This is a genomic window from Providencia rustigianii (genome assembly GCF_900637755.1).
Classification (GTDB): Bacteria; Pseudomonadota; Gammaproteobacteria; order Enterobacterales; family Enterobacteriaceae; genus Providencia; species Providencia rustigianii.
Map to the genome: position 1 here is coordinate 2,651,395 of NZ_LR134396.1, position 461,373 is coordinate 3,112,767.

Here is a 461,373-nt window from a genome sequence, read left to right on the forward strand (position 1 = left end):
TTTTACCCAAAACAGAAATTAGTTTATTCCCTGAATAGAGATGTACCGCTGGCAAAGTACTTATAATATTGACTCTGACATCGCCATCTGGTGCACCTAATGATGCGGATATTTTTGGCTCATCCGTAGTGTTATCCAAAACAATAGTATGATCGTAACCCCCCATAACTGTTTGGTCTTCATCCAGTAAAAAATCACGCCCTATACGTTTTCCCTGCCGAAAATCAAAGTGAGTATCGGTAACATCTCTCAGCTCTCCCGTCGGGAGTCCGTTTTCATCTAGTGGTAAAAAATGTGAACCTAAAATTTGTAAATCATGCTCTAATGCAGTACGCGTTGAACTCTCGCCTGCTAAATTAAAATAAGTATGGTTCGTTAAATTTACTGGACAATCATGAGTAGATTGATATCGGTAACTAATGATAACTTGGTTGTCATCCGTTAATTGATAATGCACTTCAATTTTTAACTCTCCAGGAAAACCTTGGTCACCATCAGGGGAAACTAATGTGAATACAACTTGCTGTTGGTCTGGTTGCGAGATAGCCCATACTCGATAACTAAAACTATCAGTGCTGGTAGATAAGCTATGTATTTCCTGGCTATTAGCCGCAGGATAAGTTTCACATTCAAAATTGAAAGTAGGATTTCGAAAACCATTTGCCACTCGTCCAATCGTTGCCCCAAAATAGACACGTTGTTCCATTTGAGTCGCCATATTTGGCGCCCCTAAAATGACATCTCGTTTACCAGTATCTAGCGGCAAAATACAACTTACCCAACTTGCGCCAAGACTGCTCAAAATAATTTTCATTCCATCTTTATTCGTGAGTGCGACCACTTTGGGTGTTCTCAGTGTGTGACGTTGTTGCTTGGTAAACTGCATTTTTCTGAATAACCCTTATTCAATGGATTTTTAGCTTAGCGTTATATAAGTTCACAATAATAAAACGAATTTATGATTAACACTATAATTACACTCCTAACAATTTCCATCTTTACAAAAAGATAGCCTCAAATATAAAATGATAGAATAAAAAAGCTGATAACATTTCTGTAATCAGCTTTTTATAAAGTCAGTCGTCTTGGAGTTAAGAATTAATGCAAGCAATACTCATCGTAAGGATCTAAATGGGTCATTACATCAAGTATTTGCGGGTTTTTCATAAGCTGTTTACGAACATTTACTGCTATATCATGCCCTTCAAGGATGGTCATCTGAGCATCTAATTCTAAATGGACATCGACTAATAAGAAGTCACCCGATTTACGCGTTTTTAAATCATGGAATCCTTTTATTTCTTTTACACTTCTAATCACATTACTAATCTGTTCTAGGGTTTCTTCATCGGCTCCTTTATCCATTAAATCTTGCATGGATTGATAGGTAAATTTATACCCCATACGAAAAACAAATGTCCCTACAATTAAAGCGGCAATGGGATCTAAAATACGAATTCCACATAAACTCCCGACAATACCAATAGCAACCACTAATGAAGAAGCTGCATCAGAACGAGCATGCCAAGCATTTGCGACTAACATACTTGAATTGACTTTATTTGCTACATGCAACATATAACGAAACAGCCCTTCCTTAGCGACCAATGCCGTTAATGCAGCAACTAACGCAGCCGTATGAACTTCAGGTATCAATTCAGGATGCAACATTTTATCAACTGCTGACCATCCCATACCAACACCAACAATCAACAAAATGATTCCTAAGATAAGGGAAGCACCATTCTCATAACGAAAGTGGCCATAAGGATGGTCTGCATCTGGTTTTTTATGACTCTTTTATTTGCAATAAGAACAACAAAGTCTGCAACTAAATCAGATAACGTATGAATACCATCAGCAATTAAACCTGATGAATGAGAGAATATACCAACAATAATCTGCCAAATAGACAAAAGTGAATTAACGGCAACACTAACGAGTGTACTTTTTTTAGCCGCATTGAATTTATTTTGTAATAACTCTAAATCGCTTTTCCCACTATTTGGGGTTTTATGTTTATGCATAAAAAATGCTCTTAATGAAAAACAAAATAATTATCATTTAAATATTATTTATTTTCAATGACTTAATTGAATTTAAAATATTCTCATATTATTTGTTAAATGTCTCAATATAAATTGTAAATAATTGATTTCATTGATTGATAATGATTATTCTTTATCTTTCATGTCTAGAATAAAATAGATCTATTGGTAATATGCTAACTGAGTATCAGTTTTTTACTAGCTATATAATTTATAATATATTTATCTCTGTTAGTTATAGATAAATTCAAACGTTAATTATCAGGAATAGATAAATAACATATGATCCACTAGATTATAACTATACAATAAAATTTAAATAACATATAAAGAGGTAGCTATGTATAAAAAAATATTGGTTCCTATTGATTTGTTAGAGGATGATTTAAATGAAAAAATCATCAGCCATGTAGAAAGCTTGGCTAAACTTGGAACACCTGAAATTCATTTTCTATCTGTGCTACCCAGTGTAGAACTGTTTTTTGGTATTGAGGTTGCCATATTGCCTGAAAGCCATAAAAACTCAGCAGAGCGCGCAGCATTAGCCATGAAAGCTCTTGAGGAAGTACTCAAGGATATCAAAATTGCAGACAAACAGATTAACTGCAAAATTAGCATTGGTTCAGCAAAAGATGAGATTCTGGATTATGCAGAAGAGATTAATGCAGATTTAATTGTTGTTGGCTCACATCACCCAAGTACATCTACCTATTTATTAGGTTCAACAGCATCCGCAATTGTCCGTCACGCTAAAACATCTGTCTTTGTAGTTCGCTAAAACTGAGTTTTTAGATTATTTTTTATATGAAAATGCCGCACCCCATATGAATCGGAGCTGCGGCATTCTCCCCGCTATTTCTTAACTGAATCCATTAATTTTTCATCAGTAGACCAAATTCTATATTTTACTTCCATATCAGATGGCGCATAAACCACAATAGGTAGCTTACTGTTATAACGAACAAAAGCATCATCACCTAACTGGGTACTAATAAAGCGATCTTTTGCCGGCTCGGAACAGCCCATCATCGTTGATGCAGGACCTTTCACATCATCTAATTTATAATAGCTATATCCCCAACCCTCTAATGTTTTTTCTTCTAGGTCACCCATGAACCATTGGCGGTTACAATCTGCCTTCATTGTTTTACCGATCACTAACTCAACCATATAGTTGTATTCATTTTGCTGAGCTTTCAGATCAATAACATGACGAGTCATACCAGATTCAGCTTTTGGATACGGCGCGATCTTTCCTAAATCCTCAGTCGCAACTGCACAAGATGAGACAGCTACCGCAGCCATTACAGATAAAATCGCCTTTTTCATCATAAAATTCCTATTTTAAAAAATAAATCCGCATTAAAACCCATGTTTAATTACATAATAAGTTAGATTAACCAGCTTAATCACTATAGATGATTCTTAATTACAAAAATATAGATAATTCGATATCACCTCTGTAATCATACTTAATTTTAGTATAGGGATCATAAAATTAATAAAAATTATGTAAATTTCCTTTTTTCAAATGTACATAAAACAATCAGCGATTATACTGAAAGTGAGGCTTAATACATTCTGAGGAGGTAGTATGTTATCTGCAGATCAAGATTTAGTTTCACAATTAATCGCAACTCATCCCCGCTTTCAGTCCCTTTATGAAAAGCACCATCAGCTTGATAAAGAAATTAGTAAACTTGAAGGGCCTTCTGGTGCAGGCTATAACGAACAAGTCGCTAAACTTAAAAAAGAAAAACTACATCTAAAAGATGAAATGCAAAGAATAATGCAAACAACTCGATAAGTAATTCACACATTGTTGCTCGCACTGACCTAATGGCATAAGGGCCCTTATGCCATTCTTGTCAATCATTAGCCCTACCAATTTAAGATTAAAACATATATATTAAATGTATGTTTTGGATAACTGATTCGGGGTAGTTATGGCGGGAAAGCGAATAAGTCGTGAAATTAAAACGATTGATAAAATGATACAAATCTACCAAAAATCTCATCCTGCCCCAGAGGAAGATCCAGAGTATTATCAAAAAATTTTCAAGTATGCTATTAATCGCCTAGAAAAGTGTCGTTATGGTGAATCAAAACCCGCATGTAAACAATGCCCTATTCATTGCTACCAACCTAAAATGCGTAATGAGATGAAACTAATCATGCGCTGGGCTGGTCCTAAAATGCTTTATCACCACCCTATTCTCGCTATTCGTCATCTTCTCGACGATAGAAAGCCGGTTCCTGAATTACCCCATAAATCTCGGCAATCATCTAATAAATAAAAATTTGCTTTTATCGTCGAAAATATAGAGCGTTGTTAGACTCTAATTTTGATTTTTTTGAAAAAACCTAAAGTGACGCTTATATAAAAAATAGTAACCTTAAATAACTAATTACTAAAATCCATGTTTTAAGTATCACGATTAGATATTCAAATAGCCAAACAAAGTCAATAATGAGATTCAAATCTCATAAATAGCCTAAAAAAGCCTATTATCAATTAATATAATTAATCGAATTAAATCATTAAATTAATTGATTATGAAACTAATTTAATGATTCATTAGTTATATTTATATATGTTATATTTAACGAATGTAATGACAATGATTTATATAGCAATAATTGATTATAATAAGCTAAAAAAGATACATTATCTTTATCGGGTAAAAAAATAGTAAATGAACGCCAAAAAACAATAATTATAAAATACCAAATAAATCAATTTAAACAGATTATTAAACTGAAGTATTAATAATTATCGGAATTATAAAATAAAACGCCAAAAGAAAAGATCGTATTTTCCGATTTAATTGAGGAAATGAATCGGAAAAACCATGCTTTGAAATATTTATTAACATTTAAATTTACAATATGACAAAAACGTAACCTTTTATATAATTTCAATTACTAGAGTAATCATGATTTTTTATATCAATAAAATTGCAAATGCTGACATTTGATTTCGATGGTTACTTTTGGAATTGATATTAATAAAGGTACTAATATGAACAACAATATCAAACTCGGCCAACAAGTGATAAAAAAGGTGCGTATCGATAAAAGTAATCCTCATGCGATACTCGACCTGACCACAAAAGGTCTTATCATCATTGAAAAAGGCTCAGTCTTATTAGAAACTCCTGCGGCAAAGACAACTTTGCATCAAGGAGATATTCTATATCATAAACAAGGATCCTACTCTTTTCAGAGTGAAGACTCTAATACTGATGGTGAATTTTTATGGATAGCGTTAGATGATAAATTTTTACGTGAGTATTTATCTCTCTATGGAGAACAACTCAGTGAGATTGAACGCTCAGATAATACTTCGAACGACATTATTAAATTTACTAGTAATACATTTATAGAACAGATAAGAGATAGCTTGGATTCATTTATTCAATCTCAGTTTCCTGAGATGATACTAAAACTCAGAATCAACGAATTATTGCTTCTTTTATCTTATAGTGATCAAGGTGCAACACTGTTATCAAACTTACGCCAATTAAGTAATCGCCAAGCTGAGCGGCTTCAGACTTTTATGGAAAACAATTATTTAAAGGAATGGAAATTAAATGAATTTGCTAAAACATTTGGCATGGGGTTGACCACATTTAAAGAGTTATTTCATACCGTTTATGCGACTTCACCACGTTCTTGGATCAGTGAAAAACGGATTATGTATGCCCATCAATTATTAATTAATACATCAATGAGTATTGTGGAAGTCTCTATGGAAGCGGGATTTTCCAGTCAATCTTATTTTACTCAAAGCTATCACAAACGTTTCGGTTATACGCCTAGTCGGGTACGAAAAATATCTTAGCCATTCTATAGTCAATATACCCTGTCAGTATAGAGTTAGAGTTTTAACTACACTGGCAGAAAGGTAAAGTTTTATTTTTTCAAAAATAAAAAAGAGCTTACTGATTAGGCAAGCCCTTCTTTTCATACGTAAAACAATTATTTTGCGCTTATAACTTTAAAATCAATTATGGACATTGAGTTTGGTGGAATTGTGCCAGGAACACCATCAACCCCATAGCCACCTTCAGGTTCAATATAAACTTTCACCATGCCGCCAACACCAATTTTATCAACAAACATATTTAATGGCGGTGGTAACTGATTATAAGCTAAAACCATTGGATTTTGTTCTGTATGCATGACAGTCACCTTACCGTCTGTCAACTGCTCTCGCATGATAATTGTGATTTGTTTATCTGCTACATTAGAAATCGGTGCACCTTTTTGTAAGACTTTATAATAAGTATGACTATCCAATTTACTGTATTTCTGCTGGTTAATGTCCTGTATTATTTTTTGATTACGTTTTGCATTCTCTTGAGCAACCGAATTTGTATCTTTCGCAGGGATCTTAATGATGCTTGGCGTTTTACCTGATGACTGTGCCTGATGTGTCTGAGCCGATTTGAGCGAGTCATTTTCCTTCCTTAACTGCATAACTCGCTGATTTAAATCTCTAATCTGAGATTTAAGCCCATCATCGGTAGAGAATGATTTCAATGAAACTAATTCATCTTCAGCTTTCTTCAAACTTTCTTTTGCCTTTGTTAGTTCTTTCTGAACCTTAGTATCGGCTAACACCTTGTCATCCAGCTGCTTTTTAAGCTTATCTAATTCTTGATTCTGTTTACCTGTATTTTCAGCCGTAAATTTTTGTGCTTCTAGCTTTAATTCATTAAGCTGTTTATTTGCGTCTAATAATCTCTGTTCAATATCTGATTGTTGTTTATTACGATTAGCAAGATCAGTCTCAAGTTGAGATATTTGTTTTTCTTGATCTTTAGCTTGTGCAACTAACTTCGAATTTTGAGATTCGAGTTTTTTCTTATCTGATAACTGAGCGGTTAAAGCGTCCTTAATACCCTGCTTATCTGCACCAAGTTTAACTAATTCAGCTTCTCTTTGTTCCAATAAAGAAATTTGCTTACTTAGGTCACTCGTTAAATCTTTAATTTGCTTATCACTAGCTTTTCCAACCAATGCCGTTTGTTTTTCCAAGTCTTTTTGTAATTTTTGTACTTGAGAATTCGCTTGCTTCAATTGAGATTGAGTATCTATATAACTTTTCTCATTCGCCGCTAATTGCGTTTGCAATAAATCTTGCTGGTTTTGGCTATCAGTTAACTGTTTAGTGAGCCTTTCTTGATTATTTTTCTGCTCTACTTGTTGTTTTTTAGCAATAGCTAATTCAGTCTCTAAGTTACTTTTTTCCGATAATTGAGCAACCTGACTAGCGAGTTGTAACGCTAATTGCTGGTTTTTATCCGTCAATATTTTAACTTGTTTGTCGCTGGTTTGCCCCAGTGACGCCAGTTTCTGCTCGGCTTGCGTTTGTTGTGTCTGTAATTGTGCCTTCGCGTCCGCCAATTGCTTCTGAGCCGCGGTTAAATCGGTTTCCAGTCCACTTTTTTGCTGGGCAAGCTGCGTTTGCTGCTGCGCTAATTCGGCATTTTGCTTCGCCAGCGTCGTTTGCGCTGCTTCATGCTGCTTCACTTTTTCCGCTAATTGCGCTGTGAGTTGCTGATTCTGCGCGGTCAGCGTATTCACTTGTTTGTCGCTGGTTTGCCCCAGTGACGCCAGTTTCTGCTCAGCTTGCGTTTGTTGTGCCTGTAATTGTGCCTTCGCGTCCGCCAATTGCTTCTGAGCCGCGGTTAAATCGGTTTCCAGCCCACTTTTTTGTTGGGCAAGCTGCGTTTGCTGCTGCGCTAATTCGGCATTTTGCTTCGCCAGCGTCGTTTGCGCCGCTTCATGCTGCTTCACCTTTTCCGCCAACTGCGCTGTGAGTTGCTGATTCTGCGCGGTCAGCGTATTCACTTGTTTGTCGCTGGTTTGCCCCAGTGACGCCAGTTTCTGCTCAGCTTGCGTTTGTTGTGCCTGTAATTGTGCCTTCGCGTCCGCCAATTGCTTCTGAGCCGCGGTTAAATCGGTTTCCAGTCCACTTTTTTGCTGGGCAAGCTGCGTTTGCTGCTGCGCTAATTCGGCATTTTGCTTCGCCAGCGTCGTTTGCGCCGATTCATGCTGCTTCACCTTTTCCGCCAACTGCGCTGTGAGTTGCTGATTCTGCACGGTCAGCGTATTCACTTGTTTGTCGCTGGTTTGACCCAGTGACGCCAATTTTTGTTCGGCTTGCGTTTGTTGTGCCTGTAATTGTGCCTTCGCGTCCGCCAATTGCTTCTGAGCCGCGGTTAAATCGGTTTCCAGCCCACTTTTTTGCTGGGCAAGCTGCGTTTGCTGCTGCGCTAATTCGGCATTTTGCTTCGCCAGCGTCGTTTGCGCCGATTCATGCTGCTTCACCTTTTCCGCTAATTGCGCTGTGAGCTGCTGATTCTGCGCAGTCAGCGTATTCACTTGTTTGTCACTGGTTTGCCCCAGTGACGCCAGTTTCTGCTCAGCTTGCGTTTGTTGTGCCTTTAATTGTGCCTTCGCGTCCGCCAATTGCTTCTGAGCCGCGGTTAAATCGGTTTCCAGCCCACTTTTTTGCTGGGCAAGCTGCGTTTGCTGCTGCGCTAATTCGGCATTTTGCTTCGCCAGCGTCGTTTGCGCCGCTTCATGCTGCTTCACCTTTTCCGCCAACTGCGCTGTGAGTTGCTGATTCTGCGCGGTCAGCGTATTCACTTGTTTGTCACTGGTTTGACCCAGTGAAGCCAATTTCTGCTCGGCTTGCGTTTGTTGTGCCTGTAATTGTGACTTCGCGTCCGCCAATTGCTTCTGAGCCGCGGTTAAATCGGTTTCCAGTCCACTTTTTTGCTGGGCAAGCTGCGTTTGCTGCTGCGCTAATTCGGCATTTTGCTTCGCCAGCGTCGTTTGCGCTGCTTCATGCTGCTTCACTTTTTCCGCTAATTGCGCTGTGAGTTGCTGATTCTGCGCGGTCAGCGTATTCACTTGTTTGTCGCTGGTTTGCCCCAGTGACGCCAGTTTCTGCTCAGCTTGCGTTTGTTGTGCCTGTAATTGTGCCTTCGCGTCCGCCAATTGCTTCTGAGCCGCGGTTAAATCGGTTTCCAGCCCACTTTTTTGTTGGGCAAGCTGCGTTTGCTGCTGCGCTAATTCGGCATTTTGCTTCGCCAGCGTCGTTTGCGCCGCTTCATGCTGCTTCACCTTTTCCGCCAACTGCGCTGTGAGTTGCTGATTCTGCGCGGTCAGCGTATTCACTTGTTTGTCACTGGTTTGACCCAGTGAAGCCAATTTCTGCTCGGCTTGCGTTTGTTGTGCCTGTAATTGTGACTTCGCGTCCGCCAATTGCTTCTGAGCCGCGGTTAAATCGGTTTCCAGCCCACTTTTTTGCTGGGCAAGCTGCGTTTGCTGCTGCGCTAATTCGGCATTTTGCTTCGCCAGCGTCGTTTGCGCCGCTTCATGCTGCTTCACCTTTTCCGCCAACTGCGCTGTGAGTTGCTGATTCTGCGCGGTCAGCGTATTCACTTGTTTGTCACTGGTTTGACCCAGTGAAGCCAATTTCTGCTCGGCTTGCGTTTGTTGTGCCTGTAATTGTGACTTCGCGTCCGCCAATTGCTTCTGAGCCGCGGTTAAATCGGTTTCCAGTCCACTTTTTTGCTGGGCAAGCTGCGTTTGCTGCTGCGCTAATTCGGCATTTTGCTTCGCCAGCGTCGTTTGCGCTGCTTCATGCTGCTTCACTTTTTCCGCTAATTGCGCTGTGAGTTGCTGATTCTGCGCGGTCAGCGTATTCACTTGTTTGTCGCTGGTTTGCCCCAGTGACGCCAGTTTCTGCTCAGCTTGCGTTTGTTGTGCCTGTAATTGTGCCTTCGCGTCCGCCAATTGCTTCTGAGCCGCGGTTAAATCGGTTTCTACATTATTTTTTTGTTGTATTTGTTCTGTGAGCTGCTGGTTTTTTTGCTCAAGCGATTTCACTACATCTTGTTGCTGTTTTAACGCCAATTGAACATCATTTTTTTGAGTTTGTGCTAACTTGAAATCTTCTTCTTTCTGCTTTAACAATTCTTCTTGTTTTAGCAGGTTTGCATTAAGTAACTTCAATTGCTCATCAGTCTTACCCGAAAGCTGTAGTTGCTGTTGAGCGTCAGACTGTAATTTAGTAATTTCTGTCGTTAGCTGTTCAATTCGCTGATTAGCATCAATGACGTACTTATCTTTTTCTATTAATTGCTGTTTTGCATTAGCAAACTCGGCCACACCATCGCTCAGCTGTTTTTCGAGCTGTTGAATAGTTTCCTTTGACTGTTTGTTCTCTACGCTAAGTTCCGTTAGATTATTTTGCTTTTCGGCAACTTCTTTTCTAACTTTAACTAATTCTTTATTTAACTCATCTACAATTAGTTTGTTATCAACTGATTTAACTACACCCTGCAATTGTTCAATTTGCTGTCTATTTGCAACAAGCTCTTCATTTAATTTATCAATTGCAAACTGCTTTTCGGTAATAATGTAATTTAATTCTGCAACACTCTTATTATGATGTATCAGTTGAGAAACTAGCTGCCCATCCGTTAACAAATTATTGTACGAGATTAATTCACCAATACCTTGAGCAATACCAAATCTATAAAGATTCTTTAATTGCTGCTGCTCAATTAGACTCGCCAATTGCGCAAGATAAGCAGAATTATCAATCCCTGCTTGTTTAGTAAATCTCGTGGAATATAAACCAAGTGGATCAAGAACAACTTGGTATTTAGCAAAATCTTTTGCCAAATATTTAGGATTCCATTGGTTATTTTGGAATATGCTAGGATAGGATGAGAGTATTATTGGTTGATAAGATTGAGTGTTTGTCGCTAATGGATAAACTTCAGAGACAGTACTGATTTCTGTCTCTGAAGGCTTAATTTGTTCTTCGCTTTTTATCTTTAGAGATTCAGATACCACCACTGTGTTCAATGGACGTTTATCGTTCTTTTTCTCTTTAATTTTTTGCTGTTTAACTGTTGAGGTTTGGCGCTTTTCTTTCTCCTTAGCTACAGGAACAGGGGAAAGCGTAGCCAAAACATCATAACCTTGAGCCTGTGTACTAATATTCAGTGGCACTTCTGCTGGTAGTGACTTTGTTTTTTTTCCTTCATTTTCTGATTGAAGGTAAGAATCGAAATCATCAATGACATTATTAAAACGTTCCGCATGGGAAACTTGAGAATAAAATGTCGAAAACAGTGCCAGAGAGACACACAGCCTTAGGTTAAGTCTCATAATCCATTAATTTTCTGCAAAGTAGATTCAGTTGATAGTACAGCGCTATAACGCACTTTTGCGCAAAGTACTTTTGTTTTAGATTCTATCGCCATCTGTAATAGCTCAATAGTATCTGGGCTAGCGGTTGCTTCAATTTGCTTATACAGTTGGTTAATATCACTCACTTCCTTGAATGAACCCACTAAGCGATTGTAATCTTCAGGAGATAATGCTTTTAGTGAACTTAATTCTCTAATACACACATTCAGATTTTCTGATCCTTGCTTCCCTAAACCATTAGGAGAGCGCTCCAATGCATTATTTAAAATGTTTTGGGATTCAGGATAAGAATTATCGGATTTTTCTTGCGCTACAGGCTCAGTTTTCACTGCCGCTTGCTTACTTTCACTATTCATTGATGCAGTATTCGTTGAGCTTTGGTTAGCCGTGCAGCCTGCAAGAAATGCTGTACTTACCAAAAGCAAAGATGCAACATTAAATTTATTTAAAAACATATAGTTACCTTAACAGTACTTTTCTTCGCTATTATTATGATATCCCAGAAACCTAGTGTAAGCTAAAAATCAGCTATTTTCTATAAGTCACAATAGAGAAATAGAGTCGCCGCATAAATTTAGTGTTTTGTTATTTTGCATCAAAATAATTTAATCGTCAGAATTTAGTTATTCCAACACACTAATACCAACAATTACCCTAAATAAGAGATAATTCACCAGAATTTTCTAAATTTATTACGCATTAATTAAGTAAATCTTCTCGAGTGTACTACCAATCTAGAATAACAACAGACCAATAACATACTCTCACTAAAAACTTTCATTTTTTATTTTAGTTTGTTATCTGGTCATTAAATATCTGTTTATTTGGAAGAGCTACAAGACTAATAAAGTAACATCGTATTAAACTAAAATGAGATACCCATCCGTTTTTATTCGATTTTTATAAGTGCTCGTATTTATGACAAGCTATTTCAGTGCAACTATTTTTATAAATAAAAATACTTAGTTATAAAAATAATTCGACACTCAGTAATATACTGAGTGTCGATAGAAAACTGTTATGCTTTGCTAGGACGTAATGCAGGGAATAAAATCACATCACGAATAGTATGGCTATTAGTAAACAGCATAACCATACGGTCAATACCAATACCTAAGCCTGCTGTTGGTGGTAGACCATGCTCTAAAGCGGTAACATAGTCTTCATCATAGAACATTGCTTCATCGTCACCTTCATCTTTTTGACGAACTTGCTCAGCGAAACGTTCAGCTTGGTCTTCAGCATCGTTTAACTCAGAGAAGCCATTACCAATTTCACGTCCACCAATAAAGAACTCAAAACGGTCTGTGATGAATGGATTATCATCGTTACGACGTGCAAGTGGAGAAACTTCAGCTGGGTATTCAGTAATAAACGTTGGTTGAATTAGGTGGCTTTCCGCAACCTCTTCAAAAATTTCGCACTGAATACGACCCAGTCCCCAGCTCTTTTCAATCTTAATACCAATAGACTGAGCAATCGCTACCACTTTATCCATATCATCTAAGTCTGCTACATTCGTTTCAGGACGATACTTACAGATAGCTTCTTTCATAGTTAATTTGGCAAATGGTTTACCAAAATCGAACTCTTGTTCGCCATACTTAACAACCGTATTGCCTAACACTTCCTGAGTCAAAGTACGGAATAAATCTTCAGTCAGTTTAATTAAGTCACGATAATCCGCATACGCCATATACAGTTCCATCATAGTAAATTCTGGATTATGGCGTGGAGATAGACCTTCATTGCGGAAGTTACGGTTAATTTCGAATACACGTTCAAAGCCACCCACAACTAATCTTTTCAGATACAGCTCAGGAGCAATACGCAGATACATATCGATATCTAACGCATTATGATGTGTCACGAATGGACGCGCAGAAGCCCCCCCAGGGATCACTTGCATCATTGGTGTTTCAACTTCCATAAACCCTTGGCTTACCATGAAGTTGCGCACTTCTGCTAAGATCTTAGAACGGATGATAAATGTGTTACGAGATTCATCATTCGCGATCAAATCTAAGTAACGTTGACGATAACGCGTTTCTTGATCGGACAACCCGTGGAATTTGTCTGGTAATGGGCGTAGAGCCTTGGTCAGCAAACGAACTTCATGACAGTGAACCGTCAATTCGCCAGTTTTAGTTTTAAACAAACGACCTTTAGCGCCTAAAATGTCACCTAAATCCCATTTTTTGAACTGCTCGTTATACACACCTTCTGGCAGATCATCACGAGAAACATAAATCTGAATACGTCCGCCAACATCTTGTAATGTTGCAAATGAGGCTTTCCCCATAATACGGCGAGTCATCATTCGGCCAGCGATGGTAACGTCGATATTTAAGTCTTCCAACTCTTCTGCTGTTTTTTCATCAAATTCAGCATGCAGCTTGTCAGAAATATTTTCACGACGAAAATCATTAGGGAATGCGATACCCTTTTCACGTAATGCAGCAAGTTTTTCTTTACGGACTTTTAGTTCGTTATTCAAATCGGGAGCTTGTTCCACACCCTGTTGTTCCTGAGACATTTTTTCCTCACAGGCCAGCTTTTAAACTAGCTTCAATGAATTTATCCAAATCACCATCCAGTACGGCTTGCGTATTACGCGTTTCCACACCAGTACGTAAATCTTTGATTCTTGCATCATCAAGGACGTAAGAACGGATTTGACTTCCCCAGCCAATGTCCGATTTATTCTCTTCCATCGCTTGCTTATCTGCATTTTTTTTCTGTATTTCCAGTTCATAAAGCTTTGCTTTTAACTGGCGCATGGCTTGATCTTTGTTTTTATGTTGCGAACGGTCGTTTTGACACTGAGTCACAATATTTGTCGGTATATGGGTAATACGTACCGCTGACTCAGTTTTGTTAACGTGCTGACCACCAGCACCAGAGGCGCGGTATACATCGATACGTAAATCAGCAGGGTTAATCTCGATATCAATATCATCATCAACTTCAGGATAAATAAACGCTGAACTAAAGGAGGTATGACGACGACCGCCTGAGTCAAATGGACTTTTACGGACTAAACGGTGAACTCCCGTTTCTGTTCTTAACCATCCGTAAGCATAGTCACCGATAATTTTTATTGTGGCTGATTTTAAGCCTGCAACATCACCATCTGACTCTTCAATAATTTCTGTTTTGAAGCCTTTTGACTCAGCCCAACGTAGGTACATACGCATTAGCATACTTGCCCAATCTTGCGCTTCAGTACCACCAGAACCAGCTTGTAAGTCAATATAACAGTTAGCACTATCGTACTCACCAGAGAACATTCGACGGAATTCAAGTTGCTCTAACTTACCTTGTAGCTGCTCTAATTCAGCATCCGTTTCATTGAACGTTTCTTCGTCATCAGCTTCTATCGCTAACTCTAGTAACCCTTCAACATCCTCAATACCTTGCTCTAATTGGTCAATCGTATCCACGATGGCCTCAAGTGAGGAGCGTTCTTTGCCTAGTGCCTGAGCGCGTTCTGGTTCATTCCAGACATCCGGCTGCTCAAGTTCTGCGTTAACTTCTTCTAAGCGTTCTTTCTTGGCATCATAGTCAAAGATACCCCCTCAGAACCATTGTCCGTTCAGACAGGTCCTGAATCTTATTTTTTACTGGGTTTATTTCAAACGTCATTTTCGCTATCTTATAGTTGATCAATAAAGATAAATATTTTCTTTCACAAACCGTTTAGTATAACGGAATTCCTATCAGTTTTATAGGGCGTTGCTACCCTATTTCTGCATGAAATCTGCTGTCATTTTATTCCGGCCAAATATGTTCAATCATTAGCTGGACATTTTTTTGACCTCTAAATTCATTCACATCCAGCTTAAAGGCAATTTTTGCTTTTTTAACACTATTATCTGGCCAGCGGCGAACATCAATATTAAACATTATTCCATCTAACATTGGCCCGCCATTGACGGGTTCTAACATTAATTTTAAATGTTTTTCGCCTACTATTTTTTGCTGCAATAGTTGGAAATGCCCATCAAATATAGGCTCTGGGAACGCTTGTCCCCATGGTCCGCTTTCTCGTAGTAGCTCTGCTGTTTCCAATGAAAATTGGTTGCGCAGCAATTCGCCGTCACTCCAAATAACACCAGATAGTTGCTCTGGCTGAATGAGTTCACCCATTAAACTTTCAAAATGGTATTTGAACGTTTCGAATTTACGCTCTTCCAAACTTAGCCCCGCAGCCATGGCATGTCCCCCAAATTTTTGCATTAACCCTGGCTGTAAAGTATTTAACCGCTCGAGGGCATCACGCATGTGAACACCTTGTACTGAGCGTCCAGAGCCTTTTAGTATGCCATCGCCAGCGGGCGCAAAAGCGATAACAGGCCGGTGAAATTGCTCTTTTATGCGGGAAGCTAATATTCCAACAACACCTTGGTGCCATTCAGGATGATATAGCGCTAAGCCATTCGGTAGTTGGCTATCGCTATAATTAATTTTGTTAAATAATACTAACGCTTCTTGCTGCATACCCGCTTCTATATCGCGGCGAGTTTGGTTTAAGCCATCGAGTTCATTCGCCAATTCACGGGCATATGCCATATCATCAGTCAGCAACAGCTCAATGCTAACAGACATATCATCAAGCCGCCCTGCGGCATTGAGCCGGGGCCCTAGTGCAAAACCAAAGTCATTTGCCACCAATCGTGAAGAATCTCGTTTTGAAACTTCAATCAGAGCTTTAATCCCCGCACAGCAACGCCCCGCTCTCACACGGTTTAATCCTTGGTGAACTAAAATCCGATTATTCATATCAAGGGGAACAACATCGGCGACAGTCCCCAAAGCAACTAAATCGAGATATTCTGCTAAATTAGGTTCACTTATTCCTTGTTGTTCAAACCATTTTACTTGACGAAGATGTGCTCTAAGCGCTGACATCAAATAAAAAGTAACACCCACTCCAGCCAGCGATTTAGAGGGGAATTGGCATTCATGCAAATTGGGATTAATAATCGCATCCGCATTCGGTAAGGTTTCACCCGGCAGATGGTGATCCGTAATAATCACTTTCATACCATATTGATGGGCAGTTTCTACTCCTTCATGGGATGAAATACCGTTATCCACCGTGATGATCAGGTCGGTTCCCTGTTTATAGGCTTCGTCTACAACCAGAGGCGTCAACCCATACCCATTTTCAAAACGATTTGGCACAATATAGTTTAAATTAGCATATCCCATTGCCTTTAAAGCACGCATCGCCAGTGCTGTGCTCGTAGCTCCATCCGCATCAAAATCCCCAACAATGGTGATTTTTTGATGTTCGGTTAATGCGCGATAGAGTATGTCTAGCGAATTATCAATCCCAGATAGAGATTGATAATTCAAAAGATGAGAGGCTTTACGCTCCAATTGAGTTCTATCCGTGATCCCTCTGGAGGCATAAATACGTTGTAATAGTTCGGGGATATCAGACAAGGCCCCAGTATTACCCGTTAATTCTCTTTGACGTAAAAAAGTTTCTACATTCACAATAATTGGCTATTTCTGTTCGAGTAATTGAAGTAAATCATCAGGTTTTACAAAGCCGGGAAGCACCTGCCCATTTGATAGCACGATAGCTGGAGTCCCTGTCACTTTAAACAATTGTCCCAATTTTAAATGGTTCCCTAAATCAATTTTACAGCTATCAATAATAGCGACTTCATCCCCTTTAAATGCTTTACTCAGCGCATCTTGAGGTAAACCATTACACCAAATTGATGCCATTTGTTTTGCTGTATCACTTTTTAAACCTTGGCGAGGGAACGCAAGGTAACGAACGGTAACTCCCTTGCTATTTAGTTCACCCACTGTTTCATGCAGTTTCTTACAATAACCACAGCTGATATCTGTAAATACAGTAACCACATATTTCTCATTTGGCGCTTTGAATATAATCATTTCATTTTTTAGCGCTTCCATTTTCTTCAAAAGTGGTTGGTTGCTAATATTCAGTGGTACTTTACCGCTCATATCATAGATAGGACCTTGCAGCAGGTATTTACCATCGTCAGTGATATAAATAACCCCGGTATCTGTTTCTACGGTATTTAAGCCAACAATGGGTGATGGCTTGATTGACTCAACCTGCATGTCATATTTTGCCAATGTCTCTTTGATCAGTTTTTCTTCCGTTGCTCCATATACAGACACCGTGAAAGAGGCAATACAAGCAGCCAATAAGAGTAATTTACGTTTCATATTTGTCCTTTAACATCACCCCCTAGGATGATGTTGCTCATGTAAAGTACGTAGCCGCTCAGTAGCGACATGCGTGTAAATTTGGGTTGTTGAAAGGTCACTATGACCTAATAACATCTGAACTACGCGTAAGTCCGCGCCATGATTCAATAAATGAGTAGCAAATGCGTGTCTTAGTACGTGAGGAGATAACGATTCTCCATCAATATTGGCTAAAACGGCATAATATTTTATACGATGCCAAAATGTTTGCCGGGTCATTTTTGTACCACGTTTACTGGGAAATAGAACATCACTGGCCTTGCCATTTAATAGATCGGGGCGACCATACTCTAGATATTTTTCGACCCAATAGATCGCTTCTTCCCCTAACGGAATCAAACGTTCTTTATCTCCTTTACCCACCACTCGAATAACACCCTGACGTAAGCTGATATCCGAAAATGTCAGTCCGATCAATTCAGAAACGCGTAAACCACAAGCATATAATACTTCAAGCATCGCTTTATCTCGCAGCTCAAGAGAATCTTCTGTTGCTGGCGCATTCAATAAATCTTCTACCTGTTTTTCACTCAAATCTTTCGGTAAACGCTGAGGGATTTTCGGTGCGGCGATGACAGCAGATGGGTCATCAAGCCGAATTTTTTCACGATATAGGTACTGAAATAGCCTACGCATTGCACTTAATAAACGTGCAGAGCTAGCTGCTTTATAGCCGCTATCAATTCGTTCAGCTAAAAAGGATTGTAAATCAATTGATTGAACATTTTCCAGATGCAACTGTTGCGCATCTAACCAACGATCTAAAGATTGCAGGTCATTACGGTAAGATGCTAACGTATTTTCAGCAAGATCTTGCTCCAGCCAAATTGTATCAAGAAACTGTTCGATTAACGGATTTAGTTGTTTAGTTTCCACTCCAGATCCTACCCCTCATTTCTATTATCACAACAATCTATTATGCCTGATTGTAGCCCCATCTGTTACAATACTTTCCTCGTGATGAAAACCATAGCTGGATATAGTAATAATATATGAAAATAGGTCTTTTTTACGGTTCAAGTACCTGCTATACCGAAATGGTTGCAGAAAAAATCCGTGACATTCTTGGTGATGATTTTGTCACCCTCCATAACGTTAACGATACCCCCCCCGAATTAATGGAACAATATGATGTTTTAATTTTGGGAATACCTACGTGGGATTTCGGTGAGATTCAAGAAGATTGGCTCGCTATTTGGGAAGCGCTTCCCAAACTGAATCTTTCAAACAAAATTGTTGCTATGTATGGCATGGGTGATCAAGTTGACTATAGCGAATGGTTTTTAGATGCTTTAGGCATGCTTTACTATCAGCTCAAACCGACAGGAGCACAATTTATTGGTTTTTGGCCCACTGATGGTTATGAGTTTGAAAGCCCAAAACCATTAACTGAAGATGGCAAAATGTTTGTCGGTTTAGCACTAGATGATGTAAACCAATTTGAGCAAACCGATGAAAGAGTCGCTATTTGGTGCGAGCAGATTCTCCAAGAAATAGAAGCTGCCCTTTAATAATTTAAAACTGAATCACTGCAATATTAAATATCAGGATATTGCAGTAATAATTGGTTCAGGTTACGCCAATTTTCTTCTGAAAGCGCATCTTTCGCAATCCATAAACGCAATTTTCGGGGTTTACCCTGTAGTGCATTCAACGTCAGTAAAATACCGAACCGGCTACACCATGGCGTTTTTACAATTTCCCACTCATTTTTCTTCCATTGAAATTTATTACCATTGACCAGTACAGCGACACCTTTCACTTTACTGATATTTTTTTGACTTTTAGCCCAACTGGCTACAAGTACAACTAATAATGGCAACCAAATCATTGAATTACCAGGCTGCCATGGTGCAACAAGCAATAGAATGCCTGTTACCCCATGAAAACAGGTCGAAAAAAGCTGAGTTTTCCATGAGATGGCGAGATTAGATTTCCACAGGACCACGATTTTTATTTTTTTCCTGAATCAGCTTAATCATATTAAACAACTTTTCGTCATCCGGACGCCCATGATTCATTAACCAATTAAATAAGTCTGGATCTGGACATTCAAGCAGACGCACAAAAGTATATTTATCTTCATCGGTCAGTTGGTCATATTCATATTCAAAAAACGGCATGATAGATATATCTAACTCACGCATGCCACGCCTACAAGCCCAATGAATCCGTGCTTTATTTTTTATATCGATTTGACTATGTCCATTATCCATTTCACTACGACCTTTTGATGCAGTTAACTGATAAGATTGATTATTTTACATACTCTATCAGATTATCAGTCAATAAAACATGTCATACTCTACATAGTTAGCATTTTAGGTTGTAAAATACCGTTTTTCTACAAACTATTTGTGCCCTAATGTTGAATAATAACAGAGTGAGTTTCTTGCGTTTACTTAGATTGCTAGACTCTCACCTAAAGACAGGCAGCTACTGATTGAAGTATAAAGAAAAATTCACAATAACTGCTTGCATTGTTATCTAGCTATTCTACCATTAAGCACCATTATCAGATAAAGAACAACGGGTGAAATCATGACGACCGAAGTAGATAATACACAACAGTTTCCTCTTGCTTCTCAGTTCCTACCACTTGTTTTGATTTCACTGGAAAACTGGGAACTTATTCATCTTCACGGTGCCGACGCCGAGAAATATCTGCAAGGGCAAGTCACCGCAGATATCAGCACACTCAGCCATGCTCATACCCTAACAGCCCACTGTGACCCAAAGGGAAAAATGTGGAGTGACCTACGTTTATTCCATCATTTAAATGGCTACTCGTATATAGAAAGACGCAGTGTCAGTGACATCCAGCTGGCTGAGCTAAAAAAATACGCTGTTTTTTCAAAAGTTACCTTTGAAAAAAAACCAGAGCTTAAATTGCTAGGTGTAGCAGGGCAAGGAGCAAGACAGGCTTTAGAAGCCGTATTTAATTCCTTACCCGATGACCAAAACCAAGTAGTTGTTGATGGTGAAACGACCATCCTGCACTTTGCTTTACCCGCCGAACGCTTCCTACTCATCACAAATGATGCTACTGCGCTAAAAATTTCAGATACTTTAAAAGCTATTCACGTAGCCGATTCTCAATGGTTAGCATTAGAAATTGCAGCTGGTTTTGCCGTTATTGATCAAGAAAATAGCGGGCAACACCTTCCTCAAGCCGCTAACTTACAAGCACTTCCACACGGTATTAGCTTTCAAAAAGGCTGCTATACCGGCCAAGAAATGGTGGCTCGAGCTAAATTCCGCGGAGCCAATAAGCGAGCTATGTATTGGCTAATAGGAACAGGTTCAACACTTCCTGTTATAGGTGAAGGCGTTGAATGGCAGCTAGGTGAAAACTGGCGTCGTACAGGTACCGTACTTGCGGCAGTGCGTTTAGGTAATGGCGAGCTCAGTATCCAAATTATTATGAATAATGATATGGAAGCAGATAGCGTTTTCCGTATTCTTGGTGATGAGCAAAGTAAACTCACAATTGCCCCACTCCCATATTCATTAGAAGAAAAATAATTGAGGTTTTTATGTCATCTGCATCAGGTACTAAGCCACTAGAAGTTTTGAATTTTGGGGCTTTTACCGAAGTCATCCAATTTTTAATGGAACTCGATAAACTGAAAAGTATTTATCGTAAAAATAAACTATTAAACCGTGAGCGTCATGAAAATACGGCGGAACATAGCTGGCAATTTGCTGTTGCCGCGATGACTTTTGCACCCTATGTGCCCGGTGTTAATGTAGAGCGAGCCATTAAACTTGCGCTGATCCATGACATTGTCGAGATTGATGCTGGCGATGTACTGGTATTCGATAATGCTGCCCGTGAAGCCATTCACGACGAAGAGGTCAAAGCTGCAAACCGTATTTTCAACCTACTGCCAAGCCCACAAAACGCTGAATTTTTAGCTCTTTGGAATGAGTATGATGCAGTTGAAACATTGGAATCTAAGTATGCTAATGCCATCGATAGAGCGATGCCAATGCTATTGAATTTACACAATCAGGGACAAAGCTGGGTTGAAAACCATATTCGCCTTGAACAAGTATTCAGTAAATGCGATTACATCCAGCAAATTCTTCCTGAATTTTGGCTACAGCTAAAATCTCAGTTGGAACAAGCCCATCAGAAAGGATGGCTGTTGTAATTTTTACTTCAAAAAAAACGCCAGATATCAGTCTGGCGTTTTCATATTAAAAGATAAGAATATTAATTACATATAATCTTCAATGGGTACACAAGAACAATGTAAGTGGCGGTCGCCATAGACATCATCAAGACGCTTCACTGCTGGCCAGTATTTATTAACCTTAGTTGCATGAGATGGGAACACAGCTAGCTCACGGCTATAAGTATGGCTCCACTCTTCCGCCAGCTCAGTTTGTACATGAGGCGCATTTACCAACGGGTTATCTTCTAGTGGCCATTGACCTTGAACCACCAAATCAATTTCATCGCGGATCGCTAGCATTGCATCGATAAAACGATCAATTTCAACGATACTTTCTGATTCTGTTGGCTCAATCATCAACGTACCGGCTACTGGGAATGACATAGTTGGCGCATGGAAACCATAGTCAATTAAACGCTTCGCAATATCTAATTCACTAATTCCCGTGTCTTTCTTAATCGGGCGTAAATCAACGATGCATTCATGTGCTACATAACCCTCTTGCCCTGTATACAGAATGTCGTAGCGGCTGGATAAGCGCTTCGCAATATAGTTAGCGTTTAAAATAGCAACTTGGCTAGCTTTTCTTAACCCATGAGAGCCCATCATGCGGATGTACATCCAGCTAATTGGCAGAATCGATGCACTACCAAATGGTGCAGCAGAAACGGCACCTTGCTCCGTTAACATTTCTTGAGTGACTACAGAGTGACCCGGAACAAACGGTGCTAAATGTTTTTTCACACCGATAGGTCCCATACCAGGCCCACCACCACCATGAGGAATACAAAATGTTTTGTGTAAGTTCAGGTGGGATACATCCGCGCCAATAAAGCCCGGAGTAGTGAGCCCCACCTGCGCGTTCATGTTCGCACCATCTAAATAAACCTGTCCACCATATTGATGAATGATCTCACAAACTTCACGAATGCTCTCTTCATAAACTCCGTGAGTGGAAGGATATGTCACCATCACGCAAGATAGTACAGCGCTGTGTTCTTGTGCTTTTTCTCGTAAATCAACAAGGTCAATATTACCTTCATCATCACAGCGTACAACCACCACCTCCATTCCAGCCATATGAGCAGAAGCTGGGTTAGTTCCGTGAGCTGAGGCTGGGATCAAGCAAATATTACGATCACCTTCATTACGGCTTTCATGGTAACGGCGAATCGCTAAAAGTCCCGCATACTCTCCTTGTGCCCCAGAGTTTGGTTGCATACAAACCGCGTCATAGCCTGTCAATTGCACCAACCAATGAGAAAGCTGCTCAATCATTTGATGATAACCCTGAGCTTGATCTGGTGGACAGAATGGATGAAGCTCGCCAAATTCAGGCCATGTAATCGGGATCATCTCCGCAGAGGCATTCAATTTCATGGTACAAGAACCCAGTGGGATCATCGCTTGATTCAACGCTAAATCTTTACGCTCAAGGCTATGCATGTAGCGCATCATTTCCGTTTCGCTATGATAACGATGGAAGTTTGGATGAGATAAAATAACATCGTCGCGTAACATGGCCGCAGGAATAGAACTGGTACCTTCAGAAACTTGCTTGTCTAATTTTTCGAAATCAAGTTTTTGCTCATTGCCTGTAATCACCCAAAACAGTTGGTTCAAATCTTGTCGGGTAGTTACTTCACTGAAAGTCACACCAACCGCCCCATGGATATCAGTGCGCAGGTTTAGATTTGCTTTCTCTGCACGAGTTAATACTGCGGCTTTATCTGCGACTTCGATTGTTAGCGTATCGAACCACGTTTTGTGGCGCAGAGAAACACCCGCTTCAATTAATGCTTTAGCAAAAATAGAACTGAAACGATGAATACGCCCAGCAATAATTTTTAATCCTTCAGGACCATGGTAAACCGCATACATTGCAGCAATATTGGCAAGTAAAACTTGTGAGGTACAAATGTTAGAGTTCGCTTTTTCACGACGAATATGTTGTTCACGGGTTTGCATCGCCATACGCAGTGCTGTATGCCCCGCAGCATCACGGGAAACCCCGATAATCCGTCCCGGCATTGCCCGTTTGAACTCATCCTTACAGGCAAAGAATGCGGCATGAGGCCCACCGTAGCCCATAGGTACACCAAAACGTTGTGCTGAACCGAAAACAATATCGGCTCCTTGTTTTGCTGGCGCAGTCAGCAGTACCAATGCCATCATATCCGCAGCAACACAACTGACAATCTGCTTCTCTTTTAGCTTCGAAAATAATGCACTATAGTCGTGGATATTTCCTGTTGTGCCAACCTGCTGTAGCAATGCACCGAATACCCCTTCATGTTCCAGCACTTTATCTGCGCTATCGACAATAATTTCAAAACCAAATGTACCAGCACGGGTACGAACCACATCTAAGGTTTGAGGGTGTACATCATCCGCAACGAAAAATCGCTCAGCATTTTTCAATTTACTAATACGTTTTGCCATCGCCATCGCTTCGGCAGCGGCAGTCGCTTCATCAAGCAACGATGCAGAGGCTAAATCTAAGCCTGTTAAATCAATCGTAAGTTGCTGAAAATTAAGGAGGGACTCGAGACGACCTTGGGAAACTTCTGGCTGGTATGGTGTATATGCAGTGTACCATCCTGGATTTTCTAATAAGTTTCGGAGGATTACCGGAGGAAGTATCACTGGAGCGTAACCCATTCCAATATAGCTTTTATAGCGCTTGTTCAATGAGGCTATGCCCTTTAATTCAGCAAGCGCTTCTTGTTCTGTTGCCCCACCACCAACTCGTGGTGGCTCGGGCAATAAGATGGCTTTAGGGACAATTTTATCCATTAAGTTATCGAGGGAGGTCGCGCCAACAGTGCCTAACATGGTTTTTATTTGTTGTTCTGAAGACCCAATGTGACGCGATATAAATTCTGAACGGTTCTCTAATTGACTCAGTGACATCGACATATCTGTGTTCCCATCCTGTTTGCTATGCATAGCGTAGGTTATAAGACTCTAGCGATGATAAAACCTATTAATAAACTGCGAGATTGGTGGATTAATCGAAACTAATCCTCAGTCTTGTCTCTATAATTTGCAGGGTAGCTAGACAACAATCAGCTAATCCCTAGGGGCTAAAATCACACTGCGGCTAGGGCTAGCTGACGTAATCGGTATTGCTACTGTGTAAAATTAATAGAAATTTTTATTCTTCAGCAGCAATCATTGAAAGGTAACCTTGAGCATCTATCAAATCTGCCAGTTGGGCATCATCCGTCATCTTAATACGGAAAATCCAACCTTCTTGATATGGAGACTCATTCACCAGCTCAGGAGAATCACTTAATGCATTGTTTACAGCAACAATTTCACCACTGATTGGCGCATAGATATCTGAAGCCGCTTTGACCGATTCAACAACAGCGCAATCGTCCCCAGCATTCACCACATCACCCACAGTCGGCAGATCAACAAATACCATGTCACCTAATGTTTCTTGGGCATGTTCTGTAATACCCACGGTATATTCACCATTACCTTCATCACGCAGCCACTCATGTTCACGGGTATATCTTAATTCTTTAGGAGCATTACTCATCTTTTGCCTCTCTTGTCATTCTGAGAATTTGTTTTTAAGAATATCGTTGTATTGTAAAACTAAACTAAAGGTTTACCTTCGCGAACGAAGCTCGGTTTAACCACTTCAACCGGCATTTCCCGATGGCGAATCTCAACAATTGCACTACTTTGAATATCGTTTGGCACACGCGCTAACGCGATACTAAAACCTAAGGTCGGCGAAAATGTTCCGCTGGTAATAACACCTTGCTGTAACTTGCCTAATTCGTCAGTAAAACGAATGACTTGTTCTGCACGTAAAATGCCTTTTTCACGCATCACAATACCGACTAATTTTTCGGTTCCTTGCTCCCGCAGTTTTTCCAACGCTTCACGACCAATAAACTGTCTATCTTGAGGTTCCCAAGCAATCGTCCAGCCCATGTTGGCAGCTAATGGTGAAATACTCTCATCCATATCCTGCCCATAAAGATTCATTCCTGCCTCAAGACGCAGCGTGTCACGAGCACCTAATCCGGCTGGATGAACACCTGCGTTTAACAGCTTACGCCAAAATTCAACCACCTGTTCCTTTGGCATCGCAATTTCATAGCCTTTCTCACCGGTATACCCCGTAGTTGCCACAAATAGGTCACCCGTTTGTACACCATAAAATGGCTTCATATCTTGAATCGCGGCACACTGTGCATCGGTCAGTAGAGAATGGACTTTCTGTTGGGCATGTGGCCCTTGAACGGCTAATAATGCCAAATCATCACGAACGGTGATTTCAACAGCATAACCTTTTGCGTGCTCTTCAATCCATTCTAAGTCTTTTTCACGAGTCGCTGAATTGACCACTAAACGGTAGAAATCATCATCGAGATAGTAAACAATCAAGTCATCAATTACGCCACCGGACGCATTCAGCATTCCTGTATAAAGTGCTCTGCCTTTGATGGTTAACTTTGCAATATCATTTGCGAGGAGATAGCGGAGGAAATCACGGCAGCCTTCGCCATGTAAATCAACAATTGTCATATGAGATACATCAAACATCCCTGCATCGGTTCGGACAATATTATGTTCGTTGATTTGCGAACCATAGTGCAATGGCATCATCCAGCCATGGAAATCCACCATCTTTGCGCCACAGGCTATATGCTCATCATATAGCGTCGTTTGCTTTACCATGAATACCCTCTTTACATTATTTGTTTGATAGGGTGATTGCGTTGTGAATTAAGCGGCAACATCAAATATCTGATAACTATTCCACAAGACGCAAACCAGTCGATTTGATTCAAAACCAGTGGCACTCAAAATAGAATGCTATAAAAAAAAATAGGGTGACTTCCCTTCTGTATTACTGATTGCGCCACCAATTATCCAGCTATTTTTGTTAAATAATTGAGAACGATCACTCAATCCACATATATTCAGCCAATAACTGGTTATATTGTCATCAATAAATTTTTTATATTGAAAAAAGCCAGCATGAATATACAGAGCCTTGGATTAGAAAAAATAATCCGAAAAGTATGTGTGATTAGTTTTTTTCAAGTGGAGTAATCAGTAAAAAATAGATATGGAGATAAAGATGCATCAAATAATGATGACAATAGAAATAAAAAACCTGAAAGTTAATATGTGCTTTCAGGTTTTAATCGTTGATGAGAAAAATCTATAGTAGGTTATCAGCCGGTAATTTTTGCAGCCATTTCGGCATATCAGATAACCCCATGGCATGGTTCAATAACTGCGGTTTTATACCCGGTAGGCTATCCGCCAGAACCAACCCAATATCTCGCAATAATTTCTTAGCGGGGTTATTGCCCTCGAATAACTCACGGAAACCTTGCATACCCGCCAGCATCAATGCTGCGCTATGCTTTCGGCTACGTTCATAATCACGTAAATAGAAATATTGGCCAAAATCCTTCCCTTCACGATGCAATCGCTTAATTTCACCAATCAACATTGCCACATCCATAAAGCCTAGGTTTACCCCTTGTCCAGCAAGAGGATGGATGGTATGAGCCGCATCACCAAGTAATGCCAAGCGCTGGGCTGCAAATTGGCGGGCATAGCGCCCAGTTAATGGGATTGTTAGGCGCTCACTCTCTAATTGACACATTCCCAAATTAGCATCAAAAGCTACGGTCAATTCTTTTTCAAAATCGAGCTTCTCTAAATCTTGGCGACGCGCTGCGGCTAAATTAGGTTGAGACCAAACAATTGAGCATAAATGAGGGTCGGCTAGTGGTAAAAACGCGAGTATGCCTTCCCCATTAAATGCCTGACGAGCCACACCTTCATGTGGACGTTCAGTTCTTATTGTTGCGACTAATGCGGTATGTTCATAATCCCAAAAAGTTAATGGAATATCCGCATGGCTACGCAACCAAGAATTTGCTCCATCCGCACCAACAATTAAACGCGCAGTGAGCATATTGTCATCCTCTAGAGTGATAAATACATCATTCTCTCCCCAGACAACTTTTTTAATGGTTGATGGCGCTAATAATGTGACATCCCGAAGCTGGGATGCTTTATGCCATAAGGCATCACGTACAATATTGTTTTCAACGATGTGCCCTAAATGCGATACATTCTGCTGCTGAGCTGAAAATGAAATACGTCCAAAACTATGGTTATCCCACACTTCCATCCCAGAATAAGGTGCAGCTCTCATCCCTTGAATAGTGGACCAAACCCCTAAATGGGTTAATAACTTCTCACTGGCAGCATTGATTGCCGATACCCTCAATGAATAAGGGTCTGAGTCTGAAAATCTATGTTTAGGTGGATGGTTTTCTATGATAGCAATACGCAAGCCACTGCCTTCTAAACCGCAAGCTAGAGCAAGTCCAACCATGCCGCCACCAGCGATAACCACATCAAACGATTGCATATTTTTATTCCTCTTAGTTTCGTGGTTATTTGTGTGCAACCCAGCCAAGTGTCTGACGGGCTAAAAGATCACGTACTGGCGGTAACATTTCCATCGCCATCAAGCCAAGATTACGCCCTACCGTCAACGGTAAGCAGCGATTGGCGAATAGACGAACCAAACCATCCGTCATCGTGACTGTTTTGTCGCGATCTTGAGCACGAATTTGTTGGTACTGACTTAATAGTGAATAACAACCAATATCCTGTTGATTTTCATGCGCCTTAACCACCAGCTCTGCAAGTACTACCACATCGCGGATCCCAAGGTTAAAACCTTGTCCAGCGATAGGGTGCAGTGTTTGTGCCGCATTACCGACTAACACCACTCGATGACTCACGGGATTCAGGGCTTTTCTGAGAATAAGAGGATAACAGTTTCGTTTGCCGGCTTGGGTTATTTCACCTAATCGCCAACCAAACGCTTGTTGTAGCTTATGAATAAAGGTTTTATCGTCCCAAGCATTAATGACATCTGCATGTTCTTGATGATGGCACCATACCAACGAGCTACGACCTTCAGACATTGGTAGTAATGCTAAGGGACCAAATTCAGTGAAGCGCTCAAATGCGCGACCTTGAGGATCAATCGCAGTTTTAACATTTGCAATAATAGCGACTTGACCATAATCCTCTTGTTGCCATTGTATCTTACAAGCTTGCCCAATCGCAGAACGACTCCCATCTGCAGCAACCAGCAGCTCACCAGTAAGTTTATTTCCATTATCTAAGGTGACAGTGACACTCTCGAGTGAGCGTTCAACCTGTTCAACTTTAGCAGGGCAATGTACGGTCACGCCTGGCGCTTTACGTAATAAAGAAAATAATCGAGTTCCAGCCTCATGCAGTTCAATCACATTACCTAATTCAGCAATGTGATAGTCTTTCGCTTGAATATTGACAAACCCCGCATGGCCTCTATCCGAAACATGAACGTGATTAATTGGCGTAACGCAGTCAGCGAAAGCAGGCCAAATACCTATCGACGATAGATACTGGCATGTCCCATGAGCGAGAGCAATCGCCCTCGCATCAAACCCTGGATGCATTCCTTCCGGTAATGAGGCTTCAATCAATGATACCGATACCTTGCCTTGGCTTAGCGACGAAATCGCCAGAGCTAACGTCGCTCCCGCCATTCCACCACCAACAATAATCACATTCATAGGTTGTTTATTACCTTCTATTGTTACTCTTACTGCTTCATTTAAGCATTTTTCGCTTGAGCCATTAGGGCTTCAATTTCATCAGGATCTTTAACCACTAAGTCTGTCAGATTTTCATTGCCATTTTCAGTGATCAAAATATCATCTTCGATCCGTACCCCAATCCCTCGATATTGAGGAGGTACATCAGCATCAGGTGCAATATATAATCCAGGCTCAACCGTTAATACCATGCCCGGCTCAAGGATGCGGTCTCTTTCAACACCATAAAAACCGACATCATGGACATCTAAACCTAGCCAATGGCTTAAACCATGCATAAAAAATGGCTGATAAGCTTTGTTTTCGATCAACTGATCGACGTCGCCCTGCAAAATACCAAGTTCCACTAAACCTTCGGTTTTTATACGGATGATTTGACGTGTTACTTCATGGATGCTGGTTCCCGGACGGTATAGTTCCAACGCCTTATTTAAGGCTGCCAGAACAATGTCATAAATTTCGCGCTGCTCTTGGCTAAACTTACCGTTGACGGGGAAAGTCCGCGTGATATCCCCGGCATAACCTTCTAGTTCAGCTCCGGCATCAATTAGTACCAACTCTCCATCTCTCATCTCACACTCATTTTCGGTATAGTGTAAAATACAGGCGTTTTCCCCACTTCCCACAATGGTGTTATAAGATGGGAAGCGCGCACCATGACGAGTAAATTCATACTCGATTTCACCACAAAGCTGATATTCATACATACCAGGATGGCAAGTTTTCATCGCACGGATATGAGCCAAAGCAGATATTTCACCGGCTTTGCGCATCAATTTTACTTCTTCATCTGACTTAAATAGGCGCATTTCGTGCACTATTGGACGCCAATCAATCAAGGTTTGTGGCGCTTTTAGATTACGGCGACTACCTCGTCGCAAAGTCTCTAATGCGGAAAAAACCAATTTATCAGCATAAGCAAACTCTCCTTGTGCATGGTAGACCACGTCTAAACCATTCAATAGCTGGTATAGCTGATCGCCAATCTGATCAAAAGGCAGCGCTTTATCAATACCCAGTTTTTCAGGAGCTGCTTCTTGCCCTAAACGTCGACCAAACCAAATTTCTGCGGTTAAATCACGGATACGGTTAAAAAGAACAGTATGGCTATGTTTTTCATCACTCTTAATCAACACCAAAACTGCTTCTGGCTCACTAAATCCAGTCAAATACAGGAAGTCACTGTGCTGACGATAGGGATATTCACAATCTGCATTGCGCTGAGCTTCTGGTGCTGAAAAAATTATGGCTGCACTTGCGGGCGCCATTTTTGCCAATAATGCATTACGACGAGAAATAAATTCCTGCTTATTCATACCGTTATTGCCTTATTATCTGAGTGATTAGATTGGTTGCCTACTTGATGTTAAACAAAATAATCAAATAGCAATCGCGTCAAATTGGATGAATCAAAGCCTTGACCATATTGCTCTCTATTAAATAAGAGAACGCTACGGTCAAAAACAATGATGCGATATTTATGGATTAGTGGAGAATAGGTTTCTTGTTCTCAACTACTGTTGGCACTTTATTTGGCTCGACCAGAGCAATGTAACAGAGCTGAACTGCAACTCTAACGTACTCAACAACCTCTTCTAATGCTTGCTCTAGCTCTTCTTGGTCTTCTTCTTCATCATAACCCAGCATGCCAATATTGCGTAAATCAGTGATAACCTCCGCAATTTCTTTTTGCTCCATGAGTTTTGAGTGAGACACTCCAATACCTAACAGAAAGTGATTAACCCAACCTGCAAGAGCGTCTGCATGATCAAACACGGAAGCGTCTTCATGAGGGAATAGCATATTAAAAGCAAATTCACTGTCATCAAGTGCTTCAAATGTAGAATCAAATAGCTCTCGTAACGGCTGAGCTACAGTTTGAGGAAACGCTAAACCATCATTAGCCAGGTCATGAACTAGCGTTTGCCAGCCATTTTCACGGCTTCCACCACAAATTAATCCCGTAATTAGACCGTGGATTTCTGCGGCAGTGAGTGCGATTGAGTGCTGTTGGAGTAGTTTGTCCAACGAGTCATAATTTGGTAAAGATTTTTGTATAGACATCTGAATTCGTCATGTTAGCTTGTGATTCGTGATATGCTACCACCAAGGATAGCCGCTAGACCAGCCTGCTTTTTTTGTCTGAGTTATTATTAGTTTATTTTTATTCTACACTAATAATATAACGCCACTGCCTATCTCAGTATAAGCTATGCGCAAATTAACAACATTTACGCCAAATTGCCCGTATTTTATTGGCGAAATTGATTTAGTATGGAGGAATCATGTCAGCACAACCCGTTGATATTCAGATTTTTGGGCGCTCTATGCGAGTAAATTGCCCAATTGAGCAAAAAGAAGCACTGCTAGAGTCAGCTAAAGAGTTAGAAAATCGTTTACAAAATCTGAAAGATAGAAGCGGTGTAACGAATACTGAGCAGCTGATTTTTATTGTGGCATTGAATGTCTGTCACGAATTAGCACAAGAAAAGACAAAAACTCGCGATTATGCTTATAATATGGAAGAGAAGATAAAAGTCTTGCAACAGACGATTGAGCAAGCGTTGCATGATCAGGTGAAGATCACTGAGAGGCGAGTATTGCCCCTAGAGTAAATACGCTTATTAATCAATCACTAGTGAAAAAAGAAAACAAAAAATTAGGTTGCATTTCTAATCTAATTTTGTAGAATGAAATCACTGGGTAACGCAAGTACTCAAAACAAATTTCTCTGAGATGCTCGTCAGTGGGTCAGTCCCCTGAGCCGATATTTCATACCAAACAGAATGTGGTTATTGCGCTGGTGAGCATGCCTGATTCGTCAGGAAGCCTAAAGGTTGCGAAGTCGCGTTCACCTTGAACCAAGGGTTCAAGGGTTACAGCCTACAACGGCATCTTGGAGACCTCCCTTTTTTATCTTTTGTGTTTCTCTGTGTTATCGAATAAAACACCTGCCAACCTATTCATTATCGTCAGTTACGATATACTGATTTTCAGACTTTTTGCCTTTCATCGAAGGGACTGATTATGACTGATACCCTCCAATCTCAGCGCCAACAAATTCGTAAATCAATTCGTGAAGCTAGGCGTAAACTTAGCGCCGAAATACAAAGTGATGCAGCACAAAAAATTATCCAACATATCTTGAACCATCCTAAAATTTCCCAAGCCAACACTATCGCTCTGTTCCTTTCATTTGATGGGGAAATTGATACTCGCCCATTAATTCGCACGCTATGGCAAAAAGGAAAACAAGTTTATCTTCCTGTCATCCACCCTTTCAGTCCTCACCATTTATTATTTTTACGCTACACCCCAGAAACAGTGTTAGTTAAAAATAAGTTCAATATTGAAGAGCCACCGCTAAATGTGCTGGATGTTCTCCCCATTGAAAAATTAGATATTATGATGGTGCCGCTGGTGGCTTTTGATACCCAAGGTCAGCGTTTAGGAATGGGGGGCGGGTTTTATGATAGGACGCTAGCCAACTGGCAGAAAACGGGATTTTTCCCTATAGGACTCGCTCACGATTGCCAGCAAGTTGATAATCTACCAACCGCTCATTGGGATATTCCATTACCGGAAATTATTACCCCAAAAAAAATATGGCACTGGTCGATTTAAGGCTAAACCTTAACATGACCAGCACCATATAGACTGAATTAATTAAATTAGATTAAAACAGTAAACGCGCACGAATTGTGCCTGGTAGAGATTTTAATTTCAGCAAGACTTCATCCGCTTGCCCTGGAGATTGAGTCATAACATCAATCACAACATAACCGACATTACCTGATGTACGCAGATATTGTCCAACGACGTTAATATTGTTATCAGTAAACACTTGGTTGATGCTATTCATCATTCCTGGACGGTTTTCATGAATATGCAGTAAACGGTTATTATCATCCGTATGTACTGGCAGAGAAACCTCTGGGAAGTTAACCGCAGATAACGTTGAGCCGTTATCTGAATACTTAGCTAGTTTGCTTGCAACTTCTAAACCAATATTCTCTTGCGCTTCTTCAGTTGAGCCACCAATATGTGGCGTCAGAATGACGTTATCGAATTTAATCAGCTCAGAAATAAATGGGTCATTTGGATCATTATTAGCCGCAGGCTCCGTTGGGAATACATCCACAGCCGCACCAGAAAGTTTCTTACTTTCTAATGCTGCACTCAATGCAGAAATATCTACAACCGTACCACGAGAAGCATTAATGAATATTGCCCCTTGCTTGATTTGATCAAATTGCTCTTTAGCGATCATGTTCTTGGTACTGAACGTTTCAGGTACATGCAAGCTAACCACATCACTCATTTTCAGCAATTCAGGTAAAGAACGAACCTGAGTCGCATTACCTAGTGGCAATTTGTTTTCAATATCATAGAAGTAAACATCCATCCCGATACCTTCAGCTAAAATACCTAACTGAGTACCGATATGCCCGTAACCAACTATTCCTAAACGTTTACCACGAGCTTCAAAACAACCTTTAGCTTGTTTTTCCCAGATACCACGGTGAGCCTGCATATTCGCTTCAGGAATTCTGCGTAACAACAATAATAATTGACCTAGTACCATTTCCGCCACGGAACGGGTATTGGAGAATGGCGCATTAAAAACAGGAATACCGCGTTTTGCCGCAGCCTCTAGGTCAACTTGGTTGGTTCCGATACAGAAGCAACCCACAGCAACCAGTTTTTCAGCGCAAGCAAAAATCTCTTCCGTCAAATGAGTACGAGAACGGATACCAACAAAACGAGCGTCTTTAATTGCTTCTTTTAATTCTTCGTCTGATAACGCGCTTTTGTGATATTCGATATTGGTGTAACCCGCCGCTTTTAGGTTATCCACAGCACTTTGGTGAACACCTTCAAGCAGTAAAAATTTTATTTTGTCTTTCTGCAAAGATACCTTGACCATTTACCTTACCCTATCGCACTTAAATTTATGACAGATTAATTTCAGTATTAACTCAAAATAATTCAAGATGCACGTAAATGATTAAGTAGAGGTACCTTACGGGACTCCTCACATGCAGCTTGAAATAAAGTGAGAATACCAACATAGCAAAATCCAGCACAGTAGCAATACAATCGATTGCTTTAGTCATGCTAAAAAGTGTAAAGAAAAAGAAGTTATGTGGTGGAAAATCTGACGCGGTAACACAAAATAAGGATTTTGCCCATGCAATGGACATTTGTGTGAGATATATCACCAAAATAATAACAAATAAAAAAAAATAAAATAATTTAAAAATCGTGAATATTTATAAATATCGCTAGTAACATCCACATCTATATAAAAAATAAGCCAGCCGCTCTATCGCTGACTGGCTTATCCTTAAGTGAGATGAAAATTATAACTTAATGGTTTTTACGCCTTCGGCCGTGCCCATTAAGACAACATCCGCTCCACGATTTGCAAACAGACCAACCGTCACCACTCCAGCAATGCCATTAATTTTGTTTTCTAACGCAACAGGGTCTAGAATTTTTAAATTATGAACATCTAAAATCACGTTACCATTATCAGTAATTACATTCTCACGGTAAACAGGTTGACCGCCCAGTTTAACCAATTCACGAGCAACATAACTACGCGCCATAGGAATGACTTCAACGGGTAAAGGAAATTTACCTAAAACATCCACTAGCTTAGATTGGTCAACAATACAGACAAACGTTTTTGCAATTGCAGAAACAATTTTTTCGCGTGTTAATGCTGCACCACCGCCTTTGATCATATTCATGTTGTTATCAACTTCATCTGCACCATCAACATAAACGTCTAAAGAATCAACGTTATTGCAATCAAAAACAGGAATACCCAAAGATTTGAGTTTTTGAGTTGAAGCTTCTGAGCTAGAAACAGCTCCTTCTATTTGCCCTTTCATTGTGGCTAGTGCATCAATAAAGTGGGAGGCTGTTGAGCCCGTGCCAACACCGACAATGGTGCCAGGTTTAACATATTCGAGTGCTGCCCAACCAACTGCTTTCTTTAATTCATCCTGAGTCATGCTAATGCCTTATGCTGATATATTGAGTCGTCATTAAATGGGGATGGTGAATAGTATATACCGGACATCTGGCAAGTTGCAGTATTGTTATCGGGGTTTGTGCTCTACTTCTTATGAAAAAGTAACCTATAGGAATATTTGCAGTGTTATCCGCAAAAATATGGCATAGTGACCGACAGAATAACAAGAAGGAGAGTTTTTGATGAAGCGCCCTGATTATCGCGCCTTGCAAGCACTGGATGCCGTCATTCGTGAACGCGGGTTTGAACGAGCAGCACAAAAATTATGTATTACCCAATCTGCAGTTTCTCAAAGAATCAAGCAATTAGAGAATCTTTTTGGGCAACCATTACTTGTGCGCACTGTTCCTCCACACCCAACCGAACAGGGGCAAAAACTGCTCGCCTTGCTTCATCAAGTTGAATTACTCGAAGAACAATGGCTTGGTGATGAAAATGGTGGCTCGACACCACTGCTTCTTTCCTTAGCGGTCAACGCCGATAGTTTAGCGACATGGTTTTTACCTGCATTGAATCCTGTGTTAGGGAGCACCCCTATTCGCTTGAATATCCAAGTGGAAGATGAAACTCGAACCCAAGAACGCTTAAGACGCGGAGAAGTGGTTGGCGCTATCAGTATTCAACCCCAAGCTTTACCCGGCTGCCTTGTTGATAAGCTGGGGGCGTTAGATTATATTTTCGTCGCCTCCCCTGACTTCGCTGCTAAATATTTTCCTGATGGCGTTACTCGCTCATCATTACTCAAAGCTCCAGCAGTTGCATTTGACCATTTAGATGATATGCACCAAGCGTTTCTCCAACAAAATTTTGGGCTATCACCGGGAAGTGTCCCTTGCCATATCGTTAACTCATCAGAAGCTTTTGTTCAATTGGCAAAGCAAGGCTCAACGTGCTGTATGATCCCGCACCTGCAAATTGCAAATGAATTAGAACACGGTGAATTAGTAGATTTAACGCCAGGGCTATGCCAGCGACGTATGCTATACTGGCATCGTTTTGCACCAGAAAGTCGGACAATGAAAAAAGTCACTGACGCCCTACTCAAAACTGGGCGCCAGATGTTAAAGCAAGATAATGAAATTCTCGCGGAAGATTAACGCTTAATTTCAAATACCACGTCAACTTGATCGTTAAAATCAATGCTTTGTTGCTCATAGGTCTCATCAACATTGAGATCTTGAGCAGCCGCTTTCATACTTCCTGCAGAACTTCTTAAAGCCATAGGATAAGGTACCGCTGATGGCGCATTATAATTGATACTATAAATTGGGCCTAATTGAGTATTAAAGCCTTTAGCTAACGCTTCAGCTTGCTGCTTAGCATTATTCATCGCTTGGCTTCGAACTTCATCACGATATTTTTGTGGATTATTAACCCCAAACTGCACAGAATTAATCTCATTTAATCCCGCAGATAATGCCCCATCCAATAATGTATTAAGTTGCTCCAGCTTAGTAACCTTGACCTCAACAGAACGCACTGCAGTATAACCAGTCAATGTTGGTTTTGACATTTTGCCGTAATCATAACGAGGTTGAATACGCACATTTGCTGCATTAATATCCTGCTTTTCAATACCATTTTTCTTTAAAAATTCATAGTATTGTGCGACTCGTTTGTCTGCTTCAGCCTTAGCTGCCGCCGCATCTTTATTTGTGACTTCAACATTAATATTTAATGTCGCCATATCTGGAGCCACTTTAATTGCTGCATTGCCGGATGTCGAGATATGTGGTCCTTCAGGTACCGCATTCGCCAGAGACAAGGTAGGAACCGCAAGACCCGCTAATAGGGCTGCAACAACGATAGATTTTAATTTCACAGAACCTCCCAATGGTATTTTTCTCTACAATATAAAGAAAGTTCATCATAAACTTCCTTTGAATAGGTTTTACATTATCACACTCAACTTAAACTTCGACTCAGAATAGTGCTAATTAATATCCCAACCCATGTTTTGCTAATTGGAATGCAATAAACCACATTACGCATCCAACGAAGAGATTAATAATCCGCTGGGAACGAGGCTTATTCAGTATAGGAGAAAACCAAGCTGCTAACATTGCCAATAGGAAAAACCAAATAAATGATGCCGTCAACGCTCCAGCTGTAAACCATGGACGTAATTGGCTTTCAAGCTGACCACCAACACTACCCAATACAACAAACGTATCTAAGTAGACATGGGGATTTAGCCAGGTTACAGCAAATAACGTCGCAATCACTTTCCATCGAGTGATCACTCTGCCCTCTAGCTGTAACACGGAATCATCGGGAGTCATTGCGGTACGAAATGCGCCGTAACCGTACCAAACTAAAAATACAACTCCAGCCCAAGTAATCAATGTCATTAATAATTCAGACTGACTTAATAATGCACTTCCCCCAAAGACACCTGCGATGATTAAAATCGTGTCACTTAATGCGCATAATAATGCACTCATTAGATGAAATTGCTTACGGCTACCTTGCTGCAACACAAATGCATTTTGTGGACCTAATGGCAATATCATTGCAGCCCCTAACAGAGCCCCCTGAATATAAATCGTAAACATGCAATTTTCCAAAATAATTATTCATTTAATTTTAAGGAATAATATCGATAAAAAATTATTAGCGAAAATGATTAAATCTAATAGACCATAAGCAATACTGATAAGAATGACTGTCTGAACGGGGATAAATACAGATAAAAAAATGGCGCTATTTAAATTAGCGCCATTTTCTATTTAAACCATGATAGTTTATTCAGCTGAAATACTTTTTACGGTCGTATTGGCTTGATGTAAATGTACATCCATTTGAGGGAATGGAATACCAATATTATGCTTGTCTAACGCACGTTTAAAGTTTTCCATTAAATCCCAATAAACAGGCCAAGTATCACCGTTAACAGTCCAAAAACGAACAAGGTAGTTTAATGAAGATGGCGCCATTTCATTTAAACGAATGGTCACACCTAAATCGTGCATAATTCGTTTGTCTGCTGCAACAATGTCACCTAATATTTTTTTAACTGTATCAATATCAGAATCATAAGCTACACCAACAATGATATCTTGACGGCGATTCGGTTCACGAGTGACGTTGATGATACTGTCACCAATAATTTTACCGTTTGGGATAACGACAATACGGTCATCCGCCGTTTTTAGTGTTGTTGAGAAAATTTGTACACTTTGTACTGTACCGTCAATCGCACCAATTTTAACAAACTCACCCGCTTTTAGCGGTCTAAAGACTACGAGTAGAACGCCAGCTGCAAAGTTACCTAATGAGTTTTGTAATGCTAAACCAACGGCTAAGCCGGCAGCACCCATGACGGCAATGACAGACGCTGTTTGTACGCCAATTTTGCCCAGAACAGCAATCAAGGTGAAAGCAATAATCGTGTAACGTGCAATAGCAGACAAGAATTCGCTAACTGTTGCGTCAATTCCTCTTAAGGTCATTACACGATTTAATCCGCGACTAACCCACTTCGCTATCATCATACCTACAATCAGAATCACGACTGCAGAAACGATATTGACGATATACTGGATTAACAGATCTTGATTAGCAACAAACCAACTTGTGGCATCATTCAAGGCACCTGTAACATCATCAGTATTCATATACTTATCCTTTTTAATTTAAAATTTAGCCTAATCAGGCTCTTTCAATTAGATTCTTCATCCAAAGAACTCTTATTAACTCATTGAGCAATACATTCAAAATAATAGCTATAAAATGTAAAAATATAAAATAAATTGATACTGAAATGTAATTTCACCGATTTTCAACAACAAATTCTCGATAGTCATCTAACATTCCGAAGAAGTCATCAACGCCACAAAATGCAATGCTTTCATTGTCATAGTAGCTCATACCCTCTTCAAGTCCCTCGGTTTCAAAAACCAGTTGGTTAGCACGGATCATCACTTCTTCGTCGTCTAAAATCAAAGTGTACTCGTGCCCAATAAATTCCCACTGATTTTCCGTGCCTTTTATCAATTCATAATTTTCTGCGATGGTATCCAATAAACTGAGGTCATTTTTAATTTCCTCATTTAACCAATAGCCAATAGCTTCATGATCCATTGAAAATTTGGCTGTAATACTTCCTGTAATGTCTTTCAAAAATTGATAGTCCATATGCAATACCTCACACTTTGCGTCTTTATTTCAGTATAACGCGAGATAAGGAATATAGGAGAGTGGTTTTATTGCCTTAAAAAAGCAAAAGGCTCCGCGAGGGGAGCCTTTGAGTAGTTTTACTGACTAATTAAACTGTGGTCTGAAAAATCACACCATCGGCTTTCTCAGTGTATTGATCCAGTCGGTCAAAATTCAGATAACGGTAGGTATCTTCTGCCGTTTCATCGACTTTATTCATAAACTGTTGGTATTCTGCAGGTGTTGGTAAACGACCTAACAGAGATGCAACCGCTGCCAACTCCGCTGAAGCCAGATATACGTTAGCACCTGTTCCTAAACGGTTAGGGAAGTTACGGGTTGAAGTAGAAACTACTGTCGCACCATCGGCTACTCGTGCTTGGTTCCCCATACACAAAGAGCAACCTGGAACTTCAATGCGTGCTCCACTCTTACCAAATACACTGTAATAACCTTCTTCAGTTAACTGTGCTGCATCCATCTTCGTTGGTGGCGCAACCCATAAACGCGTCGGTAATTGACCTTTATGCGTATCTAATAATTTACCTGCAGCACGGAAGTGACCAATGTTAGTCATGCAAGAACCGATAAAGACTTCATCGATTTTTTCATTTTGAACATCAGACAGTAAGCGAGCATCATCAGGGTCATTAGGTGCACACAGAATTGGCTCTTTGATCTCACTCAGGTCGATTTCAATCACAGCGGCATATTCTGCATCAGCGTCACCTTCCAGTAGCTCCGGATTCGCTAACCAATTTTCCATGCCTTTAATACGACGTTCCAGCGTACGACGGTCACCGTAACCTTCCGCGATCATCCATTTCAACAGAACGATGTTAGATTGTAGATATTCAATGATTGGGTCTTTATCCAGCTTGATCGTACAACCAGCCGCAGAGCGCTCCGCTGAAGCATCCGCAAGTTCAAAAGCTTGTTCAACTTTCAGCTCTGGTAAACCTTCAATTTCCAGAATACGACCAGAGAAAATGTTTTTCTTACCTTTTTTCTCAACCGTCAGCAAACCATCTTTGATGGCATACAGAGGGATCGCATGAACAAGGTCACGTAATGTGATACCCGGTTGCATTTGACCTTTAAAGCGAACCAATACAGATTCAGGCATATCCAGTGGCATCACTCCTGTTGCAGCAGCAAAGGCTACTAGGCCAGAACCCGCAGGGAAAGATATACCAATAGGAAAACGAGTATGAGAGTCTCCACCAGTACCGACAGTATCTGGCAACAACATACGGTTTAACCATGAGTGGATAATACCGTCACCGGGACGCAGAGAAACCCCACCACGATTCATAATGAAATCAGGCAAAGTATGGTGCGTGGTCACATCAACAGGTTTTGGATACGCGGCAGTGTGACAGAATGACTGCATGACAAGGTCCGCAGAGAACCCTAAGCATGCTAAGTCCTTCAATTCATCACGCGTCATTGGACCGGTTGTATCTTGAGAACCGACTGAAGTCATTTTTGGCTCGCAATATTCACCAGGACGAATTCCCTGACGACCACAAGCACGACCTACCATTTTTTGTGCTAATGAGTAGCCACGATTGCTTTGTGCAACCGGTTTAGCTTGACGGAAAATATCTGTTGCGCCCAAACCTAATGATTCACGCGCTTTAGTTGTTAACCCACGACCGATAATCAGAGGGATACGGCCACCAGCACGGACTTCATCAATTAATACGTCAGTTTTTAACTCAAATGATTCTAGTAATTCGTTAGTTTCGTGGTTACGAACTTCGCCTTTATACGGATAGATATCAATGACATCACCCATATTCAACTTAGAAACGTCAACTTCAATTGGTAATGCTCCCGCATCTTCCATAGTGTTAAAGAAGATTGGTGCAATTTTTCCACCAAGCACCACACCGCCACCGCGTTTATTTGGCACGAATGGAATATCGTCACCCATAAACCACAGTACGGAGTTAGTTGCTGATTTACGTGAAGAGCCAGTACCGACAACATCACCAACATAGGCTAGTGGGAAACCTTTTTTAGCCAGCTCTTCAATTTGCTTAATCGGACCTACATTGCCAGCTTCATCAGGGACGATACCCTCACGCGCGTTTTTCAGCATCGCTAAAGCATGCAGAGGAATATCTGGACGAGACCACGCATCTGGGGCTGGTGACAAGTCATCGGTGTTGGTTTCACCCGTCACTTTAAAGACGGTTACTGTCATTTTTTCAGCTAATGCTGGACGTTCTTTAAACCACTCTGCATTAGCCCATGATTCGATAACCTGCTTCGCATAGGTATTTCCAGCTTTAGCTTTTTCTTCTACATCATAGAAGTTATCGAACATCAATAAAGTGTGGGAAAGTGCTTTTGCTGCGATAGGCGCTAATTTAGCGTCATCCAGTGCATCGATCAGTGCGTGAATATTGTATCCACCCTGCATGGTGCCTAGCAGTTCGATTGCTTTTTCAGGGGAGATAAGAGGGGAGGATGTTTCGCCTTTTGCAATTGCGGCTAAAAATCCTGCTTTAACGTACGCGGCTTCATCAACACCTGGGGGAACTCGGTTGGTGAGCAGGTCTAACAAGAAATCTTCTTCACCTTTGGGTGGGTTTTTCAGTAACTCTACCAGTGCAGCTACCTGTGACGCATCTAATGGCTTAGGGACAATCCCTTGAGCGGCACGCTCGGCTACGTGCTTACGGTATTCTTCTAGCACGACGTTCTCCTCGCTTCTTTGTTATTTATATACCCGGCTGTCTGCACCATTCTGACAAAATTATCATCCGGTGCCAGGTCAGAGGAATTTGCTCACATAATCTCAATGGCGATAAAATTATGTCCAGCTTCGGGCGATCAGCATAGCAGAATTTAAACGTAATGTTAATTCATTCACAATAAAGCAACATTCATCTACTAACTTTACCCGTTAACATCAATTTCGGGTGATTTTTAAGCTTGAAATATCATAATCCATCATAAAAAACTCATAAAACCCTACTTTTTATAATCCATTTTACGACTTAAAGCACCCTAATTAATGTTTTTTTCCATCCCTTATCACAAATTATATTTAATAACTCATTTTTATTTATCTTACTAATTGATAAGGCAAATCATTGCGATTGGTTTAAATTTTCTTAAAGAATTTTATGGGGTTAATTGGTCTTTTTAGTTCAACCGGATTATTGAAGGGAAGTAATAAAAAAGAGCCTACGAAGATCTAGGCTCTGGGTCATAACTAATGTTAATTAGTTAGGTTCATTTTCAGCTAAGTAGCGAAGAATCGCTGAGATATTTTTTAAATTGTAGCGGACTAAAATGTCTTTTTCCTTAGCCTCGCATAGCATCTTATAGTCATCTTCTAGCTGCCCTATATCTAGCTACTGTGGATCATTATAAATGTTATAAAGAGATTCAGATGGTACATTCCAATAAAAATCAGAATCCAGCTTAATGCTCTCGATTCCATGCTTTTTCATTTCATCGAAGATTGTATTGATTATCTCTTCAAGTACATTGAGGTTTATATTCATGAAAAATCATCTATTAAGAATATAGAACTCTATAATTAAGAAAATAAGTTAATACTGTTTATTAATTAAAATAAAAAAGACCAAAACATTTCTGCTTTGGTCTTCGATTCGCTTACTTTTCGCTAAAAAAGAAAATTACTTTTTCTTTTTTGCTTTCGCGTTTGGTAAGTCAGTGATGCTACCTTCGTAGATCTCTGCTGCCATACCAATTGATTCATACAGTGTTGGGTGAGCATGAATAGTTAATGCTAAATCTTCAGCATCACAACCCATTTCAATCGCTAGGCCGATTTCGCCAAGTAATTCGCCACCGTTAACACCAACAACTGCACCACCGATAATACGGTTAGATTGCTTATCGAAAATCAGCTTAGTCATACCTTCAGAGCAGTCAGATGCAATTGCACGACCTGATGCAGCCCATGGGAATGTTGCTGTTTCGTAGCTGATGTTTTTCTCTTTCGCTTCTTTCTCAGTTAAACCAACCCATGCAACTTCTGGTTCAGTATAAGCGATTGATGGAATCACTTTTGGATCGAAGTAGTGTTTCAGACCAGAGATAACTTCTGCTGCAACGTGGCCTTCGTGAACACCTTTGTGAGCCAGCATTGGTTGACCAACGATGTCACCGATAGCAAAGATGTGCGGTACGTTAGTACGCATTTGTTTATCAACATGGATGAAACCACGATCATCAACTTCAACGCCTGCTTTACCTGCGTCTAAGTTCTTACCGTTAGGTACGCGACCAATTGCAACTAACACAGCGTCGTAACGTTGTGGCTCTGCTGGCGCTTTTTTACCTTCCATAGAAACATAGATACCGTCTTCTTTTGCTTCAACAGCGGTAACTTTAGTTTCTAACAGTAAGTTGAATTTTTTGCTGATTTGTTTTGTGAATACTTTAACCACATCTTTATCCGCCGCAGGGATAACTTGGTCAAACATTTCAACCACATCAATTTGAGAACCTAGTGCATGGTAAACAGTACCCATCTCTAGTCCGATGATACCTCCACCCATAACCAGCAGACGCTCAGGAACTTCTTTCAGTTCTAATGCATCAGTTGAATCCCAAACACGTGGATCTTCATGAGGAATAAATGGTAATTCAATTGGACGTGAACCCGCTGCAATGATCGCATTATCAAAATTGATAGTGGTGCTGCCGTTTTCACCTTCAACAACCAGAGTGTTAGCGCCAGTGAATTTACCTAGACCGTTAACAACATTAACTTTACGGCCTTTAGCCATACCAGCTAAACCACCAGTCAGTTGGGTGATAACTTTTTCTTTCCACAAGCGAACTTTGGAGATATCTGTTTTTGGCTCACCAAACACGATACCGTGCTCAGCTAATGCTTTAGCTTCTTCGATAACTTTAGCAACGTGTAATAATGCTTTAGAAGGGATACAACCTACGTTTAAACAAACTCCACCTAGAGTTGAATAACGCTCTACCAAAACAGTCTCTAAACCTAAGTCAGCGCAACGGAAAGCCGCAGAATACCCTGCAGGGCCTGCACCAAGCACAACAACTTGGGCTTTAATTTCAGTACTCATCATGACCTCTTTTTGTTTTGTCCAGCGGGGCCGCCGAATAAACGAATTTTCCACTGGTAAAGTACACACCGCAAGCAGTTTACAGAATTGTTAACATCCTGAAAAGGCTGAATACGTGATGTAACTCCCAACCTTTCGTTGCAACAGCGAAAAACTCCGCCCCAGCCTAAATAAAACAGACCGGTCAATTGACCGGTCTTATTAGTTACATTACCAGACGGCGAATATCGCTCATCAGTTGTCCAACTAACGTGATGAAACGCGCACCATCAGCGCCATCAATCACACGGTGGTCAAATGACAGAGACATTGGCAGGATCAGGCGTGGAACAAACTCACTACCATTCCAAACTGGTTTGATAGAAGAGCGAGACAGACCCATAATTGCCACTTCTGGCGCATTCACAATTGGTGCAAAACCGGTAGTTCCGATACCACCTAAGCTAGAGATAGTGAAGCAACCGCCTTGCATATCAGCAGCGGTCAGTTTACCTGCACGCGCTTTCTTAGACACTTCACCCAGCTCACGAGATAACTCCATAATACCTTTTTTGTTCACGTCTTTGAAAACAGGAACCACTAAGCCATTTGGTGTATCTACAGCGATACCGATGTTGATATATTTTTTCAGGAACAGACGCTGTGCATCTTCTGAAATAGAGCTGTTGAAGCGTGGCATTTCTTCCAGAGCACGAGCAACTGCTTTCATCACGAAGACCAGTGGAGTGATTTTCACATCCAGTTTTTTCTTCTCAGCTTCTTTGTTCTGCTGCTTACGGAACTCTTCAACTTCAGTAGTATCCACTTCTTCCATCAGCGTTACGTGAGGGATCATGACCCAGTTACGGCTCAGGTTAGCGCCAGAAATCTTCTGGATACGACCCAGTTCAACTTCTTCAACTTCACCAAATTTGCTGTAATCAATTTTCGGCCATGGAAGCATACCCGGTAAACCACCGCCAGCTGCTGCTGGAGCTTCTGCACGCTTAATTGCATCTTTAACGTAAGCTTGAACGTCTTCACGTAAGATACGACCTTTACGACCTGTACCTTTCACTTTCGCTAAGTTAACACCAAATTCACGCGCTAAACGGCGAATAACTGGTGTTGCATGAATATATGCATCGTTCTCAACAAATTCATTTTTGCTATCAGCGGCTTTAGCTGGGGCAGAGGCTACCGGCGCTGCTGCTGGAGCGGCAACCGGTGCAGAAGCAGGAGCCGCCGTAGGTGCAGGTGCTGCACCCGCTACCTCAAAGGTCATGATTAATGAGCCAGTTTTGACTTTATCGCCAGTCGCAATCTTGATTTCTTTAACTGTACCTGCGAATGGTGCTGGTACCTCCATTGAAGCCTTATCGCCTTCAACAGTGATTAAAGATTGTTCAGCCGTTACGGTATCGCCAACTTTTACCATCACTTCAGTGACTTCAACTTCATCGCCACCGATATCAGGTACATTAACATCTTTGATTGCAGATGCTGTTGGTGCCGCTGCAGGTGCTGGTGCGGAAACCGCTGCCGCAGGTGCCGCGCCAGCAACTTCAAATACCATGATCAACGAGCCAGTTTTGACTTTATCGCCAGTCGCAATCTTGATCTCTTTAACCGTACCAGCAAATGGTGCAGGTACTTCCATTGACGCTTTATCGCCTTCAACGGTAATCAGAGATTGTTCAGCGGTGATTGCATCACCAACTTTAACCATGATTTCAGTAACTTCAACTTCATCGCCACCAATATCAGGTACAGCGACTTCTTTCAGTGCTGCCGCAGTTGGTGCTGCTGGTACTACCGCAGGGGCTGCTGCCTCTACAGCTGGCGCAGATGCGCCCTCTGCAGAATCAAAAATCATGATTAGTTTGCCAGTAGTGACTTTGTCACCTACTGCAATTTTAATTTCTTTAACCACACCCGCTTGTGGAGATGGGACTTCCATAGAAGCTTTGTCACCCTCAACAGTGATCAGCGATTGCTCAGCCTCTACTTTATCACCAACTTTAACCATCACTTCGGTGACTTCAACTTCATCAGCACCGATATCTGGCACTTGAATTTCAATAGACATTGATTATTACCTCTTATGCCAAACGTGGGTTAACTTTATCTGGGTTGATGTTGTATTTTTTAATCGCTTCTTCAACGACTTTAACATCAATCTCACCACGTTTAGCCAATTCACCTAACGCTGCAACGATGACATAGGTTGTATCCACTTCGAAGTGGTGACGCAGATTTTCACGGCTGTCAGAACGACCGAAACCATCAGTACCTAGTACACGGTACTCCGTTGCAGGAACGTAGGTACGAATTTGCTCAGCGAACAGTTTCATATAGTCAGTAGATGCAACAGCTGGTGCATCATTCATAACTTGAGCAACATACGGTACACGTGGAGTTGCTGATGGATGCAGCATATTCCAACGCTCACAATCTTGACCATCACGAGCCAATTCAGTGAATGAAGTTACGCTATATACGTCAGAACCGATGCCATATTCGGCAGCAAGAACATCTGCAGCTTCACGAACATGACGCATCATTGAACCAGAACCTAACAACTGAACTTTACCTTTGCTGCCTTCTACAGAAGCCAGTTTATAGATACCTTTACGGATACCGTCTTCCACACCTTCCGGCATTGCGTGCATGTGGTAGTTTTCGTTCAGAGTTGTGATGTAGTAATACACGTTCTCTTGTTTCTCACCATACATACGCTCTAAACCGTGTTGCATGATAACGGCAACTTCATAGGCATAAGCTGGATCATAAGAGATACAGTTAGGGATTGTCAGTGATTGAATATGACTATGACCATCTTCGTGCTGTAAGCCTTCACCGTTCAGTGTTGTACGTCCTGAAGTACCACCAATCAGGAAGCCGCGAGCTTGTTGGTCACCTGCTGCCCACATTAAGTCGCCAATACGTTGGAAACCAAACATTGAGTAGTAGATATAGAATGGAATCATTGGCAGGTTGTTAGTACTGTATGAAGTCGCAGCTGCTAACCATGAAGAACCAGCACCTAACTCGTTGATACCTTCTTGTAGAATTTGACCTTTAGAGTCTTCTTTATAGTAAGCAACTTGTTCACGATCTTGTGGAGTATATTGCTGACCTTTAGGACTGTAGATACCAATTTGACGGAACAGGCCTTCCATACCAAAGGTACGAGCCTCATCGGCAATAATTGGTACTAAACGCTCTTTGATCGAATTGTTTTTCAACATCACATTCAGAACACGAACAAATGCGATCGTTGTTGAAATTTCTTTTGATTGTTCTTCAAGCAGTTGGCTGAAATCAGACAGAGCTGGGATATCCAGTTTCTCTTCGAATTTAGCACGACGAGCTGGTAAATATCCACCCAATGCTTGACGGCGCTCATGCAGATATTTGTATTCTTCAGAATCTTTTTCGAACGTGATAAATGGCAGTTTTTCAATTTGATCATCAGCAACTGGCACATTGAATTGATCACGGAAGTGACGTACGCCATCCATGTTCATTTTCTTAACTTGGTGAGCAATGTTTTTACCTTCTGCAGTTTCACCCATACCATAACCTTTGATGGTTTGAGCTAAAATAACAGTTGGTTTGCCTTTGGTTTCTTGTGCTTTCTTGAATGCTGCATACACTTTCTTCGGATCGTGACCACCGCGGTTCAGTGCCCAAATCTCATCATCAGTCATGTCTTTAACTAATGCGGCAGTTTCTGGGTAGCGGTTGAAGAAGTGTTCACGAACATAAGCACCATCGCGTGACTTAAATGTTTGGTAATCACCATCAAGCGTTTCGTTCATCAATTGAACCAGTTTACCGCTGGTATCTTTACGTAGCAGCTCATCCCAACGGTCGCCCCACATAACTTTGATAACTTGCCAGCCAGCACCGCTGAAGATACCTTCTAATTCGTTAACAATTTTACCGTTACCTGTTACTGGACCATCCAGACGCTGCAAGTTACAGTTAATCACGAATACCAAATTATCTAATTTATCGCGAGTAGCAATCGTAATTGCACCTTTAGATTCAGGCTCATCCATCTCACCATCACCTAAGAACGCATATACGCGCTGTGCTGAAGTATCTTTCAGACCACGGTTATCCAGATATTTCAAGAATTTCGCTTGATAAATCGCATTTAGAGGACCTAGCCCCATAGATACAGTTGGGAATTGCCAGAAATCAGGCATTAATTTAGGGTGAGGATAAGAAGACAGCCCTTTACCACCAATTTCTTGACGGAAATTATTCATCTGCTCTTCAGTTAAACGACCTTCTAAGAATGCACGTGCGTAGATCCCCGGAGAGATATGACCTTGGAAGAAGACTAAGTCTCCACCGTCATTATTGTTGTGAGCACGGAAGAAGTGGTTAAAGCAAACTTCATATAGCGTTGCTGCGGACTGGAATGATGCCATGTGGCCACCCAGTTCCAAATCTTTTTTAGAGGCACGCAGAACAGTCATTACTGCGTTCCAACGAATTGCAGAACGAATACGGCGTTCTAAATCCATGTTACCTGGGTATGCGGGTTCATCTTCAACAGAAATAGTGTTGATATAATCAGAACTACTCGATGCACCAGCGGCAATGCTAACACCGCCTTTACGCGCTTCGCTTAATACCTGTTCGATAATAAACTGAGCACGATCAACACCTTCTTCACGGATGACCGATTCAATCGCCTGTAGCCAGTCGCGAGTTTCAATCGGATCCACGTCATTTTTTAACATATCTGACATGGTGTATTCCTTATCTGTTATCTATTTTATATGTTTAATATGGAGCCTATCTTCCTGCTATTTTGCTGTAAAACAGCTGGAAGATAGGCCCTGATGTAGTTGCCGCTTTAACTCTCAGAAGAGCATTCAGAGTAATGTAGACGCAGCAGTCAGGATCTACATTACTAATTTAAATCAGGATGTTGCTGTAATCGGCGTAAAGAACGCTCACGACGAGTTTGCTCTCGACCAATATCCAACAGTAGGTCTTCAATAAATGCGAGATGACGGTGTGATGCCTCACGCGCTTTTTCTGGCTCTCTAGCAACGATAGCCGAGAAAATTTGTTCCCTATGTTCACTCACCGCGTTATACATCTCTTTGCGGGTATATAAGAATTCAAAATTTTGACGAATATTTTGTTCTAACATTGGTACCATACAACGCAACAAATGCAGCAGTACTACATTATGGGCTGCTTCCGTTACAATCAGTTGATACTGTAATACTGCATCTGACTCAGCATTAAGATCACCACTTTGCTGCGCTGTTTTAATAAGTTCATAGCTTTGACGAATACGCTCTATATCCTCTTCTGTACCGCGTAAAGCAGCATAATAAGCTGCAATACCTTCCAGTGCATGACGAGTTTCAAGGAGGTCTAATTGAGATTCAGGATTACCAGTAAGTAACTCTGCCAATGGGTCGCTAAAACTTTGCCACATCTGTTTTTGAACAAATGTACCTCCACCTTGCCGGCGAGATAAGAGCCCTTTGGCTTCTAATGTTTGAATTGCTTCACGCACTGACGGTCTTGAGACATCGAATTGTTTTGCTAGTTCACGTTCAGGGGGCAGCTTTTCGCCAGGGCGTAAAGTCCCCTCGAAAATAAGATGTTCGAGTCGTTGCTCTATTACATCAGATAACTTTGGTTGGCGAATTTTACCGTAAGTCATAATCTGCCATTTCAATGAGTGAGTAATTATTGATTATCTAGTACCCAGTGTTAATTGGTAATACCAATTTATTTATGGCTTAATAAAGTAACAAAGTATTCACTATCTGTCCATAAAGACCTTGCGCTAAATCATAAAATCCTGCAAGTTTTAACGAAAAATTTTAAAAAAAAGCATTAATTAATAACCAAACTCTGACCAAGCTGTACGCAGTTTTAACATCAATTTAATTTTTTATGCTTCAAAAATAAAAACTGAAGCGTTACAGCTAACCATAGCTTGATTTTTTATCTTAATTATTTGAATAATAATTCACTTATTGTTGTTGTCTTATATTTAGACAAAAAGCACATTAATTAATGTTGCTAGCTTGTTAAGTTCATTGATGAAAAAATGTTCTTATTCTCAGTATGTCATTTTTACAATAACTATTGAGTTAATAAACACTCTAGTAGAAACCATCATCATTGAATTCATAACTAAATATAGGCCAAGCTACTGAATCACTCAGTTTAAAGAAGCAGGGAATATCAAAATGTGATTTATAATCTTATTACCCCTGCTACCTTGAGCCATACTTTTTAAAATTAAGCGGCTAATGCTTTAGTTCTACAAAGCGCATAGAGAGATCCATCGCATGAATGTGCTTTGTTAGTGCCCCGACTGAAATAAAATCAACTCCAGTTTCTGCGTACTCTCTAATAGTTGTTAATGTGACATTCCCCGAAACTTCAAGAGCCGCTTTACCATCAGCAAGAACCACTGCATCTTTCATCATATCTGTTGTAAAATTATCAAGCATAATAATATCGGCATTAGCTTTAATGGCTTGCAGTAACTCATCTAAATTTTCAACTTCAACCTCAATGGGTACTTCAGGGTTAGATTCTCGAGCAAAAGAAATTGCTTGTTTTACTGATCCCGCAGAAATAATGTGATTTTCTTTAATGAGATAAGCATCAGATAAACCTAAACGGTGGTTATATCCTCCCCCCATTAAAACAGCATATTTCAATGCACTTCGTAATCCTGGAATAGTTTTACGGGTATCTAATAATTTAGTTCTTGTACCTTCAAGTTGCATGACATATTTTGCGGTCACCGTCGATACCGAGGAGAGTGTCTGTATAAAATTTAATGCAGTTCTTTCACCCGTTAATAAGATTTGTGATGGTCCTTGCATTTCGCATAGCACTTGGTTTGGTGAAACCTTATCCCCATCTTGAACTTTCCAATCAATTTGAACTTGATTACCCAATTGGTAGAAAACTTCCTCTAACCATTTCTGCCCACAAAAAATTCCTTCTTCTCGGGTGATAATCCTTGCAGTAGCCTGTGTTTTTTCATTCAGTAATTGCCCTGTAATATCTTTTTTATAGTCAACAAGTTGCCCCAAATCTTCCTTTAGAGCAACCGTAACCATAAAAGGAATATCTACAATTAACCGTTCTATCAATATCTTGCGTCGTTCTTGTTCATCATAACGTCGTATAGTCATTACTAGCTCCAAAATATACACCCGCAACATTTCATCTATGCTAATCTTCTCAATAACAACTACGGGTACTTACAGAAAAAGAAAAGAGCATACTATGGATACTGATATGAAAATACATGAAGGATGGCTAAATAATGTGACTCATATCCCTTCCCCACACTGCGATTCGCGTCCTACGGATGAACATCCATCACTTTTAGTTATTCACAATATCAGTCTTCCACCAGGTCAATTTGGTGGCCCATATATTAATCAGTTATTTATGGGTACCTTAGATCCTAATGAGCACCCATTCTTTCAAGAGATCCAACATTTAAAAGTTTCAGCCCATTGTTTGATTCGCCGTAACGGTGAAATTATTCAATATGTTCCTTTTAATAAACGTGCGTGGCATGCGGGTCAATCTAGCTATCAAGGCAGAGAAAAATGTAATGACTTTTCTATCGGCATTGAGTTAGAAGGTACTGATTTTGAAGCTTTTACAGAATATCAATATATAGCACTAACTAAACTAACTAAGCTGTTAATTTCACAGTACCCACAAATTAAACACAATATTACAGGTCATAGTAATATTGCTCCCAGCCGTAAAACTGACCCAGGTCCTTACTTTGATTGGAAACAATATAAAAGTGCCCTATAAAATTAAATTTCCATCCTACTTTATTGGCTAATAATCATAATGGTTGATTAGCCAATCCCTTCACCATTCTTTTATTTATAGCAATATTTAATACCTAATTTAGTATCAAAAAAATTTCTTAATCTAAATTTGCGAACCGCTTCGAAAAAAAATGTCACCGATAACAAATTACAGAATAAACTTACTAAGCTACTCGTAATCTTAATTTTCAATAAGTAAATTTACTAAATAATTAAATTATTATAGAGCCTCTATTAACCAGGGAGGCTTATTCATGAATCAAAAAGGATTTTCACTTATCGAAATAATGGTTGTTATAGCAATAATTTCAATATTAAGCGCGATCGCAATTCCAGGATATCAAGGTTATATGCAAAAAGCAGCAATGACAGATGTGCTACAAACGCTCCTATCTTATAAAAATAGTGTGGAATTATGTAGTTTTAATCAAGGGAGCTTCCTTGGATGTAATGGAGGGAAAAACAATATTCCTAGTGGAATTAAAGGAAAGTATTTAAAAATATTGATGTCAAATCTGGTGTTATTCATTTTTCAGGGGATAAAACATTAACAAAGCTTTCTGGGACATTAACTCCTTTAGATTCAACAAATAACACTCAATTTCAATGGTCTATTGAGTGTAAGTCTGATAATGATGCGGATCTAAAAGCATTATGTGAAAAAACACTCAGTTTTTAATTAAGGGATTAATATGAACTCTGCAAAAGATAATCAATATATTTTTAAAGAGTTAAAAATATTATGTGATAAGAATTATATAGTTATTATTGATTACAATGAAAAAAGACTTTCTATTGCCACCTTAGAAAAGCCTAGTGATAACTTACTTTCCACATTAAGATTTATTGCAAGCGTACCTGTCTGCTATGAAATATGGCAAAAACAAAAAATTGACCATTACTTTAATCGCCAAGTTATAGAGATTAATGAAGAAGAAAAAGAGTATCAAGTCAATAATGAGCCTGTCAATGCAACGTCTCCAGCTGTTGGTTTTGTAGAGGACTTGCTAAAAATGGCAGTACGTAAGCGCTCATCTGATATTCATATTGAACCAACAAAACTAACAGTTAAAATTCGCTTACGCGTTGATGGTAAATTATATGTTGTACCATCTCCACCACATGAAATTAATAATGAAATAATTGCTCGTATAAAAATACTGGCAAAAATGAATATTGCAGAAAAGAGAGTTCCTCAAGATGGCCAAATGAGTTGGTTTTTTGAAGGACAAAATTTCAGTATCCGGCTATCGAGCATGCCAACAATCTACGGAGAAAAGTTGGTGCTCAGGTTACTTAATACACAACTTAAATATTCTATTGAAAACTTAGGTATGTGCTCATCACTATTACCATTACTAAAAAGTAACTTGCAAAGGCCTCAAGGATTAATACTCGTTACTGGTCCTACCGGAAGTGGGAAAACAGTTACCTTATACAGCGCCCTGGAATATCTTAATCAGTCTTACAGAAATATTTCAACTATAGAAGATCCAATAGAGATCCCTCTTTCAGGAATAAATCAAACTCAAGTTCATGAAAAATATGGTCTGACTTTTGCCTATATTTTACGAGCACTTCTACGTCAAGATCCTGATGTCATTATGATAGGTGAAATCAGAGATGAAGAGACCGCACAAATAGCCACTAGAGCAGCACAAACTGGTCATCTAGTATTATCCACGTTACACACTAATTGCACTATCAGTGCAATTACTCGAATGGAGCAACTGGGTATTGATAAAACACAACTTCAAGCTTGTTTAAAAATGGTTATTGCCCAACGACTAATACGAAAATTATGTCCTCATTGTAAACAGTCAAATAGTGTAAAAATTCAAATTGATGACGGTCACTCTGTTAATGAACGGCAAGCAAAAGGATGTGAGCGCTGCTTTTCTGGATTTATGGGGCGTACAGCTATTTATGAATATCTTAGTCAGCAACAATTAGAACAGTTATTTCTAAAATCAAATAAACCTCTAAGTAATTTCAAATGTTTATTTCAATCCGGATTAGAACTTATTGACTCAGGGGAAACAACTTTACAAGAACTTTACTCGGTAATAGGTTCGGAGGCTAATTACTAATGTTCGTTTATAATTATAAATCTATAAATAATAATAATCATTATATCCATAGCACTCTCATTGCTAAAAATAAAAAACAGGCTTTTTTATATCTATTGGAACAAGGAGAAACACCAATTATAATAAAATTAAAATCCATTTTCATCTTAGATAAAGTTAATTTAGATTTTAGAATCCATTTCTTTCATCAATTAAGCATATTAAGTTCGTCAGGAATCAGCCTACTTCAATGTTTTCATCTTCTACAAACTAATTGTCAACTTCCTTTATGGAAAAATATTATTCGGGAAATCATTAGGAATCTTGAAAATGGAGAAATGCTTACTAAAAATTTAAGTGAACATCCAAAGATATTTGATAGCACAATTATTAGCCTAATATTACTTGCGGAAAATACTGGAAAATATGAGGAGAGTTTCCTCATCATTAAAGGTATGCTTGAACACAAAAAAGAAACTGCTTTGATAATCAAAAAAGCATTACGTTACCCTATAACTTTACTTATTTTCTCAAGCCTAATTTTAGTCATTATGCTAATTTTCGTCATTCCTCAATTTGCAGAAATTTACGCTAGCTTTCAACATCAATTACCATCAATCACTCTTATTTTAATTTCTATCTCTCATTTTATTAGTGCAAGAATAGAATTATTATCTATAATATTTTTCACCGTTGGATTGCTAGTAATCCATTTCAAAATGAAGTTATCAGAATGCATAGTAGCTATAATAAGTAGGATTCCATATATTAATTACATACTAAAATTGAATAATTTAAATTTATATTTTTTAACTGTATCCTCCACATTGAGCTCTGGGCTACCACTTTCTGAATGTTTAAAATGCTCAATTAAGACTATCACCAATAAAAGATACAATAATGATTGCCAGTTCATTTACCAATCCATCATTAAAGGTGAGTCATTATCAGAGTCGATGAAAAAAACAAGTTTATTCCCTAGCTTAGCTATTCAACTTATTTCAATTGCAGAAGAATCTGGAAAACTTGAACATTTTACATTATATTTATTTAATTATTACATGGAGCAATATATATCTATTACCGAGCAACGTTTAAAAAGTATAGAGCCAATCTTACTTATTCTGATTGCGAGCTTTATCTGCTTAATTATGCTAGCTATGTACTTACCGATATTTAACTTAGGAAATGCCATTTCTGGTGTTTAAGTTATTACTTAATTGAGATTATAAATTTTAGATGATAAAAAATAGCGCGATGTCACATATATATATTAATCCTATAATTCAGATTGAATTGTATACAGACAAACTTAAAGTTTCGGTGTAACCTGTTTTATTTCTAATTAGTTAATGAATCAATTTATGCCTTATATAGTTGCTCTCACTGGTGGTATTGGTAGTGGTAAAACAACGATTGCCAACCAGTTTTCTAAACTTGGAGTCCCTATTGTTGATGCGGATGTTATTGCTCGGCAAATTGTCGAGCCTAATACTCCGGCATTAGGCTACATTACACAACATTTTGGACAAGATATCTTGAACTCTGATGGTATGCTGAATAGAGCTCGCCTAAGAGAGATCATCTTCTCTCAACCTAAAGAAAAAAAATGGTTGAATACATTACTTCATCCATTGATACAGCAAGAAACCAAGAAACAGCTACAGCAATCTAAATTTCCATATGTCTTATGGGTTGTACCTTTATTGATCGAAAATAATATCTCTCATTTAGCTAATCGAGTTTTAGTTGTTGATGTCACCAAAGAAGAACAAATTGAGAGAACAGTAAAGCGAGATAACATCAGTCAAGAGCAAGCTATCAAGATATTAGATGCTCAAGTCAGTCGAGAAAAAAGATTGTCTTATGCTGATGATATTATTACGAACCATACAAATGATACAAACATCACTGATAGAGTTATAGAGCTGCATAAAAAATATTTAGCACTCGCAGAAATAAAAGAATAGGAATACACATGGGCGAACAAACAGATACAAACTTGGTCACTTATGAATACCCAATGAATGAAAAAATTCGTTCTTGGTTACGCCTTGAAACCCTGCTATTACAAATTTATGAGCAGAGTAATATTACTTCCTATGCATCTGGGATTGCCTTTTTTCGCTCAGTTTCCGAGCTCATCGAAATTTTAGATAGAGGCGAAGTCCGTACTGACCTAATAAAAGAATTAGAGAAATATAAAACAAAGTTATTGAATTGGGCTGAATCCCCCAATGTGGATAAGCAACTACTCACATCCTTAACCGATGATTTATCCAATAAGCTATCTATTCTGACTTCAGCACCACGATTCGGTCACTTGCTCAGAACAGATAAAATTATCAGTATGGTTCGTCAACGTCTTAGCATTCCTGGTGGCTGCTGTAATTTCGATCTTCCTACCCTGCAGTTATGGTTGCATATCCCTCAAACAGAGCGGAGTGATGAAATCAAAATGTGGCTAACAAGTATCGACCCTTTACATGAAGCACTACAGACTGTTCTCTCACTTATTCGCCAGAATAGTCACTTTGAAGATAGGCAATCTCATAATGGTTTTTACCAAGGTAATGTGGAAGGTAAAGAATTACTACGTATTAAGCTCAGCCCCGACGATTTGATCTACCCACAAATATCTGGGCACAAAAATCGTTTTGCACTACGTTTTCTGCACATTGATAGTGAGAATGGTATACTCCCCGAAGTGATTAATTTTCAGCTAGCCTGCTGTTAGTTTTGGGAATAGAAGTATGAACGAAGTGATTGAAGTAAATTGTCCAACGTGCCAAAAAGTAGTGATTTGGAATGAAAATAGCCCTTATCGCCCATTTTGTTGTAAGCGCTGTCAACTGATTGACTTGGGTGAATGGGCCGCTGAAGAGAAACGAATTGGAAGCCAAGGGGATATTTCCGATAGCGATAACTGGAGTGAGCAACCTGATCATTAATGGTTAATAGGCTATCAACCGTGGAAAATAGTCTTCCGTGTCTATTTTCCACAAGTTAAACATTGATCCTGAGTAATTAGACTGCTTTTGTCAGCATATCAACAATAACTCGATTCGCTGGTGGGAATTCATCAGCAATTAAGTCTTCCTGATCAATCCAACGAGATTTTTGTCCCTCTCTTCCATAAGGTTCATTCCGCCAATCAGAAACCATAAAGAAATAGAGTGTAATAAACCTATCGTCAAATTCATGGTCAACTCGATGAAACAAACTACAATCAGTTACTATGATCCCAACTTCCTCTTCTAACTCCCGAATCAAAGCATCTTCCGGAAGCTCGCCTTGCTCTAGCTTCCCACCAGGAAACTCCCAAAAGCCTGCCATATGAGTACCTTCAGGACGTTGGGTTATAAAAATATGTTGCTGAGCAGTTCGAATAATTCCCGCTGCAATATGTAAATGTTTTTTTTCCATAATTTCTTCGTTAAAAAGGCGGGAATCCCCGCCTTTATTTAATAATCAATGAATCTCTATTAATTCAAACGTCCATGACACTGTTTGTATTTTTTACCTGAACCACAAGGACATGGGTCATTACGACCAATCTTATTCCCTTGAGTTGCAATTTTTGCTTCAGCTTCTGTCATTAATGACTCAGTTTCAGTCGCATGACTTAAATGCTGTTTCTTAGCTAGACGTTCTGCTTCTTCACGACGCTGTTGTTCTAATGCTTCAACTTCTTCAGGTAAGCGAACTTGCACTTTAGACAAGGTACTGATCACTTCATACTTCAGCGCTTCCAACATACTTGCAAACATACTGAAAGATTCACGTTTGTACTCTTGTTTTGGATCTTTTTGTGCATAACCACGTAAATGGATACCTTGGCGTAAATAGTCCATAGAAGCCAAATGCTCTTTCCACAATGTGTCCAGAGTTTGTAACATAACCCCTTTTTCAAAGTTACGCATGGCTTCTTCACCAACGATTTCCTCTTTACGTTGATAAATTTCAATCGCTTTTTCCATAATACGTTCACGCAGAGTTTCTTCATGTAACTCAGGCTCTTTATCTAACCACTCTTTGATTGGTAGATCGAGGTCGAAATCACTCACTAAGCGTTTATGTAGACCATCAATATCCCACATTTCTTCAAGTGATTGAGGTGGGATATAAGCATCCATTGTCGTCGACAATACATCTTCACGAATGCTATCAACTGTTTCTTTGATATCACCGCCATCCAACAATTCATTACGCTGAGAATAAATAGCACGGCGTTGGTCACTTGCAACATCATCATATTCAAGTAACTGTTTACGAATATCAAAGTTACGACTTTCAACTTTACGTTGTGCGTTTGCGATAGCTTTAGTTACCCAAGGATGCTCAATAGCTTCACCCGGTTTCATACCCAGCTTTTTCATCATGCCAGTGACACGATCAGAAGCAAAGATACGCATTAATGCATCTTCCATGGATAAATAGAAACGTGAAGAACCCGCATCCCCTTGACGACCCGCACGACCACGTAACTGGTTATCAATACGACGAGATTCATGGCGCTCAGTACCAATAATATGTAAACCGCCCGCAGCTAAAACTTCATCATGACGAATTTTCCAATTAGCCTTGATTTCATCAATTTGTTCTTGAGTTGGCTCTTCTAATGCCGCAACTTCTGACTGCCAGCTGCCACCTAATACAATATCAGTACCACGACCAGCCATGTTAGTTGCGATAGTTACTGCACCAGATTGCCCCGCATTAGCAATGATATCTGCTTCCATTGAGTGGAATTTAGCATTCAAAACATTATGCGCAATTTTTGCTTTATTCAGCGCATTAGAAATCATCTCAGATTTTTCAATTGAGATAGTACCAACCAGCACCGGTTGACCTTTCGCTGTTCTTTCACGGATATCTTCAATGATGGCTTCAAATTTATCTGCTTCTGTCATATAGACTAAATCAGGTAAATCTTTACGCACCATTGGACGGTTAGTTGGGATAACAATGGTATCAAGCTTATAAATAGAGCTAAATTCAAATGCCTCAGTATCCGCAGTACCCGTCATACCAGCTAATTTTTCATATAAGCGGAAATAATTCTGGAATGTTATTGAGGCAAGAGTTTGGTTCTCATTGTGGATCTCAACACCTTCTTTCGCTTCAACTGCTTGGTGTAAACCATCGGACCAACGGCGACCGTCCATTGTACGACCAGTATGCTCATCAACAATAATGACTTGATTGTCTTTAACAATGTAGTCAACATCACGGGTGAATAATGCGTGGGCACGTAAACCTGCCATAACATGGTGCATAAGCATGATATTCGATGGTGAATACAAAGATTCGCCTTCATCCATAAGACCGGCATTCACTAGTAACTCTTCAACCAAGACTAAACCACGCTCAGTGATAGTAACTTGACGAGATTTTTCATCTACGGAGAAGTGACCTTCACCTTGGAAAGTATCTGAATCTTCCTTCTCTTGACGAATTAATTTTGGAATTAATTTATCAACTTGAGTATACAGATCCGAACTATCTTCCGCAGGACCAGAAATAATGAGTGGTGTACGAGCCTCATCAATTAAAATTGAATCCACCTCATCCACTAACGCATAGTGCAATTTGCGTTGAACTCGCTCTTCAGGGCTGAATGCCATGTTGTCACGTAAATAGTCGAAACCAAATTCGTTGTTAGTACCATAAGTAATATCTGCCGCATATGCTTGACGTTTCGCTGGCGCAGCCATACCGGATAAATTGATACCAACCGTTAAGCCTAAAAATTCAAATAGTGGACGGTTATTTTCAGCATCACGTTTTGCCAAATAATCGTTCACGGTAACAACGTGAACGCCCTTACCAGATAACGCATTCACATATGCCGGTAATGTAGCCGTTAATGTTTTACCTTCACCTGTACGCATCTCTGCGATACAACGCTCATTAAGCACCATACCACCAATTAATTGGACGTCGAAATGGCGCATCCCGAATACACGTTTACTGGCTTCACGCACAGTAGCAAATGCTTCAGGAATAATATTTTCAATGCTTTCACCTTGCTTAATACGCTCACGAAATTCTGTTGTTTTTGCTTTTAGTTCTTCGTCAGATAGTTTTTCAAACTCAGGCTCTAGACGGTTAATTTTTTCTACTTCTTTGCGTAAACGACGCAGTGTACGCTCATTACGGCTACCAAATACTTTGGTTAATAATTTAGTTAACATATTTTTTCTCAGGTAAATCAGTTAATTATTAGAATAAATTCGTGATAAAAAACAATAGCATCCCACCATAAAGTATGGAGATACAATCGTTAAATAGACTTAAGCGCAGAGAGGACCGGCTCTAATCCCATGAACCTGAGCAACCCAAATTGCAGGTTGATAGACCGTAAAGGTTGGATAGATATGATGGCTACTCTGTAAGCTTGCCACATCTCGTTGAAGTGAACGTTGTGCCAGCATGGCATACAACGTATCAATCATTAACTGTGGTGCAAAATGCTGCTCTTTTGGCAGCACTCTTTTACCGGTATCCTCATCTTCATTGGTTGAAAATGCAAAAGTCAGTTGCCGGATAACATTACGAACAGCATGCTGCTGCCAATAGTTAACCGAATAGGAAGATGAAGATGAAGAACGTTGAGAACTCTGTTGGGCAAACAAGTTATCGAAAGCATTTACAGCCTGGCTTTGGCGATTAACTGGTGTAGAGTTAATTTGAGTTTGTTGGGATTGGGACAAGGCATTTAGAATTGTAGGCAAGCCGACACCCGTAGCCACAACACCTAATAATAGGTGGGACCAAAAGTATCTTCTACCTAAATGTCGCCAAAAATTTAAAATACCCATCAAACTCTTATATAATCTGTATATTGAAGTATTATTACTTCTCAGTTATGTCTCCACACCTTTGGCTATAGCGAAAAATGAGAGTTCACAATGAGAGATAGTCATCCACAACCGCTTTTTAATGTACTCGAAGAGTCGTTGTCAAAAACATCCAATACATTACAAACTATTCAGCGGAATGCAAAAGCGATTCTCAAACTGAACCAAGTTGTAAAAAATTTGCTACCAGCAGAAATAAAGCCTATGTGCCGCGTGGCAAACTATCGCAATAATATTATGGTTCTCGAAGTGGCTAACGCCAGTTGGATGACCCGTCTTAATTATGAAAAATTAAATCTTCTTTCCGCATTAAGAACTTCCATTCTACCATCTTTATCGTCTATCGACATCAGAATCAATCCCGATCTTATACGAAAAACTAAGCAAAATAGCTCACTGAATAAGCAATCAGTTTTAACTAAGACAAATCGTAATCAAAGACAGATAAGTGTACAGACAGCAGAACAACTATTGAAATTGGCTGAAAGAAGCCCAAAAGGATTAAAGGAGAGATTCGAGCGGCTGGCTGCATTAGCCGGAGAGGGTACTAATGCAACCAACAGAAAAGGCTAAACCTGAGTATTACAATTCAGAAATAGCAGCATAATAGAAACTATTATGCGAATACAGCCGAAGGCGCTTTGAATGCCAGAGGTAGTTCAGCTTCATCTTCATAGGTAACCAAATCCCAAGCAGATTCTTTAGCCAGAACAGCTTGTAGAAGTTTGTTATTCAGTGCGTGACCCGATTTGAATGCAGTGAATGCACCAATAATATTGTGTCCACACATGAATAAGTCACCAATTGCATCAAGCATTTTGTGACGAACGAATTCATCTTCAAAGCGTAAACCATCTTCGTTGAGAACTTTATAGTCATCAACCACGATAGCACAGTCAAAACTACCGCCTAAGCATAAACCTTTCGATTGCAGATATTCAATATCACGCATAAAACCAAATGTACGCGCACGACTGATTTGGTTCACAAAAGATTCCGCAGAGAAATCCATTGCATAACGCTGAGTACTGGTATCAATCGCAGGGTGTTGGAAATCGATAGTGAAATCTAAGCTAAAGCCATTATAAGGTGACATCTCTGCCCACTTATCACCATCTTCAACACGTACTGTTTCTTTAATGCGTAAGAATTTCTTCGCACAATTTAATTCTTCAATACCGCCATCTAGCAGTAAGAAAACAAAAGGTGCAGCACTGCCATCCATAATAGGGATTTCAGGCGCGTTGACTTCAATAACAATGTTATCGATACCTAATCCCGCTAATGCAGCATTCAAATGCTCAACAGTAGAAATACGCACGTTATCTTCATTGACTAAGCAAGTACATAACATGGTATCGCGAACTGATTTCGCATCTGCCGGAAAATCAACCGGTGGATTAAGGTCAGTACGACGGTAGATGACCCCGGTGTTTGCCGGCGCTGGACGTAAAGTAAGCGTAACTTTTTTGCCGGTATGTAAACCAACACCAGTCGCTTTAATAATACGTTTTAGTGTCCGTTGTTTGATCATCGTATTTTCTCGCAATGTTATAAGTCCTACTGACTATCATAAGGGATAGTCAGTAGAAAATTTTAGCACAAAAAGCGGAAAAACCAATTAAATTAAAAAATTAATCAGCCTGTTTACGCAAGAACGCTGGAATATCTAAATAATCCGGTTCTTTGTTTGTCTGCGTATTTTGGTCATTAACTGCTTTTGCAGCTGGTTTTTCTTCATTTAATGAAGACATGCTATTTTGCATTTGCTGATAGCGCTGCTCCATTGAAGCTTGCTGAGACATTTTATTACTGACCAATGTAATTTCTGGACGTTTATCCATACCAATACCGGTAGCAACAACTGTTACACGCAGCTCTTCATGCATTTCTGGGTCTAAAGAAGTACCAATTACGACCGTTGCATTATCAGATGCAAATGCACGGATGGTATTACCCACAGTTTCGAATTCATCCAGACGCAGGTCAAAACCAGCCGTGATGTTAACCAGCACACCACGCGCGCCAGACAAGTCGATATCTTCCAGAAGTGGACTAGAAATTGCCATTTCTGCCGCTTCTTCAGCTCGATCTTCTCCACGTGCAACACCGGAGCCCATCATCGCGTAACCCATTTCTGACATCACAGTACGCACGTCAGCAAAGTCCACGTTCATTAAACCTGGGCGAGTAATCAGTTCTGCGATACCCTGAACTGCACCTTTTAATACGTCATTTGCCGCACCAAAAGCATCCAGTAAAGAGATACCTCGACCAAGAACTTTCAATAATTTGTCATTCGGAATAGTAATCAATGAGTCAACATGCTTAGATAACTCAGTGATACCCGCTTCAGCGAATGCCATGCGTTTTTTGCCTTCAAAATTGAATGGCTTAGTCACGACAGCAACTGTCAGGATACCTAATTCTTTAGCGACTTCAGCAACAACTGGCGCTGCTCCGGTACCTGTACCACCGCCCATACCAGCGGCGATAAAGACCATGTCTGCTCCATCAAGAGCATTGCGTAATGCTTCACGGTCTTCTTCAGCAGCATTGCGACCCACTTCTGGGTTTGCACCCGCACCCAGACCTTTAGTAATACCGGTCCCGATTTGGATAGTTTGTCCTACTGCGGTTTTACGCAGAGCTTGTGCGTCTGTATTCACAGCAAAGAACTCAACGCCTTCAATTCGCTCGCGTACCATGTGTTCAACGGCATTTCCGCCGCCGCCGCCAACGCCGATGACCTTAATCACCGCATCATTGGTTAGCTCCATTGGTTCAAACATAATGTCTCTCCGTTTTGTGCTTAAATCGAAGCTAATAATATGCTTCTAAATAAAAATTAAAATTCTTTTCTCAACCAGCTGGTTAGCTTACTAAACCACCCGCTAACTGAAGCACGTTTTTCCGTTTCGGTATCATCGCCAAGATGGCTTTCTTTACCGTAATGCAGGAGCCCTACAGCAGTGGAGTAGTACGGCTCCTGAGCATAATCCGTTAATCCTGTTATATTAAGTGGTGTACCAATTCTTACCTGCGTATGGAACACTTTTTGAGCACATTCGACGAGGCCATCAATTTGAGCCGCACCACCAGTCAGGACAATACCTGCGGCTAAGTGGTGTTTGACACCTTGTAAGCGTAACTGTTCCTGTAAATTTAAAATTTCTTCATTTACTAAATTTAACAGCTCAGTATACCGCGGCTCAATGACTTCTGCTAAGGTTTGGCGTTGCAAACTTCTTGGCGGACGCCCCCCTACACTTGGCACTTCAACCGTCTCATCTTTACTAACAATAGAGCCGACAGCACAACCATGGCGTATTTTAATCGCTTCTGCATCTGTTGGTGGTGTACCAAAGGCATACGCGATATCACTCGTGACCACATTACCCGCATAAGGGATAACTTTAGTATGTCGTAATGCACCACCAGTATAGACTGCCATATCCATCGTGCCGCCACCGATATCAACGACACACACACCTAATTCACGTTCATCTTCAGTAAGTACGCTGTAACTTGCGGCGAGACCAGCAAAAATAAGCTGATCAACTTTTAACCCACAACGCTCTACAGCCTTCACAATGTTCTTCGCCATATCATTATGGCAAGTAATTAAATGCACTTTAGCTTGCATCCGAACACCCGATAGACCCACTGGATTTTTAATACCTTCTTGGTAGTCAATCGCGAATTCTTGCGGAATCACATGCAGAATTCGATGTTCGTCTTTAACTCTGACTGATTTAGCCGTGTGAACCACACTGTCCACATCTTCTTGAGTCACTTCTTCTTCTGAAATTGGCACCATACCAATTTCATTTTGACAGCTTACATGCTTACCTGATAATGCAAGGTAAACAGAGGAAATCTGGCAATCAGCCATTAATTCAGCTTGATCGATCGTTCTCTGGACGCATTTAACGACGGATTCAAGATCGTTAACGCCACCTTTGTCCATTCCACGAGATGGACAGCTTCCCACCCCAATAATATTAACCATACCATCGGGCAGAATTTCGCCTACCAGGGCTGATACCTTGGAAGTTCCAATTTCAAGGCCTACCACTAATTTTCTGTCCGTTGCTTTAATCATTTGCTTCTGCCTATCTGCCTAATTTGAGTTATTAGCAATCTGCCCTATTGGAAACCCTGTGGAGCATCGACTAAAACGGGAGCCCATCCTACCGCGGCACCACTGGTATAACGTAAGTCGACATAATCGACGCGTTTATCCGTTGTTTGCTGTAAAAGCGGATAAAGTTCAAGAAAACGATTTAACCGCTCTAACACATCCTTTTTACCTAGCTCTACTCGTACATCATTATCTAAAATAATCTGCCATGCATGGCGCGCTGTCATAGAAATGGATTTTAGTTTCAAGTTATTTTTCGCCAAAATATCCTTTAAGACAGTAAATTCTTTTAAAACCTCACCCTGACTACCCTGTGGACCATACAGCATCACATAATCGCCTTTTCCATTTTGGCTAGCAGGAAGGCTAAATACCCGACCTTCCTTATCTACCATGCTTTGGTCATTCCATCGGGCAAAAGGCTTATATTCTACAATATGAATTTTCAGTTCATCAGGCCATTGTTTACGTACAGTCACCTGACGGATCCAAGGCATCATACTAATTTGATTCTGGATGGCATTGACGTCTACCGTCATAAATGTCCCTGGTTGCCCAAGGGATAAAATCGCCTTCCGAACATCATCATTTGTGGTGTAAGCTCGCTCTCCCGTTAAGACTAACTTTGACATCGGCAGCCTATCGGCATCTTTCATCCAAGTCATCACGGTCCAACCACTCCAAATGATTGTGCCTACAACCATTAGGAAGAAAATCAACCCACCTAAAAACGCACCATTACTCGGTCTAGAGCCTGGATCTTCGTCTTTATCGTCATTATGATGCCTAACGTTTAACGCTGCCTGTGACATATCAACTAGCCAATTCCAAAATACGCGCCACTAATTGTGAAAAATCTAAGCCGGCCTGACGTGCTGCCATCGGAACCAGACTATGACTGGTCATTCCCGGCGAAGTATTCACCTCAAGCAAATAGAATTTACCATCGCTATCTTGCATCACATCTACACGACCCCAGCCACGGCAACCTACGGCTTGATAAGCTTGCATTGCGATATCTGCAAGTTCAGCTTCGCGCTGAGAATCTAATCCGCTAGGGCAAAAATATTGTGTTTCATCCGACAAATATTTCGCTTCATAGTCATAAAACACGCCCGGAGGTTGAATTCGGATTGAAGGCAACACGTTATCGCCCAGCACCGCAACTGTGTATTCAGGACCGCTTAACCACTTTTCAATCAATAATGTATCATCAAAACGAAACGCTAATTCGATAGCTTCTGGTAAAGCATCCAAAGAATCAACTTTACTCATTCCAACACTAGAACCTTCCAAGCTTGGTTTGACGATCAATGGTAGCCCAAGATGCTTAACCTGCTGAGCTAACTGCTCTTTTTTAATATTAGTATATTTCTGCCTATTAAGTGAAATATATGGAGAAACACTTAGCCCTGCACCTTGCCATAATTGTTTTGTTCGCAGTTTATCCATACTCAGTGCGGATGCCATCACCCCACTTCCAGTATAAGGAAGGCCAAGAAATTCAAGCATTCCTTGAATTGTCCCATCTTCTCCACCACGACCATGTAATGCGATAAACACTTTATCAAAGCCAGCGTCTTTCAACGTCACAACAGGAAAATTTTGAGTATCAATCGGGTGTGCATCAATACCAGCTTGGCGTAACCCAGCCAATACGGCATTTCCTGACTGAAGTGAAACCTCACGTTCAGCAGATGTTCCACCTAATAGAACAGCAACTTTCTCTGTCATACTTATTCCTCAACCATCGGGGGCTGTAACTTAGTTTCAGCAAGGCTTTTGGCTATTTTACCAATATTTCCTGCGCCTTGAACTAAAATTAAGTCGTTACCATCAAGAACTTGTGCCAGCATATGTGAAACTTGCTCTGGTTCAGCCACAAAAATTGGGTCAACTTGCCCACGGCTACGGATAGTTCGGCATAATGAGCGGCTATCTGCGCCAGGAACTGGCTTTTCGCCTGCCGAATAAACTTCTAACATGAGCAACACATCAACCTGACCAAGTACGTTTGCAAAGTCATCATACAAATCACGCGTACGCGAATATCTATGAGGTTGAAAAATCATCACAATGCGCTTATCGGGCCATCCAGCTCTTGCCGCTTTAATCGTCGCATCGACTTCTGTTGGATGATGACCATAATCATCCACCAACATCACTTCACCCTCTTTACCATTCACGTTGCGTAAAGCGTAATTGCCTAAGAAGTCAAAACGGCGGCCAGTGCCTTGAAATTCAACTAGAGCAGATAGAATATGTAAGTCGTCAATTCCTTCTTCCGTTGCCACGGCAACCGCTGCAGTCGCATTCAACGCATTATGGCGGCCAGGTGCATTCAAAACAACGGTTAGCTCAGGCATACCTTCACGTGCAATGGTGAAGAAACCTTGATTACCTTTTTGTGTGTATTTCGTAATACGAACATCAGCATCTTCACTAAAACCATAGGTCGTAATGTAGCGACCAATTTTAGGTAATAATGAGCGGATTACTGGATCATCAATACACATTACTGCACGACCATAAAATGGCAGATTATGTAAGAAGTTGATGAAGGTATCTGTCAGGTTTTCGAAATTTCCCTGATAGGTATCCATATGGTCAGCTTCAATATTCGTAACGACTGCGACTAATGGTTGCAAATGCAAGAATGACGCATCGCTTTCATCTGCTTCTGCAATCAGATAGCGGCTGCTACCTAAACGCGCATGTGTACCCGCCGATTTAACTAATCCACCATTCACAAATGTTGGGTCTAAACCTGCTTGAGCATAGATCCCAGAAATCATTGCCGTTGTCGTCGTTTTCCCATGAGTTCCTGCAACTGCGATACCATGGCGATAACGCATTAACTCAGCCAGCATTTCTGCACGACGAATAACCGGAATACGCAACTCTTTCGCAGCTTGAATTTCAGGGTTATCCATAGAAATGGCAGTGGAGACAACCACGACACTAGCATTTTCAACATTTTCAGGGCGATGGTTAAAATAGATTGTCGCCCCAAGCGCAGTAAGCTGTTGAGTAACAGGGTTCGGCGCTAAATCCGAACCACTAATTTCATAACCTTCGTTAGCCAACACTTCAGCGATACCACCCATGCCAGCACCACCGATGCCAACAAAATGAATGTGCCGAACTCTTCTCATTTCTGGCACTGATGTTCTTAATTTCGCTAATTGCTGTGTATTCACTGTATTTCCGCTTCTCTATAAATTCTGTCTAAATTTCACTGCCGAGATTTGCTATTATTTTTTAGCGACTTCGCAGATTACCGCTGCGACACGTTCTGTTGCGTCTGTGATCGCGCAACCATAGGCTTTTTCAGCCATCACTAATAATTCAGCTCTGTCCCACTGGTCGAGTAACTCGGCAACAGCATCAGGGGTAAATTGTGGCTGCTCAATAATCTTTGCAGCCCCAGCTTGTTCTAGTGGTAACGCATTCCAATATTGCTGGCGGTCTTTGTGCTGGAAAGGGACAAAAATCGCAGGTAAGCCAGCAGCAGCGACCTCGCTAACGGTTAATGCACCTGAGCGGCAGACAATAATATCAGCCCATGCGTAAGCTTGCGCCATATCATCAATAAATTCAGTCACTTTAAACTCAGAATTGACTGAATTTTTCAAGCAACCATTATACAGTGCTTCTGTCGATTCCTTACCGCCTTTTCCCGCCTGATGCCAGATATTTAACTGTTTGGTTACTTTTCCAGCAACCACTGGCATGACTTGATTCAAAATACGAGCGCCTTGACTCCCTCCTACAACCAGAACGCGTATAGCGCCTTCTCGCCCTGTAAGGCGAGTTTGCGGTGCAGGAAGAGCTAAGACATCTTCACGTACTGGGTTTCCAACCACGGGGGCATTGGGGAATGCGCCAGGAAATGCTTGTAATACTTTTGTTGCAATTTTGGATAACCATTTATTGGTTAATCCTGCAATCCCATTCTGTTCATGGAGAACAACAGGAACACCGCATTGCCATGCAGCAATTCCTCCTGGTCCGGAAACATAGCCGCCCATACCTAAAACTGCATCAGGTTGATAGCGTTTAATGATCGTTTTCGCTTGGCGGATAGCTTTATAAATACGCCAAGGTGCTCCAATCAATGCACCTAGACCTTTACCTCTTAAACCAGAGATTTGAATAAATTCGATATCGATACCATGTTTAGGGACTAACGTTGCTTCCATTCGATCCGCAGTTCCCAACCAGCGAATTTCCCAACCTTGAGCCTGCAAATAGTGTGCTACAGCTAAACCAGGGAAAACATGTCCCCCAGTCCCACCAGCCATAACGAGTAATTTTTTTGCCTGACTCATTTGGAACTCCTTACAAACGCCTGAGCTTTCTCAAGACGTGTCTCATAATCGATTCGCAGTAATACCGCAATTGCCGCGGACATGACTAATAAACTGGAACCACCATAACTAATCAATGGGAGGGTTAACCCTTTAGTTGGCAGCATACCTGCTGCGGCACCTACGTTTACTAACGCTTGGAAGGTAAACCAAATACCAATTGAGCAAGCGAGATATCCACCAAAAAGTTGATTTGATAGCAGAGCGCGACGCCCAACCATCATGGCTCTAAATGCCAACATAAAGACCATCAGCAATACCAGTACAACACCAACATAGCCAAGCTCTTCCGCTAATACAGAAAAAATAAAGTCGGTATGAGCCTCTGGTAAATACTCTAATTTTTGTACTGAGTTACCCAGCCCTTGTCCGAGTAACTCACCTCGACCAAATGCCATCAGTGATTGAGTTAACTGATAGCCACTACCGAATGGGTCGTCCCACGGATTTAAGAATGAAGTCACACGACGTAAGCGATAAGGTTCAAAAATAATTAAGGCTAAAACCCCGACTCCACAAGCCGCAATACCAATAATAAATGGTGCTAATCTAGCACCTGCTAGAAATAGCAGCCCAAGAGTCGTGACAACCAATACCACAACAGTCCCTAAGTCAGGCTGTAGTAATAATAAAAGCGCCATGAAAATCAAAATACACATTGGTTTTACAAAACCAAAAAATTTAGTCCGTACTTCATCTGATTTACGAACTAAATAGCTAGAAACATAGCAAAACAGTGCAAATTTCGAAATTTCAGCAGGCTGAATTTTTACGATACCAATATCTATCCAGCGTGATGCCCCGTTAACCGAGCTACCCGCGACCAACACCACTGCAAGCATAGCTAAGGCAATCATCAATAGGGTAAAACTGTATTTTTCCCATGTCGCCATAGAAATACGCATTACACCTAATACCAGTAGAAAAGCGATGACCAGATAAACCACATCACGCTTTGCAAAATAGAATGGGTCATCCGTTAATTTTTGCCCAACAGGCATGGATGCCGAAGTCACCATGATAAAACCAATTGCTGCCAAACCGAATGCTAGCCAGACCAATGTACGGTCATAGAGCGTCGTGCCTGAAATCACGCCATTCTTTTCACCAATGACCCAATTTTTTATACGCAAAGCACCCGGTATGGTCATTAACCTAACTCCTTAGCTAACTGAGCAAAGATATCGCCACGCTGTTCAAAGCTTTTAAACTGATCCAAACTCGCACAAGCTGGGGATAACAGCACCATATCCCCTGTTTTCAATAAAGGTGCAATTTGGCGCAGACTTTGCTCCATCGTCTCAGTGAGTACTGATTTTTCTGGCGCTAATTCCGCAAGCTGCTTACCATCACGACCAAAGCAGTACAGGCGATAATTATCTGCCGAAATATAGTTTTTCAGTGGTGAAAAATCTGCCGATTTACCATCACCACCCAGCAGTAGATAAATAGTACCATCCACATGTAAACCATTTAATGCAGCTTCAGTGCTACCTACGTTGGTGGCTTTAGAATCGTTAATCCAACGAACTCCGTTATTAAATAATACTAATTGGAAGCGATGAACTAAGCCCGCATACTCTTTTAATACTTTGATGCTAGCTTCACGAGGAATACCAACCGTATCCGCTAAAGCTAATGCAGCTAGTGCATTCATATAGTTATGCTGCCCAGTTAAATGCATTTCTGAGGCATCTAACACCGTTTCCCCTTTCGCTATCAAAACTCGCTTTTGAGTATCAAAGTAGTAATCGCCATGATTTAACCCAAAGCTAGTACATTGATTGAGCCGATGGTCAGTAGGGAGCGTTAAGACATCCTGAGCATTAACAATACAATGTTGTGCATTGTCATAAATTCGTAATTTAGCCGCGCGATACTGTTCCAACCCTAGCGGATAGCGATCCATATGATCTTCACTGATATTCAATACTGTCGCAGCAGCTGCTTGTAAACTAGAGGTCGTCTCCAATTGGAAGCTAGACAGCTCTAACACATACAAACTATGACCTTGATTTAACAGTGATAACGCTGGAATACCAATATTTCCACCAACACCGACAGAAATGCCAGCCGCTTTAGCCATTTCGCCAACTAAAGAGGTCACAGTGCTTTTACCATTTGAACCGGTAATCGCCACGATGGGTGCATCTACCTCACGGCAAAACAGTTCAATATCACCAACAATTTCAATGCCTTTATTGGCGGCTAATTGTAGTTGCTTAGTTGCCAGTGCAATACCTGGACTCGCCACAATTAAGTCGGCTTGTAGCAGCCATTCATCATTCAAACTTCCACTATGGCAAATCACATTATCGGGAAGTTTATCAATGCCGGGCGGCACAGCGCGGGTATCCATCACACGAGGAACAACACCACGCGTGAGGAAAAATTGAACACACGATAGGCCAGTTAATCCTAAGCCTATAATGACAACGTTTTTACCCTGATACTGCTGAGCCTGTAAACCAACCATTTTAACGCACCTTCAATGTTGCCAGTCCAATCAGGACTAACATTAAGGAGATAATCCAGAAACGAACGATAACACGAGGTTCTGGCCAACCTTTCAATTCATAGTGATGGTGAATTGGAGCCATACGGAAAATTCGTTGGCCACGTAATTTAAATGAGCCAACTTGTAAAATCACAGACAACGTTTCAACAACAAATACACCGCCCATAATCACTAATAAGAATTCTTGGCGTAAAAGAACTGCAATCGTTCCTAATGCGCCCCCCAGAGCTAGTGAGCCTACATCGCCCATAAAGACTTGCGCTGGATAAGTGTTAAACCATAAGAAACCGAGCCCAGCCCCAACTATAGCCGTGCAGACAATCACTAACTCACCTGCATGAGGTAAGAATGGAATATGTAAGTAACTCGCAAAGTTGACGTTACCCGTTGCCCATGCAATTAGGGCAAATCCGGCAGCAACAAATACGGTAGGCATAATCGCTAAGCCATCTAAACCATCAGTCAGGTTAACCGCATTACTGGTTCCAACGATAACGAAGTAAGCTAATAAAATGTATAGGAGGCCTAATTGAGGCATAACATCTTTAAAGAATGGTACAACTAACTGAGTGGCTGGCGTGTCTTTTCCAATAGCGTACATAGAGAATGCAACGACCAATGCTAAGACTGACTGCCAGAAATATTTCCAACGAGCGATCAGACCCCGAGTATCCTTTCTCACGACTTTGCGGTAATCATCCACAAAGCCCACGATACCGTAGCCGACTAAAACTAATAGTACGCACCATACATATGGGTTTTCTAAGCGCGCCCATAGCAATACGGATACGCAAATAGAGAACAGAATTAAAATTCCCCCCATTGTCGGCGTACCGCGCTTGCTGAAGTGAGATTCAGGACCTTCACTACGAACAACTTGTCCGATTTGCATTTTTTGCAAGTAGGCAATTAAATGCGGTCCCATCCATAAAGCAATAATCAACGCAGTCAGTAAACTGACGATAGCTCTAAACGTCAAATAGGAAAAGACGTTAAAGACCGAGAATTTGTGAACCAATAATTCGGCTAGCCAGACTAACATGCGAAGCACTCCTTCAATGCATTCACAACATCTTCCATCGTGGAGCTGCGTGAACCTTTAACTAAAATAGAAACAACGTCATTCTGCTGGGTTAGCGGAATGAGTCGAGTTAATAAATCTTGTTTAACCGTAAAATGTTCACCACATTCACTAGATTGGCTGATAATTTCGCTTAGCTGCCCAACACTTAATACTTTATCTAAACCTGCCTGTTTAGCTGCAATCCCAACACGCTGATGACAATCATGGGCATAATGACCAAGCTCACCCATGTCTCCTACCACTAAAATGCGATAACCGGGTAATGTTGCCAGCACATTAATTGCCGCAATCATTGAGCCATCATTCGCATTGTAGGTGTCATCAATAACAACTTTGTTATCACCTAAACGTACGGGATATAAACGTCCCGGAACCGCTTTAGTACTCGCTAAACCTTGTCTGATCTCTTCCAGTGTTGCCCCAACAGAAATCGATAATGCACTTGCCGCTAAAACATTAGCAATATTGTGCATACCAGGAAGTGGCAGAGTAATATCCACCTGCCCTACTGGGGTATGTAATGTAAAATCTGTTGTTAATTGCTTGACCTGAATATTTGAAGGGTAAAAATCCGCGTGCTCTTGCTGAGTTAATGAATAACGCCAAACTGTCTGACGTGGCTTGAATTGCCACTTATCCGAATAACTATCCAAATTGACGATCGCTGTTCCCTCATCAGGTAAACCTTGATAGATTTCACCTTTCGCTTTCGCTACGCCTTCTGGAGATCCGAAGCCCTCTAAGTGAGCCCCAAATAAATTATTCACTAACACTGCTTCTGGTCTTACAATATTGGTGGTGTACTCAATTTCATGAGGATGGTTTGCACCCATCTCAATCACAGCAAATTGGTGATCATGGGTTAAGCGGAATAGTGTTAACGGGACACCAATATCGTTATTGAGATTACCCGCTGTGTACAGTGTTTTTCCACGCTGTACTAAAATCGAGGCGGTCATTTCCTTGACTGAAGTTTTTCCTGAAGAACCCGTTAAACCAACAACGTGAGCTTTAGATTGTTGACGAACCCAAGCCGCTAATTGCCCCATAGCAATTCGAGTGTCATCCACAATAATCTGCGGGCAATTGATATCGAGTTGATGGTCGACTAATAACGCAGCAACACCCGCGTCAACCACTTGACTCGCAAAATCATGGGCATCAAAACGCTCGCCTTTTAACGCAATAAATAAGCAACTTTCATCAATTTTTCGGCTATCGGTACTAACATTTTGCAGCAATAATTCTTGATTACCTTCGTTAATAACGCGACCATGAGTGACTTGTAAGAGTTGGCTTAGTGTTACGGGGATCATGCTACCACCCCCAATAATCTCGCCACCGTCAAACGGTCTGAATAATCTAAACGGCGTGAGCCAATAATTTGGTAATCTTCGTGACCTTTGCCTGCGACTAAAATTACGTCATCAGGTTGAGCCTGTAAAATGGTGCTTGTTACTGCTTCTGGGCGGCCAGGGATGGCTAACACACGGCTTGAATCTAAAATACCCGCCATGATGTCATTAATAATATCAAGAGGTTCTTCACTGCGAGGGTTATCATCGGTGATCACGACTTTGTCTGCATACTGTTCCGCAGAGGCCCCCATTAGAGGACGCTTGCCTTTATCTCTATCACCACCGCAGCCAAAGACACACCATAATTTGCCTTTGCAGTGCAAACGTGCCGCTAAAAGTGCTTTCTCTAGAGCATCCGGCGTATGGGCGTAGTCAACAACCACTGTTGGCTTACCTTCAGTGCTGAAAACTTCCATACGACCACAAACTGGCATCAAGAAATCTGTTGCCGCTAATAATTTATCTAATGGATGGTCCATCATAAGTAAGGTTGCCATTGCCAGCAGTAAATTACTGACATTGAAAGCGCCCATTAGAGGGCTTTCAAAAGAACCTTCTCCCCACGAAGATGCAAAATGAATTGTTGCACCTTTGTCGTGGTAATCCACGCTTGTCGCTTTTAACCACGGACCTTGCCAATTTTTTGGGATACGATTTTCCATCGTAACTGCGCAGGCTTGTGGCAAACGATGCAGCCATTTCAGTCCGACATCATCATCCGCATTAATAATTTGTGTTTTTGTCTGATGAGTAGAAAATAACAACCATTTAGCCGCTTCATAGTTTTCCATATCACCGTGATAATCCAGATGATCACGACTTAAATTGGTAAATACCGCAGCATCGAAATTTAATGCAGCAACACGACCTTGAATTAACCCATGGGAAGACACTTCCATCGCCGTTAAGGTCGCTTTCTTATTCAATAACTGAGTTAGCTCCAGCTGGATATCAACCGCTGAGCCTGTCGTATTTTCACTTGGCGAAACATTACCTAACAAACCATTTCCCACGGTTCCCATCACCGCAGATGTTTCACCTAAGCCTTTTGCCCACTGAGCAATTAATTGGGTCGTCGTGGTTTTACCATTGGTCCCGGTCACACCAACCAATTTCATTTTGGAAGATGGCTGATGATAAAACTCACCCGCTAAAGCAGACAAGCGGTTATTCAAGTCATGGAGATAAATGACTGGTACACCATGCACAACGCGAATTTCGCCTTCTTCAGCTTCACCTTGTGCTTCTGCAATAATGGCAGCAACACCTTGAGCAATAGCTTGAGGAATATAGTGTCTGCCATCCGATTGATGGCCTTTTACTGCAATAAACAGATCACCCGCGGCAGCCTTTCGGCTGTCTAGCGTCATCTCTCGTAGAGAGATATTTGTTGTGCTCACACCAAAAGGTGCGAGGAGCTCACAAAGATTACGATCTGCCACTTTTAACCTCTTTTTGACTGTTCACGATTTCACTTTTATCGTCTGTTGGCAATGCGTCTGGCTCAACATTCATCAGGCGTAATACCCCACCCATAATGGAACCAAAAATAGGTGCAGAGACCGCACCTCCATAATATTTACCCGCTTTAGGATCATTAATCAGAACCACAAGGGCATAGCGAGGGTTGCTGGCTGGCGCAACTCCTGCTGTATAAGCGATATATTCATTAACATAGCGACCTTCAGGACCGACTTTCTTCGCAGTACCTGTTTTAATCGCAATTCGGTAGCCTTTGATTGCCGCACGAGTTCCCCCACCACCAGGCAGAGCAACACTTTCCATCATATGAACGACCGTGCGCATAATAGGCTCAGGAAATACCCGTGTACCCGGAACGGGTGGATCGACTTTCGTGATAGACAGAGGGCGATATACACCAAAACTACCAATTGTTGCATAGGCACGCGCTAGCTGTAATGGAGTCACCATTTGCCCGTACCCGAAAGAAAAGGTGGCCCTTTCTAAATCAGACCACCGTGTTTTTTTACTTGGAAAGATACCACTACTTTCCCCGACTAACCCCAGATTAGTCGGCTTACCAAACCCAAAGCGGCTATACACATCCACCAACTCTGTAGCTGGCATCGCTAACGCTAATTTTGAAACACCAACGTTACTCGACTTCTGTAAAATCCCCGTAATAGTTAACTCCGCATAACGCGCGACATCTTTAATTTCATGACCATTAACACGGTATGGATAGGTATTTAATACGGTATTTTCTTTAACAATTTTATTATTTAGCGCACTCATAACCACCAAGGGTTTTACCGTTGAACCGGGTTCAAAAATATCGGTAATTGCCCTATTACGCATGGCATCCATTGGCGTGCCTGCAAGGTTATTCGGGTTATAAGATGGGCTGTTTGCCATCGCAAGAATTTCACCCGTCTGCACATCCACAAGAATCGCAACACCTGATTCAGCTTTGTTTTCCTGAACGCCTTTAGTGAGTTCACGATAAACAATGGATTGAATTCGCTCGTCAATACTTAACATCAAGTTATGTGCAGCTTGGCTGTCTACTGTAGAAACCGTTTCGATTACACGACCATTACGATCTTTACGTACAGTACGCTCCCCTGGAGCGCCTTTTAACCAACGGTCAAAACTTTTTTCAACCCCTTCAATGCCTTCACCGTCGATGTTAGTGACCCCCAGTAAATGCGCAGTAACAGGTCCTGATGGGTAATAACGGCGAGATTCTTTGCGTAAATAAATACCCGGAATTTTTAATTTGCGGATATATTCACCAATTGAAGGATTGACTTGACGCGCTAAGTAAACAAAGCGCCCTCTTGGATTAGACGAGATTTTAGTGGTGATTTGCTCTAATGGGATTTCGAGGGCGTCAGCAAGAGCTTTCCAATGCTCATCGTTACTAATACCACCCTTTTCAAAAATTTCTTTTGGGTCAGCCCAAATAGCGTTCACTGGAACACTAACGGCTAACTGACGACCTTCACGGTCACTGATCATTCCACGAGCAGTTGCCACTTCTTGCACGCGTAAAGAGCGCATATCCCCTTCTTTTACCAATTTTTCAGGTGCAATAATTTGAAGATAGGCAACACGGACAAGTAAACCGGCTAACGCTAAAACAATACATCCACACAGCAAAACAAAGCGCCAGCGAACAAAGCTGGTGACTTCTTCTGTTTTCTTGTTTTTAGCTGGTTTGGATGCTTTCATTCTGAACCTTTGTTATTGCTTCGAGACAATAATGTTTTCTTGAGACGGTTCTACATGAACCATCTGTAATTTCTCAACCGATAAACGCTCAACACGGCTATGACTCGCTAACGCATTCTCTTCTAAGATCAAATTTCGCCATTCGATATCAAGAGAATCTTTTTCTTCATACAGCTTGTCTTTCGCTGCGGTGAGTAGTCGCGTTTCATGAGCCGTTGTCACCACGAACACGGCACTAATAACAATTGCGGCTAACAAGATCAGCGGAATAATTCCGTAGCGAAATAGGTCGCGACCGATAACTCTAGCTAAACTGTGCCTTTCTGGTGTCATTACTCTGGCGCTCTTTCTGCAAAACGTAGCACTGAACTACGAGCCCGTGGGTTTTCATCAATTTCAGAATCTGATGGTTTCATTTTTCCTAATCCACGTAACTTAGCAGCACCTAACTCTTTAATTTGCGCCTCAGTCAAAGGGATCCCCGGAGGAACTGAAGGACCGGAGCTATGCTGACGTATAAAGCGTTTTACTAATCGATCTTCAAGTGAATGGAAACTGATCACCGATAAACGTCCTTCAGGGGCTAAAACTGACATCGCACCATTCAACGCTTTTTCAATCTCTTCCAATTCGCTATTAATATAAATACGAATTGCTTGGAAGCTTCGTGTTGCTGGATGCTTGTGTCTATCCTTCATTGGACTCACTTTCGCAATCAATTCAGCCAAATGACGAGTACGTGTTAATGGCTCTTCTTCTGGATTATGGTTGCGCTCAACGATGGCTCTTGCGATGCGCTTAGCGAAACGCTCCTCACCAAAAGTCTTTAATACCCATGCGATATCATCGGCTTCGGCCGTCATCAGCCATTGTGCAGCTGATTGCCCATGAGTCGGGTCCATTCGCATATCGAGGGGTCCATCACGCATAAATGAAAATCCACGTTCGGCATCATCTAATTGAGGTGAAGAAACGCCTAAATCCAGTAAAACACCATCAATCTTGCCAACTAAACCTTCTTCTTCGGCATAATCAGCAATCGCTGAAAATGGACCATGCTTAATCATAAAGCGAGGGTCATTGATTTCTTGAGCAGCTTTAATCGCTTCCGGATCACGGTCTATTGCAATTAAACGGCCATTTTCACCAAGCTGACTCAAAATCAAGCGAGAGTGCCCACCTCGACCAAATGTGCCATCGATATAGATGCCGTTTGGTTTTAAATTTAGCCCATTGACTGCTTCATCGAGCAGTACGGTTACGTGTTTAAATTGTTGTTGCGTCATTGTTATAGTGACAAATCCTGTAAACGGGCGGAAAGAGGTTCCTCAGCAAGGCGTTCAGCAGCAATGTCATTTTCCACCTGCTGATACCACATCTGTTCATCCCAAATTTCAAATTTATTTATTTGGCCTACCAACATGACCTCTTTTGTTAGCCCTGCGTGTTGACGCAGCGTGCTAGCTAGCAAAAGACGTCCTGCATTGTCTATCTGACATTCACTGGCATAACCAAGTAAAAGACGTTGTACTCGACGTTCTGCCGGATTCATCGTGGATAACTTAGACAGTTTTTCCTCAATGATTTCCCATTCGGGTAAGGTATAAAGCAACAGACATGGCTGGTGAAGGTCAATGGTACAGACCATTTGCCCTTTCGATTCCTCGCTCAGCATTCCTCGATAACGAGTAGGCACGGTTAGTCGCCCTTTGCTGTCGAGATTAACCAGTGTTGCCCCACGAAACATACTTGATTATTCCCCTTTATTTCCTACTCACCCACTTTACCCCACAATTCTCCACTTATAAAGTTTACGAATGGTATGAAAACGTTGTCAAGCCAGCTGCACGTTGCTTTAGCTATATTTACAGAGCGATTTAGAAAAGAAAAAGTCGGAAAAAATCATACTTAGAAAGAAAAAGAGAAATAACGAGTTGATATAATTCACTTATTTTATAAAGTGCAGATAAAAGAGGTTTAGATCTATTTCATTGCTGCAAAATCATACAAATTTGTATAAATGATATATACGTCTCATTTTTAATCAGTTTATTTCGTGTTTATTTTTCACCCACTAATCATCAATAAACGATGATTATTTATACCGAACTACTTTAAAATATGTATTTAATTATAAAATACATAAATATCAAACAATTAAATAACTGTTATAATTCACAGTGCTTTTCATTTGATGATTATTCATACAAAATTTCCACCTATAATTTTGAAAATTAAAATTAATCATTTCGGAAAATATAAGCTGGATAGAAAATCATCAAAAAAGGTATTAGGATAATTCCTAAAGTTAAATATTTACGTAAGTTTGCTTCAATTAACAATTTCCAGTCTAATTTCATGAAGCAAAAAAAAGCCCCTAACATGTAGGGGCGAGTATTTTACTCATAATCGTGATTAACATCACTAACTATTCAATTGGTTTTTTCATTATTGGACAAGGTTTATCCACTATTGCTTACGACCAAGGCTTCCTCGGCGACATAAATCTCTGCGAATACGACGAATCCCTGTTTCTGGTTTCTGTTTTTCGTCAAGACTAGCTAATACCAGTTCTAAAATTCGTTCCGCAATATCACGATGGCGTTGAGCAAGTGATAACACAGGACAACCGAGGAAATCGAGTAATTCATTATCCCCGAATGTGCTGATGACCATATCCTCAGGTAAGCGACCGTCGCGTTTTAATGCAACATCCAAAACCCCTTGTAATAGAGAAAATGATGTTGTGAATAATGCATCAGGCATTGCATTCCCACTGTCAAGCCACTGAGAAAAGACTTCAGCAGCAGCGTCACGCTCATAGCTATTAGCATAAAGGTAGTTCACTTGACGTTGATCACCCTCCCATGCTTTACGAAAGCCTTGCTCACGTAGATAACTCACGGATAATTCTGGTAATGCACCAAGATACAATACCGATTCAGCAGGGAATTTACGTAATTCCGAGGAAATCATCTGTGCATCTTCTTGGTCATCCCCTACCACGCTAATAAAATGCTCTTTTTCTAGCGCCCTATCTAAAGCAATTATCGGAAGCGAGCGGTTCGCCCAACGCTGATAAAATGGGTGTTCAGGAGGTAGTGCAGTAGAAACAATAATAGCATCCACTTGACGCTGAAGCAGATGCTCCACGCAACGAATTTCATTGTCAGGTTGGTCTTCTGAACAGGCGATTAAAAGCTGGTAACCGCGCTGACGAGCCTGCCTCTCAAGATAATTTGCTATGCGTGTATAGCTGGTATTTTCAAGATCAGGGATCACCAAACCAATGGAACGAGTTCGGCCAGCACGTAACCCCGCAGCTACTGCATTTGGATGGTAATTGTGTTCTCTGACGACTGCCATCACTTTTTCTACAGTTTTATCGCTGACTCGATACTGCTTGGCTTTGCCGTTGATCACATAACTAGCCGTTGTGCGGGAAACACCCGCTAAACGGGCTATCTCATCCAGTTTCACGTTAACCTCTTTACAATAATGGGGATAGCCCCGAATCATTCGAGGCCTTATATCACCCTATTCTACCTTTGGATGATAAATTTTTCATCGCATAATTTTATCACCACGGGAAACACCGACGATCCCTGAGCGTGCAACTTCAACAATTTCAGCAACACCACGTACAGCTTCAATGAAAGCGTCCAGTTTATCGCTTGTTCCCGCTAGCTGAACGGTATACAGCGTTGGTGTAACATCGACAATTTGTCCACGAAAAATATCCGCACTTCGTTTGATTTCATCACGCCCATAGCCTGAGGCCTGTAGCTTCACTAACATGATTTCACGTTCGATATGTGCAGATGCAGTCAATTCGTTTACTCGTAAGACATCCACCAGCTTGTGAAGCTGCTTTTCAATCTGCTCCAGAACTTTGGCATCACCTTTAGTCTGGATGGTCATGCGCGACAATGTAGGGTCATCCGTTGGGGCTACGGTCAAGCTTTCAATATTGTAGCCTCGCTGTGAAAACAGCCCAATCACCCGAGAAAGTGCCCCTGATTCGTTTTCTAATAATACTGATAAAATACGACGCATAATCAGGTCCTCTCCGTTTTGCTTAACCACATTTCATCCATTGCTCCGCCACGGATCTGCATTGGGTAAACATGTTCAGTTTCATCAATATTGATATCAACAAATACCAGCCTTTGGTTTTCATTGACTTCAACCAATGCTTGTTTGAGCTTTTCTTCTAGCTCATCAGGAGAAGCGATAGATATCCCTACGTGCCCATAAGCCTCAGCCAACTTGGTAAAATTTGGGAGTGATTGCATATATGATTGAGAGTGGCGACCTTGATAAATCATATCTTGCCACTGTTTTACCATCCCTAAGAAACCATTATTCAGGTTTAGGACTAAGACAGGCAAAGCGTATTGTAATGCAGTAGATAGCTCCTGAATGTTCATTTGGATGCTGCCATCACCAGTCACACAAACAACTGTTGCTTTTGGATGGGCCAGTTTGACCCCTAATGCAGCAGGTAAACCAAATCCCATTGTCCCGAGCCCTCCTGAATTAATCCAATGTCGAGGTTTATCAAATGGATAATAAAGTGCAGCAAACATTTGATGCTGCCCTACATCAGAAGTGACATACGCCTCACCGTTGGTTAAACGATAAATCATTTCAATCGCTTGTTGAGGCTTCACTTTGTTTGGGCTTAAGGCATATTTTAGGCATTGCTTTGTGCGCCAGCTTTCAATCTCTTTCCACCACTCTTTCAATGCCGCAAGATTTTGATCCAGCGACGCGTGGTCTAGCTGCGCAATCATTTGATCCAAAGTTAGTTTGGCATCACCAACAATAGGAATATCCGCTTTTACCGTTTTTGAAATTGAGGTTGGATCCACATCAATTTGTATAACCGTCGCATTAGGGCAATATTTTTCTAAATTATTGGTAGTGCGGTCATCAAAGCGAACACCCACCGCAAAAATCACATCAGAGTTATGCATCACCTTATTGGCTTCATACGTTCCGTGCATGCCAAGCATGCCAACAGATTGCGAATGCGTTTCAGGAAATGCGCCTAGCCCCATCAGCGTTGAAACGACAGGTAACTGGAGTTTTTCTGCCAGCGTAATTAATTGCGCAGAACAATCTGCATTGATTGCCCCACCTCCCACATAAAGAACCGGTTTTTTAGCAGAAATTAGTTTCGATAATGCTTTTTTTATCTGCCCTTTATGTCCTTGTAATGTCGGATTATATGAGCGTAACGTAACAGTATCGGGGTAACGATATGGGAATTTTAGCGCAGGGTTAACTGTGTCTTTGGGAAAATCAATAACGACAGGACCAGGGCGCCCAGTTGATGCAATATAAAATGCTTTTTTGATCGTTTCAGGGATCTCTTTTGCATGCTTAATCAAAAAACTGTGTTTGACGATAGGTCGAGAAATTCCCACCATGTCACATTCTTGGAAAGCATCATTGCCAATTAACGAGCTAGCAACTTGACCCGATAGCACCACCATTGGCACTGAATCCATATACGCGGTGGCTATTCCTGTAATCGCGTTGGTTGCCCCTGGTCCTGAAGTCACAAGGACAACACCAACATCACCGGTAGAACGTGCATAACCATCAGCCATATGTACTGCTGCCTGCTCATGACGTACTAATATGTGCTCTACCCCGCCAACGGTATGCAGTGCATCATAAATATCTAAAACCGCGCCACCTGGGTAGCCAAAAACGTGTTTTACGCCTTGGTCAATCAATGACTTGACGACCATTTCCGCTCCTGACAACATCTCCATGAGTTTGTCCCTCAGACTATTTGCAAGTTAATAGAGAGCCATGTGACCCTCTTTAATTTTTATTAAGTTAGTCATAAATTCAGCTATTAACATATCCCTCAGCCCCTAACGACGCAAATCTCATTTTGCATGAAAATAAATCAGAATTTCGTTTTGTCTTGAACTTCAAATATCGCCAGAGGCATTGACTGTATTTCAACCAAAAAGAAGCAAAAGTAACCATTGGATAAGTAAAAAATAGCAACAACTGAGGGACAAATAAAAATAAAGCCCCGCAGTTATATTTACTGAAGGGCTAACAGAGATTGAGAGAGAGAAAGCTACTCTTTATACATCGATTCAATTTCTAGCTGGTAACGCTCAGATATAATCTTACGACGTAGCTTAAGCGTTGGGGTTAATTCGCCTTTTTCCATTGAAAAGTTAGTTGGTAACAAAGTAAAACGCTTAACTTGGTGAAAATGTTCAAGGTTTTTTTGTAGCTCTTTTAAGCGGCTTTCAAATAACGCTACAATTTTAGAATCTTTTAGCAGTTCGAGGCGATCTCGATATTTTAAGTTGATAGAATTGGCATATTCTTCAAGACTGTCATAGCAAGGAACAATAAGCGCTGAAACAAATTTACGCGCATCGGCAATCACCGCAATATGCTCAATAAATCGATCTTGTCCCAATACCCCTTCAATCACTTGAGGCGCAATATATTTCCCGTTCGAGGTTTTCATCAGATCTTTGAGTCTGTCAGTAATATAGAGATTACCGTCAGCATCTATGTTCCCTGCATCCCCTGTACGTAGCCAGCCATCTGCCGTAAAAGTATCCACCGTTTCTTGTGGGCGATTATAGTAACCTTTCATCACCACAGGACCTTTTACTTGTATTTCATCATTCTCACCAATACGCACAGAAATAGCGGGTAAAGGCGTACCAATCGAACCTAATGGGTATTTGTTGGATTCCCAACAAGAAACGGTTGCGCAGGTTTCACTCATCCCGTAGCCATATTTGATATTGACTCCTGCCGCTAAGAAGAAAGCAATAACATCATCATCTAAACGTGCTCCTGCCGCTGGCATGAAACGAATTCGCCCACCTAAGCCTTGACGTATTTTGCTTAATACTAATTTATCTGCCAGTGAATATAATTTTCGATTCACTAATGACAGTGATTTACCTTTCGATTGCGCTTTGACTTTCTGCTTACCTAACGCAATTGCCCATTTAAAGATTGCTCGGCGCATAAATGGGGCTTGAGATACTTTACCCTGCACTGCGCTATAAACCTTCTCATAGAAACGCGGCACTGCGCACATCACCGTTGGCTTCACCTCAGCCAATGCTTCTTTAACAAGATTGGTATTGGTTAAATAAACATTACGCGCCCCGCTATGCATCACATAGAAGCTCCATGCACGTTCAAACACATGGGATAACGGCAGAAAACATAATGAAATATCATCGGAAGAGAGTTCTAAACGGTTATCGTGGAGATATAGCTGAGATGCCATGTTGTAGTAATCCAACATCACACCTTTTGGTTCTCCCGTCGTACCCGAGGTATAAATAATTGTAAATAAATCACTGAGATTCTGTGCGGCAATTCGTGAATCTAGCTCTGATTGATATTGCGGCTGAGCTTGTGACATAAAAGTAGAAAGATGCATACAGCCCGACACTTGGCTATTTAACTCAACATTATCATTTAATACAATAATTTGCTCTAACTGAGGGCAACGAGATAATAGCTGGCATGCAACTTGGTATTGTTCTTCATCACCAACAAATAGAATTTTAATGTTGGCATCATTGATGATGTAGGCGGCTTGCTCGACACTGCTAGTTGCATATAAAGGAACCGTCACAGCTTTGATCTGTAATACCGCAATATCCACTAAAGACCAGTTCATGCAATTTTGTGCAAAAAGCCCGACATTTTCCTGTGGAGCAATATTCATCGCCAGTAATTGACGGGAGATTGCAGTAGTACGTTCCCCTACTTCCGCCCACGTCAACTCACTTTGATGTCCGTTGTCCCATTGACTGAAAGCTATCCGATTCGCTGACTCGCTCGCATCAACCATCGTGCGGATGCGATTAACTATATGATATGGATATAGATTCTCAGTAATCAAGATGTAATCCCTATAGGTCATGATAAATTTAAGTCACTCGGTTTATACACAAATAACTTAACCTGTTACTTTTTATTATTTTCAGCTTACAACTGTTAGCTGAATAAAATGAGTGTATAGTCTAAACAGAAGGGAGGAAAGGAATTAAATGTAAATTTTATGCAAATGTTATAGCCGCAACAAAACTCACCATAGTTATCACTATGATGAGTTAGTTATATTCACATTTTCAATACGTAAATTGAGCTTACAGTTGTTCGACCAATTGACAGAATTGCGCTTTCATCCACTGATGGCCTTTATCTCTAGCCGTAGATTCATGCCAAGTTAAATAACATGGGCGCGTGCTATCTCCCCAAGGTAACGATAATGTCCGTAATTGCAGTTGACTCCCGTGACGGTCGACCAGCCATTTCGGTGCAATTGCCACTAAATCTGTTTGGGCAACAATCGTTAATACACTATTAAGGTCAGTTCCTTGATAGCTAATCGTGTGAGACAATTCGGTATTATGATAATATGGCTTACTAAATGAACCAATATTATCCATCGCCATAATGGCGTGTCTTTCATTATTTAGCATTGCTTGATCAATCGTATTTTCAATTCTCGGATGGTTATTCGCCACAACTAAGACTAATTCATCATTAAATAAAACCTGATGTTGATATTCGGGTTTTTCGAATTGATTATAACCCAAGAAAAAGTCTATCTCTTGATACTTTAATTGGTGAGCAATGTTGTTATCTAAAAAAGAATGAATAAAAACATTAATATTAGGTGATACGACTTTGAATTTATCCACAATAATTGCTGCTAAGCGAATATCAAGTGGTGAGCAAATGGAGAGATTAAATGAACGTTCACTTTGCTTAGGCTCAAACCCAGCCCCCGGTAATTCATTATGGACTAATTGTAAAGCTTGCCTAACCGGGCCAAATAATTGTTTAGCACGTGAGGTCGGCTGAATACCACGACCATAACGCACAAACAACTCATCGTTGAACATAGATTTTAGGCGAGATACAGCATTACTTACTGCGGGCTGCGACATACCCAGTACTTGTGCAGCGCGCGTGACATTCTGCATTTGCATTACAACATCAAAAACCGTCAATAAGTTCAAATCAACATTACGTAGATGAATATCGCTATTTTCTTTTTTTACTGTTGAGATCGTATCAAAATCAGTCATTTTTAACTCCACTAAATATATTTATCATTTTTAATTAATGAAAATGATCCATCAAAGCGATATTGACGAAAAATATAAAATCATTAAATATTATTCTTAAAACAACTTATCAATCATAAGCTATTTCGCTTTCCCTGCATTTATTAAAACGACGTTTCTATTATTTTCATCCATTAATAAGAATCTAGTTATAGATATCATCATAAAATGCAAATATTCATCAGTGTAATGAGTGCGTGTAACTTATTATAATCACAGCAACTCCGCTAAAAATAATAAAACAAATTCAGGAATAAATCATAATAAATATCTTCTATAGACACTAAAGCGTCCCATTATCAGATTAATTTTTTTATTATTCATTTATTATATAACTAACCATTTTTTAACCATTGATATAGTCAATGCATATAACGAGTATTATCTAGCCCCAGCATAGCTATAAAACAAAAAACAAATAAATATCAATCAGTTAAATGTAACTTAATCTAGTTTTTGTTTATTATTAGAATTTTAGGCTGATTTTTACCCTTTTCATCAGGTAAAAACATCATGAAATAGACCAATTTTAGCTATAACAACTAAAGTAATACTGCTACCTGTTATCGTAGTATTGATAATTTAAAATTAAATTTGACTTCATTATTGAAATCACGTATCAATAAATACAGATTATTTGAAATTTTTTGAGAGACAGTTAACGATGACATTTTCTATCCGCCTCCTAAGCCTACTACTACTCGCAACCCACTTGCGCGGTATGCTTATGGATAGAAACTAACAAACACTGTCCACAAACATTAAAAACCCGCGCAACCAGCGGGTTTTTTTATGCCTGCGGCTAGATGGGAATTAAATAAACAGAATCAATAACAACAAAATTTAGTCTATGAGGAACGCATTATGAGCAACCAAGTTATCATCTTCGATACAACCTTACGTGACGGTGAACAAGCTTTGCAGGCGAGCTTGTCCGTAAAAGAAAAATTACAAATCGCATTTGCTTTAGAACGTTTAGGCGTTGATATTATTGAAGCTGGCTTTCCTGTCTCCTCTCCAGGCGATTTCGAATCCGTACAAACCATCGCTCGAGAAATTAAAAATAGCCGCATTTGTGCATTAGCCCGTTGTGTCGAAAATGACATTGATGTAGCCGCTGAGTCGTTAAAAGTTGCGGAAGCATTTCGTATCCATATTTTCTTAGCGACGTCTAATCTGCATATGCAGAAAAAATTAAATAAAACGTTTGATGGTGTAATGGATATGGCGATTAATTCAATTAAACGCGCCCGCCGTTATACTGACGATGTGGAATTCTCCTGTGAAGATGCGGGTCGTACTGATATCGATAACTTATGCCGCATTGTCGAAGCCGCTATCGGTGCTGGCGCGACAACCATCAATATTCCTGATACCGTCGGCTACACCACGCCATACCAATTTGGCGGAATCATTACTTCTTTATATGAACGCGTCCCCAACATTGATAAAGCAATTATTTCCGTACACTGCCACGACGATTTAGGTATGTCTGTCGCAAACTCGATCAGTGCAGTTCAAGCCGGTGCCCGCCAAGTAGAAGGCACAATGAATGGATTGGGTGAACGCGCAGGGAATACCGCATTAGAAGAAGTGATTATGGCGATTAAATTACGTGAACAGATGTTGGGCGTTCATACCAATATTAATCACAAAGAAATTTATCGTACGAGCCAATTGGTCAGCCAATTATGTAATACCCCAATTCCAGCCAATAAAGCTGTGGTGGGTAGTAATGCATTCGCTCACTCTTCAGGGATCCACCAAGATGGTGTATTAAAGAACCGTGAAACTTACGAAATCATGACCCCAGAGTCCATCGGATTGAAAGGCCAGCAATTGAATTTAACCTCTCGCTCCGGTCGTGCAGCAGTCAAACATCGCATGGAAGAAATGGGCTATCAAGAAGGTAAAGATTTTAATTTGGATGAGTTGTATACCGCATTCTTGAATTTGGCAGATAAAAAAGGTCAAGTATTTGACTATGACTTAGAAGCATTGGCGTTTTTTGCCAAACAACAAGATGAAACCGACCATTTTGTGATGGATTATTTTAGCACTCAATCTGGCTCCAGTATTGTGGCAACGGCTACCGTCAAAATGCAGTGTGGCGATAAAGAAAAATCCGAAGCTGCAACAGGAAATGGTCCCGTCGATGCTATTTATCAGGCTATTAGTAAAATCACCAATTATCCAATGAAATTAGTTTCATACCAATTGTCTGCAAAAGGACAAGGTGAAAATGCCTTAGGCCAAGTAGATATTGTCGTCGAATGTTTTAGTCGTCGTTTTCATGGTATGGGGTTAGCAACAGATATCGTTGAATCATCAGCTAAAGCGATGGTGCATGTATTGAATAGCATCTGGCGAGCAGAGCAAGTAGAAAAAGAAAAACAAAAAATCACTCACCAAGAATCACAATTAAACACAAAGGAAGCGGTGTAAAAATGTCTACGAATTTTAATATTGCAGTATTAGCGGGTGATGGCATTGGTCCGGAAGTTATGGCTCAAGCCCATAAAGTGTTAGATGCCGTGAGCAAACGTTTTAACATTAATATTTCAACGCAAGAATATGATGTTGGTGGCGCAGCCATCGACCGTCATGGTGAGCCATTACCTAAAGCAACGGTAGAAGGTTGTGAAAATGCCGATGCCGTCTTATTTGGCTCAGTGGGTGGTCCTAAATGGGAGCACTTACCACCAGATAACCAGCCAGAGCGTGGAGCATTATTACCATTACGTAAGCACTTTAAATTATTCAGCAACTTACGCCCTGCTCGTTTATATCAAGCCTTAGAAGCTTTTTGCCCATTACGTGCCGACATTGCTGCTCAAGGCTTCGATATTTTATGTGTTCGAGAATTAACTGGCGGGATCTATTTCGGTCAACCGAAAGGACGCAAAGGTGAAGGCGCAGATGAATATGCATTTGATACTGAGGTTTATCATCGCTATGAAATCGAACGCATTGCTCGCATCGCGTTTGAATCTGCACGTAAACGTAGCCACAAAGTCACCTCGATTGATAAAGCTAACGTATTACAAAGCTCCGTTTTATGGCGTGAAGTTGTGAATCAAATTGCCAAAGAATATCCGGATGTCGACGTTACTCATATGTACATCGATAATGCGGCAATGCAGATGATTAAAGCACCATCTCAATTTGATGTCGTTCTGTGCTCAAATTTATTTGGTGACATTATCTCTGATGAGTGCGCGATGATCACTGGCTCAATGGGTATGTTGCCATCCGCTAGCTTGAATGCTGAGGGTTTTGGCTTATATGAACCCGCTGGCGGTTCTGCACCTGATATTGCTGGTAAAAATATCGCTAACCCAATTGCGCAAATTTTATCGGCGTCCATGTTATTTAGATTTAGCTTAAACCAAGCTGATGCCGCAGATGCAATCGAAAGAGCCGTCAATAAAGCATTAGAAAGTGGCTATCGTACCGCAGATTTAGCCGGTAATGGTCCATCAATCAGCACCAGTGAAATGGGTGACATTATTGCCCGTTATATTGCAGAAGGGGTCTAACATGTCGAAAACTTTATATCAAAAATTATATGACGCCCACGTTGTCCGTGAAGTCGAGAATGAAATTCCGTTGATTTATATCGACCGACATCTGGTACATGAAGTGACCTCACCGCAAGCCTTTGATGGATTGAGAACTAAAAATCGTCCGTTGCATCAACCAAGTAAAACATTTGCAACTATGGATCATAACGTTTCGACGCAAACTAAAGATATTAATGCTTGTGGCGATATGGCTCGAATCCAAATGCAGGAGTTAATCAAAAACTGTGAAGAGTTTGGCGTCACCTTATACGATTTAAACCATCCGTATCAAGGTATTGTGCATGTTATGGGACCAGAGCAAGGGATCACTTTACCGGGAACAACTATCGTATGTGGCGATTCTCATACAGCGACACACGGAGCCTTCGGCGCATTAGCCTTTGGTATCGGAACCTCCGAAGTTGAACATGTAATGGCAACACAAACCTTAAAACAAGCCCGCGCTAAAACCATGAAAATTGAAGTCGTGGGTAAAACGCCAGCAGGGATCACAGCAAAAGATATCGTATTGGCAATCATTGGCACAACAGGTAGCGCTGGTGGTACAGGCTATATTGTTGAATTCTGTGGCGAAGCTATCGAAGCGTTAAGTATGGAAGGTCGAATGACCGTCTGTAATATGGCTATCGAGTTGGGTGCTAAAGCTGGCATCATCGCACCGGATGAAACTACGTTTAACTATATGAAAGGTCGCCAATTTGCCCCTAAAGGTCAAGATTGGGATGACGCTGTTGCTTACTGGAAAACATTGAAAACAGATCCAGATGCGAAATTCGATAAAGTGATTACCATCCAAGCGAACTCAATTGCTCCACAAGTTACTTGGGGAACTAATCCGGGTCAGGTGATCGCCATTAACCAGCCTATCCCAGCCCCAGAATCGTTTTCTGATCCTGTCGAACGCGCCTCTGCAGAAAAAGCATTAGCATATATGGGATTGAAATCAGGTATTAAATTATCCGAAGTGGCGATTGATAAAGTGTTTATTGGCTCCTGTACAAATTCACGTATTGAAGATTTACGTGCTGCAGCTGCAATTGCTAAAGGCAAAAAAGTGGCCTCTGGCGTCCAAGCCATTGTAGTTCCAGGATCGGGGCCGGTTAAAGCCCAAGCTGAGCAAGAAGGTTTAGACAAAATCTTTATCGATGCGGGGTTTGAGTGGCGTTTACCGGGTTGTTCAATGTGTTTAGCAATGAATAATGACCGTTTAAATCCGGGTGAGCGCTGCGCTTCCACCAGTAACCGTAACTTTGAAGGTCGCCAAGGTCGTGCGGGTCGTACTCACTTAGTCAGTCCAGCAATGGCTGCCGCTGCGGCAATCAACGGTCATTTCGCTGATGTTCGCGATATTCAAATCTAAAGGAGATAATTATGGATAAGTTTATTAAGCATGTTGGAATTGTGGCTCCTTTAGATGCAGCGAATGTGGATACGGATGCCATCATTCCAAAGCAATTTTTACAGAAAGTCACTCGTACCGGTTTTGGTCAGCATTTATTCAATGATTGGCGTTTTTTAGATGATCAAGGTCAGCAGCCTAACCCTGATTTTGTTCTGAATAAACCCGTTTTTAAAGGTGCCAGCATCTTGTTAGCGCGTGAAAACTTTGGCTGTGGCTCATCTCGTGAGCATGCACCATGGGCTTTAACTGATTTCGGTATTCAAGTCGTGATTGCACCAAGCTTTGCGGATATTTTTTATGGTAACTCATTCAATAACCAGTTGTTGCCGATTAAGTTAAGCGACCAGCAAGTGGATGAGATGTTCAATTATGTGAATAGCCACGAAGGCTGCCAATTTACGGTGGATTTAGAAGCTCAAACCGTCACTGCTGGCGATAAGACTTATTCTTTTGAGATTGATAGTTTCCGTCGACACTGCATGATGAATGGTTTAGACAGCATTGGCTTAACATTACAGAACGTCGCTCAAATAGAAGAATACGAGCAAAAGCTCCCCGCCTTTATGAATTAATCCCCAAGCCCACTTCGGTGGGCTTTTTCTTGCCCATTTATCGTCACATTTATCGTCACATTTATCGTCACATTTATCGTCATAAAAGTAGAACTCGATTCCTATAAACAACAACCTTTAATAAATCCTTCCCCATTAATTCCTAATATGCAATTATTCAATTAATTGCCTCTGTATATTTTTCAAAATAGTTCACGTTGTGGCAAGGCGGCAAAATGAGGATATCTCAGGGAGCATACTTTACCGAGTGAAGCCAACACAGCCACAGCGGGAAATAAGAAGAAAAAAAGCCAGCTAATGCTGGCTGGTAAAAATACCATTACTCAATAAATGGGGGAGTAAACCTGCAATAAACAGGTCAATAGAGCTACTTACTGACTTCTATTATCTACGGAATGAAATATATTAAAATTGATGCATTTTTTGCCGGAGTTCCTCTTTTATGTCTAGTTCTCGGTTACAAACCCAATTTGTCCGCCTATGGCAACATTTTCAGGGAAAAAACAGTGAAACCACCTTGCAGCACCTTTCTGATATTTTGTTTTGCTCACGCCGACATGTCCGCACGTTACTGAATAACATGCAGTCCCACGGTTGGATCAGTTGGCAAGCAGAAGCGGGTCGAGGAAAACGCTCCAATCTGATATTCCATATCAATGGGTTAGAGCTACAGCAGGCCCAAGCAGAACAATTATTAAAAGAAGAAAGTATTGATAAGTTAGTCGCACTGGTTGGGGACAAAGAAACTATTCGCCAAATGGTGCTCTCCGAACTAGAGCGTAGCTATCGGCAGGGTAAAAACCTATTACGTATTATTTATTATCGCAATTTTCCAAATTTATTACCCGGCACCCCAATGCGCCGCTCAGAAATTCATCTCATGAGCCAAATATTTAATGGGCTAACTCATCTAAATGAGGAAAAAGGGGAAGTCGAAAATGGGATAGCCCATCACTGGCAAGCGATGAGTGATCAACATTGGCGGTTCTACCTACGCCCTGCCATCTTTTTTCATCATGGTCGCGAGATGCAAGTTGATGATATTATTCATTCATTAATGCGTTTAAAACAGCATTGGCCATTATTCTCTCATATCCAATCGGTCACATCCTCCCAACCTTATGTGATTGATATAAAACTTAGTCATCCCGATAAACAGTTTCCTTGGTTATTAGGCAGTCCTCATGCAGCAATCCTGCCTAAAGAATGGGAAACATTGAATAACTTCAGCCAATGTCCTATTGGAACCGGTCCATATCAAGTGGAAATTAATACCTCGCAAAAGCTGACAATCCAAGCCTTTGACCGCTATTTTGGGTATCGAGCCTTACTGGATGAAGTGACTATTTGGGTGGTACCAGACCTTTCTGAGCAAATGGTTTGTACTACATTGAAAATGGATGGAGATAAACGCCATAATGATTCCTTAGAGAGCAGAATGGAGGAAGGTTGCTATTTTCTCTTGTTCGACCAGCGTTCCGAACTATCTCAGCGGGAAGATATACGTAAATGGTTATGCAGCTTTTTAACACCCGTTAATCTACTCGCCCATTGTGAATCTTTTTATCAACGCCATTGGGCGCCCGCATATGGATTATTGCTCCATTGGCACCACAGTAAAATGTTATCTCAACGCACCAAACCTAAAGATCTGACCGAATTAACCGTCACGTTTTACCGCCATCACCATGAATTTTTTGCTATCAGCCAGATCATGAAACGGGTTCTACAGACCCAAGGTGTCGAACTGAAAATCAATATTGTGGACTATGATGATTGGTTTAATGGAAATGCGAACAGTGATATTTGGTTATCCACCGCCAATTTTTATAAGCCTCTAGAGTTTTCTATTTTTGCCACTCTGTATGAAATGCCATTATTGCGCCAGTGTCTCAATCAAAACTTAGAGAATGAATTGCAGCAATGGCGGCAGCAAGCCTTGGATGTCGAGTCTTGGTGTGAAAGCCTGATTGATTCACAAGTTTTCCACCCTATTTTTCATCATTGGTTGGAGTTACAAGGTCAAAAAACAATGCGAGGTGTACGCATGAATACGTTTGGTTGGTTTGACTTTAAGTCCGCTTGGTTTAAACCTTCTGAAGATAATACACAGAATTGATGATAGTTATAAACAGCTAAAGTGAGTGAGATGAATTTTATTCACTTTTTCTGTGGATATCCATGTTAACAACCAGATAGTAATCAGGGCATATCCTAAATGTTATTTTTTAATAAAAAAAGAAAGGATTTAATAAATACAATAAAATCATTAGATTAAAAAGATTTAATGGCAATTATCCACTGTGGATTTTTGACCTATTATTGTTTAGGAGTCTAACTGAACAAAGATCAAGCAACGTCTGATTTATCCACAAGGAATGTACTTAAGTTAGTCTATTTCTGTGATCAAGTTCAACAAATTACGATAGTCAAGGCTGTAAATTCACACAGTAATCCTAATTTTTCACAGTTATCCAGAAATCCTGTGGATAACCTAGTGCAAGATCCTGTGATTATCTTGGGATGAATTTGGATAACCCTAAAAATATTTCATTCCCCAGACCATGATTAGTTAATATTGGTAAGTATATCAGTTAGTTAAACAAGTCTAACAATCAGTGTTATAATTCACTTACTCAGCGGTTATTTTATTGTCTATTTTTTAAACAAAAATTAAACTTTCTATGTCTTTTACACCACCTTTGCCACCTGAAAATGAAACGGCTCTGCTAGAAAGGGCTCAAGCACTAGCAGGATACACTCTCGGCGAACTCGCGAATATCGCAGGCATTGCTATACCTCCTAACCTCAAACGGGATAAAGGATGGGTTGGCACACTGCTGGAGTACTTTTTAGGTGCTACCGCAGGAAGCAAGGCTGAACAAGATTTTGCTGATATCGGAATTGAACTGAAAACGATTCCGATAGACCGTCATGGTAATCCCCTAGAAACCACATTTGTCTCCGTCGCTCCATTAACTGGAAATAGTGGGCTTACATGGGAAAACAGCCATGTGCGACGTAAACTGTCTCGAATATTGTGGTTTCCGATAGAAGGAGAGCGTCAAATTCCTCTCGCCGAGCGGCGAGTCGCTAATCCATTAATCTGGAGCCCTTCTCCCCTTGAAGAGCAATTACTGCGCCAAGATTGGGAGGAATTGATGGATCTTATCGTGCTCGGTAAAGTTGAAACCATCACCGCTCGCCATGGGCAGGTATTACAAATTAGACCCAAAGCGGCGAATAATAGAGCCTTAACTGAAGGTGTTGGTGAATTTGGGCAACCCATTATGACGTTACCCAGAGGTTTTTATTTAAAAAAAGATTTTACAGGTCCATTATTAGCGCGACATTTTAATCTCGGTTAATTCGTCAAGGCATCGCCTGAATCGTAGCAGACGATTATTTACTCAATTTTGAAGGCATAAAGATGTTTGAGTGGTTTTTAGATCCCAATGCTTGGATGGCATTAGCAACCTTAACAATCTTGGAAGTGGTGTTAGGGATCGATAATATTATTTTCTTAAGTATCGTGGTCAGCAAACTCCCAGCTCATCAGCAAAATAGTGCAAGGCGTATCGGGCTCATCGCCGCAATGGGAATGCGCTTAGCGCTATTAGCGTCTATCGCGTGGTTAGCTCGTTTAACGACACCATTATTTACCTTTGCAGAGCATGCTATCTCCGCTAGAGATTTAATTTTATTTGCTGGGGGACTTTTCTTGATTTGGAAGTCCAGTCAGGAAATTTTTGATACTATTGAAGGCGAAGATGATGAGAACTTGCTACAGAAAAAAGTGAGTTCATTTTGGGGCGCGATCGTCCAAATTGCCATACTTGATATTATCTTTAGCCTTGACTCAGTGATTACTGCGGTTGGCTTATCTGATCACCTCGTTATCATGATGGCAGCGGTGATCATCGCGGTACTGATTATGATGTTTGCAGCCAAACCAATTGGTGAATTTGTAGATAGATACCCATCGGTAAAAATCCTTGCGCTGTCTTTCCTCATTTTAGTGGGCTTTACCTTGATACTCGAAAGTGTACAAATTCACGTATCTAAAGGTTATATCTACTTTGCTATGTTCTTCTCCATGTCAGTGCAGATGCTCAATATTCTGCGCAGTAAAAAATGGAAAATGAAACAAAAACAGAAACAGCAATAATGTCATCCTAAAGTAAGGCGCTTTTTGCTGCGGCAATCGCGCCTTCAACTGCCTTTTTCGCTTGAGGGCTATTTTTCCAACAACTAGATCCTGTTAATGCCGCTCCGGAAATCAATATTTCCTCATAAGAAGCATCACTGAGTTGTTGTAAAGATGAGAATCCCATTTGTTCCAGTCGACTAATCACCATCGGTCCAACACCTTTAACTGACAATAAAAGCTGTTTTTCTTCTTCGGAAAATGACATGTAACTCCCTTTTGTCTGTAAAATCACGGTAATTGAGCGTATATTTTGCAATTAACCTATTTATTAATTTAAAATCCTATTATAGGTCTTATACTTCCTCAAATTGTGCTCCCTACGTGCTCATTATTCGCAATTTGAAATTAGATAATCATAAAAGTCATTGATGACTTTGCGATAAATACCGAAATGTCGCACTAGAAAATACTATCTTGCAGGTATTCATAATGTATAGCAATAAAATCACCAACACGCGCCATATGTCGATGAAATTGTCCGATGGACGCACACTGTGTTGGTATGAAGCAGGTCCTGAGCAGGGCTTTCCTGTAGTATTCTGTACAGGGGCAGGAATGAGCGGCATTCTTGGTTTTGGTATTGACCGTCTTGATGAACTCAATATTCGCTTAATTACCCCAGAGCGCGCGGGCTTGGGTCAATCGACACAAGATGAATTTAAATCCTTATCCCGTTTTGCCCAAGATATTCAGCAGCTACTCACTGCTCAAAATATTCAAGATTTTTCTGTCATCGGTTTTTCTCAGGGCGCCGTATTTGCAATGGCATTAGCCTACTATTGTTCTCCCATTTCTTTATCATTAGTTTCAGGACAAGATCAGTTTGATTTTCCAGCCATAAAAAAACAACTCAAAAAAGATGTGATTAATATGCAGGAACAAGCAATTAAGACTCCTGATTCATTATCTGATTGGCTAATGCGAAATGTGACGTCCCAATGGCTACTGGCATTTATCCTCAATTGTAGCGCTGAAATCGATCAACAAATCTACAGTGAAGAACATTTTCTAGAAGCTTATAGCGAGTGTATGGAGCGGGCTTTTGTGCAAGGGAATCTTGGCTATGTTCAAGATTTGCTCATCGCCTTACAACCATGGCAATTTACGCCTGAAGTCATCCGCTGCCCAGTAGCCTTATGGTATGGCGAATTAGATGTCAGCGCGGTTCACTCCCCTGATTTTGGTAAAACATTGGCTCAACGCTTCCCAGATAGTGAGCATTTCCTGTTTTCCAATGAAGGAGGTGCAGTGCTGTGGACTCAAGCTTACTCTATCTTGGCTCACCTAAAACAACACAGTATTAGAGCATAAAAAAACGGCGCCTAATCATTAGATTGCGGCGCCATTTTTAATATCGATTTAACGATTATTTTTTAGAAGCTTGGATATACAACAATTCCAATGCAATCGTCGCCGCAGCGAGCGCAGTGATTTCAGACTGGTCATAAGCAGGTGCAACTTCCACCACATCCATCCCAACAATATTCAGAGATTTAATGCCGCGCAGTAGCTTCAATGCTTTATCAGACGTTAAACCACCAATCACTGGCGTACCTGTTCCAGGTGCAAATGCAGGATCCAGACAGTCAATATCAAATGTCAGATAAACAGGCATATCTCCAACGATCTGTTTGATTTGAGCAACCATGTCATCAACACCACGATCGTTCGCTTGAGCCGCATCTAATACGGTGAAACCGTTGTCAGTATCGTGCTCCGTACGGATACCAATTTGCACTGAATGATTTGGGTCAATCAAACCTTCTTTAGGTGCATGATAGAACATAGTTCCATGGTCATACAGGCTGCCATTACCGTAAGTATCGGTATGAGCATCAAAGTGGACAAGCGCCATTTTACCGAAATGTTTAGCGTGAGCGCGCAGCAGCGGCAACGTAACAAAGTGATCGCCCCCAAAGGTTAAGCAGCGCTTGCCGGATTCCAGAAGTTTTTCCGTGTGGGCTTGTAGCTTATCGCACATATCTTGCGCATCACCGAAAGCAAAAACCACATCACCGCAATCAACCACATTTAACTTATTTTTGAGTTTGAAATCCCACGGCCAGCGATGGCTTTCCCATGCCAGATTTGTAGAAACTTGGCGAATTGCCGCAGGTCCATGACGGCTACCAGCACGACCTGAAGTCGCCATATCAAATGGAACACCCGTGATCACCCAATCAGCATCAGAGCTGTATGGTTGAAAATTCAATGGAAAACGTAAAAAACCAAATGCGTTTGAAACCAGTGAGTTATCAACCTGATTTCCTAATGTGCTATTAATCATCACTGTTCCTTAATCATTCATCTTCTAAGTAAGTGTAGCCGTACAACCCATTTTCGAACTCAGTTACAAAATCTTTTTGTAACTCTTCACTCAGTCCAGTGCCTTTGACTTGTTCGATAAAGCTCTCTAACAGAACCTCAGGGACCAATTTCACGTATTGCAACATATCTGCAACCGAATCGCCCTCTTCACTCTGTAAGTAACGGGCATTACCTTGGCTATCTATCCATACATCAACCGCGGCAGTATCACCAAATAAGTTATGCATGTTGCCTAAAATTTCTTGGTATGCCCCAATCATAAAGAAGCCAATCATCGGAGGATTTTCTGGATCATATGCAGGCATTGGCATGGTAGTTTCCACGCCATCACCATCAACATAATGATCAATAATACCATCTGAGTCACAGGTAATATCGAGAAGTACCGCACGTCTATCCAGTGGCTTATCTAAGCCCTCAATTGGCAGTACGGGGAAGACTTGGTCAATCCCCCATGCATCAGGTAAAGACTGGAATAATGAGAAATTCACATAGAATTTATCCGCCATGCGCTCTTGCAGTTCATCAATAATTGGACGATGAGCACGGTTGCTAGGGTCTAAGTCTTGCTGAATACGACGACAGATATTTAAGTATAGCTCTTCTGCCCATGCACGCTGAGTCAAGTCAAGAACACCATGAGCGTACTGAGTATGCGCTTCTTGCAAGTCAAACTGGCTATCATGCAACCATTCACGCAGTGAACGACTATTGCCTTGATGCTGCATTGATTCCCATGTTTCCCATAAAGAAATCAATGAACGCGGTGCATCTTCACTTGGTGGTGAAGTTTTGGTGAATTCATTACGTTCAACCCCGATAACATTCGAGACTAACACTGTATGATGAGCCGTTAATGCACGACCAGACTCGGTGATCACAGTTGGGTGTGGTAATCCAAATTCTTCACACGCATCACCAATGGCCCAAATCACATTGTTTGCATACTCATTCAACCCATAATTGACGGAGCAATCTGACTGAGAGCGAGTACCTTCATAGTCCACACCTAAACCGCCACCCACGTCAAAGCATTCAATATTCACACCAAGTTGATGTAACTCGACATAAAAACGCGCGGCTTCACGAACACCTGTGGCGATATCACGGATATTCGCCATCTGGGAACCTAAATGGAAATGCAGTAACTGCAAACTGTCTAGGCGATTTGCATTACGTAAAATTTCCACTAATTGCAGAACTTGGGTTGCAGCCAATCCAAACTTAGATTTTTCACCGCCGCTTGCCTGCCATTTACCTGAGCCTTGAGATGCTAAACGAGCACGAACCCCTAAGCGAGGGGTCACATTCAAACGTTCAGCTTCTTTTAGTACCATCTCAATTTCGGACATTTTTTCGATAACAAGGTAAACCTTGTGACCCAATTTTTCGCCGATAAGTGCTAAACGAATATATTCGCGGTCTTTATAGCCATTACAAACAATCACGGTTCGTGTACGACCCGCATTGGCTAAAACCGCCATTAATTCCGCTTTAGAGCCAGCCTCAAGTCCCAGCGGTTCACCGGAATTCACTAAAGATTCAATAACCCGACGCTGCTGGTTAACCTTAATAGGATAAACGAGGAAATAATCCCCTTTATAACCGTATGACTCACGCGCACGTTTAAATGCCGCGTTAATTGACCGCAAGCGATGTTGCAAAATTTGAGGAAAACAGAACAATGCCGGCAAGCGCAAATGCTCTTGCTCTTCTTTAACTTGATAGACCAATTCGGCGAGATCGACGACGGTATCTGGATTTTCAGGATTCGGGCAAACACAGACATTTCCGCGCTCATTCACCTGATAGTAACCACCTCCCCAATACGCGATATTGTAAGTTTGGCGTACTTTGCGGGCGATATTATCATTCATAATAAACTCCTAATATGGAGGGGTGAGTGATGCGTTTTCCTTCCAGACAGGCACCAACCAAAGGCATGATGCAACTGGGCAGTAATGTCAGGGAAACAGCGATACTCAGATTGTAAATTAAAAGTGCTTAGATCTTCTAAACGGTGACAATATAAATCCTTCGACTTAGCAGATTACTGACTAAGTATTAAAGATCTATTATAGAGATGACGGTAACTTCGCGATGAAGTAAACAATGACAGGAAAGTAAATGCCAATGTCACGCGGCGATCCGCATATGACGGTTGGGTACTGTTATTCAGCAGATTATGGATCATTGCCCATTAACCCCCAATATAACTGTTTTTCCCTTAAAATTTTAATCGTGTATTAAAATTCAATCGGTTAAAACATTCCTGATAGATAGCAGATGCTTGTTTGACCTGCTGGTATATAACGGGAAACAACGACCATCCGTTACGGTCGCAGTTTATACCCCGAATAGCCCTAAAATGCAAAAGCAAATTATCCAAAATGCTATTTTTATAATAAAACGAACTGAATTAAAGGATTATACCCTTATCATTTTAAGCTTAAAAATTGGTAGAAATTCTCTAATGAAAAGTCTAGAATAGCCGTCTAGATGTTAAAACATCCAATTATAAATGTTCTTCGAATTCTTAAGGTATTAATCTCATGTCTACACACCTCTTTACTTCTGAGTCCGTATCAGAAGGGCATCCGGATAAAATTGCAGACCAAATCTCTGATGCGGTTCTTGATGCTATTCTTGAGCAAGACCCAAAAGCACGCGTAGCCTGCGAAACGTATGTTAAAACAGGCATGGTGATGGTTGGCGGCGAAATAACGACCAGTGCATGGGTCGATATTGAAGAAATCACACGTAAAACCGTGCGTGAAATCGGCTATACCAGTTCAGACATGGGCTTTGATGCCAACTCTTGTGCCGTATTGAGCGCAATTGGTAAACAATCCCCTGACATTAACCAAGGCGTTGACCGTGCAGATCCTTATGAACAAGGTGCCGGCGACCAAGGCCTGATGTTCGGTTATGCAACTAACGAAACTGACGTATTAATGCCAGCACCGGTGACTTATGCTCACCGTTTAGTGCAACGTCAGGCTGAAGTCCGTAAAAATGGCATGCTGCCATGGCTACGCCCAGATGCAAAAAGCCAAGTGACTTTCCAGTATGATGACAACAAAATCGTGGGTATCGATGCCGTTGTCCTGTCAACTCAGCATTCTGAAGATATTCATCAGAAAGAGTTACACGAAGCAGTTATGGAAGAGATCATCAAGCCGGTTCTGCCTGTTGAGTGGTTATCTCCAGCAACTAAATACTTTATCAACCCAACGGGTCGTTTTGTTATCGGTGGACCAATGGGTGACTGTGGTTTAACAGGTCGTAAAATTATCGTTGATACCTACGGCGGCATGGCTCGTCATGGTGGTGGGGCATTCTCTGGTAAAGATCCATCAAAAGTTGACCGTTCAGCAGCTTATGCGGCACGTTATGTAGCAAAAAATATTGTTGCTGCGGGTCTGGCTGACCGTTGTGAAATCCAAGTTTCTTATGCTATCGGTGTTGCGGAGCCAACCTCTATCATGGTTGAAACTTTTGGCACAGGTAAAGTTTCTGAAGACTTATTAGTGAAATTAGTCCGCGAATTCTTTGATTTACGCCCTTATGGCCTGATTCAAATGCTGGATTTATTACACCCAATTTATCAGCAAACTGCATCTTACGGTCACTTTGGTCGCCCACAATTCCCTTGGGAAAAAACCGACAAAGCGGCACAACTGCGCGAAGCTGCAGGTCTGTAATACTCAATGACGTGATCTCGCTTCATCGAATAAAAACCCATCTTACCGATGGGTTTTTTTATACCTTGAGTTTATCCCATCCCCAATGAATTAATTAATAGTTACATTCGCCTCATTTTTTGGGCAGAATAAGTTTATTAATTGACTCATCGAAAGTGATTACTTTTCAGAACGGGGTAATAACTGGAAAATTGCCATCCCTGCTATCATCGCCAAGGTAAACAGGATTCCTTGAGTTAAACCCATTCCTGTCAATAAAATTGCAGGCCCTGGACAAATACCCGCTAATCCCCAACCAAGACCAAACAGCACACTGCCAATCACTAATTTATTGGTGATGACTTTGCTGGTTGGGATCTGTAATGGGCAGTTTAGTAAGCTCGCTGGGCGCTTCTTAACACACTGGTAAGCAATACCGCTAATCACCATCGCCACAGCCATGGTCACCAATAAGGATGGATCCCAGTTACCGGTTACATCTAAAAAGGCGAGAATTTTCGCCGGATTTCCCATACCTGCAAGGAGCAAACCAAATCCAAATAAGAGACCCGATAACAACGCAATAATAATAGGCATCGTGGTTATCCCCTTAAACCAAAATGGTTGATCACGGCTACAGTGACAAATGCTACCAGCATAAAAATCACCACTGCGACAATAGAACGACGGGAAAATCGTGCCATTCCACAGATCCCATGACCACTGGTACATCCCCCTCCCAATCGAGTACCGAAACCAACAAGTAATCCCGCCACAATCAGTAACGGCGTTCCTGTTGTAATAACCACTTCAGGGGTATAAACGAACAAAGTGAACAATAGTGGAGATACCATAATTCCGAGGATAAATGCCACCTTCCATGCCGTATCCCCTTTTGCCGGTTTGAGAATACCCGCCAATATTCCACTAATTCCGGCAATGCGACCATTGAAAATAAGCAATATTGCTGCTGCTAATCCAATCAATACACCGCCAATTGCCGCTGACCATGGCGTGAAATTCGCCCAATCAATTGTCATCTGACTTCCCCTTTATAGGACAATAGAGCTGATACAACGTATTGAGCAAAATGAATAATTTCTCATCAGCGATAGAATAGTAAATTCGTTTACCTTCTCGACGAGTGACGACTAACCCTTCATTACGCAATACTGTTAATTGTTGTGATAGCGTTGGCTGCTGGATGCCAAGTGAAATTTCTAAATCACTCACACAGGCTTCTCCTTGAGTCAACTGGCACAGTAATAACAACCGATCTGGATTCCCCAATGTTTTTAATAATGACGCCGTCTGCGTTGCCGCTTGGGTCATTGCTAAAAGCAGTTGTTCTGAAGTTGGTTCCTTCATCATATTCACTTCTAGTATTATTATATTTAAAAACAATATATATTTTGATATATTATATGTCAATTATTGCTTGTTTGAATTACCTGTCATCGCGTATTCTTTAGCTTATGAAAACCATTCGCGTCCCTATTTTGCTACAGCAACGGGTGATGAAAACCCTTAGAGAAAAGCTGGCTTTAGCAGAACAAAAACTGGAACAATCATTTCCAGAGCCAACCATCAACTATAAACAGCGGGGAACCACCGCGGGTAGCGCCTACCTAAAAGATTGGGAAATTCGCGTTAATCCCACATTGTTAATTGAGAATCCCGATGATTTTGTGGATGAAGTGATCCCTCATGAACTTGCTCATTTGCTGGTTTATCAGGTTTTTGGCCGCAAAGGGATTGCGCCCCATGGCAACGAATGGAAATGGATGATGCAGCATGTGCTGGAGGTGCCAGCCAAACGTACCCATAACTTTGCAGTGGCGAGTGTCAAAAGCCAAACATTCACTTATTTATGTGGCTGTAATGTCACTCATGAGTTGACTATAAGGCGCCACAATAAAGTACAAAGAGGGGAAAATCAGTATTTATGTCGTCGGTGTGGGGAAATTTTAAGGCGGGAAATTACGTCAACGGCAGAGAGTTAATTCCCTGCCGTATCAGAATATGGGGCTGAACTTAAGCGAACTCCGTCATCACTAATTTAGCGATTTCAAAGTAAATAATCAGTCCAGTACCATCAATGAAAGTGGCAATAAAAGGTGCAGAAACCACCGCAGGATCCACTTTTAATTTTTGTAATACCATCGGAATAATTGAAGAAACAATCGCACTCCACACGGTAATCGCCACAATCGTCAAGCTCACGACAATGGTAACTTCATAGCCAACGCCCAAGATCCAAGCTCGGATCAAGGCCGCACCACCAATGGTGATAGCCACTAAAAATGATGTAGACACTTCTTTTTTCAGTACCGCACCGATATTACGTAAGCTCACTTCCCCCAGCGCCATTGCTCTCACAAGAGTTGAGGTAATCTGAGTTCCGCTGTTTCCGCCGGTTCCGATGAGTAATGGAATGAAGAATGCCAGAGCAATCGCCGCTTCCAATTGTTCTTCAAATGCTTTTAAAACTGTTCCCGTATACGCTTCTGCGACAAACAACATCAATAACCATACCACGCGCTTGCGCCATAAAGTCACTGGGCTGGTCTCTAAATACGGTTCTTCAAGCGGTGTTGTTGCCCCTTGCAGTTGAGCATCGAGGGTATTTTCATCTTCAATCAGTTCAGCAATATCTTGTGGACGTAAAACACCCATTAATTTGCCAAATTGCACCACAGGGATCATATCCAAGCCGCTATGATTAATTAAATCATAAACATCATGGCGAGATTGCTCTGGGGAAACAGAAAAATAATTGTGTCGCATAATATCCGACACTAATAAATCTTCAGCTGCTGAAAGTAATGATTTAACGGACAGAATTCCATTTAAATAATTGTCGCTATCAACCACAAATAAATACGTTGGAATTTGTTCACCATCGAGATGTTCAATAAGACTTTTCTTCACACATGCCACAGAATCCGCAACTGAAACCGGCAAATATGATTGACTCATATAAGCTTGAACAGTTGAATCATCAATTTTAGTCGGTTGTGTTTGAGGTGATTTTTGACGTGCGTTTTTCATTGCGGACTGAGCAATAGCTACAGTACCCGCTTTGTTCTGGGTAGATAATGTCATTTTTTTGGTCCCTAGTTACTGTTGGTTACTCAAACAGTACTCACATAGGGGCGAAACCAGATGAGAGAATGCGTTCGCTATCTCTTCGTCTCGGTTTTAGCACTATACAACGTATCCTGAATAAATCAGGAAGTTACATGGGGATATACCTTCGGTCGATATATCCTGTCCTGATCTTGGGCGTCTCTAGACGTCGTCAGATCAGTAACCTATGTTTGTATAGGAGCCTCGCCTAACGAGTTACTGCACTTTGGATGCGGCGCGAATTATACCCACTGGCTAATTAATTGCCACCCTCTAAATACTTTGTTTTTTTAATAGCCTCCAGCTCGTTTAGGCTTTGTTTAAGTTAATGTATATTAAAAATTCTCCGTGTAACCAATTGTAACTTTAATAGAAAATTATATTAATCATGATGCTTGAAATATTAGTCACCAAAGTAACTAATTAAATAAAAATAAATATTTAAAAAAACAATTTATTTTTTATGAATAAAAAAAGCTGCCTTATTTATTTAAAAATAAGGCAGCTTTAAAAAAATAATTAGTTATTACGCGATTTCAGTATCGCCTTGTAACTGGCAACTGCATGCCAATACATATCCTGAAGCAATTTCTTCAGCCGTTAGTGTCATGGTGCTAGACGTCGTATAGTTCCCAGAAAGTACTTTGGTTTTACAACTCCCACAAACTCCTGCACGGCAAGCAGCAATAACGGGCTGCTTGTTTTGCTCTAATGCGGACAATAACGAGGTTCCTACTGGGACACTAAAATTCACCAAACGATGACGAATTTTCAGGGTGAGAACATCTTCACTCACCGCCTCATCCCCGCCGACCGAGAAACGCTCCATAAAGAAATGATCTGAAGGTACACCCAGCTCAGTTGCAAACTGTTGAATATTCTTCATGTACGGTATCGGACCACAGGTCATAACAACCCGAGAAGCCACATCTGGAACTAATTCTTGCAATTTTTCTTTGCTAAGACGCCCTTGAGCCACTCCACCATTATCTGGCGTTTCTGCCATAATGCACAGTTGTAGACGTTGCGGATAACGTTGGGCTAGCTGCTGCCATTCCTCAGCAAAAATCACTTGCTTGTTATCACGAACATTAAACAACACTTTGACATGGGTTTCGGGGCGGTTTGCCATCAACCAGCGAGTCATCGACATAATCGGTGTCACTCCGCAACCTGCGGCAAGCATCAGATACTGGCTACTTTTTACATTGGCACAGGTGAACTCCCCTTGCGCCTCAGACAGCCACAAATAGTCCCCCGGTTTAACCTCTTGGGTTAACCAACTTGAACCCGTTCCATCTTCCAACCGTCTCACGGTAATAGAAATAAAACGGCTTTGTCCTGGTGAAGAAGACAAGGTATAGGCTCGCATCACTTCATCACTATTTTTAATACTCACCAATGCATACTGCCCCGGAGAATAAGAATAAAAATCGTGGTTGATGAGGTTGATTGTCCAAACATCCGAGGTTTCTTGTACGATAGAATGGATTTGCATTCTGTTTGGGCACAAGCTCGTTGGCATCGTCATGGCTTTACTCCTTTCTAGGGGGAAAGTACTCCCCCTGTCCTTATCATTAAGCAGGTAAGATTTCTGCCAAATCTTGTTCAACAGTCGTGATACTGCGCATACCAAATTTCTCATTCAGAACATTTAATAAGTTCTCAGTTAAGAAACCTGGCGCAGTTGGTCCGGTGTAAATATTTTTGACACCCAAAGCCAACAACGTTAGCAAGATCACAATCGCTTTTTGTTCGAACCAAGAAAGGATCAAACTCAATGGTAAATCATTAATGCCACAGCCTAATTTCTCAGATAAATTCACGGCTAACATAATGGCAGAGTAAGCATCGTTACACTGACCTACATCCAATAAGCGTGGTAAACCTTCTAAAGTACCGAAGTCCAATTTATTGAAACGGTATTTACCGCAAGCTAAAGTCAGGATCAGGCAATCTTCTGGCACACTACGCGCGAAATCAGTGTAGTAACTGCGTTCGCCACGGCTACCATCACAACCCCCGACTAAGAAAACATGGCGCAATTTTTTCTGTGCCACTAAATCAATCACGGCATCCGCTGCACCTAATAAAGTTTGGCGACCAAAACCAACCGTGATTTTGTGTTCAATTTCAGTGTATGGGAAACCGGACATTTCCTGTGCTTGAGCAATCATCTCAGAGAAATCATCTTCTTCTAAGTGTTTAACACCCGGCCAGCCAACAATGCTTCGAGTCCAAATTCTAGCTTTATACTCGCCAACATCTGGGTCAATGATACAGTTAGAGGTCATTAAAACAGGCCCAGGGAATTTAGCGAATTCTACTTGCTGGTTTTGCCAGCCACTACCGTAGTTACCCACTAAATGTGCATATTTTTTCAATTCTGGGTAACCATGTGCTGGCAGCATTTCACCATGGGTATAGATATTGATGCCTGTACCTTCGGTCTGCTCTAACAACATTTTTAAATCTTGTAAATCATGACCTGAAATTAGGATACATTTGCCCGCAACTGGGCGAACGTTCACTTCAGTAGGAACAGGATGACCAAACTCGCCTGTTTCACCCGCATCAAGGATTTCCATGATCTTAAAATTCATTAAGCCAATGGCCATCGCATTGTCGAGCAGCTCATTCATATCAGCGGGTAATGTACCTAGCCACGCCATGATTTCATGGTATTGGCCATAAACATCATTGTCATACTGACCAAGAACATGGGCATGTTCCATATAGGCCGCTGCACCTTTTAAGCCATACAGGCACAGCATGCGTAAGCCGTGAATATCTTCGCCAATTTCAGCTTTATCAATATTTAACGCAAATTTTTCTGCTTGTTTTTGCAGCGTAGGGATATCTTTCCCTTCTAGCTGAAGATTGATCAGTGGGTGATTAAATGCCACTGCACTATTCACAGATAGGCAATGTTTAACTAATTTATCACGCAGGTAAATGGCTTCACGGGCATAACCAATAATGCGTTCTGAATCGAAGTTAACGTTAGTTAATGTAGAGAAGAAAGCGCGCGGGGCAAAACTATCAACATCATGGTCAATAATACCTAATTCACGAGCAACTACGGCACTTGCTGATAAGCTTTGTAGCACCGCAACTAATAAATCTTGTAAGTCTGATGTTTCAGCTGTTTTACCGCACATACCTTGCGCGTATGCGCAGCCATTAGCTGCTGGAGTTTTTATTGTTTGTTCACATTGCACACAATACATGGGAAAACCTCTTTAAGTTGCATTTCATATACAACATTAAGATTACCCCTTTTATAGGAATAGAAAAGCATCTTAAATCGCTATCTGATGGTTTGTTGATCTACATTAACTTTCACTATAAATAAGAATTATTCAATATTGTAAAATAGCTATATCTACCTACTCAGCACAAATTTTAACTAGGGTTTCAATGCAGTATTGATATACTGTCTAGATAAGTTATTGTTATAAAATCACTTAAAGAGAATCGAAAAACGATGACCCAAGATAATTCCAATCATCAATCCAATAATCACCGTCACTTCCAGCTTCTTCGCAAGCTGAAAGAGTCTGATAAAACCCCTGTTAAAGTTCTTTTCTTAGCGGCCATTATCGGAGCTGTCGTCGGGTTGATTGGCTCGTTGTTTATGCTTGGTACCGAATGGGTGAGCAGTCTGCGGATCTCTTCCGTTAACCAGTATGTCACCAATAAATGGTTAATTATTGCCGCCATGTTTGTGGTTTCTGCACTGTTAGCCATGATGGGGTATTACTTAGTAAAACGCTTTTCCCCTGAAGCAGGGGGTTCCGGGATACCTGAAATTGAAGGTGCTTTACAGGATTTACGCCCTGTACGCTGGTGGCGAGTGATCCCAGTGAAATTTATTGGCGGATTAGGCACATTAGGCTCTGGAATGGTGCTTGGGCGCGAAGGTCCAACCGTACAGCTTGGGGCAAATATTAGCCAAATGTTTTACGATATCTTTCGCCTTAAAGATAATGAATCTCGCCATACCTTACTGGCGACAGGTGCAGCTGCGGGTCTCTCGACAGCCTTTAACGCCCCTCTCGCCGGAATTTTATTTATCATCGAAGAGATGCGCCCCCAATTTAAATACAGCTTAATTTCTATCAAAGCGGTATTTATTGGCGCCGTTACTGCCACCATTGTATTTCGCTTAATCAATGGGGAAGGCGTAGTATTAAATATTGGGCAGTTTTCATCAGCCCCAATGGATACACTTTGGCTCTATTTAATTTTAGGGATGCTATTTGGTGTGGTCGGGATCGGCTTTAACCGTTTTTTACTTTACCTACAAAGCTTATTTCTCGCGTTCTATCAAAACAAAGTTTCTCGCTTTGTTCTGATGGGAGGGTTGATTGGTGGTAGTTGTGGAGCCATTGGTGTATTCGCGCCAGAAATTGTCGGTGGCGGTTATTCCGTTATTCATCAGATGATGGCGAATAGCTTCACAATCACCATGTTAATGGTATTTTTTGCCCTGCGTTTTTTAACCACCACCATCAGTTTTAGTTCTGGTGCACCGGGGGGGATCTTCTCGCCATTACTGGCATTAGGCACGCTATTTGGTGGAATTTATGGTTATGGGGTTCTTGAACTATTTCCACAATACCAAATTGAAATTGGAACCTTTGCGATTGCAGGAATGGGAGCGTTATTTGCCGCTACAGTTCGTGCACCACTGACCGGGATCGTCCTAGTCCTTGAGATGACGGATAATTACCAATTAATCCTACCGATGATTATAACCTGTATTGGCGCGACAATAGTGGCACAGCTCTTAGGGGGAAGACCGCTGTATTCCGTATTATTAGAAAAGTCCCTAGAGCGCAGCCAGAAGCAGGCTGAAAACACAAGTCAATAGCAAAAAAATGGGTTGCTTTTGCAACCCATTAATCAAAACTTATCTATTTCTTCTTAGCAATCAATGTCGCAAAGTTGAGTTTGATTCGATTACCTTGGGCGTCCGTTCTATGTAAATGTCCCGGATTTTCATTGTATTTAAGAATTTCCCAATCATGGTAATACTGCTTCAACTCATCTGGCTTCAAGAAGCACTTGAATGGCACCATATCTAATGGGGCATCTGGTGTTTCTACCGCACAAACCACGACATTAATCCCACCGCTTAACGTATGTGCTTGCATATCAGTGATGATATCGCTAATTTTTTCTCGCTGTAAGAACATCAATACAACGGTAGAAATGATCAAATCATAGTCACCTTGAATCTGGTGGCTATTGATGTCATAGAGCGCAGTATGAATATTTTCAATACCTGAATCTTTTTTCACTGTCTCAATGGCTTGAATATGATTCTGATTAATATCCACCGCAGTAACGTCATAACCTTGCTGAGCAAGATAAAAACTATTGCGCCCACGACCAGAACCTAGATCTAATGTTTTACAGGGTTTTGCGAGATTATTTTCACAGAGGTAACGCACTTCAGAGTGCGGCATACTGAGGTCATATTTTTTATAGAACGCCAGTTCTGGACGGCATAAAAATGACAACTGACAGCGCATGTCATCGCTGCAACCTGCAATACGATGCCAAACTTGAGGTTCAATCACCGGTGGTTGATTTTCAGTATCAAAAGTAAACTTTTGTTCGCTACCATCATCGCCAAAAATAATAAAATCTAACGAACCTTCAAGTACATTCAATTGTGCAAAAGTATCTTCTTTGGTGTTGTGGCGGTCTTGGAACATCAATGGAACAGAAGCTTTGTCCCATACTGGCATTGTTTTATAGCACACTAATTCAGTCATACAGTCACCATTAAGTTGCATTTTAAATGCATCTTATAACTTACTTACTCAGAGTGCAAAGCTTTCATGAATTGGTTACAGAGTGATTGATATTAATCAACCTCCCGGCTAACGGGAGGCTCAATAAGAAAGATTAATAACCGAGTTGTTTGGCGCTAAGCCCTAGAAACTCAAAAGGTTTTGAATCAACATACTGGGCTGTTGCATCCCCAGAATAGATGTGGCTTTGCTCTTCACCTAAATCAAGTTTTTTCACTTTTCCTGTTTCACTAGAAAAATCTATTTTCTTTAAATCTGTCCAGAAAACATTTGGTGTTAGTGCTGATTCAAAGAAATAGAGCTGACGTTTATGGTCAACTAATGTACGCCAACGGGTAGAGGAAATTTCAGGAGATTCTTCAGATGTCAGACCATAAGGGACAGAGACATTACGGATTACACCAAAAACACTGGCGACCGCTTTATTCGGTGTCGTACTTTGGGGAATGGCATTCACATAAAATTGTGCCCGCGCAAATCGATCTGCTGAGCGGTTAGTCCCCGGTAACATGACCGTGCCACCAATTCCTTGCCAATATTCTTGCATTGCTAACTGCTTTTCATAGGCTGGCGAATTGGTCATCACTTGGTATTTACGGCTGTGGTGGATAACTTGTTTGCCATCAATATATTCAACTATTGCGCTATCACCACTCGGGTCAGAAAGGGATAAATGCAATGCCGCTAAACGGTTTTGGCCGGGTACATTATCTGTCGCGACAATAAATGGATGTTGTTCTAATGCAGTCACAGCCTCAGCAACACTGGCATAATTATCCAACATATATTGCGCCCATAATGAGAGCGAAATAGCAGGCTGCTTATCATCCAGCTCTGGGTATTTGGATTCAGCAAGCCATAATAAATTCGCCACTAAACCTTTTTCATTGATACCATCAGTCGTTGAAATATCGTAGCCAGATGCAATCACACTACCATATTTAGATTTCCATTTGAGGGAGTTAGCGCCAGCTACACCGTCTCTATCCATCCCGCGAGGGAAAATCCATAAGTTAGTGCCAATATCATATTTCCAATCCATCGTTCTGCCGGTCATAATTTGATTATTTTCACCGAGATAAACAACACGGGTACAAGCCTGAGAAACCATGGTAGGAACATAAATAGCAGCGATAGTTAACAGTGTGACAATGCTTTTCTTCACAAATCGCATCTTGCCTCCAAAAGGTGTGGAATTGATAGCGTAGCTAAACGACATGAATGAACAACCGAGCCTTATATTCAGTATAAGATGTTCGGTTTGTTATGTGTGTGTAGACCATGAAATAAAACGCAATGAGGATTAACAAAACCTGCTAATCCCCTCAATTCGCATAATACGGCAATTAATCGCTAATTATTTGCAGAAGAGAACCAAGTGCGCAATAAGGCAGCTTTTTTAGCGTTATCAGGTATCCCAAGCGCTTCATCATATAGACTAATCGATATCTGGCATACCGTGGCAGGTGATTTTTCACCCGCTTCTAAGTTTGTCAATATGCTAACGTCATTACCATATTTTGTCACTAAATGCGTTCTTAAGTCGGAGAGTATCTGTTGATATTCAGCCTTAGAAAGTACTGGCTGCTTAACACCTGCTTCTCCCGAAATTAACAATGCATTAATAGCACTGATTTGTTTTAGTAGTACATTTTGACTTTTTTGTGGCGGAATAATATCAGCTGAGTCCCTTAATTGAGGGAACAACGCGTTGAAACAGACTTTTCCTGTTGGATCTTCAGCTAACAAGGCTTTCAAGTTGTCATTTACTTTTGCCGTAAAATTAACCACAGTCTCATCAGAAGCATAAGGCATACGCTCAACCACTAACTTCATCGATTGGCTAATAATCAAATCTAATAACTGACGACGTAATTCTTCATTAGCGGGGTCATATTGTGACATTAAGCTTTCAAAATTTTGATAGGTCACTGGGCTTATTTTCTTAATCGTCACAAGGATCGGCAGTTCCTTCTCAACTTGAGCAATCGCTTCAGAATGAATCGCACTATTGCTTTCCGTTGATAGCACATTGTTGTCTTTGCTTAACCAATAGAAACCAAGGGCAAAGCCAATAAAAATGATGCTAATCACCAATGCGGTTTTACGTGGACTGTTTGTATTCAAAATGACCCTGCCTTTTAACGATAAAACAAATACTGAAATTCAAGTATAAATAATCTTAGTCTATTTTGCCTGTTTGAGGGAATGGCATAATATAAACAATGCGTTCTGCACAATTATTCTATCGTCGAGTGGGGTTCTAGCGCTATAGGAATAAGGTTAAAATGGCGAGAATTTAGTGAAATAAATTGAACAAAAAAACCTCAATACCTGAATCAGCATTGAGGTTCTAGTAAAATAAAGATTACTTAGCTTGTACACCTTCAACAGATAGCATTAATTCAACTTCTTGGGATTTAGGACCTAAATCAGATTTAATATTAAACTCTTTCAGCTTAATATTTCCTTTAGCTTCGAAACCAGCACGGTAGCCTCCCCAAGGATCCTTACCTTCGCCTGTTAATTTTGCATCTAAAGTAATTGGTTTTGTTACACCGTTTAACGTGAAATCACCTGTGATTAGGTATTTATCACCTTCTTTCTTAACTGCGGTAGAAACAAATTTTGCTTCTGGGAATTTTGCTGCATTTAAGAAATCTGGGCTACGTAAGTGTTTATCACGTTCTGCATGGTTAGTATCGATACTGCCTGTTTTAATGGTGACTTCAACCTTATCTTTAGCAGGGTCTTTTGCATCATAGGTAAAATTACCATCAAAATCTTTAAAACTACCGTATAACCAGCTATAACCTAGATGTTGAATACGAAATTCAATAAACGCATGTTGGCCTTGTTTATCGAATGTATAATTTTCTGCAAAAGCAGAGCCAGCAGTTAATAATAAAGCACCAGATGCAAGACCTAAAATAGATTTCTTTAACATAACTCTCTCCACGTTATTTATCGGGGTTAAAACCCAGCATTCTTTTTAAAGTAATATCGCCATCATAAAAATGGTGTTTTAGTGCAGCAAATGCATGTAAAACGGATAACAAAACAACAGCCCAAGCTAAATAAAGATGAATTTCACCCGCACTGTCAGCTTGAGTTGCAGCACCAGTAAATAAGGCTGGAACATTAAACCAACCAAATACACTAATTGGTTGTCCATCTGCAGTTGAAATCAAATAACCACTAATTAAAATACTGAACAAAATAATGTAAATCAGAATTTGTGCAGAGATAGAAGCTACTTTGGTTAATTTGCTATAACTTGGTAATGGTTTTGGTGGTGGTGAAATAAATCGCCAAACCACGCGAAAAAGCATAATAAAAAACAATAACATTCCTATGCTTTTATGTATTTCTGGGGCCTGATGATACCAGACATCATAGTAGCCTAAGCTTACCATCCAAAGGCCTAATGCGAACATTCCATAAACGACAATTGCAACTAACCAATGAATGAGCAATGATATATGCCCGTAACGTGTGGTACTATTTTTCCATTGCATATTAAAAGCCATATAGTTTTAAATTAATAACCTAGATAACCAGGCTGTAATAATCATAAGGTGAAATTAATTTTATTCCTACCCTAAAGTTAAACAAATATTTTGTTGAAGATATTCAAATAGTATCATCATAAATACAAATATATCCTCTAGATACTTAAACAATAAGAAAAGGTTTAATTTTAATCGAATTATATAAAGATATTTATTTTTATGTAAATAAATCAAAATAAACAAGAATTTAAAATAAGTGGATTAGCTTAAATTCAATGCTTATTCTAATTTTTTATATGATATACAGAATATTTATAAACATAGTTTATTTATCTTAAAAAGACTAGCCAATATTTTATAAAATAAATTCCTCAAAAATCTTTCATATCAAATTTTAATTGATAATCTAACTCTTGCCACTCCTCCACCTACTTAAAGGTTAATGTATGTATACACTCTGGATAGCCAACAAAAATTATTCGTCATGGTCTCTTCGTCCTTGGATTTTATTGAAAATATTGCAAATCCCTTTTGAAGAAAATCTCTGTTACTTTGAAAATGGAAAAAGTAGCCACGAAAAATTTCAGCGTTTCTCCCCTAGTGGTCAAGTACCTTGCTTAATTGATGGCAATCTAACCATATGGGATTCATTAGCCATCTGTGAATATGTCGCAGAGGATTTTCCTCAAGTATGGCCAAAAGAAAAACAAGCAAGGGCATGGGCACGTTGTGCTAGCGCAGAAATGCATTCTGGATTTACTGCATTACGCCAACAATGCCCGATGAATATCACAAGATGTGAAGCATTACCTGAAATTTCCCATGAGTTACAAGCCAATCTCAATCGACTCCAACAATTATGGCAAGAAGGATTTGATAGATTTGGTGGTCCATGGCTGGCTGGCAAAGAATTTACGACCGTAGACGCATTTTTCGTCCCCGTAGCTTCCCGAATTCATAGCTATCAACTTCCAGTTAATACTCAAGCTAAACAGTGGGTTGACAATATTCTCGCTTTACCCGCAATGCAAGAATGGCAAAAGTCAGCCTCCCAAGAACCTCAGATTGAGCACTAAATCAGAATAAATAGGGTTAGGGCTAGAGCTAACCCTATTTAATGTCTATTTTGATTACTAAAAAAACATCTGTACGAGCATCAAAATTACGTTTTAATCAATTTGGTTTCAAAATGTGCTATGAGCGCCTATTTTGAAACCGTACTGCTATAAGTTTTCATCCCATGGGTCTGCTGTCAGTACATTCCCTGTTGGCGTGTGCAATGTCACAAGATCATTTTTAAACCACTCCGCCAATGAAAAACCACCTTTTGGCGTTTCTACATAGATGTCAATTGGGCAATAGGGTGTATTAGCTTTAATGGCAAACTGTGCAAAGTCTTCTTTTTGTTGGCGAGTTGGACAGCGGATCACCACATCGAGATCGCCATCAGCCAACATACTTTGAATATCGGTAGCTAATGTATATGCACAACTCCCTGTTACGCCCCATTTCCATGGCCAATTATGTTGCGAAATCAGTAATAGAACTTGAATCGGAGGAAGTGCAATAAACATTGACCGCTGTAGTTCAATCGAATTCGTCACCAATGATTCCACATTCATAATATGAGTTATTGCGGATTTATTAATCTGGGTCGTTACGCGTTGGTGAGGTTTGATCCCACGAATGGCAACCGTCAATTTATTGTCTTCGGCTTTGTCGCGGTATACGGTCAGAGGAAGCTTATGATTCCACTGGGATCGAACCCACTCAGGCAGTGATTCCACAGGCACATCGCTATTGCTACCCACCCAAACAAAATCATGGGGATTAATTATTTGCATTTATTCTTCCTTTCACATGACAACATATTGCTTTTACGCTGTAGGTATTATGCATTTTTTATCTCAGATAAATACAGCGCCAATCTCAAGCCATAGTTATTCTGCCTTGTATTTCACTCTATCAATAACTAAAATCGATGCTAAATGTATATTCATACTGTCATATGATATCATTCAAAACTCTTAGTAATGAATGAGTTAGATTACATTTTATGAGCGTCATATTATGAAGAAAATCCCCGCTATTCATGACGGCATTATATTCAGTAGTTGCCTAATTCTCAGTGCCTTGGCCGCATTGGCCCTCATTGATGTTCAAGCCGCCATGTGGGCAGCCTTTTCGACGCTATACTCATTCAACCTATTCAGTGCAGCGAAAGAATATAAAAATTACTTCTATACTGCCTGCTGTCTCGCCATGATCTTAGTCGCTATTTTGATTGGAGATACTTTACGCTTAGGCACTGAATTTTATATTTACTTAGCCGTTTTTTCATTTATCTATTATCAGTTATACGGGACAGATCCGATGATGGATTTAACCATGAAATTCATGATTATCATGTCCACCATTGGTACAATACTTCCCGCAATTTCGAAAAGCCTGACTCTTGGATTTTTAATTGGTAGTGGTGTCACCCTACTGGTCTATTCAGCACTTAGCCAAAAAATGACGCGCCATTCAATTATTACGCCGTTACTTGTTGAAAAGAATTTAGTCACGCTTCGAAAGAATATTATTCCTCGCTCAATGACATATGCGATTGGCTTACTACTCACGTTGGCAATCCCAAGAATGATCGATCTCGGGCACTTTTATTGGACATTGCTGACTTTTGTCTTCGTACTCCACCCTAAATCACAGAGTATTGTGAAGATAACCTTACAAAGAGTTGCGGGTAGTTTAATTTCTGTGTTATTCCTCTTTTTACTGTTCAATACCCCATTGATGCCTTATATCGGGCTAGTTGCTATCCTTGTTTTTGCTTTTTTGCTGCCAATGAGCTTCCACCATGGCTACACCTTTATGACATTCGTTGTCACTAGCTTGATATTATCGGTTCTAGAGCAAGTTGTTTATTGGCGACATCCCGCCTACACCCTATTGTTTGATCGAGTATTAGAAACCGCACTGGGTGGAGCTATCGCAATTATTACCAGTATTGTGTTGAAATTATTTCGAGAAAAAGCAAAACAAAATTAGCACTATAATTCGCGCCATAGGGCTAATTTCATTTTTATTATCCATTGATTACCACGGTAAAGGGGCTTTTTCCCCATTCGCATGCTCACCATAATACAATGAAGGAAGAAAGCGTGATAAATAGGTAAATTCGTTATAGCAATGGCGCATTAACTCTAAACCAATCTCGTCAGATAACTCAGTACGTGGGTCACTAAGAGACGCACCTAGAACAAATCGACTACGAAGTACACATCCAAAATCAGTATCTCTGGTTAAATGCACCATTTTCCCATCTATAGGATATCCCTGCTCATCCATTAGCACATGGTCACCAAAGCCGATTGAAGCACAGACTGTACCTGAAATAGTTTTATTCTCAATCGCTTGAGCGAATAATTGTTTATCGAAAAAGTCTGAAGCTTCTCTAAACTTGAGCTTAGCTGCAACAGGAGGAATCGAACCTAAAGACTCAACCGCATGAATTGAAGCACCGATAAAACGCTCCCCTTTTTTCCAATGCTCATCCCAACCATGGTGAGCAACATGATCATGAGGATGCCACCAACGAATATGCTGAGTCGTTTCAAAAAAAGTAAACCACCACTCCAACATTCGCCCTTTGCAACCATGCAAATCCGTTCGTACTGCGACGGTTAATAATCCATTTTCATCACGTTCAATTCCCATCTCCATACGTAGAGGCTTTGAAAGCAATAGCTCATTGACATCATCAACGGCCCAAATTTTATGTGTTGTCATAGTCATCGTCCTGAATAATATTAATTAGGAAACTAAATTTGTTTCCCAATTAATTTCAGGGTAAAATCCTTTTATGTCAAGAGAACAACATTAAGGATCGCCATTTATGTCAAAGAGTGAATACATCAAGCCCGCTAGAGGACGCCCTAGTATTTCTGAGGATATTCTAAAAATGAAAATGATTCAGGCAACTAGCGAATCACTCATTCAGGATGGCTACCAACTAACGACCATTGATAATGTTGCAAAGCGAGCTGGCGTCGCGAAAAAAACAATCTATCGTTTTGTCGATAACCGTGACGATCTGATTGAGCAGGTTGTACTCAGCTGGACAGATAGCTTTGTGCCTTTATTTGACTCAAAAGCTCACTCTACTGATACTTTTTTCGAATTATTGCAGGTCAATTTAGAAACGATCGCTAACACGGTACTTTCTGAAGAGGCAGTTGGCTTATATCGAATACTCCAGACTGATTTTAAACAAAAAAAGATCCTGCTCGAAAAATATCAAAAAAGTGGAATTGAAAGAAGTCGTCGATTATTAGCAGATTGGCTAACTTTCCATTGGGAGCAAAAAATAATAAAGCAAAATGACTATGTCGTTATGAGTGACTTAATTTTATCTATGGCAATTGCAGAACCATTGAGGCAAATTTCTCTCGGATTGGCACCCGCAGGGATATCAACCGAACTAAAAAATAGGATCCAACAGATTATTATTCTCTGCCGTTCAGTGATGTAGATAAAATCACCTAATAGACTTTCGTGCTCTATACTTTCAAAAGAATGAAAAATTTGGATAGATCACAGAAAGTTAATTGGAGCTAATAATGAAAATATCTATCATTGGTGCAACGGGCTTTGTTGGTAAGGCACTCGTCTCAGAAGCATTAATGCGTCACCACCAAGTCACCGCAATTTCTCGGCACAGTAACCAACTTCCTCAGCATGCCCATTTGATCACCGAGTCTGGTGATATTATGGATACTTCTTGGCTAACATCACGACTAAAAGGTCAGGATGTGGTGATCAGTGCTTTTAATGGTGGCTGGGATAATCCTAATTTGTATCAAGACACTATAGCTGGCAACCAAGCAATTTTACATGCTGTACAAAAATCCCTTGTACAACGATTTATCGTAGTAGGGGGTGCTGGTAGTCTTGAAATTTCACCCGGCGTATTACTATTAGATTCTCCTGAATTTCCAGATAAGATTCGTCCAGGCGCTCAAGCTGTGAAAGAATTTAAATTAGTTCTACAATCAATTAACTCTCTCGATTGGACATTTGTTTCTCCCGCAGCAATTCTTGAGCCAGGAGAAAGAACTGAAACTTTTCGGCTCGGTAACAATCAATTACTTATGAATGGAAATACACCTGCAAAGATATCTGTACAGGATTTATCTGTCGCCATTTTAGATGAAGTCGAGCATCCTCAATTTATTCGTCAGCAATTTACTGCGGCCTACTAGCGCCGCTTTATTTTTATGACAATCCCAAAGAGAGTGATTTTTACTTATATGATTATTAATTTAATCATATAAAATTAAAGTCATCTAAAAATAATAAGAACATTTACTTAAAAATAATCCCTAAATGACTATATTTACCACTAACTCTTTCCATTAATTATCTTTTATCAATATAAAGTTAATTTTTTTAAATATCCGGATTAGTCTTATATCGATTAATAATGAGACTCTCATGTTATTAATTAGCGTTTTAAATACACACTAAATTAGTACCTCATATAACATAAAAATACATTTTCATCTAAAAAGGCATTATCCACGGAGAAGTGAATCTATAATTACTTAATTAGATTACCTTTGCAGTTAAGTATTTTTATTTATCGCATTTCATTTATACAGATGATTTCATTCGAAACAGTTTCATTATTTACTTATTAATACATTGATTTTAAAGATTATATCATCTAGGTGGAATCATTATCTTATAATACTTTTAGTGTAATGTGCTACGAGCTCCACTATTAACATTCACTACACCATACAAAAATGAGGCAGGTTCTAGATTAAACAAATAGGCAAATTGAAACAAGGAATCCACATCGATACAGCTCTCGCCACTTTCAAAGCGATTCATCTCATCCACTGAAACTCCAATTAATTTAGCCGCTTGCTGAAGACTCATTTTATGACTCTCCCTTTGCAGTCGGATCTTAACCCCTAGCTTTTTAGCAATTTCATTTTTATTCATAAATACTCCTTTTACTCTTTAGCTGAATATCAATTATGAGGCGGCTAAATTATCACCGCGCTTAGATCAATTAATTGATTTAAGTTAAAAAAACATGATATACATCACATTTTTAGTGGTACTCATATAAAGATAATTTTCAACGAAAAATTCAGTTGATTGATTCAATTCACTTTTTCAATCAAAATTCCATGTAATATAAAAATAAAAACGTGATATTAATCACAATGATAAACAACATATCAAAGGTGTATATCTTAATCCCCTTCATATCATATGAAGGAATACTACTAAGAACTATCATTTATTGACGATCTATTCTCCGCTTTCTATATTACAAAATCACGAAAACATTGATCAAGGATTATCTGAAAATTTTACAATAAATGATAGATTACGTTCATATACTTAAATTTATTCTTATATTCTAAATTATCAATTAATGACATATTCACTTAAACAATTCTAGGTATATTAATAATAACTGACTCCCCCCTCTATCACTATCAGAATCGTTTTTTATCATTTATAAAAAACATTTCAATGGTAACAATTTATAATGACAAATTTGAATATTCATGATTGATAATTGAATTACAGCAAATTAGATCCCCTCGAGTAACTCACTGAATGTTTGTCTAAATTTCATTCGATAGGTAAAGTTTTCTATTCTATCTGTATGAATATTCTTTTGTTTGCACAACAACTTAATGCACAAAAAGTGCTTTTATTTCAATCGAAAATTCAGCCTATTCTTACTCAAAACCGCAGTTGAAAAGGCTAGGGCTCAATATATTTGAACGCAAAAATACGAATGAAACTTACTTAACTTCACATTGCTTTAAAAAAAATTGCCCGTAGACATGTTATCCTATGATCAACTAGGATTAGTTCCTATGTATCTTATTTTAATACTCAGATTTGGGGTCTTAATTTTCGTCTAATGCGAAAGTGACTGGAAACGTAACCATGCTACAAGAAAGTGTTATCAGAGAAATTATTCTCTGGATCGAACAAAATTTAGAGTCGCGACTCTCTCTCGATACTGTCGCAGATAAATCTGGGTATACTAAATGGCACTTCCAACGCCTTTTTAAAAACCAAACAGGTTTAGCTCTAGGCTCTTACATTCGAGCTCGACGCTTGTCTTGTTCTGCCGTAGCACTACGTTTAACTAACGATAGTATTATGGATATCTCCCTACGCTACCGATTTGATTCGCAACAAACTTTTTGCCGTGCATTTAAAAAGCAATTTGGCGTCACACCATCAGAGTATAGAAAACGTACAGGTTGGCATATTGAAGGTTTCTGCTTACCATTACGTGAAAGCAAAGAACTACAAGCTCAAGTTCAACTCGTCGAATTACCTGAAATTAATTTACTGGGAATGACCCACCGCTATACCCAAGGAATTAATGAGTGGAATTTAAAGACAGAAGAGCTCAGAAAACAGTATTGGAGAACCTTTTTAGATAAAAATAAATTGGTCGCCCAGAATCTTTACGCCATCCATGGTGTAGATACCGCCTCCGAGGAAGAAGGTCGTTTTCTCTATTCAACCGCATTCAATGAACAAGACATGGCGACTGTTCCCCCCTTTTCTAAATCACTAAAAGTTCCGGCGGGTAATTATCTAGAAATTAAATTTCTCGGAAATTTACAAGGTACTGACTACAACGATATTATTTATACCGCATACGGCAAAGTTTTAGCAGAAATGGATATTGTTCGCAGCACTGGCTGTGATATTGAACACTATGTTTTGAAATCAACCCCGTCTTATGAGGAATTCGTCAATTATCCTCATGAGTATATTCAAGAACTCAATTATTATATTCCGGTACTTACAGGATAGTCGCTAACAACCAGTCAGAAAACTGGTTGTTAGGTTGCGATAATAGCGACTTAGAATGTTAGGTTTAACTTAGCCCAGAAATTTCTTCCCGGTTCGTTAACAGGGCTATTTGATGAATATCCAAATCCACTATTTCCAGCTAAGTTTAAGTGCTCGCTATAGGTTTTATCAAACACGTTATCAACACCTGCACTTAATTTAATGCTTTCATTAATGCGATACGCGGTATTAAGTGAAAAAATGGTGAATCCAGCACTTTCACTGAAATCTTTACCGACAACGTTACCTTCATTAATTGCCACACGATCTTGACGGCTAACCATACGAACCAGTCCTGTTGCCGTCCAGTCTCCTTTTTCCCATGTCAAACCTAAACGGCTTTCCAACGGAGGCATCTGTGGTAACGCTTGACCATCAGTCCTATTTTTTCCCCATGAATATGCGAGGCTAGCATCCGCTTTCCATGCATCACTAAGTTGGTAACCTACCCCCATCTCCCCCCCCATAATCATGGCATTCACATTCTCCACTTGGCTCATTTTGGCGTTGGTGGCACTGTAGCGGAATAGAATAAAGTCATCGACACGTCCAATGTATGCAGATACCCAAGCATTGGTTTTCTCATCACTGTATTTTGCGCCAATATCTAGTTGGGTGGTTTTCTCTGTTTTCAAATTATCAAAGACGTTTTTACTGCCATCCGGCCCCATTTTAGGTGAAAAAAGTTCCCAATAATCAGGGAATCGCTCGGTATACCCTACCCCCGCATATAACATAACGGGCATCTTAGGTAATGCATGCTCATAACGTACAAAACCGGCTGGCATCACCGTATTGCGCCCAGAAGATCCCACACCAGTATAGTTATCTACAATAACCCGATCCACACGCCCGCCACCAATCACTTTTCCTTGGTCATTCGCTGCCCACGTTAACTCACTGAACACGCCATAATCCTGAAATTCCGCATCTTTTTTCCAGATATTATTACTATTTTTGCGATGTTTATTGGTTTGCATATCCGCACCGGAGCGCAATTCATAATCATTCCATAGCCAAGTACCCATCACTCGCCCACCAGTTGTTTCACGGTCAACTCGCATTTTCATTGGCATATTCATCATGCCATGGCTTCCATGGCCGCCACTCATATGCCCACCGGATCCCATGTTGCTGGTTGGGCTACGTAATGAATAGTTATCCATGATATGGTCGGCATAGTTGTAATACACATTGCCTTCTAGTTTGTCGAATACCTCACCAATATTGCTCTTTTCAAAGCGCAAACCTAAGCTTTCGCGTTTAAATTGAGAGCCATCCATGCCACGACCAGCATAACGAGCCTCTCCATCCCCTTTACCTGCACTTAATTCCACTAATGTATATTCATCCGGAGTCCAGCCTACTGCCACATCCGCATTCCATTTATCCCATTTCGATGGCACTTTATCCCCGTTACCATCTTTATAGTCGTTAGAACGTGATTTATTTCCAATAATACGAATGTAGCCTTTTTCATTCCCAGCACTGACATCTGCATTAGCATCCCAACGTTGATTTGACGCTGTTAACGCACTGGCATTTCCTTGAATTCCGGCTTCGGTAAAAATCGGTTTCTCGCGCTCAAAACGTACCGTTCCTGCTGAGTTTCCCGGCCCCCATAAAACAGTCTGAGGGCCTTTAACCATGGTAAGCAAATCAAAGTTTTCAGGTGATATATAAGAAGTCGGCGCATCCATACGCGAGGGACATGCACCTAGCATTTCGCTATCATTAGTCATGATCCGCAGGCGTGAACCAAACATACCGCGAAACACAGGATCGCCATTTGTTCCTCCATTGCGAATTTGAGAAAAACCAGGAATAGTTTTTAAATAATCAGAGCCGTCACTGGCAGGCACTGGCTGCCTTGGTGTTTTCGGTGACGTTGAAATTGTGAGTGGAGAATCCACTGGCGCAGTCACAATCATGACTGAGTTATTAGTGATTGGCGTTTGGTTTTTTTCATTGTCTGCCACCGCTGAAATAGAGGTGATTGCAGTGATAACAAGCGCTGCGATAGGCGCAGAATTAAAGGTATTTGAGTTCATTTTTAACCTGTTTTTATCTATTTATTGTCGCTGCCTTCTCAATGAAGCCTGGTTTACAATCCACATAAAGATGCCTATAACAGCGCCTCCTGAACATAAAACGGATATTCAAGATAAGTGGAATTGTTTTGCGCATTGAGAGCAAAAGCAGAATATTATTTTGTTTAATAATCGATTAGATAAAACAGGAAATCGGAGGCGCTCGCGCTAAACGCAGCGACCAAGGACGAAATACCCACAATTGGATACAGCGTTCATAAGGAATAAACAGGGTTAGTGTCGCCAGTTGTCGAATAATTGCGGCAACAAATAAAATCAGGAATGGGAAATTAACCAACAATTGGCAATAGCCACACGCGATATCTTCCATTGGGGATTGCCCAACACTGACCATCAGCATATGGTTCATGGCACCGCCTTGCTCACAATGCTCAGACAATGACATATCATGATGCTGAGACATCGAATGCTCTGCCATTGCGCCATGGCTCTCTGCACAGCTGTTCATCTGTTCCATTGATTTAGAAATCAATGGCGCGATAAACAGCATCGCAACAGCCAGCAATGCAAGATAAGCAGCAGATTGTCTGATTAAGGGGCGTAAGTGCAACGTTTTCCCGTGATTTCACGACGAATAGATAGGGGCGGATTGTATCTTAATTGGATGTTTGTTGTTATTGTTTTTTGCCAAAAACGTTAACTGTTATGCACTTAAACCTAGTGAATCATATTTATGCTGATTGCGCTTAACCATAAGAGGTTAGCTACAACGGATAACGGGAGCCTAAGCTCCCGTTATGGTCAACAATCATCGTTAACGTAGAAATATTATTTCTCTGCCGCGACACCTTTTTTCTCATGCAGCATCATTAAAGCTTGCTCGACACTGCGCTCGATTATAGCTCGGCGCTGGTCATTCTCAGGAAGCAATTTTAACATCATCTGCCATGCCGAAATGGCTTCAGGATAACGTTCTTGTTCAAAAGCATTGAAAGCAAATAAACTCAGTGCTTTAACATTCGTCCGGTTTTTAGCAATCAATTTTTTCAGTAACTCACTGCCTTCTTGATTGTCACTGGGATCTGATGAACGCGTTAATACCTCAGCATACCCCAATGCGACAGCGTCATCCTCTGGAGATAAGCGATACGCTCGGCCATAGGCATCGGTTGCCATTGTCGCATTACCGAGAACCATACCGATGCGCCCTAACATCACCCATCCATCAATATTCTGCGGATCTTCCTGTAAGCGTGTTCTCAGCCCTAACGCCAAGTTCTCCATCTCTTCATTATTCAGAGGAAGTTCATTGGCATTTAATGCTCTATCCAATAATTCAGGGGCTTGCTGATAAGCCACATTCCAGTCAGCTACTTTTTTATAGTTACCGACTTGGTAATAGGCTGCACCCGTAATACCCAGCGCAATAACGATCCCGGGAACATACACCCAAAAACTTGATCGTGTCGCTTCCGGCAACGTTTCAGTATCATCTTGCTGACTATTTTTACTCACTCTTACGCGTTTTTTCGAGCGTGCAAAAATAATCCAGCCGCCAATGGCGATAGCGATAAATGGCATTCCCCATAAGGCTACAGTCAGCGGAGTTAATGGCGGGTTATACGTGACGAAATAACCGTAACGCGCCACCATATAATCGACAATTTCATCCCGATTTTTCCCTTCCTGCATCAATTCATACACTTTCTGGCGCAAGTCTAAGGCGATCATCGAGTTAGAATCCGCGATACTGTTGTTTTGGCATTTTGGGCAACGTAACTCCTCTGTTAATTTACGGAATTGCTGCTCTTGCTGCTCATTGTCGAAGGTAAATACCTCCGTCGCTGCAAAACTCATCCCCGCACTCAATCCCCACATCAGCAAGGCAATTACATATCTCATTGCGTACTCTCCTTGCTGTATTTATCCCACAGAGGCTTAAGTTCATTTTGCCAAACACGTTCATCAACAGCACCGGCATGGCGATAACGAATAATCCCTTGCCCATCGATTAAAAACGTTTCAGGCGCGCCATACACCCCAAGATCTAATCCAAGCATCCCTTGCCCATCAAATAGGCTCAACGCATAGGGATTTCCCAGTTCACGCAGCCAAACAATCGCTTTTTGGCGATCATCTTTATAATTAAGGCCGACGACACGGATACCTTGAGCGGCTAATTGGTTCAAATATTGATGTTCTGCACGGCAGGTTGGGCACCACGTTGCCCAAACATTTAACAGTATAGGCTGACCTTGAATAAGCACCTTGGAGTCATATTCTTGCCCCGGATTTTCTAAGGATTCCAAACGGAAAACGGGTACCGGTTTACCAATCAATGCCGACTCTAATAAACGAGGATCATCCCCTTCGGCATTACGGACTAACTGCCACAGCAGGACAGCTGCAATGACCGCAAAAATAGCCAAAGGAATTAAAAAGATTTTGCGATTCATACGGTTTCCCCCTGTGATTTACGACGACGATAGCGCGGATCAAACAAACAAAAGAGCGCACCAATCGACATCAACACACCACCTGACCAAATCCAGCGAACAAACGGTTTGTAATATAAGCGTAACGTCCAAACATTGGGTGATATTTCCTCACCTAATGCGGCATACAGGTCTCGGGCAAAACCACCATCGATTGCGGCTTCAGTCATCACCGCACGGCTGGTACTGTAAAATCGTTTTTCTGGGTGTAATGTTGCAATAACCTTGTCATTCTCTTTCACGGTCAGTGTTCCAATTACCCCTTGGTAATTTGGACCATCGGCTTCATGCACCCCATTAAACACAAAAGTATAAGCGCGGATAGTCACACTATCATCGGCCTTCATTTTGACATCTCGCTCAATACTGTAATTCTGGCTAAAAGCAATCCCGACAATAGTCACCGCCAAACCAAGGTGAGCACAAACCATTCCCCAGTAGCTTGGTGTGAGTTTTATTTTTTTGCTAATGCGAACTTTCATTTCAGCAAAAGCCAAAATGACAATCCAGCACGCCATCATCAATCCCAGCACCGTCAACGCTTCTACGCGATCTTGCATTAACCAAGGCAGCACAAAAGAGAGGATCAATGTCAGCACGAGCGCCATGATTAACAGCTTTTTAATCGCAGCCGGGCGATCTCTTCCCCAGCGAACCAGCGGTCCAATTCCTAAGAGCAGGGCAAATGGCACCATCAAAGCGATAAACATGGTATTGAAAAATGGCTCGCCAATCGAAATGGTTCCCAAACCAATTTGTTTGTGAATCAAGGGTAATAATGTGCCTAGCAGCACCACCAGCATCGCGGCGGTAAGGATCACGTTATTCCCCAATAGTAGAGATTCACGCGACCAGAGTGCATTGTTAACTTTGGAACGAACCTTATGCCCACGGACAGCAAAGACCAACAGTGAGCCGCCAATCACCAGTATCATAAAGGCTAAGATAAATAGCCCACGAGCTGGGTCAGAAGCAAAGGCATGCACAGAAACCAAGACACCGGAACGCACCAAGAACGTTCCTAATAAACACAATGAGAAAGCAAAAATAGACAATAACAGCGACCACGCTTTGAACGTAGCACGCTGCTCAGTCACGGATAATGAGTGGATCAGTGCCGTCCCCACCAACCATGGCATAAAGGAAGCATTTTCGACCGGATCCCAGAACCACCAGCCTCCCCAACCTAATTCATAATACGCCCATGCGGAACCTAGCATGATCCCGAGGGTTAAAAAGAACCAAGCGGCTAATGTCCAAGGACGAGCAAAACGAGTAAAGGAGCTATCTAATCGTCCACTTAACAATGCAGCGATAGCAAACGCGAATGCTACAGAGAAGCCCACATATCCCATATACAATAAGGGTGGATGGAAAATTAGTCCGGGATCTTGCAGCAGAGGGTTTAAGTCTCGCCCTTCAATCGGGAATGACGGTAACGTCCGCGAAAATGGATTTGAGGTGAAAATAATAAACAGTAAAAACCCAACACTCACCATTCCCATAATCGCTAATACGCGCGCCACAATATCTAATGGCATACGATGGCTACAGAGGGCAACCGCAAATGTCCAGCCGCTCATCAATAAAACCCATAACAGTAATGAGCCTTCATGAGCACCCCATGTTGCTGCAACACGGTACCAGATAGGGAGTTGAGTATTTGAGTTATTCGCCACATAAGTGACAGAGAAATCATTCACCACAAAGGCATTGATGAGAACTAAAAAGGCCCCGGTGACACAAAGAAACAGTAGCCATGCAAGCACTCGGGACGATCCCATCAAGCGAGCATCATTACGGGCAACACCCCATAACGGATAAAAAGAGAGTAATACGGCGATCCCAAGTGCTAAACACAGCAGGATATTACCAATCTCTGGGATCATGATGCATTATCCTTATACACTGCCTCTGGTCGTTTATGATTCTCTTGCATCGCGTGTTCGACTTCTGGAGGTGTATAATTTTCATCATGTTTGGCTAACACTTCTTTGGCTAATACATGATTATTCGGTTCTAGCTCCCCTTGAACCACAACCCCTTGCCCTTCTTTAAATAAGTCTGGCAGCGTGCCGCTATAGGTCACATCAATCTCAGCTTCAGCATCATAAACGGTAAACGTCACTTTCAATGAATCGGGATCACGGACAACAGAACCCGGCATCACCATGCCACCGACACGCAACCGCTGACCAACTTCAGGGACTTTTTGAGTTTCCCGTTTACCGTAAATAATTTCGCCAGGAGTATAAAATAGGTCAATGTTCGAACTTAAGGCGTACAGCACCAAAGAGAAGGTTAGCCCTACACCAAGAACTATCGATGAAATAAGCCACAATCGATTACGACGACGAATATTCATAGAGACTCCCTACGCACTCTTGCAGCTTTTTGTCTCGCTTCCCGCGTTTGCTGCTGAATGATTGAGTTGATAATCATTTTTCGTTGGATAAAGGTATGAAAACACAAGCCTAAAATAGGCAAAATGGTCAAAACCACTGCAAGCCAGACATAAAATCCGTATCCCCCCATGGCAAAAAAATCGGACCAAGAGGCAAAGGCGCTATTCATTATTTTTTTCCTCTCTTATTCACGATATCTAGAACCCATGGACGATTACGCTCTAGCAATAAAAGTTGATTACGCAAACGAATGAGTGTTAACGAGATAAACAAAAAGAGATATCCCAAAATCGCTAAACGCAATGGCGTACGCATCGCCGGATTAATGCTTTCTTGCATACGGGTTGATGGTTGATGCAAGGTTTGCCACCATTCAACAGAATAGTGAATGATCGGTAAGTTAATCACACCAATAAGCACTAAAATGGCGGCGGCTTTCCCTGCGGTCCGGCGGTCATCAAAAGCATGCCATAAGGCAATGACCCCAACATACAGGAAAAAGAGAATTAATTCAGAGGTTAATCGTGCATCCCATACCCACCAAGCACCCCACATCGGTTTACCCCATGTTGCGCCAGTGACTAACGCAATAAACGTAAACACTGCGCCAACAGGTGCCATTGCTGCTATAGCAACTTCGGATACCTTCATTTGCCAGACTAAGCCAACAAAAGCGGTAATTGCCATCGTGGCATAAATCCCCATCGACCACATAGCGGCAGGGACGTGAATGTATATGATCCGGTAACTATCACTTTGTGTTTTATCCGTGGGCGCAAAACCAAAACCCCAGATCCAACCTACCGCAAGAAAGACCACACTTAACACAATAAACCACGGCGCTAATTGCCCGCATAATCGATACAGGTTCATTGGAATGGCAAGTTGGTGAAGCTTTTTCCACATAGTTTAATAGCCCCGATTTATCCCGCTATAACGCGGTTTGCTTATGCTACCTACAATACACAAAACTAGCGTAACTTTATTGATTTAACACAAATATAACTTAGGCTAGCTGCCCCTTTCAAGCCAACTAGCCTACTCAATTAAAAGCCCGGTTCAACTTCTCGCATATCAGGTAGCTTATGTGCGATACCTTTATGACAATCAATACAGGTTTTACCGTCTTTGAGTGCTTGGTCATGCATTTTGGCTGCTACACTTTTTTGCGCGGTGAAATCCATGTACTCAAAGTTATGGCAATTACGACATTCTTGAGAATTATTATCCTTCATACGCCGCCACTCGTTTTGAGCCATTTCAAGTCGATGAGCTTCGAATTTTTGCGGTGTATCAATGACCCCAAAAATCTTTCCATAAAGCTCTTTACTCGCTTTGATTTTTCTCACCATCTTCGGCACAAACTCATGAGGGACGTGGCAATCCGGGCAAGTCGCTCTCACACCGCTACGGTTAGTATAGTGGATAGTATCCATATACTCTTCATAGACATTTTCACGCATCTCATGGCAGCTAATACAGAATTCTTCCGTATTGGCTTTTTCCATTCCGGTATTAAATCCACCCCAGAAAATCACACCACCCACGAAACCAATCAATAGCAAGGTTCCTAGAGCTAGATGACTAGGACGTCGCCACCACTGCCAGACGCGGCGAATGATGCCCGGCTTATCACTTTTATTCGTCATATCTGCCCCTTATTTCCCAAAGCCTTTGGATGGGGTGAATGTATTATCCACAATCGGTGCAGTATCAGATTGTGGTACGTGACACTGTAAACAGAAATAACGATTTGGCGACACTTCACCTAAGACTTTACCTGTCGCATCCATAAAGTGAGTTGGACTGATTCTTGGTGCGCCAGTAGTTCGGTAGTTTTCAACACCGTGGCACTGTAAACAGCGGTTGGTATTGGTAGTAATTTGATAGCCTTCCACGCTATGAGGGATCATTGGTGGTTGGTTAACATAATTCAGCGCCATTTTTTCCTGTTCTTTAGGAATATGAATGCCGCCCTCTGGAGTGCCAGACACTTCGGGTGATTGGGTCAGATCGACACCATTAGCCGCCCAAGCAAAACTGCTCACAACAACGGCCATACCCGCTATCCAACGGCTTAACGTTTTTTTCAGGACAGGGTTTTTCATGATTTAGCTCCCGAACTCCATTTTAGTGTTATTTTAAAAACGTCCTCAGCACAGACATCGACGCAACGACCGCAAGTGGTGCAATCTTTTGCGAGGATCTGTGCAGGGGCTTGTTTATCAAGAACCGGCGTCCGCAAAACTTGCGGTTCCGGACAAACGTGGAAACAGTCCATACAGCGGTTACACTGCTCTTTTTTATGTGCTGTCACTACCAGTGCGCCTTTACATCCCGCCACACCATACAGTGCGCCGAGCGGGCAAAGATGACCGCACCAACCATGTTCCACAACCAGTAAATCAAATAAAAAAAGTGCAATTAAAACTAAAGCGCCGCTACCAAAACCAAAAATTAGGCTACGCCCCATCAGTGAGACTGGGTTAATCCACTCCCACAATAATGTACCGCTAATCGCTGAACCGACTAAAATAATGACCAGCAAAACGTAACGGATATAACGCGGGATCGTCGCAGATTGATTAAATTCGAATTTTCGACGTAACCAAGCTGCCGCATCCGTGATCGGATTCACTGGGCATACCCAACTACAGAAAATACGTTTTCCTAACAGGGCATATACCCCGAAGACAATCCCAGCACCGATTAACGCAGAGATTCCCGGTAAGTAACCACTTGCTAAGCTTTCTAACGTAATCAGTGGATCAGTTAATGGCACAGTATCAAGCAATAAGCTGCTGCTGTAGTTTCCATGTAAGATCCACACACCAAACCATGGACCACTTAGAAACATAGCGAGCACAAGCAACTGACTGGTGCGCCTTAATACCAACCATTTATGGCTTCTCCACCACCCTTTTTTTGCCAGAGCCTCACGTCCGGCATCGTGTTTACGATTTGCCATTGTTTCCCTCCAGCCAACCAAAGCGGTAATGATGCCCTAACTCACCTTTCGCTAACGATCTTGGCAAGACTTTGATTGCCGATTCTTCTAACACACAGGCCTGTTCGCATTTACCGCAGCCTGTGCAGTATTCGCTGTTCACCGTGGGTAAGAAACGCGCGTGTTTACCGGTTCGATGGTTTTGCTCAAGTTCCAATGTGATCGCTTCATCAATCAATGGGCAAACGCGGTAACATACATCACATCTTAGCCCTTGAAAATTTAGGCAATTTTCATGATCGAGTAACACTGCCAATCCCATTCGTGCATCATTGATAGAAGCAATTTCTTTATCCAGAGCACCACTTGGGCACACTTTGGCACAAGGAATGTCTTCACACATTTCGCAAGGGTTTTCACGGGCGATAAAATACGGAGTACCGGCTGCCATACCTGATGCTAAGGTCGCCAACTTCAGCATGTCATACGGACAAGCCTGTACACATTGGCCACAGCGGACACAAGCATTAGCAAATGCACGCTCATCTAAGGCTCCCGGCGGGCGAAGATGCACTCCGCTCGCTCGGGAAGTTTGTTGCTGTAGCCCCAGTACCACACCAACAGCCGCCAATCCACCCGCTGCGCGAGCAACATCACGCAAAAAACGGCGGCGACTATTCTGGGAACTCGGTTTCTGGGACATACGCAATTACACCTTTTCCAGTTTAACGGCACATTTTTTGTAATCCGTTTCTTTAGATAGCGGATCCGTTGCATCTAGCGTGAGGTTATTCACTAGCTGAGAAGCATCGAAGAATGCCATATAAATCAAACCTTTCGGTGGTCTATTTCGTCCACGTGTTTCGACGGTGGACAGCACTTCACCACGACGAGAAAGCACTTTCACTTTGTCACCACGACGCAAATCTTTCGCTTTTGCATCCAGTGGATTCATGAAAACAACAGACTCAGGGAATGCACGGTGTAGTTCAGGCACACGGCGAGTCATACTACCGGTATGCCAATGCTCAAGAACACGCCCAGTGGATAACCATAAGTCATATTCGTCATCAGGTACTTCAGCCGCAGGCTCAAACGGTAATGCAAAAATAACCGCTTTTCCGTCTGGCTTACCGTAGAACTGATAACCTTGCCCCGCTTTCACATATGGGTCATTACCTTCGCTGTAACGCCACTGAGTCTCTTTACCATCCACCACTGGCCAGCGAATACCGCGAGCTTTATGATAAGCATCGAAATCAGCTAGATCGTGACCATGTCCACGACCAAAACTTGCGTACTCTTCAAACAAACCTTTTTGCAGATAGAAGCCCAGTTCGCGAGATTCATCATTCAGTTGGTCTGGAGCCAATTCAGTAATTGGGAATTTAGTTACAGATTCATTAGCAAACAGAATGTCGTACAAGGTTTTGCCTCGATATTCTGGTTTTTTCGCTAATAACTCTTCAGGCCAAACCTCTTCCGCTTTAAAACGGCGAGAGAATAACACCATCTGCATTAAGTCAGATTTTGCTTCACCCGGTGCCGGTACTTGTTGACGCCAGAATTGAGTGCGGCGTTCTGCGTTACCATAAGCCCCCTCTTTTTCTACCCACATTGCGGTTGGTAAAATCAAGTCGGCAGCTAATGCACTGACCGTTGGATAGGGATCAGAGACCACAATAAAGTTACGAGGGTCACGCCAGCCAGGCATCCGTTCTTCATTAATGTTCGGGCCTGCTTGCATATTGTTGTTACACATCACCCAATAGAAATTGAGTTTGCCATCTTTCAATGCACGGTCTTGGGCAACAGCATGTAAGCCGACTTTTTCAGGAATAGTTCCAGCAGGCAGTTTCCACACATTTTCGACTTTTTCACGGTGTTTTTCGTTAGTCACTACCATGTCTGCCGGTAAACGGTGTGAGAAAGTTCCCACTTCACGGGCAGTACCACACGCAGATGGCTGACCCGTCAATGAGAATGGACCACAACCCGGCTGAGAGATTTTTCCGGTCAGAAGATGCAAGTTATACGCTAGGTTATTTGCCCAAACCCCACGTGTATGCTGGTTAAAGCCCATTGTCCAGTAAGAAACTACTTTCACATTCGGGTCAGCATATAACTTCGCTAAATCTTCTAATTGATCTTTTGGTACGCCAGTCATTTCGGCGGTTTTGTCGAGAGTATATTCTGCGACAAACGCTTTATATTCATCCCACGTCATCGGTTCAGACGCATCAGAACCTGGGTTTTTAGCTTTCTGTTCTAAAGGATGAGTTGGGCGTAAGCCATAACCAATATCCGTTGCACCGCGACGTAAATTAACGTGCTTATCAAGGAATTCCTGATTCACCGCATTATTTTGAATAATGTAGTTTGCAATATAGTTAAGGATCACTAAGTCTGATTGTGGCGTAAAGACAATACCGTTATCTGCTAATTCAAAACTACGATGCTTATAAGTAGAAAGAACAGCAACCCGCACATCAGGGTTAGATAAACGGCGGTTAGTAATACGCGACCATAAGATTGGGTGCATTTCTGCCATGTTTGAACCCCACAGCACAAAAGCGTCTGCGTGTTCAATATCATCATAACAACCCATCGGTTCATCCATACCAAAAGTACGCATAAAACCAACCACTGCGGAAGCCATACAATGGCGAGCGTTCGGATCGAGGTTATTCGAGCGGAAGCCCCCTTTGAATAACTTAGAAGCCGCATAACCTTCCCATACAGTCCATTGACCTGAGCCAAACATCCCGATACCTTCAGGACCTTTCTCTTTTAGGGTGGTTTTTACTTTTTCTTCCATGATATCAAAGGCTTTATCCCAAGTAATTGGGGTAAATTCACCATTTTTATCATATTCGCCATCTTTCATACGCAGCAGCGGCTGAGTTAAACGGTCTTTTCCATACATGATTTTTGGCAGAAAATACCCTTTAATACAGTTGAGACCACGGTTTACTGGCGCTTCAGGGTCACCTTGGCTCGCTACGATGCGTCCATTTTGTGTTCCCACTAAAACGCCACAACCGGTTCCACAGAAACGGCAAGGTGCTTTATCCCATTTGATACTTTCTTGTTGACCAACCACTGCTTTCGCAATACTTGGTACACCAATGCCTGCCGCCGCAGCAGCGGCCGCTATCGCATTGGCTTTCATAAAGCTACGACGACTGAGTTTCATACTTTTTCCTCACATTGCTCATCCTGCTGGTGATAAACCAGTGAAACATCCAATACACCATCGATATTACGTGCTAAATCAATGGTATCTAATAACGTTTTGCTATCTTCCCCTTCCACGACCACAATTAATTTGCCATTTTCTGGAGAGGAAATAGCGACTTCGCAGTTAGGAAATTGATTTAATTCTTTAGTTACAGCGGGGATTCGTTCACTTTTTACTTGAACAATCAAGCTGCAAACTTGCCAATTATTGTGCATCTTCATGCTCCACGGTAATGGCTGATACGGGGCATCCTGCTACACAGGCGCCACAACCTGTACAGCCCTGCATTTCGATTTTTGGCTGATAAATACCTGACAGCGACGGTGGGAAAGAGATCACTTGCGGCTCGCAACTGTCTTCACAACGCCGACACTCTATGTATTTATAGGCAAGACAATTTTGCCCGATAGAAACCGTAATGTTCCAAGGCTGGGTATTTTGAGGAAGGAAAATAGGCTCAGGACAAGCGTCTGCACAGGCATAACAGAATGTGCATTCACCACGCTGAAAATCAACCATGGGATAGCCACCAGGGCCCGGTTGTAAAATAGACGTTTCACAACTTTTGATACACTGGTTACAACGAGTACACAGTTCAATAAAACGTGCCTCACTACCACTCCATGGCGGTCGAATTACTGGGGCTGCACTACGCCAAGCGCCAGTCAATACTCCTCGACGGGTGATATCAACCATGTTTATTTCCTTTACATTGCCCAACCAAAAACTGCTAAAGAGACTAATAAACCGTAATTTTTATATGTATATTCAGCGTGAATATTAAATAGCTAATTATCAAAAATACATACTACCAAGTAGGTAATGAATTTGATGGCATTATTATTAGGAAAAAAGGGATGTCCCCCACTTTATTGATGAATAAATTCTAAAAATATTCTTAAACAACAAATTAAGGTCGTTTGATAATCATTCATTAACATTTAGCAAATATGTTTTTTGCATTTAACCTTGAATTTTAAGATTACTATTTTTAATTTCTCTGATTTAATACTACTAAAGTAGTATATGAAGAGCATTTTTGTGAAAATTTATATTTACTTTTTTTGATATTACGCATGTTTTGAATCAAAAATTAACCAATGAAAATTACATCACTAAGTAATTAAGATTAAATACAATGTAATATCAATCCATTACGACATAAAAAACCGTTAAAGAAAATAATAACCATTCTTATCTAGTTATTTAATATAAAAATTAACAATCAAAAATAGATAATTTTTTAAATAACTAATCTTACTTATTTTTAATTAATTTTTGACACGAAAAAATAAACTCAAATTAACTATTGATCAAAAACAATATTTTTAGTGTGGTTTTTTGTTAATTATATAAGTTGGCTATTGTCTGATAGCAATAGTGCGATTGTTATCAAATATAAAAATAAATACAGCTAATGGGATGGCTGGCTTACTTCACTCGAGGCCCTTATGGCAAAGATAAGAAATAATGCACTGTACTTACTTAGTTTGCTTGCAGGAATATTTCTATTTACTTCTGTTCAGGCACAAACTCCGACTAAGGATACTACATCAACAATTAACGCTCGAAATGAAACCTTCGAGGCTTCTCATCCAGATCAATATCATTCATGGAGAGCGACTTCTGAACAATCGCAACGGGAAGATGCACTTGCTGAAGATCCTCGCCTAGTCGTGTTATGGGCAGGGTATCCATTCTCCCGCGACTACAGTAAACCTCGAGGTCACGCTTACGCGATTATTGACGTACGAGAAACATTACGAACAGGCGCACCAAAGACTGCTGAAGATGGACCTCTTCCTATGGCATGTTGGAGCTGTAAAAGCCCTGATGTCGCAAGACTCATTCAGGAACATGGCGAAGATGGCTACTTTAAAGGTAAATGGGCAAAAGGTGGTCCAGAAGTTGTTAACGTATTAGGTTGTGCTGACTGCCATAAAACAGACTCTCCGGAGTTTGCGAAAGGCAAACCCGAATTAACCCTGTCACGTCCTTACGCTGAACGCGCTATGGAAACCATTGGAAAACCTTTCGATAAAGCCAGTCGATTTGACCAACAATCGATGGTTTGCGGTCAATGCCACGTTGAATACTATTTTTCTGGTGAAAATAAATCCGTAAAATTCCCTTGGGATAACGGTACGAAAGTCGAAGATATGGAAGTGTACTACGACAATATTGCCTTTTCTGATTGGACTAACACCCTATCAAAAGCACCAATGATAAAAGCCCAGCATCCAGAATATGAAACTTGGAGTGCAGGGATCCACGGTAAAAATAATGTCACTTGTATTGACTGCCACATGCCTAAGTTACAAAACGAAAAAGGCGAGCTATACACCAGCCATAAAATTGGTAATCCATTCGATAACTTTGAGCAAACTTGCAGTAGCTGCCATACCCAAAGTAAAGAACAACTACAAGGGGTCGTTGCTGAACGTAAAAAAGCTATCCAAGAGATGAAGCTTAAAGTGGAAGATCAGTTAGTGCGCGCTCACTTTGAAGCCAAAGCTGCTTGGGATGCAGGAGCTACTGATGCTGAGATGAAAGATATTTTAACCGATATCCGTCACGCTCAATGGCGTTGGGATCTCGCTATCGCTTCGCACGGTATCCATATGCATGCTCCTGATGAAGGCTTACGAATGTTAGGTGGTGCGATGGATAAAGCCGCTGATGCCCGTACTAAACTAGCGCGCTTACTGGGTTCTAAAGGAATTACCCATGAAATTGCAATTCCAGATATCTCCACGAAAGAAAAAGCTCAACAAGCTATCGGCCTAGATATGCAAAAAATCAATGCCGAAAAACAAGAGTTTTTGAAAACCGTGGTTCCACAGTGGGATGCACAGGCACGTAAAAACGACCTGTTAGCCAAATAACCGACATCACCCCAGTTATTCTGGGGTGAGATAACCAATGGAGTGAATATGAGCGTACTACGTTCGTTATTAACTGCTGGGGTGCTGGCATCAGGCTTGTTATGGGCAATGGCTACATCTGCGACACCGAAAATGGCGGAAGATGCTGCCAAAGATGGACGTTGGTTGGTAACGCAGCAGCGTAGCCCTGATGCCGCTTGCCTTGATTGCCATAAACCCGATAAAGAAGGCATGCACGGTACGCATGCTGAGGTCATTAACCCGAATAACAATTTACCCGTGACCTGCACTAACTGTCATGGTAAACCAGCTCCCGATCACCGAGAAGGAGTCAAGGATGTCATGCGGTTTAATAATCCGATGTATACCGTGGAGCAACAAAATAGTGTCTGCTTATCCTGCCACTTACCGGAACAACTGCAAAAAGCATTCTGGCCACACGATGTTCATGTCACCAAAGTTGCCTGTGCCAGCTGTCATGACCTTCACCCTCAACAAGATACGATGAAAGTGTTGACGGATAAAGGTCGGGTAAAAATTTGTGTTGATTGCCACTCTGACCAACGGGATAACCCGAATTTTAATCCTGCTGCGGTCAATGTGCTTAAGGAGCAGCCATGAGTTGTTCTCGTCGTCAATTCATTATTTATTCAGGAGCACTGGCGGCGGTAGGCGGTATTGCGGGGAATTCTCTCGCCAATACCATGAAGATTGATGGAGTGCGCTACGGCATGATCCACGATGAAAATCTGTGTATTGGCTGTACCGCATGTATGGATGCATGTCGTGAAGTTAATCAAGTGCCTGAAGGGGTGTCGAGGCTCACCATTATTCGTAGTGAGCCGATTGGTCAATTTCCTGATATCAAATATCGTTTCTTCCGCCATTCTTGCCAGCATTGTGAACATGCCCCGTGTGTCGATGTGTGCCCTACTGGCGCGTCATTCATCGATAAAGCAACGGGGATCGTCGATGTTAACCCTGACTTGTGTGTAGGCTGCCAATACTGTATTGCGGCTTGCCCTTACCGTGTCAGATTTATCCATCCTATAAACAAAACTGCAGATAAGTGCGACTTTTGCCGTAAAACCAATCTTAAAAAAGGTAAGCAACCCGCTTGCGTTGAAGCTTGCCCAACTAAGGCATTGGTTTTTGGTAATTTAGACGACCCAAACAGTGCCGTCTCCTTGATGCTAAGCCAAAAACCGACTTATCGATTCAAAATCGCTCTTGGTACAAAACCTAAAATGTATCGAGTTCCCTTTAAATATGGGGAGGTTAGCCAATGACAACTGCTTCAGCTTTCCATTTTGAATCCTTAGTTTGGGACTGGCCAATTGCGGTATATCTATTTTTGATCGGTATCTCCGCAGGCTTGGTCGTACTCGCAGTTCTAATGCGCCGTTATTATCCTAACGCCGCTGGCAGTGACAGCACTATTATGCGAGTCACTTTAGTTTTAGCACCAAGCACCATTATTCTCGGTCTATTGATCCTGATCCTCCATTTGACCCGTCCATGGACATTCTGGAAGTTAATGTTCCACTATAGTCCAACCTCCGTGATGTCGATGGGGGTTATGCTATTTCAGGTATATATGGCTGTTTTAGTGGTCTGGCTGGCTAAAATTTATGAAAAAGAGGTGATAGCGCTACAACAAAAATGGTTACCTAAACTCACCCTGATCCCTCGTCTACTCGCTATGTTAAATCGAGCAGTTCGTACGCTAGATATCGCAATGCTAGTACTTGGGGTATTACTTGGCGCCTACACTGGATTTTTATTATCCGCGTTAAAGTCCTATCCTTTCTTAAACAACCCAATACTGCCCGCTTTATTCTTATTCTCTGGAATTTCATCGGGGTTAGCGGTCTGTTTAATGACTATCGCCCTACGCTATCGTAAAAATATTCATAACCAAGAAACCACTTTTTTACATAAAGTTGAAGGTTTCGTCGTCTGGTTAGAACTGTTTTTACTGGCCGCATTTTTTATTGGCCTAGCGCTAGGGGATGATGGAAAACTACGTTCATTAGTTGCAGCTCTTGGTGGCGGCTTCTGGACTTGGTGGTTCTGGATTGGCGTTATAGGTGTTGGCTTCGTGATCCCACTGGCATTGAAAAAATGGCAACAAAACAGTAGCCAAGCTTTTCGAGTGTTAATCGTCAGTGGTGCTAGCTTAATCGGGGTGTTTTTCCTGCGCTTCTTTGTGTTATATGCAGGTCAATTAACCGTTGCCTAACCCGTTAATAAGTAAAGGTGATATTTGGACATTTTTCTTCCAGAAATAGGTTTTATCAGCCTACTACTGGCACTGTGTATCACCAGTTTCCACGCCTTCTGTGGGATTGTGGGAGCATTCAAACACGCTCCGAGTCAAATGTCTCGGGGCGTGCTTTGCACGTCTCTACAATTTATTTTTCTTCTCATTGCCTTTATTTGCCTAACACTTAGTTTTATTAACAGTGATTTCTCGGTAGTTTATGTAGCACAACATAGCCATCGCTTATCTCCTTTAGTGATTAAAATTGCCGCTGTTTGGGGTGGTCATGAAGGCTCTTTACTTCTGTGGGTACTCTTTTTCTCCGGTTGGAGTACATTATTCGCTTGGCGCTATCGCCAGCAAAATAGTTCATTTTTCCCACTAACACTCGCCATATTAGCCGCCATGAGTATGGCATTATTGCTGTTTATCGTCTTTTATTCAGACCCTTTTGAACGGATCTTTCCACCTGCGATTGAGGGACGAGATCTCAATCCGATGTTGCAACATTGGGGATTAATCCTGCATCCCCCTTTACTGTATCTCGGCTACAGTGGCTTAATGTTAGTCGCGGCATTAGTATTAGCTTGGTTACTCGCTTACCCTTCAATTTTATCCGATGATGCTAGCCCCGCGATTGGACGCCTATGTTGGCGCTTTGCAATTCCAAGTTGGTGCATACTCACTTGCGGTATTATTCTGGGTTCTTGGTGGGCATACAGTGAATTAGGCTGGGGAGGATGGTGGTTTTGGGATCCCGTCGAAAATGCATCGTTGCTCCCATGGCTCTCGGCGACCGCACTATTACATAGCTTAGCCATCACCCGCAGAGTCGGATTATACCGCCACTGGTCAATGTTATTAGCGCTATTGACCCTCATTCTAGCTTTGCTCGGTACGTTGATTGTTCGCTCAGGGATCTTGGTTTCGGTTCACGCGTTTGCTTTAGATAATGTCAGAGCGGTTCCACTGTTTTTATTATTCAGTGTATTAAGCCTTGGCACACTCTTTATTTATGGCTCGAAAGCCAAATTTCCCCCCTCTCATTTAGAAAGAAAAGCACCCCGAGAAATTTATTTATTACTCGCCTTAATTCTATTTTCTATTGTTCTATTGATTGTGCTAATTGGTACACTCTACCCAATGATTTATGGGCTATTCGGGTTAGGAAAAATATCGGTAGGCGCGCCCTATTTCAATCAAGCCTTATTGCCGTTTGGTTTGATTATGTTGCTGGTTATTCTCGCAAGCACTATTCATTATCGAACGATTAATACCAGCAGCAAGGCATCACTCTATCGCCAATTTGGCACCATCCTAAAGGCTAAACTTCCTGCTTTAGTGGCTCACTCAGGGGTTTTGCTCTTCGCTGTAGGTATTTTACTTTCAGCCACAAATCGACATGAAGTTAGCCTGAATATTTCCGTTGGACAATCTATCTCGTTAGCGGGTTATCAATTTAAATTTGAGCAGTTGCAACTTGCCGCAGAATCGAATTACACCACAGAAAAAGCGCTAATTCAGGTTAAACAAAATCATCAATCTCTGTTTAATATCATTACAGAGCGCCGTTTATATTCAGCCCGACAACAACTCATGATTGAGCCGGGGATCCATTGGGGTTGGCTGCGTAACTGGTATGTGGTTTTAGGGGAAAAAACAGGTTCTGATCGTTACGCTATGCGTTTTTATGTTCAAGATGGGATCCAATGGATTTGGCTAGGTGGCTTCGTTATGTGCTTTGGGGCATTGATTAGCTGGGGTAGAGGACGCAAAAATGGTTAAATTCATTGTTAGCCTTTTATTGTTAATCTGTACTTTTAGTGTCCATGCTCAAATTGTCGATACATGGCAATTTAGCTCTTCTGAAGAACAAGAAATCTCATTACAGATTGCTTCTCAGCTACGTTGCCCACAATGCCAAAACCAAAATTTATTGGAATCAAACGCCCCTACCGCTGTCAGTATGCGCCATCAAGTTTTTAAAATGGTTGCTGAGGGGAAAGCAGAATCACAGATTATCGCTTATATGACCGAACGCTATGGGAATTTTGTATTATACAATCCATCCTTTTCTCTCGGTACATCATTATTATGGCTACTACCGTTACTCTCTATTATTACTATAATATTTATTTTATGGCGATTCGGATTATTTAAGAAAAAAAATAATCAGTCCGAAACTTCATTAATATTGATTGATAATCCTGATTATAGTGAAAGTCAGTTATTACCTTTAGATATTAAAAATACTGAACTAAGTAAATCTGTATGGTTTAAATATCATTATATTTTTATGAGCTTTATTTTAGTCGTTGTCATGGTAGGCTATTTTGCATTACCTCGTTTTCAATTAGTGCTTGAGTCCTACCAAGTGATGACCGATCCCATGCAATCTTTTACGCCTCTTCAACAAGAGACCCGTGACTTACAACGCTTGCAAGACGATATTCGCCAGACGCCTGACAATAGCGAGCTATGGGCTACGCTAGGTGAATATTATTTATATCAAAATAGCTATCAAAATTCCTTAATAGCCTACCGTTATGCCTTACAATATTCAGGCGAAAATGCACAGTTATATTCAGCTATTGCTGCCGTATTATATTATCAAGCTGGACAGCAGCTTACGGATGATGTGCAAAAAATGATAGACAAAGCACTGAGTCTAGATGAAAATGAAGTCACCGCTCTCATGTTATTAGCGTCAGATGCATTTATGAATGCAAACTACGCTACCGCGATTAATATCTGGCAAACATTACTCGACAACAATAGTAACCGAATTAATCGAGCACAAATTATTGAAGCAATTCAAATGGCAAAATTAATGGAAAATAATGCCAAATAATAAAATTTCTTTCTCTTTTATTTTCTTCTCAATAACTCACATTGATAAAAAATAATAATAAATTTAATTGTTAAATATTCTAATTTAGAACAATCAATATTATGAAAAATAAGATGTTTTCACTCTTAGTCTATACGCTTATTGCGGGTAGCGCTTTTTTAGCGGGGGTGATGGTTAACTACACACCGAACTTAGATATTGTCAAAAAATCACAGGCTGCTGTTGAGGATCTTTTAGATTATCCTAAAACTGTGGAATTTAAAGACGTTAAATACCATGAAATAAGAGAAACTCTCGATCATGGTATCTTGGGGTATGTCTGCGGTCAGGTTCTCGTTTTTGACGCTAGAAACACCTATAATTACCACCGCTTTATCGTAAAAACCTATCAACACCAAGATGGCCGAAATGTTGTCTCTATTCCATTATTAGAGAGAGAGGGAATAGAATTTCCTCTTGATGAATTTAATTCTATCTGGAATAAAAATTGTCAGAAATAAAAATTAATACTTAACAGAATATGATTAGTTCCCCCAGTAAGTGATTACTGGGTTGATTAGCTAATCTTGCCATTATTCATGCCCTCATTCTTTCTAGTTTGCTTAATCTCAAAAATAAACATGCGGTTCAGATAGCAATTCAGCTGTGCTTGATATACAGTTTTCCACTTTTTTCTTGGCACCCTAAATTTTGGAGGCGAAATGTTTATTGGTTTTGACTACGGCACATCTAACTGTTCTGTCGCAATGATGAAAGAGGGAAAACCTCAACTATTACCGTTAGAAGGAAATCACTTTTACATCCCATCAACCCTTTGTGCGCCGACAAGAGAGTCTGTCTCTGAACATTTATTTCGTCATCTGAATATCTCTCCAAGTGACCAAATTGGTCAGCAAATTTTACGCCGCTCTATCGCCTTTAACCAAGAGGAAGGCATTGAGTTAGTTCCTGAAGATATCGTCTTTGGTCAGGCGGCACTGGAACTTTACCTACGCGATCCTCGGGATGTTTATTACGTTAAATCCCCAAAATCATTCCTTGGTGCCTCTGGTCTTCATGAAACACAAGTCAGTTTCTTTGAAGATCTCGTTTGTGCCATGATGGCGAATATTAAGCACACCGCAGAAGCGACAACCCAGCAAGAGATCCTCGATACGGTTATCGGTCGCCCAATTAACTTTCATGGTCGCGGTGGAGAGCTAGCTAACCAGCAGGCAGAAGCCATTCTAATGAAGGCAGCTAAGCGGGCTGGATTTAAAAATATCGAATTTCAATTTGAACCCGTAGCGGCCGGATTGGAATATGAAGCAACATTATCACAAGACCAAATTATTCTGGTGGTTGATATTGGTGGCGGTACTACCGACTGTTCATTGATTCAGATGGGACCAAGCTATCGTGGTAGCCACGACCGCACTCAATCATTATTAGCCCACAGTGGTCAACGTGTGGGTGGTAATGACCTCGATATCTTTATTGCCCTAAAACAACTCATGCAGCTGTTTGGTATGGAAAGCCAATACCAATCAGGTATTAAAATGCCGCTGCTACAATTTTGGAATCCTATTGCAATTAATAATGTCGAAGCTCAAAAAGAATTTTATTCTCGACCAAACCTGACAGCTTTAACCCGTTTACAGCAAGATGCCGCAGAGCCAGCACTTATCGCACGATTACTTGAGGTTTACCACCAAACCTTGGGATATCGCATTGTACGTAAAGCAGAAGAAGCTAAAATTGCCTTATCCGATGATCTCAACTATTTAGCCCAAATCCCTTTAGCCAAAGAGCTGCTGGAGACGAATATCAGTCGAGAAAAAATGGTGGAATCCATTGAATCACCAAAAAGCAAAATGATTGAATTAGTCAAAGAAGCGGTAATTCAGGGGGGTGTACAGCCAGATGCAATTTTTGTCACTGGGGGAAGCGCGCGGTCACCAATCCTACATCAGGCAATCCAACAGCAGTTGCCAAATATTCCGATTGTTCGTGGGGATGATTTCGGTTCTGTGACCGCCGGTTTAGCACGCTGGGCACAAACTTGTTTTAACTAATTGATCATTAACTATGCCGCGTTGAGCGGCATGGTTATTTTACGATTCAGATATCAATCGTCCGTCTTTCAGATAACTGATTTTACTTGCCATCAATTGCGCTTCATCTTCACTGTGGGTCACTAACAACGCAGTTTGTCCCGCTTCACGTAAAATATCTCTGACTTCTTGCCCTAAACGTTTTCGGCTATCTGGGTCTAAACTCGATAATGGTTCATCAAGAAGCAAGACTGCAGGTTGAGGCGCTAAGGCACGTGCTAAAGCAATACGTTGCTGTTGTCCACCAGACATTTCATGAGGATAACGACCCGCCAGCTCTTTCAACTCCACTAAATCTAGCAATTCATGTACCCGAGCATGTTGATATTCTTTCGGCTGTTTTCTCAAACCAAAAGCAATATTCTGCGCCGCGGTTAAATGAGGAAATAACGCATAATCCTGAAACACCATTCCCACATTGCGTTGTTCTGGAGGAAGATGAATTCCATCCCCTGCTACACAGCGTCCGCCCACATAAATCGAGCCCTTCTCTACATGTTCAAAGCCAGCAATAGCGCGTAATGCCGTCGTTTTACCACATCCAGAAGAACCAAGTAAACAGCCAATTTCCCCTGCCCCTATGTGCAAAGAAAAGCCATTCAAGACATGGTTTCGTTGATGTTTACTCCCATAAGAGACATGCACATTATCAAGAACTAACATTGTGTCTGACACCTTGAGACTTCCTTATAGTTATTGTTGTTTTGACTGGGATGAAGATAATTGACTACGCGCCAGTAATATCACGGGAAGCGTTCCTGCCAATACAATCAATAATGCAGCAATGGCTCCTTCTTCGTAGGTGCCTCGTGCCGCTTCGGCATACAATGAGGTTGCCAATGTTTCAAAGTTAACAGGCCGGAGTAGCAATGTAGTTGGCAGCTCTTTCATCGCATCAGCAAACACCAATAAAGCACTGGTCACTAATGCTGGGCGCAGCAAGGGCAAATGTACGCGGAAAAAGGTTCTGGATTCACTTTCCCCCAGTAATCTTGACGCTTGTTCCATGCTCGGTGGAATTCGCGTTAATCCCGCATCAATCGCCCCTATCGAAATCGCCATAAAGCGGATAGAACAGCAGATAACTAACAAAATTCCCGACGAAAGCAACGGTAAGCCCCGATAGTTGAATAATTCAGCCAACACATTATCCAATGCCATCCCCGGCGTTAATAATCCAATAGCCAGCACCGTTCCCGGAACGGCATACCCCAGTGAAGCCACTTTCATTAATGTACGTCGAGTTTCTGGAGAGCCTCCAGAAATTGCACTTGATCTCGCATACCATGCCACAATCAAACTCACCAACGTCACCACGACGGTCACGCCCGTCGCTAATAATAATGAATTTTGTAATGATTGTAGGAGGCTGGTAGAGATTTCCATGCTATCGCTGAGTCGCTTGATACTTTCCCAGCCTAAAAATAGCGCCGGCGCAACAAAGCCTAATAATACGGGCAGTAAAGTACATAAGGTCGCCAACCACGCGTGAACGCCCGTTAACCGAGTCGGTAAAATTCCTCGCATTTGCCGACCGGTACTATAACGTTGATTCTTGCGTCCATAATATTCCAAGGCCAGCAGTAAAATAATCACTGTTAACATTGAACACGCAATTTGCGCTGCTGCCGCTAGGTCTGAGCGAGTTACCCAAGTGGTATACACCGTGACTGTCAGGGTGTTTATACCTAGGAATTCTGAAGCACCGATATCATTGAGGGTTTCGAGTAGCGCTAAGCTCGTTCCAACCACCAGCGCAGGACGAGCCATGGGTAGAGCAACACGAAAAAATGTTCCTGTCGAGCTCAATCCGAGAGTACGAGCGGCCTCCAATAAATGCGCTGGCTGGCTCATAAACATGGCTCGCATGGTGAGGTAAACGTAGGGATATAGCACCAGCCCCAATAATAAAATAGCCCCCGTCATGGAGCGCAAGTCAGGAAGCCTAAACTCTCGAGGGCCGCTATAGCCTAATAAACTGCGAATAACTTCTTGAATCGGGCCGATGGGATGCAGTAAATCGAGCCACGCAAATGCCACAATATAGGTGGGCATGGCAAGGGGAAGCAATAATGCCCAACTGAATAGCCGTTTTCCCGGGAAATCAAATGCCGTAACTAACCAAGCACAGCCTGCCCCGATAACCATGACCAACACGCCAACACCAAGTAATAACATCAGGGTATTGAATGTCGCGCCCGGTAATACGTACTTCAGCAAGTGTTCCCAATGACTGACACCCGAACTTGCGGCAAGCCATAATAGAAATAATAAAGGGGTCATCACGCCAAGCGTAATGACCACAACACAAATACTTAACGGCGAAAAACCAAAACGTGGCAACCCGAAGGCGCCACGCTGATTGGATAAGCCTGTTTTATTGATCGAATCCAACTTTATCTACCAACTGGCTAGCTTGTTTACGGTATTTAACGATCTCAGTCAGTGGGATGTTATCGACATTAATTTCACCAATCGCACTGTTAATCGTGGCATCCAAAGGAACCCCTTTGCGAATTGGATATTCATAGTTTGCTTGTGCATACAGCTGTTGAGCCGGAACTGAAACCAGATATTCCATCAATTTCACAGCTTGCTCTTTATGTGGTGCATTACGAGCAACCGCTGCGCCAGTGATATTGACGTGAGTGCCACCATTGGTGAAGGTTGGCTGAACCACTTTAATTGCATCACCCCATTGACGGGCATCAGTGCCCTCTTTGGCATTTTTCATGTGACCAACATAATAGGAGTTCGCTAAACCCACATCACAGATACCCCCCAGAATGTCGCGAGCAACATCACGGTCACCACCAGCTGCTTTACGAGCTAAATTATTTTTCACGCCGCGTAACCAAGCTTCAGTTTTCGCTTCACCATCATGGGCGATCATCGCTGCAACTAACGCTGTGTTGTATGGATGTTGACCTGCACGAATACAGATTTTACCTTTCCATTGTGGGTCGGCTAAGTTTTCATAAGTAATGCTGCTTAATGGCATGGATTTTTCTGCATACAAGACGCGGGCACGCATCGATAAGCCAAACCATTGATTATCTTTATCACGTAAGGAAGCCGGGATCACTTCAGTTAATACTTCAGATTGAACCGGTTGCGTCACACCCGCATCAACTAAATCAATTAAGTTCCCAGCATCAACTGTCATTAATAAGTCCGCTGGAGAGTTTTTACCTTCGGCTTTAACGCGTTCTAACATGCCATCTTTAATGTAGACAGTATCCACGTCAATGGCAGTTTCTTTCGTAAAAGCATCCAGAAGCGGCTGGATTAATCCAGGTTCGCGAGTGGTGTACAAAGTCAGGGAATCTTTTGCCATCGCTGGCAATGCGCAGGTAACAATAAGCGATGAGGCCAATGTAATTAAACGAGTCTTATTACGTAAAAAATACATTTTTTTCAACATATTGCGATCTTCTCCAAGGTGAAGTGATGCTTAAATTTATTTATTGAGTATTTTTGGTAAGTCGAAAAAAGTATATATGATAACGAATCTCGTTTGCAAATTATTTCCATTCGTAAATAATCAAGATTAATAATAATTAAAATTAATTAATGCAGAATAATTGATTTTATTATTTGAATAAGGTTAAAAATTAAAAAAGGACACCCTGAGATGTCCTTTAAAATCAATAAAATTAGATATTTTTATACATCTAGTTCGGTATCGGATAATCCCAGCAGCCTTAATGCCCCTTCCATTAGAATGGCTTTTCCATGGAATGAAAATAGCGCTAACTGGCGCTGGTCTCTCTGCGGGTAAATTCGGCTACTCATCGTCGCCTCTCCCTCATTCACAAAGACCTCAACAGAAGAAAAATCGATAAATATTCTTAACTTGAGAAGGTTTGTTTTTGGCAAAGGAATACTACGATAACCATCCAAACCATATTCAGGATAATGACGCCACAGAACCAACCGTTCAGCTTGATTATCAACATATAATTCAAGCCCATTTCCTAAGCACATTCCATAGCGCTCAGCCTGACTATCTTGGATATTCCACGTGATTTCTAGCTCAACGCTACGGGCATCTTTAAATAAAACCTCCGTTCCAGTGATTGATTGAGCAACAATAGGCGTACTTTGTTGGCGCAATAATTCAATCTCACGCACCGGACGCTGGCAAAGTTTGCCATCACGTTCGAATAATTCACGAGGTAATGTTAAACAACCCGCCCATTTTTCTTGCTTAGAAGGCATAGGCGATTCCCACATATCCATCCACGCCATAATCACTCGACGACCATCTTCCGTTGTAAAGGATTGTGGTGCATAGAAATCATGCCCATGATCCAACTCATGGAATGTCGATGTCAGTGCAAATGCGCTATTTGGCTGCCAGTGACCTTGCAACACACCGCATTGAAAACGATTACGATATTGATAACCTTCACTTTTTTTACCCTGCGGAGAAAACATTAAATAATGATGGTCTCCGCAAGGGAAGAAATCAGGGCATTCCCACATGTAGCTATCGCCAAATTCGGAGTGAGCAAGTACTCGCTCAAGTTGCCAATCACGTAGGGATGTACCACGGTACAATAAAACTTGCCCTACATCGGCAGCATCTCGAGCACCAATAACCATCCACCAATATCCATCTTGTTGCCACACTTTAGGGTCACGAAAATGCATGATGCCCTCTGGCGGTGTCAGAACAACACCTTGCTTTTCAAAATGGATTCCATCTTCACTGGTTGCAAGGCACTGAACTTCACGAATACCACTATCATCTCCGGGTTCTTTCAACCAAACATGTCCGGTGTACAACAGGGAAAGCACGCCATTATCATCAACTGCGCTGCCAGAAAAACAGCCATCGCGATCATATTCATCACCGGGAGCTAAAGCGATGGGTTGATGCTGCCAATGCACCATATCGGAACTTGTTGCATGCCCCCAATGCATCGGCCCCCAATCTTCACTCATAGGATGGTGTTGATAAAAAGCATGATAGCGCCCAGCAAACCAAGTTAAGCCATTGGGATCGTTCATCCACCCTGCCGGTGGCGCTAAATGAAAAGAGGGATAAAATTCATCGCCGCGATGAGCTTGGAGTTGTTCGAGCGCTAATTGCGCAGTTTGAAGTTTCTGTTTCATAGTTCTACCGTTTTTTTCTGAATACTGACATTGTGAACTTTTGAGCTGTTTTCAGATTTCAGCAGCACACAAGAAATAATGGTTAACGTAAAGACAATACCCGCCAAAATCATATAGGTATCCGCAAAGCCAATCCGGTCATAACTGATCCCAGCTAATGGGGATAGCACCGTGGCGCACAGTGAGGCAATAAACTGGAAGCCCACGAGATAAATTGTGGCAGATAAACGCTTATCGAAAACTGTAGTGATATATTTAAATAAAGATATCAGTAGGATAGGAAGTTCAACGGCATGAAGTAATTTCATGAAAGAAATCGTAATGGTGTCATCTGCCAAACCCGAACCTAAGATACGTAGCGCCATTACAAATCCACTGAGGAGTAATCCATTCTTGGCGCCAATTCGGTTGACTAAGAATGGGGCTAAAAACATGCCGCCTGCTTCTAGAAAAACTTGCAGTGAATTCAGGTAACCAAACATTTCATTACCATGACTTTGTTCACTAAATAGTGAGGCAAAATAGATTGGGAATTGTTGGTCATATACGTTATAGACGCTGACGCCACACACAAAAACGACCAGAGACCAAAATGAACGCATTTTGAGTAACCCCAAGGCATCTGACAGTTTTAGTGCATTACTTTTACCAAATTCCAGCTCATTCATCGCTTGAGGACGAACATCACTTAATCTCCATAATAAAATGATGAAAATTAATGCGGATACCGATCCCATCGCGAAATTATAATTTGGATTAATATTGAATAAGATACCGGCGAAGAATGTCGCTCCAGCCCATCCCAATGATCCCCACATGCGCGCTCGACCATATTCGAATCCCGCTATTCGACTTACGCGCTCAGTGTAAGATTCTAAAGCCCCGATCCCAGCGAAAAACGTTGCCCCGACATACACGCCTAAACTGATTGATCCGAGGAAAATATTCCAACGTAACAACGGAGTACAAACAAAAATAAACCATGGACCACTGATCACCAGCATCACACCAATGTACCAAAGTAAGTTTTTGCGTAATCCAAGCTTATCTTGGATAAATCCATAAAGTGGCTGGGCACAGAATGCGGTTAAACTGATCACCGAGAAGATAATTCCCGTATCCGTTCCCTTTAAGCCCACCTTCTGACTGAGCCAAAGAGAGACCAGCGAAAACGCAGATGACCATGTCCAAAAAAAGGTGAATAGCAAGCCGCTAAGGATAAAATAAGCGTGCCGAGTTGCTCCTATTATCTTTCCCATACCTAAATTCTCATTGATGAAATTGCACTCATTGTTAGGCGTAATGGCAGTAGATTGAAAGTGTTACTGACCCAATTATGCGATGTTAATCACAATTGTTAACGTTAACATAATGGGTTTGTGATGATTATCACGTAAGCCTTAGGTTCCGAATCCCTTCACTGATAATTGGTTGTTATACTCGCAAGTAACACACGTTGGCACCACGCCATAAAAACTGATTTAGGAAAAATACACATGACAGCAAAAGTATGGGTTCTTGGGGATGCCGTTATTGATTTAATACCTGAAAAACCCGGTGTTCTATTACAATTACCGGGTGGTGCTCCTGCAAATGTGGCTGTAGGAATTTCTCGCCTAGAAGGTCGTAGTGGTTTTATTGGACGAGTCGGCGATGATCCCTTCGGTAAATTTATGCAACGTACACTACAGCAAGAGAACGTTGATACTACCTATATGAAACGGGATCCCAAGCACCGTACTTCAACCGTGGTTGTCGAACTGGATGAGGACGGTGAACGTACCTTTACATTTATGGTTCGTCCGAGCGCAGATTTATTTATCGAACCAACCGATTTACCCGTGTTTAAAGCCAATGAATGGCTACATGTTTGTTCGATTGCTCTGAGTGCAGAACCAAGCCGCAGTACAACATTTTTAGCTATGGAACAAATCCACAATGCTGGCGGCATGGTAAGTTTTGACCCTAATATCCGCACGGATTTATGGCAAGATAGCAATTTACTTCGAGAATGTTTACATCGCGCCTTAGAACTCGCTTCCGTCGCTAAATTATCAGAAGAAGAATTATTGTTTATTAGTGGTGAACTCGACCTACATCAAGGTATTGAAATACTAGCTAATCGCTATAATTTAAAACTTTTACTGGTCACTTTAGGTAAAGATGGCGTCATGGTGTATTGGAACAGTAAAGTTCGTCATTTTTCAGCAAGACCTGTTATGGTCGTTGATACCACAGGCGCAGGAGATGCTTTTGTCGCAGGTCTACTCGCTGGATTAGCCGTTCATGGATTACCGAGTGATGAACAAACTCTTGGCGTGATCATTGAGCAAGCTCAAGCTTGTGGCGCATTAGCGACAACCGCCAAAGGTGCCATGACTGCACTGCCATATCGCAAAGATTTAGAGCGCAGTTTATAAACTGAGCACTGATGATCTGTGTGGCGTTTTCACATCCGGATCATCAGGACTTCTGCTGGAAAACCAATGTATTCACTTAATTTATTATCCAGCTTTTCTGGGAATTCTGCGGCCATTTTATTCCATGTGTCTTTTCCCCAAAAGTCCGCATTATAAATAGAATAGGCTATTGTTTTAGTGAAATTAAGGTTATCCAGTGAAATGAATGTTTGGCAGCATGGCGCCTCTCGAAGCGAAGAGAGGTCATTGAGATGAAATTCCATGTCATTCTCATCATAAATTTCACTCAAAATATCGCATATCCATTCGAGTGTTATTGGTTTTTGGCAATGAGGACAAGCAACGACATCGTGACCACAAGGATTCGCATGGCATTGAATGCCATGACTCACCTCATGGTCAATATGCTCTGCTTCAACGTCGTAACCAGCTAAAAAATCAACAATTTTATTTTGTTGTTCTGTCGTGGGAATATAATCAATTTCTTTAGGGATAACCTTCAAAATATAGATGCCCATTTTATTTCCTTGGGTTTATTATCAGTCTGTTTACTTCCTCGGCAAAAAGAATAATTCGAATCCATAAATATGGTCGTTTCATTTTTTCAATCACAATCCTAATCGATAGTGAACACTGTAAAAAATTATTTTCATCATCTTATCTAAGTATTTGATGATACAATCCCGCAGTTAAATCGTATAGGTTTATATCATGGAAAAAACTAAGCCGTTACACCTTAAACAAACAAGATTATGCAACGAGATAATATCTTCGAAAAATTGATAATATTGCTATGACGATATTTTTTCATACCTATCCCATTTGCAATTATTGGTGGTAAACCTTTAGCTAGGTATGCTATTGCACTTTGGCCTATTTATATGATTCGCTATATTTTTATTTTCGTAAAAAAGCCAAATATATCAACGACCCAATACTTAGAAAGTTAATACTTATTTTAATGAAGGGTAACCCGTACACGTTTTATCAATTGAGTTTATTTGCACTTACACTATCTATTGGTATATTCATACGTTCTTTTGGAATTTCCGAAACACTTCTAGCATATCCAGTGGCTTAATTTCCGTAATACTAACTTTACCGATATAAGGAAAGATATCTTTCTGGAAGGCTTCCAATAAATCATCAGCATAGCCTTCTGACCAATTAGGCTTTTTATAGTCATGCCATTCAAGCGTGATTTTCTCAAAGCTATTATTAATCTGAGACTCTTTTTCTCGCTTTTCGGCTTTCTTTACCAAAGATGGATCATCACCTAACGCCAATATGCGCTTGGCCTCTTCTCTTTTAGCCCTAGCTTGTGCGAGTGATATTGATGGATACACACCTAAAGCTAGCCTTTTCTCTTTGCCAGCATATCTGTATTTCATGCGCCAATACTTGGAGCCATTCGGAGTAACTTCTAAATACATGCCACCACCGTCAGAAAGTTTATAAGCTTTATCTTTTGGCTTGGAAGCCCTACTTGTCTGGCTGTTAGCTTTATTTGAGGGGGCATCAATTCTCATTGAACGGGATAATGCCCCCACATATATGTAGGTTTCAATAGACGTGGCTAGACCTTGAAATGCTATAGATTCTTGTGAGTGCTGGTTTTATAAGGATTTTATAGACTATTGTAGACTTTGGAATACTTGAGAATGGTACGCCCTACAGGATTCGAACCTGTGACCTACGGCTTAGAAGGCCGTTGCTCTATCCAACTGAGCTAAGGGCGCATTGTACATGCGGGCAGCCTATCTGGCTGATGGCGTTGAATTATACGGTTGCTGAGCGCTGAGTCAATGGCTTTTCGCTACTAAAATAGCTATGTGGTCATTTTATATAACAGTTTGAACTGACAAGGGGTGCAAGTTCTGACAAAATAGGGGCATCCCCCGTGTCTCATATATGGATTAAGTTACAGATGTTAGCAAAAATTATTGATGGGAAAACGATTGCGCAAGCAATTAGACAGGAAGTTGCTCAAAAAGTACAAACTCGCGTTGCCAACGGCAAACGTGCTCCTGGACTCGCCGTGATTTTAGTGGGTGCAAACCCAGCCTCTCAAATCTATGTGGGCAGCAAACGCCGCGCATGTGAAGAAGTCGGTTTCTTATCTCGTTCTTATGATTTGCCAGACACGACAACAGAAGCTGAGCTTCTGAAACTTATCGATGACCTCAATCAAGATCCAGAAATTGATGGCATTTTAGTTCAATTGCCGTTACCTGCTGGTATTGATAACGTCAAAGTGATTGAAAGAATTCATCCAGATAAAGACGTTGATGGTTTCCATCCTTACAACGTGGGTCGCTTATGCCAACGCGCACCTCGCTTACGCCCATGTACTCCTAGAGGGATTGTTACCCTACTAGAACGTTATGATATTAATACTTACGGCTTAAATGCTGTGATCATTGGCGCATCAAATATTGTTGGTCGTCCAATGAGCCTTGAATTATTATTAGCGGGCTGCACAACGACCATCACCCATCGCTTTACCAAAGATCTCGAACAACATGTTCGCAGCGCTGATTTATTAGTTGTCGCGGTTGGTAAACCGAATTTTATTCCGGGCGAATGGATTAAACCAGGTGCTATTGTTATTGATGTCGGTATTAACCGTTTAGAAAATGGCAAAGTAACTGGCGATGTCGATTTTGATGAAGCGTCAAAACGTGCCTCTTGGATCACACCCGTGCCCGGTGGTGTTGGACCAATGACAGTGGCTACTCTTATTCAAAATACGCTACAAGCGTGCGAAGAGTACCACGATATTTAATGTAATTTGGAGTAACAATGGAAATTTTTCGTCTTGATGGACATCCTCATATTGAGCTATGCGACCTACTAAAAACTGAAGGTTGGGCTGAAAGTGGTGCGATGGCAAAAGCAATGATTGCTGATGGACTTGTGCAAGTCGATGGTGTTGTAGAGACCCGTAAACGCTGCAAGATTGTAGCTGGAAAAGTCGTTTCTATGGGAAGCGAGCAAATTCAGGTTCAAGAATAGTCAATCGAGGTAAGCTGAGGAGTATCAGCTTACCTGCTTTATTTTTAAGAAGACATTTTCCGCGTGGCTTGAATAAATTGCTGTAACTCGAGCAATGTATTGTATTGAGCCTCCGTCTGCACCATATTTGCATTCCCTGATGTACGTAACGCCGTCACAACATCATCCACTGAGAGTGTATTATCTTTCTTAGTTAATTGCATTGCCGCAGCTAAAACTCCCGTTCGTCCTATGCCCGCTTTACAATGGATGACTGGTAACGGTTTATTTTTTCCATCAATTTCCACATTATGATATTTTTTTAGTTTAATCAGACTCCCATGGGTCAACACATTCACCATACGACTTAATTTTTTTAATTCCCCGGTAGATATCGTATTTCCATCCCCCCAATTAGTAATGTGAATCACCGGAAAATGATGCTTTCTTCCCCGGTCATTTATCTCTAAATTATATTGATTAAATTTTAACGGAGGCTGACTTTTTGAATGATGATTTCTATCAACTTGATAATCCGCTCTTATTCTTAAGGATTTAACTTTAATCTCACCATATTTTTTTGAGTTAATAAAATAGCTAGGTAAACTTTTTTCTCTACCCAAAAAAGGTTTAATTTCATTATTTGATGATAATACCACCAGCAATGGAACTCGATTATCAATCAACATAGTTAAATGATTTTCAATCGCTTGCGTATTATTCCTTGGATACTGGCAGCGAATAGCAAGATCCATATCATTAACTGCTAATCGATTCGCTGACAACAAGACCCTTTCCCAATCTTTATTCCGAATAGAGACTTGCGTCTGTTTCGCAGCACCGATCTCAGGATAGAGTTGCCCTCGTTTTTGAGTATCATATTCAATTCCTTTTTCATTGATAATTTTTGTCGTTTGTACCTGTAATTTATCAAATGCGGATTGCTGTGCAAGTACAGCAAAATTAAGTTTTAGCTCCAACCTTTTTTTCAATGTTGGTTTTACTTTTGCAGACACATTTTCTGTTTGAGGTATGTTTTTGATGCATTGGAGACTCTCAGATAAATTAGAGTGCTCCGAGCTAACTACTACGGGAGTGACAATTGCTTGAGATACAGATGGGCGAGTTAGATTTATTGGAAACATATTCATCCTTATTTATGTTAGTCAGTGAATTAAAACTCTATTCACTTACCAGTATTCATTTCCGTCATAACCTCGCTTGCATTTTTAGCCAAAAACCAATAAAAAAGCCCACCAAAAATAGTTATTTTTTAGTGGGTCTTATTATTTGTTAGTTTACATAAACTTAAATATCAATCACTAAAAATAGAACATTTCTAGTAGACTTTATTTACGCGTTTATATCCGCTTAAATTCTCTAAATTATTCGAATTGTAGCAAGGCGCCAAAGGAGCTAATCCCTAGAAGCATACACAAGTATGTGACTAGGGTTAGCGAGTGTAGGCAACACAGCTACGGTTCGAAGAATGACGAGAATGACGAATATTACTTGCGACGCCACGTCGTGCCGGCAGAAGAGTCCTCCAAAACAACCCCCATCGCCGTCAATGCATCACGCGCCTGATCCGCCAATGCCCAATCTTTACTTTGACGCGCATCATTACGTTGTTTAATCAGCGCTTCAATTTTCGCCACTTCGGTATCATCTTCGCCTTGTGCTCCACCTTGCAGGAAAGCTTCTGGCTCTTGTTCTAACAGTCCCAGAACTTTTGCCAGTTCACGCAGTTGTGCAGCCATACCATTTGCCGCCGCCATATCTTCTGTTTTTAGGCGGTTAATTTCACGCGCTATGTCAAACAGTACGGAATAAGCTTCTGGCGTATTAAAATCATCATTCATGGCTTCACAGAAACGGGCTTTGAAAGCTTCGCCACCCGCTGGCGCCACTGATTTATCAGTGCCACGTAATGATGTATACAGACGCTCTAACGCAGTACGCGCCTGCTTTAAATTTTCTTCGGTATAGTTCAGTTGGCTACGATAGTGACCTGACAACAGGAAGTAGCGTACAGTTTCTGCATCGTAATATTGCAAAACATCACGGATAGTGAAGAAGTTATTGAGAGATTTAGACATTTTCTCTCTATCAACCATGACCATCCCCGAGTGCATCCAATAGTTAACGTAAGGTCCTTCATGAGCACAAGTTGATTGCGCAATTTCGTTTTCATGATGTGGGAACATCAAATCGGAACCCCCACCGTGAATATCAAAATGGCTTCCCAGCGTTTTACTATTCATCGCCGAACATTCAATATGCCAGCCGGGACGGCCTAAGCCCCATGGAGATTCCCAACTTGGTTCACCTTCTTTTGACATTTTCCATAACACAAAATCCATTGGGTTACGTTTAACATCCGCGACTTCAACGCGAGCTCCCGCTTGCAGTTGGTCTAAATCTTGACGTGACAGTAAACCGTAATTAGGGTCAGTTTTAACCTCAAACATGACGTCGCCATTATCTGCAACATACGCATGCCCACGTTCAATTAAGCTTTCAGTTAGTTCAATAATTTCATGAATATGGCGAGTCGCACGAGGCTCACTGTCTGGGCGTAAAATATTTAACGCATCAAAATCTTTGTGCATTTCAGCCAGCATACGCGTCGTTAATTCTTCCACGCTTTCATTGTTTTCAGCCGCACGTTTGATGATTTTGTCATCAATGTCGGTCACGTTACGCACATAATTAAGATCATATCCCAAATAACGCAAGTAACGGCTAATGGCGTCGAAAGCCACAAAGGTACGACCGTGACCAATATGACACAAATCGTAAATGGTGATGCCACACACGTACATCCCAATTTTTCCAGCATGGATGGGTTTAAATTCTTCTTTTTGGCGAGTCAGTGTATTGAAAATTTGTAGCATCTATTTATTTCCATTTTATTAGTACGTGTATACCTATCATACATCAGATTATCGTATGATTGCGGATATAATATCCAGAAAAAACTGACGAAAATAGCCTAATATTGAATCGCGAACTGCACTAGAAAGCAAGGTAAACTCCCCACTTTGGCATTCAGTTTGTTATATCTCTGTTATGCTATAAATATTTACAAAATGCGCTGTTACTTCAAGTTGAGTTTTATCTATGATATAAACTTGCTGATCTCAACGCTTTCGCAAGTGAGCGCATAAAAAACAATTATTCAGGATAGCTATTATGGTTACATTTCATACCAATCACGGTGACATCGTTATTAAAACTTTCGCTGATAAAGCACCAATTACTGTCGAAAACTTTTTAACCTACTGCCGTGAAGGTTTCTACAATAATACCATTTTCCATCGTGTTATTAATGGCTTCATGATCCAAGGCGGCGGTTTTGAGCCTGGCATGGTCCAAAAAGACACTAAAGCGACTATCAAAAACGAAGCTAATAACGGTCTGAAAAATAGCCGCGGTACATTAGCAATGGCTCGTACTAACGATCCACACTCAGCAACAGCACAATTCTTCATCAACGTCGCTGATAATGACTTCTTAAACTTCCGTTCAGAGCGCCCAGATGGTTGGGGTTACTGCGTATTTGCTGAAGTGGTTGAAGGCATGGATGTCGTTGACAAAATCAAAGGCGTTTCTACTGGTCGCAGTGGACACCACCAAGACGTACCTCGCGAAGATGTTGTGATTGAAAAAGTGACAGTCAGCGAGTAATCCCTGATTTATGTCCACTTATATCATTGCAGATTTGCATTTAAGTGAAGATGAACCGGCAATTACTGCCGGTTTTCTACATTTTATTGAACAACAAGCTATCCATGCGGACAGCCTGTATATTCTTGGCGATTTTTTTAACTACTGGATCGGGGATGATGACAATAACCCGCTGCACCAGCAAGTTGCCAACGCACTGAAACAACTTAGCGAACGCGGTATTCCCTGCTATTTTATTCATGGAAACCGTGATTTCTTAATTGGTAAACGCTATGCCAAACAGTGTGGAATGACCATCTTACCCCAAGAAACTCTACTTGAACTTTATGGCAAACGTATTTTGATTATGCATGGTGATACATTATGTAGCGACGATGCGGCCTATCAAAATTACCGTAAAAAAGTTCATACCCCTTGGATACAGCGTCTATTTCTAGCTTTACCGCTGTTTATTCGCCGCCGTATCGCACAAAAAATGCGTCGTAATAGTCAATATGCCAGCAGCATGAAATCGGAATCGATTATGGACGTCAATCCCGATGCCGTGATTAATGCGTTGAAAAGACACCAAGCTCAGTGGATGATCCACGGGCATACTCACCGACCGGCTATTCATGAAATCAACATCGCTGGTCAGCTGCATTTTCGTGGCGTTTTAGGTGCATGGCACCATGAAGGCTCTGCCTTTGTCATCAGTGAACAAGGAATTGAATTAATTTTCTTTCCTTTTTAATGAATCAATTGTGAGTTATCAAGATTAAAACCCTCTCGTTTGCCTATTTTATAAACACGCAAACGTTTTCCTTACCCTAGTACCATGATATGATCAGGGCAATTCATCTTCCCGCCTTCGGGTGACATTATATCAATACAGGGATCACACCAAATGACTGCCCAAGTTCCTTCTCAATCTGCGGCAAAAATCGCCATTGTTATGGGTTCTAAAAGTGATTGGACAACGATGCAGCATGCTGCTGATGTGTTGACTGAACTTCAACTGCCTTTTCATGTAGAAATTGTTTCTGCGCACCGCACTCCGGACAAACTATTTTCGTTTGCTGAAAATGCAAAATCAAATGGGATTGAAGTGATCATTGCTGGCGCTGGCGGCGCGGCACATTTACCGGGTATGTTAGCGGCTAAAACGTTAGTTCCTGTACTGGGCGTTCCAGTTCAAAGTGCTGCATTAAGTGGTGTCGACAGCTTGTATTCCATCGTACAAATGCCAAAAGGCATCCCTGTGGGTACGCTAGCAATTGGTAAAGCAGGTTCCGCAAACGCCGCATTACTCGCGGCTCAAATTTTAGCAACTCATGATGCTGAACTGTTTAATCGCCTATCGGCATGGCGTGAAGCGCAAACTAATGACGTATTAAGTAATCCAGATCCGAGGGAAGCGTAATGAAACCGGTTTGTGTCCTCGGTAATGGTCAATTAGGTCGAATGCTCCGCCAAGCTGGTGAGCCTCTCGGTATTTCTGTTTTCCCCGTCGGTTTAGATGCAGAACCAGAAGCCGTTCCCTATCAGCAAAGTGTGATCACCGCAGAAATAGAACGCTGGCCGGAAACTCCGTTAACTAAAGAGTTAGCACGTCACAACGCATTTATTAACCGAGATATTTTTCCTCGGTTAGCCGATAGATTTCCACAAAAAAGCCTATTTGATTCGTTAAATTTATCAACCGCCCCATGGGCATTATTAGACTCCCCTGACCAATGGCCCGAACTGTTCGCTACGCTTGGGGATTTTCTAATCGTTAAACGTAGAACTGGCGGTTACGATGGGCGCGGTCAATGGCGTGTGCGTCCCGGTGACGAAAAAGACTTACCCACTGAGATTTATGGCGAATGTATTGTTGAACAAGGTATTCCCTTTGACTCAGAAGTCTCAGTGATTGGCGCCAGAAGCCAATCCGGTGAATCCGTTTTCTACCCGATCACTCATAACCTACATCAAGAAGGCATTCTACGAACCAGTGTAGCTTTCCCTGATGCTAACCCTGTTCAACAGCAACAAGCTCAATCCATGCTAAGCGCAGTGATGAATGAATTAGGTTATGTCGGCGTGATGGCAATGGAGTGTTTCGTAGTCGGTGACAAGCTGCTGATCAACGAAATCGCTCCTCGCGTGCATAATAGTGGTCACTGGACGCAAAACGGTGCCTCAATCAGCCAATTTGAATTGCACTTACGCGCCATTTTGAATTTACCAATGCCAGCTCCTGAAGTCTTTAGCCCCGCAGTGATGGTCAATTTGATTGGTACCGAGGTTAATAATGACTGGCTCAATTTACCGTTAGTGCATCTCCATTGGTATGACAAAGAAGTCCGCCCTGTCCGTAAAGTGGGTCACTTAAATCTTACCCATACTGATTGCCTAAAATTGAAAGATAGCCTTGATAACCTGATCCCAATGCTGCCAAATGAGTATAAAAGTGGCATTGAGTGGGCAAAAACAAAATTAGACTGGTACTCTCGCCAATAAATAGGGAAAATAGCGCCATTCGTGCCCGAAAGTCATTTTTCGGGCATTGTGCTATTTTTACCCTGCAATTTACTCCCCAATTTTATCATTGAAAATGCAGGGATTTACTGGAGTCAACATGCCAGAAACACAATCCCCATCCTTTAGCCCATTGTATCAATGGTCAATTCTTATTCTTCTGGGAATGGTCTATTTTCTTGCAACGGCAACCACTTTTACCTCTTTAGGTGTGGTGTTACCGGGTATGATCAATGAACTAAAATGGAATTGGACTGAAGCAGGTTTCGGCTTTACCTTACTCGGATTAACTTGTGGTCTAGCAAGTTTTCTCCCCTCCGTATTAATTCGTAAAATAGGTGTTCGTTTAACCTTATTACTGGGAATGCTGGTCTTTGTTTCAGGGTTTTATAACCTATATGCGACACAAACGATTAGCACCTATTTCCTAGGTACTGCATTAATTGGAGTCGGCTTTACCTTACTGGCTACCGTACCGGGCACCTATGTCATTTCACGTTTATTTGAGAAACAGTCTATCGCCTTTGGGGTTTACTTCACCATAGGAGGATTAGGCGGGGTTGCAGGTCCTTGGATCTATTTCTACGCCTCTAACCAGCTCGGCTCTTGGCGTATGCACTGGGTACTCTGTGCGGTTTACCTGAGCATTGTTACGCTAATCACTATTCTGGCACTACGTGAAGGTAAAAAAGAGCAGTCCCACGCTAAGAGCGTGACCCAAAAGTACGTTAGTGATCCCAACAAACCCATTTACCGTACTGCTGAAGTTTGGACTGTTAGAGGCGCGCTCAGAACATGGCAATTCTATTTAATTTCGGCAACCTATACCTCATTTCTATGGTGCGGCATTACCGTAAACAGCTTTGCAGTCGCGCATATTGAAGAACGTGGTTTTGGCATGACTGTCGCGGTTTCTTTACTCAGCACTATGGCCTTTGTAAATGCTTTTTCTCGCTTCTTGGGCGGTGCCGCAGGGGAATGGCTCGAACCGAAGCGATTACTGATTGGTAGCCTGATTATTATGGTTCTCGGGGTTGTTGCGTTAAGTATTTCAACTTCTTGGTTCTGGCTAATTATGTTCGTGATTTGTGTGGGGGTCGGCTATGGAATGACCTTCTTAGCATCCAGTGTTTTATTGTCTAACTATTTTGGTCGTGGCCCTTATTTAGAACTATTCTCTGTGGTAAATCTGATTTCTACCATTGCATGTTTAGCGCCATTTATTGCTGGAGCAATCAAAGATCTTACAGGAAGTTTTACTCCCGCACTTTTGACTATCGCCGCACCGGTTGTGGTCATCTTATTTTTTACCTTGATGATGAAACCGCCTATTCTCGCTGTTAAAAAACGCTAATCCAACACCAATAAAAAGGCTCGGGAAAATACCCGAGCAAATTATCAAACCAAGGGAAAAACAAGGATCCAGCTATCATCGTACTTCTATTACTTTATCGATTTACGGCTTCAGTAATTCAGGTACTTTCAGTAAAATAAATTCATTATCATCCGCTTTGTTCGGGTCGCGGCTGGAGGAGAATGGATAGTTATTATCATTGCCAACAATAATGTGCTCGCTATCCACCACATCCACGTTTTCAATTGTAAAAAACGGAAAGGTAAACACGCCATTATTCAACGGTTTTTTCGCTAAATTGCCAGGATCTTGGATATTCATCAGATCAACATAGGCTTGTTTATCCACGGCACCACCCTCGTTATTATCAGAGAATGCAATCCGATAAACACGTTTAAACTTCGCCAAATTGCTGAAGCAGTTCTCTTTGTTTGTCGCCCCTTCAACACAGGCTTTATCCACCGTACCTTCTCCATTATCACGTTCGATAATCAAACCATGGGAATCATCAATCAGGTTAAAATCACCAATGGCATTCTGGTTATCTTCAAATACATATAGCCAACTACGCCCTGTCCAATCCTGTTTCTTCACATCAAACTCAAGAATACGCGCCGCTTTTTTGCCGTTTACATTCTCATAATCTTGCTTATCTTCTAGCCACAAAGCGCCCTCAAGCATTGGATAAAGTTTTGAACCATCTGGCGATGATGCCATGCCTTCAAAACCTTTCGAGCGATTAACTTGGAAATTCACTTTATCCGCGGGTTTACCCGGTGTAGTGAGTGTGTAATGGTCTGGTGACACCACCTTTTTGCCATTCACTTGGGTTTCAAATAGCGCAAGTACCTTGCCGTTTAAATCCATTTTTATCAGGTAAGGTCCAAATTCATCACCAACCCATAAAGCCCCATCGGCAAATTGAAAACTTTCAGGGTCAAAATCACTCCCCGTTAGATAACGTTGCTGGCTACTTTCATTAATAATATGGAAGGGGATAATTTTGTCTGGGTCATGGAAGAAAACTGTTTTCAATGGCGTCGTATTACCACTTTTAAAATCAATATCATACTGGGTCAAATAGAGCATCGAGTCTGGAGAGTTCATTTTATTGCCGAAACCATTATCGGTAAGTACCCAATAGGTTCCATCAGTCATCCGTTTAATACCTGAATGCCCCTGTCGTGGTTGACCTTTAATTGGCACATATTTACCCGTTGGACGACCGTCTGATTTTCCTTCGATTTTACCTAGCGAATCAACACGACTTCCGATTGTATATTTACCACTATGCTGCATATCCGTAGGCGCATCTGAAGGTGTAGAGACTGTTGCATCAACGGATAATATTGAATGCCCAGCTAATGTCGCAGACACAGCTTGTTGAGCAAATCCGCTGGAGCTAAATGAAAGTAAACCAATCACTAAAGAGAATGAGCTAAGTTTAAAGTGTGTAGTATTGAGGCAAGCCATTGTTATATTCCTATTTAAGGCTATCAATAATTGATAGCTGAATAATAACCATGGCAAATGACAATTTTATGAAAGATTGAAGACTGTTCGTTTAATGAAGATGAAATAAATTGATGATTGCAATTAATTTTTTAATTTAATGATAAATTCACTCCGAAAAATAGTCCCAAATATAAGCATGGAGAAATATCATGATAAAATTTCCACCCCATAAAAATTGAGTGAAATAAATGTTTCTGAAATTAGCTTTAGAAAATAAATTACGATTAATTTATATGATAGCAAGCTTTTTATTAATATGGATATCAATTATTAATATAGATATGATAATTAGGAGTAATGATAATTTCATACTATTTTCATATTATGCATCCATTGCTACCATTATTGCCTTACTTATTACCATTATGGAAATCATTCATAACATCAACATATCTAAGAGCATAAAAGAAAAATCACTTTTTTCATTGAATAAATTTAAAGGCTCGACAGGATTAAGCCTATCTCATGAGTGTATTTTCTATTACAATCAATCATTAGATAATCTATCGAGTAAAAATTACGCACTATTAGTAACAAATTTCACTATCGCATTTAAATTACATTTAAATATTGCCAATAATTTCATGACACTTATAGATAAAAAAACCTTTGATAATGAAATTGAAAATCTCAATGAATTAGAAAAAAAGATTAATTCCACAAGAAACATAACATCGAAATCACCTCTGGGTAACTTGCAGTTTCAGGATATTTTAGAGTCGTTATTATATGCAAAGCAACTTATTGAATCCAAATATACCTATAGAAAAATTGAGGAATAATTATGTTACCTGCTGCAATCACTCATTTTGTTGAACAGCTTATTAATGAAACAAGAACTAAAATAATTAACTGGAAATATATTTCAGATAGTGATGAAGTCAATTTAAATTATAAAGAAATGAAAGTTAATGTGGGTTATGAGTTTGATTTTACTCAAGAGGTCGGCGTCTATAAAATACAGATAGCTCAGTCTGATGGGCGTATTTTTTACTTTGCTGTTTCTGAGTTTGATGCCGGATACATCAATTTGAAAAATTTATACAGTGAAGCCCAAGCTTCCGATTTTCATTTTTGACCTTGATAGCCATCATAATAGCTATCAAGGTCCATCATATTTTTAACTATTTGGCAATCTACGATGTTGGTTTCCGGTGCCAAGTAACCTTAGCCCCAACCAACTACCGCAAATAGAAAGTAATAGCGCAGCACATAACGGCAATAATACCCAAATACGCCATTCCGGTTGCCATGGGAAATCAAACACTTGAGTTTGTAATAACCACAAGGCGACCTCAGCGCCAAATGCTGCGGCTAATCCGGCCATCAAACCGAGAAGTGCAAACTCACTCCATAGTGTGCGGCGCATCAATTTTTTGCTCGCCCCCAACGTTCGGTAAACAACTAATTCACGCTCACGTTGACTCATACCCACCTGAATTTGCGCCAGTAACAGTAACAAACCACAGAAAATCACCAACACTACCATGACCTCTAAAGCTTGACTAACCTGCTGTAAAATCTGTTGAATTTGGGTAATTATCGCACCTGTATCCAAAACATTAATCGTTGGATATTGATGGCTCAATTGGGTTAACAGTTGACCATCTCCTTCATAATGGAAGCTACTCAACCATGTTGCAGGCATTGGAGATAACGTTTTTTCAGCAAAGATAAAGTAAAAATTAGGTCGTAAACTCTCCCAATCGACCTTACGAATGCTGCTCACCTTTGCTGTAAATATTTGCGATCCTGCATTAAATGTCAGCTTATCGCCAATTTTTAACCCTAACTCTTTCACCACGGTTTGCTCAATGGAAACCTCCCCCGCTTTTGGTGGCCAGCTTCCTTGCTCCAATTCATTGGCTGGAGGAAGCACCGATTGCCACGTTAAGCTCAGTTCGCGTCTTACCGTATTATTATTAGGATCCCGTGCGTCGGCCCATTCTATTGCGGATTGATCATTGATCTCCGATAAACGCGCTAAAATGACTGGATTAAATTCTGTCGGCGTCACCTGATACTGCTTCAATAACTGAGTTACTGGTGCTAGCTGCGACTCAGTCATATTGATCAGAAAATAGTTGGGACTATCCGCAGGTAACTGCTGCTGCCAGCGATCCAATAAATCCCCACGAACCAAAATCAACAACGCCAATAGCATAAATGAAAGTGAAAAAGCGCTCATTTGAGTGATTGTTTGCAAAGGCTGACGTAGTAAGCGGCTCACCGATAAACGTAAGCTGAGCTGGCGAAAACGTATTTTGCGTAATAGCCATAAGCCTATCCAGCCAATCAGGGCGAGCAAAACTGCCACAACGACAATCCCTAGCAAAATTGACCACAGCAGCGGATTTACTCCAGCAAACAGGAATAATCCCCCCACCACAATTAACGTAACTATCGGGAGATAGTAATACAGCGGCCAAATCGGTGACTGAGCATCTTCACGTAATACCCGAGATGGTTGCGTTCCCATCATCTGATAGTAAGGTCGGATCCCGACGATAATGGCGATAATAAACAACGTTGCCACTGACCAAACCCACGGCCATAAACTCGCACTGGGTAATGCTTTAGGTAGCATCGCACTCAATATCTGCATCAAGATCCCTTCAAATGCGAGTCCTAGTAATGATCCCAATAATGCCGCAGCGACTAAGATCACCAGCCATTGACCAATGATCCATTTACGTAGCGCGCTCCGCCCTGCTCCCAAGGTTTTCATCACTGCAATAAGTTGATGGCGGCTACGACAATAATGGTTCATCGATACCACCACCGCAGCGATCGCCAGTAGCAAGGTTAGTAATACAGAAAGTAATAAAAATTGTTGTGCACGCTTAAACGTCTTACCGACTGCACCACTGTCATCATCTAAGGTATACCATCGTTGGTCGCTTCTTAACTGTGAATCGTATTGCTGCTTAAAAGCATCGATTATCTGTCGATCTCCAGCGAACATATCCCGATACGTTAAACGGCTACCAAGTTGGATAGCTCCCGTTTGGGTGGCATCTTCAATAGAAATCAATGCACGAGGGGCAATTTGAAATGGATTAAACCCGCTATCAGGTTCCTGAATTAATGCACCAGAAACCGTTAATGTGGCATCCCCAATGTCAATTTGCTCGCCAATTTTTAAATTCAGTAATTCCAATAGGCGTGGCGCAACTAAAATTTGTCCTTTGGTCGGTTTTAACCCTGCGGGCTCAGTCACTAATCCACCGTATAAAGGGTAGCTAGCATCCGCAGCTTTCACTAACACCAATTGAGGTCGACCATTTTCATCCGCTGTCGAATACGCCATTGTGGAAAAGGAAATTTGCTGGCTGTGATTTAAACCTGCTTGTTGAGCCGTATTTAACCATTGAGGGTCAGAGGGATGAGAGGAGCGCAGTACTAAATCCCCGGCGAGGAGTTCTTGGCTCTGGTAACTCATACTATTTTCGATGCGATCGCTAATACGCCCCAATGCGAGCACACACGCCACCGCCAAGGTTAATGCTAACCAAACAATTAATAATGATGGCGTTTTCCATTCACGCCAAAACCAGCGCCAAATCATGACTCTTCCCTCAACAACCCGTCCACCAAGCGCAACCGGCGTTGGCAACGTGAGGCTAGTTCATTATCATGAGTGACCAGAATCAGCGTCGTTCCGTGCTCTTTATTCATGGCAAACAGTAAATCAGCAATTTTATCCCCAGTTTGGCGATCGAGGTTTCCTGTCGGCTCATCGGCAAATAAGATTTTTGGCTGACCATTGAATGCTCTCGCCAATGCCACACGCTGCTGTTCACCACCAGAAAGTTGTGCTGGCATATGCTTTAAGCGATTACCTAACCCTAAATCCGTCAGTAAATTAACGGCTTGTTGATGACTTTTAGCCTCTGATTCCCCTCTTAATAAGGAGGGAAGTTGAACATTTTCAAGGGCATTCAAGGTTGGAATTAACATAAAAGATTGAAAAACAAATCCCACACTCTCCGCACGTAAGCGCGCACGTTGCTCTTCATCCATATTAGTGAGGTCTTGCCCTAACAAATGCACGCTGCCGCTCGAACCATCATCTAACCCGGCAATAATACCCAGTAACGTTGATTTTCCGGAACCCGACTCGCCAATTAAAGCAATTGTCTGACCGGACTCGACAATTAGCTCCACTCCTTGCAATATAGTCAGTTCATGTTCACCTTGACCAACACGTTTAATGAGATGATGAACTTCAAGAATATTTTGCGCCGACATATATTGGTTTTTCTCCTGTTATTGACCGCCAGCGGACAAACTCTAGCAGCCACAAAACTATTGATTCTGGGGGATAGCTTAAGTGCAGGCTATCGTTTACCGGCAGAGCAGGCTTGGGCCACTTTGCTTGCCGAACGCTGGCAGAAACATTCTCCGCCAATTCTTGTAGTTAATGGCAGCATTAGCGGGAATACCGCTACTCAAGGCTTAGAACGCCTACCCGCCTTACTGGCACAACACAAACCTAATTGGGTATTAATTGAATTAGGTGCTAATGATGGTTTACAAGGGTTATCTGTAGAGCAATTAGAGATTACATTACAACAGATTATCGACCAAATAGAGCAAAATGGTGCTAAACCGCTCTTAATGCAAATTCGTATCCCTCCCAACTATGGCAGGCGCTATACTTCCAGCTTTGAAAAAGTTTACCCAACATTAGCTGAAAAAAATCAAATTCCTTTGCTACCCTTTTTTATGGAGAGCGTCATTACCAAACCAGAATGGATCCAACCTGATGGCATTCATCCAACCGCAGAGGCTCAGCCATCTATTGCTGATTTCATGGAAAAACAGCTTACACCGTACTTACTCAATAAATAAAAGTCCGGATAACCAATAAAAGTCCAATAGATCGAGAGACTTTATTGCTCAACCAGTATGATAGCGAAAATTAAGCCTACAGTAGGTAAAGTTATGCAAAAAACAGTATTAGTGACGGGGGCTTCCAGCGGAATAGGCTTATGTGCAGCGCAAACACTACGTCAACGGGGTTATCACGTCATCACCACCTGCCGAAAACAGACGGATATCCAACGTTTACAAGAGCTTGGATTTGATACTGTCGCGCTTGATTTAGATGACTCAGACAGTGTTGAAACTGCGGCCCAGCAAATTTTAGCACTTTGCCAAGGACGACTTTTCGGATTATTTAACAATGCGGGATTTGGGGTCTATGGGCCACTAAATACCGTTAGCCGTCAGCAGTTAGAATCTCAATTCTCTACGAATTTTTTCGGAGTCCACCAATTGACCTTCTTACTCCTCCCCGCCATGCTACCCCACCATGAAGGCAGGATAGTGCAGACCAGTTCAGTAATGGGGATTATTTCTACACCGGGTCGCGGTGCTTACGCTGCCAGCAAATATGCGTTAGAAGCTTGGTCCGATGCATTGCGTTTAGAATTAAAGGGCTCTGGAATCCATGTTAGTTTGATTGAACCCGGTCCTATTCACAGTGCATTTACCCAGAATGTGGCACAAACACAACAAGATAAGCCAATAAAAAATCCGGGAATTGCAGCGCGGTTTACGTTAAATCCAGAGCATGTGGTTGAAAAGCTGATTCTAGCATTAGAAAGCCCACGCCCTCGTGTCCGTTACTCCGTCACATTATTAACCGTTTTTGTGCGTATACTAAAACGCATATTGCCAGACAAATTAATGGATAAAATACTGGCAAATCCGGGCAAAAAAGATTGAAAAACCAGAAAAAGCCCCCATTTAAACGACATTAATAACGAATTTAAAAGAGATATTTTATGTTTGCTAACGCACAAATTATTGATATTAACGAAACCAATCTACATCAAATCATCGAACAATCCATGAACATCCCAGTGATGTTCTATTTTTGGTCACCTCGTAGCCCACAAAGCTTAGAATTCACTGGGATGCTCGAGCGTATTGCCAATGATTATGCTGGGTTGTTTATCCTCGCTAAAGTTAACTGTGATGAAGAACAGATGGTTGCGAGCCAGTTTGGTCTTAAAGGTGTCCCCACAGTGTATGTCCTGAAAGACGGCCGCCCTGTTGATGGATTTGAAGGTCCACAACCCGAAGACGCCGTATTGCAAATTTTATCTCGTGTACTGCCAAGCCCTGAAGAGTTAAAAGCGGCGCAAGCAGCTGAGTTTATTGCAGAAGGCAAACTTCAAGAAGCCCTGCCATTACTTAAAGAAGCAAACCAGCTGGCTCCCAAAAATAGCGATATCACCTTTTTATTAGCCGAAACACAAATTGCACTTAATTTAGTGGATGATGCAGAAACACTGCTAGCCACCGTACCAATGCAAGATAAAGATAGCCGTTACCAAGGTTTGATTGCACAAATCGAACTCATGAAAAAAGCGGCAGACACTCCTGAAATTCAGCAATTGCAGCAAGAATTTAACCAAAATCCTGAAAACACCACTTTGGCCGTTCAACTGGCATTAAAACTTCATGAAGTTAACCGCAATGAAGAAGCCTTAGAAATGTTACTGGCCTTTTTACGTAAAGACCTTAACGCCGGAGAAGGTGCAGTCAGAAAAACCATGATGGATATCATGTCAGCAATGGGAACGGGGGATACACTTGCCAGCAAGTACCGTCGCCACGTTTATTCATTACTTTACTAGTTAAGGATTACCTATGGATTTGTTCGCGTTTGGTGCTATACCGATTATTATCTTCGTCGCCTTGGTTATTGTTTTTACTTGTGTAAAAACCGTACCTCAAGGCTTTCAATGGACTGTTGAACGTTTTGGCCGCTATACCCGCACTTTACAACCGGGGCTGCATCTTTTAGTGCCTTTTATGGACAGAATTGGTCGTCGTATCAATATGATGGAACAAGTCCTTGATATTCCATCTCAAGAAGTTATCTCACGCGATAACGCCAACGTCACCATTGATGCGGTGTGTTTTATTCAGGTTATTGATCCCGTACGCGCTGCATATGAAGTCAGTAATTTAGAATTATCTATTCTAAACCTGATCATGACGAACATTCGTACCGTTCTTGGTGCCATGGAACTCGATGAAATGTTATCTCAACGTGATTCCATCAATGGTCGTTTATTGCACGTTGTGGATGAAGCAACCAATCCATGGGGCGTAAAAATTACCCGTATTGAAATTCGTGATGTTAGACCACCAAAAGAATTAGTTAGTGCGATGAATGCTCAGATGAAAGCAGAACGAACCAAACGCGCTGACATTCTAGAAGCTGAAGGTATTCGCCAGGCGGCAATCTTAAAAGCTGAAGGTGAAAAACAATCACAAATTTTAAAAGCTGAAGGTGAACGCCAGTCTGCATTCTTACAAGCTGAAGCCCGTGAAAGAGCCGCGGAAGCTGAAGCCAAAGCAACTCAAATGGTTTCTGATGCTATTGCCGCAGGTAATATGCAAGCAATTAACTACTTTGTCGCACAAAAATATACTGATGCCCTAACCAGCATTGGCTCTGCATCAAATAGCAAGGTTATCATGATGCCATTAGAAGCCAGCAATCTGATGGGAGCCATTGGCGGGATCACTGAGCTTATTGGCGAAAGCAAAAAAGCCAGCGATATTAAGAAACAGGAAAAAGCATGATAGAACTTATCAGCACTCAACCCGCATGGTTTTGGCTGTGTCTAGGTGGTTTACTGCTGATTGGTGAACTTCTGGGTACTGGAGGCTACTTGCTGTGGTCGGGTATTGCAGCTGTAGCCGTTGGGATCATCGCATGGGCAATGCCATTCCTAGGTTGGGAATGGCAAGGCATCTTGTTTGCGGTATTTACTGTAGTTTCTGCGGTCTTGTGGCGGAAATGGCTAAGTCACCGTAAAGAGAGTAAAGCCGATGATGTCAACCAAATAAGCCACCAGCTGATTGGTATTAAAGCCCGCTTATTAACGGATACCGAAGAGGGATTTAGCCGAGTACGTTTAGCCGATGGTAGCTGGCGTATTTATAGCGAAATTCCCCTAAAAGCAGACACTGAAGTCGAAGTGATTGCGGTCGATGGAATTACGTTAAAAGTTAAGCCTTACTCTGATGACAGCAGCCACGCGCCAAGTGGTCAATAATCGGACAGTCTGCCCCATCATCACCGGGGCAGGCATCCACTAACTCCTGCAACGTATTGCGAATCGACAGTAACTTAGTAATCGTCTGTTGAATCTCATCGATTTTAGCCATGGTGGCACTTTTCACATCAGCACTATGACGGCTAGGGTTACGAAATAATCCAAGCAACTCCCCACACTCTTCCAGCGTGAATCCCACATCTTTAGCTTGTTTTAATAGCATCAGCTCATCAAGATGCCTATCTTTATAATATCGATACCCATTGTCGCCACGCTCAGGGGGCGTAATCAAACTTTTATCTTCATAAAAACGAATCGCTTTTGCTGTCAGACCCGTTTTTTTGGCAATTTCACTGATATTCATAATTCCCCTTGACCTTACCCTTGTGGGAGGGTTTAACCTTAACAACATAGCGGATTATAGACTGATTTTATGTACAAATTATAGCCCCGTTTTATTTAAGGGCTCGGAGAATCAAAAATGAAAACTATACTAGCCCTGCAAGGCTTAAGCTGCATGCACTGTGTTGGCTCCGTGACAAAAGCACTCGAGGCCCGTGGTGATGTCACTAATCTGAAAGTAACCATCGAATACGCAGTCATCGAAAGTGATGCTAAAGCAGAAGATTTAATTGCCACAATTACCGATGCTGGCTATGAAGCCGTTATTGCGACGACGCCTGATGTTGAACTTCAGCTATCAGGATTAAGCTGCATGAAATGCGCAGGAAAAACTCAGCAAGCGTTAGAAGCGGTTGACGGTGTTGCTGTTGCTGATGTCAATACCAAAGTGGCTAAAGTGTATGGTTCTGCGCCAGCCGCAGATTTAATTGCTGCTGTTGAGGCTGTGGGCTATCACGCAACACTTGCCCAAGAAGAGGGTAACTCCCCAAAAACTGAGCCGCTGATGACATCAGTTGAACAACCGGAAACGGATTCAGCGGCAATTTGTGATATTCCGGCTCAAGAATCTGATTTAGGTGAACAACCTGAAATCAATCCTGCTGATGATAGCATTCAATTGTTATTAGATGGCATGACCTGTGCAAGTTGTGTAAATAAAGTTCAAAAAGCATTAAGTAGCGTTCCCGGCGTCGAAAACGCTCGGGTAAACCTCGCAGAACGTAGCGCATTGATTACAGGAACAGCCAATCCTGATGACTTGATTGCTGCGGTGGTCAAAGCTGGCTACGGCGCAGAAATGATCCAAGATGAAGCTAAGCGTCGTGAGCGCCAGCAAGAAGTGGCTCAAGCTAATATGCGTCGCTTCCGTTGGCAATCTGCTCTAGCTCTCGCCCTTGGTGTCCCTGTGATGATTTGGGGCATGATCGGCGATAACATGATGCTCACTGCCGAAAACAACAACATTTGGCTCACTATCGGGGTGTTAACCCTGTTAGTCATGGTATTTGCTGGTGGGCATTTCTACAAGAACGCATGGCAAAGCCTGAAAAATGGTAGTGCCACGATGGATACCTTAGTTGCCTTGGGTACGGGCGCTGCTTGGCTCTATTCCATCGTGGTTAACCTGTGGCCAGATATGTTCCCAGACCAAGCGCGTCACCTCTATTATGAGGCAAGCGCCATGATCATCGGTCTAATTAACTTAGGTCACGCTTTAGAGCAACGGGCACGTCAGCGCTCATCCAAAGCCCTTGAACGATTATTAGACTTAACACCGCCAACCGCCAGAGTTGTCACCGATCAAGGCGAAGTAGACATGCCTCTAGAGCAAGTGAAAAAAGGCATGATCCTGCGCTTAGCAACAGGCGACCGTGTCCCCGTGGATGGTGAAATTATTGAAGGCGAAGTCTGGTTAGATGAAGCCATGCTAACTGGTGAGCCGATCCCTCAACAAAAAAGTAAAGGGGATCAAGTCCATGCTGGAACTGTCGTACAAGATGGTACAGTTCTGTTTCGTGCGGCGGCGGTGGGTAGCCAAACAACCTTAGCCCGAATTATTTATCTGGTTCGTCAGGCGCAAAGTAGTAAACCACAAATTGGGCAATTGGCTGACCGAATTTCAGCTGTATTTGTTCCCGTTGTTGTGGCTATTGCAGTGATTTCAGGGGCTATCTGGTATTTTGTTGGTCCTGCACCGCAAATCACCTATGCACTGGTTATTACGACAACCGTGTTAATCATCGCTTGTCCTTGTGCTCTTGGCCTTGCGACTCCGATGTCAATTATCTCTGGTGTAGGTCGAGCCGCTGAGTTTGGCGTGTTGGTGCGTGATGCCGATGCGTTACAACAAGCTAGCAACCTCGATACCATTGTGTTCGATAAAACCGGTACCCTGACCGAAGGTATGCCTCAAGTCACCGATATTCATCTATTCAACGAATTCAGTGAGCAAGAAGCTTTACAGCTAGCGGCATCGTTAGAAAGCGGTTCAAATCACCCATTAGCTCGTGCCATCCTCAGCCGTGCAAAAGCGTTGGATATCCCAGCCAATGCGCAATTTAGAACGTTAGCGGGATTAGGCGTCACCGCCCTCGTTGATGGGAAAACGGTGCTACTGGGTAACCAAAAACTGTTAATACAGAGCCAGATTGATACCCGCCCTATTGAAGAAATCTTGCATCAGCAAGCGTCTTTAGGGGTAACTCCTGTATTACTGGCTGTAGATGGAAAAATTGCGGCACTGTTATCGATCCGTGATCCACTACGTGAAGACAGTATTAGCGCCCTAACCCGTTTGCATAAGCAAGGTTTCCGCTTGGTCATGTTAACTGGCGACAACCCAGTTACTGCGAATGCCATCGCTAAAGAAGCCGGAATTGACGAAGTGATTGCAGGCGTCATGCCAGACGGCAAATCTGCCGCAATTGAAGCGCTACAAGCAAAAGGTCACCGAGTAGCAATGGTCGGTGATGGGATCAACGATGCGCCTGCCCTAGCTCGTGCTGATGTGGGGATTGCGATGGGTGGCGGTAGTGATATCGCAATTGAAACTGCATCCATTACTTTAATGCGTCAAAGTTTGCACGGTGTTGCCGATGCAGTGTCGATTTCAAAAGGCACATTGCGCAATATGAAACAGAACCTATTTGGCGCCTTTGTCTACAATTCATTGGGGATCCCGATTGCCGCAGGGATTTTATATCCACTCACTGGAACATTACTTAATCCGGTCGTTGCCGGGGCAGCTATGGCACTCTCCTCAATTACCGTAGTCAGTAATGCCAACCGCTTACTGCGCTTTAAACCTGAAAAATAATCCCGCCAAGTCACCTTGAATTCATCAAGGTGACTTTTTTCTCTTTGATTCACCTCAATTAATCGCTCGAATACCTCAGTTAATTTAATATAAGTAGTCTATAATTAAGTGAATTTAATTATTTTTACTGTTTGAGGGTTCCATGTTAAATATTAATCGCGAAAAACTATTGAGCTTAGCCAGTGGCGATATGAAAAAACAGCGTAATACGCTGATCGTCCTAGCGGTACTGCTGCTGCTGGGAGGCATAGTCTGCCTACTCAACCCAATGGCATCGGGAATTGTCGTCAGTGCTATCGTCGGCGTATTATTAATTTTAAGTGGCGTGGGCGCTATTGTTAGTATATTAAGCTCAGCCATTTATACTGGCTGGTCGCGTTTATTTGGTTTTGTGATCGGTATTATTTACTGCATCGTCGGTTATGCTTTTATTAAAGAGCCTTTACAAGGCTTAATTGCGATGGCGATTATCATTGCTGCCCTGTTTATCTTCGGGGGTATCCTTCGCCTATATTCAGGTTTTCAACAAATTAAATCTGCCGCTGGTTGGGTTCAATTGATTATTGGTATCTTAGATTTCTTCATTGCTTACTTATTAATTGGCAATGGTCCTATTACCTCAATTGCACTTCTAACAACCTTAATCGGTATTGAAATGATTTTTAGTGCCTTCGGTTTATTCTCTTTATTAAGCTTGTTCAAACGCAAAGCTGAATAATCCCTAAGATTGAGATTCACAACGCGCTTTACTGGCTATCAGTACAGCGCGTTTTTTATAGTTTATGTAAAAAGTGTTTTATTTTGTCTAGCCATTCGCAAATCCCCGCAAGATTGTTTAACCTATTATTCTAATTCGCAATCTAGGGATGACTAGAATATGGGAACGTTTTTCAAAAACCTCAAAAACTGGCTGTATACTGGCACTGCCCCTGTTTATCCCTACCCTGCAATTGATGTCCGCCTTTCCAATCAACTGAAACTGCATATTGTGGGTAGCATCCATATGGGAACTGAAACCATGTTTCCTCTCTCCACCATTTTATTGGATAAGCTTAATCACGCAGATGGTTTAATCGTTGAGGCTGATATCACGGATACCCAAACCTCGTTTCCAGCGCCCACTACACCGATTTCACCAATACGCCAACGGCTGACAGACGGTGAATATTCTCTGTTTTTACAGTATTGCCAAGAAATTCGCCAATCCTCAGATCAATTTGACCACTTGCCATCTTGGCAAGTGGCGTTAGTCATGCAGGCAACACAGGCTCAAGGGTTAGGATTACGCGGTCACTACGGTATTGATTATCAATTAATTCGTAATGTTCAATCACAGCAAAAGCCGATTATTGAGCTAGAAGGCACCGCGGCACAGATAGAATTATTACTGCAACTTCCAGATCAAGGTTTACCGCTATTGCAAGATACCTTAGTGCATTGGCGCACTAATGCACGCTCACTGCAAACGATGATTAGCTGGTGGCTAGATTATCAACCTGAACATTGCGCTACATTACCCAATACCTTCAGTGAAGACGTTTATAATGTGCTGATGACGCGTCGAAATCAGGAATGGGCAGATAAATTGAAAACATTACCTAATGGCAACTATGTCGTGGCAGTGGGTGCCTTACACCTGTTTGGTGAACATAGTCTGATTGATTATTTACGCAACGATAGTTAATAAACACGGTCATTGAAAAATAAAAGGTATAATTATGACGCCAGCAGTCAAGTTACTCGAAAAACAGAAAATTAAATTCACGCTCCATCCTTATGACCATGATCCCAATGAAAATAACTTTGGGGATGAAGCAGTTCAAAAATTGGGGTTAGATGCAAAACAGGTTTTTAAAACCTTATTAGTTGCACTTAATGGGGATCAAAAAACGTTAGCCGTTGCTGTTACACCAGTTTCTGGTCAACTCGATTTGAAACTGGTCGCCAGAGTATTTAAAGTCAAAAAAGTCGAAATGGCTGACCCGCAAATTGCACAAAAAACCACGGGTTATTTGCTTGGTGGTATTAGCCCATTGGGGCAAAAAAAACGGCTTCCGACGGTGATTGATAGCCAAGCTCAAGAGTTTGCTACGATGTTTATTTCTGGTGGAAAACGTGGGCTAGATTTAGAACTTGCACCAAATGATTTAGCGAGCGTCCTAAATGCAACGTTTGCTGAGATTAAAAAAGATTAATTCACTCCATTGAATCAAAAAGCCCCAATCAAGGGGCTTTTGAGTACAGATTATCCATTATTTATTTTTATAAACAATTTCACCTTTCGGTTCATAATCTGCCACTTTTAATGGCGAATGTTTCTCAATATAGCCTTTGAGTACTTCCGCATCGACAAAACCTGTATTGACATAGTTTGGATGATTATCGATTGGTGGATAGCCATCACCGCCAATCGCATTAAAGTTTAATGTCGCCATACGGTATGTTTTGTTCTTATCAACAGGCTTGCCATCGATTTTCACATCACTAATGCTACCATCGGCATTCAGCGTAAGTGAGACATTATAAAACTGCCCATACGCACCTGAGTCTGGCTTCATATTTGCAACGGATTGCAAGTAAGGGAGGACTTCCTCGCCTTTAAAGTCGACATATACCAACTCATTTGCAAATGGCTGTACTTTTAATACATCTTTATAGGTGATATCGCCACTCTCGATAGAGTCACGTACACCGCCGCCACTCATGATCGCGAAATCAGCCCCTGCACGCTCTTTTTGTGCCGCCAGCAATAAATGCCCCATATTGGTCTGTTCAAAACGAACTTTATTGCGGTCACCGACTAATTTCCCATCCACTGACCCCACTTTGACACCTAGTTGCTGGTCACCTTTATCTTGGTATGGTGTCAGTAATTTGGTCATTTCTGGATTATGTGCGATTTCTTGGGTGTAATAGACATATTCCGTTGTGTCATCGTCTTTCTTCACTTTCTTCTTCAAGTTAATCGGGATTAACTGGTAGTGTTTTAATGTGAATTTGCCATTTTTAAATTCAAAATCTGCACGACCGACATATTTACCCCATTCATGGGCTTGAACAATCCAAGTCCCATTTTGGTTATCTGGCGCACATGCTGTTCCCGGAACATACTCTTCTTGTTTATAGTTTTTGTTCTCTTGGGACATACAAACAGGATCTTGTGAGTGGCCACCCACTATCATGTCTAAATATCCTTCCGGTAAGCTACGAGCCATTTCTACATCACCAGGGGCATTAGAACCATGATTACCATTGTCATAATGTCCCATATGGGTTGCGGCGATAATAATATCTGGCTTCTCTGTCGCACGCAGCTCTTCAACCACTTTCTTGGCTTCTGCTGCTGGAACTCGGAATTCTACATCAGGGAAGTTAGCTGGGTTACCAATCTTGGCCGTATCATCTGTTGTTAAGCCAAGAACTGCGATTTTCACCCCTTGCTTATCAAAAACCTGATAAGGCTTAAATAGGCGTTTGCCAGTACTGGTCTGATAAATATTGGCTGATAAGAATGGGAAGGTTGCCCATTTTTCTTGCTGTTTTAATACCTCTAGAGGGTTATCAAACTCATGGTTACCTAATGCCATAGCATCGTAACCCACTAAGTTCATTCCTTTAAAATCAGGTTCAGCATCTTGTAAATCTGATTCCGGAACACCGGTATTAATATCACCGCCAGAAAGTAATAATACACTGCCACCTTGCTTTGCCACTTCGTCACGAATTTGATCTACAACGGTTTTTTGTGCAGCTAAACCATACTCGCCTTTTTCGTTGTGCCAAAAGTGACCATGATGATCATTGGTGTGTAAGATAGTGATATTGTAAGTTTTATCTTTTTCCCACGCATTTGCCATCATAGCTGGCAATAACGCCAAAGAGACGGTCAATGCACATGCGGAAGCCTTAAATGTCAATTTCATACATTCTCCCTGAGAGAGGAATTTTTCTACGAATGAGGTAGAGGATTGAGTGTCACCGAAAACAGTCTTATAGCACAAAAACCACGATAGGATCTGAGCACTACTGCATAATAAGAAAGTCGTTGCAGAGAAATGAGATCTAAGTCGTATAATTTATTTAATCAATTTTACAAAGTGCCTCATATTGCCATTTCAATAATTTCTAAATTAGTTATATTGGTTACAATTGCGTAACAAACTAAAGTGGTTATTAAAATGAGTGAGCAAACTGCGCCAACGAGTGGAACAAAGCCAACGAATAAAACAGGAAAAACGGTCTTTAGTATCCTGACTGCAATTAGTTTTTCCCATTTACTGAATGACATGATCCAGTCGTTGATTCTGGCGATTTATCCTTTACTACAATCTGATTTTTCTCTCAGTTTTGCTCAAATTGGGATGATTACCCTGACCTACCAAGTTACCGCTTCACTATTACAGCCGGTGATTGGTTACTACACGGATAAACACCCGCAGCCATACTCATTACCCATTGGTATGGGTTTTACTTTAACGGGGTTATTGCTGCTAGCGATGGCAGAAACTTTCCCAATGATATTAATTGCCGCGGCATTAGTGGGAACGGGGTCATCGGTATTTCACCCTGAATCCTCTCGAGTTGCACGTATGGCATCTGGTGGCCGCCATGGCTTAGCTCAGTCCTTTTTCCAAGTTGGGGGAAACCTAGGCGCTTCGTTAGGCCCGCTACTTGCTGCTTTAGTTATTGAACCGTATGGCAAAGGCAATATCGGTTGGTTCTCCTTTGCCGCCTTGCTCGCTATCATTATTCTATTGCAAGTCAGTAGCTGGTATAAACAACAGCATCGTGCAGCGAAAAAAATGCCAATTAATTCTAGTGATATCAAAATATTGCCAAGAAAAGTCGTTATCGGTTCTTTGAGTATTTTGCTTATTTTGATTTTCTCAAAGTATTTCTATCTAGCAAGTATTAGCAGCTACTACACATTCTATTTAATCGATAAATTTGGCGTTTCCGTACAAAACGCCCAAATCCACCTGTTTGTGTTTTTATTTGCTGTTGCTGCTGGAACAATGATTGGAGGCCCTATCGGTGATAAGATTGGACGCAAATATGTTATTTGGTTCTCAATCCTTGGCGTAGCGCCGTTTACCTTACTTTTACCTCACGCTTCACTATTCTGGACTGGGGTACTCACCGTGATTATCGGTATGATCCTTGCCTCAGCATTCTCCGCAATACTCGTGTATGCTCAAGAGCTTATTCCTGGTAAAACAGGAATGGTTTCAGGTTTGTTTTTTGGCCTAGCCTTTGGTATGGGTGGTGTTGGGGCAGCTGTTCTTGGGTACATTGCCGATCAAACCAGTATTGAGCAAGTTTATCAATACTGTGCATTTTTACCATTATTGGGCATTTTCACTGTATTACTACCAAATATTAGCAACAAATAGAATTATAACCTTATTTTATCTATACTTATGAAAACATAAGTATAGATAATCCAGTATTTATTTCACAAAAGATACCCACAATTATGATAAAAATGAAAATCTTGTAACGATTTAGCACCATCACCTCGATTTTTTTTAGAAAAAATGTATTTTTTTAAAGAAATTTATCTCCAAAACCGTTAAAATACAAAAATCATGCAATTTGTGTTTCAAAATGGTGATAAACACCATCAACATTTTGAAAGTCAAAGGCATGTACCCACCTTTTTATACATAAATAACCCAGAGGAGACTAAATGGAGCATTCAACGCCCTTAATTACAACCATTGTTGGTGGTCTCGCCCTTGCATACTTATTAGGAATGCTTGCTCAGCGCTTAAAAATATCCCCGCTTGTGGGGTATCTCATGGCGGGAGTATTAGCTGGCCCTTTTACCCCCGGATTTGTTGCTGATACTACATTAGCCCCTGAACTCGCAGAGATCGGGGTCATTCTATTGATGTTTGGTGTCGGTTTGCACTTCTCATTGAAAGATTTGCTAGCTGTAAAAGCCATCGCTATCCCCGGTGCAATCGCCCAAATTGCTGTAGCGACCTTATTAGGCCTCGGCTTATCCATGTTATTCGGATGGGGAATATTTACAGGTATCGTCTTTGGCCTATGTCTCTCAACAGCAAGTACCGTTGTATTACTACGCGCCCTTGAAGAGCGGCAATTGATTGAAAGTCAGCGTGGACAAATTGCGATTGGCTGGCTGATCGTCGAAGACTTAGCCATGGTACTGACCTTGGTTCTCCTACCTGCCGCTGCAGGAATTATGGAAAGCAATGAGACCAGTATTGTTGAATTATCCATGAGCCTAGCTTGGACCATTGGTAAAGTTGTCGCCTTTATTCTGATCATGATTGTAGTCGGGCGTAAAGTTATCCCATGGATATTATCCCGTACTGCCTCAACCGGTTCCCGAGAGTTATTTACGCTTGCAGTTTTAGCTCTCGCATTGGGTATTGCCTATGCTGCTGTCGCAATTTTTGATGCTTCATTCGCGTTAGGTGCATTCTTCGCCGGTATGGTACTGAATGAATCCGAGCTTAGCCACCGTGCGGCTCAAGATACATTACCGCTGCGTGATGCTTTTGCAGTACTGTTCTTTGTGTCTGTGGGTATGTTATTCGACCCTATCGTACTCATCGAACAACCGTTGGGAATTCTAGCGGTTCTTGCCATCATCATTATAGGTAAATCTGCGGCGGCGCTGGTACTCGTTCGAATGTTCGGGCACTCACGGCGAACCGCATTAACCATTTCAGTCAGCTTGGCACAGATTGGTGAGTTTGCCTTTATTCTGGCTGGTATGGGGCTGACTCTTGGCGTGATGGATAAAGATGCACAAAACTTAGTCTTAGCCGGTGCAATTGTTTCTATCATGCTCAATCCGATATTGTTCACCTTATTGGATAAGTATCTGGAAAAAACCGAAACTATCGAAGAACAACTGCTTGAAGAAACACTGGAAGAAGAAACGCAAATTCCAGTGAATATTTGTGGCCACGCGGTGATTGTTGGTTATGGTCGAGTTGGCGGTATGCTCGCAGACAAACTACGTCGTCGTGAAATTCCACTCGTGGTGGTTGAAGATACTCGAGCCCGCTTTGAAGAACTTGCTGAAAATGGTTTCTGTGCAATTTTAGGCAACGGAGCCAGTAAAGAAATTCTAAACTTAGCCCGTATCGAATGTGCAAAATCCCTATTGCTTACCATTCCTAATGGCTATGAAGCAGGTGAGATTGTCGCAACCGCTAAAGAACTCAATCCGAATATTACTGTTGTTGTTCGTGCTCATTACGATGATGAAGTTAGCTTTATCAAAGAACGTGGCGCTGACCATATTATTATTGGGGAGCATGAGATTGCGAAATCGATGGCAACCTTAATGTGTAATGATATTGAAGAGTTCGGCTGCACTATTACTGATTTTACAGATAATGATAGTAATAAAGGCGAGAGTAAAAATTTAGATGAATATCTAAAACCGAGCCACTAACCACCTATAATAAAAGCCGTAACCTATTAAAAGTTACGGCTTTTTTATTTGAATTTAAAAATCAATTTACTAACTGTTCAATAAATTCTTCATTTGTCCAAACTGGCAAACCTTTATCTTTAAAGAATTGAATCTCAGCAGCCACACCACCACTTTTCTCCCAGCCTGGTAATGTTAAAACAATCAATCCATCACAACGCTTTAAAAACGCCATATCAATCTCTGACCAAGCTACTTTTTGCCCTTGAGAAGCTAGATATTGGTTAATTGGATGGGTCATCGTAATTTGGCTATACGTTGCAATCCCCTTAACCGCTAGTTCAGCAGCAAATTGAGTGCACGTTTGGAAGCGCATTTCTACGACTTCACTATCTGGGTCTGAATATGGGCAAGCAATAAAGTAGAGTTTCATTTGGTTCCCTTGTGTGTATTTTTGACCATTTTTAGATAAAGTAACCCCATGAAAAATAATTTAATTATTTTCCTTGGGGTGCTAAATTAAATTTTTTAGTACTGTGGTTTGCGATGAACTATTGAATATCAGCAATAATAATTTTCGTATTTGGACGCTTTTTATTTTCTGTAAACTTAAAATCTTTACTGGTTGTCACTAGAAAATCAATATTCTCCCATCCAGCTACGAAGTTAATCGCATGCTTATGCGCTTTAGTGCCATCCGCTAACACCATTAACTTATCGCTATTTTCCATCATTTTTTGCGCTATTGCTGCTTCATCAACATGCTGATCCATAACGCCATGTTGAGGATGGAAAGCCCCCGCGCCAATAACTGCATAGTCTGCAAAAAACTCAGTAATATTCTTCAGAGCAATTGCTCCTAAACAGGCATTTTGTGCCGCATTAAATTGACCGCCAATGAGAATGGTTTCAATCGTTGTATTTTCCTGCAACGTATTGGCTAATAAGGGTGAATTGGTAATTACCGTAATATTATCAATCAATTTAATTCGCTGGCTAAATTCAAAAGTGGTCGTGCCAAAATCAATAAATAGCGTGTCACCGGGCTTAATCAACTCAGCGGCTTTCGCTGCAATTGCCCTTTTTTCATCGACAGCTGCTTGCGCTCTTTCTGTAAAATTACGCTCAAATTTAGACTGAATGTTGACCGCACCACCATGAACTTTCTTCAATAATTTTTGAGTTTCTAGTTTGCTAAGATCTCGACGGATAGTTTCCTGCGCCACATTAAAATGTGTTGCAAGCTCCTGTACATACACTTGCCCTTGAGTAGATAGCATCTCAATGATGGTTTGATGTCGTACTTTAGAGGAGCGCCCTTCACACATAGTTTAATCCTTCTTGACCATTTAACATTTCCAGCACTATACAACAGTGACTGTAATTTCAGTAGCACTCGGCTGTATTTTTGTTAAATCGATATTTTTCAGCAAAATACGTCGCGTCGGTAAACAGCGGTGGCGTTTCTCATACAGGAGTGAATTTCCAGCCATAACTCGGATAGTCCCAGTCACCGCTGTGTTGACTTTAATGTTGAAATCAACATTTTTGCCAGAGATACTCGCCATATCAATACAAGCAGGAACCGTAAATCGGATAGGCTCGGCAAACTGTACTGGCAATTTACAAACTGACTGAGATATCTCTCTATGATGATTAGCCAGTAAATCATCTGCAATATATTGGCCAGTCAATAGCCCCTCCTGATAACACTGATCCCCCATATCCGCTGGGTGTAACATATTACCCGCAGCGTAATAACAGGCATCCGAACAGCGTCCCCATTGGTCGGTATTTGGTTTCCCCGTACTGGCTTCATATTCAAGATGACTTTTACGGATCAGTGTATTTTCACCAACAAATCCCCCCGTAAAAATTACAGAGTCACAGACTATTTTGTGAGATTTTCCTGTGGTTTCTACCATCACATACTCAACGCGGTCTAGCCCACCAATTTCAGTGATTTTACTCTTTAAATAAACGGATGTTCCCATGGCTTTGGCAAATAACGTTGCAGGCTTGAACGAAAGAATTCGTTCACCACTTTCGATCATTGCTTGAGCTTTAACTCCCGCATTTTTTAACGTCCATAGAGCAGAGAAACTAACGAGCTCACTGCCCACAATCACTGGATTTAAACACGGCTTTTTACCCGTGAGATAAACAAATTGTTGGAGCGCCCCCGCCGTCAATATTCCTTGAGGTCTCAATCCTGAAACCAAGCGAGGATGACGAGGCGTTTCACGTACCCCTGTCGCAATTAAAATACGTTTTCCTCGCATTTCAACGACGCCCTCAGGCATGCTGACTGTCAATACACCATTAGGTTGCAATTGAGTCACTGTACTTCGAGTAAAAATCCTCGTATCACCTAAATCCTTAATGATTTTCTCTGCAAATTTATTGCCTTTCATTGGGCGTTTAAAGGCAAGTACGCCAAAGGTAGGATGCTGGCAATGGCGAGGAACACCCCCTGCATGAGCTTCACGCTCCAAAATAGCAATATTATGGATCCCACGACGACGTAGAGTTTGCGCGGCAGCCGCTCCAGCAGGACCGGAACCAATAATGATCACATCATAATTAAAACTCATTTCACGGCCTCCACGGCTAATGTGTTGTCAAAGCGACCATTAATTATTTCAGTCACCTGACTGCTGCAATAAAAACCATTGCAACGTCCCATCATGACCCGGGTTCTACGGCGTAGAGCGCCTAAACACTCAGGGGGAATATCAGAGTCAAATGCAGCTTCAATTTCTCGCTGAGTCACTAATTCACAGTGGCAAACAATGCCGCCATTACTTTTACATTGATAGTCCCGTTTATCGTATTCAGATAACATTGGCATGGTTGGCCAAATTAGCTCTGTTGGTGGTGATAGTTCAAATAATGGCGTGAAGTTTTCTTGATAAAGCTTTCCAAGGTGATTAGCAACACCCAGCGCTGCGGTTAAACCCGTCGAACGAATTCCCCCTGCGCATATCCACTGTTTCTCTGGATAATCATTAATTCGATAATGTTTTTCTTCTGTTGCAGGACGAAGACCCGCATACGTTGCCGTCACACTGTAATTATGCAAAGAAGGAAGCATTCGTGAGCCTTGGTCAATTAAATCTTGAAGAACGTCTTCTTTTACTTCGGCTTTCCAACGGTCACTCTGCTCTTCTGCGGTTGGCCCCAGTAATAAGTTGCCAAAGATAGTTTTTGAGAGCAATACGCCTTTAGTGATGGCGGTTGGTACAGGTAAAATAATCGCATTAATATCCGCAGCAGCCGCTTTGTCATACACTAAAAATTGTCCTTTGCGCGGCTTGATTTCAAATGGAGATGGATGGCAGATAGATTCCACAATATCCCCATTAATTCCAGCACAGTTAATCACTAAACGGGCAGAAAATTCACCTTTAGATGTGACTAATTTCCAGATTCCCTCATTTAGCTCACCCGCGGTCACTTCGCAGTGAAACTGATATTCAGCCCCATGTTTTACGGCTTGAGTTAAATAAGCCAGCGGGGTACTCCATGGGTCAATGACCGCTTCTCCAGGAACTTCGACTGCGGCAAGCGCCCCCGATGCTAAATGAGGTTCTCGACGATAAAGTTCGTCTTTATCGATCATCCCCACATCTAGAACATGGTTTGTATGCGCCTGTTCTACAATACCGGGTAATTTGCTCAGCTGCTCGTCGTTCCAAGCAACGACGAGTGCCCCTGTTTTGAGTAATGGTAAATTCATTTTTTCTCTAATATCAATGAATTCCTGATACCCATCTTGCATACATTCAAGTTCTAAAGTCCCTGGTGTGGCATCAAAACCTGTATGTAACAGTGCGCTATTTGCCTTACTGGCTCCAGATAGAATATCGCCGCCACGTTCTAGTAGCAGCGTATTGGCCCCCATCAATGTGAATTTTCGTGTCACCGCACAGCCAATGACACCACCGCCAATGACAATGACATCCCAAATTTTTTTATTATTAATATTCATGGCTGAAATCCTTAATCTCAAACTTGAACACATAAAACCACATAATTCCCACAATCACAATAATTAAAACAACACAACTCACAGGAATAACTCAACAACCTCTCACATTGTTACTTTATTGTGACAGTTCTCACATTCATAGAAGTTATTGTGAGTTTTTTGTGGATTTTATTTCCGATTAAACGATAGTAAGCAAAAAAACAAACCAATTAACAACATTTATAACACTGGGGAATTCACCGATGCTCAATCAACGTTATGCCGCTATCGATCAGGGAACAACGGGAACCCGGGTCGTCGTCTTTGAAGAAGGGGGTCACTGCCACTCTCCGATGAGTATTCCTCATAAACAGATCACACTGAACAGTGGTTGGGTGGAACATGATCCTGAAGAGATTCTGGCCAACATTATAAAGTGTCTAAATAGTTGTGAGGTTGTGGATGCGATTGGTATTTGTCACCAAGGGGAAAGTATTGTTGCATGGGATTCTGAAACTAAACATCCCCTGTATAACGCAATTGTTTGGCAAGATCTTCGCACAGAAAAAACGATTCAAAAACTTAAAGATGCGGAATTGGAAGCCATTGTACAGGCTAAATCTGGGTTACCGTTAGACCCTTATTTTTCCGCCAGTAAAATGGGTTGGATCATTGAAAACGTCGTTGGAGCAAAATCACTTGCAGATAAAAATCGTCTACGAATTGGCACTATGGATGCCTTTTTCCTAGACCGATTATGCGATGTGTTCGTCACTGATTATAACTCTGCATCCCGCACCTCACTGCTGAATATCCATACCTTGGAATGGGATCCACAACTGTGTGAAATTTTTGGTGTTCCTATTCACTGCTTACCACCACTGCGCGATAACATTGGTGATTTTGGTGCCATTAATCTCGATGGGCATCTCACGCCAGTCACCGCCATTATTGTTGATCAGTTTGCCGGAACCTTTGGTCATGGTTGCCGTAATCAAGGGGATGCCAAAATTACCTTTGGAACTGGGGCATTCTTGCAGGCACTAACAGGCAATGATATTCCCCAAACCCATGAATCAGGTTTACTGCCTACCCTATGCTGGAAATTCCCAGGGGAGGCACCGGTTTTTGGCTTGGATGGAGGAGTCTATAACGCAGCCTCAGCCGTCAATTGGGCTAGAAAAATTGGCCTATTTGATGACTTTGATGAATTAACCGATTTTCGTGATGAATCAGCCATTAAACGCGGTTTAGCCTTTGTTCCTGCGCTATCTGGTTTGGGTTGTCCATATTGGGATCGCAGTGCCGCAGGGCTGTGGGCGGGGCTTTCATTAGATACCGATAAGAAAGATATGATGCAATCGATATTAGAAGGGATTGCCGCTCGTTCTGCGGAAGTTATTTTTGCAATGGAGAAGATTTCCCCATTAGGACAATCCATTTCTGTGGATGGGGGACTATCGTCAAATCAGTACTTTAAGCAGTTTTTAGCCAATTTATTACAAAAAAATATTGAAGCACCAGCAAATCGTGAAGTCACAGCTCTCGGGGCCGCCTTACTTGCTCGTAAAGGTTTAGGGATCACCCATGACATGGCAGTAAGACGCAATACCAGTATCACACGCCCTGATGGCACGAATATGCAGGGCGTAATGGAACAGTATCGCGACATTATTGCCCGTTCTCGCCAGCTCAGAAATTAATTTTCCAACAATAAAAAAGAAAGGAAACCCTACTATGGCCGAATTCGGAAACTACATTATCTACTTAATCATGTGCGGGGCCGTGATCGGTGCCGTTGCATCGATAGTGAGACCTGCCAGCGATCTCGGAAAAGAGTTTGTTAACGGTATTTTCTCTATCGGTCCTGTATTCCTTGCCCAAGCAGGGATCATGGCCGCAGTTCCCCTACTTTCACAGCTGATTTCGTATATTTTAGGTCCCGTTTTTAGCTCAGTGGGATCCGATGTATCTATTGCCGCGCTATCAATTATCGCCGTTGATATGGGCGGATATCAATTAGCTGATGCCTTAACCACCAACAGAGATATGTGGATCACTGCGATGTTGATCGGCTATACCTCTGGTGCCACCATTGTTTACCTGATCCCTGTCGGTTTAACCATGTTAAATCGTAAGGATCACAAATATCTCGCCTTAGGGGCAATGGCAGGATTGATTTCGATCCCGTTTGCGGTGTTAGCCTCTTTGCTGCTGATCACTTTCAACAATATTCCCGTGCGGGAGATTATCTCGACCAATTCCCCAACAACCCACCAGCTGACATTGGACTTCTTGACGATGCTGCAGTATCTAATGCCGCTGTTTGTCTTCTGTTTCTTACTAGCAGCAGGGTTAAAATATCGTCCAATGCTGATGGTAACTGGCTTTCTGATCTTCGGTAAGATCATGGATGCCTTTATTAAACTTGTTTTGGCATTTTCCATCGTTGAGCATTTTACCGGTTTCTTCAGTAAAGTTTTTGGAGCATGGGGCTTCGACCCATTATTTGCAGACCAAAATGAATTATTCCGAGCGATTGAAATTGCAGGTTATATCGGGATCATGCTCGCAGGTACTTTCCCTATCTGTTATCTGTTCCAGCGCTATTGTAAACCACTAGTAAACACGTTAAGTCGTCGCTTAAAGCTGAGCGATACCGGATCTTTAGGTTTTATTATGGTGTTGGCAAACATTATTGCAACGTACCACTTATTCAAAGATATGCGAGCAAGAGATAAAGTGTTATGTGTGGCATTTGGGGTTTGTGCACAAGCGACTATCGGTGACCACTTAGCCTTTACTGCTAACTTCCAACCAAGTCTCGTCTTGCCTATTTTATTAGGTAAATTAGTCGGTGGGTTCTTAGCGGTATTTATTGCGATTAAGATTTCAGTGCCGCAAGCGATGCGTTATGAAGAGGAAGATGCTAAGGCCATTGACGCAGTTAAAGCCGAGAACCCAGCAGGTATTACCAAAGAAGCTTAATAACTTCAATGTGAAGTCACTGCGATACAAACAAAAACACCTCAACATTTATTGAGGTGTTTTTACTTTCAAGTTAACGATCCCAGTACGATTCTTCTAAGCTGTCTTCTTTTTCCGGTAACCCACGAGTTAAGCGCGGTGAGTGTTGAGAAAGTACTTGGTAGCTGACTCGGTTGGCATATTTACAAACCTGAGCCAACGAAGAGTAGGTCAAATATTGCCGCTCATGCTTACTGGAATTTGGCACATTCGAACGATGATAAGAGTTTGCAGTAATATCATGCAATAAAGCTGATAACGCACCATCGCCAGCACCATTGGTGTTCATAATTTTCTCTGGTCCCCCCATATACGGTTCGATATGAGAGAATATGCGCAATGGTTGCTTGCAGTCCTGCAAACGCATTGCTCGGCTAAATTCATAAAGATTGAATTCAGCGATGGCTCCCGGTAACAATGGATGCTGAGTTTTGCGCTTAGAGTCTTCTTCTGTAAATCCGGCCATATACAGCCCTGCTGGACCTGCGGTACAAAGAACAAGGTCAACCCAATCCAGCGCCATATTAGATGCTAATAGAGGGTCGCTAAAGCCCGTCAGCTCAAGCGCTTCATCCTCATTCATTGCGACCACAGAAACGTGTTCAGCAAGGAAATCACGCCAAAATTGGGGGTCTTGTGCAATCACAAACTTAGTACCCAGTGTTAATACCACCGGAACATTATGTTTTTTGGCATAATGGATAGCTTGCATTGTCGCTTCTGGCATCGTTTCACCGGGCTTGCAACGGACTAAGTAAGCAGTTAATACCAGTGCAGACGCACCTGCAATAATCTCTTCCGGAATACTGCTTGGATGTAAACGATTCATATGACCCGGACTTATTGCAAAAGTCCGCTCACCATTTTCAGTGATTAGCGTAAAACAGCGACCAATGGGACCGTCAACCCCTTGCAAATAGTTTAAGTCCATGCGACTTGAAGTATGACATAGATAACGGTAAGCATAGCTACCGATTTGAATGCTGTTGCACATGGTTCCCAATAATACCGAGCGGTCATCTGCTAATACTGAATAATTGTGTAGCGTATTACCGATGGTTCCCCCCGCAAATTCATGGGTAATAAGTGCTTTATCCGTTAGCTCTTTATAGAGTGCTTCTGCAACATCATCTTCAATAACCAGAGAATGACCTTTGCTTAATTGATAGCGTTCAATAAACTCATCATCAATTTTTGCTTCAATGTCGACTAACGTTTGGTCGATGCCAACGATATAGGATTTGCAGTTTTCATCATCTGTCATCATCTCTTTCATGGGTTTCAAGAGAGGATCTCTGAGACTAACAGGGAAATAGTGTTTTGATTTGCGTTGACCGGGGAATTTCATATTGGAAATATCAAAAAAGGAACATTTGCGTATTCTAGCACGATAAAATAAAACCAGCACCCTTCCATGAAAGGTGCTGGTTCATAATCAATAATTTGATAGATTGATTACTTATAGTGTCTATTTTGACCGTTATAGTTGCGGTACAGATCACGCCCTAGTACAAAAGCACAACTTAAAATCAAGCCAAGAATAGCCCCTAATGCCACGATTAATGCCGACTTAGGAGAATCTTTTGCTATCGGTAAATCAGGTGTCAGGATAAATCTTACAGGTTGGAAATCTAACTCTTTAGTGGTTAACCCATTGAGGTTACCAATATATCTTTGTGCGTTTTGTAATTTCTCACTAATTAACGCAAGATCACGGTTTTTCAGCTCAATCGCTAGTTTTTCTTCTAATGCCTCAGAACCTAGTGCAATTGGGTAATCTGGGTCATCATTGATTGCCACTGCATCTCGCGCTATTGGGCGTGTAATTCCAGCGGCCTTTGCGATGGTAATCGCGCGTTTTAAACGTTCAATTTTAACATCGTAAGCAATTTGGATTTTAGCGGTATCATTCTTTAATGCTTCAACGCTATAAATCAACTGACGCGAAATGGCATTATCAATTTCCGTTTTAAAACGCTTACGTACTTGCGAAGCGGTATAACGAATATAGCCATTTAATAAATCCTGAGCTTCAATTGCTGTGGGAGCAGTAAAAGAGAGTACAATATCACTATCATCACTGTCTTTTTCTTTTGCGTTGTACTTCAGCTTAATAGAGTCTGCAATAATCCGATTGACTAATCGCTGTTCCTCTTGGGTATCACTTTTATCCCCCAGTTTAGATAACAGGCTTTGATAATATTCAGTGCTTCTCACAAATGCTTCTTGATTCACTTTAGAGCGATATTGAGTTACAAACTCATTGTAGATACGCTGAGAACCGAGGTCGATATCAAAATCTAATGCGCTTAATTGAGCTGCAAATTCACTGACTTCTTTCGTTTCTTCTGAAGTAGGCGGAATGATGATTGCCTCACTTGTCCACTTTTGAGGTAATGTTTTAACCACCCCAATACTTAACGCAGTAATGACAACAGTAAAAATGATAATTAGATATTTATTTTTGAACAAAACAGCGACCAGCGCCATTAAGTCGATTTCATCATTTTTCTGTAGTTGAAAATCTGGATTTTGCTCTAGCTGATTTTTTAATTCAGGAGACAAGTTTGGTTTATCAGTCATATTTATTCCAAACAACAAGTTCTTTTAATTAAACATCAAGCCGTCAATTATAAACAAAAATTGGGCTTTGGATACATTCATTAGGCATCTTTATCAGATTAACTAAAAAATCATCTCGTTATAAGATATCTTTCAAAATTAACCGAATCATATTAATACTAAGGTCACTGTCATTAAGTGCTGGAATATAATGATATTGTTTGCCGCCACTATGCAAAAAGAACTCTTTGTTCTGTTCACTGATCTCTTCTAATGTTTCCAAACAGTCAACCGAAAAACCTGGGCAAACAACCTGAACTGAATTTACACCCTCGGAAGGTAATTTCTTCATAGTTTCATCGGTATATGGACTTAACCATGGCTCACGACCAAAACGTGATTGATAAGTCATCAGTACTTTTTCACTCGGAAAATTGAGAGCTTGTTTTAGCAATTCACTCGTTCTTTCACACTCTTGAGCATAAATATCCCCTGAATCACAATAACGTTGAGGAATGCCGTGGAAAGATAAGACTAAACGATCGGGTTCGCCATATTCAGCAAAACTGGCTTCAATGGAAGCCGCTAAAGCTTGAATATATGCAGGATGCTCCGCATAGCTACGAATAAATTGGACTGAAGGAATGGTGCGCATTCCTTTAAACGCTCGCGTGATCGCATCATAGACTGCCGCCGTCGTGGTGCAAGAATATTGCGGGTAAAGCGGTAAAACGACTAAATCCGTCACTTGCTGGCTGTTTAGGCTATCAATAGCACTTTTAATCGATGGAAAGCCATAAGTCATACCCACTTCAATAGGAGTATCTGGGAAAAACTCCGCCAGCTTCTGCTTTTGGCGTAATGAGTAGACTAATAATGGAGAGCCATCATCCATCCAGATTGAATCATATAATTTTGCCACTTTTGATGCACGGATCGGCAAAATAGCACCGTATAAAATAGGTTTCCAGATCAGCGGAGAAAGATCGATAACCCGTGGATCTGTCAAAAATTCGGCTAAATAGCGTTTCACTGCTGAGGCTGTTGGGGCATCGGGGGTTCCCAAATTTACCAATAGTATTCCATATTTTTTTTCTAACATCAGAACAGCTCCTAATTGATAATTATTCCCAACAATAACAGGTTTTAATAACTATTTTTGCTAACTTGTGGCACAAAAACAAAGGCAGCGGATAAGCGCTGCCTTGGTATATGAAACTCAAAAAGTTATTAACCTAAAATTTTTGCTAATTCAGCGCTAACTTCTGCAACTTTACGGGTACCATCTAATTTGAAGTATTGAGTGCTGCTGGTATTCGCTTCATTTTGATAATAAGCGATTAATGGTGCAGTCAATGAATGGTATTCAACTAAACGCTTACGAACCGTATCTTCTTGGTCGTCTTTACGGATAGTTAACTCTTCACCAGTAACGTCATCTTTGTTTTCAACTTTAGGTGGGTTGAAAGTGACGTGATAAACACGGCCAGAAGGCGCATGAACACGGCGACCAATGATACGTTCAACAATGATGTCATCTGGAACATCAAATTCAAGAACATAATCAACGTTGATGCCCGCTTCTTTCATGGCATCAGCTTGAGGGATCGTACGTGGGAACCCATCCAACAAGAAGCCATTGCGGCAGTCATCTTGTTTGATGCGCTCTTTAACTAATGCGATAACTAATTCATCAGTTACTAATTTACCGTTATCCATCAGCTCTTTAGCTTGTATACCTAACTCGCTCCCTGATTTTACAGCGGCACGTAACATGTCACCGGTTGAAATCTGAGGGATCCCAAACTTCTCCATAATAAATTGAGCTTGAGTGCCCTTACCAGCGCCTGGAGCGCCAAGCAGAATGATACGCATTGCGTAAACCCCTTGCTATTTAGTTTTTTATAATTTGAAAAGAAAACGCTCTACCATACCATTAGCATGGCATCTTACTCAAGAAGACACGTAAACGTTTTCCCATTTATCTTTTTTCGCAAAAGAAAAAAACCACGCAAAAAAATGATATTTCGCGTGGTTTACGCTCGAAAACGAAAGTGAATCAGCGAATTATTTCAAAAGCAATTCGTTAACCTTTTTGATGAATAAGTTTGGATCTTCCAATGTGCCACGCTCAGCGAATAAAGCTTGGTCTAATAACACATCAATCCAATCTGCAAACAACGCTTCCTGCTCCACTTCAGCGGCTTTTTTCACCAGTGGATGGTTTGGATTCAGCTCAAAGTTATATTTAACTTCAGGCGCTGCTTGCCCCGCAGCTGCGAATAATTTCGCCATCTGGGTGCTCATTTCATCGGCATCCGTGGTTACGATAGCAGGAGTATCCGTTAAACGATGTGTTAATTTTACATCCTTAACTCGCTCACCTAAGAACGTTTTCACACGCTCAACAAATGGCTCTAACTGCTTCTCTGCTTCTTCTTGCTCCGCTTTGTTCTCATCCGCTAATTTATCTAAAGACTCATCCGCTTTGCTGACAGATTGGAACGGCTTACCATCAAATTCAGATAAGTAGTTCATCATCCACTCGTCAATGCGGTCGGATAATAGCAGAACTTCAATGCCTTTTTTGCGGAACAGCTCTAAGTGAGGGCTACTTTTCGCCGCCGCATAGCTGTCTGCAGTAATGTAATAAATTTTATCCTGACCTTCGACCATGCGGCTCACATACTCTTCCAGTGATACATTTTGTACACTGCTGTCGTTATGAGTCGACGCAAAGCGTAGAAGTTTAGCAATGGCTTCACCATTACTCATATCTTCCGCTGGGCCTTCTTTCATGACTAAACCGAATTGCTGCCAGAAAGTTTGGTATTTTTCAGCGTCATTTTTCGCTAATTTTTCAAGCGTTTGCAGAACACGTTTAGTTAATGCACTGCGCAGATTACGCGTCAACGCGCTATCTTGTAAAATTTCACGTGAAACGTTCAGTGGCAAATCATTAGAATCCAAGACACCACGAACGAAACGCAGATAGTTCGGCATAAATTGTTCAGCATCATCCATAATAAAGACGCGTTGAACGTACAGTTTTAAGCCGTGACGTTGGTCGCGGTTCCACAGATCAAATGGGGCTTTAGATGGAATATACAACAAGCTAGTATACTCCTGTTTCCCCTCAACACGGTTATGTGCCCAAGTTAATGGATCTGCATAGTCGTGGGACACATGTTTATAAAACTCTGCATATTCTTCATCTGAGATTTCAGATTTGCTACGCGTCCACAGTGCTTTGGCTTGGTTAATTTTCTCCCAAGTCACCGTACCGTCTTCTTCATTTTTCTCTTCGATTTCGACAGGCAGAGCAATGTGGTCAGAATATTTGCTGATGACTGAACGTAAACGCCAGTTATCTAAGAACTCTTTTTCATCATCGCGCAGATGCAGCGTGATTTCAGTACCTCGGTCGGCTTTTTCGATGTCAGCGATGGTGTATTCGCCTTCACCTTCAGACTCCCAAAATACCCCTTCACTTGCTGGGGCACCGGCAGCACGGCTACGCACAGTGACTTTATCAGCCACAATAAATGCAGAGTAAAAACCAACCCCAAATTGACCGATCATTTGGCTGTCTTTAACTTGATCACTGCCCAATGATTCTAAAAATGCTTTCGTACCCGATTTAGCGATAGTCCCTAAATTATCAATGACTTCATCACGGCTCATACCAATACCGTTATCACTGATGGTCAGAGTCCCTTTATCTTTATCTGCACTGATACGCACGCGTAATTCGCCATCATTTTCATACAATTCAGGCTTAGATAACGCACGGAAACGCAGTTTATCTGCCGCATCGGATGCGTTGGAGATCAACTCACGCAGAAAGATTTCTTTGTTTGAGTAAAGAGAGTGGATCATCAACTGTAGCAGTTGTTTGACTTCTGATTGAAACCCACGAGTTTCTTGTCCTTTCATACTCATTAATCGCCTCTATTTCATCAATCTAATAGTTAGTTTTGACTTATCGATGGAAACTAATCTGGGGACAAAAAAATAGAATTCAACCACTAACCACAAATTAGCCGCCAAATTAATATGAATGAAAGGAAATTACAGAAGACTACGATGTTTTTGCTTCGAAGGTTTTAAGGGTTTTGTTTTGCTTTGCTTTTGAATTTACTTTTAAAATCCACACCCACTATCATCCTCTAAATAATTTGTGCCGTAGCTAGGCGTCGAATGCATTAATCCCTGGGAGCATACAAAAGTATGTGACTAGGGTTGATGCATGAAGACAACAACGCTACGGCGCAAAGTATGACGAGGACTTTAGAGCCGTTGGCGCCCCGCCAACGAGTGAGAAAGTGTAGTTCCGTCAACCATCTCCAACTCCCCGCCGACAGGCACCCCATGGGCAATCCTACTCGCCACAACCCCATACTGCGCACACATCTGCCCAATATAGTTTGCGGTCGCTTCCCCTTCGACTGTCGGGTTAGTCGCCAAAATGACTTCCGTAATGGTTTCAGATGACAATCTTTCTTCTAGCCTATCCAGCCCAATATCCATTGGGCCAATACCATCTAATGGCGATAAATGCCCCATGAGAACAAAATATCGACCTGAAAATTGACCTGTTTGTTCTATTGCATAGATATCGGCAGGGCTTTCTACGACACAGATCAACCCATTTTGCTGGCGACGAGGGTTATCGCAGATATTGCAAATATCTTGTTCTGTGAATGTCCGACAATCGCTGCAATGCCCGATTTCGGACATTGCACGAGTCAGCGACTGAGCCAAACGCATTCCGCCACTGCGGTCGCGTTGTAAAAGATGAAAAGCCATTCGCTGCGCTGACTTGGGTCCCACACCGGGGAGGCAGCGCAGAGCTTCCATTAATGATTCAAGAAGCGGACTCGTTTGCATTAGAATGGCATCTTAAAGCCTGGTGGTAACTGCATACCGCTTGATACGCTAGCCATTTTTTCTTTTTGAGTCTCTTCAATGCGACGTGCTGCATCGTTGAATGCCGCAGCAATCAAGTCTTCCAGCATATCTTTATCATCTTCTAACAGGCTAGGATCGATTTCAACACGACGGCAGTTATGTGAACCATTAATAGTCACTTTCACTAAACCTGCTCCAGATTCACCTGTAGCTTCGAGTTGAGCGATTTCTTCCTGAACTTTTTGCATTTTATCTTGCATTTGCTGGGCCTGTTTCATCAGGTTACCCAATCCACCTTTACCAAACATATTTTTCTCTCACAACTGAGGCTACAGCTTAATTAGCTAGACTGTAGCGTTAAACGGGGCGAATACTCTCTTCATCCAACTGCGCATCAAACATCGACTGCAATTTTTGAATCGTTTTATCCGCAATAATAGACTGACGAGCTTGCGCCAGTTTTTCTTCATAAATCGCCTGACGCCATTCCAGCGGTGTTTTTACCGCAGTATTATCATCTTGAACGACATTCAGTTCAACAGGGCGACCATAATGTTGACTCAATGCATCTTGCAATACTTGGTGCGCATTGGGTTTATCAAGATGGCGCTGAGATGAGCGCAAGTGTAAAACGATTTGCGACTCACTTAACTCTTCTTTATATGAATTCAAAGCCAATTGTTCAACTAGCTTTGGAATATTTAATTGTGCTATTTCACCGGACCAACTATCTCTAACACGACCTTCTTCAACAATTTTTGCTGCTAATTCAGGGGTTTTTTCGTATTCCAGCGCCTCTTTAATTTCAGCTGGCGTGGTAACGGCATCTTTTACGTCTAGAACCTCTCCGTTCTGAGGTCGCCATTGATACGGTTTTGGTTTAGTTGGCTTAGTGCTTTGTGTTGCCTTATTCAGCATATTTTGCTGATGTTTGCTGGTCACCGCGGCCAGCCTTTCCAATGCTGATGCCGCCGGCTTAACCCTTTCGGACGTCACCGGATTAGTCTTTTTTGGACTCGGATCCTCACTTTGTGGTGCTTGTAGCGCCTGCCTCGCTTTTAATAACTGCAAGGTCGGGCTATTTTCTGGCAAATATTCAGCGCTCACTGGCGGTGGAACTTGACGTTTTACCGTTACGGGAACTGATTCTGACTGAAATGAAGGTACTGAATCACTTGCAACTAATTTCGGTGGCAGCTCAATTTCTTCAATAATATTTTTGGGGTGGAAGGCTAAAGCACGTAATAATGCCATCTCCACTCCCATACGCCTTTCCGGTGCAAATGCCAGCTCTTTTCGTCCTACCAACAATGTTTGATAAAACAGTTGCAGATCCGCAGGAGAAATAATTCTTGCAACTTGCCTCAATCGACCTTGCGTTGATGACGGGTCGGTCTCTTTTTCTGGAGGAAGTAGCTGGATCATAGCGATACGGTGAAGCTGGGCTAAAATTTCAACCAAGAGGTTTTCCCAATCAGCCCCACGAGAAGCAGCCTGTTCAACCTGAGCCATTACAGCTAAGCCATCCGCACGAACTAATGCTTCAATAATCGCCAACGGCTGCTCATCATCTAAGGTGCCCAGCATCTGGCTCACGATTTCTGCAGTAACTGTTCCCTGCCCCATTGCAATCGCTTGGTCCGTTAAACTTAACGCATCACGTAAGCTGCCATCGGCAGCACGGGCAATGAGTTGGCGGCCACGAGTATCATGCTCAATATTTTCTGCATTCAGAATCAATTCCAGCTGTTCACTGATTTGATCAACATCTAATGCTTTTAAATGGAATTGTAGGCAACGAGATAAAATCGTAACTGGAAGTTTTTGTGGATCCGTTGTAGCAAGTAGAAATTTCACATGTTCAGGTGGCTCTTCAAGGGTTTTCAACAACGCATTGAAGCTATGTCGAGATAACATGTGTACTTCGTCAATCAAGTAAACTTTGAAACGTCCGCGAGCAGGTGCGTACTGGACGTTATCCAGTAGATCGCGAGTATCTTCAACTTTGGTTCGTGAGGCGGCGTCAATCTCAATCAGGTCGACAAAACGACCTTGTTCAATTTCCAAGCAATTGGCACACTTTCCGCAAGGCGTCGCTGTAATGCCGTTTTCGCAATTTAAGCCTTTCGCAAATAAGCGGGCGATCGTCGTTTTTCCAACACCGCGAGTGCCAGAAAATAGATAAGCGTGATGAAGCCGTTGGTGCTCAAGCCCATTGGCAAGTGCAGTCAGAACATGCTGCTGACCAACAACGTCCGAAAATTTTTGGGGGCGCCACTTACGGGCAAGTACCTGATAGCTCATGGATTCCACTGTAATTAAACATGGTACATTGATAGATCTAATAATAGTACCATGCTACCACAGCCTCAACCTTTACGGCGAGACTGTAGTAAAAATAGTAAAGAGAGTGTGAGTGCAAATCAGATTAGTGGCCGGGAAACTCAACTAAACAGTAGGAAGTGACGCCTTGTTTTTCTAAACGCTCAACGCCACCTAAATCAGGTAGGCCGATAACAAATGCAGCATCAACAACTTTGGCGCCTAACTGTTTGATCATTTTCACCGTTGCTTCAACAGTGCCACCTGTCGCCAGTAAATCATCAACCACAAGTACATTGTCTTTTGGTGCAATACTGTCTTTGTGAATTTCCAGTGTGTCAGTGCCGTATTCCAAATCGTAGGTCATACTTAACACTTCACGCGGTAATTTACCTTTTTTACGCACTGGAACAAAGCCAATACCAAGGCGTAAAGCAACGGGAGCGCCAAATAGGAAACCGCGGGCTTCAGTACCGACAATTTTCGTCACACCTTTGTCTTTGTAATGTTCAACCAGCATATCAATCGTCGCTTGATAAGCGGCAGGTTCATTTAGCAGTGTGGTAATATCGCGAAATAAAACACCTTCCTTCGGATAGTCAGGGATAGATGCGATACTCTCTTTAATCAATTGCAGTTGTTGCTCTTTAGCGGTCATAATAAAAACCAATAATGTAGTAAGTAAATACGAAAGGGTAGAATCTATGCAAACTACCATAAAAATGCAATAAGAAGCCGCCTCTTTGCGCTAAGTTTTATTGCTGGATATCAATATTCCGCCACTTTTCACATTTATTGAGAATAAAAAATGAAAACACAGGCTCTCTTAGAGGCTTTAAAAAAGCAGATCGATGAATTAGAGGCGCGAGTGACTCCGATAAAGGATCAGGAGTTTTCACACTCTCGGTTTGATATGCAACTATTCAGCCATAAGTCGACTCGACTCGGTGATTGCCAAAAAGAGCTTAATAACCTTTATCAGCAACTGTGCCATAGTGTCACTCTCAAACACACTCAGCAAGTTAACTTTCTAACTGAAAAAATTGTTCATCAGATGCAAGCAATCTCTCGGGAGCTATCTACCCAATCCTTACGTGAAAAAGAATCTTCATTCCGTGCAAAAAAGGAACAGGTTGATTTATATGAACGTTTATCACAACATCAAGATTACGAGCGACGCTTACAATCAATGGTAAGTGAAAAAGAACTCTATTTAAGTGGTTTAACTGACCACCATTTACAGCATCAGTGTCAAAAGGAATTAGCGGTTTTAGCGGGTCGTTTATATCGTTGCCGACAAGCACTTTTGCGCATTGAAAAAGCCATTGAACATCAAGAAAATCAATTTTTAGAATAAAGATAGGAGCCCCCATGGGAACACTGGAAAATGCCCCGATAGAGATCCAACTCGCTGTCGACCTTATTTATCTGCTGGAGTCATCAGACGTCGAAACGGATGTGGTATTAAAAGCCTTAGATATCGTTAAGCACGATTATTTAAATAAGCAAGCTGCCGAAGCAGCCTGCCACAGTGAAGATTGATGTCTTTTAACCCTCAGTTTTATCTTGGTCATCTTTTGCTATGCGTTTAACTTCCTGCACTTCATCCCCTTGACTATTGTGCAGATGAACTTCAAGCTGATTAAATGCAATATTGATATCGTTTTCGCGGCAAAGCCTATCAATCTCACGATTCACTTCATCACTGGTCACTGCACGGTCACCAATTTGACGAACATAGAAACGCAGCTCGTGATCTAACGTACTCGCACCAAAACTTAAGAAATACACACCGGGCGCAGGTTCTGTCATCACTTTACTGTTTGATGTCGCTGCTTGCAGCAACACCCGCTTGACCTTATCCAGATCGGATCCGTATGCCACCCCGATAGATACCGTAATACGAGTCACGGTGTCAGATAGCGACCAGTTGATCAACCTTTCAGTCACAAATGCCTTGTTCGGGATGATCACCTCTTTGCGATCGAAGTCCACAATGGTAGTTGCACGAATGCGGATTTTACTAATCGTTCCTGAATACGTTCCAATTGTGACCGTATCACCGATTCGAATCGGTCTTTCAAACAGTAAAATGATCCCCGAAACGAAGTTAGCGAAAATTTCTTGTAAACCAAAACCCAGACCAACGGTTAGGGCTGCGGCTAACCATTGCAATTGATTCCATGTCACGCCAATCATTCCAAGAGAGGATATCGCGCCAATACTCACAATAATATAAGTCAGTATCGTGGTGATGGCATAGGTCGACCCTTGGCGCAGTTTCAAGCGTGATAGCACTAAAACTTCCAATAACCCGGGTAAGTTTCGCGTCATGATCCAAGCCACTACAATAATCACCACTGCTAAGATAAGGTTGGCTAAAGTCACAAACCGGACAACATTGGTGCCTTCCGCAGAGGTTGTTCCGTAGCTCCACAGTTCTACACTGTCTAAAAATGAAAAGATGGTGATAAAATCTGACCAAATCGCGTAGAAACCAAGGGCGAAAATAATAAATAGCACCATCGTCGTTAAGCGCAATGACTGCTGACTAATCAGCTCAATCGTCATTGGCGGCTCTTTGATTGGTTCATTTTCCGTCTCTTCTTGCTTCAACATAGCTCGACGTTCAAGCGCTCGCTTATACGCCAATTTCCTTGCCCCAAGGCTCAATCCACGCAAGCATGCGTTATACGTGATATACCATAGCACTAATAAATACAGGCTATCTAACCATCGGTTAGCTAATCGTAACGTGGTGTAATAATACCCTGCAATCATTAATCCAATGAGAATCAGTGGTGAGAATGTCAGTAATGTAATCAAAATAGAGCGTGTTAAATGACTACCACTTTCTTGCCAGACTTGCTTACAAAATGGGATCGTGAAAATGCACAATAACAATAAACTAATCGACACCACCAATTGACCAATAACATCCTCTGACACTTTCATTGGATTACTCATCCCATAAGTCGAGAAGAAGATTAATGGCAGCAATGGGATTGATAATCGAATCATTCTACGACGCATTTTTTGCGCATAAGTATGTTCAATATTGAAGTGTTTTTCTGCAATTCCATCGGGCTTCAGAACCCGGAACGTTAGCTCAAATAGCGCCCAGAAAATAGCGAGTTGTAAGCAATAAGCCCAAACAAACTCCCCTTGTAAGTTACCAGTTTTTAAAAACCAGTAACCAATAGCTATCACGACTAAAGAGATTGGTATAGTTTGCAATAACGTCAAGAGCAGCGCTAATGGCGTATTTAAAACACTGTCGTGCCTTAAACTTGATAAACTTTGATTGATCGCTTGTAAACGTAAACTGATTTTTCGGTTAAACCAGATGAAAATCAGTGCAGCAAGTAACAGTGGGATAGTAACAGGTAACGAATTTATAAAGCCTTTTTTCAGACTAGAGAGTGAAAAATCAAAATCCACATGTGTCAGTTGATTGGCAGCGGCTTCGGGGAACGCTTTTAGCCACTCAATATCCATGGGTTTGTTACTGTTTACCCAAAATATTTGCTGTGCCAACGTATGCTCTAAAGACCCCACTACACTCAGTAACTGATTTTGATCGAGCTGTAGATTAATTGCTTGGGATATTTGTCCACCAAGCTGCAAATTGAGCTCATCCAGCAGCTCACGACGCACATCCAAAATTTTGACTAATGCGCTCTTATCATCGGGGGTGAATAAAACAGCACTGTCTTGCTCTCCAACTTTTACTGCGTGCTGATGCTCTAGATTATTAATGTAATCGTTGGTTTGATATAACGCATCACGCTGCTGATTGATATCAAATTGTTCCAAACGCAAGTCAGCAATAATGACCGGTAAGTTTTTCGTTAAGATATCGGGAGGTAAATCGATTTGTTGTTGAAATAAAATTCGAGATAACAATAAGCTACCTCGTAATACATTAATTTGCTCTTTTAAGTTGCGCTCAGACTGGGTGGCCCGCTCTAACCAGGTTTTTACACGGATACCATTTTGCACCATCCGATTGCCATCTTGTGTTACTTCAATCAGGCGATTACTGAGCTGATTGTTAATTTCAATCTCTTTTTGAAGAATAGGATTCTGCTGTACAGCAACATCATTAGTCGAGGAATTTTGAGCTTCTCGGACAGTGGATTGTGAATCTTTTAGGCGCTCCTTACTAATAGCCCCCTGAATACGCTGAATATGATTATCTAATTGCTCAATATAAGCAGCGGTATAGTCTCGCTGTTTTTGCAGTACATCTTGTAACTGGGTATTCGCCTGTAATACTCGTTTTTGATATTCATTTTGTTGCTGCAATAAATATTGCTCTATTTGCAGCATATTCACTTGAGAGGGTCGTAATTTGCTCGCGCCCGTTATGGTTGTATTGAGCTCATTACGGATCTCTTGTAACCGATTAGCGTTATCTAGCATCATCGCCTGAGCGCGTTCGGGCTGAGTCTGTAAGCCAATCAGTTGGCTATTATAGGTCGCTAAATCATTTTGTTCGGATTGTAGATTTTCAAGGTAAGTTGCCAGCATAGCTTCTAATTGCTGCAAACTGCTATTTTCAATTTGATGGTCAAAGTTAATGTCAGGATTTTCACTTTGATTTTTTATCTGCGATAAGCCTTGAATTGCCTTTCTTGATTCTTCATCAGCATGGCTAAGTTTTTTTTGCAGTTCATCTGAACGCTGCTCAATTTTATCTAGCTCATCATAAAAATTTAATGATTTCTCTAGATCTGCAATCGCTAATTTATCTTCCTGCCCCGCACTACTTTTTTTATTTAATGAATTGAGTTCAGTTTTGAGCTCATTTTTAGTTGGGAGGTTATTTGTTGGTGCGGCAATGACATGGAAAGAAAAAAGGGTAATAACAAACACCAGAAATAGTCTGACAGAATATGACCACATTTTTCTAAATTGCATCAGTAAGCTCATGAGATATATTTAAAATCCTACATTTATACAACTCTAAGCTGCAATTCAAAAAGAACCGCAGCTTAATCTTCGACTTAGAATGTTAATACTTTATCTGCTTCTAACGTCCAAGCTGCTAAGTCGACAAGAGTACCAATCTCAACACCATCAATTAATGGTAATTCACTGATACCGCGAGCATCGGTGCAAGTTTTGCACAATTTAACGGGGACATTTTGAGCAGTTAAAATCTCAAGCATCTGCTGAAGGTTATAACCTTCTTTTGGTTTTTGAGCTGTTAATCCCGCAGTGACTGAATCGGACATTAAGAAGATTTTTAATGAGGTTTGGGGATGTTGCTCTTTTAACGTGATGGCTAGGCGTAGGGAGTTAAATAACATTTCATTCCCATAAGGGGCACCGTTCGCAATGATCAGGATGGATGACATGGCTTTCTCCGATTAATCGTTATGCGTTGATAACACTCTTAATGACGTACTATTTTTGAGTGTTTCTAATAGAGTATCAACTAACGTCGTTGTATGTGTCCCTATCATAAAACTCTCTGGCTGTAATAACCAGTTTTCGAGTAAACCAGACATCAATGCACGGATCATTATCGCACTGCATTCTACATCTAAGTTCTCAGGGAGTTGCCCTGCGGCCACACAATCGTGAAGATTTTTGACAATACGCTGCTGGCTTGCCATATAGTTTTCACGTTTAAAATCTACGACAGATGCCATTTCCCCTACTAATTCACATTTTAAGAAAAAGATTTCCATCAATGCGCGGTTTTTGGGGATACTAATGAAATCAGTGAGAATATAAATTAACAATTCTCTTAGTATTAAAAGTGGATCATTGGTATATTTCGAACGATAATAATCTTCAGCCTGAGTAATTTGATTGTCGCTAAACTCACAGGCTTGATGGAAGAGATCCACTTTATTTTTAAAATGCCAGTATATAGCCCCTCGGGTCACTCCCGCGGCTTTTGCTATATCGGCTAATGATGTGGCTGAAACACCTCTCTCAGAAAACGTTTTGATAGCGGCATCTAATATTTCCTGACGGGTTTCTTCAGCCTGTTGTTTAGTTTTTCGTGCCATTGTGACCCGTTTTTATCGAAAGCTGATTTACATACATTAGTGTATGTTTGTACTATAGCATAGTGATAATTCATATTTTTTGCTATTTTTCCTATTTTTGTTTTGAACTCATATCGATTAATTGAGGTTAACTTATGCGAATAAACAGAGGGGTGTTACCTCTGGCTCTGTTGGTTCTGTCAGGCGGCTTAGCGTTATCTGGTTGTAACGAAGAACAGAAAGGTGGCGGTGAACGCCCGGCGCCTGATGTAGGAATTGTTACGCTTAAAGCTGAACCTCTGACTATAAAGACCGAACTACCAGGTCGTACATCTGCATTCCGTATTGCGGAAGTTCGCCCACAAGTAAGTGGTATCATCCTTAAACGTAACTATAAAGAAGGTACTGATGTTGAGGCTGGTGTATCCTTATACCAAATCGACCCGGCTCCATTCCAAGCTACCTATAACAGTGCTAAAGCAGAATTAGCAAAAGCGCAAGCAAATGCTAATCTCGCCGCATTAACGGTTAAACGTTATAAACCACTACTTGGTACTAACTACATTAGCCAACAAGAATACGACCAAGCGAATTCAACCTACGCACAATCACTTGCAGCAGTAAAAGCGGCAGAAGCAGCCGTTGAAAGCGCTCGTATCAACCTTGACTACACTAAAGTGACTTCACCAATTAGTGGTCGCACAAGTAAGTCAAATGTGACTGAGGGTGCGCTAGTTTCTGCAGGTCAAGCCACTGAACTGATGCGAGTTCAGCAGTTAGATCCTATCTACGTAGATGTCACTCAGTCGAGTGAAGATTTCTTACGTTTAAAAGCTGAAATTGAAAATGGTGCTCTGCAAAAAGAGCCTGGCAAAGCTCCTGTTAGCTTAGTGATTAACAATGGTCAAGAGTACGCTCAGTCGGGTCAATTAGAATTCTCTGACGTCACTGTTGATGAAACCACTGGTTCTATCACTATGCGTGCAGTGTTCCCTAACCCTAACAAAGAATTGATGCCGGGTATGTTTGTGCGCGCTATCTTAGAAGATGGTGTTAAACAAGATGCAATTCTGGTTCCTCAACAAGGCTTAGCGCGTACACCTCAAGGTGATGCACAAGTTATGGTTGTGGGTGCAGAAAACAAAGTTGAAGTTCGAAAAGTTAAAGCTGGACAAGCAATTGGCAATAAATGGTTAGTGACTGAAGGCTTAAAAGATGGCGATCGCGTCATTGTACTTGGCTTACAGAAAATCAAACCAGGAATGGTTGTTGTTCCGAAGCAAGCAAACTTAGAAACCCAATCCATTGTAGACACTCAGGCTAAACCTGAACAACAGTCTAAATAAGGGAGCTATTGATTAATGCCTAGGTTTTTTATAGATAGACCAATTTTTGCATGGGTAATTGCGATTATCACCATGCTTGCAGGTCTGCTGGCAATTATCAAGTTACCTGTAGCTCAGTACCCGACGATTGCACCGCCGGCTGTTTCTATTTCAGCTAACTATCCAGGTGCGGATGCATCGACGGTACAAAATACGGTGACCCAAGTTATCGAACAGAATATGAACGGTATCGATAATTTGGTGTATATGTCATCAACCAGTGATTCATCAGGTTCAGCAAGCATTACGCTAACCTTTGAAGCGGGTACTGATGGCGATATCGCCCAAGTACAGGTACAGAATAAGCTGCAATTGGCTATGCCACTTTTACCTCAAGAAGTACAGCAACAAGGTATCAGTGTCGATAAGTCAAGTAGCTCATTCCTAATGGTTGCAGGCTTCATATCCAAAGACGGTTCAATGGGTCAATACGACATTGCCGACTATGTAGGTTCGAATATTAAGGATCCTCTTAGCCGTGTAAATGGTGTCGGTGAGACTCAGCTGTTTGGTACCCAATATGCAATGCGTATTTGGTTAAAACCAGAGCAACTGGTTAAGTACAATATGGCAACTTCGGATGTCATTAATGCTATTCGTGTACAAAACAACCAAGTTGCTGCCGGTCAATTAGGGGGAACTCCTCCGGTTGGCGGTCAGCGTTTGAACGTGTCAATCATTGCTCAAACCCGTTTAAGTAATGTAGAAGAGTTTTCCAATATCTTACTGCGAGTGAACCAAGATGGTTCTCAAGTTCGCCTAAAAGATGTCGCTACCGTTCAGTTAGGTGCTGAAAACTACAGTACAATTGCACGTTTTAATGGTATGCCAGCGGCGGGTATCGGTATTAAACTCGCAACAGGTGCTAACGCACTGGATACAGCAAATAACGTTCGTGCTGCATTAGCTGATATGGAACCCTTCTTCCCTGATGGGTTAGAAGTCGTTTATCCATACGATACGACACCATTCGTTAAAATTTCGATTAACGAGGTAGTTAAAACGCTGGTTGAAGCAATCATGTTGGTTGTTGTGGTTATGTATCTGTTCTTACAGAACATTCGTGCCACACTGATCCCAACCATTGCCGTTCCAGTTGTCCTATTAGGGACATTTGCTATCTTGTCAGCGTTTGGTTATTCGATTAACACCTTGACCATGTTCGCCATGGTTCTCGCCATCGGTCTACTGGTGGATGACGCCATCGTTGTTGTCGAAAACGTTGAACGTGTGATGCAAGAAGAAGGCTTACCACCAAAAGAAGCAACTAAGAAATCTATGGAACAAATCCAAGGTGCTCTGGTTGGTATTGCGATGGTATTGTCCGCGGTATTTATCCCTATGGCCTTCTTCGGTGGTTCAACAGGGGCGATTTACCGTCAGTTCTCAATCACGATTGTTTCATCAATGCTGTTATCGGTATTGGTGGCGATGATCCTGACCCCTGCACTCTGTGCGACGATCCTGAAGCCAATTGAAAAAGGCAGTCATGGCTCGACAAAAGGGTTCTTTGGATGGTTTAACCGTACATTTGAGAAACAAGCTCACCATTATACAGACAGCGTAAGCCGTATGTTGAATGGGACAGGTCGCTACTTGGTCATTTACCTCCTGCTGGTTGCCGGCATGGCGTTTATGTTCGTGAAGCTACCATCCTCATTCTTACCTGCGGAAGACCAAGGTGTATTCCTGTCAATGGTTCAGTTGCCACCAGGATCAACACAAGAACAAACCCAAGTCATCTTGGATGAAGTGAGTGATTACTTCAGAAAAGATGAAGGTAAAAACGTTGAGTCAGTGTTTACAGTTGGTGGCTTTAGCTTTGCTGGTGCAGGCCAAAACATGGGTCTAGCGTTCGTCGTTCTGAAAAACTGGGATGAGCGTAAAGGTGATGAAAACCATGTTGATGCTATCGTTGCTCGCGCAAACGCTGCATTATCGAAAAAGCAAGGTGCTTTCATTTATGCCTTCAACTTACCAGCCATTGTGGAATTAGGTACATCAAACGGATTCGACTTCGAATTGGTTGATAAAGGCGGCTTAGGTCATGAAAAACTGATGGAAGCACGTAATCAGTTACTTGGACTGGCAGCTAAACACCCTGAAATCCTGCAAGGTGTACGCCCTAACGGTCAAGATGATACTTCACAATATCGTATCTATATTGATCAGCAAAAAGCACAGGCTCAAGGTGTCGCAATTAGTGATATCAACGCAACCCTGAGCTCGGTGTTTGGTGGAACCTATGTAAACGACTTTATCGACCGTGGTCGTGTGAAGAAAGTTTACGTACAAGGTGACGCGGAAAGCCGTATGTTACCGTCAGATATTAGCAGCCTGTATGTTCGTAATAACCAAGGTAAAATGGTCCCGTTCTCTGCATTCTTAGACGAGTCCAAAGATCCATGGAAATTCGGTTCACCACGTTTAGAACGTTATAACGGTGTTCCAGCAATGAACATTCAAGGTCAAGCTACTGAAGGTCAAAGTACCGGTGCAGCGATGCTGATGATGGAAAAACTGACCACAGAAAACCTGCCGGAAGGTATTGGTTATGAGTGGACAGGAATGTCATACCAAGAGCGTCTGTCTGGAAACCAGGCCCCTGCTCTGTATGCTATCTCACTGATTGTTGTATTCCTGTGTCTGGCAGCTCTATATGAAAGCTGGTCGGTACCATTCTCAGTTATGTTAGTGGTTCCTCTTGGTGTCATCGGTGCGTTACTCTTTACCTCTGTTCGAGGCTTAGATAACGACGTTTACTTCAAGGTGGGTCTATTAACAACCATTGGTTTGTCGGCGAAGAACGCAATATTGATTGTTGAATTCGCCAAAGACTTGATGGAAAAAGAAGGAAAAGGATTGATTGAAGCTACTCTGGATGCAGTAAAAATGCGTCTCAGACCAATCCTGATGACATCATTAGCCTTCATGCTGGGTGTTATCCCTCTGGTATTCAGTAATGGTGCCGGTTCTGCAGCGCAGAACTCAGTAGGTACTGGTGTACTTGGTGGTATGTTCGCAGCAACATCCCTGGCTATCTTCTTCGTTCCGGTATTCTTTGTGGTGATCCGTCGCCGCTTTGATAAGAAAATTGATAACGCAGAACATAGTCAGCCACCCGCAGCTCACTAAATTTACTTAGTACTCAATTAAAGGTCACTTCAAATGAAGTGACCTTTTTTTTGCATGAATGGTGAAGAAAGTCATCTACAGGTCACTATCATAAAACAACGTTAGTACGGATAAAAAGGAGCATCATTATTGGCATTAATTACGGTGGTTTCTTGGTTGATAGGGAGGCTCGGATTTAGCGCTATTGTCTTAATGATGTTATTGGCACTGTGGTTATCTTCCGTTTCAAATTATCGTTGGTTAAAAATCGGATTTTTTGCCTTATCCTTACTATTAATATCGCCTTATGTTTTCTTCAATGCTTACATTATTTTTATGTTTTTACTGGCCACTGGAATTGACCTTTCTTAATACCTTAATCCTTATCATTCCCAAACATTATGTTTTAATGTCAGCAGACAGCACCATACTCAGCGCATAAAAAAACGGCCCCATTCTTTGGGGCCGTTATCATACTTTTAGAATCTATCGATTCAATTAAATCCAGAAGAACCAAGCAAACAGAGAAATGACAATGATACAAGCAACGTTCAGTACTGCACCAACTCGTACCATCTCAATTTGTCGAATATAACCAGAGCCAAATACAATAGCGTTTGGCGGTGTTGCAACTGGCAGCATGAAGGCACAAGAGGCACCGATACCAATAATCATGGTTAATGCCATAACTGGCATACCTAATGCTTCAGCCACGGTAGCGAAGATTGGAACTAACAGCGCCGCACTTGCCGTATTACTTGTGAACTCGGTCAGAATAATAATAAAGGTTGTCACTGCAAGAATAATCACAAACCAATGGCTTTGACCAAATGTCATTTGCATCCAGTCAGCCATGATTTTACTTGCCCCTGACGTGCTTAAAATTGCACTCAAGGTTAAACCGCCACCGAACAGCATTAAGACGCCCCACTCAGTGTTTTTCTGAATTTGAGACCAACTAGCAACACCTGTGATAGCAATCAACACGGCGGCGCTAAGAGCAATAATGGTATCTAAGTCTTTCACTCCCCCTAGCGCACTACTGATAAATGTACTCGTGATCCAGCAAATAACAGCTAATAAGAAGATAACCATGGCAGTAATACGTTTACCATTCCATTTAACTTCTTCTAGCTCAATGTCAAAACGATGCTTTAAATTTGGACGCAACATCATATACATCAGTACAAACATCATTGGCAGCAATACCACCATGATAGGAATACCGTATTTCATCCAAGATAAAAAGTCTAAACCAAGAGCAGATGCCGCTATCGCATTTGGTGGGCTACCCACAATAGTACCCAATCCGCCAATGCTCGCACTGTATGCCACACCTAATAAGACGAATACAAAAGTATTTCGTTCATGACGAACATCTAAGTTAGATAGAATCCCTAATACTAACGGTAACATCATAGCAGCCGTTGCTGTGTTACTGATCCACATGGATAACCCTGCAGTTACCCCAAACAGTAATAATACAGCAACAGAAAGGCGCCCACGTGCAGCCATTAACAAGCGATTAGCAATCAGTCTATCCAGACCTTGAATATGCAAAGCTGTTGCTAACGCAAAGCCACCGAAAAATAAAAAGATAATTGGGTTAGCAAATGCTTTTAATGCATCACCCGTTCCCATCAATCCAAGACCCACAGCGAGTAAAGGAATACAAAGTGCAGTAATCGTTACGTGGATCGCCTCAGTCAGCCAAAGAACACCAACAAAGACCATTAAAGCCAGCCCTGCATTTGCTTTGTCATCAAAAGGCAAAAATTTCAACAGTAAAATAAGCAGTACAATATCAACAGCTAAGATTATCCAACCACGCTTGTTCGGTGGGGTTGGCGAAACTGCTGGTGTCAAAGATTCGGAAGCATCCATGTTAACTCCATAGCTCGGAAGCAAAAATAAATATTTGAGTTGTTTTTTGTTAATGGTTTTTTACAAGGAGTAAAATATAGAGTTAATTTAATGGGATGAAAATGTGGATAGTCCAAAATTGCGATCTGTGCCCCGCAATTTACCTGTTTTATAGTGAAATAATCAAAAATCTATCTATAGATTCACAAAATAGGTTATTTAATCACTTAATTCATAAGTTAATAAAGTCACAGCCCGTTTATTTTCTCTATAAATCATTCCCACTAAAAATATATAACAACTTGATAGTTATCATAAATAGTACAATTTTGATTTTGTGACCTACAATCCAGCTTGACCATGAAACTCAAGCTGGATTACATTTTTATGAATTACCTTGTGAAATTTTGGTTTGATGCGTTGTTGCCTAACATCATATTTGGTACGAGATGGGTATCCATTCTTGGCATAGTTAATGAATCTCGGCTATCAAGCGCAGCCATGTGCTCCGATATTAATCGCATATGACTATCACTCTCGATATTTTGATGATTATAAATGTATTGCGCAGGCTTTATCTCGCTAACTGAAGTATAGCGATCAATAAATTGCTCAATCGAAATGCTATTTGGATGATTGATAAAATGCAGCTTTAAATGCCGATGGGATTGTTTTTCTACACCAAAAACTTGGCGTAAAATAAGCACCGTATTTTGTTCATTATCGATTACCAATAGGTCATCATCATATCGAGTAACCACCAACGAATCTAAATTTTCAATCGGTAGCATCAAGGTATCAACTAATAAGTCATTAGCATTATTATCAATAATGATAGCTTGATAATGTTGCCAAGTATCTTGTGAAATCGAATACATATCTTGGCCATCACCAGCATTTAACACGATTTGTTTAACATTTTTGATTATCGATGGAACCAAAGTATCATTCTCTTTGCCACCTTGAATGATCAACGAAGAACCAATATGAGAACGATTTTCTCCATTCTCCTTTTCAAGCATATCGACATATAAGATTTCACCACTTTCAGCAGATAGCAACAGACCGTGCCCTATGTTCTTAACGTTCTTAAATTGTAGATTTGGATAAAGATCTACAGCCTTCGGTAGCGCAGTCGAGGAAAGAAGCAACCGCTCTTGACCAAAAGCTGAGTTTAATTCTATTTCACTTACGGCTGATTGCCGATACAGTTTTTTATTCACTGTATCAAAGATCAATCCCCCCATATTTTCAGCATCTAACCCTAAGAATTGCAGATTATTTTCAGTGGATAAACTAGACGCAACAATGATTTTTCCATTGTCATACCAGGCGGGTATGAGTTGCTGACCTGAAGAGTTCCTAATTCCCAATAAAGCGATCGTTTTACAGCAATAATAATCCTGTAATTTGCTCCACCAAATAGGATTTTCTGTAAACCACTTTTCATTCAATCCCACCGGATGAAATTCACCTTGGGCATTAATTTGGCCTATAACACCATCGACATTAACGACAAATAAACTACCTTTCCAGAAAATTACATTCTCTATAAATGGCATATTCATATACCATGCTGTGGGTTTCGTTGCATCCAAGACATTCTGACCAGGACCAACCTGCCGATAGAGTTCTTTATTTTTTGCACTATAGAAATAGAAAACTTCGTTTCCAGTAGAGTCAAATATGTTTCCAATCAGAGCTAGGTCATGAGGGATAGGCCAGTGACTCTGTACCATTTTAGGATTTAGCGATATTTCCCCATGACCCAGTGAAGGTGACAGGTTGGGCTTTATTAACAGATTGTCTAAGCGTCTTAGCCAATAACGATGTTCGACTTGACTATGGTCTACACCATAGAGAGTCAACAGCTCCGATGCTCTGGAATCAATTTGATTAGTATGGTTATTTTCCTTTTTTACACCACTGATCATGTAGTCATGTAAAATGTCTCGTACAGTGCTTTGAGTCAGTTTGGGATCTGTTTTAGCCAATTCTATTAATCGCTGATGTTCCGCATTTAAGCTCAATATCTCAATATTATCTTGACCCAATCGGAAATGAGCGACCTCATTTGAGTCATTATAGCGGCATGAAAAATAGAGATCCTCACCCCCTCCCCATATCTGCATAATTTCAAAAGCACGATCAATGTCATGATTTAATTGGTATTCTGTGACAAGAGATCCACTCGCAATATCCACTTTCCAGATAGATTTTTGCGTCGGGAGATAAAAGTAGGCTTCACTTTTTGAAATAAACCCTAGAATAGCATGTTGTTTATTTTCATCTAAAGTATCAATGAAAATATAGCGTTTATTGGTAACATCATAGAATGCTTTTCCTACATTTTTACCATTATACTGATGATTATCAATAACAATATATTGCCCATGCAATTGATGCTTATCTGCATAATGTTGTAGATGAGAATCCAAGGACTCTGTTGAATCTTTCCACTGAGTTTCATTTTCGCTAACAATATTTATCTGAGCTGAAGAAATATCAATTTCATTTATTTCACTTCTCTTATTAATCACCCATATCTTCTCTTGCTTACAGGTAATATCGATCTCTATTTTTACACCACCGATAATTAAATTATTATTTTTAATTTCAATAGTATCATCAGCTAATAGGCTGGAATTAATAATCCATTTTGATGGTTTATCCGCTTGAATATCATCCATGAGAATAACTTTTATACCTTGATTAAGATTAAGCTTATATTCACCACCATTCCCTTTAAGTTTATACTCAATTTTTCCATACCATTCTTTAGCTAATTTAGGAACAACTAGCTCCCTATTTTTTTCATCCAAAATAATATCAATTGGCGTATTTACATACTCATGAAAAATTTGGGTGATTGTATTTTCACTGGGGAAAATATAAAAATCATAATCAAAATTATCCGCTTGCTCTAAACGTCGAATAACATTAAAGCCACTATCATTACGGGAAGTACAGCCTGGCCATAAATTGTAGCTATACTTAATATATGATTTAGGGATTACGGGTAACATAACTGCTTTAGCATTTTGAAAATCGACTTGATGAACGGCATCCTGATAGCCAATTCCTCGACGAATATTTATTACCTGCTGCTTATCTTTTACCATCGTTGGGAAATTACCCGCCCAAAAAATATAATTTTTACGCCCACCACCGGCTGAATGAGGAGTTGTACGATAGATATATTGGCTATCAAATTGAATCTGATTATTTTTAATGTCAATCGTATTAAATACAGCCCCAAATTTTGGAATAAATGTTTCTTTATCAGCTAGGTAATCATAGCCATTACCTTTATATGCTTGGTCTAAAGCATAAAAATAACTTCCGACGGCTTTAGCATCTTCCCCTATAATCGCGAAATTGCGGGCTAGACCAACAAAACCAATCCCTAGCCCGGCAACTATCACACTTGCACTACCTAAAGCGGCAGCGGCTGTCGCACTGCCCATTGCACCAAGCCCAATACCTGTAACGCCCGATGCGAGTCCTGCCGAGTCAAATGCAAGTTGAGTACCAAAAATAATACGTTGGGGGTCATTTTCTGCATGACTTAATTCATATATATCAAAACCAACTAACGCGCCACTAAATATGACCGTTAATCCTTCATTTGCAGTTTTAGCAAAAGAGGAAAAAAAGCAGCTAATTTCTTTTACAGAGATATTACTTTCATTATTAAGCCCTAGCCTTATTATCTGATTTATTTTTATCATATCATTCATAGCACCATGAGCCATCATGGTATAGTTGACATAGCTATGAATTTTTAATGCTAGAAATAAATTTGGCGCATTTCTTCTTACAGATGATTTATCGAGATTTTTTGCCTCAATCCATTGAATAAGTGATTGGATAGCAATACCTGCATTTAGTCCATCTACAGAGATTGAATTTCCCTCATGGTTTCTTAAGCGTATTTTATTTTCTTCAAATTGATAATACCTTCTAAATATACCCATTTGCTCCATTGAATAGCGATGGAATCGCATAAATGCGTGATCCGATGTTTCAACCCATCGAGTTATTTCCGTATCTTTTATATTAATAAATTTTATTTTATAACGACCATTTTCAATTGCTTCGACTGAAGAAAATAAAGGGATCCAGTTTTCATTAAGGGAGTACTCTGAAGATAGATTTATCGATGCATCATTAATTCTATCTCCCCATAACTCGGCATCAAGTATAGCCAGTGTAGCTTTTAATTTTGTGTCATGAATAATTTCGTCTTGCTGATAAATAATTGCATCAATTTTTTTCTCTTTAATTGATTTTATAGATAGTGGCTCTAATAAACTTAAATCCTTGACGGTTAAATGGTCACCTACAGAAACGTTTTCCATATCATCTGTATTAATGAAAACCAATTCAAAGGCTAGCTTATTATTTCGCTCAAATGAAGAGTAGTAATCTGCCATTTTTTTATCAACAAAGAATGTTTTTAGTGCGGAAAATAAACGTTTACTATTCTTAAAAGAAAATAACCCAAAATTAGGATCATAAAAATAATAACTACTTTTACCATCAACAATAATCTTCCCAATTAGCATTGCATGTTTTTTACTATTCAGAGCAAATAGTTTTGTTTCCTCTTTCATTTCTAACAATGTTTGTATCTGCTTTAGCTCCATCACACCATGGGAAAAAGAAGATTCAACTGCATCGATATTGGAATGAAGATTTTTTAGTGACGATTGCAATAACAGAGCATCTCGGCTTTCAGGATCAGCAGCTGCAATATACAGTTTATCAATGAGAATATCTGCCCCTGCTTGCCCATTACTAGCCAAAGCAACAGACATTGCTCGAACTAGGGGATAGCAACGTCCACTCGAATCTCCCTTCATCAAGGATAAATAAAAGTCTTGTGGTATCAATCGATTCGTCTTGCTACCTAACGAAGAAAATAACTCACTGAATTTACCCGTTTGAGTGAGAACCTTTGATATGTATTCTGAATGGCCAATTTCTTGAATAAGTCGATATAATGCACCTCTTTCTTTAGCATTATACTCACTTGTTATATACAATTTTTTAATTGTTGGGATGACATCGTTTCATCAACACCAGGAACAGTGACCTCCAAATATTGCTTAGCCCCAAGATTAAATTCACTTTTAAAGCGTAAATTACGTGTGACTTTATGCAAATAGATGAGATTATCGTAGCGTTCATTGACTGTTAGATGATAATCATAATTTGCATTAACACTGATATTCGTATCATAGTCATTAATTTTAATGACCGCATTCATTCCTTTTTTAGCTTTTACGCTCTGCCATAACCATCCATATTCTACTTCACGCAAATCATGAAATAGTTCACTATATTGTTTTTTATTTAATGAAATAATAGTTTTATTCATCTCAATCATATTTTTTAATATTATTCTTTTTTTACTATCTGTTGTTTGAGAGAATTCAATTTCTAACTTTTCACGAGATTGATTAAGAGCTGTAATTTGATGATCCAGTTTTCGTTTAATTTCATCTCCGATATCTAGCCACGTGTTTACCGAGGTATTTTGCTCTGATGGAGTTTCAAATAAATCTTCATCATTTGGAATATCACTAAATGTAATATTGAATTTTTTAGCCGCAACTTTTAAGTCTTGATGAATTTTATTCCGATAAATATCAAATCGTTTTTGTTTGAGTGGAAGTAAGTAATCGCCCGGTAGTTGTACTTGTACAACATTACTTTCAGTAATCGCAAAATACTTTCCTTTTTGAGGTTGTAAAATTAAATTCCATTTTTCATTTTCATAATGCATAAATAAACTAGCTTTTGTTGTATTATTTTTCCTATTATTATAGTCTCGTTCATCTACCGCCATAACAACATTATCGTATAGCAATGACGCGTCAGGCCTATTATCACGATAAACACGATATGTTTCAGAATTAAGTTCCGTTACAATAACAGAATCGCCAAGTAATAATCCTGTAAATAAAAATTTTTTATCTGGGTTCTTAATTAGAATATCAACATACTCAACTTGCTTACTTTCTTTATTTCTAATTTTTGACTCTAAAAAATAGCTTTCAATAGAAGATGGTTGATCCTCTCCATAACTGTCATCAATAAATTCCACTACATAGTTATTACTATTTCCTTTTGTGAATATAACCTTTCCTTCATTTGGAGCCTGTAAAATTGCATTGAGTTCTTTCGTATTAATAATATATTGCTGGGAGAAGCTAACAGGATCTTGCTTAAATATTTCTATGTTTTTACTCGGTAAACGTTCAGATGGATGCCCACCGCCAGCTAAACTAGTATCAATGTAAGCCTCTCGAACAGATTGAGCGAGCAATGCAGGATGCTCAACATCATAACCATAAATTCTAAGCTGAGCGGTAAGTGTCAAGGTAGTTGTCACCCTTTGTTAATTTAGGCAGCCTGTTTTTCCCGCTCAGGATTCAGGGTGACGGTCTCTTTTCTTTGCCAGTTCCGGGTATCTCCGGACCACCGTTCGGGATGGGTAGCTTTTGCTGTTTTGTACACTGCATCACGTTGTTTCAGCAGGGTAATATCCTCACCGGTATGCCGCTGCGACGGCGTGACATAGCCGATGCCGCTGTGCAGATGCCTGTCGTTGTACCACCGGGTAATTTTTCCCACCCATTTCCTTGCTTCCGTCAGGGTTTTAAAGCCCTGTGATGGCCACTGCGGCACGTATTTCAGGGTCCGGAACACGGATTCCGCATAGGCATTGTCATTGCTCACACGCGGTCTGCTGTGGGATGGCGTGATGTTCAGCTCATGCAGTTTCATCTGTAAGGTCTGTGATTTCATCGCCGCCCCGTTATCCGCGTGCAGTACCAATGGCTGACGCCAGCACCCCTCACGCAGGACTGTGCGCTGCATCAGCGCCGCCGCCTGTTCGCCGCTTTCGGTCTCATACACTTCGTAGCCGGTGATTTTCCGGCTGTAGATATCGAGTATCATGTAGAGATAAAACCAGCGTCCGCGCACCACCGACGGCAGCCAGGTGATATCCCATACCCAGACCTGACATGGCCCGGATGCGGTAAAGGTGGTCGGTACCGGTACTTTTTTCGGGCGCTGCTGACGCCCCCGGTGATGAAGTTCTCCGTGGCGGCGCAACACCCGGTAAAAGGTGGATTCACCCGCCAGATATATCCCTTTATCCGCCAGTTTCGGGACAATTTGGGACGGCGGCAGACTCGCGTATTCAGGTTGATGGCAGACAGTCAGTATCTGTTTTTCTTCTTCCGGACTCAGCTTGTTCACCGGCACCGGACGCACTGCGCCCGGTCTGCCGTCCGACGGGGATATCTGCCAGCGCCGCCAGGTCCGCAGACTCAGCTGAACTTCCCGGCAGGCAACAGCCAGCCGTGCGCCGGAGCTCACCGCCTCATTAATCCACCGGATAAACAGGGTGCGTTCGGATGCCGGAGTCAGTCGTCCCCGCCGGTTTCCCCGTAATAATCGCTGAGCTTTTTTCGCAGCACCAGGATTGCCGCCGCCTCCGCCAGGGCTTTTTCCTTGCGGACCAGCTCACGCTTTAACTGTTTGTTTTCCTTCTGGCTTTGCTTCAGTGCGGCTTTATCTCCGGGAGAGGATACCTGAAGAAAACCCTGTTTCCACTGCACCAGCTGCTCCGGATAGAGTCCTTTTTTGCGGCAGTATTCCGCCACTTCCGCTTCGCTGAGTGTGGCGGTTTCCACGATGGCGGCAAAGCGGGCTTCCGCCGGCCACTGTTCACTGTTTTTGTCTGCACCGGGCACGGGTTTTCCTTCTGATTTAGCCTGATTACGCCAGTTATACAGCGTAGCTTCGGATATTCCTTCCGTTTGTGCAACTGCGGAAACGGTCATGTTGTACGGCGGTAATAATTTAGCCAGTATGGCGGCTTTTCGTTCAGGTGAAATACGTTTCATGTGTCACTCCGCGCCCTCAGGTTTATTTTTCAGAGGGGGTGACAACTATCCTGACACTGAGGGTGAGCCTCAAGGCATTTATCGACTGGTTTTTCTGTTAATAATGATTCAGTCACAGCCTTAGCAATTATCTCCGCACGGGCCTCTCCGTGGCTACTAGACTGCCCTTTCAGGGTTTCTGAATAAGAAATACCTTTATCTACCCGGTACATTCCTATTGGCACATGCTCAAGAAAAGCATCTTCTGGCATTAATTCTCTCAGTTGTTGGCTAACTTCAATCGCATCTTGTAAATTTGCATTAGAAAAATAAATAACCGCTTGATCAGTTAATTTTCCTAAGTTTTTAGGGCCCATAATTTTTGACTGCATAACCCGCTTATTTGGATCATGCTCATACAATTTCATTAATGCTTGTGATAAAAAAATAAAATTTTCTTTTTTGACATTTATTGTTAAGCGAGACATGAGCATTGAATGATTATTATATCGTTCTTTATAATCTTTAGGTAAAAATCGATAGGCAGTACCATCTAATAAATCATGGTCAGCTAAGCTAGAAAAATAATCATCATTTTTACCTTGGACTCTAACTTCAACACTTGGTTTATCGGTAAGTAATTTTTTAAACTCACTTAAAAATATTTTCTGTTCATCAACAGTTAAACCTACAATACCATCAGGTCGATTACCGCTGTAGTGAAAATAGGCAATACTTGTAATTTTACTTTCTAATGCTTTTTTCTTATTAATTATTGATTCACTCCATCCTCCATTATTTTTATATTCTGTTTTTATTTCTGTTACTAATCTATTTAATGTTTTACTTTCTTTCGCTCGCTGCTCTATTATTTTTGTTGTTGAAAATAATGAATCATGACTATCCTTTCCCATAATAATATCCTTATTTAATATTCATATTAATTATCAACGACATTAAGTTTTTAAATGTCATTAATATTAGTAACATAAAAAATAAAAATATTTAAATATACTTAATCTGGATTTTTTATACTTATTACATAATTCGCAAAGCATTTTAGATGCAAAAAAAACGGGAAGATTTCTCTTCCCGTTTATTAGACTAAGGCAAATTAAAATTTATGCTTGGCCTTTCACTTCTTTCAGACCATTGAATGGCGCATTTTTACCTAACGCTTCTTCAATGCGGATCAATTGGTTGTACTTAGCAACACGGTCAGAACGGCTCATAGAACCTGTTTTGATTTGACCTGCTGCAGTACCAACTGCTAAATCAGCAATTGTTGCATCTTCAGTTTCACCTGAACGGTGAGAGATTACCGCTGTATAGCCAGCATCTTTCGCCATTTTAATCGCAGCTAACGTTTCAGTCAGAGAACCAATTTGGTTGAATTTGATCAGAATTGAGTTAGCGATGCCTTTATCAATACCTTCTTTTAAGATCTTAGTGTTGGTTACAAACAGGTCGTCACCAACCAGTTGGATTTTGTCACCAAGAACTTTAGTTTGGTATGCGAAGCCATCCCAGTCAGATTCATTTAAACCATCTTCAATAGAAACGATTGGGTACTGTTTAGTCAGCTCTTCTAGGTAATGAGTGAACTCTTGTGAAGTGAAGGTTTTACCTTCGCCTTTCAGTTCATAGTTACCTGTTTCGTTGTTGTAGAACTCAGATGCTGCACAGTCCATAGCCAGAGTAACGTCTTTACCTAAAACATAACCTGCTTGTTCAACAGCTTCTTTGATAGCAGCCAGTGCAGCAGCGTTAGATTCTAAGTTTGGAGCATAACCACCTTCATCACCAACAGCAGTGTTCATGCCTTTAGATTTCAGCACTTTTGCTAAATGATGGAAGATTTCAGAACCCATACGAACCGCTTCTTTCAGAGTCGATGCGCCAACAGGTTGGATCATGAATTCTTGGATATCAACGTTGTTATCTGCGTGCTCACCACCATTGATGATGTTCATCATTGGCAGAGGCATAGAATATTGACCGTGAGTACCGTTCAGATCAGAAATATGCTCATACAGAGGCATACCTTTTGCCGCAGCTGCCGCTTTTGCGTTTGCTAAAGAAACAGCCAGAATTGCGTTTGCACCAAATTTAGATTTGTTTTCTGTGCCATCCAGGTCAATCATGATTTTATCGATATTTGCTTGATCTTTAGCATCTTTACCGATAAGTGCTTGAGCGATTGGACCGTTTACAGCTGCAACAGCTTTCAGAACACCTTTACCCAGAAAACGTGATTTATCACCATCACGCAGTTCCAGTGCTTCACGAGAACCTGTAGATGCACCTGATGGAGCAGCAGCTAAACCAACAAAACCACCTTCTAAATGTACTTCAGCTTCAACAGTTGGGTTACCACGAGAGTCAATGATTTCACGACCGATCACTTTAACAATTTTGGACATTAGGTTTTCCTCAGTACAAGTTAAATTTCGGGAAGTTAGCTAAAAATGCCGACTTCCCCGTATCTTATTTCAACTCACCTTTCTGGTACTTACCAGCGGCTTTAACAAAACCTGCAAACAACGGATGACCATCTCTTGGGGTAGATGTGAATTCAGGGTGGAACTGGCAAGCCACAAACCATGGATGGTTTGGATTTTCGATAATCTCAACCAGTTTATTGTCCACTGAGCGGCCAGCAATATTCAGACCAGCATCTTCGATGCGTTTAAGCATCATATTATTCACTTCATAACGGTGACGATGGCGTTCGATAATAGTATCCACACCATACATACCATGAACAAGGCTGCCCTCTGTCAAATGACATGGTTGACCGCCAACACGCATGGTTCCACCAAGATCGCTCTCTTCAGAACGAACTTCAAGATTGCCATCTTCATCACGCCATTCTGTAATTAGCGCAACGACTGGATATTTACAATCTGCTTTGAATTCAGTGGAGTTAGCATCTTCCATATGCGCAACATTACGCGCAAACTCAATCAGAGCAACTTGCATGCCTAGGCAAATACCTAAGTATGGGATTTTGTTCTCACGTGCATATTGTGCAGTTAGAATTTTCCCTTCAATACCGCGAGAACCGAAACCACCCGGAACTAAAATAGCATCCAGACCTTTCAGTAAATCCACCCCACGGGTTTCAACATCTTGAGAATCAATCAATTTAATATTGACGGTTAAGCGATTTTTCAAGCCCGCATGTTTCAGCGCTTCAATTACCGATTTATAGGCATCTGGTAATTCAACATATTTACCGACCATACCGATGGTGACTTCACCCGCTGGATTGGCTTCTTCGTAAATAACTTGTTCCCACTCTGACAAATCAGCTTCTTTGCATTCTAAACGGAAGCGGTTACAGATATATTCATCCAAACCTTGTGCTTTCAGCATGCCTGGAATTTTATAAATAGAATCTGCATCTTTCAGTGAAATAACTGCTTTTTCTGGGACATTACAGAACAGTGCAATTTTCGCACGTTCGTTCGCTGGAATAACGCGGTCTGAACGGCAAATTAATACATCTGGCTGAATGCCAATTGACAGTAATTCTTTGACAGAGTGCTGTGTAGGCTTGGTTTTGACTTCCCCTGCTGCCGCTAAATACGGCACTAAGGTTAAGTGCATATACAATGTATGCTCACGACCTACTTCTGCCGCCATTTGACGAATTGCTTCAAGGAATGGCAGAGATTCGATATCACCAACAGTACCGCCGATTTCAACTAATACGACGTCATGACCTTCACCACCACGGATGATGCGATCTTTAATTTCGTTAGTAATATGAGGGATAACTTGGATAGTCGCGCCTAAGTAGTCGCCACGGCGCTCTTTGCGTAAGACTTCAGAATAAACACGCCCCGTCGTAAAGTTATTGCGACGTGTCATTTTAGTACGGATGAAACGCTCATAATGACCTAAATCCAAGTCAGTTTCAGCGCCGTCTTCTGTAACGAAAACTTCCCCGTGTTGGGTTGGGCTCATAGTACCTGGATCTACGTTAATGTAGGGATCCAATTTCATAATGGTTACATTGAGTCCACGGGCTTCGAGTATAGCCGCCAATGAGGCTGCGGCAATGCCTTTACCCAGAGAGGATACGACCCCGCCGGTCACAAAAATATAGTTAGTTTTCATGCTGAACCTGAACGTTTAGGTTTAAAAGATGATGGATATAACAGGACGGGAAAACAGTATACCCGAACCTTAAATTCCCTACAAATGTTCTAAGCGTAATAAGGTTAGTTTTCATCAATACCTTAATAATATCAGCAAGTTAAAAATAAAAATATTTATCGTTTGATAAATAGTCACTTTTTACCGCACTATTCACCTGTTTTGCAAGATTAACACATTATAGAGTAAAAGCTAAATCCTTTCAGCTTCATGTATAGCTTTAAAAATGCTATTTTGCATTAAGTTTGATTTTGAATAACTATTTCAATCCGCTATTGTATCTACCTACAAACACTATTCATCTGATTTGATAGAAACCCACAAGGCTTCCATCTCATCAAGTGTAGCAGTTTCTGTCGTTTTGCCACTTTCTGCTAATCGCCTTTCGATTTCACGAAAACGTCGCTCAAATTTATTGCATGCTTTTTGTAAGGCAATTTCTGGCTTATGGCCTAAATGGCGAGATAAATTCACCGTCGCAAACAGTAAATCACCAATTTCTTCTTCGAGGTGCTGCTCATCAACGACGACTTGTGTAGCCTCCTCCATCACTTCGGCCAGTTCTTCGGTAACTTTATCTGCCACCGGACCCAAGGTATCCCAATCAAAGCCCACAGAAGCACAACGTTTTTGAATTTTGTAGGCTTTCATTAAGGCTGGTAAAGTGTTTGGAATATCATCCAATACGGAATATTGCTCTTTTTCTGCACGTTCTTTTGCTTTACGCAGTTCCCAACCCGCAATGACTTCGCTGCTACTCAGTTGGTTGTTAGCATCAAAGATATGAGGATGGCGGCGTTCTAGTTTATCGCTCACTGCTTGGCAAATTTCATCGAAATCAAACAAGTTTTGCTCTTTTGCCATTTGGGCATAAAAAACCACTTGAAACAGCAAATCCCCCAACTCACCTTTTAAATCAGTAAAGTCTTCACGCTCAATGGCATCGAGCACTTCATAGGTTTCTTCAAGGGTATAAGGGGCAATGGTCTTAAACGTCTGTTGTGTATCCCACGGACAGCCATTTTGCGGGTCACGCAGTTGAGCCATAATGGAGAGGAGTCGTTCGATTTTCGGATTGCCCTGACGCATATTTAACCCTTATCAATAAATTAGTTAGTTATGATTTAATGAGGGGTTATACCTTAACGAAATTAAATTGAATACGCTAAATCTTTTAAGTTTTCGTTCAGTAAAACGACGGAGAAGATATTTTCAAAATAGTTTGGATGCACAGCTAGGCGGCAAGTAAGCGAGATCCTGGGAGCATACACAAGTATGTGACTAGGGCGAGAGCACGCAGCCAACAACGCTGCGCGCCAAAATATGCAGAAAATTAGGAGGAATGGCGCTTCGCTTCAATCACATCCGCCAACTGGTTTAATTTCGAAAGCACCCTTCCCAGCACTTCGATGTTATACAACTCGATGGTCATATCGATAGTGGCGAGCTGCTGCTTCACATCGCTGCGGCTACTCACCCCTAATACATTGACTTTTTCATTCGCTAAAATCGTCGTGATATCGCGCAGTAAGCCACTACGGTCATTAGCTATCACTCTGACAACTAACGAGTAGCCACTGGAGTAATTTTCCCCCCAAACAGCATCGATAACGCGCTCTGGAGCGTGGCTTTGCAATTCAGCAAGTTGTTCACAATCGGCACTATGAATAGAGATACCGCGACCTTTTGTGATAAACCCGACGATTTCATCCCCCGGAATTGGCTGGCAACAACGAGCTATATGGTGCATTAAGTTACCCACACCTTCGACGACCACACGCCCACTACCATGGGAAGGCGCTCTTGGTAACGCTGACTTACTCTCCAGCGTTTTCATTGCTGCGCGGTCTTCTTCTTCCGCTGTGGCTTTATTAAACTTAGCTTGTAAGAAATTAACTAGCTGGTTGATACGGATATCACCACCGCCAATGCCCGCCAAGACTTCATCCAATGAATGCACATTGTAGCGAGCAATCAACAATTTTTCGGCTTCTCTCAAGCTGATATCCAGATGGGATAATTCACTATCCAGAATCTGACGTCCAGCCAGAATATTTTTATCGCGATCCTGTTTGCGGAACCAGTTTTGAATTTTTGCGCGGCCACGGCTGGTTGTCACATAACCCAAGTTTGGATTTAACCAGTCACGACTCGGGTTTGGATGCTTTTGAGTGATAATTTCAATTTGATCACCCATCTGCAATTGATAGCTAAACGGTACAATCCGTCCACCAATTTTCGCCCCGATACAACGATGCCCCACATCACTATGAATGTGGTAAGCAAAATCGAGTGGCGTGGAACCCGTTGGTAAGTCGACAACGTCCCCTTTTGGCGTAAAGACGTAAACTCGGTCATCAAATACTTGGCTACGAACTTCATCCAGTATTTCGCCAGAATCTGCCATCTCTTCTTGCCATGAGATTAACTTACGTAGCCACGCAATACGGTTTTCATAGCTACTACCTTTACCAACGCCAGTTGAGCCTTCTTTATATTTCCAGTGCGCCGCCACACCTAATTCTGCATCTTCATGCATTTGGCGAGTACGAATTTGGATTTCTAACGTTTTACCATTTGGCCCCAGTACTACGGTATGAATTGATTGATAGCCATTCGGTTTAGGGTTCGCCACATAGTCATCAAACTCATCCGGTAAATGACGGTAATGAGTATGCACAATCCCTAATGCAGCATAACAATCTTGTAGTCGCTCAACCACGATACGCACAGCTCGCACATCATACAGCTCACCAAATGCTAATGATTTTTTCTGCATTTTGCGCCAGATGCTATAGATGTGTTTTGGTCGACCATACACTTCCGCTTGAATTTGCTCTTTGAGCATATACTTACGTAATGTGGTCACAAAATTATCAATGTATTCTTCGCGATCAATTCGGCGCTCATGGAGTAATTTTGCGATTTTTTTGTATTCATCGGGATGCAGATAACGGAAACAGAAATCTTCCAATTCCCATTTTAATTGTCCGATTCCTAAGCGGTTGGCTAATGGCGCATAAATATTGGAGCACTCTTTAGCTGCCAATACTCGCTCATCTTCACTGGCATCTTTAACTTCACGTAAATGAGCGATACGCTCTGCCAGCTTAATAACAACGCAGCGAAAATCTTCCACCATCGACAAAAGCATGCGACGGATATTATCCACCTGTACTGAGCTGGTTTCATTCGATTGAGTGGCTTTGAGTTCGCGAATGGCATCCATCTCAATCACACCTTTAACTAGTGCATGAATGGATTGACCAAATTCATCGATGACAGATTGGTCGTCGAGTTTTCCTTCTTCAACCAAAGAGAAGAGTAATGCGGCTTGTAGGCTTTCTATATCCATACTGAGTGTGGATAAGATTTCCGTCATTTCAATGCCGCGCCATAGCAGCAGAGGACCGATTTCTTGCCCCGATAATTTATCGTGACAATACTGCCAGGTATGGATGAGTTTTTCTTCTGATTGTTTATTATTCAAACCCAAGCCAGTGACCCATTTTTCGGGGTCAAATTCACCTGCTGGGGTTAAATGCGCACTTCTTACTGCAACCATATATTCTCCCTACCTGTTAACCCTCTGGGCTACGAATGAATAGCGCCATTGATTCCAGATGACTTGTATGCGGAAACATATCCAACATCCGCAACTGATGTAACTGATACCCGCCTTCAAGTAATGCTTTACTGTCTCTTGCTAATGTTGTTGGATTACAAGAAACATAGACAATTTTTTCTGGCATCAGTTTAGTTAAATGTTCAATTACTCCTGCAGCGCCTGCTCTAGCAGGATCTAGCAATACTTTATTGAAACCTTGCTGCGCCCATGGCTGAGTATGGATTTGTTCTTCCAAATTAGCATTATAGAATGATGCATTATTAATTGAGTTGAGCTGTGCATTACTTCTGGCCTGACTGACTAAATTTTCAACACCCTCAACACCAACGACAGATTTTGCTATCCGCGCAATAGGTAACGTAAAATTACCCATACCGCAGAAAAGATCCAATACTCTATCTTCAGGGCTTATATCCAACCATGCTATGGCTTGCGCCACCATTTGCTGATTAATTTCCCCATTCACCTGAATAAAATTCAAGGGATTAAACTGCAATGATTCATCAGCAACTTGATATTCTGGCAATCGTATTGATGGTTCAAGAGGCTGCAATTCGCCTTCATTCCCCGCCAACCAAATGTTTACTTGATGTTTCTGAGCAAATTCTAGCAAACGGTTTCTATCTGAAACGTTAACGGGGACTAAGTGGCGTAGCAGTATAACGTTACCGTTATCTGCATGAATAAGCTCAACGTGCCCTAATTTGGCGGCTATCGATAATGAATTTAAACACTCAGAAAGCGGTGCAAGTAGTGCATCTAGTTCATTGTTTAGCACGGGGCAACTTTTAATATCGACCAGTGTATTAGATTGATTTTGACGAAATCCCATCACCAAATGCCGGGATTTATTTTGGTATTGCAGACCTAAACGCGCGCGACGGCGATAGCCATATTCCTCACCACTGATCACGGGAGTGGCTGGCTTCGTAACACCCGTTTCTCGCCTCATTAGATGTTGAAGAGACTGGGCTTTGCTTTCTCTTTGCAAGGCAATGTCAATATGTTGCTGCTGACAGCCGCCACATTGGTTGAAATAACGGCAACGAGGTTTGACTCTTTGAGGGCTACTACTTAGGCGTTTAATTACTTTCGCTTTTGCAAAATGGCGTTTATCTTCAGTAATTTCGATTTGAGCCTCTTCACCAGGCAACAGCCCTGCAATAAAGACCGCTTTTCCATCTAGGCGAGTAACACCTTGCCCAGCGGCATCTAAGCTATCAACGACAACCGTCATCTGACGGCGTTGGGTAGTACGGCGATTTGGCGAGTAAAATTGGGCCATAAGTAGTCACTAAGTGGTGTTAAATTAATTCTATCTGAACCCGTAATCACAGTTAAAAATGGCGCGGTAAGCAACGCACGATTTCAGATAATTTGTTCCAAAATTGGCGAGCTATAATAGCATTTTTTTATCAAATGCGGTGGTCACTTAGCTTTTTTGTCTGCCTATTAATACTCTCTTTTGGCAAATTTCTAATTAGTTACCATGAATTTTCTATATTCTTCATAGGCATAGTGATCTGTCATTCCGCTAATGTAATCCTGAATTAATCTCGCGCGGTAATAGAATTCTAAAATCGATCTATCCGCATCATTTGTAGCAGAAATTTTTTCTAATGCCTCGTTGTAAGACAAGCGATGCTTATTTGACAATTTATGAAACAGTCTCGTTTCAATAAAAAAATGTTTGTGGTAATTCTGCTCTACTAAAGAGGCAAAATCATCGCGATCCATCATCAATAATGGGCTATACACATCCAATAAACCGCTAATAATTCGATATCCCTGAAGCTCCAATTCTTCAACTTCATGATGGTTAAACACATGTTTAAACGCCACCATTTTCAATACCTTGAGTAACCGATGTTCTTGGCTTTTATCCTCTAACAAGGCGCTATTAAAGCTACCGTGATAAATTTCCGGCAGATTTTGGATAAAACGCTGAGCGCTGTAATGCGCTAATTTTCCTGTGATATTCACGCGCAGATACATAAAAAACTGATCTTGCTGGATGCGCCTTGTGTGGTTATCGCTGATATTATTAAACGCCCGCATAATGGTTTGGTCGAACAAGTCACCCGGCTTAACCTCCCCCCACTCGACGTTTAAATAATCGATCAATTGCTCAACCGTAAAAATACCTTTTTCTGCGGCATCATCGAGATCAGCAATGCAGTAGGAAATATCATCGGCGGCTTCCATGATGTAGGTGAGAGGAAAACGGCAATAAGGATCCATATCGAGTTTTTTACTCAACTCACTCACAAAATCGGCTTCAGACCAGTAATAACCTGGTTTTTTCATTAAATAGTCAAATTCTGCAGGAATAGGGTCTAGGTCGTAAGCCCCGCGGGTATATTTTAAAATCGAACCGATTTGCGCATAAGTCAGATTGAGTTTGAGTAAACGATGCGCCATTCGTAACCCTTGAGCATTCCCTTCGAATGAGCATAAATCACGCTTGAGTTGACGACGAAACAAGTCTTGTTTTTCATTACCGGTCAGTTGTAATGCTTTGATGCGGCAAGGATCTGGAGCCTCTGGGGAGAAAATATAGTCTGGCGCAAGTAATTTGCTAAACCAGCGCTGAATGGCTGCCTCGCCAAAGTGCCCAAATGGAGGATTACCAATATCGTGCATTAAGCACGACATTTCGACAAGGCTTTCAAATGCGTCACAACGATCCGTTAGCCCATATTCATCAAGCAATTTTTTCTTTTTTAATTCGCCAAGTACCGTTTTGCTAATATAACGCCCTACTTGTTGAACTTCGAGGGAGTGAGTTAATCTGCTACGAACTGCGGAGTTTTGTTCTAGAGGAAAAACTTGCGTTTTTTGTTGCAAACGACGGATAGCAGCAGAGTTAATAATTCGTCCACGGTCGCTTTCAAATAAACGATTTACCGCGTCTTCATCCAGCGGAGAGACTTTCTGACCTTTAGCACTAATGTAGTTACGTTGAAAACTCAGTTTTTTTAGAAAATTAATCTCTCTCACGCAAATCCCTTCCCTATATAGACTTACTGCTAAGTATAGAAGCAAAACTCAGGAAAAATACCCCACAAAGCCCCTTTCAATGGTACACTTCGCGCATCTTTTTAAACGTTGTTTATAGCACGATGGCGCATATTTCCCCTAAATAATTCGTGTTATAGCTAGGTAGCAAACGAGGAACTGAAGAATGATTAAAGTGGGTATTATTGGCGCGATGGAACAAGAAGTTGCACTTTTGCGCGCCCAAATCGAAGGCTGCCAAACATTCAGCCGTGCAGGTTGCGAAATCTATACTGGTAAAATTAATGGGGTTGATGTTGCGCTTCTGAAATCCGGCATTGGTAAAGTGGCTGCTGCAATCGGCACAACCTTGCTATTAGAACATTGCAAACCTGATGTGGTTTTCAACACAGGTTCTGCCGGTGGTTTAGATCCTCGCCTGAATGTCGGTGATATCGTCGTTTCTACCGAAGTTCGTTACCATGATGCCGATGTGACGGCATTTGGTTATGAGCCGGGTCAAATGGCGCAGTGCCCTGCGGCTTTTATTGCTGACCCTAAGCTGATTGAAGTGACAGAAAAATGCGTCAATACGCTGGGTATGAACGCTGTTCGCGGTCTGGTTTGTAGCGGCGATGCCTTTATCAACGGCGCGGAGCCTTTAGCTCGCATTAAAGCAAACTTCCCACAAGTTGCAGCCGTAGAGATGGAAGCCGCAGCTGTAGGCCATGTTTGCTACCAATTTGGCGTACCTTTCGTGGTCGTGCGCGCAATTTCAGATGTAGCCGATAAAGAGTCCCATACCAGTTTTGATGAGTTTTTACCGGTTGCCGCTCGTCAATCATCATTGATGATCGCTGCCATTTTAGCTGAACTCGCTTAAGGTATATTCGCCTTATTTATCAGGCATAAGTATGTTTCACTTATGCCTTATTTCTGCGCTCTACTCAGTGAATTTATGATGATAACCCTTTCAATCAAGCACCTCATTCAGTCACTCTTTAGCTTATTGCTGCTCGCTTGCATTGCCATCCCAGCAGTTGCGGCACAAAAATCACGGGTAATTTCGCTTTCTCCTGCGAATACTGAACTGGCTTACGCTGCGGGGCTAGGTGAGAACTTAATTGCTGTCAGCGCTTATTCCGACTACCCCGATGCAGCAAAAAAGCTAGAACAAGTTTCTAATTGGCAGGGTTTAAATGTTGAACGAATTATCGCCTTAAAACCAGATTTGATTCTGGCATGGCGAGGTGGAAATCCTCAGCGCCCGTTGGATCAATTGGCAGCTCTCGGTATTCCCATTGTCTATTTTGACCCACAAACTGTTGATGGCGTTATTTCTGCTTTAGCAGAATTATCGCAATACAGCCCTCACCCTGAGATCGCGGAAAGAAATATTGCTCAGATGCAAGCAACATTACAAGCGCAAAAAGATAAATTAGCTAATAATAAGAAACCTAGGCAACTATTTATTCAATTAGGTACACAGCCTTTATTCAGCGCTGGAAATCATACGTTGCAAAATGATGTGCTCAAGGTCTGCGGCGCCCAGAATATTTTTGAAGATAGCGCAGTGCCGTGGCCCCAAGTAAGCCGTGAGCAAGTACTCACCCGCAAACCCGATGCTATCGTCATGACCGGTTCTGAAGAACAAGAGAAGGCCGTAAAAGCATTCTGGCACTCTCAGCTCAACGTCCCTATCATCCGCTTAAATGAGGATTGGTTTCACCGCGCCGGCCCGCGCATCATCAATGCCACCGAGCAACTGTGCAACCAACTAAATGCGCTACCGAATTGAAAATAAAGATTTAGAATCAAGCTTCACAGAAAAGAATTTTTTGAACTGAGTTAAGACGGTAGGACAACAAGGGAATTCAACTCACTTTTTTCGATTGAAATATGACGAAAAAAGTTTTCTAAATAGTTCGAGTTGTAGCAAGGCGGCAAGAGAACGAGGCCCTAGGAGCATACACAAGTATGTGACTAGGGCGAGAGAGCGCAGCTAACGCTGCTACGGCTTGAAATATGACGAAAATCACACGCTGAAAGAAGACCCGCATCCACACGTAGACTTAGCATTCGGATTCGTCACAATAAACCGCGACCCTTCCAGCCCTTCAGTATAATCCACACTACCACCCACTAAATATTGCAGGCTCATTGGATCAACAACCAGCGCCACACCTTGTTTCTCAATCGTCATATCCCCTTCGTTGATTTGATCATCAAAGGTAAATCCATATTGGAAACCACTGCAACCACCGCCTGTAATATAGACACGCAGACGCAGGTTTGGGTTGTTTTCATCTGCAACCAGATCTTTAACTTTTATTGCTGCCGCATCAGTAAACTGTAGAGGCAGAGCTGCATCATCACTCATTTTTTACTCCAGACCGGTGACCGGTAAATTCATAGGTAAGCTAAAGCCCACTTAGATCAATTTTCCAATTATCCGTCACCTGAGTCATTGGTTCAAGTGTTGTTATGCAATTGAGCACAGAGTTGCTATTCATCATTGTGATTGATGGCATTGGTTTAATTGCCTCTGTGCTTTAGAATGGTGCCAACTTTTTATTTATCCTCTTTCAGGAGCCCTGCGATGCACCATTCCGAAGAATTATATAATGAAGCTCAACAGCTGATCCCAGGCGGTGTTAACTCGCCTGTTCGCGCATTTAATGGTGTTGGCGGCACCCCGTTATTTATCGAACGCGCTGACGGTGCTTATATTTTTGACGTTGATGGTAAAGCTTACATTGATTACGTTGGCTCATGGGGTCCAATGGTACTCGGTCACAATCATCCCGCTATCCGTGATGCGGTTATCAAAGCTGTTAATAAAGGCTTAAGCTTTGGTGCACCAACTGCCGCTGAAGTTGAAATGGCAAAACTGGTATGTGAGCTTGTCCCATCTATCGATATGATACGCATGGTTAACTCCGGTACTGAAGCAACCATGAGTGCTATCCGCCTTGCTCGTGGCTACACCGGTCGCGATAAAATTATCAAATTTGAAGGTTGCTATCATGGCCACGCAGACTGCTTATTAGTCAAAGCGGGTTCTGGCGCACTTACCATGGGCGAACCAAACTCTCCGGGCGTACCTGAAGATTTTGTTAAACACACATTAACTTGCACTTATAACGATTTAGCGTCTGTTCGCCAAGCATTCGAAAACTATCCTGAAGAAGTCGCTTGTGTGATTGTTGAACCGGTTGCTGGCAATATGAACTGCGTGCCACCAACTGCTGAATTTTTGCCGGGCCTACGCGCACTGTGTGACGAATTTAATGCCCTTCTGATCATCGATGAAGTGATGACGGGCTTTCGTGTTGCATTAGGTGGCGCACAAGATTATTACGATGTGCAACCTGATTTGACTTGCTTAGGTAAGATTATCGGTGGCGGTATGCCAGTCGGCGCATTTGGTGGTCGCTACGAAGTGATGGAAAAATTAGCACCCATTGGTCCTGTTTACCAAGCGGGGACTTTATCCGGCAACCCAGTCGCCATGGCTGCTGGTTTAGCCTGTCTAAATGAAGTTTCTCAACCGGGCGTTCATTCTCGCTTAACAGAACTCACTGATAAACTGGCTCGTGGTTTAGAGCGGGTGTCTAAAGACCAAGGCGTTCCAATGGTTATCAACCATGTTGGCGGTATGTTTGGTCTATTCTTCACTGATGCCAAAGAAGTCACTTGCTACCAAGAGGTGATGAAGTGCGATGTCGAACGCTTCAAAAAATTCTTCCACTATATGTTAGAGCAAGGTGTTTACTTGGCACCATCTGCATTTGAAGCGGGCTTTATGTCAATCGCTCATAGCGATGAAGATATTCAACGCACCATCGATGCCGCAGAAATTGCACTGGCAAAAATCAAAGCCGAATAATTCCCCGCAATAAACCACACCCATAAAAATAGGCGCCATCTACAAAAGACGGCGCCTATTTTTTATCTATTTTTGGGTCTGGTTTTCTTTTTCAATCAGACTCAATATTCTCCAAAATCCCGTGCGTTGTAGCTAGGCGGCAAGTGAGGAGTTATCAGGATAACATTCCCTAGCAATGACACTAAGTCAACGCAGACACAACATGAACAATGCAATTCTCTAAATAGTTCATGTTGTGGCAAGGCGGTGAACAAAGACATCTTGGGGAGCATACATAAGTATGTGACTCAAGTGGCTGCGTGAAACCAACACAGCCACAGCGTGAAATATGACGAGAATTAAGGGGATGACGGAGAATCCCCGAACATATCCTTCACCCAGTCAGGAGCTGCACCATCCTCTTGCGGAGCCTCACCATTCCCATTTAAATTCCATTCAGGATCTTGTGATGTTGAACCTTGGCATAAGCTTTGCGGGTCATCAGTCCACACTGGCAACATTCTGCCACCACCAAAGTCTGAGCAGCTAAATTGACCGTCCATCATCACACGCATATCCGTAATACCTTCCGGTGCACGGTTGAGCAGAGTCAATGGGGCTTGGTTATCTAAATAACGTTGATAAACTCTTAATGCCCCTGTTGATCCGGTTAATTGTGTTGGACCGTTGTTATCGCGTCCAACCCAAACAATGGCAACTTCTTTACCATCGATTCCCGCATACCAGCTATCACGCAGATCGTTCGTGGTCCCAGTTTTACCCGCCAGATTGTATTTTCCATATTTATTCAGTAATACACGCCCAGTGCCTTGCTGAACCACTTGCTGCATACCGTATAAAGTTAGGTAAGCGGCTTGTGCAGGAACGGCACGTTCAGCGGATGGGTAGCTTTGATAAAGTTCAGTACCTTCACCATCGATCACAGAACGCAGCGCGGACAGTTTAGCTCGGTTACCTTCCCCACCTATGGTTTGATAAACCTGAGCCACTTCTGCTGGCGTTAAGTTTACTGCACCCAATAGCATCGCTGGAACTTTCTCCATCGCCCCCGCTGGTGCTCCTAAGCGAATAAAGGTATTCATCACTTGATCGAGACCAATCGCCATCCCTAAGTTAACGGTTGGGATATTTTGTGATTTTGCTAGTGCATCCACCAGCATCATTCGACCGTTAAAGTTACGGCTATAGTTCCTTGGACTCCACGTTTGATTTCCCACTTTTAATGTCAGCGGTTCATCAGATAACCATGTATTTAAACGGAAACGATCGGGCTCACTAAGCGCCGCAAGGTAAACTGGCGGTTTTGCCAGTGAGCCAATACTACGGCGAGCATTCAGTGCACGGTTAAAACCTGAGAATTGAGGATCTGAACCGCCAACCATGGCGCGGATCTCACCATTGATACGGTCAACCACCACCATAGCCCCTTCGATATCATCTAATTTACGTGACTTACGCAAATCAGCGACCCCAGATTCCACCGCATTTTCTGCCGCAGTTTGTGCTACAGGGTCGAGAGTGGTGAAAATTTTAGCTCCCGATAATTCGTTAACTTTATCGCCCAATTTCTCGTTCAGTTCTAATCTGACCATCTGCATAAAAGCAGGCTGGGAAGCGACTAAACCTTCTTTGTTTTTTACACCAAGCGGTCTAGCACTCAGAACTTGATACATTTCGTTGTCGATAACACCGCGAGTTTCGAGAATTTTCAGCACAATATTACGACGTTTAATCGCATTTTGTGGCTTAGTCCATGGATTGTACGTCGATGCCCCTTGAACCATGCCCACTAACAGTGCTTGCTGGTCAAAACTTAATTCATTAATCGGACGTCCAAAATAGTACAGACTCGCTAACGGGAAGCCGCGGATCTCATCATTACCATTTTGACCTAAATAAACTTCGTTAAGGTACAGCTCCAGAATGCGTTCTTTACTGTAGTTATAATCCAGTATCAGCGCCATATAGGCTTCAGTCGCTTTCCGTTTCAGTGTCCGTTCGTTAGTTAAAAATAAGTTTTTCACTAACTGCTGGGTTAAGGTACTTCCCCCTTGCACTGAACGCCCTGCGGTGACGTTAGCAACCACTGCGCGACCGATAGAATATAAGCTAACGCCATCATGCTCATAAAAGTTTCTATCTTCGGTTTCTAGCAGTATTTTCACCAGAGACTCTGGGAAATCCGCTATTGGCAAGACTAAACGTTGCTCATTATTGGCTGATTGCATCATCGTGATCAGCTTGGGATCTAAGCGGAAGAATCCAAATGAGCGACCATTTTCAATGTTTTCAATCTTACTCAGCATGCCATTGTCAAAGACTAAACGAGCAAGCACTTGCCCCTCTTTTTGGTCTGGGAAATTAAATGGACGACGTAAAATTTCAATGGTATTGCCTTTCACCACAAACTCACCTGACGTGGTGATTTTGCTGACTTTACGGTATTGCATTCCTTCGAGCAGGTTACTCATTTCCCCTTGGCTATAATCCATACCGGGTTCAAGATTGACCATACGCCCATAAACTGCCGCTGGGAGATCCCACACCTTACCGTCAAGGCGTTCTTTAATTTGTTGGTTTAAATAAAAACCGTAAGCCGCAAGGATCACCGCTAGAACCAGCATTAGTTTGATAAGTAGCCAGAACCAGCGCCATTTACTCTTACGTTTTTTATTCTTTTTTGAGCTTTTCGTCGTCATTTGCTCTTCTTCATCTTCGTCATCGAGATATTCGTCATCGATATCTTCATCATCATATAAATCATCGTCATAATCATCGCGGTTTCTACGGCGGCGTGATGACGATGAGTTTTTCTCAGCAGATCGTTTTTTACGTCTACCAATCGGTTCTAAATCTTTACCGGACATGGTCGCTCCATATCACCTATACCTAAATAGGCATTAAAATCTAACTAAACATATGTAGATATCTACTACAAGGCTAATTTTGGCTCATATTTCAAAGAATTTCACTGTAGAAAGCGCTTAATTACACTTCCTTACTTCGCCTTTATTTACCCATTGCCTATTTTGCAGCCCGTTATTAGAGCACAAAATTAGGTTATTTCGCACTCATCATCGCTTTTTTTGTTTGTCTTGTTGGCTCTGCGTTTATCGGGTCATCTGGCCAAGGATGTTTGGGATAACGCCCTTTCATCTCTTTTTGAACCTCTTTATAACTTCCTTGCCAAAATGCGCCAAGATCTTGAGTAATTTGAATTGGCCGCCTTGCAGGTGAGAGCAAAGATAGGGTTAATGTCACTTTTCCATTGGCAATGGTTGGGTTGCCCTTTTCACCAAACATTTCCTGTAAACGAATTTCAACTACAGGGGGCTTATCCAGTGCATAGTGAATACTTACCTCACTACCAGATGGAGCATGATATGTGACAGGAAACTGACTTTCTAACCACTGCCTCTGCTGCCAATCAAATCGGTTTAGTAATAGAGTCATTAAATCAATTTCGAGTAATTTTTTCTTATTAGTGACTTTATCAAGGTAAGGTGCCAGCCACTCATCTAATGTTTCGAGTAAAGTATCATCATCCATCGCAGGCAGCGTGATATCAGGAAAATAGCGCTTAGCTAACTCACAACGAATGCGTAATTGAAGTGCATTTTCTTGCCAATTTAGCTGTTGTAGACCATTTTGTTGTAACCAGTGAACCAACGCATTTTTAATTTCCTGCTGGTCAGGATTGGTTAATCTCTGAGATTTCACAACCAATTGCCCACACTGCAAGCGACGCCATGCCAATAAACTGCCTCGCTGCTCATCCCATTCAACGGTTTCTTGGGTACTAAATAGTTGGGGGCAATCCTGCTGTAATTTGTCAATCTCAATGGGATAGGCTAATGAAATCCGTGCATCTACCGAGGATTCAGACTGCCAAAGTGCGGCAAGCATCAACCATGAGCTCCCCATCAGGCGGTCATTTTCATTTAACGATGCGCCTAACCCACTCGCTAATTGGTAGCGAGTTTGGTTATCTCGAGTCTTTGCAATCAAGTCCGGAAAGCCAGCAGCTAATAATGTTGGTAACCACTCACTAATCATTGCAGAGGTTTTAGCTGTAGCGCTGGTGACTTTATCTCCACTCAGAGTTGAAGCTCGCTTACACCAGCTTTCTGTAGGATGCTCGAGATGATAGTGAAGATCGGTTTCGCCACCACGTGGTGGCTCTTCAATAATCGCCACTAATAAAGACGCTAACTGAATAACTTGCTTATTATTGGTTTGCTGAGCGTGATATAGCATAGTGGCGGTACGTACAGAACTGCCCGTTCCTGCCATCTTAACGCCCATAGGCGTTAATTTACCGTGTAAATCGGTCACACCCAGTTTAAATAATAAACTTTTAGCTGCGGACAGAGAGGCTTCTGGCGGTATATCTAACCACTGTAATTGAGAAACCTCATGGCATCCCCATTGCAGTAATGCCAGCCATAACCCACTTAAATCACTATTATTGATTTCTGCATCACTGAATTGAGCCGCACGCTCCGCTTGTTCTGAACTAAATAAGTGCCAACAAGCACCGGCTTCTAAGCGTCCAGCACGTCCGGCACGCTGAGTCATGGAAGCTTGGCTTATCCGCTTTTTTACTAATTTAGTTAGCCCCGAACGTGGGTTAAATTGGCCTACTCGCTCAAAACCACTGTCCACGACCAAGCGTATACCTTCGATAGTTAAACTGGTTTCCGCAATATTAGTCGCGAGTACAATTTTACGTTTCCCCTCCGGCGCAGGTAAAATAGCTTGCTGTTGAGCTTGAATAGATAAAGCGCCGTATAGCGGACATAAAAGTATGTCCTCACTCACTAACCTTGCCAGCTCCGTACGCGTCCTTTCTATTTCCCCTACTCCAGGCAAAAAGAGTAATAGCGAGCCACTTTGCTGCTGCATTAATTGCCAAACTGCGCTAGCAACTTCCTGATGAAACGGCTTATTCGGGCTGATTGGCTTATATTCACGTTGTACTGGAAAAGCTCGACCCTCAGAGCGGATGACCGGGGCATCAGGAAATAATCGATTAAGTCCGTGGTCATCCAACGTTGCTGACATTAACAAAATTTTTATGTCGTCCCTCAATGCCTGCTGAGCGTCGAGCAATAGTGCGAGCCCCAAATCTGCTTGCAGATTACGCTCATGAAATTCATCCAAAATAACCAGACCAATCCCTTCAAGCATGGGGTCATTTTGAAGCAAACGCGTTAGCACCCCCTCAGTCACCACTTCTAAGCGTGTCTGTTTGCTCACTTTGCTTTCTGAACGCATACGCAGACCAATCGTTTCGCCAACTTGCTCCCCTAACTGCTGAGCCAAACGAGTCGCAACAGTACGTGCCGCAATACGTCTGGGTTCGAGCATAATAATACGCCCTTGGATTATTCCGCTGTTTAGAATCTCCAGAGGTAATACCGTTGATTTACCTGCACCCGTTGGCGCATGCAGTAAAACTTGGGGGGCTTCAGCTAATGCTGAAAGTAAGTCATCACTTACTTCTAAGATTGGTAGCACTAAAGGGATCACTCCGTGGATATTTAATTTTTAAAGTTAACCATTGTAGCATTAACAAATAATGCGTATTAATACTGTACTCACTATAAAAACAAGAATGGACTATAAAAACAATTTATCGGAGAGAACATGGAATTTATCCCCCCATTACAATCAGCGATTCTAATTAAGCGCTATAAGCGCTTTTTAGCGGACGTCGTCACATCTGAAGGAAAAGAAATGACGATACACTGTGCCAATACGGGGGCAATGACGGGCTGTGCGACCCCCGGTGATACGATATGGTATTCAACATCTGACAATCCCAAGCGAAAATACCCTCATAGCTGGGAATTAACACAGACTAAAAATAACCATCTGATTTGTATCAATACGTTGCGAGCAAACCAATTAATAGCAGAAGCATTGATAAAAAAACATATTCCAGAATTATCTGACTACAATAATGTGACTCCTGAAGTCAAATACGGGGCGGAAAATAGTCGAATAGATTTTTTTCTGACTCAAAATGGATTGGTTGATTGTTTTATGGAGGTAAAATCCGTTACTTTGCTGGAAGGCAATCACGGGTATTTCCCTGATACTGAAACAAAAAGAGGGCAAAAGCATCTTAGAGAGCTAACTCAGATTGCTAAAGAAGGAAAACGAGCCATACTTATGTTTGTCATTTTACATAGTGGCATTCACGTAGTTTCAGCAGCACGGCATATTGATCCCAAATATGCAGCACTATTAGATGAAGCAGTTAAGAGTGGCGTTGAAGTTTTTTGTTATCAAGTGGATATATCTGAACAAAAAATGCAAATAGGGAAATCAATAAGCTTTACCTAGACTGAATAATTTCTATTTAGTCGATATTTAAACGAGGTCACCGAGTTATGGGCGCTAAAAAGGGAATAAACACGCTTGCCCTCACAGCATTACAAAACTCATTGCATGAACGATTGCCAAGACGGCAGTCTTCTGCTATTTATAGCGACCTTAAATTTTCCCCCTTGGGGTTTTTGTAAAATTTGCGTGTGTAGGAGAAGCATTATGCAAGAAGGGCAAAAACGTAAGACATCGTCCTTAAGCATTCTAGCCATTGCCGGGGTTGAACCCTATCATGAGAAGGCTGGCGAAGAGTACATGAACGACGCCCAATTGGCGCATTTTAAGCTCATTCTCGAAGCATGGCGCAATCAACTAAGAGATGAAGTGGACCGGACGGTTACTCATATGCAAGATGAGGCAGCTAACTTTCCAGACCCAGTTGATAGAGCGGCTCAGGAAGAAGAATTCAGCCTCGAATTACGTAACCGCGACCGCGAACGTAAACTGATTAAGAAAATCGAAAAGACGCTGAAAAAAGTTGAAGATGAAGATTTTGGCTATTGCGAATCATGTGGCGTGGAAATTGGCATCCGTCGTTTGGAAGCTCGCCCAACCGCTGATTTATGCATCGACTGTAAGACATTAGCAGAAATCCGCGAAAAGCAGATGGCCGGCTAAGTGTTATTTTTGGAGTCCCTAACGGCGCATTAACCCTGCGCCGTTGTAGGAATTCACCCCAAAAAACCCTTAAATTCCTTCGTGTAACAAACCGCATTTTCGTAATATTCCAGCTTACCTCGTCGGATTAATCCCCTAGCCAAAGCCTCTGCATACATAATATTTGCAAGTTTTATTAATATAAAAAATAATTAGGCGTGACTTTTATTCGTTTAACCATTCTCAAAGAAACTTCAGTGAGCTATGATTAGCCGCTTATTTTGTTTAATGAATATATGTAATGACATCGAGGTGTACTATTTTTAACCGAGTAGCAAATTTCTGCCGCAATATTTTATCGCGCAATGAACAAGCATCGACCTCAGAGCAGGATTCGGTGCCAAAACGTGTTACGCGAGATTCTCAGGCAGCCGGTAAAAGGCAAGTCACTCATTCTGCTGCGGCTGAAAACGGCAGGCATAACACTAAGCAAATGAAAAATACGGTTCGTCATCCTAAGCGTGCCGATGCTCAAACACAGAAGCGATCGCCAATGACGACAAAAGAACATATCACCGTTATCCCACGCTCAGAACATCCGATTTCACGCGATGACATCAGTGATAATGCACTGAAAGTACTCTATCGCCTGAATAAAAACGGTTATGAAGCCTATCTAGTGGGTGGTGGTGTCCGTGACTTACTACTAGGTCTGAAGCCAAAAGATTTTGATATCACGACCAATGCAACCCCTGAGCAGATCCGCAAGTTATTCCGCAACTGCCGATTGGTGGGGCGTAGATTCCGCCTTGCGCACATCATGTTTGGCCCTGAAATCATTGAAGTAGCGACCTTCCGCGGTCATCATGACCAAGAAGTTGACGATAAAAATCTGTCATCTCAAGCCCAAAACGGCATGCTGCTTAGAGATAATATTTTCGGTTCTATCGAAGATGATGCGATTCGTCGTGATTTCACAGTCAATAGCCTGTATTACAATATTGATGATTTTTCCGTACGTGATTACGTCAATGGGCTACAAGATTTAAAAGATGGCGTGATCCGTCTGATTGGTGATCCTGAAACGCGTTATCGCGAAGATCCCGTTCGAATGATACGAGCAGTACGTTTTGCCTGTAAACTCAATATGCGTATTGAGCCAAATACCGCAGAGCCAATCCCTCGTTTAGCACCATTGCTAGGTGAAATTCCTTCTGCCCGCTTATTTGAAGAGTCATTGAAACTGCTTCAGTCAGGCTATGGTTATTCCACCTATAAAATGCTGAGACAGTACCATCTGTTTGAGCAACTATTCCCAGTGATCGCTGACCGCTTCACGGAGAATAATGACTCGCCAATGGAAAAAATCATTGAGCAAGTACTAAAAAACACTGACTTTAGACTCAAAAATGATAAGCGAGTTAACCCTGCATTTTTATTTGCGGCCATGTTATGGTATCCCGTCACTGAGCATGCTGAGAAGTTAACCCAAGAAGGTGGGCTTGCTTATTATGATGCCTTTGCACTGGCTATGAATGATGTACTGGATGAACAGTGCCGTTCCATTGCAATACCAAAACGTATTACCACCACCATGCGTGATATTTGGATGTTGCAATTGCGCTTACCACGTCGCCAAGGTCGTCGAGCCAATAAATTAATGGAGCACCCGAAATTCCGTGCTGCTTTTGATTTATTAGAGCTAAGAGCGAATGTTGAACATCGTAATGAGTTAGAGGAACTCTCCCTCTGGTGGGCCGATTTCCAACAAGCTAATGCGCAAAAACAGCGTGAAATGATCTCTGAATTAGGCTCGGCTCCAACCCGTCGTCGCCATCGTCCAAATCGTTCAGCGCCGTCAGGTAATAAAAAGCCAAATAAGTCATCGTAGAGAGAGTGATAAATGGAGCAAGTATATATTGCGATTGGTAGCAACCTAGGTGAGCCACTAAAACAAGCTCAGCAAGCCATTGCAGCCTTAGATGCCATCCCGCAAAGTCGAATTGCGGCGACGTCCTCCATCTATCGAACAAAACCTTTGGGACCACAGGATCAGCCAGATTATCTTAATATGGCTGTCCTGCTTGAAACCGACCTTGAACCTGAAGAGCTACTGAATCATACTCAAAAAATTGAGTTAGAATTAGGTCGAGTCCGTAAAGACGAACGTTGGGGACCGAGAACCCTAGATCTCGATATTATGTTATTTGGCAATCGAGTGATCAGCACTGAACGCTTAACGGTCCCACATTATGGATTAAAAGAGCGGGAATTTATGCTATACCCGCTCAGTGATATTACCCCTTCCCTGATTTTTCCTGACGGTGAATTACTTTCAGACAGGCTCAATCATGTCCCTCGCAATGGCCTAACATTTTGGGAATAAATACCTAAAATGAATAATCTCATTCAAGGTATGGTCATAAGCGAAATCATTTCCGGAGGTTATTCTGATGAAACCCATTACTCTCGCTGATTTACGCCAATACAAACAAGATAAATACAAATTTGCGACCATGACTGCCTATGATGCCAGTTTTGCTCAGCTTTTTGCAGAGCAAGGTATTCAAGTTATGTTAGTCGGTGATTCCCTCGGCATGACCATTCAAGGGGAGTCCAGCACCCTTCCTGTCACCGTTGAACAAATTGCTTACCATACTCGTTGTGTTCGCAAAGGTGCACCAGATGCATTTGTTATCGCCGATATGCCATTTATGAGTTACGCCACCCCAGAGCAAGCTTGTATAAATGCCGCTATATTAATGCAAGCTGGGGCTAATATGGTCAAGATTGAAGGTGGCAGTTGGCTATGTGATACCGTCAAAATGTTGTGTGAGCGCTCTGTTCCTGTATGTGGCCATCTCGGATTAACCCCACAAGCCGTTAACGTGCTCGGCGGCTATAAAGTCCAGGGTCGCGATGAAGTCTCAGCCAACCAATTAGTAAAAGACGCTATCGCCCTTGAAAATGCAGGGATCCAGCTATTGGTTCTCGAATGTGTTCCGACCTCATTAGCCAATCAAGTTACTGAAGAATTACTGTTGCCGGTTATCGGTATTGGTGCAGGTAATGGTACGGATGGGCAAATTTTAGTCATGCATGATGCGCTGGGTATTACCGCTAAGCCACCTAAATTTGCTAAAAACTTCCTCTTAGAAGCTGGCAATATTCATGATGCAATTCGCCTATATATTCAAGAAGTTGAGCAAGGCATTTATCCGAATGAGTCCCACTCATTTTCTTAATTCGCTATAAAAATAATGATAAGGATGAAAAGTATGCTAATCGTTGAAACCTCGCCGATCCTGCGCCGCGAAATTCGCCGCTGGAAGCAAGAAGGTAAGCGCATTGCTCTTGTTCCTACCATGGGTAATTTACATGATGGGCACCTGACTCTGATTGACCAAGCTAAACAGCAAGCGGATATCGTGATTGCCTCTATTTTTGTGAATCCAATGCAATTTGATCGACCATCAGATTTGGCTAACTACCCGCGTACATTACAAGAAGATTGTGAAAAACTAAAAAGCCGTCATGTGGATTTAATTTTTGCCCCTTCTGCCACTGAATTTTATCCTGCTGGCATGGAAAACCAAACCTTCGTTGAAGTGCCAGAGCTCTCCACCATGTTAGAAGGTGCAAGTCGTCCGGGACATTTCCGTGGTGTCGCAACTGTTCTAACGAAGCTTTTTAATTTAGTTCAGCCTGATATTGCGTTATTCGGTGAAAAAGATTTCCAACAACTCAAGGTTATTCGAAAGTTAGTCACCGATCTTTCTTTTGATATTCAAATTATTGGCGTACCGATTGTACGAGCTAAAAATGGTCTAGCACTTAGCTCTCGTAACAATAATCTGTCTGTAAGTGAATTAAAAATCGCGCCACAGTTATTCAGTATTATGCAAAAAGCGGGTGAAAAACTCGCGGAGTCGCCTGCATCAGCAACCGGGTTAGTTGATGAAATGGAAGAGTCTTTACGTCAAGCAGGATTTACTCCTGATGCGCTATTTATTCGAGATGCAGATAACCTTGGTGAATTAACAGTTTCCAGCCGTCGCGCTGTCATTTTAATGGCGGCATGGTTAGGTCAAACGCGTTTAATCGACAATCTGCAAGTCGAGTTACCGCTCGATATCGCTTAATGACAAAATACTTTCGCCTAGATTTAAGTTTGAATCATCTAAAATTTATTCAAACTCATTTATGTCACAGCTAGGCGGCAAGTAAACGCGACCCTAGGAGCATACATAAGTATGTGACTACGCAGCCAACAACGCTGTGGCTTGAATGAGGAAGAATAAATGCAAAGAAAAATGTTATTAGGAAAACTCCACCGTGCAACTGTCACCCAAGCTGATCTTCACTACGAAGGCTCTTGCGCTATCGACCAAGATTTCTTAGATGCTGTTGGCATTTTAGAATATGAAGCTATCGATATTTATAATGTGGATAATGGTGAACGTTTCTCGACCTATGCTATTGCAGGTGAAAGAGGTTCTAAAATTATATCCGTTAATGGCGCTGCGGCTCGCCGCGCAGCGGTGGGAGATAAACTGATTATCTGCACTTATGGGCATTTAACCGAAGAAGAAGCACGTCAGCATAAGCCTAAAGTTGCTTACTTTGATGCGAATAATACCATGAGCCGGATTGCCAAAGCGGTTCCTGTTCAGGTGGCTTAATTTTATATTTAGGATAGCCTCAATAAGTTAACTCAATTATTGGGGTATTTTTCGCCAACATCAATTGTATTTAACATCTAAACTTAGCACTGCATTAGCCGATCCTGGGGTAACTTTATCCTCTGTTTGTATGTAATACGAATCAAAATTAACCACTTTAATACCTTCTTTTCCTTTTGGTACTAGAGTTGATGTAAGACCAAGCCTAAGCGGATAGCTAGCATAGTTACTCATCCAAAAATAAGTTTCTACCCCAATACCTTTTGCTGCATCATTACCTGATATTGACAATACAGAGCTACCAAGTCCACCAAAACCATTAGCAACCGCCTCAATACCTACATCTTGTGCACAATCAAACTCTAATGACCATCTTACAGCGCGAGTCTTTGAGCCCTTAGACATTCCAAAACTTGAGTTTATAGAGTGATCTCCCAGCCTAACATCTTGATTTTTACTTGATTTTATTGAACACGTTCCTGCTTGAACTCGCCCAGAAACATTAAAAACAGCATCATAACTCATTGAGTTTGATGAAAAAAATAACATAAAAATAGAAATTAAATAGGTATAGACAGCTTTATTTGATTTCATTTCTATTCCTTAGTTATTTTCTACGACAAACGTTATTGTGGCATTGGCATTTCCTGCCGTGACGCTATCACTTAATATTTTGTAGTTAGCTCTAAATTTAACTTTGTTCGATCCATTGGTTGTTGCCGTTGAATTCAATAATACAGTGACATCATTATTTTTTTTCAATTCCCAGCGATTATTGGAATAGGCTTCAATTTGAATTGCCATTCCTGTCGCGGCACCATTACCTGAATCAATGGCAAACGAGCGCCCATCACTCGCGGTTACACCTTGTAATTTTCCGACAACTTGGCTGCCCGAAGTACAATTAAACTCTAAATCAAATTCTTCCCACTCAGTGGTGCTGTTTTTAGGTTTACCATAAGTAAGCCAAACGCCTAAATCAACATTGAGGTTATTAGTAACAATTTTACAAGATGTACCTCTAATGGAACCGGAAAAATTAACTTTAACCGTGCCTATGCTGACAGAGGCAAAGCTGCACAATGATAAACTGGGCAACACAAAAATCATCAACAACACAAATAAACGATTCATTATTTATACGCCCGCTTTATTTGTATACTAAGGTGACTGTCACCTGTGCATTTCCCTCAGTCGCTTTTACATCGTTTGAGGTTTTTATATATTTAAAATCAAAGGTTTTAGTAATAATCTGCGTTGACCTCGCAGTATTCACCAATGAATATAAATGGCTGGTTGATAGGCTTCTATCACCACCTAGCCTTAATGCTGTGGAATTTCCCGATTCAAATATTTGTACCGCGAATCCAGGATCTTCCTTATTATTCTCTAAATAAATAATATTTGAATCGATATTTGCCAGATGTAAATTATCAGCAATACCATAAAAAACAGATAATTGGCTAGGGCAATCAATCGTAATTGACTGCTGGGCATACCCGAATGTTTGCCCGACTTGTAACGCTCGTATATCCGCTAAATTATGAACACCTAAATTAACATTTTGATTCGCATTTTTTATTTCGCAGGTACGTTGAGCCCATTTCACTAATGTTGGTATCGGCTGTATTTCCCCAACCACATTATGCCAATCTAGATTTCCCATGCACTGGACTACCACCGGCTGAAATTGAATAGATTCATTTTCTTTATGTTCAATACTTCCCGCCGACGTTTTCACATATAGCATACGAGCTTCAAGCCGTAATCCCGAAGACGCTTCTTTGCCATTAATTGGGCTATTATTCCCCGTTACCGGATACCAGCGACTCGTTCCTTGCTGCCTAATTCCCATAACATAGCCAATACCTTCGATATTGGTTTTAAAGATTGGATATTCCCCTGAACTGTCTTTGAATGATATCCCCGATGTTTGGGCGCTCGTTTGCGGTAAAAATGTAAAATCACCGGCATGACTAGCCGTACATAATTCATTATTTGAGCTGGGATCAAATGTCTTCCAGCCGTTTCCGAGGATCGCTGTTTGAGGCAATTTATGCGCAGCGTTATCGACTTTTAACTCCCCTAAGTTAACGCGAAATGTTTCAGCGCTTAGTGCGTCAATAGAACACAGCATAAGACTTATAGTGGTAATTATTTTCTTTATATTCATCTATATAGCCTTATTGATAATTAACGACAGTCCACGGATAAAATAGGCAAATGTTGGTTTAAATGCTCTGGCATGAGCTGATAATCAGCAATACATTGGTCTTGTTCTGCTTTCCCCCACTTCACTTGAATACGCCCACGTTCTGGCATTCCGCTCAAGTAAATGTCACCATTTTCATTCGCTATTGCAGTACTCAATGCCTTATCGTTACTGCCTATTAGTTGTGCCATTGCACCAAATGGAACAGGCTTGCCATTATGAGTCACACTGAACAATAAACGATATCCCACATGGGTTTCATAGTTAGCAAGAATTGCCGCACCTCTGGTGGGAACCACTGTTTTGGAGTTGGTTTTTAATTCCACATTGTCTGGCAATGTATCAATATCTAGAGCAATTTCATTTTTCGAATAGGCATTTAGATATGGAACAATGGCATAACCACGGGAATCGGTTAAAACACCAGTACGATTCGCGACTTTAACGCCATCAGCACCCGGCGCACGAATAATAGCGAATGAGTCATAGATTGGTTGAGCTAATGTCACACCATAGGGATGGGCAACAATAGCTCCCGTTAAGCCGTAATTAACCCGTTGATTATCTTTATCATAACCGTAACCCACATTGGCGATACCAAAGCTACCTCGATAAGATGCCGATGCATTCCCACTCGCTTTAGCGCCTTTATTCCCATATGACTGCTGAACCGTATAGTTCAGATTATTATCTTCAAGTAGGCTACCGCTAGCGCCAATCATCGCGTCCGTATACCCGCTATTATCGGTAGTCATACTGGTATTCAGTGATGCGGAGTTCTTTTTATCGCCTAATGGAATCGAGAGTGAAATAGAGAATTGGTTATCCGCCTTTTGGTTATACGGACTCATTGAATAGTTGTAATTGATGCTATATGTCATACCCGCCAAGTTATTATTATAACCCGTGCTCATGGTACGTTCGGAGCCAGAACGATTCCAATAATCTTGCTGATATACTGAAAAATAAAGGCTTCCCAACTCTTTCAATGACTGACTCAGGGTTATTTGAAAACGATTTTTTTTATTATCACGATATAGCTGATTAATATTACTATTCGCTTCCGTAAACGTGTAATAGCCTTCGGTTGAATAGCGATAGTTTGCCAGTGTGACAGAGGTTCCCGTTGCCATCATATTTTTTGTATATTGAAAACGATATGATTCCCCTGTACTCGAATCATATTTGCCTCTTAAATTTTTAGTGCTTGCTTGAGTTACATCCGTGGATAATGCGCCTAAAGCCCCTAAATTAATTCCCACACCGAGCGCATAAGATTGATAATTTTCAGATAGGATTGTGCCCACATATCCCGTAATACCTTTAGGTAAGCCATAAATAAGGGTACTTTGGATGAAATTAGGTTCATGCCCTTTATCTGTAGATTTAAATTTCCCGCCCGTTAATGAATATTTAAATTGCCCTTCTCGCTGCATAATGGCAACCGATGAAAACGGCACAATATAGGAGCGCTCAGAACCATCAGCTTCTTTAATGGTAACGGTTAAGTCACCGCCACTGCCTATCGAGTTAAGATTATCAATTTCAAAAGCACCGGGAGAGACATAAGACTGATAAATCACATAATCATTTTGTTTAACTGTTACCTCTGCATTACTTTGAGCAATACCTCGAACAACTGGCGCAAAGCCTTTCATTGAGTTAGGTAACATCGATTCATCGCTTTGTAATTGAATACCGCGAAATTGGATACCATCAAAAATTTCGCTCGGGGTTGATGTATCCCCCAATATTAATTGTGATTTTAGGCTATTAATTCCACGCTCTAAGCTAGTTTCAATACTTTGCCAGCTTTGTTGGTCTGAGTTACTTGTATAGGTTGAATAGTTTTTTAATCGCCATGGGCCAACATTTAAACCGCTGCGTAAATTTACATATTGAGAATTAGTATCGGTCCCACCATTTTGGCTCCAATTATTTGAACCACTGTAATAGTAATTCATCACCAATGCTGGAACACCGTTTTCCCATTGGCTCATTGGAATTGCATCTGATGCCTCTTGATTCATCGCAATTTGAGGGATGGAAATAATCAGTTGCTGCTGGGGCAGATCCAATGTTGACTTGGCATCAGGAATATATTGACTAAGTGCACCAATTTCTTGCGTGGATGATAACGAACGCAAGGCAGGAATATCATCGACTTTGACGCCCCAATCCGCTAACTCTTGTTTCGTTAAAACAGGAATTAATTGGTTATTTTCCTTATCCTCAATAAACTTAATTTCTTTTGTTTCAATAGAGTTACCATTGAGAATAACATCGACCCTATAGTCACCAGCAATCTGTCCACCCGGTTTAGAAAATTGTTCTAAATCTTGCAGTTGAGCAATATTTTGCCCTTCAACAATACTTAATGAGTTTGGATTAAAATAATCGGCGGCAATCGCCGGGTTAAGACCGATGCCCGTCATTAAAACGGTGGCTACAGCGTTGACTATCTTTTTCAGTTGGAAGTTAAGCACCCCATTATACGCACACACTTCGACTCTATGAGTGGGTTGATATAATTTTAGTTTTTTCTTAATGGGACGCATAATGGGTCATCTTCCATTGATTATTTTAATGGCTGAGTTTTTGATTTAGTCATCGAGCCATAGTCATTCACTGAGTTCCAAGTCACTTTACCCGCTTGCATACCGGATATATTCCATGAGGCTTCCCCCATCGGAGGTACCATTCCCGGATTATCAAACTCCTTGCTATCGACAACTAATTTGCCGAAAGAAACATAATATGGTGTCGGATTTTTGGCTTTTAAAAGTGAACCTTGTTTTTCAAAACTCAGTTTTTCATAAGCATCCGTTGCTTCCGATGACGGTAATGCACTCGGACGATAAATAAGTTTTATTTTGTTATTAATTGAGATAGTTAAGCTGTTGGTTGCATTAGGATCTGATGGCGGGATTGATTTAACATTCAACCAATATACGGATTCTCTATCCGCAGGCAGCCGAGGATCGGTAAGTACAATTCGTATTGCATTCGCAGATTCTGGTTCAATTCTAAATAGGGGGGGTGTAACGGTAAAAGGGGGCTTACTTTGATTGCTACCATCAAAGTTATCAACCCAAGATTGCACTAGAAAAGCACTGGTTTCATCATTTCTAACAGTGATGGATGCTTCCTTTTTATCCCCTTCATAAATTACCCTTGTTCCCCCTAGCACAACACTGGCATTCGCGTTGATTGCGATGAAATAAAAAAGAGAGAAAATAATCAGCGTTTTATTCACAATATTTCTCATAGAACCTAAATTTCCCATAAAAATAGAAACAGAGGGGATGTTTATTTCCCCTCACTTTATCGTTATTGGTTATATTCAATCGTTACCGTAACGTTTGCATTTGCGGCCCCTGGCGTTACAGCATCTGCGGTTGTCACATATCGTGCGTAATAGGTTTGTGAACCTGAGTCGCCCGTTAAATCAATACTTTTCGCTTCTGTACCAGGCGTATAGTAATTACCCTTAGCGGTCTCACCAGAAATACCGATACCAACCCCTTTTGCTACATCAACTTTATAGAGAGCCGGTGTCGCATCAGCAGTACCGTTAAAATAAACGCGAGCCTTATTAATAATTGAAGGGCACTTGCTTAAGCCAATGGTAAATGGAACTGCATCGGTAGTTTCACCAGCCGCAGTAAATGTTCCTGTGATCCAAGTTCCTAATTGAACAGTACCTTCACTTTTATTTTCATTATTAGTATCAACAGTACAGGTAGTATCAATAAATTGACCTTTAAAATGGATTGTACCTGTTGTGTTACCAGAACCCGTAGCCGCAATTGCTGCACTAGCAAAAGATGCTGCAAAAATAGAAGCAACTAATAAAGTTTTCTTTAAAGTCATAACAGACCCCTTTAATGGATTTTTAAAATTTAAATACCTACACAGTGAATAATATAAAGAATGATGAATTAAATGTGCGATATGTATTCAATATGCATTCAGTATATAAACCTTTTTGTTGTTTATCCATATTACTCATTGCAATTGTATATTCGGATTAAATTGGTTTTATATATAGAGAAAAACCAATAACTCGCAATTAGAGTAGAATAAAAAACCAAAAATAGAGAAAATAATAATTTGTTAACGATAACATTGTTTGTAAACTTAAATTTTATATTATATTTTGATGTGTAACGACTTATTGCAACAAATCAATTTATTTTTATTTATCAATAGATTGATATAATAAAAGTCGATTTTTAAAATGAGTACATATACTTATATAAAATAATAACAATAGAAATAATAAAATCATTGCCATTTATTTATCAATAAAAAAACCACTCTTTAATAAGTTTAAAATCAACTTTTAAGAGTGGTCTTATTTATTTTCAGTATAATTACTTAAATTAATTTAAAAGTAATTATACTAACTTCTTAATCCTCGCCCTTGTTCTATTAAATACCAAGTTAATAAATAAAAGGCGATTAAAAACACCATCAATACACTAAGGGTTATTACGATAGAAACATCAGCAATACCTAAAAATCCATATCTAAAGCCACTGATCATATAGACGATTGGATTAAGCTTAGAAACCGCCTGCCAGAATGGTGGTAATAAAGATAACGAATAGAATACCCCACCCAAATAAGTTAGCGGCGTTAATACGAAAGTCGGAACGATACTAATATCATCAAACGTCTTAGCAAAGATAGCGTTCAGTAACCCTGCAAGGGAAAATACAATTGCAGTTAACAGCAAAGTAATCACGACCATTGACCATGAATGCACTTGTAGTGGAATAAAGAACAATGAGACAACCGTGACTAAAAAGCCAACTAAAATACCACGGGCAACTCCACCGCCCACAAACCCTGCAATAATCACATGGGTCGGTACTGGTGCGACTAACAACTCCTCAATATTCTTTTGGAATTTAGAACCAAAGAATGACGAGCAAACGTTAGAATAAGAGTTAGTGATCACCGCCATCATGATTAGGCCAGGAACAATAAACTGCATATAGTCTACGCCACCCATCTCACCAATTCGCGAACCAATTAAATTCCCGAAAATCACAAAATAAAGTGACATGGTAATCACGGGTGGTAATAGTGTTTGTACCCAGATACGCCCAAAACGGGTTACTTCTTTAATCCAGATAGTTTTTAATGCAACCCAATACAGTGAAAACATTATTCGCCCCTCACTTGAGCTTCTTGGCTCTCTTTTTTCACCAAGCTCACAAATAACTCTTCAAGGCGATTAGCCTTATTGCGCATACTCAAAATTTGGATCCCTTGGTCACTCAATTGACTAAATACCCCATTAAGCCCCTGCTCTCGTTTCACATCCACTTCAAGGGTCGAGGTATCGACAAGCCGAGATGCATAGCCCACTAAATTTGGGAGCGGGCTTTTGGGCATAAGGTCAAAGATAAAGGTCTCTGACTCTAATTGGCTTAATAAGTGCTTCATACTGGTATTTTCCACCAGTTCACCATGCTGGATAATACCGATATTACGGCACAGCATTTCTGCCTCTTCCAAATAGTGAGTGGTTAAAATAATCGTTGTGCCTTGGGCATTTAGTTTCTGTAAGAACGTCCACATTGAACGACGTAATTCAATATCCACCCCTGCGGTAGGTTCATCAAGGATCAACAATTTTGGCTGATGCATCAGCGCCCGAGCAATCATTAAGCGGCGTTTCATACCGCCAGAAAGATTACGAGCACGCTCATCGCGTTTTTCCCATAAATCTAACTGCGTGAGATATTGCTCAGCACGTTGGTTAGCAATATTTCTCGGCACACCGTAATAACCAGCTTGGTTTAAAACAATCTGCAATACCGTTTCAAACGGGTTAAAGTTAAATTCTTGTGGTACCAATCCCAGTTGTGTTTTAGCTTGTACCACTTGTTTATCTAGGTCATAGCCAAAGACTTTCACTGAGCCACTGGTTTTATTCACTAACGAGCTAATAATACCGATTGTGGTTGATTTGCCTGCGCCATTTGGACCCAGTAAGGCATAAAAATCACCATCTTCAACGCTTAAATCAATTCCTCGCAAAGCTTTCACGCCACCCGCATAGGTTTTGGTCAGCTGCGATAACTCGAGTGCGTATGTCATATATTAAAAATACCTTTATTCTTGGGGCTGTTTGGGAGCAATATAGCCTAATGATGCCACTTTTTCCTGTCCGATGTTATGCAGAAAAGTGATAATAATTTAATGTGAGATTATTTAACATCCTCTGAATTGAGGGTTGTCATGTTCAAATGAGTGGTTCATCATAGAAATGAAATTAGTATAACTAATTATTATTTAATCAATAAATACTGTATAAGATTTTATCGCAAAGTCACACAATTAGGCTACAAGTCATGATGAGAAAAATTGAAGAGCTGTTTGCTAATAACGAAGCATGGTCAGCGTCTGTAAAAGAAAAAGATCCTGAATTCTTTAAAGAATTATCAAAAGCTCAAAAACCAAGATTTCTATGGATAGGCTGCTCAGACAGTCGAGTGCCTGCTGAAAAACTGATCAACGCGGCGCCAGGTGATCTTTTCGTTCACCGTAACGTAGCAAACTTAGTCATTCACACTGACTTAAACTGTTTATCTGTTATTCAATATGCGGTTGACGTGCTGGAAGTTGAACACATTATCATCTGCGGTCACTATGGATGTGGTGGTATTGAAGCGGCAGTGGATAACACTGAATTAGGCTTAATCAATAACTGGTTATTACATATCCGTGATATTTGGTATCGACACAGCTCAATGCTGGGTGAACTCAAACCTTGTGAACGTTTAGATCGCTTGTGTGAACTGAACGTAGTTGAACAAGTTTACAACTTGGGTCACTCAACCATTATGCAATCTGCATGGAAACGTGGTCAAAATATCATGATCCACGGCTGGGTATACGGAATTAACAATGGCCGTTTACATGACCTGCATATCACCGCAGATAGCCGTGAAAAATTAGAACTGTGTTACCGCGAATCTATCGCTAAATTAACCCAGAAAAAATAATATTTTCTCTGTCGTTAGATAGCAAAAGAGCAGCCTTGGCTGCTCTTTTTTATGGTTCAACAATACCTATTACTCTTCCAGCAAGGTCACATGTCCAATATATGGCAGGTGGCGATACTGTTGGGCGTAGTCGATACCGTAACCGACAACAAACTTATCTTCGATGGAATAACCAATCCACTCAACGGGAACATCGACTTCACGACGAGAAGGTTTATCCAAAAGAGTACAAATTGCGACAGAGGCTGGACCGCGCAATTCAAAAATTTCACGAACTTTATTTAACGTGTTACCAGAGTCGATAATATCTTCCACGATCAGAACGTGTTTACCGCGAATATCTTCGTCTAAATCTTTAACGATTTTCACATCACGGCTGGACGTCATAGCATTGCCATAGCTGGATACCGTCATAAAATCGACTTCATGAGGAACGGTGATTTTACGGCATAAATCCGCCATAAAAATAAAGGAGCCTTTTAACAGACCAACTAGCACTAACTCACCGTTAACATTCTGGTAGTGAGCGCTAATGCTGTCTGCTAATTCACTAATTCGTTGAGCAATCTCTTCTTCAGAGATCATTACATCAAGAGTATGTTTCATCTTCAATTACGCATGTATGGGAATGGAAAGCGCGTAATTTTAACATAAGCCACACCAAGACGCGATGACAAAACAAGTTGCAGTGACATTGCAGCCACTGCAACCATCACGATTAACTCACAGTAAAGCCCATCATCATGCCAGTATCTTCGTGTTCCAACAGATGGCAGTGCGCCATATAAGGATGTTGAGGCGTTGCTTTATGCTTAAACTCCACCAGCACTTCACTCACCTGCCCTTCAACTCTAACAATATCTTTCCAGCCTTGGCGATGTGGCTCTACAGGACGCCCATTCTCTTTCAGAATTCTAAAGCGCGTACCGTGCACATGGAATGGGTGCAGCATCATGTCTCCACGACCCGAAATAACCCAAACCTCTTGCTGATTTAACGGCGTATCAAAGGCAGGATGCGTCATCGAGAAAACTTGCCCGTTGATGGTATTTGCATTGTGGATATCTAAATCACCAGTGCCGGTACCGCAATGCCCCCCATTACCTTGCATTCCGCCCATCTTACCTTGGCTCATATTGCCGTGGTTCATGTTACCTTGGCTCATGTTTCCATTTCCCATATTGCTATGATCCATACCGCCCATCATGCCACCATGGCCGCCCATGCCCCCCATAGCTTGAGCACCGTATTTTTCACGCAACATCATCATACCTTGCATATCCAAACGCATATCCATCATCAAATGGAATTTACGACGGTTAAGCCCGGTCAATGAAGGGATAGCAGCAAGTGCAGCTAATTCTGCCGGTAATTTCCCATCACCTGCACTTAACGTCGTTTCGACACGCAATACAGGAAGTGGCTGGTCAAATGGTGCAATTGTCATACCCATTTGCTTAACAGGCAGAGTCACAAGATCAAAAGCGCGACCATCAGATACGTCAATGAGGACTTCAAAACGCTCGCCCATTAAGATAGGTAACTCGGTTAATGCAATAGGCTCTGCAAGTAAACCACCATCGCTTGCGACGACATACATTTTGCGCCCATCACTGGTGGACACATTTAAACTACGGGCATTACAACCATTGAGAAGTCTTAGGCGGATCCAACCTTTTGGTGCTACATGCTTAGGGTACACCGCACCATTGGTGAGCATCATATCCCCAAACCAACCCACAGCCGCACTCATTACATCCAGTTGATAATCGATTTGTCCATCATCTTTCAGGCGCTTATCTTGCAAAATAACCGGAATATCATCCACGCCCCATGTACTTGGCAATCCATATTTTGAGCTATTTTCATCTTTGATTACCACTAATCCCGCCAGCCCCATCGCCACTTGGTAACCGGTTTTTCCGTGAGTATGAGGGTGGAACCAGCAAGTAGCTTCAGGTTGATCAACAGTAAAATTGACTTTTCGGCTAGCCCCGGGAGCAATAATCGCTTGAGGTCCACCATCCTGTTCACCCGAAATTTCTAGCCCATGCCAATGCACAGTAGTTTCTTCCGGTAGCTGATTCGTGATATTGATATTAACAGATTGACCATTTTTCAGGCTTAATGCAGGTCCAAGTAAATCGCCGTTATATCCCCACGTTGTTGTTTTCTTACCGGGGACAAATTGTGAAATGCCCTGCTTGATAGCAATTTGGATATTACCTTGCGCATCTGGCTCAACTAATGGTGGAATAGCGAGAGTTGGATAATTCCCTGCGGCGACAGCAACGCGGCTCCAAACAGGTAATGCGCTAGCAGCATATGCTATTGCACTCAGCTTGAGAAAATCACGACGTAACATAGATAACCTTCCTTTTCTTTACCAGAATCAACAATCAGTGAGCACAGGATGACAAGGCAGAAATTGCCCTTTCCAAGCAAAACGTGTTTTAATGCTGATGATGATAAAGCTTCCCCCTACAGGAAGGTCAATAAATCCACGATATTAATATGGGTTTATTACATAGCTTTAAGAAAGTTAGAATTGCCTAACAGTTCTATACATTAAATAATTAGACTTACATAATTACCTTAAAAAAATAGGATAACTTGATGTATCGTGGCTATGTTCTTATGCTAATGTAACTTGATATAAAAAACAGATAGAATAGCGAATGCAAAAATTTATATTAATATCCTACTTCATGATGCTGCTTGGTGTGACTCACTCAGCGAAAGCCCTTGCGCCGAACGAAGCCGAAGATCTCGCCGACCTCACCGCGGTTTTTATTTATTTGAAATATGATTGCGGCTATACCCAAATCCCTGATCGTGAAATTGAACGGGCGATTGTTTACTTTGCCAAAAGCAATAAATGGGACTTAGGCAACTATAACTCCAACAAAATGAGCAAATTGAACAAAGAAAGTTATGATGACCTGAAAGGGATCCCATTAGCTCAAGACTTCAAATGCCAATCTTTAGCGCGTGACTCTTTAGGGCTATTTGCTTACGTGAAGTAAGTTTAACGTTCAAGCTTCGGAAACATGTGACCTTACCCAACGTGTTTCCCTTTATTCTTTCCGCTTATTTTTTCTCTCCTGCAAAAATAACACTACCGATGGGATTGTTTGAATAATCACCATACGAATAATGTGATTCGACATCACAAATCCAGCATCTAAATTCATGGTAATTGCGGCAAACGTCATGGCCTCCATACTGCCCGGCGCCCAAGCCAGCAATAACACCGCAATATCGTACCCCGTCAGCCATGAGGCAAAGACCGTGATAAAAAACGTCAAGATGATATTAATAACTACCACTTGGGCAGAGGAATAAATATTTTTTATTAGGGCAGATAACGGAAAAACAATAAAGTGGTTACCGATATTCATTCCAATCAGTACCATACTGAGTTCCGTTAGCATCAGCGGAAAACTAAGCTGAATATCAATCCAACCTTGAATGAATGTGGCTGCTGCCAATGATGTCAGCATAAAAGGGGCTGGAACTCTTAAGCGCTGTAAAACTAATCCAGCAATGAAGCCTGAAATCACTATGACCAATAGCCAGAAAGTTGACTCTAGCGTTAATGATGGTAACTCAAATAGAGGTTGAGAATCTCCCTCACTTCCCACCACAATTCCCGCCAGTAAAATAAGAATAATTAATCTAATCGTATGGGAAATAACAATTTTTTGAGGTGGCGTGTGGGTATGGTCAGTTAACGCAAGGATCGCCGCCATTGCTCCTGGTACCGAACCGAGCATGGCTTCTTGTTTTGTCCAGCCAACTTTGCGATAAAACCAAAAGTAGCTAAATGAAAACTGCACCGCCAAACAGACAACCAAGGTCATCAAAAGCAGTAATAAATTATCTGCCTCTTTGAGTGAAACTTGATTAAACATCAAACCGACGGAGCTGCCCAACGTAACTTGAACAAAAGTGATGGTATGTTTGGGGATCGAAAATGAAAAACCCAAGCGATTAAAAATGATGATGGCGATGATCGGACCAAACATTAATGCTAATGGAATGCCAATATAGGTCAATACACCACCCACAACGGCACAGATAGCAATGCCCACTATCATTTTTATCAGCTTGATCATCGCGCATTAACCATTGAGATTATGAGTAATTAAAATAATTTATATCACAATAATGCAAAAGGTTGAGGCTGAGAGTGCTGAATTACTTATCATAGGGATTATTGGCTGGGGTTTGACCTATTCTCAGATTTTGTACTTAAAATCGCCCTCAAATATAGACGAATATTTAAGTCTGTATTGGTCGTTCCCCACCCTTTAATTTTCGATTTGCTGCTTATCGGCAACGGCTTGGTTAATAATTGCTTTTGCCATCCATTGCGCTAATTCCGTCACTTGTTCATTATCTAACTTCCAAATATCTTTCAATACCAGAAAAATTTCAGAACCATAAATAACAGAAAATGCCTTGATCACTTTATCGATCACTTCTTCGGGATATTCCGATTTCATCGGTGAAGTGACCATGGCCAAAATGTCTTTACGATTTCCACGTTCAAGACGTTTATCTCTTGGAGCTGGTGTGGGTGATGAACGACCTAGCGCCCACTGCTGTAAAGAAGTCTGTAACGCAGCTCTCAATACGCCTTCGTGTTCAAACATTCGAGGAAAAGCATAACGCAGTAACTCATCAATGCGCTCTTCCGTTTTTTCACTTTCAGGTTTCCACGTCAAAATAGGACCTAAGCTGACATTAACTGTCGCGGCGATTAAATCACTTTGAGTTGGGAAATAGCGATAGGCGGTAGCACGAGAAACACCCGCTTCAATGGCAAGTTCAGAAACTGATGGCATCGCCCCTTTTTCAAACAATTCGACCGCCGTCGACACTAAAAGGTTATAAGTGCGTTTGCGTGTTCCTTTATAATCAGGCACAAGATGACTTTGTGGCATATCTTTATCCTTAAAATCCGCCGTTCAAATGAGTTTAGACAATATCTTTAACAATACCTATTCGTCGATAAGCATTTTTACTCATTAATTACTTATTCAGCTGTGTTAGTTTGTAAAATTAAGCTATAAATACAATGCAATAAATTATTATATTGAAATATAAACTGATGAAAAACATTATTATAATTTATGTTTAATGCTTTTTTATATAATAATTATTTTGTTTAATCAATAAGATACAGTTCACGCACCGATTATCCAAGTAAGAAAATAGCATAATGAGACTACAGTCTCATTTTTAATTAACAAAAAATGATACTTTAGTCTCAATGAGATGAAAAATTCAACTAAACACCCTACACAAAAGGATTTTTCTATGCCAAAACACCAGGGCTTTATTTATGTTGCAACCACCCTCGATACCAAAAGTGCTGAGCTGTTTTATGTCAGTGAATTAATAAAAAAAGCAGGGCTTGCAGTACGTACTATTGACTTAACGACCCAGCCGACACAATTAGAAAAACAGGCTGATGTTACTTCAACCGAGATCGCGAGTTTCCATCCTCAAGGGACTGATGCGGTATTTTGTGGTGATAGAGGTAGAGCTATTGAAGCAATGGCTCAGGCATTTAGCCTGTACCTTGCCGCTCAAACCGATGTTGCCGCCATTATCGGATTGGGAGGTTCAGGTGGAACTGCATTAATTACTCCAGCCATGCAAATATTACCCGTTGGTATCCCTAAGCTGATGGTTTCCACGATGGCATCAGGGGATATTTCAGGTTATATCGGCGCAAGTGATATCTCGATGATGTACTCCGTTACCGATGTCTCTGGCCTGAATGTCATTTCTCGAAAAGTCCTGAAAAATGCCGCTAATCAAATTGCAGGAGCCGTATGGTTTGATGATGGCGAAGACAGTGCCGTCGAGTCTAAACCTGCGATTGCCTTAACCATGTTCGGGGTTACAACCTCATGCGTCCAACAATTAACGGCAAAATTAGAGCACGACTATGATTGTTTAGTTTTCCATGCAACGGGCAGCGGTGGGAAAGCGATGGAAAAACTGATTGATAGTCGTTTATTGGATTCAGTTTTAGATATCACCACCACTGAAGTTTGTGACCATTTATTTGGCGGCGTTTTGGCTTGTGATGAAGACCGTTTTGGTGCCATTGCTCGAACACAAACACCCTGCGTGCTGTCATGTGGCGCATTGGACATGGTGAACTTTGGTCGCCCATCTTCCGTGCCAGAACAATATAAAAATAGGCAGTTTTATCACCACAATGCGCAAGTCACACTGATGCGAACCACGGTGGAAGAAAACCGCCAGATGGGGTATTGGATTGCAGAGAAACTGAATGCATGTGAGGGACAAATTCGTTTTATTATCCCAACGGCTGGCTTCTCTGCTTTAGATATTGATGGGGCTCCATTCTGGGATCCCAAAGCAGATAGCGCATTTATCGACGCATTAACTGAAAACCTAATAACAACAGAAAAACGTCAATTAATATTAAGTCCATATCACATTAATTCTGCTGAATTTTGTGAACAGGTCATTGAATTACACCAGGAAATTTGTCAATAAGTAGAGGTTGATACATGAAACATAATCGCGAAGATTTACTGAATAAATTCAGAGCGATGGTAGCCCGTGGCGAGCCAATTATTGGCGGCGGTGCTGGAACGGGGCTTTCGGCTAAATGTGAAGAAGCTGGAGGCATTGACCTTATCGTTATCTATAACTCAGGTCGTTATCGCATGGCAGGACGCGGCTCTTTAGCAGGTCTGCTGGCCTATGGTAATGCCAACGAAATCGTCATGGATATGGCAAAAGAGGTGCTACCAGTCGTAAAACACACGCCTGTTCTTGCTGGCGTAAACGGTACCGATCCATTCTGCCAGTTTGATAAATTCCTCGATGACATCAAAGCGACTGGCTTTGCGGGCGTCCAGAACTTTCCAACTGTCGGTCTAATCGATGGCAACTTCCGAGCTAACCTCGAAGAAACGGGAATGGGTTATGGTTTAGAAGTGGATATGATCCGCATGGCTCATCAAAAAGGGTTATTAACTACCCCCTATATCTTTAGCCGTGAAGATGCCATTGCCATGACAGAAGCGGGGGCAGATATCATCGTGCCACATATGGGACTGACAACCGGTGGCAACATTGGTGCAGAAACCGCAGTTACACTGCAAGACTGTGTGGCGCTAATAAATGATTGGGCGACAGCAGCAAAATCTGTGCGCGATGATGTCATCGTGCTGTGCCATGGTGGCCCTATTGCGACACCTGAAGATGCTGAGTTTATTTTAGCGAATTGCCCAGACTGCCACGGCTTTTATGGCGCGAGTTCTATGGAACGTTTACCAACTGAAGTTGCATTAACAGAAACCACTCAAAAATTTAAATCAATTACTCGCTAGTTTTTTATTCTTTTTTATTTTTTGCCAACACCAGGGCGCCTACTTCGGTAGGCGCTTTTCTTTGTCTGGATTCACGGCTTTAATTTTTCAGTTCAACATCCAAATGTTTTCGCTTATTCCGCCAATTTATCCAGCCAAACAGCGCAGGCAACACAACAGGTAAAGAGAAATAAAGGACACCAAAGGCAAAAGCAACATGCGGTTTTTCAGGAAATTCCCCACCCGAACCAATTGAGTTTAAATAATGGATAGATTCAAGATATTCAGGAGTAAGCCCACCATAAGGCACCAACCATGATAAAAACATCGTGAAAAAAATACTAAACATAAAATTCACGGCCATTAAGGCAGAATACAGCAAATTTTCTTGGCGCTCACTGTCGGTCCGGCTGGTTATCCCAAATAGCATGCGATTGATAACCGTCGCACTGTATAAATAAAGGATCACCGGAGAGTCCCCCAGCACAGCGGCATTAATCGCCAGAGCAAAGACACCGTAAAATAATGCAAAGCCTAAAAGCACTTTGATATTTTGGAACACTGACATAAACACGCCAGAATGCACCAAAATAAATTCGAAGATGAGGATCAAAGTGAGGTTATAAATAATTTCGACACTGTAGTTTTCAGGAAAAAACCAAACTGAAATAATAAAGCCCACATAAAATAGAGAGAAACCATAATTCATCAGTTTAGAAAAGGCACGCAATAAACTAAATGAGTGGTGACTTTCTTGTCCTTTTTTTACCGCTTTATTCTTAGGGAAAAAACTCGCTGTCGCAGATTTATCACCTTTTTTCTTTTTTACTTTCGGTATATTTTTCTTTGGCGTCTCCATCCACTCTTCTCCATTAATTAATACATTGATCCCATCCTAAATCATGGCGTTATTCTGGGTTGTCATAATTAAAACAGTGGGAAAAGAAAATGGTACGAAATTTTACTTTCCGTACCATTAAGAAAGAACTTAAAATTAGACTAATTTTGCGATCAGTGAATCTAAATCACCTTGCAAGAAGTTCACGGGTGGGATTTCAATCACTGTATAAGCTCCCGCGGGCTGCTTTTTCGCGACAGTATCAAGGCGATGTTTTCTTTTAGTGCCATTTGCCTATCCGACCTTTCTACTTAAAAGGAACTTTTTTACATCGGAAGCTAAATTTTTAAAATGCATTCGGTTTATAACGTAATGAATTGACAATTCGATCCCAAACTTCAACCAATTGCCACTGGCTATATTGGGTGTTTTTGTCTGCATTGTTTAACCCAATATATAGCAACGGTTTTTGTGAATCGGCGATCATTTCATTTGAATACAGAATAAATTCAAACATATTCGTATCTTCTTGCTTATTCTGTTTACCTATCATTAGCCATTCTAGAGATGGAATTCCGTTTGGTGAGAGTTTTTCTTTTTTAATGGTACTTTTCTTAGCTAATGACATAGCTTCATTGATTTGTGGGCTTCGATTAAACAACGTGTCATCAGAACCAACAGCCGTATTATCGGATCTAAACCCTAAAATAAAATCATCATTCTCATAAGTAAATGAGATAATTTCTTTATGTTGATTTCCATCATCGGCAATAAATCCATTGGGAATGCAAACGCCTTTATCAACGGGAATATCTTCATTTTTTCGTCCCGATAATCGAGATATAAGTGATTGCATCGCAGCTAATTTAGTCGGTTTTTCATTAGTCTGAATTTCACTTAACCCTCTAGCCAAAAAATCAATTTTCTTCTTTTCATATTTTTTATCAGAAAAGTCTCTAATATTTGTTGTAATAACAAATGCAATCATTTCAGTGTACACATGGGCCTCTAGTGTTCGATAAGAGTCATCAGAACCTGATTTATTCCTGTCGAAAATAACACCTTTGCCATCCGGTAATTGGATAATTTCTTTTAATACAGGCGCATTTTTTTCACTGGTTTTTCCATTGCGAAGTTCTTGCTCTCGCAATTCAATTCGTTGCTTAAATGCAGGAGGATAAATAAATTTACTTTCAATATGAAAATCATCGATAAACACTTGATTATCTTTCATATTGTTAAATGGAATGGGAATATCAATAACAAATCGCCCAACACATTGAGGTTTTACGTTTTCAAAGAATGCATCTATCAAAATATAATCCTTTTCAGTTAAACGGCTTTCTTTGTCATAAACAACCAAGCCTAAAAAAATGAACGAAAAAACAACCAAACCAATCAGTAAGCCTAGATACTTATTAATCATTTAATGGCACATCCATAACCATTTTAATAATCGCTCTCAATGTAAATTGAATTGCCGGTCTGCTTTTTATATCGACTATATCATCGACCTTGTAAGCATCTTGATGATCAACATTTGTTGCTAAAATACTTTTGATTGACCGATGAGCGTAAATAGCCGAAAACGACTCGATAGGTACAGTGCCATCACCAGCCGTTTTTGATGAATTTAATTTAAGCTCTTTCGCTAGTTGACCTTTTTCTCGTTTTTGTCTATTTGTTGGCGGTAAATGAGGTTCGCCTTGGGAGAATACATATGGACTTACAGTTAACTTCGTTGGTACCCAATCAAGATAGCCATCCGATTCAACTTGATTACCATAAAAAACATAAGTATTTGGGTGGTATAGTTTTTTTTCTTGGTGATACATAAATTGACGAACCGTATCATCCATAATGTCTTGATAAGCAAGCCAATTATTATCTATTACCACAGAATCCTTATCTAGAATATCCGGCCTATAAAGCTTCCACCAAACATCATTTCTAAGATAGATATCTTTGAACGGATCAGGTTTTCCCGTTTCAGGATCGATTGTTTGAGGATAACTACCTTCTTCTGGGATAAATAACCACGGTGACTTATAGGAAGGGTAAGGAAGCAATTGCAAAGGCGCTGGAGATTGCGCTAGGACTGGCATTAATTCTTTAGCAGACCACCCCAGAATGTGTCCCGCAGTATGACCTTCCTCACTCGCCCCCGTCCCCATTCGTCTATAGGCAGCAGGAGATCCTAAGTCAGGGATCACTCCATGAACAACGCCTAATACTTTATTCTGGCACCCATCAAACGTTGACTCAGGGGTAGGATTCATTGCATATCGAGCCACCAACCCTCCCATGGAATGAGTCACTAAAATAACTTTCTCCACTGCTAAACCATATCCATGACAACGATATAATTTAATAACGTTATCTATATACTCCACAAGCTTAGATGCTGATTCAGCATTATCAGCAAGCCAATTATAGCCAAAAACATGTAATGGAAATAAAAAGCGATTAAAATGGTCAAGCTCTTTTTGGGTTAACGTTTGTTCATTTTCTTTTTCTTCCGTTCCAAGTGGTTTCTCGACAAATTCATTTAGAATACTCACATATGGTAATTTAATATCACCCTTACTTAGACGTTCGAAATTAAGAACATTACTCTGCCAGTCATTAATTAATGCCGCCTGAAAAACACTCAAGAAACGACCATAACTATAATTAAGTGCTTCTCCCCACCCTCTATCATGACGTTTGGGAAATAGATATCCATCATCAGAAAAGGGCGTATAGACTTCTTTATCAACTAAGCCTCTGTTATCAACGGTTGTTGTTTTAGGGTTTAATATGTTTTTTCTTTCATGGCCGGTTCTTTCTGCCCATTGTAAAAAAATTTCATACCCTGCATCCCCTCGCCACATTTCTTTTTTATCATCTCCTTTTGACATTAAATTCGTTCCCATAATCCCAGGAAGAAAAATAACAGGAATAACTTTTCTCGGAGGTAAAATACACTTCGCTTCGGCATTGAAGGATTTGGGTTGAAGTTGAACATCATTCCAATGGCATGTTCCGTCTTCTTTCCATTTAGGGATATGATAAGAAACAAATTGGCATTCGCCGACTTCTGGAATATTTCTATTTGACATGACGAGGTTCCTTTCGTGTTTTCCTTAAGAAAAACAGAATAGCGTAATTTAGCTTAAAGTTCCTCTTGAAAGATCCAACTATCTGTCACTCCAGTTTAGAAAAGGCTCGCAATAAACTAAATGAGTGGCGACTTTCTTGTCCTTTTTTTACCGCTTTATTCTTAGGGAAAAAACTCGCTGTCGCAGATTTATCACCTTTTTTCTTTTTTACTTTCGGTATATTTTTCTTTGGCGTCTCCATCCACTCTTCTCCATTAATTAATACATTGATCCCATCCTAAATCATGGCGTTATTCTGGGTTGTCATAATTAAAACAGTGGGAAAAGAAAATGGTACGAAATTTTACTTTCCGTACCATTAAGAAAGAACTTAAAATTAGACTAATTTTGCGATCAGTGAATCTAAATCACCTTGCAAGAAGTTCACGGGTGGGATTTCAATCACTGTGTAAGCTCCCGCGGGCTGCTTCATGGTGGCTCTTGCCGCGGAGACCATAAATTGTGACGTTAATGCGGGGTTATTAATGCGCATTGAGTATTCAAATAATTGATTATGTGTCGCACCAGAAACCCCTTTATGGGTCATCTGCACGCCATGTCCCACATCTTTTAACCCATCAATACTGTCAACTTGGCGAATATGGGTTTCATCAGACGAGAAATAACTATCTTGTTTAATACTACGCACCACATCATCAAAGTTCGCGCCAGCGTCTAATTCTACATACACCATACGACGATGAATGCCGGTTCCCAGAGGAATGGTCACCGACAGCGCATCTTTTACGCCTTCAACGGCTTTCGCCGCAACACTGTGCCCCATACTCATACCGGGACCAAAGTTGGTGTAGGTGACGCCTTTAGGTGCCATCGCTAACATTAAGGTACGCATTATAGAATCAGAACCCGGATCCCAACCTGCCGAAACGATAGACACACTATTATATTTTTTCGCGACGCTATCGAGTCGGTGTTTCAACGCGACAATATCAGAATGCACATCAAAACTATCAACGGTATTAATACCCAGACTGAGGATTTTCTCTGCTAAATCGCCGATAGCTCGAGTTGGAGAACACAGTAATGCCACATCCACTTTGCCTAATTTTTCAATATCATCAACCACAATATAATGAGATAACTCTGCCGGAATATCTTGGGTATCACGACGGACTATTCCGACTAATTCAAAATCATCAGCGGCTTGAACAGCTTCTAGTGCGTAACGGCCTATATTTCCGTATCCCACTATTACTGTTTTAATTTTTGACATTATTACTCCTCGGTCATTCTGATGTCATATTTTCAATACAAGATACATATCAATAACAAATTTAGATAAATTAAACAAAGCCTAATTATCTAAAAATATCCGGCTTTTATAACTAGGTTCACCCAGCAATTAGAGGTAGAATTCAGCCAATTAGTCTTTTTCCTCTATTTAACGTGTATAAAGGTTCTTAATGCATCAGTCTGATGTCACTGAGAGGTCTCTCTATTCCCTCAGTTGGCCAATTTTTATTGATATTTTTCTTCATTTGGCCACTTTATTGATTAATACCTACATGGTTAGCCATGTATCCACAGCCTACCTCGCTGCAATGGGGGTGGGGAATCAGGTATTTGACCTATTTATTACTATTTTTAACTTTATTAGTGTCGGTTGTAGTGTTGTTATCGCTCAATATTTAGGAGCCGGACGCCGTGATAAAGCGAGCCAAGCGATTCATATTTCTATCGCCTTTAACTTTATATTAGGTTTTTCTAGCGCCTTAATTGCCCTATTTTTTGGCTATAAAATTCTCGCGATTATGAATACCCCATCCCACCTGATGGATGATGGTTATACTTATCTGCATATTTTAGGTATCTGTTTAATTCCCGAAGCGATTACGATTATTCTCGCAGCATGTTTACGTGTGTATGGTAAAGCACAACCTGCGATGTGGGTGACATTGATTGCCAACGTCATTACTGTCATTGGTAATATGATCGTGTTATACGGCTTCTTTGGTTTACCAAAATATGGATTGGAAGGCGTCGCATGGTCAACGGTTGTTGGGCGTATTGTGGCAGTAATTTTACTGTTCGGTCTGCTGTTCTATGGGTTAAGAATTAAATTTGTTCCGATGATGCTCGTACGCTGGTCCCGTAAAATGTTGAACAAAATTCTGCATATCGGCCTACCCGCCGCAGGTGAAAACTTAGTGTGGATCCTGCACTTTATGACCGCCTCTGCATTTATTGGTTTAATGGGAGAAACCGCCCTCGCCGCACAAACCCTTTATTTCCAGTTATCACTGTTCATTATGCTGTTTGGGATTTCAATCAGTATTGGGAACGAAATTATGGTTGGGCACCTTGTAGGTGCAAAACGCTTTGAAGATGCCTATCGACGAGCTTTCAAAAGCCTAAAATGGGGCTTCTATGTCACCATCGGTGTGGTTTTCGTCTTCTGGTTATTCCGTTCACCGATTTTAGACAGCCTCACAGATGACCAAGGCATTATTCAATTATTGCTGCCAATTTTCTTACTCTCAGTCTTCTTAGAACCGGGACGTACCATTAATATTGTAATGGTTAACGCCTTGCGTGCTTCGGGAGATGCCAAATTTCCGCTACTTACTGCCATTCTATTTATGTGGGGGATCGCTATTCCATTAGGCTATTTCCTCGGCATAAAAATGGAGATGGGGCTACTGGGTATTTGGATCGGTTTCTTTGCTGACGAGTGGGTTCGCGGGTTAACCAATGCTTGGCGTTGGCGCTCTCGTAAATGGCAAAGTAAACGCCTCGATCTGGAAAACTAATTCATCATTTAATACACAGACCCCACCTATGGTTATAGGTGGGATTTTTGTGACGAGCATCATATTGAGAATTTTTTTACTCTATCATTAAATTTTAGAGATTAATTTTCTCCACCTCCACAATATCTCGTCAAACATTGTGAAGTTTTTCTCCTATCTCTTCTTTAAAATAATCCCATCACCACATTACATTTAGGGACTTCAATCATGGCGACTGAAACTCAATCATTACTTTGGCAATATTTTATTAATGCAGTTAAACAGGACGTTAAGCCTGCATTAGGCTGTACTGAACCAATTTCTCTCGCTTATGCCGCTGCAAAAGCCGCATCTTACCTACAAAACCCAATCACAAAAGTGGTCGCGTTTGTCTCTCCTAACCTAATGAAAAATGGGATGGGTGTAACTGTTCCAGGTACCGGTATGGTGGGATTACCGATTGCTGCTGCTCTGGGCGCTATTGGTGGTGATGGTGAGGCTGGATTGGAAGTGCTAAAAGCGGCTTCCCCTGAAGCGATTGCCCGCAGTAAAGGAATGCTTGCAGAAGGTTTGGTCACCGTGGATATTAAATCCCCTTGTGATGATGTTATTTATTCTGAAGCCACAGTTTATAGCGAAAATGACTCTGCAACCGTGGTGATTGCAGGTTCACATACCCATATTGTAAAAATAATCCATGGGGACGACGTTCTTTTTGATATCACAGTTAGCGAGAGCCAACCCAGTGATCCCGTGGATTGTGGAACTGAAGTCAGTTTACCCAAAGTCACTGCTAAAGCGGTTTATCAATTTGCAACTGAAGCACCATTAGATGATATTCGTTTTATTCTAGAAGCCGCGCACTTGAACGATGCATTGTCCCAAGAAGGCTTACGCAATAGCTATGGTTTGCATATTGGTAAAACGTTACAAACCCAACGTGACCGCGGGTTATTATCCAAAGACTTGTTATCTGACATCATGATCCGTACCTCGGCGGCATCAGATGCGCGTATGGGCGGAGCTGTATTACCAGCAATGAGCAACTCAGGTTCAGGTAACCAAGGTATTGCAGCCACAATGCCTGTACTCGTGACCGCTGACTATCTACAGTCAACAGAAGAACAGCTGGCGCGTGCACTGATGCTATCTCATTTAATGGCAATTTATATTCATAACCAGCTGCCCGCATTATCCGCACTGTGTGCCGCGACTACCGCAGCGATGGGTGCGGCTGCTGGGATTGCGTGGTTACTCGAAGCGCGATATGAAGTCGTTGCGATGGCAATCTCTAGCATGATTGGCGATGTTAGCGGCATGATCTGCGATGGTGCATCTAACAGTTGTGCAATGAAAGTATCGACAGGTGCGAGTGCTGCTTACAAAGCAGTATTGATGGCGCTTGATAACAGCTGTGTTAGAGGTTCCGATGGGATTGTGTCTGATGATGTGGATCAGTCGATAGCGAATTTGTGTTCGTTGGCGACCGGGTCAATGCGCCATACAGACATTCAAATCATCGAGATCATGTCCTCTAAGGCCCGCTAATTCTTCCCTCTTCGAGCTGTCGCTGTGTTGGTTGCACTTGTTAAGACTAGTCACATACTTATGTATGCTCCTAGCCCTTAACTCGATTACCGCCTTGCGACAACTCGAATAGCTTTGAATTTATTTCTAATGACTGCTACTTTTATTTTTTACGTTTAAAAATCGATAAAATTATTTTCTATTTAGCTTCTAACGCGGCAAATTTTTCGCGAATTTCGGCTTCGGGAAGATCGATGCCGATGAAAACGAGCACGCTACTGCGCTTTTCGTCTTCCTCCCAATCTCTGTCCCAATCTGCACTATATAGGCGCTGGACACCTTGGAATAATAGGCGTTTTGGTTCGTCGATGATGGACAAAATACCTTTATAACGTAATAAATTATCCGCAAAACCGAGCAATAAATCTTCCATCACTTGGGACACTGCCATCAGCTCTACAGGGTAATCAAACTCCAACACAATAGAACCCACTTCGTTTTGCTGCTTAGGTGCAAAACGGAACGTTGGCTGTTTAACATTTAATCTTGAATCCAGCAAAAAACCTTCAATATCCAACAACAGATCCAGATTAATATCCCCGTGGATCACAGGATAAATCGGCGCTCGAGCATTAATTCGTTGTAAGCGTTCAAGCAACGCATCGTTATTTGGCTCGATATCCGTTTTAGTCAGTAAAATACGGTCAGCATAACCAATCTGTGCTTGAGCGATAGCAAAATCATCCAACTGTTTATCAGCATGAACCGCATCGACTAACGTAATGATGCCATCCAATAAATAGCGTTCGCACAGCACTTCGTGGGAAAAAAATGTTTGAGTAATCGGCCCTGGATCCGCCATTCCCGTACACTCAATCACAAGGCGCTCAAAATCTAATTTCCCACTGTCCAGCCCATCTAATAAATCCAATAGTGCATTTTCTAATTCGTTGGAGCGACTGCAACAAATACAGCCATTACTTAATGTGGTGATTTGCGTGGCACGATCGCCAATCAACGCGTTATCGATAGGAACTTCACCAAATTCATTTTCAATCACTGCAATTTTGTGCCCATGATCTGCATGCAGAATATGGCTTAATAGCGTCGTTTTTCCTGCCCCTAAAAAACCCGTTAAAATCGTTACATTAATTGGTTTCATTATTGCCCTCGTCACTTCATCAGTTAACAGCAGCGAAATCCGCCTTTACCACTACCGCCGTAGCGAGCATCTTGTCTCTCACGAAAGAATTCTTTATAAGTCATCATCGGCTTATCAGGATGATTATCCTTCATATGCTGCACATAAGTATCATAGTCAGGGATCCCCACCAACATCCGAGCGGCCTGCCCGAGATATTTACCCGTCTTTCCCAGATTTCCAAACATAGCCTTCTCCAAAGGTAAAATGCCCTACATTGTATTGCTACACAATGCAGGGCTTCCCTTATTGTTTCGAGTAATACAAACCTCGAATCATTTTTGATTCCTTAGTGTGAAGATGACACTTTCACACCCTCTTTTGGAACCGGAACATAAGGGGTTTCTTTATCAGTACGATTTGGGTCTTTACTGGCTTTCATCGCCACGCGGATACCAAAGAAGATAATACCGTAAACCACGACTAAGAACAGAATACTCAGACCCGCATTAGTGTAGTTATTAATAATAATGTGATTCATATTAGTAATTTCTTGTGCCGTTAAATCTGCACCACCCGCGGCGATTTTCTCTTTGTAAGATTTCGCTAAGTATAAGAAACCTTCCAGTTGTGGATTATCGCTGAATAATTTCAGACCCAGAGCCCATGTAGTACAGATTAATAACCACACCGCAGGTAATACCGTTACAAGGATATATTTGCTGCGCTTCATTTTAATCAATACGACTGTACTCAGAACTAACGCCACCGCTGCCAGCATCTGGTTCGAGATACCGAACAGAGGCCACAAGCTCTTAACGCCGCCCAGTGGGTCAACAACACCTTGATACAGTAAGTAACCCCATAGACCCACGCAACCCGCAGTACCAATCATACCTGCAAACAGTGAGTCAGTTTTTTTCAGGAACGGAACAAAGTTACCTAATAAATCTTGCAGCATAAAGCGGCCAGAACGCGTTCCCGCATCCAGCGCTGTTAAGATAAACAGTGCTTCAAACAGAATACCGAAGTGATACCAGAAGCCCATATTGGCAGCAGGCATAATTTCGTGGAAAACAAAGGCAATACCTACCGCCAGTGTTGGTGCACCACCCGCACGGTTAAGAATCGAAGGCTCACCGATATCTTTTGCGGTTTGCATGATTTGCTCAGGAGAAATAACGAAGCCCCATGAACTCACCGTTGCAGCCGCGTGGATAGAAACATCTTTCAATTGAGCCATGATAGCTGCGCCATCAGGTCCACCAAGTTCATGCAGATTAGGCATGGTGATACCTAAAGCTGCTGGAGGTGTATTCATCGCAAAATACAGACCTGGCTCGATGATAGAAGCTGCAACCAATGCCATGATAGCAACGAAAGATTCCATTAACATCGCACCATAACCAATATAACGAGCATCTTTTTCGTTAGCTAACAGTTTTGGTGTTGTACCCGAAGCAATTAATGCGTGGAAACCTGACACCGCACCACAAGCAATCGTGATGAACAAGAATGGGAATAGCGTCCCTTTCCAAACTGGACCAGTACCATCAACAAACTGAGTGACCGCAGGCATTTTCAGTTCTGGGTTAAGGATCACAATCCCTACAGCCAGACCGACAATAACACCGATTTTCAAGAAGGTAGCTAAGTAGTCACGAGGCGCAAGAATCAGCCATACAGGCAGCAATGCCGAAACAAACGCATATCCCACCAGCGCATAGGTGATAGTTGTATCTTTGAATGTCAGTGCTGGACCCCAGTATGGGTCTTGAGAAATAACACCACCGAACCAAATAGAAGCAACTAATAATGCAATACCGATAACCGCGATTTCACCGACACGTCCTGGTCGGATATATCGCATATAAACCCCCATAAATAGGGCAATCGGAACGGTTGAGCAAACGGTGAATACCCCCCATGGGCTTTCAGCGAGAGCTTTAACTACGATCAATGCCAGCACCGCAAGGATGATGATCATAATCAGGAAGCAACCAAATAATGCCAGCGTACCCGGAATCGGTCCTAACTCTTCTTTTATGATTTCACCTAATGAGGCGCCATTACGACGAGAAGAGATAAACAGAACCATAAAGTCCTGAACTGCCCCTGCAAGGACAACCCCTGCCAGCAACCATAATGTTCCCGGTAAGTAACCAACTTGGGCTGCAAGTACCGGACCAACTAATGGACCCGCACCCGCAATTGCCGCAAAGTGGTGACCAAACAGAACATTTTTGTTGGTTGGAACATAGTTCAAGCCGTCATTATTAATGACCGCTGGTGTTGCCCGTGTTTCATCCAACTTCATCACTTTTTTCGCGATATATAAGCTGTAGTAACGATAGGCAATAAGATAAACCGCCACAGAGGCGACCACTATCCATAGAGCACTGATATGCTCTCCACGTCTAAGCGCCACAACGCCCAAACAGACAGCACCGATGATCCCAAGGATCATCCAAGGAACGTGCTTTAAAATACCATTCTTGTTCATAGAACACCTTTCTGAGGTAAAAACGAACATGCCATTAATACTTAGTTACCATTTATTAAAAATTGAAAGCCCTGTCTTTGGTTGCTTTCGATAGACAATAAATGACTTTTTAATAGGCAGTGGTTGAGTTGTTTTGTTAGTCAATAATTGAGATCTGCCATAGTGGGTATGGTAAGAAATTACGCTCAATAAAAGGAAAAGTTCTCTTAAGCGGTGACATACAGAATTAAGCGGTTACTTTTTTGCGGTGAATGGTTTTGATGGGGTGATAACGTCTCTAAAAGTGTGCTTAGCATCACAAATAAAAGCCATTTCAATAAGTTAAGTAAATATTAAATTAAAACAAAAGATGTAATTATTGTTAAATAATACAAAAATACACACAACAAATTACCAACGTTAGCGATTAAAGCTAACGTCACTAACCTTTAGATCCATCACGCCCTTTTAAAAGATCCAATAAAAATCACATTAATTTATTAACAAAACTAAAGAGATAAATTAAATCCATAGTTACTTAATATTTTTTCTTAATAAACAATAACAATTAAATTATAAAAATAGTTTCCCTGGAAATTATTTTTGATTCAAATCACACTAACAAAATATTATTAATACATTAACAAACTAAAGGCGCTATTGTTAATAAAATGACTATTTATTGTTACTTTATTGAGTGAGAAAAGCGCTATATGAATGCTGAAAAATATGACTACATTATAGTCGGTGCCGGCTCCGCAGGGTGTGTTCTTGCCGCTCGCCTAATTAAAGAAACCCAATCTCGTGTTTTACTCCTCGAAGCGGGGGGAAGTGATAATCATCTATTTATCCGTATGCCTGCGGGTGTCGCTAAAATTATTGCGCAAAAAAGTTGGCCTTATGAAACTGACCCAGAACCTCACGCCAATAACCGTAAAATGCAAATTGCACAAGGTAAAGTTCTTGGAGGAAGTAGCTCAGTAAATGGCATGATTTATATTCGTGGTCAAAAGCAGGATTACGACAATTGGGCTCAAAATTATGGTTGTGAAGGCTGGAGCTATAAAGATGTGCTGCCATGGTTTAAAAAAGCCGAACGAAATGAAAGCCTAACAGGTGAATACCATGGAACTGAAGGACCCCTTCCCGTTAGCGAGAACCGTTACCGACACCCATTATCCATGGCATTTATTCGTGCGGCCCAAGAACATGGGCTTCCTTATATCAACGACCTCAATGGTGAAAGCCAGCAAGGTACCAGTTTTTACCAGACTACGACACTTAATGGCGAAAGAGCCAGCACCTCAAAAACTTATCTAAAATCCGTGCAAAATAGCGACAAACTCACATTAAAACTGAATACCCAAGTTAATCGCATTATTATCCAAGATGGGCGCGCGGTGGGTATCGCTTATCAAGGGAAAAATGGTCACGAAGTTGAAGCATTTGCTACAGATGAAGTCCTTATCTGTTCTGGTGCAATGGGCTCCGCAAAATTACTCATGCTCTCAGGTATTGGTCCTGAGGAGCACCTTTCAACTCTCGGTATTAATACGCTCGCTAACTTGCCTGTCGGTAAAAATTTCCACGACCACTTGCATATGTCAATTAACGTGACAACCAAACAACCAGTGAGTTTATTTGGTGCAGATCAAGGATTGGCAGCCATAAAGCACGGAGTGGAATGGATGGTATTCCGTAGCGGATTATTGGCCTCTAACGTTCTGGAAGGTGCGGCATTTAAAGATAGTTGCGGTCAAGGCCGCCCTGATGTCCAGATTCATTTTCTACCCATATTAGATAGCTGGGATGATGTTCCCGGGGAACCACTTCCTGCCGCCCATGGTTTTTCACTAAAGGTCGGCTATCTTCAACCAAAATCTCGAGGGGAAATATTACTACGTAGCAAAGATCCCCTTGCACCGTTAAAAATCCATGCTAATTACTTAGCTTCACCCGAAGATATGGAAGGCTGCAAACGTGCCGTAAAATTTGGGTTGGATGTGTTAAATTCCCCATCTTTACAAGCTGTCAGCCAAGACGTTTTAATGCCCCCAGAGCCAGTTCGATATGATGATACTGAGTTAGAAGAGTTTGTGCGTAATTTCTGTAAAACAGTTTATCACCCCGTAGGAACCTGCCGTATGGGAACTGACCCCAAAAATTCAGTCACCGATTTACGCTTACGAGTTCATGGTATTGATAATTTACGTGTGGTGGATTGTTCAGTCATGCCTGAAATCCCAAGCGGCAATACTAATGCGCCAACAATCATGATTGCGGAACGCGCTGCCGCAATGATTATTGAAGATAGAACATAACTATTTTTACTCTAAATAAATTCCCTGCAAAATAGCCAACTCCTGCGGGGAATTTACTGAGGATGCATTTAGCCTTTAACTTGTACGCGAGCAGCGGCTGTTTTTGCCATCGCTAACGCATGTTCAATATTATCCCCAATCGCCAAAGCCACACCTAAACGACGGGTACCCGCAATTTCCGGTTTACCGAATAAGCGCAGTTGGATATCTGAACTTAACGCCTCATTGAGTTCAGAAAAAACCACATTGTGGCTATGTAATTCTGGCAAAATTACCGCTGATGCACTCGCACCATACTGGCGAATCGACCCAATCGGTAATCCTAAGAAAGCTCGAACATGTAGCGCAAATTCAGATAAATTTTGAGAAATTAAAGTAACCATTCCGGTGTCATGGGGGCGAGGAGAAACTTCATTAAAAATGATGTCGTCACCACACACAAATAATTCCACCCCAAATAATCCATATCCCCCAAGTGCGGTCACTATTTTAGCCGCAACGTCTTGTGCCTTTTTCAGTGCGCTTTCGCTCATCACTTGAGGCTGCCAAGATTCACGATAATCGCCTTTTTCTTGACGATGTCCGACAGGAGCGCAGAAATGAATACCATCAACTGCACTCACCGTTAGCAAAGTGATCTCAAAATCAAAGTTCACCATTTTCTCGACAATCACACGTCCTTGCCCTGCTCGCCCGCCTTCTTGCGAATAATTCCATGCGGCTTGCAGCTGTTCATCCGAACGGATCACACTTTGCCCTTTGCCGGATGAGCTCATCACTGGTTTCACAATACATGGGAAACCAATTTCAGTTGCCGCAGCAATAAAATCGTCCTGTGTTTCAACAAAGCGATATTCTGACGTCGGTAACTGTAGCCCCTCTGCCGCTAATCGACGAATACCCTCACGATTCATTGTTAGGTATACCGCATTTGCCGAAGGTACCACTTTTTGCCCTTGCAGCTCTAATTCCACTAATGTTTTCGTTGCAATGGCTTCAATTTCAGGAACAATAAAATCCGGTTTTTCTTGTTCAACTAATTGGCGGATAGCCTCACCATCCAGCATATTAATGGTGTAACTTCGATGAGCAACATGCATGGCTGGCGCATTGTCATAGCGGTCAACAGCAATCACTTCAATTCCTAAACGCTGGCACTCAATGGCCACTTCTTTTCCTAGCTCGCCAGATCCGAGAAGCATTACTTTTGTCGCTGAAGCACAAAGTGCCGTACCTAATTGGCTCATGATAGTGACCTTATATCCCAAGAGGTGAATTTTGGTGTCGTGAAAATCTGGCTGAGATTATATACGCAATCGTTTGCCTTGACCATAATAGAAACATAAAATATGTCCCCTAGACTTTATAAATTAGGGCTAATACATTTAAATTATTGACTAAATTTTAGGAGGGTTATCTCGTCCAGTCACATAAGGTTGCCGCTCATGCCCTTTGGCATAACGCTTATGAATTAACGCTAAGATGCAGAATAATAAACCTATCCAAATCAGTGAAAAACTGACACCTTTCACCCAATCGAACAATTCATTAAATAGGAATACTGCCAGCAAAAATTGGATGGTCGGCTCGATATATTGGGCTAATCCAATGACAGTTAACGTTGTTCGCTTAATAGCAGCTGTAAAAAATAAGAGTGGAATAATAGTGACTGGCGCAGCCAACATATACAGAATTTTAGTTTGCCAATCACCGTTCATAACTGCGCTCATATTATTCGCCGATAGCCACCACGTAATTCCGATCGCCAATGGCAATAACCACAGCGCTTCGATAAATAATGACGTAATAACATCAAAACGGATAAATTTACGGATCAATCCATAAACCGCAAATGCACTGCCCATCACTAACGCTAGCGCAGGTAATTCGCCGTATTGAAAAATTTGATACATCACCCCGGCAAAAATAAACAGCACTGCCATTTTTTCTGAAAATACTAAGCGCTCCCGTAAAAAAATCACGCCGAGTAAAATAGAAAAAAGTGGATTAATAAAATAACCAAGGCTAGCAGCCAGCACTTGACCATGAGTCAATGCATAGGTAAATGCGGTCCAAGAGATCGCCATAATCGAGGAGCTAAATAAACATAATAGAATTGAACGTTTGTCAGCCCAAACCTGCTTCCATAGGGATTTATTTTTGATCGCTAATCGAATGATAAATAAGAAGGGAATAGACCAAATAAGCCGCTGAGCCAACAGCTCCATTGCTTGTGCATCAGGTAACAAACGATAAAATAGTGGGGTGATCCCCCATAATATGTAAGAAAAGATAGCTAAAGCCACCCCTGAACGCAGCAACATAATTTATCCGTACAAAAGTATGATTAAACTCGTATCTATCATACCCCAATAAATGAAATATCCTAGGCTATCGTGCAAACTATACAGAATCACGCTCCAGTAGATTACATGGAATATAATGGCATTCTACATCTTGTTTTTCTTCAATAATATGTAAGGCGGCCTGCTCCCCCAATTGATAATGGGGCAAATCGACCGTCGTTAATGGCGGATAGAATAAATCTCTCACCCCAATCATATTGTCATACCCCAACACGGCGATATCCTCGGGGATCCGTAACCCCCTCCCTAATAAGACTTGATAAGCAAGAAAAGCAATTCGGTCATTACCGCAAATTACCACATCAAAATCAGCACTTTCAGGGGAAAAATGTTGATTAATCAGCGCAACTACATCCCGATAATGTTCATCACCCCATTCAAGGTGATATTGCGTTAATGATTCTAGTGGTAATCCCGCTTGTTTCCATGCCTCTTCCACCGCTTCTCGACGTACTTTTCCCGCAATCGTTTGTTCAGGTAAATACAAGCATAAAGGGCGTCGGTATCCTTTCTCTATCAATCTAGAAACTGCGTGATATTGCCCATTAAAATCGTCAGGAATATATGTCGGAAATTTCCCGTCTTTCGCTACGCAGTTAGCAAGTACCACAGAATGGCTAAATAGTGCGCTCGGAATATCCACTTCCCTTAATCCCATGGTGGTATAAATTATTCCATCAGGACGCTGTGATAATAATTGACGAACAGCTCGGTCATGATCAAGATTAGACGTCATGTTCACCACAAAACTACTCCACCCATATTTTCTGGCGGTATCTTCAATTGACAGGATCATTTCAACTGAAAATGGTGTGGTGGCTGTATCCAGCGCTAAAACCCCTAAGGTAGAAACACGAGAATTTTTTCCGCGAATTTTTCGTGCAGAAAAATCGGGAATATAATTAAGAGCTTCAATTGCCTGCTGAACCTGTTTCAATGTTTCAGGTTTTAGCAGCTCGGGATTGTTAATCGCTCTTGAGACTGTCATCAATGAAACATTAGCAAGTTGTGCTACATCTTTTAAAGAAGCCATTAAGTATATTCACTCACTATTAAGTATAAAATGGAATTTTACCATGATATTAATAAATTTCACGTCTCATAAGCTGTAAACCAATCTAAATTTTTAATTAGGAAATATCATAAAATTACCAATATGGGCTTTTTATGATTACTCTTTTACGATATTATTACTTATCAAAATAACATTTATTTTTATGTTATCGATACACATAATAATAGTGCAACAAGTTTAAATCTCTATCTTGTTACAAAACATTAATCAAATGTTACGTTTTGACACAAACTTTAACCTTTGTTTCTTTTTTATATTAAAATCATGTCTAGGCAAATTTTAATATACTTTATGTTCAGCAATAAATTATAAAGAAGAAAGAACAATTGGAAATATGATTGCCATTTTGCTTGGTAATTATTTTCCAATCTTATTTCATTACGTTAATTTGCATGTCAAATCAGTTAACAGGAGTTTGGTGATGAACAGCACCATTCACGTAATTATAGAAAATGATAATGTCTTTAAGAATAAACTGAAATTAAAGATGGAATCTTTTGATTTTATATTTAAATTTTATAATAACGAAGAGGTATTTATTAGTACTTATACCTATCCGTTAGAAGAAAATGCAACGGACTGTGTTTTGTTATTTTTAAATAATGATATTGCTCGTATTCATAAATTAAAAAATATTACTCATCTTCTAGGAGTTATACCCATTATTGCTATCTCAGAAGAGTCCTCTACGGTACTATGCAGAGACTGTTTTAAAGCAGGTGCATTCGATTTTCACGTGTTCCCATTTAATGACCATGAATTATTGAGTGCAATACAAAGTGCTCATATCTGCTTCTCTGAAGCACATGAAAATCATAAAAAATATGTATTCCTTTCAGATAAATTCGACCGTTTATCAGCTAGAGAGCGTGAAATCATGGACATGATTTTAGACGGTAATACCAGCAGAGAAACCGCGGAGAAATTATCTTTATCACCGAGAACGGTAGAAGTACATCGCTCAAATATTTATACCAAACTAGGAATAAAATCATTACCGCAATTAATCCAAGAGTATGAATATATCAATACCTATTCAGCTAACGCTTAATACTTATTACCCCCTATCTCCACTTATCGGATGGTTTAATTTTAAACCATCCGATTGTCATCTTAAATAAAATAGCCCAATAAATACATCAGTACAAAATATAGACTCCAATCTCATATTCAATATTAGCTTAAATATTCAACCTGAGCCAATCCTCATAATTTAGGTTATAGACCTCGCATCTTCATTTCAAATCGAAGGTGGCAAGATAAATAATCTGCACTATGATTTCATAGGATGAAAATATTTTATATACGAAAATAACTAAATAAATCACTTATTAAAAATGAATAAATTAATAAATTTACTTTAATTAAAAATATAAAACTATATACATTCATAATTCGTGCTACTACTGCTGAGAGTAAAGGGCATTTCTAAAATAAAAATCTATAATAAAAATTAATAAGAAATTCTAAAAAATGAAGACCAAGATCAACATACTTATCTCTATAAATAGACGATAATCCTATCTCTTTTCATTTTTTCTCTTTCGTATAATTCGCCAATAGGCGTGACAAAGCCTTCCTCATTTATCTGAGGAGATAAGCTTAGTCCTTACCGCAAAGGTAGTGTGAATTGCTCGCTTCGAACTTTTTTACTTTTTACCAAAAAATAGTAGAAGCGATTTTTTTATCTAAGGGATCTATAGTTTGTAATCTCGAATATCGATTTGATACTGCTTCAACTTTCGCCATAATGTCGTTCGCCCCATATTGAGGGCTTGGTGCATTTCCTGTATTTTTCCGCCAAACGCTAATGCAGCTTCAATGATCAGGGCCTTCTCTACATCATGAATATTCAAGTTATTGAACAAAGTATGTTCTTCAGATTTATCTGATAATTTCTGCCAATAAAAGTAACTCTTGAGCTTCTCACTAATTTCCCGTCCCAAAGAACAGGTAAGTGCCAATAATAAATTGCTCTTGATCTGACTTGCTGTAATCATCACAACGGCTAACAAGCGACTTTCATCATAAATAAGCGCCGAATAGTAAAACTCCCCCTGTAGCTCTATTGGTTGCGAAGATTGCGCACCTTGCCCCATTTTTGCTAAGAATAGCTCTGAGGCCTTTTCGAGCATTCCTTGCTGATTATTGGACCATAAAACACACCCATAACTATTTAGTAATAACGCCCCAGCATTAAGATCACTGATCGGCTTTAAACCATCAATGATAGTGGTGCTTGCAAGTTGAGTTAATAGATCGAGACTAATAGTGCATGAGGATTTTTCGGTAAGCTGTGCGAGCTTAGGGATAGTGAAGTCAATCGTCATAACCAGCCTTATTCATCGATAAGTATTACCCCTGATTATGTCTATTTGATATTTAATTTTCATATTCTAGATCAAGTTATGATTTGATAGATATTCGCGGGATGATGTAGATCAAATTACCGAAATATAAAGAAATCAAAATATGATATTCCCATTTTTTAGCCTGCTAAAAAATAACGTTAGCAGGCTAAAAATCATCTTAAAATGACTCAGGAACAAGGCTTCCCCATAAGTCATATTCATCAGCATGCTCGATAAGCACGTTGACAATATCCCCGGCTTTAACGTCAAATTCCCCGTTAAGGTACACCATACCATCGATTTCAGGAGCATCAGCCATACTGCGCCCTACCGCCCCCTCATCATCAACTTCATCAATGATGACCCATAATTTGCGCCCTACTTTTTCTTGTAATCTTTGCGTTGAGATTTCTTGCTGCAGCTGCATGAAGCGATGGTAACGCTCTTCTTTAATTTCTTCAGAGACTTGATCAGCTAATTCATTCGCTTTTGCGCCTTCGACCGGGCTATATTTGAAACAGCCCACCCGATCAAGTCTAGCTTCCTGTAAAAAATCGAGCAACATTTGGAAATCTTCTTCCGTTTCCCCCGGGAAACCGACAATAAATGTAGAACGTAAAGTCAGCTCAGGGCAAATCTCACGCCAGCGTTTAATTCGCTCTAATGTTCTTTCTACTGCACCAGGACGCTTCATTAGCTTCAGAATTTTCGGGCTGGCATGTTGAAGTGGAATATCTAAATAAGGAAGGACTTTCCCTTCAGCCATCAACGGGACCACCTCATCCACATGCGGATAAGGGTACACATAATGCAAGCGAACCCATACACCCATAGAGGCGAGTTGTTCACATAACCCCACCATACTCGTTTTGACCGGTTTCCCCTCCCAAAAGCCCGTACGATGCTTAACATCCACACCATAAGCAGAAGTATCTTGAGAAATAACCAATAACTCTTTCACGCCTGATTCGACTAAACGTTTAGCCTCATTGAGTACATCTCCAATTGGGCGGCTATCTAAATCACCTCGCATGGATGGAATAATGCAAAATGTGCAACGGTGATTACAACCTTCAGATATTTTCAAATAGGCATAATGTTTTGGCGTCAGCTTCACACCTTGTTCGGGGACTAAACTCAAGAACGGGTCATGTTCAGGTTTTGGTACATAGTGATGAACATGGTTTAGAACTTGTTCGTAACTATGTGGTCCGGTGATCTCTAACACTTTAGGATGAACTTCACGGATTTGGTTTTCTTTCGCTCCCAAGCATCCTGTCACAATCACTTTACCATTTTCGTTCAGAGCTTCACCGATGACTTCTAACGATTCCTGCACTGCGCTATCAATAAAACCGCAGGTGTTCACAATCACCAAATCGGCATCATCGTAGCTTGGAACGACTTGATAACCATCAGTACGCAACTCGGTTAAGATGCGCTCTGAGTCAACGAGATTTTTGGGACAGCCGAGTGAAACGAAGCCAATTTTAGGCACCGAATTAGTATTTTGCGACATAACTCACTTCTTTTATTTTTTTAGAAAAATGGGCGAAATTTTACCTGAAGTATAATGGGAATTGTATAAATTTTTAGCGGTGGAAATAACATTTCGAGCGAGATCCTAAATACAATAATAACAGGACCTCGCCCAGATAAATTGCAGAGATTATCGGTTAATTGAACGCGCGATGCGGGCGTAAGTGTGCCGCACTCCACGGATCACAATCCCGTAATTCAAAATATTCTCGGGGAGTGCTATGCCGTTGTAGCCTGAATCACCGATATGATGTAAATCGGTACCTGCCATTTTACACATTAACGCAATTTGACGGATCGTTTGAGTATCCGCCCCCTCTTGAGACGTCCCTATGGCAGTCATCGTCATCACTCTTTGAGAGTGACAATAACTCACCATTCTCTGCACAAATTCTAATGTAATTCCCGGTACGGTTCCCGGCGCAGGCAATAAAATAATGTCCGCGCCACTGCTAATAAAAGAACGAATATCGTCTTCGGTAATCAATTGCTCAGCAGAAGCATTTAACACGCCCGCTGCGTGCATTTTTCCCGTGATTAAAACCATCTCCTCACCCACCACGGCTTTAAGTTCTTTTAAGCTTTGGTTGATCTCTTGGTTTGTGACTCCATTACCAGGATTACCGGTTAGGACGATAATATCGACTCCCATCTGTTTTAATTTCAGGGCATTTTTTACCGTCGCCAATCGACCTTCGGATATTTTCCATTGCTTATCTTGGTGCGGATTATTAAATCCAGCGGGAACGGGTTCTAAATTGACGCCAATGGCTCTACCCGTTAAATGCTTTAGTGTCCGAATAATCTCTTCTGGTAACGTCCCCTCCGGTAGCCCTTGTACCACTGGATTGTTCACATCAAAGACATTCAACAACAGGATATCGGCCCCCTGACTGGCCGCCAGTTCAGCATTGGTTACGGTCATTAATACTGGTTGAAGCGTTCCGATAGTTTCACTGACCAATAAGCGCCCTTCACTCGCCTTAATCGCTTCCAATAACCCTTTCTTATTTAATTGGGCGATTTCGGATGCAGAGCAATCCAGATAACGTTTTTGCATTGGCAACCCCTTTACCTACAGTTAGAGAAAGACCGTCGATTTGTTATTTCAATATACCAGATAAATTTAAATGCCATCCCAGAGCAAAATCACCTTTCTTTAACTTATTTTTCAACTCTAAAAAAGAACCAATTAACATATTGATTAATATTAAATTTAAATGATTCATTCTTTAACATTAATGAAGAAGGTAAAATATTCCCCTTGTCATTTATGAATAGTAATGATTATCATTATGCTTCTAACTTTATCAGGTAAGGATGTCACAATGAAATTTGCGTATCAGGCTGCCGTTTCAGGTTTAGCTCTGTTCTCTATTTCCGCTTTTGCTCAAGAGTATCCTCTCGGTCACCCAGTCATTAAAAATGGGATGGAAATCCAAGGTGTTTATTTACAACCTATCACCATGGACACAGAAGAAGGTCACCATGCAATGGCGCACCTAGCTGCGGATAAAGCAGATATTCACTTAGAAGCCGATATTCATGCAGTAGAAGAAAACCCAAATGGATTCGCTGAAGGCGATTGGATGCCTTACTTGACCGTTGAGTATTCCGTTACCAAATTAGGCGATAAGCCACAAACTCAAACGGGTACATTCATGCCAATGGTGGCAAGTGATGGTCCACACTATGGCGAAAATATTAAATTAGACGGTAATGGTAAATACCGTGTAACGTATAAAATCTATCCGCCTTCCCATAATAAACAAGCCTCTTTTGGACGCCATATTGATAAAGAAACTGGCGTTGCTCCATGGTTTGAGCCGTTTGAAGTCTCTTGGGACTTTGACTATGCAGGCATAGGTCGCAAAGGCAGTTACTAATTTACATCCTATGCATTAAGGGCTTTCGTGGGGTTAAACTTCTACGTAAGCCCTTTTTCGCTCATAGGTCTTTACCAATTCTTTAAGATTTGAGCTAAAAATGAAAACATTACTGAGCGCTTTACTGGTTTTTGTTTGTGCATTGCTCCCTCAATCGGCGCTTAGTGCTGAAAAATACACCGTAGAGCTAGAAATGAAAAATGGGGATTTAATTCCTCGCGTTCTCGAAGTCCCTGCCAAAACCATTATTCGAATCAAAATAACCAATACCGGCACTGAACCTGCAGAATTCGAAAGCATTCAATTAAGAAAAGAAAAAGTTTTAGCCCCGGGGGCTAGCTCGGTAGTGGTGATTGCACCATTAAAACCAGGAACATATAGCTTTTTTGACGACTTCCACCTCTCTCACCCAAAAGGCGAGATCATTGCTAAATAGTAGGATTTAATATGGGGCAGGTTCTGTTTGTTGTTTGGCGTGAAAGCTTTGAAGCGCTATTAGTTATCGGCATCATCTATGCGTGGATAAAACGCCACCCCGATGCTAAAAATGGGATGAAATATCTGTGGGGCGGTGTCGCTCTCGGTATCGTTACCTCTATTTTATTAGCACTGTTAATCTACGGTGTATTCAACGTCCTTGATGATACAGGGCAATCCATTTTCATGATCTTTATGGAGATCCTCGCCTGTATATTGATCGTCCAAATGGTGTATTGGATGAACAAAAACGGTCGATCCATGAAAACGGAAATTGAATCGGGAATTAACCGTAACGCTCAGCACCATAGTTGGTGGGGAGCAACATTGATTATTGCGATTGCCATTGCTCGCGAAGGTAGCGAAATTGTGGTTTTCCTTTCCAGTTTCATCATGTCCCTGACGGCAGAAAATTCGAATGAATTTATCTTTGAAGTCGCGACGGGAATTGTGATTGCAGCTATGACCCTGTATGCATTTCTTCTCACAAACCGTATTATTTCATGGAATATATTCTTCAAAGTTACTGGCGTAATTTTACTGTTCCTCGCACTCTCTTTGTTACTCAAAGGCGTTGAAGAAATTTCAAACTTGATGATCGAGTTTGATTACCCCATTCCTGAATTCTTAATTTATCCCGCTTGGGATACGACCGCATTTCTTGATGATTCTGGCGTAGCAGGCAATTTTATCTCGTCATTCTTTGCCTACCGCTCACAACCTATCTGGCTCAGCGTCATTACTTTTGTTGTCTATTGGGTTGTGGTTATCACGCTCTTTGCTTGGGGTAAACATCATGCAACTAAACAGCGTTTACAAAATGCGTAATATGACCAAAATAACACTGAGTTTGTTTTTAGCGACATTCATCATATCCACCGCTCATGGCAAAGCCTTAAGATCCCCTGTGCAAACAGGGGATGATATTGTCATTGCAAAAGGGGATATTCCTACCCCTGAAAAATACCAGCCCGCAATCCAAAATTATTTAGCCTTTGTCACGAATGAGCTGGGCGAAATGGTAGAGCAACTCGATATTCTCAATCAGTGTTTGAAAAAAGGTCACTTAGCGCAAGCTAAATCAGCGTATATTCAAGCCCACCAACACTATGAAACCGTTCGCCCTATCATTATGTTATTTGGGAATACCGATAGAACCATTAATCCTCGCGCTGACTATTTTCTGGATAAAGAAAAAGATTATCGCTTTACCGGATTCCATTTGGTCGAATACCAATTATTTTCCCAACAAGATATTAAAGCCGCACTTCCTGCCGCTGATGAACTGTTATTGAAAGGGCGTGACCTGCATAAGCGAGTCTTGACTGAAACCATCGAAATACCCAAGTTGGTGCAAGCATCCGCTGATTTTATGGAAATGATCCTTGAGACAAAATTGGCGGGACAAGAGAATATTTATAGCCAATCAGACCTCACTGATATCGCTGCCAACGCGAAAGGTTCACAAGCGATTATCGAAGTAATCAGCCCATTTGTTGAGACAAAAACCCTCGACCAAATAAAAGAAAATGACCAGAAAATTAATAAAATAGTGCAGTCATATCAATTAGCTAAAGGTCAATATGCGCCTTATAGCCAATTAAAACGACAAGATAAAATGGCGCTCTATTCACTGTTAACTCAACAAGCGGAGCTATTGGCCACTTTACGCGCCCAACTCGATGTTGATGTTTACTACAAATATTAAGGCATGTTTTTATGCAAAATAAACCAATAAGCGACGTACAACAGGTGAATTTATCTCGACGTAGTGCATTGAAAACTCTCGCGATGGGCGGAGCAATTTTAGCTGCCCCAGCCCTCAGTGCTCAGGCATCTATCGCCGATTGTCAGCTAAATTATGATAAAGCTATCAACTATTTAGGCGAGCATCAACCTGGGGTACTCACGCCAGAACAGAAAAATGCCTCATTTATTGCTTTTCATATCACCACACAATCCATCGACGAGCTACAAACGCTATTTACCATTCTGACCCAGCGCATTGCTCATCTAACCCAAGTACAGAAAGCCACACCTAATCAGAATGATAAAATGCCCCCTGCGGAATCTGGGATTTTAGGATCACTGGCACAACCGGATTCACTCAGTGTAACCGTGTCTCTTGGTGATACCTTATTCGATTCACGCTTCGGCTTAGAAAAACTGAAACCACGTTATCTTGTAGAGATGACCAGCTTCCCAAATGACCGTTTAGAAGATAAATGGTGTGGGGGTGATGTGGTATTACAAATCTGTGCCAACAGCCAAGAAAGTGTAATCTATGCGCTTCGAGATATCCTACGCCATACTTCACCATTTTGGTTTCCTCTGTGGAAAATCGACGGCTTCTTACCGTCACGGGATATTGATCGCCGCTCTACACCAATCAATCTGTTTGGGTTTAAAGATGGGTCAGGTAATGCGCCAACGGATGATAGCAAACTGATGAATGAGCTGATTTGGGTCACATCAGAAGCCAAAGAACCGGAGTGGTGTATTGGTGGAACATACCAAGCGGTACGCCTAATTCGCTTTAATCTAGAATTTTGGGATAGAACCCCATTGGAAGATCAAGAGAATGATTTTGGTCGCCATAAAGAAACCGGTGCTCCGATGGGAATGAAACATGAAATGGATGACCCCGCGTTTGAAAAAGATCCCCACGGAGATCGCGTGCTATTTGATTCCCACATGCGCCGTGCTGAACCAAGAAACCCAAGCCGTTATACGGCTAAACTCAGACGCCGTAGCTACAGTTACTCATTAGGATTAACCGATAATGGGGCACTTGATATGGGATTGATTTTCGTCTCCTATCAAAAAAACTTGAAAACGGGGTTTATTGATACCCAAAAACGCCTTAATGGTGAACCTCTTGAGCGTTATATCAAGCCATTTGGCGGCGGTTATTATTTTGTACTGCCCGGCATTCAATCTGAAAAAGACCAACTAGCGAAAGGGTTATTTGAGTCGTTAAAATCACAGAAATAATGCTTATAAAAAAGCCCCAATATCACTATTGGGGCTTCGATTACCGACCTTTATTGACTTGTTAAGTTAATAAATTATTCCTAGGTTTACATCTTATTATTTTTTGCGATCCTTCGCGTCTTGCTCAACTTCCTGTTTCCATTCCTCTGATATTGGTGCGGCATTCTGTTTTGCTTCTACGGCTTTATTCACCGCTTTATAGGCTTTACCATAACCGGTATCATCCTGAACATATCCGGTGGCATTAGAACTTTTAATTCCGATATTATTCGCTTCTGAAATCGCATCAATATTGGCGCCAAGGAAAATAAAGTCCCAATTGTCTTCCGTTTCGGCAGACTTAATCATCGATTTGATTTTCGCTTGGTTATATTTGATACTGCTATTTTCCTCGCCATCAGTAATAATCACGAATAACACATTATTGTTCTTCGTGATTTTGCGATTCTCGCGCATTTTTACAATGCTATTCCCGATCGCATCTAATAACGCTGTATTTCCACCAACTTGATAATCATTAAGAGTAATATTTTTAACTTTATCAATAGGTTCTCTATTATGTAGCAGGCTAGTTTTGTTATTGAATAAAATGGTGGTGATAAATGTTTTGTTTGATTTATTTCTGTTTTCGGTTAATACGCTATTGTATCCACCAATGGTGTCTGATTCGAAGCCGGACATTGACCCACTTTTATCCAAGATGAACACTAAATCTAAAACCTCAGAATCTTTCTTAGGTTCAACTATAGATTTACTGCTTGATACACTAGAAAAGAGTAATAAAAAAGCGGTCGATATCACGGTCCAAAATGACGTCTTAGATAAACTCATCAGCTAGCCCCTTATGATAATATCTCGATGAAGTTATCCTCTATCTTCCTTGTTTATGCGGGATATCAAATAAGATTACTCTGTTTGTTTTATAAGCAAATTCTTAAATTTATTCATACTGAAGGGGATTACATCAATAGACCTACTTCACCCAAACACCATAGTTACGAAGTTGATTTATCTCTTGAATAAACTCATTTAGCTTGATGTATTCAGTCGGTACGTTACTGGATGGACTTTCCGAATAGCTTTCCACTAAACTCACAATCAGCTGGTGATATTGTTTATTTAAATCCTGATGAATATCGACTTTATTTGACTGTTTCAATTGCTGAGTTAAATCAATAATATTTTGAGCAATAGACTGAACTTGCGGATCTTCAAATTTCACATCAGGAATTTGGTAACTTAAATTAATATTTAGCGAATTATTGTTTTCATTAAACTCTGTTTTTGGAACTAAATTTTTATCGTATACATTTGCAAAATATTCAATTAATTCTGCCTGATCAAAACATTTAGATTTAATATCTTCTTGTTTATTTGGATTATTTTTAGGCTCAGGGTATGGTTTTCCAATGGGATAAGTACATCTTAATATGTTGCCATCAATCACCGTGGCATTCGTGCTTTTAATGGGCAAATTTAACTCATGACCATAGATGGTTACATCGCGGCTAGCAGGTTGATAACCTTTATTTTTTTCATCATTAGAATAGACTTCTGATAAGGCATAATAGACCCCATGATGAGGGTTTAAAATCCCACCAGAATTATGTTCATACACCATAAATTGGGTGACATTACCGGATGCATCTTCCAATCGATGCTCGCCACTTGCTAACGTTATAACTCCAAACTGGCGTGGCTCCACCTGATAATCTTTGCCATCTACTTTAAATGAAAAAGCCTGCTCTGTTGGATTACTATAATAAAATTTCCCTTTATTCCCGACAATATCGAAGCCATCACACGCGGTTAGCAACATCATTGCCGCCGTGAAGAAACTTATTTTCAATATAGTTTTCATTAATCCCCCCAACATCCCATTAATTTTTTCAATAAAATAGATACAATAAGTCAAGGGCAATAATCTTATTCATTTTAATAAAATTATTTTTACTATAAGTGCTTTCAACTCTTTATCATTGTAAAACTAAATAATAATAGATAAATATGAAAACTAACTAATAAACTAGCTTAATTTAAGGCTTATCCGTGTGATTACTGCGTAACACTTTTAATAATAACTGAAACACAGATTCCATCATGGGTGTCAGTATCTGACTATTGCGCATTAATGATATTGATCGCGTTAATGCAGGCTGCTGCAACTGTAAAACGTTAAGGTCTGGATCCCGCAAATGTACTGTATATAACTGAGGTAAAATTCCGATAGCCAGTTTTGATCTCACTAATCCATACAAGGTTTCAATATAGTCGACTTGATAGCGAATGCGAGTATTAAGCCGATTACTTTCAATGGTTGCCGTCACCAAGCGGTTAATATTGCCTTTGGAAAATATCGCAATATCCCGATGATTTAAATGCTTCCAAGGTAGATGAAACTCGTTCTCCGTCAGAATATCATCTCGATGAGCGACCACAACAAATGGGTCATCTTGCAATGGATATAACGTTAACTCCGCAGGTACCGAACTATCCATAACGCCAATACCAAAATCGATTTCATTATTAACTAACTTATTGATTAACGAGTCATTGGTTTGATCATAGAATTCCACATTAAGTCGAGGAAAATGCTGGCTAAGTTGCTGCGGAATTAACGGAAACAGCAGAGAACTCACGGAAGGAACTAGCCCAATACGTAATGTTCCATCTCCCCCCTCTTCGATAATTTTTTGGATATCACTAAACCCACGCTGAGACACACTTAAAATTCGCTCTGCGTGAGGCAAAATAGCTGCACCTAACTCAGTGAGCGTAACCGATGCGGCGGTTCGATTAATCAGCCTACCTCCAATGATGGTTTCAACTTGTCTCAATGCGCTACTTAGAGCCGGCTGACTGACCGCAAGACGGTTAGCTGTTTCCGTAAAATGACGCAAGTGAGCTAACGTCACAAAGTATTGGAGCTGCTTTAACGTAAGTGCAGGAAGACGCTGCCAAGGCTGACTCATACTGATATCCCCATTGAATCTGTTTGTTTTTATTATGATGATGGAGCTTATTATAACCTCTCTTTATGATGTGATAAATTTTATCATCTTGGCAAACGTTTGCGCACCCCATAAAGTAACCAACATTAATCCGCAGTGATGGTATTTTATGAAGCTAACAACGCAAACTCGACGTCGTGCTATACAGGCAGCTAAAGGCGAAATTCCTTTTGACCTGTTACTCACTAAAGCCAATATTATTGACATGGTGACTGGGGAAATTCGTCCTGCTGATGTCGGTATTACCGATGGCCTTATTGCCAGTGTTCACCCTACAGGTAGCCGCGATGATAGCTATGAAACCCATGATTTATCCGGCTTATATCTCTCGCCTGGCTTTATTGATACCCATGTTCACTTAGAAAGTTCTCATTTGCCCCCAGCTCGCTATGCCGAAATCGTGCTCACTCAAGGAACCACTGCCGTATTCTGGGATCCCCATGAATTGGCGAATGTGCTGGGCTTAGAGGGCGTTCGTTATGCCATTGATTCCAGTCGTAATCTTCCGTTAGACGTGATGGTTGCAGCTCCCTCTTCTGTTCCTTCAACTCCCGGATTAGAAATGTCGGGGGCAGACTTTGCCGGACAAGAGATGACCACCATGCTGAGTTGGCCGGAAGTTCGTGGGGTTGCAGAAGTCATGGACATGTTCGGTGTACTCAATGGTAGTGAACGCATGGAAGAGATCCTCGATGCTGGCTTAAGTTCCGGAAAAATCATTGAAGGTCATGCAAGGGGATTAAAAGGCGCAGATTTACAAGCTTATCTAGCGGCAGGCGTCACCTCCGATCACGAATTAACTTCGGCGGAAGATGCGCTTGAAAAACTCCGAGCTGGACTCACATTAGAGATCCGCGGTTCACACCCTTATTTACTGCCAGATATTGTCGCCGCATTACAAACACTGCCTCATTTATCGTCGCAGATTACTGTCTGCACCGATGATGTTCCTCCTGATATTCTGATAGAAAAAGGAGGGATCATTGCACTGTTAAACTTGCTGATTGAGCATGGAATGAAAGCCACAGATGTTTTACGTTTTGCAACTCTCAATGGCGCTATTCGCTTACAACGCAACGATCTTGGGTTAATTGCAGCAGGACGCCGTGCCAACTTAGTGGTACTCGATTCACTCAATACCTTAGAAGCTCACCGAGTCTATGTAGCCGGAAAAATGATCGCTCAAAAAGGGCAATTAATCGATCCTCTCGCCGTCCCTAGCGATGTCTTACCGCCACGAGATACTATGCATCTATCTCCAATTCGCACCCAAGATTGTCAATTACAGCTCACCGATATTAACAATGGTACAGCGCGCCTACGCCATATTAGTGGCGCTCGATTTACTCAATGGGGAGAAGTTGACGTTCAAATTGAGAATGGCATCGTACAACTTCCTGATGAGTTCAGTTTAATTCGCGTTCAACATCGTCATGGTCGCCATCAATCTGAGCCTCAAATGGCCTTACTCAAAGGTTGGGGAGAATTACGTGGTGCGATTGCCACCAGCTATTCTCATGATTCTCATAATCTTGTTGTACTAGGACGCGATCCCGAAGATATGGCAATCGCAGCCAACTTGCTTATCGAAAGTGGTGGGGGTATGGCTTTAGTGCAAAATGGAAAAATTCTAGCGCATGTGGCTATGCCCATTGCAGGCATGCTATCCGATTTACCTGCCCCAGAATTAGCGGCTCAATTTCGCCGGTTACGGGAATTAAGCCATCAAATTGCCGATTGGGAGCCACCTTATCGAGTCTTTAAAGCGATTGAAGGCACTTGCCTTGCTTGTAATGCAGGTCCTCATTTAACCGATTTAGGACTAACATGCGGTACGACACGTCAAATTGTTGATGCCGTTTTACAACGTCACGAACAAACCCAAAATACCAATAATAATGATAGGAGCGCCAATTAATGGCTAATCATTCTCATCAGCCAACATCAGGGAGTTGGTTGGAAAAACGTTTTGCTTTACGTGAGCGTGGAAGTTCCGTGAAAACAGAATGTTTAGCAGGCATAACCGGCTTTCTTGCTGCCGCTTATTTGCTAGTCGTCATTCCGGGTTTACTGGCAGTTGGTGGCATGGATAAAGGTGCGGCTACCACGGGAACCATCATTGTATTTGTTCTCGCTAGCCTACTCATGGCGTTTTATGCAAACTTACCTTTTATTGTCGGCCCTGGAATCGGCGGCTCAGTTTTGGTCGGGATCACCCTTGCAGGTAGCGAAGGAATTGATTGGCAAATTGGTTTAGGAATAGCATGTTGGTCAGGAATTCTATTTTTCTTGCTCACCAAATTTGGGCTGCGTGAGGTTGTCACTCGCTCTGTACCACAATCGATTAAACTTGGATTAACTGCATCGATTGGCTTATTTGTTGCCATTCTTGGTTTTCGTAATGCGGGTTTAGTATTAGCCAATCCGAAAACTAACGCATTAATGCTGGGAGATTTTCTGTCTCCGGGAGCATTAGTCGCACTGTCTGGATTCTTTGTCGCCATCGCCTTACAAGCTCGCCGTATTCCGGGTAGCATTCTCTGGGCGATATTATTTGCCACTATTTTAGGTATCCCATTTGGCGTCACTAAATTACCCGAGAGCTTTATCGGGATCCCACATTCAGTAGCTCCGGTACTGGGGCAAGTCGATTTAATTGGCGCCTTAAATATTGCATTCCTACCGTTTTTATTTGTGTTCTTTGCTGCGGAATTTTTCTCCACGATGGGTACGACATTAGCCGTTGGTGGTGAAGCAGGTCTATTAGATAAAGAAGGCAATATGCCAAATATCAACCGCCCGTTTATTGTTGATTCTATCGCAGCGGCACTGGGACCATTAGTGGGAATACCTGCAGCAACTGCATTAATTGAATCTTCAGCTGCGGCTGAAGCTGGCGGTAAAACTGGCATGACCGCCTTAGCGGCAGCGTTTATGTTCCTGTTAATGTTATTATTTACCCCAGTGGCATTAATGATCCCAGCACAAGCAACTGCACCGGCCTTAATTCTTATCGGCTTAAATATGTTTAGCGGATTACGTAAAGTGGATTTAGGGAATTTCACTGACGGCTTGCCCGTTCTGATGATGGTGATGATTACGCTTATTGCCAATAGCTTTGGTACAGGGATCGCCGGCGGGTTACTGTTCTATATTTTAATTAAAGCAGTTGCAGGCAAATGGCGCGAAATCCCAATTAGCTTGTGGATCCTCGCCATCCCACTCGTGTATTACTTCTCGACGCTAGTGAAGCACTAGACTTCCATTCAAAATAAGAAAACCCCTACGTAAGCTATTAACTAACCTAGGGGTTTTATAAAAAAGACTCAAAAGAAAGTCTACAAAGAAATAATCAGCTAGTTGCTAATATTTTAAATAAAGCTGGATTGTTTTTTATTGCAATTAAGACTTTAGCCGCCAGCCCTGTTGGATTTCGTCTTTTTAATTCCCAACTTTTAATCGTATCAATACTGGTTCCTAATGCATTCGCTAATTCACTTTGTGAAACATTAAGCTGTTCTCTAATCGCTTTAACATCAGCAACTTCATAATAGGTAATTTTTGATGCTGCTTTCTCACCATTTTTAATCTCAACGGCTTCTTCCAAAGATGTTTTTAGTTCATTAAAGAAACTCATGTTACACCTCACCTTTTAGTATTTTTGTTACCTTTTTCAATGCGATTTTTTCTTCATCCGTTAAACTATCTTTCATATTCTTTGGATAAGCCATTATCAGGTAGATAATTTCCTTGGTAGCTAAAAAGTAAATAACCCTAGCGCTGCCGCTTTTACCTTGGCTACCTATTGGCTACCTATTGCCATCCTCATTTTTCTTATTCCACCAGTCCCTTGTATTATATCGCCTTTTTCAGGTCTACCTATGAGTTCATTTTGTAATGTCCTTAATTCCTCATCAGTAGCTATCTGCTTAATTTGTCGCGTAAAAATAGATGTTTCGATAAATTTTATTCCATGGCTCACGATGTTCCCTCTGTGATGACCCGTACACAAAAAGTGTACACTGTACACCATCAGGCGTCAATGTGAGGCAAATACCATACAAGTCCCTCGGTAATTAGATAATTACCGGGGGACTTTAGAATTTAGAGTCATGAATCAAATCAATGGTGGAATTTGGGGTAAGATAGGCACTTCAATGACCGTAGGTCCTTGGCGCTTATAAGCCTCTTTGCAAGCTTGCTGAACTTCCTCAACCGTCGTGGCTTTCACTGCGGTACAGCCATAACCTTTACCCAGCGCGACAATATCTAAGTTAGGAATATCCAAACCCGGTACACCCGGCGTTTCTTCTAAAACAGCGAAAGATTTTAAAATCGCGTACTCGCTATTTCGCGGGATCACAAACACAATGGGTAAATTATGTTGTGCTGCGCTCCATAAACCCTGAATGGAATATTGCATCGAACCATCGCCGATAATCGATAATACAGGGCGATTTCTACCGCTATCCCTTTCCGCTAATGCAATACCCACACTTGCAGGTAAATTCCAGCCTAATGAACCGCTGGCAAAGGTATAGAAAGAATCAGGATGTTCAATGGGCCATTCACGATGTAGCTCCCCTAAGTTGGATGGTGATTCCTCAACTAAAACCGTTTCTTTCGGAGAAACTTCTCGCAATGCACGGAATAATTGAGCCGCACTCAAGGTGGTTGCGTTATTTACGGCCTCTGGCGCGGCTGGATGTGGCGCCATACCATGTGGCTGTTTCACCACCTTAGTTTGAGAAGCCGCTCTCGCTGACACCAACTGAGTTAACCCTTCTACAGCTAATACTGCATCACTTAGCATACTGTCCCCAACAGGCGCTCTTCCTACCTCTATTGGATCATCTGTAATATGCAACAGGCGCAGCCCGTCCGGTAAATATTCACCCGCGACATAAGGGTAATAACGGAAAACAGGCGCACCAATAATAAGTGCTAAATCATGTCCTTTTAACTTATCCGCTAAAGGTTGGATCGCAAAAGGTAAGCCACCAGCATAGAGAGGGTGTGTTTCTGGGAATGGAGGGCGCTCTGATGCCGGTGCTGCCCAAACAGGAATATTCAATTTTTCTGCCAGAGCAATACCGGCATCCCACCCCCGCCCCCTAGCAATAGCAGAACCGTAGATTAATACCGGATTCTTAGCCTGTGATAAGGCATCAGCAAAGGATTTTAAACGGATAGGATCATACCCTATACGCTCAGAAACGGTACGAACAACGGCAGCGTCCTTCTCGGCAGGTTTATCCCAATCATCAAGAGGAATTGAAAGAAATACAGGCCCCGCAGGTGGCTGTAATGCCATCGCATAAGCACGCATAAATGCGGCAGGGACATCTTCAGCTCGTGCTGGTTGATAACTCCATTTGACCCATGGCTTTGGTAAATTTTCTGGCTCTATGTTGGTTAACCAAGGTTCCATAAGTAACATTTCACGGGTTTGGTTTCCTGCCGTAATAATTAAAGGCGTACGGTTCATATATGCCGTTAAAATATTACTCATCCCATTACTTAATCCCGCCGAGGTGTGCAAATTGACCATTGCGACTTTGCGCATGCCTTGGGCGTAACCATCCGCAGCAGCTACCGCCGAGGCTTCGTGTAATGTCTGGATATAACGAAAATCACTCGGAAAATCTTTTAAAAATGTCTCTTCCGTCGAGCCCGGGTTACCAAAAATTGTAGTGATATCTAGCTCACGTAATAGGTCAAAGGTTACTTGGCGAATGGTTTTCTTCATATAAAAATACCCTAATCAAGATAGGTGGATAATGCCCTCATCATAACCAATCCCCTAAATGAAAAACATTTCGCCAACAATAGTGAAAAGCTCACCGAATAAATAATTATTCTTATTATTTATATATAAAACAAATCATTAGAAATTCATCGTGTTTCGATGATAGAAATAAAATGGGAAAAAACACCATGGATTAAGATTTAATCCATATAAATAGGCTGAGTTATCTCATAATATTGGCATTTATGTTATTACCCTTCGTTATTAACGTAAAAAATAACAATATTGGCTATCTCCCCAACCACATTTGTTAATAGAATATTTTATGAATTAGTTACTCATCACATTTCTCGCAATTGACGCGACTCAATTTCCCAACGTGTTTATCTCGCTCAGAGATAATTTCTTATAAGCAATTCTCTTTTCGTGATTTAAAAGTAAAGACATAAAAATCAAATAATTAAAACACCCTCTCCTAATACTTTGTTTAAATAACATTCAAAATCAAATTTAAATCTATCGATAAAACGTATTTTTCTAAACCATTTAGTTAACTAAAAGTTATAGCACCCCAAACAAAACTCATTGTTAAACAAAAGTTAAGCAAAGTAATTTAATTTAAAACTAATGTTAAATCGCAAAAATGCACATTCTGGTAAACTAATGTGAGGTAAAATAATGATTCTAGATGCCAGTTATACGCTATTATTTGCATGCTTAGCGCTGCTTATTGGGATGATTTTTGTTAAATTCACCCCCTTTTTACAGAAAAATCATATTCCCGATGCAGTCGTCGGTGGTTTTATTGTTGCCATCGTATTATTGATTGTTGATAAAACCGCGGGTTACAGTTTCTCATTTGATACCTCTCTACAGAGCACATTGATGATTGCATTCTTTTCATCAATTGGCTTGAGCTCAGATTTTGCTCGGCTGATAAAAGGCGGAAAACCGCTAGTTATTTTAACGTTAGCCGTCACTATTTTAATTGTTATTCAAAATGCCGTCGGTATGGGCATGGCTGTGATGCTCAATGAAAGTCCGTTTATTGGTCTGATTGCCGGCTCTATTACCTTAACCGGTGGTCATGGTAACGCTGGAGCATGGGGACCAATCTTGGCAGACAAATATGGCGTAACTGGCGCTGTTGAACTTGCCATGGCATGTGCAACCATGGGGCTGGTATTAGGTGGTCTTGTCGGGGGACCAGTCGCCAGACACTTACTGAAAAAAGTCGCCATTCCAAAAGCGACAGAACAAGAAAAAGAGACAATTTTAGAAGCCTTTGAGCAGCCGAGCGTCAAGAGAAAGATCAATGCCAATAACATCATTGAAACGATCTCTATGCTGATTATCTGTATCGTGGCAGGTAGCTATATCAGCGAATTAGTGAAAGACACACCACTTCACTTGCCGACTTTCGTTTGGTGTCTGTTTGTCGGTATTATTATCCGCAACGTACTGACACATATCTTTAAACACGAAGTTTTTGAACCAACCGTCGATGTCTTAGGCAGTGTGGCTTTATCACTGTTCCTCGCTATCGCACTGATGTCTTTGAAATTTGGTCAATTAGCCAGTATGGCAGGCCCTGTTCTCATCATCATCGCGGTTCAGACTGTCGTCATGGTACTGTTCGCTTGCTTTGTCACCTTTAAGATGATGGGGAGTGATTATGATGCCGTGGTCATCAGTGCGGGGCACTGTGGTTTTGGGATGGGTGCAACACCAACCGCTATCGCTAACATGCAAACCATTACCCGAGCATTCAGCCCATCACATAAAGCATTCTTAGTCGTACCAATGGTTGGTGCATTCCTTGTCGATATTACTAACAGTATCGTCATTAAATTATTTATCGAGCTGGGCGTCAGTATCGGATAAACCTCACTTACAAGATACTGGCTCATAACCAAAAGTATATGAGCCAGTGTTTTTATTTTTGATATTTTTTCCTCATTATTTCCCCTTTACTCCCTATTTTCCTTATCTATAAGTGACCCCAATATCGGATTGATGACTTTTTTTCCGGTAAAATAGGAATAAATGCAAAGTACTGTTTAGGTTACTGATAATGAAGTTAAGGCACCTTGATATTTTTTATGCCGTTATGACCTGTGGCTCACTCACTCGTGCTGCAGAGGTTTTACATATCTCCCAACCCGCAGCCAGCAAAGCATTAAAACATGCAGAACAACAACTCGGTTTAGTATTATTTCAGCGGATCCGAGGGAAATTAATCCCTACTGACGAAGCTAATTTATTATTTGAAGAGGCAAAAGAGGTTTATCAAAATCTAGATAGACTCAGAATTTTGGCGCAAAATTTATCGCGTAATCCACAAGGTAAACTCGCGATTGGTTGTCTTCCTAGCCTAGGGTTAAACTTAGTCCCTGAAGTCACTGCGCTATTTATAAAAAAACATCCGAATATCAAACTGACCATTGGAACTCATCACACCACGGATATTCTGCAATTATTAACCCAACAAGATTTGGATATTGGAATTGCTTTCAACCTCGCGATTGAAGGCGGTATTACGGTGCTACCCGTTGCCGATATTCCGTTAGTGTATGTCGATAGCCAGCCCCCTACCCACTCCCCAGTTTCATTAGTGGATATAGATCAAGACCGTTGGATCCACCCCGGTTCAGACTCTCTATCTCAGCTATTACAGCAAGTTCATGAATTTGCAGAATCCAATATTAGTGTGCATACCTACCACATGGCAGCAGAATTTGTCCGAGCTGGCCTTGGATGCAGCATTACTGATATTTTTTCTGCCGAACATACGCTGCCAGAATCGATGATTTACCCACTCAAAGAAAATTTGCATCTGGCAGTATCAGTCTTTCATCGAGCAGACAGACCATTAACCAAAGCGGCACAAAATTATGTAAACACTTTGTCGTTAATACTAGAAAAACGCAACGCAGTAGTTAACCAAAAGTTATACTCTGGTAATGAAAACTCAATTGTTTAGTCTGACTATTCGCCGTTAAATGATAACTCCTTAGTTATTATTGGTTGCGGAATATTATGGCTAAACATGTGGTGGTTATTGGTGCCGGTGTTATTGGATTAAGTACCGCCTATGCTTTAATAAAAGCGGGTCAGACAGTCACATTAATTGAATCTGATTCAGATGTTGGCATGCAAACAAGTTTTGCCAATGGTGGACAGCTGAGTTATCGCTATGTTTCGCCTCTTGCCGATGCAGGTGTGCCGTTACAGGGTTTACGTTGGATGGGAAAAAGTGACTCTCCATTAAATTTGAGGATCAATTTTTCCCTTGAGCAACTGACTTGGCTGGCTCAATTTACCTTAGCTTGTACTCGCGCAACCAATAAAATCAATGGTGATCATTTATTGAGATTGTCCTTATTAAGCCAAAATATCATGAATACTTGGCGTACAAGTGGAGATATTGCTGATTTTGCTTGGGAGAAATCAGGAAAATTAATTATCCACCGCGAGCGGTCTAGCTTTAAAAAAGCCAGTGAAACCATTGATAAAGAATTCCAAAAAATACTCACAACCCAAGAGATTATTGAATTAGAACCTGCTCTGGCAAATATCCAATCACAATTGGTTGGCGCAATCTATGCCCCAAGTGATGAAACCGCAGACTGTTATTTATTCTGCAAAAATATTTTGGCGTATTTATCTACCCAACCCACCTTTAAGTTATGTTTAGAACACTCCGTGAAATCTTTTATTCAAGTGAATAACCAAATTACGGCGGTTGAAACGACTCAAGGAATAATTCAAGCCGATGATGTGATTGTCTGTGCTGGAAATGGGAGCCGTGAATTACTGAAACCACTGGGTATCGATGTACCAATTTTAGGGTTAAAAGGGTACAGCTTAAGCGTGGAATACCCTCAGGCTGAGCATATCGTTCCGAAAGTGAGTGTTACCGATTACGGTAACAAAATCGTATATGCCAAGCTCAATGACCAATTACGGATTGCCGCAATGGTCGATATTGGCTACGACAAATTAGGGTTACGGGAAAACAGAGTATCTGCCTTAAAAAATATTATTAGAAAAACATTCCCGAATTTACCAAAAATTGATGAAGCAGAAGCATGGTGCGGTTTACGTCCGTCAACACCAAAGGGACCGCCAATATTAGGCAAAACAACATACCGCAATTTATGGTTAAACGTGGGTCATGGCAGTTTAGGTTTTACATTAGCTGCAGGGAGCGCTGAAATATTAAGCCAATTAATTACCCAGCAACAATCACCCATTTCTTTAGAAGGATTAACGAGGTAATTTATGTCCATTAAACGTAACAACCCAAAACCGCGCTTAGCTGATAGCGTTGAATATGCTGGATTAGTTTATTTATCAGGGCAAGTGCCGACTAATTTATCGGGTGATATTACCGCTCAAACTCAAGAAGTCTTAGATAAAATTGATGCTTTATTAGCCGCAAGTCATAGCGATAAAACACGTATTTTATCGGCACAAGTCTGGATTAAAGATATGTCTCGTGACTTCGCACCATTTAATCACGTTTGGGAAGCTTGGATGCCTGCTGAATTCAGCCCAGCCCGTGCAGCAGTAGAAGCCAATATGGCAAGAGATCAGGTTCTTGTCGAAATTATGGTGATCGCTGCTCAGCGTTAATATTCACTTTCTCTTAATGGCATTTGTATATTTTAAATTAATGTTCCAATGCCATTTTTATTTAGCCATTTCTTTTTTCATTCCCCGATTAATAAATTTAATTCTCCCCTTATCGTATATTTAACCTACTATTAATTCTATAAATATTAAAATAATAAACTAAAAAAACAAATTAAATCCGAATATACGTTGGTGAACATTGGTTTATGAACGGAGAGTAAATATGACTAAAACCGTCATTGAACATATTTTAACGCGATTACAAGACATAGGAATTATGGATATATTTGGTGTTGCGGGTGATTATGCCTTCCCCATCAATGATGCTATTTGTAAAAATAATACTCTGCGCTGGGTAGGAAACTGCAATGAGCTCAATGCCGCTTATGCTGCAGATGGCTACGCACGCATAAAAGGCGTCGCTGCATTAGCCACGACATTTGCTGTTGGTGAGCTTAGCGCACTTAATGGGATTGCAGGGGCTTATGCTGAACAACTACCTATTTTTCATTTAGTTGGCATGCCTGCGAGTCATATTCAGCATGGTAAATATCTCGTTCATCATACGCTAGGTAATGGTGATTTTGAGGTTTTTTACCGAATCGCTCAATCCCTATCCTGTGCCCATACCATTATTACCCCCGAAAATTGCATTGATGAAATAGAAAGATTAATCACCCATGCGTTATCTGAGCGTCGCCCAGTTTATATAGGGCTACCCGCAGATTACGCCAAGCAAACCATCGTTCCACAAAAAAAAGTCCCCATATCGCTTCCAGAAAGTTGCCCGAATACTCTGAGAAAAGTCATTAATTTAATCGCCAATAGGCTGATATGCAGCGAGTGTTCTTGTGCACTTATTGGTTCCATGGTTTCCCGTTTTGAATTAGTCAAAGATGTAGAAACTATTATCAAAGTTACCAATCTTCCTTATGCGACTATGTTTATGGATAAAGGTGTTTTGAATGAAACCAATAGCCAATATATGGGTGTCTATAATGGAAGATTGATGAACCTTGAGGTCGCTAATTTTGTTGAAAGCTGTGAGTGCGTTTTAAATATCGGTGCTTTAATGAGTGATGTTAATACGGGTTGCTTTACCGCAAATCTTTCTCCTGAAAATCACATTCAGATATTGGCAGATCACGTTATTATTGACTCAGTTACTTACCCACATGTTTATATTTATGAATTGCTTTCGGAACTCAAAGATATTCTGACATTTATTCCGAATAATGCTTTAAAAGCCTACGGATTGGGTGTTCCTCAAGCGGATGAAACCGGGAAAATTACCCGTTCCTATTTGTACCCTAGACTCGAAAAATTCTTCAAGCAAAACGACATTATTATTGCTGAAACAGGTACATTTTCCATGGGATTAGGCTTTGCACTGTTACCTAAAGAAGTTTCTTTTCAAACTCAATCACTGTGGGGTTCCATTGGTTGGGCAACTCCCGCAGCTTTAGGTGCTGCAATTGCCGCTCCCCATCGCAGGGTAATTTTAGCCACTGGTGAAGGTTCACATCAGCTTACGGTGCAAGAAATCAGCCTGTTTGCGCGCTGGGGTTTAAAACCGATTATTTTTGTGCTTAATAATGATGGTTATTTAATCGAGCGTCTATTTTGTAAAAATCCTGAGTATATTTATAACGATACCCCTCACTGGAATTATGCTCAACTTCCTGCTGCTTTTGGATGCCACGATTGGCTTTGTAAAAAAATCACGCTTTGTGAAGAACTTGAAATGGTACTAGAGGAAATAGAATCCAAAGATTGTGCTGCCTATATTGAAATCATAACTGATCGCTATGAATCATCAGAACTTCTGCAAAAAATGGGTGAAATTATTCGAGCAGAACAATAAAAATAGACCTAAGCCACCACGGATAATGGTGGCTAATCCAACATTTAATATTCGACTTAGCGACGCCATTTTTTGCGGATCAGAATGGCTAATCCCACAATAACAAGTCCAATGACCAGCCAAGATAAATGAGGGTGGAATGGTAAAGCAAAGACTATCGAGCTGATAAAATAGCCTATTGAAACAATACTACATCCCCAAATAATCCCGCCGATCACATTGAGGATAAAAAATTTAATTGGATTGACTTTGCTGGCACCAATAATGATAGGCCCTATCGTCCTCATCCCATAAGCAAAGCGAATGCCGATTATAATCCAATTTTCATGGCTCTGGATCAACTGTTGTACCCGCTCTATTTTTGCTTGATGCTTTTGAAATCGCGGTAAAATTCGAGCGCCCGCGAAACGCCCAACAAAGAATAAAACGTTGTCACTGACAACCCCACCTAATGCTGCAAATAACATAGTAAGAGGATATGAGAGCCATTGTTTATGGGCTGCAATTCCCGATAAAAACGCAGCAGTTTCCCCTTCAATCATTGAGCCCAAAAATACCGCCCAGTAACCATACTCTATTAGCCAGCGGGTAAGTTCATCAGCCATAAATAAAATTTGCCTTCCACAATTTTAATTACCAATATCTTTCATTAAAATTTTAACATAGCTAAACACTATTTTTTAAAATGGTTTGGGATTTTATCAAAATAAGATGGGAGTCATGGGATGAAAAGTAAAAAAAACTGCACTTAGACCGGTCTTAAGTGCAGTGGATCACAACGCATAAAATATAAATATAGACTATTTATTGTATAAGCTAGCGGTTATTGCAATATCATTACCTTCACCTTCAGAAGTTACTGAAGTGATAATGAAATATTTCGCACCTGCCTCATCGGCTTTTTGAGATACCGCATTAGCATAATCCGTGGTTGTAGCTGCATTCATTACCACATTGATATTACTAACTAATTTCATATCCATGGATTGAACATAATTAATTTCTGTTGCACTCATCGCAAATGGACTTAAAAATAGAAGAGAAACAAGGGCTACTTTTAACTTATTCATCTAATTTACCTTTTATAAAAATAATGGCTATTTATTACCCGTCAATTAAGTTAGTCACTATTTAATAACTTAATTTTGAGTGAATATCATTAATTGATAATCGTATTTTGACATTAATTCAGATAATTATTTTAATTCTGAATTAAGCATTAAAATAAAATTACTTTACGTAAAGTAAGAAATATTGAGATAAATATCAAATTTAATATCATTATTCATTTAACAAAAATTGCTTTTTATTTCCTAACGCGATTTGAATAAATGATATTTCATCCCACACCTAAAACGAATACAGTGATTCAAGCAATTTATTGTGCCTCAAGAGCGATTCGTTATTCTGCGGTCAGTTCTATTTTCATGAGATGGAGCACGATCCTCAAACGTCATAAAATCAAGTATTTAGTATTGGAAGACATATTGAGAATAACGCAACATGCAGAAGTTGAAAGGGAAATGCGAAGTTTTATCGGTGCCAGTTAAATAACCGGCACCGGGGAAATTAACGCCAGCGTTCTGCCGCCCAGGCGACCTGCTGTTGTGCGTCGTGGAAAGTCCAGGCCACAAAGCGACTGATTTTTTGCCCCTGCGCCATTTCAATGGTACGGACTTCGGCCGCCCCCACCAGCTTCAACGCGTGATAAATCGAAGGTAAGGTCGTATTTTTAGAAATCAACGAGGTGAACCACAGGCAGTTCTGCGCCAGGCTAACGCTCTCCTCTACCATTTTACGCACAAAGGCTTCTTCACCGCCTTCACACCATAGCTCTTTACTTTTGCCACCAAAGTTCTGTACCGGCGTGTCGGCTACCTCGCCTTTACCCAGCTTGTGCAGTTTGCGGCGAGTGCTGGCTTGCGCTTCCTGTTCAGAGCTGTGGAACGGTGGATTACACAGTGTGGCATCAAATTTCTCCGCCACGCCGATGATGCCGTTCAAAATAAATTCGGGTTGTTTTTGCAAACGCAGACGCACGCTGTTTCTCAGTGTTGGATTCATCTCCACGATCATTTTGGCCGTATTGATCGACACCGGATCAATCTCCGAACCAGTAAAACGCCAGCCGTATTCATTCAAGCCAATAATCGGATAAATACAGTTGGCGCCAACGCCCACATCAAGGATAGCCACGCTTTTACCACGAGGGATCTCACCGCCGTTACTGGTCGCCAGCAGGTCAGCTAGATGGTGTAAATAGTCGGCACGCCCGGGGATCGGCGGGCACAGATAACCGGCGGGAATGTCCCAGTGTTCGATGCCATAAAAATGTTGCAGCAACGCACGGTTGAGCATTTTAACCGCCGCAGGATCGGCAAAATCTACCGAGATGTCGCCCCAGGCGTTCGGTTTGACGAACGGCTCCAGTGCAGGGCAACTGGCGATCAGCGCCGGGAAATCATAGCGCGAGCGATGACGGTTACGCGGGTGCAAGCCGCTTTTCTGCTGCGGGAAGGTTTTCTTTTTTTCCACCGTGAAAGGCTCTCTTAAAGGTATTTCTGACGCGTACGATACCATATACCCTGCTTTTTATATTGATTTTCTTCTTTTAGCTCAGTGACCGGGCATCGACTTAATTGGCGTAACGGTTTCAACTCATGTAACTCAATTCACCACGCAATAACATTGCATGGTAAATTCCCCATTATTAGCAGTACAAGTTTACCCTTAACTGGGCTACTATTAGGGTCGCAAATGCCCTTTCAACTTTCCGCGAATTCACCCTAACAACAAGATAAAATAACGTTTACGCCGAAAGTCAAAAGCCCATAAATACATCAAATATTCAACAAGTTAAAAAATGACAGAAAAACAAAATTTCGAATCCCACACACCAATGATGCAACAGTATCTAAAACTTAAAGCTCAACATCCAGATATTTTACTGTTTTATCGTATGGGGGATTTCTACGAATTATTCTTTGATGATGCCAAAAAAGCCTCTCAATTATTGGATATTTCCCTCACTAAACGCGGTCAATCTGCTGGGCAACCCATTCCAATGGCGGGGGTTCCTCACCATGCGGCAGAAAACTATTTAGCGCGATTAGTGCAGATGGGCGAATCCGTCGCTATTTGTGAGCAAATTGGCGATCCTGCCACCAGCAAAGGTCCCGTTGAACGTCAAGTTGTGCGAATTGTAACTCCGGGTACGATTACTGATGAAGCGTTATTAAATGAGCGCCAAGACAACCTATTAGCCGCTGTTTGGCAAGATGCTCAGGGCTACGGTTTTGCGACCTTAGATATCACATCCGGGCGATTTATTATCAGTGAAATCGACGATGAAGAGTCATTAAAAGCAGAGCTTCAACGTACTCGACCTGCGGAATTACTCTATCCCGAAGATTTTGCCAGCATGCCATTAATCGAACACAGTAAAGGCTTACGTCGTCGCCCTCTCTGGGAGTTTGAATTAGATACAGCCAAACAGCAATTAGGCTTGCAATTTGGTACCAAAGACCTGATTGGCTTTGGTGTTGAAAATGCCCATAAAGCCCTAAGAGCTGCAGGCTGTTTACTGCAATACGTTAAAGATACCCAACGTACTTCGCTCCCCCACATTCGTAGCATTATCATGGAAAAACAGAATGATAATGTTATTTTAGATGCAGCAACACGTCGCAACTTAGAGCTAACTCAAAACCTCGCAGGCGGAACAGAGAACACACTAGCGGCAATCCTAGACCTGTGTGTGACCCCTATGGGTAGCCGAATGCTGAAACGCTGGTTACACACTCCCCTACGCAATATTGATGTGCTCACTCGTCGCCAACAAGCCATCGGGGCATTGCAAGAGTGTGGATTAGAATTGCAGCCATTTCTACGCCAAATTGGCGACCTTGAACGCGTTCTTGCACGTTTAGCATTACGCTCAGCTCGCCCCCGTGATCTCACTCGCATGCGTCATGCATTCCAGCAATATCATGATATTCACCAAATCCTTGAACAGTCTGACTGTGGTTATTTACGAACGCTGCAAACACGCATTGGGCAATTTGATGAACTGCAAAGTCTGTTAGAGAAAGCGATTGTCGAAGCGCCGCCAGTGTTAGTTAGGGATGGTGGTGTCATTGCCCCTGGCTATCATAGCGAACTCGACGAATGGCGCGCATTAGCCGATGGAGCAACCGACTATCTTGACCGCTTAGAAATTCGTGAGCGTGAAAAACTGGGAATCGATACATTAAAAGTCGGCTATAACGCGGTACATGGCTACTATATCCAAGTGAGTCGTGGTCAGAGCCATTTAACACCGATCCACTATGTTCGTCGCCAAACGCTGAAAAATGCCGAGCGCTACATTATTCCTGAACTGAAAGAATATGAAGACAAAGTTCTGACGTCAAAAGGAAAAGCTCTCGCCATCGAAAAAGCGCTTTATGATGAGTTGTTCGATATGCTGCTGCCACATTTGGCGGCACTGCAAACTAGCGCAGAAGCGCTTGCTGAATTAGATGTACTGGCTAACCTAGCCGAGCGAGCCGAAACATTAGGTTATGCATGCCCTCAACTCACGGACAAACCGGGAATTCAGATCACAGAAGGTCGTCACCCCGTTGTAGAGCGCGTTCTGAGTGAACCGTTTATCTCTAACCCATTATCCCTTTCTCCACAGCGCCGTTTGTTGATTATTACGGGTCCCAATATGGGTGGTAAAAGTACCTATATGCGCCAAACTGCGCTGATTACATTGCTCGCCTATATTGGGAGTTTTGTCCCTGCCAGCAAAGCCGTAATTGGTCCCGTTGACCGTATTTTTACTCGTGTTGGCGCATCTGATGACCTCGCTTCTGGGCGTTCAACCTTTATGGTGGAGATGACGGAAACTGCTAATATTTTGCATAACGCGACGGAACACAGTTTAGTCTTGATGGATGAAATTGGCCGCGGAACCTCAACCTATGATGGTTTATCACTCGCTTGGGCTTGTGCGGAGAACTTAGTTAATCGCATCAAAGCGATGACCCTATTTGCCACTCACTATTTTGAGCTCACTACATTGCCTGAAAAGCTTGAAGGGGCTGTAAATATTCATCTCGATGCCATTGAACATGGTGACACCATCGCCTTTATGCACAATGTTCAAGAAGGAGCAGCGAGTAAAAGTTATGGTCTTGCGGTAGCTTCCCTCGCAGGTGTGCCTAAAGAGGTGATCAAGCGCGCAAAACAGAAGCTTAAAGAGCTTGAGGTTATTTCAAATAATGCGAATACCAGCCATGTGGATAGCGCTCAATTAAACTTCCTTGACATTGTCGAAGAGGAACCGTCCCCCGTATTAGTGGCGTTAAATGAAATCGACCCTGATAAGTTAACTCCACGCCAAGCCCTTGAATGGTTATATCGCTTGAAGGAAATGGATAAATAATATGGATGAGTACGCAGAACTTTTGGCACCGATTAAGCAATTTTTGCATTGTGAAACCCCGAATGCGTGGATCCACAAAGCAAGTCAGCCTGAAAATCTGCCCATTATCTTAAAAGACCATCTACTGTGCGAATTAAAAGCTGCGCAAAGTGCCATGTTTTTGATCCGTAAATATGCCGTAGATAAAGAAAGTGCCGCCATTCTTTTAGAATGGTTTAAGCCTTATGAGTCTTTTGCTTATGATCGAATTGGTGATGTTCACACGCTAAAAAATAAAAATCAGGTTTCCAAACATATTTTGGCGAAGAAAAACTCCCCCTATAGCCAAGATTTAATTGATAAAATGGTGCTATTGATTAAAGAAGAATTGCACCATTTCTACCAAGTATTGGAAATTATGCATGAACGAAATATTCCTTACGATGGGATCAGCGCAGGTCGCTATGCTAAGGGGCTATTCAGCCATTTAGATCCTCGTGACCCTAAAACTCTCGTCGATAAGCTGATTATTGGTGCCTATATTGAGGCGCGTTCGTGTGAACGTTTTGCAAAATTAGCGCCTCATTTAGATGAACAGTTAGCGAGTTTTTATACCTCTCTATTACGTTCTGAAGCCCGACATTATCAAGATTATCTTCAGCTAGCTCAATTAGTTAGCAAAACAGATATCTCAGAACGAGTCAAATTCTACGGAGAAATCGAAGCGCAATTAATCTTAGCCCCTGATGATGATTTCAAGTTTCACAGTGGTGTACCCGTTTAATTGATTCACACATTATAATAGAAAAACCCCTGTTATCGATGACAACAGGGGTTTTAGATTCAAACACAGCAGTTCTACATATTGAATAACGCTTCCAGCGTTAATTCCTCACCTTGTAAAATATCTTTAAGACGTCTTAAACCTTCGACCTGAATTTGACGAACTCTTTCACGTGTGAGCCCAATTTCGCGCCCAACTTCTTCCAGAGTCTCCGCTTCATAGCCTAATAATCCAAACCGACGCGCTAAAACTTCCCGCTGTTTCGGATTTAATTCATATAACCACTTAACAATATTTTCTTTTAAGTCGTTATCTTGGATCGTGTTCTCAGGTCCTGAATCATTATCATCAGATAATACTTCAAGCAATGACTTCTCTGAATCCCCTGCAATCGGCGTATCAACGGAAGTAATACGCTCATTTAGGCGCAACATTCGGCTGACATCTTCAACAGGTTTATCTAATTGCTCAGCTATCTCTTCTGGGCTTGGTTCATGATCCAGCTTTTGGGCTAATTCACGTGCCGTACGAAGGTAGATATTGAGTTCTTTAACAATATGAATCGGAAGGCGAATAGTACGGGTTTGGTTCATTATGGCGCGTTCAATCGTTTGACGGATCCACCATGTTGCGTAAGTTGAAAAACGGAATCCCTTCTCGGGATCAAATTTTTCTACTGCACGAATCAAACCTAGATTTCCTTCCTCTATCAGATCGAGTAAGGCTAGTCCTCGATTATTATAACGACGAGAAATTTTTACGACTAAACGAAGGTTGCTTTCTATCATACGCTGACGCGATGCGATATCACCACGAAGCGCTCGACGAGCATAGAAAACTTCTTCCTCTGCTGTGAGGAGCGGAGAGAATCCAATTTCACTGAGATAAATTTGGGTTGCGTCCAAAACACGTTGACTCGTGCTTTGGAGTAAGTCCGTTTCTTCATCCTGCTCGGAAACTAGATCCTCTTCTTTAAATTGACTCTCATCAAATGCGTCATCCATCGCATTTTCATCGAGGTCATTATACAACTCGTTAACTTTCAGCGAACTTTGGCTCATCAGTCACTCCGACCCAAGATAATGAGGACGGAATGTGAAAGCACTCCGCCCAGTTTATCGCTGCGGTAAGTAGCGCAACGGGTTTACTGATTTTCCCTTGTAACGAATTTCAAAATGTAAGCGAACCGAACTTGTACCGGTGCTACCCATCGTGGCTATTTTTTGACCTTCAGCAACATCCTGTTGGTCGCGCACAAGCAATGTATCATTGTGTGCATAAGCACTTAAGTAGTCATCGTTATGTTTTATTATTATAAGATTTCCATATCCACGCAGTGCGTTGCCTGCGTATACAACTTTACCTGGAGCAGACGCTATGACCGACTGGCCACGAGTACCTGCGATATCAACACCCTTGTTCCCGCCTTGTGAATCAGAGAAGCCTTCAATCATCTTCCCATCAGCAGGCCAACGCCATTTTATCGACGAGTTATTGGTGCTACTTCCAGTTGCTGCGGTTGTTGTAGTCGTAGTTGGGCTAGTTGTTGTCGTAGAAACCGTTGATGCTGGTTTCTTATTATTTGGCAACATCTTACCTGAACTTTGCCCACTACTATTTTCAGGATACCCACTAGTTGGTTGAAGATCAACCGCTCTCTGCTGACTATTTGATGCCAATTGTGTGTTCGAGTTCACATTTGTATTACCAATATTTATCACCTGACCAACATTTAAGCTATAAGGCTCCGAAATATTGTTTTTCGATGCTAACTCACGGAAATCATTACCCGTTAGATAGGCGATATAAAATAATGTGTCTCCACGCTGAACGGTATAAGTATTCCCGTTATAGCTACCTTTTGGAATACTTCCATAATCACGATTATAAACAATACGACCTTCACCGTTAGTCGACACAGTGCGAGAAGCTGAATTCCCCATCGAGCCATTAGAGGACAAATTAGGTCTGTCTGAAGGCATCGCCGTACTCATTCCGTTATTAGACGGAGAACTAGGTACAGTTCTTGATGCTGATTGCTGGCTAGAACCACCATCATTCACACTCGAAATCGGTGCTGCTGGATGATATGGCGTAGAACATCCCGCTAATAAAGCACCGCTAAATGAAAAGATAACCGCCCATCGAATTTTACTTATAGGGCTAACAATTTTCATATTTCTTCTCCCGTGAAGAAAAGTCTGACCTGAAGCTAAAGGACTAAATGCAAATAATGCCTAATAGATATAGGTATCTTAAAATATTTCGCTTATTAAAGCAGAAATATAAAATAATGGACAAGTTAAATGTATCAAAAATATAACAAATTGAGATTATCACTTAACCATGTGGGCGAGATCATCCCATTTAAATAGGTAAAATATCATATTAAGAGTAATTCAAATATCATTAGGCTAGATAAACTCATCAATAAACGGCTATTGGTGACGTTTATTTTCAAGGTGACTCTAGCCCGTTAGACATCAGATTTGAATTAATGATTTATCAGCTTAGATCGCCGGCAATCAGGGGGACAAAACGGACTTTTTCGATGACATTAGTGTGATAATCGTTACCGCGACGAGTAATCAACTTCAGCGCCTGATCTTTATCACCTACAGGCAATACTAACCGCCCACCGTCTTTCAATTGGCTCAACAGTAATGAAGGAATTTCGCTAGGTGCGGCTGTCACAATGATGCCATCAAAAGGACCTTTTGACAGCCAGCCTTCCCAGCCATCACCGTGACGAGTTGAAATGTTGTGTAAATCGAGCAACTTAAAGCGACGCTTAGCTGTCCACTGTAAGCTTTTCACCCTTTCGACTGAATAAACATGCTCTGCAAGGTGAGCAAGCACCGCCGTTTGGTATCCCGACCCTGTCCCGATTTCCAGAATATGATCTGTTGGTTTAACTGAGAGTAAGGCGGTCATTTTGGCAACAATGTAAGGTTGTGAAATGGTTTGCCCATGACCAATCGGTAATGGGATATTGTCATAGGCTTTATGAGATAGCGCTTCATCAACGAATCGTTCACGTGGAACGAGCGCGAGAGCGTCTAATAGGCGCTCATCGTGAATTCCCTGTTGGCGAAGTTGTACCAGCAGTTCTTTCATGAGCCCAATTTTCATTTTACCTTCACTCCTGACTTATCTAACCACTCTTCCACTACAGACTGAGCCTTATAGGATGTCAGGTCTACCTGCAATGGGGTAATTGATACATAACCATTTTGTACCGCTTCAAAGTCTGTTCCCGGTCCCGCGTCACGAATTTCACCTACAGGTCCCAACCAATACAGCATGTTTCCACGAGGATCTTCGAGATTATAAACCTCTGATGCGGCATGACGGCTACCACAGCGGGTCACTCTGATGCCTTTAATTTCATCATAAGGAATATCCGGTACATTGATATTCAAGATATTTCCTGCTCGTAGTGGATTTTTTTGCAGCATTTTCAGAACATCGCTGGTGACCTTAGCTGCCGTTTCATAATGCACATCACCATCTAAAGAAACCGCAATCGAAGGCAAGCCTAAATGACGTCCTTCCGTGGCTGCCGCTACCGTCCCGGAATAAATAACATCGTCCCCTAAATTCGGGCCACAGTTGATACCGGAAACTACAATATCAGGGCGTGGACGCACGACTTTATTCACGCCGATGTAGACACAGTCTGTCGGTGTTCCCTCTTGAACTGCCAAATCACCATTCTCTAATGTTTGAATTTTCAGAGGTTTATCTAATGTTAATGCATTTGAGGCACCACTACGATTGCGGTCAGGCGCAATCACTTGCACATCATAAGATTTGCGCAATTCAGCAGCCAATGTTTGAATTCCCGGTGCAGTAACACCATCGTCATTACTCAATAATATTTTCAGCATCAACACAATCCTGATTGATAATTTCTCGCACTACGCTGGTCGCAAAGCTACCGGAATTAAGAAAAAATTGTAATTTCACGGTAGACGCATCCAGCCACTGCCATTGTAAATTTTGAGGCTTGATAAGCACCGCTCTTCTTGCTGGCGAAACGCGTTCACTTTTCATTAATGCCATAAACGGCTGATAACTTTCCAAGCATTGAGTTTCAAAAGCAAGCGCATCGTCTTGAGTTCCTAGCTCACCATCACCCGGAAGTGGCGCAGTCACACTGAGCTCCGAGGATTCAACTCTTCCCTGTAATGCCGCTAACTCTTCTGCGGTTGCGACAAACCAACTTCCACGCCCAGTCAATTGAAGTGCATCCCCCAACATGACATTCTGAGCGCTGTTGCTTTCAATTCTTGCACTGGCAACTTCATTAAACATAGCACTACGCGCGGCAGACAGGTAAAAACTGCGCTTATTTCTTTCTCGCACATTAATTTCTTGGTTTGCCCAACGACGTGCTTGCACCAAGTTTTGCCCACCACGGCCAAAACGTTGCTCCCCAAAATAGTTGGGTACGCCAAACTCTGCCACTTTTTGTAGCCTGAGTTCCACATCATCTGAATTCGAAATATCTCGCAACGTGATTTCGAATTGATTCCCTTTTAGGGCGCCAATACGCAATTTACGTTTCTGTCTCGTCACCGCTAATACGCGACAACCTTCCAATTGCCACAGTGCAAAATTGGGCGTTTCTTTCCCCGGCATTTGCAAACAAAACCACTGTTCGGTAACGGCATGCCGATCTTTCAATCCCGCATAACTAACCGCCCTTGCAGAAATTTTAGCAAACTTTGCCAATTGTTCCGCAACGAATAGTGTATTACATCCAATTTTTTCAACGCGAACCATCACATGTTCGCCGTCACCATCTAACTCAAAACCGAGGTCTTCTTTAACCACGAAATCTTCAGGAATACTTTTTAAAACCCCTGAAGAGAGAGGTTTACCATGCAGGTACTGAACATTCATAACTTTCATTACTATTATCTTTGATGAGTAGAACGACCGCTGCGCAAGCAATCCCTTCTTTACGACCGACAAAACCTAGCTGTTCTGTGGTGGTGGCTTTGACATTGACGTCATCCATATGGCATTCAAGGTCTTCTGCAATATTGACGCGCATTTGCGGGATATGAGGTAGCATTTTTGGCGCTTGTGCCATAATCGTCACATCGATATTACCGATCAAATAGCCTTTTTTGCGCACTTGGCAAAAGGCTTCTCTCAATAAAATACGGCTATCGGCACCTTTGTACGCAGGATCGGTATCTGGGAATAATTTACCGATATCGCCTAATGCGGCTGCGCCTAAAATTGCATCAGTAATGGCGTGCAATACTACGTCACCATCCGAATGAGCGATAAGTCCTTGTTCGTAAGGAACTCTTACACCACCGATCACTATCGGGCCTTCACCACCAAATTTGTGTACATCAAAACCGTGTCCGATTCTCATTTTTTTTCCTTATGATTTCATTCTTGAAAGATAAAACTCCGCAAGAGCCAAATCTTCAGGTCTGGTGACCTTTAAGTTATCGGCTCGTCCTGCGATTAACATAGGTTGATAACCACAATGTTCAAGCGCAGAAGCTTCATCGGTGATCACGGCATTCTCTTTCAAGGCTTTATCTAGACAGTCACGTAATAACAATAATGGGAAAAATTGCGGCGTTAATGCATGCCAAAGCGCATCTCGTTCAACGGTATGAGAAATATTTTTCCCTCCGCTTACCCCGCGTTTCATCGTGTCGCGGACAGGTATCGCTAATATTCCACCACAACAATCACGTTGGGTTGCTAGCTGGATAATCGTGTTTAAGTCATCTTGGTGAAGACATGGGCGAGCGGCATCATGCACTAATACCCAAGCATTCATACAATCGGGTTGCTTAGCAAGGTAGTTCAACCCCGCTAAAACAGAATTGGCTCGCTCTTTTCCTCCAATAACGGTAATTACTCGAGGATCTTTAGCGATTTCAAGGTGCTGAAAATAATCGTCTTCCGCACTCAATGCAACCACAATACGCTGCACGTGGGGATTACGTAGCAAGGTATCAATGGTGTGTTCAATAATGGTTTTCCCTGCCACAGTGAGATATTGCTTTGGGCAGTCCGCATTCATGCGGCTGCCCACGCCAGCAGCGGGAATGAGTGCCACAATGGAAGTGGCGCTTGAACTTATTGGATTTGTCATTATTCGAATCTTACATCAGAAATTATCAGGCTCATGGGTATCGCCCATCCAACATGATGATTATTGGGATGAGGGTGGGTTGGCGCGCTCTTTGACCATTCGATAGAATGATTCCCCAGGTTTTACCATGCCTAATTCGCTACGTGCGCGTTCTTCAATAGCATCCTGACCATCATTCAAATCATTGATTTCAGCAAATAGCTGCTCATTACGCTGTTTTAAGCGCGAATTGACAATCTCCTGTGCGGCAACGTCATCCTTAACTTTGACATAATCATGAATGCCATTTTTACCTAACCATAAGGAATATTGTAACCATGCTAATATCGCAATTAATAGTAGCGTTAATTTACCCATTCTGCCCCCTGAAATGATTTGCTAATCATCCCATAACTGAGCGCGTGACGCTACTGCGATGCATATATTGTCTTAAAAAGTCAGAATTGTTCGCGCTAGAAGAGATTAAATATCATCCAAATCTCCTTTAAATGTAGAAAAGGATGATATTTAAGTAAAATCAATTTAACTCTGGAATAATATTTTTCTGTTGAAGTAGACTCAAAACCTGCATCAGTAACGTGTCAATCGGTTGTTGACCATCGAGATGTAATTCCGGATTTTCTGGTGCTTGGTACGGGGAATCGATTCCTGTGAATTGTTGAATTTTCCCTGCTCGCGCTTGTTGATACAGGCCTTTAGGATCCCGTTGCTCGCAAATCGCAATTGGCGTATCCACATACAGTTCAAAAAATTGTTCTGGCTCGAACAATTCACGCACCTTTTGACGGTCAGATTGATAAGGGGAAATAAATGCTGTCGCAACAATTAAACCGGCATCAACCATTAATTTAGCAACCTCACCAATTCGGCGAATATTTTCTTGTCGATCCGCGTCACTAAACCCCAAATCACGACACAATCCATGGCGAATATTATCGCCATCCAATAAATACGTTTTAGCTCCCAGATTGGCTAGCTGACTTTCAACCGCTCCCGCTAGTGTTGATTTTCCTGAGCCTGATAGCCCCGTAAACCATAAAACAGCCCCTTGATGTCCATTGTGTTTTTCCCTTAATTCACGGGTTACAACATGCGGATGCCAAACTATTTGGTTAATCGAGTTCATGGCTTTATTTCCCACCTAACACATCTCTAGCGCCCCAATGTGGGAAATGTCGACGAATCAGCTGATTCAGTTCAATTTCAAACTGACTAAATTCGCTAGGGTAAACTTGATCAGAAGATTGAGGCTCACGAACTAACCCTGCTCCCACCGTGACATTTGTCAGTCGATCAATCAGGATCATTCCACCAGTATCGCCATTACTTTGGTAGTTTTCTAACAATAAAGGCTCATCAAAAGAAAACTCCACTAAGCCAATACCGTTCAACGGCAGCTCGGTCGCGACTTTTTGCGTCAAATTATTGACGTCCACTTGGTATTGAATATTTTCGACTTTACCGCGACTGCGTTTACCTGCAATTTTAATATCCAATTGTTGGCCTTGCACTAAAGGCTGCTCTGACATCCAAACCACATCAACCAACCCATGCTGGCTGGTTTGTAGGGTTTCATCTTCGGCGACAATCAAATCGCCACGGCTGATATCAATTTCATCGTTAAGTACTAGCGTGATAGCTTCTCCGGGCACTGCACTAGCAAGATCCCCGGAGAAAGTGACTATCTGCTTCACCGTTGAAACCACACCCGATGGCAACACTTTCACTTTTTGTCCGACGCGGATAATTCCCGAGGAAAGGGTTCCACTGTACCCACGGAAGTCTAAATTTGGGCGATTAACATATTGAACAGGGAAACGTAATGGCTGCTCTGCGGCTGTTTGAGTGACTTGTACACTTTCCAGTAACGAAAGTAGCGTTTCCCCCTGATACCAAGGTAAATGACGACTTGGGTTAACAATATTATCCCCATCCAGTGCAGAGATCGGGACAAACCAGACGTTTAAATCGACGGGAAGTTGCTGGGCAAAATGTTGATAATCTTGTTGGATTTTATCGAATACCTGCTGGCTATAATCCACCAAATCCATTTTATTTACCGCCACGATCAAATGACGAATACCGAGCAACGTACTAATAAAACTGTGGCGTCGAGTTTGTTCTTGTACCCCTTTTCGAGCATCGATCAACAAAATAGACAGCGAGCACGTTGAGGCTCCAGTTGCCATATTGCGGGTATATTGTTCATGCCCCGGCGTATCGGCAATAATAAATTTGCGTTTTTCCGTGGAAAAATAGCGGTAAGCCACATCGATGGTGATCCCCTGCTCTCGCTCAGCTGCTAAACCATCCACCAGCAAAGCCAGATCGAGCTTCTCACCCTGTGTTCCAATTCGTTTACTGTCACTTTGTAAAACCGAAAGTTGGTCTTGATAAATCTGTTGTGTGTCATGGAGTAAACGCCCGATGAGTGTACTTTTCCCATCATCCACATTGCCACAGGTTAAAAAGCGTAAAAGCCCTTTATGCTGTTGAGCCAGTAAATATGCTTCAACCCCACCTTGCTGCTGTATCTGCTGGGCGATAGTGTCGTTATAAGCCAGTTCAGCCATGATATTGCTCCTTAACCCTGTGATTAAAAATAACCTTGGCGCTTTTTTTGCTCCATGGAGGCGGATTGGTCGCTATCAATTAAACGCCCTTGGCGCTCACTGGTTGTGGACAGCAACATCTCTTCAATAATTTCTGGTAGTGTTTGTGCATTCGAACGCACCGCCCCCGTTAGCGGCCAACAGCCCAGGGTTCTAAAGCGCACATTCTTCTTGGCGATCACTTCTCCCGGCTTTAGTTCAATACGCGCATCATCGACCATGATTAATGTGCCATCGCGTTCCAGCACAGGGCGTTCTTTTGCAAAATAGAGCGGAACAATATCAATATTTTCTAAATAGATATATTGCCAAATATCGAGTTCCGTCCAGTTAGAGAGAGGGAAAACGCGAATACTTTCCCCTTTATTAATTTGGCCGTTGTAGTTGTGCCACAGTTCAGGGCGCTGATTTTTAGGATCCCAACGATGGGCGCGATCACGGAAAGAGTAAATTCGCTCTTTGGCTCGTGACTTTTCTTCATCGCGCCTTGCACCACCAAACGCCGCATCAAAACCGTATTTATCCAACGCTTGTTTTAATCCTTCTGTTTTCATGATGTCTGTGTGCTTGGCGCTACCATGAACAAATGGATTTATACCGAGGCGTTCCCCTTCCGGATTTCGATGAATTAACAGTTCAAAACCGTATTTTTCTGCCGTTGCATCACGAAATTGGTACATTTCACGAAATTTCCATCCGGTATCCACATGCAATAATGGGAATGGAATTTTCCCCGGATAGAATGCTTTGCGTGCAAGATGCAGCATGACCGAAGAGTCTTTTCCAATTGAATACAACATCACAGGGTTAGTAAATTCGGCAGCAACCTCCCGAATAATATGAATACTTTCCGCTTCTAATTGCTGTAGGTGGGTTAATGTTTTTTCGTTCACCATATACTCCTCGATTAAGCCAATTCCAGCACGGCTGAGCGCCATTGGATGGTTTCTGATTGCGGACCAAACCACGCAAGCTGTTGATGTAATGCAGCGACTTCACCAATGACGATGAGAGCGGGAGCCGGTGCTTGTAATGTTAAGGACTCCAATTCGTACAATTGTCCGGTGACCACCTTTTGCTCTTGGCGAGTACCACAACCAATGACGGCAACGGGAGTTTCTCGATGGCGACCATACTGAATAAGTTGTTGGCGTATATTGGCCGCGGTGACTGTTCCCATATAGATCGCCAACGTTTGATTACTGCGCGCCAATGCTTGCCAGTCCAATTCAGCGCCTTCGCTGCGGCAATGCCCTGTAATAAAGGTAATACTTTGCGCATGCTCACGATGAGTCAGCGGAATTCCTGCATAAGCCGCGGCACCAATCGCTGCGGTTATTCCGGGAACGACTTGGAATGGGATCCCCGCTTGCGCTGCTACTTGTAACTCTTCACCACCCCGCCCAAAAATAAAGGGATCGCCACCTTTTAAGCGCACCACTTTTTTGCCCTGCTGCGCATATTTCACAATCAATTGGTTGGTTTCTTCTTGGGAAACACTGTGATTTCCAGCTCGTTTTCCCACACAAATTTTATCGGCATCACGGCGAACCAAATCGAGAATGTCGGCACTGACTAAATGGTCATACAGCACCACATCGGCACTTTGTAATACCCTCAAGCCTTTCAATGTTAATAATCCCGCATCTCCAGGTCCTGCGCCCACTAACACTAACTCTCCTTGGCTATCCGCCTCAGAAAGCTGTTTCTCAAGTTGCTGCTCGGCTTCACTCAGTTGCCCACTTTCCACAAGGGAGGCAAACCGCCCACTAAAACTGTGCTCCCAGAAACGCTTGCGCTCTCTTAATCCTGTTAAGCTTTGCTTGACTCGCTGACGCCAACGACCAGCAATTTCTGCCATTTTGCCTAGTGATGGCGGTAACATGGCTTCCAGTTTTTCACGAATTAATTTGGCTAAAACAGGGGCTGTCCCACCAGATGAAATGGCAATGACCACTGGCGAACGATCAATAATTGATGGCACGATAAATGAACACAGCGGCTGATCATCCACAACATTGACAAAAATTCGTCGTTGCTGCGCATCATGAAAAACTTTCTCATTCAAAGCCTGATCATCCGTTGCGGCAATCACCAAATAAGCCTCATCAAGATGCTCTGGTTGATATGGAGCTTGTAACCATTCCAACTGCTGTTGCTGATAAGCGGTTTGCAATGACTCACATAACTCAATGGAAACCACCACCAGCGATGCATGCGCTTTGAGTAGAAGCTCAGCTTTGCGTTCAGCCACATGCCCACCACCGATTAGCACGACTTTGCGATCACGTAAATTCACAAATAAGGGTAAGTAATCCATATATCACTTCCATCTGACTTTTTAATTATAAGCGTATTGAAATTGACTATATGGCTTGAATGAGCGCCTTTGAAATGACAAAAAGGCATGAATAGGAACGGAAAGGCATAAGCTAAATAAAATCGATAAAATCACGTAAATCAGGCTTATTTTCAGTAAAACAAACATGATTTGATAATAAAAAACCAATAATTAATAATAAAAAACAGTAAAGGGATACTTTTGTTTTAAATAAAAGTATCCCTTTGTTATTACACAAATAAATTTGATTTCTATTTATTAGTAAAGCAAGTAACTAATTATTTTAATGAAATACTCAAAATTTCATTAACAGATTTTAATTCTCATGAAGCCCGCATTCGCGCTTTAAGCCAAAGAATCTCGTTTCTTCCTCACTCATTCCGGGTTCCCACGGTCGACTGGTATGTGTATCACCGACAGATAAATACCCTTTTTCCCATAATGGGTGATAAGGCAAATTATGCTGGGTGAAATACTGATAAACATCCTTATTGTTCCAATCAATCACGGGTAAAATTTTGAAAATTCCGCGCCCTATATTGAGCACAGGTAACGATGAGCGGCTCGTAGATTGCTCCCGTCTCAATCCCGAAAACCAGCTTTGGGCATGCAACTCTCTTAATGCTCGTTCCATTGGCTCCACTTTATTAAGTTGGTTGTAGCGTTCAATGCCTTCAACACCCTGAGTCCATAATTGCCCATAGACTGCTTCTTGCCATGCGGGAGTGAGTGGAGCGCGATACACTTTAAGGTTTAAATTTAACCGCTCAGTCAGTTGCTCAATAAATTGGTAAGTTTCAGGGAATAGATAGCCAGTATCCGTTAAAATCACCGGAATATTGGGTATCACTTGGGTCACTAAATGTAAGGTGAGCGCCCCCTGAATCCCAAAGCTGGAAGATAAAACAAATTCTTCCGGTAAATGATCTACCGCCCATTCGATCCGCTGGGTGGCATTCATTAATTCCAGCTGTTGATTGAAATTAGCTAAATACGCAGTTTGCTCTGATGGTGCTAACGCTTGAATTTGCGCTAATTGAAGTCGGCTCATACCGCCTCCTTAACCTCATAGAAATCCACCGCAGAATTCATCACCGGCTTGATCACGTCTACGCGGATTAAAAAATCCCCGAAGCCTTCCCTAGACTGGCGCTCAACAGCCCAGCGTCCAATTAAGGTGTCCAAAATTGAGAGAATTTCTGCGCTCGTAATATTTTCTTTGTACATCCGTGGAATACGGGTTCCAATACGGTTACCGCCAAGATGTAAGTTATATCGGTCATTGGCTTTACCCACCAGCCCGACTTCCGCTAGCATGGCGCGCCCACAGCCATTCGGGCATCCCGTGATCCGCAGAACAATATGCTCATCAGCCACTTGATGCGCCGCCATTATAGTGTCAATTTGCGTCGTAAATTCAGGTAAAAAGCGTTCGGCTTCCGCCATGGCTAATGGGCACGTTGGGAAAGAAACACATGCCATCGAATTTTCCCGCTGGCGAGTCACTGACGGGCTCATTAATCCATGGGCTTGGGCTATCTGCTCAATCGCCACTTTATCTTCTTCGGCGATACCTGCCACAATTAAGTTTTGATTGGCGGTTAAGCGAAAATCACCTTTGTGGATCTTAGCAATCTCAGCAACCCCCGTTTTTAACGGTTTATCCGCCAGATCAACCAAACGACCATTTTCCACAAATAAGGTTAAATGCCAGCGGTTATCAATGCCTTTTAACCAGCCAATTTGATCCCCTCGATGGGTAAATTGATAGGGGCGAATCGGTTCAAACGTTACCCCTGAACGTCGCTCAACTTCCTGCTTAAATACATCGACACCAACACGTTCAAGGGTGTATTTGGTTTTGGCATTTTTCCGTTCGGTACGGTTTCCCCAATCTCGCTGGGTCGTTACAATGGCTTCGGCTATCGCTAAGGTTTTCTCCAGTGGGATAAAACCAAATTCACTGGCTAAACGTGGATAAGTATTGGTATCCCCATGCGTCATGGCTAAACCGCCACCCACCAACACATTAAATCCAACCAATTGCCCCTGATCGGCAATAGCAACAAAATTCATATCATTGGCGTGAAGATCCACATCATTAAGCGGTGGGATCACGACCGTGGTTTTGAATTTTCTTGGCAGATACGTTTCCCCGAGAATGGGCTCTTCATCTGTGGTGACGATTTTTTCTTTATCTAGCCAAATTTCAGCATAAGCGGTGGTTCGCGGTAATAAATGCTCTGAGATTTTTTTTGCCCATTCATAGGCTTGCTGATGTAACTCCGACTGCACCGGATTTGAGGTACATAGAACGTTACGGTTCACATCATTTGCCGTTGCTAACGCATCCAATCCAACCTGACTGAGCATTTGATGAGCTGGTTTCACATCCCCTTTCAAGATGCCATGAAATTGGAATGTCTGCCGGTTAGTAATGCGAATGCTGCCATACAGAGTTTGTTCAGTAGCAAATTTATCAATATCGAGCCACTGCTTGGGGCTAATAATTCCCCCCGGTAAGCGGCAGCGCAGCATCATGGCATGGCGAGGTTCTAATTTTTGTTCCGCACGTTCGGCACGAATATCGCGATCATCCTGCTGATACATGCCATGAAAGCGAATGAGTAAAAAGTTGTCACCCTCAAAGCCACCCGTTAAACCGTTTTTCAGGTCCTCTTTGATGGTGCCTCGCAAATAGTTACTTTGCTGTTTCATGCGCTCGCTGTCTGCGAGTTTTCCCTCAACCACTAACGGTGGGTTGGACGCATCTGTTTTATATTGATTGCTCATTAATAAACATCCCTCTGATAACGGCGCATTACACGCAGCTCACTTAAAAAATCATCCGCCAGCTCTTCATCCATGTGACCGTGTTCGCTGATGATATCCAATAACGCTTGTTCGACATCTTTTGCCATGCGATTGGCATCGCCACACACATAAATATGCGCGCCTTCTTGTAGCCAATCCCATACCTCTCGACCTTGTTCACGTAGCTTATCTTGGACATACACTTTATGTGTTTGATCCCGAGACCACGCCAACGAAATCTGCGTCAGTAAACCGTCTTTAACGTAGCGCTGCCATTCCACTTGATATAAAAAATCATCCACAAAATGAGGGTTACCAAAGAACAGCCAATTTTTGCCTTCACCGCCGTCATTATCTCGCTGCTGTAAGAATGCACGGAATGGTGCGATTCCAGTTCCTGGGCCAATCATGATAACGGGCGTATTAGGGTCGGTTGGTAAACGGAAATTATCATTGTGTTCGATAAACACGCGCAGTTCGTGACCTTCATTTAGGCGATCAGCTAAGAATCCTGATGCTCCCCCGGTTCTTGGACGACCATCAATCTCATAACGAACAACCCCCACCGTGGCATGTACTTCATCAGGCACTTCCGCTTGCGAAGAGGAAATTGAATATAGACGAGGGGTTAATGGGCGCAGAATATCGATAAATTCTTGAGCCTTTGGCTGAGCGGCTGCTTGTCGAAGCATATCGGCGATCGGTGTAGTTTGTGCATATTGCATCATCGCGGATTTATCGCTAATTAATGCCAGTAAGTTGTCATCTTTAGAAAGTTGCGCATATTTTTCCACAATCAAGTGGGTGTTTTGAGTTAGCTCTAACTGGTACGTTAACGCATCACGCAAGGAATGACGTTGCTGACCAATAAAAACCTCTTCATTTCCTTTCAGCCATAGCAACTCAATCACTTCATCGACTAAGACGGGGTCATTATCGAACCAAACGCCCAGCGCATCTCCGGGCTGATAGCGTAACCCAGAATCCCCTAAATCAATTTCAATATGGCGAACATCTTTATCCGAACCACGCCCGGTAATTTTTTGGTTGTTTAATAAGGTCGCCGTCAGTGGCGCCGTTTTTGTATAAGGGGAGGAATCTAGCTGATTGATACTGCCAGACTGTGCGCTCACTAACTGACTTTCAGATTGAGCGGGCACTCTGGCTTTGAGAATGTGAGTCAGTTCATCAAGCCATGCATTTGCTACCGCTTGATATTCCACATCTGCGTCAACTCGAGCCAATAATGGACTAGCACCCAATTGCGCTAATTGCGTATCGAAGTCTTTACCTGCTTGGCAAAAATGTTCGTAAGAAGAATCACCGAGTGAAAATACGGCATACTGGGTAGTTCCTAGATTTGGGGCTTTTTTCGAAAATAGGTATTTATGTAACGCAACAGCCTCTTCCGCAGGATCCCCTTCACCTTGGGTTGAAGCCACCACAATCAAGACTTTTTCTTGGTTAATCTGCTTGAATTTATAATCCCCAGCATTTACCAGATTGGCATTGATTTTTTCATTGATTAATCGCTCTCTGAGCTGTTCAGCTAAACGGCGAGCATTCCCCGTTTGGGATGCCGAGATAATTGTCACGGTCTCTTGAGGGGGAATAATAGCTTGAGCTTGTTCACTAACGCCATTATTTGGATTTACCATTCCCCATAAATAACCCGATAACCACGCAAGTTGATGAGTAGAAAAATCCCCCACGACAGTTTGTAAACGTCCCAATTGTTCAGTAGAAATCGGTAATGCCGATAATGGAGGTTGCTTGTTTTGCATTTATTTTGTCACTCCAACGTGATCCGTCATTGAATAGCCTAAAAGTAAAATCAAAACCTTTATCTATTCCATATATTGATAAAGGTTATAACAGCTATTGGCAGGAATATAAGAAACTCTAGCCATAACTAATAGCTAAAAATCCTAAAGAAAATATTCGATGATGAATATCTATTAAAAAGGTTAATAAGAAATCGATAAATAACGACATATTGAATGAAAATAACAGTAGAATACGCTACTAAATATGAGTAAGGAGAAACTTATGAGCACAACTATCTATAAAGATTTTCAATTCGAAGCCGCCCACAAACTTCCACATGTTCCTGCGGGTCATAAATGTGGCCGCCTACATGGTCATTCTTTCATGGTGCGCTTAGAAATTACCGGAGACGTTGATGCTCATACCGGATGGATTATCGACTTCGCTGATGTGAAAAGTGCCTTTAAACCTATCTATGAGCGACTAGATCATCATTATCTGAATGAGATTGAAGGGTTAGAAAATCCAACCAGTGAAGTATTATCTCGCTGGATTTGGCAACAAGTTAAACCGCTGCTGCCATTATTAAGCGCAGTAACCGTTCAAGAAACCTGTAATGCCGGCTGCGTTTATCGTGGTGAATAATTTATTGCGATAAATAATATGCAATAAGTTTATCTAGCTGTGGGGGAGACCGACAGCTAGATAATGCAGTTCGGCTATTGAATATTTAAATATTTGTGCGTTTGAATGGATAAACGCCAATTACGTTGAATACAGGTATCAATACATAATTTTGTCGCCGATACTTTTTGGCTAATGGGCTGTAATGCTACGATGAGAGGCGCATTATTTGTTCGTCTTGCTAATAATTGGTCAAGAGCTTCAATGTCTTTTTCTCTGGCAACTGGATGCTTTATTTCATTAGCACGATCTACCGCTTGGTTCAGTACTTTCAATCCCCCTTTCATCCCTACTTTTGGCGATACCGTGACCCACGTTTTTTCCGTGCAGAGAATAGGATAAGTTCCGCTGGTTTCAATTTGACATTGAAAACCATTGGTTTCTAGTGTCTTTGTTAATGGGTTTAAATCGTAAATACAAGGTTCTCCCCCCGTAATCACAATATGCTTCGCCGTATAACCACTTTGCTGCATTAACTGAATTAAAGCTTCAGCATCTGCCATCGCCCATAAATCATTATCTTGTGTCTTTAACGCAATATCACCCAATGTGGATTCCTTTGCGGGTTCCTTATCCCAGGTCTGTTTGGTATCACACCAGCTACATCCGACTGGGCAGCCCTGCAAGCGGATAAATACCGCAGGAACTCCGGTAAAAACGCCTTCTCCCTGCAACGTTTGAAAGATTTCATTAATTGGGTATTTCATATCGCTCCTAAAATGATCCATTTGGCGTACATTATATTGCAGATATCTATCTCACGGGCAATGCACTTTGTGATAATCTAGTCGACTTGCACTCAAGAAAGTTCGTCAATTAAATCAACGAAACCGAAACAATATTCGGTACCATATTTAGTGATAACGACAAAGACAGGAAAAGACATGCAAAGTAGTGAACAAAATCAACTCAGAAAGGGACTGAGTGTTCGGCACATTCGCTTTATGGCTTTAGGGTCAGCGATTGGTACCGGTCTATTCTATGGTTCTGCTTCCGCGATCCAAGCGGCAGGCCCCGCTGTATTAATCGCCTATATGCTCGGCGGCGCAGCCGTGTTTATGGTCATGCGCGCACTTGGTGAAATGGCAGTCCATCATCCTGTTCCTGGGTCTTTCTCTCACTATGCGAGCCATTATATGGGGCCGCTTGCTGGTTTCTTAACCGGCTGGAACTATGTGTTTGAAATGCTGGTCGTCTGTTTAGCGGATATTACCGCCTTTGGGATGTATATGGGATTTTGGTTTCCCCATGTCGACCAATGGATTTGGGTACTAAGTATCGTGCTATTTATTGGCGCTCTCAATTTATGCCACGTTAAAATCTTTGGTGAGATGGAGTTCTGGCTTTCGATTATTAAAGTCAGTGCGATTATTGCCATGATTATCGGTGGTGCTTTCTTAATGTTCTATGGCTTTGGGCAAGAGACTGACCATGCGGTAGGCATTCAAAATCTGTGGGAACATGGCGGTTTCATGCCAAATGGCATTGAAGGAGTGATAGCTTCATTAGCTATTGTCATGTTTGCATTTGGTGGTATTGAAGTCATCGGTATCACCGCGAGTGAAGCGCAAGATCCTGAAAAAACCATTCCTAAAGCCATCAACGCAGTACCTATTCGAATTTTATTATTCTATGGGCTAACACTGTTTATCCTGATGTCTATCTACCCATGGAATCAAATTGGACAAAATGGTAGTCCATTTGTCCAAATCTTCGATAGCCTTGGGATTCAATCTGCGGCAAATATCTTAAATGTCGTGGTGATCACGGCGGCCGTCTCTGCTATCAACAGCGATATTTTTGGTGCAGGTCGTATGATGTATGGTATGGCTCAAGATGGGCAAGCACCAAAAGTCTTCACTAAATTGACCAAAAATGGTGTGCCTTGGGTCACCGTTGTTGTGATGTCAGTAATTATGCTGTTAGGTGTTTACCTCAACTATCTGCTGCCAGAAAAAATCTTTGTGATCATTGCGTCGATTGCAACTTTCGCAACAGTTTGGGTATGGTTGATGATCCTACTTTCTCACGTCGCTATGCGCTTAAAGATGAGCAAGGAAGAAGTGAAAAATATCAAGTTTCCGATGCCTTTCTGGCCTATCGGACCAGCGATTACCATCGCGTTCATGGTATTTGTTATCGCACTATTAGGCTTCTTTGAAAATACGCAAGTTGCATTGATTGTGGGAGTTGTCTGGGTGGCTCTGCTCAGTATTGCTTTCTATGCCATGCGTTATTACCAAAAACGTTAAATAGAAACTGGCAATACAATAAAATGCCCTATACCTGACGGATATAGGGCATTTTTTATGTCTATGTTTCTAATGCTTGTTGGATATCCTCGATCAGTTCATTAGCATCTTCTAAGCCTATAGAAAGCCGAATAAGCCCATCACTAATACCATATCGTTGTCTTTCTTCTGGAGAATAAGTTGAATGTGTCATACTTGCAGGATGCTGGGCTAATGATTCACAATCCCCCAAGCTTACTGCTCTAGAAAATAAGTTGAGACGATTTAAAAAATATTTTCCCGCATTCAACCCACCTTTTAACTCACATGCAATCATTCCCCCTGCTAATTTCATCTGCTTTTGAGCTAATGCAAATTGCTTAAAACTCGGTAAGCCGGGATACATCACGGATTCTACAAGGGGATGAGATTCTAAATATTTCGCAATTTTATGGGTACTTTGGACTACTCTCTCCATCCGCACTGATAACGTTTTCATTCCTCTTAAAATTAAGCTGGCATCATGAGGAGACAAGCAAGCCCCTGTCATATCTTTCAACCCAACCAACCTAATTTGCTTAGCACATTCAGTCGTTGCAATAACAGCCCCTCCCATAGCATCACCATGACCATTCATGTATTTAGTTAAAGAGTGCAATACAATATCAGCCCCTAGTACTAACGGCTGCTGAATATAAGGTGTGCAATAGGTATTATCTACGGCAACAAGTACATTGTGCCGATGTGCAATTTCACTGACGGAAGCAATATCAACTAAGCGCATATTGGGATTTGCCGGAGACTCAAAAAAATCATCCTCGTTTTATCTGTAATTGACTGCTCCACTATTTGTGGATCGCTCATGTCGATATGACGAACCGTGACACCAAATCGCGCTAAACCATGATGGAAAAAAGAGTATGTACAGCCATAAACTGTGAGATCCACTAATAACTCATCACCAGGGTTTAATAATGCCCATAATGTCGATGTAATAGCCCCCATACCAGAGGCGAAAACAATTGCAGCCTCTCCTTCCTCAAGCGAGGCAATTCTATTTTCTAATAAATTTAACGTTGGATTGTTAATACGTGTATAAATATAGCCCTCTTTTTCACCGCTAAAACAATCCGCTCCCTCTTCCACATCTTTAAACACATAAGTTGATGTTTGATATATAGGTGAAGCTAACGATCCTAAATGTTCACTTGCATTATAGTGACTGTGTATTGCGCGTGTTTCAAAAGAACGTTTCTGATTTAAACTCATACCACCTCCGAAAAATTACTCTCCCTGAGATTGGGATAATCGTGAACCCACAATTTGTAATGTTCGCAAAACGGTACTAATTCCACGTAATGTATTAGGGTCTTTTAATAGGCTATATACAGAGCGAAAATTGGGGTTTTTACTGTCATTCAGCGCTTCCATTTTCGCCATGTTATACGCCGTACCAAGTTCCCACACAGGAACTAAGGTATCTTCAAAGGAATTGGATAATCTTTCTACTGTGCTGTTATCGAGAATATCAACTAAGTCAGAAACTAATGAGAGTAAATCCACGATATTATCGAGTCGATTTAGCTGTAATAACGGCGCTAATTTCTCAGCAAAATGATTACCTGATTCAGAAGCGAGTAGTTCAACAAGTTTACTTTGAGTTTCATTATTAGACATTCTGTACTCCTTATTAAACTAAACCGCGAATGGCAGCCCAATAAATACCTCTATTGAAGCCATTTCTGAGTAATCCGCCAAGCTTCGTTGGTGGTGTTGGGATCACATCATGTTTATAGTCATATTGCAGAGGCATTCCCGCGGTTAATCCCATTTGTGCAACTGCTTGTACGCGACCATCATAAATCGCTGCTGGGTAGCCATAAATGAGTTCACCACAAATATTATCTGCAATAATAGCCGCTTGATTATGGCAACTTCCTCCGGCTTTACTGATAGGCAGATCTACCGTATCACCAATAACATAAACGCCATCAACACCATAGACTTGCATGGTTTCATGGTCAGTTGGTAGCCATCCTTCCCCATTATTGTGTTCGCTCAATCCCGTATTAATCACCGCTTCCACTGCTGTTATCGGCGGAGTACTAATCAATAAATCAAAAGGCTGTTCATCACCTTCTTTTGAGTAAGCCACTTTTTTATCAGGGTCAACTTTACTGAGCGTAAATCCACGCTGAGCTTTAATATCTTTAATTTTAAAGACTTCAGGAATGACTTCACAAACTGGCTGCTGCATGAAAAGGCAATTACGTAATAATTGGGAGACAGTTGGGTAGGTATACACGATTTCAATATTATCGCGAACTCGACGTTTTCGTAAAAATTCATCGATCATTAACGTCGTTTCCATCGGTGCAATGCCACATTGATGAGGAACATTTGGTGTTTCGGGGAACGATACTGTAATAAATATTCGACCTTTTTCTATTTTGGCTAATTGATCTGCCAATTTTCGCGAAGCATCGTAGGCATAAAAATGATTTCCCATTTCCTTTAAGCCTTCAATACGTTCAGGTCTAGGAATACAGCCTGTAGCGACAACTAAATAATCATAATGATATTTTTGGTTATTCTTTGAATATAACTCTTTATTTTTAAAATCAAATGAGTCAATTTTATCAATCACTAATTCAATTTCTGGTCTTAATAATTCTCGCTCGTTACGGCTTAGTTCTTCTTTTAAAAACATATTAAATGCAACATACATAAAGGCTGGTTTGTAATAATGAATAGGATTGTCTGTTATTAGCGTTACTTTGATTTTTTTGAAAAAATATCTTTATTTAATTTCCTAGCTAAAATATTCGCCAACATAGTCCCACCAGTACCGCCACCAACAATAACTATATTTTTCATAATATTAAGTCCTTAAGAAACAAACCGATAAATAAGATTTTCATCGCAATACGTTTCACTTAATAAATATAGTTCAATCAGAATTATTACTAATACAATAAATTGCATATAATTTAAAAAACAATAAAAAAAACTAATCACCCTAATATATTAACTAAAAAAATGTACGTTATTAATTCATTTTAGTAATATTTCATTTATTTATATTATAGAAAAACCTTAACTAATTTATTGAAAAACATATATTAATAGGAATAATGACCCACAATCTTCCATTTAAATAAAACATCTTCAGGGACCTGCCCATAACCAATATTATGCATGACTAAGTAGGATTGACTATCTGAGGATTTGATCGAGGTCACAATTCCAATATGAGGGCGACCATTATCTAAACGCCATGAAACAATATCTCCAGGAAGATAATCAGCACTATTTTTAGTTATTGGCTTAACTATCCCCTTTCGAGAGAAAAAAGTTTCAAGGTTAGGAACTCTTCGGTGATCAATATTTGTATCAGGCTTACGTAATCCCCACATTTTCTGGCTAGGATACTGACTGAAATTCTGTTTGATATCTTCGTGGAGCAATTTTTGGAGATCGATACCAACTTTGCGGTAGCTACGAATAACCACATCTGAACATACACCATAATGGCTAGGTACATCCCCATTAGGGTAATCTATCCGTTGATAAGAAGCGTCATAAGCCACTAAACGAGGAAGTTGCTCTGCATGTTTTGCTAATGTGAGATTATTTACTCCCATACTATAGGGAGTAAATAATAAGAATAGAACTGGAAGTAATTGTTTCAAGAGGGCTATCTCCATATATGTTGATGATGAAATCTACAATAATTGCGGAGATAAATAAGGTGATATTGTCTTAAAAATTTTTATTTAGTCAGAGAGAATTGAGTAATTATTGGATTATGATCGGAAGCATCTGTCTGTAATACATGACTATTTTTTATTTTTAAGCCTCGATAAAACATAAAATCAAGTGGTCGTCCAAACGCTTTTGTTCTTAAATCAACATCATAAGATACTTCTTTTAAACCGACCGCGCGTATAAAACGCTTCAATGCGTTAACTCGCTGCCGACTCCATGCATTAAAATCGCCAGCTAAAATCACAGGTCCAACATGCTTACTAATATGGGAACCTAATTTATTTAGCTGCTTAGTATATACATCAACACCAAAACTGAAATTAATTGCATGTACGTTTGCCACCATTAAGTGACGTCCATTAGGCAATGGATAAACCGTGATCAGGGCCGATTTAGCTAAACGTAATAGCGGCTCTTTTTCTCTCAATGGACAGCAATAGATAGGATGGGAAGTAGCCAGTGTCATCACACCTGAAGGATGTGGCGAAAAAGGTAAAGCAGGGACTTGGTCTGCAATCAATTGGTGGGATGCTGCAAAGGAAATTAATTCAGGAGACATTTGTGCTTCTTGCAGCAATAACAGCTTTTTACCCTGCACTAATTCGGCTAAGGTCGCTTTCCAATTAGGTCGCTGCTGTTTATAGATATTCCATGTCACAACATCCAATGTTTCGCCCGCAGGGAACAGGGGTAAACCGATAGGAAGTGAATCCCCTAGCATATGTATCGGCATAGGCTGGATACGCTTTGCCGGCTCACCTGCAATGTATCGAACGGAATAAGTTCTTTTTGCCACGTACCGGATCCCTACATAGTTGCTAAGTACAATTGTATTCTAGCATTGGTTTAATTAATTCAAGAGTAGTATATCAAACATAGCGAGAGTAATTTTAGGAAGTAGAGTGACTTATTAATAATAACCTGTATTTATACAAATCTATGTTTCAATTTTCACCAAGCACCCAACGCAAAAAAGCCACCCAATGGGTGGCTTCTCGGCTAATTTAATGTCTGGCAGTTCCCTACTCTCACATGGGGAGACCCCACACTACCATCGGCGCTACGGCGTTTCACTTCTGAGTTCGGCATGGGGTCAGGTGGGACCACCGCGCTATTGCCGCCAGACAAATTCTGTTTATTCCCGTTTAAGTCTTTTATCCTTAAACCAGAACATCAATCCTGAACAAGCTGCTGTGTCCCTCACCTTTCGGCTTCTCACTCGCTATTGAAAATCAACTTCATCTCTCAAATCCCTAAAACACCTTCGGTGTTGTCAGGTTAAGCCTCACGGTTCATTAGTATTGGTTAGCTCAACGTATCGCTACGCTTACACACCCAACCTATCAACGTCTTAGTCTTAAACGTTCCTTTAGGACCCTTAAAGAGTCAGGGAAGACTCATCTCAAGGCAAGTTTCCCGCTTAGATGCTTTCAGCGGTTATCTCTTCCGCACTTAGCTACCGGGCAATGCCATTGGCATGACAACCCGAACACCAGTGGTGCGTCCACTCCGGTCCTCTCGTACTAGGAGCAGCCCCTTTCAATCTTCCAACGCCCACGGCAGATAGGGACCGAACTGTCTCACGACGTTCTAAACCCAGCTCGCGTACCACTTTAAACGGCGAACAGCCGTACCCTTGGGACCTACTTCAGCCCCAGGATGTGATGAGCCGACATCGAGGTGCCAAACACCGCCGTCGATATGAACTCTTGGGCGGTATCAGCCTGTTATCCCCGGAGTACCTTTTATCCGTTGAGCGATGGCCCTTCCATTCAGAACCACCGGATCACTAAGACCTACTTTCGTACCTGCTCGAGCTGTCACTCTCGCAGTCAAGCTGGCTTATGCCTTTGCACTAACCGCATGATGTCCGACCATGCTTAGCCAACCTTCGTGCTCCTCCGTTACTCTTTGGGAGGAGACCGCCCCAGTCAAACTACCCACCAGACACTGTCCGCACCCCAGATAATGGGGCCACGTTAGAACATCAAACATTAAAGGGTGGTATTTCAAGGTTGGCTCCATGCAGACTGGCGTCCACACTTCAAAGCCTCCCACCTATCCTACACATCAAGGCTCAATGTTCAGTGTCAAGCTATAGTAAAGGTTCACGGGGTCTTTCCGTCTTGCCGCGGGTACACTGCATCTTCACAGCGAGTTCAATTTCACTGAGTCTCGGGTGGAGACAGCCTGGCCATCATTACGCCATTCGTGCAGGTCGGAACTTACCCGACAAGGAATTTCGCTACCTTAGGACCGTTATAGTTACGGCCGCCGTTTACTGGGGCTTCGATCAAGAGCTTCTCCTTACGGATAACCCCATCAATTAACCTTCCAGCACCGGGCAGGCGTCACACCGTATACGTCCACTTTCGTGTTTGCACAGTGCTGTGTTTTTAATAAACAGTTGCAGCCAGCTGGTATCTTCGACTGGCTTCAGCTCCATCCGCAAGGGACTTCACCTAATGCCAGCGTGCCTTCTCCCGAAGTTACGGCACCATTTTGCCTAGTTCCTTCACCCGAGTTCTCTCAAGCGCCTGAGTATTCTCTACCTGACCACCTGTGTCGGTTTGGGGTACGATTAATGATAATCTAGAGCTTAGAGGCTTTTCCTGGAAGCGGGGCATGAGCTACTTCGCCACCGTAGTGACTCGTCATCAGACCTCAGTGTATAGTGAACCGGATTTGCCTAATTCACCCACCTACATCCTTAAACCGGGACAACCGTCGCCCGGCCAGCCTAGCCTTCTCCGTCCCCCCATCGCAATTATCACCAGTACGGGAATATTAACCCGTTGCCCATCGACTACGCATTTCTGCCTCGCCTTAGGGGTCGACTCACCCTGCCCCGATTAACGTTGGACAGGAACCCTTGGTCTTCCGGCGTGCGGGTTTTTCACCCGCATTATCGTTACTTATGTCAGCATTCGCACTTCTGATACCTCCAGCATGCCTCACAGCACACCTTCGCAGGCTTACAGAACGCTCCCCTACCCAACAATATTTACATATCGCTGCCGCAGCTTCGGTGCATGGTTTAGCCCCGTTACATCTTCCGCGCAGGCCGACTCGACCAGTGAGCTATTACGCTTTCTTTAAATGATGGCTGCTTCTAAGCCAACATCCTGGCTGTCTGAGCCTTCCCACTTCGTTTCCCACTTAACCATGACTTTGGGACCTTAGCTGGCGGTCTGGGTTGTTTCCCTCTTCACGACGAACGTTAGCACCCGCCGTGTGTCTCCCGTGATAACATTCTTCGGTATTCGTAGTTTGCATCGAGTTGGTAAGTCGGGATGACCCCCTAGTCGAAACAGTGCTCTACCCCCGAAGATGAGTTCACGAGGCGCTACCTAAATAGCTTTCGGGGAGAACCAGCTATCTCCCGGTTTGATTGGCCTTTCACCCCCAGCCACAAGTCATCCGCTAATTTTTCAACATTAGTCGGTTCGGTCCTCCAGTTAGTGTTACCCAACCTTCAACCTGCCCATGGCTAGATCACCGGGTTTCGGGTCTATACCCTGCAACTTATTCGCCCAGTTAAGACTCGGTTTCCCTACGGCTCCCCTATACGGTTAACCTTGCTACAGAATATAAGTCGCTGACCCATTATACAAAAGGTACGCAGTCACCCTGATAAATCAAGGCTCCCACTGCTTGTACGTACACGGTTTCAGGTTCTATTTCACTCCCCTCGCCGGGGTTCTTTTCGCCTTTCCCTCACGGTACTGGTTCACTATCGGTCAATCAGGAGTATTTAGCCTTGGAGGATGGTCCCCCCATATTCAGACAGGATAACACGTGTCCCGCCCTACTCGTCGAGTTCACAACACTAACACCTTCGGATACGGGGCTATCACCCTATACTGCCGGCCTTTCCAGACCGTTCTCCTGATGCTAATGCTGATTAAGACTCTGGGCTGTTCCCCGTTCGCTCGCCGCTACTAGGGGAATCTCGGTTGATTTCTTTTCCTCGAGGTACTGAGATGTTTCAGTTCCCTCGGTTCGCTTCGTTTGACTATGTATTCATCAAACGATAGTGCAACGGATTGCACTGGGTTTCCCCATTCGGATATCGTCGGTTATAACGGTTCATATCACCTTACCGACGCTTTTCGCAGATTAGCACGTCCTTCATCGCCTCTGATTGCCTAGGCATCCACCGTGTACGCTTAGTCGCTTAACCTCACAACCCGAAGGTGTCTTCTTACAACGAGTGACTGTGCTTCATGATTTCGGCGTTAGTCAGTGCTCGCAATGCTCACGTACCTTAAGTACGCTGCGCTTGCTGTGCGCTGTCTGCCTTGAACTCATGTCGCTCGTCGACTCGAATGTTCAGAGAACATCTTCAAGTTGAGATTTTTTGAGAGACTCTCACATTGTTTAAGCAAAACAATGTGCGTTGTTTTCAATTTTCAGCTTGTTCCAGATTGTTAAAGAGCATAATTATTCGCAATAGACTATTTGACTAATCTATTCTGAATAATCAGAAAAATTTATGGTGGAGCTAAGCGGGATCGAACCGCTGACCTCCTGCGTGCAAGGCAGGCGCTCTCCCAGCTGAGCTATAGCCCCATAAAGGTAATTCCAGTATCGATTTTTCTTTTCGCAAGAAATTCAGAGTTAATCGAATCAAGACCAGGCATAGATTGACGACGTTTACATGAGTAAACGAGTTAATCTATAACGCAGTATTTATTCGATTTGGTAGGCCTGAGTGGACTTGAACCACCGACCTCACCCTTATCAGGGGTGCGCTCTAACCACCTGAGCTACAAGCCTATCGATACCGTTACTCTATTTCATCAGACAATCTGTGTGAGCACTTCACAAAAACACTTCAATGGTAAGGAGGTGATCCAACCGCAGGTTCCCCTACGGTTACCTTGTTACGACTTCACCCCAGTCATGAATCACAAAGTGGTAAGCGCCCTCCCGAAGGTTAAGCTACCTACTTCTTTTGCAACCCACTCCCATGGTGTGACGGGCGGTGTGTACAAGGCCCGGGAACGTATTCACCGTAGCATTCTGATCTACGATTACTAGCGATTCCGACTTCATGGAGTCGAGTTGCAGACTCCAATCCGGACTACGACGTACTTTATGAGTTCCGCTTGCTCTCGCGAGGTCGCTTCTCTTTGTATACGCCATTGTAGCACGTGTGTAGCCCTACTCGTAAGGGCCATGATGACTTGACGTCATCCCCACCTTCCTCCGGTTTATCACCGGCAGTCTCCTTTGAGTTCCCACCATTACGTGCTGGCAACAAAGGATAAGGGTTGCGCTCGTTGCGGGACTTAACCCAACATTTCACAACACGAGCTGACGACAGCCATGCAGCACCTGTCTCAGAGTTCCCGAAGGCACTAAAGCATCTCTGCTAAATTCTCTGGATGTCAAGAGTAGGTAAGGTTCTTCGCGTTGCATCGAATTAAACCACATGCTCCACCGCTTGTGCGGGCCCCCGTCAATTCATTTGAGTTTTAACCTTGCGGCCGTACTCCCCAGGCGGTCGATTTAACGCGTTAGCTCCGGAAGCCACTCCTCAAGGGAACAACCTCCAAATCGACATCGTTTACAGCGTGGACTACCAGGGTATCTAATCCTGTTTGCTCCCCACGCTTTCGCACCTGAGCGTCAGTCTTTGTCCAGGGGGCCGCCTTCGCCACCGGTATTCCTCCACATCTCTACGCATTTCACCGCTACACATGGAATTCTACCCCCCTCTACAAGACTCTAGCTGACCAGTCTTAGATGCCATTCCCAGGTTAAGCCCGGGGATTTCACATCTAACTTAATCAACCGCCTGCGTGCGCTTTACGCCCAGTAATTCCGATTAACGCTTGCACCCTCCGTATTACCGCGGCTGCTGGCACGGAGTTAGCCGGTGCTTCTTCTGTTGGTAACGTCAATCGTTGACGATATTAGCATCAACGCCTTCCTCCCAACTGAAAGTACTTTACAACCCTAAGGCCTTCTTCATACACGCGGCATGGCTGCATCAGGCTTGCGCCCATTGTGCAATATTCCCCACTGCTGCCTCCCGTAGGAGTCTGGGCCGTGTCTCAGTCCCAGTGTGGCTGATCATCCTCTCAGACCAGCTAGGGATCGTCGCCTTGGTGAGCCATTACCCCACCAACTAGCTAATCCCATATGGGTTCATCCGATAGCGCAAGGACCGAAGTTCCCCTGCTTTGCTCCTGAGAGATTATGCGGTATTAGCTACCGTTTCCAGTAGTTATCCCCCTCTATCGGGCAGATCCCCATACATTACTCACCCGTCCGCCGCTCGTCAGCGAGAAGCAAGCTTCCCCTGTTACCGCTCGACTTGCATGTGTTAGGCCTGCCGCCAGCGTTCAATCTGAGCCATGATCAAACTCTTCAATTAAAAGTGTCTGATGCTCAAAGAATGTTTACTGTCGTATGCTTTCCGAAGAAAACATATTACCTATTAGTTCATATATATGAATTAACGTGTTAGTCACTCTTCAAGACTTTAAAATCAAATATTTTTTGATAGTGTCTTGTGAGTGCCCACACAGATTGTCTGATAAATTGTTAAAGAGCGGTGCGACATTTCTTTTGGAAATCGACTCAGTTTTTATCAACTTAGGTCGTTGTCGCGAGGTGGCGTATATTACGCTTTCCTCAGTGAGAGTCAAGCATTTTTTTGCTTAATCTTTTCAGATTCTCTCGCTGCCGGTTCAGTGTCCATCGCGCTTTGCGTTGGCTTGTTCCCGGTCAGTGGATGCGCATTATAGGGAGTCAGAAAAATCTGGCAACCCTTTTTTTGATATTTTTTATCAACCGCCGATTTATCATCCAAAACGGCTATTTTTTGAATCTTTTTAGGGTTTCTGGCAGTTCTGCGATGCTATTTATAACGATATCAGCACTTGCCATTGCTTCTTCCGTGACTGCTTCACCACTTTTAACCAAGATGTTAGTACCCACTTGAGCCGCTTTACCCGCCAGCATGTCTGCAAGTTTATCGCCAACCATAATAGAAGAAGCCATATCGATGTCTAAATGCTCTTGTGCATCTAATAGCATGCCAGGTTTTGGTTTACGACAATTGCATTCTTGCTTGTATTCTTCAATCGTAGCCTCTGGGTGATGCGGACAAAAATAGATGCCATCTAAATCAATACCACGATCTGCCAGTGACCAATCCATCCATTCAGTGAGATGCTCAAACTGCTCTTCCGTATAAATACCGCGTCCAATTCCTGACTGGTTAGTAACAACAACTAACGCGTACCCCATTTTTTTTAATTCAATCATGGCTTCAATAGCGCCATCAATAAATTGAAAATCATCGATTTGATGTACATAACCATGATCGATATTAATTGTGCCATCTCTATCAAGAAAGATTGCTGGAATGCCTTTACTCACCGCTTTGCTCCTCAAACTAAAATGGTTTTTAGTATCTCACGAAAAGAAATGAAATGAGAATAGAATAAATAGAACAAACTTTATTGACTTAGACGTCTAGACGCCTTAACATCCAAGCATATTAGATACAGTATCTAGAAAATAATTCGTCAGAGAATAGAAGATAGAATGATAAAGCTCTCAAATATAAATAAAGTCTTCCAGCAAGGAAATCGTCAGATACAGGCATTGACTGATATCAGTCTGCATGTTCCTTCTGGTCAAATATATGGTGTTATTGGTGCATCTGGCGCAGGTAAAAGCACGCTAATTCGTTGCGTTAACATGCTAGAGCGACCAACATCAGGGCAAGTCATTGTTGATGGTCAAGATTTAACTTCTCTACCAGAAAAAGCTTTGACGAAAGCTCGTCGTGGTATTGGCATGATTTTCCAGCATTTTAACTTATTATCGTCACGCACCGTCTTTGACAATGTCGCGCTACCTCTTGAGTTGGATAGTACGCCAAGAGAAACAATCAAGCAGCGTGTTAATGAATTACTCGAATTGGTAGGTTTGACTGATAAGAAAGATGCTTATCCTGCAAATCTATCCGGTGGGCAAAAACAGCGTGTCGCCATTGCTCGTGCGCTAGCTAACTCTCCAAAAGTATTATTGTGTGATGAAGCAACCAGTGCGTTAGACCCAGCAACAACACGCTCTATCCTAGAATTGCTGAAAGATATTAATCGCCGTTTAGGTTTGACCATTTTATTGATCACTCACGAAATGGATGTCGTTAAGCGTATTTGCGACCAAGTGGCAGTCATTAGTGGTGGTCAGTTAATTGAACAGGATAAAGTGAGTGAAGTTTTCTCTCATCCTAAAACGCCAGTCGCTCAAGAATTTATTAAATCCACGTTGATTATTGATATTCCCGATGATTACAGTGAACGTTTGCAAAGTGAACCAGGTAAAGATTTATCACCTTTATTAAAGCTGGAGTTCACAGGGCAGTCAGTGGATGCGCCATTAATTTCCATGGCTGTTCGTAAATTTGATATCGACATTAATATTTTAAGTTCGCAAATTGATTATGCCGGTGGTGTTAAGTTTGGTGTGATGCTAGCAGAATTACACGGTATCGATGGTGGTGTTGAATCCACAATTACCTTTTTAAAAGAACACCATGTCAAAGTAGAGGTTTTGGGTTATGTCTGAGGGAATGATTTCACTACTTATTTCAGGAACGATTGATACCATTATCATGACATTCGTTTCTGCAATTTTAGGTTTTATTTTAGGTATCCCTACAGGCGTTCTACTTTATGTAACTCGCCGTGGACAAGTTATGGAAAATACCGCTCTGTATAGCGTTATTTCCGCAGTTGTAAACGTATTTCGTTCAATACCGTTTATTATTTTGTTAGTGTGGATCAGCCCGTTTACCAAATTTATCGTCGGCTCGGCGATCGGTATTGAAGGTGCCATCGTTCCATTAACTGTCGGTGCAATTCCATTTATTGCTCGTATGGTTGAAAACGCACTATTAGAAGTACCGAGTGGCTTAATTGAAGCATCCCGAGCTATGGGTGCAACGCCACTACAGATTATTAGCAAAGTATTACTACCAGAGTCTCTTCCTGGACTCATTAATGCAGCAACCATTACATTGATTATGTTAGTCGGTTATTCCGCAATGGGTGGTGCTGTCGGTTCCGGTGGGTTAGGCCAAATTGCAATGCAATACGGTTACTATACTTATAACCCAGTAGTCATGAATACCGTACTTGTCCTATTAATTGTTTTAGTATTCATCATTCAGTTTACTGGTGAGTATTTAATGAAGAAAGTGTCACATAAATAGTCCGAAATAGAGATAGTCAGTAACAATAGCAGCGCCAAAGAAACTCTAGTAAGTAGTTAAGGTGCTATAAAAAAGTGTCTAAAGGGGTAAATTATGTCTATTAAGTTAAAATCATTTGCAGTAGTTGGCGCGCTGTTAGGAACGTTATTCCTCGCTGGCTGTGGTGAAAAGCAAAAAGATCCAAATAGTATTAAAGTCGGTGTGATTATGGGCAAAGAGTTTGAAGTTGCTGAAGTTGCACAAAAAGTTGCTAAAGAAAAATATGGTCTGAATGTTGAGCTAGTCTCCTTTAATGATTTCGTTTTACCAAACGAAGCATTAAGCAAAGGTGATATTGATGCTAACGCATTCCAACATAAGCCTTATTTAGATCAGCAAATCAAAGATCGTAACTATAAATTAGTCCCAGTTGGTAATACATTTATTTACCCGATTGCAGGCTATTCTAAGCAAATTAAATCTATTGATGAACTTGCTGATGGCTCACAGGTTGCTCTGCCTAATGACCCAACGAACTTAGGTCGTTCATTACTGTTACTGCAACAACAAGGTTTGATTAAGTTAAAAGATGGCACAGGTTTAATGCCAACTGTTTTGGATGTTATTGAAAATCCTAAAGGCTTAAAATTTGTTGAGCTAGAAGCACCGCAATTACCTCGAGCTCTTGATGACCAAAAAATTGCTTTAGCGATCATCAATACCACTTGGGCTAGCAGTGCAACACCAAAACTGACTCCAGCAAAAGATGGTCTGTTTGTTGAAGATAAAGATTCTCCATACGTGAATATTATTGTCACCCGTGAAGACAATAAAGATAGCGAGAATGTGAAGAAGTTTATCCAAGCATATCAATCTAATGAAGTTGCAGAAAAAGCTAACGAAGTTTTCGATGGTGGTGCAGTTAAAGGCTGGTAATCTTTCCTCTTAAAAAGAAAGCGTATAAAATACTAGGCGGCTTAATGCTGCCTAGTATTTTTGTATTATGAATACCGATAAAATAAATAATGAATGCGCTACCACAGATAATAAAAAGGTCGAATTTATGAGATTGTTTTTACTCACCCTAGCGGCATTTATGCTAGCTGGGTGTGGAATTAACCAATACACCAGTCCAAGTATGAATAAGGGGTTTTCGAGTATGAAGATATCGAAACCCGTACCAAAAGCGACTAAAGAAGAAGATGTCAGCGCAGAAAAAATTAAATTAATGAATAGCCCTGAGGAATTACTGGGTATGCCATTCAAAGATTTAGGCGTTGTCTCCGGTGAAGACTGTAGAAAAAATGCTAAGAGTCCCCCAGCTAATCTTGATTCTGCAAAGAATAGCATGTTGACCCAAGCCGCTTATATTGCTGCCGATGCAGTACTATTACATCAATGCCAAACGTCGACTGCTCCAGGCTGCTACCAAGCAACCGTATGTGAAGGCAGCGCACTTAAAATTGTCGAATAATATATTTATGCAATCTTTTCAATTTAATGTTATCGGGCATATCGAATCTCCCTATAAAGAAAAGTTTGCCATCCCTCGCCAACCTGGATTAGTCCAGGGCGGCTTTGGACGTTTACATTTACATTCGCCATTTAATGACCCTAATGGGGTTCGTGGACTAACTCAGTTTAGCCATATTTGGGTTTTATTCGTTTTCCATCAAACTATGAATGGAGGATGGAAACCGTTAGTTCGCCCACCACGCTTAGGTGGAAATGATAAAATGGGCGTATTTGCAACGCGTTCAACTTTCCGACCTAATCCTATCGGAATGTCATTAGTTGAGCTGAAGGGTGTTTCAACTGAGAATAACCAAGTCATACTTGAACTTGGTAGCCTTGACTTAGTCGACGGTACTCCCGTGATCGATATCAAGCCCTACCTTCCTTTTGCCGAAGCCATTACCACAGCAAAAGCGGGATATGCTCAAGATGCACCATCCGATAATATGCAGGTTATTTTCAGCCCTTTAGTGCAAGAAGAATTAATTAAATATCAGGCTAACTATCCTGGACTTGCAATATTTATTGAACAAGTACTGATGCAAGATCCCCGCCCTGCCTATAAAAAACAATCAAATGAAGCCCGTGATTATGCAGTTCATTTATTAGATTTTAATGTTCGTTGGCGAGTCATTGATAATGTCACTGAAGTATTCGCGATCGAACGTAACGAAAAAACGCTTTAACCTCTTTTGACAAATCCTTGTCACTGGTAGACTAGCTCTTTATTCCGCTGCTTAGCAGCTTTAAATTATTGGGTGAGCACTGACTTACCATAATTTGTTGTTCTAATGGAACCTATACAATGCGTACTAGCAAATATCTGCTCTCAACTCTAAAAGAGACCCCTGCGGATGCAGAAGTTATCAGCCATCAGCTGATGCTGCGTGCAGGAATGATCCGTAAACTTGCTTCTGGTCTGTATGACTGGCTACCCACTGGCGTACGTGTACTACGTAAAGTAGAAAACATTGTTCGCGAAGAAATGGAAAATGCAGGTGCTATCGAGGTATCTTTACCCGTAGTTCAGCCCGCTGATTTATGGCAAGAAAGTGGGCGTTGGGAACAATACGGTCCTGAGTTGCTACGCTTTGTTGATCGTGGAGAGCGTCCATTTGTTCTGGGTCCAACCCATGAAGAAGTTATCACTGATTTAGTGCGTAACGAAATCACTTCATATAAACAATTACCTTTGAATTTATTCCAAATTCAAACAAAATTCCGTGATGAAGTACGTCCACGTTTTGGTGTGATGCGTTCACGCGAATTTATCATGAAAGATGCCTACTCTTTCCATACCAGCCAAGAGTCATTGCAAGAAACTTATGATGCAATGTATGAAGCCTACAGCAAAATTTTCACGCGTATCGGCTTTGATTTCCGTGCAGTACTCGCTGATACGGGCTCAATTGGTGGAAATGCATCCCATGAATTCCAAGTCTTAGCGCAAAGCGGTGAAGATGATGTCGTTTTCTCTACCGAATCTGATTTCGCCGCAAATATCGAGTTTGCTGAAGCCGTTGCACCAAACGTCCAGCGTGCTGCTCCTAGCGAAGAGATGCACTTGGTTGATACACCAAATGCAAAAACCATTGCTGAATTGGTCGAACAATTTAATTTACCGATCGAAAAAACCGTCAAAACGCTGATTGTTCACGCGAAGAAAGATTCTGGTCATACTTTAGTTGCCCTATTAATTCGTGGCGACCATGAACTGAACGAGATCAAAGCTGAAAAACATCCGTTAGTCGCTAGCCCATTACAGTTCGCAACTGAAGAAGAAATTCGCCAAGCTATCAATGCCGGCCCGGGTTCTTTAGGTCCAGTCAATATGCCATTGCCAATTGTTATCGACCGCAGTGTCGCGGTAATGAGTGACTTTGGTGCCGGTGCAAATATTGATGGTAAACATTACTTTGGTATTAACTGGGAACGAGACTTACCATTACCAGAAGCTTACGACCTGCGTAATGTTGTGGTTGGCGATCCAAGTCCGGATGGCAAAGGCACACTATTAATTAAGCGTGGTATTGAAGTCGGTCATATCTTCCAGTTAGGTACTAAGTACTCAGAAGCGATGAAAGCTTCAGTGCAAAACGAGGAAGGTCATAACCAAATCGTCACGATGGGTTGCTATGGTATCGGTGTTACTCGTATCGTTGCAGCAGCTATCGAGCAAAGCCATGATGACCGCGGTATCATATGGTCAGATGCTATCGCACCTTTCCAAGTTGCGATTCTACCAATGAATATGCACAAATCTTATCGCGTGAAAGAAGTTGCAGAAAAACTCTATGCCGACCTGAAAGCTCAAGGTATTGACGTGATTTTTGATGACCGTAAAGAGCGTCCGGGTGTGATGTTTGCCGATATGGAATTAATTGGCGTTCCATACACTATTGTTATTGGTGACCGTAACTTAGATACCAACCAAGTAGAATATAAATCACGTCGTAGTGATGATAAAGCACTGGTTGGTTTAGATAATGTTGTTAGCTTCTTAAAAGAAAAATTAGCGACAAATTTGCGTAAATAATTACCAAAATTGTCTCTATAACAAAAGGCTCAGAATTCAGTATTCACTGGTTCTGAGCCTTTTTTATTCACCAATATATTAATGAATTAAGATTATTTGCAAGACGCCGAAGGGTCAAACTTGATTTTACCTGTAGGGACAAGCGCAGAATCAAACTGTCCATCTTCCATTGATGGGCGAATTGTATAATAACCATCAACTTCGACATAAACTGGGGTACCGCCGTCAACCCCCGTTTCACCATATGCTCTCTCTAGCTCAATACCTGAAGTCGCATATTTGCGCCCAGTTTCACACTCAGTAAAAATAGCTGCATCCGCCATATAACGGTATTCACCAATTTTTTTGCTCGGTGTCACTTTCCCTAACGTATAATTCATGGCGCTTTCAATTCGCTCACCATTAATATCAAGTAGAGTTACCGAGTTATTATCAGCCGCTTTAGCAAAATAAGAACGCTCAGCCTGAGCATTAGTCAACGTCAGCATATTTCCATTTGCCGACCAATTTCCTGTTTCATGAAATATTTGATTGCCATTTTTGGTTTCTAAATAGAGCAACTGTTCAACATAGCTACCATCTGGATTAACTAATAGAGTTGCTTCAATACCCGAACAATCGGCACAAGGGATCAAACCACTATAAACATTATCGACTGAGGCTGACTCAACTTCACTGACACCACTTTGGCAGCCGGATAAAGCAATTGAACCCGCGGCAATAAACGCTAATAAAAAAACTTTTTTCATTGTAATTCCCTTAAGATCATTCATGTATGACTGTTCAAACCCAAAATACATCATATCATCTCAAATAATAAAAAATGGGGTGCCTAAAAAATTTAAATTGCTCAAATAAGATACCAAGCACATTAGATTGGTGAATAAGAATTTTCTTTTTCCTGCACCTCTGATTATAGTTATTAAATTACTATGCTATTATCGAGTTAAGCACTTTTTTACTCAGTTCTTTTTGCTTAGTATATTGAGGCTTAGTACATTGATGCTTAGTACAACATGTTCAAGGCGGCAATAACCGCCACTAACTCAGTGGTGAGGGAATATGTCTACAGATAATGAATATCAACCAATCAATTGTGATGATTACGAATATCTAGAAATCGCATGCCAACGTCAATTAAAACTGCAAGTTCAGTTAAATGACGGCGAGAATATTGAAGGGCAAGCCAGTGATTTGCTCCTACGAAAAAAATTGAGTACCTTGTCCTGATCACTCAGGAAGGAACCAAGGAGCTTAGGCTGGATTATATTAACTCCTTCAGTCATCCTGAAATCGGCACAATCGTTGTCGACCAATCTCATTAATACTCGTACTGAGTTTCTTCTATGCCCCTTATGATAGTCACAGTCATAAGGGGTTTCTCATTTAATAATCAAATAAAACTAAATGTACTCATCCCTATTTGACCAAAATTCAGAATGTTGCCAATCAATTGCAATGCCCTCATCTTGATCATTAATCAAACCATCTAAAGTAATAAAACAGCCTACAGCGCTAATTAGTACATCGTTATAGTAGATTAATGGTGTACGCTCACGCATCCATGGGGCAACACCAAGTTCTTGCCAAAGTTTTTTACTACTTCGAGAATGAGTTCTGCCAACAATGTTATGTGAACCTTGCAAACCAAAACGTACTGTGACTTTCTCATCACGTCGAGGAGGCCTAATTTGTCCTTGTCCATTCATTACAATGAGATAGCCAAGGGATTCAGGCAATGCCAATGGTGCTGGATACTCCCAGTCATAGGTCATTCCCATGACACTATTTATACGTCGAACCACCCAAAGCGCACCTTGATAACGGCGAATTTCTCTATCACCCAAACGACAAATAGGTTCTGCATCTTGCCGAGCTAGAGCCACTTCCTGCCATATACGCTCTAATTGATTAAACGGGGGCATCGGTAACTGATGCAGTTTAATCCATCGGCGTAGCAAGGCATTACGTTTAGCGATGGAACATTCAACCAGCCCATCGATAAAAAGTCCGCCACGATAATCCACTATCTCATCCAGTGAATCTTGAAGCAGTTCGTCCAGCAGTGATTCCTGCTCAGCACACAATGAAGCGCTACGAGAAACGGCATTAGCAAAATGCGGCCAACGTTCAGATAATCTTGACATAATATGTAACCGTAAAAAATTACGGTCATAGCGGTCATCTTGATTACTGTCATCCTCAACCCAAGATAGCGCATATTCTTGCATATAACGTTCTAACTCTTGGCGAGAAATGTCTAATAGTGGTCGCAATAAATAAGTATTCCCGCGAGTCGCATCAAATGGTTGTGACTCCCGCATGGCTGATAATCCTGCAGGACCACTTCCCCGCTTCAATGCTAATAAAAATGTTTCAGCTTGATCATCTAGATGCTGAGCAGTAACAATAATTTCATTTTGAAGTAATTCGTCACGATAAGCTTGATAGCGTGCATCTCTTGCCGCAGCCTCAACTCCGTTGTTAGACGCATCAACCGTAACATGGTGACAAACAAAAGGGATATTCCATTGTTCACAAAGTTCTGCACAATGCATTTCCCATTTATCTGCGCGCATATTCAAGCCATGGTGAACATGTATAGCGCGAACTTGTAATGAAGGAAAGTGGCTTTGTTTTAGCTGATAAAGGGCATGTAACAACACGGTTGAATCAATACCGCCACTAAATCCAACTAAAATTTTTCGATGATCCCCTATCTTGCTTAAAATCTGCTCTAGGATGATCTGTGAAGATTTAGCCATGACTTACCCTTATACAAATGAATTACTATTAATTTTACTTCCTACTAGCAAGTAGGTCGAAAAAATATAATAAAAAACGGGAGTTGGTAAACCAAACTCCCGTTGTTTATTCAATAGATGATTAATCAGCAGTAACCGTAGCCCATCAAACGTTGATAGCGACGATTTTTCAATGCTTCAGTGTCTAAAGTATCTAATTCTTCAAGGTCTTGAACAATTTGTGCCTTTAGAGACTCTGCAATTGCATCGTAATTACGGTGAGCACCACCAAGAGGTTCAGGAATAACGTTATCGATTAATTTTAACTCTTTCAAACGACCCGCAGTGATCCCCATAGCATCAGCGGCTAATGGCGCTTTATCTGCACTTTTCCATAGAATTGATGCACAACCTTCTGGAGAAATAACAGAATACGTACTGTATTGCAGCATATTCACTTTATCGCCAACGCCGATAGCTAATGCACCACCGGAACCGCCTTCACCAATGACCGTACAAATAACAGGTACTGATAAACGTGACATTTCACGCAGGTTACGTGCGATAGCTTCCGATTGTCCACGTTCTTCCGCACCGACACCAGGGTAAGCCCCTGGAGTATCAATAAAGGTGATAATCGGTAAGTTAAAACGCTCAGCTAATTCCATCAGGCGCAATGCCTTACGGTAACCTTCAGGTGCTGGCATACCAAAATTACGACGAATTTTCTCTTTAGTTTCGCGACCTTTTTGGTGACCAATAACCATAACTGGACGACCATCTAAACGCGCGATCCCACCAATAATTGCTTTATCATCCGCGTAGGCGCGATCACCGGCTAACTCTTGGAAATCCGTGAATATACGAGGGATATAATCCAAAGAGTATGGGCGACGTGGGTGACGAGCGAGCTTAGCGATTTGCCAAGCGCCCAGATCAGAGAAAATTTTACGTGTCAGTTCGACACTTTTTTCACGTAAACGAGCAACCTCTTCATCTAGGTTGACTTCGATATTATTCTCTTGACGGCTGAGTGCAGTTAGGGAATCGATTTTCGCCTCTAATTCAGCAATCGGCTGTTCAAAATCAAGAAAGTCCAGACTCATAATATTCCTATTTTAGTCAAATTCTAATTCTACCTGCTCATTACCCAGCAGAGTTCGAAGGTCGTTCAGAAGGGGATCCACGGGTGTCACACGCCAAACAACGCCAAACTTAAGTTTAGCTCTGGCATCATCCTTCTGATAATACATATGAACCGGGATCGTCCCTGAACGGTGAGGTTCAAGGGCGCTACGAAGCCGATTCAATAATTGATCGTTAATTTGTTTATCTGACAGTGATATCGCAAGAGCTCGAGCATACTTTTCCCTTGCTTCTCCAATATCCATTAATTCGCGCACTGTCATTTTATTACCACCGTTGAAATCATCAAAGCTGACCTGACCGGTGGCAATTAATATATTATCTTTTTCCAACATATGTTGATATTTATCCAGTGCATCTGAAAATAACATAATATCCAGACGACCGGAACGATCATCAAGGGTGCAAATCCCAATTCTGTTTCCACGTTTTGTGGTAATAACTTTCGCTGAGAGCACTAAACCTACCACAGTTGTCACTTGACCACGAGGGGTTGGGTTCACATCTTTCAATCTCAAGCCATTAGTATAACGCTCAATCTCGCTTAAGTAGCGCGTTATTGGGTGCCCTGTCAAATATAAGCCCAGAGTTTCACGTTCCCCCTCAAGCACGACTTGCTCTGGCCATTTAGGTACGCTGGCATACGAGCTTTCAACTTGTTCAGGGGCTTCCGCTAATACGCCGAACATATCTCCTTGCCCGATAGCTTCTGCTTTCGCATGCTGGTCTGCGGCTTTTAATGCATCTTCAAGAGAAGACATTAGAGCCGCACGATGTGGACCTAAATGATCAAAAGCCCCCGCCATGATCAGTTTTTCCATCACACGGCGGTTGATCTTCTTGATATCCACTCGAGCACAAAGATCAAAGATTTCCTTGAAGATCCCGCCTTGCTGACGAGCTTCAATGATCGCTTCAATTGGGCCTTCACCGACCCCTTTGATAGCACCGATACCGTAAACTATCTCACCTTCATCATTCACATGGAAGTGATATAAGCCACTATTGATATCTGGTGGTAATACTTTTAAGCCCATCCGCCAGCATTCATCGACTAGCCCAACCACTTTTTCGGTATTATCCATATCCGCAGTCATTACTGCCGCCATAAATTCAGCGGGATAATGGGCTTTTAACCATAATGTCTGGTAAGAAACTAATGCATAAGCAGCTGAGTGAGATTTGTTAAATCCATAACCGGCAAATTTCTCTACCAAGTCAAAGATTTTCATCGAAAGCTCGCCATCTATGCCATTTTTAATAGCACCATCTTTGAAAACAGAGCGCTGCTTCGCCATTTCCTCAGGTTTCTTTTTACCCATAGCACGACGCAGCATATCCGCCCCGCCGAGGGTATAACCCGCTAATACCTGAGCAATCTGCATAACCTGTTCTTGGTACAAGATAATACCATAAGTTGGTTCTAGAACAGGTTTTAATGATTCATGCTGCCACTTCACATCAGGATACGATATTTCTTCACGACCATGTTTACGGTCAATAAAGTTATCCACCATCCCTGATTGCAGTGGACCTGGGCGGAATAATGCCACAAGGGCAATCATGTCTTCAAAGGAGTCTGGCTGTAGTCGCTTAATCAGATCTTTCATGCCGCGGGATTCTAATTGGAATACCGCCGTCGTTTCTGATCGCTGTAGCATATCGAAGCTTTTTTTATCTTCCAATGGAATAGCTGCGATATCAATCGGTTCTAAGTTTTTCTTCGCGCGTCGAGCATTGATCATTTCCAATGCCCAGTTAATGATGGTTAAAGTACGTAACCCTAGGAAGTCAAACTTAACCAAGCCCGCATATTCGACATCGTTTTTATCAAATTGCGTAACAGGGTTGTTTCCTTCCGCATCACAATATAGCGGTGCGAAATCCGTAATTTTAGTAGGGGCAATGACTACCCCACCCGCATGCTTACCCGCATTTCGAGTCACACCTTCAAGCTTGCGCGCCATATCAATCAGCGCTTTAACTTCTTCATCCGCTTCATAAATTTCAGGGAGTTGAGGTTCAACCTCAAACGCTTTTTCCAGCGTCATCCCTGGATCCGGTGGGATTAATTTAGAGATTCTGTCGACAAAACCGTACGGATGCCCTAGTACACGCCCCACATCCCGGATAACCGCTTTTGCAGCCATGGTACCAAAAGTAATAATCTGGGATACGGCATCACGCCCATACATTTGAGCTACGTGATCAATCACTTGGTCACGTTTTTCCATGCAAAAGTCCACATCGAAGTCAGGCATAGAAACCCGCTCAGGGTTTAGAAAACGCTCAAACAGTAAATCTAATTCTAATGGGTCTAAGTCTGTAATTTTCAGTGCATAAGCGACTAAAGATCCCGCACCGGAACCTCGTCCTGGCCCTACAGGTACGCCATTATCTTTTGACCATTGGATAAATTCCATCACGATCAGGAAGTAGCCGGGGAATCCCATTTGGTTGATAACATTCAGCTCAATATCCAAACGTTCATCATATTCAATCCGTTTTACCGCCCGCTCTTTTTCATCTGGGAATAAAAATTCTAACCGCTCTTCGAGCCCTTTTTTCGAGCACATGACCAGATAGTCTTCGGTTTCCATATCCCCTGTGGGGAATTTAGGGAGAAAATACTCGCCAAGACGGATAGTGACGTTACAGCGCTTAGCAATCTCTACACTATTTTCTAACGCTTCTGGGATGTCAGCAAATAGCTCACACATCTCTTCTTCAGAACGTAAGTATTGCTGAGGACTATAATTTTTTGGACGTTTAGGATCAACAAGAGTAAAGCCATCATGAATTGCCACACGAATTTCGTGAGCATCAAAATCACGGCTCTCGATAAAACAGACTTCATTCGTGGCTACAACAGGCAACCCGCGCAGCGTCGCTAATTCTATAGCGGCATGTAAATAACTCTCTTCGTCAGGTCGACCCGTTCTAATTAATTCGAGGTAGTATGAACCGGGAAAGTGTGTTTCGTAGAACTCGATGCATTCATCGACTAGCGCTTGGTTTCCTCGCAGTAAGAACTGCCCCACATCCCCTTTACGGCCACCAGAAAGGAGAATTAGCCCTTCTTTATGCTTCACAAGCCAATCACGGTGGATTGTCGGACCAATGGCGCCATAGCCTTTTTGATACGCTTCTGAAATCAATAATGTAAGATTTTGGTAACCTTCATTATTGCGAGCCAGTACAGTTAAATGAGCAACATCGTCACCAAGCTGCTCACTTTCCATGTAGAAGTCAGCACCAATAATTGGCTTAACACCCGCACTATGCGCCGCACCATAAAATTTTACTAACCCACATAGGTTAGTAAAATCGGTGATGGCAAGCGCAGGCATGCCCATTTCAGCCACTTTTTTGACCAAAGGACCGGTTTTAGCCAGTCCATCGATCATGGAATAGTCGCTATGAACGCGTAGATGAATAAAACGAGGAGAAGCCATTAACCTGATACCTATTTTTTAACTGACTATTTAATGTCTAACGCTCGTCGTACTGGCGCGAAGCTTTTGCGGTGAAACTCAGTCGCTCCAAATTGAGCTAGCTTTTCTAAGTGATAAGCGGTTGGATAACCTTTATGTTTAGCAAATCCATATTCAGGGAATACTTTATCTAATTCCACCATTTCCCTGTCTCTCACTACTTTAGCAAGAATGGATGCTGCGCTAATTTCCTGCACTAAACTATCTCCCTTCACGACTGCTTGGGATGGCACTGATAATTTAGGACAACGATTTCCATCAACTAAAACAAACTCCGGCGTGATAGATAGACCAGCAACGGCTCTTTGCATGGCTAGCATAGTTGCATGCAGAATATTTAACTCATCAATTTCATTTGGTTCCGCTCGCCCAAGACACCAGCAGAGCGCTTTTTCTTTGATTTCATCAAATAATTTCTCACGTTTTTTTCTGTGAGTTTTTTTGAGTCTGCTAAGCCTTCAATGGGGTTGTTCGGATCAAGAATAACAGCGGCAGTCACAACCGCACCGACTAACGGTCCGCGACCCACTTCATCAACACCAGCAATTAAGTTGGCTTTTGGGTATATAAATTCCATTAATTTCTAACCAAATCTAGTACTGCATCAGCCGCTTGCTTATCCGCATCACAGCGGATCAACTGATGTAATTGTAAGAACGTCTGCTTCAATGCGTCCACTTGCTCTCCCCCTTCTAATAAGGGAAGTAATTGAGCAGCAAGCTGTTCTGGTTGGCACTCATCTTGAAGCAATTCTTTAACGATTTCCTTTCCTGCCAATAAATTAGGCAAAGAAACATAGGGGGTTTTCACTAAACGCTGAGCTAACCAAAACGTGAATGGCTTCATTCGATACCCAACAACCATCGGACATTTAGTCAACATGCATTCTAATGCAGCAGTACCCGATGCTAACAAGGTAGCATCAGCAGCCATCATCGCATCTCGCGCTTGCCCATCTAAAATATGAACGTTAAGTTCTGGGGCAACCTGCTGTTTTATCTCATCGAATTGCTGACGCCTTTTTTGATTAACCAACGGAACCACTATCTGTAAATCAGTAAAGTGGCTACTTAAAAGTGTAGCGGTTTTTAAAAAATCAGCACTGAGCATTTCCACTTCAGAATGGCGGCTTCCCGGTAATAAGGCTAAGCACTTGCTGGTAGCAGGAATATTTAAACGTTCTCGTGCCGCTTGTTTATCCGGATTGAGTGCAATCGCATCTGCCATAGTATGTCCGATAAAACGACAAGGGACATCAAAACGATCGTAGAAAGCTTTTTCAAAGGGTAAAAAAGCCAGGACTAAATTTGTCGAACGACCAATTTTAAATACTCGCTTTTGACGCCATGCCCATACAGATGGGCTGACATAATGAATAGTTTTAATGCCTGTCGATTTCAATTTACCTTCAAGGGTAATATTAAAATCCGGTGCGTCGATTCCAACAAAGACATCAGGCTGTAATTCAGTAAAACGCTGAGTTAAATCTTTACGAATAGACAATAGGCGAGGTAAACGACCGAGGACTTCAACAATTCCCATGACCGCCAGTTCTTCCATTTCATACCAAGCTTCACAACCTTCAGCTTGCATGAGTGGACCGGCAACACCAACAAAGCGGGCATTGGGTACTTGCTGTTTTAATGCACGAATCAATCCGGCACCTAAGATGTCGCCAGACGTTTCTCCGGCAACAAGGCCAATAGTAAGTGGGCGGTTGCTATTCACCAAAATTCGCTCCTTATTAAAGGCCTAATCTCATTTTTCATCTGCAACAACAAAAATTAACGAATAATTCCGCGTTTAGACTGTGCTGATTCTTCAAGGAAATCACTAAACACTTTGACGTGTTCATCGGTTTTTGCCATTTCTGCAATTTCTTCTCGCGCTTCTTCTAAAGATTTCCCTGAACGATATAACGTTTTGTACGCATTACGAATTGCATGCAGGGATTCTTTTTCAAAACCACGACGCTTAAGACCTTCTAGGTTTAAGCCGAATGGTGTTGCATGGTTACCTTGTGCGATAACATACGGAGGTACGTCTTGAGCAACCCCAGAACATCCACCCACCATAACGTGAGCGCCAATTTGGCAAAATTGATGCACTGCGGTCATACCACCAATAATGGCGAAATCACCTAATGTGACGTGACCACCTAAAGTTCCGTTATTAGCAATAATACAGCGGTTGCCAATAATGCAATCATGAGCAATATGGACGTTAACCATCAATAAGTTGTCATTACCAATCTTAGTGAGATCACCACCTTGGGTGGTTCCTCGATGGATAGTCACACTTTCACGAATACGGTTTCTGTCACCAATCTCTACGCGTGTTGGCTCGCCTTGGTATTTCAGGTCTTGGTTAATTTCACCAATAGAAGCAAATTGAAATATCACATTGTCACGGCCAATTTTGGTGTGCCCGTTGACAACAACATGAGATTTTAGCTCTGTACCTTCACCAATTTCAACATTAGCGCCGATATAGCAAAAAGGGCCAATATGAACATTGGCTCCAATAACAGCTCCATCTTCTACAATAGATGAGGGATGAACATAGGCAGTTTTGTCAATCATATCAGACCTCACGGCGACGGGCGCACATCATTTCTGCTTCGCAGGCCACTTCTCCATCAACTTTTGCAACACCTTTAAAACGAGCAACACCGCGACGTTCTTTGATAAATTCAACTTCCAGGATCATTTGATCTCCTGGTAGAACGGGACGTTTAAAGCGTGCATTGTCTATTGCTGCGAAATAATACAATTCACCTGGCTCCAATTTTCCTACACTTTTAAATGCAAGGATACCTGTTGCCTGAGCCATTGCTTCTAAAATTAAAACACCCGGAAAGATTGGTTTGCTAGGAAAGTGTCCCTGAAAAAATGGCTCATTAAAGGAGACATTTTTTACCGCGCGCAAAGATTTACCTTCTTCGAAATCCAAAACACGGTCAACCAAAAGGAATGGGTAACGGTGCGGAAGTAGTTCTAAAATTTCTTCAATATTCAGAGTATGATTATCACTCATCGAAATACTCTTCCTGTCTATTAATACAATCTAATTAATGAATCGGCCTGCTTTGACCCTATAAAGGACCAACAGGCAGGCCGGAAAAAACGTAACTCTAAAGCTATTTTAGCCCGAATTACCAAATGATTACTGATTTTTTTGATTTTGGCTATCTAATTCACGTTCCAGTGTTTTTAGACGCTTATTCATCTCATTGATATTTAAAACTAAAGCAGCAGTTTTTCGCCAAGTTTTATTAGGTTGTAAAGGAATACCTGAAGAGTAAACTCCCGGCTCAGTGATTGGTCGCATAACCATTCCCATTCCTGTTACGGTAACCTTGTCACAAATTTCCATGTGACCATTGATAACACTGGCTCCGCCAATCATACAATAGCGACCAATTTTCAAACTACCGGCCATGATAACACCACCAGCAACTGCGGTATTATCGCCTATTGTTACATTATGCGCAATTTGGCACTGGTTATCGATAATAACCCCATTGCCAATGACTGTGTTATCTAATGCGCCACGGTCAATCGTTGTACAAGCACCAATTTCGACGCGGGATCCAATGATCACAGTGCCTAATTGTGGAATTTTGATCCAGTTGCCACGATCATTTGCGTACCCAAAACCATCAGAGCCAATTACTGTACCTGATTGGATCAAACAGTGATCACCAATCTCAACATCATGATACACACTGACATTGGCCCATAAACGAGTACCTGCGCCAATTCGTGTATTTTTACCAATAAAGCAACCCGCGCCAATAATCACGTTATCACCCAGTGTAACACCACTTTCGATAACGGCATTTGCGCCAATTGCAACATTCTGACCCAATTGGGCATCATCAGCGATCACCGCTGATGCATGGATATTTTCAGCAGGCGCTGGCGTTGTATCCATAATTTGCGCCATACGCGCATAAGCAAGATAAGGGTTATCTACAACCAGTGCAGCAACCTTACAAGCGCTCAGATCTTTTTCAGTCAATACAACAGCCGCAGCCTGACAATCTACTAACTTGTCACTGTAACGACTATCAGATAAAAAAGTAATCTGTTGACTGTTAGCTGAATACATCGGTGCGATACCGGTGATGACGATATCGCCATCACCGTGTAACTGTGCATTCAACTGCTGAGCTAAATCAGCTAATCGAATTGAAGACATCTATTATTTAACCTGCTTTTGAACCTGACTAGTGATATCGATACCATCTTTTGCATACGCAACTGCGTTTGCATCGATAACAACATCATAGCCTTCTTTCGCAGCAACAGATTTAATAGAATCTTGGATACGGCTCAGAATTTTATTGCGCTCTTCAGATTGACGACGACGGTTGTCTTCTTCAAACTTCTGCGCTTTTTCAGCGAATTGGTCACGTTTAGTGATTAGCTCTTTTTCCAGCTTTTCGCGCTCGCTTGTGCTCATTGTCGCACCATCACGACGCAGTTTTTCTACGCGTGATTGCAGATCTTTTTCCAGATTTTGCAATTCAGTTGCACGACTTTTGAATTCACTTTCAAGCTGTTTAGCAACGGATTCACGTGCTGGCATCTTCTGGAAAATTTCACCAACGTTTACGATAGCGATTTTTTCAGCATAAGCACCCGCAGACATTGCTAAAGCAATACTCACACCCGCTGCACACAACAATTTTTTCACACTAAACTCCTTAACCCATTCTTATGGCTGGAAATTTTGGTTGCCCTCATTCGATATGAGGGCTTAGTTCGATAGAGACTGGGTACTTACCAAGTTCTACCAATATTAAATTGGAACTGTTCTGATTTATCGCCTTCGTAATCCTTAATAGGTTGCGCATAGGAGAAGACCAGAGGTCCAAGCGGCGAAATCCACTGTAAAGCAAGACCCGTAGATACACGGACATTGGTTGCATTACCGTAGTCAGGCATGCCTTTACGCCACTCTGGATTAATACTATTCCAATTGGTATCCCAAACCGTACCCGCATCCACAAACAGTGAGGTACGGATCGTATTCGCATATTTTTCGTCAATAAATGGTGTTGGTGTAATCAGCTCAAATGATGCTGTATACATTGCATTACCACCAACCGCATCGCTCGATGGGCTGCCTGGCTCTGGAACTGCCACACCATTGACTGATTTCAAGTAAACGGCTTTAGGACCAATGTTATTCGAACGGAAACCACGAATAGAGCTGGAACCACCCGCATAGAAGTTCTCATAGAATGGCATTTGCTTACTGCCGATACCATCACCATAACCCGCTTGTGCGCGACCTAACACAACCCAAGTTTCATCATCATTTATTGGGTAATAATGTGCGGTATCAAAACGCAGTTTATAGTATTCGTTATCAGAACCAGGGACTGTAACCTTACCTGAAACGCTGGTTTTATTACCCGATGTTGGGAAGAAACCACGGTTTAAGGAGTTATATGTCCAACCAACGTTCAATGTAAAGTCATCGGCTCTAAAGCTTTCTTTATTACGACCATCTGCTGTGACAGGCGGATTTTGCCCCATTGAATCGAGGTAATCCCACATTGCGGCTTGAGCTCGCATGTCAGATAAATCGTTATGAACATAACCCGCACCAACACGGAATGAGTTATTTTCATTGAATGGGAAACTTAAGAAGCTATCAAGACCATAGGTTTTGTTGTTATAGCCTGATAAATCCGCATCTTTAGCGCTAAAGTCGTTATAGAAAATACGCCCACCCAAACTCACTCCGTTAACGGTGAAGTAAGGGTCAGTCATTGAAAATTCTACGTTGGTTGAGTAGTCGTTTCGGCTCGCGTTAATACCAACCGCATTACCTGTACCTAACCAGTTATCCTGAGTCACACCGACTTGGAAACTCACGCCACTTTCAGTACCAAAACCAACACCAAAGTTCATAGAACCCGTGTTACGCTCTTTAACTTTATAAATGACATCAACTTGGTCAGCACTGCCAGGAATACGTTGAGTTTCAACATCTACCGTTTCAAAGAAACCTGTACGATTCAGACGTTCTTTACCTAATTCGACAAGATCATTACCTAACCAAGCACCTTCCATCTGACGCATTTCACGGCGTAAAACAGAATCCTTACTGGTATCGTTACCTTGGAAACGAATTTGGCGAACATAGAAACGGTTACCGGCATCCACATTGACATGCAACTTAACCGTTTTATCTGCATCATTAATTTCAGGCTGAGTCATTACACGCGGATATGCGTAGCCATAGCGACCAAACAGATCTTTAATCTTGTTTTCCATCTGAGTCACTTGAGCACCGTTGTATAATTCACCCGGTGTAATCGTGATTAACTCTTTGATGTCCGCTAAATGCTCTGCCGTATTACCATTAACTTCAACTCCGGAGATTTTGTATTGATCCCCTTCAGTAATATTAATTGTAATATAAATATCTTTTTTGTCTGGCGTCAGGCTCACTTGAGTGGAATCGATATTAAAACGGGCATAACCACGATCAAGATAAAAACTACGCAAAGTTTCTAAGTCACCCGCCAGTTTTTGCTTCTGATACTTTTGGTCAGCCGCTAAGTTCCACCAAGGCACATCGTCACGTAATTGGAGTTTATTCACCAATTCTGCGGTTGGATAATTTTTATTACCCACAATGTTGATCTGCTGAATTTTTGCAGATACGCCTTCAGAGAACACAAATTTTAAATCGACACGGTTACGTGGCAATGGAGTTACCACCGCTTTTACTGTCGCATTATATTTACCAACGCTGTAGTAAAAGTCTTCTAAACCTTTCTCTATATTCGCAATTTTAGTGCGGTCTAATGCTTCACCCACACGGACATTTGATGCTTCCAAGTTCTGCTTCAGCATGTCATCTTTTACAGATTTATTGCCTGTAAAAGTGATACTTGCGATGGTTGGTCGTTCTTTAACTTGAACGATCAGCGTGTTTCCATCACGCAGGACCCTAACATCTTCGAAGTTACCAGTAGAGAATAATGAACGGATTGAACGACTAATATCGTCGTTATCAACTGAATCACCGACCCTAACAGGCATGTTCAATAATGCTGCACCAACGGCGACGCGTTGTAGACCTTCGAAACGAATGTCTTTAACTACGAATCCGTCTGAACCGTATGCAGTGGCGCTACCTAAAAGCAGCGACGCTATGAGCAACTTTTTCATCGCCATCGTTGTTATGCGTATTCCTTACTGGTCCCAAGCTTTCAAAAATTAGAAGCGAGAGAAATCATTAAAAAGTGCAAGTCCCATTAACAGAATCAATGCCATTGCACCTATCCGAAAACTAAAGTCTTGAACTCGCTCAGACACTGGGCTTCCCTTAATTTTTTCAATTAATAAGAAGAGTAAGTGCCCCCCATCTAACACAGGCAATGGAAATAAATTGATGATGCCTAGGTTTACGCTAATCAGCGCAATAAACATCAAATAATATACCAAGCCTGATTCAGCCGAAACCCCCGCGCCTTTCGCGATAGATACCGGACCACTCAAGTTATTGAGTTTGACATCCCCAACAACTAATTTACCCATCATATTGACTGTCAGTTTCATTAACTGCCAAGTCTTATCGCTAGCTTGAAATAGTGCAGATAACGGATCGTACTCCTGCACCATTTTATACTCATCAGCTAACGGTAGCACTGATAATTCAACGCCAGCAAGCCCAACTTTTTCTCCTCGTTTTCCATCTTGGCTATCCGGAGTCAATGTTAAAGGCACTTGTTGCTGATTTCTTTCTACGATTAATTTCAGTGGTGTCCCCGGATTAGTCCGAATAATTTTCGTTACTGGATTCCAAATATCCAGAGCTTCTCCGTTAACACTAATAATTCTATCTCCCGGTTTTAAACCGGCACGAGCACCTGCTAAGCCTTCAGTCACTTTGAGGATGACAGGGTCTACCTTGGCAGATACTGGCATAATGCCAATCGACAAAATTGGATCTTGTTTTTCAGGATCAAATTGCCAAGAGGTCAAGTCTACCGTTTTTGAAACTGGCTCATTATATCCTTGAGGCAAAACTTGTGCAGTAAATTCCCGATCACCAATTTTACCCACTAAGGCTAAACGAACAGAATTCCAATCAGGTGTTTCGATACCATCGATCGATTTTAGTTCCATTTTAGGCTCAAAATTTGCTTGAGCTGCAATAGAACCCGGCTTGATATCCTCGATGACAGGGCGCACGGATGGAATCCCAATCATAAACACAATCCAGTAGACAACAATAGCTAGTAAAAAGTTCGCTAGCGGACCTGCACTAATAATGGCAGCTCGTTGCCCAACTGTTTTATTGTTAAACGCAAGATGCCTACGTTCTGGTGCAACTTCACCAACACGCTCATCAAGCATTTTGACATAACCCCCTAGAGGGATCAGCGCCAATACAAACTCGGTACCGTGTTTATCGACTTTACGCCAGAGCGTTTTACCAAACCCAATAGAAAATCGCTCAACATAAACACCACAACGGCGAGCGACCCAATAATGACCAAATTCGTGTACTGTAATCAGCACACCTATTGCAATGATAAATGCCGCTAAGCTCCAAATGAATCCCATTGATATTCCTAAAGACCAAAACCGTTAAAAACTAACAAATTCAGCCCTGCAAATACGGGAATTGCGGCTGTCAGGCTGTCAATTCTATCAAGAATTCCACCATGCCCCGGAATCAAATGGCTACTATCTTTGATACCAGATTGACGCTTAAACATACTTTCGGTTAAGTCGCCAAATACAGATACTACAACAACAATAATTGATGTCACTAGTAAATAATCTGGCATGACAGGGATTGGAGCATATAAACTAAATAACCATGAGATGATGCCCGCAGTGATTAAACCGCCAATCAATCCTTCCCATGTTTTACCTGGCGATACTTTTGGCGCCATTTTATTACGTCCGATGGTGCGCCCAAATGCATAAGCACCAGAATCTGCTCCCCAAACTAACAACATGACATATAAAAGCCACCACGCACCAAATGAGCTATCACTTTGATAACCAATAGTTCTTAACACCATCATTCCACAATAGAATGGAACAATCGTTAACACGCCAAATAACAAACGAAGAATGATAGACTTGCCCCATGAGGCAGAAGCTGGATAAGTCACGACAAGTAAAATCGCAGCGACCCACCAGATCAGTCCGGCCCATAAGCCATACAGAATCAGTGGCTCATGGGTTAGCATGGTCATGTCAGGTAAAGAAAATTGAATCGCCAACAATACCACTGCGAATACGGCCGCTAAACCAATACGTTTAACTTGTGAATGCCAACCTGCGAACTGAGCCCATTCCCATGCACCCAATGCACAGACTGCAATGACAACAAACCCGAAATTAGCCGGAGAAAGTAAAAATAAAGCTGCGATAACAATAGGTATTAAAATTACCGCAGTGAGTAAACGATACTTCAGCACATCCATCCCCTTTTATTTGACGAGTTCGTCATCTGATTCAGCCCCACCATAGCGACGCTCACGTTGACTAAAAGCATCCACTGCACTCTGAAATACTGTCTCATCAAAATCTGGCCATAACACGTTAGTGAAATAAAACTCTGCGTAAGCGACTTGCCATAATAAAAAATTACTAATGCGGTGTTCTCCACCTGTACGAATAACCAAATCTACATTTTCTTGGTCATTCATACAAATATGCTGACTAATTGCACATTCATCCACATCATCGATAGAAAGCTCACCACGACTGACTTTGCCATAAACTTGTTTGACGCTGTTAACAATATCCCATCTACCACCATAATTTGCTGCGATGTTTAGCTGTAAACCCGTATTGTCTGCAGTTAACGCTTCCGCTTTATCAATTCTTTTTCTTAACGTTTCACTAAAACGGCTAACATCACCAATAATTTTGAGTTTTACATTATTTTTATGGAGATTTTTAACTTCGTTATCTAATGCAAAAACAAACAGATCCATCAACGAACTCACTTCTTTTTCTGGTCTTTTCCAGTTTTCGCTGCTGAATGCGTAAAGAGTGAGTGAACTAATTTTATTCTTTACCGCAAAACGCACAGAACTACGTACAGATTCAACACCTGCTCGATGACCAGTAATTCTGAATTTTCCTCTCTGTTTAGCCCATCGTCCATTACCATCCATTATGATAGCAACATGCTTCGGCATCATAGATTCAGAGAGATTTTCACCACTAGAGTTCATTAAATGTTAATCCTTGTCTGTACTACTTGGAAATCCGGCTCAATCATAACGCTTATGATTACATTTGCTGATAAGACACATCCTTTAATTTGAAGACTGCCGATATTGTCTCTATTTTTCAACATAGCCACACATATTAAAGATATATTATAGTTATCAGCAACTAAATAAATCACATATCAAGATTAAAATTCTTGAGAAATGAGTTGAGTCGTTTCACGGCGAGCACAAGCATCGATTTCTAAGACCTCATCAATGGATGCTGGTTCCGAAAAATGAAGTTTATCCATAATCTTACGATTAATTTTTGCGATATCCGTAAAACGGATTTTTTCTTCTAAGAAAGCTGCAACCGTAATTTCATTCGCACCATTCAGTGCCGTTGTTGCCGCTTGGCCTTGGTGACAGGCATCAATAGCTAATTTTAGGCAAGGATAGCGTTGATAGTCAGGTTCAACAAATGTTAATGAAGATAACGTTGTAAAATCTAATGCTTTTGCACCTGAGATAATGCGTTGAGGATAGGCCATGCTGTAAGAAATAGGTGTACGCATATCTGGCGTTCCTAGCTGGGCGATAACACTACCATCCCGATAACGCACCATTGAGTGAATCACAGACTGAGGATGAATAATGACTTCCATCTGTGTTTCATTAGCATTGAAGAAATAGCAAGCTTCAATATATTCCAAGCCTTTATTCATCATTGTCGCTGAATCGACCGAAATTTTACGCCCCATAGACCAATTAGGATGATTACACGCTTCATCAGGCGTCACATTATCTAGGTAAGATAATGCTGTATCCCTAAATGGGCCACCAGATCCGGTCAATACGATGCTGGAAATACCCGACTTCGTCAGATCTGCAAAGCCTAAATTTAATTGAATCTCGGTAGGTAAGCTTTGGAAAATTGCATTATGCTCACTATCAATAGGAAAGACTGTTGCATTATGTTCACGAATCGCATTAAAGAATAAACGTCCACTAGTGATCAGTGACTCTTTATTCGCTAATAATATTCTTTTTCCTTTACGGATCGCCGCCAAAGTAGGTAATAGACCTGCAACCCCCGTGATAGCCGACATAACTTGATCAGCTTCATCTAACCCAGCTAGCTCAATCGCAGATTCTCGACCCGATAACACTTCAGTTTTACAATTATTTTCGGTCAGAATAATGCGTAATTCCTTTGCTGCGTGTTCATCTGCCATCGAAACATATTTTGGATTGAATTCTAGGCACTGACTAGCCATTTCAGCCACATTTTTACCTGCAACTAAAGCAACAATTTGAAATTTTTCAGGATTTTGGCGAACAACAGAAAGTGTACTTGTACCGATTGAACCTGTAGAACCCAGGATAGTAAGACGTTTCATAGTGATCAGATACTCTGTATTAATTCAATACTGAGATTATATCAGCTTAGAGATAAGAAAGGATTGTTTAATAGAAATGATAAATAATAAAGCCATGCTAAAGCACACTTTTAAAAAATGTGCTCAGATGGCTTTATTATCAAGATGGATTAAAACTCCATCAACTCCGCTTCTTTTTGCGCTAATGCCTCATCAACTTTCTTGATAAAACTATCAGTCAGCTTTTGGATATCATCCTGAGAACGGCGTTCATCATCTTCACTGATTTCTTTATCTTTCAGTAAAGCTTTAACTTTATCGTTAGCATCACGACGGACGTTACGAATAGCAATACGACCTTGCTCTGCCTCACCACGAACGACTTTGATTAAGTCTTTACGACGTTCTTCAGTCAACGCTGGGAGTGGAACACGGATTACTGTACCTGCTGATGATGGATTCAGACCTAAGTCAGACGCCATAATTGCTTTCTCAATCGCTGGAGACATAGAGCGATCGAATACAGAAATTGCTAATGTACGAGAATCTTCAACTGTCACGTTCGCTAGTTGGCGTAAAGGTGTTGCAGAACCATAATATTCAACTACGATGCCATCTAACAGGCTTGGGGACGCACGACCAGTACGAATTTTACTGATTTGACTTTTTAGTGCTTCAAGGCTCTTTTCCATACGGTCTTGAGCATCTTTTTGGATTTCGTTAATCACGTTATCAACCCTTAAGAACTTGTTATTAACGGCCGCAAAGCAGCCTCGCTTAAATTGTCTGAATTTACTTTAGATAATACATTTAAACTCAGACCATGTCTCTGAGTATTAATTGTGAGAAATCAGAGTTCCTTCATTCTCGCCCATCACAACACGACGTAACGCACCTGGCTTATTCATGTTAAAAACACGAATTGGTAGGTTGTGATCGCGAGCTAGAGTGAATGCAGCTAAATCCATAACTTTCAATTCACGCTCAAGAACTTCTTGATAATTCAAATTTTCATACAGAACGGCATCAGGATCTTTAGCAGGATCTGAAGAGTATACGCCATCAACTTTTGTGGCTTTCAATACAACATCAGCTTCAATTTCAATGCCGCGTAAGCATGCTGCTGAGTCCGTTGTGAAGAATGGATTTCCTGTTCCCGCAGAAAAAATAACCACACGGCCATGACGTAGCAGGCTAATAGCTTCAGCCCAGCTATAGTTATCACACACGCCATTCAGTGGAATTGCAGACATTAATCTTGCATTCACATATGCTCGGTGCAGCGCATCTCGCATTGCAAGACCATTCATCACTGTTGCCAGCATCCCCATATGGTCGCCAACAACGCGGTTCATGCCAGCTTGTGCTAAACCCGCACCACGGAACAAGTTACCACCACCAATAACCACACCGACCTGTATACCCAGTTCTATAAGTTCTTTGATTTCCTGAGCCATACGATCTAAAACGCTAGCATCGATACCAAAACCTTCTGCGCCTTGTAGAGCTTCGCCACTTAGCTTAAGCAGAATTCGCTGATAAACGGGTTTTGCATTGGTTGCCATGAGTTGTGTCCTAACAGGTAATTATTGGAGTTACATATATAGAGTTATCAATAACTCTATATGACGAAAATTCATTTTATATCAATATTACACAAAATAGTTCAAGTTAAACGAAGCTAGCGCACATGTAGCTTGAAATATAAAGTGTATTAAAGAAAGGCCGCCAATTGGCGGCCCTTTTAGTTGATTACTTGCTCATTGCAGCAACTTCTGCTGCAAAGTCAGTTTCAACTTTCTCGATACCTTCACCTACTTCATAACGGATGAAGTTAGTGACTTTAGCACCTTTTTCTTTCAGTAAGTCACCAACAGATTTGCTTGGATCCATTACGAAAGGCTGGCCAGTCAGAGAAATTTCGCCAGTAAATTTGTTCATGCGACCGATAACCATTTTTTCAGCGATTTCGCGTGGTTTACCAGATTGCATTGCGATGTCTAACTGAATTTGGTGCTCATGAGCAACAACATCAGCTGGAACGTTGTCTGGGGTTACATATTCTGGCTTGCTTGCAGCAATGTGCATAGCGATATGCTTCAGCAGTTCTTCATCTGCGCCTTCAGCGGCAACTAGAACACCGATACGTGCGCCGTGCAGGTAGCTACCTACTTGTGCGCCTTCCAGAATTGCAACGCGACGAATATTGATGTTTTCACCAATTTTCGCAACTAAAGCAGTACGAGCTTCTTCGAATTTTGCTTTCAGAGCATCGATGTCAGCGTTTTTATCAGCAACAACTGATGCTAATACTTCTTTACCGAATGCTAAGAAACCAGCATCTTTAGCAACGAAGTCAGTTTCGCAGTTCAGTTCGATCAACGCGCCAGTTTTACCATCATTGAAAACTTCAGTCAGGATAACGCCTTCAGCAGCAACACGGCCTGCTTTTTTAGCTGCTTTCGCTTGACCTGATTTACGCATGTTGTCGATTGCTAATTCGATATCACCATTAGCTTCAACTAGTGCTTTTTTACATTCCATCATACCTGCGCCAGTACGTTCGCGCAGTTCTTTTACCAATGCAGCGGTAATTCCAGACATGTGATTTATTCCTCGATATGCCTCACGAGATTTTCCTCGCAAGGATAGTTCTGATTCACAGAAACAAAAGGGGCCTAGTAGGCCCCTTCTAACCAATATATAGCAATACCTGGTTAATAAGGGCTTTTGCCTTATTATTCAGCTTCTACTAAGCTTTCTTCTGCTTGAACAGCCAGATCTTGTGAACGACCTTCACGAACGGTGTTTGCAACAGCACCCAGATACAGTTTGATTGCACGGATTGCATCGTCGTTACCAGGGATAACGAAGTCGATACCGTCTGGATCAGAGTTAGTATCAACGATAGCGAAAACTGGGATACCCAAGTTGTTAGCTTCTTTGATAGCAATGTGTTCGTGGTCTGCATCGATAACGAACAGAGCGTCAGGTAAACCGCCCATATCTTTGATACCGCCTAAGCTGTTTTCTAACTTAACCAGTTCACGAGTACGCATCAGCGCTTCTTTCTTGGTCAGTTTGTCGAAAGTACCGTCTTGTGACTGAATTTCCAGATCTTTCAGGCGTTTGATTGACTGACGAACAGTTTTCCAGTTAGTCAGCATACCGCCTAACCAGCGATGGTTTACGAAATACTGGTCACAGCTGTTAGCAGCTTCTTGAACGGCTTCGCTTGCAGCACGTTTAGTACCAACAAACAGAATTTTGCCTTTACGAGAAGCAATTTTAGTCAACTCAGCCAGAGCTTCGTTGAACATTGGAACAGTCTTTTCCAAGTTGATGATATGAACTTTGTTACGAGCGCCGAAAATGAAAGGTTTCATTTTTGGGTTCCAGTAACGAGTCTGGTGACCAAAGTGAACGCCCGCTTGTAACATATCGCGCATGGAAACAGTTGCCATTTTATACCTCTGAATATAAGTAATTGGGGTTATGCCTCCACGAATCCCATGCTACCGACTCTAAAGCTGCGTCTAAACGCATAAGAGCACCCCGGTGCACGTGCCGATCCGTGTGTGTTATTACACAATTGAGTTTGAGTTTACGCTAATCCACTTGAACCTGAGATCTGCACCTAGCGCTCAAAAATGAACACCCAAATGAGATAAGAAGAAAAATATGGATTGCCGGCGCGCTTTATACCATAAAACAGAGTTGCAATCCAATATTTGTTGCTTTTTTCGCTGATAAAAATCGAATATGGTGTCGTGATATCACCGAAGTGATGGTCTAATTTAGTGGTACAACAAAACAATACCTAAACTATAATCTAAAAAATGGGTTTATTCGAATTGAGAAACTCATTTTTTGCAATTTGTGCTACAAAAGGCTCAATTTGAACAAACTGAGATAGCCATGTGGCTTACCCTTTAGGCCTTGGTTGGCAACTCAACATATCTCCTACTATTTGGTAGATAGTTGGCAGAAAATGCGGTGACTGTTACCATACCACTATCAATGGTAAAAATGTTGCAACAATTGCCCATTTCAACCGCCTTTATTTAACATGTCGCAAATTCTTGCGGACATATATGGACTGAACTCATGGCTATTATTATTAAGACTGAAGAAGATATTCAGAAAATGCGTGTTGCTGGTCGACTAGCAGCTGAAGTGTTAGAGATGATCGCACCGCATGTAGTGCCGGGAGTCAGTACAGGTGAACTTGATCGTCTGTGCCACAAACACATTGTTGAGCAACAACAAGCGATCCCAGCCTGCCTTGACTACCATGGCTTCCCAAAATCCGTTTGTATCTCTGTCAACGATGTTATCTGTCACGGTATTCCAAGTGACGATAAAATTCTGAAAGATGGAGACGTAGTAAACATTGATGTGACCGTTATTAAAGATGAATTCCACGGCGATACCTCAAAAATGTTTATCGTAGGTAAACCTACCATTCAAGGCGAGCGCCTGTGCCAAGTGACACAAGAAAGCCTCTACCTCGCTATTCGCATGGTAAAACCGGGGATCCGTTTACGTACCATTGGTAAAGCCATCCAAGAATTCGTTGAAAAACAAGACCTATCTGTCGTTCGCGAATACTGCGGCCATGGTATTGGTAAAGGTTTCCATGAAGAGCCGCAAGTTCTGCACTATGACGCAGATGACAGCGGTGTAATTCTGCAAAAAGGGATGACATTCACTATTGAGCCTATGGTTAATACTGGGGATTACCGTATTCGTACTATGAAAGATGGCTGGACGGTAAAAACCAAAGATAGAGGCTTATCCGCACAGTATGAACATACTTTAGTGGTTACTGATAATGGCTGTGAAATTCTGACGCTACGTAAAGAAGAAGAGCCATTTATCTCAGCGGTTCTTATCAACGAATAATCATCTTCTAAGCTCCTCTTATTGGGGAGCTTGTTTCTCTGTTCATCCTTCCAGAAAAAACGTAAGCTGGTCATAATTTCTGTATGGCTATCAACACGGACAGAGAATGATGACGGCACCTTCAAACAGCTACCTATCACCAACCCTATTTCACCCTTCAGATCTCGAGTTATCAACATTACGGCAACACGTTGATCAATTTGATGCGTGCCAAGAAACCGCCTTTCACCAAGGCCAAAATGTTGCGGATTTAATACATGCTCGTAGCGACTATCTTGATGCCTTATTAACCAAGCTATGGCAAGCCTACCAGTTTGATCAATACGCCGATATGTCACTCATCGCCGTCGGAGGATATGGTCGCCACGAACTTCATCCATTATCTGACATTGATATTTTGGTACTCAGTCAACAACCTTTACCTGATGAGATTGCCAGCAAAGTGGGTCAATTCATCACATTCCTCTGGGATCTACGATTTGATATTGGGCATAGTGTCCGCTCACTCGAAGAATGTATCGAAGCAGGTAAAGCAGATTTAACCGTCGCGACGAACCTGATTGAGTCACGCCTAATTTGTGGTGATATCACCCTATTTTTGACATTACAAAAAACTATTTTTAGTGATGAATTTTGGCCTTCAGCCACCTTTTTTGCTGCCAAAATTGAAGAACAACAAGAACGCCATCAGCGTTATCACAGTACCAGTTATAATCTAGAACCCGATATTAAAAGTAGTCCCGGAGGCTTGCGAGATGTGCATACCTTGCTCTGGGTTGGTCGCCGTCATTTTGGTGCTACCACCGTTGATGAAATGGTTGGCTTTGGTTTCCTAACCGAGGAAGAACGCCAAGAGTTAAAAGAGTGCCTCACTTTTTTATGGAAAGTCCGTTTTGCCTTGCATCTAGAAGTCAAACGCTACGATAACCGCCTATTATTTGATCGCCAATTTAGTGTTGCGCGCGCCTTGGGCTACGATGGGGATAAAAATCAACCCGTCGAGCGTATGATGAAAGATTTCTATCGCGTTACTCGCCGAGTACGAGAATTGAATCAGATGCTCTTGCAGCTATTCGATGAAGCCATTCTTGCCTTAAATCCGGATGAAAAACCGCGCCCTATTGATGAAAATTTCCAGCTACGCGGCACTTTGATCGACGTGATTGATGAAATGCTATTTATCAAGCAGCCAGAAAGCATCTTGAAAATGTTCTATCAAATGGCTCGCTACCCAAATATCACGGGAATTTATTCCACCACATTACGTCAGCTTCGTTTTGCCAGACGAAACCTTGAGGTTCCACTATGCGCACTTCCCGAGGCTCGACGCTTATTTCTTAAAATATTGCGTCATCCGAGAGCCATTAAAGGTGCATTTGTCCCTATGCACCTACACAGTGTTCTAAGTGCTTACACACCGTATTGGAGCAATATTGTGGGTCAAATGCAGTTTGACCTATTTCATGCCTATACCGTGGATGAGCATACTATTCGGGTACTGCAAAAAATAGACAGCTTTACCCAAGAAGAAAATCGCCGAGAACATCCTCTGTGTGTGAGTGTGTACCCCAAAATTCTGCAACCTGAATTACTTCGCTTAGCGGCCATGTTTCATGATATCGCTAAAGGGCGTTCAGGTGATCACTCAGATCTTGGCGCTGAATTTGTATATGATTTTGCGATACAGCATGACTTTACAACCAAAGAAGCGGAACTTGCGGCTTGGCTGGTAAAAAAACATCTATTGATGTCAGTAACTGCTCAACGCAGAGATATCCAAGATCCCGATGTGATCAAACAATTTGCGGGAGATGTCAAATCGACCTCTCGCCTTAACTATTTGATGTGCTTAACTGTTGCTGATATTTGTGCCACGAATAGCACGCTTTGGAATAGTTGGAAACAGAGCCTGATCCGTGAACTCTATTTATCTACGGAGCACCAGCTAAACCAAGGCATGCAGAGTACACCCGATCTGCGTGAGCGCATACGTCACCATCGCTACCAAGCGTTATCATTGTTACGGCTCTCCCCCTCTGATGAAGAGAAACTCAACGGATTATGGTCTCGTTGTCATGCGGATTATTTTCTGCGTCATACCCCAACACAGCTAGCTTGGCACGCTAATCATCTTTTACAGCACGACCTTGCTCAACCGCTAGTATTAATCAGTACTCAACCCAAACATGGTGGCACCGAAATTTTCATCTGGTGCCATGATAAATCGCATCTATTTGCCGCAGTCGCGAGTGAATTAGATAGACGCAATTTAAGTATTCATAGCGCACAAATTTTCACCAACAAAGACAATATGGCTATGGATACCTTTGTGGTCTTAGAACCGAATGGTGCGCCTCTCGCTAAAGATAGATATGATCCTATCCGCAAAGCGCTGTTGCTGGCAATTCAACAACCCGAAGTCCAGCAACCAAAATCCCGCTCTATCCCCGCTAAATTGCGTCATTTTAGTGTGCCAACTAAAGTGAATTTTCTACATTCCAATAATGAACGGCGTACCTATATGGAATTATTTGCCCTCGATCAGCCGGGATTGTTAGCCAAAATAGGTCACATTTTTGCCCAAATGGAAATTTCACTATACGGTGCACGGATCACGACTATTGGCGAAAAAGCCGAAGACTTTTTTGTTCTTGCAGATAAAAACCACAAAGCTTTATGTAAAAATATGCAACAAGAGTTGTCAGAAAGGTTGACAGAAGCTATTAAATCGAAGGATAAATTATAGTGCCAACCTATTGAAGGCACTTTTTACCTTAAAGCATTTGAATTGAAGGAGAAATACAATTAATGCAGCAATTACAAGCGATTATTGAACAAGCATTTGAAGATCGAACCTCTATTACACCGAATACGGTCTCCCCTGCGGTGAAACAAGCCGTAATGGACACTATTGCTTTATTAGATAGCGGAAAACTGCGTGTGGCAGAAAAAATTGCAGGCGTCTGGGTGACCCATCAGTGGCTAAAAAAAGCCGTTCTGCTCTCTTTCCGTATTCATGATAATCAAGTGATTGAAGGTGCTGAAAGTCGTTATTTCGATAAAGTACCAATGAAATTTGCAGATTACGATAAGGCACGTTTTGAACGTGAAGGCTTTCGTGTCGTACCACCGGCAGCCGTGCGTCAAGGGGCTTATATCGCTAAAAACAGCGTATTAATGCCATCTTATGTCAATATTGGGGCTTATGTTGACGAAGGAACAATGGTTGATACATGGGCAACTGTTGGTTCATGTGCTCAAATCGGTAAAAATGTTCACTTATCAGGTGGCGTTGGTATTGGTGGTGTTCTGGAGCCATTACAAGCCAACCCAACTATTATCGAAGATAACTGCTTTATCGGTGCTCGTTCCGAAGTCGTTGAAGGCGTGATTGTTGAGGAAGGCTCCGTCATTTCAATGGGCGTTTATCTGGGGCAAAGTACCAAAATTTATGACCGTGAAACCGGCGAAATATTCTACGGTCGCGTTCCTGCAGGTTCCGTCGTCGTTTCTGGCAACCTACCATCTAAAGATGGAAGCTACAGCCTATACTGCGCCGTGATCGTGAAAAAAGTGGATGAAAAAACTCGCGGTAAAGTTGGTATCAATGAATTATTAAGAAGTATTGACGAGTAATCTATTCTATCGTTCTCGTCTCACTCACCTCCTCTTACATTTTTAATGTGACAAGGTGATAACGCGAAGCTACCCCGAAGCGCATACCCGTATGCAAATCGGGTAGCCAAGTGCTACATGGTTTTATAATAAAAAAATCCTCCCTTTAAGCATAAACACCTACGCCAACCAGCCAGAGCCTTCCTGTTATATATCAATAACACCAGTAATATAGCGTTTTTTATTACAAACAGAGGTTGGTCAAATGAGAGAAATCGCGCATAATATGACCGAGAGTTTACTAACCGTTATCAATAAACTGCTATGATTAGATAGTTATTTTGTAACTAATCGCTTTATAAGCAAATATGGTTTAGTAAAAACGTGATCAAGAGACCGCCTTGTTTATCGACTCAGTCCCTTACAATTAAGCGAGCTAACATGTACGACAATTTGAAGAGTTTAGGTATCAGTAACCCACAAGATATCGACCGCTATTCCCTGCGCCAAGAAGCTAACAACGATATTTTAAAAATTTATTTTCGCAAAGATAAAGGTGAATTTTTCGCTAAAAGCGTAAAATTTAAATATCCACGCCAGCGTAAGACTGTTGCTGCAACCGATGGAAGCAATAACTTCAAAGAAATTAACGAGATCAATACAAATCTACGTTATGCAATTGAAGAACTTGATCAAATTTGTCAAAACGATCAACCAGATATCGATTTAAAACACAAAATTCTCGATGATTTACGTCATTTAGAACATGTTGTTTCAAATAAAATTGCTGAGATTGAAGCGGATTTGGAAAAACTGACTCGCAAGTAATGACCAATCCACTGCACCGTAAATAGCCATAAATCAGATCGTTTTTATCTGATAGGAAGATCGCCATTTACGGTGCAGAAATTTAGAGTAAATCACCCCAGGCTTGTACCCACGGCTTAGCAAACTCTTCCGGTGCATCAACTTCTGTTGCATCAATATACAAAATATCACCGAGACGACTGGCAGATTGTTCTGCTAGCAACTCATCAAATTGCTTTCCTGCCCCACAAAAATTATCGTAGCTACTATCACCCAACGCCACTAAACCATATTTCAGCTCAGGCTGATAACCTAATACGTCTTTAATTTCATAAAATAGAGGTGCAATTGTGTCTGGTAAGTCCCCTTGTCCAGTGGTGGATGTCACCACTAATGCAACGCCATCCCCTGCATTATAACTTTGCCAGTCCGTTAATGTTGGCTCATCAAAAACCACCACTTCGTGGCCTTGTTGCGCTAAAATTTCTTCAGCAACTTCAGCTACCGCCAGCGAATTTCCATACACAGTTCCGACAAAAATACCCACCTTTGACATAATACCTCCCCTCTATTAAAACTTATCAAATTGCATGATTGATAACGTTAATATCTAAACTTTTGACCGTATCTAGCCACCCAAATTGTTCAATGAGCGATAACCATTGTGCATCCCAAGATGCAACCAACGATATTTGTTCTTCTGTTATGGGATGAATAAATACAAGTTGGCTAGCGTGCAACATTAAGCGTGATACACCGAAATGCTCAACAACCCCACGATTTTGGCGCAGATCTCCATGCTTACTGTCACCCAGGATTGGATGGCGCAAATGGGACATATGGCGTCTAAGTTGGTGCTTACGCCCAGTTTCTGGCTTAAGCTCTACTAAGCTAAAACGAGAGGTTTCATAGCGCCCAATAGCGACAGGGCATTCAGCGGTTACCAGTGGACGATAATGCGTCACACAATCCTGCAATTTCGGCTCTTTAGAAGCATGTTTATCTGCTATTTTATCCAGCTCTTCTAATAGCGGATAATCCAATCGTTGGGCATCTGTCACATATCCGCGTACAACAGCATGATACGTTTTTTCCATCTTATGTTGTTCAAATTGCTCCGCTAATAATCTTGCGACCTCACTCGATAAGGCGAACAATAGAACCCCTGATGTGGGTCTATCAAGACGATGAATGGGATAAACATGCTGACCAATTTGGTCCCGCAAGGTCTGCATAACAAAAACGGTTTCTTTGCTATCAAGCCAACTACGGTGAACTAACATACCTGCGGGTTTATTGACGGCAACGACGAACTCATCTTGATAGATAATCTCTAACATGAATTATCCGCCTGTTACAGTAAACTGAAAATAGCTATCGAGCTCACGTAAATGGTCGAGAAACGCAATAAACTTGCCATCTTCATCCTCTTTGTAAACTTCTTCAAAATAAGGGGCAATCGCAAAATTGCTCGGCAATGTTGCTCCCTGGTCAATCATTTCATTCAAACGAGGGATTAGGATCCATTGTAACCATTGTGCAGCCTCCATTGTATCAATCGCAAAAGGCTCCACACTTTCAAATGCTTCAGAGCTTGGCGGAACTTCATCCCATAAAGATTGGGCTTTCATCTCAGCTTCTAGATGCTCTAATTTCTCTAAGATGCGTTGTTCGATATTCATACTAAAACCTATTTAACTGTAATAATTCAAAATATACTGGATTTTATTGCACAATTCTGTCGAAAAGATGGGGCGATACACAATAAATGGGGCTGACCATAATAAAAAACAATATTCCAGATAAAAATGGATATTTTTATACCCTTTACTCTCTTTTATTAAAACAATTTATATTTGTTTATCTTTCATTGTACATTCAGCATTTATTATCAAATGTTTTTCTAAATGATTGGATTTTTTCATTCTTAACATAAAAATGGTTTATCTATGGGACTCTTAAAGCAGTGGCGTCAGCAAAATAAGACGTGGAAATCTTTCACTAATAAATATGTAGAATTAAAAAGAAAGATCCGAATTGCCAAGCTGCCTTCGCAAGAATATCAGCAGTATCAATCGATGTGTGAAAATTACCAAAGTTCTCGATTAGCGGCAGTGATTGATGGTGTTCCTCACTTTATTGAGCGCCCAATTAATAAATACCTGCATAAAGCTTGGAGTGGAAAACAGAAATTACTCACCGCAAGTTACACTCTCGATTTAATTGAGAAAACATTCAAACCAGAAGCTATTGAAGCGATGTTTTCAAATAATCGCTCAGGATTAACCATCGCTAATATCGAACTTAAATCCGGCGATTTTGCTCAATTAAAACTGATTTATTCCCAGTATCCACGAGAGGGTGACCTTTCTGTTCATCTACTTAATGAACTGGGTGACGAAATTTATCTAATGAGTTTTTCATTTGGTGAGAAAGGTCAGCTGTATGTGTGCTCTTTGCAAGGGCCTTCCACGGAACAGAGTGTGGAACAAGTAAAATCTATCACGAAACAAATGCATGCGATGAGACCTAAAAACCTTCTCATGTCGGCAATCTATGCTGTTGCTGCCTTTTTCCAAGTCAAATCAATCCAAGGGATTTCGAATGATAGCCATATTAAAAGCCAACATTTAAAATCAAGCTATAACACTTTCTGGGAAGAGTGTGGGGCAAGCTTAACTTCTGATGGTTGGTACCAACTTCCATTGCAAGAACCTACTCGCGATATTGAATCAGTCAAAAGCCAACGCCGTTCTGAATTTCGTAAACGTGAAGCCCTACGGGAAGCGATGTCCCAGAGTATTATCGAATCGTTGAGTCAGAACTCTCGTTCAATAGACCATCAATGATAAAAAAAGTAGCCAGTTAAAACCTAACTGGCTACTTATCTATTTACCAACTTGCATCCTGCAAAACGACATCCTGCCGTCTAACATCCTGTCAAAACAATTTAGCAGATCAATTTAATCCGCTAGGTTATCCATTACCTTGTTTTTATGTATAAAAAGCCAAACAAACTTACCCTGTCCAGCCCGCTAAGAATGTATTAAATCCATTAATGAAACAACCTAGCTCTTCAAACTAAACTATCTAATAAATAACGGCGAAATCTTAAATTGATAGTAACGCCATGAAATTAAAAGTGAAATAATTATCATTTCACTGAAATTAAAAATGATTAAGCGATAGCTTAGCTAAATTGTAGGCTTAGGCTTACAGACTTTCGTCCTTTATCTCTTACCCCTGAGATGATAGTGCAGGCTTCAGTTGTTGAATAAAGCTCGCAAGATTTGTTGCAAGTACTCGCCGTTCCTTACTACCAAATTTTTCCAAAATAATTTCTCCGGTCAAATTACACATAGAAATCATGTCTAGCTCAGAATCTAATGTCCCGATAAATAACGTTGGAGATAGCTTAAGTCGTTTTTGGGTAACTAAATGACCAATGAGATTTTCTTGCAGGCGAATAAAATCATCTTCATTCCAAACTTGCAGTAAATTGAGATGAATATCTTCAAATGTCGCACTGATATCCCCGGCAAATTGTGAGGTATAAAATGCATGGATATCATCTTGCAATTGGATATCCAACGCGGCTGCAACTCGGCTTAAATTTTTTTCCTCTAAAGGAAATGGCTGAGGCTCCCAATAAACCACATCCTCCCCGGTTCGAACAATACAAGGAGAAGGGACACCATATAGGTCACTCGACTCTGGAGGAAATCCGGTTACTTCTTGCCATTTTGAAACATACTGCAAGGTAAAATCTTTAATTAAATCAGAAATTATTGTATTCATTATTTAGCAACTATGAGAAATAACGTTATTTAAACCAATTTAAATTGGCAGACGTCAATATTATCGATAAGTGGTATTATGACAGAAGTTTCAAGGCGAATAAAATGCGCACAATTTTTTAGTTTTCAGAAAAAATATCGTCTGAAAGATAAGGACCTTTATGCCACACTACCAAAACAATCCGGCTCTCGATAATTTAACCCTTGGGAAAAAAACAGCTTACCACGATCAATATGATGCAAGCCTATTACAAGCCGTTCCTCGTAGCTTGAATCGTGATCCCTTGGATATTCATGCAAATGCACTCCCATTCCATGGCGCCGATATTTGGACTTTATATGAGTTGTCATGGCTAAATCATCGTGGAGTTCCACAGGTTGCGATTGGCTCGGTGAGTATTGATGCAACAAGTGAAAACTTAGTGGAATCGAAAAGTTTTAAGCTGTACCTCAACAGTTTCAATCAGACTCGTTTTGAAACGTGGGAAAATGTGCGAAGCGTTTTGCAAAATGACTTAAGCCACTGTGCTAATGGTGGTGTTAAGGTTACACTTTATAAGCTCGATGATTTCACTCAGCAAAGCATTCATCAATTCCATGGAGAATGTATTGATGATCAAGATATTGATATCGATAACTATGAATTTAACCGCCAATATTTAGTCGATAGCACACAACCCTTATTGGTCGAAGAAACACTCGTCAGCCATTTATTGAAATCAAATTGCTTGATAACCAACCAGCCAGACTGGGGTTCTGTACAGATTCACTATCGCGGTTCAAAAATTAATCGTGAAGCTCTATTACGTTATCTTGTCTCATTTCGTCATCATAATGAATTTCATGAGCAATGTGTTGAGCGAATATTCAATGATATAACTGCGCTGTGTAATCCAGAAAAGCTCAGTGTTTATGCACGCTACACACGACGAGGCGGCTTAGATATTAATCCATGGCGCAGTAATGAACAATTTACCCCTGATATGGGGCGTTTAGCACGGCAATAAGTACCTACTTAATTGAAAATTAGTGTAATTGAAGAAAATGCTTTTCAAGCCATTTTTCATGTAATTCACACGTCAAGGCCCAATAGGGCAAAGGAGTGTTACTTGATTACTCATATTAGTCCATTAGGATCTATGGATCTCTTATCTCAGCTTGAAGTGGATATGCTGAAGCGGACCGCTAGCAGCCACTTATATCAGCTATATAGAAACTGCTCCTTAGCGGTTCTACATTCTGGTAGCTTAACGGATAGCAGCAAAGAGTTATTAGAGAAAAGCGCTGGCTTTGATATCAATATATTACGCAGAGAGCGTGGTATTAAGCTCGAGTTAATCAACCCACCGGAAAAAGCGTTTGTTGACGGAAAAATCATTCGTTCATTACAAGCAAACTTATTCGCCGTTTTACGCGATATTTTATTTGTCCACGGGCAAATCAATACGGCTCAAAAACAGTTCCATCTTGACCTAGAAAACGGTATCCATCTCACCAATATGATCTTCTCCATACTGCGTAATGCCCGCGCACTGCACATTGATGAAGATCCAAATATGATCGTTTGCTGGGGTGGACACTCCATCAATGAAACCGAATATTTGTACGGTCGCAAAGTGGGTAATGAGCTAGGATTACGAGAACTCAATATCTGTACAGGCTGTGGCCCCGGAGCGATGGAAGCCCCAATGAAAGGCGCCGCAGTAGGCCACGCTCAACAACGTTATAAAGACAGCCGTTTTATTGGTTTAACTGAGCCATCTATTATCGCTGCTGAGCCACCTAACCCATTGGTTAATGAACTCATTATCATGCCTGACATTGAAAAACGTCTTGAAGCGTTTGTCAGGTTAGCTCACGGAATTATTATTTTTCCGGGTGGTGTGGGGACTGCGGAAGAATTACTGTATCTATTAGGCATTATGATGGATCCAGAAAACAGCGAGCAAGTATTACCGCTGGTTCTCACGGGACCAAAAGAGAGTGCGGAATACTTCACTGTTCTGGATGATTTTATTCGTCATACTTTAGGCGATGAAGCTTGCCAACATTACCAAATCATTATCGATGACCCGCAAGAAGTTGCTCGAGTCATGAAAAAAGGCATGTCTGCGGTGAAAGAAAACCGTCGAAATACCGGTGATGCCTATAGCTTCAATTGGTCGATTAAAATTGCCCATGACCTACAACACCCTTTTGAGCCTACCCATGAAAATATGGCGTCCTTGAGCTTACATCCGGGTCAAGCACCAGAAAAACTGGCATCCGATTTACGTCGGGCATTCTCTGGAATTGTTGCCGGTAACGTGAAAGAAGTCGGTATGAAAGCCATAGAGAAACACGGCCCATTCAAAATTCATGGCGATAGCGACATTATGAAGCGTATGGATATTCTCCTTCAAGGCTTTGTAAAACAGCATCGTATGAAGCTACCAGGCGGAACCGCATACGAACCTTGCTATGAAATCGTGAAATAATGACTCTCTCGCGCCAAGGATGGCGCGTCAGAAAGCTTAACGGTATTTATGATCCACTTATTAATTATTGACGCATTAAATCTGATTCGACGTATCCATGCGGTTCAAGGTAGCCCCTGTGGAGAGACGTGTTTATCCGCAATTTCTCAACTCATTACTCATACAGATGCCACCCATGTTGTGGCGGTTTTCGATGAGGATGGTAGACATCATAGCTGGCGCCATGAAAAATTGCCTGACTACAAAGCGGGTCGCCAACCCATGCCAGAAGAATTACAGACTGAGCTTCCCTTGTTAATCTCTCAGTTTGAAGAAAATAGTATTCACTGCTGGCAATCAGAAGGTGATGAAGCAGACGATTTGGCAGCCACGCTAGCAAAACGGATAGCTAGTGCAGGTCATACGGTAACCATAGTTTCCACGGATAAAGGCTATTGCCAATTGCTTTCACCCAACCTACGTATTCGTGATTATTTTCAAAAACGTTGGCTTGATGTGCCGTTTATTGAAAATGAGTTTAGGGTAAAACCAGAGCAATTACCTGATTATTGGGGGCTGGCAGGGATTAGTAGCAGTAAAATTCCTGGTGTTGCAGGAATTGGTGCGAAAAGTGCCACAGCGCTACTTCAGCAATTCCAGAATATTGAAAATCTGTATGCTAACTTTGATTCACTTGAAGATAAATGGCAGAAAAAACTCGCTAACAATCAAGAAATCGCGATGATTTGCCGGGATATTGCAACATTGAAAACCGATATTATTCTTAAAGGTAACTTAAACCAGCTACGCTACCAAGAAGCTAAACCATCGAAATAAAAAAAGTCACTTCATCGTGAAGTGACTTTTTCATGTGAGTTTTATTAATTAGTAAAACTCACGAGCCATCGGATTGGCAGACCATACCCGCTGCACATGTACGGTGATTTCTTCACGGTCATGATACAGCTGCTTAGCTTGAATCAATACGTTAATGCCATTTTCTTTCAATTGAGCCCTCATTTTTTCGAAAATATGAGTGACCTCTTCATAGCGCTTTTTCATCGGTAATTTCAGATTGAAAATAGTTTCACGACACCAGCCTTCCTGTAGCCATTGCGTCATTAATGCTGCAACCTTAGCTGGTTTTTCAACCATATCGCAGACTAACCACGTAATATTTTGCGATGTTGGTTGATACTTAAAACCATCAACACGATGATGTTTTACTTGCCCTGTATCCATCAAGCTTTCTGCCATCGGGCCATTATCCACAGCGTCGACCATCATGCTACGTTTGACTAATTGGTAAGTCCATCCCCCCGGACAGGCGCCTAAATCTACCGCTTTCATTCCACTAGCTAAACGCTCATCCCATTCTTCATAAGGGATAAATACATGGAAAGCTTCTTCTAATTTCAATGTTGAACGGCTTGGTGCATCCGATGGGAATTTCAGTCGCGGGATCCCCATATAAAACATAGAACTATTGTTTGAATAAGAATAGCCGGTGTAGCAACAACCCGGTGCAATAAAAAACACATGCACAATTGGGCGTTTAAAATTCTCTTTTGCCAATAACACTTTTTCTTTACGTAATGCATTACGCAGAGGAACTGTAAATTTACGGCAGAATTTCATTAACTCTTTGGATTCATTCGTATCCGCAACTTCTACGCGAAGATCACCCGCTCTCTCAACTTGTTGTTTGAGAATATTCACTATTGGAGTAATACGATCTTCAGGTGGCAGATCCTTGAGTAAGTCTCCCACAACAAACATTTGGCGAGCAAAAATCAGTTCACGAAACGGCAGAGTACGAGCTAGTCGATCGGCATCTTCGGCTTGATAGCATTCGAAAATCACATACCCACTGTTCTCTTTTACACGGGCAAAACCAAAAATTTCCCGTTGTCCTGCTTTATCTGTAATTTCTGCTGCACACTCTTTTTCAAAGCCCGGGCGGCAATACAGTGCAATTTTATTACTCATTGCGTGACGCCAATTTCCTTAGACGCATAGCGCCAATAACCACTAAAAGCCAGCCAATCAGGAAACACACGCCTCCTATTGGCGTAAAATATGAAAAGTATTTTACCTGCAATAAGGCCATACAATAAAGGCTTCCACTAAAAAGAAGTATCCCTACGGAGAAAAAGACTCCCGACCAATAGAACCACAGAATAACTTTACGTAATAAAACTGCGCTCAATACCATCAAAACGACAGTATGAAACATTTGATATCGTAGACCTGTTTCAATCCACGCCATTTGGTGCTCACTCATAATTGGCGCAAGCGCATGAGAGCCAATAGCACCAAAAGCAACGGCAAAAAAACCGCTAATCCCTGCAAAAATTAACATCAAACGACTATTCACGATAGCACCTTAGTTTTGATTGTTTAACTATTCGATAAGCGGTAAATCTTGATCATTGGTAATAAAACCTAACTTTTCTTGTTCACTCGCTGCTTGCGCTAGGATCCATTGACGAAATGCCGCTATCTTCCCTATCTCTGCCTGATTCTCTTGGCAGACTAAATAAAATGCATTTTTACTAACTAATACTTCACTAAATGGGCAAACTAAACGACCAGCATCAATCTCATTTTTTGCCATTACATTATTGGCCAACGCAACACCTTGCCCATGGACAGCCGCTTGGATCACCATCGCACTGTGACTAAAAATAGGACCTTGCTGCACATTCACCACATTTTGAATATCTAATTGCTTAACATAGGCTTGCCAATCTCGACGGGATGAATCATGGAGCAACGTATGTTTCGCTAAATCTTCTGGGATCTTGAGCTGTTTTTCTCCAGTTAACAATGTTGGTGAACAAACTGGCATTAAATACTCGGCATATAGCCGGTCAGTTCGTAGACCTGACCAATTACCTTTTCCATAGAAAATAGCGACATCAACATCATCAGCTAACTTATCTTCTTCACGATCCACCGCTTGGATTCGCACATCTATGCCGGGAAAAGCTTGATTAAAACCCGAAAGGCGAGGCACCAACCATTGTATAGCGAAACTGGGAGATAAGCTCACAGTGAGTGCGCCTTTAGCACTACGTGCTTGAAGCTTTCTCGTCGCCTCATTTAAAGAAGAAAAAATTTCTTTAATATCGAGGTAATAACTCTGCCCTTCTTCGGTCAGTAATAATGAACGATTACGCCGACGAAATAATTTCAACCCGAGGAAATCTTCCAAACTTTTTATTTGGTGACTGACAGCCGCTTGCGTAACAAACAGTTCATCTGCCGCTTTAGTAAAACTTAGATGACGAGCGGCGGCATCAAATACTCTCAGAGCATTTAAGGGCGGTAATCTTTTAGACATAATCAGTTCTACTTGGCTTCGCTATATGCATTAGTTTTTTTCATCCGAAGCATTATAAATTGTCCATTGAGGATACGCTAGTAAATACCTATAGTATGCGCACTTCCTAAGCCGGAACGAAAAGTTGCAGAGTTTAGTTACTTTGAAACTTTTGGCTTTGTGGTTGTGATGTTGTGTTTGCAAGTTGTCTGGATAAACCAGGCTTTGTAGCGATTGCTACTGTTTTTTTCACTTCCTGTACATTTACCCTGTCTGTCCATAGTGATTTTATAGTGCACCGCCTAAGCGCGGTGCTTTTTTTATTGTTCTTCTATAAAACCCACAAAATCAAAGATAAATAATATTTATTTCATCGTAATAAGAATAACTTCATATTTAAACGCCATCTTAAATTAAATTTATTCATTAGTCTAAAAAACAACGTTCAATACTAAAGCAGTAATCGATGACACACAGTTTGCAATTATTCTAAAACTTACGTCACACATTAAAAATCAAGTGTAACAAAATATTTCAAAAAATGGATAAAAGAATGACGTTTTTTATCGCATTCTACTTATTCCGCATTTTCCGTTATGATTAAGCCTTAAATAAGCCCATTTTTACCTCGTTGAATAGGTAACAACATAGAATCAACACCATGGATAATTTTAGCGCTCCACAATTTCGCCAACAATTTCCTGCGATAAATTCAGAAACGATATTCCTTGATAGCGCAGCAACCGCACTCAAGCCGTTGGAGATGATAAATGCCACCAATGATTACTATCGACTGTCGGGCAGCTCCGTTTATCGAGGGCAATCCCCTGAGTCACTGAAAATCACCCGCAACTATGAACAAGGGCGCTTATCTGTCGCGAAACTGATCCATGCAATGGATGAAAAGAACATCATTTGGACGCGGGGGGCTACCGAATCGATCAATCTGATTGCGCAGAGTTATTTCCGTAACAAGCTTCAGCCCGGTGATGAAATTATTGTCAGTGAAATAGAGCACCATTCAAATCTATTGCCTTGGATGATCTTGGCTCAGCAAACGGGAGCGAAACTCGTAAAATGGGCTGTAAATACTGATTTAACTCTCGATCTTGCTACACTTAAATCTTGCTTAAATGCGAATAGCAAAATTATTGCTATTACCCAAATGTCCAATGTCACTGGATATCAACCTGATATTAAAGCCATAACTCAGTTGGCTCATAATGTCGGGGCTAAAGTCGTTGTCGATGGAGCTCAAGGTGTTGTCCACCACCCGCTTAATGTCACAGCGACTGATATTGATTTCTATGTATTTTCTGCTCATAAACTCTATGGTCCAACAGGACTAGGAGTCTGCTATGGAAAAGCTGAACATCTTGAACAAATGACGCCATGGCACGGCGGCGGAAAAATGTTAAACAAAGTCAGTTTCGACGGTTTCACACCTGCGCCGATTCCACAACGTTTTGAGGCCGGAACACCCAATATCGCAGGAGTCATAGCCTTCTCTGCAGTTTTAGATTGGTTAAAAACTCAAGACCTAGCCCAAGCAGAAACTTATACTTGCTCGCTAATTAGTTATGCTCGTGAGCAACTAGCCCAGTTCGATGGGTTGATTTGCTACAGTGCACCGCAATCGCCGCTATTATCTTTTAATTTTCAAGATATCCATCATAGTGATTTAGGTCTTTTCTTGACCGAACAAAAAATTGCTCTACGCTATGGGCAACACTGTGCACAACCATTAATGGATTCACTGAAAATAAGCGGTTGCTTACGGATCTCAGCGATGCCTTACAATAACAAACAAGATATTGATAAGTTTATTAATTCAGTAAAATTTGCACTGTCGATTTTAAATGATTAAAAGGAAATCTAATGACTTTGTCTAGACATGAACTGGCTTCTCATCCCTTTGGCACAGAGATTGTCACACATGAAATTGTTGAACAGTTTTCCAAACAAAAAGCTTGGGAAGAAAAATATCGTCTATTAATCCAGTTAGCGAAACAGTTGCCAACATTAACGGATGAAGAGAAACAACAGACTCAAGAAGTTCAAGGCTGTGAAAACCGAGTATGGATTGGCGCACTTCTCAATGATGATGATACTTTTCACTTTTATGGTGACAGTGAAGGACGTGTAGTAAAAGGCTTATTTGCTATCTTGTTAACCGCGATCGAACATAAGAATGCCGAGCAAATATTAACAACTGATTTTGATGATATTTTTAACCAGACTGGTTTATCAGGACAGCTTAGCGAGTCACGCCAGAATGGTATTCAAGCGTTGATCGCCGCGATAAAAAACATTGCGAGTGAAATGACCCCTGCCTAATGATATTTGAGGCTACCTTGTAGCCTCAATAACCTATTTTTGAGCCTCACGCTGAGCTTTAGCAATCATTTTTTTCAATGCATGAGATACAGCAATAAAACCAAAGCTAGCAGTAACCATCGTCACCGCCCCAAACCCTGAAGCACAATCCATACGTTTAGAGCCATCTGCGGTACTTTTTGCCGCACAAACTGTGCCATCACTCTGCGGGTAAACCAATTGCTCAGTCGAGAATACACAATCAATTCCTAACTTACCCTTGCCATTTTTAACGACATTAAAATCTGACTTTAATCTTTCACGCAATTTTGCGGCTAAAGGATCTTGAACAGTCTTAGCCAAATCTACAACTTGGATCTGTGTTGGGTCAATTTGCCCACCAGCACCACCGGTTGTCACAACAGGAATTTTAAAACGTCGACAATAAGCCAATAGAGCCGCTTTCGGTCTAACACTGTCGATAGCATCAATGACGTAATTAAACCCTTTGGAGAGGTATTCAGAAACATTATCGACGGTAATAAAATCATCGATAACATTCACCTGACATTCGGGGTTAATATCCAAAATACGATTCTTCATCACATCAACTTTAGGCTGCCCTACGGTTGATTTCAGAGCGTGAAGTTGTCGATTAGTATTAGTGACACAAATGTCATCCATATCTATCAGAGTGATAGAGCCAATACCTGAACGAGCTAACGCTTCCGCAGCCCAGACGCCTACACCACCAACACCAATGACACAAACGTGAGAACGAGCAAATAACTGGAGAGCTTGTTGCCCATATAAACGCCCAATACCAGCAAATCGCTGCATCCACGCGTCAGAAAGTTGAGTTTGCATAATGACAAACGACCTTAGTTAAAACAATAACTACAACGAACTAAAAACAGGTTGGCTCTTTTTCAACACCCACACGCGTCCATAGTGGTTATAAAAACCCGCCATTTTTCCCGCTTCATGCCCTGTTCCGTGATAAATATCGAAATGATGCCCTTTAATTGCACCACCAACATCAAGTGCCACCATCATACGCATTTCATATTGGCCCGTAAATTTTCCGTTATTATCCAATACTGGGATTTCAGCTAATAATGCAGTGCCTGGTGGGATCAATGTTTTATCCGATGCGACTGAGGCTTTAGCAATTAATGGTACTGCACTCGCGCCACGTACCGGTACAAAAGATTGCGGATTAAAGAAAACGAATGAAGGATTGGATTCTAATAACTCACGAACTTCTTGTTCACTGTGGGAATTTGTCCAATCATGGATCGCTTGTAGAGACATTTTCTCTAACGGGACTTCGCCACGATCAACTAACACTTTACCTATGCTTTTATAAGCATGACCATTTTTTCCGGCATAACCAAAAAAGTTTAGCGGGCTACCATCACCAAAATCTACATAGCCACTGCCCTGAACTTCCATCATGAAGTTATCAACTGCAGAATTACTATAAGCTAGTATGTGTTTTTTACTTAACGCACCATTATAGATTTGCGCTCGACTCGGTAAACGTTTTTTACCTTTCGGTGGCATCCCGTAAAGTGGATGGCGGAACTCCCCTTGTGGTGAACGGCGAGCTTCGATAACTGGCGTGTAATATCCCGTAAATTGAACGTTACCGTAGTTATCCATTCCTTCCATTTGGAAAGCCGATAAATTAAAGCGTGATAACTGAGCCGGATCGCCCCCCGCCATCAACCAATTTTCTATCGCATGATAAGTGTCATTATTACTATTGAATAAACGTGGTGATGAATTTTTAATTTCCGTCACTTGGCGATTAAAGTCAGGAGTATTAATAGGCCTCCCTTGTACATTAACTTGGCTCACTGGCTGTAAGTCACTAACCAATTTACCATCTTTATACTGCTGCCCTTTATCTGTTGGATGAGATTGACAACCAACTAAAAAACTCAAAAAGACGCCTGCAATTAACCCTTTCTGCCATGAATTCATCTTTACCACCTAACTCATATCCGATATGAAGCGCACAATAGCAAACCCAAATTGAGAATGAAACGTGTAAAAATATTTAGTGGGGCTATTTTTGCTTTTCACCCTCACCAAGAATAAAAAATCAACATTTTGTCTATTTTTCATCCTCCAAGTAATGAAAAATGAAAAAAAAACACGAAAAAACTTGCATCAGATCTCATCCCGAGTATAGTGCCCGCTATCGGACGCGGGGTGGAGCAGCTTGGTAGCTCGTCGGGCTCATAACCCGAAGGTCGTTGGTTCAAATCCAGCCCCCGCAACCAATTTTTGATTTAGTCATTTCTTGATTTAGTCAATGTAGTTTCGGTAGTAAAATCAAAATGTAGTTTATTAAAGTAGTAAAAAATATTTCAGGCGCGGGATGGAGCAGCTTGGTAGCTCGTCGGGCTCATAACCCGAAGGTCGTTGGTTCAAATCCAGCTCCCGCAACCAATTTCCTGGTATATTTTAACCTTTCAGTCGCGGGGTGGAGCAGCTTGGTAGCTCGTCGGGCTCATAACCCGAAGGTCGTTGGTTCAAATCCAGCCCCCGCAACCAATTCTTAGTTGTATTCTTTCTTATCTATTCCTTTAAAGCTTCAATTCGTTTTCTACTCTTTCAATTTCCAACAAATTACTTTTTATCAATACGTTACTTTTTTGCTAATAAAAAAGGCGGCGCACATTGCTGCTCACCACCTTCTTTAATTTATTAATTATTTATTACGGATTGCTAACTCGCCACCATTGCGGAAATAGGCTTTAATCCCTTGGAAAATTGACTCTGCCATTTGCTGTTGGAATTTAGCAGTCTTTAACTTACGCTCTTCTTCCAAGTTACTAATAAAGGCAGTCTCCACCAAAATAGACGGAATTTCAGGGGCTTTTAATACTGCGAACCCAGCCTGATCAACCCGATTCTTATGCAGTCTATTTACTTTCCCCATGCGTTTAAGGACTTCATCCCCAAACTTCAAACTGTCATTGATTGTCGCTGTTTGCACCAGATCTAACATGGTATGGTCGAGATAAACATCGCCGCTTTTACTCACCCCACCGATTAAGTCAGCTTCGTTCTGGGTTTGTGCAAGATAACGTGCCGTATTACTGGTGGCACCTTTTGTCGACAACGCAAACACCGATGAACCATTTGCTGAGCGGTTAGTAAAAGCATCCGCATGAATCGATACAAAAAGGTCTGCCTGCATTTTTCTGGCTTTTGCTACCCGCACTTTCAATGGAATAAATACATCCTCATTACGTGTCATATAAGCACGCATTTTTGGATCTTTATCAATCAATGCTTTCAATCGACGGGCAATTTGTAAGACTACGTCTTTTTCGCGTGTCTTATATTTACCAATTGCACCGGGATCTTCACCGCCATGACCAGGGTCAATCATGATAATGATCGGTCGGTCAGTCCCTGCTTTACCCGGTTTTTTCGCCTGAGCAGGCATACTCTCTTCTAAATCCCCTTTATTGTAATCCTCAAGCAATGCCAATAAAGGATCATCGTTGGTTTCTACCCCTTTACCCGGATAAAAATCAATGACCAAACGATGTTTAAATTCGGAGACAGGAGCAATAGTAAAGAATCGAGGACTAACCTTATTCTTCACTTCAAAAACTAAACGTACTGTTTTCGGATCAAATTGCCCAACCCGAACTAATTTTAAGTAAGGATCGCGAGACTGAATCTGGCTTCCCATATTTTTTAGTACGTTATTTAACTGTACGCCTTCCAAGTCAACGACAATGCGCTCAGGATTATTCAGCACAAATTGGCGATACTTTAAAGGGACGCTCGATTCGAGTGTAATACGGGTATAACTCGAGGCTGGCCAAATGCGCACGGCAATAATGCTGCTACTCGCAGCAAAACCGAATGGGCTGACACTCAGCAGCATAACCGCAGCCGCACCTTGTAATAGGCGGCGTTTTGATGGGCTGTGATCTTGATGACTCATCAATAATTCCGAATCTAAACCTGAAAAGTTAAATATAAATTAAGACAAGAGATAATATCTTAGCGATTAATTCGCACTCTATCTAGTTCTTCATGCTTTGTCATTACCAAACTATTATTTATATGTCGGAATGCTGATCTTATTTCAGCAATATAAATGACGTCATACTGCAATCCAAATAGACTAATTATGCTCACTAATTGAATAGCATTGATTGGCAACCATCTGATATACAGATTGAATTGTTTTTATTATAGACATTTATATATAGAGATATGTAAATATTAAAAATAAATTTGTTACTTTTCTTGTCTCATCTTTTACTTGATATTTACCGCCAAAAAGAATAAAAATACAGTAATAACGAATAAAAATTCAATTAAGAGGGTAATTATGAAAGAGCGTAGCACCGAGTTGGTTGATGAATTTCGCCATTCGGTACCCTATATAAACGCCCACCGCGGTAAAACATTTATTATTATGTTGGGTGGTGAAGCAATCGAACATGAGAATTTTCCAAGCATTGTCAATGATATAGGCTTATTACATAGCTTAGGAATTCGTATTGTCGTTGTTTATGGTGCTCGACCTCAAATAGAAGGTATTCTCGCAGAACATAATTATGAAGCTATTTATCATAAACATACGCGCGTTACCGATGCGAATACCCTTGAATATGTGAAACAAGCCTCTGGTGCCTTACAACTGGACATCACCGCTCGTTTATCGATGAGTTTAGGAAATACACCGCTGCAAGGTGCCCATATTAATGTGGTCAGTGGTAACTTTGTAATTGCCCAGCCTCTAGGTGTCGATGATGGAATTGATTATTGCCATAGTGGCCGTATCCGCCGCATTAATGAAGATGCGATTAACGCGCAATTGGATAATGGCTCAATCGTCCTAATTGGTCCTGTTGCAGTATCAGTGACTGGTGAGAGTTTCAATCTGACATCCGAAGAAATTGCCACACAGCTAGCCGTAAAAATCAAAGCTGAAAAACTTATCGGGTTTTGTTCTTCTCAGGGAGTCGCTGATAAAAACGGCAATATTTTATCTGAATTATTCCCAAATGAAGCCGAAGCTCGTATCCAAGAGTTAGAGTCTGAAGGGGATTATTATTCTGGTACTGTACGTTTTTTACGTGGCGCAGCAACAGCCTGCCGCCGTGGTGTACGCCGCAGCCATCTATTGAGTTATCAAGAAAATGGCTCATTAATCCAAGAACTGTTTTCTCGTGATGGTATCGGAACACAAATCGTCATGGAAAGTTCAGAGAAAACCCGTCGTGCCAATATTAATGATATTGGGGGGATTTTGGAGCTTATCAGGCCATTAGAACAGCAAGGTATTTTAGTCCGCCGCTCTCGCGAACAACTCGAAATGGAGATTGATAAATTTACCATTATTGAGCGAGATAACTTAGTGATAGCCTGCGCAGCACTTTACCCTTATCCTGACGAAAAATTAGGAGAGATGGCATGTGTAGCCGTGCACCCAGACTACCGAAGCTCTTCCCGTGGTGAGGAGCTACTTAACCGAGTAGCGGCACAAGCCAAACAATTAGATCTGGATAAATTATTTGTCCTAACGACTCGCAGTATTCATTGGTTCCAAGAGCGTGGTTTTATGCCTGCCGAAATTGAAATGCTACCAATGAAAAAACAGGCTCTGTATAACTATCAACGTAAGTCTAAGATTTTGATGTTAAATATTAAAACTCACGTCGCTTAAGCTACAGATAAAAACCCATGAATGAGATTAAAAACTTTACTGATAATTTCATATCTGGGTTTTATCGTTGTTCAACAAATTATGCGATTTGTACAACTCGGCATTTTTGACTCAGTGGATTAGCCTCTAATAGTGGTCTTAGAATTTCTTCCATTTCACTAAAAGAGGTTCCGTAGAAATAAAATGCCGTTTCTGTTGGGCCATCCCAAACCCCATGAATACTGCCAATATCTTCTACTGCTTCATCCAATTGGTCGAAAAGATCATTGATATCATTGTTTTCGTACACCTCTGCCGGTAATTCAGTCCCATTAAAGTAAACTGCTAAACCTTCATCTGTACCAAAATCAATTCGTACATCTTCCCCATGAATGGTTAAACGAGACCCTTTTGGCGCTAACATGCCAGAAAACATCTGAATAATTAAGCTGATATTTTCATCACTTGCCTCAGTAACCGATAATTCGATGTCGCACTCGGAAACTTCGCCAGTGTCACCTAATAGAGTACCACCACCACTAATTTGGATTTCTTTCTCTTTACCAAGTTTTTCCATCGCTTCATCAAAAGCATCTTCTAGGTCAGCACGCCTTGCTGGCTCAAGCTTGGCGTTCAATGTCACAGTGATAGCGGTCATAGGCTGTTGGTTTTCCATAATATTACCTTAAATCAGTAGGGTTAATTCAATTGCATCAGTTGTAGGGTTAGGCCGCTACGACGCTTTGTTGGGGTCTCAATTGCACGGCGTAATACTTTTTTACTACCATACAGTGATAATTCTTTTTTAGCTCTAGTGATCGCGGTATAAACCAGCTCCCGCGTGATCACGGGGGAATATATATAAGGCAGTACTAAAGCGGTATGAGTAAATTCCGAACCTTGTGATTTATGTACCGTCATCACATATGCAGTTTCATGCAGTGGCAGGCGGTTGGGTTGAACCCCTCTAATCTCCCCATCTGGAAACTGAAAATAAGCTCTAAATTGGCCATCCTCATCCGGTAAGATTATCCCAATATCCCCATTAAATAATCCTAATGGACTATCATTGCGGCTGATCATAATAGGTCTGCCCGCATAATGTTTATGCTGCTGATTGTAAGGCTTATAAATTAAGCCCTGTCGATGAAGTAGTTTTTCAAGTTTGTCATTTAACCCAGAAACGCCATAAGGGCCGTCACGTAATGCAGTTAATAAACGGTACTGATTGAAAATATGCAGAATTTTTTCAGGTTTCTCTTTCGCTTTAACCGCCAATAGATACTCTTGATAAAAGCCTGCAGCATCCAACAGCATATTCGCGTAGCTTTCCCCGCTTTCAACTTCAGGGCTATTATCATCAAAAATATAACTGTGAATATCGCTAAGTTGCTCATTTAAAATGATATCAGCACGCTTCGCATTACCTGTATTTACAGCAAAAGCTAACTTCCCAATCCCTGAGTCTGCGGAAAAACGGTAACTTTTTCTCAATAGACAAAGGCTATCGCGGATCACTGGGCCTTCGTTATTTGTAAAGTCGCTCAATACATAGCCGGTGAGTTGTTCCAATTGAGCAGCCCGATTTACACTGTAGCCCACATCCGCAAAACGGCAGATATCTCCAAGTACAGCTCCCGCCTCCACAGAAGCTAGCTGGTCTTTATCTCCTAAGAAAATCAATTTAGCCTGTTCCGGAAGTGCTTCAATTAATTTAGCCATCATGGGTAAATCCACCATTGACGCTTCATCAACAATTAAAATATCTAACGCAAGGGGATTGTCACGATGATAACGGAACTGCTGACTCTCAGGTTGAGCACCGAGTAAGCGATGCAATGTTTTAGCTTGGCTTGGTAGTAATTTTTCTTCATTCGAGCTAAGAGACAGTTTTTTGATTGCTTCACCTAATGATTCTGTTAAACGTGCAGCTGCTTTTCCTGTCGGTGCCGCAAGCTCAATTCTTAAGCGATGAGATTGCCGATGCCCAAGTTTTATTAATGCCGCTAAAATACGAGCTACTGTTGTCGTTTTTCCAGTTCCCGGCCCACCTGAAATCACCGATACCCGGCTAGTTACAGCAACTGCTGCAGCAATTTTTTGCCAATTAATATCAGCTGGCTCAGGGAATAGTTGGTCTAAAATCGGTTGAATACTATGCTCATCATGGCTATCCAACTGCGTTTTCGAGAAAAAACTCGCAACACACTGCTCATACTGCCACATTCGCTGAAAATAGAGATAATCACCCGATAGGATTAATGGTGCAATGCGCTCATCACCCGCCAAACAAACTGACTCTGAGGCTAACAAAGCAGCTTTGATTAATTCTGGACTTGGTGCGCCGATCGCTTCCCATAATTGAGCAGAAAACTCAGGATGTCGTCCTGCAAATAACGTTTCAAAACTAATATCATTCAGTGCTAAGCAAACATGTCCTGACATCGTTTCTGCACTCAATAGCGCTGCAGTCATCAGCATAATAGGATTATTTTCATCCGCAATACTGTATGCAAACTGCACATCAAGGGGACTTAATAAACGCGCTTCAATACCTTGATTTAACAGTTGTTTCATTATGACTAACCCTCAAATTGTGCATTAAGAAACAGCTGATTAAATTCGGTAATAAACGCCAATGTTGGGCGATAGAAGAAAATGCCATTCTTTGAATTTGCACTATCTATCCCTCTTAAGAAGAGGTAATACACCCCACCAAAATGTGTTTCATAATCATAGTTAGGCATTCGGTGTTGAAGAAAACGGTGTAAAGCAAGTGAATACAGCTGATATTGCAAGTCATAACGATGGTCAATCATCGCTTCAGCCATTGCCTCTTGAGTATAAAATGAAGCATCCTCTCCCAGATAATTCGATTTATAATCCAATAAGTAAAACTTACCTTTCCAACAAAAAGTTAAATCAATGAAGCCTTTTAAAATCCCTTGCACTTGCTCAAAATTGAGCGGCGGGCAACGCTTAGAGAGCGGGTCATGCTGATGAGTGACCGCATCCACATCTTTAGCGCTTAATAGACTATCAATAGGCAAATAAAATTGCATTTCATCCAATCTATCTTGTGGCAATAATGCCGATAGGCATAACTCGTCATCCGCTAATGGCACCGTTAAAATCGCATTTAGCCACGCTTGAAGCATTTCAACCCACTGGATATCAAACCCTGCGGCTTGGAGCTGTTCTTCTAACCACTCTGACGAGATATCACCCGAGAAATCAACTTCTTCCATTAAGCCGTGCAAAAAGGTTCCTGGCGCAGCGCCTTTAGGGAATCGATGTGGCGTGAATAAATTATCCTCTGATTCAATAAGCGCCAAATCTGAACTGGCTTCAATATCCATTTTGGGCGCTAATGAATTAGCAAACTGCAATGCTGATAATGTCTGCTCTTCCTCACTATAGGAGCCGTGATAACTCAGCCCCGAATAGCTCGTCACTCGCCAATGGTCATCAAAGTGGCGTGAGATCTCTTTAGCAGATAAATCATCAGTGCTCGCTATTGTTAAATTTAGTCGTTCAGCATCAAAGGATTCAATACATTGAACATCGATAGTCTCATTACTGAGTTCTGTGAGCATATTGGTTAACAATACAGAATCACCCTCTTGCCCTTTTTGCAGTAAATAACCTAATGCAGATAAATGTAAATCACTATTCCCAGCTTTTTTACGATTACCTTTAATTAATGGTGCAATTCCCACACTGCAATGATAGATCCCACGGGTTAATGCCACATACAGTAAGCGAAGATCTTCAGCCAAACGCTCTTCATCAGCTAAATCGACATACTCTTTCGCATCATCTAAATCTAATTTAGTGATGAAATCCTCGCGATCGTGGAATAGCCCTTGAGACTGCGGTAAAAAATTACTCGCAAAGGGTAACCAGACAATTTTATATTCCAACCCTTTGGATTTATGGATAGTGCTGATCTGCACTAAATGTCGGTCACTCTCTAAACGCATTTGTTGAGCATCAGATTGATGGTCGGGATGTGCAATCTGTTGAGCCAACCAACGAGTTAGTGTGTGCTCACCTTCAAGTTGAAGGGACATAGCTTGTAATAACTCACCGATGTGCATGATATCCATCAAACGGCGTTCACCATCCACGCCAGAGAGTAGCGTTTCGGCAATATGTCGCTGGGACATCACAACTCGTAACATAGGCAAAACACCACGTTTATGCCAAATTACTGCATAACGAGCGAACTCATCAACAACGTTTTCCCACACTTTCTCATCGTAATTTAAATTATCAATATCTTGTGCAGTTAAGCCAAATAATCCTGTGGCTAAGGCGCTACGTAACACCCTTTCTTTTTCCGGAGTCAGCACCGCTTGTAATAACCAAAGCAACTCTTTAGCTTCTTGAGTTGCGAATACACTCTCACGATTCGATTGGAAAACTGAAGGTATATTAAGTTGGTTTAGTGCATCACGGATCAAAATTGCTTCACGGCGGCTACGAACTAAAACTGTAATATCGGATGCTTCTACCGGAGTCTGTTTTTGTTGATTAACAAAGTAGGTAGTTCCTTTTAATCCACCAGAAAGATACTGAGCTATTTGCGCCGCGCACTGCTGAGAGATAGCTTGCTCATACTCAGCGACCGAAACGGCTTCCGAGTTTTGCAGCCAAAAGGTTAACGCTTTTACTTCTGAACCCTGATGGAACAGTGTCTTATTGATATTATGTGGCGCATAATTAACTTTCTGAAATGGTATCTGCTCAAAAATAAATGGGTTGTTACAATGACTAAAAATACGGTTTACTGCTTCAACCATATTCTGTGATGAACGGTAGTTTGTTTCCAATGTATAGTGAGCACTAACTTGTTTTTTAGCGGCTATATAGGTGAAAATATCCGCACCACGAAATGCATAAATCGCTTGCTTAGGATCCCCGATAAACAGTAATGCGCTATCTCCAGTATTTTGATAAATTCTCTGAAAAATGCGGTATTGCTGAGGGTCTGTATCCTGAAATTCATCGATCATGGCAACAGGAAAACGCTTAGCAATAGCTTCTGCTAATAATGTGCCACCATCTTGTTGTAAAGCTTTATCTAATCGAGTTAATAAATCATCAAAGCCAAGCTCTCCACGACTCTGCTTCTCACGAGCAATAGTTTGCCTAACTTCGCTAATAGCTTGTGGAATGATTAAGTCACGGAGAGTTAATGTCTGAGCCAGTAATTCATCAATTTGACGAAATACTTCATGAGCTGGCCCTGAACCACTTTTTGATTTTTCATCTAACCGAGATTGAGTAAAACGCTCAAGTATCTCTTGTGGTAGTTGGTAATCTTCAGTTTCTTGGTGTGCCCAGTCCGTAATTTTTGCCAGCCAGCTTGGTAAAAAACGCGAACTGTAGCTGCGCTTATCAACATCTGAATCAGTAATTAACTTTTCGAAATCCCCATGATGAGCTTTCCACGCCTCTTTTACATTTTGAATTAACTCAATCAAGCGTTGATGGCGTTCTTCAAGTGTTTCAAGCTGTTCAGGCTGATTGATAATTAATGGAATATCACCTTGTAAAAAAGGTTTAATCTCCGTCAAGAGAGCTTCTGGACCACTCCATTGTGACTGCACCACTTTAGTCATGGAATAATCTAAAGGGTAAAAATGGCGCCGCCAAAAATCGGCACAAGCCTGTTTCTGGATGGGGAATTCATCTTGGATCATGGTTTGTTCAAACAAAATCCCAGACTCAAACGCATTATGAGCCAACATTCTTTGGCAAAAGCCATGAATGGTATAAATGGCAGCTTCATCCATTTGACGCTCAGCTGCCAATAACCAGTTTGCCGCAAACTCACGCTGTTCTTGGTGGGGTAGCTCGTCTAATAACGTCAGATACTCAGGCTCAGAGTCGAACCCTAAACCATTTCTCAAACAAGCTAAGCGCATTTTATGAATCCGATCACGAATACGCCCACGTAATTCATTGGTTGCAGCCTCAGTAAAGGTTACAACCAAAATCTCTTCAACACTGAGTGGTCTAGGGAACGCATTTTCGCCCCCTAGCCCCAGCAATAGACGCAGATAGAGGATCCCTATCGTATAGGTTTTACCTGTACCCGCCGATGCTTCAATTAACCGTTGTCCTTGCAACGGTAATTTATAAGCATCTAACAATTGGGAACTCATCTGCATCTTATTCACTCAGCATTTTCCTTGATAGGTAATCTTTTTTGTAGCTCAGAAGCGGTTTGGTATAACACCCAATTTTTAAGTTGAGCATAACCCGATTTCTCAGCTACATCTTGACCTATTACTTGGGAAGCTAAGGCTAAACCGTGCTGCTTTAAAACCGCGTTCTCGTAGTATGAAATCACTTCAGCTTGAGTTGCGGTTCCCAATCTAGCTAAAACTTTATCTCGCGTATCGAAACTAAAAATATTACGAGAAAAATCAGATGAGTAACGCCCTACTTCCTCATAGAAAGTTTGTGGCGGTTGATTCATCTCCGTTATCATGGATTGTTTGTATTGTTCGAACTCGGTAGCCGGTAATTTCTTCAGCTTATCTAATGCTATACGGTAAAAATCCTGATAACGAGTATTGAGATAATCTGGTGTTTTTGCATTACTTTGCAGTAAGAAACCGATACCCCATTGGTCACCTAAACCCACCTTGAAGGCAAATACGGCATACCCTAGCTGCTCATTCGTTCTCAATTGGTCATAGAACCAAGGCTGAACAATTTTAGCGAGGATCCCAGAAAGTACAGCCCCGTCAATACGCTCATAGCCAGCAGGAATAAATATTTCTGCTAACGCATTATCGCTACTGTTACCTTTCTTATGGAAATCGGCTAAATACGGTTTATCAACAACGACAATGTCACCACGCCACCACTCTTTACCCTGACTTTTCAATAATGCACTCGCATCTTTGATAGTCTGAATACTTTGCTGCTGGGTGATGTTACCAAAGACTAAGGCTTGTAGTGCGGCACTTTCCACTAATGTACGACGATAATCCGTAATATCCTTAAGAGAAATTGTCTCCAATGCAGAAAGTCTCTGCTCTTGTTCAAAATAAGGAACATTATTTAGTCGTTGTAATGGCTGCATCGCTAATTCATAAGCTTTAGCGTTGTTTGATACATCAATTTGCTCTTTGTACCACGATTTTGCTTGAGCCAATTCTCTGTCTGTCGGCTCAAAACTTAAATATAGCTTGGTCATTGATAAAAATAGTTCAGATAAATGCTGAGTGTAGCCACTAGCATTTAACTGTAAACCAATCCCTGGAGAGACAGAAACTGACATTCCTGCCACAGAGGCTTGGTACTGCAACTCATCCATTTTTAATGAAGAAATATATTGCAGTAATGACCCAGTGACTTGAGATTTTGCATCTTTACTATCTTGGTTTGAACGTAAATCTAGCGTAATACTCGCTTTTGGCTCATCAGCAAAATATTGACTTGGCATATACAGCACCCGAGTATTGCCTTGCTGATAAATAAACTCAGGGTGTTTATATGGTTTCTCTGTTTTAATCAGCGATAAGTTATCAGGAATATATGGATTCAATTTTGGCAGCTTAAATGCCATTTTTGATTCCAATTTAGCCCAATGAGTAAATTGCTTATCCGTGATTTTGTCGACTTGATAAGGTGCATCGACAAAGTACGCTTTCTTATTGCTAGGTTCATTCGGGCTAATAAACCAAATACGCGAATTTTGAGCCGTTAGCTCAGATAAACGTTGCTTGATTGCCGAAGGATTATATTTATCCGCAACATAGTCAGAATCCAGAACATGACTAATCGGCATATCTATCATTTGGTCTGATAACCATTCGATATAATTCATATCCCTGACAATTGAGCCATAACGGAATGAAAGGTTTAGAACCTTGGCAATTTCATCGAAATAATCTTGGTTTATCCCTTGGTTTTTAATCAGGTCAATATAAGCAAAAATAGCAGCAATAATCTGGTCACGCTCAGCTAAGCCTTTATCTGTTAGCGTCACATAAATAGAGAATGAACCATAATTACGGTCTAGGTTTGGTGAGGCTGATGCGCTAATACCTTCCGCTAAACCTTGAGAAATCAGCCAATCAGCTAATGTTCCTGGGCTACGATTACCAATTAAATAGCTGATGTACTCGTCACTTTTGCTGCGAAAATCCGCCATATTGTTCTTGATACTGAACTCGATTTGAATCGCTTTTTGTGGCTGTGCAGGCACATAATGAATCAAAACGCCTTTTTCTTTGTCTGTCATCGCCTCTACTTTAATTTCAGGGACAGTGGCATTAAAGTTAGGGATACGACCAAAAGTTTCATTGGCTATTTTAGCTAATTGTTCGATAGATTGGTCACCATACAGCACCCCATTCATCAGGTTTGCAGAATAATAACGCTTATAGAAGCTCACTAGCTCATCTTGTAATTTACTATTTGGTTTATCTTTTAAAGTTTCTAAGTTTCCACCAGCAAACCGAGCATTCGGATGAGCAGGATTTAACGTTTCAGAACGGATCTGCCAAATACGCATACCATCACGAGCTCGCGCCATAGTTAGCTCGGCATTAACCGCATTTCGCTCTTTATCCGCATTGATAGGATTTAACAATGGTTCAGCTAATGCATCAGCAAGTCTATCCGTCGCTTCTGCTAATGCCCCATTTTCGACTTCAAAATAATAAGCAGTACGGTGAGAGGCCGTACTCGCATTGTGGCTCCCTCCGTGCTTTTGTAGAAACTCAGAGAAACTACTTGGTTCAGGGTATTTTTTTGATCCCATTAACACCATGTGTTCTAGGTAGTGAGCAAGCCCTAACTGGCTATCTGGGTTCTCAATACTCCCAACGGGTAGAGAAACTGCCGCTAATGATTTAGTGGCTTTTGGATCAGAAACCAGTAAAACCGTCATGTCGTTGTTCAGCTTTATAGCTTTATATTCCCGAGTGTCACTCACGCTTTTGTTGATTGAATCTGGCAATACCTGCCAAAGCGGTTGTGCAGCCATCGCACTACCAACAAATAGTAGTGACCATAGCAAGAATAAATGAGCGATCTGTTTGGATAAACGTAGCATCCTTTAAGGCTCCCCTTATTTTAAGTATTCTGCCATCGGCAGTAAGAAGCGCCGAGTATTCCTCAGCAGCGAGTCGATCATTGTACTATTGATATTTCTACAAGCCCTCAATACATAGTCATCTTCCATTTCACCTTTCTTCATTTGGCTTCCTTGCAGGCTTTGTAGTAACGCCGATAATGCCTTTTGCTGTACATCCTCTGACGTAAAATCATATTCCTTGGTTTTCTTATCGAAACAGGCATTCAGCCAATTCCAACCACTTTGATTTAACAGAATTAATGGTGTGTTTTGCCCCTCACAAAAACCTTCAACTAAATTTTGTAAGTGCTTCATTGCAACTTGCTGAGAAACCGAAGAAAAATGCCAAACACTATTTTCTCGCCCTAAAGCTATACTTTCACCCTCGCGAACAAAAGCATTATAAAATAAGTGTTCGACCCACAATTGTACGCCGTCATTTGCCGTGAGATACGCCGGACGATAACGTAGTATCCCTGATTCATGAGCATTTCTTAGCGACCCTGTTATTTTGATCCCATTAATTTCACATTCAATAGGATAATCAAAACGTTGCTCGCCGTACTCTTTCACTTTTTCCGCTAAGGGTGCGATATCATTCAGCTGTTGTTCCCAAAATAGCTGACCAAATTGCTTAGCAGGTAATTGGCCTGATGCTTTTAACGCTTGATAAAATGGCATGGGATTTTCATCTTTTACCAGTAAATCTAAAACCTGATCATTAATTTTATAGCGCTGTAAACGACCTAAAATAAAAGGCTCTTCTTCCGGTAATTCGGTTTCTTCAATAGAGAAGTGGACTTTCAAGCGTTGCTGGAAAAAGCCCCGTATTGGGTGGCGATAAAAACGCAATAATTGCTCAATAGATAATTCAGAGATTAGCTCACGGCTTTCTAGTAAGGAGCAAAATGGCTTTTCTTGTTGGTCAGTTGTCTTCGCGGCAGGCAGCCACTCTTTCGCAAAACTTTGATATGGAGAGCTAGGGATAAAATTCTCTTTGGCAAATGGCACACGGTTATGCTGAATAACCAAATGCTGTTTAAGCCGTTGAGCACTCTGATCAATATTTAATTGATTATCACCCTGTAAGCAGAAACTCTGGCAAATATAGTCAAGTAATTCCGTGACTAATACCGAAGGGTTGCAAGGTTGGTTATCACGAATTGAAAGACCAATATAGCTGATATACAGCTGCTGAGCTGCAGAGTTTAAAGCCTCTAGAAATAAGTAGCGGTCATCATCACGGCGTTTTCTATCCCCTCTCTGTGTTTTTTCAGCCATTAAATCAAAGCCTAAAGGGGGAATACTGCGCGGATATGCGCCATCATTCATTCCTAGTAGGCAAACGACTTTAAAAGGCACCGAGCGCATTGGCATTAAGGTACAAAAATTTACAGCTCCAGCAAGGAAACGTTGGCTAATTTTTTCATCATCAAAACAGACTGAAAGCTCATCACGAATTAAACGTAACGGAATCGTTTCTTGGTATTCGGAGGTTAGCGCATTTTCAATAATTTTATGCCATTGCTCGGTTAGTAGCGCTAAAACAATTTCGGTTTCACTATCCACTTTAAAGCAACTTTCTATCAGCTGCTGGCAGATATCTTTCCACTCTTCTAACGTCCTTTCTTGCTCCAGTAAAGTACGCCACTGCCTCAGAGTGTCCACCAGTAATGCTAATTTCCCAGCTAACTGAGCTGCTAACCCGCTACATTCATCATAAGGTAAAATCCCATTCCATGGCCCATTACGGCTATCCATCGCATATCCCAACAACATACGGCTTAAACCAAATTGCCACGTATTTTGCCCAATCACTGGCAGTGATAGCGCTCGAACATTATCGTCATCCAATCCCCAACGAATACCTGATTCATTGACCCAGCGTCTTAGTAAACTCAGCTCACTTTCATCGATGTCAAAGCGAGCAGCAAATGCGGAAACTTCGAGTAAAGTGAGCACTTGCTCGGTAGAAAAACGACTCTGAGGAAGATCCAACAACATAATAAATGCCTGTAGGATAGGATGCGCCTGTAACGCTTTTCTGTCAGAAATAGAAAATGGAATATAGTGTGTTGACGAGGTATTACCAAAAACTGCCTGTATATACGGTGCGTAGCTATCAATATCCGCTACCATTACGATGACATCTCGTGGCGTTAATGTAGGGTCTTGTTCAAATAGTGCCAGTAATCTGTCTTGTAACACTTCAACTTCCCGTTGAGCGCTATGGCATGAATGAAACGTCACAGAGGAATCTAGTTCACTAATTGGACGCTTATTTTGGCTTGTTTCGTAGTTTTCTAGCGTAATTCCCAACTGAGCATGGTTTTCAAGATCTAAAATATCTTGCTGTAAATTTTCGAGTAAATTCGCTCGGCGAGTATCTACAAATGCAGATATTTCATTGGCAGCTTCAATTTGCGAAATAAAGTACAAATTGTCTCGCCCTAATTTTCCCCATGAGGCTAATAGTGGGTTAGCAATATTTTGCTCTCCGAGGTCATTAAATAATCCCCCAGCATGATCCTCGATTTTAAAACGAGAAATTTCATGTTTATCAATATAATGTCGCAATTTTCTTTGCTGTAGGCGCGCTAAAAATGCGCTGCTTTGGATATCTCCCCAATAATACCGGCATGGGTTGGTAAACATCAGATGGATATCGGTATGTTCTGCAATGGCATTTAATGCCTGTAAATACACAGGAGGTAGTGACGAAATTCCACAGATAAAAATTCGCTTAGGTAAATTCTGCCCTAAAGATGGATTACTGATTAATTGTTCAATAAAGCTTTGGTATAAATTCGCCCGATGCCATGGTGATTGTTGTAATTTCTCTGAGTGTTCCACTAAGCAGAGCCATAATCTTCTTTGCCATAGTTGATTCGAGCTTAATCCATCAACAAATTCATTTCGCTGCCATTTTTCAATCCATTCAGGACGATAAACCAAATACTGATCAAATAGATCCGCAATTCGTCCAGCTAGTTGGTGAAGTTTTCGTTTATCCGAGTCTTCTTGGAGATAATGACGTAAAGGCTCAAATTCAGGCTCATTAATGACGTCAGGTAAAATAGTCATTAATTTCCATGTCATCGCAGATTTGGTATAGGCACTCTCTTTGGGAATGTCGGGTAATACTCGACGAAACATATCCCAAATAAATGTAGCGGGTAAGGGATAGTTAATATTCGCAGCAATACCAAAGCGTTTCGCCAACTCAATTTGCAACCATTGAGACATTCCGGGGCTTTGCACTAAAACAATTTCTTGTTCAAATGGATGAGAGAGAGGCTCATTCTCCATTAAATGGGCAATTAGCTCCTTAAGAAGATCTAATTGGTTAGAATGATATACCTGAAACATGGCTCTCTCCTTTGGCACAATACCAGCGACTGATTGAATACTGTTTCTGACCCACTGATAAGGACACCACGGATTCGGTACAGTTCCCTGTTCGTGGAAAATGGGCGATTGTTGTCTGTGGAACGAAAGGCTGTTGGTTTATATTTATGCTTCCCAAATCTATTGAGGCATTTTTTGTTTCTAATGCTCCCTGCATTGCCCTAAGACCCATTGAACCTTGATATATTTGATTAAAATTCAAAGTGATATATTGACTATAGTTTAACAGAGCTATCAGTAAGATAGCAAAAACAACTACTGCTACCATTGACTCTACCAGTGCAAATCCTTGCTGTGAATGGTTCATTCGCAAAATCCTTTAAAGGTCACAGGGCAATAATCTATCCAACCATTTTTTCGCGCCTTGATGTTCTTTTCATTCCCAAGAGGCTCAACCCACCGATAAATTTTCATTGATTGGGATGGCTTAAATTCACTCTTGCCTAATAAGACAAACTGATCATTTTTATAATGTTTTAAGCAACTTTCCCATTTTTGCATCGCTGCTTTCTTACATTCCCATTCTGAATTCTTCGATGTCGTTAAATTCCACGACTGAGTCAACCCCCATGCCAATGCAGACTCTGCTAAGTTAAAAGCCGAAAAATATTTGGTTTCATTATTCAATTCATAACTAGCGCGGACTTGGTAATAACTTAAGGCTTTCAGTAAGAGTAGCCCAATTGTCATCAGAACCATGACCATCAATAACGCAACATTTCCTTGCTGGTTAAGCTTAGACTTCATAGTGAATTTCTCACATTAACCCATATTTGGTACTGAAATTTTTTATCTGGAAGGCGCTGACTTTCTATATTCATATGCACTTCCAGCAACTGTTTCGCGCTAGACCAATTAAATGTCAATTGATTAACTTTCACTAGCGTTGCATCAAACAAGGATTGCCAGCGAGTTCCGTCGCAATCCACCACATTTCGGTTGGATTCTAATTTATGACCATTTAGCCGATAACCAAAAAAATCCGATTCCAACTTTTTTCCTTGGCCATTAACCCAACTTCCTGATAAATCTTGGTCATAGGCAAAAATAATGCAGGAATTCATTTTACGGCTTAAGAATTTTTCAGAAACTAACAGCGCACGCCCTTCACAATGAACCTGACTGCAATAACCAATGCGTCTAAAATCCTTTTCCATATTAATTAAGACCTGTCGCACTTCCCTGTCCAGTTGGTATTGAAAATAAGCTTGATAAAGCTGCTTAAATAAAGCTGGGATCGTGTTCATCACTGCAATACAGACCAAACAGCTAATGACCATCGCTACCAACGTTTCTAGTAGTGAAAAACCCAATTCTTCTTGACGATATCGCACTGGCTTCAGCACGGAGGAACCCCTGCAATCTTTTGATAACTACAGCTACGAACTCGCCCCGCAGCAGACATAAATACCGTTATGTGTTCAGTTTGATTGCCTAATTCAATCCTAAACGCTCGGCTGGTTCCTTGCCTGCCATATAAGTTGACCGACTGCCGTGAAGATTTTTTTAGTTTAATATCGGGGAATCTATCCCCACTAAATTGGCTAATATTCTGTTCTGTCTCAGCATTTTTAATCTGTAAGCGCCAATGTTTAGTCTCAGAATTAATCACTAAAATACGTTGCTGATTGAGGTAAATTCCTTCCATCAAACTACTATAAATAAATTCGACTGTTTGCCTTGCTGCATCAATTAAACGCAAGCGCTGCAATTGTTGTTGCCAATGAGATAATGCAGGCAACACAACCAGCGAACAAATGAATAGAACCACTAATATTTCAACTAAGGTGAACCCTTGTTCATGAGAAATATGTCGATATTTATTACCCGTAATTATCTCCATCATTACCCTTCCGTTCTTTTTATTATCCTTAGAAAGATATTGGCAAAAATAGCGCCTAACTCCAGAAGTAACGATTCATTTCTCGTCACGCTTCCCAGCACAATGTAACCATTACATCCAAAGTTAAATGTGTTTGGGAACGGCTTCGCAAAACAGATTAAGAAAGAAAACTCTTGGTTCGTACAAACCTAAATTATGAATAAGAATAGTCAGCAGTCAGTGAGGGTATGGGAAAAGAATCGCAGTGGATAAGAGATCAAAAATATTGAAGGTAAAAATAATGCACCTTGCAAAAATAAAGGCGTAGATGACCGTCTACGCCAATAAATTTACGATATGTTTAATTAAACCGTAAATGGGTATTTAATCGGTTCATGGCATTGATAGCCATCTAGCATAAAGTCATCTGTAGTAACCCAAGTTTCAAGATCTTCCAGTGTTTTAATCTCTGGGTTAATTGTCAGACGAGGAGATGGGTAAGGTTCGCGTTTTAATTGAACATCGCGCATTAACGGTAGCTGGTTTTCATAAATATGTGCGTTCACAATTTTATGATACGCCTTACCCGCTTTGTGACCCGTAATTCGGGCTATCAATGCCAATAAAACAAAACACTGGACCTGATTGAAATTAAGCCCTAAAGGAACATCGCAGCTACGTTGGTATGAAGTCAGGTGCAGAGTATCCCCTAATAAGGAGAAAGTATGGGTGTGCATACAAGGACGTAAGCAACCCATTTCGAACTCGCCGGGATTATAAAAAGTGATAATTTCAGCACGATCGTCAATACCGTTTTTTAAGTTATTAACCACTTTTTTAAGCTGGTCAAGATGGGTACCATCTGGACGTTGCCATGTTCGACCTTGAACACCGTATACGCGTCCCATATCATCTTCACCTTTACGATGAGGGTTAGCTAACCATGCTGGGTTTTCATTCGCATTAGCGTTCCATGTATTACAGCCGATTTCACGAAACTGAGCTGCATTATCATAGCCACGTAAATAACCTAGCAATTCAGCAATTGCCGCTTTATAAAAACTTTTACGTGTCGTAATCAGAGGGAATTGGTTATTACCCACATCATATTCAAGATCGGCATTGATAACAGTTAAGCAACGAACTCCGGTACGTTTATTTTCAACCCATTGCCCTTCATCAATAATACGTTGGCATAGTTCAAGATACGGCTTCATAGTGGCTCTCTTACTCTGAAAATCTAAGGGCCGATATTACCTAAAAATAGTAATACCAGCCTAATAACAAACTCATTTATTTACTGTCTATGGGCTTATTATCGGTTTTATGGGCAGGTATATTTTTCCCATATTTATAAGCCCAAATAATCATCAATACACCGATAATAATCATTGGGATTGATAAAATTTGCCCCATACTGATGCCACCGAATAATCCAAGCTGTGAATCCGGTTGTCTAAAGAATTCAACAATAATACGGAAAGCACCATAACCAATTAGGAATAAGCCCGAAACACTCCCCATTGGGCGTGGTTTACGTACAAATAAATTCAGGATCAGGAATAAAACTATCCCTTCTAAAAACATCTCATACAGTTGGGATGGATGTCTCGGTAACACACCATACTGCTCAAGAATAGGCATCAATGATGGGTCTTGAATTGCTAATTGAATATCTTCGCTTCTGGAGTGTGGGAATAAGAATGCCCATGGAGTATCGAGAGTCACGCGCCCCCATAGCTCACCATTAATAAAGTTACCAATACGCCCCATACCTAAACCAAAAGGAATTAACGGCGCAACAAAATCAGAAACTTGTAAAAAACGGCGTTTAGTACGATGGGCAAACCACATCATCGCACAGATAACCCCAATCAAACCACCGTGGAATGACATCCCGCCATCCCATACCTTAAATAGATATAGAGGGTCATCAAGGAATACAGGCAGATTATAGAAGAATACATAGCCAAGTCGCCCACCGACAAACACACCGACAAATCCAATATACAGAAGGTTTTCTACCTCGTTTTTTGTCCAACCACTGTTAGGTTTGGCAGCACGGCGTCCCGCTAACCAGAGCGCAAAAACAAAGCCTACAAGGTACATAAAACCGTACCAATGCAGCGCTACCGGTCCAATTGAGAACATTACGGGATCAATTTCCGGAAATGCTAAGTAGCTGTTACTCATCGTTCCCCACTTTAGAATTGTTTAGTCAAAATTATGCCGCATAATAACACGAGGTTATTGTCTGCATAGAGTTACCTATTAATAACATAGAAGATCAAACTAGATCCCGCCACGAACAAAGCCACCGAGCCCGTTTATTTCCATAAACTCGCTAATTTTATTTCTGACACTTTCGCTGGTTTCTGCCGTAAGTAATTCGGGCACTAATTCAGACATCAGCTTAGGATCCAGTTGGCGGATTAGATATTTCATTCGAGGAACACTGCGCCCACTCATACTTAAGCTACGATAGCCAAGGGCGATTAAAACCATTGCACTCAACGGTTGTCCCGCCATTTCCCCGCAGACACTAATGGGTAAATCTATGCGCTGACATTCTTCATATGCCATAGCTAAAAAGCGTACAATCGCTGGATGCAGGTTATCATATAGCGCAGCAACATGGGTGTTGTTACGGTCAACAGCGAGTAAATATTGTGTAAAGTCATTGGTACCAATCGAGATAAAATCGACGCGTCTTTTTAGCTCCGGTAATAAAAAAAGTAATGATGGAACTTCCAGCATGACGCCAATAGGGGGTAAATCTATAGATTTACCCAACTGCTGGCCAACTTCACTTCTTGCTCGAGCTATCAGCCCAATGGCCTCATCGACCTCATTAATACTGGTTACCATCGGTAATAAGATCCGCAAATTACCCGATTCTTCATTTGCTCGCAGCATCGCACGCAGTTGGATGAGGAAAATTTCGGGCTGATCCAGCATAATGCGGATCCCTCGCCAACCTAAACACGGATTTTCCTCACTGATCGGCATATAAGGAAGCTGCTTATCAGCGCCAATATCTAGCGTTCTCAGCACGACGGGTTTCGAGGCAAAGAGCTGTAAAACTTCGCGATAAAGCTGCTTTTGTTCATCTTCGGAAGGAAAACCATTGTGCAGCATAAATGGCAACTCAGTACGATAAAGACCTACACCGTCGACACCATCTTGAATTTGCTGTTCATAACGAGGGCTTAATCCAGCATTCAGGCAAATATTCATTGATTCGCCATTTTTGAATACTGCGTCTTGCTTTAATGTCCCCTCCGCTAATCGGCTAAGGACATTTTCCTCTTCAATAATCTGTTGGTATTCCTGCGTAATTAATTTTTCAGGCTCAATAAATACTTCGCCACGATAGCCATCCAGAATTAAATGACGATTATGCAATAGCGAGGGTTCAATATCCGCCCCCATGATTGCAGGGATCCCCATAGCTCGGATCAAAATGGCTGAGTGAGAATGGGTTGCTCCATCCCGCACGATCACGCCAGCCAATTGCTCAATTGGCAGTTCAGCGAGTACGCTCGCACTCAACTCATCGGCAACCAAAATAAAACGTTCAGGCCACTGGTTGGTTGGCGTTAAGGTGTCATCCAGATGAAAAAGTAAACGCTGCCCCAAGGCGCGCAGGTCAGAACCACGTTCCCTTAAATACAAATCACGTAGGCGAGAAAATTGCTGAGCATAATCCTCTATAACCGTTTTTACTGCCCATTCAGCAACCGCTCCCTGCTTTATGGCAACAAATAGCCGTTTTTTTAATTGAGGATCATTAAGTAAATGATTATACAGATCGAAAATTGCCGCACTTTCTTTGGAGGAACTCGCCGTAAAACGTTTGCTGATCCGCCGGAATTCCGCGGCTGCACTCTCTAATGCCAACACTAAACGCTGCTGTTCGCCTTCAACATTTAACGTGGTCGCTTGGCAGACACTGTCGAGAGATGGCTGAGAAGTATCCTGCCAACCATAAGCCATTGATACCCCTTGAGATACAGGGATAGCTTTTATCCGATTTTGCCGATATTGCCCGAAGATACCTTTAGTCTGTGCTTGAGAAAGGATCACCGCCAATTGCATTGACAGAGTCACCATAAAGGACTCTTCAGTTTCGTTAAATAGCCGTTTTTCTTTGTGTTGCACCACCAGCACGCCTAATAATTGGCGGCGATAGACAATGGGAACACCAAGGAATGCCTTGAGTTGCTCTTCTTTTAACTGAGGGAGATATTTAAATTGAGGATGTTCGCGGATATCAGCGAGATTGAGCATTTCAGATTGTCGACCGACGACGCCAACAACCCCTTCGTCAAACCCAAGACGAATAGCAATCCCGCTAGGCTTTTTCAGCCCGCGAGTTGCCATTAAGTAATAACATTGCCGAGGGTGATCTGCTAAATAGATGGAGCACACATCAGTGCGCATCGCTTTGCAGGTTTCATTCACCAAGACTTCTAATGCTTGAGTTAAGCTGGTCGCCATCGCGACCTTCTCGACAATGTCACGTAAACGCGTCAACATAGGCTTACTTTGCTCCGCGCCTACGATTATTAAATACGGGTCGTTGTGGTAATTTTTGTTCCTGCAAAGGCATAACAACCGGAGCGAATTCTTTCATAACACGGCGATAAACTTCCCGTTTAAAAGAAACCACTTGCCTAACAGGATACCAATAACTCACCCATCGCCAGCCATCAAATTCTGGCGAGTTACTGCGCTGCACGTTTATATCAGCTTCATTACATTGGAGTTGAAGTAAAAACCAACGCTGTTTCTGCCCAATACAAACAGGTTTTGTATCCCAACGCACCAAACGCTTAGGTAATTTGTAACGTAACCAATTACGGGTAGATGCCAGTAACCTGACGTCTTTACGCTGTAGCCCGACTTCTTCGTATAATTCACGATACATCGCTTGTTCTGGTGATTCCCCTGGGTTGATGCCCCCTTGAGGAAACTGCCAAGAATGCTGACCATAACGGCGAGCCCATAAAACCTGCCCTTGCCGATTACAAATTACAATTCCTACATTCGGGCGGTAGCCATCATCATCGATCACTAGACTACCTCAATAACCAAATTTGAAAGATGCCTAATTGTTTCACACATACCCAAACTGGTAAACCTATATCAATACAGTTTGCAGATATGGATGAAGTAATTACAATAGTCTACGTCTCAACGGGGTGCCAGATTTTGGGCTGAGAAATAACCCGTAGAACCTGATCCGGCTAATACCGGCGTAGGGATTTGAGCTACCGCCAGTAAATGACTGTTTCGGTGCCCTCTCAAATCCTGTGTGTTTTTATGATTTACGCAGGAAAAACAATGGCTAAAAATACATTTTTCACGTCCCTAATTACCCTTAGCGCTTTGAGCTTCGCCGCTTTTTCGTGGGCAGAAAAACCAACGCTAACGGTCTATACCTATGATTCATTTGCTGCCGAGTGGGGTCCCGGCCCTCAAATTAAAAAGAATTTTGAAGCCCAATGTGACTGTGAGTTGAAGTTAGTCTCCCTTGGGGATGGCGTGGCGCTACTGAACCGACTTCGAATGGAAGGCAATAAAAGTAAAGCCGATGTGATTTTAGGTTTAGATAACAACCTGATGGATTCAGCAGAAAAAACCGGTTTATTTGCACCTGCTGATATCAAAACTGACGCACTCAAACTCCCTATCGAGTGGAATAGCGAAACATTTATTCCTTATGATTATGGCTATTTCGCTTTCATCTACGATACCAATAAAATTAAGCAGCCACCAAAGAGTATGAATGAGCTGCTGGATGAAAAAAATAATTGGAAAATCATATATCAAGATCCTCGAACTAGCACTCCGGGCTTAGGCTTAATGCTGTGGATTGAAAAACTGTATGGTGATAAATCTGCTGATGCATGGAAAAAAATGGCAGGTAAAACCCTGACGGTCACAAAAGGATGGAGCGAAGCTTACGGGCTATTCCTAAAAGGTGAAGGTGACTTTGTTCTTAGTTATACCGCATCACCGGGCTATCAAATTCTTAATGATAAAAAAGATAATTATGCAGCAGCATTGTTCGCTGAAGGGCATTATATGCAAGTGGAAGTAGCGGCAAGATTAAAAAATGCCCCGCAACCTGAATTAGCGAAACAGTTCTTACAGTTTATGCTAACCCCTGAATTCCAAGGTACATTACCAACAACTAACTGGATGTACCCGGTTATCGATATGCCGCTCCCTGAAGTGTATAACGTGCTACCACTGCCGACTAAATCTCTACAATTTAGCGCACAAGAAGTTGCCAAAGACCGCCAAGCTTGGACTCGTTTATGGCAAACCGCCGTCAGTCGTTAATTAATGTCACCTTATTGCCGGGGGCATTCGCCTCCGCTTTATTGATCACTGTTGCGCTACTAGCTTTTGGCGCGCTGTGGTTTTTTGCGCCTGAAATTTCGCTCAGTGAAATCATCCACGATGAATATCTCTGGCACGTTATCGGTTTCACTTTTTGGCAAGCTTTACTGTCAGCGGTATTTTCCGTTCTTCCCGCAATTTTGTTAGCGAGAGCCTTGTACCGCCGACGATTTTTAGGTCGCACACTGTTACTTCGGCTGTGTGCTATGACCTTAGTGCTTCCCGTATTAGTGGCTGTATTTGGTATTTTATCGGTCTATGGGCAAACTGGTTGGTTAGCAAAACTATGCCTATGGATTGGCTTGGAATATGACTTCTCGCCTTATGGTTTACGCGGGATTTTATTGGCACATATTTTTTTCAACATGCCACTCGCAACACGCATGCTTTTGCAATCATTAGAAAATATTGCAATTGAACAACGTCAAAGTTCTGCTCAGTTAGGCTTTAATGAGTGGCAGCAATTTACTATTTTGGAATGGCCTTATTTACGTCGACAAATGTTGCCCACTGGTGCGCTCATTTTTATGTTGTGCTTTGCCAGCTTTGCTACCGTGCTAGCACTCGGAGGCGGTCCCGCAGCAACCACTATTGAGTTAGCGATTTATCAAGCCTTGAGTTATGACTTTGATTTGGGTCGAGCCACTCTCCTTGCCTTAATTCAGCTCATATTCTGTGTCGGCTTAATGTTAATTTGTCAAAAAATAAACCACTCTTTTTCTGTTGGCTTTAGCCATCAAACTCAATGGGTTGACCCCGCTGATAATCTTTTTCGACGTGTTCGCGATACCTTACTGATCATTTGTGCCATTTTATTGCTGATCCCACCGCTACTGGCGGTTGTCGTTGATGGGTTAAACAGTCAATTATTGAATGTGCTACAGCAGCCTGCATTATGGCAAGCAACCTTAACATCCGTATTTATTGCTATATGTGCTGGCGTATTGTGCGTCACATTAACGTTAATGTTACTGTGGAGCAGCCGTGAATTACGTCTGAGAAATGCCCTACGCTTAGGGCAAGCGATTGAGCTCAGTGGGCTAATTATTTTAGCCATGCCGGGTATTGTTTTGGCAACCGGATTTTTTATCTTTTTTAATGAAACCGTGGGAATTCCTGAAAGTCCGTATCCTTTAGTGATTATGGCCAATGCGTTACTTGCTATTCCTTATGCCTTAAAAGTATTAGATAACCCAATGAAAGATCTGGCTCAGCGCTATAATCCCTTATGCCAATCATTGGAAATCAGCGGATTTAACCGATTTAGGATCATTGAATTTAAAGCACTACGCAAACCTATTGCCCAAGCTTTAGCCTTTGCTTGCGTCATTTCTATTGGGGATTTTGGGGTTGTGGCGCTATTTGGTAATGAGGATTTCCGTACGCTACCTTATTATCTCTACCAACAAATTGGGGCTTATCGCACCAATGATGGTGCAGTCACCGCAATGTTATTATTGCTACTGTGTTTCTGCTTATTTAGCCTACTTGAACGCATATCGGGGAAAACCAATGATTGAGTTAACAAATTTGGATTATCAATATGATGACCTGAATATGCGCTTTAATTTTGCCATTGAAGCGGGAGAACGTGTCGCCGTCATGGGTCCCAGTGGCGCAGGGAAAAGTACCCTACTCAGCTTAATCAGTGGTTTCCAATTTTCTCGTAGCGGCAACATAACATTAAATGGGGTAGATCATACTTTTACGCCTCCCGCTAAGCGCCCTGTCTCAATGTTATTTCAAGAAAATAATCTGTTTGCGCATTTAACAGTGAGACAGAATATTGGGCTTGGGTTACAACCCAGTTTGCGTCTCAATCAATCGCAAATGACGGAAGTCGAGAAAATGGCGCAGCAAGTTAGCCTTAGTGAATGTCTTGACCGTACCCCAGCGCAGCTTTCTGGTGGTCAAAGACAACGTGCAGCTCTTGCCCGCTGCCTAATACGTAATCAACCTATTTTATTGTTAGACGAGCCTTTTTCAGCCCTCGATCCTGCATTACGCAGCGAAATGCTGCAATTACTCAATGATGTTTGTTCAAACAAAGCTATCACGTTGCTGATGGTATCCCACAATATTGAGGATGCATTACAGATAGCGCCACGGTGCATCGTGGTTGCCAACGGTGAGATTGTCTATGACGGAGGGACACTGTCATTGATTCAAGAAAAAAGCGTTGCTGCCGAATTGTTAGGGATTTTCAATTAACCCAATAAATAATACTGTATAAATTCACACTATTCGCGTATATTAATCGTAGATTATTTACGCGAGTTTCCTTATGTACTTATCCAACTTTCCTACTGAAAAAGGTTTTATCCTCAGTCGACATTGGAGAGACACCCGTTATGGTGTCGAGGTTACCTATTGGTTACTCACCGATACTCAGCCGCAGAAAGTGACCGTTCCTTATCAACAGGCCATCGGTTTTTTGCCTGAATCAAAGCTTCCTCTTGTTCGCCACCTTATTGAAGGGCAAGCAGACATCAGCTATCGCGCCGTTGAACTTAACGATTTTAATCGTGAAAAAGTCTACGCTATTTATTGCCAGCAATATCGCCAATTGCAGAATCTAGATAGAAACTGTAAAGAGCTGGGCGTGGAATTACTTGAAACCGATATTCGCCCTTGTGAACGCTACCTTATGGAGCGTTTTATTACGGCCCCAGTCTGGTTTTCCCGTAATCAACAAGGAAAGTACCAATTAAAACCCTGCGAAGAGTATCGCCCAACCATCCAAGCAGTTTCTCTGGATATCGAAACCAGCCAACATGGGGAGCTTTACTCCATCGGGTTATCGGGTTGCAATGATAATGTGGTGTTTATGCTGGGCCCTGACCAAGGTCCTGCGTTAAATACAGACCATCGATTGGTGTATGTCACCAGCCGTCCTCAGCTCCTCGAAAAATTGAATGAATGGATACAACACTATGACCCCGATGCCATTATTGGCTGGAATTTAATTCAGTTCGATTTGCAGGTGTTGCAAAAACACGCGGAGCGCTACGGCATTCCGCTACTACTTGGTCGCCAAGGGCGAAAACTTGAATGGCGAGAGCATGGCTTTAAACCGGGGGTCTTTTTTGCCGCTGCGGAAGGTCGGTTAATAATTGATGGTATCGATGCGCTAAAATCCGCCACATGGAGCTTTAGCTCGTTCAGTCTGGAATCTGTTGCTCAACAGCTACTGGGAGAAGGTAAAGCCATCGATACCCCTTATGATCGAATGGATGAAATTAACCGCCGATTTGCTCATGATAAACCCGCGTTGGCTCACTACAATATTCAAGACTGTATCTTAGTTCACCGTATCTTTGAGAAAACAGACTTAATGGCGTTCTTACAAGAACGCTCGAGTGTCACCGGGTTAGCCGCAGATCGCATGGGGGGGTCGGTGGCCGCTTTTTCTCATCTCTATATCCCTCGATTACACCGTTTGGGTTTTGTTGCGCCCCACCTGACTGAGCAAAAATTTCAACTCAATCCCGGTGGATTTGTGATGGACTCCCAGCCAGGTTTGTACGATTCGGTACTGGTTTTAGACTACAAAAGTCTGTATCCCTCGATTATTCGCACCTTTTTAATCGATCCCGCAGGGATGATTGAAGGGCTGGCACACCCTGAACCAGAACACTCCGTCCAAGGGTTTCGTGGTGCGTGGTTTTCTCGCACGACACACTGTTTACCGGATATTGTTAGCCGTATTTGGCAAGAACGTGATAAAGCCAAGCAACAAAAAAATGCCCCACTATCTCAAGCATTGAAAATTATTATGAACGCCTTTGCTGGCGTTTTAGGCGCAGAGGGCTGCCGGTTTTTTGATCCTCGCCTAACCGCATCGATCACTATGCGTGGTCATGAAATTATGCGGGTCACTAAACAGCTTATTGAAGCGCAAGGTTATCAGGTGATTTATGGGGATACAGATTCTACATTTGTTTGGCTACGAGAAGCTCATACGGATGAACAAGCTCTAAAAATTGGTTATATGCTGCGTGATCATGTCAACCAATGGTGGAAACAACATTTAAAACAAGAATGGCAACTTGATGGGGTTCTCGAACTGGAATATGAGACCCACTATCGCCGCTTTTTAATGCCAACCATTCGTGGAACTGACCAAGGAAGTAAAAAGCGCTATGCAGGCCTAAGCCAAGATACGATGGTATTTAAAGGATTGGAAACCATTCGCTCCGATTGGACACCTCTTGCTCAATATTTTCAAAAAGAGCTATATAGCCGTATTTTTCATCGGCAGCCCTATAAAGAATTTATTCGTAGCTACATTCAATCAATTCGTTCTGGCGAATATGACGATCGATTGATTTACCGCAAACGCCTGCGTCGTAAATTGTCAGATTATCAACGCAATGTACCACCCCATGTCAGAGCCGCACGTCAAGCTGACGAATATAATTTGAAATTACAGCGTCCTTTACAGTATCAAAATGGTGGCTGGATCAGCTATCTAATGACTCAAGCAGGACCTGAGCCGCTGGAAATTTTAACGGCTCCCCCAGACTATGAGCACTATATTCTCAAACAAATCAAACCCATCGCCGATGGTATTTTACCGTTCCTGCATGATGACTTTGATACTATTTTAACTGGGCAAATCAACCTACTGTTTTAAAATGCATATAAAAGAGCAAATTGTATAATTCTTATTATAGGTGGCGCATTTTTAACAGGTGACGATAAGCGAATGTTGAATTAATATAACGCCCCTTTGATATATCGACCTTCAATGTACGCAGTTTGGTGGGATAATCGGTTATACTCATCATAAATTGAGTGGCCCAACGCGTATTATTAAAGGGCTATAACTGCCTTAGCAGCAAAAATAATAAAAATTCGTATCACCCTTGTTTATATCAACACTGGGCAAAGACACTAATTAGCTGTCTTAAAAATCTAAAAACAAACAATCAAAATTATGGAATTAAATTAAACCTATGCCATTTACTCTTGGTCAACGCTGGATCAGCGACACAGAAAGCGAACTTGGATTAGGCGCCGTTGTGGCAGTTGATGCCCGCATGGTGACGTTACTTTTCCCTGCAACAGGTGAAAACAGACTTTACTCACGCAATGATGCCCCAATTACCCGAGTTATGTTTAACGAAGGTGACACCATTACCAGCCATGAAGGCTGGCAACTTCAAGTTGAACATGTTCAAGAAGATGAAGGGTTACTAACTTATATCGGTACTCGCTTAGATACCCAAGAAGCGGATGTCAGCCTAAGAGAAGTTTTTCTTGATAGCAAACTGACCTTTAATAAACCGCAAGACCGACTATTTGCTGGTCAAATTGATCGCATGGATCGCTTTGCGTTACGTTTCCGTGCACGTAAGTTCCAAAGTGAGCAAGTCAAACACCAAGCCACAGGGCTACGTGGTATTCGTGCTAGCCTTATTCCACACCAGCTCCATATTGCCAATGAAGTGGGTAAACGCCACCATCCCCGCGTTCTCCTTGCGGATGAAGTTGGTTTAGGTAAAACCATCGAAGCGGGTATGATTATCCATCAACAACTGATGGCCGGTCGTGCTGAGCGCGTGTTAGTTATCGTTCCTGATAGCTTGCAACACCAATGGCTGGTGGAAATGCTACGCCGCTTTAATCTCCGTTTTTCTCTGTTTGATGATAGCCGTTATAGTGAAGCGCAACACGACAGCGATAACCCATTTGAGACCGAGCAATTAGTTCTATGTTCACTGGATTTTGTGCGCCGCAATAAACAACGTTTCGACCAATTAGTCGAAGCTGGCTGGGATATGATGGTCGTTGATGAAGCCCACCATTTACAGTGGAGTGAAAATGCGCCAAGCCGTGAATATCAAGTCATTGAAACTCTTGCGGAACATATTCCATCAGTATTGCTATTAACCGCGACCCCTGAGCAACTGGGCCAAGAGAGCCACTTTGCTCGCTTACGTCTGCTCGACCCAAGTCGTTTTCACGATTATCAAGAATTCATCGCTGAACAAGAAAATTATCGCCCTGTTGCTGATGCTGTTTCACTTCTATTATCTGGCGATAAATTAACAAATGATCAGCAAAATCTGCTGAGTGAATTGATCAAAGAGCAAGATATTGAACCTCTTTTAAAAGCCGCGAATCTCGATGGCGACGATAGCCAAGTTGCACGCCAAGAGCTGATTCACATGCTGATGGATAGACATGGAACGAGCCGTCTATTATTCAGAAACACCCGTAATGGTGTGAAAGGCTTTCCACGCCGTGAACTTCACTCTTTAAAAATGCCACTGCCAACCCAGTACCAAACAGCGATTAAAGTTGCGGGTATTATGGGTTCGAAAAAGGATTTGGAAACTCGCGCTAAAGAGATGCTATATCCAGAGCAGATTTACCAAGAGTTTGAAGGTGAAAATGCGACTTGGTGGAACTTTGATCCACGCGTTGAATGGCTAATGGGTTTTTTAACTGCAAATCGTCAAGAAAAAGTTCTGGTAATTTGTGCTAAAGCCGCCACTGCATTGCAACTTGAACAAGTTCTTCGCGAACGTGAAGGTATCCGTGCAGCAGTATTCCATGAAGGTTTATCCTTACTGGAACGTGACCGTGCAGCAGCTTATTTCGCTTCTCAAGAAGAAGGTGCGCAAGTTTTATTGTGTTCTGAAATTGGATCTGAAGGTCGTAACTTCCAGTTTGCTAACCAGTTAGTGATGTTTGATTTACCATTCAACCCAGACTTACTGGAACAGCGTATTGGGCGCTTGGATCGTATTGGCCAAACTCGTGACATCGTTATCAACGTCCCTTATTTAGAACATACAGCGCAATCTGTATTGCTCCGTTGGTATCACGAAGGTCTCGATGCCTTTGAGCACACTTGCCCAACGGGTCGCGCCATCTATGATAAATATTATCAACAACTGTTGCAGTTTATGGCCGAGCCAACCATGACTGAAGGGTTTGATGAGTTTATTAAAGCCTGCCGTGAAGAGCACGATGCATTGAAATCGCAATTGGAGCAAGGCCGTGACCGTCTGCTCGAAATGCACTCCAATGGCGGAGATGCAGGTAATAAATTAGCTGAAGAAATTGGTGAAGGTGATAACGAAACCGAGCTGGTAAACTTTGCACTTAACCTGTTTGATATCGTTGGGATCAACCAAGAAGATAAGAGTGATAATTTAATTATCCTGACCCCATCGGATCATATGCTAGTTCCTGACTTCCCGGGGCTACCACAAGATGGTTGCACCATCACGTTTGACCGTGAACAGGCATTATCGCGTGAAGATACTCAATTTATCAGTTGGGAGCATCCGATCATCCGTAATGGTTTAGATTTGGTCTTATCAAGTGATACCGGAAGCTGCGCCGTTTCGTTATTGAAAAATAAAGCGCTGCCAGTCGGAACATTACTGACTGAGCTCATCTACGTTGTTGAAGCTCAAGCACCAAAACAACTGCAAATTAGTCGCTTCTTACCAGCAACACCGGTACGTTTGCTGGTTGACTTAAAAGGCAATAACTTGTCATCTCAAGTCGAGTTTGAAAGCTTTAACCGTCAGCTAAATGCCATTAACCGCCATATGGCGAGTAAACTGGTTAATGCGGTACAAAGCGAAGTCCATTCAGTACTACGCCTGTCCGAACCGATGGTGGAAAAAGAAGCTAAAGTCATTATTGAGAATGCTAAGGAAGCGGCTGATAAAGCGTTAACGCTGGAGCTTTCTCGCTTAGAAGCACTAAAAGCGGTTAACCCAAATATTCGAGATGAAGAACTCGATATTATCGAAGAAGAGCGCCAGCAGCTGATGACGAATATCGACCAAGCCACATGGCGCCTCGACGCTATCCGCTTAGTTGTCGTTACCCATCAGTAACTAGCTGACAATACTGGGTATTTTTCACTAATACCCAGTATCCCCTAAAGGATAATTATCATGCTGCCCTACAATCCACCCACGGATCCTTGGCTACACATACTCTACCAAGATGAACACATCATCGTAGTCAACAAACCCAGTGAATTGCTGTCCGTTCCGGGAAAAGCTCCCGAGCACCATGACAGTATTATCAGCCGAATTCAGCGAGATCATCCAGCGGCGGAATCTGTCCATCGCTTAGACATGGCAACCAGTGGTGTCATGGTTGTGGCTTTAAATAAAGCAGCTGAACGGGAGCTAAAACGTCAGTTTAGAGAGCGTGAGCCTAAAAAACATTATGTTGCACGGGTTTGGGGGCATTTGGAAAATAAAGAGGGTTTAATCGATTTACCGCTGATTTGTGACTGGCCAAATCGACCAAAGCAAAAAGTGTGTTTTGAAACCGGAAAATCGGCACAAACCGAATACCAAGTTTTAGAATATGAAGAGCAAGCCACTCGGGTAAAGCTGTCCCCCATTACAGGTCGCTCCCATCAATTACGTGTGCACATGTTAGCATTAGGACACCCTATTTTAGGGGATAGATTTTATGCCCATGAAGAAGCATTAGCACTGGCACCACGTTTGCAATTACATGCTCAGGAGCTCTATATCACACACCCGGCCTATGGCACACCGATGCATTTTACCTGCCAGCCTGATTTCTAATGCAATTTAAGTCGCTTAACTTTTAACTCCCGTACCGATATTTTCAGACTACTGCAAGGCATCAATTAAGCGAATCCCTAGGGCGTAGATAGTGACGAAACTAGGGTTCATGAATAACGATAACAACGCAGTAGTGTAAAATATGCTGGAAAACTATTTAAAGCCAAGCTCTTTTTTGACTAGGTCATAAGCCGCTTGAATTGACTGCGCCTTTTGTTTAGCAATTTCCATCATCTCTGGTGGCAACCCTTTTGCCACCAGTTTATCTGGATGGTGCTCACTCATTAATTTACGGTAAGCCCGCTTAATTTTAGTCGGTTCATCATCCGCAGAGACACCTAGCACCTTGCAAGCATCTTCAAGAGTCGGTCCACTAGACTGCTGATAATACCCACCGGATTGCTGTTGAGAATACCCCTGACCAAATTGTCGACCACTTTGGATCATATCCAAATATTGTTCGAACTGAACTTTCGATATCCCCAATTCTTCCGCAATAATAAACAGCACTTTTCTTTCATTCGGATGCAATGTTCCATCCGCAAAAGCCGCCTGTAATTGAATTTCCAGAAACATCTGAATCAGGTCGAAACGACCATAGCAAGCCATACGCAATTGCTTTAGCACATTGCGCAGTGGAAAGTCTGGCGATTTGCCTTCCCTAAAAGCTTGCTGAGCCGCTTTACGTGTCTCACCAAGGAGCTGCATTCTATCCATCAAATTTGACGCTAACTGAATATCAGTCTCTGTTACACGCCCTTTTGACTTGGTTAAATGCCCTAAAATTTGGAAGGTGCTCGCAAAGAAAATAATTTGGCGGTCTCGTTTATTTATTGCGCCAGCAAACTTACGCTGTGCCGATGCTTTATCAAAACCGTGACCAATAAGTAAACCAGCTAACGCTCCCCAGAACCCTAACCCAGAGACGATCGCGAGTATCACCCCAATAATTTTGCCCCAATAGTGCATATATCCCTCAATTCTTCAATGCTCAGAATTCAATTTTGCATTATCATACTATTCATTCTGCTCTTGTGCATAACGACTCTGTTCATAAATATCGATAACTCATTAAGTATGAGCTCAGTATTTTATGTGCATAACGATAAGGTACCTAACTACGAGCGCAATAGTTTTTATATTATACTGGCGCAAACGGGTTGGCTAAGTTAGTCTTTGAGCGTTTGCCGACTGTGCCAATTTGACGGACTACATATTTAATGATGAAAAAAAGCTATCCAACAATAATCGCCACCATGGTATGGGCGGCTATTTATAGTCAGCAGGCGCATGCTGACCTCGCAGAACAATGTATGCTTGGTGTTCCTGTTTATGACAAACCTATTGTCACTGGCGATCCAAATAGCTTACCTATTGAGATCCACGCTAATGATATGTTCGGTGAGTATCCAAGCTTCGTGGAATATACTGGCAACGTCGACATTCAGCAGGGCAACCAAACCCTGACTGCGGATAACGTCAAATTAACCCAAAATCAAAAAGCAGGCGAACTCCCTGTTCGTGAAGTTACTGCCACCGGAAATGTCCATTATGACGATCCGCAAATTATCCTAAAAGGTCCTTCCGCTTGGTCTAACTTAGATAATAAAAATACCGATGTGGATGACGGCAACTATATGATGGTTGGTCGTCAAGGTCGCGGTGAAGCGAAAAAAATGAAAATGCGTGGTGAAAATCGCTATTCCATTATGGAAAACGGGACTTTCACCAGCTGCTTACCGGGTAATAGCAGTTGGAGCGTCGCGGGCTCAGAAGTGATTATTGATCGCGAAGAGGAAGTCGCTGAGATTTGGCATGCACGCTTTAAGATAGCGGATATCCCGGTATTTTATAGCCCATATATGCAGTTACCAATTGGTAGCAAGCGCCGCTCTGGTTTCTTGATCCCAATGGGTAGTTATTCCAGCAATGACGGTTTAGAGTTTACTCTCCCTTATTATTGGAACATCGCCCCGAATTATGATGCAACCATCACACCACAGTTTATGACCCACCGTGGCGTTAAGTTAAATAATGAATTCCGTTACTTAATTACGCCGGGTACGGGTACTGTCGCATTTGATTTTTTAAATCATGACCGCGCCTATATTAAAGATAAAGAGAGTGGTAAACGTGACGCTCGTGAGAGCGATGATCGTTGGTTATTATACTGGCGTCATTCTGGTACCTATGCCCAACATTGGAATTTCGGCGCTGACTTTACCAAGGTCAGTGATCCTCAATACTTTACTGACTTTAGCTCTCAGTATGGTAGTACTACGGATGGTTACGCCACACAGAAATTTAATGTCGGCTATTCCGATACCAACTGGAATATGAACGTTACCCACAAACAATTCCAAGTGTTTGTTGATGATCCTAATCGACGCGCCTATAAAGCTGAGCCACAAGTTGACTTCAACTATTATAAAAATGATATCGGAATGGTTGATTTCCACACTTATGCTCAAGCGGCACGCTTTACCAGTGTCGGCGAAAATAACCCAGATGCAACCCGTTTACATATTGAACCTGAAGTTAGCATGCCGCTATCCAATGGCTGGGCGCAGATGAACAACAGTTTTAAACTGATGGCGACCCATTATGATCAGGATATTCCGAACTCAAACAAAGATTCCAATCTAGAAAAAAATGTCACTCGCGTACTCCCCATGTTTAAGAGTGATGCGAAAGTGGTATTTGAGCGTGACCTATTCCAAGGTAGTGATTTTGTTCAAACTTTAGAACCTCGAGTTCAATATCTATATATTCCTTATAAAGATCAGGACAATATCAATAACTACGATTCCTCCCTATTGCAATCGGATTATTCAGGGCTATTTCGTGATCGCATCTACAGTGGGCTTGACCGTATAGCTTCAGCAAACCAGTTTACCACCGGTGTAACCACTCGAATTTATGATGAATCCCTTGCGGAACGTTTTAACTTCTCCGTGGGTCAAATTTATTATTTAGAGCGTCCTCGGGCAGGTAATTCTACGCTGAAAATCGATGATAAGAGTGATACCGGCTCATTAATGTGGGCAACCGATGCGATGTGGCACATTGATGAGAACTGGGGGATTCGTGGCGGATTACAATATGACCGTCGCCTCGGCAGTGTCACCATGGGGAATGCAGTCACAGAATACCGCTTCGATGCAGATAGATTAATTCAATTAAATTACCGTTTTGTTGATCGCGACTACATTCAAGCGACCTTCCGTCGTGAGGATACTCAAGGTGGTTATACCTATACTTTACCTGAATACCAGCAAGGTATTTCCCAAATCGGTACTGTTTTAAGTTGGCCATTAAGCGAGCGTTGGGGCTTTGTGGGCTCATACTACTATGATACCAAGCAGCAACAACCAGCCAGCCAATTGGTGGGATTACAGTACAATACTTGCTGTTGGGCGGTGAATTTAGGCTACGAACGTAAGATTGTTGGCTGGCAAAAAGAGAAATTCAGCAGTGAATATGATAATAAATGGTCAATTAATGTGGAACTTAGAGGCCTAAATAACAATCATAGTTTAGGTAGTCAGGAGATGTTGAAACAAGGTATTATGCCTTATCAACGTGCTTTCTGATAACCCGCAACATAAAGATCACGATTAGCCCGCAACATGCGGAATCAAAGTTAATTTTATAGGACCATTATGAAGAATTGGAGAACGCTTATTCTGGGACTGGTGTTCGCAAGCTCTGCTAGCTTAGCTGCGCCACAGCAAATGGATAAAGTGGCTGCGGTTGTCAATAACGGAGTTGTGCTGGAAAGTGACGTCCAGAATATGATCAATACCGTTAAGTTAAATGCGCGTAACTCAGGTCAGCAAGTTCCTGACGACCAAACTCTGCGTAGCCAGATCATCGAGCGTTTGGTGATGGATAACATCATGCTACAGATGGCTAACCAAATGCAGCTGAATATTCCTGAAGAAGCAGTTAATGCTACGATTGAAGATATCGCCCGTCAAAATGGCTTGACCCTCGCACAGATGGAAAAACGTCTAGTTGCTGACGGTATCAACATGGCTAAATATCGCAGCGAAATTCGCAAAGAAATGTTATTGGCCGAGGTTCGCAATAACGAAGTTCGCCGTCGTATTACCATTCTTCCTCAAGAAGTGGATGCGTTATCTAATCAGATGGATTCTCAAGCAAATGCTGAAATGGGCGTTAATTTAAGCCATATATTAATCCCTCTGCCAGAAAACCCAACGCCAGAGCAACTTGCAACAGCCGAAGCATTAGTTAGCAAAGTGTTGTCTGAACTGAAAAAAGGTTCTGACTTTGGTAAGTTAGCAATTGCATACTCTGCAGATCCTCAAGCCTTAAAAGGCGGGAATATGGGTTGGTCACGTCTGCAAGAACTGCCGGTTGTTTTCTCTGATCAGCTAAAAAGCTCGAAGAAAGGCGATATCGTTGGTCCAATTCGTTCAGGTGTCGGTTTCCACATTCTACGTGTTAATGAAATCAGTGGTGGTAGCCAACAGCCAATCTCAGTTACCGAAGTTAAAGCTCGTCATATCTTGCTGAAATCATCCCCAATCATGGATGATACAATGGCAAGACAGAAATTGACTCAGCTTTCTCAAGAAATCCGTAACGGTAAAATTTCTTTCGAAGAAGCGGCTAAAGAAAACTCAGAAGATCCAGGAAGTGCATTAAAAGGCGGTGAATTAGGTTGGAATATGCCTGATGTTTACGACCCTGCATTCCGTGATGCACTGATGAAACTGAAAAAAGGTGAAATTAGCCAACCTGTTCCTTCAAGTTTTGGCTGGCATTTAATTCAGTTAGAAGACACTCGCAATGTTGATAAAACCGACGCAGCGAAGAAAGATCAAGCATACCGTTTGCTGTTTAACCGCAAGTTTAATGAAGAAGCACAAACTTGGATGCAAGAACAACGAGCTGCAGCTTATGTGAATATCGTCGATGGTCGTCAAAACCAATCAAATGATGAAAACGCAAAATAAGCCTATTGTAATAACCCCCGGCGAGCCTGCCGGGGTTGGTCCGGATTTGCTCATTCAGTTGGCTCAACAAGCATGGCCTGTTGAGCTGGTTGCTTGTGCAGATCCGGAGTTGCTTGTACAACGAGCAAAAATACTGAACCTGCCATTAACGCTACAAGAATACTCACCAAATCAACCGCAATCAGCCTCTGTTTCTGGTCATCTCACTATTCTTCCCGTTACCCTTGATGCGCCAGTGAAAGCTGGAGTTCTCAATGTTAAAAACGGTGAATATGTTACCCAAACATTAGCTAAAGCTTGCGATGGATGCTTATCCGGGGAGTTTTCGGCACTTGTAACAGGTCCTGTACATAAAGGGATTATTAACGACGCAGGGATCCCGTTTAGTGGGCATACCGAATTTTTTGCAGACAGAAGCCACTGTGAAAGAGTCGTGATGATGCTGGCTACTGAAGAGCTTCGTGTGGCACTCGCCACTACACATCTTCCGCTAAAAGATGTTTCTGCCGCCATTACCCAGCAAAGTTTGCATGAAGTCATCACCATTTTGCACCACGATTTGCAAACCAAGTTTGGCATTGAAGATCCACACATTTATGTTTGTGGGCTAAATCCTCATGCCGGTGAAAGCGGACATATGGGAATGGAAGAGATCGATACCATCATTCCAGCCCTTGAAACACTGCGTCAGCAGGGGATCACATTAGTGGGTCCATTACCTGCAGACACTCTTTTTCAACCTAAGTATTTAAATGATGCAGATGCAGTACTTGCTATGTATCACGATCAGGGACTTCCTGTGCTAAAATACCAAGGTTTCGGCAGAGCGGTAAATATTACCCTCGGTCTGCCATTCATCCGTACCTCTGTCGATCACGGCACAGCGCTAGAATTAGCCGGTACGGGTCAAGCCGATGCTGGTAGCTTTATTACCGCATTAAAGTTAGCTATCCAAATGACACAAAAGAATTCATGAATAATAGAGTCCATCAGGGGCACTTCGCCCGCAAACGTTTCGGGCAGAACTTTTTAACTGACCAATTTGTTATCGACAGTATCGTCGATGCCATGCATCCACAACCAGGGCAAGCCATTGTTGAAATTGGCCCCGGTCTCGGCGCATTAACCGAACCTGTCGGTAGCCGAATGGATAAAATGACGGTAGTAGAATTGGACCGCGATCTGGCGGCACGTCTGCACGTCCATCCACAACTCAAAGATAAACTGACGATTATCCAGCAAGATGCCATGACCGTTGATTTCGGCGAGCTCGCAAAACAAGCTGGGCAACCTATTCGCGTATTTGGTAACTTGCCATATAACATTTCAACGCCATTAATGTTCCACCTGTTTACATTTACCAATTCAATTTCAGACATGAATTTCATGCTGCAAAAAGAAGTGGTAAACCGTTTAGTAGCTGGGCCTGGTAGTAAAGCGTTTGGACGTTTAAGCGTCATGGCTCAATATTACTGTAATGTTGTTCCTGTACTTGAAGTTCCACCGACATCATTCACGCCAGCACCGAAAGTGGATTCTGCGGTGGTAAGATTGATCCCTCATCGCGAAAATCCATATCCGGTGAAGGACATTAAAATGTTGAGCCGTATTACGACTCAAGCATTTAACCAACGTCGTAAAACTATCCGCAATAGTCTTGGGGATTTGCTGAGTGTTGAGCAGCTAATTGAGCTGGGTATCGATCCCGGTACTCGTGCTGAAAATATCTCTGTAGCGCACTATTGTAAGATGGCAAACTATCTGTCTAACTTGTCGGAATAGAAAATCTGAGGAGGCACAATGCTGAATGATCCCAATGTGAGCATCCAAGTTCAAAGTGTCTACATAGAAAGCCAGTCACAACCTGAAATCGCCCGCTATGTATTTGCTTATACCATTTGCATCCGTAATTTAGGGCGAATTCCCATACAATTAATGAGCCGTTATTGGCTCATTACCAACAGTGATGGTCATAAAACTGAAGTTCAAGGTGAAGGTGTTGTAGGTGAAAAACCTGTCATTTTACCGGGAACTGAATATCGATATACCAGTGGGGCAATTTTAGAAACGCCAATGGGTACGATGGAAGGCTATTACGTTATGCTTAGCGATCAAGGGGTCAACTTTCATGTTGATATCCCCGCTTTTCGACTCGCTATACCAACGCTGATTAATTAATTATGTCCACATATATTGTAGGTGATATACACGGTTGTTACCGTGAGCTGCGTGAACTTCTAGAGAGCGTTAATTTCGACCCTCAGCAGGATACCTTATGGCTAACTGGCGATTTGGTCGCTCGGGGACCTGACTCTCTACATGTCTTACGCTACGTAAAAAGCCTCGGTTCTGCCGCTCGTCTGGTTCTTGGCAACCATGATCTGCACTTGATTGGCATCTACTGTAAAATCAGTCGTAACAAGCCAAAAGATAATTTAGATGAATTACTCAACGCTCCGGATATTGATGAGTTAATCAATTGGTTACGCCGCCAGCCATTACTTCAAATTGATGAAGATAAAAAAATCGTGATGACCCATGCCGGTATCACGCCTCAGTGGGATATTGAAACCGCGAAAATGTGCGCGCGTGAAGTTGAAGCCGTTCTTTCTAGCGATGCCTACCCACTCTTCATCGATTCCATGTATGGTGATATGCCAAACAATTGGTCTGATAGCTTGATGGGACTGGGTCGATTACGCTTTAGTACCAATGCACTCACTCGCCTACGTTATTGCTTCCCTAATGGGCAGTTAGATATGATCTGCAAAGAAAGTCCAGCTAAAGCACCTCCACCATTAAAACCGTGGTTTGCGTTGCCGAGTAAATTCCCGAAAGATTACGCCATTTTCTTCGGTCACTGGGCTTCTTTAGAAGGTAAATTTACGCCTGAAGGGGTTTATGCAATAGATACGGGTTGCTGCTGGGGAGGTGATTTAACACTTTTCCATTGGGAAACAAAAACGTTTCATCGGCAAAAATCCCACCAAAAGCGCCGTAAAGAGTAATTCCATACCCGCTAAATAGCAAAATGGCACCCACGCGGTGCCATTCTTAACTTTATAAAAAACTAAAGTCAGGCTTAAACTCTTCTCGTCAACACTTCAAAACAAAAACCATGGGAGTTATTTTCATCAGCTTCATGGTATTCAGTAAAAATAGAATCCCACTCATCGGGTTCATACGCAGGGAAATGGGTATCCCCGATAACTTCTGCATCCACATGTGTTAAATACAGCTTGTTCGCCATTGGTAAAAATTGTTGATAGACTTTACCACCGCCGATCACCATGATTTCATCACATCCTTCAACGGCTTTCGCTGCTTCTAATGCTTCTTCTACGGATTTCACCCAGATCACACCTGCATCGGTGCCAGCTTGGCTACTTAAAACAATATTCACTCTTTGAGGCAATGGACGACCAAGCGCTTCATAGGTCACACGCCCCATAATAACGGGTTTATTCAATGTTTGGCGCTTAAACCATGCCAAATCTCCCGGTAAATTCCAAGGCATCGCATTTTCCATGCCGATAACCTGATCGAACGCCATTGCTGCGATTAAGCTAATATTCATCTAACCACCTTAGAAACTAAATATAAAAAATTGAGCACACTATACGGAAAGAGGCATACTTCGTCGACTAAATTTAATCTTCCTTAAATAGGATGCAATCCCTTATACTCAAACAGCTAACTTCAATACATAAAACAACATTTATACCGCTTTTAGTCCCTTATTACTCAGTTTAGTTCAACGCAAAATAAAGAGATTATATTATGTATCAGACCAGTATCATGGTCGCGACCATTGCAGCCCTAGGCATGCTATCTCCAGGTCCTGATTTTTTCCTTATCATAAAAAATTCCGCACGCTACCAACGGTCCGCTGCCATGATGACAGCATTAGGCATTATCGTCGCGATAGCATTACATATGTCTTATTGTGTTGCTGGGTTAGCGGTGTTAATTACCACCACGCCTTGGCTATTTAATGTATTAAAATATGCCGGAGCGGCTTATTTAATTTGGATAGGTATTAAAAGTTTGATGCCTCAGTCGGCACAACAAGTGGACTTGAATTTAACGCAACATGAGCGTGTTTCATTCAAGAAAGCCTTTATGCAAGGTTTTCTATGTAATGTATTGAACCCTAAAGCGACACTATTCTTCTTGGCTATTTTTACCCAAGTTTTAAGTGTGGACTCAACATTTTCTGAAAAACTGTGGTTTGCATTTATTATCTGGGGATTAGCCGTAATTTACTGGCCAATTTTAGTCTTACTGATTCAAAGTGCACCCGTCAGGAAATGGCTATCAAAAGTGCAGAAATATGTCGATAAGGTACTTGGTGTGGTGCTTGTCGCATTTGGTATCCGTGTGGCACTTAGCTAGTCCAATCACACTAAAAAATAAAAGCCCCAATATTATTTGGGGCTATAAATATCAGTTAATTCACTTCATCTTGTGGCGTGATAACCAGCTGCCCAGCAGAGCCTAAATCAGCCTTTTCTAAATTTTGGCTATAAAATAAGAATGGAAAATGGTTATAAGAAGGTTGCAGCATTTGTACCAATAACTCACAGCGCCCATCAATCCATACCGTATCTTTCCAACCAAAGTTTTCTGGTTGAGCAGGTTGCCCATTACAGCTAATCAGTTTAAAGCGCACCCCCTCGATATGGAAAGATTGAGGCTGTTGGCTCGTGACGCTCCAGCGTTCCCAATTACCTTGGCGGCTCGTAATATCCACGCGGTTAGTATCAAGTGTCGCACCATTAATACCAATCGGATCATTGAGCTGTATATCGCGATTGGTGATCGTCGAGGTAATTTGGGTTTTATCTTCCACTAATTGAGCAGGGACATCATCAGTAACTAACGACATTAATCCGGTTGCTTTGATGGTCAGCACATTCGTTGAAATCAGGTTATTTGATGGCTCAAATAGTCCTTTAACACGATCCATAAAGGATGCTGATTCACCGGCTGTGATCGTTAACTCTTGGGTTTTTGCCATATCAATTAAGACTTCTCGGCGCTCCCCCGGAGCCATAGATAACTCTTGTGCACTTACAGGTACAGTCAATATTCCCTGATCTGATGCAATCATCACAAATGGTCGACCATCACTGATTTTCATGACATAACGTCTTGAATTTGAAGCATTCAATAATCTTAGGCGTACCCAACCGCGAGAGACTTCAATATAAGGGTCTTGCACACCATTCACGAGCAGAGTATCCCCAAGGAACCCCTCGTCATTCGCGTGATAATCTGGAGCACCAAAATTATCTAAACGCTTATCTTGGATAATAATAGGAAAATCATCAACACCATAGTGCTTTGGAAGCCGTAAGTTTTTCGTAAATTCATCATCAATGATCCACATACCAAACAGACCATCATGGATCTGTTGCCCCATTTTTCCTTGGGTGTTGGCATGGTACCAAAGTGTCGCCGCATTTTGGCGAATAGGCATAACTGGTGACCAATCCGCATTTGGCGAAATCAGCCTAGCCGCGCCACCAATCTGAGTGCCCGGTATTTGCAACCCACTGATTGTCATCGAAACCGCTTCAGGTAACCTATTGCTATAAATCAGTTTTAAATCATCGCCATTTTTTACTCGTACCGTCGGACCAGGTGATGAACCATTAATCCCCAAGATCTCGGCGGAATATTTTCCATCAAAAGACCAATGAATCTTTTGTAATGTGAGAAAAAGTGGCTGCCCCGAACGAGATTCTAATAATGGAGGAACTGGGAGTGCTGTAGTCCCCTCCGCGCTCACATTACCTGAAATATGGAATAGGCATACAGCCAATCCACTCACCAGCAAGGATCGGCAACGACTGAATGACATAAATTCTCCGCTAAATAAAATACCAGCAAATTATTTTAATAAATCATAAAAATAGAGTTATTTATATGAGTAGTTTTAGGTTGGCGCTGGTAATCCTACTACTTAGATACAATAATTTTATCCTGAGATAATTTTGCGAGCCATGATATCGCGAAAGAGAATTAAATTCTAAAAATATATCTATTAATAATTAAAATTTAACTAATTTGAAATGAAATAATTTGACTGGAAAGTAGGCGACAGAGTGCTAGAAATAAATGCTCTATCGCCTGATATAGCCTAGATATTAACGCTTATTCAACGCTTCAACTTCTTTATCTAACTCTTTGATTTTAGCTTCCATCAGGTCATGGCAATATTCAGATAATTCTCTGACCTGCTCTTTGGTATAACCGGATGTATCGATAGGCTCCAACATTTCGATAATCACATGTCCATTATTCCAACGATTGAGCTTTATTTTTCCTTGAGTGGTCGAAACACACACGGGAACAATCGGAACCCCAGCGGCAATCGCGGCATGAAATGCCCCCGTCTTAAATGGCAGCAACCCACGCCCACGGCTACGAGTACCTTCAGGGAACATCCATACCGAAATTTTGCGAGATTTGATTTGGTCTGCAACTTGAGAAATTGTGTTATGGGCTTTTGAACGGTTACCACGGTCAATTAAAATATTTCCCGTAATCCAATATAAGAACCCAAAGAAGGGGATCAGAACGAGGCTTTTTTTACCCACTGTCACGGTTCTTGGTTGAACACCATTCGACATCGTCACCATATCGTAGTTATTTTGGTGATTTCCAATATAGATACTTGGACCATAGTTCTTAGCTTTAGCTGGAACACGGTCAATCATTTTGATACCTAATACCGATGATAAACGACCAAATGCATGTCCGAACGTCATCACGTGTTTTGGGTTACGCGGGCTAAATAAGCAATAAATACTGCCGCCAACACACACCAAAATGGTAAATATAATAACAATGATAGCTCTAATTAGCGCTAGCATAAGATTCCTTAACTTATTCAAAGGGCTTGAAACAAGCCCATACATTCTTGTTATTTTTACTCTGCATTCACTGTATCAACATCGATACGTTCAATATTATGCAAACCACGAGGTAGGGTTGTCCCCTTACGACCACGCTCAGCACGATATTTTTGCAAGTCTTCAGATTTAAATTTCAGTTTACGCTTACCAAAATAGAGGGTAATCGCCGATTGAGGTGGTACCACCATCAGCCAAACCAGCAGGTCTTCACCACTGGCGGCTTGCGCACCAGTGATATTAATGATTTTATTCCCTTTCCCTTTCGATAACTGAGGGAGATCTGATACTGGGAATAACAGCATTCTTCCCGCCTTAGTAATTGCTAATAACAAATCTTCTTTTTCGTTATTCAGCTCAATTGGCGATAGAACTTTGGCATTTTCAGGCAATGAAATTAGAGCCTTACCGGTTTTATTCTTGGTTACCAAATCATTAAAGGTACAAATGAAACCGTAACCTGCATCAGACGCCATCAAGTATTTTTGCTCTTCAGGTGCCATTAACACATGCTCAATTGTCGCACCTGGCGGTAACGTTAACTTACCTGTAAGTGGCTCGCCTTGGCTACGAGCAGAAGGCAATTCCAGAGGATCTACGGAATAGCTGCGTCCGGTTGAATCAAGGAAGACCGCAGCTTGATTGGATTTACCTCTGGCGGCTTCTTTAAAGCTATCCCCCGCTTTATAGCTCAGGTTACTTGGCTCAATATCATGCCCTTTCGCACTGCGCACCCATCCCATATCAGATAACACAACGGTGATCGGCTCTGACGGTAAAATTTCGTGTTCACTCAGTGCTTTTGCTTCTTCACGCTCTTGCAATGGTGAACGACGATCATCCCCATACGCTTTTGCATCAGCCTGAATTTCTTTTTTAATCAAGGTATTCAAGCGAGCTTCAGAGCCTAAAATAGCCTGTAATTCATCACGCTCTTTGGCTAATTCATCTTGCTCACCGCGAATTTTCATCTCTTCGAGTTTCGCTAAGTGACGTAATTTTAACTCTAAAATAGCTTCAGCTTGTGTCTCGCTAATATTAAAACGGGACATTAACACAGGCTTAGGTTCTTCTTCTGCGCGGATGATCTCAATCACTTCATCAATATTTAAATATGCGATTAATAAACCATCTAAAATATGCAGGCGTCTTAATACTTTTTCTAAACGATGATTTAAGCGATTACGCACCGTTTGACGACGGTATGTAATCCACTCATTCAGAATTTCAACCAGACCTTTGACTGATGGGCGGTTGTCTAATCCAATCATGTTTAAGTTAACACGATAGCTTCGCTCTAAGTCTGTGGTTGCAAACAAGTGGGTCATGACTTGTTCAAGATCCACACGATTACTGCGAGGAACAATGACTAATCGCGTTGGATTCTCATGGTCAGATTCATCACGTAAATCTTCCACCATTGGGAGCTTCTTCGCACGCATTTGGTTAGCAATTTGCTCAAGCACTTTCGCACCAGAAACTTGGTGAGGAAGTGCGGTGATCACCGCATTGCCATCTTCTTTTTCCCATACAGCACGCATGCGAACTGAACCACGACCATTTTGATAAATTTTACGAATATCTTCCGGCGACGAAATAATTTCCGCCTCAGTCGGGTAATCAGGCCCCGGAATATATTGCATAATATCATCGAGATTTAGCTTTGGTTTTTCAAGTAATGCCACTAATGCACTTGCCACTTCACGGGCATTATGAGGCGGGATATCTGTTGCCATCCCGACAGCGATCCCCGTCGTCCCATTCAATAAAATATTGGGTAGACGAGCGGGTAACATTTTCGGTTCGTTTAAGGTACCGTCAAAGTTAGGAACCCAATCAACCGTGCCATGGGCTAATTCGCTAAGTAATACTTCAGCATATTTAGATAAACGAGATTCTGTATAACGCATCGCGGCGAATGATTTAGGATCATCCGGTGCCCCCCAGTTCCCCTGCCCATCCACCAATGGATAGCGATATGAGAATGGCTGCGCCATTAACACCATGGCTTCATAACAGGCACTATCTCCATGAGGATGATATTTACCTAATACGTCACCGACGGTTCTAGCGGATTTTTTATACTTCGCTGCGTTGCTCAGTCCCAATTCAGACATGGCATACACAATGCGGCGCTGGACTGGCTTGAGCCCATCGCCGATAAACGGCAACGCTCTATCCATAATGACGTACATGGAGTAGTTCAGATAGGCGTTTTCAGTAAAGGTTTGAAGCGGAATACGCTCCACACCATCATGAGTAATTTCACTCATTCAATACGTTCCTTACTCTAATTTATCTGCTTGAGATCAGACTTCAATTTCTGCCGTATCACCCTTTTCTTGCAGCCAATTACGGCGGTCTTCAGAGCGTTTTTTTGCAAGAAGCATATCCATCATCGACATGGTTTCAGTGTAATTATCATCATCGATAGTTAACTGAACAAGACGGCGAGTATTCGGATCTAACGTTGTTTCACGCAGTTGTGGTGGGTTCATTTCACCCAAACCTTTAAAGCGTTGAACGTTGGGTTTACCTTTCTTACGGCTTAATCTGTCTAGCACCGCATTTTTTTCGCTTTCATCTAAGGCGTAGTGTGTCTCTTTCCCTAAGTCGATACGGTACAAAGGCGGCATCGCCATATAGACATGCCCTTCTCTCACTAGTTTAGGAAAATGGCGAACAAACAGGGCGCACAATAATGTCGCGATATGCAATCCATCGGAGTCCGCATCCGCGAGAATGCACACTTTACCGTAACGGAGCTGGGACATATCTTCACTATCGGGATCCATACCAATCGCGACAGAAATATCATGGACTTCTTGAGAGGCTAAAACCTCATCAGAAGAAACTTCCCATGTATTCAAAATCTTACCGCGCAAAGGCATAATCGCTTGGAATTCACGGTCACGGGCTTGTTTTGCCGAGCCCCCTGCGGAATCCCCTTCAACCAAGAATAATTCGGTCATTGAAAGATCTTGAGAGCTACAATCCGCCAATTTTCCGGGTAAAGCAGGGCCACTAGTAAGTTTCTTACGCACCACTTTTTTGGAAGCGCGTAAGCGACGTTGAGCACTAGAAATCGCCATTTCGGCCAGCTGCTCTGCAACTTGAACGTTTTGGTTTAGCCACAAGCTGAAAGCATCTTTAACAACACCAGAAACAAACGCTGCACATTGACGAGAGGATAGACGTTCTTTCGTTTGCCCTGCAAATTGCGGATCTTGCATCTTAACGGATAAGACATACGCACAGCGATCCCAGATATCTTCTGCGGATAATTTCACGCCACGAGGCAAGATATTACGGAATTCACAGAATTCACGCATGGCATCTAATAAACCTTGGCGCAAACCATTAACGTGGGTTCCACCCTGTGCCGTTGGGATCAGGTTAACGTAGCTTTCAGTGAGAAGTTCACCACCTTCTGGTAACCAAAGTAACGCCCATTGAGCCGCTTCTACTTCGCCAGATAATTCGCCTGTGAATGGTTTGACAGGTAATGTTTCATACCCGTCCACCGACTCCATTAAATAGTCTGTTAAACCATCGCTATAGCACCAGCTTTGCTCAGTTTCATTGAGCAGATCCTTAAACGTAATTTGTACGCCAGGGCATAAAACTGCTTTTGCTTTTAGGTTATGCGTTAAACGAGAAACTGAAAATCTTGGGCTATCAAAGTAGCTAACATCAGGCCAGAAATGGACACTGGTTCCTGTGTTTCGTTTGCCACAAGTGCCGATGACATGTAAGTCTTCAACTTTATCGCCATTTTCAAACGCAATTTGGTAGACCTGACCATCACGGCGCACTGTGACTTCAATACGTTTTGATAACGCATTTACTACGGAAATCCCAACACCATGTAGACCACCAGAGAATTGGTAGTTCTTGTTGGAGAATTTTCCCCCCGCATGGAGTTGCCCTAAGATCAATTCCACAGCGGACACTTTCATTTCAGGGTGGATATCAACAGGCATACCACGCCCGTTATCAATCACTTCTAAGGATTGATCGGGATATAAAATCACTTCAATGTGCCCAGCGTGACCTGCTAAGGCTTCATCGACACTGTTATCAATTACTTCTTGTGCCAGATGGTTCGGTCGACTGGTGTCAGTGTACATGCCAGGACGACGGCGAACAGGCTCCAAACCACTGAGGACTTCAATGTCCTCTGCGTTATAACTAGATTGAGTCATGTTGTCATTCTGCGGTAATAGGTGATTAATCGAACTATATCCTAAATAATTCAAATATATCGGGTATATTCAATCAGAGAGTTACTGTTGATAATAACAGTGTCTTCGTGTTTTCGCACTATTTCTATAAATTCTCTACTTCTGAGCGTGTTCTATCAGCCCCAGAAAGCGAATTATTTGAGGGAAATAACTGTCAAACCCAATAAAGGAATGATTCCCGTTTGGTTCCACCGTTTGTTTACACTCTGAAAGATAGGCAACGGCTTGGCGATAATCAAGTACCTCATCCCCCATTTGCTGTAATAACCAAAGTAGATTGGGTGACATTATCTTTTCTAGATGAAGCGCCTTTAACTCATGCATATGTTGAGGCTCTAATACATAAGTTTCATGGGTATAGGGATTGGTATTTTCACCCAAATAATCACTCAATAAATCAAAAGGGCGCACCGCTGGATTCACAAGTACCGCAGGAATTTGATAACGTTCAGAAAAGTAAATTGAAAAGTAACCACCTAATGAAGAACCCACCAAACCGATATTTTCATGCTGATGGTCAGCAATAATTTTATCGAGCATCTCTGCGGCTTGCTGGGGATAATTAGGTAATTGAGGCACTATCATTTTGATGTGTGGATAGTTGATCGACAGCCATGTTTTCAGGCTGCTCGCCTTCTCGGATAATGGCGAGCTATTAAATCCGTGGATATATAATAAGGTCGCCATCAGTAACCATCAGACTCAAGGTCAGGGCTAAATTCCCGCGTATTTAAACGGTGAACATGGGTCGTGATTTCTCGATGACCATTTTCATCGATACACAGCTCCAAATAACGCCAACCTGGAGCCATACAATCCAAAGCAAAATTCGTGCAGTGAGGTTTAAACTGAACACAAGTTGATGGTGTCGCCAGTAACCGAATACCGTGCCAATCCTCATCCATTTCTTGATGAATGTGCCCACATAGCATGGCTTTTACATTGGGATAATTCTTGAGATAGTCAGCTAAAATATGTGAGTTTCTCAGGCTATGTTGGTCCAGCCAAGTACAACCTGAAGGCAACGGATGATGATGCAACATGATTAGCGTTGTTCGCGTTGGCTCCGCATCCAAACACGCTTTCATCCATTCCAATTGTTGTTCAGATAATTCACCATGCGCCACATCTTGCAGTTGGCTATCAAGCATCAAAATTTGCCATTCATCACCGATAAATACCTGTTTTGCACTGGAAATACCGGCTATTTTTAAGGTACCGACCATCGCTGGTGGATAATCATGGTTCCCCCGGTAGCCAAACACAAGGCGCAGGAATATGTTCAATTCCTGTAGCAAAATGCTGGTAAGCTTTTGGTGATTGATCTTGAACCAGATCCCCTGTCGCCACGATTAAGTCGATAGGTAAATTCTGTTCTGCAATAGCATCAAGTACCGCATGATAGCTTCGGTAAGTATTGATCCCTAAAAGGGTATTTTCCGTATCAGCAAAAAGATGCGTATCAGTAACTTGTAAAATTCTAACAACATTAGGGTTATTAGCAGTCACTTTAAGCTGGCTGTCCAAAAGTATTCCTTTTCCTCAAAAATAGACTTAAACCAATTTATCCAAGTAGTGGAGTCAATAATGGTATGATTCTAACCTGACTACTTACTCAATATCTGCTAATTAGCACACACTTCATTAGATTAATGGTTAATTAAATCTGTTTCACCCATTTTTCATGCAATTTTTGATAATTTAGTTGCAGCCATTGAATGGCGATTACCGTCGCCGCATTATCAATTTTACCACTTTCAACCCATTGATATGCTTGGTCACGGCTCACCACATGCACCCGAATATCTTCATTTTCGGTCGCTAACCCATGGATACCTTTTGCTTGAACACTATCGACTTCACCGACAAAAACATGAATGCGTTCCGAGGTCCCTCCTGGGCTAGAAAGATAGCTAATCACCTTTTCAGTTCGCCCAAGTGTTAATCCAGCCTCTTCGACGGATTCACGTTGGACCACCTCTTCAGGAGATTCATTTTGTTCAATCATTCCAGCCACAATTTCTAACAACCACGGCGTTTCGCTAGACTCAATGGCAGGAAAGCGAATTTGCTCAATCAGTACCACCTTATCCTCTTGAGGATCATAGGGTAATACTGCTCCTGCATGTCCCCTTTCAAAGACTTCTCGGACAATTTCTTTACTCCAGCCACCCGCAAATAATCGGTGCTTAAATCGATATTCAATAATTTGAAAAAAACCGTTAAATAATTTACGCTTAGATATAATTTCAATATCATTTTTACTGAATTTAACTGGCTGTTCGATGTTGTTGGTCATGACTATCTCCTAATCTATGGGTTTTTATACTAATAAAAAACGGGTAATTAAAACTGTTTTTAAGGTTTTTTAGCCTTAGATGAGGTAATGTTTAGGTTAATTGAGACTAAATGGCACAAAAGGCTACCGTTATCGGTGGCTATCCTCTGCTACAATATGCGCCATTATTCAAATTTATGAGCAACAATAGGGTCTGTTTTGAGAGCGGTATTGACTCTTCATAGTGCAGGCACATGATACATTGTAGATAACAGGCTCAACATAATTTGCTGTTTAATCAAGGAATCCAAATGAAGAAACTGCTTCCCCTTTTTATTGCTATGAGTTTTGTGGGTCTCAGTGCTAACAGTTACGCAGAAGATTTACTTCAGGTTTATCAAAAATCGAAAGACAGTAACCCTGAACTCAGAAAATCGTTCGCAGAACGTAATCAAGCTTTTGAGAAAATCAATGAAGCGCGTAGCCCACTGTTACCTCAATTAGGTTTAGGGGCTGGTGCAACTTATGGCAGTGGTTACCGTGATGCAAGGGACACAGAAAGTACGGGTCTTAATGCTTCTCTGAAATTAACCCAAACTGTGTTTGATATGTCCAAATGGCGTCTACTGGATCTGCAAGAAAAAACAGCAGGAATTTCAGACGTTACCTATCAAACAAGCCAACAACAACTGATTTTAGATACCTCAACCGCCTACTTCAACGTATTAAAAGCTATTGATGCGTTATCTTATATTCAAGCGAATAAAGAAGCGGTTTATCGCCAATTAGACCAAACTACTCAGCGTTTTAATGTTGGCTTAGTAGCGATCACTGACGTACAAAACGCCCGAGCCAACTACGATAGCGTTATTGCACAAGAAGTTGCAGGCCGAAATGCGTTAGAAAATGCGGTTGAAAAACTGCGTCAAGTGAGTGGCGTCTATTACGGTCAATTAGCATCGTTAAATATCGACCGCTTCAAAACAGCCAATCCAGATGATGTTGATACCATCCTGAAAGAAGCTGAGCAACGTAACCTCAGCCTGTTAAGTGCGCGTTTAGCCCAAGATGTTTCTCGTGAAAACATTCGTTTAGCAGAAACTGGCCATATGCCAACAGTAGGTTTAGATGCCTCCACGAGCGTAGCAAACACCTATAATCATGGTAGTGGCTACGACAGAACGACGGGTGGCGCATCCAACAGCTACAACGGTCAAAATAGTATTGGTTTAACGCTAAGTGTGCCACTTTATACTGGCGGAGCAACTAGCTCTCAAGTTGAACAAGCACAATATGGTTTCCAAAGTGCCAGTGAGCAACTCGAAAGCGTTTACCGTAATGTGATTCAATTAGTTCGTTCTTCTTATAACAACGTGACGTCTTCAATCAGCAGCATCAACGCTTACAAACAAGTGGTTGTTTCTGCACAGAGCTCATTAGATGCGATGGAAGCCGGTTACCAAGTTGGGACACGTACAATTGTTGATGTGTTAACGGCAACGACAGCGCTATACCAAGCCAAACAAAACCTGTCGAATGCACGTTATGACTATATGATTAACCAGTTGAACATCGAATTTGCTCGCGGCACATTAAACGAAGACGATATTGCACGTTTAAATGCTAGCTTAGGCAAAGAAATCTCAACTGCACCTGATAGCATCATTCGTAATTCTACCGCACCAACAATTAAATAATCATTTGATTGTTAGGTAAAAATAGCTCGCAAATATCGCGAGCTATTTTTTTATCTGCTATTCCTTCATACCGAATTTAGTGGCTTTTGAGCAATAAGTCTCAGAAATCTAATCAATATCCTAAAATTACTAATTTCATTCAATTTGTTCAGCATTTGTACTTTAACTTTCTGCGCATATCCCCTATTCTAAGGGCAACAAAAAAACATCTTACTTATTATTAATTCAAGGTAATTACCATGACCATGAAGCGTACCAAAGATATAAATCAAAGCGCCTTCCGTAAATCTTGGCGTTCATACCGTTTGGCACCTGTGGCAGTGGCAGTTAGTGCAGTATTTATGCTGTCTGCTTGCGAAGAAAGCGATGAAACCGTTTCTCTGTACACCAATGCGCAAGATTGTAGCCAAGCTAATCCATCCCAAGCTGAGCAGTGTACTATTGCCTATAATAACGCACTGAATGAAGCTGCTAAAACAGCACCAAAGTATGCAACCCAAGAAGACTGTATTGCTGAATTTGGTGAGTCAATGTGTACTCAAGCTCCAGCTCAAGCAGGAATTGCAGGAACCAGCAGCACTCCAGCGGCAGGTGAACAAACGGCACAAGCACAAAGTGGCGGCGGCAGCATGTGGATGCCATTAATGATGGGCTATATGATGGGGAGAATGATGGGCGGTAGCGCAGCCTCTCAACCGCTGTTCAGCTCAAAAAATCCGGCTAGCCCAGCGAATGGTAAATTTGTCGATGCAACGGGCAAAAACTATGGCCCAGCAGTAGCTGGCGGTCGTTCTATGAGCGTACCAAAAACAGCCATGGCACCTAAGCCAGCAACAACATCAACCGTCACCCGTGGTGGGTTCGGTGATACCGTTAATAAACAAGCTATGGCGCAAAAATCTTCTTCGTCAGCTAAATCAAGTTCATCTTCCCGCTCTATGGGTGGTTGATAAGTAATGAAACGTGTTCCTATTGTAGAGCGCCCTAACTGGCGTGAAAAAGCGGCGGAATTTGGTTTTGAATTTCACACCATGTATGGTGAGCCATACTGGTCTGAAGATGCCTACTACCAATTTACGCTGGCTCAAATTGAAGAAATCGAAGAAGCTACGGCTGAAATTCATCAAATGTGCCTGAAAGTCGTCGACAAAGTGGTACAAAGTGATGAGCTTCTCGCTCGTTTCCAAATTCCTAAACATTGCTGGGAATTTGTTCGTAGCTCATGGAAAAGTGAACAGCCGTCATTATATTCCAGACTTGATTTGGCATACGATGGAGTTAATCCACCAAAGTTACTGGAAAATAACGCAGATACCCCTACATCGTTGTATGAGTCAGCCTTCTTCCAATGGATTTGGTTGGAAGATCAAATTGCCGCGGGTAACTTGCCAGAAAATGCCGATCAATTTAATAGTATTCAAGAGCAACTGATCGAACGTTTTGGTCAATTAAAAGATCAATATGGTTTCCGTCTGCTGCACATGACTTGCTGTCGTGATACTGAAGAAGATCGCGGTACAGTCCAATATCTACAAGATTGTGCAAATGAAGCCGGAGTTGCGACTGAATTCCTGTATATCGATGATATCGGTCTCGGTGAAAAAGGCGAATTTACTGATACGCAAGATCAGGTGATTAGTAACCTGTTCAAGCTGTATCCGTGGGAGTTTATGCTGAGAGAAATTTTCTCCACTAAACTGCAAGATGCCGGTGTACGTTGGTTAGAGCCAGCTTGGAAGAGTATTATTTCCAATAAAGCGTTACTACCAATGTTATGGGAAATGTTCCCTGACCATCCAAACTTATTGCCTGCGTATTTTGCTGATGGTAATAAACCAGAACTTGATAGCTACGTGATCAAGCCACTGTTTTCTCGTGAGGGTGCAAACATCCGCGTGATTGAAAATGGCAAAGAGATTGCTTCTGCTGATGGTCCTTATGGTGAGGAAGGTATGATCATCCAGCAATTCCATCCACTTCCACAATTTGAAGGTAGCTATACCTTAGTGGGTAGCTGGTTAGTGAATGATCAACCTGCTGGGATCTGTATTCGTGAAGATAAAGAATTAATTACTCAAGATTTATCACGTTTCTATCCGCATACGATCATCGACTAAACAATATTAGCAAACGTATCCAGCCCAAAGCATTTTATGCTTTGGGCTTTTTTATTCATTAAAAAGAAAAAGTTAACCCACTATCACCGACATCATACTCAATGATGCAGAAACAATTCCCTCAATTGGAACCGAAATATCTTCTTCACCATCCCAAGTTCCAAGAATGGGTAAAATGGGTAAAAAATGTTCCGCTGATGGATTCGATTGTTTACCATCTTCACGCTCTAATGCCTTGGTTAACGGGTGAGGTGATTCGTGGCTATGCAAATTATCAGATACAAACTGTTCAAATGAAGTTGCCCAAGGATAAGGCTCAGCTTGTGCATTTTGCCAATTCATCGCCCGCAAATTATGCACCACATTACCGCTACCCATGATCAGAACCCCCTCATCACGCAGTGACGATAACTTTTTACCGAGCTCGTGATGCCAAGATGCTGGTTTTGTGCCGTCAATACTAAGTTGGATCACTGGAATATCTGCTTGTGGATACATACGAACTAAAATTTCCCATGTTCCGTGATCAAGCCCCCACTCCTCTTTATCCTGATAAATAGGCTCTGGAGCCAACAGCTTGGTAACTCGATTAGCTAATTCAGGAGACCCCGGCGCTGGATATTGGATTTGATACAGTTCATCAGGAAAGCCACCAAAATCATGAATTGTTTTCGGTTTAAGCATGGCTGTAATCGCAGTACCACGGGTATACCAGTGTGCAGAGATCACCAAAATGGCTTTTGGACGAGGCAATGTCTGACCTAAAATTTCCCACGCTTGGGTATATGGGTTGTCATTAATGGCATTCATCGGACTACCATGACCAATAAAAATGGCAGGCATCCGGCTGGCTGTATTTTGGCTATTTGTCGACATGATGATCTAAGCTCCACTAAAAAGTTACTGTCTCCAGCATACCCTTTTTTAAATAAAACACAGTGGGGGAATTATGAGAATGATCATCAAAAAATTTGACTATGGGATAATTTGAGGGCAATAAAATAAAGGCCACAAAGGTGTGCAACTTTGTGGCCGACTCAATATGCAAACAAACTAATTGATTAACGAATTAGCTGGCTTTTTTTTCCATCTGAAGACGGTAGTTGGCTAAATCATCAATGGTAACAACCGTTAAGCCGTGCTCACGGGCAAAGACTACCACATCTGGTGCGCGCGCCATCGTACCATCGTCATTGGTTAATTCACACAGTACACCCGCTGGCTTAAAGCCCGCCAACACCGCTAAATCTATTGAAGCTTCAGTGTGACCACGACGCGCTAAAACACCACCTTCACGACCGCGTAATGGGAATACGTGACCAGGGCGGTTAATGTCTGCTGGAACCGCATTATCTGCAATCGCTGTTTTGATGGTAGTGATACGGTCAGCGGCAGAAACCCCTGTCGTTACCCCTTTAGCGGCTTCGATAGTCACTGTAAAACCGGTTTGGTTTTGGCTGGTATTTCGCTCAACCATCATAGGAATATCGAGCTGTTTACGGCGTTCTTCCGTGATACACAAGCAAACGATGCCGCTGCTATAACGGATAGTAAAAGCCATTTGCTCGGTTGTCATGGTTTCTGCTGCAAAGACTAAATCCCCTTCATTCTCACGATCTTCATCATCAAGAACGAGGATACCTTTGCCTTGGCGCAGTGCTTCGATTGCATTTTCGACACGTTCGGTTGGATTACCGAATTCGGAAAGTAGCGTCTGATTCATGGTAAAAACCTTCTAAAGTTACAATATTTAAGTTACCAGAACCAGGGCAGTCTTAGGAATACGAGAAATGAATAGATACAACAACTTATAGCTGTTTAGCCATTCAATATGTAGAACAATGTTGCACCCAAAGGTACAAGTATGCAGATACAGTGATTCTCTCCCATCCGGACTATGACCGTCGGCTCCAGATTCACACTGGATCTGCTGACCTTTATCATCTACGCGAATAAATAATAAAGCGCTCGCGGGCTTCATGCGCGATGCATGTTACCGCCGGTGGGGACTTTCACCCCGCCCTGAGATTACGTAATTAATATAACTCCAATAATTCAATGGTGCAACGAACAAACGATAAACTGGTGGGTTACTCACACTTTTCATCAATAAAAACAAAGCGAAAAGTGTACTTTTCATAATAATGTCATAAGGAGGTTTATTCATAGCGCTGCAGGTATTACACTATCAACAATTATCTATTCTGAATTGAAGGACCCGCGAATGCTCGATCCGAAAAAAATTGAACAAGTTGCACGCCAAATCCAAGGTGCATTACCGAAAGGCGTCCGTGACTTAGGTGAAGACGTCGATAAAAAAATCCGTTCACTATTACAGTCGCAACTTGGCAAGTTAGATTTAGTCAGCCGTGAAGAGTTTGATATTCAAACCCAAGTTTTATTACGCACTCGTGAAAAACTGATGAAAATGGAGCAGCGTGTTAGCGCCCTTGAAGCTCGTTTTTCTGATGAAAAAGTGATTGAAGAGAAACAAGCTGATTGAGGTGAACCAGCTCGCTCATTCAAAAACTAAAGTGCCCTGTAAAAATCGTAAGGGCACTTTTATCGATGTTTATTTTAATGCTTACCGTGGAATTAGCTCACGCTCAAGCAATTGAACTATATATTGATTTTTAGATAAATTATTAGCTGTTGCCACTGCATCTAAACGAGATTCTAAGCGACTAGGGTAACGTAGCGTAAACGATTTTATGACTTCATCATCTTTGAACGGTTTAATACCCTCTTCTTTACAACTCTCAATATACTCAGCCAGTGAAATTTTCGCCTCTTTTTTCAGCCCTTCAATGCTATCCGATACAAAATCGCAATAACCACTGACATCCAAAAATTTACCTCTAAATGCTTTGATTTCAGCTTCATAGGCTACTGATGCAGGATGCCCATCGATTGTCATGACATTGCTGCCTTTAATCATATTTCACCCCTATTACATTTTCGAACCATTCACGTAAACCGCTGACAGCGCCTTTATCCATAACATTACCAGGATGTGGCTGGTGAGTTTGAAACAAAGAACCTAATAAAATAAATTTTCGTCTCGAACCATTACCACTTTTAACGATTCCTCCTAGATTATGAATTAAGCTAATGACATCATCCCACTAAATACTTGATTTAGGTGGAATAGTCAGCACATCAATCATTGTTTTACGGTGTCTGGACGTTAATCTCATGACATCAAGTCTTGATGCCAGTTTAATTCGATGTAAAAAATGACGTCAATATATGACGTCATACAAACATTAGCATTTAAGACAAACTATCACAAATAAAAAAGCCCAATCCCAGTACTTATCTCATACCAGAATTGGGCTTTTTTTAAATACCAAATTATTTTCTAATCATTTGGTTTTCATAATATTTTTAATGATATTTGTGGTTGAAATACCATCTTCAAAATTCAACACCATCACTTCACCACCAGCAGCCCAAACTTCTTTGCTACCTGCAATTTCGTCTGGCTGATAATCGCCACCTTTTACTAAAATATCAGGCAGAATTTCGGAAATTAAACGCTGTGGTGTATCTTCCTCAAAAGGTACGACCCAATCCACTGCTCCCAATGCACCAAGGACAATCATACGCTGGTCTAATGGGTTTACTGGGCGAGTTTCACCTTTCAAACGACGAGTCGATGCATCGCTATTTACCGCCACAATTAGACGGTCACCTAATTTACGGGCGTTTGCGAGATAAGAAACATGCCCCGCATGCAGGATATCAAAACAACCGTTGGTCATCACAACGCGCTCACCACGTTTCCTAGCATCCGCAACCGCTTGTTTGAGTTGACTTTCCGTCATCACACCAAAACCATTTTCAGCACGACCACGAATGGCATTTTCTAATTCGATAGGGGAAACAGTGGACGTTCCCAGTTTACCCACGACAACCCCCGCCGCGGCATTCGCTAATGCGCAAGCTTCATGTAATGGGCGACCGGAAGCAATAGAAGCAGCCAACACACCAATCACCGTATCGCCAGCCCCCGTGACATCAAACACTTCTTGGGCTTCAGTCGGTAAATGTAACGGTGGCTCATTACGGCGAATCAAGCTCATTCCCTGTTCAGAACGGGTAATCAACAATGCAGATAACGCTAAAGACTCAAGGAGTTTCATCCCTTTTTCTTCAACATCTTGATTGTCTTTGCAGCGCCCAACAATGGCTTCAAATTCAGACATATTTGGCGTTAACAACGTCGCACCACGGTAACGTTCGAAATTGCTGCCTTTCGGGTCAATCAGTACTGGAACACCCGCTTTATTGGCTAACGCAATCATTTTCTCGACTTCGTTTAGTGCGCCTTTGGCATAATCAGAAAGTACCAACGCTCCAATATGAGGCAATGCTTGTTCGATACGCTCCAACATCGGCTGCGCATCAACATTTTCGAAACCTTCTTCAAAATCAAGGCGAATTAATTGCTGGTTACGGGATAAAACACGTAATTTCGTGATAGTTGGATGGGTGGGAATAGCGACGAAATCACAACGGACATTAACGCCATTTAGATTTTCAGTTAAGGCTTTCGCGGCATCATCGATACCCGTTAACCCAACCAGACGGGAATTAGCACCTAAAGATGCAATATTCATAGCAACGTTCGCTGCCCCGCCAGGGCGCTCTTCCACCATGGTAACTTTAACAACCGGAACCGGTGCTTCTGGTGAAATCCGATTAGTCGGACCATGCCAATAACGGTCTAACATGACATCACCAACAACGAGTACACCTGCTTGTTTATAATCAGGAAGTGTTACTTTCATCCCGTACTCCAGTCTTTTAAATGGGAAATCCGATAATTATTGGCGCCAATACTACCATATTGCGCTATAGACAAAAATAATTTGCAGCTCTATCAATTACTCAAGCCATTTTTTCCAACTTGCTAATACTAACTCACGCTGTGCTGAAAATTGTTCGCTACTGACGCGACTGGGCAACGATTGCAGTGCAAGATGGTGCAGCTCATTTCGCATAGTGACATAGGCCAGTGTTAATCCGTGCGCTTCGTCTTCCGACATAAAATCATACTGAGCCATCAGCTCAAAAATTCGCACATTATCAGACCAACGTGTCAACGCTGGATTTTCGGCAGCAAAGCGCAACACTAAATATTGCGCAATAAATTCAATATCAGTAATCCCGCCGGGATCGGCCTTCAAATCAAATTCGTTGGTTTGGTGGCTACCTAAATGCTGGTGCATTTTCACCCGCATATCGCGTACCTGCTGGCGCAATACGTCAGGTTCACGCGGTAAGCATAATGTTTCATGACGAATTTGAGTGAATTTCTGTTGTAACTGGCTATCACCAAATACCATTCTTGCGCGGATCAAGGCTTGGTGTTCCCATGTCCATGCATCATTTTTTTGGTAATCATCAAACGACTGGATTGTACTAACTAGCATGCCTGACTCCCCTGAAGGCCTAAGTCTAGCATCTACTTCATACAAAACTCCCGACGTCGTTCGGGTACTAAATAGGTGAATGATCCGCTGGGCGACGCGCAGATAAAATTGTCTCGCATCAATGGATCGCTCTCCATTTGTCACCACATTTATCGGGCAATCAAACAGGAAAACTAAATCTAAATCAGAGCTATACCCCAACTCCCAGCCGCCCAGCTTGCCATAGCCTAATACAGCAAAACCATACTTTTTTTCATCCTGTTGAGCGAGATGAGCGGGTTCACCGTAGCGTTTGACCATCATTTGCCATGCTTGATGTACGACTGCATCAATAATCGCTTCGGCGAGATACGTCAAATGGTCACTGACCTTCATAACAGGGAGAACCCCTGAAATATCCTCTGCGGCAATACGCAATAACTGAGCCTGCTTAAATTGACGTAAGGCTTCGAGTTGCTGCTCTTCATCGTCCTCAGGCACTCGCATTAAATATTGGCGTAATTCGTCTCGATAAGCCGTAAGAGGCAGCGGTTGATATAGAGATTGAGGGTCGAGTAATTCATCAAGTAGTAGAGGATGACGCGCTAATTGCTCTGCAATCATTGGAGAAGCCGCACACAAGCGAATAACGTGCGTGAGAACTTCATCGAATTCGAGCATTAATTCTAAATAGGTGGTTCGGCTAACAATACTGAGCAACAACGGCGTAATGCGTTCGATGACGCGACCTGCATCTTCGCGCTCCCCCACTTTGGCTAGCAATTTTGGCATCAGCTCGTCAAGAACATCACGCCCACGAGGACCAATTGTGCGCTTATTAAGATCATGGCGGAACATATTAATGCCATGGATCACTTTTTCCGCTACCTGCTCATCTTTTGAGGGTAAATAGCTCGCAAGTTCCTCTTTCGATAATTCGCTTTGCCACAGTGTAATATAAATTTCATCACACTCTTCAGCAGTTTCTTCTTCATCATCACTGCCAATTTGCTCGGCAAAAATGTGGTGAACCGTGGCCATTTTATCGCTAAGTTGACGATAAAAATCATCCCAACTTGAGCAGCCCATACCCCACATTAATCGAGTCTGATTTAACGCATCATCCGGTAGCGTTTGGGTTTGTTGGTCATCAATACTTTGCAGCAAGTTTTCGACACGGCGCAGAAAAATGTAGCACTCCAGCAATTGCTCAACTTGTTCACTCGGTAATAACGCTAATTCTCGAATACCGTGTAAGGCCGTAAATAATGATTGGGATTGTAAAACAGGCTCGCGTCCACCACGAATAAGCTGAAAAACTTGGGAAATAAACTCAATTTCACGAATTCCTCCAGCACCCAATTTAATGTTATTCACTAAACCTCGGCGACGAACTTCCCGTTCAATCATATTTTTCATGTTTCTCAGCGATTGGATCACACTGAAATCAATGTAACGCCGATAAACAAATGGACGTAAAAGCTTACGTAGCGTGTCGGCATAATGAACGCTGTCAGGCCCCATGATACGGGCTTTGACCATGGCGTAGCGTTCCCAATCACGGCCTTGCTCTTGGTAATAATCTTCTAATGCTGAAAAACTAAACACTAACGGGCCGCTATCGCCAAATGGACGTAACCGCATATCAACCCGATAAACAAACCCATGCACAGTGACTTGGTCAAGTACTCGGATTAACTTCTGCCCCAAACGGGTAAAAAATTGCGCATTATCCAGCTCTTTGCGACCGCCACGGGTCACCCCATTTTCTGGATAAGCAAAAATCAGATCGATATCAGATGAAAAATTAAGCTCTCTTCCCCCTAATTTTCCCATCCCTAAAACAAGTAACGGCTGAGGATTTCCATCTCTATCACAAGGGGTTCCCCAAGATTGGCAATATTCTTTATAAAGCCAATCTCGAGCTGCAACGATTAAACATTCTGCTAATTCACTCAGTTGTAAAATGGTTTCTCGTTGAGAACATAACTCAGTGGTTTGCATCCAAGCAATCCGCACCATCATGTGGTTTCTGAAGGTGCGTAATACCTGCATTAAATGATCTTCATGGGTAACTAATGCAAGTTCCTCCTCCAACCATTTTCCGTATTGCTGCCATTCATCTCCCTGCGGAAGTTGAGTACGTAGATGCTGCAAAAAACGGGAATGAGCCAAAATCTGTTTCAGCGCAAAATCACTGAATGCCAAAAAATTTAATTCAGTATCACTCAGGGGCAGCAATTCACTAGCGTGCTCTGTTAACTGATTGATAATTTTCAGATGTTGGCGTTGTAGAAGTTCAGGAGAAAGATGCATATCATCAATACCTATTCGACATTAGGGTACGTTAACGCGGTCAACCATTGAATAAAGGCCAATTTACATTTTAACCATGGGCTGCTGTAGCAAAAATCTTCCGCACTGATATTTTCATCCGCAGCATTCAAACGTAATTGTTCAAGAGGGAGATCATGCACAAACTGAGGCGCTGAATTTTGATAATGTATTAAAAATGCCTGAACAAAACGTAAAAATTCACCAAACCCCTGTTTCGCATGTTCACCATCTGCCAACCAATATAATTCGTGCTGCTGGCAAAGTTGCTGCATGTGCAACAAAGACGCTTCAATCGGTTGCTCTTCATAATCAAACAGAGAAGCAGGACGTTGTAACGGAGCGGGTGTTGAAGATAATAATGAATAACCGCGAGCGGCTTTACTCAAGGAAGAGAGATGCAGCCCATCAATATCCGCAAATTTTTTCGCCAGATTCAGGACATCCGCCACAAAACCTTTTTTTAATTCCAGCTCAAATTCTTGAATGGGTAAATCTTTTGCCCCAGCAGAAATAATGCCTTGGTCGAATACAATCTCAATTTCGCTATCTTCAAATTTTACTAACCATTTTTCACGAGTGAAATTGGTGCTAAATAACACCTGTAATTCGGATTGTAATTCTTGAAGATCTATCCCTTCAGGCCAAATTTCTTCTGGAAATGCTGCAAGATTAATTTCAGGGGATTCGATATCTACATTGTACTCAGGGCGTTGATGTAACCCACCGATGACTTGTCCCGCCGTTTTGATGGTCATTTCATAACGCCCGTCACAACCACGAATACGTAACCCCATATCCCATTGACGTAACTGTCTTTCTGCCGTATCAAAATAGATATTTGTCAGCTTGCAAGGCTCGGAATGTTGTGGTGAGAGGGTTGAAATACTCTGGCGAACAGCGTCTATAGCAGAACTCTGAGCCGATAATTTGAGTTCAACTTCTATGTGGTTCATAGACTTCCTTATTTAATAATTTCACTGTGCCCATATTACCCCAATCAATCAACGCAGAGAAAAGAAACCGCACAGAAACCAAAAATTCCAGATATTGATTCTCTTATAGAGAGTTATTTCAATGAAACCCATAATAATTGTATTATTTAGTGAGTTAGGATAGTTCTCATTATCGTTCAACATTTACATAACTCTAAGTTTAAACGTTTGCACCCGTAGACTTTACTTATTAGTATTTAATTAATACGACATTCATTCACAGTAAAAAGATAAAAACACTATGCGAAAAATTCCACTCTTATTGATTTCCGCTATGGGGTTAGGCCTGTCCTTCACAGCAAATGCAGAAACACGTTATGTTTCCGAAGATTTATCGACCTATGTGCGTAGTGGTCCTGGAACAAATTATCGGATTGTTGGCTCCTTAAATGCTGGCGAATCCGTTGAACTCATCTCTATTGATAACAAGTTTGCTCAAATTAAAGATGGCAAAGGTCGCACCGTTTGGATCCCAACGGATCAACTCAGTGACATTCCAAGCATGAAAAGCCGTATTCCGCAACTCGAAGCGGAAAACCAAAAACTGCGCCAGCAATTAGATAATATTGATAATACGTGGAATGCTCGCACCGCGGAAATGCAGCAAAAAGTTGCAGATAACGACAATATTGTGCGCCAGTTAAAAGCGGAAAATGAAAAACTGAATAATGAATTAATCAAAGCAGGCAAAAAATTAGATATTGCTGAGGTGAATTTAGATGATCGTCGCCGTGAACTGATTCTACAGTGGTTTATGTATGGCGGTGGTGTTGCCGGTGTAGGGCTAATTTTAGGGCTTCTGTTACCTCACATTATTCCACGTCGTAAAAAACGTAATGATGGTTGGATGTAAAACACACATGAAAATCTATCTTGTTGGCGGCGCTGTACGCGATAAATTACTGGGATTACCTATTTCTGATAGGGATTATGTGGTTGTCGGTACGACGCCAGAAGCCATGCTCGCTAAAGGCTTCCAGCAAGTAGGTAAGGATTTTCCCGTTTTTTTGCACCCGAAGACCCACGAAGAATATGCCTTAGCCAGAACAGAACGTAAGATTGGTGCAGGCTATACCGGCTTTAGCTGCTACAGTGCGCCTGATGTTACGATTGAAGATGACTTGTTACGCCGAGATTTGACAATCAACGCAATTGCACAAAGTGATACAGGTGAATTAATCGATCCCTATCACGGTGTAAAAGATCTTAAAAATCGTGTTCTGCGCCACGTCTCTGATGCCTTTTTGGAAGATCCTTTGCGTGTTTTGCGTGTTGCTCGTTTTGCAGCACGCTATTACCAACAGGGGTTCCGAGTTGCACCAGAAACGATGACTCTAATGCAATCCATGGTAGAGACAGGCGAACTTTCTCATCTCACCCCCGAACGAGTTTGGGTAGAGACCCATAAAGCAATAATGTCTCACTCTCCTCAAGTCTATTTTGAGGTATTACGTGATTGCGGTGCCCTCGCCGTGCTATTCCCTGAAATCGACCATTTATTCGGGGTTCCCGCACCAGAAAAATGGCACCCAGAGATTGATACTGGTATTCATATTCTCATGGGTGTGATAGCGACACTGTCGAATGATATCGATGTCCGTTTTGCGGCTTTATGCCATGACCTTGGCAAAGCACTCACACCAAAAGAACTTTGGCCCAGTCACCCAAATCATGGTGAAGCGGGTATTCCATTAATCGAAGCGCTGTGTGAGCGATTGAAAATCCCAACAAGTGCACGAGATCTAGCCCGACTTGCTGCCAGATATCACGATAAGATCCATGTCATTGGAAAGCTTAATGCCCAAGAGATCGTGCAGATATTTGATGGATTAGACAGTTGGCGTAAACCAGAGCGGATTGCTCAATTGAGCTTAGTCAGTGAAGCAGATGCCCGTGGACGTGGAGGGTTAGAGTGCCAGAATTATCGTCAAGGAGAATACTTACGCCAAGCTTACGCCATTGCTCAGCAAGTCAGCGTAAAACCGATTATTGAACAAGGATTTCAAGGCCCTCAAATTCGTGAAGAGTTAACTCATCAACGTATTCAAGCTGTAGAGAGTTGGCAAAAAACGCAGAAAATAATGGATTAAGAATACACTGGCGATAATAACCGCCAGCGATTGATTAAGCGCTTTTAGTCCCACGCTCAATAAGCACACCAATATTTTTGGCACGCACAACGGCTCCAGGTTTAGACACTTTCACTCTGACCCAAGGCGATTTGAATTCATTGAGCAATAATTGAGCAACTTCTTCGGCAACGCGCTCAACCAAGGCAAATTTATTATTTTCCAGATGATCAATAATCCGCTGACTTACAAGGGCATAATTTAAGCAATCATCAACATTATCGCTCATTGCCGCGGGTTTATTGTTCCATCCCATTTCGATATCGAGCACTAATTTTTGCTCGATCTTTTGTTCCCAGTCATATACACCAATGGTGGTAATGACTGATAATTGTTCAATAAATACGATATCCATCACGTCATTTTCTCGTTTATGTGCTGAATTGATACCACTTCAGGAAAAATATGCGTATTATCCATGTTGAAGTGAATTACATATAAAATAGCTTAAACCGTTTTGGAGTTAGTTATGAGTGCAATCGCGCTTGGCATGATAATCTTCGCCTACCTTTGCGGATCAATTTCCAGCGCTATATTGATCTGCCGTTTGGCGAGACTCCCCGATCCTCGTCAGCATGGCTCTGGTAACCCGGGTGCAACTAACGTCCTGCGTGTCGGTGGTAAAGCCGCTGCCGCAGCGGTACTGCTCTGCGACGTCCTTAAAGGGATGATCCCAGTTTGGATTGCTTATTATTTAAATGTGCAACCATTCTATCTTGGCTTGGTCGCGATTGCAGCCTGTCTTGGACATATTTATCCAGTTTTCTTCCATTTTAAAGGCGGAAAAGGCGTTGCCACCGCATTTGGCTCCATCGCAGCCATTGGTTGGGATCTTTCTGGACTTGTCGCAGGAACATGGCTATTAACGGTATTACTCAGCGGCTATTCATCCTTGGGGGCTATTGTAAGTGCATTATTAGCCCCTTTTTATGTCTGGTGGTTTAAGCCTGAATTCACATTCCCTGTCGCCATGTTGTCCTGCTTAGTACTCATACGCCATCACGGAAATATCCAACGGCTATGGCGAGGGCAAGAAAGTCGAATTTGGCAAAAACTAAAAAATAAGAAACAAAAAACCGCTAAAGAAGTCGCTCAAGAACAACGCAAAGAAGATGACTAATCATAAGGGCTGAATTTCAGCCCTTTTTTATGCTCATCATTCGCCACTCCACCTCATTTTCCTCACAAAATCACCACGTCTGTACTAGGTATTTTCACTTATTCGTTTTCCAGCGCACACTTTTAATAAAAAGTTAATAATTTGAAAAATTATTACTAATGAATAATTAAAAACTGTCGACTATATAAAGGAAAACTTAACTATAAAAGTGACTATAAAATGAGCAGAACTCCCTATATTACTCAGAATGAACATATCTTAGATGAAGATATAACCCTCATGACAACCAGCGACCTACACGGGAACATTATCCACGCTAATGATTTCTTTGTGCAGGTTAGTGGATATCAACTTGATGAACTGATGGGTCAACCACATCGAATTATTCGTCATCCTGATATGCCGAAGGAAGCCTTTGCAGATATGTGGCGAACCTTAAAAATGGGTGAGCCTTGGACTGGGATCGTTAAAAATCGGCGTAAAAATGGCGACCATTATTGGGTTCGTGCCAATATCATTCCAATGCAGAGGAATGGAGTGATCACGGGTTATATGTCGATTCGTATACGAGCCACTCGAGAAGAGATCGCCACGGTCGAACCGTTATATCAATCAATGGTAGAAAATCGAAGTAACCGCAAGATCTACAAAGGGATCGTTCTTCCTAAACGCCGTCAGTTTACGCTTTCCACTCTCAGCGTACGCTGGCGTATTCGCTTAATTTCTATCAGCTTATTTGCGATATGGCTGTTAATGGCTGTGGTATCCGGTTTATCTTCCAGCGCATTAATTATCCCCAGTTTATGTACCTTCGCCACCCTATTACTGGGTAACTTTATGCTCGAACGCAGTTTTGCAAAACCTATCGAAAATATCATGTCCCAAGCCTTAAATGTGGCAAGAGGAAATCGTAATAGCATTGACCATATGAGCCGTGTTGATGAAATTGGGCAAATTCTTCGCTCGATTGGTCAGCTTGGTTTAGTCTGTCGCTGGCTAATTAATGATGTGTCAGAACAAGTAGACAATGTCCGAAAAGATAGCGAATCTCTGGTCAATGATTGTGGCGAGTTAGACAGCCATACACAACGAACTGTCGGCTATATGCAGCAAACGGTCGCCACCATGAACCAAATGTCGGTTTCCGTCAAAATGAATGCGGACAACACCCTCAAGGTCGATATGCTGTCTAATGAAACCAGCGAAACGGCGGTGAACGGTGGTGCCATTATGGATGCAGTTGTCACGACCATGGATGAAATTGTACGTAGCACCAGTAAGATAAACTCCATTACCGACGTCATTAAAACTATCGCTTTTCAAACCAATATTTTAGCGCTTAATGCCGCGGTTGAAGCCGCAAGAGCTGGAGAACAAGGTAAAGGATTTGCCGTTGTCGCTAATGAGGTTCGTAGCCTTGCCAGCCGTAGTGCTAGCGCTGTTAACGACATTCGAGAGCTTATCAATGACTGCGAAAAGAAAGTGAGTTCCGGTAAGGATCAAGTTTATAACGCGGGGAACACCATGAAAGATATTGTTGATCAAGTGCAAAATGTCACGCAATTGATTACACATATTAGTCATGCGACCACGGAACAAGCGGCGGGAATTTCTGATATTACTCAAGCTGTTAGTGAACTGGAATCCATCACTCAGCAAAGCAGTTTATTAGTAGAGCAAAGTACAGAGACATCAAATCAAGTGAGAAGTCGCTCGATTCGCCTTGAAGATGCAGTGACAATTTTACATTAAAATGGATGGGTGGCATCGTGAGCCACCCATATCTCAATCCGCGTTTGACCTAGGTTTACTTATCCAACGGCGGTAATTCCGCTAATGGCCAACGAGGACGCACAGTCACACCCAACCCTGCGTTTGCACCACCTTTTAGGCGAATGAGACCTGCCAAGGCGATCATCGCCCCGTTATCAGTACAAAATTCAGGCCGAGCATAAAAGACTTCACCGCCACGCTGCTTGAGAACCTCTTCCATTTTTGCTCGCAAAGCACGGTTAGCACTCACGCCACCGGCCATCACCAAACGTTTAAAACCCGTTTGCTCAAGGGCGCGTTTACATTTGATTGCGAGTGTATCAACCACTGCATCCTCAAATGCTCTAGCGATATCAGCGCGAGTCTGGTCGTCACTGTCATTATCACGAATAGTATTTGCAGCGAAAGTTTTTAAGCCTGAGAAACTAAAATCCAGTCCCGGTCTGTCAGTCATTGGGCGAGGAAAAACAAAGCGCCCAGCGACGCCTTGTTGCGCCATTTTAGATAATACCGGACCACCGGGATAATCGAGACCGAGCAGCTTTGCGGTTTTATCGAAAGCTTCCCCTGCGGCATCATCGATAGATTCGCCTAGCAGTTCATATTCACCAATGCCAGTCACACTAATCAATTGGGTATGTCCACCCGATACTAACAGCGCTACAAATGGGAATTCAGGGCTTTTCTCTTCCAACATCGGCGCTAATAAATGCCCTTCCATGTGGTGTACGGCCACCGCAGGAACATTCCACGCAAAGGCTAATGCCCGACCAACGGTTGCACCGACCATCAAGGCACCGACTAAACCAGGACCCGCAGTATACGCCACCGCATCAATATCAGAGCGGGTTAAGTTAGCTTCTTTGAGCGCGGCTTGAATCAGAGGAACGGTTTTACGGATATGATCACGGGATGCTAATTCGGGAACAACGCCACCGTAATCCGCATGAACTTTGATTTGACTGTATAATTGATTGGCTAATAGGCCAAGTTTATCATCATAGATTGCGATTCCGGTTTCATCGCAAGAGGTTTCGATACCTAAAACACGCATTGCACTACCCTTGTTTATTGCATGCGCGCAAGTTTACCACTAAATTCGCATTATCGCGCAATATAATAAATAAATGACACTAAAACTGACAATTAATGACAGCAAAAGGCTGACTTTCTCGGTTGTATAGTCTATAATCAGAGTCCTGT

382 protein-coding genes, 6 tRNA genes, 3 rRNA genes, 1 other RNA gene, 10 pseudogenes and 3 riboswitches (1 of these 405 only partly in view) are annotated in these 461,373 nt (G+C 41.7%); of the genes and pseudogenes, 147 read left to right on the plus strand and 255 right to left on the minus strand.

Annotated elements, in window-relative coordinates; translation table 11 throughout:
* On the minus strand, positions 1–886 hold the 5' portion of the coding sequence (locus EL244_RS12240) for a galactose-1-epimerase (protein ID WP_126461233.1). 137 nt of this gene lie to the left of the window's left edge; 886 of the gene's 1,023 nt are visible here — the first part of the coding sequence; the start codon lies at positions 884–886; the stop codon falls past the left edge of the window.
* Between the two features lie 212 nt (positions 887–1,098).
* Positions 1,099–2,027: pseudogene (locus tag EL244_RS12245) on the minus strand (cation diffusion facilitator family transporter).
* A 361-nt stretch (positions 2,028–2,388) separates the two neighbouring features.
* On the opposite strand from EL244_RS12245, the gene EL244_RS12250 reads away from it, so the two are divergent.
* Entirely contained in the window at positions 2,389–2,826 is a 438-nt protein-coding gene (locus tag EL244_RS12250; RefSeq protein WP_006814939.1) for a universal stress protein, read from the plus strand.
* A gap of 74 nt (positions 2,827–2,900) precedes the next feature.
* Here the strand turns inward: EL244_RS12250 and eco are convergent, their stop codons facing one another.
* Positions 2,901–3,377, minus strand: a complete 477-nt coding sequence (gene eco / locus EL244_RS12255; RefSeq protein WP_126461236.1) for a serine protease inhibitor ecotin — start codon at positions 3,375–3,377, stop codon at positions 2,901–2,903.
* Positions 3,378–3,642: 265 nt separating this feature from the next.
* Between eco and EL244_RS12260 the strand changes: the two genes are divergently transcribed.
* The 3 genes from EL244_RS12260 to EL244_RS12270 all read left to right on the plus strand — a co-directional run bounded on the left by EL244_RS12260 (position 3,643) and on the right by EL244_RS12270 (position 5,892).
* Positions 3,643–3,855, plus strand: a complete 213-nt coding sequence (locus EL244_RS12260) for a DUF465 domain-containing protein (RefSeq protein ID WP_006814941.1) — start codon at positions 3,643–3,645, stop codon at positions 3,853–3,855.
* Between the two features lie 139 nt (positions 3,856–3,994).
* Positions 3,995–4,345 (plus strand): nitrous oxide-stimulated promoter family protein, encoded by a 351-nt coding sequence (locus EL244_RS12265; protein WP_126461239.1) that lies wholly within the window; start codon positions 3,995–3,997, stop codon positions 4,343–4,345.
* A gap of 725 nt (positions 4,346–5,070) precedes the next feature.
* Complete coding sequence (locus EL244_RS12270; RefSeq protein ID WP_126461244.1) at positions 5,071–5,892, plus strand: helix-turn-helix transcriptional regulator; 822 nt, start codon at positions 5,071–5,073, stop codon at positions 5,890–5,892.
* Positions 5,893–6,029: 137 nt separating this feature from the next.
* On the opposite strand, the gene EL244_RS18075 is transcribed toward EL244_RS12270, so the two are convergent.
* From EL244_RS18075 to xerD, 7 genes are all read right to left on the minus strand, one after another.
* On the minus strand, positions 6,030–11,249 hold the full coding sequence (locus EL244_RS18075; protein ID WP_232004550.1) for a hypothetical protein: 5,220 nt from the start codon (positions 11,247–11,249) through the stop codon (positions 6,030–6,032).
* Complete coding sequence (locus EL244_RS12280; RefSeq protein ID WP_006814948.1) at positions 11,246–11,746, minus strand: hypothetical protein; 501 nt, start codon at positions 11,744–11,746, stop codon at positions 11,246–11,248. The genes EL244_RS18075 and EL244_RS12280 overlap by 4 nt, the downstream gene beginning before the upstream one ends.
* Before the next feature lie 563 nt (positions 11,747–12,309).
* A complete protein-coding gene (gene lysS / locus EL244_RS12285; RefSeq protein ID WP_126461246.1) occupies positions 12,310–13,827 on the minus strand; it encodes a lysine--tRNA ligase in 1,518 nt (505 codons plus the stop codon).
* A 7-nt stretch (positions 13,828–13,834) separates the two neighbouring features.
* Positions 13,835–14,936 (minus strand): peptide chain release factor 2 gene (gene prfB, locus EL244_RS12290; protein WP_119246378.1). Its coding sequence is split into 2 segments (ribosomal slippage): positions 13,835–14,857 and positions 14,859–14,936, totalling 1,101 coding nucleotides; the frame shifts between segments, so codons are not numbered across the junction.
* A gap of 126 nt (positions 14,937–15,062) precedes the next feature.
* The gene (gene recJ, locus EL244_RS12295; protein WP_006814951.1) at positions 15,063–16,796 is read right to left on the minus strand and encodes a single-stranded-DNA-specific exonuclease RecJ; all 1,734 of its coding nucleotides are present in this window, start codon (positions 16,794–16,796) and stop codon (positions 15,063–15,065) included.
* Between the two features lie 9 nt (positions 16,797–16,805).
* On the minus strand, positions 16,806–17,507 hold the full coding sequence (gene dsbC, locus EL244_RS12300; RefSeq protein ID WP_006814952.1) for a bifunctional protein-disulfide isomerase/oxidoreductase DsbC: 702 nt from the start codon (positions 17,505–17,507) through the stop codon (positions 16,806–16,808).
* 15 nt (positions 17,508–17,522) lie between these two features.
* On the minus strand, positions 17,523–18,425 hold the full coding sequence (xerD, locus tag EL244_RS12305) for a site-specific tyrosine recombinase XerD (protein WP_006814953.1): 903 nt from the start codon (positions 18,423–18,425) through the stop codon (positions 17,523–17,525).
* Between the two features lie 116 nt (positions 18,426–18,541).
* Here xerD and fldB point away from each other — a divergent pair, with 116 nt between their 5' ends.
* Entirely contained in the window at positions 18,542–19,060 is a 519-nt protein-coding gene (fldB, locus tag EL244_RS12310) for a flavodoxin FldB (RefSeq protein ID WP_006814954.1), read from the plus strand.
* 26 nt (positions 19,061–19,086) lie between these two features.
* Here fldB and EL244_RS12315 read toward each other — a convergent pair whose 3' ends face one another.
* Positions 19,087–19,497 carry a protein YgfX gene (locus EL244_RS12315; RefSeq protein WP_006814955.1) on the minus strand — a complete coding sequence of 137 codons (411 nt, stop codon included), beginning with the start codon at positions 19,495–19,497 and terminating at the stop codon, positions 19,087–19,089.
* Positions 19,478–19,744: an FAD assembly factor SdhE gene (sdhE, locus tag EL244_RS12320; protein ID WP_039855432.1), complete on the minus strand. Its 267-nt coding sequence runs from the start codon at positions 19,742–19,744 to the stop codon at positions 19,478–19,480. Before sdhE ends, EL244_RS12315 begins: the two co-directional genes overlap by 20 nt.
* A gap of 346 nt (positions 19,745–20,090) precedes the next feature.
* Between sdhE and ygfZ the strand changes: the two genes are divergently transcribed.
* Both ygfZ and EL244_RS12330 read left to right on the plus strand, forming a co-directional pair.
* Positions 20,091–21,074: a tRNA-modifying protein YgfZ gene (ygfZ, locus tag EL244_RS12325; RefSeq protein ID WP_006814957.1), complete on the plus strand. Its 984-nt coding sequence runs from the start codon at positions 20,091–20,093 to the stop codon at positions 21,072–21,074.
* An 11-nt stretch (positions 21,075–21,085) separates the two neighbouring features.
* On the plus strand, positions 21,086–21,706 hold the full coding sequence (locus tag EL244_RS12330; protein WP_006814958.1) for an HD domain-containing protein: 621 nt from the start codon (positions 21,086–21,088) through the stop codon (positions 21,704–21,706).
* 66 nt (positions 21,707–21,772) lie between these two features.
* Here the strand turns inward: EL244_RS12330 and gcvP are convergent, their stop codons facing one another.
* The 7 genes from gcvP to EL244_RS12365 form a co-directional block, all read right to left on the minus strand.
* Entirely contained in the window at positions 21,773–24,649 is a 2,877-nt protein-coding gene (gene gcvP / locus EL244_RS12335) for an aminomethyl-transferring glycine dehydrogenase (RefSeq protein ID WP_039855125.1), read from the minus strand.
* A 238-nt stretch (positions 24,650–24,887) separates the two neighbouring features.
* Entirely contained in the window at positions 24,888–25,280 is a 393-nt protein-coding gene (gene gcvH, locus EL244_RS12340; RefSeq protein ID WP_006814960.1) for a glycine cleavage system protein GcvH, read from the minus strand.
* Positions 25,281–25,339: 59 nt separating this feature from the next.
* Complete coding sequence (gcvT, locus tag EL244_RS12345; RefSeq protein ID WP_126461247.1) at positions 25,340–26,434, minus strand: glycine cleavage system aminomethyltransferase GcvT; 1,095 nt, start codon at positions 26,432–26,434, stop codon at positions 25,340–25,342.
* A 490-nt stretch (positions 26,435–26,924) separates the two neighbouring features.
* Positions 26,925–28,154, minus strand: coding sequence for an FAD-dependent 2-octaprenylphenol hydroxylase (ubiI, locus tag EL244_RS12350; RefSeq protein WP_126437259.1), 1,230 nt, complete (start codon positions 28,152–28,154; stop codon positions 26,925–26,927).
* Positions 28,155–28,179: 25 nt separating this feature from the next.
* Positions 28,180–29,358, minus strand: coding sequence for a 2-octaprenyl-6-methoxyphenyl hydroxylase (gene ubiH / locus EL244_RS12355; RefSeq protein ID WP_126461251.1), 1,179 nt, complete (start codon positions 29,356–29,358; stop codon positions 28,180–28,182).
* Between the two features lie 41 nt (positions 29,359–29,399).
* Positions 29,400–30,716 (minus strand): Xaa-Pro aminopeptidase, encoded by a 1,317-nt coding sequence (gene pepP / locus EL244_RS12360; RefSeq protein ID WP_126461254.1) that lies wholly within the window; start codon positions 30,714–30,716, stop codon positions 29,400–29,402.
* Between the two features lie 169 nt (positions 30,717–30,885).
* Positions 30,886–31,464, minus strand: coding sequence for a YecA/YgfB family protein (locus tag EL244_RS12365; RefSeq protein ID WP_006814965.1), 579 nt, complete (start codon positions 31,462–31,464; stop codon positions 30,886–30,888).
* Positions 31,465–31,685: 221 nt separating this feature from the next.
* Between EL244_RS12365 and zapA the strand changes: the two genes are divergently transcribed.
* The 3 genes from zapA to EL244_RS12380 all read left to right on the plus strand — a co-directional run bounded on the left by zapA (position 31,686) and on the right by EL244_RS12380 (position 33,024).
* Positions 31,686–32,015: a cell division protein ZapA gene (zapA, locus tag EL244_RS12370; protein WP_006814966.1), complete on the plus strand. Its 330-nt coding sequence runs from the start codon at positions 31,686–31,688 to the stop codon at positions 32,013–32,015.
* A 110-nt stretch (positions 32,016–32,125) separates the two neighbouring features.
* Positions 32,126–32,307, plus strand: a non-coding RNA gene (gene ssrS / locus EL244_RS12375) — 6S RNA.
* A gap of 120 nt (positions 32,308–32,427) precedes the next feature.
* Positions 32,428–33,024, plus strand: coding sequence for a 5-formyltetrahydrofolate cyclo-ligase (locus EL244_RS12380; protein ID WP_126461257.1), 597 nt, complete (start codon positions 32,428–32,430; stop codon positions 33,022–33,024).
* Positions 33,025–33,076: 52 nt separating this feature from the next.
* On the opposite strand, the gene serA is transcribed toward EL244_RS12380, so the two are convergent.
* Both serA and rpiA read right to left on the minus strand, forming a co-directional pair.
* Positions 33,077–34,327 carry a phosphoglycerate dehydrogenase gene (serA, locus tag EL244_RS12385; RefSeq protein WP_006814968.1) on the minus strand — a complete coding sequence of 417 codons (1,251 nt, stop codon included), beginning with the start codon at positions 34,325–34,327 and terminating at the stop codon, positions 33,077–33,079.
* A 436-nt stretch (positions 34,328–34,763) separates the two neighbouring features.
* Positions 34,764–35,423 carry a ribose-5-phosphate isomerase RpiA gene (gene rpiA / locus EL244_RS12390; protein WP_006814970.1) on the minus strand — a complete coding sequence of 220 codons (660 nt, stop codon included), beginning with the start codon at positions 35,421–35,423 and terminating at the stop codon, positions 34,764–34,766.
* 202 nt (positions 35,424–35,625) lie between these two features.
* Here rpiA and EL244_RS12395 point away from each other — a divergent pair, with 202 nt between their 5' ends.
* Positions 35,626–36,540 carry a LysR family transcriptional regulator ArgP gene (locus EL244_RS12395; RefSeq protein ID WP_006814971.1) on the plus strand — a complete coding sequence of 305 codons (915 nt, stop codon included), beginning with the start codon at positions 35,626–35,628 and terminating at the stop codon, positions 36,538–36,540.
* On the opposite strand, the gene EL244_RS12400 is transcribed toward EL244_RS12395, so the two are convergent.
* The 10 genes from EL244_RS12400 to nadC form a co-directional block, all read right to left on the minus strand.
* The gene (locus EL244_RS12400; RefSeq protein WP_006814972.1) at positions 36,537–37,265 is read right to left on the minus strand and encodes an oxidative stress defense protein; all 729 of its coding nucleotides are present in this window, start codon (positions 37,263–37,265) and stop codon (positions 36,537–36,539) included. The two genes, EL244_RS12395 and EL244_RS12400, sit on opposite strands and share 4 nt — an antisense overlap.
* A 115-nt stretch (positions 37,266–37,380) precedes the next feature.
* Positions 37,381–37,998 (minus strand): arginine exporter ArgO, encoded by a 618-nt coding sequence (gene argO, locus EL244_RS12405; RefSeq protein ID WP_112837209.1) that lies wholly within the window; start codon positions 37,996–37,998, stop codon positions 37,381–37,383.
* Positions 37,999–38,187: 189 nt separating this feature from the next.
* Positions 38,188–39,060, minus strand: a complete 873-nt coding sequence (gene mscS / locus EL244_RS12410; RefSeq protein WP_006814974.1) for a small-conductance mechanosensitive channel MscS — start codon at positions 39,058–39,060, stop codon at positions 38,188–38,190.
* A 154-nt stretch (positions 39,061–39,214) separates the two neighbouring features.
* Positions 39,215–39,580, minus strand: coding sequence for a YacL family protein (locus EL244_RS12415; RefSeq protein ID WP_112837210.1), 366 nt, complete (start codon positions 39,578–39,580; stop codon positions 39,215–39,217).
* A 130-nt stretch (positions 39,581–39,710) separates the two neighbouring features.
* Positions 39,711–42,308 (minus strand): bifunctional aconitate hydratase 2/2-methylisocitrate dehydratase, encoded by a 2,598-nt coding sequence (gene acnB / locus EL244_RS12420; RefSeq protein ID WP_126437261.1) that lies wholly within the window; start codon positions 42,306–42,308, stop codon positions 39,711–39,713.
* 952 nt (positions 42,309–43,260) lie between these two features.
* Positions 43,261–44,688, minus strand: coding sequence for a dihydrolipoyl dehydrogenase (gene lpdA, locus EL244_RS12430; protein WP_039855129.1), 1,428 nt, complete (start codon positions 44,686–44,688; stop codon positions 43,261–43,263).
* A gap of 205 nt (positions 44,689–44,893) precedes the next feature.
* Positions 44,894–46,756: a pyruvate dehydrogenase complex dihydrolipoyllysine-residue acetyltransferase gene (gene aceF, locus EL244_RS12435; protein WP_126461260.1), complete on the minus strand. Its 1,863-nt coding sequence runs from the start codon at positions 46,754–46,756 to the stop codon at positions 44,894–44,896.
* 13 nt (positions 46,757–46,769) lie between these two features.
* Positions 46,770–49,436: a pyruvate dehydrogenase (acetyl-transferring), homodimeric type gene (gene aceE, locus EL244_RS12440; protein WP_126461263.1), complete on the minus strand. Its 2,667-nt coding sequence runs from the start codon at positions 49,434–49,436 to the stop codon at positions 46,770–46,772.
* A 164-nt stretch (positions 49,437–49,600) separates the two neighbouring features.
* The gene (gene pdhR, locus EL244_RS12445; RefSeq protein ID WP_006814983.1) at positions 49,601–50,371 is read right to left on the minus strand and encodes a pyruvate dehydrogenase complex transcriptional repressor PdhR; all 771 of its coding nucleotides are present in this window, start codon (positions 50,369–50,371) and stop codon (positions 49,601–49,603) included.
* A gap of 595 nt (positions 50,372–50,966) precedes the next feature.
* A complete protein-coding gene (nadC, locus tag EL244_RS12450) occupies positions 50,967–51,869 on the minus strand; it encodes a carboxylating nicotinate-nucleotide diphosphorylase (protein ID WP_126461266.1) in 903 nt (300 codons plus the stop codon).
* A gap of 106 nt (positions 51,870–51,975) precedes the next feature.
* On the opposite strand from nadC, the gene ampD reads away from it, so the two are divergent.
* The 7 genes from ampD (at position 51,976) to yacG (ending at position 57,552) form a co-directional block, all read left to right on the plus strand.
* A complete protein-coding gene (gene ampD, locus EL244_RS12455) occupies positions 51,976–52,512 on the plus strand; it encodes a 1,6-anhydro-N-acetylmuramyl-L-alanine amidase AmpD (RefSeq protein ID WP_272519364.1) in 537 nt (178 codons plus the stop codon).
* 274 nt (positions 52,513–52,786) lie between these two features.
* Positions 52,787–53,083: a prepilin-type N-terminal cleavage/methylation domain-containing protein gene (locus tag EL244_RS18150; RefSeq protein WP_336426527.1), complete on the plus strand. Its 297-nt coding sequence runs from the start codon at positions 52,787–52,789 to the stop codon at positions 53,081–53,083.
* A gap of 141 nt (positions 53,084–53,224) precedes the next feature.
* On the plus strand, positions 53,225–54,622 hold the full coding sequence (locus EL244_RS12465) for an ATPase, T2SS/T4P/T4SS family (RefSeq protein ID WP_126461269.1): 1,398 nt from the start codon (positions 53,225–53,227) through the stop codon (positions 54,620–54,622).
* The gene (locus EL244_RS12470) at positions 54,622–55,809 is read left to right on the plus strand and encodes a type II secretion system F family protein (protein ID WP_126461272.1); all 1,188 of its coding nucleotides are present in this window, start codon (positions 54,622–54,624) and stop codon (positions 55,807–55,809) included. The genes EL244_RS12465 and EL244_RS12470 overlap by 1 nt, the downstream gene beginning before the upstream one ends.
* Before the next feature lie 156 nt (positions 55,810–55,965).
* Entirely contained in the window at positions 55,966–56,571 is a 606-nt protein-coding gene (gene coaE, locus EL244_RS12475; protein ID WP_126461275.1) for a dephospho-CoA kinase, read from the plus strand.
* A gap of 8 nt (positions 56,572–56,579) precedes the next feature.
* Positions 56,580–57,338, plus strand: a complete 759-nt coding sequence (zapD, locus tag EL244_RS12480) for a cell division protein ZapD (RefSeq protein WP_126461278.1) — start codon at positions 56,580–56,582, stop codon at positions 57,336–57,338.
* 16 nt (positions 57,339–57,354) lie between these two features.
* Positions 57,355–57,552 carry a DNA gyrase inhibitor YacG gene (gene yacG / locus EL244_RS12485; protein WP_126461281.1) on the plus strand — a complete coding sequence of 66 codons (198 nt, stop codon included), beginning with the start codon at positions 57,355–57,357 and terminating at the stop codon, positions 57,550–57,552.
* Between the two features lie 76 nt (positions 57,553–57,628).
* Here yacG and mutT read toward each other — a convergent pair whose 3' ends face one another.
* The 3 genes from mutT to secM all read right to left on the minus strand — a co-directional run bounded on the left by mutT (position 57,629) and on the right by secM (position 61,425).
* Positions 57,629–58,027: an 8-oxo-dGTP diphosphatase MutT gene (gene mutT / locus EL244_RS12490; protein ID WP_126461284.1), complete on the minus strand. Its 399-nt coding sequence runs from the start codon at positions 58,025–58,027 to the stop codon at positions 57,629–57,631.
* A gap of 59 nt (positions 58,028–58,086) precedes the next feature.
* The gene (secA, locus tag EL244_RS12495) at positions 58,087–60,798 is read right to left on the minus strand and encodes a preprotein translocase subunit SecA (RefSeq protein WP_006814994.1); all 2,712 of its coding nucleotides are present in this window, start codon (positions 60,796–60,798) and stop codon (positions 58,087–58,089) included.
* A 99-nt stretch (positions 60,799–60,897) separates the two neighbouring features.
* Complete coding sequence (gene secM / locus EL244_RS12500) at positions 60,898–61,425, minus strand: secA translation cis-regulator SecM (protein WP_006814996.1); 528 nt, start codon at positions 61,423–61,425, stop codon at positions 60,898–60,900.
* Positions 61,426–61,515: 90 nt separating this feature from the next.
* Here secM and EL244_RS12505 point away from each other — a divergent pair, with 90 nt between their 5' ends.
* Positions 61,516–62,037, plus strand: a complete 522-nt coding sequence (locus tag EL244_RS12505; protein WP_006814997.1) for a DUF721 domain-containing protein — start codon at positions 61,516–61,518, stop codon at positions 62,035–62,037.
* Positions 62,038–62,080: 43 nt separating this feature from the next.
* Here EL244_RS12505 and lpxC read toward each other — a convergent pair whose 3' ends face one another.
* The 21 genes from lpxC to leuO form a co-directional block, all read right to left on the minus strand.
* Complete coding sequence (lpxC, locus tag EL244_RS12510) at positions 62,081–62,998, minus strand: UDP-3-O-acyl-N-acetylglucosamine deacetylase (RefSeq protein WP_006814998.1); 918 nt, start codon at positions 62,996–62,998, stop codon at positions 62,081–62,083.
* Between the two features lie 100 nt (positions 62,999–63,098).
* Entirely contained in the window at positions 63,099–64,256 is a 1,158-nt protein-coding gene (ftsZ, locus tag EL244_RS12515) for a cell division protein FtsZ (RefSeq protein ID WP_006814999.1), read from the minus strand.
* A gap of 56 nt (positions 64,257–64,312) precedes the next feature.
* Positions 64,313–65,569: a cell division protein FtsA gene (ftsA, locus tag EL244_RS12520; RefSeq protein WP_006815000.1), complete on the minus strand. Its 1,257-nt coding sequence runs from the start codon at positions 65,567–65,569 to the stop codon at positions 64,313–64,315.
* Between the two features lie 44 nt (positions 65,570–65,613).
* The gene (ftsQ, locus tag EL244_RS12525) at positions 65,614–66,420 is read right to left on the minus strand and encodes a cell division protein FtsQ (RefSeq protein WP_006815001.1); all 807 of its coding nucleotides are present in this window, start codon (positions 66,418–66,420) and stop codon (positions 65,614–65,616) included.
* Between the two features lies 1 nt (position 66,421).
* A complete protein-coding gene (locus tag EL244_RS12530) occupies positions 66,422–67,342 on the minus strand; it encodes a D-alanine--D-alanine ligase (RefSeq protein ID WP_006815002.1) in 921 nt (306 codons plus the stop codon).
* Positions 67,343–67,344: 2 nt separating this feature from the next.
* Positions 67,345–68,808 (minus strand): UDP-N-acetylmuramate--L-alanine ligase, encoded by a 1,464-nt coding sequence (murC, locus tag EL244_RS12535; RefSeq protein ID WP_112837219.1) that lies wholly within the window; start codon positions 68,806–68,808, stop codon positions 67,345–67,347.
* A 54-nt stretch (positions 68,809–68,862) separates the two neighbouring features.
* Positions 68,863–69,939: an undecaprenyldiphospho-muramoylpentapeptide beta-N-acetylglucosaminyltransferase gene (gene murG, locus EL244_RS12540; RefSeq protein WP_126461287.1), complete on the minus strand. Its 1,077-nt coding sequence runs from the start codon at positions 69,937–69,939 to the stop codon at positions 68,863–68,865.
* The gene (gene ftsW, locus EL244_RS12545; protein WP_006815005.1) at positions 69,936–71,129 is read right to left on the minus strand and encodes a cell division protein FtsW; all 1,194 of its coding nucleotides are present in this window, start codon (positions 71,127–71,129) and stop codon (positions 69,936–69,938) included. Before ftsW ends, murG begins: the two co-directional genes overlap by 4 nt.
* The gene (gene murD, locus EL244_RS12550) at positions 71,129–72,454 is read right to left on the minus strand and encodes a UDP-N-acetylmuramoyl-L-alanine--D-glutamate ligase (RefSeq protein WP_126461290.1); all 1,326 of its coding nucleotides are present in this window, start codon (positions 72,452–72,454) and stop codon (positions 71,129–71,131) included. Before murD ends, ftsW begins: the two co-directional genes overlap by 1 nt.
* A gap of 1 nt (position 72,455) precedes the next feature.
* The gene (mraY, locus tag EL244_RS12555) at positions 72,456–73,538 is read right to left on the minus strand and encodes a phospho-N-acetylmuramoyl-pentapeptide-transferase (RefSeq protein ID WP_006815007.1); all 1,083 of its coding nucleotides are present in this window, start codon (positions 73,536–73,538) and stop codon (positions 72,456–72,458) included.
* Positions 73,532–74,896 (minus strand): UDP-N-acetylmuramoyl-tripeptide--D-alanyl-D-alanine ligase, encoded by a 1,365-nt coding sequence (gene murF / locus EL244_RS12560; protein ID WP_126461293.1) that lies wholly within the window; start codon positions 74,894–74,896, stop codon positions 73,532–73,534. Before murF ends, mraY begins: the two co-directional genes overlap by 7 nt.
* Positions 74,893–76,380 (minus strand): UDP-N-acetylmuramoyl-L-alanyl-D-glutamate--2,6-diaminopimelate ligase, encoded by a 1,488-nt coding sequence (murE, locus tag EL244_RS12565; protein ID WP_126461296.1) that lies wholly within the window; start codon positions 76,378–76,380, stop codon positions 74,893–74,895. The genes murF and murE overlap by 4 nt, the downstream gene beginning before the upstream one ends.
* Positions 76,367–78,133: a peptidoglycan glycosyltransferase FtsI gene (ftsI, locus tag EL244_RS12570; RefSeq protein ID WP_115164589.1), complete on the minus strand. Its 1,767-nt coding sequence runs from the start codon at positions 78,131–78,133 to the stop codon at positions 76,367–76,369. Before ftsI ends, murE begins: the two co-directional genes overlap by 14 nt.
* Positions 78,134–78,145: 12 nt before the next feature.
* On the minus strand, positions 78,146–78,466 hold the full coding sequence (gene ftsL, locus EL244_RS12575) for a cell division protein FtsL (RefSeq protein ID WP_006815011.1): 321 nt from the start codon (positions 78,464–78,466) through the stop codon (positions 78,146–78,148).
* The gene (gene rsmH / locus EL244_RS12580; protein ID WP_126461299.1) at positions 78,466–79,419 is read right to left on the minus strand and encodes a 16S rRNA (cytosine(1402)-N(4))-methyltransferase RsmH; all 954 of its coding nucleotides are present in this window, start codon (positions 79,417–79,419) and stop codon (positions 78,466–78,468) included. Before rsmH ends, ftsL begins: the two co-directional genes overlap by 1 nt.
* A 2-nt stretch (positions 79,420–79,421) precedes the next feature.
* Complete coding sequence (mraZ, locus tag EL244_RS12585; RefSeq protein ID WP_006815013.1) at positions 79,422–79,880, minus strand: division/cell wall cluster transcriptional repressor MraZ; 459 nt, start codon at positions 79,878–79,880, stop codon at positions 79,422–79,424.
* Between the two features lie 722 nt (positions 79,881–80,602).
* The gene (gene cra, locus EL244_RS12590) at positions 80,603–81,613 is read right to left on the minus strand and encodes a catabolite repressor/activator (protein ID WP_039855137.1); all 1,011 of its coding nucleotides are present in this window, start codon (positions 81,611–81,613) and stop codon (positions 80,603–80,605) included.
* 84 nt (positions 81,614–81,697) lie between these two features.
* Positions 81,698–82,189, minus strand: a complete 492-nt coding sequence (ilvN, locus tag EL244_RS12595) for an acetolactate synthase small subunit (protein ID WP_039855139.1) — start codon at positions 82,187–82,189, stop codon at positions 81,698–81,700.
* A gap of 2 nt (positions 82,190–82,191) precedes the next feature.
* The gene (gene ilvI, locus EL244_RS12600) at positions 82,192–83,919 is read right to left on the minus strand and encodes an acetolactate synthase 3 large subunit (protein ID WP_126461302.1); all 1,728 of its coding nucleotides are present in this window, start codon (positions 83,917–83,919) and stop codon (positions 82,192–82,194) included.
* 320 nt (positions 83,920–84,239) lie between these two features.
* Positions 84,240–86,072, minus strand: coding sequence for an AMP-dependent synthetase/ligase (locus EL244_RS12605; protein ID WP_172597525.1), 1,833 nt, complete (start codon positions 86,070–86,072; stop codon positions 84,240–84,242).
* A gap of 226 nt (positions 86,073–86,298) precedes the next feature.
* Positions 86,299–87,246, minus strand: coding sequence for a transcriptional regulator LeuO (gene leuO, locus EL244_RS12610; protein ID WP_115164593.1), 948 nt, complete (start codon positions 87,244–87,246; stop codon positions 86,299–86,301).
* Between the two features lie 903 nt (positions 87,247–88,149).
* On the opposite strand from leuO, the gene leuA reads away from it, so the two are divergent.
* The 7 genes from leuA (at position 88,150) to EL244_RS12645 (ending at position 97,011) form a co-directional block, all read left to right on the plus strand.
* Positions 88,150–89,730, plus strand: a complete 1,581-nt coding sequence (gene leuA, locus EL244_RS12615) for a 2-isopropylmalate synthase (protein ID WP_006815020.1) — start codon at positions 88,150–88,152, stop codon at positions 89,728–89,730.
* Between the two features lie 2 nt (positions 89,731–89,732).
* Positions 89,733–90,824, plus strand: a complete 1,092-nt coding sequence (gene leuB, locus EL244_RS12620; RefSeq protein ID WP_112837223.1) for a 3-isopropylmalate dehydrogenase — start codon at positions 89,733–89,735, stop codon at positions 90,822–90,824.
* Between the two features lies 1 nt (position 90,825).
* Entirely contained in the window at positions 90,826–92,229 is a 1,404-nt protein-coding gene (gene leuC, locus EL244_RS12625; protein ID WP_112837224.1) for a 3-isopropylmalate dehydratase large subunit, read from the plus strand.
* Between the two features lie 11 nt (positions 92,230–92,240).
* The gene (gene leuD / locus EL244_RS12630; RefSeq protein ID WP_154600530.1) at positions 92,241–92,843 is read left to right on the plus strand and encodes a 3-isopropylmalate dehydratase small subunit; all 603 of its coding nucleotides are present in this window, start codon (positions 92,241–92,243) and stop codon (positions 92,841–92,843) included.
* Positions 92,844–93,285: 442 nt separating this feature from the next.
* On the plus strand, positions 93,286–94,962 hold the full coding sequence (sgrR, locus tag EL244_RS12635; protein WP_126461308.1) for an HTH-type transcriptional regulator SgrR: 1,677 nt from the start codon (positions 93,286–93,288) through the stop codon (positions 94,960–94,962).
* Positions 94,963–95,527: 565 nt separating this feature from the next.
* Entirely contained in the window at positions 95,528–96,211 is a 684-nt protein-coding gene (gene mutH / locus EL244_RS12640) for a DNA mismatch repair endonuclease MutH (RefSeq protein ID WP_006815026.1), read from the plus strand.
* A gap of 62 nt (positions 96,212–96,273) precedes the next feature.
* On the plus strand, positions 96,274–97,011 hold the full coding sequence (locus EL244_RS12645) for a TerC family protein (RefSeq protein WP_006815027.1): 738 nt from the start codon (positions 96,274–96,276) through the stop codon (positions 97,009–97,011).
* A 7-nt stretch (positions 97,012–97,018) separates the two neighbouring features.
* Here the strand turns inward: EL244_RS12645 and EL244_RS12650 are convergent, their stop codons facing one another.
* Positions 97,019–97,258, minus strand: coding sequence for a helix-hairpin-helix domain-containing protein (locus EL244_RS12650; RefSeq protein WP_126461311.1), 240 nt, complete (start codon positions 97,256–97,258; stop codon positions 97,019–97,021).
* Between the two features lie 224 nt (positions 97,259–97,482).
* Here EL244_RS12650 and EL244_RS12655 point away from each other — a divergent pair, with 224 nt between their 5' ends.
* Positions 97,483–98,364, plus strand: coding sequence for an alpha/beta fold hydrolase (locus EL244_RS12655; RefSeq protein ID WP_126461314.1), 882 nt, complete (start codon positions 97,483–97,485; stop codon positions 98,362–98,364).
* Positions 98,365–98,419: 55 nt separating this feature from the next.
* Here EL244_RS12655 and speB read toward each other — a convergent pair whose 3' ends face one another.
* Together speB and speA are read right to left on the minus strand one after the other, a co-directional pair.
* On the minus strand, positions 98,420–99,340 hold the full coding sequence (speB, locus tag EL244_RS12660; protein ID WP_006815030.1) for an agmatinase: 921 nt from the start codon (positions 99,338–99,340) through the stop codon (positions 98,420–98,422).
* 13 nt (positions 99,341–99,353) lie between these two features.
* Entirely contained in the window at positions 99,354–101,258 is a 1,905-nt protein-coding gene (speA, locus tag EL244_RS12665; protein ID WP_006815031.1) for a biosynthetic arginine decarboxylase, read from the minus strand.
* A gap of 675 nt (positions 101,259–101,933) precedes the next feature.
* Here speA and metK point away from each other — a divergent pair.
* The gene (gene metK / locus EL244_RS12670; RefSeq protein ID WP_006815033.1) at positions 101,934–103,085 is read left to right on the plus strand and encodes a methionine adenosyltransferase; all 1,152 of its coding nucleotides are present in this window, start codon (positions 101,934–101,936) and stop codon (positions 103,083–103,085) included.
* A 159-nt stretch (positions 103,086–103,244) separates the two neighbouring features.
* Here metK and EL244_RS12675 read toward each other — a convergent pair whose 3' ends face one another.
* From EL244_RS12675 to EL244_RS12685, 3 genes are read right to left on the minus strand one after another with little or no spacing between them, the layout of a single operon-like run.
* Positions 103,245–103,661: a DUF6691 family protein gene (locus EL244_RS12675; protein WP_006815035.1), complete on the minus strand. Its 417-nt coding sequence runs from the start codon at positions 103,659–103,661 to the stop codon at positions 103,245–103,247.
* Between the two features lie 5 nt (positions 103,662–103,666).
* Positions 103,667–104,104: a YeeE/YedE family protein gene (locus EL244_RS12680; RefSeq protein WP_126461317.1), complete on the minus strand. Its 438-nt coding sequence runs from the start codon at positions 104,102–104,104 to the stop codon at positions 103,667–103,669.
* On the minus strand, positions 104,094–104,435 hold the full coding sequence (locus EL244_RS12685) for an ArsR/SmtB family transcription factor (protein WP_006815037.1): 342 nt from the start codon (positions 104,433–104,435) through the stop codon (positions 104,094–104,096). Before EL244_RS12685 ends, EL244_RS12680 begins: the two co-directional genes overlap by 11 nt.
* Before the next feature lie 104 nt (positions 104,436–104,539).
* Here EL244_RS12685 and EL244_RS12690 point away from each other — a divergent pair, with 104 nt between their 5' ends.
* Complete coding sequence (locus tag EL244_RS12690) at positions 104,540–105,067, plus strand: SprT family zinc-dependent metalloprotease (protein ID WP_006815038.1); 528 nt, start codon at positions 104,540–104,542, stop codon at positions 105,065–105,067.
* A 31-nt stretch (positions 105,068–105,098) separates the two neighbouring features.
* Here the strand turns inward: EL244_RS12690 and EL244_RS12695 are convergent, their stop codons facing one another.
* The 3 genes from EL244_RS12695 to hcp all read right to left on the minus strand — a co-directional run bounded on the left by EL244_RS12695 (position 105,099) and on the right by hcp (position 109,423).
* Positions 105,099–106,115, minus strand: a complete 1,017-nt coding sequence (locus tag EL244_RS12695; protein WP_223844831.1) for a magnesium transporter — start codon at positions 106,113–106,115, stop codon at positions 105,099–105,101.
* A 128-nt stretch (positions 106,116–106,243) separates the two neighbouring features.
* A riboswitch (M-box (ykoK) riboswitch) is annotated at positions 106,244–106,416 on the minus strand.
* A gap of 303 nt (positions 106,417–106,719) precedes the next feature.
* Positions 106,720–107,724 carry an NADH oxidoreductase gene (gene hcr, locus EL244_RS12700; RefSeq protein ID WP_126461320.1) on the minus strand — a complete coding sequence of 335 codons (1,005 nt, stop codon included), beginning with the start codon at positions 107,722–107,724 and terminating at the stop codon, positions 106,720–106,722.
* Positions 107,725–107,770: 46 nt separating this feature from the next.
* The gene (gene hcp / locus EL244_RS12705) at positions 107,771–109,423 is read right to left on the minus strand and encodes a hydroxylamine reductase (protein ID WP_006815041.1); all 1,653 of its coding nucleotides are present in this window, start codon (positions 109,421–109,423) and stop codon (positions 107,771–107,773) included.
* A gap of 257 nt (positions 109,424–109,680) precedes the next feature.
* On the opposite strand from hcp, the gene clcA reads away from it, so the two are divergent.
* Entirely contained in the window at positions 109,681–111,069 is a 1,389-nt protein-coding gene (gene clcA / locus EL244_RS12710) for a H(+)/Cl(-) exchange transporter ClcA (protein WP_126461323.1), read from the plus strand.
* Positions 111,070–111,112: 43 nt separating this feature from the next.
* On the opposite strand, the gene tehB is transcribed toward clcA, so the two are convergent.
* The 5 genes from tehB to EL244_RS12735 form a co-directional block, all read right to left on the minus strand.
* Positions 111,113–112,000: an SAM-dependent methyltransferase TehB gene (tehB, locus tag EL244_RS12715; protein ID WP_006815043.1), complete on the minus strand. Its 888-nt coding sequence runs from the start codon at positions 111,998–112,000 to the stop codon at positions 111,113–111,115.
* Between the two features lie 112 nt (positions 112,001–112,112).
* Positions 112,113–113,192, minus strand: coding sequence for a linear amide C-N hydrolase (locus EL244_RS12720; protein WP_039855150.1), 1,080 nt, complete (start codon positions 113,190–113,192; stop codon positions 112,113–112,115).
* Between the two features lie 179 nt (positions 113,193–113,371).
* On the minus strand, positions 113,372–114,145 hold the full coding sequence (locus tag EL244_RS12725; RefSeq protein WP_126461326.1) for a topoisomerase IV: 774 nt from the start codon (positions 114,143–114,145) through the stop codon (positions 113,372–113,374).
* Between the two features lie 241 nt (positions 114,146–114,386).
* Positions 114,387–114,965: a YceI family protein gene (locus EL244_RS12730; RefSeq protein ID WP_039855154.1), complete on the minus strand. Its 579-nt coding sequence runs from the start codon at positions 114,963–114,965 to the stop codon at positions 114,387–114,389.
* Positions 114,966–114,978: 13 nt separating this feature from the next.
* Positions 114,979–115,536 carry a cytochrome b gene (locus tag EL244_RS12735; protein WP_039855155.1) on the minus strand — a complete coding sequence of 186 codons (558 nt, stop codon included), beginning with the start codon at positions 115,534–115,536 and terminating at the stop codon, positions 114,979–114,981.
* Between the two features lie 440 nt (positions 115,537–115,976).
* Here EL244_RS12735 and EL244_RS12740 point away from each other — a divergent pair, with 440 nt between their 5' ends.
* The gene (locus EL244_RS12740; RefSeq protein ID WP_126461329.1) at positions 115,977–116,606 is read left to right on the plus strand and encodes a glutathione S-transferase family protein; all 630 of its coding nucleotides are present in this window, start codon (positions 115,977–115,979) and stop codon (positions 116,604–116,606) included.
* A gap of 147 nt (positions 116,607–116,753) precedes the next feature.
* On the opposite strand, the gene EL244_RS12745 is transcribed toward EL244_RS12740, so the two are convergent.
* The gene (locus EL244_RS12745; RefSeq protein ID WP_126461332.1) at positions 116,754–117,374 is read right to left on the minus strand and encodes a malonate decarboxylase holo-ACP synthase; all 621 of its coding nucleotides are present in this window, start codon (positions 117,372–117,374) and stop codon (positions 116,754–116,756) included.
* Positions 117,375–117,600: 226 nt separating this feature from the next.
* Here EL244_RS12745 and EL244_RS12750 point away from each other — a divergent pair, with 226 nt between their 5' ends.
* Positions 117,601–118,578: an FUSC family protein gene (locus EL244_RS12750; RefSeq protein ID WP_126461335.1), complete on the plus strand. Its 978-nt coding sequence runs from the start codon at positions 117,601–117,603 to the stop codon at positions 118,576–118,578.
* Positions 118,579–118,626: 48 nt separating this feature from the next.
* Here EL244_RS12750 and EL244_RS12755 read toward each other — a convergent pair whose 3' ends face one another.
* Positions 118,627–119,319 carry a DAPG hydrolase family protein gene (locus EL244_RS12755; protein WP_126461338.1) on the minus strand — a complete coding sequence of 231 codons (693 nt, stop codon included), beginning with the start codon at positions 119,317–119,319 and terminating at the stop codon, positions 118,627–118,629.
* 106 nt (positions 119,320–119,425) lie between these two features.
* Between EL244_RS12755 and EL244_RS12760 the strand changes: the two genes are divergently transcribed.
* Entirely contained in the window at positions 119,426–120,061 is a 636-nt protein-coding gene (locus EL244_RS12760) for a TetR/AcrR family transcriptional regulator (RefSeq protein ID WP_126461341.1), read from the plus strand.
* A gap of 88 nt (positions 120,062–120,149) precedes the next feature.
* The gene (locus tag EL244_RS12765) at positions 120,150–120,791 is read left to right on the plus strand and encodes an NAD(P)-dependent oxidoreductase (protein WP_006815054.1); all 642 of its coding nucleotides are present in this window, start codon (positions 120,150–120,152) and stop codon (positions 120,789–120,791) included.
* Between the two features lie 493 nt (positions 120,792–121,284).
* Here EL244_RS12765 and EL244_RS12770 read toward each other — a convergent pair whose 3' ends face one another.
* Positions 121,285–121,539 (minus strand): helix-turn-helix domain-containing protein, encoded by a 255-nt coding sequence (locus EL244_RS12770; protein WP_126461344.1) that lies wholly within the window; start codon positions 121,537–121,539, stop codon positions 121,285–121,287.
* Positions 121,540–122,508: 969 nt separating this feature from the next.
* Here EL244_RS12770 and EL244_RS12775 point away from each other — a divergent pair.
* The gene (locus tag EL244_RS12775) at positions 122,509–123,396 is read left to right on the plus strand and encodes a helix-turn-helix domain-containing protein (protein ID WP_006815056.1); all 888 of its coding nucleotides are present in this window, start codon (positions 122,509–122,511) and stop codon (positions 123,394–123,396) included.
* Positions 123,397–123,446: 50 nt separating this feature from the next.
* Here EL244_RS12775 and EL244_RS12780 read toward each other — a convergent pair whose 3' ends face one another.
* The 15 genes from EL244_RS12780 to napF form a co-directional block, all read right to left on the minus strand.
* Positions 123,447–125,486 (minus strand): TonB-dependent copper receptor, encoded by a 2,040-nt coding sequence (locus tag EL244_RS12780; RefSeq protein WP_126461347.1) that lies wholly within the window; start codon positions 125,484–125,486, stop codon positions 123,447–123,449.
* Between the two features lie 175 nt (positions 125,487–125,661).
* A complete protein-coding gene (locus EL244_RS12785; RefSeq protein WP_126461349.1) occupies positions 125,662–126,096 on the minus strand; it encodes a DUF2946 domain-containing protein in 435 nt (144 codons plus the stop codon).
* Between the two features lie 218 nt (positions 126,097–126,314).
* Positions 126,315–127,388: a cytochrome c-type biogenesis protein CcmH gene (locus tag EL244_RS12790; protein ID WP_126461352.1), complete on the minus strand. Its 1,074-nt coding sequence runs from the start codon at positions 127,386–127,388 to the stop codon at positions 126,315–126,317.
* Positions 127,385–127,942 carry a thiol:disulfide interchange protein DsbE gene (gene dsbE, locus EL244_RS12795; RefSeq protein ID WP_006815061.1) on the minus strand — a complete coding sequence of 186 codons (558 nt, stop codon included), beginning with the start codon at positions 127,940–127,942 and terminating at the stop codon, positions 127,385–127,387. The genes EL244_RS12790 and dsbE overlap by 4 nt, the downstream gene beginning before the upstream one ends.
* Positions 127,939–129,870 carry a heme lyase CcmF/NrfE family subunit gene (locus EL244_RS12800; RefSeq protein ID WP_006815062.1) on the minus strand — a complete coding sequence of 644 codons (1,932 nt, stop codon included), beginning with the start codon at positions 129,868–129,870 and terminating at the stop codon, positions 127,939–127,941. Before EL244_RS12800 ends, dsbE begins: the two co-directional genes overlap by 4 nt.
* On the minus strand, positions 129,867–130,346 hold the full coding sequence (gene ccmE / locus EL244_RS12805) for a cytochrome c maturation protein CcmE (protein ID WP_006815063.1): 480 nt from the start codon (positions 130,344–130,346) through the stop codon (positions 129,867–129,869). The genes EL244_RS12800 and ccmE overlap by 4 nt, the downstream gene beginning before the upstream one ends.
* Complete coding sequence (ccmD, locus tag EL244_RS12810; RefSeq protein ID WP_006815064.1) at positions 130,343–130,555, minus strand: heme exporter protein CcmD; 213 nt, start codon at positions 130,553–130,555, stop codon at positions 130,343–130,345. The genes ccmE and ccmD overlap by 4 nt, the downstream gene beginning before the upstream one ends.
* Positions 130,555–131,292, minus strand: a complete 738-nt coding sequence (locus tag EL244_RS12815) for a heme ABC transporter permease (protein ID WP_126461355.1) — start codon at positions 131,290–131,292, stop codon at positions 130,555–130,557. Before EL244_RS12815 ends, ccmD begins: the two co-directional genes overlap by 1 nt.
* 140 nt (positions 131,293–131,432) lie before the next feature.
* Complete coding sequence (gene napC, locus EL244_RS12820; RefSeq protein ID WP_006815066.1) at positions 131,433–132,035, minus strand: cytochrome c-type protein NapC; 603 nt, start codon at positions 132,033–132,035, stop codon at positions 131,433–131,435.
* 9 nt (positions 132,036–132,044) lie between these two features.
* On the minus strand, positions 132,045–132,494 hold the full coding sequence (napB, locus tag EL244_RS12825) for a nitrate reductase cytochrome c-type subunit (RefSeq protein WP_006815067.1): 450 nt from the start codon (positions 132,492–132,494) through the stop codon (positions 132,045–132,047).
* The gene (gene napH / locus EL244_RS12830; protein ID WP_006815068.1) at positions 132,491–133,354 is read right to left on the minus strand and encodes a quinol dehydrogenase ferredoxin subunit NapH; all 864 of its coding nucleotides are present in this window, start codon (positions 133,352–133,354) and stop codon (positions 132,491–132,493) included. The genes napB and napH overlap by 4 nt, the downstream gene beginning before the upstream one ends.
* Positions 133,341–134,036 (minus strand): ferredoxin-type protein NapG, encoded by a 696-nt coding sequence (gene napG, locus EL244_RS12835; protein WP_126461358.1) that lies wholly within the window; start codon positions 134,034–134,036, stop codon positions 133,341–133,343. The genes napH and napG overlap by 14 nt, the downstream gene beginning before the upstream one ends.
* A gap of 6 nt (positions 134,037–134,042) precedes the next feature.
* Positions 134,043–136,529: a nitrate reductase catalytic subunit NapA gene (gene napA / locus EL244_RS12840; protein ID WP_006815070.1), complete on the minus strand. Its 2,487-nt coding sequence runs from the start codon at positions 136,527–136,529 to the stop codon at positions 134,043–134,045.
* Complete coding sequence (gene napD / locus EL244_RS12845; protein WP_039855161.1) at positions 136,526–136,789, minus strand: chaperone NapD; 264 nt, start codon at positions 136,787–136,789, stop codon at positions 136,526–136,528. Before napD ends, napA begins: the two co-directional genes overlap by 4 nt.
* Positions 136,779–137,270 carry a ferredoxin-type protein NapF gene (gene napF, locus EL244_RS12850; RefSeq protein WP_006815072.1) on the minus strand — a complete coding sequence of 164 codons (492 nt, stop codon included), beginning with the start codon at positions 137,268–137,270 and terminating at the stop codon, positions 136,779–136,781. The genes napD and napF overlap by 11 nt, the downstream gene beginning before the upstream one ends.
* A 755-nt stretch (positions 137,271–138,025) precedes the next feature.
* Between napF and nrfA the strand changes: the two genes are divergently transcribed.
* The 8 genes from nrfA (at position 138,026) to yegD (ending at position 146,627) form a co-directional block, all read left to right on the plus strand.
* Positions 138,026–139,459 carry an ammonia-forming nitrite reductase cytochrome c552 subunit gene (gene nrfA / locus EL244_RS12855; protein WP_006815073.1) on the plus strand — a complete coding sequence of 478 codons (1,434 nt, stop codon included), beginning with the start codon at positions 138,026–138,028 and terminating at the stop codon, positions 139,457–139,459.
* 48 nt (positions 139,460–139,507) lie between these two features.
* Entirely contained in the window at positions 139,508–140,080 is a 573-nt protein-coding gene (gene nrfB / locus EL244_RS12860; protein WP_126461361.1) for a cytochrome c nitrite reductase pentaheme subunit, read from the plus strand.
* Positions 140,077–140,748, plus strand: coding sequence for a cytochrome c nitrite reductase Fe-S protein (gene nrfC / locus EL244_RS12865; RefSeq protein WP_126461363.1), 672 nt, complete (start codon positions 140,077–140,079; stop codon positions 140,746–140,748). Before nrfB ends, nrfC begins: the two co-directional genes overlap by 4 nt.
* Positions 140,745–141,701 carry a cytochrome c nitrite reductase subunit NrfD gene (nrfD, locus tag EL244_RS12870; protein WP_112837236.1) on the plus strand — a complete coding sequence of 319 codons (957 nt, stop codon included), beginning with the start codon at positions 140,745–140,747 and terminating at the stop codon, positions 141,699–141,701. Before nrfC ends, nrfD begins: the two co-directional genes overlap by 4 nt.
* Before the next feature lie 24 nt (positions 141,702–141,725).
* On the plus strand, positions 141,726–143,507 hold the full coding sequence (locus EL244_RS12875) for a heme lyase CcmF/NrfE family subunit (RefSeq protein WP_126461366.1): 1,782 nt from the start codon (positions 141,726–141,728) through the stop codon (positions 143,505–143,507).
* A complete protein-coding gene (gene nrfF, locus EL244_RS12880; protein ID WP_126461369.1) occupies positions 143,500–144,573 on the plus strand; it encodes a heme lyase NrfEFG subunit NrfF in 1,074 nt (357 codons plus the stop codon). The genes EL244_RS12875 and nrfF overlap by 8 nt, the downstream gene beginning before the upstream one ends.
* Positions 144,574–144,674: 101 nt before the next feature.
* Positions 144,675–145,073, plus strand: coding sequence for a hypothetical protein (locus EL244_RS12885; RefSeq protein ID WP_126461372.1), 399 nt, complete (start codon positions 144,675–144,677; stop codon positions 145,071–145,073).
* Positions 145,074–145,274: 201 nt separating this feature from the next.
* Positions 145,275–146,627 (plus strand): molecular chaperone, encoded by a 1,353-nt coding sequence (yegD, locus tag EL244_RS12890; RefSeq protein WP_126461375.1) that lies wholly within the window; start codon positions 145,275–145,277, stop codon positions 146,625–146,627.
* Positions 146,628–146,666: 39 nt separating this feature from the next.
* Here the strand turns inward: yegD and EL244_RS12895 are convergent, their stop codons facing one another.
* The 5 genes from EL244_RS12895 to EL244_RS12915 form a co-directional block, all read right to left on the minus strand.
* Complete coding sequence (locus EL244_RS12895) at positions 146,667–147,341, minus strand: ABC transporter ATP-binding protein (RefSeq protein WP_126461378.1); 675 nt, start codon at positions 147,339–147,341, stop codon at positions 146,667–146,669.
* Between the two features lie 18 nt (positions 147,342–147,359).
* A complete protein-coding gene (locus EL244_RS12900; protein ID WP_126461381.1) occupies positions 147,360–149,060 on the minus strand; it encodes an ABC transporter permease in 1,701 nt (566 codons plus the stop codon).
* Positions 149,044–150,078, minus strand: coding sequence for a Fe(3+) ABC transporter substrate-binding protein (locus EL244_RS12905; RefSeq protein ID WP_126462854.1), 1,035 nt, complete (start codon positions 150,076–150,078; stop codon positions 149,044–149,046). The genes EL244_RS12900 and EL244_RS12905 overlap by 17 nt, the downstream gene beginning before the upstream one ends.
* Positions 150,079–150,332: 254 nt before the next feature.
* Positions 150,333–151,787: a glycoside hydrolase family 32 protein gene (locus tag EL244_RS12910; protein WP_126461384.1), complete on the minus strand. Its 1,455-nt coding sequence runs from the start codon at positions 151,785–151,787 to the stop codon at positions 150,333–150,335.
* Entirely contained in the window at positions 151,784–153,046 is a 1,263-nt protein-coding gene (locus EL244_RS12915; RefSeq protein WP_006815086.1) for an MFS transporter, read from the minus strand. The genes EL244_RS12910 and EL244_RS12915 overlap by 4 nt, the downstream gene beginning before the upstream one ends.
* A gap of 237 nt (positions 153,047–153,283) precedes the next feature.
* Here EL244_RS12915 and EL244_RS12920 point away from each other — a divergent pair, with 237 nt between their 5' ends.
* A complete protein-coding gene (locus EL244_RS12920) occupies positions 153,284–154,207 on the plus strand; it encodes an aminoimidazole riboside kinase (protein ID WP_126461388.1) in 924 nt (307 codons plus the stop codon).
* A gap of 29 nt (positions 154,208–154,236) precedes the next feature.
* On the opposite strand, the gene EL244_RS18340 is transcribed toward EL244_RS12920, so the two are convergent.
* The 3 genes and pseudogenes from EL244_RS18340 to EL244_RS12935 form a co-directional block, all read right to left on the minus strand.
* Positions 154,237–154,725 carry a hypothetical protein gene (locus EL244_RS18340; RefSeq protein ID WP_112837243.1) on the minus strand — a complete coding sequence of 163 codons (489 nt, stop codon included), beginning with the start codon at positions 154,723–154,725 and terminating at the stop codon, positions 154,237–154,239.
* A gap of 519 nt (positions 154,726–155,244) precedes the next feature.
* Positions 155,245–155,714, minus strand: a pseudogene (locus tag EL244_RS12930) (tyrosine-type recombinase/integrase); the annotation flags it as partial.
* Positions 155,715–155,869: 155 nt separating this feature from the next.
* Positions 155,870–155,946 (minus strand) — tRNA-Arg (locus EL244_RS12935).
* Between the two features lie 188 nt (positions 155,947–156,134).
* On the opposite strand from EL244_RS12935, the gene folD reads away from it, so the two are divergent.
* Both folD and ybcJ read left to right on the plus strand, forming a co-directional pair.
* On the plus strand, positions 156,135–156,992 hold the full coding sequence (gene folD, locus EL244_RS12940; protein ID WP_126462856.1) for a bifunctional methylenetetrahydrofolate dehydrogenase/methenyltetrahydrofolate cyclohydrolase FolD: 858 nt from the start codon (positions 156,135–156,137) through the stop codon (positions 156,990–156,992).
* A gap of 17 nt (positions 156,993–157,009) precedes the next feature.
* Positions 157,010–157,222, plus strand: coding sequence for a ribosome-associated protein YbcJ (ybcJ, locus tag EL244_RS12945; protein WP_006815091.1), 213 nt, complete (start codon positions 157,010–157,012; stop codon positions 157,220–157,222).
* A gap of 44 nt (positions 157,223–157,266) precedes the next feature.
* On the opposite strand, the gene EL244_RS12950 is transcribed toward ybcJ, so the two are convergent.
* Together EL244_RS12950 and cysS are read right to left on the minus strand one after the other, a co-directional pair.
* Positions 157,267–158,346, minus strand: a complete 1,080-nt coding sequence (locus tag EL244_RS12950) for a protein-tyrosine phosphatase family protein (RefSeq protein ID WP_230084842.1) — start codon at positions 158,344–158,346, stop codon at positions 157,267–157,269.
* A 363-nt stretch (positions 158,347–158,709) separates the two neighbouring features.
* Positions 158,710–160,098 carry a cysteine--tRNA ligase gene (gene cysS / locus EL244_RS12955; RefSeq protein ID WP_126461394.1) on the minus strand — a complete coding sequence of 463 codons (1,389 nt, stop codon included), beginning with the start codon at positions 160,096–160,098 and terminating at the stop codon, positions 158,710–158,712.
* 298 nt (positions 160,099–160,396) lie between these two features.
* On the opposite strand from cysS, the gene ppiB reads away from it, so the two are divergent.
* The 5 genes from ppiB (at position 160,397) to EL244_RS12980 (ending at position 164,747) form a co-directional block, all read left to right on the plus strand.
* A complete protein-coding gene (gene ppiB / locus EL244_RS12960) occupies positions 160,397–160,891 on the plus strand; it encodes a peptidylprolyl isomerase B (RefSeq protein WP_006815095.1) in 495 nt (164 codons plus the stop codon).
* Positions 160,892–160,901: 10 nt separating this feature from the next.
* Complete coding sequence (gene lpxH / locus EL244_RS12965) at positions 160,902–161,624, plus strand: UDP-2,3-diacylglucosamine diphosphatase (protein WP_006815096.1); 723 nt, start codon at positions 160,902–160,904, stop codon at positions 161,622–161,624.
* 153 nt (positions 161,625–161,777) lie between these two features.
* Entirely contained in the window at positions 161,778–162,293 is a 516-nt protein-coding gene (gene purE / locus EL244_RS12970) for a 5-(carboxyamino)imidazole ribonucleotide mutase (protein ID WP_006815097.1), read from the plus strand.
* Positions 162,293–163,375 (plus strand): 5-(carboxyamino)imidazole ribonucleotide synthase, encoded by a 1,083-nt coding sequence (gene purK, locus EL244_RS12975; protein WP_126461397.1) that lies wholly within the window; start codon positions 162,293–162,295, stop codon positions 163,373–163,375. The genes purE and purK overlap by 1 nt, the downstream gene beginning before the upstream one ends.
* Positions 163,376–163,493: 118 nt before the next feature.
* Positions 163,494–164,747 carry an MFS transporter gene (locus EL244_RS12980; RefSeq protein ID WP_126461399.1) on the plus strand — a complete coding sequence of 418 codons (1,254 nt, stop codon included), beginning with the start codon at positions 163,494–163,496 and terminating at the stop codon, positions 164,745–164,747.
* Between the two features lie 102 nt (positions 164,748–164,849).
* On the opposite strand, the gene EL244_RS12985 is transcribed toward EL244_RS12980, so the two are convergent.
* Positions 164,850–166,220 (minus strand): esterase-like activity of phytase family protein, encoded by a 1,371-nt coding sequence (locus EL244_RS12985; RefSeq protein WP_126461402.1) that lies wholly within the window; start codon positions 166,218–166,220, stop codon positions 164,850–164,852.
* 230 nt (positions 166,221–166,450) lie between these two features.
* Here EL244_RS12985 and EL244_RS12990 point away from each other — a divergent pair, with 230 nt between their 5' ends.
* Positions 166,451–167,044, plus strand: coding sequence for a hypothetical protein (locus tag EL244_RS12990; RefSeq protein ID WP_126461405.1), 594 nt, complete (start codon positions 166,451–166,453; stop codon positions 167,042–167,044).
* Positions 167,045–167,046: 2 nt separating this feature from the next.
* Positions 167,047–167,340, plus strand: a complete 294-nt coding sequence (locus tag EL244_RS12995) for a hypothetical protein (protein ID WP_126461408.1) — start codon at positions 167,047–167,049, stop codon at positions 167,338–167,340.
* A 42-nt stretch (positions 167,341–167,382) separates the two neighbouring features.
* Here the strand turns inward: EL244_RS12995 and ybbP are convergent, their stop codons facing one another.
* Both ybbP and ybbA read right to left on the minus strand, forming a co-directional pair.
* Positions 167,383–169,830 (minus strand): putative ABC transporter permease subunit YbbP, encoded by a 2,448-nt coding sequence (ybbP, locus tag EL244_RS13000; RefSeq protein WP_126461411.1) that lies wholly within the window; start codon positions 169,828–169,830, stop codon positions 167,383–167,385.
* Positions 169,827–170,513: a putative ABC transporter ATP-binding protein YbbA gene (gene ybbA, locus EL244_RS13005; protein WP_006815104.1), complete on the minus strand. Its 687-nt coding sequence runs from the start codon at positions 170,511–170,513 to the stop codon at positions 169,827–169,829. Before ybbA ends, ybbP begins: the two co-directional genes overlap by 4 nt.
* Between ybbA and tesA the strand changes: the two genes are divergently transcribed.
* The 5 genes from tesA (at position 170,481) to EL244_RS13030 (ending at position 174,346) form a co-directional block, all read left to right on the plus strand.
* Complete coding sequence (gene tesA, locus EL244_RS13010; RefSeq protein WP_039855169.1) at positions 170,481–171,116, plus strand: multifunctional acyl-CoA thioesterase I/protease I/lysophospholipase L1; 636 nt, start codon at positions 170,481–170,483, stop codon at positions 171,114–171,116. The genes ybbA and tesA overlap by 33 nt on opposite strands.
* A 93-nt stretch (positions 171,117–171,209) precedes the next feature.
* The gene (locus EL244_RS13015) at positions 171,210–171,995 is read left to right on the plus strand and encodes an SDR family oxidoreductase (RefSeq protein ID WP_039855170.1); all 786 of its coding nucleotides are present in this window, start codon (positions 171,210–171,212) and stop codon (positions 171,993–171,995) included.
* Positions 171,996–172,054: 59 nt separating this feature from the next.
* Positions 172,055–172,912 carry a co-chaperone YbbN gene (locus EL244_RS13020; RefSeq protein WP_126461414.1) on the plus strand — a complete coding sequence of 286 codons (858 nt, stop codon included), beginning with the start codon at positions 172,055–172,057 and terminating at the stop codon, positions 172,910–172,912.
* Positions 172,913–172,925: 13 nt separating this feature from the next.
* Complete coding sequence (locus EL244_RS13025) at positions 172,926–173,870, plus strand: SPFH domain-containing protein (RefSeq protein WP_006815108.1); 945 nt, start codon at positions 172,926–172,928, stop codon at positions 173,868–173,870.
* Positions 173,867–174,346 (plus strand): NfeD family protein, encoded by a 480-nt coding sequence (locus EL244_RS13030; RefSeq protein ID WP_006815109.1) that lies wholly within the window; start codon positions 173,867–173,869, stop codon positions 174,344–174,346. The genes EL244_RS13025 and EL244_RS13030 overlap by 4 nt, the downstream gene beginning before the upstream one ends.
* On the opposite strand, the gene cueR is transcribed toward EL244_RS13030, so the two are convergent.
* Positions 174,300–174,710: a Cu(I)-responsive transcriptional regulator gene (cueR, locus tag EL244_RS13035; RefSeq protein ID WP_126461417.1), complete on the minus strand. Its 411-nt coding sequence runs from the start codon at positions 174,708–174,710 to the stop codon at positions 174,300–174,302. The two genes, EL244_RS13030 and cueR, sit on opposite strands and share 47 nt — an antisense overlap.
* A gap of 117 nt (positions 174,711–174,827) precedes the next feature.
* Between cueR and copA the strand changes: the two genes are divergently transcribed.
* The 4 genes from copA to ybaK all read left to right on the plus strand — a co-directional run bounded on the left by copA (position 174,828) and on the right by ybaK (position 179,761).
* Positions 174,828–177,566, plus strand: coding sequence for a copper-exporting P-type ATPase CopA (copA, locus tag EL244_RS13040; protein ID WP_126461420.1), 2,739 nt, complete (start codon positions 174,828–174,830; stop codon positions 177,564–177,566).
* Between the two features lie 142 nt (positions 177,567–177,708).
* A complete protein-coding gene (locus tag EL244_RS13045) occupies positions 177,709–178,284 on the plus strand; it encodes an HdeD family acid-resistance protein (RefSeq protein WP_006815111.1) in 576 nt (191 codons plus the stop codon).
* A gap of 159 nt (positions 178,285–178,443) precedes the next feature.
* A complete protein-coding gene (locus EL244_RS13050; protein WP_006815112.1) occupies positions 178,444–179,250 on the plus strand; it encodes a TraB/GumN family protein in 807 nt (268 codons plus the stop codon).
* Positions 179,251–179,284: 34 nt separating this feature from the next.
* Complete coding sequence (gene ybaK / locus EL244_RS13055) at positions 179,285–179,761, plus strand: Cys-tRNA(Pro)/Cys-tRNA(Cys) deacylase YbaK (RefSeq protein ID WP_126461423.1); 477 nt, start codon at positions 179,285–179,287, stop codon at positions 179,759–179,761.
* A gap of 57 nt (positions 179,762–179,818) precedes the next feature.
* Here the strand turns inward: ybaK and ushA are convergent, their stop codons facing one another.
* Positions 179,819–181,489 (minus strand): bifunctional UDP-sugar hydrolase/5'-nucleotidase UshA, encoded by a 1,671-nt coding sequence (gene ushA / locus EL244_RS13060; RefSeq protein ID WP_126461426.1) that lies wholly within the window; start codon positions 181,487–181,489, stop codon positions 179,819–179,821.
* A 255-nt stretch (positions 181,490–181,744) separates the two neighbouring features.
* Between ushA and EL244_RS13065 the strand changes: the two genes are divergently transcribed.
* Positions 181,745–182,959, plus strand: coding sequence for an MFS transporter (locus EL244_RS13065; protein WP_006815117.1), 1,215 nt, complete (start codon positions 181,745–181,747; stop codon positions 182,957–182,959).
* A gap of 296 nt (positions 182,960–183,255) precedes the next feature.
* Positions 183,256–185,004, plus strand: coding sequence for a YbaL family putative K(+) efflux transporter (gene ybaL / locus EL244_RS13070; RefSeq protein ID WP_006815119.1), 1,749 nt, complete (start codon positions 183,256–183,258; stop codon positions 185,002–185,004).
* Positions 185,005–185,065: 61 nt separating this feature from the next.
* Here the strand turns inward: ybaL and EL244_RS13075 are convergent, their stop codons facing one another.
* The 4 genes from EL244_RS13075 to EL244_RS13090 all read right to left on the minus strand — a co-directional run bounded on the left by EL244_RS13075 (position 185,066) and on the right by EL244_RS13090 (position 188,974).
* Complete coding sequence (locus EL244_RS13075) at positions 185,066–185,416, minus strand: DUF1937 family protein (RefSeq protein ID WP_006815120.1); 351 nt, start codon at positions 185,414–185,416, stop codon at positions 185,066–185,068.
* Between the two features lie 118 nt (positions 185,417–185,534).
* Positions 185,535–186,311, minus strand: coding sequence for a DeoR/GlpR family DNA-binding transcription regulator (locus EL244_RS13080; protein WP_039855172.1), 777 nt, complete (start codon positions 186,309–186,311; stop codon positions 185,535–185,537).
* A gap of 36 nt (positions 186,312–186,347) precedes the next feature.
* Entirely contained in the window at positions 186,348–187,577 is a 1,230-nt protein-coding gene (locus EL244_RS13085; RefSeq protein ID WP_126461429.1) for an FAD-dependent oxidoreductase, read from the minus strand.
* Positions 187,574–188,974 (minus strand): NAD(P)/FAD-dependent oxidoreductase, encoded by a 1,401-nt coding sequence (locus EL244_RS13090; protein WP_126461432.1) that lies wholly within the window; start codon positions 188,972–188,974, stop codon positions 187,574–187,576. Before EL244_RS13090 ends, EL244_RS13085 begins: the two co-directional genes overlap by 4 nt.
* 242 nt (positions 188,975–189,216) lie before the next feature.
* Between EL244_RS13090 and EL244_RS13095 the strand changes: the two genes are divergently transcribed.
* Positions 189,217–190,656 carry an FGGY family carbohydrate kinase gene (locus EL244_RS13095; RefSeq protein WP_126461435.1) on the plus strand — a complete coding sequence of 480 codons (1,440 nt, stop codon included), beginning with the start codon at positions 189,217–189,219 and terminating at the stop codon, positions 190,654–190,656.
* A 34-nt stretch (positions 190,657–190,690) separates the two neighbouring features.
* The gene (gene eutH, locus EL244_RS13100; RefSeq protein WP_006815125.1) at positions 190,691–191,941 is read left to right on the plus strand and encodes an ethanolamine utilization protein EutH; all 1,251 of its coding nucleotides are present in this window, start codon (positions 190,691–190,693) and stop codon (positions 191,939–191,941) included.
* 73 nt (positions 191,942–192,014) lie between these two features.
* Here eutH and EL244_RS13105 read toward each other — a convergent pair whose 3' ends face one another.
* The 9 genes from EL244_RS13105 to apt all read right to left on the minus strand — a co-directional run bounded on the left by EL244_RS13105 (position 192,015) and on the right by apt (position 202,433).
* Positions 192,015–193,328 carry an inosine/guanosine kinase gene (locus EL244_RS13105; RefSeq protein ID WP_112837266.1) on the minus strand — a complete coding sequence of 438 codons (1,314 nt, stop codon included), beginning with the start codon at positions 193,326–193,328 and terminating at the stop codon, positions 192,015–192,017.
* Positions 193,329–193,435: 107 nt separating this feature from the next.
* On the minus strand, positions 193,436–194,563 hold the full coding sequence (wzz(fepE), locus tag EL244_RS13110) for an LPS O-antigen length regulator Wzz(fepE) (RefSeq protein ID WP_112837267.1): 1,128 nt from the start codon (positions 194,561–194,563) through the stop codon (positions 193,436–193,438).
* Between the two features lie 118 nt (positions 194,564–194,681).
* Positions 194,682–195,644 (minus strand): ferrochelatase, encoded by a 963-nt coding sequence (gene hemH, locus EL244_RS13115; RefSeq protein WP_126461438.1) that lies wholly within the window; start codon positions 195,642–195,644, stop codon positions 194,682–194,684.
* Between the two features lie 128 nt (positions 195,645–195,772).
* On the minus strand, positions 195,773–196,417 hold the full coding sequence (adk, locus tag EL244_RS13120) for an adenylate kinase (RefSeq protein WP_006815129.1): 645 nt from the start codon (positions 196,415–196,417) through the stop codon (positions 195,773–195,775).
* 192 nt (positions 196,418–196,609) lie between these two features.
* Complete coding sequence (gene htpG / locus EL244_RS13125) at positions 196,610–198,484, minus strand: molecular chaperone HtpG (RefSeq protein ID WP_006815130.1); 1,875 nt, start codon at positions 198,482–198,484, stop codon at positions 196,610–196,612.
* Between the two features lie 348 nt (positions 198,485–198,832).
* Positions 198,833–199,432, minus strand: coding sequence for a recombination mediator RecR (gene recR, locus EL244_RS13130; RefSeq protein ID WP_006815131.1), 600 nt, complete (start codon positions 199,430–199,432; stop codon positions 198,833–198,835).
* Positions 199,432–199,761, minus strand: a complete 330-nt coding sequence (locus EL244_RS13135; RefSeq protein ID WP_006659291.1) for a YbaB/EbfC family nucleoid-associated protein — start codon at positions 199,759–199,761, stop codon at positions 199,432–199,434. The genes recR and EL244_RS13135 overlap by 1 nt, the downstream gene beginning before the upstream one ends.
* Positions 199,762–199,810: 49 nt before the next feature.
* The gene (dnaX, locus tag EL244_RS13140) at positions 199,811–201,757 is read right to left on the minus strand and encodes a DNA polymerase III subunit gamma/tau (RefSeq protein ID WP_126461441.1); all 1,947 of its coding nucleotides are present in this window, start codon (positions 201,755–201,757) and stop codon (positions 199,811–199,813) included.
* Between the two features lie 124 nt (positions 201,758–201,881).
* Positions 201,882–202,433, minus strand: a complete 552-nt coding sequence (gene apt, locus EL244_RS13145; protein ID WP_006815133.1) for an adenine phosphoribosyltransferase — start codon at positions 202,431–202,433, stop codon at positions 201,882–201,884.
* Between the two features lie 150 nt (positions 202,434–202,583).
* Here apt and priC point away from each other — a divergent pair, with 150 nt between their 5' ends.
* A complete protein-coding gene (gene priC / locus EL244_RS13150; protein WP_006815134.1) occupies positions 202,584–203,132 on the plus strand; it encodes a primosomal replication protein PriC in 549 nt (182 codons plus the stop codon).
* Positions 203,133–203,146: 14 nt separating this feature from the next.
* The gene (locus EL244_RS13155; RefSeq protein WP_006815135.1) at positions 203,147–203,317 is read left to right on the plus strand and encodes a DUF2496 domain-containing protein; all 171 of its coding nucleotides are present in this window, start codon (positions 203,147–203,149) and stop codon (positions 203,315–203,317) included.
* Between the two features lie 6 nt (positions 203,318–203,323).
* On the opposite strand, the gene mscK is transcribed toward EL244_RS13155, so the two are convergent.
* From mscK to acrR, 3 genes are all read right to left on the minus strand, one after another.
* The gene (mscK, locus tag EL244_RS13160) at positions 203,324–206,710 is read right to left on the minus strand and encodes a mechanosensitive channel MscK (RefSeq protein ID WP_126461444.1); all 3,387 of its coding nucleotides are present in this window, start codon (positions 206,708–206,710) and stop codon (positions 203,324–203,326) included.
* 74 nt (positions 206,711–206,784) lie between these two features.
* Complete coding sequence (locus tag EL244_RS13165) at positions 206,785–207,138, minus strand: DsrE/DsrF/TusD sulfur relay family protein (RefSeq protein WP_126461448.1); 354 nt, start codon at positions 207,136–207,138, stop codon at positions 206,785–206,787.
* 12 nt (positions 207,139–207,150) lie between these two features.
* Complete coding sequence (acrR, locus tag EL244_RS13170) at positions 207,151–207,801, minus strand: multidrug efflux transporter transcriptional repressor AcrR (protein ID WP_126461451.1); 651 nt, start codon at positions 207,799–207,801, stop codon at positions 207,151–207,153.
* A 134-nt stretch (positions 207,802–207,935) separates the two neighbouring features.
* Here acrR and EL244_RS13175 point away from each other — a divergent pair, with 134 nt between their 5' ends.
* From EL244_RS13175 to EL244_RS13185, 3 genes are all read left to right on the plus strand, one after another.
* Positions 207,936–209,126: an efflux RND transporter periplasmic adaptor subunit gene (locus EL244_RS13175; protein WP_006815139.1), complete on the plus strand. Its 1,191-nt coding sequence runs from the start codon at positions 207,936–207,938 to the stop codon at positions 209,124–209,126.
* 15 nt (positions 209,127–209,141) lie between these two features.
* A complete protein-coding gene (locus EL244_RS13180) occupies positions 209,142–212,300 on the plus strand; it encodes an efflux RND transporter permease subunit (RefSeq protein ID WP_006815140.1) in 3,159 nt (1,052 codons plus the stop codon).
* Between the two features lie 129 nt (positions 212,301–212,429).
* Complete coding sequence (locus EL244_RS13185) at positions 212,430–212,651, plus strand: hypothetical protein (protein WP_126461454.1); 222 nt, start codon at positions 212,430–212,432, stop codon at positions 212,649–212,651.
* A 126-nt stretch (positions 212,652–212,777) separates the two neighbouring features.
* On the opposite strand, the gene EL244_RS13190 is transcribed toward EL244_RS13185, so the two are convergent.
* From EL244_RS13190 to dgt, 11 genes are all read right to left on the minus strand, one after another.
* Positions 212,778–214,163: an SLC13 family permease gene (locus tag EL244_RS13190; RefSeq protein ID WP_006815142.1), complete on the minus strand. Its 1,386-nt coding sequence runs from the start codon at positions 214,161–214,163 to the stop codon at positions 212,778–212,780.
* Between the two features lie 371 nt (positions 214,164–214,534).
* Positions 214,535–219,037 carry a TcdA/TcdB pore-forming domain-containing protein gene (locus EL244_RS13195; protein ID WP_148668982.1) on the minus strand — a complete coding sequence of 1,501 codons (4,503 nt, stop codon included), beginning with the start codon at positions 219,035–219,037 and terminating at the stop codon, positions 214,535–214,537.
* A gap of 143 nt (positions 219,038–219,180) precedes the next feature.
* Complete coding sequence (locus tag EL244_RS13200) at positions 219,181–220,530, minus strand: hypothetical protein (RefSeq protein ID WP_126461460.1); 1,350 nt, start codon at positions 220,528–220,530, stop codon at positions 219,181–219,183.
* A 23-nt stretch (positions 220,531–220,553) separates the two neighbouring features.
* Positions 220,554–222,067, minus strand: a protein-coding gene (locus EL244_RS13205; RefSeq protein ID WP_126458315.1) for an IS3 family transposase whose coding sequence is annotated in 2 segments (ribosomal slippage) — positions 220,554–221,623 and positions 221,623–222,067 — 1,515 coding nt in all. Because the reading frame shifts where the segments join, the coding sequence is not laid out codon by codon here.
* A gap of 29 nt (positions 222,068–222,096) precedes the next feature.
* Positions 222,097–222,960, minus strand: a complete 864-nt coding sequence (locus tag EL244_RS13210) for a T3SS effector HopA1 family protein (RefSeq protein WP_230084862.1) — start codon at positions 222,958–222,960, stop codon at positions 222,097–222,099.
* A gap of 207 nt (positions 222,961–223,167) precedes the next feature.
* Positions 223,168–224,469, minus strand: a complete 1,302-nt coding sequence (eno, locus tag EL244_RS13215) for a phosphopyruvate hydratase (protein ID WP_006815144.1) — start codon at positions 224,467–224,469, stop codon at positions 223,168–223,170.
* Positions 224,470–224,533: 64 nt separating this feature from the next.
* On the minus strand, positions 224,534–226,171 hold the full coding sequence (pyrG, locus tag EL244_RS13220) for a glutamine hydrolyzing CTP synthase (RefSeq protein ID WP_126437350.1): 1,638 nt from the start codon (positions 226,169–226,171) through the stop codon (positions 224,534–224,536).
* 333 nt (positions 226,172–226,504) lie between these two features.
* Positions 226,505–227,299 carry a nucleoside triphosphate pyrophosphohydrolase gene (gene mazG, locus EL244_RS13225; protein WP_126461462.1) on the minus strand — a complete coding sequence of 265 codons (795 nt, stop codon included), beginning with the start codon at positions 227,297–227,299 and terminating at the stop codon, positions 226,505–226,507.
* 244 nt (positions 227,300–227,543) lie between these two features.
* On the minus strand, positions 227,544–229,775 hold the full coding sequence (relA, locus tag EL244_RS13230; protein WP_126461465.1) for a GTP diphosphokinase: 2,232 nt from the start codon (positions 229,773–229,775) through the stop codon (positions 227,544–227,546).
* Positions 229,776–229,791: 16 nt separating this feature from the next.
* Positions 229,792–231,123 (minus strand): 23S rRNA (uracil(1939)-C(5))-methyltransferase RlmD, encoded by a 1,332-nt coding sequence (gene rlmD, locus EL244_RS13235; RefSeq protein WP_126461468.1) that lies wholly within the window; start codon positions 231,121–231,123, stop codon positions 229,792–229,794.
* A 191-nt stretch (positions 231,124–231,314) separates the two neighbouring features.
* Positions 231,315–232,838 (minus strand): dGTPase, encoded by a 1,524-nt coding sequence (dgt, locus tag EL244_RS13240; protein ID WP_006815150.1) that lies wholly within the window; start codon positions 232,836–232,838, stop codon positions 231,315–231,317.
* A gap of 187 nt (positions 232,839–233,025) precedes the next feature.
* On the opposite strand from dgt, the gene mtnN reads away from it, so the two are divergent.
* On the plus strand, positions 233,026–233,718 hold the full coding sequence (gene mtnN / locus EL244_RS13245) for a 5'-methylthioadenosine/S-adenosylhomocysteine nucleosidase (protein WP_039855446.1): 693 nt from the start codon (positions 233,026–233,028) through the stop codon (positions 233,716–233,718).
* A gap of 75 nt (positions 233,719–233,793) precedes the next feature.
* A complete protein-coding gene (gene btuF, locus EL244_RS13250; RefSeq protein WP_457810176.1) occupies positions 233,794–234,633 on the plus strand; it encodes a vitamin B12 ABC transporter substrate-binding protein BtuF in 840 nt (279 codons plus the stop codon).
* Positions 234,634–234,870: 237 nt separating this feature from the next.
* Here btuF and erpA read toward each other — a convergent pair whose 3' ends face one another.
* A complete protein-coding gene (gene erpA / locus EL244_RS13255; RefSeq protein WP_006659315.1) occupies positions 234,871–235,215 on the minus strand; it encodes an iron-sulfur cluster insertion protein ErpA in 345 nt (114 codons plus the stop codon).
* Positions 235,216–235,434: 219 nt separating this feature from the next.
* On the opposite strand from erpA, the gene hemL reads away from it, so the two are divergent.
* Positions 235,435–236,724, plus strand: coding sequence for a glutamate-1-semialdehyde 2,1-aminomutase (gene hemL, locus EL244_RS13260; RefSeq protein WP_126461471.1), 1,290 nt, complete (start codon positions 235,435–235,437; stop codon positions 236,722–236,724).
* A gap of 338 nt (positions 236,725–237,062) precedes the next feature.
* Here the strand turns inward: hemL and mrcB are convergent, their stop codons facing one another.
* Positions 237,063–239,591, minus strand: coding sequence for a bifunctional glycosyl transferase/transpeptidase (mrcB, locus tag EL244_RS13265; RefSeq protein WP_126461474.1), 2,529 nt, complete (start codon positions 239,589–239,591; stop codon positions 237,063–237,065).
* Positions 239,592–239,784: 193 nt separating this feature from the next.
* Positions 239,785–242,244, minus strand: a complete 2,460-nt coding sequence (hrpB, locus tag EL244_RS13270; RefSeq protein ID WP_126461477.1) for an ATP-dependent helicase HrpB — start codon at positions 242,242–242,244, stop codon at positions 239,785–239,787.
* 129 nt (positions 242,245–242,373) lie between these two features.
* Here hrpB and sfsA point away from each other — a divergent pair, with 129 nt between their 5' ends.
* The 7 genes from sfsA to panD all read left to right on the plus strand — a co-directional run bounded on the left by sfsA (position 242,374) and on the right by panD (position 248,396).
* Positions 242,374–243,075, plus strand: a complete 702-nt coding sequence (sfsA, locus tag EL244_RS13275) for a DNA/RNA nuclease SfsA (protein WP_126461480.1) — start codon at positions 242,374–242,376, stop codon at positions 243,073–243,075.
* Between the two features lie 204 nt (positions 243,076–243,279).
* A complete protein-coding gene (dksA, locus tag EL244_RS13280; RefSeq protein ID WP_039855180.1) occupies positions 243,280–243,735 on the plus strand; it encodes an RNA polymerase-binding protein DksA in 456 nt (151 codons plus the stop codon).
* Positions 243,736–244,267: 532 nt separating this feature from the next.
* The gene (gene pcnB / locus EL244_RS13285) at positions 244,268–245,605 is read left to right on the plus strand and encodes a polynucleotide adenylyltransferase PcnB (protein WP_211207514.1); all 1,338 of its coding nucleotides are present in this window, start codon (positions 244,268–244,270) and stop codon (positions 245,603–245,605) included.
* Between the two features lie 12 nt (positions 245,606–245,617).
* Positions 245,618–246,100 (plus strand): 2-amino-4-hydroxy-6-hydroxymethyldihydropteridine diphosphokinase, encoded by a 483-nt coding sequence (gene folK / locus EL244_RS13290; protein ID WP_006815159.1) that lies wholly within the window; start codon positions 245,618–245,620, stop codon positions 246,098–246,100.
* 67 nt (positions 246,101–246,167) lie between these two features.
* On the plus strand, positions 246,168–246,959 hold the full coding sequence (gene panB, locus EL244_RS13295) for a 3-methyl-2-oxobutanoate hydroxymethyltransferase (protein WP_126461486.1): 792 nt from the start codon (positions 246,168–246,170) through the stop codon (positions 246,957–246,959).
* A gap of 33 nt (positions 246,960–246,992) precedes the next feature.
* Entirely contained in the window at positions 246,993–247,856 is an 864-nt protein-coding gene (gene panC, locus EL244_RS13300; RefSeq protein WP_115164633.1) for a pantoate--beta-alanine ligase, read from the plus strand.
* Positions 247,857–248,015: 159 nt separating this feature from the next.
* Positions 248,016–248,396, plus strand: a complete 381-nt coding sequence (gene panD, locus EL244_RS13305) for an aspartate 1-decarboxylase (protein WP_006815162.1) — start codon at positions 248,016–248,018, stop codon at positions 248,394–248,396.
* Between the two features lie 60 nt (positions 248,397–248,456).
* On the opposite strand, the gene EL244_RS13310 is transcribed toward panD, so the two are convergent.
* From EL244_RS13310 to EL244_RS13345, 8 genes are all read right to left on the minus strand, one after another.
* The gene (locus EL244_RS13310) at positions 248,457–248,990 is read right to left on the minus strand and encodes a fimbrial protein (protein WP_126461489.1); all 534 of its coding nucleotides are present in this window, start codon (positions 248,988–248,990) and stop codon (positions 248,457–248,459) included.
* Between the two features lie 9 nt (positions 248,991–248,999).
* Positions 249,000–249,530 carry a fimbrial protein gene (locus EL244_RS13315; RefSeq protein ID WP_126461492.1) on the minus strand — a complete coding sequence of 177 codons (531 nt, stop codon included), beginning with the start codon at positions 249,528–249,530 and terminating at the stop codon, positions 249,000–249,002.
* A 16-nt stretch (positions 249,531–249,546) separates the two neighbouring features.
* A complete protein-coding gene (locus EL244_RS13320) occupies positions 249,547–250,569 on the minus strand; it encodes a fimbrial protein (RefSeq protein ID WP_126461495.1) in 1,023 nt (340 codons plus the stop codon).
* 20 nt (positions 250,570–250,589) lie between these two features.
* Entirely contained in the window at positions 250,590–253,166 is a 2,577-nt protein-coding gene (locus EL244_RS13325; RefSeq protein ID WP_126461498.1) for a fimbria/pilus outer membrane usher protein, read from the minus strand.
* A 20-nt stretch (positions 253,167–253,186) separates the two neighbouring features.
* Complete coding sequence (locus tag EL244_RS13330; protein ID WP_039855450.1) at positions 253,187–253,876, minus strand: fimbrial biogenesis chaperone; 690 nt, start codon at positions 253,874–253,876, stop codon at positions 253,187–253,189.
* A gap of 62 nt (positions 253,877–253,938) precedes the next feature.
* On the minus strand, positions 253,939–254,481 hold the full coding sequence (locus EL244_RS13335; RefSeq protein WP_112837280.1) for a fimbrial protein: 543 nt from the start codon (positions 254,479–254,481) through the stop codon (positions 253,939–253,941).
* Positions 254,482–255,013: 532 nt separating this feature from the next.
* On the minus strand, positions 255,014–255,784 hold the full coding sequence (locus EL244_RS13340; RefSeq protein WP_006815169.1) for an ABC transporter permease: 771 nt from the start codon (positions 255,782–255,784) through the stop codon (positions 255,014–255,016).
* Positions 255,784–256,722, minus strand: a complete 939-nt coding sequence (locus EL244_RS13345; RefSeq protein WP_006815170.1) for an ABC transporter ATP-binding protein — start codon at positions 256,720–256,722, stop codon at positions 255,784–255,786. The genes EL244_RS13340 and EL244_RS13345 overlap by 1 nt, the downstream gene beginning before the upstream one ends.
* Positions 256,723–256,976: 254 nt before the next feature.
* Between EL244_RS13345 and can the strand changes: the two genes are divergently transcribed.
* Positions 256,977–257,630 carry a carbonate dehydratase gene (gene can, locus EL244_RS13350; protein WP_006815171.1) on the plus strand — a complete coding sequence of 218 codons (654 nt, stop codon included), beginning with the start codon at positions 256,977–256,979 and terminating at the stop codon, positions 257,628–257,630.
* Positions 257,631–257,699: 69 nt separating this feature from the next.
* Here can and hpt read toward each other — a convergent pair whose 3' ends face one another.
* Together hpt and cueO are read right to left on the minus strand one after the other, a co-directional pair.
* Positions 257,700–258,236: a hypoxanthine phosphoribosyltransferase gene (hpt, locus tag EL244_RS13355; RefSeq protein WP_006815172.1), complete on the minus strand. Its 537-nt coding sequence runs from the start codon at positions 258,234–258,236 to the stop codon at positions 257,700–257,702.
* Positions 258,237–258,348: 112 nt separating this feature from the next.
* Entirely contained in the window at positions 258,349–259,995 is a 1,647-nt protein-coding gene (gene cueO / locus EL244_RS13360) for a multicopper oxidase CueO (RefSeq protein WP_126461501.1), read from the minus strand.
* A 313-nt stretch (positions 259,996–260,308) separates the two neighbouring features.
* Between cueO and EL244_RS13365 the strand changes: the two genes are divergently transcribed.
* Complete coding sequence (locus EL244_RS13365; protein WP_126461504.1) at positions 260,309–260,656, plus strand: YacC family pilotin-like protein; 348 nt, start codon at positions 260,309–260,311, stop codon at positions 260,654–260,656.
* Positions 260,657–260,707: 51 nt separating this feature from the next.
* On the opposite strand, the gene EL244_RS13370 is transcribed toward EL244_RS13365, so the two are convergent.
* Both EL244_RS13370 and EL244_RS13375 read right to left on the minus strand, forming a co-directional pair.
* Entirely contained in the window at positions 260,708–261,748 is a 1,041-nt protein-coding gene (locus EL244_RS13370) for an AbrB family transcriptional regulator (RefSeq protein ID WP_126461507.1), read from the minus strand.
* 195 nt (positions 261,749–261,943) lie between these two features.
* On the minus strand, positions 261,944–262,579 hold the full coding sequence (locus EL244_RS13375) for a TetR/AcrR family transcriptional regulator (protein ID WP_112837285.1): 636 nt from the start codon (positions 262,577–262,579) through the stop codon (positions 261,944–261,946).
* A 376-nt stretch (positions 262,580–262,955) separates the two neighbouring features.
* Here EL244_RS13375 and EL244_RS13380 point away from each other — a divergent pair, with 376 nt between their 5' ends.
* Positions 262,956–264,173, plus strand: a complete 1,218-nt coding sequence (locus tag EL244_RS13380; RefSeq protein ID WP_126461510.1) for a Tm-1-like ATP-binding domain-containing protein — start codon at positions 262,956–262,958, stop codon at positions 264,171–264,173.
* 14 nt (positions 264,174–264,187) lie between these two features.
* Positions 264,188–265,015 carry a phosphoenolpyruvate hydrolase family protein gene (locus EL244_RS13385; RefSeq protein ID WP_006815178.1) on the plus strand — a complete coding sequence of 276 codons (828 nt, stop codon included), beginning with the start codon at positions 264,188–264,190 and terminating at the stop codon, positions 265,013–265,015.
* A 79-nt stretch (positions 265,016–265,094) separates the two neighbouring features.
* Here EL244_RS13385 and EL244_RS13390 read toward each other — a convergent pair whose 3' ends face one another.
* From EL244_RS13390 to EL244_RS13410, 6 genes and pseudogenes are all read right to left on the minus strand, one after another.
* The gene (locus tag EL244_RS13390; protein ID WP_126461513.1) at positions 265,095–265,853 is read right to left on the minus strand and encodes a hypothetical protein; all 759 of its coding nucleotides are present in this window, start codon (positions 265,851–265,853) and stop codon (positions 265,095–265,097) included.
* Between the two features lie 135 nt (positions 265,854–265,988).
* A pseudogene (locus EL244_RS18345) lies at positions 265,989–266,081 on the minus strand (diaminopimelate dehydrogenase); the annotation flags it as partial.
* A gap of 97 nt (positions 266,082–266,178) precedes the next feature.
* Positions 266,179–267,258, minus strand: a complete 1,080-nt coding sequence (locus tag EL244_RS13400; protein ID WP_126461516.1) for a T6SS immunity protein Tli4 family protein — start codon at positions 267,256–267,258, stop codon at positions 266,179–266,181.
* Positions 267,251–268,933 carry an esterase/lipase family protein gene (locus EL244_RS13405; protein WP_006815181.1) on the minus strand — a complete coding sequence of 561 codons (1,683 nt, stop codon included), beginning with the start codon at positions 268,931–268,933 and terminating at the stop codon, positions 267,251–267,253. The genes EL244_RS13400 and EL244_RS13405 overlap by 8 nt, the downstream gene beginning before the upstream one ends.
* Before the next feature lie 85 nt (positions 268,934–269,018).
* Complete coding sequence (locus tag EL244_RS18350) at positions 269,019–269,174, minus strand: hypothetical protein (protein WP_006815182.1); 156 nt, start codon at positions 269,172–269,174, stop codon at positions 269,019–269,021.
* A gap of 135 nt (positions 269,175–269,309) precedes the next feature.
* Positions 269,310–270,206, minus strand: a complete 897-nt coding sequence (locus EL244_RS13410; protein WP_126461519.1) for a diaminopimelate dehydrogenase — start codon at positions 270,204–270,206, stop codon at positions 269,310–269,312.
* Between the two features lie 190 nt (positions 270,207–270,396).
* Here EL244_RS13410 and EL244_RS13415 point away from each other — a divergent pair, with 190 nt between their 5' ends.
* Both EL244_RS13415 and EL244_RS13420 read left to right on the plus strand, forming a co-directional pair.
* The gene (locus EL244_RS13415) at positions 270,397–271,743 is read left to right on the plus strand and encodes an MATE family efflux transporter (RefSeq protein ID WP_126461522.1); all 1,347 of its coding nucleotides are present in this window, start codon (positions 270,397–270,399) and stop codon (positions 271,741–271,743) included.
* A gap of 207 nt (positions 271,744–271,950) precedes the next feature.
* Positions 271,951–273,270, plus strand: a complete 1,320-nt coding sequence (locus EL244_RS13420; protein WP_126461525.1) for an L-cysteine desulfidase family protein — start codon at positions 271,951–271,953, stop codon at positions 273,268–273,270.
* Between the two features lie 178 nt (positions 273,271–273,448).
* Here the strand turns inward: EL244_RS13420 and yjiA are convergent, their stop codons facing one another.
* The 3 genes from yjiA to EL244_RS13435 all read right to left on the minus strand — a co-directional run bounded on the left by yjiA (position 273,449) and on the right by EL244_RS13435 (position 276,893).
* Positions 273,449–274,411 carry a GTPase gene (yjiA, locus tag EL244_RS13425; RefSeq protein WP_126461528.1) on the minus strand — a complete coding sequence of 321 codons (963 nt, stop codon included), beginning with the start codon at positions 274,409–274,411 and terminating at the stop codon, positions 273,449–273,451.
* 23 nt (positions 274,412–274,434) lie between these two features.
* Positions 274,435–274,638: a YbdD/YjiX family protein gene (locus EL244_RS13430; RefSeq protein ID WP_006815187.1), complete on the minus strand. Its 204-nt coding sequence runs from the start codon at positions 274,636–274,638 to the stop codon at positions 274,435–274,437.
* 101 nt (positions 274,639–274,739) lie between these two features.
* A complete protein-coding gene (locus tag EL244_RS13435) occupies positions 274,740–276,893 on the minus strand; it encodes a carbon starvation CstA family protein (RefSeq protein ID WP_006815188.1) in 2,154 nt (717 codons plus the stop codon).
* 692 nt (positions 276,894–277,585) lie between these two features.
* Between EL244_RS13435 and EL244_RS13440 the strand changes: the two genes are divergently transcribed.
* Positions 277,586–279,193 carry a GMC family oxidoreductase gene (locus EL244_RS13440; RefSeq protein ID WP_126461531.1) on the plus strand — a complete coding sequence of 536 codons (1,608 nt, stop codon included), beginning with the start codon at positions 277,586–277,588 and terminating at the stop codon, positions 279,191–279,193.
* Between the two features lie 68 nt (positions 279,194–279,261).
* On the opposite strand, the gene purT is transcribed toward EL244_RS13440, so the two are convergent.
* The 3 genes from purT to EL244_RS13455 all read right to left on the minus strand — a co-directional run bounded on the left by purT (position 279,262) and on the right by EL244_RS13455 (position 282,592).
* Positions 279,262–280,440: a formate-dependent phosphoribosylglycinamide formyltransferase gene (gene purT, locus EL244_RS13445; protein WP_126461534.1), complete on the minus strand. Its 1,179-nt coding sequence runs from the start codon at positions 280,438–280,440 to the stop codon at positions 279,262–279,264.
* Positions 280,441–280,590: 150 nt separating this feature from the next.
* A complete protein-coding gene (gene rarD / locus EL244_RS13450; RefSeq protein WP_006815191.1) occupies positions 280,591–281,517 on the minus strand; it encodes an EamA family transporter RarD in 927 nt (308 codons plus the stop codon).
* 79 nt (positions 281,518–281,596) lie between these two features.
* Positions 281,597–282,592 carry a LacI family DNA-binding transcriptional regulator gene (locus tag EL244_RS13455; protein ID WP_126461537.1) on the minus strand — a complete coding sequence of 332 codons (996 nt, stop codon included), beginning with the start codon at positions 282,590–282,592 and terminating at the stop codon, positions 281,597–281,599.
* A gap of 463 nt (positions 282,593–283,055) precedes the next feature.
* On the opposite strand from EL244_RS13455, the gene EL244_RS13460 reads away from it, so the two are divergent.
* Complete coding sequence (locus EL244_RS13460) at positions 283,056–283,685, plus strand: response regulator transcription factor (RefSeq protein ID WP_126461540.1); 630 nt, start codon at positions 283,056–283,058, stop codon at positions 283,683–283,685.
* 646 nt (positions 283,686–284,331) lie between these two features.
* Here EL244_RS13460 and EL244_RS13465 read toward each other — a convergent pair.
* From EL244_RS13465 to EL244_RS13475, 3 genes are all read right to left on the minus strand, one after another.
* Entirely contained in the window at positions 284,332–284,964 is a 633-nt protein-coding gene (locus EL244_RS13465; protein WP_126461543.1) for a helix-turn-helix domain-containing protein, read from the minus strand.
* A gap of 199 nt (positions 284,965–285,163) precedes the next feature.
* Positions 285,164–286,504 (minus strand): 30S ribosomal protein S12 methylthiotransferase RimO, encoded by a 1,341-nt coding sequence (rimO, locus tag EL244_RS13470; RefSeq protein ID WP_126461546.1) that lies wholly within the window; start codon positions 286,502–286,504, stop codon positions 285,164–285,166.
* A gap of 150 nt (positions 286,505–286,654) precedes the next feature.
* Positions 286,655–287,584, minus strand: a complete 930-nt coding sequence (locus EL244_RS13475; protein WP_006815196.1) for a DUF7916 family protein — start codon at positions 287,582–287,584, stop codon at positions 286,655–286,657.
* 268 nt (positions 287,585–287,852) lie between these two features.
* Here EL244_RS13475 and EL244_RS13480 point away from each other — a divergent pair, with 268 nt between their 5' ends.
* From EL244_RS13480 to efeB, 5 genes are all read left to right on the plus strand, one after another.
* Positions 287,853–288,410, plus strand: a complete 558-nt coding sequence (locus EL244_RS13480; RefSeq protein WP_039855189.1) for an iron transporter — start codon at positions 287,853–287,855, stop codon at positions 288,408–288,410.
* 100 nt (positions 288,411–288,510) lie between these two features.
* Positions 288,511–288,846: a cupredoxin domain-containing protein gene (locus tag EL244_RS13485; RefSeq protein ID WP_006815199.1), complete on the plus strand. Its 336-nt coding sequence runs from the start codon at positions 288,511–288,513 to the stop codon at positions 288,844–288,846.
* An 11-nt stretch (positions 288,847–288,857) separates the two neighbouring features.
* Positions 288,858–289,715 (plus strand): FTR1 family iron permease, encoded by an 858-nt coding sequence (locus EL244_RS13490; protein WP_006815200.1) that lies wholly within the window; start codon positions 288,858–288,860, stop codon positions 289,713–289,715.
* On the plus strand, positions 289,708–290,595 hold the full coding sequence (locus EL244_RS13495) for an EfeM/EfeO family lipoprotein (protein ID WP_126462862.1): 888 nt from the start codon (positions 289,708–289,710) through the stop codon (positions 290,593–290,595). The genes EL244_RS13490 and EL244_RS13495 overlap by 8 nt, the downstream gene beginning before the upstream one ends.
* 11 nt (positions 290,596–290,606) lie before the next feature.
* Positions 290,607–291,881: an iron uptake transporter deferrochelatase/peroxidase subunit gene (gene efeB / locus EL244_RS13500; RefSeq protein ID WP_112837294.1), complete on the plus strand. Its 1,275-nt coding sequence runs from the start codon at positions 290,607–290,609 to the stop codon at positions 291,879–291,881.
* A 96-nt stretch (positions 291,882–291,977) separates the two neighbouring features.
* On the opposite strand, the gene EL244_RS13505 is transcribed toward efeB, so the two are convergent.
* The 3 genes from EL244_RS13505 to EL244_RS13515 form a co-directional block, all read right to left on the minus strand.
* Positions 291,978–292,712 (minus strand): vWA domain-containing protein, encoded by a 735-nt coding sequence (locus tag EL244_RS13505; RefSeq protein WP_126461549.1) that lies wholly within the window; start codon positions 292,710–292,712, stop codon positions 291,978–291,980.
* 142 nt (positions 292,713–292,854) lie between these two features.
* Positions 292,855–293,742, minus strand: coding sequence for a hypothetical protein (locus EL244_RS13510; protein WP_126461552.1), 888 nt, complete (start codon positions 293,740–293,742; stop codon positions 292,855–292,857).
* 175 nt (positions 293,743–293,917) lie between these two features.
* Positions 293,918–294,853 carry a LysR family transcriptional regulator gene (locus EL244_RS13515; RefSeq protein ID WP_126461555.1) on the minus strand — a complete coding sequence of 312 codons (936 nt, stop codon included), beginning with the start codon at positions 294,851–294,853 and terminating at the stop codon, positions 293,918–293,920.
* A 148-nt stretch (positions 294,854–295,001) separates the two neighbouring features.
* Here EL244_RS13515 and EL244_RS13520 point away from each other — a divergent pair, with 148 nt between their 5' ends.
* Both EL244_RS13520 and EL244_RS13525 read left to right on the plus strand, forming a co-directional pair.
* Entirely contained in the window at positions 295,002–296,810 is a 1,809-nt protein-coding gene (locus tag EL244_RS13520; RefSeq protein ID WP_126461558.1) for an adenine deaminase, read from the plus strand.
* The gene (locus tag EL244_RS13525; RefSeq protein WP_115164644.1) at positions 296,810–298,150 is read left to right on the plus strand and encodes an NCS2 family permease; all 1,341 of its coding nucleotides are present in this window, start codon (positions 296,810–296,812) and stop codon (positions 298,148–298,150) included. The genes EL244_RS13520 and EL244_RS13525 overlap by 1 nt, the downstream gene beginning before the upstream one ends.
* A gap of 94 nt (positions 298,151–298,244) precedes the next feature.
* Here the strand turns inward: EL244_RS13525 and nadS are convergent, their stop codons facing one another.
* From nadS to mdlC, 3 genes and pseudogenes are all read right to left on the minus strand, one after another.
* A complete protein-coding gene (nadS, locus tag EL244_RS13530) occupies positions 298,245–298,529 on the minus strand; it encodes a NadS family protein (RefSeq protein WP_006815208.1) in 285 nt (94 codons plus the stop codon).
* 1 nt (position 298,530) lies between these two features.
* A pseudogene (locus EL244_RS13535) lies at positions 298,531–298,874 on the minus strand (type II toxin-antitoxin system RelE/ParE family toxin).
* Between the two features lie 135 nt (positions 298,875–299,009).
* Positions 299,010–300,641 carry a benzoylformate decarboxylase gene (gene mdlC, locus EL244_RS13540; protein ID WP_126461561.1) on the minus strand — a complete coding sequence of 544 codons (1,632 nt, stop codon included), beginning with the start codon at positions 300,639–300,641 and terminating at the stop codon, positions 299,010–299,012.
* Positions 300,642–301,319: 678 nt separating this feature from the next.
* Here mdlC and gltS point away from each other — a divergent pair.
* The 5 genes from gltS to EL244_RS13565 all read left to right on the plus strand — a co-directional run bounded on the left by gltS (position 301,320) and on the right by EL244_RS13565 (position 307,143).
* Positions 301,320–302,525 (plus strand): sodium/glutamate symporter, encoded by a 1,206-nt coding sequence (gltS, locus tag EL244_RS13545; protein WP_006815211.1) that lies wholly within the window; start codon positions 301,320–301,322, stop codon positions 302,523–302,525.
* A gap of 190 nt (positions 302,526–302,715) precedes the next feature.
* Complete coding sequence (locus EL244_RS13550) at positions 302,716–303,624, plus strand: LysR family transcriptional regulator (protein ID WP_126461564.1); 909 nt, start codon at positions 302,716–302,718, stop codon at positions 303,622–303,624.
* A 56-nt stretch (positions 303,625–303,680) separates the two neighbouring features.
* Positions 303,681–304,922: a D-amino acid dehydrogenase gene (locus EL244_RS13555; protein WP_126461567.1), complete on the plus strand. Its 1,242-nt coding sequence runs from the start codon at positions 303,681–303,683 to the stop codon at positions 304,920–304,922.
* Between the two features lie 3 nt (positions 304,923–304,925).
* On the plus strand, positions 304,926–305,279 hold the full coding sequence (locus EL244_RS13560) for a RidA family protein (RefSeq protein ID WP_006815214.1): 354 nt from the start codon (positions 304,926–304,928) through the stop codon (positions 305,277–305,279).
* Between the two features lie 223 nt (positions 305,280–305,502).
* Positions 305,503–307,143, plus strand: a complete 1,641-nt coding sequence (locus EL244_RS13565; protein WP_126461570.1) for an alpha-keto acid decarboxylase family protein — start codon at positions 305,503–305,505, stop codon at positions 307,141–307,143.
* Between the two features lie 56 nt (positions 307,144–307,199).
* On the opposite strand, the gene EL244_RS13570 is transcribed toward EL244_RS13565, so the two are convergent.
* The 3 genes from EL244_RS13570 to rlmF form a co-directional block, all read right to left on the minus strand.
* Positions 307,200–307,748, minus strand: coding sequence for a DedA family protein (locus EL244_RS13570; protein WP_006815216.1), 549 nt, complete (start codon positions 307,746–307,748; stop codon positions 307,200–307,202).
* Positions 307,749–307,943: 195 nt separating this feature from the next.
* Positions 307,944–308,213, minus strand: coding sequence for a YdgH/BhsA/McbA family protein (locus tag EL244_RS13575; RefSeq protein ID WP_126461573.1), 270 nt, complete (start codon positions 308,211–308,213; stop codon positions 307,944–307,946).
* A 499-nt stretch (positions 308,214–308,712) separates the two neighbouring features.
* The gene (rlmF, locus tag EL244_RS13580; protein ID WP_166806852.1) at positions 308,713–309,678 is read right to left on the minus strand and encodes a 23S rRNA (adenine(1618)-N(6))-methyltransferase RlmF; all 966 of its coding nucleotides are present in this window, start codon (positions 309,676–309,678) and stop codon (positions 308,713–308,715) included.
* Between the two features lie 328 nt (positions 309,679–310,006).
* Here rlmF and mutS point away from each other — a divergent pair, with 328 nt between their 5' ends.
* Positions 310,007–312,574, plus strand: a complete 2,568-nt coding sequence (gene mutS, locus EL244_RS13585) for a DNA mismatch repair protein MutS (protein WP_126461576.1) — start codon at positions 310,007–310,009, stop codon at positions 312,572–312,574.
* A 1-nt stretch (position 312,575) separates the two neighbouring features.
* Positions 312,576–313,337: a tRNA isopentenyl-2-thiomethyl-A-37 hydroxylase MiaE gene (gene miaE / locus EL244_RS13590; protein WP_006815222.1), complete on the plus strand. Its 762-nt coding sequence runs from the start codon at positions 312,576–312,578 to the stop codon at positions 313,335–313,337.
* Between the two features lie 74 nt (positions 313,338–313,411).
* On the opposite strand, the gene rpoS is transcribed toward miaE, so the two are convergent.
* From rpoS to cysJ, 15 genes are all read right to left on the minus strand, one after another.
* Positions 313,412–314,398 (minus strand): RNA polymerase sigma factor RpoS, encoded by a 987-nt coding sequence (gene rpoS, locus EL244_RS13595; protein WP_006815223.1) that lies wholly within the window; start codon positions 314,396–314,398, stop codon positions 313,412–313,414.
* A gap of 54 nt (positions 314,399–314,452) precedes the next feature.
* Positions 314,453–315,514, minus strand: a complete 1,062-nt coding sequence (nlpD, locus tag EL244_RS13600) for a murein hydrolase activator NlpD (protein ID WP_126461579.1) — start codon at positions 315,512–315,514, stop codon at positions 314,453–314,455.
* 328 nt (positions 315,515–315,842) lie between these two features.
* Entirely contained in the window at positions 315,843–316,469 is a 627-nt protein-coding gene (locus tag EL244_RS13605) for a protein-L-isoaspartate(D-aspartate) O-methyltransferase (protein WP_006815226.1), read from the minus strand.
* Positions 316,466–317,227 carry a 5'/3'-nucleotidase SurE gene (gene surE / locus EL244_RS13610; RefSeq protein ID WP_006815227.1) on the minus strand — a complete coding sequence of 254 codons (762 nt, stop codon included), beginning with the start codon at positions 317,225–317,227 and terminating at the stop codon, positions 316,466–316,468. The genes EL244_RS13605 and surE overlap by 4 nt, the downstream gene beginning before the upstream one ends.
* Entirely contained in the window at positions 317,205–318,254 is a 1,050-nt protein-coding gene (truD, locus tag EL244_RS13615; RefSeq protein ID WP_112837303.1) for a tRNA pseudouridine(13) synthase TruD, read from the minus strand. Before truD ends, surE begins: the two co-directional genes overlap by 23 nt.
* The gene (ispF, locus tag EL244_RS13620) at positions 318,220–318,732 is read right to left on the minus strand and encodes a 2-C-methyl-D-erythritol 2,4-cyclodiphosphate synthase (protein WP_006815229.1); all 513 of its coding nucleotides are present in this window, start codon (positions 318,730–318,732) and stop codon (positions 318,220–318,222) included. Before ispF ends, truD begins: the two co-directional genes overlap by 35 nt.
* Before the next feature lie 9 nt (positions 318,733–318,741).
* Positions 318,742–319,470: a 2-C-methyl-D-erythritol 4-phosphate cytidylyltransferase gene (gene ispD, locus EL244_RS13625; RefSeq protein WP_126461582.1), complete on the minus strand. Its 729-nt coding sequence runs from the start codon at positions 319,468–319,470 to the stop codon at positions 318,742–318,744.
* Positions 319,471–319,530: 60 nt separating this feature from the next.
* Complete coding sequence (gene ftsB / locus EL244_RS13630) at positions 319,531–319,827, minus strand: cell division protein FtsB (protein WP_006815231.1); 297 nt, start codon at positions 319,825–319,827, stop codon at positions 319,531–319,533.
* A 160-nt stretch (positions 319,828–319,987) separates the two neighbouring features.
* Positions 319,988–320,596 carry an adenylyl-sulfate kinase gene (gene cysC, locus EL244_RS13635; RefSeq protein WP_115164887.1) on the minus strand — a complete coding sequence of 203 codons (609 nt, stop codon included), beginning with the start codon at positions 320,594–320,596 and terminating at the stop codon, positions 319,988–319,990.
* Between the two features lie 4 nt (positions 320,597–320,600).
* Complete coding sequence (gene cysN, locus EL244_RS13640; RefSeq protein WP_126461586.1) at positions 320,601–322,043, minus strand: sulfate adenylyltransferase subunit CysN; 1,443 nt, start codon at positions 322,041–322,043, stop codon at positions 320,601–320,603.
* A 23-nt stretch (positions 322,044–322,066) separates the two neighbouring features.
* Positions 322,067–322,975, minus strand: a complete 909-nt coding sequence (gene cysD, locus EL244_RS13645) for a sulfate adenylyltransferase subunit CysD (protein WP_039855456.1) — start codon at positions 322,973–322,975, stop codon at positions 322,067–322,069.
* Between the two features lie 14 nt (positions 322,976–322,989).
* The gene (gene cysG / locus EL244_RS13650; protein WP_126461589.1) at positions 322,990–324,402 is read right to left on the minus strand and encodes a siroheme synthase CysG; all 1,413 of its coding nucleotides are present in this window, start codon (positions 324,400–324,402) and stop codon (positions 322,990–322,992) included.
* A 337-nt stretch (positions 324,403–324,739) separates the two neighbouring features.
* On the minus strand, positions 324,740–325,474 hold the full coding sequence (locus EL244_RS13655) for a phosphoadenylyl-sulfate reductase (RefSeq protein ID WP_126461592.1): 735 nt from the start codon (positions 325,472–325,474) through the stop codon (positions 324,740–324,742).
* The gene (cysI, locus tag EL244_RS13660; protein WP_126461595.1) at positions 325,471–327,216 is read right to left on the minus strand and encodes an assimilatory sulfite reductase (NADPH) hemoprotein subunit; all 1,746 of its coding nucleotides are present in this window, start codon (positions 327,214–327,216) and stop codon (positions 325,471–325,473) included. The genes EL244_RS13655 and cysI overlap by 4 nt, the downstream gene beginning before the upstream one ends.
* Entirely contained in the window at positions 327,216–329,021 is a 1,806-nt protein-coding gene (gene cysJ / locus EL244_RS13665; protein ID WP_126461609.1) for an NADPH-dependent assimilatory sulfite reductase flavoprotein subunit, read from the minus strand. Before cysJ ends, cysI begins: the two co-directional genes overlap by 1 nt.
* A 265-nt stretch (positions 329,022–329,286) precedes the next feature.
* Between cysJ and queD the strand changes: the two genes are divergently transcribed.
* The gene (queD, locus tag EL244_RS13670) at positions 329,287–329,649 is read left to right on the plus strand and encodes a 6-carboxytetrahydropterin synthase QueD (RefSeq protein WP_126461612.1); all 363 of its coding nucleotides are present in this window, start codon (positions 329,287–329,289) and stop codon (positions 329,647–329,649) included.
* 74 nt (positions 329,650–329,723) lie between these two features.
* On the opposite strand, the gene queE is transcribed toward queD, so the two are convergent.
* Positions 329,724–330,395, minus strand: a complete 672-nt coding sequence (queE, locus tag EL244_RS13675) for a 7-carboxy-7-deazaguanine synthase QueE (RefSeq protein ID WP_126461615.1) — start codon at positions 330,393–330,395, stop codon at positions 329,724–329,726.
* Positions 330,396–330,572: 177 nt separating this feature from the next.
* Here queE and EL244_RS13680 point away from each other — a divergent pair, with 177 nt between their 5' ends.
* Positions 330,573–331,940, plus strand: coding sequence for an amino acid permease (locus EL244_RS13680; protein ID WP_039855206.1), 1,368 nt, complete (start codon positions 330,573–330,575; stop codon positions 331,938–331,940).
* A 61-nt stretch (positions 331,941–332,001) separates the two neighbouring features.
* Here EL244_RS13680 and megL read toward each other — a convergent pair.
* The 11 genes and pseudogenes from megL to gmhB all read right to left on the minus strand — a co-directional run bounded on the left by megL (position 332,002) and on the right by gmhB (position 343,082).
* Positions 332,002–333,188, minus strand: a pseudogene (megL, locus tag EL244_RS13685) (methionine gamma-lyase).
* A gap of 15 nt (positions 333,189–333,203) precedes the next feature.
* Positions 333,204–333,596: a helical membrane plugin domain-containing protein gene (locus EL244_RS13690; protein ID WP_006815246.1), complete on the minus strand. Its 393-nt coding sequence runs from the start codon at positions 333,594–333,596 to the stop codon at positions 333,204–333,206.
* A gap of 13 nt (positions 333,597–333,609) precedes the next feature.
* Positions 333,610–334,796 (minus strand): annotated as a pseudogene (locus tag EL244_RS13695) (NAD(P)/FAD-dependent oxidoreductase).
* Between the two features lie 245 nt (positions 334,797–335,041).
* Positions 335,042–335,626 (minus strand): DUF1287 domain-containing protein, encoded by a 585-nt coding sequence (locus EL244_RS13700; protein ID WP_006815249.1) that lies wholly within the window; start codon positions 335,624–335,626, stop codon positions 335,042–335,044.
* 65 nt (positions 335,627–335,691) lie between these two features.
* A complete protein-coding gene (locus EL244_RS13705; protein ID WP_172597527.1) occupies positions 335,692–336,483 on the minus strand; it encodes an endonuclease/exonuclease/phosphatase family protein in 792 nt (263 codons plus the stop codon).
* A 213-nt stretch (positions 336,484–336,696) separates the two neighbouring features.
* A 5S ribosomal RNA gene (gene rrf, locus EL244_RS13710) occupies positions 336,697–336,812 on the minus strand.
* A 149-nt stretch (positions 336,813–336,961) separates the two neighbouring features.
* A 23S ribosomal RNA gene (locus EL244_RS13715) occupies positions 336,962–339,870 on the minus strand.
* A 313-nt stretch (positions 339,871–340,183) separates the two neighbouring features.
* A tRNA-Ala gene (locus EL244_RS13720) sits at positions 340,184–340,259 on the minus strand.
* A gap of 130 nt (positions 340,260–340,389) precedes the next feature.
* Positions 340,390–340,466 (minus strand) — tRNA-Ile (locus EL244_RS13725).
* A 65-nt stretch (positions 340,467–340,531) separates the two neighbouring features.
* Positions 340,532–342,072 (minus strand): 16S ribosomal RNA (locus EL244_RS13730).
* Together the 16S, 23S and 5S rRNA genes with 2 tRNA genes alongside form the textbook arrangement of a ribosomal RNA operon.
* 443 nt (positions 342,073–342,515) lie before the next feature.
* Complete coding sequence (gene gmhB / locus EL244_RS13735) at positions 342,516–343,082, minus strand: D-glycero-beta-D-manno-heptose 1,7-bisphosphate 7-phosphatase (RefSeq protein WP_006814023.1); 567 nt, start codon at positions 343,080–343,082, stop codon at positions 342,516–342,518.
* 168 nt (positions 343,083–343,250) lie between these two features.
* Between gmhB and metN the strand changes: the two genes are divergently transcribed.
* The 6 genes from metN to proS all read left to right on the plus strand — a co-directional run bounded on the left by metN (position 343,251) and on the right by proS (position 348,958).
* Positions 343,251–344,282 carry a methionine ABC transporter ATP-binding protein MetN gene (gene metN, locus EL244_RS13740; RefSeq protein WP_039854688.1) on the plus strand — a complete coding sequence of 344 codons (1,032 nt, stop codon included), beginning with the start codon at positions 343,251–343,253 and terminating at the stop codon, positions 344,280–344,282.
* Positions 344,275–344,928 (plus strand): methionine ABC transporter permease MetI, encoded by a 654-nt coding sequence (metI, locus tag EL244_RS13745; RefSeq protein ID WP_006814024.1) that lies wholly within the window; start codon positions 344,275–344,277, stop codon positions 344,926–344,928. Before metN ends, metI begins: the two co-directional genes overlap by 8 nt.
* 93 nt (positions 344,929–345,021) lie before the next feature.
* Positions 345,022–345,843 (plus strand): MetQ/NlpA family lipoprotein, encoded by an 822-nt coding sequence (locus EL244_RS13750; RefSeq protein WP_039854690.1) that lies wholly within the window; start codon positions 345,022–345,024, stop codon positions 345,841–345,843.
* A 223-nt stretch (positions 345,844–346,066) separates the two neighbouring features.
* Complete coding sequence (rcsF, locus tag EL244_RS13755; protein ID WP_223844719.1) at positions 346,067–346,381, plus strand: Rcs stress response system protein RcsF; 315 nt, start codon at positions 346,067–346,069, stop codon at positions 346,379–346,381.
* Between the two features lie 7 nt (positions 346,382–346,388).
* A complete protein-coding gene (gene tsaA, locus EL244_RS13760; protein WP_126461621.1) occupies positions 346,389–347,108 on the plus strand; it encodes a tRNA (N6-threonylcarbamoyladenosine(37)-N6)-methyltransferase TrmO in 720 nt (239 codons plus the stop codon).
* A 119-nt stretch (positions 347,109–347,227) separates the two neighbouring features.
* Complete coding sequence (proS, locus tag EL244_RS13765) at positions 347,228–348,958, plus strand: proline--tRNA ligase (RefSeq protein WP_126461624.1); 1,731 nt, start codon at positions 347,228–347,230, stop codon at positions 348,956–348,958.
* 92 nt (positions 348,959–349,050) lie between these two features.
* Here the strand turns inward: proS and EL244_RS13770 are convergent, their stop codons facing one another.
* Positions 349,051–349,707, minus strand: coding sequence for a copper resistance protein NlpE N-terminal domain-containing protein (locus EL244_RS13770; RefSeq protein WP_112837310.1), 657 nt, complete (start codon positions 349,705–349,707; stop codon positions 349,051–349,053).
* Positions 349,708–350,020: 313 nt separating this feature from the next.
* On the opposite strand from EL244_RS13770, the pseudogene rof reads away from it, so the two are divergent.
* Positions 350,021–350,283: pseudogene (gene rof, locus EL244_RS13775) on the plus strand (Rho-binding antiterminator).
* 78 nt (positions 350,284–350,361) lie between these two features.
* On the opposite strand, the gene tilS reads toward rof, so the two are convergent.
* From tilS to rpsB, 18 genes and pseudogenes are all read right to left on the minus strand, one after another.
* Positions 350,362–351,723, minus strand: a complete 1,362-nt coding sequence (gene tilS / locus EL244_RS13780; protein ID WP_126461627.1) for a tRNA lysidine(34) synthetase TilS — start codon at positions 351,721–351,723, stop codon at positions 350,362–350,364.
* 125 nt (positions 351,724–351,848) lie between these two features.
* Complete coding sequence (gene accA, locus EL244_RS13785) at positions 351,849–352,808, minus strand: acetyl-CoA carboxylase carboxyl transferase subunit alpha (RefSeq protein ID WP_006814031.1); 960 nt, start codon at positions 352,806–352,808, stop codon at positions 351,849–351,851.
* Positions 352,809–352,820: 12 nt separating this feature from the next.
* Positions 352,821–356,303, minus strand: coding sequence for a DNA polymerase III subunit alpha (gene dnaE / locus EL244_RS13790; protein ID WP_126461630.1), 3,483 nt, complete (start codon positions 356,301–356,303; stop codon positions 352,821–352,823).
* Positions 356,304–356,329: 26 nt separating this feature from the next.
* Positions 356,330–356,919 (minus strand): annotated as a pseudogene (gene rnhB, locus EL244_RS13795) (ribonuclease HII).
* Complete coding sequence (lpxB, locus tag EL244_RS13800) at positions 356,919–358,073, minus strand: lipid-A-disaccharide synthase (protein ID WP_126461633.1); 1,155 nt, start codon at positions 358,071–358,073, stop codon at positions 356,919–356,921. Before lpxB ends, rnhB begins: the two are co-directional and overlap by 1 nt.
* A gap of 53 nt (positions 358,074–358,126) precedes the next feature.
* Entirely contained in the window at positions 358,127–358,924 is a 798-nt protein-coding gene (gene lpxA / locus EL244_RS13805; protein ID WP_126461636.1) for an acyl-ACP--UDP-N-acetylglucosamine O-acyltransferase, read from the minus strand.
* Between the two features lies 1 nt (position 358,925).
* The gene (fabZ, locus tag EL244_RS13810) at positions 358,926–359,378 is read right to left on the minus strand and encodes a 3-hydroxyacyl-ACP dehydratase FabZ (protein WP_006658399.1); all 453 of its coding nucleotides are present in this window, start codon (positions 359,376–359,378) and stop codon (positions 358,926–358,928) included.
* A gap of 129 nt (positions 359,379–359,507) precedes the next feature.
* Positions 359,508–360,545, minus strand: a complete 1,038-nt coding sequence (lpxD, locus tag EL244_RS13815) for a UDP-3-O-(3-hydroxymyristoyl)glucosamine N-acyltransferase (protein ID WP_126461639.1) — start codon at positions 360,543–360,545, stop codon at positions 359,508–359,510.
* A 3-nt stretch (positions 360,546–360,548) separates the two neighbouring features.
* Positions 360,549–361,043 carry a molecular chaperone Skp gene (skp, locus tag EL244_RS13820; protein WP_006814038.1) on the minus strand — a complete coding sequence of 165 codons (495 nt, stop codon included), beginning with the start codon at positions 361,041–361,043 and terminating at the stop codon, positions 360,549–360,551.
* A gap of 86 nt (positions 361,044–361,129) precedes the next feature.
* A complete protein-coding gene (gene bamA / locus EL244_RS13825; RefSeq protein WP_006814039.1) occupies positions 361,130–363,544 on the minus strand; it encodes an outer membrane protein assembly factor BamA in 2,415 nt (804 codons plus the stop codon).
* A 42-nt stretch (positions 363,545–363,586) separates the two neighbouring features.
* Positions 363,587–364,939, minus strand: a complete 1,353-nt coding sequence (gene rseP / locus EL244_RS13830; protein WP_126461642.1) for a sigma E protease regulator RseP — start codon at positions 364,937–364,939, stop codon at positions 363,587–363,589.
* Positions 364,940–364,947: 8 nt separating this feature from the next.
* A complete protein-coding gene (gene cdsA / locus EL244_RS13835; protein ID WP_154600458.1) occupies positions 364,948–365,814 on the minus strand; it encodes a phosphatidate cytidylyltransferase in 867 nt (288 codons plus the stop codon).
* Positions 365,815–365,820: 6 nt separating this feature from the next.
* Positions 365,821–366,573: a polyprenyl diphosphate synthase gene (gene uppS / locus EL244_RS13840; RefSeq protein ID WP_126461648.1), complete on the minus strand. Its 753-nt coding sequence runs from the start codon at positions 366,571–366,573 to the stop codon at positions 365,821–365,823.
* 185 nt (positions 366,574–366,758) lie between these two features.
* Positions 366,759–367,952 (minus strand): 1-deoxy-D-xylulose-5-phosphate reductoisomerase, encoded by a 1,194-nt coding sequence (gene ispC / locus EL244_RS13845; RefSeq protein ID WP_006814043.1) that lies wholly within the window; start codon positions 367,950–367,952, stop codon positions 366,759–366,761.
* A 149-nt stretch (positions 367,953–368,101) separates the two neighbouring features.
* Positions 368,102–368,659, minus strand: a complete 558-nt coding sequence (gene frr / locus EL244_RS13850) for a ribosome recycling factor (protein ID WP_006814044.1) — start codon at positions 368,657–368,659, stop codon at positions 368,102–368,104.
* Between the two features lie 108 nt (positions 368,660–368,767).
* Positions 368,768–369,496: a UMP kinase gene (gene pyrH, locus EL244_RS13855; protein ID WP_006814045.1), complete on the minus strand. Its 729-nt coding sequence runs from the start codon at positions 369,494–369,496 to the stop codon at positions 368,768–368,770.
* Between the two features lie 187 nt (positions 369,497–369,683).
* Positions 369,684–370,535 carry a translation elongation factor Ts gene (gene tsf / locus EL244_RS13860; protein ID WP_006814046.1) on the minus strand — a complete coding sequence of 284 codons (852 nt, stop codon included), beginning with the start codon at positions 370,533–370,535 and terminating at the stop codon, positions 369,684–369,686.
* A 134-nt stretch (positions 370,536–370,669) separates the two neighbouring features.
* A complete protein-coding gene (gene rpsB, locus EL244_RS13865) occupies positions 370,670–371,395 on the minus strand; it encodes a 30S ribosomal protein S2 (protein WP_006814047.1) in 726 nt (241 codons plus the stop codon).
* Between the two features lie 643 nt (positions 371,396–372,038).
* Between rpsB and map the strand changes: the two genes are divergently transcribed.
* The 4 genes from map (at position 372,039) to EL244_RS13885 (ending at position 377,279) form a co-directional block, all read left to right on the plus strand.
* Positions 372,039–372,836 (plus strand): type I methionyl aminopeptidase, encoded by a 798-nt coding sequence (map, locus tag EL244_RS13870; RefSeq protein ID WP_006814048.1) that lies wholly within the window; start codon positions 372,039–372,041, stop codon positions 372,834–372,836.
* 106 nt (positions 372,837–372,942) lie between these two features.
* Positions 372,943–375,582, plus strand: coding sequence for a bifunctional uridylyltransferase/uridylyl-removing protein GlnD (gene glnD, locus EL244_RS13875; RefSeq protein WP_126461651.1), 2,640 nt, complete (start codon positions 372,943–372,945; stop codon positions 375,580–375,582).
* Between the two features lie 62 nt (positions 375,583–375,644).
* Entirely contained in the window at positions 375,645–376,472 is an 828-nt protein-coding gene (dapD, locus tag EL244_RS13880; RefSeq protein WP_126461654.1) for a 2,3,4,5-tetrahydropyridine-2,6-dicarboxylate N-succinyltransferase, read from the plus strand.
* Between the two features lie 420 nt (positions 376,473–376,892).
* Positions 376,893–377,279, plus strand: a complete 387-nt coding sequence (locus EL244_RS13885; protein WP_006814051.1) for a DUF3461 family protein — start codon at positions 376,893–376,895, stop codon at positions 377,277–377,279.
* Between the two features lie 82 nt (positions 377,280–377,361).
* Here the strand turns inward: EL244_RS13885 and EL244_RS13890 are convergent, their stop codons facing one another.
* Genes EL244_RS13890 through EL244_RS13900 form a run of 3 tightly spaced genes read right to left on the minus strand, consistent with a single transcriptional unit; the run spans position 377,362 to position 378,940 of the window.
* Positions 377,362–377,814, minus strand: coding sequence for a flavodoxin (locus tag EL244_RS13890; protein WP_006814052.1), 453 nt, complete (start codon positions 377,812–377,814; stop codon positions 377,362–377,364).
* Positions 377,815–377,839: 25 nt separating this feature from the next.
* Complete coding sequence (gene truC, locus EL244_RS13895) at positions 377,840–378,598, minus strand: tRNA pseudouridine(65) synthase TruC (protein ID WP_006814053.1); 759 nt, start codon at positions 378,596–378,598, stop codon at positions 377,840–377,842.
* 3 nt (positions 378,599–378,601) lie between these two features.
* Entirely contained in the window at positions 378,602–378,940 is a 339-nt protein-coding gene (locus tag EL244_RS13900; RefSeq protein WP_126461657.1) for a YqcC family protein, read from the minus strand.
* Between the two features lie 267 nt (positions 378,941–379,207).
* Between EL244_RS13900 and EL244_RS13905 the strand changes: the two genes are divergently transcribed.
* Positions 379,208–380,107, plus strand: coding sequence for a VirK/YbjX family protein (locus tag EL244_RS13905; RefSeq protein WP_112837314.1), 900 nt, complete (start codon positions 379,208–379,210; stop codon positions 380,105–380,107).
* Between the two features lie 388 nt (positions 380,108–380,495).
* On the opposite strand, the gene syd is transcribed toward EL244_RS13905, so the two are convergent.
* Positions 380,496–381,056, minus strand: a complete 561-nt coding sequence (gene syd, locus EL244_RS13910; protein ID WP_006814057.1) for a SecY-interacting protein — start codon at positions 381,054–381,056, stop codon at positions 380,496–380,498.
* 160 nt (positions 381,057–381,216) lie between these two features.
* Here syd and queF point away from each other — a divergent pair, with 160 nt between their 5' ends.
* From queF to xni, 3 genes are all read left to right on the plus strand, one after another.
* Positions 381,217–382,062 carry an NADPH-dependent 7-cyano-7-deazaguanine reductase QueF gene (gene queF / locus EL244_RS13915; RefSeq protein WP_126461659.1) on the plus strand — a complete coding sequence of 282 codons (846 nt, stop codon included), beginning with the start codon at positions 381,217–381,219 and terminating at the stop codon, positions 382,060–382,062.
* 102 nt (positions 382,063–382,164) lie between these two features.
* Positions 382,165–383,532 (plus strand): nucleotide 5'-monophosphate nucleosidase PpnN, encoded by a 1,368-nt coding sequence (gene ppnN / locus EL244_RS13920; RefSeq protein WP_126461662.1) that lies wholly within the window; start codon positions 382,165–382,167, stop codon positions 383,530–383,532.
* A gap of 48 nt (positions 383,533–383,580) precedes the next feature.
* The gene (xni, locus tag EL244_RS13925; RefSeq protein ID WP_126461665.1) at positions 383,581–384,348 is read left to right on the plus strand and encodes a flap endonuclease Xni; all 768 of its coding nucleotides are present in this window, start codon (positions 383,581–383,583) and stop codon (positions 384,346–384,348) included.
* Positions 384,349–384,396: 48 nt separating this feature from the next.
* Here xni and rlmM read toward each other — a convergent pair whose 3' ends face one another.
* The 3 genes from rlmM to EL244_RS13940 are packed head-to-tail and all read right to left on the minus strand — an operon-like array spanning position 384,397 to position 386,857.
* A complete protein-coding gene (gene rlmM / locus EL244_RS13930; protein ID WP_126461668.1) occupies positions 384,397–385,500 on the minus strand; it encodes a 23S rRNA (cytidine(2498)-2'-O)-methyltransferase RlmM in 1,104 nt (367 codons plus the stop codon).
* Positions 385,493–385,888: a DUF423 domain-containing protein gene (locus EL244_RS13935; protein WP_039854706.1), complete on the minus strand. Its 396-nt coding sequence runs from the start codon at positions 385,886–385,888 to the stop codon at positions 385,493–385,495. Before EL244_RS13935 ends, rlmM begins: the two co-directional genes overlap by 8 nt.
* 27 nt (positions 385,889–385,915) lie before the next feature.
* Entirely contained in the window at positions 385,916–386,857 is a 942-nt protein-coding gene (locus tag EL244_RS13940; RefSeq protein WP_006814063.1) for a transcriptional regulator GcvA, read from the minus strand.
* Positions 386,858–387,497: 640 nt separating this feature from the next.
* Between EL244_RS13940 and csdA the strand changes: the two genes are divergently transcribed.
* Positions 387,498–388,703, plus strand: a complete 1,206-nt coding sequence (csdA, locus tag EL244_RS13945) for a cysteine desulfurase CsdA (RefSeq protein ID WP_126461671.1) — start codon at positions 387,498–387,500, stop codon at positions 388,701–388,703.
* An 11-nt stretch (positions 388,704–388,714) separates the two neighbouring features.
* Positions 388,715–389,173, plus strand: coding sequence for a cysteine desulfurase sulfur acceptor subunit CsdE (gene csdE, locus EL244_RS13950; protein ID WP_006814065.1), 459 nt, complete (start codon positions 388,715–388,717; stop codon positions 389,171–389,173).
* 33 nt (positions 389,174–389,206) lie between these two features.
* On the opposite strand, the gene tcdA is transcribed toward csdE, so the two are convergent.
* Both tcdA and mltA read right to left on the minus strand, forming a co-directional pair.
* Complete coding sequence (tcdA, locus tag EL244_RS13955) at positions 389,207–390,019, minus strand: tRNA cyclic N6-threonylcarbamoyladenosine(37) synthase TcdA (RefSeq protein WP_006814066.1); 813 nt, start codon at positions 390,017–390,019, stop codon at positions 389,207–389,209.
* A gap of 30 nt (positions 390,020–390,049) precedes the next feature.
* The gene (mltA, locus tag EL244_RS13960; protein ID WP_006814067.1) at positions 390,050–391,141 is read right to left on the minus strand and encodes a murein transglycosylase A; all 1,092 of its coding nucleotides are present in this window, start codon (positions 391,139–391,141) and stop codon (positions 390,050–390,052) included.
* Positions 391,142–391,366: 225 nt separating this feature from the next.
* Between mltA and EL244_RS13965 the strand changes: the two genes are divergently transcribed.
* The 3 genes from EL244_RS13965 (at position 391,367) to EL244_RS13975 (ending at position 391,717) form a co-directional block, all read left to right on the plus strand.
* Positions 391,367–391,443: transfer RNA gene (locus tag EL244_RS13965), tRNA-Met, on the plus strand.
* A 92-nt stretch (positions 391,444–391,535) separates the two neighbouring features.
* Positions 391,536–391,612 (plus strand) — tRNA-Met (locus EL244_RS13970).
* A 28-nt stretch (positions 391,613–391,640) separates the two neighbouring features.
* Positions 391,641–391,717, plus strand: a tRNA-Met gene (locus EL244_RS13975).
* Positions 391,718–391,874: 157 nt separating this feature from the next.
* On the opposite strand, the gene amiC is transcribed toward EL244_RS13975, so the two are convergent.
* A complete protein-coding gene (gene amiC, locus EL244_RS13980) occupies positions 391,875–393,128 on the minus strand; it encodes an N-acetylmuramoyl-L-alanine amidase AmiC (protein WP_006814069.1) in 1,254 nt (417 codons plus the stop codon).
* 393 nt (positions 393,129–393,521) lie between these two features.
* Between amiC and argA the strand changes: the two genes are divergently transcribed.
* Positions 393,522–394,862 carry an amino-acid N-acetyltransferase gene (gene argA / locus EL244_RS13985; RefSeq protein ID WP_039854708.1) on the plus strand — a complete coding sequence of 447 codons (1,341 nt, stop codon included), beginning with the start codon at positions 393,522–393,524 and terminating at the stop codon, positions 394,860–394,862.
* A gap of 79 nt (positions 394,863–394,941) precedes the next feature.
* On the opposite strand, the gene EL244_RS13990 is transcribed toward argA, so the two are convergent.
* From EL244_RS13990 to rppH, 13 genes are all read right to left on the minus strand, one after another.
* Positions 394,942–395,517, minus strand: a complete 576-nt coding sequence (locus EL244_RS13990) for a hypothetical protein (protein WP_006814071.1) — start codon at positions 395,515–395,517, stop codon at positions 394,942–394,944.
* A 23-nt stretch (positions 395,518–395,540) separates the two neighbouring features.
* On the minus strand, positions 395,541–397,418 hold the full coding sequence (gene recD, locus EL244_RS13995; RefSeq protein WP_115164665.1) for an exodeoxyribonuclease V subunit alpha: 1,878 nt from the start codon (positions 397,416–397,418) through the stop codon (positions 395,541–395,543).
* A gap of 5 nt (positions 397,419–397,423) precedes the next feature.
* Positions 397,424–401,029, minus strand: a complete 3,606-nt coding sequence (gene recB, locus EL244_RS14000) for an exodeoxyribonuclease V subunit beta (protein WP_126461674.1) — start codon at positions 401,027–401,029, stop codon at positions 397,424–397,426.
* A complete protein-coding gene (ptrA, locus tag EL244_RS14005) occupies positions 401,026–403,923 on the minus strand; it encodes a pitrilysin (RefSeq protein ID WP_126461677.1) in 2,898 nt (965 codons plus the stop codon). Before ptrA ends, recB begins: the two co-directional genes overlap by 4 nt.
* Positions 403,924–403,938: 15 nt before the next feature.
* Positions 403,939–407,313, minus strand: a complete 3,375-nt coding sequence (gene recC / locus EL244_RS14010) for an exodeoxyribonuclease V subunit gamma (protein ID WP_126461680.1) — start codon at positions 407,311–407,313, stop codon at positions 403,939–403,941.
* Positions 407,291–407,659 carry a type IV pilus modification PilV family protein gene (locus EL244_RS14015; protein ID WP_006814076.1) on the minus strand — a complete coding sequence of 123 codons (369 nt, stop codon included), beginning with the start codon at positions 407,657–407,659 and terminating at the stop codon, positions 407,291–407,293. Before EL244_RS14015 ends, recC begins: the two co-directional genes overlap by 23 nt.
* Positions 407,656–408,099: a DUF2509 family protein gene (locus EL244_RS14020; protein ID WP_126461682.1), complete on the minus strand. Its 444-nt coding sequence runs from the start codon at positions 408,097–408,099 to the stop codon at positions 407,656–407,658. Before EL244_RS14020 ends, EL244_RS14015 begins: the two co-directional genes overlap by 4 nt.
* Positions 408,096–408,698 (minus strand): prepilin peptidase-dependent protein, encoded by a 603-nt coding sequence (locus EL244_RS14025; protein ID WP_126461685.1) that lies wholly within the window; start codon positions 408,696–408,698, stop codon positions 408,096–408,098. Before EL244_RS14025 ends, EL244_RS14020 begins: the two co-directional genes overlap by 4 nt.
* A complete protein-coding gene (locus EL244_RS14030; RefSeq protein WP_126461688.1) occupies positions 408,692–409,198 on the minus strand; it encodes a prepilin-type N-terminal cleavage/methylation domain-containing protein in 507 nt (168 codons plus the stop codon). Before EL244_RS14030 ends, EL244_RS14025 begins: the two co-directional genes overlap by 7 nt.
* Before the next feature lie 341 nt (positions 409,199–409,539).
* Positions 409,540–410,391: a thymidylate synthase gene (locus EL244_RS14035; RefSeq protein ID WP_126461691.1), complete on the minus strand. Its 852-nt coding sequence runs from the start codon at positions 410,389–410,391 to the stop codon at positions 409,540–409,542.
* Between the two features lie 76 nt (positions 410,392–410,467).
* Positions 410,468–411,367 carry a prolipoprotein diacylglyceryl transferase gene (gene lgt / locus EL244_RS14040; RefSeq protein ID WP_006814081.1) on the minus strand — a complete coding sequence of 300 codons (900 nt, stop codon included), beginning with the start codon at positions 411,365–411,367 and terminating at the stop codon, positions 410,468–410,470.
* 99 nt (positions 411,368–411,466) lie between these two features.
* Entirely contained in the window at positions 411,467–413,713 is a 2,247-nt protein-coding gene (ptsP, locus tag EL244_RS14045; RefSeq protein WP_126461694.1) for a phosphoenolpyruvate--protein phosphotransferase, read from the minus strand.
* A 4-nt stretch (positions 413,714–413,717) separates the two neighbouring features.
* Entirely contained in the window at positions 413,718–414,251 is a 534-nt protein-coding gene (gene rppH, locus EL244_RS14050) for an RNA pyrophosphohydrolase (protein WP_006814083.1), read from the minus strand.
* A 113-nt stretch (positions 414,252–414,364) separates the two neighbouring features.
* A riboswitch (TPP riboswitch) is annotated at positions 414,365–414,459 on the plus strand.
* A gap of 61 nt (positions 414,460–414,520) precedes the next feature.
* On the opposite strand from rppH, the gene thiB reads away from it, so the two are divergent.
* The 6 genes from thiB to rluA all read left to right on the plus strand — a co-directional run bounded on the left by thiB (position 414,521) and on the right by rluA (position 424,161).
* On the plus strand, positions 414,521–415,525 hold the full coding sequence (gene thiB / locus EL244_RS14055) for a thiamine ABC transporter substrate binding subunit (protein ID WP_148668983.1): 1,005 nt from the start codon (positions 414,521–414,523) through the stop codon (positions 415,523–415,525).
* A complete protein-coding gene (gene thiP / locus EL244_RS14060) occupies positions 415,501–417,105 on the plus strand; it encodes a thiamine/thiamine pyrophosphate ABC transporter permease ThiP (protein ID WP_126461700.1) in 1,605 nt (534 codons plus the stop codon). The genes thiB and thiP overlap by 25 nt, the downstream gene beginning before the upstream one ends.
* Positions 417,098–417,796: a thiamine ABC transporter ATP-binding protein ThiQ gene (gene thiQ / locus EL244_RS14065; RefSeq protein WP_126461703.1), complete on the plus strand. Its 699-nt coding sequence runs from the start codon at positions 417,098–417,100 to the stop codon at positions 417,794–417,796. Before thiP ends, thiQ begins: the two co-directional genes overlap by 8 nt.
* A 73-nt stretch (positions 417,797–417,869) precedes the next feature.
* Positions 417,870–420,221, plus strand: coding sequence for a DNA polymerase II (locus tag EL244_RS14070; RefSeq protein ID WP_126461706.1), 2,352 nt, complete (start codon positions 417,870–417,872; stop codon positions 420,219–420,221).
* Positions 420,222–420,543: 322 nt separating this feature from the next.
* Positions 420,544–423,450 carry an RNA polymerase-associated protein RapA gene (rapA, locus tag EL244_RS14075; protein ID WP_006814089.1) on the plus strand — a complete coding sequence of 969 codons (2,907 nt, stop codon included), beginning with the start codon at positions 420,544–420,546 and terminating at the stop codon, positions 423,448–423,450.
* Between the two features lie 60 nt (positions 423,451–423,510).
* On the plus strand, positions 423,511–424,161 hold the full coding sequence (gene rluA / locus EL244_RS14080; RefSeq protein WP_006814090.1) for a bifunctional tRNA pseudouridine(32) synthase/23S rRNA pseudouridine(746) synthase RluA: 651 nt from the start codon (positions 423,511–423,513) through the stop codon (positions 424,159–424,161).
* Between the two features lie 153 nt (positions 424,162–424,314).
* On the opposite strand, the gene djlA is transcribed toward rluA, so the two are convergent.
* Positions 424,315–425,130 carry a co-chaperone DjlA gene (djlA, locus tag EL244_RS14085; RefSeq protein ID WP_006814091.1) on the minus strand — a complete coding sequence of 272 codons (816 nt, stop codon included), beginning with the start codon at positions 425,128–425,130 and terminating at the stop codon, positions 424,315–424,317.
* A 251-nt stretch (positions 425,131–425,381) separates the two neighbouring features.
* Here djlA and lptD point away from each other — a divergent pair, with 251 nt between their 5' ends.
* The 6 genes from lptD to apaH all read left to right on the plus strand — a co-directional run bounded on the left by lptD (position 425,382) and on the right by apaH (position 432,154).
* Positions 425,382–427,754, plus strand: coding sequence for an LPS assembly protein LptD (lptD, locus tag EL244_RS14090; protein WP_126461709.1), 2,373 nt, complete (start codon positions 425,382–425,384; stop codon positions 427,752–427,754).
* A gap of 69 nt (positions 427,755–427,823) precedes the next feature.
* Positions 427,824–429,146 (plus strand): peptidylprolyl isomerase SurA, encoded by a 1,323-nt coding sequence (surA, locus tag EL244_RS14095; protein ID WP_006814093.1) that lies wholly within the window; start codon positions 427,824–427,826, stop codon positions 429,144–429,146.
* The gene (pdxA, locus tag EL244_RS14100; protein ID WP_006814094.1) at positions 429,127–430,122 is read left to right on the plus strand and encodes a 4-hydroxythreonine-4-phosphate dehydrogenase PdxA; all 996 of its coding nucleotides are present in this window, start codon (positions 429,127–429,129) and stop codon (positions 430,120–430,122) included. The genes surA and pdxA overlap by 20 nt, the downstream gene beginning before the upstream one ends.
* Entirely contained in the window at positions 430,119–430,928 is an 810-nt protein-coding gene (rsmA, locus tag EL244_RS14105) for a 16S rRNA (adenine(1518)-N(6)/adenine(1519)-N(6))-dimethyltransferase RsmA (RefSeq protein WP_006814095.1), read from the plus strand. The genes pdxA and rsmA overlap by 4 nt, the downstream gene beginning before the upstream one ends.
* 18 nt (positions 430,929–430,946) lie before the next feature.
* Entirely contained in the window at positions 430,947–431,324 is a 378-nt protein-coding gene (apaG, locus tag EL244_RS14110) for a Co2+/Mg2+ efflux protein ApaG (RefSeq protein ID WP_006814096.1), read from the plus strand.
* Positions 431,325–431,326: 2 nt separating this feature from the next.
* Entirely contained in the window at positions 431,327–432,154 is an 828-nt protein-coding gene (gene apaH, locus EL244_RS14115; RefSeq protein ID WP_006814097.1) for a bis(5'-nucleosyl)-tetraphosphatase (symmetrical) ApaH, read from the plus strand.
* A gap of 74 nt (positions 432,155–432,228) precedes the next feature.
* On the opposite strand, the gene folA is transcribed toward apaH, so the two are convergent.
* Complete coding sequence (folA, locus tag EL244_RS14120; protein ID WP_126461712.1) at positions 432,229–432,723, minus strand: type 3 dihydrofolate reductase; 495 nt, start codon at positions 432,721–432,723, stop codon at positions 432,229–432,231.
* A 203-nt stretch (positions 432,724–432,926) separates the two neighbouring features.
* Here folA and EL244_RS14125 point away from each other — a divergent pair, with 203 nt between their 5' ends.
* Positions 432,927–433,541, plus strand: coding sequence for a LysE family transporter (locus EL244_RS14125; RefSeq protein ID WP_006814099.1), 615 nt, complete (start codon positions 432,927–432,929; stop codon positions 433,539–433,541).
* Between the two features lie 55 nt (positions 433,542–433,596).
* Here EL244_RS14125 and ftsP read toward each other — a convergent pair whose 3' ends face one another.
* The 7 genes and pseudogenes from ftsP to nudF all read right to left on the minus strand — a co-directional run bounded on the left by ftsP (position 433,597) and on the right by nudF (position 442,609).
* Positions 433,597–435,012 (minus strand): cell division protein FtsP, encoded by a 1,416-nt coding sequence (gene ftsP / locus EL244_RS14130; RefSeq protein ID WP_126461715.1) that lies wholly within the window; start codon positions 435,010–435,012, stop codon positions 433,597–433,599.
* Between the two features lie 286 nt (positions 435,013–435,298).
* The gene (locus EL244_RS14135; protein WP_112837326.1) at positions 435,299–436,027 is read right to left on the minus strand and encodes a 1-acylglycerol-3-phosphate O-acyltransferase; all 729 of its coding nucleotides are present in this window, start codon (positions 436,025–436,027) and stop codon (positions 435,299–435,301) included.
* Between the two features lie 56 nt (positions 436,028–436,083).
* On the minus strand, positions 436,084–438,339 hold the full coding sequence (gene parC, locus EL244_RS14140) for a DNA topoisomerase IV subunit A (protein ID WP_112837327.1): 2,256 nt from the start codon (positions 438,337–438,339) through the stop codon (positions 436,084–436,086).
* Positions 438,340–438,375: 36 nt separating this feature from the next.
* On the minus strand, positions 438,376–440,271 hold the full coding sequence (gene parE / locus EL244_RS14145; protein ID WP_006814103.1) for a DNA topoisomerase IV subunit B: 1,896 nt from the start codon (positions 440,269–440,271) through the stop codon (positions 438,376–438,378).
* Positions 440,272–440,406: 135 nt separating this feature from the next.
* Positions 440,407–440,997, minus strand: coding sequence for an esterase YqiA (gene yqiA, locus EL244_RS14150; protein WP_126461718.1), 591 nt, complete (start codon positions 440,995–440,997; stop codon positions 440,407–440,409).
* Positions 440,997–441,837 (minus strand): annotated as a pseudogene (gene cpdA / locus EL244_RS14155) (3',5'-cyclic-AMP phosphodiesterase). Before cpdA ends, yqiA begins: the two are co-directional and overlap by 1 nt.
* A gap of 133 nt (positions 441,838–441,970) precedes the next feature.
* Positions 441,971–442,609 carry an ADP-ribose diphosphatase gene (gene nudF / locus EL244_RS14160; protein WP_126461721.1) on the minus strand — a complete coding sequence of 213 codons (639 nt, stop codon included), beginning with the start codon at positions 442,607–442,609 and terminating at the stop codon, positions 441,971–441,973.
* A 290-nt stretch (positions 442,610–442,899) separates the two neighbouring features.
* On the opposite strand from nudF, the gene tolC reads away from it, so the two are divergent.
* The 3 genes from tolC to EL244_RS14175 all read left to right on the plus strand — a co-directional run bounded on the left by tolC (position 442,900) and on the right by EL244_RS14175 (position 446,402).
* Positions 442,900–444,285 carry an outer membrane channel protein TolC gene (gene tolC, locus EL244_RS14165; protein WP_006814108.1) on the plus strand — a complete coding sequence of 462 codons (1,386 nt, stop codon included), beginning with the start codon at positions 442,900–442,902 and terminating at the stop codon, positions 444,283–444,285.
* A gap of 239 nt (positions 444,286–444,524) precedes the next feature.
* The gene (locus EL244_RS14170) at positions 444,525–445,235 is read left to right on the plus strand and encodes a DUF1190 family protein (protein WP_006814109.1); all 711 of its coding nucleotides are present in this window, start codon (positions 444,525–444,527) and stop codon (positions 445,233–445,235) included.
* 6 nt (positions 445,236–445,241) lie between these two features.
* Positions 445,242–446,402, plus strand: coding sequence for a glutathionylspermidine synthase family protein (locus EL244_RS14175; RefSeq protein ID WP_126461724.1), 1,161 nt, complete (start codon positions 445,242–445,244; stop codon positions 446,400–446,402).
* A 72-nt stretch (positions 446,403–446,474) separates the two neighbouring features.
* On the opposite strand, the gene ygiD is transcribed toward EL244_RS14175, so the two are convergent.
* Positions 446,475–447,278: a 4,5-DOPA-extradiol-dioxygenase gene (gene ygiD / locus EL244_RS14180; protein ID WP_126461728.1), complete on the minus strand. Its 804-nt coding sequence runs from the start codon at positions 447,276–447,278 to the stop codon at positions 446,475–446,477.
* A gap of 193 nt (positions 447,279–447,471) precedes the next feature.
* The gene (ribB, locus tag EL244_RS14185) at positions 447,472–448,125 is read right to left on the minus strand and encodes a 3,4-dihydroxy-2-butanone-4-phosphate synthase (RefSeq protein ID WP_006814113.1); all 654 of its coding nucleotides are present in this window, start codon (positions 448,123–448,125) and stop codon (positions 447,472–447,474) included.
* Positions 448,126–448,276: 151 nt separating this feature from the next.
* Positions 448,277–448,436, minus strand: a riboswitch (FMN riboswitch).
* 190 nt (positions 448,437–448,626) lie between these two features.
* Between ribB and ubiK the strand changes: the two genes are divergently transcribed.
* Positions 448,627–448,905: a ubiquinone biosynthesis accessory factor UbiK gene (gene ubiK / locus EL244_RS14190; RefSeq protein WP_126461731.1), complete on the plus strand. Its 279-nt coding sequence runs from the start codon at positions 448,627–448,629 to the stop codon at positions 448,903–448,905.
* An 81-nt stretch (positions 448,906–448,986) separates the two neighbouring features.
* Here the strand turns inward: ubiK and EL244_RS14195 are convergent, their stop codons facing one another.
* The 5 genes and pseudogenes from EL244_RS14195 to EL244_RS14215 all read right to left on the minus strand — a co-directional run bounded on the left by EL244_RS14195 (position 448,987) and on the right by EL244_RS14215 (position 455,109).
* Positions 448,987–449,340 (minus strand): type II toxin-antitoxin system HicB family antitoxin, encoded by a 354-nt coding sequence (locus tag EL244_RS14195; protein ID WP_006814118.1) that lies wholly within the window; start codon positions 449,338–449,340, stop codon positions 448,987–448,989.
* A pseudogene (locus EL244_RS14200) lies at positions 449,333–449,599 on the minus strand (type II toxin-antitoxin system HicA family toxin). Before EL244_RS14200 ends, EL244_RS14195 begins: the two are co-directional and overlap by 8 nt.
* 168 nt (positions 449,600–449,767) lie before the next feature.
* A complete protein-coding gene (gene hldE, locus EL244_RS14205; protein WP_126461733.1) occupies positions 449,768–451,195 on the minus strand; it encodes a bifunctional D-glycero-beta-D-manno-heptose-7-phosphate kinase/D-glycero-beta-D-manno-heptose 1-phosphate adenylyltransferase HldE in 1,428 nt (475 codons plus the stop codon).
* Between the two features lie 96 nt (positions 451,196–451,291).
* Positions 451,292–454,135 carry a bifunctional [glutamate--ammonia ligase]-adenylyl-L-tyrosine phosphorylase/[glutamate--ammonia-ligase] adenylyltransferase gene (gene glnE / locus EL244_RS14210; RefSeq protein WP_126461736.1) on the minus strand — a complete coding sequence of 948 codons (2,844 nt, stop codon included), beginning with the start codon at positions 454,133–454,135 and terminating at the stop codon, positions 451,292–451,294.
* An 11-nt stretch (positions 454,136–454,146) separates the two neighbouring features.
* Positions 454,147–455,109, minus strand: coding sequence for a CYTH domain-containing protein (locus EL244_RS14215; RefSeq protein ID WP_126461739.1), 963 nt, complete (start codon positions 455,107–455,109; stop codon positions 454,147–454,149).
* Positions 455,110–455,389: 280 nt separating this feature from the next.
* Between EL244_RS14215 and EL244_RS14220 the strand changes: the two genes are divergently transcribed.
* Both EL244_RS14220 and EL244_RS14225 read left to right on the plus strand, forming a co-directional pair.
* Complete coding sequence (locus EL244_RS14220) at positions 455,390–456,001, plus strand: TIGR04211 family SH3 domain-containing protein (protein WP_006814125.1); 612 nt, start codon at positions 455,390–455,392, stop codon at positions 455,999–456,001.
* Positions 456,002–456,008: 7 nt separating this feature from the next.
* Positions 456,009–457,238 carry a multifunctional CCA addition/repair protein gene (locus tag EL244_RS14225; RefSeq protein WP_126461742.1) on the plus strand — a complete coding sequence of 410 codons (1,230 nt, stop codon included), beginning with the start codon at positions 456,009–456,011 and terminating at the stop codon, positions 457,236–457,238.
* A 34-nt stretch (positions 457,239–457,272) separates the two neighbouring features.
* Here EL244_RS14225 and folB read toward each other — a convergent pair whose 3' ends face one another.
* A complete protein-coding gene (gene folB, locus EL244_RS14230; protein WP_006814127.1) occupies positions 457,273–457,632 on the minus strand; it encodes a bifunctional dihydroneopterin aldolase/7,8-dihydroneopterin epimerase in 360 nt (119 codons plus the stop codon).
* A 114-nt stretch (positions 457,633–457,746) separates the two neighbouring features.
* Between folB and plsY the strand changes: the two genes are divergently transcribed.
* Positions 457,747–458,397 carry a glycerol-3-phosphate 1-O-acyltransferase PlsY gene (plsY, locus tag EL244_RS14235; RefSeq protein ID WP_006814128.1) on the plus strand — a complete coding sequence of 217 codons (651 nt, stop codon included), beginning with the start codon at positions 457,747–457,749 and terminating at the stop codon, positions 458,395–458,397.
* 219 nt (positions 458,398–458,616) lie between these two features.
* Positions 458,617–460,149 carry a methyl-accepting chemotaxis protein gene (locus EL244_RS14240; RefSeq protein ID WP_112837334.1) on the plus strand — a complete coding sequence of 511 codons (1,533 nt, stop codon included), beginning with the start codon at positions 458,617–458,619 and terminating at the stop codon, positions 460,147–460,149.
* A 55-nt stretch (positions 460,150–460,204) separates the two neighbouring features.
* On the opposite strand, the gene tsaD is transcribed toward EL244_RS14240, so the two are convergent.
* Complete coding sequence (gene tsaD, locus EL244_RS14245; protein WP_006814130.1) at positions 460,205–461,224, minus strand: tRNA (adenosine(37)-N6)-threonylcarbamoyltransferase complex transferase subunit TsaD; 1,020 nt, start codon at positions 461,222–461,224, stop codon at positions 460,205–460,207.
* Between the last annotated feature and the right edge of the window lie 149 nt (positions 461,225–461,373).

Bases quoted from the DNA above. Each gene is read 5' to 3' on its own strand.
- leuB (WP_112837223.1), top strand. From the start codon at position 89,733: ATGTCTACGAATTTTAATATTGCAGTATTAGCGGGTGATGGCATTGGT.
- EL244_RS12915 (WP_006815086.1), bottom strand. From the start codon at position 153,046: ATGGGAAAGATAATAGGAGCAACTCGGCACGCTTATTTTATCCTTAGC.
- ftsW (WP_006815005.1), bottom strand. From the start codon at position 71,129: ATGACCATACCGGGTGCTTTGCGTATAAAAAATTGGGTCATTGGTGAA.
- EL244_RS13015 (WP_039855170.1), top strand. From the start codon at position 171,210: ATGCAAAAAACAGTATTAGTGACGGGGGCTTCCAGCGGAATAGGCTTA.
- thiQ (WP_126461703.1), top strand. From the start codon at position 417,098: ATGATTGAGTTAACAAATTTGGATTATCAATATGATGACCTGAATATG.
- tsaA (WP_126461621.1), top strand. From the start codon at position 346,389: ATGCAATCTTTTCAATTTAATGTTATCGGGCATATCGAATCTCCCTAT.
- surA (WP_006814093.1), top strand. From the start codon at position 427,824: ATGAAGAATTGGAGAACGCTTATTCTGGGACTGGTGTTCGCAAGCTCT.
- gcvH (WP_006814960.1), bottom strand. From the start codon at position 25,280: ATGAGTAATGCTCCTAAAGAATTAAGATATACCCGTGAACATGAGTGG.
- EL244_RS13190 (WP_006815142.1), bottom strand. From the start codon at position 214,163: ATGGATGCTTCCGAATCTTTGACACCAGCAGTTTCGCCAACCCCACCG.
- glnE (WP_126461736.1), bottom strand. From the start codon at position 454,135: ATGCATCTTTCTCCTGAACTTCTACAACGCCAACATCTGAAAATTATC.
- cysS (WP_126461394.1), bottom strand. From the start codon at position 160,098: ATGCTACAAATTTTCAATACACTGACTCGCCAAAAAGAAGAATTTAAA.
- EL244_RS12750 (WP_126461335.1), top strand. From the start codon at position 117,601: ATGAAGAAAATCCCCGCTATTCATGACGGCATTATATTCAGTAGTTGC.
- napH (WP_006815068.1), bottom strand. From the start codon at position 133,354: ATGGCAAATCGTAAACACGATGCCGGACGTGAGGCTCTGGCAAAAAAA.
- lpxH (WP_006815096.1), top strand. From the start codon at position 160,902: ATGTCCACTTATATCATTGCAGATTTGCATTTAAGTGAAGATGAACCG.
- lptD (WP_126461709.1), top strand. From the start codon at position 425,382: ATGATGAAAAAAAGCTATCCAACAATAATCGCCACCATGGTATGGGCG.
- purK (WP_126461397.1), top strand. From the start codon at position 162,293: ATGAAACCGGTTTGTGTCCTCGGTAATGGTCAATTAGGTCGAATGCTC.
- ftsP (WP_126461715.1), bottom strand. From the start codon at position 435,012: ATGTCATTCAGTCGTTGCCGATCCTTGCTGGTGAGTGGATTGGCTGTA.
- hemL (WP_126461471.1), top strand. From the start codon at position 235,435: ATGCACCATTCCGAAGAATTATATAATGAAGCTCAACAGCTGATCCCA.
- EL244_RS12695 (WP_223844831.1), bottom strand. From the start codon at position 106,115: ATGAAAAACGCACGTCAAAAATCACCTCAAACACAACCGACTAAAATT.
- cueR (WP_126461417.1), bottom strand. From the start codon at position 174,710: ATGAATATCAGTGAAATTGCCAAAAAAACGGGTCTGACAGCAAAAGCG.
- EL244_RS13680 (WP_039855206.1), top strand. From the start codon at position 330,573: ATGCAAAGTAGTGAACAAAATCAACTCAGAAAGGGACTGAGTGTTCGG.
- EL244_RS13080 (WP_039855172.1), bottom strand. From the start codon at position 186,311: ATGTGTGAAGGGCGCTCCTCTAAAGTACGACATCAAACCATCATTGAG.
- EL244_RS13550 (WP_126461564.1), top strand. From the start codon at position 302,716: ATGAAGTTAAGGCACCTTGATATTTTTTATGCCGTTATGACCTGTGGC.
- EL244_RS13325 (WP_126461498.1), bottom strand. From the start codon at position 253,166: ATGCGTCCCATTAAGAAAAAACTAAAATTATATCAACCCACTCATAGA.
- rseP (WP_126461642.1), bottom strand. From the start codon at position 364,939: ATGGGATTCATTTGGAGCTTAGCGGCATTTATCATTGCAATAGGTGTG.
- cysJ (WP_126461609.1), bottom strand. From the start codon at position 329,021: ATGCAAAACAAGCAACCTCCATTATCGGCATTACCGATTTCTACTGAA.
- map (WP_006814048.1), top strand. From the start codon at position 372,039: ATGGCTATTATTATTAAGACTGAAGAAGATATTCAGAAAATGCGTGTT.
- EL244_RS13510 (WP_126461552.1), bottom strand. From the start codon at position 293,742: ATGAAAACTATATTGAAAATAAGTTTCTTCACGGCGGCAATGATGTTG.
- serA (WP_006814968.1), bottom strand. From the start codon at position 34,327: ATGGTCAAGGTATCTTTGCAGAAAGACAAAATAAAATTTTTACTGCTT.
- EL244_RS13315 (WP_126461492.1), bottom strand. From the start codon at position 249,530: ATGAATCGTTTATTTGTGTTGTTGATGATTTTTGTGTTGCCCAGTTTA.
- amiC (WP_006814069.1), bottom strand. From the start codon at position 393,128: ATGAGTCATCAAGATCACAGCCCATCAAAACGCCGCCTATTACAAGGT.
- EL244_RS14170 (WP_006814109.1), top strand. From the start codon at position 444,525: ATGACCATGAAGCGTACCAAAGATATAAATCAAAGCGCCTTCCGTAAA.
- apt (WP_006815133.1), bottom strand. From the start codon at position 202,433: ATGACCGCTAAAGAGCAACAACTGCAATTGATTAAAGAGAGTATCGCA.
- EL244_RS12790 (WP_126461352.1), bottom strand. From the start codon at position 127,388: ATGAGATATGTAATTGCCTTGCTGATGTGGGGATTGAGTGCGGGGATG.
- napB (WP_006815067.1), bottom strand. From the start codon at position 132,494: ATGAAAAACCCTGTCCTGAAAAAAACGTTAAGCCGTTGGATAGCGGGT.
- uppS (WP_126461648.1), bottom strand. From the start codon at position 366,573: ATGAACTCTAGTGGTGAAAATCTCTCTGAATCTATGATGCCGAAGCAT.
- lpxD (WP_126461639.1), bottom strand. From the start codon at position 360,545: ATGTCTTCAATTCGATTAGCTGATTTAGCTCAGCAGTTGAATGCACAG.
- EL244_RS14135 (WP_112837326.1), bottom strand. From the start codon at position 436,027: ATGCTAGCGCTAATTAGAGCTATCATTGTTATTATATTTACCATTTTG.
- ccmE (WP_006815063.1), bottom strand. From the start codon at position 130,346: ATGAATATTCGTCGTCGTAATCGATTGTGGCTTATTTCATCGATAGTT.
- EL244_RS12770 (WP_126461344.1), bottom strand. From the start codon at position 121,539: ATGAATAAAAATGAAATTGCTAAAAAGCTAGGGGTTAAGATCCGACTG.
- xni (WP_126461665.1), top strand. From the start codon at position 383,581: ATGATCCACTTATTAATTATTGACGCATTAAATCTGATTCGACGTATC.
- EL244_RS13770 (WP_112837310.1), bottom strand. From the start codon at position 349,707: ATGAAAAAAGTTTTTTTATTAGCGTTTATTGCCGCGGGTTCAATTGCT.
- recC (WP_126461680.1), bottom strand. From the start codon at position 407,313: ATGTTTCAGGTATATCATTCTAACCAATTAGATCTTCTTAAGGAGCTA.
- fldB (WP_006814954.1), top strand. From the start codon at position 18,542: ATGAAAATAGGTCTTTTTTACGGTTCAAGTACCTGCTATACCGAAATG.
- EL244_RS13570 (WP_006815216.1), bottom strand. From the start codon at position 307,748: ATGGCTGATGAACTTACCCGCTGGCTAATAGAGTATGGTTACTGGGCG.
- dapD (WP_126461654.1), top strand. From the start codon at position 375,645: ATGCAGCAATTACAAGCGATTATTGAACAAGCATTTGAAGATCGAACC.
- EL244_RS12735 (WP_039855155.1), bottom strand. From the start codon at position 115,536: ATGCAATGGAAAAATAGTACCACACGTTACGGGCATATATCATTGCTC.
- EL244_RS18340 (WP_112837243.1), bottom strand. From the start codon at position 154,725: ATGGGCATCTATATTTTGAAGGTTATCCCTAAAGAAATTGATTATATT.
- btuF (WP_457810176.1), top strand. From the start codon at position 233,794: ATGATGATAACCCTTTCAATCAAGCACCTCATTCAGTCACTCTTTAGC.
- tcdA (WP_006814066.1), bottom strand. From the start codon at position 390,019: ATGCAAACTCAACTTTCTGACGCGTGGATGCAGCGATTTGCTGGTATT.
- EL244_RS12910 (WP_126461384.1), bottom strand. From the start codon at position 151,787: ATGAAACAGAAACTTCAAACTGCGCAATTAGCGCTCGAACAACTCCAA.
- panD (WP_006815162.1), top strand. From the start codon at position 248,016: ATGCAAAGAAAAATGTTATTAGGAAAACTCCACCGTGCAACTGTCACC.
- EL244_RS13340 (WP_006815169.1), bottom strand. From the start codon at position 255,784: ATGTTTTCACTGTATTGGGTTGCATTAAAAACTATCTGGATTAAAGAA.
- EL244_RS14030 (WP_126461688.1), bottom strand. From the start codon at position 409,198: ATGATGGAGATAATTACGGGTAATAAATATCGACATATTTCTCATGAA.
- leuA (WP_006815020.1), top strand. From the start codon at position 88,150: ATGAGCAACCAAGTTATCATCTTCGATACAACCTTACGTGACGGTGAA.
- EL244_RS13375 (WP_112837285.1), bottom strand. From the start codon at position 262,579: ATGCCACAAAGTCATCTTGTGCCTGATTATAAAGGAACACGCAAACGC.
- EL244_RS14015 (WP_006814076.1), bottom strand. From the start codon at position 407,659: ATGAACCATTCACAGCAAGGATTTGCACTGGTAGAGTCAATGGTAGCA.
- EL244_RS12505 (WP_006814997.1), top strand. From the start codon at position 61,516: ATGAGAGATAGTCATCCACAACCGCTTTTTAATGTACTCGAAGAGTCG.
- EL244_RS14175 (WP_126461724.1), top strand. From the start codon at position 445,242: ATGAAACGTGTTCCTATTGTAGAGCGCCCTAACTGGCGTGAAAAAGCG.
- dksA (WP_039855180.1), top strand. From the start codon at position 243,280: ATGCAAGAAGGGCAAAAACGTAAGACATCGTCCTTAAGCATTCTAGCC.
- plsY (WP_006814128.1), top strand. From the start codon at position 457,747: ATGAGTGCAATCGCGCTTGGCATGATAATCTTCGCCTACCTTTGCGGA.
- lpxA (WP_126461636.1), bottom strand. From the start codon at position 358,924: ATGATTGACAAAACTGCCTATGTTCATCCCTCATCTATTGTAGAAGAT.
- nrfC (WP_126461363.1), top strand. From the start codon at position 140,077: ATGAGTTGTTCTCGTCGTCAATTCATTATTTATTCAGGAGCACTGGCG.
- EL244_RS12380 (WP_126461257.1), top strand. From the start codon at position 32,428: ATGACTGATACCCTCCAATCTCAGCGCCAACAAATTCGTAAATCAATT.
- EL244_RS12780 (WP_126461347.1), bottom strand. From the start codon at position 125,486: ATGAACTCAAATACCTTTAATTCTGCGCCTATCGCAGCGCTTGTTATC.
- EL244_RS12690 (WP_006815038.1), top strand. From the start codon at position 104,540: ATGAAAACCATTCGCGTCCCTATTTTGCTACAGCAACGGGTGATGAAA.
- EL244_RS14035 (WP_126461691.1), bottom strand. From the start codon at position 410,391: ATGAAGCCGTATCTTGAACTATGCCAACGTATTATTGATGAAGGGCAA.
- EL244_RS13310 (WP_126461489.1), bottom strand. From the start codon at position 248,990: ATGAAATCAAATAAAGCTGTCTATACCTATTTAATTTCTATTTTTATG.
- EL244_RS12800 (WP_006815062.1), bottom strand. From the start codon at position 129,870: ATGATCCCAGAGATTGGTAATATCCTGCTGTGTTTAGCACTTGGGATC.
- EL244_RS12905 (WP_126462854.1), bottom strand. From the start codon at position 150,078: ATGTATTTTTTACGTAATAAGACTCGTTTAATTACATTGGCCTCATCG.
- lpxC (WP_006814998.1), bottom strand. From the start codon at position 62,998: ATGATCAAACAACGGACACTAAAACGTATTATTAAAGCGACTGGTGTT.
- napF (WP_006815072.1), bottom strand. From the start codon at position 137,270: ATGGTTGATATCACCCGTCGAGGAGTATTGACTGGCGCTTGGCGTAGT.
- napG (WP_126461358.1), bottom strand. From the start codon at position 134,036: ATGTCCCAGAAACCGAGTTCCCAGAATAGTCGCCGCCGTTTTTTGCGT.
- parC (WP_112837327.1), bottom strand. From the start codon at position 438,339: ATGAGTGAAATTACTCATGATGGTGTGGAGCGTATTCCGCTTCAAACC.
- ftsB (WP_006815231.1), bottom strand. From the start codon at position 319,827: ATGGGTAAATTAACGCTACTATTAATTGCGATATTAGCATGGTTACAA.
- truD (WP_112837303.1), bottom strand. From the start codon at position 318,254: ATGAAAGTTATGAATGTTCAGTACCTGCATGGTAAACCTCTCTCTTCA.
- ftsA (WP_006815000.1), bottom strand. From the start codon at position 65,569: ATGATTAAAGCAACGGACAGAAAATTAGTGGTAGGCCTTGAAATTGGA.
- EL244_RS12605 (WP_172597525.1), bottom strand. From the start codon at position 86,072: ATGACCTATAGGGATTACATCTTGATTACTGAGAATCTATATCCATAT.
- metN (WP_039854688.1), top strand. From the start codon at position 343,251: ATGATAAAGCTCTCAAATATAAATAAAGTCTTCCAGCAAGGAAATCGT.
- EL244_RS13405 (WP_006815181.1), bottom strand. From the start codon at position 268,933: ATGTCAAATAGAAATATTCCAGAAGTCGGCGAATGCCAATTTGTTTCT.
- EL244_RS13385 (WP_006815178.1), top strand. From the start codon at position 264,188: ATGAAACATAATCGCGAAGATTTACTGAATAAATTCAGAGCGATGGTA.
- EL244_RS13065 (WP_006815117.1), top strand. From the start codon at position 181,745: ATGAGTGAGCAAACTGCGCCAACGAGTGGAACAAAGCCAACGAATAAA.
- EL244_RS12885 (WP_126461372.1), top strand. From the start codon at position 144,675: ATGAAAAATAAGATGTTTTCACTCTTAGTCTATACGCTTATTGCGGGT.
- mutS (WP_126461576.1), top strand. From the start codon at position 310,007: ATGACAGAAAAACAAAATTTCGAATCCCACACACCAATGATGCAACAG.
- EL244_RS13890 (WP_006814052.1), bottom strand. From the start codon at position 377,814: ATGTCAAAGGTGGGTATTTTTGTCGGAACTGTGTATGGAAATTCGCTG.
- rimO (WP_126461546.1), bottom strand. From the start codon at position 286,504: ATGTCGCAAAATACTAATTCGGTGCCTAAAATTGGCTTCGTTTCACTC.
- EL244_RS12760 (WP_126461341.1), top strand. From the start codon at position 119,426: ATGTCAAAGAGTGAATACATCAAGCCCGCTAGAGGACGCCCTAGTATT.
- pepP (WP_126461254.1), bottom strand. From the start codon at position 30,716: ATGAATAAGCAGGAATTTATTTCTCGTCGTAATGCATTATTGGCAAAA.
- folB (WP_006814127.1), bottom strand. From the start codon at position 457,632: ATGGATATCGTATTTATTGAACAATTATCAGTCATTACCACCATTGGT.
- pdxA (WP_006814094.1), top strand. From the start codon at position 429,127: ATGATGAAAACGCAAAATAAGCCTATTGTAATAACCCCCGGCGAGCCT.
- EL244_RS13465 (WP_126461543.1), bottom strand. From the start codon at position 284,964: ATGACGATTGACTTCACTATCCCTAAGCTCGCACAGCTTACCGAAAAA.
- EL244_RS12645 (WP_006815027.1), top strand. From the start codon at position 96,274: ATGTTTGAGTGGTTTTTAGATCCCAATGCTTGGATGGCATTAGCAACC.
- mazG (WP_126461462.1), bottom strand. From the start codon at position 227,299: ATGCGTCAGGGCAATCCGAAAATCGAACGACTCCTCTCCATTATGGCT.
- aceF (WP_126461260.1), bottom strand. From the start codon at position 46,756: ATGTCTATTGAAATTCAAGTGCCAGATATCGGTGCTGATGAAGTTGAA.
- panB (WP_126461486.1), top strand. From the start codon at position 246,168: ATGAAACCCATTACTCTCGCTGATTTACGCCAATACAAACAAGATAAA.
- priC (WP_006815134.1), top strand. From the start codon at position 202,584: ATGAAAACACAGGCTCTCTTAGAGGCTTTAAAAAAGCAGATCGATGAA.
- ybaK (WP_126461423.1), top strand. From the start codon at position 179,285: ATGACGCCAGCAGTCAAGTTACTCGAAAAACAGAAAATTAAATTCACG.
- purT (WP_126461534.1), bottom strand. From the start codon at position 280,440: ATGAGCCAATTAGGTACGGCACTTTGTGCTTCAGCGACAAAAGTAATG.
- EL244_RS13900 (WP_126461657.1), bottom strand. From the start codon at position 378,940: ATGAATATCGAACAACGCATCTTAGAGAAATTAGAGCATCTAGAAGCT.
- EL244_RS12740 (WP_126461329.1), top strand. From the start codon at position 115,977: ATGTATACACTCTGGATAGCCAACAAAAATTATTCGTCATGGTCTCTT.
- zapD (WP_126461278.1), top strand. From the start codon at position 56,580: ATGGGCGAACAAACAGATACAAACTTGGTCACTTATGAATACCCAATG.
- cysC (WP_115164887.1), bottom strand. From the start codon at position 320,596: ATGAACTCGATTAACCAAATAGTTTGGCATCCGCATGTTGTAACCCGT.
- rpoS (WP_006815223.1), bottom strand. From the start codon at position 314,398: ATGAGCCAAAGTTCGCTGAAAGTTAACGAGTTGTATAATGACCTCGAT.
- EL244_RS13420 (WP_126461525.1), top strand. From the start codon at position 271,951: ATGGCGACTGAAACTCAATCATTACTTTGGCAATATTTTATTAATGCA.
- EL244_RS13045 (WP_006815111.1), top strand. From the start codon at position 177,709: ATGTTAAATATTAATCGCGAAAAACTATTGAGCTTAGCCAGTGGCGAT.
- EL244_RS12465 (WP_126461269.1), top strand. From the start codon at position 53,225: ATGAACTCTGCAAAAGATAATCAATATATTTTTAAAGAGTTAAAAATA.
- EL244_RS13435 (WP_006815188.1), bottom strand. From the start codon at position 276,893: ATGAACAAGAATGGTATTTTAAAGCACGTTCCTTGGATGATCCTTGGG.
- parE (WP_006814103.1), bottom strand. From the start codon at position 440,271: ATGACTCAATCTAGTTATAACGCAGAGGACATTGAAGTCCTCAGTGGT.
- mdlC (WP_126461561.1), bottom strand. From the start codon at position 300,641: ATGAAGAAAACCATTCGCCAAGTAACCTTTGACCTATTACGTGAGCTA.
- EL244_RS14240 (WP_112837334.1), top strand. From the start codon at position 458,617: ATGAGCAGAACTCCCTATATTACTCAGAATGAACATATCTTAGATGAA.
- coaE (WP_126461275.1), top strand. From the start codon at position 55,966: ATGCCTTATATAGTTGCTCTCACTGGTGGTATTGGTAGTGGTAAAACA.
- rpsB (WP_006814047.1), bottom strand. From the start codon at position 371,395: ATGGCAACTGTTTCCATGCGCGATATGTTACAAGCGGGCGTTCACTTT.
- murF (WP_126461293.1), bottom strand. From the start codon at position 74,896: ATGATCCCCGTAACACTAAGCCAACTCTTACAAGTCACTCATGGTCGC.
- tilS (WP_126461627.1), bottom strand. From the start codon at position 351,723: ATGGCTAAATCTTCACAGATCATCCTAGAGCAGATTTTAAGCAAGATA.
- cdsA (WP_154600458.1), bottom strand. From the start codon at position 365,814: ATGGATGTGCTGAAGTATCGTTTACTCACTGCGGTAATTTTAATACCT.
- tesA (WP_039855169.1), top strand. From the start codon at position 170,481: ATGATGAACTTCAAGAATATTTTGCGCCGACATATATTGGTTTTTCTC.
- nudF (WP_126461721.1), bottom strand. From the start codon at position 442,609: ATGACCAACAACATCGAACAGCCAGTTAAATTCAGTAAAAATGATATT.
- acrR (WP_126461451.1), bottom strand. From the start codon at position 207,801: ATGGCACGAAAAACTAAACAACAGGCTGAAGAAACCCGTCAGGAAATA.
- EL244_RS12980 (WP_126461399.1), top strand. From the start codon at position 163,494: ATGCCAGAAACACAATCCCCATCCTTTAGCCCATTGTATCAATGGTCA.
- metI (WP_006814024.1), top strand. From the start codon at position 344,275: ATGTCTGAGGGAATGATTTCACTACTTATTTCAGGAACGATTGATACC.
- clcA (WP_126461323.1), top strand. From the start codon at position 109,681: ATGACCCAAGATAATTCCAATCATCAATCCAATAATCACCGTCACTTC.
- rlmM (WP_126461668.1), bottom strand. From the start codon at position 385,500: ATGAGTAATAAAATTGCACTGTATTGCCGCCCGGGCTTTGAAAAAGAG.
- ribB (WP_006814113.1), bottom strand. From the start codon at position 448,125: ATGAATCAGACGCTACTTTCCGAATTCGGTAATCCAACCGAACGTGTC.
- yjiA (WP_126461528.1), bottom strand. From the start codon at position 274,411: ATGAAACCAATTAATGTAACGATTTTAACGGGTTTTTTAGGGGCAGGA.
- pdhR (WP_006814983.1), bottom strand. From the start codon at position 50,371: ATGACTTACGGTAAAATTCGCCAACCAAAGTTATCTGATGTAATAGAG.
- hemH (WP_126461438.1), bottom strand. From the start codon at position 195,644: ATGTTAGAAAAAAAATATGGAATACTATTGGTAAATTTGGGAACCCCC.
- EL244_RS13460 (WP_126461540.1), top strand. From the start codon at position 283,056: ATGAACAGCACCATTCACGTAATTATAGAAAATGATAATGTCTTTAAG.
- EL244_RS14220 (WP_006814125.1), top strand. From the start codon at position 455,390: ATGCGAAAAATTCCACTCTTATTGATTTCCGCTATGGGGTTAGGCCTG.
- EL244_RS12395 (WP_006814971.1), top strand. From the start codon at position 35,626: ATGAAGCGCCCTGATTATCGCGCCTTGCAAGCACTGGATGCCGTCATT.
- leuC (WP_112837224.1), top strand. From the start codon at position 90,826: ATGTCGAAAACTTTATATCAAAAATTATATGACGCCCACGTTGTCCGT.
- rpiA (WP_006814970.1), bottom strand. From the start codon at position 35,423: ATGACTCAGGATGAATTAAAGAAAGCAGTTGGTTGGGCAGCACTCGAA.
- EL244_RS13515 (WP_126461555.1), bottom strand. From the start codon at position 294,853: ATGAGTCAGCCTTGGCAGCGTCTTCCTGCACTTACGTTAAAGCAGCTC.
- dsbC (WP_006814952.1), bottom strand. From the start codon at position 17,507: ATGAAACGTAAATTACTCTTATTGGCTGCTTGTATTGCCTCTTTCACG.
- EL244_RS13430 (WP_006815187.1), bottom strand. From the start codon at position 274,638: ATGTTTGGAAATCTGGGAAAGACGGGTAAATATCTCGGGCAGGCCGCT.
- tsf (WP_006814046.1), bottom strand. From the start codon at position 370,535: ATGTCTGGAATTACCGCTGCATTGGTAAAAGAACTGCGCGAACGTACT.
- bamA (WP_006814039.1), bottom strand. From the start codon at position 363,544: ATGGCGATGAAAAAGTTGCTCATAGCGTCGCTGCTTTTAGGTAGCGCC.
- EL244_RS13095 (WP_126461435.1), top strand. From the start codon at position 189,217: ATGCTCAATCAACGTTATGCCGCTATCGATCAGGGAACAACGGGAACC.
- EL244_RS13520 (WP_126461558.1), top strand. From the start codon at position 295,002: ATGAAGCTAACAACGCAAACTCGACGTCGTGCTATACAGGCAGCTAAA.
- lysS (WP_126461246.1), bottom strand. From the start codon at position 13,827: ATGTCTCAGGAACAACAGGGTGTGGAACAAGCTCCCGATTTGAATAAC.
- recD (WP_115164665.1), bottom strand. From the start codon at position 397,418: ATGAAACAACTGTTAAATCAAGGTATTGAAGCGCGTTTATTAAGTCCC.
- EL244_RS12280 (WP_006814948.1), bottom strand. From the start codon at position 11,746: ATGTTTTTAAATAAATTTAATGTTGCATCTTTGCTTTTGGTAAGTACA.
- tolC (WP_006814108.1), top strand. From the start codon at position 442,900: ATGAAGAAACTGCTTCCCCTTTTTATTGCTATGAGTTTTGTGGGTCTC.
- secM (WP_006814996.1), bottom strand. From the start codon at position 61,425: ATGGGTATTTTAAATTTTTGGCGACATTTAGGTAGAAGATACTTTTGG.
- rlmD (WP_126461468.1), bottom strand. From the start codon at position 231,123: ATGGCCCAATTTTACTCGCCAAATCGCCGTACTACCCAACGCCGTCAG.
- truC (WP_006814053.1), bottom strand. From the start codon at position 378,598: ATGTTAGAGATTATCTATCAAGATGAGTTCGTCGTTGCCGTCAATAAA.
- ccmD (WP_006815064.1), bottom strand. From the start codon at position 130,555: ATGAATAGCGCCTTTGCCTCTTGGTCCGATTTTTTTGCCATGGGGGGA.
- EL244_RS13495 (WP_126462862.1), top strand. From the start codon at position 289,708: ATGCGTAATATGACCAAAATAACACTGAGTTTGTTTTTAGCGACATTC.
- cueO (WP_126461501.1), bottom strand. From the start codon at position 259,995: ATGTTACGTCGTGATTTTCTCAAGCTGAGTGCAATAGCATATGCTGCT.
- EL244_RS12990 (WP_126461405.1), top strand. From the start codon at position 166,451: ATGTTTCTGAAATTAGCTTTAGAAAATAAATTACGATTAATTTATATG.
- EL244_RS12650 (WP_126461311.1), bottom strand. From the start codon at position 97,258: ATGTCATTTTCCGAAGAAGAAAAACAGCTTTTATTGTCAGTTAAAGGT.
- yqiA (WP_126461718.1), bottom strand. From the start codon at position 440,997: ATGGCGACCTTATTATATATCCACGGATTTAATAGCTCGCCATTATCC.
- pyrH (WP_006814045.1), bottom strand. From the start codon at position 369,496: ATGGCAACCAATGCAAAACCCGTTTATCAGCGAATTCTGCTTAAGCTA.
- djlA (WP_006814091.1), bottom strand. From the start codon at position 425,130: ATGCACTATTGGGGCAAAATTATTGGGGTGATACTCGCGATCGTCTCT.
- EL244_RS13415 (WP_126461522.1), top strand. From the start codon at position 270,397: ATGCATCAGTCTGATGTCACTGAGAGGTCTCTCTATTCCCTCAGTTGG.
- ftsL (WP_006815011.1), bottom strand. From the start codon at position 78,466: ATGACACCAGAAAGGCACAGTTTAGCTAGAGTTATCGGTCGCGACCTA.
- napA (WP_006815070.1), bottom strand. From the start codon at position 136,529: ATGAAACTCAGTCGTCGTAGCTTTATGAAAGCCAATGCGATAGCGGCC.
- napC (WP_006815066.1), bottom strand. From the start codon at position 132,035: ATGACGAATAAAAGTGATAAGCCGGGCATCATTCGCCGCGTCTGGCAG.
- sgrR (WP_126461308.1), top strand. From the start codon at position 93,286: ATGTCTAGTTCTCGGTTACAAACCCAATTTGTCCGCCTATGGCAACAT.
- queE (WP_126461615.1), bottom strand. From the start codon at position 330,395: ATGAAATACCCAATTAATGAAATCTTTCAAACGTTGCAGGGAGAAGGC.
- argA (WP_039854708.1), top strand. From the start codon at position 393,522: ATGAAAGAGCGTAGCACCGAGTTGGTTGATGAATTTCGCCATTCGGTA.
- EL244_RS13365 (WP_126461504.1), top strand. From the start codon at position 260,309: ATGCAAAAATTTATATTAATATCCTACTTCATGATGCTGCTTGGTGTG.
- csdA (WP_126461671.1), top strand. From the start codon at position 387,498: ATGGATAATTTTAGCGCTCCACAATTTCGCCAACAATTTCCTGCGATA.
- sfsA (WP_126461480.1), top strand. From the start codon at position 242,374: ATGGAATTTATCCCCCCATTACAATCAGCGATTCTAATTAAGCGCTAT.
- ybbA (WP_006815104.1), bottom strand. From the start codon at position 170,513: ATGTCGGCGCAAAATATTCTTGAAGTTCATCATCTCATTAAACGTGTT.
- EL244_RS18350 (WP_006815182.1), bottom strand. From the start codon at position 269,174: ATGGAGACGCCAAAGAAAAATATACCGAAAGTAAAAAAGAAAAAAGGT.
- leuO (WP_115164593.1), bottom strand. From the start codon at position 87,246: ATGACTGATTTTGATACGATCTCAACAGTAAAAAAAGAAAATAGCGAT.
- EL244_RS13480 (WP_039855189.1), top strand. From the start codon at position 287,853: ATGAAATTTGCGTATCAGGCTGCCGTTTCAGGTTTAGCTCTGTTCTCT.
- EL244_RS13175 (WP_006815139.1), top strand. From the start codon at position 207,936: ATGCGAATAAACAGAGGGGTGTTACCTCTGGCTCTGTTGGTTCTGTCA.
- rapA (WP_006814089.1), top strand. From the start codon at position 420,544: ATGCCATTTACTCTTGGTCAACGCTGGATCAGCGACACAGAAAGCGAA.
- hldE (WP_126461733.1), bottom strand. From the start codon at position 451,195: ATGAAAGTAACACTTCCTGATTATAAACAAGCAGGTGTACTCGTTGTT.
- purE (WP_006815097.1), top strand. From the start codon at position 161,778: ATGACTGCCCAAGTTCCTTCTCAATCTGCGGCAAAAATCGCCATTGTT.
- ampD (WP_272519364.1), top strand. From the start codon at position 51,976: ATGAAAATACATGAAGGATGGCTAAATAATGTGACTCATATCCCTTCC.
- EL244_RS13490 (WP_006815200.1), top strand. From the start codon at position 288,858: ATGGGGCAGGTTCTGTTTGTTGTTTGGCGTGAAAGCTTTGAAGCGCTA.
- ybaL (WP_006815119.1), top strand. From the start codon at position 183,256: ATGGAGCATTCAACGCCCTTAATTACAACCATTGTTGGTGGTCTCGCC.
- EL244_RS13390 (WP_126461513.1), bottom strand. From the start codon at position 265,853: ATGGAGACGCCAAAGAAAAATATACCGAAAGTAAAAAAGAAAAAAGGT.
- apaG (WP_006814096.1), top strand. From the start codon at position 430,947: ATGCTGAATGATCCCAATGTGAGCATCCAAGTTCAAAGTGTCTACATA.
- EL244_RS13655 (WP_126461592.1), bottom strand. From the start codon at position 325,474: ATGAGCCGACTTCAATTAGCGCAAATTCAAGCGTTAGCACCATCAGAG.
- ubiI (WP_126437259.1), bottom strand. From the start codon at position 28,154: ATGCAATCGTTTGATGTGGTTATCGCTGGTGGCGGCATGGTTGGACTT.
- EL244_RS13905 (WP_112837314.1), top strand. From the start codon at position 379,208: ATGGGACTCTTAAAGCAGTGGCGTCAGCAAAATAAGACGTGGAAATCT.
- ftsI (WP_115164589.1), bottom strand. From the start codon at position 78,133: ATGAAAGCATCCAAACCAGCTAAAAACAAGAAAACAGAAGAAGTCACC.
- copA (WP_126461420.1), top strand. From the start codon at position 174,828: ATGAAAACTATACTAGCCCTGCAAGGCTTAAGCTGCATGCACTGTGTT.
- EL244_RS12415 (WP_112837210.1), bottom strand. From the start codon at position 39,580: ATGGACTATCAATTTTTGAAAGACATTACAGGAAGTATTACAGCCAAA.
- EL244_RS13565 (WP_126461570.1), top strand. From the start codon at position 305,503: ATGACTAAAACCGTCATTGAACATATTTTAACGCGATTACAAGACATA.
- rsmH (WP_126461299.1), bottom strand. From the start codon at position 79,419: ATGACGCAACAACAATTTAAACACGTAACCGTACTGCTCGATGAAGCA.
- gltS (WP_006815211.1), top strand. From the start codon at position 301,320: ATGATTCTAGATGCCAGTTATACGCTATTATTTGCATGCTTAGCGCTG.
- dnaE (WP_126461630.1), bottom strand. From the start codon at position 356,303: ATGGCTTCTCCTCGTTTTATTCATCTACGCGTTCATAGCGACTATTCC.
- mscK (WP_126461444.1), bottom strand. From the start codon at position 206,710: ATGAGCTTACTGATGCAATTTAGAAAAATGTGGTCATATTCTGTCAGA.
- nrfD (WP_112837236.1), top strand. From the start codon at position 140,745: ATGACAACTGCTTCAGCTTTCCATTTTGAATCCTTAGTTTGGGACTGG.
- EL244_RS12745 (WP_126461332.1), bottom strand. From the start codon at position 117,374: ATGCAAATAATTAATCCCCATGATTTTGTTTGGGTGGGTAGCAATAGC.
- hpt (WP_006815172.1), bottom strand. From the start codon at position 258,236: ATGAAACATACTCTTGATGTAATGATCTCTGAAGAAGAGATTGCTCAA.
- ptsP (WP_126461694.1), bottom strand. From the start codon at position 413,713: ATGTTGACGCGTTTACGTGACATTGTCGAGAAGGTCGCGATGGCGACC.
- mutT (WP_126461284.1), bottom strand. From the start codon at position 58,027: ATGGAAAAAAAACATTTACATATTGCAGCGGGAATTATTCGAACTGCT.
- EL244_RS13555 (WP_126461567.1), top strand. From the start codon at position 303,681: ATGGCTAAACATGTGGTGGTTATTGGTGCCGGTGTTATTGGATTAAGT.
- napD (WP_039855161.1), bottom strand. From the start codon at position 136,789: ATGCACAATAATTGGCAAGTTTGCAGCTTGATTGTTCAAGTAAAAAGT.
- EL244_RS12950 (WP_230084842.1), bottom strand. From the start codon at position 158,346: ATGTTTCCAATAAATCTAACTCGCCCATCTGTATCTCAAGCAATTGTC.
- EL244_RS13090 (WP_126461432.1), bottom strand. From the start codon at position 188,974: ATGAATATTAATAATAAAAAAATTTGGGATGTCATTGTCATTGGCGGT.
- EL244_RS12730 (WP_039855154.1), bottom strand. From the start codon at position 114,965: ATGTTAAAGAAATCTATTTTAGGTCTTGCATCTGGTGCTTTATTATTA.
- miaE (WP_006815222.1), top strand. From the start codon at position 312,576: ATGGATGAGTACGCAGAACTTTTGGCACCGATTAAGCAATTTTTGCAT.
- EL244_RS12270 (WP_126461244.1), top strand. From the start codon at position 5,071: ATGAACAACAATATCAAACTCGGCCAACAAGTGATAAAAAAGGTGCGT.
- efeB (WP_112837294.1), top strand. From the start codon at position 290,607: ATGCAAAATAAACCAATAAGCGACGTACAACAGGTGAATTTATCTCGA.
- apaH (WP_006814097.1), top strand. From the start codon at position 431,327: ATGTCCACATATATTGTAGGTGATATACACGGTTGTTACCGTGAGCTG.
- can (WP_006815171.1), top strand. From the start codon at position 256,977: ATGATGAGAAAAATTGAAGAGCTGTTTGCTAATAACGAAGCATGGTCA.
- rcsF (WP_223844719.1), top strand. From the start codon at position 346,067: ATGAAGATATCGAAACCCGTACCAAAAGCGACTAAAGAAGAAGATGTC.
- aceE (WP_126461263.1), bottom strand. From the start codon at position 49,436: ATGTCAGATATGTTAAAAAATGACGTGGATCCGATTGAAACTCGCGAC.
- EL244_RS13440 (WP_126461531.1), top strand. From the start codon at position 277,586: ATGAATGCTGAAAAATATGACTACATTATAGTCGGTGCCGGCTCCGCA.
- argO (WP_112837209.1), bottom strand. From the start codon at position 37,998: ATGTTTACGATTTATATTCAGGGGGCTCTGTTAGGGGCTGCAATGATA.
- EL244_RS12765 (WP_006815054.1), top strand. From the start codon at position 120,150: ATGAAAATATCTATCATTGGTGCAACGGGCTTTGTTGGTAAGGCACTC.
- EL244_RS13020 (WP_126461414.1), top strand. From the start codon at position 172,055: ATGTTTGCTAACGCACAAATTATTGATATTAACGAAACCAATCTACAT.
- EL244_RS13135 (WP_006659291.1), bottom strand. From the start codon at position 199,761: ATGTTTGGTAAAGGTGGATTGGGTAACCTGATGAAACAGGCCCAGCAA.
- syd (WP_006814057.1), bottom strand. From the start codon at position 381,056: ATGAATACAATAATTTCTGATTTAATTAAAGATTTTACCTTGCAGTAT.
- EL244_RS12675 (WP_006815035.1), bottom strand. From the start codon at position 103,661: ATGCCTATTATTATTGCGTTGTTATCGGGTCTCTTATTTGGATTTGGT.
- EL244_RS12655 (WP_126461314.1), top strand. From the start codon at position 97,483: ATGTATAGCAATAAAATCACCAACACGCGCCATATGTCGATGAAATTG.
- EL244_RS13885 (WP_006814051.1), top strand. From the start codon at position 376,893: ATGTACGACAATTTGAAGAGTTTAGGTATCAGTAACCCACAAGATATC.
- EL244_RS13505 (WP_126461549.1), bottom strand. From the start codon at position 292,712: ATGAGTTTATCTAAGACGTCATTTTGGACCGTGATATCGACCGCTTTT.
- mraZ (WP_006815013.1), bottom strand. From the start codon at position 79,880: ATGTTTCGTGGGGCAACACTGGTTAATCTCGACAGCAAAGGGCGACTA.
- EL244_RS18150 (WP_336426527.1), top strand. From the start codon at position 52,787: ATGAATCAAAAAGGATTTTCACTTATCGAAATAATGGTTGTTATAGCA.
- EL244_RS13180 (WP_006815140.1), top strand. From the start codon at position 209,142: ATGCCTAGGTTTTTTATAGATAGACCAATTTTTGCATGGGTAATTGCG.
- EL244_RS13940 (WP_006814063.1), bottom strand. From the start codon at position 386,857: ATGTCTAAAAGATTACCGCCCTTAAATGCTCTGAGAGTATTTGATGCC.
- EL244_RS13380 (WP_126461510.1), top strand. From the start codon at position 262,956: ATGCCAAAACACCAGGGCTTTATTTATGTTGCAACCACCCTCGATACC.
- ubiH (WP_126461251.1), bottom strand. From the start codon at position 29,358: ATGAATGTGATTATTGTTGGTGGTGGAATGGCGGGAGCGACGTTAGCT.
- eno (WP_006815144.1), bottom strand. From the start codon at position 224,469: ATGTCCAAAATTGTTAAAGTGATCGGTCGTGAAATCATTGACTCTCGT.
- queD (WP_126461612.1), top strand. From the start codon at position 329,287: ATGAGCACAACTATCTATAAAGATTTTCAATTCGAAGCCGCCCACAAA.
- tehB (WP_006815043.1), bottom strand. From the start codon at position 112,000: ATGCAACTTAATGGTGACTGTATGACTGAATTAGTGTGCTATAAAACA.
- ftsQ (WP_006815001.1), bottom strand. From the start codon at position 66,420: ATGTCACAGGCAGCGTTAAACGTTAGGCATCATAATGACGATAAAGAC.
- pcnB (WP_211207514.1), top strand. From the start codon at position 244,268: ATGACGACAAAAGAACATATCACCGTTATCCCACGCTCAGAACATCCG.
- htpG (WP_006815130.1), bottom strand. From the start codon at position 198,484: ATGAGTATGAAAGGACAAGAAACTCGTGGGTTTCAATCAGAAGTCAAA.
- relA (WP_126461465.1), bottom strand. From the start codon at position 229,775: ATGGTTGCAGTAAGAAGTGCGCATTTAACCCCAGCAGGTGAATTTGAC.
- cysN (WP_126461586.1), bottom strand. From the start codon at position 322,043: ATGGCTGAACTGGCTTATAACGACACTATCGCCCAGCAGATACAGCAG.
- adk (WP_006815129.1), bottom strand. From the start codon at position 196,417: ATGCGTATCATTCTGCTTGGCGCTCCAGGCGCTGGTAAGGGCACTCAA.
- ispD (WP_126461582.1), bottom strand. From the start codon at position 319,470: ATGACAAATCCAATAAGTTCAAGCGCCACTTCCATTGTGGCACTCATT.
- EL244_RS12265 (WP_126461239.1), top strand. From the start codon at position 3,995: ATGGCGGGAAAGCGAATAAGTCGTGAAATTAAAACGATTGATAAAATG.
- speA (WP_006815031.1), bottom strand. From the start codon at position 101,258: ATGAATGATAATATCGCCCGCAAAGTACGCCAAACTTACAATATCGCG.
- zapA (WP_006814966.1), top strand. From the start codon at position 31,686: ATGTCAGCACAACCCGTTGATATTCAGATTTTTGGGCGCTCTATGCGA.
- EL244_RS12775 (WP_006815056.1), top strand. From the start codon at position 122,509: ATGCTACAAGAAAGTGTTATCAGAGAAATTATTCTCTGGATCGAACAA.
- EL244_RS12365 (WP_006814965.1), bottom strand. From the start codon at position 31,464: ATGTCTATACAAAAATCTTTACCAAATTATGACTCGTTGGACAAACTA.
- ilvN (WP_039855139.1), bottom strand. From the start codon at position 82,189: ATGCGTCGTATTTTATCAGTATTATTAGAAAACGAATCAGGGGCACTT.
- EL244_RS13525 (WP_115164644.1), top strand. From the start codon at position 296,810: ATGGCTAATCATTCTCATCAGCCAACATCAGGGAGTTGGTTGGAAAAA.
- EL244_RS12330 (WP_006814958.1), top strand. From the start codon at position 21,086: ATGTCATCTGCATCAGGTACTAAGCCACTAGAAGTTTTGAATTTTGGG.
- EL244_RS12250 (WP_006814939.1), top strand. From the start codon at position 2,389: ATGTATAAAAAAATATTGGTTCCTATTGATTTGTTAGAGGATGATTTA.
- EL244_RS12755 (WP_126461338.1), bottom strand. From the start codon at position 119,319: ATGACAACACATAAAATTTGGGCCGTTGATGATGTCAATGAGCTATTG.
- csdE (WP_006814065.1), top strand. From the start codon at position 388,715: ATGACTTTGTCTAGACATGAACTGGCTTCTCATCCCTTTGGCACAGAG.
- hcp (WP_006815041.1), bottom strand. From the start codon at position 109,423: ATGTATTGTGTGCAATGTGAACAAACAATAAAAACTCCAGCAGCTAAT.
- hcr (WP_126461320.1), bottom strand. From the start codon at position 107,724: ATGACGATGCCAACGAGCTTGTGCCCAAACAGAATGCAAATCCATTCT.
- nadC (WP_126461266.1), bottom strand. From the start codon at position 51,869: ATGACTATACGACGTTATGATGAACAAGAACGACGCAAGATATTGATA.
- ybcJ (WP_006815091.1), top strand. From the start codon at position 157,010: ATGGAAATTTTTCGTCTTGATGGACATCCTCATATTGAGCTATGCGAC.
- eutH (WP_006815125.1), top strand. From the start codon at position 190,691: ATGGCCGAATTCGGAAACTACATTATCTACTTAATCATGTGCGGGGCC.
- murG (WP_126461287.1), bottom strand. From the start codon at position 69,939: ATGAGTCAGGCAAAAAAATTACTCGTTATGGCTGGTGGGACTGGGGGA.
- lpdA (WP_039855129.1), bottom strand. From the start codon at position 44,688: ATGAGTACTGAAATTAAAGCCCAAGTTGTTGTGCTTGGTGCAGGCCCT.
- leuD (WP_154600530.1), top strand. From the start codon at position 92,241: ATGGATAAGTTTATTAAGCATGTTGGAATTGTGGCTCCTTTAGATGCA.
- folD (WP_126462856.1), top strand. From the start codon at position 156,135: ATGTTAGCAAAAATTATTGATGGGAAAACGATTGCGCAAGCAATTAGA.
- EL244_RS13410 (WP_126461519.1), bottom strand. From the start codon at position 270,206: ATGTCAAAAATTAAAACAGTAATAGTGGGATACGGAAATATAGGCCGT.
- mscS (WP_006814974.1), bottom strand. From the start codon at position 39,060: ATGAATACTGATGATGTTACAGGTGCCTTGAATGATGCCACAAGTTGG.
- EL244_RS13335 (WP_112837280.1), bottom strand. From the start codon at position 254,481: ATGACTTTAAAGAAAACTTTATTAGTTGCTTCTATTTTTGCAGCATCT.
- nrfB (WP_126461361.1), top strand. From the start codon at position 139,508: ATGAGCGTACTACGTTCGTTATTAACTGCTGGGGTGCTGGCATCAGGC.
- gcvP (WP_039855125.1), bottom strand. From the start codon at position 24,649: ATGTCGATGTCACTGAGTCAATTAGAGAACCGTTCAGAATTTATATCG.
- ptrA (WP_126461677.1), bottom strand. From the start codon at position 403,923: ATGCTACGTTTATCCAAACAGATCGCTCATTTATTCTTGCTATGGTCA.
- lgt (WP_006814081.1), bottom strand. From the start codon at position 411,367: ATGAGTAACAGCTACTTAGCATTTCCGGAAATTGATCCCGTAATGTTC.
- EL244_RS12985 (WP_126461402.1), bottom strand. From the start codon at position 166,220: ATGGCTTGCCTCAATACTACACACTTTAAACTTAGCTCATTCTCTTTA.
- cysG (WP_126461589.1), bottom strand. From the start codon at position 324,402: ATGGATTACTTACCCTTATTTGTGAATTTACGTGATCGCAAAGTCGTG.
- secA (WP_006814994.1), bottom strand. From the start codon at position 60,798: ATGTTAACTAAATTATTAACCAAAGTATTTGGTAGCCGTAATGAGCGT.
- mutH (WP_006815026.1), top strand. From the start codon at position 95,528: ATGTCTTTTACACCACCTTTGCCACCTGAAAATGAAACGGCTCTGCTA.
- tsaD (WP_006814130.1), bottom strand. From the start codon at position 461,224: ATGCGTGTTTTAGGTATCGAAACCTCTTGCGATGAAACCGGAATCGCA.
- rsmA (WP_006814095.1), top strand. From the start codon at position 430,119: ATGAATAATAGAGTCCATCAGGGGCACTTCGCCCGCAAACGTTTCGGG.
- dsbE (WP_006815061.1), bottom strand. From the start codon at position 127,942: ATGAATCGCAAAATCTTTTTAATTCCTTTGGCTATTTTTGCGGTCATT.
- EL244_RS14070 (WP_126461706.1), top strand. From the start codon at position 417,870: ATGTACTTATCCAACTTTCCTACTGAAAAAGGTTTTATCCTCAGTCGA.
- rluA (WP_006814090.1), top strand. From the start codon at position 423,511: ATGCTGCCCTACAATCCACCCACGGATCCTTGGCTACACATACTCTAC.
- EL244_RS13165 (WP_126461448.1), bottom strand. From the start codon at position 207,138: ATGTCATCCATCCTGATCATTGCGAACGGTGCCCCTTATGGGAATGAA.
- EL244_RS14125 (WP_006814099.1), top strand. From the start codon at position 432,927: ATGTATCAGACCAGTATCATGGTCGCGACCATTGCAGCCCTAGGCATG.
- EL244_RS13455 (WP_126461537.1), bottom strand. From the start codon at position 282,592: ATGGCTTCTTTAAAAGATGTAGCACAACTTGCTAATGTTTCATTGATG.
- EL244_RS13025 (WP_006815108.1), top strand. From the start codon at position 172,926: ATGGATTTGTTCGCGTTTGGTGCTATACCGATTATTATCTTCGTCGCC.
- EL244_RS13400 (WP_126461516.1), bottom strand. From the start codon at position 267,258: ATGATTAATAAGTATCTAGGCTTACTGATTGGTTTGGTTGTTTTTTCG.
- EL244_RS13485 (WP_006815199.1), top strand. From the start codon at position 288,511: ATGAAAACATTACTGAGCGCTTTACTGGTTTTTGTTTGTGCATTGCTC.
- folA (WP_126461712.1), bottom strand. From the start codon at position 432,723: ATGAATATTAGCTTAATCGCAGCAATGGCGTTCGATCAGGTTATCGGC.
- EL244_RS12685 (WP_006815037.1), bottom strand. From the start codon at position 104,435: ATGATGAAGGAACCAACTTCAGAACAACTGCTTTTAGCAATGACCCAA.
- EL244_RS13030 (WP_006815109.1), top strand. From the start codon at position 173,867: ATGATAGAACTTATCAGCACTCAACCCGCATGGTTTTGGCTGTGTCTA.
- EL244_RS14020 (WP_126461682.1), bottom strand. From the start codon at position 408,099: ATGAAGTCTAAGCTTAACCAGCAAGGAAATGTTGCGTTATTGATGGTC.
- panC (WP_115164633.1), top strand. From the start codon at position 246,993: ATGCTAATCGTTGAAACCTCGCCGATCCTGCGCCGCGAAATTCGCCGC.
- thiB (WP_148668983.1), top strand. From the start codon at position 414,521: ATGGCTAAAAATACATTTTTCACGTCCCTAATTACCCTTAGCGCTTTG.
- EL244_RS12720 (WP_039855150.1), bottom strand. From the start codon at position 113,192: ATGCGATTTGTGAAGAAAAGCATTGTCACACTGTTAACTATCGCTGCT.
- yacG (WP_126461281.1), top strand. From the start codon at position 57,355: ATGAACGAAGTGATTGAAGTAAATTGTCCAACGTGCCAAAAAGTAGTG.
- speB (WP_006815030.1), bottom strand. From the start codon at position 99,340: ATGATTAATAGCACATTAGGAAATCAGGTTGATAACTCACTGGTTTCA.
- EL244_RS12470 (WP_126461272.1), top strand. From the start codon at position 54,622: ATGTTCGTTTATAATTATAAATCTATAAATAATAATAATCATTATATC.
- ispC (WP_006814043.1), bottom strand. From the start codon at position 367,952: ATGAAACGTCTTACTATCCTGGGTTCTACAGGTTCAATCGGTACAAGT.
- erpA (WP_006659315.1), bottom strand. From the start codon at position 235,215: ATGAGTGATGATGCAGCTCTGCCTCTACAGTTTACTGATGCGGCAGCA.
- EL244_RS13575 (WP_126461573.1), bottom strand. From the start codon at position 308,213: ATGAATAAGTTAAAAGTAGCCCTTGTTTCTCTTCTATTTTTAAGTCCA.
- mrcB (WP_126461474.1), bottom strand. From the start codon at position 239,591: ATGTCCGGTAAAGATTTAGAACCGATTGGTAGACGTAAAAAACGATCT.
- gcvT (WP_126461247.1), bottom strand. From the start codon at position 26,434: ATGGTAAAGCAAACGACGCTATATGATGAGCATATAGCCTGTGGCGCA.
- EL244_RS12260 (WP_006814941.1), top strand. From the start codon at position 3,643: ATGTTATCTGCAGATCAAGATTTAGTTTCACAATTAATCGCAACTCAT.
- folK (WP_006815159.1), top strand. From the start codon at position 245,618: ATGGAGCAAGTATATATTGCGATTGGTAGCAACCTAGGTGAGCCACTA.
- accA (WP_006814031.1), bottom strand. From the start codon at position 352,808: ATGAGTCTGGACTTTCTTGATTTTGAACAGCCGATTGCTGAATTAGAG.
- EL244_RS13085 (WP_126461429.1), bottom strand. From the start codon at position 187,577: ATGAGTTTTAATTATGATGTGATCATTATTGGTTCCGGTCCTGCTGGA.
- EL244_RS14215 (WP_126461739.1), bottom strand. From the start codon at position 455,109: ATGAACCACATAGAAGTTGAACTCAAATTATCGGCTCAGAGTTCTGCT.
- EL244_RS13345 (WP_006815170.1), bottom strand. From the start codon at position 256,722: ATGACATACGCACTCGAGTTATCGCAGCTGACCAAAACCTATGCGGGT.
- nrfA (WP_006815073.1), top strand. From the start codon at position 138,026: ATGGCAAAGATAAGAAATAATGCACTGTACTTACTTAGTTTGCTTGCA.
- EL244_RS14225 (WP_126461742.1), top strand. From the start codon at position 456,009: ATGAAAATCTATCTTGTTGGCGGCGCTGTACGCGATAAATTACTGGGA.
- EL244_RS12530 (WP_006815002.1), bottom strand. From the start codon at position 67,342: ATGACAGAGAAAGTTGCTGTTCTATTAGGTGGAACATCTGCTGAACGT.
- EL244_RS12815 (WP_126461355.1), bottom strand. From the start codon at position 131,292: ATGTGGAAAAAGCTTCACCAACTTGCCATTCCAATGAACCTGTATCGA.
- recR (WP_006815131.1), bottom strand. From the start codon at position 199,432: ATGCAAACGAGTCCGCTTCTTGAATCATTAATGGAAGCTCTGCGCTGC.
- EL244_RS13320 (WP_126461495.1), bottom strand. From the start codon at position 250,569: ATGAATATAAAGAAAATAATTACCACTATAAGTCTTATGCTGTGTTCT.
- cysI (WP_126461595.1), bottom strand. From the start codon at position 327,216: ATGAGCAATCAATATAAAACAGATGCGTCCAACCCACCGTTAGTGGTT.
- ushA (WP_126461426.1), bottom strand. From the start codon at position 181,489: ATGAAATTGACATTTAAGGCTTCCGCATGTGCATTGACCGTCTCTTTG.
- ilvI (WP_126461302.1), bottom strand. From the start codon at position 83,919: ATGGAGATGTTGTCAGGAGCGGAAATGGTCGTCAAGTCATTGATTGAC.
- EL244_RS13105 (WP_112837266.1), bottom strand. From the start codon at position 193,328: ATGAAATTCCCCGGTCAACGCAAATCAAAACACTATTTCCCTGTTAGT.
- surE (WP_006815227.1), bottom strand. From the start codon at position 317,227: ATGCTGAAAATATTATTGAGTAATGACGATGGTGTTACTGCACCGGGA.
- EL244_RS12995 (WP_126461408.1), top strand. From the start codon at position 167,047: ATGTTACCTGCTGCAATCACTCATTTTGTTGAACAGCTTATTAATGAA.
- pyrG (WP_126437350.1), bottom strand. From the start codon at position 226,171: ATGAAAACTAACTATATTTTTGTGACCGGCGGGGTCGTATCCTCTCTG.
- mltA (WP_006814067.1), bottom strand. From the start codon at position 391,141: ATGAATTCATGGCAGAAAGGGTTAATTGCAGGCGTCTTTTTGAGTTTT.
- EL244_RS13700 (WP_006815249.1), bottom strand. From the start codon at position 335,626: ATGGAGATAGCCCTCTTGAAACAATTACTTCCAGTTCTATTCTTATTA.
- EL244_RS12680 (WP_126461317.1), bottom strand. From the start codon at position 104,104: ATGACAATTGATTGGGCGAATTTCACGCCATGGTCAGCGGCAATTGGC.
- ygfZ (WP_006814957.1), top strand. From the start codon at position 20,091: ATGACGACCGAAGTAGATAATACACAACAGTTTCCTCTTGCTTCTCAG.
- ubiK (WP_126461731.1), top strand. From the start codon at position 448,627: ATGCTCGATCCGAAAAAAATTGAACAAGTTGCACGCCAAATCCAAGGT.
- EL244_RS13560 (WP_006815214.1), top strand. From the start codon at position 304,926: ATGTCCATTAAACGTAACAACCCAAAACCGCGCTTAGCTGATAGCGTT.
- EL244_RS13155 (WP_006815135.1), top strand. From the start codon at position 203,147: ATGGGAACACTGGAAAATGCCCCGATAGAGATCCAACTCGCTGTCGAC.
- mraY (WP_006815007.1), bottom strand. From the start codon at position 73,538: ATGTTAGTCTGGCTAGCCGAATTATTGGTTCACAAATTCTCGGTCTTT.
- fabZ (WP_006658399.1), bottom strand. From the start codon at position 359,378: ATGAGTGATAATCATACTCTGAATATTGAAGAAATTTTAGAACTACTT.
- ppiB (WP_006815095.1), top strand. From the start codon at position 160,397: ATGGTTACATTTCATACCAATCACGGTGACATCGTTATTAAAACTTTC.
- EL244_RS13750 (WP_039854690.1), top strand. From the start codon at position 345,022: ATGTCTATTAAGTTAAAATCATTTGCAGTAGTTGGCGCGCTGTTAGGA.
- EL244_RS13050 (WP_006815112.1), top strand. From the start codon at position 178,444: ATGGGAACGTTTTTCAAAAACCTCAAAAACTGGCTGTATACTGGCACT.
- EL244_RS12920 (WP_126461388.1), top strand. From the start codon at position 153,284: ATGACAGCAAAAGTATGGGTTCTTGGGGATGCCGTTATTGATTTAATA.
- EL244_RS13605 (WP_006815226.1), bottom strand. From the start codon at position 316,469: ATGAAAATTGGGCTCATGAAAGAACTGCTGGTACAACTTCGCCAACAG.
- queF (WP_126461659.1), top strand. From the start codon at position 381,217: ATGCCACACTACCAAAACAATCCGGCTCTCGATAATTTAACCCTTGGG.
- EL244_RS13370 (WP_126461507.1), bottom strand. From the start codon at position 261,748: ATGATCAAGCTGATAAAAATGATAGTGGGCATTGCTATCTGTGCCGTT.
- EL244_RS13475 (WP_006815196.1), bottom strand. From the start codon at position 287,584: ATGCAAAAACGTTATCTGGATTGCTCTGCATCCGAAATCGCCCAATTA.
- EL244_RS13330 (WP_039855450.1), bottom strand. From the start codon at position 253,876: ATGAGAAATATTGTGAATAAAACGCTGATTATTTTCTCTCTTTTTTAT.
- ftsZ (WP_006814999.1), bottom strand. From the start codon at position 64,256: ATGTTTGAACCAATGGAGCTAACCAATGATGCGGTGATTAAGGTCATC.
- metK (WP_006815033.1), top strand. From the start codon at position 101,934: ATGTCTACACACCTCTTTACTTCTGAGTCCGTATCAGAAGGGCATCCG.
- EL244_RS13210 (WP_230084862.1), bottom strand. From the start codon at position 222,960: ATGGGAAAGGATAGTCATGATTCATTATTTTCAACAACAAAAATAATA.
- EL244_RS13075 (WP_006815120.1), bottom strand. From the start codon at position 185,416: ATGAAACTCTACTTTATTGCTTGCCCATATTCAGACCCAGATAGTGAA.
- eco (WP_126461236.1), bottom strand. From the start codon at position 3,377: ATGAAAAAGGCGATTTTATCTGTAATGGCTGCGGTAGCTGTCTCATCT.
- ispF (WP_006815229.1), bottom strand. From the start codon at position 318,732: ATGAGAATCGGACACGGTTTTGATGTACACAAATTTGGTGGTGAAGGC.
- ygiD (WP_126461728.1), bottom strand. From the start codon at position 447,278: ATGTCGACAAATAGCCAAAATACAGCCAGCCGGATGCCTGCCATTTTT.
- yegD (WP_126461375.1), top strand. From the start codon at position 145,275: ATGTTTATTGGTTTTGACTACGGCACATCTAACTGTTCTGTCGCAATG.
- glnD (WP_126461651.1), top strand. From the start codon at position 372,943: ATGATGACGGCACCTTCAAACAGCTACCTATCACCAACCCTATTTCAC.
- murD (WP_126461290.1), bottom strand. From the start codon at position 72,454: ATGGTTGGTTTACAGGCTCAGCAGTATCAGGGTAAAAACGTTGTCATT.
- EL244_RS13690 (WP_006815246.1), bottom strand. From the start codon at position 333,596: ATGTCTAATAATGAAACTCAAAGTAAACTTGTTGAACTACTCGCTTCT.
- dnaX (WP_126461441.1), bottom strand. From the start codon at position 201,757: ATGAGCTATCAGGTACTTGCCCGTAAGTGGCGCCCCCAAAAATTTTCG.
- EL244_RS13990 (WP_006814071.1), bottom strand. From the start codon at position 395,517: ATGGAAAACCAACAGCCTATGACCGCTATCACTGTGACATTGAACGCC.
- nadS (WP_006815208.1), bottom strand. From the start codon at position 298,529: ATGAGTTTCTTTAATGAACTAAAAACATCTTTGGAAGAAGCCGTTGAG.
- nlpD (WP_126461579.1), bottom strand. From the start codon at position 315,514: ATGAAAATTGTTAGCCCTATAAGTAAAATTCGATGGGCGGTTATCTTT.
- EL244_RS14195 (WP_006814118.1), bottom strand. From the start codon at position 449,340: ATGATTAAAGGCAGCAATGTCATGACAATCGATGGGCATCCTGCATCA.
- ybbP (WP_126461411.1), bottom strand. From the start codon at position 169,830: ATGATTTGGCGCTGGTTTTGGCGTGAATGGAAAACGCCATCATTATTA.
- nrfF (WP_126461369.1), top strand. From the start codon at position 143,500: ATGGTTAAATTCATTGTTAGCCTTTTATTGTTAATCTGTACTTTTAGT.
- rarD (WP_006815191.1), bottom strand. From the start codon at position 281,517: ATGTTGCTGCGTTCAGGGGTGGCTTTAGCTATCTTTTCTTACATATTA.
- thiP (WP_126461700.1), top strand. From the start codon at position 415,501: ATGGCAAACCGCCGTCAGTCGTTAATTAATGTCACCTTATTGCCGGGG.
- EL244_RS18075 (WP_232004550.1), bottom strand. From the start codon at position 11,249: ATGAGACTTAACCTAAGGCTGTGTGTCTCTCTGGCACTGTTTTCGACA.
- proS (WP_126461624.1), top strand. From the start codon at position 347,228: ATGCGTACTAGCAAATATCTGCTCTCAACTCTAAAAGAGACCCCTGCG.